A 461,373-nucleotide genomic window follows, 5' to 3' on the forward strand; every position below is an offset into this window, starting at 1 on the left:
AGGGCGCGAAACCGGGTATTGGAGGACACCTGCCTGGTGAAAAGGTTAACGAAGAAGTTTCAAGAACTCGTATGATTCCACTTGGTAGTGATGCGATCAGCCCGGCTCCTCACCATGATATTTACAGCATCGAAGATCTTGTCCAGCTCGTTCGAAGTCTCAAAGAAGCAACCGAATGGAAAAAGCCTGTCTTCGTGAAAATCGCAGCTGTGCATAATGTAGCTCCAATTGCAGCAGGTATCGCCCGCTCTTCTGCAGATGCAGTGGTAATTGATGGGTTCCGAGGTGGAACCGGAGCAGCCCCCAAGGTATTCAGAGATCATGTAGGAATACCAATTGAAGTTGCAATTGCAAGTGTTGACAAGAAACTCAGAGAGCAGGGTACAAGAAACGAGATCTCGATTATTGCAAGCGGTGGAATAAGAAGCAGTGCAGATCTTGCTAAATCAATTGCACTTGGTGCAGACGCTGTGTATATTGGTACTGCTGCACTTATTGCTCTGGGCTGCAGAGTCTGTGGTAATTGTTATAGAAACCTCTGCCCATGGGGCATTGCTACCCAGGAGCCACATCTCATGAACAGGATCGACCCTGAAAGGGGTGCAGTCCAGGTTGCAAACCTGATCAAAGGCTGGACTTTAGAACTCAGCGAACTTATGGGCGCTGCAGGAATTAACAGCATTGAAAGCCTGCGTGGAAATAGAGATCGCCTGCGTGGATATATGCTGGATGAAGGAATGCTTAAAATTTTGGATGTACTTCCAGCGGGGGCCTGATTGAGATGAAGACGGTAAGAATTGATGCAAAAGATATGCATTATACCCCCCTGAACCAGAAGATCCGGGCTGCAGTTGCGGACGGGGCAGAAGAAATCATACTCGATAATGTGCTTGGACAGCGCTTTATAGGTGATGGATTAAAAGGCAACGTCCGGTTAATAATTAACGGAGTCCCGGGCGGAGACCTGGGGATGTTCATGAGTGGGCCGACATGTATTGTAAATGGGAATGCTGAACACGCTCCTGGCAACACTATGGACAGCGGCATGCTTGTAATTCACGGAAGCGCAGGAGATGCAGTTGCACACAGCATGCGAGGAGGAAAAGTCTTTATAAAAGGCAACATTGGCTACCGGGGAGGCATTCACATGAAACAGTATGGAGTGGAATCCAGACCTGTACTTGTAGTTGGAGGTACAGCCCACTCCTTCCTCGGAGAATATATGGCAGGCGGTCTTGTGCTCGTACTGGGCATCGGTAAGGACGAAGCGATGACAGATAGGGGTATAGGAAGCGGAATCCATGGTGGAGAAATTATCATCCGTGGGGAAGTGGACGATTATCTGCTTGGAATAGGAGCCAAGAAGTTCGAGTTTACCGAAAGCGATCTTGAACGCATTGCCCCGATTATAAAGAGCTTCTGCGAGCAGTTTGGATATGACCCTGCAGAGTTCCTGAACACTAACTACACGAAGATCGGACCTGCAAGCAGCCGGCCTTTCGCGGGCAAATATGTCTGGGAGTGATGAGAGATGGCAGAACAAAAACCAATAAGCAAAAATTATCTTGATCTCAAATCAGAAGTCTGGGACGAAGGCCTTTGTTCAGGCTGCGGTGCCTGCATTGCAGTCTGTCCTGCTGATTCCCTGTACTTTGAAACCGGTGGCGATTCTACACACCCAAAGAGCAATAACTATTGTAAAGCCGCTGTTGATGGGGTCCCCTGCGGAGCCTGCTATGAAGTTTGTCCGAGGCTCGATGAACAGCCCTCAAGCCTGCTCGGAGATTACCTGGAAATCATTGCCGGAAAAGCCGAGTTCGATATCCCGAAAAAACAGAGTGGAGGAGCAGTCACAGCAATCCTTGCAAACGCGCTTGATACAGGTCTTGTAGATGCCGTGGTTACGGTTACTGAAGATCCCTGGACCCTCAAGCCGCATTCCATGGTAATAACCAGAAGTGAAGCCCTTATCGGTCAGGCAGGAAGTCGTTACAATTGGTGGGTTCCTCTTGTTTCTTCCCTCAAGGAAGCAGTCGTAAACAGGAAGTACAGGAACATTGCAGTTGTCGGAGTTCCCTGTGTTGTCCAGGCAGTCCGCAAAATGCTTGAAACTGACCACCAGCTTGTGCAACCATATAAGAAGTCTATCCGTTTCGTTTTCGGGCTTTTCTGCACGGAGAGTTTCGACTATGAAAAACTTATTGCAGGCAAGCTGAAAAGCGAGTACGCCCTTGAGCCCATGAAAGTATGCCGTATTGACGTTAAGGGCAAGCTCGAGATTACCTTAAACGATGGGACACAGTATGTAATCCCTCTTAACGAACTTGAGGACACTGTCCGCCCAGGCTGCGGCGTCTGTACAGATTTTACCGCTCTTAAAGCCGATATTTCTGCCGGGTCTGTGGGAAGCCCGGACGGCTACACTACCCTTGTCGTGCGCACACTTGTAGGACAGCACCTTCTTGAAAGTGCAGTTGCCAACAAGAAATTAAGCATCGGCGGTGAGGTCAGCCTCGGCATAATTGAAAAACTTGCAAAGAAAAAGCTTGCAAGAAAACCTCAGAAATCAACGTAAACAAATCGGAGAGGTGAGGCTCTGAGCTTCATCTTTATTCATCTTTTTATTAAATGTTATTTTGTTAAGTATCATTTTATTAACCTTAACTCATTTTGTCAACGTCGTGAATTTACTGTAAATTCGAAGTTAAATTTTTGTTCATTATGGGTAAAATTGATCTTGCGATATTGAATTTTCTACCCAATAACTTTTTGAGATTTACAATTTTACAGAAAATTAGGTACACTGCCGAGAAGATTAAAGCAAACTCAATTATACCTTTAAAAGAAAAAGGAAGAAGATAAAGGGAAAATACAGAAAAAAAAGTTGTTTAGGTTTTGACAAAATCAAGTATAATAAACGGAATATAATGGAAACAACATTCTCTGTTGTCAAAAGGAAGTTTGGAGAAGTACTTAGAGCAAGAAAGTTCTTCAATCAAGTCAAAGAAATAAAAATTAAACTGATAGTGTATAACATAAACAAAAAAGTGACAGAAAGATCTGCATCAAAATTAAGGATTTCTACAGAGCCGATACAGGATTATTACAGAGCCGATATATAGGCTCATTATAGCAATCGGTTAAAAACAGAGATTTAGTAAAATTCTCCCTAATAAATTCCCAACTTAACTAAAATCATGTAGAAAAGAAGTCCAAGAAAAAAAGATACCATAAGTGAAATTTTGATTAACATATAGTCATGTACTACATTTTTAGCCACAACTTCGCTAAGTATGAGCATAGCAATAACCATAAAAATTGAAATTAAAACCCCTAATATCTGTTGTCTTTCCATGTTATCACCAAATAAAAATGGCGGTTGATTAAAAAATCAGCCAATACTCAATTAAACCGTATACCAATGACTACCAATTTTCATGTAAATATGACCTGTTAGTATCATTGAGGCTACGTTTGCGTAAGGAATCCGCACATCTAAGCTACCATCTGAATTTTGTTCCATCCAATAAACGGTTTGCACTCCTATAGTGACTAGTGCAGCTAGTATTACTGAAGCAGTAGGTGATAAAAATGAACCTATTATAGCAGCTAATGCCGCAGCTGCGGCTGTTCCTACATCTGCAACATATGAGGCGTCTGTTGGGGAGAAGTAGATGTGTATTCCACCTGTTATGGCGTCACCATACTGTTCGATATAACTTCCATGCCAAAAACTTGTCCTAGCCGCAGAAATTGCTGCTGCAACTGCCGAACTATCATTGAGACTTGAAGCAGATACGAGCTTTTTGGATACCAATTCATTCTGATCTACAAAAGCAAAATTTACTCTGTTAGGATTCTCTTCATCTTTCCATGAAATAGCGTATCCAATTGATCCATCTTGTTTCTTGAAAGATACTATCTTTTCGTTATCGGTTTCTTTCAATACATTCACGTTTTCTGATACTTTTTTGAGGTCTTCCTTAGAAATTGATTTTTTGTTCGAAATGTCTATTGCATCAGCATACTCTTTATTTTGAGAAATGTCAGCCTGTGCACTTACAGCAGGTACAAAAACAATACTTACAAGAAGCATTGCTAAAATTAATGTTTCTATTCCAATTTTGTTCTTGATCATTTGTCTAACTCCTAGTTATTTTTTCCCTCGGAGGCAGGATCAGACAAGCCTTAAATACTCTTAAGCTATCATTTCCTTGCCTCAGGGCATGTGGAGTTCAAATGTACTCTGCAAGGTTTGTTTGAACTTCACATACAAAAATATCTCATAATCTTCTCTTATACATTTGTTATGTCGATGAATTTTTCATCAGTCCGATTAACATTCATTAAACCGATTATCTTTTTCATCAAAAACAGTGAAGTTTCAGAGCTCTAGCTGACGTCTAAAATTCGACCTTACTTTTAGCAAATAATCTGAACATTCTTCTCTTCACTAAACAACAAAATTAGCAAAGTGATACTGATATACATGCCCCAACAAAAGAAAAGAATATATTACATCAAAACAATTTAATAAGAAAGTGAGGAAAAAATCTGTAGATGTGGCGACAGGAAATGAACAGCTTCGAAATTTATAGAGAAATGGGAGATGGCATTCAGGCAATATACAGGTCAAAACTTCTAACAGAGATACTTCTGTCATTAAATGAGGACAGCAGAAAACTTTCTCAACTGCGTGAAATTACCGGAAGTACTTCTCAGGTTATAATTCCAAAGCTCAGGAAACTCGAAGCAGATCATCTGATAGAAACAAAAGGACGTGAGTATTTCCTGACGTCCGCAGGAAAAGTTGTAGCTTCAGGAGTAGCTGACTCTTTTATAACATTTTGGACAGTTGATAAATTTAAACATTTCTGGTTGAGACATTGCCTCGAAGGAATTCCCGTTTTCTTCTTAAAAGAAATCGGATGTCTGTATGAGTCTGAAGTCCTCAAAGATAAAGGTATGAAGATCCTTAATGTTTATAACAACCAGTTAAAAATAATTAAAGAAGCAGATCATATATATGGTATATCGTCTGTAGTGACCAGCGGATATGCTGATTCAATCTCTGAAAGAGTGAAAGAAGGAATCCCTGTTGAGCTTATAGTTTCTCTTCATGTTGCAGAAGAATTGAATCAATCACCTTACTTGGAAAAAGTAGAAGCACTGAAAGATTATGAAAACTTCAAATTAATTGTCATGGATCAAGATATCAAAGTGGGGCTCATTGTTACGGATAAACACCTTTCTCTGAGCCTGTACAAAAAAGGAAACGTTGAATACGACATCAGTACAGGACTATTCAGTTCTGACTCGAAGGCCATTGAATGGGGAGAGAGGCTTTTTTGGTATTGTAAAGGCAGGCAGAGTTCATAAAAATGAAATCTGTTTTTGCAGTTATCGATCAAATCAGGAAAAATGGATATACCAGCCTTGTTTAGTCAGTTCCTTGGGTAATTGCCCAATAAACTGTTGGACTATTGACTTTTAAAGATAAGCCTCTACAAGCGCCGCCAGGCAAGCTGGCGGGAGCACTTTCTAACTTATGGATTGAAAAATATTTTTGGGTCAGAAAAGTGTTTTTCGGAAAGGAAAAATGCCGTTTTCAGGCATCTGGAAATAGCATTATCCTGTTAGTAAGGAGCCTCCTAGATGCTTGATTCGCAATTAAAATACAGGGATCAAGCCAGGATTATACCCTGTAATGCATTCTCCACCTTTAGCAGTTACTATAAATGTATTCTCAATTCCCACCATTCCGATATTTTCAATCCCTTTTTTAGGTTCGAGGGCAAATACCATTCCTTCCTGAAGGGGTTCGTCAAAACTTTCTGCAATTACAGGCGTTTCATCGATTAAAAGTCCAACTCCGTGACCCAGGAATTTTACTTTACGGTTGCCAAAACCCATAAAGTTTTCCAGGAATTCCGAATCGAGCTTATTCATTATGGTGGTGTAGATTTCCGAGGGAATTGCGCCGGGTTTTAACATTGAGGCAGCTTCGTTCTGTATATCCACACATTTATTATGGGCATCTATGGCATGTTGTGGAAGAGGAGAGCCAAAAATATATGTCGTGGTTTTATCCGTGTGATAACCATCAACCCCACACCCGACGTCAACAAAGACAAGATCTCCTTTCCTCAATTTTCTGTCACGGCTGCCTAGCACAGGTGCTGCAGGGCATAACCCGTACTTTCCTCCGGGTCCATTAAAATAAGTCGGATAGATAGAGCTTTCACCAAAACAGACATTTCCCAGAATCATTTCTGTATCGAACATGCCAAAACGGCATGCTCCGTGATGACCTTCCTCTACAAGAACTGAAAACAATTTGGTTGCCAGGTCGCTTTCACTCATTCCTTCCTGAAGCATTTCAGGTACAAGCTCTTCCAGCACATGCTGGTGAATCCTGCCGGCTTCTCTTATCAGGGAGAGTTCATATTCGCTTTTTATTGCTCTGACAGCGCAAATCTGGGGGTCTACGGGTTTGAAATTCTTAAAAGGGAAGTATTTCTGGAATCTCTGGTATAGAGCCAGAGGAACTACCTCTGTTTCCAGATATACCGTATCCGGAAGCACGTTTATATTTTTTGCAGCATCACGAAAGCTATTCATATGTTCTATGCTGGGAAATAAAGATTCATCCAGGGCTCTTTCATAACTGCGGCGTACCCATAAGGTTGCTTCTCCGTGCCTGGGGATAATCAACATCCCATCCTGCATTGTACCCGTAAAATAATAAAGGTTTATTTTACTGAAGATGACAGCTATCTCCCATTCTGGATTTGAGATGCTCATTTGCTTTCTAAAGTTATACATGCGATTTTTCAGTTCGGTTAAAGGTACTTTCTTAATCATAAGGATCCCTTTTACTAATATATCAATTGCAAATTATAGAAGTGTAACCTGTAGTGGAGAATATAATGGAAAAATTATAATTATGATGTATAAATACACATAATAGATATACATAATAACTGTTATTCCTCGTAACAAAAACTTTATTTCATTCCGATTTTCTCGTAAGATTTCTTATTCCCCACCAAAGTAATTGTTATTTCTCTAGCAAGGATTTCTATTTCTTACATCGCTCACTTAAAAAGATAGAAAGGATTTTCAAGGTAATAGAATTTCAGTTCATTTCTGAAAACAGAAATAATAACTAGAAAGGAAGCAAATTAAAAGGATACAAATTAAAAAGTAGCAAATTAAAAAGTAGCAAATTAAAAGGAAACAAAAGGGCTTTTTGATAAGGGGCTATCATGTTAGGAAAATTCGAAGATCTTATTGAGAAAGCTTCAGAGATGGGGCTCAAAGCTTATTTCGTGGATGCGGGGGATATTCCGGTTGAGAACAGAATTGCCCTGAAATGTGCTTACGGTTGCAGAAGTTATGGAAAGAGGTTGAGTTGCCCTCCTCATATCATAACGGTGGAGGATTTCAGAAAAATCATAGGGGAATACAGCAGCGCGCTTCTACTTATCGATGAACGCGATACTTCACAGATTCCGGATATACAGGAAGCCTGGGGAGAAATTCGTAAGGATTCTTTCCATAAAATGCTGGAACTTGAATATGAAGCCTTCAGGGAAGGTTTCACTTTTGCCCATCTCCTGAGACCCGGCTCCTGTAACGAGTGCGATACATGTAACCTTAAAAAATGCATAAAACCGGAATTGAGACGCTTTGCACCTGAAGCTGTAGGAATAAACCTTCAGAAGGCAATGGAAAAAGCAGGACTTGTACTTGAGTTCTGCAAGCCTGAGAAAACCACATGTGTCGGGGTTTTGCTGCTAGAATAAAAGCTCAGGTAGACAGAAGTTATATTAACTCTCAGACATATTTTATGGGAGATATAGCAAAGCTGGAGGTATAGTTCAAATTGAATTCTGATAAGTTGAAAATAGCTGTCCTGGGAGGAACCGGAAATATAGGGGAAGGCATGGTGCTCAGGCTGGCACTTCAAAACCTTATGGCTGAAGGTGTAAAAAACGAGGTTATTATAGGGTCCAGATCCAAGGAATCAGCCAATGAAGCCGCAAAAAAAGCTTTATCCGAACTTGAGAACTGCGGATTTGATACATCCAGGATAGGCATTACAGGAAGTAGTAACCTTGAAGCCGCACAGGCTGCTGATGTAGTAATCCTTACTATTCGTTTTGACCACGTTTTGCCTCTGCTGAATGAGATTCAGGAGGCTATTGAAAATAAGATTCTTATCACTCCAGTAGTCCCGATGGTAAAGGAAGGAAACTTATTCGTATATAAACCTCCGGAAGAAGGTTCAGCCGCCCTTGCAATTCAGAAAAGAGTTCCGTCTTCTACGAAAGTTGTGGCAGCCTTCCATAATATCCCTGCAGGGAAATTGAGGGATATAGTAAAGTGCAAGGATGTACATGACTCAATAATATGCAGTGATGACGAAGAAGCAAAGAAGCTGGTCATGGAGCTTACGAAGCATATGGGATGCCTGAAGCCCCTGGATGGAGGACCTCTTAAACAGGCAAGCACTGTGGAATCACTCACACCACTGATGATAAACCTCGCAAAGCTTAATCAACTTAAAGACCTGGGAATAAATTTTTCCTGACAGAATCTTGAAAAAAATGAAAGATATACAGGAAAGAGAACGGCGAAAAAATAATTTTGAATCCGAGAGAATGAATATAGCTCAAAAAACTTATTTTTATATAATAGAAGAGATAATATATTTAGGGCACAGATAAAGAAATCAGAAATGCCAATCTTTGCCTGAAGATATAATTTATAATTCTATCAGTAGATTATCAATAAAATAAATTATTTAACCTTGTCAATAAAGACAAATTTATGATTCTTCATAAGTAAAGACAAATTTATAATTCTTAGTAAAAAACTTATAATTAATCAGTAAAATGTGATCTCTAATAACTGATGAGTAAAAATAAACCTTGATAACTTATAGTTGCCAGTCTTTATCCAAATCTTTAACTATTATCAATAATCCCGAACATATTTAGTTTATGTTAAATATTATGAGAGAAATAGTCAGGATAAGAAAAATCTGTGATTAGAAAATTGACGAGTAAAGAAGCTGGAAAAACGCTTGTTACGAGGAAATTTAACAGAAAAATGTCTGTTTATTGTGAAAATTCGTAGATTAATTCCTGCTACGAAGTTTCCTCTTGATCTCATTATTTTTTGCTTACCTTTCTTTTCTAAAAAGGATGAATCAACTGAATCAGACAGTGAACCTGTATGAGTGAAAAATTGTCAAAAGTATTAAAGGCTGCAGGGCTTGACTTACTCTCCTGCATGCAGTGCGGTGCATGCACTGGAAGTTGTCCTTCTGGGAGGCATACCGGACTTAACACGCGAAGAATTCTTCGGGATGCACGCAAGAACAGGGCGTCAGTCCTCTCAGATGATGCTCTCTGGCTCTGCACCACCTGCTATACCTGCCAGGAGCGCTGCCCACGCGACATACCAATTACTGATGCTCTCCTTGAACTCAGGAGGCTTGCGGTAAAAGAAGGTTTCATGCTTCCCGAGCACAGGCGAATATCGGAAATGGTTGAAGAGTGTGGGCATGCAGTCCCTCTGGACGAAGAGACAAAACAAAAAAGGGAGGAGCTTGGGCTTGATCCCATACCTGAGACCGTCCAAAAGTATCCTGAAGCCCTTCAAGAGGTAAGAAGTCTTCTCAAAGCCTGCAAATTTGACGAACTGACGGCTGAAAAATAAGGAGACAGAATATGAAAAAACTATCTCTATTTCTTGGATGCATTGTACCCAATCGTTACCCGGGAATTGAAAAAGCAACTAAACTCTGCCTGCAGAAACTTAATATAGATGCAGCTGACCTACCCGGAGCCTCCTGCTGTCCAGCTCCAGGAATCTTCAAGTCCTTTGATAAAGCTACCTGGCTTGCCCTTGCCAGCCGGAATATAGTTCTCTCAGAAAAGCTGGAAAGGGATATCCTCACAGTCTGCAATGGCTGCTATGGCTCTCTGGCAGATGCAAATTTAGAGTTAAAAAAGGATCCTGAGTTAAAGGCATGCACAAACAGGTGCCTTAAAGAAATCGGAATGGAATTTAAGGGTACTGTTGAAGTGAGGCATATAATCGAATATTTATACAAGGAATTTGGACCTGAGAAGCTCAAGGAGCATGTCACAATCCCGCTTGACCTTAAAGTGGCACTGCACTACGGATGCCATCTTATCAAACCTTCAAAAGACCGTAAACTCGGAGAAACAGAGGCTCCGGTTTTCTTTGATGAGCTTGTTGAAGCTACAGGTGCAAAAAGTGTAGATTATACCGATAAGATGATGTGCTGTGGAGCAGGAGGGGGAGTACGTTCAGGGCATGCTGCCGAGTCCCTTGAGATGCTTGAGAATAAACTCGCCTGTATTAGGCAAGCAGGAGTGGACTGTATTGTCAATGCATGTCCTTTCTGTCATCTTCAATTTGATAGGGGACAGCTTGCAGTCAATGAGAAATTCGGAACGGACTATTCAATCCCGGTTCTGCATTATACCCAGCTACTGGGTCTTGCTCTTGGCGTTACCCCATATGAACTCGGGATAGAACAGAACGCAGTTCAGAATATCGAATTTCTTGCAAAAATCTATGAGATCAATGCAGGTTTAAGATAATAGTATCACAGGTAGAAAAATCCCATATTAAAATTTGAGAAAAAATAGTTAAAAAGGATTTTTCATTTTTACAAATCCAAAAAAGATTTTATCTTTCATAACCTGTAATTCAGGTTTTATTTTCACACTTATCTTTCATCTGCATATACCATAGGCATTTCTGTCTCCATTTGCAGGTTCCACAGACTTCCTCAATATCGGACGCATTGGCAAGTTGTGAATTGATTAACCTGAAGGCTTCATCTGCCTTCATAACAGTTCCTTCTTTTATTTTTAATTTCTCCATAACAACAAGATCCATATTCCTGATCCTGCGGGAGGCTATTGATTGCTGCGCAGTGCATTCCCTTTGGTTTGGGCAAGAAGTGCAGATTACATCACATTCGGATACAAGTTCCAGAGGTCTTGAAGGGAAAGCCTTTATATCCGAAATTACAGCCCGCATATTGGCTACAAAACCCTGGCTGTACCCATAGCCCTGAAAACCCTGAATGCAGCAAAGGTGATGGGCTCGAATCTTCAGGCATTCAGATCCGGTCTTAGAATCAGATCCCGATGTGTTCGACTTTTCAAACATGTGTTTCTCCAGGATTTGAACTTATAGAACTAAAGAATTCACTATATAAATCTCATTCTATAAAATCAATTTCTGAATCGGTTAACTGAGGCAATTCATTAACAGGCAGTATTATTGAAGGAGCTTCCGAATATTTTGCAAAGAGAATATCATAACCTGTCTTAAGTCCAATCATGATATTGAGATCAGTGAGGTCATCATTTAAGAGCTGAGCCTGGCCTATTGGATTACAAATTGCTTCAAACTCCTGATCTTCAGATTTCTTAATCCCGAGGCTGGCTTTTTCGAAGCTGGAAACTTTACAGCAAACTGAGAACACATCAAAATACCTTGAGAGGATGTTATAAATTAACCTGGCTTCTCTCTCATACTCAATACAAAATGCGATTCCTATTTTTGTATATCCAAGTTTTTTTGCATAAATAGCTATTTCTTCCAGTTTTGTCCTTTTCAAATGATCGGATTCAAGCCAGGCAGAAATCTGGATTGATTTCAGATCGTCGCCCGTATACTCAAGCACAGATTTAATGACAGAACAGTTTTTGCCTTTCGCGCATTCCTTAATCCTGCATAATGCACACTGCACACTTTTTTTCTCCCGAATAATTAACATAAATAAGGTTTATAGTCACAAGTAAGCTGTAAAGATATAAATATTCCTAAGTGGGATATAAAAATATATTGATAAAGTGACATATGAAAAACCAAATTTAGATGAAAAAATCCAAGCAGTAAATTCCAGAAACAAAAATTCTGATTAATGGTCTCTATTCACGTTTTGCTCTGAAGTCCATGTTGTCACCCCCCCCATTGAAGAGCCCTGCCTTTTGTGCCTGCAAAGATATGGATTCCAAAGGAGCCGAATATGTCAAACGCTTTCTGCCTGATCTTTTTGCATGCATACTCTCTGAGAATTGATCCTAACTGGAGTGACAGGCATTTGATTTAATTTCACTCCTTTGTACGGAAATATTTATATTTTTCTACTTAAAAAGAGAAATTGTTATATATTTATTCTGCAATGTGCATAAGTAACCTATGAAAAAATGCAGAGGAAGACCAAAGTGCCCTAGGCGGGTAGAACAAACGCCTGAGGTCACGTATTTCAAGCCCAGAGGGGTCCCGCTATCTAATCTTGAGGTTGTATCTATTACAGTTGAAGAACTTGAAGCCCTGAGGCTCGTTGACGTTGAGGGACTCAGGCAGGAAGATGCAGCCATCAGGGTAGGAATATCAAGGAGAGCTTTCTGGGAAGACCTGAAAGCTGCCAGAACAAAGATAGCTTTCGCCCTTAGCACAGGAAAAGCAATTGAAATAAAGGGCGGCAATTATATCAATCCTGAGAGCGCTGGCATTAGTGAAGATGCTGACACGTAAACGAGAAATCTAAAAACCGGAAAAATGTGTTAATATATCAAACAGGCGATAAAAATGACAGATAAGGTTCAACCACTTGAGAGTATATCTAAAAAGCCAGAGGAGCCGAAAATAGTAGTCAACCTCAGGCGCATCAAACGCAAGATTATGATAATGAGCGGGAAAGGGGGAGTAGGGAAAAGCACAATTGCAGCAAACCTTGCTGCCGGGTTAGCTCTGCGCGGATACAGAGTTGGGCTTCTTGACTGCGATATTCACGGACCAACTATTCCTACGATTTTCGGGCTAGAATCTGAAAGACCCAATGTTAATGAAGAGGGTATTCTTCCAATCCAGGTACTTCCCAACCTTTCGGTAATGTCTGTCGGTTTTCTGCTTGAAAACAAAGATTCTCCTATAATCTGGAGAGGACCTGCCAAAATGGGGGCAATTAAACAGTTCCTGGAAGAAGTTAGCTGGGGAGAACTCGATTTCCTTATTATAGACCTGCCACCAGGGACAGGAGATGAACCCCTGAGTGTAGCGCAGCTGATTCCCAATTGCGATGGTTCAGTGCTTGTTACAACTCCTCAGGACGTAGCTTTGATAAGCGTCCGAAAATCAATTAAGTTCTCTGAGAAACTTAAAGTACCTATTATAGGACTAGTTGACAATATGCATGGGCTCATCTGCCCCCACTGCGGCAAACCAATAGAAGTGTTCGGAACCGGAGGCGTGGAAAAAGCCTCAAAAGACTTCAATATTCCAATTCTTGCCAGACTTCCTATTGAACCCAGAGTAGCAGAAATGGAAGATAAAGGCACTATTGTCCAGGGTCTGCTTGAACACAGTACTGAATGGCAGAAAAACTTTGAAGCCGTCATTACCGCAGTAGAAAAGACTCTGCAAGAGGAGTAAGGTAGAAGAGAAAATAAGAAAAGAATTATACAAGGGAAAAGTTTACAATTTTTCCTGATTTTTAATTTTTCCAATTGGCTAACTTCTTAGCAGCTAACCTCTTTCAAGAGGCTGATTAAGGCGATATAATTAGCTGTTTTGAAATTTTTTCATCTTATTACTGTTTTTCTATGTTCTACTCTGTTTTTCCGCTTTTTTCTGTTTTTCTCTATTTTTTCCTACTCTATTCTTCTTTCTCTGTTTTTTCTTCTCTGTTTTTTCCATGACTTCTTACTTTTGTTTTTTAGAATCCTGTCATTTAAGTCTAATTTAATATATTTTCTGCATACCGATAGTCTCCTAAACTGGTCATTTTTCCCTCTCTTAATGGTTAATTATTTGAGGTTTATTGGTAATTCTACTTTAGAGTTAGGATTTCACAATCAACAAAAATAAGGTTGTTTGTGAAAAGAGAGAATTATTTTGCACATAACGGTAATTGTTGTGTTATGTGCAATTACAACATATAGGTAAAATACAGCATATAGACAAAATATTACAAAAAAAGATTAACGTTGAGAACATGAAGAAATCGGTTATACTATTGGTTCTCCTAGCAGCTATGGTTTTTACTGCGGGTTGTGCTGAAGAAAGTCAGGAAAATTCTACAAGCACCCAGGCAATTAAGGAAGGAGTTGGCGTTATTGAGACAACCGAGCTTGAACAGAACGCAACCCTTCAGGAAGCCCAGGAGGAAGGTGGTGTTGTTGAGGTGATCAACCTTGAACAGATAAACGCATCCATTCAACAGGGACCTGTTCTTATGAAAATCGGGTCTGAAAGGTGCGGACCATGCAATGCCATGAAACCCATGCTCAAAGAACTGGCAGCAGAATACGAAGGAAGAGCCAGGATTATCTCCGTAGATATAGACAGGAGCCCCGAGCTTGCAACCTATTTCAATATAGGTCCTATCCCTGACTCAACTGTAATCGTAAGCATTAAGGACGGAGAATATATCTATATGAAGCAGGATGGGGGCGTCACTACAGACAGGCTCCAGGCAAGGGTTATCGGTCTCAGAGAAAAAGATATATATGAAGACCTTATGAATCTCGCCCTTGTCCAGGCTGAGAAAGATAAATCATAATAAAAAGCCCATGAACTGAATTATTTTCAGAACACTATATACTTGAAGCACTGATTTCCAGCAACCTTAAGATTTGATAAAAACTGTACTATATAAAACAAAAATCAAAACAAACCTGAAGAACCATGTTTTATGATATAATTTCCCCTCAAGCGGCATTTGGCACAGGAATTATCAATATCTTAGCTGCATTTGCTGCAGGAATTCTCAGTGTCTTCTCCCCATGTATTCTCCCACTTCTGCCTGCAGTCATGGCAACATCTGCAGGAAAAGGAAAACTAAGACCTTTTGCGATAGTTGTCGGAGTTTCGATATCCTTTACTATAATGGGAGTAGTAACCTCAGCTTTTGGTGCAGCTTTCCAGACTTATATAAACCAGCTGAAGATTCTGGCGGGGATCTTTATCCTTTTAATGGGCTTTGTAATACTTCTTGATGTAAGCCTTTTCAATGTATTTTCAAGATTCCCCCTGCTATCAGGAATGAATGAAGAGGGATCTCTTTCCGGACTTTTGCTCGGGCTTTCCCTCGGTGTGCTCTGGATACCGTGTGTTGGCCCGTTTCTGGCATCTATCCTGGCTATGGTAGCTCTGGAGGGCAACCTAGCTAATGGCGCATTTACGCTTTCAATTTACTCACTGGGATTTGCTATGCCAATGCTCTTGCTCGCATATTCAGCCCACTTTTCTTCCTCTAGAATTCGACTTATTTCAAGGTGGGATGCGATTCTCAAAAAGGGAGCTGGAATAGTACTTATCCTGGTCGGACTCTGGATGATACGCCAGAATCATATCCAGTGGTTTATTTAAGAAAGCTAGATAAAGATAAAAGCCGGGGACTTAATGGATCAATAGGTTCTGATCCATCACCAGAAGGCACGAATCCTGCTCAATTAGATAATGTAAGGAATACCTTCAACTACCATTCATCACACCTTATTTTTTTTTCAGAGAATAGTAGTAACATACTCAAAACAAGATCTACAAATTTATCCTACTCTAATCAAAGCTTTTCTTAATCAAAGCTTTTCTTAATCATAGCTTTTCTTAATCATAGCTTTTCTGATACATCAATAGAGAGAGTATACTGGGAAATAAAACAGTTAACTGGACTCGTTGAAAGTAAAAATGAGGGAAAACAGAAAAGGAGAAATTAGAGAAAGTGTTACTCTTCACTTTCTCTTGCGATTGCTACAAGCTCGTTAACACAGGCAACTGCCATAGGTGTTCCACCTCTTGTCCCTACACAGCTTATAGAGGGCACGGGGATACTCAGGTTTCTGACCATTTCCTTGGATTCGGCCGCGTTCACAAAACCCACAGGGAGTCCGATGATAAGGGCTGGTCTTACACCTTTTTCTATAAGTTTGCAGACCATGATAAGGGCAGAAGGGGCATTTCCTATTGCAATAATACTCCCATCGAGACGGTCGCGGGCAGCCAGGAAACCTGCTGATGTGCGCGTAATTCCGTACCTGTTAGCAATTTCAGCATTCGGATCTTCATCGAGCACACAGATAATTTCGGATTTGTGTCCGGTTTTTGTAATTCCGGCTTTTACCATGTTAATGTCCACGAAAATCGGGGCACCCTTTTTAATTGCATCAACACCTGCAGGGATGGGGTCATGCATAAAGCGCATAATATCTGCTACAGAAAGGTCTCCTGTAGCAATAACGCAGCGCTGGCGGAAGCGGTCTTCAGGTGTCTTGTTGCCGATAATTTCCTGGATCATTGTCCGACTTTTCATATAGATGGTTTTGGCTTCTTCAGTTCTTGCCCCGGAGTCTTTACAGATACTCACAAGTTCGGGATTAACATCAACCGTAAGCTCGGTAAATTCTTCGAGGTTTTCGAGGTTTCCAGCCTTCTCAGTGGCATTCTTTTCAGTAGTCATATTTCTTGTGATACCCCCTGGGAGTGATTATGAAATCCTTCTTTTGAGAGCTCCAGATTCTGGAGTCTCCATTTCCGACAAGGATCGTAGTGCTCATATCTACCCAATCTTCGTACTCCATGACCTTTCCGAGAGTAGTTACAATCCTGTCCTCGCCTTCTCCTCTCAGAGCGTTCTTCACAAGTCCTACTGGCACAGAGTCAGCTTTGTACTTTCGGATAATTTCAATAGCTCTGGAAAAGTTAGACTGTCTCTTGCGGCTCTTTGGGTTGTAAAGAGCTATAACGAAATCGGCTTCTGCAGAAAGATTAAGCCTTTTTTCAATAACATCCCAGGGAGTTAGGAGATCACTCAGGCTTATCACTGCAAAGTCCGTTACAACCGGTGCACCGAGCATACTAGCCCCGGCTAAAATTGCCGTGACTCCAGGAAGAATCTCTATATCAACATCAAGTCCTTCGTGCTCAGCAACCTCAAGCACGATACCCGCCATACCGTAGACGTTGGTATCTCCGCCGCTGACCATAACAACATTCGCAACTTTTGCGAGTTCCACAGCTTTTCTTGCTCTGTCCACCTCTTTACCCATATAACTGCGGATTACTTCCTGGGTTCCGAGAAGACTTTCTATTTGATCCAAGTAAGTGCTGTTCCCGAGAACATAATCGGCGTTAAGGATTACATCCCTGGCTTTGACCGTCATCTGTTCTACAGATCCCGGCCCTATGCCTACGATGTAAAGTTTTCCTCCGGCTGTTTTATTTTGCGATTGCGATTGTGACTCTGCCATAAACTTTCTTCCTGCAAATTAATTGTTTTTCTTCAGAAAGGGCGAGAGCTGCAGGTTCTGCAACTCCTTTTAATCCAAAGCGGGAAGCCTGGGAGGATGAAGGGGGGTTATAGCTATTTAACAGCTCATCCGGTAAAAAATTCACCGGAATGCCGAGCATCTCTCCCGCTTCCAGAAGCCCCTGTTCATTTTCCTTAAGTTTCGCAGAAGCTAGAGCTGTAACTTCTATAAGGCTCAGGTTGTACTCATCAAGAGCCTGCTTTACAGCTTCAACAACCTCTTCTTTTGTAATACCCCTGCGAGTTCCGATTCCTATAATCATTCGTTATCGTCTCAGACTCTTAGCATAGTCCCGATCAGGCTAATTCACATGTATAAAGAAGTAATTGACGATTCAGTTAGCTATTATTACCGCTGTCACCTTTTACCTCTATATTCTCCTGCCGTCTTTTTACCAGCACTGATACATCTTCATCCACAACAACAATTCTGGGACCCTTAACTTCAAGGACTTCTATCTCCTGATCAAGGAGTGCACAGTTTACAGCTACAGTGGATTCTTTATTGAAGATCTCGCAGTTTAACCTGTCGGCAATGCCCTCGACTGAGGGCTTACCATGAACTTCGGTCGCCGTCGTAAGTACAGGGATTGCTCCGAGTTCAGAAATTTTTCGAGCGATCTCATTTGCTCCGTGATGCCCTCCAAGCAGTGGGATTGCAAAATTTAGGTTTGAATCAACCACAACCACAGCGGGATCAGACCACTTGTTATTGAGAAGGGGAGCAATATCCCTTACCACTATGCCTGTGGCAAAGACTGCAATTATTGCACCATAGTTCTCAAAAGCTTTTTTGAATATGTCCTTCTCATAGAGGAGCAGATCGGCTTTAAGGTGTTCTGCTATCCTTGCCGCAATCTCCCTATTTCTCTCAAAAGTGATTACAACGGCTCCTGAGCTACTCCGTATAAGTAGGACCTCCTGTAGTTTTTAGGATCAACAACTCCACCGATAATTATCATTGCAGAACGTTTAATTCCTGCTTCTTTAACCTTGTCTGCAATATCTTCCACTGTTCCTGTAATAATCTCTTCATCCTCCCAGGAGGCGTGGTAAACCACTGCTACAGGTGTGTCCTTCGGACAACGAACCTTCTCCATAATTTCCTTGATCTTCTGTGTACCAAGGAAGATTGCCATAGTAGTATTGTAGGCAGAAAGCTCAGGGATGAGGTCTTTTTCCAGGGTTTTTCCGGCAGGGCGAGTAATGATGAGAGTATCTGAAACGCCGTTAAGAGTCAGTTGTGTACCAAGAGCAGCAGCGCTTGCAAAAACCGAGGAAACTCCGGCAATCCTTTCGACTTCAATATCATACTTTCTAAGCTCTTCCATCTGCTCTACGACAGAGCCGTAAAGAGATGGGTCTCCGCTGTGGAGGCGAACAACGAATTTTCCGGCATCAACCGCGTCCACAATTATTTTAGTGGTTTCTTCAAGGGTCAGCCCATAGCTATCCACTGTTTCTCCCTGCGTATAATTAAGGATCTCGGGGTTTATCAGAGAACCTGCATACATTACAAGATCGGCTTTTTCAAGCAGTTCACGCCCGAGCACAGTAATAAGCTTCGGATTCCCTGGACCTGCTCCCACAAAATACACTTTTCTTTCCATCTGGCCATTCCCTCTACTTTCGTGTTTTTGTTCTAATTGTACTGAGTTCCGCGAATATTACGCAGGGCAATTTTATTTCTTTCCATAAATGATACTGAAGTAGTCCCCTTCTTCCGGAATTTCTTCTTTCTTGCGGATTATAAGCTCGTTGTCCGAAAAGAGTCTTTCTGCAAAGATAAATTCCGTATATCCTTCAGCTTCAAGCTGTTTAACTATAGCTTTCGGCTGCGTCGCTTTCAGGTGAATCTTATACCTCACCTCAGAGCCATCGCTAACTTCAAAAGAGTTCTCAATCGCAACATCAGTCCTGGCAGCAAAGGAGGTAATTGAACTTATTCCAGGTACAGTTGCGAGTTCAACGTCAGGATAGTACTTACGCATTACCTTTTTTAGATGAGAAAAGGTAGAGAAAAAGTTAGGGTCGCCGATAAGCCCGAAAGCCACTGTGCCTTCTCTCGCCTCTTTTGCCACCTTATCAGCATTTTCCTTCCAGAGAGCATTGAGAACTTCAATGTCTCTTATCATGGGAAACTCCAGGATTTCGGCATCTGCATAAGGAGCCACCAAATCTTTTGCCATGCGACCTGGGACATACACCTTATCGCTGTTTTTCAAAACTTCCACTGCCTTGAGGGTCAGAAGTTCAGGGTCTCCGGGACCAAGTCCTACTCCTATTAACATGCTATCGCTCCATAAGTTATAAAAATAAATCTAAAGCAGAATTAAATTATAAGAAAATTTTCAGTTTTGCTTTTTTCCGACAACAATATACACGGGATTCTCGGGTTTAAACATCGTTTCTCCGGCAATTGGTGCACTCCTCGAAATAGAGACATGAACTACTTCATCAAAAATCCCGAGTCTTTTCATTACCTCAATTGTTCTGACAACCGTCTCGATACGGACGGCGTTTACTACAATACTTCGAGCTTTTTTCTTAACGAGTGCCTCCAGTACCGAGCCAATGTTCTTTGTTCCGCCGACAAAAGCACAGTCGATAAAGTCAGTAAAATCATCTGAATTAAGGAGATCCGAGGCTTCACCAGCTAAAATTCTGGCGTTTTCCATATTGAAATTCTTGAAATTAGTTTCAGTAGCTCTTAAAGCTTCATTTCGCGCATCTATCGCATAGATAGTCAGGTTTCGGGCAATTTTTGCTGCTTCAATTGAAACCGATCCCGTCCCGCAGCCTACATCTGCAAACCGATCTCCATCCCGCAGCCCCAGTTTGAAAAGGGATACAGCAATGATTTCAGGCTTTGTCGGACCTCCGCTAACACTTACTATTTCGGGCATGTTTTACCTCGGGGGAAAGTAAAGCAAATATATGAAATGTAAATTAAATATATGTCGATATAATATTTAATTTTATTAAACAGATTATATACTAGGTTGAAAAGGAAGACGCGCTTCATTCAGAGATAATTATATAGAGTACATAATCGAAATTGAATATTAATAATTCAAATCAATTTTTTCAGGTAAGCTCGATTATAAATATAACTTGTTGTAGATATACCTTATTATCGGTAAGAAGGACAGGATAGGAAAGTAAACTTTCATAAAACTATGGAAAAAATCGGGAAAAATTTCGTAAGAAAATGTTTATGCTCATTCTTTAAATATTATACCGCCTTTTTTCCAGAAGGTATCTGTAAGTTTTTGAAAGAAAATGAGATGGTATCTTTTATCAGACTTAATAAAATAAAGAGAATAATATATAAATACCTTTTGTATTTAAAAGAAAGAGATTTTAAACATAAAAACATATCATTAACTTATCGCGGTCGTATAAAGTAAGCACTGGCGTTTAAGAATCAGGACATATAAAGTAAGATGCTGTTTGATGAAAAAAACCATAATTGCCCCCAAAAGTGTTTTTTTTAACAGGAAACTAAGGTTCTTCGGTTAAATACAACTGATTTTTTGATCGATATATCTGAAACAGATTTTCATTGGAAAAGCTAGCAGTAAAAGCCCGCTCTCTCGATGCAGGGCCTTGTCGTCTGAAAGAAAGGAGGAAAAGCAATGAAAATTTACGAATCATATGATGATCTGCCCAAATTAAAGCTGCCTTATGGAAACGATGTGCACATAAGTGACAGCACTATTCGTGACGGCTCCCAGATGCCGGGAATAGTCCTGAGCAGAGAACACAAGCTTCAAATTTATGAGTACCTGCACGAGATAGGGATTGAAAAACTCGAGGCATTTGTATTCAATAAAAGGGATAGAGATGCCGTTGATCTTATGTTCGATATAGGGTACGAGTTTCCTGAAATCACAGGCTGGGCAAGAGCCTCAAGAGCCGATATTGACAAGGTTCTTGAGGTCGATGGGATAAAGGAAACTGGAATCCTGATGTCAGTATCGGATACCCATATTTTCTCCAAAATGAGGCTCTCAGGCAGGGAGGAAGCCGAAGAGAAATACCTGGATGCCCTGCAGTATGCGGTAGATCACGGACTTCGCACAAGAGCACACCTTGAGGATATGACAAGGGCAGATAATTACGGTTTTGTTTTCCCGCTTGTTGAGAAAATCATGGAAATCGACCCTGACTGTATTATTCGCGTCTGTGATACTGTAGGGTACGGAATGCCCTTTGCGAATATTGACGAGCCATACGGAATTCCGAAAATCGTTCAGCACCTCAAAGAAGAAATCGGGGTTAAAAACATAGAGACACATATCCATGATGATTACGGATTTGGATCGGCAAGCTCAATTGCAGGTTTCTGGTACGGAGCAAACTGGACAAGTGTGACTTTCCTGGGCATAGGAGAACGTGCAGGGAATAGTGAAATGGAGAAAATTCTGCTTTTCCTGGCAGATAGGGTAGAAGGCTTTGAGCGATACAACCTTGAGCCGGTTACTCGCTTTGCAAGGTTCATGGAAAAAGAACTCGGGCTGCGGGTTCCGAGAAATAAGGCTGTAGTTGGGAAGAACATTTTTGCCCACGAGTCTGGAATACATGCCGCAGGCGTCCTCAAAAATCCCTTCAATTACGAACCCTATCCTCCGGAATTGGTGGGAGGAAAGCGGCTCTTGCTTATAGGTGACTCTTCGGGACTGGAAGTTATACGATATAAGGTTCAAGAGACCTTAAATGATCTTCTTGACGTTGAGACAATAGTGGAAAAAGATGATAGCCGACTCCTGAAAATCCAGGCCGAAATCCAGAAGCTCTATGATAATGAGGAAAGGGTTTCCTGTATCTCTGATGAAGAACTGCTTGCTTATGTAGAGAAATACTTCCTTTACCAGCCCATCTGCGATCCTGTACATACAGGGCGTAGAAAACTGAAAAACAAAGGGAAAATAGCTGAGTCAGAGGAAAGAAAATTGAAGGAATAAAGGAATTTTCCTTCAGTGCCTTCTTATTTGAGAATTTCTGCCGTATATTTTGCAATCTCGCCAGCCATCTGACTGAGTTTGGCATTGCCTCCGAGATCATAGGTTACATACTTGCCTTCGGAAATTACACGTTCTGTAGCCTTAAATATCGCTTCAGACTTCTCCTTTTCTCCAAGATAATCAAGCATCCATGCTCCTGCAAGTATGGTTGCGACAGGGTTTACTTTGTCCTGACCTGCATATTTTGGAGCTGAGCCGTGAGCAGGCTCAAACATTGCGAAGGAATCCCCGATATTGGCAGAATAAATCAGCCCGATGCTGCCTACCAGAGCCGAGCACTCCTCACTGATTACATCCATAAAGAGGTTTGTAGAAAGAAGGACTTTTTTATTGAAAATCTGTGGGTTCTTAATTAGCTGCTGAGCAATATTATCAATATGATAAGGCCATATCTCGATATCCGGATAGCTCTGCCCGACCTTTTCGACCTCTTCTAAGAAATAACCGCAGGTTAGTTTCAGGATATTGCTCTTATGGATTGGCACAACAGCGTCATAGCCTCTTCTCTTAGCTTCCTCGAAAGCGTAGCTTGCAATCTTCCTGGATGCTGTACGTGTAATTTTGCGGATTGCAATAGAAACATCGTCTGTGAGCTGGATCTCCTCTCCAATGTAGAGACCTTCCGTGCCTTCGCGCACACAGACCATTTCCACATCCCCAAGAGGTGGATTTGAATTAGGGAAAGTTTTGATTGGTCGCACGTTTGCATAGAGATCGTACTTTCTCCTTATGGATACAGCCACACTCCTTGGAGAGCCTATGCCTCCAGGTGTGGTTGTCGGGCCTTTAAAACAGGCATCAGAACTGTCAAGAATCTCCCAAGTCTCATCCGGGATAAGGGAATTGCCTCCGTGCTTTTCCCACCATTCAGCCCCTGCTTCACACATAACAAATTCAATGTCTGTGCCAGCGGCTTCTACAACTTTAAGCATTGCATCCACAAGTTCGGGACCTACCCCGTCACCTTTGATTACTGCTGCGGTTTTACTCATTATTATCACCAGATCTTAGGGTTCGTATTTAAAGAACCGTAGCGACTGAAAAGCTGAAAATGGGGAACTTTTCGAAAATTCGGTAAGAATAATTGAATCTTCCCGCGTACTGAACGTAAGGCTATATATTTCAAGTTTTGGGTAATTAATACTTGTCGAATAATCTTTAACGTGAAGTCAGCTCCGGGGCACAAACACCTGAGCACATGCAAACTTTAATTGAAGCTAGAAATTCAGACTTTTGAGGAATAAAAATGCCTGCAAAAATTCCGATCACCGATAACCACATGCACATCGATCCAAGAGCCAGGGGGCTGGAAGCAGTAAAGGAATTCAAAAACTCAGGTGGAACTCATATAATTCTGGTCACCAAACCAAGCTGGTCGCTTGGAATAACCGTCAAAAAACCCGAAGATTACCTTATGGTTTTTGACGAAACAGTCGAACTCGCATCAAAAATTCGGGAGCTTGGAGTTGGAGCTTTTCCAGTGCTTGGAGTCCATCCCGCAGAAATCTCAAAACTTACAGAATATATGGATCTGCAGGAAGCTACTGGGATAATGCAAAGAGGTCTCGAACTTGCTTCGGGATACGTTGAAAAAGGACTTGCCGTAGGGATAAAGTCAGGACGCCCCCACTATCCTGTAACTTCAGAGGTTTGGGAAGCTTCGAATGAAATTATGGAGTATGCATTTTCCCTGGGAAAAGAACAGGACTGTGCAGTTCAGCTTCATACCGAAAGTGTGGGAGAGCCTGAAATTCGTGATATAGTAAAGAGGGCAAAGAAAACAGGAATAAAAATGTATAGGGTTGTCAAGCACTACTCGCCGCCCCTGGTGAAAACCTGTGAGGAACTTGGACTTTTCCCGGGGGTAATCTCGGTTAAAGGGGCAATAGAGCATGCGCTTGAGGAGGGTACACGATTTATGATGGAAACAGATTACATTGATGATCCCGACAGACCAGGCGCAGTACTTGGCCCGAAGACAGTCCCCAAAAGAACCATAAAGCTCATGGAAACCTATGGTGAGGAGCCGTTCTGGATAATTCATAAAGAAAATCCTGAAAAGGTATATGGTATTGAAATCAAAATTTAAAGGACTTTTGGAAAAGGAACATCAGATTAAAGAATTGTGTAAAACTAGAAGTAAAGGAGAACTTAAAAGATGGATTCAGGAAAAAAGCTCAAAAAAGAGGGTCGAGAAAAGAGCTCAACATGAAAAGGGATTCAAAGCCCCATAAGATAAAAAAGCACTTAAAAGCAGAAGGGAAAGAGGCTTAAGAATACACTATCTAATTGAGCCCTCGCCATCTAATTGAGCCCTCTGTCATTCCCGGAGGGGAAAACTGTCTAGAACTATGTGTTGCTGCTAGAACAAAGCTTGTAGTTGAAATTTATTTTCTCCAATTAACTTATTTTTTATTTACTGTGAATTGACTGTTTTGTTTTCTATTCTGGAATTTACTATTTCGTCTTTTACTTTGAGATTTACTTTCTCTTTATTTTCACAATATCTCCGAGGGTAGTATCCTTTCTCACGTGAGAGACTTCCTGCCCTGATACCTCTATACGTTCCGTAAGTTTGATATTAAGAGCGTGCTCGAGTTTCTTTCGAACGGAATCTTCCGGTACGATTTCTTTGCGTTCTATTTTTTTGATCAGAGATGCTTTTTCCTTGATGTTTTCAGCCAGATCCTCCTGAGACCAGCCTTTGGCTTCTCTGGCTTCCCGAATAATATGATCATAGTCATCCACGAGTTCATCTTTCAAAATATCGAAAAAATCCCTTTTTGGCTTATTTTCGGTTCGTGGGACCACTCGAACCACTGGAGAGATTTTTCTTGACACAGGAGTTCGTTTGTCAACGGGTTTACCGTATGAAGCACATTTTTGGCAGACTTGGAGTTCACTGTTATCAATTGTAATGTATATGGGCTTTCCGCGGATCTCTGCACCACATATTTCGCATTGCATATTGATCACTTCGAAAACGCTATATACGGTATGGACTTAAATATTATTCGGAGCTCCATGACGGAAAGTACCAGAAGTAAGGATGAAAGCATGCGCAGTCACCTTGGTAAGCCCAAACCGTTATATGACGGAATCGAGCCTGGAGAGCTGGGGGAAGTAATTGAAAGCGTCCAGGACCGAATGAGGCAACTTGAAAGCCGAAACAGTTTTCTGGAAGAGCAGTGCAGCCAGATTGAGTCAGAAAAACGCTATCTGGAAAACCAGAAGATAAAGTATGAACGGGAAATACGAAAGTTGCAGTCTGAACTGGATCGGATGAAGACTTCCCCGCTCATCATTGGTACGGTCATTGACGTGATTAAGAATGACAGGATAATTGTCCGGAGCAGCAACGGACCTCAGTTCCTGGTTAATGTCTCACAATATATCGATGAAAAGAAACTGCTGCCAGGGGCAAAGGTTGCCCTGAACCAGCATACGCTCGCCATTGCCGAGGTTATTCCTTCTACGGAAGAGCCTTTTGTCGCTGCAATGGAAGTCCTCGAAAGCGTGGAGGTGGACTATGACCAAATAGGCGGTCTAGATGAGCAAATCCAGGAACTTCGAGAGGCAGTCGAGCTTCCTCTCATTGAGCCAGAACGTTTTGCCCGGATAGGTATCGAGCCTCCTAAGGGAGTTCTTCTCTATGGGCTCCCAGGAACTGGAAAAACCCTGCTTGCAAAAGCTGTGGCTCACAGAACTAATGCGACCTTTATCAGGGTAGTAGGTTCTGAGCTCGTGCAGAAATACATAGGGGACGGTTCCAAACTCGTAAGGGAAATCTTCGAGATGGCCCGGAGAAAAGCCCCGAGCATTATCTTCATTGATGAGCTGGACTCAATTGCCGCAAGGCGTCTGAATGAGACGACCGGCGCAGACCGTGAGGTTCAGAGGACACTCATGCAGTTGCTGGCAGAGATGGACGGATTTGACAAAAGGAAAAATATCAGGATTATTGCAGCAACAAACCGTCCAGATGTCCTTGACCCGGCGATTCTCAGACCAGGTCGCTTTGATAGGCATGTCCATGTCCCGATGCCCGGAATAGAAGCCAGAAAAAAGATTCTCGAAATTCATTGTAAGAAAATGGCTCTTGCAGCAGATATTGACTTTAAAAGGCTTGCAAAAATTACCGAAGGAATGAGCGGAGCAGACCTGAAGGCAATAGCTACAGAGGCAGGTATGTTTGCTGTCAGGAAGGACAAAGAATTTGTTGAGATGGAAGACTTCCTCGAAGCAGTGGATAAGGTATCTATGGCTGCAAATACGCAGAAGATGATGCCCTCCAATCTTCCTGAAAGCATGTTTGTATAAAAGTCTCTTTCAGCAAACTGAATAGAAAGCCCCTATGGGGGCTCATTTTTATATTAGCTGAGAGAATAAGGGTTTTGCCTGAAGAATTAAGGGTTTCCCTGGACAGAAATTTTTTAGAGGACATTTACGGGAAACCGACAAACTATTTTTGTAATCCAGACATAAGAGCATCTGTGAATTCAGATTTCCATATTAAGCCCGAAATTCGAATTCTGGGTATAGATGATTCTGCGCTCCTCAGTGAAAAAGTGATGATAGTTGGGGCTGTTTTAAGGGGCGGGGACTGGATTGATGGAGTTCTTAGCTCAGAGATTACTAAGGATGGGCTTGATGCTACTGATATTATATGCAGCATGATAAAGAATAGCAAACATTATGGTCAGATAAGAGCGATTATTCTCGATGGAGTTACCTATGGAGGCTTTAATGTTGTGGATATACAGAAACTTTACAGGGAAACCGGAATCCCTGTAATTGTGGTTATGCGATCCTGCCCGGATTTTGAAAAAATTAAATCCGCCCTTAAATATTTTCCAGATGGAGGAGAGCGCTGGGAAATTATAAAACGGGCTGGAAAAATAGAAAAAATTCCCAGTAAAAAAAATTCTATTTACATCCAGAGAGCTGGCATAGGCTTGGAAACTGTGAAAAAGATTATTCAGCTTACTTCAACAAGAAGCAGTGTTCCTGAGCCTCTCAGAGTTGCCCATTTAATCGCGACAGGCATTGTTCTAGGAGAATCAAGAGGTAAAGCATAACTACTGTTAATTCTCTAGAGAATGCGCAAAATGAAACCGAGATCATATAGGAGAATTAATCACATAAATTAGTGCATATAAATTCGGAGAAAATGGAAAGGTAAAAATATAGGAACGACTTGAAAAAAATAAAATAATAAAAAAATGAATAATTTGGCTAAGTAAATTAAAGAAGATTGGGAAGAAGGGAATAGAAAATAGGGAATAAAACGGACTATAATAAGCCGTGAATAGAACCTGAGGTTAAACGGGAAAGTCGAAGAATTTAATAAAATTCTTAAACAAATACCGTATAAGTTTAAAGACTGGAAAAGGAAAAATATTAAATTGGAAACTGTATATGTGAAGGTTGAAATACACGTATTCCCCCTAAAAATAAATTTATTCTTTAATACCAGCCATTAAAATTACCCCGTAAAATGGAGGAAAACAGTAGCATGAGATCCATTGTGGAAGAAGCCCTTGCTCGATCTGCCCTGGAAGGACGTGGCGGGCAGAGAGAGTACCCAAATTTAGATTACTCTAACGTAGACTCAGATGTTGATGCTGAACTTGAAGAGATCCTCAGAAGCCTTAAAACAACCATCAAAGTGATAGGTTGCGGAGGCGGCGGTTCAAACAGCATCCAGCGTATGATGGGCGAAGGAATCCAGGGAGCTGAGCTTGTAGCTGTGAATACTGATGCCCAGCACCTTCTTCATATACGCTCCAGTAAAAAGATTCTCATCGGGAAAAAGAAAACCCGTGGACTTGGCGCCGGAAGTCTCCCCCAGATCGGAGAAGATGCAGCAATCGAGAGTATTGACGAGATTAACAAAGTTGTCGAAGGCTCTGACATGGTCTTTATCACCGCGGGACTTGGAGGAGGAACCGGTACAGGATCGGCACCCATAGTAGCTGAGGCTGCAAGAGACGCAGGAGCCCTTACGATTGCAGTTGTCACCCTGCCCTTCAGTGTGGAAGGTCATGTCCGCAGAACCAATGCAGAGGCAGGTCTTGAACGCCTGAGAGATGTCGCAGACACTGTAATAGTGGTTCCCAACGATAAGCTGATTGAAGTCGTTCCTAGACTCCCACTTCAGGCTGCCTTTAAAGTCTCAGACGAAGTTCTTATGAGAGCCGTGAAGGGCATAACCGAACTGATTACAAAGCCAGGACTTGTAAACCTCGACTTCGCCGATATCAGAACTGTTATGCAAAACGGAGGCGTTGCAATGATAGGGCTTGGGGAATCCGACGGAGAGAATAAAGCTGCTGAATCCGTACAGAAAGCCCTGCGCAGTCCGCTTCTTGATGTAGACATTTCAGGCGCGACTTCTGCCCTTGTTAATGTGATTGGAGGCCCTGACATGACTATTTCAGAAGCTGAGTGTGTGGTTCAGGAGGTTTACAGCCGGATAGATCCAAACGCCCGTCTTATCTGGGGAGCTCAGATCGACCCTGACCTTGAACAGACTGTACGTACAATGATCGTAGTTACAGGAGTCACATCTGCTCAGATTTATGGTCATGGGAGCAACAAGAGTATTACCTATAAATATGGAATTGATTTTGTAGAGTGATCGAACCAGAGCTAAAGGGACTTAAACCTTCGATTGGAGAAAAAATACTGTTTTCCTCTCTTTAAAAAAAGGGTCAGGAATAAAAAACCAATCGAAAACTATTTTTATGGTAAATACAGTATGATGCCGATACGATTCGGCATCAAAAAAGAAATATTTTTACTTACGCGATTGAGATCCGGGATGAAATTGAAAAACGGTTTCGAAATCTTTTGATATTTTAAATGCCGTGTCGGTGATATCTTCATATAATAGGAATTAATAATATAAACCGCCCGTTCCTTCCATATCTTAATCGGTAAACTCCGCGCATGTAAAAAAGTGAATCTCGAGAATAGAAAACACACAGGAAGAATTACAGGCAAAAATTTCAAGACAGATAAATAAAATAAGAAAACCTGGATGTGAATTGATGGTCGAATCCACGTTTGAACCGAATATAACTGTAGAAAGCGTTGGTCAGGCAATTCGGGCACACCTGAGAGTCCTGAAACTTACTAGAAAACCGTCCAGGGAAGAATTCTTGACCATTGCCAAAGTTGCAGGTATTGGCATTCTGGCTGTGGGAACAATCGGATTTATAGTATATGTATTGTTGACAATGTTGCCCCAGTGGGTGGCCCAATGAGTGAGGATTCCCAGATATTTGTAATCAAAACCACGGCAAACCAGGAAAGATCGGTTGCAACAGCTCTTGCCAGGGTTTCAAAAAAGGAGAAGCTGGATATAAGGGCAATTCTAGCTCCTGATGAGCTAAAAGGATATGTCCTGGTCGAAGCTCCTAAATCCGGGATCGTAGAACAGGCAATTCAGACTATTCCCCATGCACGGGCTCTTGTGAAAGGGAGTTCTTCAATTGCTGAAATCGAGCATTTCCTTAAACCCAAACCAACAGTGACAGGAATCAAAGAAGGGGCTATAATTGAGGTCACTTCAGGGCCCTTTAAAGGGGAGAAAGCCCGGGTTAAGAGGGTTGATGAAGGACATGAGGAAATTACTGTGGAACTGTTCGATGCTGTGGTTCCGATTCCCATAACGATTCGTGGCGACACTGTCAGAATCCTTAAAAAAGAGGAAGAGTGAAGCTGCAGCGAGATGGTAAATACCGAAAAATTCCAGCTTATTAATAAATAAAATCACCAGTACTCAGAGTGGATCGAAAAAGATCTACAAAGTTTATATTTATTAAAACCGGTGAGACTCAGATGACAAGTATTGTTGAAGCACTTGTCCCGGGAGGAAAAGCTAACCCTGGACCACCTTTAGGTCCGGCGCTTGGTCCACTCGGGGTCAACATAAAAGAAGTGGTCGAAAAGATCAATGAAAAAACCAGGGACTATGATGGAATGCAGGTTCCTGTTAAAGTAATAGTTGACGATAAAAGAAATTTCGAGATCGAAGTAGGCACTCCACCCACCGCATCCCTGATCATGAAAGAGCTAGGGATTCAGAAAGGGTCAGGAAATGCAGGAAGCGAGGTTGTTGGAAACCTCAGCATCTCGCAGGTTGCAAAGATTGCCCGCATGAAAAAGGAGGATGTACTTTCCTACGATCTCAAGTCAACAATGAAAGAGGTAATAGGTACCTGTGTCCCCATGGGCGTAACCGTAGAGGGAGTTAAGGCAAAAGATATCCAGAAGGAACTCGACCAGGGCAAGTTCGATGATTTGCTTGCCGGTGAGGAGTGGTAAGCCTTCCATCCCTTTACCATTTAATCCGGGAATTCATTACCACCAATAGTTTTAAATTGGATAGCACTAATAGCACAAGAATCTTGCACATCGTTGCAATAGATTAAAATAATAGTTATTAGCGGCTTACCGTTAAGAGTAACAGAACCCGGATTAATGGGAAGCCCTAAGACCAACCGTAGTAAGCCGAAGAGGCTGCTTGAACAAGCAAGTTCAGACACTGGACAAGCAAGTTCAAACACTACGGGGAGGAATAAGATGGTAGAAAAAACTATACTGGAAGCTGTCAAGAAAGTACTTGAAGAATCGCCAAAGCGCAATTTCTCTGAAAGTGTAGACCTGGCGATTAACTTAAAGAATCTTGACATGAACCAACCGAAGAATAGAGTCGATGAAGAAGTGATTCTTCCTCACGGGCTCGGAAAAGAACTGAAGATCGGCGTTTTTGCAAAAGGTGATGTGGGCCTGAAAGCAAAGGCTGCCGGTGCTGCGTATGTTATTTCTGATGTTGAGCTCGAGGAACTGGCGGCTGACAAAAACAGAGCCAGGGCTCTTGCAAACGAATGTGACCTTTTTATCGCAGAAACCCAGTTCATGCCAACTATTGGTAAGACGCTTGGTATTGTTCTCGGACCCAGAGGGAAAATGCCTATTCCGCTCTTGCCTAACAAGGATGTAGGCGAACTTATCCAGAGCAAGAAAAATGCGGTAAGGTTGAGGTCTAAAGACAAACTCACTTTCCATGTGCCTGTCGGCCGAAGGGATATGAGTCCTGAAGAGCTTGCCGAAAACATAGAAACTGTAGTGTCCAGGCTGGAGCGTGTCCTGGAGAAAGGCAGGTACAACTTGAGATCTGTCTTTGTCACGACAACTATGGGGAAATCCGAAAGGGTGGTGTAAATGGCAGAGGAGAAACATCACACGGAGCACATCCCGCAGTGGAAAAAGGATGAGGTAGAAAATATAAAGAATCTCATTCAGTCACATAAGGTATTCGGGATGGTCGGGATCGAGGGCATTCTTGCAACCAAGATCCAGAAAATTCGCCGTGACCTTAAAGACACTGCGGTGCTCAAAGTCTCAAGGAACACCCTTACAGAGCGGGCTTTAAACCAGCTCGGAGGAAACATTCCCGAGATGAATAAATATCTTGACAAGCAGACGGCTTTGGTATTTACCAACGAAAGTCCCTTCAAACTTTACAAAATACTTGAACAGACAAAAACCCCTTCTCCGATTAAAGGAGGCGCAATAGCTCCGGTGGATATTGTTGTTCAGAAGGGACCTACAAGTTTCCCACCTGGCCCCATTCTCGGAGAACTCCAGAGCGCAGGAATTCCAGCTTCAATTGAGGCAGGGAAAGTTGCAATAAAGGAAACAAAGGTTGTCTGTAAAGCAGGTGAGGTAGTCCCACAGAAGCTCGCAACCATGCTTTCAAAGCTGGAAATATACCCACTTATTGTAGGGCTTGACTTAAGAGCCGCTTATGACGGTGGGACAATTTACGAGCCGGAACTCCTTGCAATTGACGAAAGTCAGTACTTCTCTGACATTACCAGAGCAGCCCAGAACGCTTTCAATCTCTCTGTCAACACTGCGTACCCGACAAGCGCAACAATCGTCACCCTACTATCAAAAGCCTTTGCAGAATCAAAGAACCTTGGTGTCAATGCTGTTGTGTTTGATTCCGGAGTCATGGACGCTTTGCTGGCAAAAGCTCACGCCCAGATGACATCCGTTGCATCCAAAGCCGCAGACAAAGATGCAAATGCCGTGGATGATGAACTGAGGGAAGTTCTCGGAGCAGCAGCCGCAAGCGCAGCAGCAGCCGCAAGTGTAGCAGCAGCCGAGAAGAAAGAGGAAGAAGTAAAGGAAGAAGAGGAAGAAGAGGAAGAAGATACCTCTGAAGAAGATGGAATGGCCGGTCTCGGCGCCCTTTTCGGATAAAAAATTTGCTATAATTGAAATTTAGGTGATCAACAATGGAATACATATATGCAGCTCTCTTACTACACAACGCTGGTAAAGCAATTACTGAAGATGCAATCACTGCCGTTCTCCAGGCAGCAGGTATAGAAGTTAACGAAGCCAGAGTAAAGGCACTTGTCGCAGCCCTTGAAGGAGTGGACATCGAAGAAGCAATCTCAAAGGCAGCATTTGCAGCTCCCGCAGCCGCAGCAGCCCCTGCAGCAGCTGCAGCAGCTCCTGCAGCAGAAGAAGCTCCTGCAGCAGAAGAGGAAGAAGAGGAAGAAGATACCTCTGAAGAAGACGGAATGGCCGGTCTCGGCGCACTCTTCGGATAAATGCAATAAAACTTCAATACATACAGCTCGCCTCACGGCGAGCACTCTTTTTTTTCAATAGAAACTTTAACAGCGGTTTAATAACTTAGAATTAGCCGATTTTACTGTAGAATTCTTTATCTTTTCTTAAAATCGTCTTCATTTTCTAAATTATCCCCTTTTCAGGCATTTTATTGGTGCTTTGTGATGCCGATTATAGGATTATGTTTTTTTAGTTAGAGCAATAACATACAAAACTAGCTCTCCAAAAGGTTATTAATAGAAAAAATAATGAATAATAAGTAGTCTTTTGCAGAAAAATAAGAAAGAGATTTCTATGTCCCGATTTAATCCTATCCTCGCTATGAGAGCCCTCTGGCAGATCAGAGTAAGAAAGCGTCCCTTTGTCCTTTCCCACGGTGTAAATGCTCAGTGCAACATGCGCTGCAAATTCTGTGAATACTGGAAGAAAGCCGGGAAAGAGCCGACTAAAGAAGAGATTTTCAAGCTGTTAGATGATGCGAGGGATTTCGGGATAGGAGTTTATAATGCCTGGACTGTAGAACCTCTCCTGAGAAAGGATCTGCCCCAGATTATGGCATATGCCAAAAAAATCGGGATGATCACTTCCATGGTCACAAATGGAAAGCTGCTTTATGAGAGAGCGGAAGAGCTTGTGGATGTAGATTATCTTTCGGTTTCTGTGGATGGGGTAGAGAGTTATAAAGAAATCCGTCGAATGGACTTCGAAACTCTGTTGAAGGGCTTAAAAAAAGCTATTGAGGTTAGAAAACTCCAGAAAAAGAAGAATCCCATCCTGATGAACTGCGTACTTACAGGAAAAAACCTTGACGATGTCGAAACCCTTATTTTACTTGCAAAAAAGCTGAAAGTGAAGATATCCTTCGAGCCTGTCCATGAGTTTCCCGGAATCAGTAAGGAAGTATGGAACGACATCGGAATCCGTGACATGGAAAAGTTCCGCAGAACAGTTGACCGCATAATCGAGCTTAAGACGCAGGATTACCCGATCATAAATTCCAAAACCTACCTTAAAATGGTCAGGGATGGGAAAACGGACTACAAATGCCTTGCCAGCGGGATTATTATTAACGTCACATATGACGGCACTCTGGAGACCTGCCGTGTGCAAAACGAGCCTCTTGGAAACGTTATCTGGGACGGGCTTGAGAGCGTCTGGGAAAACTCCAAAGAACGCCGGAAGGAGATTGTCAAAAACTGCACAGGCTGCCTCTTTTTTGGATATACGGAAAATAGTTTGATGCAGAGTTTTAATCCCGAAGTTCTGATGCATTATGAGTGGATGTAACAGCAGAGTTCCACTTCCCGATTTTCGCTTCGCGAGCACGAAGCCCTTTTCACTCACTTCGTTTGCTCAAGAGAGCTGAACTAGGGGCAAAAGAAACTATTTTTTAACTTAGAGCGCTTAGCACCTCAGTTTCGGTGGCTTCTCACGCTTCGCCCTCAGGCTTCGCCATTTGGGATTAACCTCTACTTCAATTATTAACCTGAGAAGTAAGGTCGAAAGTGGTTACAGTTCCCTCAGGAGGCGGAAACCAAGATCTCTGTAGCGGCTGCCTTGGTCGTACCAGTAGCGGTGCGCTGACCGGCAAAGCCTGGGGTCGTAGTACCAGCTACCGCCCCGCAGGATACGGAAGGAGATATCTCCATCTTCCCAAGCACTGCCATCAGAAGGAGCTCCTTCGTAACTATTGTGCCATCTGTCCTGAACCCATTCCCAAACATTACCATGCATATCATAAAGACCCCAAGGATTAGGTTGTTTTTGACCAACAGGATGAGTTTTTTCCCTGGAGTTCTTATAATACCAGGCATAATCTCCGAGTTTTGACTCGTCATCACCAAAAGAATATCTTGAGGTAGTACCTGCACGGCAGGCATATTCCCATTCAGCTTCAGAAGGGAGACGGTACTTATCAGTGCCTTTTATTTCATTGAGTTTTTTGATAAACTTCTGAACATCATCCCAAGAAACAGATTCTACAGGTAGATCATCACCTTTGAAACTGGAAGGATTCATGCCCATAATTTTTTCCCACTGCTTCTGAGTAACCGGGTATTTACCAAGGTAAAATGAATTTTCGATTTTTACACTATGAACTGGCTTTTCATTATCATACTCATTGGACCCCATAATGAAATATCCCGCAGGGATCCGAATAAATTCGATTTCATCAAAAATAAAAGAAGGAAGCTCAGTACCTTTTTCCAGAGGTGCAACCACAGGTGAGATCTGCAACAGCTTGCTAAAGTCAAGGCCTGAAAGGGTAAAATCTTCTGGTTTTTTAAAAGGATCATTCCCTTGACAGCCGTATCTCAATAAATTGATCAACCTTTTATCTCTTGCCCACTTTTCCAGATTTTCATTATTATCTTCCGGAATTAACCCCGAGATTGATACATATTGTAATTGATCTAGAAGTTTACTATTAGAACCAAGAGCTGAAACCAGAGAAGGCCACTTTATGCTTATTGCCACGAATTTTGCTAATTTTTTACAGTTCCACATATTTCCGGGGTTGGTCCCCACATCATAACAAAAGAGGCCCGTTCTTTTCCCTATAGTTCTCTGAAAACGGAACTGATTTATAAACTGTTTTATCCGGCGAGGGTTATTATCCAGAGCAGGGGCAACCATTTCAAGAATCAGTTTTGAGGTTTCATAATCTTCCACACAATCCGTGTCATTCTGAATCTCCTGTTTATTTGATTCTGGTACAACAGTACTGGAGTCATTTATTACTGGCTTTTGTCCACTAGTTTCATTCTGTGAGGATTTGGTGTCACTCTCAAGAGATTCACGGGGGGCAGAATTATCCGATGAATCTCGTTTGTCCACAGCTTCTAGCTGCTTAGAGGAAGATTCTTTTTCATAGAAGGGGAAAAATTTTAAAAAATCAGTGCTTTTTGGACGAGGAACTCTAAAGGGGAGCTGGATGAATTTTTCAATGAATTCATACCCGTATTCAAGCCCATCGACATCTAAGAACCTGAAAACTTTTTCGTTTTTAGCTGCGAACCCTGCAGAGACAACTTTTCTATCCATTCCCAGGATAAAATAAACCTTTGGATCATCCGAGATCATCAGGTTAATTGCCTGCATTAGTTCTGCTGCCTTTGGGACTTCACAGCGGTCGAGATCGTCAATAAAAACATAGACTTTCGAATCTCCGACATAGGATTTGATTATTTTGTTAAAGTCGGAATGAAAGTGCTCTCTAAAAGATAGGCGTTCCTTGTAATTCGTATTTGATTCAAGCTTTTTTAGACCGAAAGGATCTCTAAACACATCTATAAACCACTTTTCGGCAGAAAAATAGCGCATGAGGCCCACAAGTGGAGTTAAGATCAATACAAGATTGGTTAAGTTTTCGATTAACTTATCACTTAACTTATCATCAATAAAGTCTGGTAAACGCATTCCAAGAGGATTCAAAATATAAGTAATAAACAAAAACGAAAATGAAAAAATAAGTACGAAAGAAAGAATGTTCCAGGAGAAATGAACAATAATTAAAAAATTACTTTTCAATTTAAGTTTGTATCTCAGATAAAACAATTTGAGCCTTGAATGTTGTAGACGTTTCCATGAAAGCTGCTTCGATAACTCATCCATGAAATTAAGTGCAAAAGAAGCCCATAACTCATCTTCCTTGTCATATTTCCAGGAATTGAACCATACAGTAAAATATTTGGTTTCTTTCTCAAGTTCATTTTTTTTGCTGATTTCCTTTCTTAACTGTTGCATGAAAGATGATTTACCACACCCCCACTGCCCCTCAATAGAAAGAGTAATCGGAGCTAAAGTTTCCTCAGAGGTAAGAAATTCTGCAATTGCCTCAACGTAAGGTTGAAATCCTAGTGAATCTTCTCCTGTTGGAGTGTCAATATGCACACAGTAAGATTCTGATCTCGACATATCGCCTACCAAAAGAATTAACTCCGTCTTTAATTCATTCATAACATATTTATACAGATCCTCTGAAATGGAATTTGAAGACTTTATTTTTTAAAGAAGCTCGATTCTTCTCAATTTTTTACTAACATGCATTATAAATATTTATTGAAATTATCAAATCATTAAAAAAGATTGAACAATATTTCCTATTTTTAATACAATTAGAAGAGATAATGCATTGAGATAAAAAATAATTTAACTCCGTTTATCCAGTATTCTTAGAGCTTCAGTTATAACCTACCTTACATTTAGGTCTGGACCATCCAGATTTATTTTAGAACACCCTTATTACCACCTGCTCTCCGCTCTTCAGCCCGAACTGACGCGCAGCACTTCCCTTGTTTACCGCAATTTCCAGGAAACCATGACTACCTATAAGGGCAAGGGGTTCTTCCTGCCCGACAAGACCGTAAGTCTGAACAAAGGATACCTTTCTGCCGTTTACTTCTATCTGTGAGCCGAAGGTGGAGAATTTTAAGATAACATCTGCCGGGATATTAGTGATTACATTCCCGAAACTGTCTGCAAAAATAACCTCCCCGACAAGAAAGGGTCCGTCAATCCCGAAATTTTCGAAATTAAGGTTCACAAAGTCCGATATTTCGGGCCCGACGGCATCGATAGGTGTACCTTTTGAGAGGTAGGCTCCAACTGGTGCAAAAATATCCCTTCCGTGGAAAGTTGCAGAAATTCCGGATTTAAGCATGAGTTCGGGATTTGTAATTTCGTGCACTTCCATCTTCCCAAGGCGGCACGCTGCAGGTATCAGGAGCCCGTTGTCTGGGCCGACAAAAAACTGTTCTTTTCCTTCATCACCTGCTTTAATAACAAGAGCGCGGCGGGAAGTGCCGACGCCTGGGTCGACTACGCCAATATGCACAGTCCCAGGAGGGAAATATTGAACAAGTGAATAAAGAGCGAAAGCTCCTTCCCGTATTCCAGCCTGCCGGATGGAATGGGTTATATCGACTATCTGCACCTCCGGGTTAATTCCCAGAATAATGGCTTTCATAGCTGCGGGATAAAGATCCCCAAAGTCAGTAGTCAGGGAAATTAAGGGCATAAATATCACTTGGTTTTTTTCTATTTTATCATATGCAGAAGAAGAAAATATATTAAGATGTGAGAGAGTACAGGCTAACATTAGGATATAAAAAATTGAGGAGGCTGTGAGGACATGAGGTATACAAAAATATTGCTTATACTGATTTTCATAAACCTTGCCCTTTTTGCATCAGGTTGCGAAGAGAAACTCAGTGCAGAAGAGATTGTAACAAAAATGAAGGAGAAAGAAGCCAGCCTTGAGGATTACTCTTGCACAATACACACAACAACATACTTCAGCGGGGAAAAAGATCTGGAAGAGGAAATCCAGATGATGTATAAAAAACCCAACCTTATGAGGACTTCTGGTGTAGAGGAAGGAAAAAAAGTCGAATCTGTATCGGACGGAGAGTTTGTATGGAGCTATGACGTTGAAACAAATACTGTCACTAAAATAAAATTGCCTGAGGAACCACTCATAACGGAAAAAGATTTTGTCAGTATCATAGGCAATTTACTGAATGAAAGCGAGGTTTCCATGCTCGGAGTTGAAGAGGTGGATGGAAGAAGTGCATATGTTCTTGAAGCCAGACCAAAAGCTGAGGAGAGTGTGTTGTCAGAGCTAGTTTCCCGGACAAAAGTATGGGTTGACAGAGAGACATGGATGGTACTTAAATCCAGTATGTATGACAATGAGGGAAACCTGTCAATAGACGTGGAAATACGCGACCTAAAAGTAAACACTGGGATTCCGGATTCAGAGTTTAAATTTGAGATTCCTGAAGGGGCAGAAGTAGTAACTGTGGATCTGGATGAACAATTCAAAATCCCTGAAAACCTGAGCCTTGAGGAAGCAAGACAGCAAGCTAGTTTTGAGATTCTTACCCCGGAATATATTCCGGATGGCTACGTGTTTAATTCAGCAACGGTACAGAAATACAACAATACAGCCTTCACAAATGAGAGTTCAGAAATTGTAACCCTTAGCTACCAGAAAGGAAATGAAAGCTTAGAGATAATAGAAACTGTTTATGAAAATGATCCAGAAGAAAATACTTCCATGCTGGAAGGCGAAAAGATCAGTATCAACGGAAGAGAAGCATATCTAAATGAATTCAGAGATCTGAAAATATTGCACTGGAAACTTGGAGAAATCGAAATAGATCTTATAGGGGATCTTGAGAAAGCCGAGATGCTGAGAATTGCTGAATCTATACGTGAACCCTCTACCGAATCATTACAGAAAAACGCTACTGTATCGCAGGATTCCTTTAATGAATCTGAATCCTCAAAAACTCCGCTGACAGCGGTATAAGCAACTATGTTGAAGTTCAACCGGCTCTGCCTCTCTGAGAAAGAAAATAATTAAAAATTACAGAGTTTGTATAGAAGAAGAAAAAATGAGTTTTTTGTTTCAGCAAGACCTGAGAGCGCAGGGTCCGGTTGCACATTTTCCACAGGCAAGCTGATTGAATTCGGGAAAAATTCTTGCATTTTCCTGAAGCAGCTTGAAACATTTTTCCTTATCAAGCCCTCTTGCAGTAAGAGCCTCAGCCGGACATCTATTCACACAGACGAGACACTCCTCTCCTTTTTTATAACGGCAGAATTCTTCAGCAGGACGGGGAGTGGGAGGTATTTCTGCTGAAATCAGTATTGTTCCGAAGCGGCCTGCACACCCGGCTTTTGTAATCAGCATGTGATGAACCCCAAAAGTGCCAAGCCCGGCTGCAAAAGCTGCACTTCTGTGGGACCAGGCAAAGTCAAAACCTCTATTTTTGTAATCAAAAGTAACCTCAGGCACGACTGCTTTTATGTCTTCCTTTGCCAGTTCAGCCTTCAATTTCTCATTGATTTCTCCGATCAGGCAGTCGGTCTCACCTCTAGCCTGAATCCATTCCTTTACAGGTTCCGGTGACCTCCAATTTAGCTTCACAAGGTTTTTTTCAAAAGGCAGAAAGAAGGAAACAACAGTTTTTGCCTCAAGGAAGATCTCTTTCGGGTTTAGGTGGTGAGGTCCAATAATTTTCTTCATCTCATCAAAAATAGGGTCATCGGCTGAAGCATATCCGACAATAGGTTCACGGTATCGAGTCTCAGTACCCGGATTTGTGGCGGCTGCTTTGATAATACTCTCTATCCTATTTTTAAGTCCCATATCAGTTTCTCCGGAAATCCAGTGAGAAGCATAACCGATAAGGGAAAATAATATTGAAAGGTCAGATCAAATGTTTCCCCTACAGTTTATCTTTTCTCAAGCTTTAATAAATATTCCTTAATATCCAGCCCACTTGCATAACCCGTAAGTTTTCCATCTGCCCCAATAACTCTGTGGCAGGGAATAATTATCGGTATCGGATTCCTGTTGTTTGCAAGCCCCACAGCCCTGTAAGCTCTGGGCTTTCCAATAGATGCTGCTATCTCTTTATAAGTGCGGGTTTCCCCATAAGGAATTTCACATAAAGCTTTCCAGACAGACTTCTGGAAATCCGTTCCCTCTGGAGCCAGTTTAAGGTTGAAAGATTTTAATTCTCCGGAAAAATAAGCTTCAAGTTGCCTGACAGCTTCTTTGAAAAAATCTGTGTTTTGTATCCAGTCCTTAGGAATATCCGCTTTCTTCTTGCCTTTCAGAAAAATAAGATGTTTTAACCCATCTTCGTTTCCTGCCAGAAGAATGGGACCTATTGGTGATTCGATTATATCGTAATACACTTTGTTTGTCACCTTTAGTGCGAATAGAAAATATTGTATCGTCCTAGTTGAAATGCTTATTCAATAGATGTCTATTCAATGATGTTTATTCAATAGATGTTTATCCAATAACTGGGTAAAGTAAGCTCTCTAAAGTAAACCAGATTAGAAAAATAATAAATTGAAGGTTAGGAACACTTAAACTCACAAGCCTTCTTAAGTTTTTTACCTGAACTCTTTACCTGAGGCATCAAACTCATTCTTTTTTATATTCACTTTTAAACTCGTTTTTCCAGAAAGTGCCCGAATAAATATTCAAGGTTTCTACTGCAGATTCAAATTCAGGGCTCTTCGCTTCTTTCTCCAGTTCATTAAGTTCCTGAATCCTCAATTCCACGACATCCATTGCATCCTCAAAAAGCTGTCTATTAATTACGATCCCGAAGTACTTTTTGAGTTTTTCTTCAGGCGGCATTGTTGAACCTGCCGATAGATATGCAATGTAATTTTCATTGAAAGTTTCAGGATCTTCTTTGTACTGTTTGAAAAGGGAGAGAGTTATTGCCTTTGAGATTGCATAGTTGAAGGTATAGTAGTTGTTTGTCAGATAAATATGATTAATAGCAGCCCATTCAGCTGAATTTACACCTGAGTCTTCAATGTAATATTCGACTGATTCACTCCCATACTCATTAGATAAATTTGTCCAGATCGCGTTGAGATCCTCGCCGCTGACTGTTCCGTTTTCAGCACATCGCTGGTGTGCTCTATATTCGAATTCCGCAATCATGGGCTGGCGAGTAAAGTAGTTCTGGTACTCCCCTATATGCTGAGAGAGAACATTAACTGCGGTCTTTTTATCAAAGTTTTGGATAACATGATCAATAAAAAGCTCTTCGTTGAAAGTAGAAGGTATTTCCATCTCGTAAATCTGTCCTGAGCAGTAGAGGTAATCGACAGAGTTCCCAATAAGGTAAAAGTTAATACCATGTCCCAGTTCATGAGTTATGGTTTTCTGATCTCTAATAATGCCATTGTAGTTGAGGAAAACAAGGGCAGGAGATTTCACAGAACATAATCCAATAGTATAACCTCCAGGCTGTTTTCCATGTTCAGGATCAGGATATACATCTACAAAATTACCAGTCACCATTCTTAAAAAGATTTCATTGAAACGAGGATCCATTTTGGAATAGGATTTCTGGATTTCCTGCAAGGCTTCGGTATATGTGTAGTTATTCCCAGGCTGATCTGTCAACTGAAGCATGAGATCATATGGTCTGAGGGCCTCAATCCCGAGCTTATTTCTCCTGAACTCGTTATATTCCTCGAATATACCTTTTCTCTCTTTAAAAACAGTGTTCATGTCATCAATCTGAGTACGGTTAAGATAGGAACTGTACAATGTGAAGTCATAAAAATCTGTATAGTTCAATTCCCGTGCAATAAGATCGTCAAGCTGAGCCTTTCTGGAATAGATAGATGCCATGGAATCGGATTCATTTCGCATATGGTAGTATCTCTTTTCATAACATCTCTTCCTGTTTTCCCGATTTTGATCTGTTGAGAGTAGAGTAGAGTAGGATTGGGAATTGACAGAAAAATTTTCCCCGTTCTCAAGTGTTATATTTCCTGCCATTGTAACGTTGTTTGTTACCTTCGACATCGCCTCAGTTTCCAATTTCATGCGCTGGTTTTCTAGCTCTGCAATGTATACAGCCTGAGATTCGTTCATTGCCCTGTGATCTGCGAATCTTCTGTATTTAGCTTCAAGATAAGGTCTGTACTCCTCAAGTTCAGGCTCTTCGGAAAAGAGTTTGTTCCATTCCTCATCATTGAGTGAAGTCAGCTTCACAACTGTAAATGAGTTGACTTTCCCGTACTCGGTAACCAGATTCTGGGAGTCCGTTAGAAGAGAAACAAAGAACGGGTCACTCACATTTTTACTAAATTGAGTATATGCATAAACGTAAAGAACCTCAAGAGATTTTGCGAACTCCTTTTCAGCATTCAGGAAGTCAAGTAAAACTGGTCCGGACAAATTTTCAAATTGTGGACGGAAAGTTTTGTTTATTTCCTCAGGCTTCTTTTTTAAGATCTCAAGTTCTTCCAGAGCTTCTTCCCTGCTGCTGAAAAGATAGGAATCATTCCACTCCGTAGTAACCTCATCGGGATCAAGTTTTTCAAATGTATATTCTTCGTTTATTACCTCAGATGAGTCCCCTAGCTTCGCAGCAGCCCCGCATTCTGAAAAAACGGAAAAGAACAGAAATATCCCAATAGTGATGAGTCCTTTAATTATTCTGAGAGCTATGAGCCCTTTAACTGATTTTATCCTCATAAACTACTACCCCTGACAGAATACCAAAATCATTATCCAAGTATTGTAAGAAAAGTTCCAGGCATTTTAATAAATTAGCAACAATAAGTTTAGATATTTTAAAAATAATGATGTAAAAAACTATCGATTTTAAACTGTTCTATAGATAAAAATGCGAAGCTGCAATTACATAGAAGCCCGAAAAGAAAGAAACGAAACTTGTCGAAAAAAGAGAAGCTATGTGCTTGAGAATTAATTAGATAATAAGATAGTCTCAAGAAATAGAATGATCCTAAAAGAAATAGATAAGTAAAGCCCGAAGGCTTCACTCTGAAATTTACAGTAACTGCTTATTTTGCGAGGTTATAGTTCTGGTTGACGATCTTGAGGGCACAGAAGTTCCCGCACATAGTACAGGTATCTGAGTCTTCGGGAGCCCTGCTGTCCCTGATTGCTCTTGCATGTTCAGGGTCGAGTGCAAGGGAATACATCTTTTCCCAGTCAAGTTCCCTTCTGGCTCTGCTCATATCAAGATCCCATTGTCTTGCCCTGTCAGGATACTTTATCATATCACCAACGTGGGCTGCAATTCTTGATGTCTTAACACCTGTAATCACGTCTTCAACGTTTGGAAGTGCAAGGTGCTCTGCTGGAGTCACGTAGCAGAGGAAGTCACAGCCATAAGCTGCGGAAACGGATGCTCCGATTGCAGTTACAATATGGTCGTAGCCTGGAGCAATATCTGTAACAAGAGGACCAAGCATGTAGAATGGCTTGTGACCGCTCATTTCTTTCATAAGCTTTACATTAGTTGCAATCTGGTCAAGTGGGACGTGACCAGGACCTTCGACAATGACCTGCACACCCTGTTTGTGTGCCCTTTCAGCCATTTCGGAGTTGATGATGAGTTCCTGGATCTGGGCACGGTCGGTTGCATCGTGGACTGCCCCTGCACGCATTCCGTTGCCTGTAGAAAGGACGACTTCGTGTTCCTTGAGGATCTCAACGAGGTAGTCGAAGTTTTCATAAAGCGGGTTTTCCTTTTCGTTGTGCAGCATCCAGGCGCTCATGAAAGCGCCACCACGGGAACAAAGTCCGCCGTACCTGCCGTGGGCTTTAAGCCTGTCAAGGGTGATGTTGTTGATCCCTGTGTGGATTGCCATGAAGTTGGTTCCGAGTTTTGCCTGGGCTTCGGTTGCATTGAAAAGCTCGTCTTCAGTCATATGCACAATTGAGCCGTACTTTCTTGCAGCTTCAATGAAAGCCTGATAGAGAGGCACTGAACCTACTGAAAGGGAAACGCTGTCAATAACTTTTTTTCTGATTTTAAGGAAGTCCCCGCCTGTACCGAGCTCCATCAGAGTGTCTGCACCTGCGGCTTCGGCAGCCTGAGCTTTCTTAACTTCCATTTCCTCATCAACAATGTCTGAGGATACGCCTATGGACGCATTGACCTTGGTTCTGAGCCCTTCACCTATACCGCAGATCTTTACCTCCCTGTATGGAGAAGTTGGAATAACGATTCTTCCGGCTGCAACACCGCGGCGGATGAATTCAGGGTCAAGCCCTTCATCCTTTGCAACAATCTTCATTTCCTCAGTAATAATCCCTTTCTTTGCATCTTCCACGATTGTCATATTATTAACCTCAAGCTTTCTATAATCTATAAAATTTGGTTGTAAGATTAAGCTGGAGTTAAGGCAAGGTTGAGTTAGAACATAAAAGGCGTGTAATTATATATAACACTTTTTAAAAAATTAACTTTAACTCTAATCAAGTTTACTTTACTTATATGCCTATAGGTGTTGAAAAGTATAGGAAATAAAATTAAAATAAATGTTTTATAAATAAAAGCTAAACTTCCTTTGAGTAAAAGGCAAGTAAAGTTGTTTTGGAGAAAACCGCACATTCAAAATTGCGTGTCTTTACCCTTCAGAATATTCAGGACTTACAGTTAAAATAGCTTCATCCATCTCAAGCTCGTGCTTTATTCTGATTGCATCTTTCTCCGAAATCCAGTTTACAGTTTTCTCCGAAATCCAGTTTATAGTTCCATCTTCAAAAAGAACGTAGCAAAAAGAGTAACTTTCTTATTTTAATCACAAATAAAGCTCTGGGCAAAGTTCTAAAAAAGTAAAATTTTAAACGCTGCTTTCCTGCGTTTATAAGGTATAGACCTGATAAACAATGAGCTTGAAGGATAGAGTATTCTTATTTTCTCTGTTTATTCATTTCCTTAATTAACTGAAGGGTTTGCCTGTGAAGAGTTAATATGAAATCGCTCAAGATTCCAAAGATGAACATCTGAAGACCGAATATGATTAGCAGGGATGTAAGGACAGAAAGGAGGGTATGGGTAATTCCATCTAGCCACTCAACTACCACAAAAGTTCCTGTAAACAGGCCTGCCAGAATAAAGATACAGCCTATAATTCCAAAATAAAACATGGGGTTATTCATTTTTGCAAGTCCGTAAATAGTAGTCCCAATTCTGAATCCATCTTTTATCGGGTTTAGCTTGGTTGTGCTTTTCTTACTTCTAGGGAGGTAAGTGATAGGAACTTCTTCAACCCTCTGCTTTTTAAGAACGCATTCCACGGAAATTTCGGTCTCGATCTCGAAACCTGTTTTGTTAAGTTCGAGTTCCCTTATACTCTCGAGCGTAAATGCACGGTAACCTGAGAGAATATCTTTTAATTCAACCTCATAAGCAATATCAAAAAACATGTTTATAAGATGGTTGCCCACAAGGTTGAGCTTTGTAAAGGCACCAGGGGAATAATTATTCAGCCGGTTGCCTATAACATGGTCAGCTCGGCCTTCCAGAATAGGCTTTAGGAGAGAATGGGCTTCACGTGCAAGGTATGTTCCGTCCCCATCAACCATCACGACATAAGGGTTTTCTATAAGCCCGATAGCCTGAATTACTGCCTGCCCTTTGCCTTTTCCGGTCTGCATGACAACTCTTGCACCTTCAGCCTCTGCAATTTGCCTTGTGCCGTCTTTGCTGCTCCCATCAATTACTAGAATATTGGAAAAGCCTTCCTGCTTGAAATCCTTGATAAGCTGTCCTATTGTCGCAGCTTCATTCAGGGTAGGAATAAGAATGCAAACATCTGCGCTGTTCACGTTTCACACATATCCTTTGCCGGCACCTCTACGCATGCCGCAGAATCCGTTTTATTGTAAAATTATATCAGGCACCTTATTTCCAGAAAAGGGTATATAAAGTATATTGAGGGTTCTTACAGAAGTCCCATGTTGTCTAGCTGCTGGCGGACGACTTCTACGCCTCTCTCGCAATCTTCAGGAGACTTGCCGCCTGTAACTACCAGTTTTCCGGAACTGAAGATAAGCACAACTACTTTGGGCTCATCAATTCTGTACACAAGACCTGGGAACTGCTCAGGTTCGTATTCGATATTTTCAAGCCCAAGCCCTATTGCAATTGCATTCAGGTTCAAAATAGTATGCAAGTCTGCGGAAGCAACGATGTTCTGGACAGTTATCTGGGGGTTCTCAACGGTCTTGATCCCGATACTGTTCAGCTTTTTCGCCATATTGCCTATAACTGTATGTACATCATCAACGTTTTTTGCCCCTGTACATACAACCTTGCCGGAAGTAAAGACCAGGAATGCAGCTTTAGGATCCGACACCCTGTAAACGAGTCCGGGGAACTTCTGCTTGTTGTACTCAGCTCCTTCGAACTCGGATTCAATAACATTTAAGTCGAATTCTTCAGCGAGTTTGGTGGATGCAACCACATTTTCGATCTTGATGCTAGATTCGCTCATTAGTCAACCCTCAGTATATAAAGCAAGAGTAATATCCTCTAACCAGTATATAAAGCTATAGTTAAATACCTCGCATAGTATATAAATGCTTATATATAGAATATAAATGCGACAGAAAAACTTAAATTCAGAACGCACATGTTTAGAAATAAATTACGAAAGATAAAATGGTTAGAATCCATTTTCCAGCACGTCAGTTATCAAACTTTTTAAGACCTTCAAGAATAGAATCATATTTTGCACTGACTCTCTGGAGTAGATCACCCTCAACACTGCGGTGGGTAGGAATCAGAATCTGAGCTCCTTTTTCAATTTTAACCCCACTTTTTGAAACCCCATAATCAGGAGCAATAAGAATTCCATCTGCGGAAATTCCGAGGGAGAGATCATTTACGATTCTTGAAACCATCTTAGTTGCCGGTTTTACCTTTTTCTTGATAAGGACAGCAGAAGAAACGTATCTTTCCCTGGTTTCTCGAATTTTCTTAATATTATTTTCGACAGTTTTGAGATCCACTTCATCCGGAAGTTCTTCTACAAGTAGATTAAGTGCATCTATAAGGTCTTCAAAGGTTGTTGAATGCACCTCAAGGATTTTTCCGTCACAATACTGCCGTACAGTATCGGAATAACCTGCCGAGATCACAACCACGTCGGCTTCAAGTAAGTGAGAAATTTCCTCCTTTGAAGGTGAATAAGCATTGGTTACGAAGTATTCCTTGATTCCACACATATCCATGAGAGACTCATACATTGGAGTCACGATAATAGTCTTCTTCCCTATCCAGTGGCTGATTTCACTTTGTCCTCCCTGGGATCTCAAAAGTTCAAGGATTTTCTCTCTTATGGCCTTTGGGTCATTTCTTTTGAGCCCGAAATAGTCGGCAAAAAGAGGAGTTGTTGAAAGCTGTCTGCTTCTCCCACAGGGCACAGACTTCACAAAGCCTCGCTCTATAAGATCCTTTATATGGTCATAAGCTACGCTTCCTCTCATGGCAATGAGGTCTGACTGGAGCAGGGGCTGATGATAGGCAATCATTGAAAGAGTGCGGAGTTTGGGGGCTGAAAGCTCCTTTGGGGCGATTTCTCGCATGAGTTCGGAATATTCGGGCTTGACCTGCATGACATAACGCTCCCCAAGATCAAGGATTTCGATTCCGGATCTGCGGGAAGAATATGCTTCTATCAGCTCTTTCACTGCCGATAGAACAGTTTTTTTTGGTTTCCCTGCAATTTTAGCAAGCTTTTCGAGGCTTACTGCCCTGCCAGCAACAAAAAGTGCGGCTTCGATAATCTCAAGCTCACTCATAAATCTCACTTCCAGAAAGAATAAAAGTATTCTTCAATCAGTTAATAGGTATCCGGTACCAGCAAACCTTTAGTTTAAGGTTTCGAAAGTTCAGCTTTTGATTTTAACCTCATCTCGTGGAAAAGAGATGGGTTAGCTTCCGTGGAAAATCCAGACTCTTCTCCAGGATAGATATATAATTCCTCAAAAAGTTCGTCCTGAAAAAGCCAGATCTTCCTGTTTGAAGCAAGGAAGAGAAGGGAAAGATAATCCATAACCTTGTCATCACTTGATTCAATGAGACTGGAGAACTCTACTACAGACTGCTTTGTAAATAGCTCTGAGAGCTTTGACCATATAATAGCCAGCCGTGAATTAATGGCTTCTTCGTGAGCAATCCCCAGAACGTCCCCGGTAGTAAGCTGGGGATGAGGATCGGGTTCTTCTGAGCCCTTGCTGGCTTTTTTCTCTTTTTTTCTGGAAAGATTTCTTTCGGCTTTTTTGAGTTCAAGAATCAATTCATTGAGTGTTACTGGCCTTGTGGAAATCCGGCGGACAGGAAGCTTAGGAACGGGAAACTCCTCAGGTTCAGGAAAATCGGGATCGTCAGGGAAATCCGGTTCAAACGTATCGACCTCTTCCGTATCTACCTCGAGGATATTCGAAGATTTCATACGCAGGAGAATTGCAGAATAAAGAAGCGTCCTTGAGGAGATTCTCAGATCCATCTGTTTGAGCTCTTCCACTCTTCTCAGAAAACTGTCAGTAAGCTGTACGATATCTATATCCCAGGGATCGATCTTTCCGTCCCGTGCGAGTTCAACAAGTATACCCAGAGGCTCGTAAGTCTCAAATTCTGAAATATCAAGGAGATTCCAATCAATTCCAAGGCAAGAAAGAGTGGTTGGCAGCCCATAAGTTTCAGGATTTGCAAAAAGAGAGTTGTTTTCGGATTCATGAGTCGTATGAGCCTGAAGCCGCGGAACTTCAAGCGCTGCTCCCCCGTTATCCATAAGTTCAGCCATTGAGCTTCACTCCGGTAATGCTCGTAAGATTATTTTCCTGCATCGTAACCCCTATTGTCCTTGACGCAGCCTGAATCATCGGTTTTCTTAAAGATACAACAATAAACTGGACTTTCGATCCTGAGGCTTTTACACGCCTTGAAACCCTTTCAACATTCCAGCCGTCCAGAAACATATCAATCTCATCAAAAGCATAGAAAGGAGCAGGACGGTATTGCTGGATGGCGAAAATGAAGGCAAGGGCGGTAAGGCTTTTTTCTCCTCCAGACATGGCTTCGATCCGCTGGAGGGGTTTTTCCTTTGGTTGAGCCCGGAGAGTCATCCCTCCTGCAAAAGGGTCATCAGGATTTTCAAGTATAAGCTCGCCCATGCCGTCGGAGAGTTCATGAAAAATTTCTTTGAAATTGGCATTTATGCTTGTATAAGCATCCATAAACGCGTCCCGTTTTAACTTCTCATACTGGTCAATGCGCTCAAGAAGCTGCTCTCGTTCAGTAAAGAGAGTGTCACGCTTTCCCTGCAAATCCGAAAGCCTGAGTTCTACTTCATTATACTCATCAATCGCCCTCATGTTCACGGGCTCAAGCTGCCTGAGAGCCTCATCGATTGCCTGAATCCGCATGTAAACGGTTTCGTAATTCGGAACCTCATCAGTTTCCTCTATGCCTCTTTTCAGGATTTCTTCAACTAATTGCTTTTCCTGGTCAAAGAGGGCATTTCTCGTAGCTGTGAGCGTAAGCACCTGCTGCTTTACCTTCTCAAGGGTAGTTGAAGCAGTACTCACCCTGCGTTTGACGGCACTGTGTTCAGCCTGAACGCTTTCCCGCTCTTTCTGGAGCCCTATTAGCTCGTTCGAGAGTTCAAGCTCTCTGGCTTTCTTTTCCTCAAGTTTTTTCTCAAATTCTTTTATTTTTATCTTCAGGGAGTTAATTTTCTCCAGTCTTGAAGCTTTCTTTTCATCAAGTTCCCGGATAAGTTCCTTCGCTTCAGCAATCTTCTGTTCAGCATACTCTTTTTCAAGTTGCAGTGCGTTAAGGGTAGCCTCAGTATCCCGAATTCTGCCCTCAAGCCGGCGGATTTCCTCATCAACAAACCCGATTTTTTTATTGATTTCAGGCAGGGGAGAATCAGCAAGTTTTGCTTCAAGCTCTGAAATCTGAGCCTCAAATTCTGATACAGCTTTTTCCTTCTCTGCTTTTTCCGCAATCACTCTGTCCATTTCAGCCTTGAGTTCTGCCCTGGCCTCCTCAATTGCTTTGAGGTCAGCCTGCTTGGCTTCAAGAAGTTCAGCAAGTTTTGCCTCCCTGCCTGCAATCTCCTCAAGCTGCTGCTCCTTGCGTGAAATCATAGCCTCACAGTCCCGGATTTTCCGGTTTAACTCAAAAAGGTGACTTTCAATGCTGTCCTGTTTACTTATAGCTGCATTCCGGCTTGCATCCAGGGATCGGATCTCCTCTGCAAGTTCAAGGAGCTTATCTTTTTCCGCAGCAGCAAAGGAAATTCCCGACTTAGAGGAAATTGACCCTCCTACCATTGCTCCACTTTTTTCCAGAAGTTCGCCTTCAAGGGTGACCATTCTCACCTTTCCAATAAGGCGGCGAGCACTCTCAAGGTTTTCCATAACAAGTGTATCCTGGAAAACATACCAGAAAGCAGGCTCAAAAAGGGGATCGAATTCAATAAGGTCAATTGCATACCCTATTACCCCACTTTCATAACTCAGGTCTTCAAGCCGTCGGGATTCTCTCATCTTGTTGAGGGGAAGGAAAGTAGCCCGTCCTCCTTTTCTGCGCTTCAGGTACTCGATTGCTTCGGCTGCATCAGCGTCCGTATCCACAACAATTGCCTGCATCCGATTTCCTGCAGCAATCTCAAGGGCTGTTGAGTACTGCCTGTCAACTTTTCCAAGCTGGGCAATGGTTCCATGAATTCCGAGAAGCTCCTTCTGCCTTGCAGCCCCTATTACCATCTCTACAGCCCTTGAATAACCACCTCCCTGTTCTGAGGCTCTCACTCTTGCTTCCGTGATTGTGTACTCCTGCTGAAGGTTATGAAGCCTGTTTTCAAGTTTCCTGATATCTTCTTTTATCCTGAAATGGCTGCTTTCAATATCATCCCGGTCAAGAATAAGGGATTCCAGACTTTCAGAAAGCTTTTCAAGCTCATACTTTACAGAAAGCGTGTCACTGTCAGATGAAGCAACTGCAGCTTCAGCATCCTGGATCTGGTTTTCGATCTCCCGGATTTCCGAAGATTTTCTTCTGAGGGAATCAAGGAGCCGATCCTCAGTTCGGATAAGCTCATTTTTCTCGTTTTTTGCATCCTCAAGGTTCTTCCTGGCTGCCATGAGCTCATCCCGTGTAGCAGCGAACTTTGCGTCAATATCCGCGATCCTGCTATGAAGCAGCATACGTTCGGTTTTGCGCTCGGAAAGTTCTGAGGAGATACTGTCTTTTCTCAGGATCTCTGCTTCGATTTTTTCCTCAAGTTCCCTGACCTTGCCCTTGGTGGAATCGATTTCTACAAAAGCTTTCCTGCGTCTTGAGTCCATTTCCTCAAGTTCGGACTCAGAAAACTCGATACTATCTACACAGCGTGAGATCTCTCCCTTTATCTCCTCAATTTCTCTCTTAACCTGAAGTTGCTCATCTTCTCCTTTTTTCTGGATTTCAAGGGAAAGTTTTTCCAGGGTTTCCTCAAGAGCCTGAAGTTCCTGCACTCTCTCGTTCAGGACGAGCTGGACTTTCTCAAGATGCTCTTCTTTGCCTGCAAGTTCCTTATCTACATTGCGCAGTTCAGCCCTTGCATCCTTGAGCTTGGAAAGCAGGACATATCCCTCAAATTTGGTCTTCTCAGCCTTAAGAGCCTGGTATTTTAATGCCTGATCACGCTCCCCAGCCAGTTTTCCTAATTGGGCGCGTACTTCTTCAAGGATTATATCCACACGTTCAATTTGCTGCCTTACAAACTCAAGTTCCTCAAGTGCCTTTTGCTTACGTTCGTCAAATTCTGCGACACCTGCGATTTCATCGACAATTTTTCTTCTTTCTACAGGAGTCATGGAGATAATTTGAGTTACATCTCCCTGCATGACCACATTGTACCCTTCAGGCGTTATTCCTGCTTTAGCAAGCTGGGAATGGAGTTCTCCAAGGCTTACGGCTTTTCCATTGAAGTAAAAATAGCTGTAATATCCGCTTTTTGTTCGACGGACTTTTCGTGAGATTTCAATCTCATCAAGGTCCAGAGGTAACTTGCGGTCAGAATTGTCAAAACGAATTGTAACCTGGGCAAAATCAGGCTTTTTCGCCGCATCACCATTGTAAATCAGATCAGTCAGCCTTTCAGCCCGAAGAGTCCTTGAACTGGTAAGCCCGAGTGCAAAGAGAATTCCATCTATTATGTTAGACTTTCCACTTCCGTTAGGACCGGAAATCGTGGTAAAGTCATTATAAAAGGGGATCTTTACTTTTTTTCCGAAGGACTTAAAGTTAACAAATTCAATCTCTTTTATATACACAGAATGCCTCTGTAGTTTTACGTTTTTGAGAAAGTTTCTGTTCTTTTAAGCCTCATTTAACCCGAGCCCGAGCAGGTTTCCGGCTGCATATTATAAGTTCAGCATCTTCTGCTTCCCGCACATCCACGGACTCTTCTATGAAGTGTTTTTTCGTAGTTTTCTCAGCGATTATGTATTCACACTTATAGTCATCCTTAGGTTGGGGTTCCACAGGGTCCGTTATAACAACGGGGGGTTGTCTTTGAGGGAATGAGGATCTTGAGTACTGCTGCCCTAGAGGTTCTCTAATCAATGGCTGCTGTCTTACAGCACCTTTAAGCCGTCTTTTATCCCCGCTTTCTGCAATAATATATTCGCACTTTGTTTCAACCTCTTCTCTGTCAAGTTCTGCTGGCTCTATCTCTTTGAGTTTCAGCTGAACCTTTGCATTTGTGCCCGGAAGAGAGGCAGGTGCTTCCCTGAATTCACCTACTCTGTATGTCGGGTTTTCTTTTCGGAACTCAGGCTTTTGCTTGAGCTTTCTGGAAAGAGGTGGAAGGTCCAAAGGGTCCTCAGGGAGGGCGAGAGCAATGGAAGGCGAAGCAACAGAAGGTGGAACTACTGACGCAGCAACTTTCGCGTCCTCTAGCTGTTTAGTGAGATTTTCGATCTGTGTTTCCATTTTCTTTATAAGCGTTTTCTGGTCTAGTAATTCGCGGACAAGCCCATCCTGAATGCTCGCAAGTTCCTTTAGCTTCCGGTCAGTTGCTTCCGATTCGTTTTCCCCAGATACTTTCAATTCCATTCTTAATTCATTAAGTATTGAGGCTTTGAGCAAAGCAGGGTTAGGGATTCCCATAAGCTCTGTCCTGATTTCGGAAAGAACAAGATCCTTGATAGATTCATGATCGGAAACGTTTTCCATTTCGGCCCGCAGTTCATTGAGAACCGAAACCTTTATCGACTTCTTGAGAGTCTCGAGTTCCTCGTAGGTTATTGACAGTCGCCTTTTAAGCGGTGTATTATGCACATCCCTCTGTCCAGTTCTCATTAAAATACCTCTTATAATAAATTCGGGTTCCGATTTCCTGATTGCCTGAAATTTTCTGGGGGGCAAAGCAAATCAGCACAATTATAATTAAATCGATTAGATCATAGAAATTTAAATAATATGTACAAAGTACATGTAATCTTACTTTAAATATATATGGTAATCGAAAGTATTATTGTGGCTTTATAGAACTCTTCTTTAAGTAAGAATAGAATATTTTTTACTTAAATTTAAGGAAATATTTCGCATAAACCATCTGAAAGCACAGGCAAAAATATAGAAATAAGTCTTGGAAATGAAAAGGTTCTTTCCAGGGAAAAAGAGAGAATAAATCAGAAAAATAATTTGGATAAATAATTTTCGATATATGCATTAAGAAATCAGTATAGAGAAACGGAGGAATCTCACGCTTCCTGAAAAGCCGGATAAGAATAACGTTAACGTTCAAACCTGAGTAAGATTCACAGTGTAAGGTTCAGAGAAAAAGGTATCAATACTGCAAAATAGGGGAATGAAACCTAGGCTTAACTCAAAAATAAAATGAGTTAAAGAACTGGATTTCAGTCGGGGTTGAAAATATTTAAAGGGAAGTGTTAGTTAATGGACGAAAAGGAATCCTTGAAACCCAGTACGCTCTCCCGTGATTGAACTTTGGAAAATGTACATTCCATTTCCGCAGCAGTTCTGTTAACAACAGAACCATGAGTTCCGGTACTTTCAAGGAAAGAATGAACCTCGTCAAGTTCAGGCTCATGGAAATGATCCATTTCAATTATATCCATAATAACACTCAACACGTTTTTGTGTAAGTGATTAGTAATTCGGGTCATCGGGAATAAACACTATGTACCTGATATTAATAATTTGCGGTAAAAGCAGGATACTTTGGAAAAGAGAAAACATGCATATTAATATATAAATGTTACGCTCTTGAAAAAAACTTGTCTTTCATAAAACAGTTTAAAAAATATATAAAGGAAGAATGCTGCTTTTTTAACACCAGTAAGAACAGGAAAAACTCTAAAGCTGCGAATAAAAGGGAAAAAGAAGTTAAAGGAAAAAAGGACCAAAAATCCGTATGAGGATACCCATACAGAGAGCCAGTAATATTGTAAAGGAAACTATCAGAGCAGTATCCTTTGTTCCAAGCTCGTGCTTCAGTACTGCAATTGTTGCCACACAGGGAATATAGATGGTTGTAATTACAGCAAACTGGTACATCTGAACAGGGGTTAATACAGCTGCAAAGTTAGCTGTACCTGCAAGTACGGCAAGGATCTGAAGAGCCATTTCTTTTCGAAGGATTCCAAAGACCAGAGCTGTTACCGCAAATGATGGAAGCCCCAACAGACCTACAGATATGGGCTCGACAAAGTCCTGAAAGATGGAAAGAAGTCCAAGGGCATCAGCAACTCCTAGAAAAGCACTTCCGATGAGCAGAAGTGGAAAAGCAATGTAGACAAACTCTCGGCTCTTCATCCATGTTTTCTTGATGGTAGATTTCAGTCCAGGTTTCCTGAGAGGAGTCATTTCCATGATAAACCCACTTCTCTGACCTGGAAGACCTCTTCCCAGAATCCATCCCAGGCTGACAATGATAAACATCTCAAGAATATATATTGAAACTGCAGGCCAGAAGCCTACGAATGTTCCTACAAGCCCAAGGATGATAACCGTTCTTGCAGAGCAGGGAACAAGGGAAATAAGAACGGAAGCAATTCTCTTTTCCCGCCGTGTACCAAGAGCATGCACTGCCATAATTGCAGGAACATTGCAGCCAAAGCCAAGAACAAGAGGGATTACGGCTCTTCCATGAAGCCCGAGCTTGTGCGCGAGATTATCCAGCAGAAAAGCTGCCCTGGTAAGATAGCCCGAATCTTCGAATATGGAAAGAATGGCGTAAAAGACTGCAATATAAGGGATTGCAATCGCAAATCCGGCTTCTACCCCCCTGAGAGAATACATGATCAGGTTTCTCAGAATAGGTGACATATCTGAAGTTAAGGCTTCGGCAGGCTGGATCACGTAAGGCTCAAAGACTTCATCTACAATCCAGGTTTCAAGGAAACCTCCTACCCGAAAAACAAGAAGGAAAGTAAGGAGCAGGGAAGATATAAGTACAGCAATTCCAAAGTGAGGGGAGGTAAGGATAACATCTATTTTATCCCTCAAACTTTTTTTAGGTGCGAACCTTGAAACCACGCTGTCCACAATATATCCGGCTTCCCCATAAAGATCTCTTGCAACAGTTTCAGGCACCGAAATTCCATGTTCTTTCTCCAGATTCTGCCTTAATCTCCGGGCAAAAGAGAGCAGCGCGTTAGCTTCAGGTGGCATACAGCAGAGTTCTACAAACTCCGCATCATCCAGAAGAGATGCTGTTTTTACGATTGGAGGAACATCGGGAAAAGCATAGTCCAGGCTGGAAAGAGCCTGGCGGATCAACGGGCTGTATCCTACCCTGTGATGTTCCTGAGTCTTACCCTGTTCTTCAAGGGCTACAAGCATTACGTCATCGAGTCCTACCCCCCAGGTAGCTACAGTTGGCACTACAGGCAAACCAAGCAGTTCAGAGAGTCCGTCAGCATCAACGAGAATCCCAAGGTCTGCAGCCAGATCCACCTGATTTAACGCAATAACCATAGGAATATCGAGTTCTAGAAGCTGAAGGGTCAGGTACAGATTCCTCTCAAGCCTGCTCGCATCAACGACATTAACGATAATATCTGGCCGCTCCTCAATCAGAAATCTCTTGGTTACCTTCTCGTCTTCGTTTGTAGTCCCAAGGGAGTAAATGCCTGGCAGGTCAACAACTTCAATAGTCTTCCCTTTGGCTTTTACAATTCCTCTCTTAAGTGCAACTGTCGTGCCAGGATAATTCGAGACTTCAACACCTACCCCGGTAAGCCTGCTAAAAAAAACGCTTTTTCCAACGCTTGGATTCCCTATGAAAGCAATTGTCATATCATAGGGACCTTTGTTCTTATCTCCACTTTCGGAAGTGCAACATGAGCTGGAAATTCCGATCACACCTCCTGTTATTCAGCTTTTTGTCATTAGTATGCCTTCTCTGCGTTTTTACACGCTTTTGCTTTTAGGAGATACGAAAATTTTCTTTGCAATGTCTCTTCCAAGGGCAATTTCTGATCCTACTGCCATGACCGAGATACAACCCTGTTTTTGCTTGCGCCTTACCTCAATATCTTCTCCGGTAAGAATACCGAGGGAGATCAGACGTTCCTTTGTTTCCTTGGGGAGGGCTACCCGCGCTACTTTACCTGAACTTCCCTCTTCCATCTCGTCAAGTGGGATGAACTTCTCATCTCGTCTGATGTTATTTTTGTCAAGATTGATAGGGTTTCCATCAGGGCAGTACTCTGGACTTCCAAGGAACTTGTAGAGCCTCTCAAGTACGGCATCAGATACTGCATGCTCAAGCTCGCAAGCTTCTTTATGGGCATCCCTCCTATCGAAATCCAGGACGTCAACCAGGAAAGTTTCAAGCACCTGATGCTTTCTTTTAATCTTAATAGCCTGGTCAGTTCCTTTTTCGGTCAATTCGACTCCTTGATAAGGTGTATACTCCACAAGTCCCGAAGAATATAACTTTTTTATCATCTCCGTCACGCTCGGCGGAGATACATTGAGTTCTTCAGAGATCTGTTTGGTCTTTGCAGGTCCCTTGTTCTTTCTAATAAGATAGAGGATAGTCTCAAGATATTCTTCAAATCTATCAATGTTCATTAATATCCCACCAACATATACCTGACTTTAGACCAGATAATTAGGATAACCTAAAAAAGGATACTGCTTGAATAAATAATTTTTGTTTCTGGCAGTTTACATCTATTTTAAATACTATACATCGAATCACTGCGGATTCTATTTTAAATTCTTAAGAAAAGAAAAATAGTAAAGATCAGTCTCGGAAGAAATTCAGGAATTGATCGATTTCAGAACAGCAACTTCATTACAATCCGGAAACTTGGGGCATTTCAGACAACCGGACCAGATCTTCCTGGGAAGGCTATTCTTATCTACAATCTTGAAGCCCAGAGTTTCGAAAAATTCAGGCACGTAAGTAAGTGCAAAAACTTCCTTCATGCCAAGATTTTCAGCATCCTCAAGGCAGGCTAAGACAAGCTTTGTACCTATTCCTTTTCTAGCACACTTGGGATTCACGGCAAGGGCAAGTATCTCTGCAAGGTCTTCCCATACTACATGCAGGGCACAGCAACCCACAACCTCTCCGTCAATCTCACAGACGTAATAATCTCTGATATTTTCGTACATCTCACTCAGTGAGCGGGGGAGCATTAGCTCTTCCTTAGAATAAATATTGATGATCTGCTTCATTGCAACAACATCATCTACCCTGGCTTTCCTGATCAATTCGCGTTTCCTCTTAGGTGACATTTTATTTTTAATAGAATGGGCTGCACCGGCTTATATATAAAAATATACCGTGTCCTGCAATGGAATTACTCTCTACAGATAAAAAATTTTCCATAATTCGCACGGAAATATTTTATAAAAAAGCAGATTAAAGGAAATTAGCGGGCGCGAAGGGATTTGAACCCCCGATTTACAGCTTAGGAGGCTGCCGCCATATCCTGGCTAGGCCACGCGCCCATAGAGCGTTTTCTGAAGAATACAATCTAGCATCTGCCTGCTGAATTTGTATCCCCAGGTGAAGTATCCATAATACCGGCATAAGATATATATCAAATTATCGCTCTGGAGGGAGAAAAATAAGCCAATAAAATAAGAGTTGATTCTTCAGGAAAGTTTTAAATCCAATGTAAACCATTAAACCTAACAAGGTTAACAATGCCTTAGATCCCAATCGCTTTCACTTTCATAAGTTGGGAATTGGCGCTTATGGAGCTATCGTTATAAGGCTGACAGAACTACCAAAATTCCCGGTTTCTATCAGCACCACAGACGCTGTTAGTCAATTTCGATTTAATTAATTCACATAAGTATCGTGAGTCATCAGTTAACTAAGTATCGTGGTCTTCATCAGTTCACATACGTGTAGATCAGTTATATTTCTATATTAGTTTGGAATTCCATCAGTTAGGCTCAATCTATGCTAATTATTGTCTATGTCTTTATTACTAGCTTTTAACTTCACCGAATTATCTTGATTGCCAATTTTGAGGCAGAAAAGCTTTGAAAGATCCGAAAAAGGCGAGAAATATTGAAAAACCGAGTAAAAATATTAAGAGGAAAAAGTGTGCATACAAAAAACAACGATTCCTATTTCACTCATACTCCTGAGCTCAGGATGATGGTTTTCGCATCCCTTTTTGCGGCATTGACTGCTGCAGGAGCTTACATACAGATTCCTGTACCCTTCTCTCCTGTCCCTGTTACACTGCAGGTTTTCTTTGTCCTGCTTGCCGGAAGCATGTTGAAAAGCAAATGGGGAGGCTTGAGCATGATAGTGTATACCTTGCTCGGCATAGCAGGGCTTCCTGTGTTTGCAGGAGGTACTTCCGGAATGGGAGTGCTCCTCGGGCCAACAGGCGGATATATAATCGGCTTCATCCTGGCAGCTTATATAATAGGAAAGCTTTCAGAAAAGGTTGAAAGCGCTGGCAAATCCAGCTTCTTCGTTAATGCGCTTAACATGAGCACAGCAATCTTCGTTATCTATGCCTGCGGGTATATTCAATTGATGCTTGTAGCTGAAATTGATCCCAGAACAGCCTTTATTCTTGGTGTCATTCCATTTCTGCCTGGAGAAGTCGTAAAAACTGCAGTTGCGGCATATATTGCTTCAACTTATGATCTTTAAACTCCCCATGATCTTTAAACTCCCCACTTCTAATTTTTTAAAAGGATTGAAGTTGAAAAGAAATCGAGTTTCCAGAAAATTTAAGACAAAAAATAAAATTTCGATTAAGCATGATCAGGCTTGAAAAAGTAAGTTATAGTTATCCTGATGGCACCCCTGCGCTTAAGAATATAAATCTGGATATAAAAAAAGGAGAATTTATAGGGGTAATAGGGAAAAATGGCAGCGGAAAATCCACACTTGCCCTCCTGATTAGCGGGCTTCTGAGACCTCAAACTGGCAGGGTAATGATAGGGGGAATGGATACCTGTGACCCCTCAAAACTTAAGGAAATCCGAAAGTTTGTGGGTATTGTTTTCCAGAATCCTGAAACTCAATTTGTGGGCAGGACAGTTGAAGAAGATCTAGCTTTCGGACCAGAGAATCTCTGCCTTCCTCCTGTGGAAATCAGAAAATGTGTGGATATGGCGCTTGCTGAAACCAAGCTTGAAAAATACAGGTATCGATCTCCAAAAACGCTGAGTGGAGGGCAGAGACAGTGTGCGGCTCTGGCAGGAGTTCTTGCAATGAAACCTGAATGCCTTATTTTTGATGAGGTAAGTTCCATGCTGGATCCAGAGTCCGGAATGGCTGTCCTCGAAACCATAAAAAAATTACATAAAAAAGGAAAAACAATTGTATATATTACTCATAATCTCGAAGAACTCCATGACGCTGATAGAATTCTTGTCATGGAAAAAGGTAGAGTAAGGCTTGATGGAGACCCTGAAAGCGTTTTTTCTGATACCTCCCTCCAGAGCCTGGGACTTGCCCTGCCTTCCCTGACTGAGCTCGCCATGAAACTGAGAATGCATGGAGTAACAATCCCCTGGGAAAAAACCTCTTCCCCGCAAAACTTTGCAGAGGAAATATGCCGATTATTCTTGAAAACGTAAGTTTCTCCTATTCCAGAAAGACCCCTCTGGAAACGCCTGCTTTAAGAAACATTAACCTGCGAATAGAGAAAGGAGAGTTTGTGGGAATACTGGGAGAAAAAGGTGCAGGGAAATCCACTCTCGCAAAACTTTTCAATGGTCTTTTAAAGCCGGAAACCGGAAAAATTCTCGTGGATGGGCTTGATCCCTCTTCAAAAGAGGCGAAACGCAGGATAGGAATGGTTTTTCAACAGGCTGCTGACCAGCTTTTTTGTAAGACGGTATATCAGGAAATAGCCTTCGGTCCTCTGAACTTCGGGTGCTCGAAGAAAGAAACCGAGGAAAGAGTATATGAGGCAATTGAGGCTGTTTCTCTTGATCAGACCATACTTACTCGAGATCCTTTCAGCCTGAGTGGAGGAGAAATGCAGAGAGTTGCTCTCGCAAGTGCCCTTGCCCTCAGACCGGATTATCTGGTACTCGATGAACCCATAACAGGGCTTGATCCGGCTGGAAAAAAGGAAATTCTTGAGGCTCTCAAAAAAATAAAAGAGAGAGGGACTGCAGTTATAACGGTTACCCATAATCTCAAAGGGTTCTTCCCATTACTGGAAACAATCGTGCTCATGAAGGAGGGAAAAATAGTCTTTCAGGGCAGCCGGGAAAGCTACCTTGAGAAAGGGTGCATACCTCTTCCGCCTATAGCCTCCATGATGAAAGAACTCAGAGCGAGAGGATTACCAGTAAACCCTGCAGCATTCACAGTTGAAGATGCTCTTGAAGAGATCCTGAAATTAAAATCCGCTTTTGAAAAAGAGAATAATGGAAATTAGAATGGGAAAAGTAATGAGAACTGAAACAAGAGGGATTGAAACGGAAAGAACCGGAAGAATTCCTGAAAAATGCTTTACAGGGGAAACGTGATGGAATATGCAGGAACCTGTATTCAGTTACGTGCCCGGAGTCTCCTTTCTTCACAGGCTTGATCCCAGGACAAAAATTGCAGCAGTAATGCTGCTTGGAATTCTGACGTTCAGGGTTGAGAATTTTGCAGGAATAGCGGCGCTTTTCGCTTTTTTCTTTGCCCTTGCTTCGCTCTCAGGGCTGCCAATGAAAATATTTTTTAGAGCAGTAAGGCCTATGATGTTGTTTATAATTTTCATTTTTCTAGCACAGCTATTTTTCACTGATGGAAAATCCCTTGCTTCGTACTGGATTCTGCAGCCGACGCTTGAAGGGCTGGAGACAGGGCTAAAGCTTGCTGCCCGATTTGTACTCCTTCTGCTTTTTGCAGCCCTCCTGACGGCAAGTACCGATCCATCTGCAATTACCTGCGGCATAGAGAGAATGCTAAGACCTTTACCCCTGCGATGGCTTGGAATCACATCTTTTGAGCTTGCTACAATGATGAATATTTCTATAGCGTTTCTTCCCCTTCTGTTTGAAAGAGCTGAACGTACAAAAGCGGCTCAGGCTGCAAGAGGCATGGATTCTGTAAAAAATCCTCTCCGTTCCGTTCCTGCCCTTGCGATTCCCCTGCTGAGAGGCGTGATCAGGGATGCCGAGGAGCTGGCTCTTGCAATGGAGAGCAGAGGATATCAGGGAAGCAGGCGAACCTCAATGCATGAGCTTTCCATGCAGAAGGACGACTGGAAAGCCCTCTCTGTCCTTACAGTCTTTTTTATCTTTGTACTGTTTTTATAAGAGGCACAGAAAATTAAAAATGTAGTGGAATTCTGGCTACTTCCTTGATTACCACAAGTTTAGAAAGGAAGGAAAATTTACGATTTACCATATTGCGGACGAGCATGCCCGCACACTTATTGAGATGTGCCTTGAGCATGTGGAGGAAAAAGCATGAACTCCGTTCTCAATTCGGTTCTGGCTCTTATTTCAGGCGTTTTTTTGCATCCTGGGAGATCTTCGCCGAAGCGGCTCCCTATCTTATTTTCGGCTTTGGGATTGCAGGTCTTCTCAATTCTGATAGGAATTCCCCTTTACATCTGCGCTACAGTTTCTATCCCACTTGCCGCAAGTCTTGTAGCCAAAGGGATGAGTCCGGGCACAGCTTTTGTTTTCCTTCTTGCAGATCCGACAACCAATGCAGCAACTATAACGATGGTTGCCCACTTTCTGGAAAAACGTTCAGCAGCCCTTATCTGGGAGCGATTCCTCTCTGTGTCCTGAGTGCAGGATTTTTGCTGGACTGGTTCTACCTGAAACTAGGAATAAGCGCGGTCGCAACCCCTGGTACTGCAAAAGAATTGCTTCCTGAAAACATGAAGCTGGGTTTTTCAATTTTGCTTTTGTCTCTGATGCTATACAGAACTTTCGCAGTGAGAAAATACGCGGCTGTTCGGAACGTCACTGAAATCGAAGAAAGAAAATGAAAATAATAAAGAAGATGGAAAAGGTACCAGCATAATATAAATCCTCAAAAATAGAATAATTATTATGCAGGAAAATCCCAAATCTCAAGAAAAAAAGGTGACTAAGGGGAGTTTTTTTGAAGTTCCAGGGGTAGTTAAAGCCGAATCTAAAGAAGGTACAAAACCTGAGAGAAAAACTGATGTGACCAGTGGGAGCGGTGAATCCCTAAAAAGAGAAGAACCGACAAAGAGCGAATTCAAACCTCAAGGGAAACTTGAAACCGGCTATACAGAGAAATCCTGGGGGAAACCTGAAGGTATGGAAGAGAAAGTCGCAGGAAGTCCCACAACCGAAGAGGGGATAATTCCAAAGGAAAGTGATTTCAAGGCTCCGGGAGAAATTGAAACTGGCTATACAGAGAAATCCTGGACAAAGCCTAAAGAAATGGAAAAAGCCGCAGAAAATCCCACAATCGAAGAAAGGATAATCCCGGAGGAAAGTGATTTCAAGGCTCCAGGAGAAATTGAAACCGGCTATACGGAGAAATCCTGGACAAAGCCTAAAGAAATGGAAGAGAGAGTCATAATAGAACCCAGGGAGAGAAAAGAAGAGGAAGCAGCGAGAGAGACCGGAGAAAAAGTAAGGGAGGAAGCAAGGGAAGCGAGAGAAGAAGCAAGGGAAGAAAAGCGCACCACCTATACCATGGAGAAGCGCCTGACTAAAAGCAAGAAAAACCGTATGCTCTTTGGAGTCTGCGGCGGACTAGGGGAATATTTTGATATTGACCCTACATTCATAAGGCTCGCCTTTGCGGCTCTTGCTTTGCATGGAATTGGCATTTTCCTGTATATCCTTCTGGCAATACTTATGCCATCAGGAGAAAATTTTGAAATGGTTCCCAGCACCAAGGGCGGCGATATCCAGCGATGAAACTTTATCCATGCCTGGAAAAAATGAAGGTCTGAGCTGAAAATTTCAATGTTCTCCAGCAAGCGATTTTTCTTAATTTTGTATTTTAATTCAATTTTTAGCTTTTAAATTCAATTTTTTATCTTTTATTTACTTAATTCTTTGACATCTCAGAGTTTAAGCCTTATTTTGTGAATCTCTGGTTTTGTTTATTTTGTGAATCTTTGTTTTTGTTTATTTTGTGAATCTTCAGTTTTGAATTCAAGCTTTTTAAGTAAAATTGCGCGTGCTCTAGTAAAACTGCATCTGTGCCGAGGGTCTCTACACACAAATAGGGGAGTAAGAAAAGAACACTTAGAGAGGATATGGAGTCTTACAGAAAAGGGATAGATGTGTAGAAGATGAGAGGAATGAGAGTGTTTTGCTGAGCATTGGAAAATAGTAGAGAATAAAGCGGGCTCGAAGGGATTTGAACCCCCGACGTCTGGGTTAGAAGCCCAGCGCTATATCCTGGCTAAGCCACGAGCCCTCTTTGCTGTTCCTATTGCGGAATACGAAATAAGCCTTCTAACATAAAAGCTTTTTGTATGAACGCGCGAATCAGTATTGTAAAAATCTTAAAAGTATCTATGTAAAAGCGGAATTATAAAATATATTTAGTATATACCGCTATATTTAACGTTTCATCTAAAAGTTAATGTACGGAAAACTTCCCCTCAAGCTTTGAGTTCCGTTAAGAACCCATGCATAACTCGCAACTTCAATGAATGGGAGGAGCGAGTAGTGCAATCAGATCTATATTATTTGTTTGATTAAAGTGTCAGGAGAAGAGATAGAAACCCTATAAAGTACTAAAATTGCAAAGGATTGTTCGCAAATGAGTGAGTTACTTATTTATCTTGATGGGAACTTTGTTCCTAAATCCGAAGCCAAAGTTTCGGTTTATGACCATGGCTTCCTCTATGGTGACGGTGTTTTTGAAGGAATTAGGGCATACAACGGGCGTGTTTTTAAGTTAAAAGAACATGTCGACAGGCTCTATGACTCTGCAAAAGCAATTGCAATGGACATCCCCCTTACAAAAGAAGAGATGACCGAAATAATTCTTGAGACGCTCAGGAAAAACAACCTTAAAGATGCATATATCCGCCCTATCGTCTCAAGAGGAATTGGGGATCTTGGGCTTGACCCTCGCAGGTGTGAGAAACCCACTGTGGTCGTTATAGCCCAGGGCTGGGGAGCCATGTACGGTGACCTGTATGAAGTCGGGCTCACAGGAGTCAGCGTCTGTGTCCGGAGAAATGCACCTGATGCCCTGTCCCCGAATATCAAATCCCTGAACTACCTGAACAACATCCTTGCAAAAATCGAAGCCAATGAGAAAGGAGGAGACGAGGCTATTTTCCTCGACCAGAACGGTTTTGTGTGTGAGGGCTCTGGGGATAATATCTTTATAGTCAAGAACGACCAGGTTTTTACTCCTTATACGATCAGCAACCTGAAGGGAATTACCAGGGCTACAGCCATAGAACTCCTGGATGAGATGGGATACAAGACCATTGAAGCAAATCTTGGTCTGTTTGACCTCTACACAGCAGACGAGATATTTGTTACAGGAACTGCAGCCGAAGCCGCTCCCCTTACCAAGCTTGATGGAAGGATAATAGGTACAGGCAAACCTGGGCCGCTTACAAAGAAGATGATTGAAGCTTTTGAGAAGATAACCCAGAATACAGGCACACCAATTTATGAATAAACCAGTCCTCAAAAGCGAAAAGAATAAAAAAGTCAATTAGACCAGGCAGGGATTTTCCCGCCCGTTTATTTTGGGAATAAGTGATTAAGTGTCCTTTAACAAGGTTTCTTTAACATAAGTAGTTGAATTTTAGCCTTGGTTTCCTACCGAATCTATTATTTTTATACAGTAAAGGCTTGGGTTCAGGATTAAGATTCTGATAAGGAAAAATGTAATTGCCAGATGTAAAAAAGAAACTTTGTAAAGAGGACTCAAACTATTTTGTTTGTAAAACGGGAATATATGTTAACATTTTCCTTTCGTCTGTAAATCTCCCTGACCGGGCTTACCCTTTTATTTCCTGAGCCTGCTTCTGGTAGTGCAGAATGAGGTCTTCAGCCCATTTAAGAGCCGCAGGCTCGAAGCATATAAGAGTTTCCTGGTCAAAAGATCCTTTTGAGGTAAGAAAATCAACAGCCATGAAACGCTCGGTCTTAACTATCATTGCAATTTTTATATCACCCGTACATAGGAAAAGCTTCTTTTTTTCCCTGGTCAGATAAAGTCTCAGTTCTTCCTCAAAATCAGTTTTCAATCTTTCATAAATTTTTTCTGTTACTATAAGAGTTATTTCGGTATCATCATCCTTGTTTGCCAGGAAGATTTCGGAAATTATCGGATGAAATATTGATGAAAAAGAGAGGATTTTTCTTGATTTCTCTATATTCTCCAGAAAAATGGCAGGAGGCTCAAAGATATTGTCAGGATCAGGTCTAACAATAAAATAGGACTTTAATTCATTAAGCCTTTCAAGGAACTCTCTGGGTAAAGCGGTGAGATCACGTTCCTGCCAGTAACCCACATTCTCCTCAATGACCTGCAGAGTATCGAGCAGAGGTTCCATTTTTTCAACCAGAATTTCTGCAAGAGGAGTTAACCTGTACTCCTTATCTTCTTGAAGAACCAGATGTTCGTCTTTCAGTTTTTTGATTTGAGGAAGCATGCCTGTAGGGGTAACGTTCAAAGTGTCTACAATTTCTTCTATTGTTTTCCCCCCATTTTTGAGCAGGAGCAAAAGGTCTTTCCTCTTCTGGGACATAAAGAGCAGGTCTATAAGAGCTTTGTCCATTGATCTCACTTTCCAGCTCTCGCACCTCTGCGAAAGATTCATTTCTCCTTTCGATTATTCAGAAAGGATTTATAAAGAAATTTAATATTTATATGAGATACTCTGTAGGTATTTGAAATTAACTTCAGTCGCGCCCTCTCTGTATAATAGAAGCTTCCAATTTAGTTTTTAAATATTTCTTTTTAAATCTTATCATGTTATTTTTTAACCTTTTTCTGTAATGTCTTTTGGCAAGATAAGAAACCTTAAAGTCTATAACCTAAATTATATAGCTCAAATATAGGACCTGGGAAGTACATGCCCTTAACTGGTAGAGTATCCTGACCAGATGCGCGAATTCCAGATCAGGGAGGACTTTGCATAGAATCATTTAAATGTGTGCTTACAAACTGGGATTACATTTATAACTTGTGCCGAAAAGTCTCAATCGAAATCAAACGTTCTGGATACGAACCGGACGTTATTATTGCGCTTGCCAGAGGAGGTTGGTTTGCAGGACGAGTGCTCTGCGATTTCCTTGGGCTTGATGATCTATCCAGTCTGAAAATCGAGCACTATGTAGGAACCGCAGCTATCGATACTGGTGAACCTTATATCCGGTACCCACTCTCAGACAACGTGGTAGAAGGCAAAAAGGTACTTATCGTAGATGATATCGTTGATACAGGAGAAAGCATGATAAGTGCTAAGGCTTATGTAGAGAGCCACAATCCAGCAGAAGTCAGGACGGCATCATTACAGTATCTGGGGAGTTCGAAAATCGACCCCGATTATGTAGGCGAACGTCTCGAGGATTGGGCTTGGATTGTTTATCCCTGGAACTTCATGGAAGATATGATAAGCATCCTGACAAAGTGCATGAGAAAAGACCCTAAAAAGCCCTGGAGTCTTGAGGATCTCAAGCACAGCCTTTACATAAATCATGGGCTGGATCCTGTTGTCTTTGAAATCACCCAGCCAGGAAGACTTCCGGAAGTCCTTGAAGAAATGGAAAGAGTGCGCAGGGTCAGTTCCGAAATCATCAATGGAAAGAAGCACTGGAGGCTTTTATAAAAAGTTCATTATAACTTTCCTGTCAGCAAACTAATATGCAGGCTGGTTTCCTGCTTGAAAGCTGAAAGAGATTTACAACCAAAGAGTGTGTTTTACCTCTGCTGGTTGGAGCTATCTCTTTCTTTTAAAACAAAATGTTGTGTCATAAATACAAATATACATATCTATTCAGGGTATCTTTAAAGTACCCAGAAGATATCATTGTCGTCACCGTATAATCTATTAAAATAACGGTCCCGATACTTAATCGGTCTAATGTACCGAGTATATAATTACATTATTACAACAAATCATTATATTATCTATTATCGGTGAATTCATGCCCCACAGATGCACCAGATGCGGAACCATTTTTGAAGACGGAGATTCTGTCATCTTAAGCGGCTGCCCGAATTGCGGCTGGAATAAGTTCCTTTATGTAAAAAAAGAACTCGAAGGTTTGGAGAACCAAGGAAGACTCCCTCTGGAAGAACAAAAGCTGGATCTGGAATCTTCTCTGGATGAAGTTGTCAAAAATATTGATGAGGCTCTTGCCAGTGAGCAGGAAGATATAAAACAGGAACCTGAAGCAGAGAAGAAAACAGATGAAGAAAGAGTAGAATCTGTAAGAATTCTTGGGCCCGGTTCTTACGAACTTAACCTGGATACCCTTTTTGAAAGAAAGGAACTTGTCATGGCAATCCGGGAAGAAGGATCCTATGCCTTGCATTTACCCTCAGTTTTTCATCAAAGAAAAGAAAGAAAAAAACTAAGAAAGAAAAAATAATCTTTAACTTTTCTGAGATTTCTTGGAAATTTCTTGCCTGCGAATTTTTAAGAATAATTTCCGGCTACCATTATGTAAAAATCTAAAGGTATATCCTTTTAGCTTAGAGAGCAAAATTAACTAATCCTGTCTTCACTGTTCTTTTCTTTACTGTCTCCACTGTTCTTTGCTCTACTGTCTCCACTGCTCTTTACTCTAAATTCTCTTCAAGAGCTTCCGGTATAGTTTCAAAGTATTTTCTATTCAAATGAATTATATATACAAAGTTAAGGATTTTCTTTTATTAGAAAAGTTATTCTATTAAGAGTTAAATTTCATACTAAACATTAGAATTGTTATTTTGATCTCTGAGCTGGGATTTAAATGAAAATCGACATTGTCTGTAAAATACTAGTGTTTTTAATCTTTCTTGGATTTGCTGTTTTTTCAGGAACTATTATCCTAGATAATAAGGATGATACTCAGAAGTGTTCTGGAAAACAGCTTGTTGAAACTATTTCTAACGAAAGTTCACCAAAGGGAATGACAGACGCTCAGGGAAACGGTATAATTCAAAAGATAAATCTTCAGGATAATCCTATTGATTCTAAAGGTTACTGGGATGATTCTGAGTCTTTTATTATTGATATTGAGAAGTTCGAGGAATCTGCTGCAAACGGAAGTATCAATATTAGATTACTGGAAAGAGACTTTGAGATAGAACTAGATGAGATCACAGTTTCTAATGGAAGCAATCATTATTCCGGGCAAGTTAAAGGTATGCCCCAAAGCAAAGCTGAGTTTTATATTTACGGTGATGTGTTTTGTGGCTCGATAGAGTTTTGCGATTTGATGTATACTATCGCGGTAACAACTGAAAAGTACAATGGAAAAACCGTTCATGTAGTATTTTTGATAAATTGGGAAAACGAAAGAGATAAAGTAAAAAATATGTTAATCTTCTAAGTTTCCTGCGTGGCTCGGATTTAACATAAGACTTGTTAGAAACTATGAGAAACATGACCAGCAGATCCTTACCGGTGTTTGAGACTAATTTTATTTTTTAGCTTACACTATCCGCTTTTTGTCACTTATACGGCAACCCAGTTTATCGCTTTATGTTCTCTCATATCCATTACATACTGATTTTGATTACAGGTTAAATAACAGGCAATGCAAATGTTTATATATCATTAGTGCTAACTTTAGGTTACTATCTTATACACTCCTTTCCAGCTAGTCCGGGTAAAATCGGGCAGGGTTTCTGACCCATGTCAGAACTACTCAAGACTGGATACACTACAATCTAAAAATAATAATAACAAAAAATCTGGCGCTATTGCCTCAATATCCCGTAAATTTAAATGATAATCAGAGGGGGAAAATGGACCCGGCAAAATTACTTGACATTCTGGGGAATGAAAACCGCAGAAGGATTATACAACTTCTTGCAAGCCGCCCCTGTTATGTCAGTGAGATCTCTGGCAGGCTGGGAGTAGGACCAAAAGCCATAATAAGTCACTTGGATCTGCTTGAACAGGCAGGGATTATAGAATGCAGTGTGGATGAACAGAGGCGCAAATACTTCAATATTGCAAATAACATGCGGCTTGAAGTGTTGTTATCCCCGTATACCTATACAGTGACGCTTCACGACATCCATTTTAACAGAGAGAAAGGAGGCGAGACTCCTTCAAAAAAAGAAACTCTTGATAGGGAAGAATCATCTACTTTATTACTTAAGTTGAGCAGTAGACTTCGAGAGCTCAAAAAAAGGCAAGAGGAATTGACACAGATGCAGCAACAGCTTCAGGCAGAATACACAGAAATCATGGACCAGTGCCTAGATTCAATTGAAAAGGTTGCCACTAATCCTATAGAGTGTGAGCTTCTATTTGAGCTCCTGAGAAATGAAACCACTCTAGCTTCCCTGTGTTACAACCTGCGCCTGCATCCCAGTGTTATTAACGCTAGTCTGACAGCCCTTGAAAAGAGAGGATTTATTGAATATAGTATCAAGAATAACCAGTATTACTGGAAAATACGTGAGACCGGAGCTGAGAATGAATGATTGAAGAAACGAACTTGAGAGTTGCTGAAGCTTATCATAAAGACGTGGGCAGGGGAATTGCAAGAATCGACACCCGACTGATGCAGCAGATGGGGCTTGTAAGCGGGGACATAATTGAGATCTCAGGAAGAGCCAAAACCTATGCGATTGTCTGGCCAAACGTAGAGCGCGACCAGGGAAACCGGATACGAATTGACGGAAATCTGCGCAGCAATGCAAAAGTTGGGATTGATGACAGAGTAACTATCCGGAAAGTCCAGGCAAAACATGCTCAAAGAGTTACCCTTGCTCCCTCCCAGCCTGTAAGACTTGTCGGAGGTGCCCATTACATCCTCAGAATTATCGAGGGAAGACCTCTGAATAAAGGTCAACAGATAAGGGTGGAAACTGTAAATAACCCACTTACTTTCGTGGTGGTATCAACAAGGCCTGCAGGACCTGTTGTTGTTACCAAGGATACCGAGATCGCCATCAAAGAGAAATCGGTTGAAGAGATTAAGGTTTCAGAAGGTATTTCATACGAAGATATTGGTGGGCTTAAGCGAGAAATTCAGCTTGTTAGGGAAATGATTGAGCTGCCATTAAGGCATCCTGAACTTTTCCAGAAGCTTGGAATTGAGCCACCCAAAGGAGTATTGCTTCACGGGCCACCTGGTACAGGCAAGACACTGATTGCAAAGGCGGTTGCAAGTGAAACTGATGCCAATTTCATTACTATCAGCGGTCCTGAGATAGTTTCCAAGTACTATGGAGAGAGTGAACAAAAACTCCGTGAGATCTTCGAGGAAGCTGAAAAGGACGCACCATCTATCATCTTCATAGATGAAATAGATTCCATTGCTCCCAAACGTGGTGAAGTTACGGGAGAACTGGAACGCAGGGTGGTCGCCCAGCTGCTTTCCCTCATGGACGGGCTTAAGTCCAGAGGTGAGGTAGTTGTAATAGCTGCCACAAACCGTCCGAATTCAATAGATGAAGCTCTCCGCCGTGGTGGAAGATTTGACAGGGAAATTGAAATCGGAATCCCAGACCGGAACGGCAGGAAGCAGATCCTCTTAATTCACACAAGAGGTATGCCAATTGAACAGGATGTAAGCCTTGGTGAAATTGCGGATGTAACTCATGGTTTCGTAGGGGCTGATTTAGCTTCCCTATGTAAGGAAGCTGCAATGCATGCTCTGAGAAGAATAACTCCCGAAATCGATATTGAAGAAGAGATTCCTCAGGAAGTTATTGATAACCTCGTAGTTACCAAAGAAGACTTTAGGGAAGCCCTCAAGAATATCGAGCCTTCAGCAATGAGGGAAGTTTACATTGAGGTTCCACACGTAGGCTGGGATGATATCGGAGGACTCGAGAATGCAAAGCAGGAACTTATTGAGGCTGTAGAGTGGCCTCTGAAGTATCCCGAGATCTTTAACGTCATCAATGTAAAACCCCCAAGAGGCATATTGCTCTTCGGACCTCCAGGTACAGGTAAAACCCTGCTTGCAAAGGCTGTTGCCAGTGAAAGCGAAGCTAATTTCATCAGTATCAAAGGTCCGGAACTGCTTAGCAAGTACGTGGGTGAATCCGAACGTGCAATCCGGGAGACCTTCAGGAAAGCAAAACAGGCTGCACCAACGGTTGTCTTCTTTGATGAGATTGATTCAATTGCCCCCCAAAGAAGCTCTGTTTCAGACACTCACGTGTCCGAAAGAGTTGTCAGCCAGATTCTTACTGAACTGGATGGGGTAGAGGAACTCAAAGATGTAATCATTATCGCGGCTACTAATCGTCCAGATATGGTGGATCCTGCTCTGCTGAGACCTGGCCGCTTTGACAGGCTCATTTACATCAAGCCACCTGATAAAGCTAGCAGAGAAAAGATCTTTGAGATTCATACACAGGGGAAACCTCTTGCAGACGATGTTAGCCTTTCAGAACTCGCGGATATGACTGATGGATATGTAGGTGCGGACATTGAAGGCATCTGCAGGGAAGCTGCGATGCTGGCACTTAGGGAGGTAGTCACTCCGGGAGTTAGCAGAAGCGACATAGAGAAGCGGGCAGGAGAAATCAGGATTTCAAAGAGACACTTTGAACATGCAATCCGCCGCGTAAAGCCAACGACATCCAGAGAAACTCTTTCGGCTTATGAAAAAACTGCGGAACTCTTCGCTAAGTATGCAACTGAGCTTGAAGAGGAAGCTCCAGAAACTGGGGAACAGGAAAAAGAAATCGAACAGGAGAGTGCTCCGGGCTTCTTTGAGGCTGAATAAGTCAGTCAACTGACAGGTCGGAAATCCCGACCTTTTTTATCTCAAGAGCCTGTGAATTACTGGAAAAAAATAGTAACAGCTAATATCAACGACTGTTCGATTATATTTCCCTAAAAATAAACTACTAATAGAAATTAATAACGGAGTGATCATATGGACGGATACAGAAGAAAAAGAAGAAGCTTTTTCGATGAAATCTTCGGAATCGATCCATTTGAAGACATAGATGAAATGTTCGAACGCATTAGCAGGGCAATGGGTATGAATATAAAGAACTTCGGGCAGCAGCCCTTCATCTATGGATTCTCTGTAACCCAGAGGCCAGGAGAGGAACCTGAAATCCGTGAATTCGGGAATATTCCCAGGTTTGAACGAACCGGGACCGGAGAAAAGCATTATATTGACGCAAGAAAACCCCTGATTGATGTACTGGAAGCCGAGGATACTGTGCATGTAATTGCCGAGATTCCTGGCATCGAAAAAGAGAACATCAGACTAAACGCAACTGATTTAATACTTGACATCGAAACAATAAATGGGAATCCAAAATATTCCGAACGTGTGGAACTGCCAGTAAAGGTGAACCCCCAGAGTGCAAAAGCCACATACAAAAATGGTGTGCTGGAAGTTACCTTTAATAAGCTGGAATCCAGTTCCCGAACCTCAATAAATATTGAGTGATCTTTAGGGAATTGCACTGAATGTGCAACAGCACCAGGAAAAGCAGAGGTAATAATGGTGGGCACAAGAAAAAGAAAAGATTTCTTTGAAGATTTTGGATCTGAACTTTTTGACAACCTGGAAGAAATGATCGAAGCCCTCCTGGAAGATATGAGAGAATCCGGACCCTTCGTCTACGGATTTTCTATCATTCGTCGCCCGGGGGAAGATGCTGAACTCCGGGAGTTCGGAGATTTTCCGGAACACTCTGAAGATGAAGAGGATCTCTACCCCCCTGAAATAAGAGATCCTTTAATTGATATCTTTGAGAGTGGAGAACTGATACAGGTACTTGCAGAGCTCCCGGATGTCGAAAAGGAAGATCTCCTGCTGCATGCGACCGCCCAAAATCTCGAAATCAGAGTCCTTGGAGCCGCTGAATATTCGCAGGATATAGAGCTTCCAAGCCGTGTAGATCCCAGAAGCGCAAAAGCCAGCTATAAAAACGGAGTGCTTGAGGTTACTTTCAGGCGCTGTAATGAAGAAAGACCTGTTGAAATCAAAATTAACTGAGGTCACCGAATTTCAAGCTGAGTGAACAACTAAATAAAAGAGGTCACCACTGAGGGACCTTTTTGAGGACTGTAATCGAGAATTCAGTCCAAAATCCCGATAATCACATGTCAAACAATAATTTAAAACAGATAGTATGCAGAATTAAAATAGATAGTATGCAGAATTTTCTGCAGAAAAACTATCGCGCTGTTAATTTAAAGTAAAGTTAAGCTTTTTAATGCATACTATCCGTATCTTTATTTAGTGCGTCCGTATTTTTATTTAGTGCGCTCTGTGCCTTTTTTTAACCCCCCTTTTTAACCCCTTTTTTAACCATCCTTTTTTAACCACCTTGTGTTTTTACCTCATTTTTTAAACCCTATCTGATTATTTTCTGTTTTGCCCAAGGGTTAGATCTACAAATTAACTTACTATATTTTGCCTTGCCAGCACAATGCGCCTGTGCAACTATTTCAGTTGTCCTATCTCATATCCTTTTTATATCTTTTTCAACTTTCATATTGGCGCTCCAAACAATGGTCAATCTAAACTATTGAGGACATTATAGAACTAAATACATATATTTTACAAAATAGTTCTGTTTCACAAATATAGTATAAAAAGGATTTGATTGATTATAAAAAACGACTAAAAAAATTAAGTTATTTTGTTAGAAATTTTATAATTAGAGATTTTTCGTGTAAAATATCGTGCTTTTGAGAAGAAAAAAAGCACAAAATATATACGCTTGATGATTAGCAGGGAAACTGTAGTCCCAAAATATGAAAAACATTTGTGATCGGGGCGAAAGCTCAAGGTATTACTTCTGGCTAAAGTAAAACTTAATTCCGCAAGCCTTCAAGCCCCGAAATCCGAAATTAGTCTTGTGCAGGAGATGCTGGATAGCTGTGCACATCTGTGAAAAACAGGGAATTCTCACCTATAGAAAACTCAATTTATGCGTATAAGAAAGATAAAAACCCAAAAATGAGTTTAGAATCTTTTTATGAGGTAATACGGTAAGATATTATCTTATAAATCCAGATCAAAATTACACACTTCAAGCGCCACAAAACATAACTTAATTAAAGCTCCCCAATCAGGAGCAAATTGAAAATCTTTCTCATACGCATGGGCATTGAGTTGATCTATGGGAAAAATAGAGAAGACCCTCATAATGCTGAAAAATTTGGGACTTTGAAATGCTTAACAGCAAAAAACGCTTTCAGCCATTTGTAATCTACAGTGCTCACATTAACAATTATATTTCCTTTAAACAGCTTACTTGTTATTTACGCATCAATCAGCTATTTTATTCCTTAAAAACAAGATTCAGGCTGTTTAGAGGGTTCAGATATATACAAACAGTCCATATGCTTGCTCTATTGTGAACACTATAGACTACTATAGAATATATAGTAAAGGAGGAAAGAATAATGGCTCTTGAACCAGGCATTTTAGCTGGGTTTCTTATAATATTCCTTGCCGTACTTCTCGGTCCTTTTAAGATACACGTTATCGAGGAAAATTTGGAGGTATTCCTGTTTGTCTGTGGAATAGCAGCAATGACCATTTCAGGTTTTGTCGAAATCCCAGGTACAGAAACAGGCTGGAGAATGGAAATAATCGAAGAAGCATTGACTTCACCGCTGCATGTCGGAGAGATAGCCGGCATTTGGATTGGTATATTCCAGATAGTTCTGATTGTCGGACTGATTATCTATAAATGGCATGAACCTATCCATAAAGTAATCCGAAAATTGACCGACATACTTTCTGTTAAAATTTTAGGATTTCTCCTTATTGTTGTTCTTGGTTTATCTTCCAGTATTATGTCGGCTATTCTTGCGTCAATTATTCTCGTTGAAGTAGTCAATGCAATGCCTATTTCGCGAAAATCCAAAATCGACCTGACAGTTATTGCATGTTTCTCAATCGGGCTTGGTGCGGTGCTAACTCCCCTTGGCGAACCGCTCGCAACAATTGCTGTCTCAAAACTCTCAGGTGAGCCTTACCATGCCGATTTCATGTTCTTATTTAACATGCTGGGTAAATATATAATTCCAGGTATCCTTGCATACGGTATTGTTGGGATGTTCTTCCTTGGGAAAGTTGATATGAAAGACTCTGGAATAAAAGCCGAAGCTTATAACGAAACTTTAAAAGATGTAATAATGAGAGCTGTTAAGGTCTATCTGTTTATCATGGCTCTGACATTTCTTGGGGATGGTTTCAAGCCTATCATATTCGAGTACTTCATACGAATACCCTCAACGGTACTATACTGGGTTAACATGGTTTCAGCTATCCTTGATAACGCTACCCTGTGTGCCGCTGAAATCGGACCGACTATGAGTGAACTGCAGATAAAGAGTATTCTTATGGGACTTTTGATTGCAGGCGGAATGCTAATTCCAGGAAATATACCGAATATTATCTCTGCAGGCAAACTGGGTATAACCAGTAAAGAATGGGCAAGGCTTGGAGTACCAATGGGACTTGTCACAATGGGTATATATTTCGCCATTATCTTCGTATTGGGAATTTAAGCTTAAAATCTCCCCTACCTGATAAAATTCAGTTACGGAATCTGGTGGCAAACTCAATTAAAACCACCGGATTCTGGAACAGAATCTTAATAAAAATAGCCGAATAATAAAAACCGCACAGAGGTAATAAAAATTATATAAAAAAGATTAAAGGCTCATTGTATCATCTTCAAATTCAAGGGAAAAAATGAATTAAGAGAAAAATTCTCACCTTAAATTTGAAGAAGGTACTCTTTATTTAATTAATTTTTTCGATGTCACTTTCGATCTCAATCTATCCAGGATATGCTCAGGCGATAAATAACATATAGCTCTTTTCTCAATATCTTAATACCTTACTAGTATAACTCTTTTCTCAATATCTTAATATCTTACTTAGTTGAATCCTTTCGTATCTGTTCTCACATTATTGATGAATTTAACTATGGTTAATGTGTTAAATTTAGCAAGAAATTCTTCTCTTATATGACAAATTCAAATTTGCAACCCGAGCAAAGAATCCCCCGAGAGAACGTAAAAGCCCATTACTAAGTGCGGGAAGCGATACTAAAATCGAGACTGTGAGTATGTATTAAAATAGTACACACTATCTCTCAGGATAGATTCCAGATAAACTTTTTGTAATGAATATCAGCCGTCATAGATAAAGCAATTTCACAGGTTGATTGGCTGGATCAAATGACATAGACTGCTTGATCATAGAAAATTTGAGCCGAAAGTATTTTTTCGTAAACATCAAATAAATCGTGGGCTAAATCCTTAATGTGAGGCAAATTCTCTTTACAAAAGATACAAATGTCAAATTAAATATTAAAATGACAATTTGAGTATTTGTCACATTGAATATTAAAAATATTATATTATCAAAGAATAAATAGAGCAAGTCTTTATAAGACTAAAACATTCTAGGCTCTAATACAGTTTAACAGTAAGCCATTCAGGCTTCATAGTTTAGCATAGTATTCAAAAAGGAGGAAAAAATTAGTGGCTCTTGAAGTAGGAGTTTTAATTGGATTTCTTGTGATTTTCCTTGCCGTATTACTAGGTCCTTTTAAAATACGCGTTATTGAGGAAAATTTGGAGCCATTTCTGCTCGTGTGCGGAATAGCAGCAATGACTCTTTCAGGTTTCGTTGAGATTCCAGGCGAAGAAACAGGCTGGAGAATGGAAATAATCGAAGAAGCATTGACTTCACCGCTGCATGTCGGAGAGATAGCCGGCATTTGGATTGGTATATTCCAGATAGTTCTGATTGTCGGACTGATTATCTATAAATGGCATGAACCTATCCATAAAGTAATCCGAAAATTGACCGACATACTTTCTGTTAAAATTTTAGGATTTCTCCTTATTGTTGTTCTTGGTTTATCTTCCAGTATTATGTCGGCTATTCTTGCGTCAATTATTCTCGTTGAAGTAGTCAATGCAATGCCTATTTCGCGAAAATCCAAAATCGACCTTACAATCATTGCATGTTTCTCAATAGGGCTTGGTGCGGCGCTTACCCCACTTGGTGAACCACTTTCGACAATTGCTGTCTCAAAACTCTCAGGTGAGCCTTACCATGCCGATTTCATGTTCTTATTTAATATGCTGGGTAAGTATATAATTCCAGGCATCCTCGCATTTGGTATTGTTGGAATGTTCTTCCTCGGGAAAACCAGTCCAAAAGACCAGGGAATTGGAGCATCCGATTATAGCGAGACTTTAAAAGACGTCATAATGAGAGCTGTTAAAGTCTATGTTTTTATTGCAGCACTCGTTTTGCTTGGCGAAGGTTTCAAGCCCTTAATACTTGAATACTTTATCAAGATTCCTTCAGGTATTCTTTACTGGGTTAACATGGTTTCAGCCATCCTTGATAACGCTACCCTGTGTGCCGCTGAGATCGGACCTGCTCTGAGTGAGCTCCAGATAAAGAGTATTCTTATGGGACTTTTGATTGCAGGCGGAATGCTGATCCCAGGAAATATTCCGAATATCATCTCTGCAGGCAAGCTTGGTATTACCAGCAGAGAATGGGCAAGGCTTGGAGTACCCATGGGACTTGTCGCAATGGCTGTCTATTTCGTCATCATCTTTGTGCTTGGAATATAAGCTCAAGAATTGCCCCCAAATATAAAGTAAATTGAGTTTCAATCCAGTGATTAATGAGGAATCAAAAAATCACTGGATTTTGAAACCGAATTGTGATAAACCGCTTAAACAATATAAAGCTGTAAGAACTAATTGCAGTTTTACTATATTCTATTCAAATTCGATAGAAAATAGGCCTTCAGAAATTCTTATTATATCCTGAATTTACCAGGATCTGAGAAACGCATTCAAAAGAATTAGATTCCTTGAATATCAGAACAAGACCACATATTTACCTCTGAAGTGAATTTTTCCATCGAATTTGAGTAGATGCTATTTATTCAGTTAAGTTTTCGAAGGGAATTTCCTTTTTATCCCTTGCTGTACTTTATGTTTCTCAATCCAGATTTATTCCATTCAATCAAACAAGTTTTTATTTATGTTTAGTTACTTCCTTCAATCAGGATTACCAATTCTACTTTAACCTATTCTGTAGACTAACTTATTCAACTAGGAGGAAGACAATGCGAAGAGACTATATAGACACGGGCTATATCCCGAAGGATACCGATCTGACATGTGAATTCCATATCGAGCCGTCGGCAGGAGTGAACTTTGAGGAAGCTGCAACCCATATGGCAGGGGAAAGCTCTATAGACTCCTGGACTGAAATTGTTACACTCAGTCCCGAACTTGCGACCAAGTTGAAACCCCATGTATTTTATGTGGACGAGGGATCACAAACTGTAAGGGTAGCTTATTCCGAAGAACTCTTTGAACTGGGTTCGGTCCCGCAGGTTCTGAGTGCAGTTGCAGGAAACATCCTGAGTATGAAAGTCGTTGATAATCTGAGGCTGCAAGATATCGCTTTTCCTAAGTCAATGCTCCGTGAGTTCAAAGGACCCAAATTCGGGTTGCCAGGAGTCAGGAAACTTACAGGTGTAGAAGACAGACCTCTCATAGGAACTATCGTCAAGCCGAAAGTGGGGTTAAACTCTGAAAAACACGCCGAGGTAGCTTACAACTCTTTTGCTGGAGGCTGCGACCTTGTCAAGGATGATGAGAACCTTACGGATCAGAAGTTTAACAGCTTTGAAAAAAGAGCCGAACTCACCCTTAAACTTGCAGAAAAGGCAGAAGCTGAAACCGGAGAGCGCAAAATGTATATCTGCAACATTACTGCCCCGACCTGCAAGGAAATGATCCGCCGCATGAATGTCCTTAAAGACCTGGGTGCGCACTACGCAATGATCGACATTGTTCCCGCAGGCTGGACTGCGCTTCAGACCCTAAGAGAAGAAGTTGAAGACACAGATCTTGTACTTCACGCCCACCGATGTATGCACTCAGCCTATACTCGGAATCCTCGCCACGGAATAAGCATGCTTGTCGTTGCCAAGCTCTGCAGATTGATTGGACTTGACCAGCTTCACATAGGTACAGTTGTTGGAAAGATGCACGGAGAAAAGCACGAGGTTCTGAACCTCCGGGATGAGTGCGTACTTGACAATGTGCCTGCGGATGAAAGCCAGCACGTCCTTGCCCAGGATTGGGGAGGACTGAGACCAATGTTCCCGGTTGCATCAGGAGGGCTTGCCCCGACTATGATTCCTGACCTGTACTCTATTTTCGGAAGGGATATTATCATGCAGTTCGGCGGCGGAATTCATGCACATCCTATGGGTACGGCAGCAGGAGCTACTGCTTGCAGACAGGCGCTGGAGGCAACCCTTGAGGGAGTTAGCCTGCAGGAATATGCGAAAAAACACAAAGAACTTGAAGCTGCCCTTGATAAGTGGTTGAAGAAATAACCCGGATTGCCGGATAAAAACAACAGGAATAATAAGTGGAAAGGAGCTTACCCTCTGTGCAGGCAGAAAACGGAAATAGAGCAAAAACCCTGGTTTTTCGGGTTTCCGATGAGAATTTCGATTCCGTCCTTGACAGGGCGGCAGACATAATCAAAAACGGCGGGACTGTAGCCTTTCCCACGGAAACGGTCTACGGGCTTGGAGCTGATGGTCTGAATCCTGAAGCAGTTCTGAAGATCTTCAAGGCAAAAGAGCGCCCTCCGGGAAATCCCCTTAGCCTGCTTGTCCATTCAAGGGAAGATATTAAGAAGGTAGCAAAAAATGTTCCTGAGAATGCTTTCAGGCTAATGGATGCTTTCTGGCCCGGTCCCCTTACGATTATCCTGGAGAAAACCGATATTGTTCCTGATATTACCTCAGGAAACCTGCAGTCAATAGGAGTCCGCATGCCTGATCATAGAATTCCCCTGGAACTCATAAAGAGGGCAGGCACTCCTCTTGCTGCTCCGAGTGCTAACCTGTCAGGAAAACCGAGTCCCAGCCTTGCAGCCCATGTTATATCTGATCTTACAGGCAGGATTGATGCAATTCTTGATGGAGGGAAGGCTGACATCGGTCTTGAGTCAACTGTAATTGATATGACTGTCGAGCCGCCTGTTGTGCTCAGACCCGGAGCCGTGAGTATTGAGGAGCTTGAAAGTATTATAGGAAAGGTCAGACTCGGATACAAAAGCAGCAAAGTAGAGAACGAACCGGATCTGTCCGAAAAAAAGGCAGGTCAGAAATACGGGCATTATACCCCTGATACAGAAGTCGTACTTGTTGAAGGGGAAGGCAAACCAGTCTCAGATAAGCTTGTCAAGCTACTTGATAATTACAGGAGTAAAGGACAGAAAGTCGGGCTTCTTCTCAGTGAGGAAACCGCAGCTTTCCTTTCTATGAAAAATCTAAGCCCAGACAATTGTTTTTTACTGGGGTCCAGGAAAGAACCAGAGATAGCCGCCAGGAAACTCTTTGAAGGGCTAAGAAAACTTGACAGGAAGGGGCTGGACGTCATTGTAGCTGATGGGTCTTTCAGCCGTTCAGGACTTGGCGAAGCGCTTATTAACCGGCTTAGAGAAGCGTCTTCTAGAAAATTTGTTGTTTAAAAACTCAACTGTAATGCAAAGTTGAAGATTCAGTTAAACGTTTAAGAGGGATGGTCTTGAAAGCAGAAAAAAAGGAAAATCTGTTGAGAATGCGGGCTTATAAAAAAGTCATGGATAAAAATAAAAAAGTAAACAAAATCAATCTTGTAGTACTGGCTGCAGGCTTGCTTTTAACATTCCTGGGCATGGAGGAAGTAGGTAGTTATCTTCTCTGGGTAGGTATGTTTGTCCTTCTTATAACAGGAATTTCAGGCATTCTCGCATCTGGATCTCTTCGCAGACCAAGATAAGACAGATTTTCTTTTTAGAGGAGCTTTCAAATGGGAGAAACAATTGCAAGTAAGGAAATGCATGAATACTTCGACGAGCTTGAAGCAAGACTAAATGAGGCTATCGAGATTGCAAATAAGGCTCGAGCTCGTGGAGGAGACCCAAAACCCACTGTAGAGATTCCCCTTGCTAAAGACCTTGCGGATAGGGTTGAGAACCTTATAGGAGTAAAAGGAGTTGCTGCGAAGCTCCGCGAGCTTGAGAAAAGGATGTCAAGGGAAGAAGCTGCTCTCGAAATCGGGCGCGAGGTAGCTGAGGGAGAGGTTGGAAGCTTCCCGACAAAAAAGGATGCAGTTGAAGCTGCGATTCGGGTTTCCATGGCAACCCTTACGGAAGGAGTGGTTGCAGCTCCTATTGAAGGTATTGACAAAGTTGAGCTGGGAACGAATGATGATGGTTCGCGGTATATACGGATTTTCTACTCGGGACCCATCCGGAGTGCAGGTGGAACTGCTCAGGCTCTTTCCGTGCTTGTTGGCGACTACGTAAGGCGAAATATAGGTATTGATCGCTACAAGCCGAGGCCTGAGGAAGTAGAGCGTTATGTGGAAGAGATACTGCTTTATAAAAAGGTTGCAAGCCTGCAGTACACGCCCTCGGAAGAGGAGATCCGCCTGATAGTTAAGAATTGCCCTGTCTGTATTGATGGCGACCCAACCGAAGATGCCGAGGTTGAGGGGCACAGGGATCTGGAAAGGATAGGGACAAACCGAGTTAGAGGGGGAATGTGTCTTGTGCTTGCAGAAGGGCTCGCACTTAAGGCGCCTAAAGTCAAGAAACATGTTAATAAGTTAAACATGGATGGATGGGACTGGCTGGAAACCCTCATTGGCGGTACAAAAAAAAGTGATGATGAGAAAAATGAACAGAAAAACAAGATTAAACCTAAGGATAAGTACATAAGAGACCTTATTGCAGGCAGACCGGTTTTCTCCCATCCCTCAAGACCAGGAGGATTCAGGCTCCGATACGGGCGATCCAGAAATACTTCTTTTGCGGCTGCAGGGATTAATCCCGCTACCATGGTTTTACTTGATGATTTTATTACTAACGGGACTCAGCTCAAGATTGAAAGACCCGGAAAAGCTGCAGCTATGTCTGCCGTAGACTCGATAGAAGGACCAACTGTTCGCCTTTATTCTGGAGACCTTATTCGTATAGATAATATAGACGAAGCCTATGAACTTCGTTCACAGGTAGAGGAAATAATAGATATCGGGGAGATCCTGATTAATTATGGCGACTTCCTGGAAAATAACCATCCTCTCATGCCCTCCCCTTATGTCTTTGAATGGTGGCTGTATGACTACGAAGCAGCCTGCCCTGAGACAATACCCGAGAAAGAATTAAAAGAACCATCGGCAGCTCTGGCTCTCAGGCTCTCGCAGGAATACGGTATTCCTTTACACCCGAAATTTACGTATCTCTGGCACGATATAGACCGAAGCGAGTTTGAAGCTTTAAGGAAATTCGTGGCTGAAAAAGGGAATTTCTCGGCTGAAGATGGAATTCTCAGGCTGCCCCTGAGACCCTGCCTTGAAAGTGGTATCAAATTTATACTTGAAAAACTCCTTGTGCTCCACAGGGTAAGAAATGAAACCATACTGATTGAAGAAGCTCTTCCTTTTATTTTCTGTCTTGGACTTGATAGTCACCTGAATGTTAAAGCCCAAATGCCTGATATCGAGGATATGGTGGAGGCTGCATCTCTTTTAAGCGGGTTTAAGGTTTTCCCGAGGGCTCCTTCGAGAATAGGGGCAAGAATGGGAAGACCGGAGAAATCCGACCTGAGAAAGATGTCTCCTGCAGCTCAAGTCCTCTTTCCGATAAGCAATGCAGGGGGAATTACACGAAATCTGGTTTCTGCTTCAGATTATACGGCTTCCATGAATGGGAAGGTAGGCGAGATTGAAGTGGAACTCGGAATCAGGGAATGCAATGGCTGTGGAAAAGAGACTTATTTCTGGCGCTGCGACTGCGGAGAATACACCCATTCCAAACTTTTCTGTCCCCGCTGTAAAATCGAGGTTAGAGATACTGAAACCTGCCCCAAATGCGGTAGAAAGCCAACTTCCGTTTCAAATGTCAAACTGGACTTTCGCTCAATTTACAAGCAGGCTTTTGAGAATTTGGGGGAAAGGGAAAAAATGGACCTTATTAAAGGTGTAAAACGGCTCATGAACGGCCAGATGACTCCCGAGCCTCTGGAGAAGGGCATTTTGCGAGCAAAACATAATGTTTACGTTTTTAAGGATGGGACTGTCCGTTATGACATGTCAGATATTCCACTTACACATGTCAGGGCTGATGAAATCGGGATAACAGCAGCAAAACTCCGAGAACTCGGCTACGTTGAGGATATTTACGGAAAACCCCTTGAGAGGGATGATCAGGTTGTCTGCCTGAAAGTTCAGGATCTTGTGATTTCTTACGATGCGGGGGAGTATATGCTGCGTACGGCAAAATATGTGGACGACCTGCTTGTTAGATATTACAAGGTTGAGCCTTATTACAATGCCGAGACAGTTCAGGATTTAATAGGCGAACTGCTTATCGGACTTGCACCGCATACCTCAGCAGGCGTGCTTGGGCGTCTAATTGGGTTTACTAAAGCTTCAGTGGGCTATGCTCATCCTTTCTTTCATGCTTCAAAACGCAGGAACTGCGATGGGGATGAAGATTGCGTGATGCTCCTCATGGATGGAATCCTTAATTTCTCACGGTCTTATCTCCCGGAGAAGAGGGGTGGAAAAATGGACGCACCTCTTGTACTTACTACGAGAATAGATCCCAAAGAAGTAGACAAAGAGGTGCATAATATAGACGTATCTGCAAGATATCCTCTGGAGTTCTACAGAGCTACTCAGGAAATTAAAAACCCCACAGAGCTTGAATGTATTATGGATCTTGTGAGTGGCAGACTTGGAACGCCGGAGCAGTATGAGCATTTTATGTTTACACATGATACTACAAATATTGCTGCGGGACCGCTCAACTCATCATATAAAACTTTAGGAAGCATGATCGAGAAAATGGAAGCTCAACTTTCCCTTGCCAATAAAATAAGGGCAGTAGATGCATCAGATGTAGCTGAAAGAGTGCTCAAGTCCCATTTCCTTCCTGATCTTCTTGGAAATTTACGTTCCTTTTCCAGGCAGCGGATGCGCTGTATAAAGTGTGGAGAGAAATTTCGGCGTCCTCCGCTGATCGGTACCTGCCCTAAATGCGGAGGTAACATAGTGCTGACTGTACACGAAGGAGCTGTCCGTAAATATCTTGAGGTTTCAAAAGAAATCGGGGAAAGATATAGGGTTTCCAGTTATACTCGACAGAGAATTGAACTTCTTGATAAAGATATATGTTCTCTATTTGAAAACCATAGGGTTAAACAATTGGGACTTTCGGACTTCATGCCCGGGTCAGCGCGTTGAGAATGGATGAAAGGAAAAATAAACATATAAAAAAAGATTATTCTGATGAATTTAAAGGAGGCAGGGCACTTAGGGAGCCAAAAAATGCAGAAGCATTTATTAATAAGTTCTCCAATTTTACTGTTAACATTCTTACCATCATTCTAATAGCATTATATAGCTTTTTTGGGTAATTATATATTTAAAGGGCTATTTATATGCTATCTTTTTGATTATCTATATCCTTCACTGAATTTGTTTTTTTATACTGTATAGTGTCCTTTTTTTCTAAAACTCAAGCAGATTAACTATATTATAATTATGATCGGATTTATTCCACAGGCAGTCCAAGAGAGTTAATCTGCCCTATCAGTTCAGTAAAGTTTTCAATCTCCAGCTCAAGAACCTCTTCTCTGCTCATGCCTATTGACATCTCACCGTCTACGGAAAGACGTTCTGGACCCCTGCGGACAAGCCTGTCAATCCCGTCTCTTTTTAGGGCTTCTTTAACCTCCATATCGTGAACAAAGGCTCTTCCGGGAATAAAAACAGTCTCGCTTACTTCTGAAAGATCCAGTTTCTCAAAATCCTCAATCGTAAGGAGGCATCCAATGTCTTTTTTGGGAGAAACAATATTCACAGAGCCTCCAATAGCCTCAAAAATCTCCCGTAGTCTTGGAGCTGCTATCTGGCCTGTAATGATAGTGGCTTTCTTTGTGATTTTAGGAAGTTTTTCAAGGGCTTCGGGAACATTCCTGATGGCAAAAGGAGAACCAATTAATGGGTCTTCAAGTGGGGTTCCTGTAATCCTTATTGAAGGGTGGTTTGCTGCGGATCTCCGTACTAGCTCCGTGAATTCCTCAACAGTGTGTGGAATTATACCCGGAATGATGGGAGCATTATTGAGGATAAGTCCATTTTCCGGAAAGTTTGCAAATCTCATCAGGATAGCTCCTTTTGCACCCATATTTTCCAGGTCATTGAGTGTTTTCTCAAGGATTTCTCCGTCGTTTACTCCCGGAATTAGTACAATAGCTCCGTACACATCGCAATGAGCACAGAAATCCCGAAGAACCTGCAAAGAAGCTTCAGGTTCCGGATCTTTCATATATTCAGCTCTTAAAGCAGGATCGGTTGCAAAAACTGTAAAACTCACCTCTGTAACTCCGTGGTCTATGTAGAAAAGAGCATCATCAGGCTTGCTGAAACCTTTTCCACTTGTATATCCCAGATGTATTTGGGTTCCGAATTGAGATAGGAAAGCGACAAGATTTCCCAGTTCCGGGTAACAGCTTAAATCGCCCCCTCCGCTGATGGTGAATTTTGTTACCTCACCATTTGCAAAATAGAGTTTTCTTGCGGTTTCTTCCAGCACAATTTGAAGAGGTTTGAAACCTGAGTAGGATTCCTTTACACTGCGAGTACAGTAATCGCATCCTTTTTTAAAAGGGAGACAGTACTTGCAGCCTAGAGGCTGAATGTCTTTGACTTTCTTAAAATAACAATATTTACAGAAGCCTCTACAGTCTACCCCTGGGTTTCCGCCTATATCGATAACTACTTCCATATTAAACTTTCGTATTACCAAGATATTACTAAATCTTTTTGGTATGACCCTCAGTTAATAGAATAACGTATTAAAAATATTAACTTAATATTCACGTGATCTTAAAAAAAAATAGATTAATGTAATTTTGTCGATTTCTATCAACTTTAAATAATGTCAGAATATAGTTCGCCGGAGGATATCGTTTTTTTATATAATTACACAAAAATAGATTTTATATTAATAAAATTGTTTTTAAAAAAATATACAAATTCATCGCTCAAAGAACACAAAAGATTTAAGTACCTTCTAAACGAATGAGATTTCATTGGGAAAGTGGACACTTAAAAACGACGCGGTACTTGATTTATTGAGTGCATAAGCACTTTAGTAGTGACCAGTCCCAAAATGATTTTAATAAATTAAGGAGGAAATGAAGTGTCTGACACAGTAGACATCTACGACGACAGAGGAAAACTGCTCGAGAGCAATGTCGACATTATGAGTCTTGCTCCAACAAGAAACGCAGCAATTAAAAAGATCATCATGGACACCAAGAGGTCCGTCGCAGTCAACCTCGCAGGTATTCAGGGTGCACTTGCCAGCGGCAAGATGGGCGGAAAGGGCCGTCATATCTTAGGCCGTGAACTCAACTATGACTTGGTCGGCAACGCAGATGCAATTGCAGAGAGTGTTAAAAAGTATGTCCAAGTCGATGAAGGCGATGACACCTTAGTAAAGGTCATGAAGGGTGGAAAAAGCCTTCTGATTCAGTCCCCATCATCCAGGATGATTGCCGGCGCTGATTATATGGCAGCCACCACAGTCGGTGCAGCAGCAGTTACCCAAACCATTATTGACATGTTCGAAACCGACCCATATGACGCCCCCATAGTAAAGGGAGCTGTCTGGGGAAGCTACCCGCAGACAATGGATCTCATGGGTGGAAATGTTCAAGGCATTCTCAGCATCCCCCAAAACAACGAAGGTCTCGGCTTCTCCCTCAGGAACATTATGGCCAACCACGTTGCAGCAATCTGTAACCGGAATGCAATGAACACAGCAGCCCTCTCATGTATCTATGAACAGACTGGTATTTTCGAAATGGGTGGAGCAGTCGGTATATTCGAGAGACAGCAACTCCTCGGTCTTGCATACCAGGGCCTTAACGCCAACAACCTCTTATATGACATGGTAAAGGAAAACGGTAAGGAAGGTACCATTGGAACCGTTGTCGAATCCGTTGTCCGCAGGGCAATTGAAGACGGTGTTATCTCCGTTGACAAGACCGCTCCTTCTGGATACAAATTCTACAAGGCAAACGATGTCCCCATGTGGAATGCCTATGCAGCAGCCGGTACCCTTGCAGCCACCATGGTGAACTGTGGTGCAGGACGTGCAGCTCAGAACGTTTCCTCAACACTTCTCTACTTCAACGATATTCTTGAGAAGGAAACCGGTCTCCCAGGATGCGATTACGGTAAAGTTGAAGGTACCGCAGTAGGATTCTCATTCTTCAGCCACTCCATCTATGGTGGCGGTGGGCCTGGTGTCTTCAACGGTAACCACGTCGTTACCAGACACTCCAGAGGATTCGCAATCCCCTGCGTATGTGCAGCAGTAGCCCTTGACGCAGGCACCCAGATGTTCTCAATCGAATCAACATCTGGCCTGATAGGCGACGTGTTCGGTGCAATACAAGAATTCCGCGAGCCGATTAAGGCAGTTGCAGGAGTGCTCTAAACATATAACTCAAAAGGTCTAACGATGTCAGACTCTGCTTCAAATACTGAAGATTTTATTCAAATCGAAATCTTTCCCAGTAGAATCCTGTCCCCTGAAACAGCTCAGAAACTCATATCTGAGATATATAAGGTGGACGGGGTAATCCGCGTTATGGTGCAGGGCAACCGGCTGCCTGATAGGGTATGTGCTGGGCCCGGCACCGGGGAAAGGGTGGAACATCCACTGAGAAAGCCTATTCAGATTGGAGATCAGGTTGTTGAATTAAAAATCTGTGTGGGTAGGATCAGGGTTGAACTTTCAAACGCCGAAGCTAAAGAACAGATCAGGGAAATATGCGAAAAACTGTTCCCGTTCCCCTTTGAATTCAGGGAAGGACATTTCCTCAGAAGGAAGCCGACTGTAACTGACTATGCCAAACTCGGCCCTGGAGCAGATCCTCGGTTCCTTGGTATGGTAGATCCCAAATCCAGAGCAGATCAGCTCATCTTTATTGAGAAACAAGAGAAGCAAGAAAAAAAAAGGGATCAAAATGAGTGAAAAAGTATGATGATCGACCGGGAAACGCAGGTAGTAGACTGCAGATGCGGTGGCGGACTTGGCAAAGGAGGAGGACTTGCTCAGCGAGGTACTCTATCGGAAGCCGGCCGTGCTGATGTTATAGCTATTGCCATGAGTCCCGGGCAGAGGCATATCACAAAACCGGTATGCGAGATCACATACGGAATGAGGAAAGAAAACATCCAGGTAAGTGTGCTGGTGCTGTACTCAGGCTCCGGAATTCCTGAATCTGGAATGAGAACCGGATCTTTTGTACTGAGTCCGGTAGAAGTCGCACAGATTGAAATGCACAAACTGGCTGTTATTCACCTTGGAAATATCAAGGACCATGTTATTAGAAAAACCAGGGAAATCCTGAGTCAGGCTAATATTCCGGCGATTATAGTCAGCCAGATCCCAGTGGATTTCGAGGATTTCGCAGAAGCAGGGATAAAGACGAGATTAGTGATGCCAAGGGATGAAAATATTCGTACAAAGGGAATTGTGATGGATACGGTGAGCGGAGTTACACGTGGTGACTCCTGTCCCAGGGACAAGCTAAATTTGATCATTAAATACGTCAAGACTACATTAGACCAGTTAGAAGATCATAAAGGAGTTGCATGAGATGGCATACGAGAGACAATTTTATCCAGGCGCAACATCAGTTGCCGAAAATAGAAGAAAACACATGTCTGGAAAACTTGAGAAACTCAGGGAGATTTCAGACGAAGACTTAACAGCAATTCTCGGGCACAGAGCCCCAGGAAGTGACTATCCAAGCACCCACCCACCACTTGCAGAAATGGGAGAGCCAGCATGCCCGATTCGCGAGATCGTTGAACCTACACCTGGTGCAAAGGCTGGTGACAGAGTCAGGTACGTCCAGTTTACTGACTCCATGTACAACGCGCCTGCAACCCCATACTTCAGATCATACTTTGCAGCAATCAACTATAGAGGCGTAGACCCAGGTACCCTTTCCGGACGTCAGATCGTTGAAGCCCGTGAGAGGGACATGGAGAAGTGCGCAAAGGTTCAGATGGAAACCGAAATCACAGACCCCGCACTCTCAGGTATGCGTGGAGCAACCGTCCACGGTCACTCTGTCCGTCTCCAGGAAGATGGTGTGATGTTCGACATGCTCGACAGGAGAAGACTCGAAGGTGGCACCATTATAATGGATAAGGACCAGGTTGCAATCCCACTCGATAGGAAAGTAGACCTCGGAAAGCCAATGTCCAGCGAAGAAGCCGCAAAGAGGACCACAATTTACCGTGTGGACAATGTACCCTTCAGGGACGATGCAGAAGTCATTGAATGGGTACAGAGGATATTTGATCTGAGAACAAAGTACGGATTCCAGCCGAAATGAGGTGATCACGATGGCAGCAGATATTTTCGCAAAATTTAAAAAGAGTATGGAAGTCAAATTCGCACAGGAATTTGGTTCAAACAAGCAGACCGGCGGCGACATCACCAGCAAAACTACAAAGTTCCTGAGACTTGGCCCTGAACAGGACAACAGAAAGGTCGAAATGATTAAAGCCGGTAAGGAAATTGCAGAAAAGAGGGGCCTTGCATTCTACAACCCAATGATGCACTCTGGTGCTCCTCTCGGTCAGCGTGCAATCACTCCTTACACCATCTCCGGTACTGACATGGTCTGTGAACCCGACGACCTGCACTACGTCAACAACGCTGCAATGCAGCAGTTCTGGGACGACATCAGGAGAACCTGTATTGTCGGTCTTGACATGGCTCACGAGACCCTTGAGAAGAGGCTGGGTAAGGAAGTTACCCCTGAAACCATTAACCACTACCTTGAAGTCCTTAACCATGCCATGCCCGGTGCAGCAGTGGTTCAGGAAATGATGGTTGAAACCCACCCTGCCCTTGTTGACGACTGCTACGTCAAGGTCTTTACCGGTGACGACTCACTTGCAGACGAAATTGACAAACAGTTCCTTATTGACATCAACAAGGAATTCCCAGAAGAACAGGCAGCTCAGATTAAGGCTTCCATAGGCAAGACCTCCTGGCAGGCAATCCACATCCCAACAATTGTCTCCAGAACAACTGATGGTGCTCAGACCTCAAGGTGGGCAGCCATGCAGATCGGTATGTCCTTCATCTCCGCATACGCAATGTGCGCCGGTGAAGCAGCCGTCGCTGACCTGTCCTTTGCTGCAAAGCACGCAGCTCTTGTCTCAATGGGTGAAATGCTCCCAGCAAGGCGTGCACGTGGTCCAAACGAGCCCGGAGGACTGTCCTTCGGTCACCTGGCAGACATCGTCCAGACAAGCCGCAAAGTCCTTGACGACCCAGCAAAGGTAGCCCTTGAAGTCGTCGGTGCAGGCTGTATGCTCTACGACCAGATCTGGCTCGGATCCTACATGTCCGGTGGTGTTGGGTTCACCCAGTATGCAACAGCTGCATACACCGATGACATCCTCGACAACAACACCTACTACAACGTTGACTACATCAACGACAAGTACAACGGTGCTGCAAAAGTCGGTAAGGACAACAAGATAAAGGCAACCCTCGAAGTCGTAAAGGACATCGCAACCGAGTCCACAATCTACGGTATCGAGACCTACGAGAAGTTCCCGACTGCCCTTGAAGATCACTTCGGTGGTTCCCAGAGAGCAACCGTGCTCGCAGCCGCAGCCGGTGTCGCAACTGCCCTCGCAACTGGAAACGCCAATGCCGGTCTCTCAGGCTGGTACCTCTCCATGTACCTGCACAAGGAAGCATGGGGCAGACTCGGATTCTTCGGATACGACCTGCAGGACCAGTGCGGTGCTACAAACGTTCTGTCCTACCAGGGCGACGAAGGTCTTCCAAACGAACTCCGTGGTCCAAACTACCCCAACTACGCAATGAACGTCGGTCACCAGGGTGGATACGCAGGTATCGCTCAGGCAGCCCATGCAGGCCGTGGAGACGCATTCACCGTCAACCCACTCGTAAAGGTCTGCTTCGCTGACGATCTCCTGCCCTTCAACTTCGCTGAGCCCAGGAAAGAGTTCGGCCGCGGTGCCCTGAGAGAGTTCGTGCCTGCTGGTGAGAGATCCCTCATCATTCCAGCAAAGTAAGCTAAATAAGTTAAAAACCTTAAAACAGAGTAGGCCTCAGGCCTACTTTTTGCCTCTTTTTTTCAGTGACTCTTACTTTTTTCCTACCGCGATTTGTTAAAGAGCCTGCTCTAAAGCAGCAACACCAAAAAATTAACGAGCGGAATTTTCCAGAATATCAAATACTTTAAATCACGACAACGTTTTTGCCTAATTTCCCTGCAGTCTCTACGAATTCTGTTGTATCTACCCCAGGAAATGTATCTACAATGCAGATATCAAATTCCTCATCCACAGAACTCACTAATTTTCTTATATCCATGCTGTAAACTTCAAACTTGTCTCCAGAAGCTATTAATTCATCTTCACTATCTGACGGGTTAACTGGAAATCCATTAGCTTCCAAATTAATTAAAGTAGCTTCTATCGCAGGGTTCCATATATCATTAAAAGTTACTTTTCGCGCTCCAGCTTTAAGGCATGTAATTCCTAAAGTCCCTGGACCACATGTACAATCAAGAACAGCAGGTCTATCATAATTTTTCAAAGCTTTCTCAAGTGTCTCTATTTTGGGAAATTCTACCCTTGGGAACTCTATATGAATTTCATGCTGATATTTGTATATTCCTAAAGTACCATAAGGAGTCTGTATAATATCACATCTCAAATCGCATCCAGCAAGAAGTTCATATACATGAGGATTAGAATCAGAATCCTTTATACCTACTGTTTTTCTTATATCTCCCTTTAAAACCCCTTTAACCTCCCCAACTTCCTTTACAATTTTCTCAGCACAGTTTTTATCCATTTCGCTAGATAATATTACTAAAGAATCTTCAGACAAATAGGGGACGGAATTAATTGGATAGCCAGGCGTCACAAGAGGAACACATGCATTCCTTAAATTAGCTTTTCTATCTTTTATTCCTTCATCAATCATTATTTTTAGTACGTGAGACATTACAACATCAAGATGTCTCTTGCCGCATTTACAACTCCCAAAAGAATTATCAATTTTATCTAAGTTAATCTGATCGGCTAGAGGAGAAAATTTCTTTATATTTTCTGCTTTACAATTGTTACAGGGCTTATAGAACAAATCAATATCTTTTAACACTTCCGAAACAGGTTTTATGCACCTATTTCCACATTTACAGCTTATCTCCATAAGTTTAGATATGGATATTTTGTATAAGTATTATATCATTTCTTATTTGCTTAATTCTTGTTCTGTTTATTTTAAAATGCGAATAATTTCTTTGATCTGCTGAAGATTGATTCAAAAAAGAAAATATTAAATGTTTAAGAATTTTTTCTGTTATACGGCTATCAATGTTAAATTTTGACATTAAAACAGCATCTAGCTTACAGCTAATCTGCATCTAGATTACAGCTAATCTGCATCTAGATTACAGCTAATTTGCATCTAGACATCCAGATCTTATTTTAACTTATTCTTCTGAAATATCCTTAATTCTTGCTCCAAGACCGCGCATATCTTTAAAGAAATCCGGGTAAGAGATAGAAACGGATTCAGTTGTATCAATAGTTGTGTTTCCTGCAACCATTCCTGCCAGGGTAAGTGCCATAACGATCCTGTGGTCATCCCAACCGTGAACCTGTGCTCCCTTAAGTTTCCCGCCAGTGATGGTCAGGCTGTCCCTTTCCTCCTTAAGGTCTACCCCAAGCTTTGGAAGTTCGGTTGCAAGGGCGCGCAGACGGTCAGTTTCCTTATATCTGACATGCTCAGCGTTTTCAATCCTGCTCGTTCCCTCGGCAACTGCAGCCAGAACAGCAATGGTCGGCACAAGATCAGGAGTTGCCCCTGCATCAAAGGTTATAGCTTTTAATTTTCTTCCCCCCCTGACGGTCACATTACCTGCTTCTTTATCCCAGACTATATCTGCTCCCATCTGTCTCAAAGTCTCAATAATTACCTCATCTCCCTGTCTTGAAGGGAAAAGATTTTTGACTGTAACTTCTGATTCGCCGACCATAGCTGCGGCTGCGAGCAGATAGGATGCAGAGGAGAAGTCACCTGGAACGATGTAATCTTTGAGGTCATACTTCTGTTTGCCCGGTATTATAAATCTGATACCATTACTCTCATCTGTATGGATTTTAGCGCCTGCCAGTTCAAGCATCTCAAGGGTTATATCAATGTAAGGTCTTGATTTAAGTTGACCTTTAATGGAAAGAGTGGTGCTGTTTTCAGCAAGTGGGCAGATTATGAGGAGGGCTGAGATAAACTGGGAACTAATAGTACCGTCAATACTCACTTCCTGCCCTTTTATTCCCCCTTTAACTACAAGCGGAGCTCTCTCATTCCCTCGCGTGGAACAGGCTTTTACTCCCAATTTATTGAGAGCCTCAAGAAGAGGTCCGTTTGGTCTGGTGCGAAGGGAAGCATCGCCTGTAAGCACTGTAGTCCCTTCAGTAAGGGCTGCTACTGCAGTCATAAAGCGAAGGGTTGTCCCTGAATTTGCGGCATTGATCACATCATCAGGGACTTTGGGTTTCCCATTATTACCATGGATAATAAGCTTGTCTTCCATTCTCTCAATCAAAGCTCCAAATAATTCAGAAGCCCTGATTGTAGCAAGGGTATCGGCTGATATCAGAGGACGTCTGACAATTGATTCTTTTGAGAGAGCTGCCAGAGTTATAGCCCTGTGAGTGTAACTCTTTGAAGATGGAGCAAAAACCTCCCCTTTAATTGAAGATTTGTCGATAGAAACACGCATGTGTACCAGAGCTCTTTTATTTTTGTTTTGATTTCCCTCAGACTAAGATGTTTACTTTTAGTATTTTGAATATATTTTCCAGAACTACAAAAAAATTAATCAAAATTTATAAGATTTGAACGGACTAAATTAATTTGAGTAAATTCAAAGAACGGTTGATGAGATCAAAAGCTCAGTTTACCCCTTTTACGATGTTTTCTATCAGATCCCAATCATGGTCATAGATATGCGCTGAGATACTAACTGTAGTGATTGTGCCTGGCTCGGCTCCAACCCTATCGGCTACATACTCGAGGAGTTTCGAGAGCCCGTAAAGGTTTGCTGGATAAGCTCCACCAAAATCGTGGCTTCTAAAGAGAGTAGTAAGGTGAATCTTTCCATCTCTTATCTTAAAGTCATCCAGAATCATGCAGGGGACTTCGTTAACCTTAGTATCTACTGATGGAATCCATGTGACTGCTATTGCTCTCCTTGATGTCGGGGTTTCCTGCAGCTTTTCGATTACATATTTTATCTGGTCCACTTCCCCGCTCCAGTTTCTAAGGCGTTGTCCGTAAGTGTACTCAAAGTCCTGTACGTTTTCACCTGAGATAAGCTGCTTTGCATACTCCTCAAGCCTTTCCTCATTCCAGGCAATATCGTGCGGGATTCTATCAGTATAAGGATCTTCAATAACTATCATCAGATTCATGAATTCCCTTATCTGGCTTCCCCTTTCATCGGTAATCATCTTCCCGTGGTTCCAGATAATGTTAAGCCCACGGTACCATGCATCAGATATATTTTTAGCTCTGATGATCCTGCCAATCTCAAAATTGTTTTCCATTGAAGATTCCCCAATAAAATCAGGAATTTACCTTTTTTCTTTATTTACCACTTTCTTTTATATGTGCTTTCTCACAGGCATATTCCGGATTTTTTGCTGCATGATAGTACCCATGTATGATTTAAAAAATTCCGGACAAAGAAAGAGTGTAAAGAAAAGAGATAAAGAGAATAGAGAAAAGAGATAAACACAAACCAAAGAAAAAATTTACAAAAAAGTTAGATTAAAAGAGATAAAGGGTTGAGGAATCTTTTCAGATCCTCATTGCTCTCAGGCGCCTAACCCTTTCTTCGGTTACAGGGTGAGTTCTGAAGAGAGACTGAATCGCTCCGCCTTTTAATGGGTTGACAATAAACATATGAGCGCTGCTTTCCTTTGCCTGCACGTCTGAAATGCTAGGCCTGTAATGGGCATTCCCATATTCAAGCTTCTCAAGGGCATTGGCAAGTGCCCAGGGTTTTCTGCAAATGCTGGCCCCCTCTGCATCGGCTGCAAATTCTCTTGACCTTGAGATTGCAAGCTGAATCAGGGTTGCAGCGAGAGGTGCTAAAATTGCCATAGCGATAAGACCTATTATCCCACCGCCATTTTCATCATCCCTGTTCCCAAAACCACCAAAGATTGCAGCCCACTGAGCCCAGTTGGCAAGCATTGTGATAACACCTGCAAGGGTTGCAGCTATAGCACTTATCAGGGTATCCCTATTTTTCACATGTGCAAGTTCGTGTGCCAGCACACCTTCCATTTCTTCATAAGAGAGCAACTGAAGAATCCCGGTTGTAACAGCCACAGCCGCATTCTGTGGATTTCTGCCGGTTGCAAAGGCATTCGGCATTCCGGATTCTATGATACATACTTTAGGCTTTGGTAACCCTGCTCTCATAACGAGCCCATCGACAATCCTGTGCAGGTTCGGAGCTTCCGCTGGGGAAACTTCCCTTGCCCCGTACATTTTGAGTACAATTTTGTCGCTGTACCAGTAGCTTCCGAAGTTCATGATTATTGCAAAAATAAAAGCAATAATCATTCCAGTCGGTCCCCCAATGACCCTTCCTATCACAATCATGAGACCAGTAAGGGCGGCAAGCAAAACTGTAGTTTTAAGAATGTTCTTCATGACTTATCACACGACGTCCTCCCAGGCTAATGTCTGGGTTTTCGGTCTTTGACTTCTAGTTTGAAATTTTTTTTCTTAAGTTGATTTAAGTAGAATTAGTATTGTTTATTCTGATTACCGATATATAATTTTTCTCTCAGTTACACAGGTTGACACAATTGTACTATTTTGACTACTTTGTTTATCTAAAATTAATTCCAAATTTCATAAAGTGGAAAATCTTTTTCTCAAAAGTGAAAATTTCCTTAATTATCTGGTTTGTTTTATTCTTCTCTTTAAGAAGCTGGGAGAACCCAACTTCTGAATAGTTACTAATATTTCGTTCTACATATATTTATATTTAATGTGGTCCTGAAATAACTAGTTTGTATGATCTTGAGATAACTAGTTAGAAATCAAACTAATATTGGATTTAAAAATATATATATTTATTGAAAGCGCCTTTGGGTCATTTTCAATAAGTTAAATTTTAGCTATTTTTGTGCCCATCCCTGGATCTCGTACTCCACTCCCACCAGTCCGTTCTCATATCTTTCAACCCTTCCGGTCTTTAATCTTATTTCTTTCCCAATCCGATCAAAAAGTGGAATCCCACCTCCAAGAATAATGGGAACAATAGTAACAATCAGATCTTCGACCAGATTTTCTTCAAGGAATGTCTTTATAAGCTGTGATCCACCAACGAGCCAGATATCTTCATCAGTACTTTTCTTAAGCCAGCGAACAAATTCCCCGACATTCCCGGAGACAAATTCTACGTTTTTTTCCCGGTGCAAGGGCTCGTTCTGTCGTGTGAAAACATATGACTTTTTATCCCCATAAGGCCAGTTTCCAAAGCTCAGAACCTGTTCATAGGTTTTTCTGCCCATCAGGATTGTTCCTATAGAGGAATAGAATTCGGAATAGCCGTAGTCCGTTTCAGGATTGTTATCATATTTTGTTAACCAGTCTATACTGCCGTCTTCTCGGGCTATGAAGCTGTCGAGGCTGCAGGCGATATAGAATCTAATTCTGGGTATATTTTCTTTCAATGTCCCCTCCCCTTTAGTAACTTTTATCTGATTTTGTGTGATTTTACTCCTTATATGCCTTCTCCGAGAATACCGATATCTCTAAAAACAGAACATTCTCTAAAAGACCACCTTTACTGGAATTTCCTTAATCTTATCACTTTTCTTATCGGGTCAATAGCGATTGCCAGAGATTCAATCAAATGGGCAGCCGTTTACGCAGGAATAGCCCTGTTTTTCTTCCTTATTATTAAACTCCGTTTTGCCTGCACTCACTGCCTTTATTATATAAGGAGTCAGGACCGCGTAAAATGCACTATGCTCCCGGGAGTCCCAAAACTTTTTAAAGCTCGACCCGGTTCTCACAGCCCTTTTGAGAAGGCTATGATTGTTCTTGGAGCTTTGCCTGTTTTTCTTTTTCCGGTCTACTGGCTGGTCAGGGAACCGATAATGCTGGGAGCCTATATCGTTGCGTGGGTTCTTTTCATTTTGACTGCCCGCCGGTATGAATGTATAAGGTGCATTAATTTCGAGTGTCCTGTAAATAGGGCACCTGCAGGCGTGAAAATAGCGTTTAAGAAAGGGGACGATTTTTCCTGGGATGCTGGATTTTCAGAAGAAGAACTGCAGAAATCAGGCTCATATAAATGTACATCTCTTAAAATGAAGCACGAATTTAAAGATGTTCTGTACTGGAACTTCATAACACTGACTCTTTTATGTTCGGCAGGACTTGCAATTGGTATTTACTCAACAGGATGGCTGCTTGCCTACATTTTTTTAGTCTTTTTTCACTTTTACGCCCTGGAACAGCGTTTTTTCTGCACCCATTGCCCTCACTATGTAGCGAGTGAGAAAAAAGTGAAATGCATGATGAACTGGGGCTGGCCAAAGTATTTCAAACCTAGACCGTATCCTCCAGGCAAATTTGATCTTGCTATTACTACTCTAGGATTTTTAGTCGTGATTTTTTTCCCTATTCCCTGGCTTTTGAGAGAGCCATTTCTGATGTTTACCTACTCACTTTCCATTTTGATTTTCTTGCTGACGATATGGAGATACGAGTGTTCACACTGCATCTACTTCGGATGTCCTTTTAACATGGTTCCGGCTGAAGTGAGGAGAAAGTTTGAAAAAGTGATTAATGGGGGTCTTCAGCAATAAAAAAGTTTAGAGAAGTGATATAAGATTAGAATAGAAATAACCTTCCGATTTCACAGGCGGTATTTCTTTTTTTTGCAATTAAATGCTCCAATTAACGGCAAGTACTGACTTCTGGATTAACCATATAACTTCTGGATTAACCATATAAATAATAGGAAATTATTTATGCTCATCAATTTTGTATGTAAAGCGCTGCTTGACAGTATTTATTTTTTAATTATTCTCAATTTGCATTGCGATTCCAATCTAAAAATATAAAAATTACGATTAAAACTATCAAAGTTAAAGAGTGACTAACGTGAAAGCCGCCTGCATCCAGATGAATATCTCACTTTGCTCAAAACAGGAAAATCTTGAGCGCGCCCTCGACCTGGGCGAAGAAGCGGTTTCTAAAGAGGCGGAGTTGCTCGTTTATCCAGAAGTTTTCTCAACAGGATTTTGTTATGACCGGATAGAGGAAGTGGCTGAGACGGTCTCAGGTCCTACGCTGGAAGCTTTATGTGATTTTTCAAAAGAATATAGGTGTATTCTTACAGGCTCAATGATAGAAAAGAGAGAAATGGAAGGCGTAAGTAAAGAAAGACAGCTTCCTTCTCAGTTCAACCTCGGTTTTTGCATAGAATCCGGAAAGCTTGCAGGCGTACACAGGAAAACTCAGCTTTATGGTCCTGAAAAAGAATATTTTGCACTTGGGGACCGGATACACCCCATTAGGCTGCAGAAACATGGACTTTCCATAGGGCTCATAGTCTGTAACGAACTCCGGTATCCGGAGGTAGCCCGAAAACTGACACTTGAAGGAGCTGACCTGCTGGTTTCAGCTGCTGAAATACCAGATTTTTATCTATATCCCTGGCGAATTATGTCTTTATCTCGGGCAATTGAAAATCAGCTGCCTCATATCGCCTGCAACAGGGTGGGAAAAGACAGATACTCAAATTATCCAGGTGGCTCTTTTATTGCTGACGGATGGGGTCGGATTCTGGCAGAAGCTGGAGAAAAAGAATGTATTCTTCTCGGAGAAATCGATCTTGAGGAAGCAAAAAAAATCAGACAAACTGGCTCGATTCTGGAAGACCGTAGACCTGAACTTTATTAATTTAAGAATTATTTAAATCATATCCAAGCAGAAAATTTATTCAATAATAGATAGAGAAAAAAAGCTTAAAAGAGCGCTTATAGTAAAAGCAATTCGATAAATAGTCTTATAAGCGGTTTAAAATGGTACCTGTTTTTAAATTAAATAAAAGGTGAACCCTGCCGGGTTACCCTTTCAGTTCTTTGATTATCAGTTCGCGTGCGATTTTTGCGTCTGCCGTGCCTTTTGTCTTTTTCATGACCTGTCCCACAAGGAAGTTCAGGGATTTCTCCGTGCCTCCAAGATAGTCCTGTACAGCAGCTTCATTTTCAGCGATTACTTCGGCAACAGCTTTAGTCACCAGATCGTCTTCGGCTTTGAAAAGACCCTTTTCTTCGATAATCTGGGATGGGGTTTTTTCCTCTTTAGTGTCCAGCATGTTTCGAATAACTTCAACTGCAGCCCTGTCACTGATTTTACCTTCGGCAAAGAGGTTAACCAGTTCTACCATATCCGAAACTTTAAAGGACTTCTTTATTCTCGGATCTTTTGCATGGATGAAACCTATCTTCTCTCCATCATAAGAAGAGATTGCAAGATCACGGTAGTTTAACTCCCCTAGGAATACGTCAGCCGTCCAGGTGGCTGCAAGCTTTGGATCCACACCTTTTGCACAGACCCCTTCATAGAAGTCAGCAAGCATAATCTTTGATGTAAGAGACCGTGCGTGCATATCTGTAATTCCATACTGCTCCATGAAACGGGAGCGTTTGACATCCGGAAGTTCAGGCAAAGTCTCTTTAATCGCAGGAATCCAGTCTGTAACACGAATAGGCATGAGGTCGGGTTCGCGGAAGTAGCGATAGTCTTCAGCTTCTTCTTTTGTCCTCATTGAGAGCGTAACGCCCCTGCCCTCATCATAGTGCCTAGTCTCCTGTACAACTTTTCCTCCACGCCTGATCACATTCTTCTGGCGCATAATCTCATAAAGAAGGGCTCTTTCAACTCCTTTATGAGAGGAGATATTCTTAATCTCAACACGGGTACCCCCATGGATAGAGACATTTGCATCCACACGCATTGCGCCTTCCAGGTTGCCGTCAAACACATCAAGATACTCAAGGATATTTCTGAATTTGTCAAGGAACCTTCTTGCCTCTTTGGGACTGCGCATGTCGGGTTCTGTAACAGCCTCAATTAAGGGAATACCTGATCTGTTGTAATCTATAAGGACACCCTTTGATCGCTCTATGCTTCCTATGTGCACAAGCTTTCCAGGATCTTCTTCCATATGGGCTCTTGTGATCCCTACCGTATGTTCCCCGTCTTCACCTTCAATTACGATTTTTCCTCTGCTTACGATTGGGAAATCATACTGCGTAATCTGGAAACCTTTGGGAAGGTCAGGGTAAAAGTAGTTCTTCCTGTGGAACTGCGTCTCTTCTGCGATCTCCCCTTCGAGGGCAAGCCCCACTTTAATTGCAGCTTCCACTGCTTTTTTGTTAAGTACAGGAAGCGCTCCCGGGAGACCCAGGCAAACAGGGCAGGTGTGAGTATTGGGAGCTGCATTGTGATAGTCCGTAGAGCAGCCGCAGAACATCTTGGTCTTAAGTTTGTTCAGTTGAATATGGATCTCAAGCCCAATTTTTACCCCATCAGGGTTCTCATAGACCATTTATGCCACCTCCGGGGGTCTCTTTGTGTGATAATCGGTATTCTGCTCAAAAGTATATGCCGCACGCAGTACAGTAGGCTCGTCAAAAGGTCTCCCAATTATCTGAAGCCCTATTGGCAGGCCGTCAGTGAAACCGCATGGCACGGAAATTGATGGGACTCCTGCAAGATTTATTGGGCAGGTATTTACGTCTGAAAGGTAGAGGGTGAGCGGATCCTCGATCTTTTCTCCTATTTTAAAAGCAGGGGTCGGCATGGTTGGAGCCATAAGCACATCAAATTTTGAGAGCACACTGTCGAAGTCCTGCTTCACAAGAGTCCTGACCTTCAGAGCTTTTAAATAGTATTTGTCGTGGTACCCTGCTGAAAGGGCATAGGTTCCAAGCAGAATTCTTCGTTTAACCTCTGAACCGAAACCCTCAGCTCTTGTTTTTGAAACCATCGCATGCCAGTTTTCGCCACTTTCTCTAAACCCGTATCTTGTTCCGTCGAAGCGGGCAAGGTTTGAAGAGGCTTCACTCATTGCAATGATGTAATATGAAGCAAGGGCATACTTTATATTCGGCATGGAAACCTCTTCCCATGTCGCTCCGAGACTTTCAAACTTGTGTATGGCATTCCATACGGCTTTTTCAATATCTGGATGTATGCCTTCTCCGAAAAATTCCTTCGGTACCCCGATCTTAAGCCCTTTTACATTGTCGACAAGGGCTTTCTGGTATTCAGTATTACGGTCAATGGAAGTAGAATCCCTGTGGTCGTAGCCAGCTATGACATCCATAAGGACAGCAATATCTGTTACATTATTTGCAATAGGTCCTATCTGCTCAAGAGAATTTGCGTAAGCCACTAGTCCATATCTGGAAATGACTCCGTATGTAGGTTTAAGCCCAACAACCCCGCAGAAAGCTGCAGGACAGCGCACGGATCCGCCTGTATCCGAACCAAGGGAGAAAGGAGCTTCTCCTGCTGCAACGACTGCTGCACTGCCTCCGGAAGACCCACCCGGCACTCTTTCAAGGTCCCAGGGGTTTGCAGTTGGCCCATAGTAACTGGTTTCCGTAGAAGAGCCCATTGCAAACTCATCCATGTTGGTTTTTCCGAGGATTACTGCTCCCGCTTTAAGGAGCTTTTCGACAACATGAGCATTGAATGGAGGGACATACCCCTCAAGAATCTTCGAACCGCAGCTATTTGGCAAGCCGGCTACGGAAATATTATCCTTTATCGCAATTGGCACACCTGCAAGAGGACCATTGTGTCCTTCGCTATCAGTTCTTTTTGCCTGCTCAAGGGCTTTGTCAGATACCGTTATATAACCATTAATTTTGCTCTTTCTTATAGTTTCAAGGTAGTGAGCTGTTACTTCTTCGGCTGAGCTTTCTTTGATTTTCTCTTTAACCTGTGCAACACTCATCCATTTTGCCATCAAAAATCCTCCTCAGCCAATTTTCGGAACTCTGAAAGCCCCATCCTGTTTGTTTTCGGTGTTGGAAAGAACAACTTCCTGCGGGATGGATTTTCCAACCACATCTTCCCTGAATACGTTATATATCTCAGCCACGTGATAAGTGGGAGCTACATCTTCGGTCTTCAGTTCATCAAGCTGTCCGAAGTATCCCAATACTGAGTTAAGTTTTTCCATATATTCGACTGTCTCCTGTTCGCTGATATCAATACGAGCAAGCCAGCCGATGTGTTTTACATCTTCTTTTGTGATCATGAAAGTTCCTCAAAAATAGAATAATCCTGAATAGAATGCCGTTGGTTGCTGCATAATAGAAACAGGTTAATTGAATAAATATATATTCATCTCCCCCTGCGTCTAATGCTCCCTCGAGAAAATAGAACTGTCGCCTGAGTTCCGCCTCACCCGAGTTCCGTTTCGCCCGAATCCCTTCTTGAGAAGGTGAACCCTTTTCGCTGCCCGAGTCCCGCCTCGCCCGAGTTCCATCTCGGGAGGACGGTGCCCTTTTCGCTTCGCTCAAGAGGGCGAATTTGGAAAAAGAATATCTACCTGAGTCAGCAGGGTTAGGAATAAGATAAACTGTTTTTCAATTCGCTTGAGAAGTGCGTTATACAAATGCTTTATGACAAATGAAATCTTTAATTTCGGTAGCTTATTGTAAACAAATTTCAAATTTTTAGCTGGAACATGATGATAACATACCTCTTTTCGTTCTTCATTTTTATGCTTTCTGTCTTTTGCTTATATCATACATTTGGACTTTCTTCATTTTTGCGAGGTTGAGTACTCTTTCAAGTTCATTGTCCTCAAGATGCCGGGCTTCAATATAACCATTGTCTACAGCCTCGTTGAAGATTTCATACCCTATGGCTGAGCGGGCAAGGACTGTAGTCCAGCCCTGCATTTTAGTAACAGCGTCTATATTACAACTTGTCCCCACAAAAGCAATGCTGTTCATTCCCTGTTTGATTGCACTCATAAGGGCTTCAAGCGTCATGGAATGAGAGTAAATACTGCCGCTACTTTCAAGAATCTCTTCCCTGGTTCTCGCGACAATAGGTATGGGTTTCCAAGGCTCTTCCTTTGAGCGAATAGTAACCACAGCGCAATCTATCAATCCTTCCTCCAGAGCATAAAGGAGAAGCGATGTAACAACCCCTCCATCCTGGCCTCTTACTTCAGGGATTGCAGATCTTGCAGCGTATGCGTAACGGAAACAACCTACAAGCCCTTCTTCCGTTGTTATGGTTCTTGGGCACTGGTAGTAACAGATTCCACAGGCTTTGCAGGGACCTACCAGTTTTGGTACGCCGCCCTCGATAGTTATGTATTCACAGCCTGCTGCGCAGGCTCCACAAAGAGTACAGATGCCTGGTTTTATGATATCTTTTCTCAGTTCTCCAAAGGAGATTTTCTCTTTTTCACTAAGACCCCGTTTGAGTCAGATTACACTTTTTTCCAGAGCATCGAATTTTTGTTTGCATTCAGGACTGCAGAAATAATAGCTTTTCCCCCGTAGTCCGAGATGTGTTGAGTATTGTCAGGAATAATTTTCTTGCAGATAGGATCAAGTGGCATTATGAGCCTCCGATGTAGGTTTACTTGAGAATCTCAAAAAGTGGCTTCAGGCTTGATTATTATTCAGAAATTGATTCAGTGCCTGCCTCATATGATTATTATATTTACATGCGATTATAATATTATATTTATTAAATCTATATACACTTTTTTATAGTTATGTCATTTATATAGAAAAGATAATATAGAACATATACACAGGATAAATTAATATAAAGAAAAAAACTAAAAATTAAAAAACCGAATCTGAAGAAAGATTTAAATTTTGTTGAATTCCCCATCTGAATATTTTAGCAAAGGTTATTATAGGCTTTTGTTAATCTTCTTTATCTATTGATTAATTATATCCTTTTTAGATATCTTTTAAGGTTCTGGAAAATCAATAATTCAGAAAGATCTAATCTCATATACTGATTCCTAAATCTTAAAATCTCACTCGTTCGAAATGGTCTTAACTCGTTTGAATAATCTTCAAGTAGACCTTAATTATCTCCAGATTAAGTTTACAAAATAATTTGTTATATAAATTGCATTTATATGATGCAGATCCTCAGGAAGGAGTTAAAAATGGCTCTGAAACCTAGAATTACAGAATCCCCCAAAGTTCGTTTGATTGATCTTAAGTCAAAGCCCTTCTTTATTGTAGCTTCTGTAGAAGTTGGAAATACAACAACCAAATCTATTCTTACGGCTACCAATATGGACACTGGAAGGACTCATATCATAAACAAGGTCGTGCGGATGACAAGAGATGTCCGTCCTCCCAAACCCGGTGAAGTCGTGTTCGGTAAGACACTTACAGGTGTTGAACTTACTCGTGAGTCAGTTGCAGAACTGGTGCGCGATACCCTCACAGAGTCGGTGGAAAGAGCTAACCTTGACATAAAGACCGATCTGGACTTTGTAGTTCGTTCCACAGGGGTTGTTGCAGGTTTTGATTCTCCTGACGAGGTAGGTGAATTTATTAAAGCCCTGGCAGATGGGTGCCTGATGGCAGGGGTTCCGCCCAAAAACATGACACCTCCCATGTCTATCTCAAATATTTCCAAAAAGTTCCAGAAATACAGTAAGCTAGAAGAGGTGATTTTTGACGGAGCTGTCGCAAGCGTAACGCCGCCAATAGGCTCAACTGGTGTTGAGATTGTTGCAAATGAAATGGAAGGAGAACTTGCCACCGCTGGAATTAAGGAAGCAGCTCAGCTTACAGATGTCGACTTCAGGAATCCCTGTATATCTATCGATTTTGGGACAACTCTTGATGGCAGGATTACAAGTCCTGACCTGCCGTACGCAAAAACAATAGGCAACTTCTGCGGATATGCCGGAGCAATTCCTGATGCGATTGTCCGCGGCTCGAGGATAGTTGATTCAAAAGTAGGAACTGCTCTTGAAATCCTTGAGAAAGAGAAAACTCCTTCATTTCTTACCTTGAAGATGAAGGCTAAGACAATTGAGTCATTTGCAAAGCGTATTCATGAGCTTATCATTATAGAAAAAGTCCCAAGGAATAGAACGAGGTACGGAAGCGTGCCTGTAAGACCGGATGCTGCCGAGCAGATAGGCGTAATACTCATAGGCTGTGATGTAGGAGAAAACGGCTCCGATATGGGCAAGCTCAGCGCTATAGGCATGGAAATCTGTAAGACTCACGGACTCCAAGTTGTCTATGCTGTAATTGACGAGGTAATGGCAGGCGTAGCTTGCAGATTGATCAAAGTTGCAAAAGAAGAAGGGCTTATTTTTGAGGACACAACTATAGGATTCACAGGCAGGGCAGGTATTACAGGAAACAAACCCAAATTGATCCTGAAATGCCTGGATGAATTGAATATTGCTCCTAAAATAGACGAAAGGGTAGTCTTTGTAGATGACGGACTTGCAAGAGGTGCAGCCGTGATGGCTCGATGCATGAATTCCCTGGGCTCGCCTCAACACCCTCTCGGCGGCAGGCACGGCGGCAAGTGTATTCTTGCACAGAGGGTAAAATTACAGAAAAGATAAGACCAGATTAACTATATTGAGCACACTGAGACAATATTGAAGATAGGGAACTACAAGAAAAATATTTGGTATTTATGTAAAAATAAAAAGATTAAAAAAGAAAGTTCTTAAAGTGCAGGAAGAGGTTTTATCCTCCTGCCCCACCGCCGCCGGCTTTCCCAACATCAAAAGTCTGCATCGCTTCTCTCTGTCTTCTAAATCTTTCTTCCAGTTCCTCCGGAGTGAGTTCCCTTTCTATCTTTTCTTTAACTTTAAGCTCAGTTGGCTCCAGAGTTTCTTCCTTATACCAGAGGCCTGTACTTTCGAGTAGAACCCATACATTCCCCTGCTCATCTTTTTTGATTTCAGTTACGCGGCTGATTGTGTCGCTGTTTACGTATTTGACAGTGTCTCCCACTTTAATGGATTTCTTATTTCGCCCTACCGCTGTGATTACCGCAGCTTCAGCCATGTTCTCACCTCGAGGGCTTCCAGGACACTGGCATCTTAGGTCCTGTAAGTCCCTATTTAACTGCTTATAGGTTGTCATCTAATAAAGTTTGTGTGAAAAATTTTTAAAAATAATGGTTTTATCAAAACTGTGCTGAAGGCGTCTTTTGGGAAGGCTCTGAGGAGTATTTTTTCAGAGACTCTCATGACTCAAAAATATAAAAATTAGCCTATTTTTATGTTTATGTTCTTCTATCTTTTTACCCTTGATTGATTTCCATCCTGAGTTCTCCCATCAGGGCGACTCTTTCGGCAAAAGCATTGTGTCTGTGGATACTTTCTTCATTGGTCTGTTTGATGGTGATTACCGCATTATCAGGAAGATCTGGAAACTCTTTTACTATATTGTCAGCCATAGTTCTTACACAATCTTCTACAAATTTCGGATTCATATGTGCAGTTTCTACAACGACCTTTTCATCTGAGCGTTTCAAAACTTCATACACGCTGGAACTCATAGAGCGTTCAATAATTTTAATGATGCTCTCGAGGGAAACATCGAAATCATGTGCTACCTTGATTGAGATAATACCTCTTCCGCGCTGGTTATGGGTCGCCATGGGAACTCTCTCAAGGAATTTTATAATTGTATCATTGTCAACTCCAAGCTTGGAAAGCTCATTTGCAGCCTTATCTCTCATAATCTCCTGAGCGCAGGGGCAAGCTGTCATTCCTACAACTTCGGCACCTATTAGCTTCTTTACATCAAAATAGTCATCATTCCCTGTCCCCCTTATGGCAGATGCTTCAGCAAAGATATTTACAACTTCCTGGCATTTGATTCCAGTTGATGGGGAAGTACGTCTGATCATGTATTCACTTTTCATCCGAACTTCTGCCCGATTAGCATATTCATGCCTGCCAAGCAGGTTATGTGCAATGTCACTGCACAACTGCTCTATTTCGTACACAGGTGTGCTGACCACTTTCTCCAGTACTTCGTCTACTGCTTCGAAGTTGCGCGAGAGATTTGCTCCTTTCCGATCGGATGGCAGATCAACAAAAACGTCAAACGTTGAAATCAATACTATAGGGCGTTTGTCTTTTCGCTTGATTTCAACGAGTTTTTTCACATTTGTTACCCCTACACGGGTAAGGTTTATAGCTATACTTGGTTTACTGGCCTGGACGTCCGGGAGGTTGAAAGTACAATGTTCCATAATTAACCAGATCCATGAAAAGATGAGTGTTTGATTTTATAAAATGTATCTTGATAGATACATAATTTTATTCCACTTGGAAAAATATAATGACCATAAGAAGTTATAACATGTAAAGTTTATGCTTTTCATACTCTTTTTCCAAATGTACAAAAATACTTAAGTTTTATAAGTGTCCAAAACTTATTTCCTGAAACTTATTTTGGACTACATTTTTAACAAGGGATAATTATTTAAATATTTCTCATGCTGTCGACAATTTGGAAAAATTTAGTTTATATACTCTTCGCAAATTTAGGTGATTTTTGTATAAACCAATAACTATAGGCAACATCCTGAAGAAAGACTTTATATACTTTAAAATTTAATCAGTGTCTAGCAATACATTTGCGAGGTGACCTTTATGTCCAACACAAGAAATTTTGTTTTACGAGACGAAGATGGCAATGAGCACGGAGTTTTCACCGGAAAACAGCCTCGACAGGCTGCCCTGAAAGCTGCAAACCGGGGCTCCGGGACTAAAGCCAATCCGGATATCATCCGCCTCAGAGAACGCGGGACAAAGAAGGTGCACGTTTTCAAGGCATGGAAGGAAATTGTCGACGCCCCTAAAAACAGGCCAGCCTGGATGCCTGAGAAAATCAGCAAGCCCTTTGTCAAGAAAGAAAGGATAGAAAAGCTCGAATAAACTGAACAAACTTAATTTTTCTCACATGCCCTGAAATCGGGGTTCTTCTTTTTCTTTAATATCCAGATATAGAATTAGCCTGGACTGGTCTTTAATTTTATTGCTATCCGGGCTGGCTTATTTTCCAGCACTTCCCCAAATCAATCATGTCATACTTGTATTTTTCACGCTCTTCGGGTTTTAATCAGTATCTTCAACGATAAGTTTAAAAACAGATTTTCTGATTCCTACATCATGGAACTTAAGAGAGAAAACGTACTCATTGAAGCCCTGCCTTATATGCAGGAGTTCTATGACTCAATCATGGTTATCAAAGTGGGCGGAAACGCAATGGTTAACCCCCAGATCATGGAAGATATTATAAAAGATATTGTGCTCCTGCGCTACGTGGGAATCAAACCCGTTATTGTTCACGGGGGCGGGCCCGAGATCACGGAAAAAATGGAGCGGATGGGCAAGAAGGCTGAATTTTTCCAGGGGCTACGTATCACAGATGACGAGACTATGGAAATTGCCAGAATGGTACTTGTCGGGAATATCAATACCAAAATCGTGTCCCTCATAGGAGTTTTTGGGGGAAAAGGCATCGGGCTCAGCGGTCACGACGGCAGAATGATCCTTGGGCACAAACAGGGTGCGAAGAAGGTAATAGTCGACGGTGTCGAAACTGAAGTCGATATTGGTTGGGTTGGAGAGTGTGAAGTGATTAATCCTGACATCCTTCATATAGTGCTTGAGAACGGTTACATTCCAGTCATTTCTCCTATTGCAGTGGATATAAAAGGCAATGCTTTGAATATTAATGCCGATATAGTAGCAGGTGACATTGCGGCAGCTTTACACGCTAAAAAGCTTATTCTGATGACTGACGTCCCAGGTCTGCTTAAAGATGTAAAGGATCCCAGCAGCCGCATCTCTTGTGTGACTCTGGAAGATATTGATACTCTAATCTCAGAAGGCGTTATACAGGGAGGCATGATTCCAAAAATTAAAGGCGCAGCAGTTGCGGTTGAAAACGGGGTCGAAAGGGCTCATATAATAAATGGAAATGTCCCTCACTCCATGCTTCTTGAGCTCTTTACCGATTGCGGTGTCGGAACTATGGTCTGCAAGTTAGAAAAGTCACAAGAGTAATTGAAGACAACGCGACAATTTTATAATTAACACGAAATTTGATATGATGAAAAGATGGGAGATATGCTGACCTTCTTATGATGGTCGGGTATAATATTCCCACTCAGTTCAAATAGAATTTTTCTTTACGTTTTTAATCTAAAATTGGTGTCCCATAAGTAAAATCCTCAAGTTCCAGGACTTTTTTCCAGAGCTCTTTGCATTCACAGTCTGTTTTGTTGAGATCTTCCGGATTTTGAGTAAGCGAGAAAGCTCTCAAAGAGTCTGCTACGTCAGAACTACACAGTTTACAGTTGTGAGGACCGCGTTTTGAACCTGCTCCAACGGGATCTGACATAAGGGGGAGGTCTGGATGGGCTGCTTTTGCCCTTTTGAGGATTTCTACTATGCTCCAGAGCCAGGGAGGACGATACTGCCCTTTTTCCCAGAGAGCTTCGACAAGGGTGCCTTTCTGGACATTACAGAGGTTGATAGAAATTGTATCTGCGTAAGGGGCTGCATCATCTATGGAACGAATAATATCCTCCATAGCCTGGCGTTCGGAAAGGAAAGGAGGCTTTAACATCAGGTATGCTTTTACAGTTGCTCCGTTCTTTCTTGCAGTTTCTGCAGCACGGATAAAGTCCTCGAAAGTAAAACCTTTATTAATCGAATCCCTGCGAATTCTGTCCGAACTGGTCTCCAGCCCAAAAGCCAGCTCAAAGGGCTTACTCTTCAGAGTTTTAAGGCATTCCTGCACATTTTCTTCAGTTACGAAATTGGGACGGGTTTCAACAAGCACTTTGACTACCCTGGGATTGTCTGCAAGAGTTTTGAGGATTGTATCTCTTGCCTCAATAGGCACTTCCAGTTCGTCAAGAAAACTGCCTGAGGTAAATATCTTGACCATAAACTCAGGGAATTTTTCAGCCTTCTCCATTGCTCTTGCAAGCTGGGCTTTGTAATCTTCCAGAGTTGGAAGCTCACTTGCGCAGTCATATACATAACCACACATGGTACACCCTCCAGCTTTTCCCCAGCGGCAGCCTGCGCTCTTGAAAATTATCGTTAGAGTATTTACCTGGCTTCCGTTTACAAGATCTACTCCTGTCCAGCTCGCCGCAGGCTCGTCTGTAGGAGAAGGTTTAACTTTAATTCGCTGCCGAATTTCCATTACTGCTTTATTCAGGGTCATGGGCGTAAAAACTCACTTTGTGGCTTGCTTTATTGTAAAAAAAAGGTTTTGAAGCTAAAAACAGCTTCAGCTTTATATTATGTTCTTTATTTGTTTACTTAATTACATTCGAAATTACTCGAACTCGATTGTTGCAGGCGGCTTGGGTGTAATATCGTAAACCACCCTGGCTACTTTTGGAATCTCAGAGGTAATTCTGGCTTCAAGCTTTTTGAGCACATCCCAGGGGAGTTCTAGCGCTTCAGCAGTCATTCCATCTCTGGATCCCACAGCTCTTATAGCTACGATCCATCCGTATGCCCTGACGTCTCCTTTTACACCTGTCCCTTTGCCGAGGATAGCAGCAAAAGCCTGCCAGGGGCAGAACCTGTCAAGTAGTTCCTCTTCAACTATAAAGTTGGCTTCCCTAACAACCTCAAGCTTCTCTTCTGTAACTTCACCAAGAACGCGCACAGCCAGACCAGGACCCGGGAAAGGCATTCTTTCACAGATCTCGTCAGGTAGCTGGAGCGCCCAGGCAATTTCCCGGACTTCATCCTTATAAAGGTCCGCGATAGGCTCAACAATCTGTTTGAAATCCATCACACTGGGCAGTCCCCCAACGTTATGATGGGACTTGATTCCGCCTTCGGACTCGATCCTGTCAGGGTAAATTGTCCCCTGTATAAGGTACTCAGCTGCAAGTTTCCTTGCCTCTTCCTCAAACACGCGGATAAAGGTCTCGCCTATAGCCTTCCTTTTCTCTTCAGGGTCAGTTATACCTTTGAGGGCTGCAAGGAACCTATCCTTTGCATAAACAATATCAAGGTTCATGTGGGAGAAAATATGTTTTATCCTCTCGGTTTCTCCTTTCCTCATGAGCCCTGTGTCAATGTAGATCGGCTGAAGCCTGTCCCCAATCGCCCTGTAAGCCAGTTCTGCACAAACAGAACTGTCCACACCGCCCGAAAGCGCAATAATTGCTCTCCCGTCCTTAATTTCTTTGCTAATTTTCTCAATCGCTTCTGAAATGAACTTTTCGGGTTTTACCATTGAAATGCTCCTTAATGATGCTAAACTGCAATCCTTTAGAAAAAATGATCATAATCTGTAAAAACTACCAGAATTATCAGAATCTGATTATTTTATTGTAATATATGAGTTGGTGCATGGAGGTTTTGATATTTAAAGGTATAGTTGAAGAAACAAAAATAGTCAGTGTCATAGATTTGCTGTAAATTGGAAGTCAAGTTTTTGTATCCTGCAGGAGAAACTGATCTCAAAGTACTGGGTTTTCAAACTAAGAACTTGCCTGATGGGATCACACAAAAGAATGGCTGATACAGAACATAACTGAAGAGGAAGATAAGAAGTGCCTGGGTGTACCACACTTCTTATCTTCCTATCCTTACCTCATACCAAACATTAATAATGTTGACGCTAGAGATAAATAAATTTATTTTCACCGCTTAATCCTTTTCTGACTTTTCCAGAGATTGACTATCTTGACTATATCATTTATCTCTTCCTAAATTGATTTTTTAGTTTTATTATTCGAAAAATCTGAATTTATTTGAGAGCTTACACCCGATATAGCCGAATACTTTCATCCCGCACACCCGCAACTTAAATATGATGAACTTGAAACATCACAACGTCAGGATTCCAGAGCAGGTTCACTTTATACGCAATCTGGCTATTGTGTCAGATTATCATAAAATGAGAAAAATTTATTTAAGCATGGAATTATTGTCATCAGCATAAGGCTAATTCATCATGAACATTGGAAAGTTTTATTATAAAAATTAGAATGTTATGTGCATAACTATTGTGTCAGACTATTGTATCAGTGCATAACCATGCCTGGTTTTACCGGATCTTCCGGTACTGATATTCTGGCTTTGAAATTAGTTCTACAGGTCAGGGGGATTTGAAAACGAGTACCGAATATAATTTCTTGAATGCTAGTAAACATGAACTTGAGCCCGAGCCCTCCCTGTCTGCCAGAATGTACTCAGCCCTGCGCCAGTATTTCGGATATACCTCTTTTCGCCCTTTGCAGGAAGAAATTATCAGGGATGTCCTTGAGAAAAAAGATGTTTTTGTGCTCATGCCTACTGGTGGGGGCAAATCAATGTGCTATCAGTTACCTGCTCTTCTCTTTGACGGGGTTACAATCGTTGTTTCTCCACTGATTTCCCTGATGAAGGATCAGGTTGACGGGCTTGAAGCAAACGGGATTGCTGCCGCCTGCATGAACAGTACCCAGAGTGCTAGAGAAATTCGGGATGTGAAAACCGCTTTTCTCGAAAACAGGTTAAAAATCCTTTATATTGCTCCCGAAAGGCTCATGACGCCAGGAACATTTTCTTTTTTAAAGAAGGGAAAGATCAGCCTATTTGCAATTGACGAGGCTCACTGCATTTCCGAGTGGGGGCACGATTTCCGACCTGAGTATAGAAAATTGAAACTTTTGAGAGATCCGAAGACAGGATTTCCTCATATTCCGATTATCGCGCTCACGGCAACAGCTACAGAAAGAGTTCGAGAAGATATTATATCGCAACTCAACCTTAATATTGCTCCGGAAAAAGGGCCTTACATAGCCAGTTTTAACCGTAAAAATCTTTATTATGAGGTCAGACCAAAGAAGAATACTTTTTCCGAGATCACCGATTACCTTCGCCGGCATAGAGGTGAAGCAGGAATCATCTACTGCCAGAGCCGAAACAGTGTCGAAGCACTTACAAAAAAACTGAATCTTGCTGGGTTCAGGGCTCTTCCTTACCATGCGGGACTTTCAGATGCCGATAGAGCCCGAAACCAGGAGATGTTCATTAAAGACGATGTGGACATCATAGTAGCTACAATCGCTTTCGGGATGGGTATTGATAAGTCTAATGTACGTTTCGTAATACACTATGACCTTCCCAGAAATCTTGAGAGCTATTATCAGGAGACTGGCAGAGGCGGAAGGGATGGCGGTCCCTGTGAATGCATTCTTTTTTTCAGCAGGGGGGACCGTTTCAAGATAGAATACTTTATCTCACAGAAAACAAACGAGAAGGAGAAAGACATTGCTCTTATGCAGTTAAGGCAGATGGTAGCTTATTGTGAGGGAAATAAATGCAGGCGCCAGACTTTAATGGAATACTTTGGAGAGATTCTTTTAGAACCTTGTGGGAACTGTGACAACTGCCTTACTCCGAAAGGTACTTTTGATGGAACGGAAGCTGCAAAGAAATTGATAACCTGCATCCAGGAGTTGAACCAGCGCTTTGGCACTAATTATGTTATCGATATTCTCACAAGCTCAAAAAATAAAAAAATCCGGCAAAATCGACATGAAAAATTGAAAAGTTACGGCATTGGTCGGGAGTTTACTAAAGAACAATGGAGGTCGTTAGCTTCCGAAATGATAAATACCGGTCTCCTAAATGTGAGCGGCGCGAAGTATCCTGTATTGAAACTTAACGCAATGAGCAGGAAGATATTGAGAGGGACGGAACGAGTTGAGCTTGTCTGTCCTGAAGGCTTTGTGCCTGAAGCTAAAGAACACTCGATGTCTTCTTCAATAGCTGCCTGTATAGAAGGCAAAAAAGCTGATGATTTGTGTTACCCTGTAGAAGGGTCTTCAGAAGGGGGTCTCTCAGAAAAATTTTCAGTTGCGGCTGATATTCTGAAAAATATAGAAGCCAGAAAGAATCTAAAATCAGGAAAAGAGCCTGATCCTATTCTTTTTGAGCGGTTAAAAGCTCTGAGAAAGGAAATTGCCCTAAAGAAAAATCTTCCTCCTTACATCATTTTCTCTGACACCACACTTAAGGAAATGGCTGCAAAGTTTCCGCGCAATCATGAGGAATTTCATTCCATTACAGGGGTTGGAGATCATAAATTGAGGAAGTACGGGGATGTTTTCCTCAAGGAAATTGAGAACTATTGTAGAGATTATAATTTAATGCCTGATGGAAAACCTGAAAGTCCAGAAACTACCCGCAGAGACCCTGAATATGAGGGGATAACATCAGAGGAAATAGTTCCAAATGGTAATGATTCCGAAGCTGAAATTGGGATTATTGGGACTAAAATGCCTGATTCTGAAGCTGATGACATGAGCAGCTTAGAAACTGGCGGCTTACTAACAAAAAGGAGAAAATATCTGGACACGAGCATTCAGGACTGGTCAGAGAGAAACCCATTGACAGGCAACTCAGGAGAAATAGACTCGGCAGAAACTTTACCTGAATCAGAGTCTGTAAATGTGATCAAAGCAAACCCTGTTGAACCTGTTCTTTCTGAAACGGATTCCCTTGAAAGAACTCTTTCTCTCTTTCAGAAGGGGTTCAGTGTAGATGAGATTGCTGAAATCCAGGGAATGAATACCCGAACCGTTTTCAGACAACTTGAAGAGCTCGCTCTTACTGGAAATATCAGGGATACTGGAGGAGTCTTTCCCCCGGGAAGACAGTTACAGGTAAAAAATGCACTGGAATCCCTCGAGCTGGAAATGGATTCCTTGATTAGAGCCAGAATAGGTGAAAACTGCCAGGAAGAAGAAATGAAATTTATCAAGGCTTTACTTCTGTCCAGAATCTGCTTTTCTCGACCTGAGAACAGTCCTGAGAACAGTGAGTGAAAATTTTTCTGTGGTCTCGCAGCATCTCTTAGACTTTAATAGTTTTCTGGCGTTTTTTATTCTCATTTTCCTTTTAATTCCCATTTCTTCTCTTTTACCCTGGACTTTAATAGATTTTTGAGAAATGGAACTATTCAGTGCTTATCCCATTTTTTTTGTTCAGTGTTTATCCCATTTTTTGAGTACCATATTCAGTGTTTTTCCCATTTTTTGAGTTCCATTATCTCAGAGAGCGTCCCACCTCTCTTAATTTCATCGAAAAGTCTTTTTTCGTTTTTGTAAACTTCTTTTGCTCTTCTTGCTAGTTCGTACGCCCTCTCTGCTGGAATTACCACAACACCGCTTTCATCGCCTACAATATAATCTCCTGGCTTCACGGTCTGCCCACCACAGGTAATCTCAGCATTAATCTCTCCAAAACCTTTAGGGTCTCCGGCGTTAGGTACTGTATTGCTTGTATAAATCGGAAGCCCCAGGTTCTTGACCTCGTCAATATCCCTGACAGCACCTTCTATTACTACGCCTGCAATTCCCTTATTTAAGGCACTTAAGGTTGCAAGTCCTCCCCAGCAGGCAACATCCTTGCTTTCGTTGTAAATAACGATTACATCTCCTTCTTTTGCAATATCAATTGCTTCCACTGGCTTTGCCCAATCTCCAGGAAAAGTCTGTACAGTAACTGCGGTTCCTACCATTTTTCCTCCTACCAGAGGATGAATACCTTTCATTGCGCCTTTTCTGTGCATGGCATCCGAGATGTTTGAAGTGGATACTTCTTTAAGAATTTCCCTAATTTCCTGGTCTACAGTGCCAACACAGCGGATTTCCACAGCATCCGGGCAGTCCACACTCTGCCGAATCTTCCTGGCTGCTTCGGTTACGTTGTCAGAATGAGTAATATTCCCTCCGACAATGACAACTCTTGCACCAGCCTTGACCGCCAGCGCTGCAGAATTTGCATCAAGTCCTCCAGCGACCGCGAGCTGTACATTGACTTTATGTGCGATCTCCCTGAGGAGTGAAATGGGGTCTTTTCCCATCATCTGCTGGTCTATTCCTACATGAACATTAACATAGTCCACACCCAAAGCCTCAAGTTCAACTGCTCTTTTTACAGGGTCAGGAGCCGAGATGAGGTCAGCCATCAGCCGGACTCCATATTTGTGAGCTGAACGAAGAGCATCAAGCAGTGTAGAATCATCGGCACTCCCCAGCACAATAACCACATCAGCGCCAGCTTTTGCTGCCATCTCGACTTCTAAAGCGCCTGTATCTACAGTTTTCATGTCTGCCAGAATTGTTCGTTCTGGAAAAGCTTTCCTCATGGTACGGATTGCGTCCATTCCTTCACTTTTGATAAGGGGTGTTCCGATTTCAATCCAATCTACACCCCCTGCTACTGCCTCTTTTGCAATCTCTACCGCGCGATCTAATTCCAGAAGATCAAGTGCAACCTGAATTATGGGAGCTATAGTATCACCTCAAATGAGAAATCGAAGAAACCGAAATTTTCAAGCATTCTTATATCAGCTTTCCTGTATACTTTTATTCTGGTTGTTATTCCGGGTTTACTCTATTAGTTTACGATTTTAGTAGAGCGAAAGAATCCCCGCCTTCTCAAAGGTCGGACAAATTCATCACCGTCTCATAATACCCTCTAACTATGTTTTTAAACTTACAGACTTGTACTCAATTGCCTGATCTTTACTTTGGAAGCTGGAAATGCTACAAAGGTCAATCTCTGTTGATTTTGTTCTGTTAACTTAATTCTACTGATTTTATTTCACTGTTGTTATTCTATCTGAAATTCATGGATAAACAATAAACATTAAACAATTTCAATGCGAATCGTCAATTGGAGGATCAAAGAATCAAGACTCTGGCTTAAATTTAATGAAAGGTATCCAAGTAAAGTGCATAACTTAGATATGGGAATGGGATTCAGTTGCCCTGGTCTCTCAGAAATTTCTAGGGCAAAAATTATATCTAAGTGTATCATTTTATGGAAGCAGGATGTCACTTAAGAACAGACATGTTATTTCTATGAAAGATTTTTCGCGGGAAGAGATCGACCACATTCTGGATACTGCGGAAAGGCTTGAGCCTGTTGCCAGAGGCGAAGAGAAACTCAAGCTTCTTGATGGGAAAATTATAGCACTTCTTTTTTTTGAACCGAGCACAAGGACAAGGATGTCTTTTGAAGCTGCTGTGCAGAGGCTTGGAGGAAAAATTCTCAACCTTGGTTCAGTGGAGGCAAGTTCAGTAATGAAAGGAGAAAATCTTGCCGACACCATCCGTGTGATCAGTAATTATGCGGACCTTATAGTCTTGCGTCATCCTCTTGACGGATCGGCACGGATGGCTGCTGAATTTTCAAGTGTTCCTATAATCAACGGTGGAGATGGGTCTGTTAACCATCCTACACAGACTTTCCTTGACCTCTACACTATCCGCAGAGAAAGTCATCTTGAGGGTCTGAAAATTGCTTTGGCAGGAGACCTGAAGTATGGAAGAACAGTACATTCTCTCTGCTATGCTCTATCCCTTTACGAAGCTGAAATGATTTTTGTTTCGCCTCCTGAACTCAGGATGCCTCCAGAGATTGTCAGGGATCTTCAAAAGAGGAATATCAATGTAAAAGAGACTGACTCCCTTGAAAAAATAATTGGAGATGTCGAGGTTCTCTATATGACAAGGGTCCAGAGGGAACGCTTCCCTGATCCCGAGGAATACGAGAAGGTTAAAAACAGATTGAAGGTTACGGGTGACCTGCTGAGAAATGTTAATCCGAACCTCAAAATTCTTCATCCTCTTCCGAGAGTCAACGAAATTTCTCCCGAAGTAGATTCAACGCCATATGCTTGCTATTTCGAACAGGCTTTCTATGGTGTTCCTACACGGATGGCACTTCTCGCTCTTGCTACGGGGGTAATTGAATGAAGGGAAAACGAAACCTCAAAGTCGAGGCAATTGAAAAAGGAACAGTAATTGACCATATAAGGGCAGGACAGGCTTTGAATGTTCTGCGTATACTTGGAATATCCAGTGATTTCCGAGCCACTATTAGCTTTGTTATGAATGCTATAGGCGCCAGAGGAAAAAAAGACGTTGTGAAAATCGAAGGTAAAGAACTCAGCGTTGAAGAACTTAACAAGATTGCCCTTATCTCTCCGACAGCTACCATCAATATTATCAGGGATTTTGAAGTCGTCCAGAAGAATAATGTTGTACTTCCTCCCTCTGTTGAGGGTGTTGTTCGTTGCACCAACTCAAAATGTATTTCCAATAGCAACGAACCTATAAAATCAAAATTCTCTGTGCAGCAGTCTGAAGAAGAAGGAGTAACTCTTCGCTGTCTGTACTGTGAACATGTGATCTCGGAAAATATAGCCGAGAATCTGCTTTGAGCATTTTTGTGAAATTTAATAAAATCTCCTACTCTCAATCCATGTGACACTCTAACCTGAGATTACAGGGAAGACTGGATTTTCCTTTAAATGCATACTGGGTTGGTTTCTTCAGGTTTATATAGAAAAAGATATGAATTGGGGCAGAGAATACTTAAGTACACCTGAATCGGGGAAAAAATCCATGTTACCGGACGAGAGAAATAGAAAAGAAACATATGTGGAATATATCAGCACTCAGGAACGGAATAAACTCCTCTGGAGCCTCAGGAGTGATTTTGCCTGGGTAGGAAAAAAAATTCCTAAAACCACAGAGATAGATGGAGAGGAGTATAAATTAGGAGATTTGATCCGGGAACTGGGAGAAAAGGGAATTATTAACTCGAATAAGGCTGCTGAAGTAAGGGCTATTATCCCGAAACTCAAAGAAAAAGCAAAAGCAAATGAAGAACTGCTGGAGACTGAAGAACTCACAAAGGCTGAAGCTGAGGCTTTATATGAGGAAGCTACCGGGCTTCTAAGAGCTGTAATAGAATTAGAGGACAGGCTTGAAGGAAAGGGCGGTGAAAAAGGTGCTGATGAGTTTAGAAAGATGCTCAACGCCCAGAGACTTATAGACGAAAAGAGTTTTCAACAACTACTGAAAAGCCTAAAATAATAATTCTTTTTCTATGTTTTCTAGTGTTCCAAGAAGAACGCTCGTCAGCTATTAACTAATAAACTCCCATATATATTTGCAAATAAGCCATTATTCCTCTTTCTTCTGTTTGAGATTAGATTGCTCTATTTACTTTTCTTATTTTTCAAATAGTTTCTGTGGAATTAGAGAGTTCAATTAATACTAAAACATATACATGACAATACTACTTAATTTTAAATGTAGGTGCATTTTAAATAATTGAAAGAAGATTAGTTTTACTGACAAGATTTTTAGTTTTTAACCCTAAAAAGGCATTGGCTTGAATAGAAAAAAGAAAGTCTTTTTGATTCTAGGGATTACAGGTGTTACTTCACTCCTGACTTTGTTATTGATAGAAGATTGGGTACTTGGTTTTGCAGGAGTTCCCTGCGTCTTTCTGATATCCATGATGCTTGTAGATCCACTTAACTCAAAAGCCAGAAGAGAAGTAGCAAAAAAAGAAGACAGCAATGAGGAAAGTGAGATATCTGGAGTCGAGACTAGGGCAGTTGTCGATTCCAGAATATATGAACGTCCATCCTTTTTTCTTGGTATACTTTTTATTATCGTCTATGGAGGCATCGGAAGCAAATATGAAAGTATCTTCTCGATTGAATACGAAGGAAAAATAATAGTTGTGCTCTATCACGACCTCTGCCTCGTCTCAGCAGGGGATAGGCTCAATATTCGTGGAAATTGGTACAGGGGGAAAAAGCTGGGAATACAGAGAAATGTCGTTGTTGCACACAGGGTTGAAAACTTGAATACAGAGCTGGTCTTCAGCCGTGATTGATCCTATCTTAATTAGTATATTATTGGCGTTCTGAAGATGAGTTTGGTTTGGATCAAGAAAAAGACTAAGAAAAAAGAAAGTAAATGATTTGTCTTAGATTGAGAATGCAGGCGGGTCTGATAAGGAAACTCAGCCCCACGCCTGTGATTTAAAGCTTCTATCAAAACGCTTGTTTAAGTTGTTTTATAAACCGAGCACATCATCCATAGAATAAATTCCAGGTTTTTGCTTACAGACCCATTCGGCTGCGCGCACTGCACCTTTGGCAAAGATCTGTCGAGAATGAGCCATGTGCCTGATCTCAATTCTTTCGGAATTGCCTGCGAAAAGGACGGTGTGGTCACCTGTGATATCTCCAGCGCGGACTCCATGAATTCCGATTTCTTTTCCGCGTGGGGCAATACCTTCTCTGCCGTAAATATATTCCTTTCCACCCAGAGCTTCACTGATAACATCAGCTGCACGAAGAGCGGTTCCACTTGGAGCATCTTTTTTCTGGTTATGATGAGCTTCTATGATCTCAATGTCATAGTCTGCAAGGTATTTTGCAGCTTCTCGGATTATCTTGAAAAAGACATTAACTCCTACTGAGTAGTTCGGAGAAATAACTGCACTTACCTGGGCTTTCTGGATAGCATCATCAACTATTGCTCGTTGCTCCTGAGTTAGTCCTGTCGTACCTATTACAAGGTTTACTCCGGTTCTGGCGGCGATTGGAGCATTAACTGCGGTTGCGCCGGCGGCTGTGAAGTCGATAAGGACATCAGCTTTGCTCTCTTTCAGAACAGCTTCAAGATCTTTAACATCTGAGATCGGAACTCCCAGGTTGCCGACGTGAGCAAATTCTCCTGCATCTCTTCCGAAATTACAAATATCAAAAGCAGCAACAAGCTGCATATCCGGGTGGCTGGTAATATTTTCTACAATTAAAGAACCCATCCTGCCGCAGGCTCCGAGTACTGCTGCGTTAATCATTCAATAACCCCCAGTTTTCTGAGTTCATTTGCAACCTTCTCAGTATTTGTCTCACTGAGGGGTGCGAGTGGAAGCCTCAGGTGCCCGCTTGCAAGACCTGCAAGTTCTGCAGCTTTTTTGACCGGAATTGGGTTCGTTTCCAGGAAAAGGGCACGAATCAAGGGGGAAATTTCAAAATGGATCTTTCTTGCAGTTTCATAGTCTCCGGAAAGAGCTGCATTTACCATTCTGGATACTCTATCGGGTACGATATTTGCAGCAACAGAAATAACTCCTTGACCTCCAACAGAAAGAATTGGAAGGGTCAAATTATCCTCGCCTGAAAGAACCACAAAATCCTCATCTACAGTGCTTTCCAGAATCTGGGAAACTTTACCAAGGTTTCCGCTGGCTTCCTTAATTCCCACGATGTTTTCAACTTTTGCAAGTTCAGCAATAACTTCTACCGGCATGTCCTGCCCTGTACGGGAGGGGATATTATAAAGAATCATAGGAATATCAACTGATTCTGCAATTTTCTTGAAGTGTGCAAGAAGGCCTGCAGGATTTGGCTTGTTATAATAAGGAGAAATCAGAAGCACACCATCTACACCTGCATCTGCAGCGTGCTTTGTAAACTGGAGAGCTTCTACTGTGTTATTTGAGCCCGTTCCCGCAATTACAGGAACTTTTGAGTATTCCACTGCAATATCTATTACTTCTTGATGCTCAGGTGCGGAAAGAGTTGCAGACTCTCCGGTAGTTCCACAGGGTACAATTCCTGCAACTCCTCCCTCTTCAACAAATTCAATAATCCTTTGTAAGCCTTCCCTGTCAATCCTGTCATCCTTTGTAAAAGGAGTTATCAGGGCAGGCATTGCTCCTTCAAACATGTTAGATATCCCCTCCAGTGTACCGAAGTAAATTCCCTACTTAGTATGGCTTCTTCCCTACTTACTTAGTATGATGCTTTCATGCGTGCAACTTTTCTTGTGACGTAACCTGCAACCCTGTTTCTTATGACCTTGCTTTCAATAGTCGTGTACTTTGTCACAAGAGCCTTGTTGGTTTCAAAATCTTTTGTAAAGACATCTCCATAGTTTTCAAGTAATTCTAATGCTGTTTTTTTTATATTAGTCTGTCTTATATTTCCCATCGTATCTCCTCTTGGATGTTTTTGCTATTTTTTTAGTCCAGTTACTCAATTCTACTTCTAGTTTGTCTCACATTTTTCCTGTGAAATATGGTTAACGTGAAGCCGGAAGCAGAAAATAGTTTTGTTGTCTATTTTCTCCCCTCGAATTGATCGGTTCAGTGAAAACTGGATGTAAAAATTTGGTTGATATTGATTTTGTCGACTAATAGGGCACTTGAGATTTATAAGTTTTGGGGTCAATACCCCAGTCTAAAGCTGTGAGGCTTATTTATTCTTTTCCTCTATTAATTGAGCGTGCAACAGGTGCTGACAATTTTCTCTCAGATATCTCTTTTTTGCAACATCTTGGGGTTTTAATAATTACATTTCAAGTATAATCTTGTTATATGAATTTAATATATCCTGCATTTAAATATATCTTTGTCTTTAGGTATATACATTATTTCCTCTTTATATAATCCGTTTTCCCAAGAAAACGGTCAAGGGTTCCTGCATGAGTGAAAACGCGCTCTCTTACTCCTTTACGATTAATAAATAATCCTATTAATACAAGAAGCAGCCCGATGTTCGGGTTTACATTGGCAGCAGTTGCTCCTACTAAAATCACGGAAGAAGCTGCAAGTCCCTTCATGGCTCCTTTCCTGTAAGAACGATAACCTGTTCTCTTAAATATCCGGACATCCCGAAGGGTCAGGAAAAGAACTACAAAATAGGCAAACATTGCAATCTCAAGATACATTCTTTTCTCCGTCTTCTGTTTTTGGTTTTGTATTTCTTGCTTCATTATCAGATTAAAAATAAGTCTGATTTACTTCTGACCTACGTTCTAGTCATTTTGTACAGAGCAGACTAAAATTTCTCAGCATATCAATACATTCAAGCAAATCATGCAAATTACCGATGTCATATGATATAAAACCAGCCGGTTTGGATCTTCTAGTAATGAATCTTCTAGTAATGGACATCTAGTAATTTTAAAAGCACACGGATAAATAGGGAAATAACACTTCTCAGATTTCACTTTTTAAGTAGCTTTTATAATATTCGGATCAAGTAACCCACTCAGGAACAGTAATCCGAGAAAGACTGGCTGATGGATAAAATATATGACAAGAGAATGTTGTCCCATCCTGGAAAACAGCCTGAAGAGAGGATTTTTCCCAGTATAAGGGATCTCAAATTGTCTTTTCCCATCTGCATACAGAAGATTTCCAAAGAAAACTCCTGCGAGCAGTACTCCAAACCAGGGGAAAATGGGGAAGTAATCAAGGGTTCTGAAGTTTTCGGGAGTGAAACCGAGCCAGAGCAGACTGGAAAACCCAAAGGTTATGTTCCTCAGATAAAGCCCTGAGAGGATGAAGAACAGGCTGAAGAAGAGATTTTCTTTCCCATATCTCAGGAAGGGATACACGAGTACAGCCGAGACCCCGAAAAAGTGCAGGATCCCAAAGACGATGTATTCTTCAGGTAAAAAGACCCGGGTTATACCTGTGAGCAAAAGCCCCATCAAATAAAGTTTAAGCCCTCTTCTCAGGTATTTTGAAAAGTTTTCTGTGCCATTTTTATCTAAACCTTTATTAAGAGCTCTTGAATGACTTATACACAGAGCAATCCCAGAGACGAGGATAAAAAGTAAAGCTGAGAGTCTGCCTGCATACAGGATGAGGCCGGATCTAAGCTGAATATCTGCAAGCTCAAAAAAATCCAGATCATAGAGAAAGTGGTACAGGAGCATCAGGAGGACAGCAAACCCTCGCAAACAATCAATCTCCCAGAAACGGTCTGCACACCTGGTCATAGATTTTTTTCTCCTAATCGAATAAAATTCTATTTATAAAGAATGGCAATCTTCTTTTAAAGATGTAATTTATAATTTGTGTTCCTTCCTGAAAAAGAGCGCAGATTTCTTATTCATTTCTTGTGGGTTGATATAGGGAAATCCGATTAGTAAGTGGAAAAAGTTAATTTTATTATTATATTAATTTTAAATATAAAAAACTTGAGATTTATAAATAAAGTAGCTTCAAAGCATCTTGCTGGCTACCAGCGACATTCATATTCGTGTTTTAGGGGAATTTCATATTACTCTCTCAATCCTTTTACCCGTCTTACGTTAATCCAAGTCCCGGACCCACATGAGGAATTATTCCAAACAAAAACACATTTATCGAGCCGTGAATCATTACAACTAAGGGAAGACTTCGGGTTTTATAAAACAGGTATCCTAAAAAACCTCCTACAAAAAAGGTATATATCATCTCAAAGGGGGTACCATAAGTGGAATGCATCATTCCGAAAAGGAGGCTTGCAAGGATGATCCCCCCAGCTGGTCCTAGGAATTCCTCCAGGCTTGTCTGGAGAATTGCCCTGAACATTAGTTCTTCTATCAATGCCACAATGAAGACCATTATGACTATTAGTGCGAGCAAGTTTGCAGATGAGAGATCTGGAATAAGTGCTCTTGCCCCTATAAGTATATATTCTGCTTGCGCAAAGGCAAAGCCTGCAAGGACAGACAGAGGAAGATAAATCCATAACTTTTTCAATGTATCTCTATTATTTTCATATACAATTTTTTGATGAGTAGCAGCAATAGTTAGTGGAATTGCCAGAGGTACATAGATAAATATAAACGAGTAAAGATTTTTCTCAAAAAAAATTGGCATAGAGAAGTTTATCAATCGGAAAATTGTTAGAATCAAAAGAGCCTGGTAAATTTTCCTTACCAGATAATTTTCAGTAACGGCTATTGAAAATGAGAGTGCAAGCAGCAAAAAAGTATAAGCTATTGAAGCTCCTTTCAATCGTCCACCAAAAATTAACAATTCGATGAGAATAATTGCAGTTATAGGGACTCCTGTATAGAATATCTTTTTCAGAAATCCTATTTTATCTTCAGTTTGTATTTTAAGCATCTTCCCAAGTTCCGTCGGAGAGATTTTTCTTGCTTTCAACTCCGAAGGCGAAAATTCAGGAGTCGCCATCTTCAGGCCTCCTCAGTAACATTGATCCAGAGATGAAGACTTCTGTAGGGTACTGCTTTTTCAGTTTCTTTAAAGAGCAGAAACTCTAGCTTCATGTTCTCTCCTTCAAAAAGCGGTGTAAAAGTAATCGGCTCTTCCCAGGACATATTATGCTCAAGACTTACAGATTTTTGATTTTCTGGAATAGGTAGAGACCGATTTTCAAGCCTTACTTCCATTGTATAATCTACAGGTCTATATTCATGGTTTCTTATTCCTATGATAACTGTTCCTTTCTCCCCCTGTACAAATTCTGTGGGATAATCCGCGGTTGTCCCGTTGGTTCCAAGAACATAAAACTCCGTAAATGGTTCTCCTTCTTTAGGGTGTCCTATTATGTAGGCGAGGCTTCCCATAGATGCCAGAATAGAAAGGATTAAAATAAGCGCAATAATCTTGTCAGCTTTTGATTCAGGTTTTTCAAGTACATTGGCTTTCATATTAAAGAAACATGTTTTGAATGAAATTCCAAAAGCTTCAGTTTCAGGCAGCAATCTCCTTCTGTAATATGCAACTGCACACATCAGGAGAGTAAAAATTGAAAGTCCTATCAGTAAAGGAGTCTCCCTGATTCCCCAGGCGGAATAATTCAGGATAAATCCTATTATAGGGACGACTGCAATATTCAATCCTAAAGAGATTGCAACTCTTTCAATCCCTTCAAGATCATTTTTAGCTGGGAAAATAGCTCCAGCGAGGGCATAGCCAGGCAAAAATAGCACCAGAAAGATTCCCATGTACGTTCGCAGGAAACTATCGCTAAGTGCAGGCACAAGTACGAAAACGTTAGTAATAAATACAAAACCTGCAACGATTAAAAGGTCCATGGGAAATTTTCTATTTCCGGCCATTTTTACCACTGATAGAATCTTTTTATATCTAACTTCTTTGGATTTATACTTATGTGAGCCATAATCTGCATATCTTCTTTGAAATTTCTTCAAGTAAGGTTTAACCTTTCAGGTGGTCATTTAAAGGAAAATAAGGATGAAGGTGCCTTTACATCTTGAATTCAATCTTTAGTGGTATTATTCTTTACATTTAAGCCTGAATTTCGAATTCTATACGACTCTTTGTCCGACTTAAATTTCTACAAAAAGTACCCTTAGTTTCCCAATTTTTTGACTCCCCTTATTGATAAGGTCTCTTTGTATGAAAAATTTTTCCCTTTCCTTAATGAATTTCTCCCGTCCTTATTATGTTTGTCTACATTACAGATTTTTTTAATTTTACTTATATCTCTGGACTGACATAGAAAATTTTATTTTGTATTTTTTCCTTCTCTGAAAGCATGAAAGTACTGGTCACAGGAGGAGCAGGTTTTATAGGCTCCCATATAGCTGAATATTTTGCGGAAGAAGGACACACTGTCAGGATTCTGGATAACCTTGCCACAGGTTACATTAAAAATATCCCGCAGAATAAAAATATCGAATTCATTCAGGGAGATATCTGCGACTTCTCCTTAGTCGAAAAGGCAGTCTCAGGCATTGACTATGTCTTTCATGAAGCTGCCCTTGTATCTGTACCTTTAAGCTGTGAAAGACCTGCTGAGGCTTTCCGGATTAATACTCTTGGAACCCTTAACGTACTGAAGGCTTGCGTTAAAGCTAATGTCAATAAATTTGTGACAGCTTCTTCTGCTGCCGTTTATGGAAATAACCCAGTCCTTCCAAAACGCGAGGATATGTATCCTGAACCGGCTTCACCTTACGCTATATCTAAACTTGATGGGGAGTATCTGGCAAGGATGTTCTACGAGAATCACGGGCTGCGCACTACTTGCCTGCGTTATTTCAATGTTTATGGTCCCCGCCAAGACCCACGATCTCCATATGCGGCTGTTATCCCAATTTTCCTTGACAGGGCAAAAGCAGGGAAGGATCTTATTATTTACGGAGATGGACTTCAGAGCCGGGATTTTGTGCATGTTAAAGATGTAGTCAGGGCAAACGTTGCAGCTCTTGAGCATGGGGATGGTCAGGTTTTTAATGTAGCTATGGGAAAAAGCGTAACCATTCTAGAGCTTGCGGAAAATATTATTAAGTTAACTGGCTCTTCCAGCAAGATAGTGCATGCCGCCCCACGAGCAGGCGATGTTAAAGATTCAAGAGCAGATGTCTCAAAGATCTCCAGCTGGTGGAAAGGAGAGATTGAACTGCAGGACGGATTAAAAAGTCTGATTTAAACAGTTTTAAGAGAGTTTTCTTTAAAAATAGAGGTAGAACAGAAGACATAATTGTCTCCTGTTTTCACCTTTTATAATCTCCTTTTCATTGTTCTGGTTGCTTTTTCCTCATAATAATCGCGCCTATAATGAGGACTATAGCTAACCCTGCAAAAAAGGTTGCAATTTTCAAAATCGTTTTGTTTATATTTTCTTGAGGAGCTGTACCAGTCTCATTTGTTGCCTTTACTTCATTCTGTGGTGTTCCTCCGGAATATACTTGGTCTTCATCTTTCTCATCAATCACTACCATATTCTTCTTGGCTGTGATTGCAAACGGGGAGAAACTGGGAGTTTTAGCTTCATAGTAAACATATTTTTCATCTTCATCTATCTTTTCGGTCGGGAGGAAATTCCACTTTTTGTTGTTGAAGTGTTGAAGGACTAATGAGTCTGCGTTAATGTAGTTTTCATCAATCCAATCCTTACTTACTTTAAAACCTATGGTGGCATTTTCAATGTTTTTCGAGTTTGCAAAGCCACTGTTTCCGATCCAAATATTCACGTATTTATAAATTTCTCCCTCGGGTTCATTTGGAGTTAGACTGGACTTTCCTTTTAACTCCTCAGCAATTGCTGTAGTTTTCCCAGCAGTTTTCTTTGCCTTGAACTCTATGTAGTTAATACAGGTGTTTCTCTTTGTGAACTCAAACCTTATAGTCTTACCTTTTGAAATAAACTGCTGACAGAGCTCTTTTGCTTTGATGTTCTTGGAAGATTCTGGAGAGCTACCGCGTCCAGAGCTACCACCGCGTCCAGAGCTACCACTACTTCCGGAATCATCATCTCCAGAGCCATCACCTCCAGAGTCATCATCTCCAGAGTCGTCATCTCCAGAGCCATCACCTCCAGAGTCGTCATCTCCAGAGCCATCACCTCCAGAGTCGTCATCTCCAGAATCGTCGCCTCCTGACCCGTCATCATCTGAACAATCATCGTCTCCAGACCCGCCATCATCTCCAGAGTCATCACCTCCAGGTCCATGATCTCCTCCAGGTCCATGAGGTCCATGATCTCCTCCCGGTATGTGATGATCGCTTCCTGGTATAATCAAAACTTTGAGCTGAGTAAGCCCTACAAGCCCTTCTCCCGGACAATATGCTCCCACAAAGAGCAAATAGTCACCTGGAGGTAAATCAAGAGTGGTAAGTGATAATGCTTTCTCGCCTTTATCTCCTATTGCTATGGAACCATTTCCTCCCCCTATCAGGGTTTGGATTTCTTTCTGAAGCTCGTTTTTAGTTAGCTTTGACTTATAATTTGAGGAGTTTATGCCAAACTCTTCAATGACGTCCACACCATTTACTATTACTGATGTGCCGCTTCTTGTTCCATTAGTATTGACCTCAATTTTTGCCTTATATGCATGCTCATTGATCAGTACTGCTCCATAAGTACAATTACTTTTATCGGGAGCATTCACAAGATTCATTCTTAGATCCAAATTTTCCTCATTTGTTATTACTACGGGAATGCTTATGTCTAGGTCTGCTACATTTACTATGCTCCCTGGAGTTGAAACGAGTAACTTGTATTTTGAGACCATAAAGGCTGTTGTGGAGATGACTGTCAAGCTGTCGTCTTCATTTTCCTGAGTCATGACTATAACATACTGTCCAGCATCAAGCGGCCCTAAATTATAATTTAGCAAATCTCCATTCTTTCCGAGCACAGCGGAATATTTTTTATAATTCCCGTCTACACTGCTGTTAAAGAGCTTATTTAGGTTCCTTATATCTTTTTCTCTAAAGGCATCAAGGATCTCGAATACTGTGTCCGGGGTTACTTTTATAAGGAATATCTCCACATTTCCTTTTAAACCGGCTTCCCCAAAGAAAAACATCACTGCATCTTCTCCCGGCTGGTAAATGGGAATGGTTCTATAGACATAAGCTGACGGGTAGTTTACAGTGAATTTTCCATCTCTGTCTTTATACAAGGTTCCAGAAGCTCCCCCAAACTCAATATGTTTCGGTCCCTCGTATGTGATTTTTATCGGATGGGGAAGCTGGATTCTTGACTCTGCAAACGGGTTTCCCATTATAATCCAGTTTCCTTGTGTCGGGTTGCTGGTATGATCCAAGACATAAACAACTCTGTCTGTAAAGTTTATACTTCCAATAGGGACAACACTCTTTTCATTATTACTATCTATAAAGTTTATACTTTCAATAGGGACAACACTCTTTTCATTATTACCAGCAGTTGCTGTTGTAGAGGTTAATATGAGTATTCCTAGTGCAACTATCAATAGACTCTTTCTCAAGGGCATACCTCCATTCTATTCTTGATTTTTTTCCATAATAATCACCTTGAATTGCCGTTTTTTTTCATTTCCTTCTTGAATATACAAACAGAATCAGAATTCCTACCCCCATTCCTGCTAACAGATATAATTTATCTACAGATTGTCTGGAAGATTTGGGCTTTTGAATGTTCTCTCCGGAAAGCTTTGTTTGATTGCTCACTTCTGTGAGATTCTTATCTAAATTTAAAACTTCAGAAACTTCGCTTCTATCTGCATTTTCGGAGCTTGTTGGTTTCATAGAAGATTCGGTTTTTGGGGAAGAAGAGCCTCTAGAAGCAGATTTTTTGGAGGATGAATTTTCGTTGGAGGATGAATTTTCGTTGGAGGATGAATCTTCGTTGGAAGATGAATCTTCGTTGGAGGAAGAATCTTCGTTGGAAGATGAATCTTCGTTGGAGGAAGAATCTTCGTTGGAAGATGAATCTTCGTTGGAGGAAGAATCTTCGTTGGAAGATGAATCTTCGTTGGAGGAAGAATCTTCGTTGGAGGAAGAATCTTCGTTGGAGGAGGAATCTGTATTTGAGCCTGAATTTTCGCCCGACTTAATAGTTACTGTTTTCGTGATTTCTCCTACTTTTATCTCAAAGTCCCCAGGTGGAATTGCTTTTGTGTTATATGAATAACCTAGTTCCCCATTCGAATCAGCTTTTATCTTCTGAAAAGCTTTAATCTTCAGGTTCACATTTGAAATTCCTTTCTTAGCTTCTCCGTCAATTTTTATATCATAGGTTCCTGGAGGGACATTTGATTGAGATACAGTTACTGTTTCTCCTGAGGCTTCTGAACTTTTTGTTATCCAGACAACCATCTTTACCCTCACATTGAGGTTTTTGGCTCCCCTTGCTTCAACTGTAAAAAAGTTGTCTAAGCTCCCTGGAATTTTTACATCTTCAAGAATGTATTCAAACTTCCCCCCTGAGACAGGAACGGTTTTATCAAAGGTCACGTATACACCGACTTCCTCTCCCGGAGATGCACTCCCTTTTATGTTAATAGTATCTCCACGAACAGGTTCTTGAGGGGAAAACTCCCAGTTATTAACGGAAGCTGCTGCAGGAGAAGTTACAACTAAAACAAGAATTGAAAGGACGACGACTATATAAACCAATGTTTTCATTTTATTAGTGAAATTAGTAAATCTGTGCACAGGAATTTCTCCTTTTAAAATTTGATCTTTATACAATTTTTTCCAATACATATTGACAATACAATATTAAATAATTAACAATGTATACCTATTAAAAGATTATACTTTCAAGAAATTATGCAAAACTTATTCTACACAAAAGTATAAATTTTTATCTACTGTACTAAATCTCATATGCAGAAAAATAAAGTATTTTATGGTTAAATTTTAAAATTCAATTTAGCTGACATTGGTAGCTGATGCCCTAAACTCCCTGATCAGGCTCTACTTATGATGCAATAAACTGATTTCAATTTTGTAGAAGGTCCCAAAAGTTTGTATTGTTCTCTTTTTTTATTTATGTGTTGCTGAATATTTTAATAGTATTCCCCAACCAAATAGCTCTCAATTCCTTTTAATAAACAGAAATAAACTCATTTTTGGTACGTTAGTCAAATTTAAATTTTATTCTCCTTATTGTTTAATTGGTATATTATCAATTAACAAAATTGACAAAAGTTTTTTATACCATGTAGTTCTTGTTACATGTACCATTCAACAAAAGAAAAAAAGTCTACTATATATTATGGGGGCATCAATATGTTATTGAGTGTTATCTCTTCGAGCGCAGTTTCAATGAGTACATCTCCTGGGCTTCCACAATATGGAGCCTTGGTAATTTTCGGGCTTATAGCTCTTCTTTCTATAAAAGAAGTCCTATCAGCATCTAAAATATGGAGTAACTCCCTCAACAACTCGTTTAATATGGCAATTCTACCGTTACTTTTAGCTTTTGGAGGGACTGTTTGTTACAAAATATTAGAATGTATCTAATTTCAGCACCCAAAATTCATTATTTGTTTTTTGTAGTTTAATAGCTCTCATACCCATTTTATATTTTTTTAGATCAATCATGTGTATTTATACAAAACTTAAATTCTACTTCTACTGTAAACTACTGTTAATTTTTTCTTGGAATCCGGATCTTTTACATCGTTTATATTTTTAGCTATTGATACACTGCTTAAGGTGCGTTCCTTATCATCCCTTAAGTAAAAAGTTAATTTTTGAAAAAGTATAAAAAATCAAAACAGTTAATTGTGAAGTGTCAGTGAAGGTTAAAGGAAATTGAAAATAAAACTTAAAAATAAATTTGGAAAATCAGATATAGAATAGGATTTTATAAAACATCATAAGCCTGTCCAACTACTCATATAATGTGGAATAATACCGAAAAGGAAGACATTAATAAAGCCGTGCAGGACGGTAATAAAGGGCAAGCTTTTCGTTTTGTAGAATATAATGCCCAATAAAAAACCTACAAAAGATGTATAGAGGATCTCATAACAGGTTCCATACCCTGAGTGCATAAGTCCAAACAGGAGACTTGTAATTAATAATGACTCACCAATACTTAGTGCCTGTGCGAGCCTTGTCTGGAGGATTGACCTGAAGATAAGCTCCTCAATTAAACCAACAAAGAAAACCATAATAATTGTAAGTCTAAGTAGATTTTCGAAAGAGAGATCGGGGATTATGTACTCTGCCTTTATGGTTAGATATTCTCCAAAACCGAGAATAAAACTCAGTGGAACCGAAAGAACCATATACACCCCTATATTCTTCATCGAAATTCCTATCTGCTCAAGTGAGTGCTTCTGAGAGATTATTATAACTGCGACTGGTATTGCCAAGACGCCGTAGATAAAAACGAAGGTATAAAGGGTTGTATCAAAAAAAATGGGCATTGAGAGATTTATCAGTCTCAGGATAGGAAGAAGCATCAGAGCCTGGTGGATTTTCTGAATTTCAGGATCATTTACATATATATTAGAAAGAGAAAGTGCAATCAAACCCCCAATGTGCACTATAACAGCGATTCCCACATCTCCTAGAAATATCAAAATCTCGGCTAGAGATATACACAGGATAGGTATTGCAGAAAGAAGTCTGCGCTTTCTTAATTCAAAATCTTCCTGATTTATCCTCTCAGCTCTAGTTATTTCAGAGGTTTTAAACGAATATTTATAAGAATTAGCTGGCTTCTGCATGAAGTAACTCCTTTTCAATGGGGCGAGTTTAAGTTTATCTTGTATGCACCGTGAGTACGGGCTTTAGGATTTTCAGGTAAATCCTCAAATACCGTATTTCAAATACTGTATAAACTTTTACTCTAAGTTCCTATAAATTCTTTTTGATAATCTTCTTCGCCGCTTAATCAATTTCTATGAGTCCTAGAATATAAGAAAAGTAAATCCTCATAAATATTTTTAAAGTGCAGAATAATTTGCACATTAGCTAACTACGGAAAGTATGACTCCAGAATGAGTTGAAGGCTAAATATAAAAAAAATTAAATTTAGAAGCTTTTAAGAGAAATAGTTCACCTAGACTATCTATCGAATAACATAGACAGAAGCTTTTAAACAACAAGGGAATACAACTTAAAATTTACGTAAGAGATTATCGATGATTTGGGAGGCCACCTATTGCAGTCGCATCTGTCACTCTATACACCCTTAAGACATCATTTTTATGTTGTATTTACATCTATCCAGAGAAAGATCCCTATAAGGCACAGTTTTCTCAATCCCATTAAAGAGCAAGAACTCAAGCTTCATATTTTCTCCCACAAACGCAGGTGTAAAAATAACTGGTTTTTCCCAGGTCTCATTATGGGCAAGGGCAATATGCTTCACATTTTCTGAGAGGGACAGTGACATATTTTCAAGCTTTACCCATTGTATAATGACCTATACTCATGATTTATAATTCCCTACTATTATGGTTCTGCTCTCCCCAAGAATATATTTTGTAGAATAATTGTCAGCCTTTCCTTCAAACCCAAGAAGCTAAAACTCCATAAAATATTCTCCTTCTTTTGGACTCATGACTACAAAAGTGAGGTCACCATAGACAGAAAGATTAAAAATGCTCATCTCAGATATTCAAGCCCTCATATTATGAAGATGGACAGGCTTACAAGTATTGGAAGGGTGTGATGCCCCAAGGAATATAGTTAAGACAAAGACCTATTAGAGGCACAACCGCAATACTTAAGCCGAAAGAGAGAGCCATCCATTCTATCATATCAAAGCCGTATTTTGTAAGAAAGAGGGGTACAGTCAAAGCGTATCCTGGCAGGAAAAGCATAAAAGGTAGTCCTACCGAATTGCGGGGCATGGTCTCACTTATCTAGGAGTAAGCATAAAAATATCTGTAAGGAGCATAAGCCCCATGATAATCAAGAGGTCTGAAGGAATTCTTTTCCTCATGCGGGTCATCTGATTTCAGTTTAAAATAATAAGTTTCTAGTTTCTTCAATTGAAATAATTTTTAAGAAAAGTAAATATTTTTCTAATGTATTTAATTCTTTCGCGCTTTTTTCCTAGGACATAGATGTTATAATATTTCCACTAATTTTATACCGATCTTTATTTTTCCCATATATTTTCTATGCAATTTTTTGTTATAAGCTTTCTATTCTGCCTATAATCTTTTTTCTATTTTTCCTAGATCTTTTTCTTTCAATATTTCCGGATTATTTATTAGAGAGGAAGTTTGGATTCTTCAAAGTTTTTTGGTCTTGACAAATTGCGGCGAGTAGTAAAAAGCAATGGTACAGGCTTTAGATCTCAGATGCTGCTGAATGAATTCTCACAAAAATCCATAAGTCTGCGGGACTGAGATCATGAATGCATTGAGTTTCTATGCTGCTATTTTTTGAAACTTTTTTTACTGATTTGATATTATATTTTGAGAAAGTTAACAATTTAGTACCATTTTCAAAAAAACATTATCTCAATCGTATAATTTTATGTCTTTATTGATACAGACTCTTCCGATATTGTTATTCTTGAATTAATATTTTTAGATAGTGCTACTGTCAATAAATTTATATACTCTTCATCTAAATTTAAATCTAAAAAATTGTTGCCGAATTGTTATTTAAAAGCTATTAAGATAATATTTAGTCTTACTTGATTTAATTTTAAGATATTTACATATATGTTCGCCTTAGATGTTCATATATTTACTAAATGGAATGTATAACATAAATTAGGGGGTTATTAAATGAATAATCAATTATCTAAGGTCAATTGCATTCAGACAACAGTAGACAAAAAAATAAAATGTAATGCAGGAAGCGGCTCTAAAAATATCACCGTAATCCTTCCTGCTTATAATGAAGAAGATTCTATCGGAAGTATTGTTCTTCTCACGAAGCTCTATAGTGATAATGTTATTGTAGTTGATGATGCAAGCTCGGATCGGACAGCTGAAATAGCAAAAAATGCAGGGGCTGAAGTAATCGTACATCAGGCAAACAGAGGTCGAGATATAGCTCTTGATACTGGTTTTAAAGCCGCAATTAACCTTGGCGCTGATGTAATTGTGACAATGAGCTCTAACGGGCATCATAATCCTGCGGACATCCCCAAGCTTGTTGACCCGATTATTAAAGGTCATGCAGACATAGTTAACGGTAGCCTGTACCTGAACAGCCCGGATAAACCCACTCAAATTTACCACCGTGTAGGGCAGAACATCTTGGGTAAGTTTACTAACAAAAATCTGTACAAGACCAAAGATTCTCAGACCATTTTTCGGGCTTTTTCAGTTTCTGCAATAAACGCTGCTCATCTTGATTCCCAGAGCATGACTGTAGATAACTGGATGCTTGCAGATGCAGGAAAATCCAACCTCCGCATAAAAGAAGTCGAAATCGGTGCACATCGTAACTTCGGAGACCAGGTTAAAGATCCGATTAAATACATTCTTGGAGTTCTGAAAACTGTACTGATGGATATAGAGAACAATAAACCGCTTTACTTATACTCAGTGCCAGGATTTGCCCTTGCCACTTGCGGTTTTTATATGGGTTTGAGATTTCTTGAAGCCACTCTCCTTGGAATCGGAAGTCTACATTTCTGGCCGCTGTCTCTAATGGTTTTTCTATCAATTGCTGGAGTTTACATGACAATGAGGGGGATTTTGATGCATTCCTTTGTGGAGGTAACCGCGCAAACGGAGTCTGTATGAAATCCTCATACAACTGTTCAGATACCGCCGTGGAAAAAGTAGCCAAATTAAGTCCATAGTCTGGCTGTACAGATGCCAGTATTCTATTAATATTTTCACAGTCTGATTTTGGAGTTATTAAAAATGGGCAATGAACTGCTTATAGGAAAAAGCGAGACGCAAACAAATAAATACCAAGAAAAGACGTACAGTAAAGGCACAGCTTCCAAAAATATCACAGTTATCCTTCCTGCCTACAATGAAGAAGTTTCTATTGGTAGCATAGTTCTCCTTACCAGGTTCTATGCAGACAACGTAATTGTTGTTGACGATGGAAGCTCGGATCGGACAGCTGAAGTTGCCAGGAAAGCCGGAGCTGAAGTGATAGTCCATAAAGTTAATCAGGGAAAAGGTGCAGCATTAAAAACTGGCTTTACAGCTGCAGTCTCTCTTGGTGCCGATGTAATCGTGACAATGGACTCCGATGGTCAGCATAACCCGGCTGATATCCCGAAACTGGTTGAACCTATTCTCAAAGGTGAAGCCGATATGGTTAACGGCAGCCGCTACCTCAACGGCCTGGATAAAAATACTCCGGTGTACCGCCGTGTTGGGCAGAAAATTCTGGATAGGGTTACCAATCTGAACTCAGGTCTCAAAATTACTGATTCTCAGAGTGGGTTTCGTGCCTTTGCAGCATCTACAAAAGATGTCTTCCGTTTCAATGCCCAGGGCATGGCGATAGAAAGTGAAATGCTGGCAGATGCAGGAAAATCCGGTCTCCGTATAAAAGAAGTCGAAATTGGAGTCCGTTACGATGTTGATTGCTCAACTTTGAGCCCGATTAAGCACGGCTTTAGCGTTCTCGTTCTGGTTTTAAAAGATATAAAGTTCAACAACCCCCTTTACTACTTCACGGTCCCTGGTATTTCTCTTGGAATCGGAGGACTTTATATGTGCACTCACTTCTTAAGAATTTATCTTCTGGGAGGAAATCTTCAATTTGTACCTACAATGCTCATGATTCTGTTCATCATTGTAGGAATTTTCATGGCTTTGACAGGCATCTTGCTGCATAGTGTAGCTGGACTGGAGAATGAAGCAAAAACAGCATGAAATGGTAAAATGATGCCTTTATTGAGACAGATTGAACTAAGCTCAGAAATAAGCTAAGGAATTTTTGTATAAAATGTAAGAGTTCTTGGGTGTGATGAAAAAATAAGAAAAAAGAGCAGTTAAGTAAAGTAGTTATTTTGCTGAAATGAAAAATAGATTAAAACTCGTCACATCCTAAACTCTCTCACTATCTTTTTTATCTGCGCATCAGTTTTTAAAATATACAGGTAGTAAATCCCAATAGTTGCAGCGGAAATTATAACAAGCAGAATCTGATTTATTTCTACGATCTTCAGAGCAATAAGGGTAGCTCCTGCAGGAATAAAGAGAGTGAAATTTGAAAATAAAATTTTCAAGGCTCTCGAGATCTTTACGCCGGAATAAGACATCATCTTCAGGCAAAGATAACCGTATACCAGGACTCCTGAAATTGAGAAAAGGGTAAGTGCTAGACGTGCGTTTCCAAGCAGCCCGCCAATCGTAAGGGAAAGCAGGCGTGTGATAAGGTTGAAAAAATTATAATGAAAACCGAAATGATGTTTCTCTACTACTACATATATAGTAGTTAATGGGGACGAAATAAACCATATAAAAGCCCACAGACTGAGGATCTGGGTGTAAACCCCTGCTTCTGCCCAGGCTTTCCCAAAAATAACCGTAAAAACATCGCTACCGACAATTGTCAGAATCAGTATTGGGAACATGCCTATAATTACGAGCATTCTGAACACATTTTCAACAAGGGAGGGAAGAGTACCCTCGGATAAGGCTCTTGAAGCTCGCTGGAAAAAAACCTGTGAAATTGAGCTTCCTATGAAACTCATTGGCAGCTGCAGGAGACGAAAGCCAAGAGAATAAAAACCTACTACTGCAGGCGTAAAAAATGCTGCAAGAAGGAAGGCAGGAAGCTGCCAGGAGACCGAGTTCATAAGAGCAGCCCAGGAGTCTAAAAGCGAGAATTTGCGGTATTTCTTGAACCCCTCATAGACTTTTTTCCAGTTCAGGCTCTTCACAATCAGTTTCTTGTCATCTCTCCAGATCTGTCCTCCAAGTACAAATGTTGCAATAGACTGACCTACAACGCTTCCAGTTATCAATCCGCCTGCACCGATTTTCTCTATAAGCCCAAGCCCTACCTGCGTTGTAGTACTCGAAACCGAACTGAAAACTTTTGAAAGGGAAAGTCTCTTGAAGAGTTTTGTTCTTGAATTCCAGTTATTCAGTGCAAGAAATAGCCCGTTTACAAAAATGAACGGAGGCACAAACCAGAGATAATCTCCTATTTGCTGAAAATTCAGGACATTAACTATAGGTTCTTTGAGATACCATATGGCTAAAAATGTTAAACCACTTATAAACAATACTGCTAGAAAACTCAATACTAACAGGTTTACAGCTTCTTCGTCCGATTCAGGCAGCATTATAGAATACTCGTACCTCATGCATGCAATGACACTGATAATGCTAGTAATAGAGATGTATAGAGCCCAGATCCCAAAATCATCGGGCCCATATAAGCGGGTCAATACAGGAGCAGATAGAATCATAAGGATTTGAGCAAAGGTTGTCCCGCCCGCAAGCGTTAGCACATCGAGAGCAAAGCTTTCCTTCTTGCGGTTACCCAATCCTTTTTCTGCTGCATCCGCTGTTGTCTCATCCATATCCAGTACCTTAAAAAAGTTTCCTTTAGAGCTGATCTCCATGTATTCCTGCATTCTCAAGAGGATTTTATCTTGAAAACACAATCCTGGGGTCTGATATTCTCAAGTATATCGAATCTCTGACTTTCCCCTCTAAGCCCCCCTATAAATAAACCCTCCCTAAATAAATTTGTCGGCTTCCTCAATTTATATGTAACAGTTGAGAATATTATTTCCCTTCACTCCCCTCAACATTACTTTATTATAGGTTCCTTTTATGGTTTCTACAAGAAGCCAGTTATAAATCTTCATCAGTCTCAAGTGGAAGGTTGACCATGGAAATACAGAATACATGGAATAAACAAAAGCAGTAAGTTTGTCGTTGCCTTCCATTTATTCCGTGGTTATGAAGTAAATGAAAATTTACATTGGAGACTTTAATATTAGCCTCTTGGAGATAATTTTGATAGGTTTTCTAAAAAGCTAAAAGGATTTAACGTTATACACTGATAGCAATCAGCTTATCAGGTATCAGGCACACGCAGCCGAAAATAGGTCTATCAAGCAAGCCTGCCTGAGGGGTTAATTAATACTTCATGGTCTGATTAATTACCTTTTATTCAGAAATAATTGATTTATCCAATGATCAGTAGTTCTTAATTACCTTATTTATTAAGAAATAGTTGATTTATCCAATGATCAATAGTTATCTGTTGGATACAAGGTTATGGACATACTTCCCAGTATTTCGGTTCAACATTAGTTGACCACCAGTTGTATATTTCTTCTCCACTTGCAATCCAGGCATTTTTGCCAGAAACATATTTGAGGAATTTTTCGTAATATTTGAGGCTTTCTCCCTCAATGTTTGTATTATTATGCCACAGAACCGTAATTACGCCATTACACTGCTCAACCTTATCAACAAGGCTTTTTATGAGTTCCCAGGCCTGCTTGACATTAAGTCGCATGTAGCTTCTTAATAAAGTTCGATCCATAACTATTAGAGGAAGCTCAAGGATATCGATTTGTTTTCCGGTATTTATGTTATAAGGCCTGAAGGGATGGCACATCCCATTTCTAAAACCTGCGCAATCTGCATATCCGAATGTTGTATCATACTTAAAATTGGCTTTACTCAACAGTTCCCATGTATCAGGCACTCTGAATCTTAAGAAATGATTTCTGTACCCTATAATTTGCTTGCCAAGAACCCTCTCAAGCCTCTGTTTTTTTTCTAATATGTCCCCAAAATTCTTATAAGATTCATGCCCCCCATGCAAGCCTACTTCCCATCCGTGGGAAGATATGTACTTTAATTCGGCTTCGAGATCCTCAATCTCATAATTGAAATCCTGTTCTCCAGGGCGCAGTGCCATAAAATAAAAGCTGGATTTAGCGTTGTATTTTGCCTCCAGCTCCATTATTTCTCTAAAGTTCCAGCAGGGATTACATCTCTTATTAATTCTGGAAAAAGGTGCTTTTATAGCATCTCTAAAGTTCCCTCTAGCAAATGCCTTGGCAGTCCCAATTATGGGGTAGAGTTTCTCCGGATATACTACATCAATATCATGAGTAAGGCAAACTGCAAACTTTCTACCATCCGGATATTCAGGACATAAACCCTTTTCTACAAGAAATCTGGAAACATTTGGGTCAAAAACGTTCCTTTGACCGCTTAAATAGTAAGGAAATCTATCGTACTGGTCAGAGAAGTACAGGTTATATTCTTCTTTTTTGGTAAATAGATTCCACAACTCCTCGTTTTGTTTTAGTGTCTCGATCATCGTTTTCACCCTTATTTCCAGATTTGAAAAACTGAACTATTTCTCAAAGAGAACTATGTTCACACTATTAAATGTTCGTTTTTATCGCCTCTTCCAACCCCCTTATAGACAAATCCCCTGGAAATAAACTCATCAGGCTCAATCACATTTCTTCCATCTACAATAACCGGATTTGCCTTACCTGAGACTTCCTTTACCCAATCAGCTTTTATATCAAAGTAAGCACTATGCCCTGTAAGAATAACTATTGCATCTGCATTCCTGATGACATCTTCAAGATTATCCGAGATCTCAATCCCTGGATAGTTCACAACATAAGGGTCATGCACTATAACTGTCGCGCCTGCCTTCAGGCATAGATCCCTGTAAGGTTCTGAGGGTGTGTTCCTGGCATCGTCCGAATCTCGAATAAAAGCCCAGCCCAGTATTGCAACCTTTGAATTTTTCATCTCCTTTCCAATCCTTTTAAGGGCTTCAACAGTCAGATTGTACATGTGGACAGGCATGAAATCATTGATTTTTCTTGCGAGTACATAGATCGAATCTGCACCTTCAGGATAGTCAAGCTTCCTGTTTCCTATCTTGACCCCTCTTTCCAGGTGATATGTATCCTTTGTAAGACAGTGACCTCCAACGCCTGCTCCAGGCCAGAGTACAGCTCTTGTAATACCTTCCCCTTTCAGGCTGTCTACTCCAGTCCTGACATCGTACACATTTATGCCCATAGCTTCACAATAAAGAGCAAGCTGGTTAATTGCTGCTATTTGAAGGTCGCGGAAAGTATTCTCTGCAGTTTTCGTAACCTCGGCTGCAGTTGCACTCATAGGGATTACTTTTCCCACAGTCAATACAGGTGAATAAAGCTCAACAGCCCGTTTAGTACTTGCCTCATTGATACCGCCCACAATCCTATCATGTTCCCTGATATTCTTCAAAAGCCTGCCTACCATTACTCTTTCAGGGGCATGGGCAAGGGCAAAGTCCTCACCTGCTTTAAGTCCTGACTCTTCTTCAAGAATCTGTTTTGCCATACCTTCGGTCGTGCCCGGCGTAATTGTGGACTCAAGGACTACGAGCATGCCTGGCTTCAGATATTTTCCTACGTTTCTTATTCCCTCAATGAGTGCAGAAAAGTCAGGTTCCAGGTCTTTGGGGTTTGCAAAAGGAGTTTGGATTGCAAGAGTGACAGCATCAAGTTCTGATATTCTTGAGAAATCTGAAGTGCATTCGAACTTGCCAGCTTTCACAACTTTGCTAATAAGCTCTTCAAGGCCAGGTTCCTCTCCTTTGAGAGGGCTCTCTCCACGGTTGAGCATATCGATTTTGTAACTTGAGCTTTTTGAGTTACGCTGGAAGCCGAGAACTTTATCAAAACAGGGAGCATCGGCAAAAAGAACAGCTGAAGGAATACCTACATAGCCCATTCCAATTACTCCCACTTTTTTAATTGGGCCTCTTTCCTCGAAAAGTTTTTCTAATTTATTCATACTCATCACTTTCCAAATTGTTTTTTTAGATTTTTTAAATCTTTCATCTTTTTAGAGGATTCCCAGATTTTACTTCTTTGAGATATTTTCTCTTGCTTATTGCCCTACTTCAATTAATCTTCCCTCTTCGTAGGACCTTATGGCTGCCAATGCCACTTCAAGAGCATGTTTTCCGTCCTCTCCGCAGGGACTGGGGTCTTTACCATTTGCAACACAATCTATGAAATAGGTGAGTTCATTTTTCAGGGGCTCGCTGTGTTCTACTTTGGCTTTTCTTATCCACTCATTATCGTGCAGCTGTACTGTCTGGTTAATGTAGTCCAGATAGGCAACACCTTTAACTCCGATCGCTGTTAGCTGCCTTACCTTGTGTGGAGTTAGCCAGTTTGTCTCCACAACCCCTGCAAAGTTATGATCCATGCGCAGGATAATTGAGGCGTGATCTTCAAATGAATGAATATCCGCACCTGCAATTGCATAAACACTATTTATTTTCATACCGTAAAGGTATGAGATCACATCTATATCATGAACACCGATATCCAGAATTACTCCCACATCTCTGATCCTCGGATTATAGGGTCCTACTCTTTTGGTCGAGATTGAAACTATCTTTCCCAGAATTCCTGAATCAATAATCTCTTTAAGTTTTATGACTGCGGGATTAAAGCGTTCAATGTGCCCAACCATAAGAATTTTTCCCGCTTTTTTTGCTGCTGATATCATCAGATCCGCGTTTTCAGTCGTATCTGCAATTGGTTTTTCTACAAGGACATGTAACCCTGCATCAAGAGCATCAAGCACAACCTGTTTATGCAATTTGGTAGGCACAACCACACTTACTGCATCAAGCCCTTCAGCGAACATTTCCTTATAATCTGTAAAGGATTTTGTTTTGAATTGTGCAGCCATTGACTCGACACGTTTCTGATCTATGTCCGATATTCCTGCAAGCTCCACACCATCCATTTCACTATAAATCCTTACATGGTTCTGCCCCATGGCACCTGTTCCTATTACTCCTACTCTGATCAAAAGTCTCACTCCTGATTCTGAAAATGCAGTGGCTGGAAAGCTGCTCAGTCTTTTGCATAAAATTCTTTGGTTGTTTCGATTATCTCCTGCAAATCGGTTCTGGATAACATCGGATGCACAGGGAGAGAAAGAACATCTTCTGCTGCTTTCTCTGAGACCTGCAAGGAATCTCTGTATCCAAGCTCCCTGTATAGAGGTTGCTTATGAATGGGTATAGGATAGTGGATTCCTGTTCCTATATCTCTTTCTTTCAGGAAAGCTGCAAGTTGATCCCTCTTTTCTGCCCGGATGGTATACTGATGGAACACATGGGTGCAGCCAGTTTTTATAACTGGAGGCACAACTTCTGATACCTTTTCTAATCCCGCAGAGAGTGTTTTTGCATTCTTTTGCCTGGCAGAGGTAAATCCATCTAACTTTCCAAGCTGTACAAGTCCGATTGCAGCTGCAATATCAGTCATTCTCAGGTTGAAACCCAGCATTTCATGCAGATAACGGACTTTTGAGCCATGAGCCCGGATCATTTTTGCCTTTTCTGCAATTTCCTTGTCGTTTGTAGTGAGCATTCCACCTTCACTGGTTGTCATATTTTTAGTTGGGTAGAAGCTAAATGCTCCTGTTCCGAAACTGCCCACCTTCTTTCCGAGGCATTCTGCACCATGGGATTGGCAGGCATCCTCAATCACAATAAGCTTATTATCGTCAGCAATTTCCATTATAGCTTTCATGTCCGCAGGATGCCCATAGAGATGGACAGGCATGATAGCACGAGTCTTTAGGGTAATTTTTTCCAGAATTTTCTCAGGATCTATATTATAAGTATCTGGTTCTATATCAGCAAAAACAGGTTTTGCCCCGGTGTAAAGGATGCTATTTGCTGTTGCAATAAAACTGAACGGACTTGTAATCACCTCATCTCCTTTTCCTATGCCATGGGCAAGAAGTGCAATGTGCAGGGCTGCAGTACCAGAGTTTACAGCGACTGCGTACTCACAATCATTATATTCGGAAAAAGCGAGTTCAAATTCTTCGACTTTCGGACCCTGCGCAATCATGCCTGAATTCAAGACCTCAGTTACTGCATCAATTTCTTCCTTACCCAGCATGGGCTTGGCAATTGGGATCATTTTAGGACCTCTTTTAATAACCTCAATAAAACTTATTTTCACCTAACATTGGTTTTCTATTAAGTTTATATTCGATTCAATTCCATCATATCTTCAGAAAGTTCTTGTATTCTGGCAGGTGCCCCGACTGCAAGCTTCCAAGCGGGTACATTTTTTGTAACAAGAGCTCCCCCCGCAACCATTGCCCCTTCTCCAATTTCGATACCTGGAAGCAAGGTAGCATTCGCACCTATAGATGACCCTTTTCTCAAAATAGGACCTTTCAGATCATACTTCTTTCGAATGGGATATTTATCGTTAGCTAGAACTGCACAGGGTCCGATGAATACATGATCTTCAATAACCACGTTGGTCGGAATGTATACATTGCCCTGGATGCTGACATTGTTTCCTATCTTGACGTGCCCGTCTATAATGACATTGGTTCCGATAAGGACATTATCTCCAATTTCCGTATTTTCTCTGATCATTACATTATGTCCTGTTTTGAAGTTTTTTCCGGTTTTTACATTGGAAAATATCGTTGATCCAGCCCTTATAATCGAGTCAGGGCCTATGGTACATCCTGGAAAATCATAATTTTCTATTTCAACATTCTGCTCCAAGATTTCCATCAAAACCCTGTGTTCAGGGTATCCCAGAATTACATTTTCCATTATTACTGTGCCTTTCCCTATTACAGAATTACCATATATTTTAGAAGAATTATGAATTTTAAATTCAGTGGAGTTCATTTTTCCCCCCGTTTCTCTGATTTTTCGTTTGACCAGAGAAACTTTCCTTTGGAACATAAAAGTATCTGTCTGCTCTTTTGTACAATCTTACACAGCTTTTCGTTTTTCACATTCCGACTATCGGGGTAATCTACACGCTCAAAATAAGCCCCCAAGGGCGATTTTTATTGTTTTTTCTATATTCACTCCAATTTACTTCCATAACTATCTTAATTTTTTAGTTCAATATACTTTGTAATTATTTAAGTGATTTGGTTTATTTATCTACCACTTCTTCCTTTCTCATAAGTATTTCAACATATCTTTTTTGCATTAAGAATCTCAAAACATATCTTCTAATTATTTACAATGTATCTTCGTAAAATATTATATAGTTATTCACTTAAATTCTCCAGTGATTAAGCGATAGAGGACGTTTACGTGGATAAGAGTTTCCACTCAGTATGGTTAAAAATCCAATATTCATTGATCAAGAAATTTACTTAATAAGGCATTGACTAAGAGGAATTCTACCTACTTTTAAGGTTTGACAGGCATTCTTCCCTTCTGAATTTTACTTATTCGATTGTAAGCTAAAATTTACAGAACCTTCGTTGTTTGTTAATATGGCTTTCTCCGTCTTCCAAAACTAAAATTTAGCAGCTCTATTCTAAATATTGTCGATGGAATGAGAAGAATTTTTATACCATATAGCATACTTATCTCATAAATACGCTAATCAACTCGAGGTGTTCTAACTACGCTTACAAGCCTATCTATTAATTCGATTTCAGCAGATGCGCTCTCAACTGCGACCGTAATACCAGGAATACCTGACGGTGCATCAGTAGCTACGGCAGTTTTACTTTTACTGCTTTTGCTCAGGGATTTTCTCCCTGTATCAGAATATTGGAAAAGTAGTGTCAATGTTTCTTTAAATATGGGAATTGTTCCACTGCTGTTTTCTTTCTGTGCAATACTTCTCTTTAAGGTTGTCGCACTCTTTTATTGATTTTGTACAGATGAACCCCAAAAGGCTGCATCAGGGAATCCCCCAGATCCCCAGGGGGACAACCTAAAATATTGCTCATGTTTGCTCTATTCCGTACCTTTCGTGATTGAAAAAAGTACTGTATCCTTAAAATTGGTAACCGGAAGGAGTCAGGAAATTATGTTCCTGACTGTGTAGCAGTTTTCTTTTCTAACTTGACTACCTTTAATCCCTTTTCTTTTTATTTTTCAGAATTTGTTGCTGAGATTAAAAAATTCAAAGGAGGGGAATAATCCCGAAAAAGAATACATTGATAAAACCATGAATTAGAGCGACCAGTGGCAAACTCCGAGTTCTGTAAAACAGAAAGCCTAGAAGAATACCCACAAGGGATATGTAGAGAATTTCAATTATGTTCCCATATCCTGAGTGCATTAGTCCGAATAAAATACTCGTAATTATCAACGCTTTCCAACTGCCTAGTACTATCTCTAACCGATTCTGCAGGATTGATCTGAAGATCATTTCCTCCACAGGGCTCACTAAGAAAATCATGATCATCGTGAGACCCAGAAGGTTGAGAATTGAAAGATCATTGATGAGAGGATTTTTCCCTACAATGAGATATTCCACCGTTCCTAACAAGAGACCAAGTACTATTGAAAACGGAATATATATTCCTATTTTTTTAAATGTTATCCCGAGCTGCGAGCCAGTAAATCCCTGGTTTGTGGCTGCAATAATTACAGGAATTGTCATGAGACCGTATATGAAAATAAGGTTGTAAAGCTTCTCCTCATAGAAAAGTGGCATTGAAAGGTCTACCAGGCGCAGGATAGGCAGCAGAATAAACGCCTGGTAGGTTTTCTGAATTTCCTCATTTCTTATGAACATCGTAGAAAAAGAAAGCCCAAGCAAAATTAATGCATGCATTATTATGGCTTCAAGTTCCCTTCCTGAATAAATTAACAGTTCTGCAAAAGCAATCGCCGCGAATGGTATTGTAAGGTAAACCCATTTATTTTTTATCTCAGGCGCCCTTTCAATCAGATATTCAGATGTTTTCATTTTAATAGCTTCCGAGGTCTCCATATTCAAACTCCCAAGCGTCCCCATCTTCATGCCTCCCCTTCAACATTTATCCAGAGGCGCAGGTCTTTGTAGGGCACATTCTTTTCAGTCTCATTGAAAAGCAGGAACTCAAGCTTCATATTCTCCCCTTCAACAGGAGGCGTAATCTCAAGGGGCTCTTCCAGAGTGGTATTGTGGGGAAGCCTGATATGCTGCAGGTTTTCTGGAAGAGGCAGTGATTCATTTTCAAGCCTTACTTCCATTGTATAGTCCATTGTTCTGTGCTCATTGTTTGTTATTCCTATAATGTAAGTACCACTTTCTCCTCTTATGTACTCCGTTGTATAATTATTAGCCATCCCATTGCTTCCAAGAATATAAAACTCCGTAAATGGCTCTCTTTCCTGAGGTATCAGAATGGCGTAAGCTCCAGCTACTATCAAAATCAGGAAGGAGAGAGCCAGGATTATCCGGAGTTTTTTCTCAGTCTTTGACTCCGGTTCTCCCATAACCCCTGATATCAGGGTAATGGCAAGAGCCCTGAAGGGTACTTCAAATGTACTGTCCGCGGGCAGACGCATTCTTCTAATGTATGCTATTACCAGTGTTAGCAGGGTAAAAGCGGAAAGGCTTGTAAGGAAAGGTACCTCTTTGATTCCCCAGCGTGTAAAATTAAGTGCAAGTCCTATCAAAGGCGCAATTGAAACACTCATTGCAACAGAGAGAGCAAACCTCTCCATCCCCTCAAGTCCGCTTTTTTTCGGAAAAAGCATGGCTATCAAGGCATACCCTGGAAGGAAGAGCAACATGAGTAGACCAAGGGCTGTGCGAATTACACTTCCATTAAGTACAGGAACTAGTACGAAAATATCCGTAAGAATTACAAGGCTTGCTACTAATAGCAAATCAGATGGAAACTTCTGGTTTCCGGCCATATGACTCCTCATAAAACGATTTTATGTTTTTTTTGACTTCCCATTTTTTTGTTATTCGGGCTAACTCACCATCTTTCTGTTTTTCTCATGAGGTTTTTCGGAAACCTTCCGATTTCCTCTTACTGGCTTTTTTAATCTCCAATTGAGAAAATAACTATGGAAAGGTAAAAATATGTCCGAGCTTTAACCCGGTTTTCTTCCATTTATCAGAAATTATTTCCTGAATTACATTAGTTTTCAAGAATGTTTTAACCCGAACTACTCAATTATCTATTTGTATAAAATATCTTTCCCTTTTTCCTGCATGATATCTAAAATACTTTTCCCTTTTTTTCTATTTCCACGGAAGAAACCTCTACCGTTTAAACCTTTGTCTTTATAACTTTCTTATTAGAGATCTCGGGCTGATTCAGGAGATTTTTACCCGTTAACGTATATATAAGAAAATATAAGAAAAAAATTTGATTTCTTATATCAATGTAAGTTTTTCCTTCAATATTTCGTTGTGTTATATAAAAGATAAACATTTTTAAACTATTATTCAGGAAAACAGGCACCTAATGCGAGCTTAATTATTTTTCATTGTCGAGGAGACTGATTAATTATTTTTCGTGCCTAAATGTTTATATAGCTCGTATTTTAAAAAAGGTACAGGTCTCAAATTAAATGCCGTGACGCACTTACAGAGTATTTATATTCCTTCTTTCAACAAAAGAAAGGAAAAAAAGGTCCCCCAGCCGATTCTCTGTAAATATAGCTCTAAAAGACCTTTTGAAACCCTTAAAAAATTATGGAGCGATGACTCTGAAAAATATATTTACCGAATTTGGGATCTTTACTGATTCTTCAATAAATTACGTTACTAAGGACACTTCTTACTTTTATCTTCAAAGAGGTAGATGATTGCATATGGCCATTACGATTGCAGCCATGCCTGCGTATAACGAAGCCCATATCATTGCAGATGTTATAAAGGGGTGCAAAAAATACGTCGATAAAGTAGTAGTTGTGGATGATGGAAGTACCGATAATACTACCGAGATTGCCGAATCCCTTGGCGCCTATGTAGTTCGGCACGAAACAAATAAAGGATATGGAGCAGCCCTGCAGAACTGTTTTGAAACCGCCCGCAGGCTCAATGCAAATGCAATGGTCATAATTGACTCTGACGGTCAACATGACCCCTCCGAGATTCCCAAACTCCTTGAGCCTCTAAAAAACGGATTCGATCTGGTAATTGGCTCAAGATTTGTTAATGGCAACGGTAAAAATGTTCCTATTTACCGTAAATTCGGGATGAAGATTCTTGATATCGCGACTTATATGGCAGGCGGTTTGAATGTCACTGATTCTCAGAGCGGATTTCGAGCCTATGGAAGAAGAGCTATTGAGAGTATAAATTTGAACGGCACAGATATGTCCGCAGGCTCTGAGATTCTCATCCAGGCAAGAGATCACAACCTGAAGTTTACTGAAGTGGAGATCCATTGCAGATATGATCTCGAGGACTGTTCAAGCGAACATCCTTTCATACACGGACCCAGAGTCCTGTTCCGCATCCTGAAGGATATGGAATACAGACGGCCTCTGTATTATTTTTCGGTTCCAGGACTGATTATGGCATCTACAGGTTTTCTTATGGGACTGAAATTTTTACAGGACTACTATCTGGGAGGATACCTGCGCTTCGGACCTACACTCCTTATGGTGATGTTGACAATTATAGGGGCTTTCATGATATTTACTGGAATAATACTGCATGCAATTTCAAGGATGATATTTTTAAATGAGCAAATCCGAAGGCAATAATGTTAAAACGGGGGTAATTTATATGGAATACCCTTTTGTTTCAATCGTAGTAGGCATTCGCAATGAAGAAAAATTCATTGAAGAATGTATTGAGTCACTTCTCAATTTAGATTACCCACGAGATTCTTACGAGATCATTATCGTTGATGGAATGTCTACCGATAAAACACGGGATATCGTACGTAGATATCCTGTCAAACTTCTTCTCAATGAAAGAAAAAATGTTGCTGCGGCGAGGAACCTTGGTGTGAAAAATGCCAAGGGAGAACTTGTTGCGTTTACTGATGGTGACTGTAAGGTTGATCCACAGTGGCTAAAAACCCTTGTCCATGAAATGCAAGAGGCTCCAGATGACGTTGTGTGTGTTGGAGGCCCTAACCTGATTTTTGACACTGACCCTGTATTTGGCAGGGTGGTGGGATATGCCCAGGAATCTTTTTTGGGCTCTGGAGGCTCGGCACAGTCTAAGAATTCCACTAAAAAGCATTATGTCAGCTCCCTTCCTAACTGTAATGCAATGTACAAAAAATCTGCAATTCAGGAAGTAGGGGGTTTTGACGAGCGGTTCGTTGTAGGTCAGGATGGAGACCTGAACTATAGAATAAATAAGAAAGGCTACAGGTTTTTGTATATCCCGGAAGCGCGGGTTCTGCATCATAGAAGAGGAACTCTCAAGTCCTTTTCCATAAGAATGTTTAAATATGGTATGTGGATGGCAGAAATTTTCAAGAAGCATGGAGAATTTGTCCGCTGGTATGCATTTCTGCCTTCGATTGCCATCTTGTTTGCGGTCACTTTGCTTATCGCTTCTATCAAATATTACACTCCAAGCCTGATTCTTTTTACACTCATGGCGATATACTTTATCCTCGTTCTTATTACCTCAATGCAGGTTACCTACAAAATGAAATCAAAATACGGTCTTTTCGCACTGCTTATTATTCCTGTACAACACATTGCTTATGGGTTAGGGTTTTTATACAGCTTTACGAACCCTCCTCTCGTTTCAAAAACCTGTTCCTGCTCAGATATCTAATATTTGCGAATATATTTGATCTAAAAACCAGCCGAAATATTTGAATATATATGGGAAGGTTTTCAGGGCAAAATCTTCTTAATCAATGCAGCCCTGATGTGCTCTTACCGATTCTCAAACACAGAAGTTTGATTAGTAATTTATTCGATTTGTAAAATTATGATTATTTAAGATCATGGAGATAGTATGTTTGGATTAAGCAAAGAAGCGGGATTCAAATTGGATAATGCTCGTCTAATGAGGTTAATTTCCATTCTGTTCCCGCTAGCTATAATTTTCGCAGTAATATTCACGTTCTTATGGATGTTTGCAGCCGGAAAACTCGCTTATGCGCTTCGCGGGCTATTTACAGGAATACCTGCAATACTTTCCTGCCTTTTCATACTATTCATTTACAAGAAAGATGTAAGCTTACATGACATAGACTTCTATCCGTCACTGAGCACAAAGTACCTTACATACCTGTTTGGGATATTTTATATCAGTTCCCTTGTTGTACTTCTGCTGTCTCAGGGAAGTAGACCACCATACTATTTCATCTTTATTTTAGGGCTCTACCTGTCGGTATTCCTGCAAATTTTCTCTAAAGAGATAAATCCATCTCTTATTCTGGCAGAGACATTTCTAATTGCGATTAACCTGATTTATAGTGTTACATTAAATTACGATTTCTACTTCGGTACTACAGATATCCTGCCGCACATCTTTCTTTCAGAAGTTACTGCAATGTCCGGGCGCACGATTCCTACTTCTTTAAGTGATTACGCCTACTTCCCTCTTTATCATGTGCTTATTGCAGAAGCCTCTCAACTCCTGAATATAAGCACAAAATACTCACTTTTTTTGGTGACCGCCCCTATCTATGCAGTAACCATAATTTTTCTCTACTATCTTTTTAATTACATAACAAACAACAGGCAGATCTCGCTACTCTCATGTGTGCTGTTCTCAGTGAGTTCGGTTGTGCTCTATTATGGCGTAAATGTGATCACCCGTACAATGGCATTTATAATGTTCATTGTATTATTGTACCTGGTTTATAGTGTCAATTTCAAAAAAGATAAACTTTCCTTAAAAACTCTCTCAGTGATTGTTGCGGTTTTTTTAACTCTGGTACATAATGTATCCCTTCCTCAACTTGTCTTATTGCTGATTCTTCTTCTTGCATCGGAATATATTATAGGGAACGGGAGCTATATCAGCAAGCCTTTCTTTATATTGCTTAACGTTATTTTCACTTCATACTGGTTCTTTATAGCATACATATTTGTACAGAGGAGCCTTGCCCCTCGTTTGCAGAGCCAGTTTTTGGATTCAATAGTCTTAACTGCAGGAGGCGCTGAGGTACTCCAGGAAAGTTTGATTAATTTAGTAGGGCTTCTGGATAAATCGATATTTTTATTTTTTGCTTTGATAGGAATAAGTTTTCTTCTGAAAAATTACAGGAACAATTATGCTTCCGTGCTGGGATTGTTTGCTCTGCTAACTCTGATATTTTATGTGCCCAATCCTCTCAACACGATCTGGCAGTTTAAAGTCCTTTTCAGACTCGATCGATTTATGCTTTTCGTCAGCCCATTTATGGCTTTTGTAATGGGGTACGGCTTGTACATATTCTGGAATTATATGTCTAAATACGCCCCCAGAAAAGTCAACTCCGCTGCGCTAGTGGTTTTATTGTTCTCTACTTTCGTTCTTGTTTCTTCGGTCTTCAGTATTGGGGACTCGGACTTTCTTGGTCAGGGAGCAAGACACGAATACTTTACTTCTGAAGAGTTGAGCGGTTTTGAACATATTTTCAAGTATGTTCCTATCGATTCCTCAATCTATACCGATTATTATTCTTCAAGATTCTTCTATTTGCCACTGATTCCTGCAACATCAGCAGAAATGAATATCTCGTCATACGATAATTACAGAATCGGTGATGTAAACAAACTCTCACAATATAGAGGTTATATAGTCCTCCGAACCAAAGAATTTTTGAGGAGTGGGTTATATTTTGGTAGTGAGGAAAGTACACTCAGAGACACTGCCAACTATTTCTATCAGGGATTGCCCGAAAACCAGCTTGAGCTGCAAAGCAACCTTGCAGGTCTTAGTAAGATTTATTCGAGCTCATCTACAGATATTTTCATTCCGCATAAGGGATTAGGCAATCCCTGAGATTTATTTTTAAAAACAATTTTTTACTTCGAGCCTGTCAACTTATATGGATAAAGTGGTATAGCAGGCATCTGTACAGGAGTAAAAGTTTTTATGAATTTTTGTCTCTGTCTGTATATATCCAGATCTGCAGTGTGACTGGATTAGGAATTAAAAAGTAAGTGGAATGCCTCGAAAGTAAGTGGAAATGTCTAGGAAAGTAAATGGAGATGTCTTGAAAGTAAGTGGAAATGCCTAGACATCAATTTTAGGATTTTGTTAGAAGTTCCTGGTATATGTCTACAGTTGTTTTAGCATGTGCTTCCCAGGTCAGCCCCCTCTGGATTATGCATTTACGCCCGAACTTGCCCATTTTCTCTCTTCGATTTTTATCGTCAAGCAATTTATTAATTTTTCTGGATAACTCGTCAGGACTTTTTGGAGGCACGAGATAGCCTGTTTCCCCGTCGACCATGAGTTCAGGAATTCCACCTACGTCTGTCGCTACAACTGGAACCTCACAGGCAAGAGCTTCAAGTATTACGTTTGGTCTACCCTCAGAAAGAGAAGGCAATACAAGAATATCCGAAGCTGAGATCCAGAGCGGAATATCTTCATGATTTACGGGACCAGTAAATTTAATATAATTCGCAATTTTGAGCTCATATGCCCTTTTTTCCAGATTTTTTTTCAGGCCGTCGTCCCTGCCTACCATAAAAAGATAGGTATCTTTGTCCACAAAGCTGTGTGCAGCCTCAATGAGGTAGTCCACGCCTTTTATTTTCCGAAGGGCTCCGACAAATAGAACAATATTTTTGTCTTGCGGCAGGTTTAATATACTCCTTGCATGTGCTTTTCCTGCAGGTTTGAACTTGCCAATATCAACACCATTTGGGACAACATGAACTTTATTCTTGTCTATTCCCAGATTAACTATGTGAAGCTTGAGATCCTCGCTGACAGAAAGAATTCTGTCTGCAAAACTCATTGCCTCTATAATCTGTTTTGAGGTGTAGGATCCTTCATAGGCAACCTTTCTTTCTATTGTACCGAGCGCACTTATTACAAGAGGGATATTCCATCTCTTTGCAAGCTTCATCATCCCATACCCATCAGGATATGAAAAGTGTGCGTGGATAAGGGCTGGTATTGGCTTTATGTTTTTAACAGCATATTTGGAAACAAAGAGAGAGTATGAAATCCCTGTAATGGGATAGAAATATTTCTTGGGTACAGCATATATATAACGTGGATAGTGAAGGTCATATTTTTCAGTATGCTCAATCCGGGGCAGTTTAAAAAAGTTATGATATGGAAATGAGGAAAAAGGAAGGACGAAAGGTTTTGGAGAAATAACTGTAACATCTACGCCCTGATTTGCAATTGAGTCTATACTCTGTTTTATGAATGTCCCAAGTTGAGGGTAATACCTGTTAGGAAATTCCTGACATACTTCCAATACTTTCATAATCTTTTACTCTTTTTCGATTCGAATGCCTCAAAACAGACAGAGGAGAGAGTTAATCCTATAAAATACTTCTCTCCAAAATGCATTGAATCCATATTCCGGGTCTAATACTGAACCCCTGTTCTGGAAATTAAGAAAATAATAAGAAAAATTATGGGATAAAACTAATTAACTACTTTTGCTATTCTGGTAACCGGCTACAATTATGTTTAAAAAAGTAAATAATATTTTTCTGGTTTACTACGGCTCCTTCAATGCTAAATCAGGTTCGAATGTCCATATTCTTGAGCTTCTTAGGAATTTGAAAAAATATACTGATATAGTCCTCTTTGCTCCCGGACAGAAAAGTGTAAATCGTTCCCTTGCCGGAGCAAAATATGTGCCTGTAATAGATAATAAATATCTTGTACAGCCTTCTTACGAGCTCATGCTTTCCTTCTATCTTCTGTACTCGTGCATAAAAAACAGACCTGATGTGCTTTACCTTCGACAGAATTCTTTTCCGTTCTTTCCCATAATGCTATGTAAAATCTTGAAGATCCCCTCAATTGTGGAAGTTAATGGGCTGGTTCTCGATGAGTTAAAAGTCAACCCGAATTCGCAGTCTTTTGCATACAGGGTCTTCTCTTATCTAGCACTTTGTTCTGAGAAGTTCAACTACAAGCACTGCGACAGAATTGTTTCTGTCACGGATAAGCTAAAGGATGAACTTGTGAGATTATACTCGGTTCCGGAGAGTAAGATCCATATTATCAACAATGGGGCAAATACTGATGTATTCAAGCCTATGGACTCGAGACAGACAAGGAAAAAACTGCAGCTCGATGAATCAAAAAAATATGTATGTTTTGTCGGGCACCTTGCAGCCTGGCAAGGTGTTGAGTTTTTGATTCAGGCATCTCCTTTAATTCTTGAAAAATGTCCGGATGCTCGTTTCCTTATTATCGGGGATGGAGTTATGAAGGATAAACTGATTGAAATAACTTCCGAACTAGGAGTTTCGGATAAGTTCACTTTTACCGGAAGAGTGCCCTACGAGCAGGTTCCTTTTTACATAAACGCTGCCGATGTCTGCGTTGCCCCTTTCATCAAGGAAAGAAACTCGAGAATAGGGCTTTCAGCCTTGAAAACATATGAATATCTTGCTTGTGGAAAGCCGATTGTGGCAAGCAGTATTCCGGGAGTTCACGATCTGATTGAGTCATCAGGCGGCGGGATTTCAGTAACTCCCGAGGATCCAGAGGAACTTGCTAATGCTGTAGTAAGATTACTTTCCGATGAAAAAGCCAGGGCTGAGATGGGAAAAAAGGGTCGTAAATACGTTGTTAAGAATCACAGCTGGGACGGAGTTGCAGGAAAGATTCTAGAAATATGTGAAGATATAGTCTGATCTTATTTTGCTATAATGTATTCTGACCTTATTCCTGAGATAATTTCTATCTCACAGGCAGATGCATAACCTTTACTTTATTATGATCTTCTACGTTCATGCGAACTTCATAAAAATTCAGGACATAACATACATACTTTTATAATACAATGATCTAATTATAGTGATAACTATAGAAATTTAGTTAGAGGCTTATATACAATTTATTCACATTGTTTTCGGGGGATCAGTGTGAATTTGGGGATTAGCCTGAAAAAAAAAGGAGATTTATTTCAAGCCATCTGTTGTTGAATCCAATTAGATTCAATGACTTATGATATGAATATTTCTCCAGAAATCTTCTATAGCCTGAATCCCGGGTAGTGGATACCATCTGATAATTTATAAAAAATTCAGGAAAAACATGCTAAATATTTTGACAAAAAATTGAGTAGACAGTCTTAAATTTTAAAGACATCGGGATACTTCCCTGTCTAACTTTGACTTAAACAAAATCCTAATTTAATTTTTATACTTGGCGTGGGTGATAGAAATGTTGATAAAAAGATTAGGGATTTTTCTCCTGGTGATTTGCCTTATCTTTGCAAACGCACCGGTTGCTTCATGCAGAAGCGCCCCACCAATTGTTTATGTTTCCGGAAATGGGAGTGGGGATTTCAACTGTGATGGAAAAGATGATCATGTTCAGATAAATCAGGCTCTAAAATTTGTGGCAAGTAATCCTAAATATACAACTGTCCATCTCAAAGGACCTTTTACGTACGTTATTGACGATACTCTTTTAATTGGCAGCAATACTATTCTCCAAGGGGATTCGACTGCTGTGATAAAACTGGCAAATAATGCAGGCTGGAAATCAATGAAACCATTAATCCAGCAAATGAACAGTTATGGAAATAATAACATTGTAATAAGAGGGTTTGAGGTTGATGTAAACCATGATGGAAATCTTAAGGTTGATAAGGGTAAAGGGTACTACAATATAATGTATTTCCTTTACTGCAAAAACGTAACTGTATGCGATATGCATATGCATGATGGGCATGGAGACGGGCTGAGGATAAAATACAGTGAAAATATTCGGTTTTACAATAACACTATCGACAGACTTGGACACGACGGCATGTTTGCAATTGAATGCCAGAATGTGGAAGCCTGGAATAATGCAATAACCTGCAGAACTAACAGTGCCCTTAGAATCTGGAACTCAAACCATGTAAAGCTCCATGACAATCTAATAAACTCTTTTTATCACTGGAGTGCAGGAGGACCTGGAATCCAGATCGAGAAATCGGCAGGCATTATGGATGATATTGAGATTTACAACAATACAATCCATAACACATACGGGCCCGGAATCTGGCTTTTCAGCTACGATACCTCTTCGGCTACCCGTGAGCAGGGTAGAAATGTTCATATCCACCATAACATCTTCTATAGCACTGGCACTAATCCTAGCATTACCTGGGTAGGGGGCATTATAACTAATGGATTTGAAGATACTCTCATAGAAAACAACGTTTTTGACAGCGTATATCACTCGGCAATCGCCCATATGGATATGACTGGTGGCTCCTCAACCTATGCACCAGCAGGTGATGGATATACAACAATTGTCCGCAATAATATTATTGTAAATACCCTGTCACGTACAAAAGAGCCGAGCGGAACAGGATATGGAGTTATTAATTATCTGTCCGGAACACATACTTTTGTGCTGGAAAATAACTGTCTTTACAATAATAAAGCAGGCAACTATAAAAACTGTGCATCGAAATCTGATATCTATGCAGACCCTCTTTTTGCAGACCTGAAAAACCATGATTATCACCTGAAGTCAAAAGCAGGTCGCTGGAACGGAGAAAGATGGGTAAAAGACACAGTGACTTCTCCGTGCATTGATGCCGGTTACCCTCTCTCTGATTACACTAACGAGCCTGAAGATAATGGAGATAGGATCAATATTGGAAGATACGGAAACACAATCTATGCATCTCTCTCAGGAACTGGTCCTGGCGATAATCATGAGAACCCTGCATCTCAGGAATCTGTAATTCTAACAGTATCTGACAATCGTTTGCGTGAAAATTCTCCTGAAACTGTTCTCCATGATACGTCCTTTATTGATGTAGGAGGATTAGGTACTGACAGATACAGAGGTTTAATATCTTTTAATCTTAGCGAGTATACTGGTGCAGACATTAATAGGGCAACCCTCTCTCTTTTCTGGTATTATCCTGAAGGAATCACAAGACCTGAAGACACAGTAATTGAAGTCTACAGACCTGCTTCTTCCTGGAATGCAAATTATGTTAGCTGGAACAAACGGGATAAAGGAATTGCATGGAATAATGCAGGAGGAGATTGGTACGACAAAAATGGAGTCTTGCAGGGTAATACCCCATATGCAACGATCACTTTTAAAGGCAGTACCCTGCCTGATAACAGGTACTACGAACTGGATGTGACAGATCTAGTGAAAGAGTATATCAGTGGCAAATATGCAAACACGGGCTTCCTGATAAAAGCCCGTAGTGAAAGCAATAACTATATTGCTTTCTATAGCAGTGACTGCGGAAATAAAAACCAGATACCAAAACTCAGTATAACAAAGAAAGTACCTGTAAATGTAACTATCACTGGAGCAAAGGATAACCGCCTTCGTGAAGCCTCCTCTGAAGCTGTTTTCCATGATACGCCCTTTATTGATGTCGGAGGATTGGGTACTGGCAGATACAGAGGGTTAATATCTTTTAATCTTAGCGAGTATACTGGTGCAGACATTGATAGAGCAACCCTCTCTCTTTTCTGGTATTATCCTGAAGGAAGCACAAGATCTGAAGACACAGTAATTGAGGTCTACAGACCTGCTTCTTCCTGGAATGAAAGTTATGTTAGCTGGAACAAACGAGACAAAGGAATTGCATGGAATAATGCAGGAGGGGATTGGTACGACAAAAATGGAGTCTTGCAGGGTAACACCCCTTATGCAACGATCACTTTTAAAGGCAGTACCTTGCCTGATAACAGATACTATGAGCTGGATGTAACAGATCTCGTGAAAGAGTATGTCAGCGGCAAATATGCAAACACGGGTTTCCTGATAAAAGCCCGTAGTGAGAGAAACAACTATATTGCCTTCTATAGCAGTGACTGCGGAAATGAAAACCAGGTGCCAAGATTGAATTTGGTATATAGCTAAGGTTATTACCCTAAAATGAGACTTCCATTGCTTCCGGGCTGAGAACAGAGCTCTGTTCTCAGAGCTCTGAGTACCGGATGTTTTGGAATATCTCCCTGTGCTGTGTGAGAAATATGGAGTTCTCAAGAATCTCCGGTAAGAAGAAGTATTTTAAGCAAAACATCTTAGCTTTTAGGAGTATCAAAGGCTAAGCTCACTAATTTATTAGCTGGATACAGCTATCAACTGAGTTGTAATATGTCTGCGGATATTTTATTTACTTTCCAATCTTTACTCTATTGTTAAGTTTTGTTCTGGAAGTTGCGAATGTTACAGAAGCCACTTGACTTTACTATCGAACCCTGAGTAGAAGGTTCTGTAGAGAAGTTCTGCAGGTAAAACCTAGATTTATCTATTTTTCAAGAAGTTATGTTCAGATTCGTATTGAATTTTTACTAAAAATATTTAAACACAAAGGCTTTTATCTATTGTAGAAATCTCCTTATGAAGTTAATTAGAACCTGATTTTTGTTGAAGAATCCCGCCGAAATAAACCCGAACTTAACACTGAATACAAGCAAGTGAACTCAAACTTAACACTGAATATAAGTAATTAAATTCAAACTTAACACTGAATATAAGTAATTAAATTCAAACTTAACACTGAATATATATAATATATCCAAGACTTTAAAATTCAAAATTTAAAGGTACTTTGTATGAACAAAAGTGGCTATTTTCATAACTTTCTTAGATCGAAATTACTAAAAACGGAGTTTTTTTAAGGTGATATGGTGTCATATCAAAAGTTTGCAAAAGACGTTGGCTTTATCGGAATAGTCCAAATACTTACAAGCCTGGGCACTTTCTTCCTGCTTCCTATAATCACGAAAACCCTTGGAACGTATTATTACGGACTCTGGGCTCAAATCAATATCACTGTATCACTTATCTCCCCCCTTGCACTTATGGGTCTATCTATGGGTTTTGTCAGATTTCTATCCTCTGAAACTGATACCAAAAAGATAAGGGAAGCAGTATACTCGATTCTCTTTTTTGTAACTGTATCTGGGCTACTTGCCTCACTTTTACTTTATACTTTTGCGAAACCTCTTGCGACTTTTGGATTTAATGACCCCAACGCGGCTTATTTTATTCAGGCGGGCTCATTTCTGATTCTCGTGGGCGTAATTGAGTCTATATCTCTTTTTTATTTCAGAGTTTTCAGGCAGATCCAGAAGTTTTCTTACTTTACCCTCTTCGAAACATTTGGAAAATTACTTTTTATTCTCATTCTCCTCAAATTGGGATACGGACTTCTTGGTGTAATAGCAGCGACCTTACTTGTACAGGGGTCTATTTTTTTAATTTCTTTTTTGATTATAATATCACAGATAGGCTTCGTCATTCCCAGGTTTACTTACATAAAAGAGTATCTGCAATTTTCCTTACCATTAACTCCCACTGCACTTATAAGATGGATTACAGAATCAAGCGACAGATACCTGGTTACTTACTTTCTCGGGCTTAGAAGTGTGGGCGTATATTCGGCAGCCTGTTCTATCGGCAACCTGATACAGCTTTTTGTAAGCCCTCTTCAGCTCATTCTCTTTCCCGAACTGTCAAAGCTGTTTGACGAAAATAAAATGGATGAAATAAGAATTTATATGTCTCATTCTCTGAGATACTTCCTTCTTATTTCTATTCCTGCAGTTTTCGGACTCGCAGCCCTTGCAAAACCGTTGCTTGGAATCCTTACCACTGAGGATTTTCTTTCAGGCTGGTTTGTAATTCCTATTATTGCCTTCTCCGGGCTTATGGCAGGAGTCTTTCAGATATTTGTCAATACAATGTATCTTATAAAGCGAACAAAAATCGCAACTTACATCAATATTGTTGCGGCGATTTCAAATGTATTGATCAACATTCTGCTGATACCATCTATCGGAATTGCCGGAGCTTCACTATCAACTTTATTTTCTTACTTTTTAATGGCTGTGCTTTGCATGCATTTATCCTTAAAACACTTTAAATTTGATTTTTATTTTAATGATATCGCGAAAAGCATTCTGTCCTCAGTAGCTATGTACCTCTTTGTATCTCATTTTACTATCTCAAGCATCCTTGAACTTTTCGAGATTACATGCATGGGTGTGCTCATCTATCTGGTTGCTATGCTTCTGGTGGGTGGATTCAGTGACTACGAACTTTCTTTAATACGAAGGTATTTATTCAGAGTCGAGAAAGAAGTCAAGCACTAAAACCTTTATTCTCAAGGTTTTCGGGATTTTTCCCTGCTCTGGACACACTTACTCTGAACACTCAAATTTTAAAAAATTTTATACCTTCTGTACCCGCAGATCACAATAAAACCCCAAAAGAGTATGCTGGCATAAAAGTGCAGGTACTAACTATTATATAGCCGGCAAAGTAACAATTTTGGAAAAACGCCATCAGGGATATTGCATTAATCTCTCCCCAAGTAATGCTCTTGCCGTCTCCCTCACACTTCTCTCTGATGAATAGACTGGCTTCCATCCCAAAGCCTTCATTTTTTCAATCCCTAGCCTCATCTTTGGCACATCACCTTTCCAGCCCCTGCTTCCTCCAGTATAAACAAATTTAACATCAGAAAGCCCCATCTCTTCTATGACAATTTTTCCTATCTCTGTTGCACTGATAGTATCCTCGGAACCGATATTGAAAATATTTACCTTCTCTCTGCTTTTCTCTATTAAAAATATTATTGCATCGACACATTCCGATACGTGAAGGTAGGATTTTTCCTGCTTGCCATCGCCCAGAACTTCAAGTACATTGGGGTTTTTCTCCAGCTTCTTTATGAAATCTATCGTGATCCCATGTGTGCTGCGCGGACCAACAATATTTGCAAAACGAAATATCCATGCCCGCATATCGAAGGTGTGAGAATATGAAGTAATAAGGGCTTCACAGGCTAATTTGGAGGCGCCATAAAGGGATATAGGAATAAGAGGACCGTAATCTTCCGGAGTTGGCATAATACTAGCTTCACCATACACAGTAGAGGTAGAAGTAAATGCAATTTCTTTAACGCTGTTTTTCCTCATAGCTTCCAGAAGATTGTAGGTTGCCAGAATATTCTGTTCCAGGTGAGCTCTAGTATCCGTGGCTCCTAGCCTGACATCAGGATTTGCAGCCACGTGGCAAACAATGTCAATATCTCTACAGGCGGCCTCTATAGCTTCCTGGTCAAGAAGATCTCCTTTTATCAGAGTAAAATCTGGATTTTCAAGATGGTGTTCTATAAACTGTAATTTCCCTGAACTGATGTTATCAAAAACAGTAACCTTATTTCCTTTTTCAATTAAACGGTCTACAAGGTGACTTCCTATAAAACCGGCTCCTCCTGTCACAAGTATTTTATTCTTTGTAAGCATGAAAAGTTCTCCAGATGATCTTCATTTCATATATTTTATAATGTGTTAAAATAATTATGGTTCGTTTTTACCCTATTCTCTACATGAATCTAGGCAAATGATGATGGAAAAATTAAAGATGTTATGGCTGAAAAAGTACTTTAATCCAACTGTAAGGATAACCTTTTCACAGATATTTTATTGGAGGGTTTTATATTGACTATTAAAAAAGCGCTTATTCCAGCTGCCGGACTTGGAACCCGTTTCCTGCCTGCCACCAAATCAATGCCAAAAGAGATGCTTCCTATTATTGACACCCCTGTAATCCAGTATGTTGTAGAGGAAGCCATTGAATCGGGAATTGAAGATATTATCATTATTACAGGCAGAGGTAAAAGGGCAATTGAGGACTATTTCGATGATTCCCCCGAACTCGAGATGCACCTTGCGAAAAAGCGAAATACTGAACTTCTAAAGCTTGTAAGGGATGTTTCCTCTCTTGTGGATATTCACTATATCCGACAGAAAGAACCCAATGGACTTGGAGATGCAGTCCTCAGAGCAGAAAAACATATTGGAGATGAGCCTTTCGCCGTGCTTCTAGGAGATGATATTATTGTGAATGACAAACCCTGCACGGCTCAGCTCATTGATAATTTTCAGAAATATGGAAGATCCACACTCGCAGTCGAGGAAGTTCCTTATGAAAAGTTGAGCAGCTATGGGATTATAAAGGGGAAACCTCTCAATGATTCTCTCTATGTACTGGAAGATATTGTTGAGAAGCCGTCACCTGAGAATGCTCCTTCCAATATAGGTGCCATAGGGCGTTACGTTTTCACCCCTGAAATTTTTGATTGCATAAAAGAAGCCGGAACAGGCGTGGGAGATGAAATTCAGTTGACCGATGGAATCCGGCTCCTGAACAACACCCAGACAATCTACGCTTGCAGGTTCAAAGGAAAAAGATTTGACACCGGCGACAGGCTCGGGTATGTAAAATCGATAATTGACTTTGCTCTTAAAAACGAAAATCTTAGAGATGATGTACTTGAATATCTGAGAGATATTCTGACAACAGTGGATGACCCCTCTGACAAATAAGATCCACATAAATAAGGCAGCTAGAGACCAGAAAAGTTGAACTAATAATTTTGAATAAAAAAGGGGACACGGTGTCTGCTAGTTTTTACCAGCAGAGGCCCTCATAATCTACTTTTTTCGAATTAATTACCTTTCTTCCGTCAATTACTATCTTTTCTTTCATGGCTTCAAATTCGGAGTCAAGTTGTTTGAATTCATCCCACTCTGTCATTACGAGGCAAGCATCAGCCCCCTGAAGAGCATCTCTAGCATTCCCAAAGTATTCAACTGTCGGAAAGATCCGTCTCATATTTTCAATTGCCATAGGATCATAAGCTGAAACCTTTGCCCCAAGCCTGAGGAGTTCGGCAATGACAGGGATAGCTCTGGATTCCCTTACATCATCTGTTTCGTTCTTAAAAGCAAGCCCAAGGACTGCAACCTTTTTTCCCTCAAGGCTTCCAATTTTCCTCTGAAGCATCTCGATCATTAGAATCGGCTGTTTTTCATTTACTTCAATTACAGATTCCAAAAGTAATGGAGAATATCCGATTTCTTTCGCCTTTCTTATAAGCGCCTTTACATCTTTTGGGAAACAGGATCCTCCAAATCCCGCACCTGAGTTCAAAAATTTCGGGGATATTCTGGAGTCTTTACCTACGGCTTCCATAACCTCATATGTATTAATTTTTAATCTTTTACAGATATTTCCAATCTCATTGGCAAAAGATATCTTAGTTGCAAGAAGAGAATTATTTGCGTATTTGATCATTTCTGCTGTAGATGGATTTGTGCGGATGATTCCGCATTTAAAGGTTTCGTAAAGTTTCGAGACAAGATCTCCGGATTTCTGATCAATTGCTCCAATGACTATTTTGTCTGGATTCATGAAGTCGTAGACTGCTTTTCCTTCCCTGAGAAACTCAGGATTCATTGCAACTCCAAAGTCTTTTCCAGCTATCTTCCCTGAAGATTCTTCAAGCAGGGGAATGACAAACTTCTCAGTTGTCTCAGGCACCACCGTGCTTTTGACAACAACTACGTGGTATCCTTCTTTTTTTGCCAGGACTGTGCCTATGCTTGTTGTCGCCGCACGGACGATTGAAAGGTCTATGCTTCCATCTTCTGCTGAGGGAGTTCCTACGCATATAAAAGAAATATCCGTCTTCCTGATTGCAGATTCATAATCAGTGGTTGCTGTAAGATTTTTTCCGGCATGTTTTTGTAAAAGCTCCCCTAAGCCTTCTTCATATATTGGGGGGATTCCTTCGTTTATCAGATCCGTTTTTCTCTTATCAATATCTAAACAGATTACTTCATGCCCGAGTTCTGCAAAACATGCGGCTGTGACTGAGCCCACATACCCTGAACCTATAACGGAAATTTTCATAAATTGAACCTCTTTATTGAGTGGAGGGGTAATAAATTCCAAATCATATTTATTTTTTGATAAACACTCTTCTATATCCCTTCTGAAGAAAGTCAATTTTTCTTATTTATACAACTCATCTCGTCAGTCTTAATAGATTCATATAGTTTAATGCTTATATCCTGTATAGTTAGGATTTAATATGTGTTATGACAATTGCTTTACAGAGATTATGGGGGATTTATAACGCTTTCAATATTTGATGTGGGTACAGAATTTGCTGCGAGAAACTCTCATCCGGATTTAGGTATTTGTTTCCTCTCGACAGATTTTGGAATCCCTGAATACTATCAGATAACTGTCGTAGGTCTAATTGCTCTTCTGGGTATGAAAGAAATGCTACTGGTCTCCAAAGAAGAGGATAGATTTTCTTTAGATTCAATGGATATGGGAATTTATCCTTTGATTATCTGTTTTATCGCCAGTTTTCTTTTTGCAAGCCTGGAAATAATTTTTACAAGGTAAACCTCTTTGAGATTATAAATTTCTTTATTATAAGCATTTCGTTCATTCCTTTGTAATTCATTTTCTTGTCTAAATATTAGAGGATGGATAATGCTTATTTTTTATTTCTGAAAACCGAAGAGTGCGCAATCATATTTTCTAAAATTTTTAATTATGTTAGTTCAGTAACTTAGTTTCCATACTTATTTATTCTTGAGTCATTTATCTTCTAGTCGTAATATTGTTTGTTGGCGACTATATCTGAAGTAAAAATTTGAGTTTCATAAGGACACTATTAGGGGATGTTTGAGCTAGGGGGACGTTTGAGGCAGGGGGACGCTTGAGCTAATGAACCATAAAAATGATTCTATGTTCGGATAGAGTAAGATATTGGAAGTCTATCTGACAGAAAGGTTCGAGATAAAAGCTGGATGATAAACAAGATTCAATTGTTATTTTCTCTAAATAAGGCATAAATAGACTGTCCATCTGTCTTAGTGTAATTATAGGAAATGTCAATTGGGGAGTGAAAAGTTGAGGGTTCTTGTCGATATAGGGCATCCAGCCCATGTCCACTTTTTTAAAAACGCTATATGGAGTCTTGAGAAAAAAGGGCATCAAGTAATGGTAGTTTCGCGAGATAAGGATGTAGTTATAGAGCTCTTGAACGCCTACGGGATCCCACATACGGTTTTGAGCAAAGTAAAGCCAGGGAAGGGAAATTTGCTTGAAGAATGGTTCATAAGAGAGTATAAAACTTTTAAAATTACCCAGCAATTTAAACCTGATATCTTCATAGGTGTCCTTTCTCCAGTTGTAGCTCAAATAGCCAGGATACAGAGGAAAAAATCTATAATTTTTAACGACACCGAACATGCAGTACTGGCTCAAAAACTAACCTATCCTTTCTGTGACATAATCTGTACTCCTTCAAGCTATCTAAAAGACGAAGGAAAAAAACAGATAAAGTACAATGGTTACCACGAACTGGCTTACCTTCATCCATCTTATTTTACTCCCCGTCCTGAGATTCTGAAAGATCTGGGGGTAGAAGAAGGTGAACCTTTCATAATCCTTCGCTTTGTCTCATGGGGTGCACACCATGATGTCGGCCAGCATGGAATCAATAATAAATTATCACTCGTTAAGGAAATTAAAAAATTCGGAAAAGTATTCATAACCTCAGAAGGACCGCTGGCAAAAGAGTTTGAAAAATATAGAATCCGAGTTTCTCCCGAGAAAATTCATCACCTGCTCTATTATGCCACTCTGTATATTGGTGAAGGAGCAACTATGGCTGTTGAAAGTGCAATCCTGGGAACGCCTTCGATCTATGTTTCCACTCTGGCGGGAACTATGGGAAACTTTTCCGAACTCGAGAATAAGTATGGTTTACTCTTCAACTACAGTGATTCGGAATCAGCTCTAGCAAAAAGTATAGAGCTTCTCAAGGATCGGGAGCTTAAGAAAACCTGGAGATTGAAAAGGGCTGCTCTTCTCAAGGACAAGATCGATGTGACCAAGTTCATGGTCCAGCTCATAGAAAAAGTTCCTGAGAACAAATCTGAATCTGTTTTATCTTCGGTCTCGGATGAGTCCTATGCATGAACTACTGATGCAAAACCAGGATATATGGGATCTTTTCACTCGAAAAGAAGAATATTCTCCCAAAAAGCTGGACGAACACCAGCGTTTTCTTTTCTCCGAAGAAGATCTTCGAAATGCTTCTGAGCCAGTGGTATCCAGGTATCTTATTAAGCATGGAATGCAGGTCGAATTTCCTGAGAACAAATCATTTGCCGTCTGTTTAACTCATGATGTGGATGATATTTATCCACCTCTCTCACACAGCTTATTGTCATCAGTTTACAGTCTTAAACGGCTGGATCTCAAGGGTTCTGTAGATCAGCTAATGTGGAAATTGAGGGGAGCAGGCTACTCCCCCTACCTTAATTTTTCTAAGATAATGGATATTGAAGCCAAGTTTGGAGCAAAGTCCTCTTTTTATTTCATTACTGCAGAAGCTGATCCAGTAAGATTAAGGTATGATATTGAGGACATAGAGGATCATCTAGGAGAAATCTCAGATAGGGGATGGGAAATAGGTCTTCACGGAGGTTACTATTCGTATAACAGTCTGGAAAAAATAAAACAGGAAAAAGAGAGACTTGAAGCTGCCCTGGGGAGAAAAGTCATAGGTTTTCGTAATCATTACCTCAGGTTCAAAACTCCCGATTCCTGGGAAATACTTGCAGACGCAGGTTTCGGTTATGATTCAACTTTCGGGCATAGATACTCAATTGGCTTCAGGAACGGAATGTGTCATCCTTTTAATCCATATAACCTTAACACAGGAAAAGAGATTGATATTCTCGAAATTCCACTTGTTATAATGGATGTAGCGCTTTTTGCTACTAGCAAATCTTTCGAGGAAGCCTGGGAGCGTACAAAGAACCTTATTGATATTACAGCAAGCCTCAATGGCGTTATTACCCTGCTATGGCATAATTTCGTTTTCAGTTGCGAATTTAGAAAAGATTGGGCAAGGCTGTATGAGAAGGTGCTTCATTACTGCTACGGAAAAAGAGCCTGGATTACAAGCGGAGAAGAAATTTACAGGTGGTGGAGAGATGGGGTCTGATATAAAAGGAAAGTATTTGCTGATTACCCCCGCCAAGAATGAAGAGCAAAACCTGCTCGAAGTTTCGAAATCTGTAATAGGACAGAAACTAAAACCTGAGTTATGGGTTATAGTCGACGACGGGAGTACCGATGGAACACCACGTATTCTCGAAGACTTGCAGGCAAATCACTCCTGGATCCGTAGCATAAAATTGCCTCCCAGACCAAGAGACATTACTTTTCACTATAGCTATGTCTGCAAACAGGGCTTTGACTACGCGCTTGAATACTGTAGAGAAAATAATATTGAGTTCGAGTATATAGGTCTTCTTGATGCTGATACAGTTCTGGAGGAGAGCTATTTTGAGAAGCTTCTGACTGAGTTTGAAAAGAATAGTTCTATTGGGATTGCAAGCGGTGGGATATATTATGAGAATGACGGAAAGCTTTCTCTAGAAGTGACTAACAAAAATCTTCCTCGTGGGACAGGAAGGATCTGGAGGAAAGAATGCTTTTTTGAGACTGGCGGCTACCAAGTTGAACCATCTCCAGATTCGATCTCCAATATAAAAGCTCTCCTGCGAGGCTGGCAGCTCATACAATATGCTGATGTCGTTCAGATACAGAAACGTAAAACAAGCGCAGCAGATGGACTCTGGAGTGGATATACCAAAAATGGCTGGATGGCTTACTATCTTGGGAAAAGACCTCTCATTGCTCTTGTAAACGTGCTTTATCTCTCATTGAAACCTCCCTATTATACAGGTGCTGCTTACTTCTTGGGTTATTTTAGTTCAGCAATCAAGAGGGAGAAAAGAATTGAAGATCCTGAGATCAGGAATTACTACAGAAATCAGGGACTTTCAGGAATATTATCCCAAATCCTGGGAATATCCAGCCGGAGCTAAAGAGATTTACGGGAAGGAGAGCCGTGAATAGTAACAACATTTTGAAAAAAGCGGTTTACTCACAGGTGATAATTTGAAGATGCTTTTCCTAGATATGGTAAAGCCTCTTTCTCTTGCCGATGGTTCGCTTATCCATAGATACGAACTTGTTAGCAATCTAGCCAGGTTTGAGAATGAAATCCATATATTTACTGCTGGTAATACCCCTCTATCGAATATCAAGAATATACATAGCCATAATATCCCACCTGGAAATTTCCTTTCACTCATTGTCAATTACTTCAGCAGTTCTATAAGCCTTCTCAGTTCCGAAACTTTTGATGTGCTGTATACCCGCAATCCTAACTTTGGATTTCTTGCTGGACTTTTCTGCAAGACCAGATGTAAAAAAATAGTTTACGAGTTAAATGGGATTCCTGAGGACGAAAAGAATCTTTTCAGAACAAAATATGAGGAGGACGGATTTTCACAACCACGCAAAAAGAATTATTTTTCAAACCAGTATTTCTCTGTGCATGCAAAGCTTAAACTGTTTATTCTCAAAAAAGCTCTCGGGTTTTCAGACAGAATTATTGTCGTGACTCCAGGTATAAAAACAAATCTTGAGAAGATATATAACATTCCTGGAGAAAAAATAGTTGTAGTCTCCAATGGAGCAAATACCTCCCTGTTCAGGCCGAAAGAGCAGGAGATCTGTAGAAAAGAACTCGGTCTGGAGCTTGAAACTCCCTATGTATGTTTTGTGGGCAACCTTGCTCCTTGGCAGGGGGTCGAGTATCTGGTAAAGGCAGCTCCATCTATACTTTCCAGGTTTCCAGAATGCCATTTCCTGATTGTCGGAGATGGAGTTATGAAAGACAACCTTCTCAAGCTCTGCAGGGAACTCGGAGTTGAGGATAAGTTTATTTTTACAGGCGTGGTTGCCTACGATCGCGTGCCTCTTTACATTAATGCGAGTGATATATGTGCAGCTCCTTTTATACTTGCCAGAAATGCAAAAATAGGTCTTTCTCCTCTGAAATTATACGAGTACATGGCTTGCGGAAAAACTGTAGTTGCAAGTAATATTAGTGGTGTTTCCGATGTACTTGAGGCTTCAGGAGGAGGAATTCTTGTCCCTCCTGAAAACCCGAATGCTCTTGCAGAAGGAATCATAAAGGTGCTTGAAAATCCGGGTTTGGGGAAGAAACTGGGCTCAAAAGGTTTAAGTTATGTTACTGAAAATTACAGCTGGTACAGCGTTGCGAAAAAGGTTAACGAAGTCTGCAAATCAGTACTCGAAGCCGAGAACTGAGAATTCGAAATTAATTGATGTTTTCCTATAACTCAATTATTAATCAGATAAGAATAGTATCTATTGCACGGGGCTTAAAATGGACGAAATTGAAGTTAGAGAATTAGCGCCATCTGAATACAAAGAATGGGATCTGCTTGTAGAGAAAGCTGAGCCTGGTACAATTTTCCATACCAGTGAATGGCTTGGAATCTGCAGGGATGTCCTGTCAAAAGATCTCAGAATCTACGGCTGTTTCAGAAAGGGCGAACTTGTAGGAGGCTGTCCGCTTTTTGTTAAAAACATTAAGGGAATCTTGAAAGTAGCAACCTCGACCTGTGATATGACCAGCTATAGTGGACCTCTTGTAAAAGAGAGTGCCAGTTCCAGGACAAGTAAACGTATACAGGAGATTCATGAAATTCTTAATCCCCTCAGGGAGTTTCTTTGCAAGCAGGGATTTGATAGTATTCATCTTACGCTTTCTCCCGGGTTTAAGGATGTGAGACCTTTTACCTGGTATGGATGGGATTCCACCGTGCATTATACTCATTACTTAAATCTGAAAGATAATGTGGATAACAACCTTTCAAGAAAGATCCGCAGAGAACTCAGAACTGCAAATGAGGCAGGACTTAAGACCAGGGTATGGAATGATCCTGAGACATATTACCATCTGCTCTCAATGGTTTACGAAAAACAGAATTTAGCGCCTCCCCTTCCCAGAGAATTTTTCGAGAGAGTATTTAAGCTGATTCAGGAAAAAGATATTGGTTATATGTTTGTCACAGAGACTCCTGAAGGTGAAGCTATTGCAGCTCACCTGAATCTGTATGGAAAGAAAAGCACCATAACCTGGACCTCAGCCCTGAACCCGGATTTTGGTCGTCTGGGTCCCAATGCTCTTCTATATTATAATGAATTTCTTGATCTTAAGTCCCGAAACTTCGAGTACATGAATGTAATGGCAGCGAATATTCCCAGGTTTGCGGATTTTATCATGGGTTTCTCTCCTGAGCTAATTCCCTATTATAGCGTGACTCTGGAGAGCAAAAAATATTCAATCGCAAAAACCCTGTATAAAATCACTCACAAAGAAACTTTCTAACAGAACCGATTTTTTTAGAATTGTAAAATCAGGAAAATCCTAATTTAATTTTTATATTCTTTTCTAATGGGGCTTAAATCAGGAAAATCCTGGTTTAATTTTTATATTTTTTCTAATCGGAACTCTTTCCTGACCAGATACTTTTTTTCTTTGTAAATGGGATGTTTTAGAAATTTTCAGCTTTTTCTTAAAGTTATTTCCCTTAAAAGGTTTAATTTCCTATTCAGATTTTGTTTTTTATATTCACGAGAAAAGCCGAAAAAATCTTCCTGAATGTAGGGTCATCACGAAGGGTTAGACCGTAATAAATAGGAGTTATGATGACAGTTGCAAGAAGGATAATATAAAAGTTTGCAGAGAACACTTCAAGCAAAATTAATGGGATCGATACAGCGATTCCTATTGCTGCATATTTAATAAGGATCTCTACGCTTTCCATTCTATTAATTCCTGCAAGATTAAGCAAATACGCATTATTCCAGAGCCAGAATATAACTCCTGTTAAGCTGAAGAGTCCGAGGGCAAACTCAGGGCTTCCGTACATTCCTCCTATAACCAGTGCTACTATCCTGGAGATAAGAAGAACAATGCTGAAGGTAAGCCAGACCTTCTGTTTCTCAAAGATGCTATAGAGAGTTGAGATAGGCGAGGACAGGAAAACGAGGAATATCCAGGGCACAAGGATTTTCACATAAGTGCCTGATACGTGCCAGCCCTCTCCGAAAGCAAATGTAAAGATTTCCTCTCCTAGGATCAGCAGAAGTATCATTGGGAATATGCCTATTAGAATTAGCTTTTTGTAAACCTCGCTAACAATAGTTTTCATATCCCCTTCTCCATTCCCGTTCTTTACCTCACTGATTCTCTGGAAGAAAACCTGCTGAATAGCTGTCCCGATAAGCCCCATAGGCATATTTACTACTTGATTCGCAAGCGAAAAATATCCGACAACACTTGTACTGTAAAAGTACACAAGCAAAAAGGTAGGCACCTGTGGCGAAATTGAGTTTGCGAGTGTGGACCAGGAGCTAAATAAGGGAAAGTTTTTATACCGAATAGCTAACTCTTTCATTTTTTTTATCGAAACCTTCTTGAAGATTTTTAAATCTTCTTTTGCACCCTTTAGCATGAACAAGTCCGCTAATCCGTATCCAATTGTGTATCCTGCTATGAGACCCAGAGGCGATACTGCACTCCATATTGGGGCAACTAACTGTAATATTTTGGTTGACAATGTGTTTAGAACTTTGGAGCCTGCTATAATTCCAAAACGTACTTTTCTTGAAAGCCAGTAATTCTGAACAAAGAAAAGCCCGTTAAAAAATACTATTAGAGGTAGATAAATTAAATACTCTGAGATTCCAGGAGCATTAAGGATTCGCTCAATTTTATCTGGGAATATTATTACAGTTGCAGCCGTGAGTAAAGATATAAAGATAACTAATACCGTGCAAAGAGAGACTACGTTTGCAGAATCTTCTTCGGTTTTTGGTAGCATAATAGCATACTGGTATGAAAAAGTAGAGAAAATTACCAGTATTCCTGATACCGAAACAAAAAGCTGAAAAACTCCCAAGTCATCAGGGCTGTAAATTCTTGTGACTAGGGGTACAAGAAGTATAGCCAGAACCTGTGAAGCAACACTTCCTGATACAAGTTTCAAAACATTAGCGATAAAGTTTGACATCTATCTTCAACTCTAAAAATATAGGCTCCAGATGCATGGGCTCTTCTTTCATTTCCCAATTGTGTAAATGGAGTTTATTCTCGGCTCTTGATTTCAGGCCGTTTTTTCTTCCTTTATATAAGCAAATACTTCTTCGTTATCATATACACGGGCATAATCATATGTTTTAAATCTGTTGAAAAATTCTTCTGGCATCTTCTGAATAAAATTCACTCCATAACGTTCAGGATCATTAATGGATACCGGCTCTTTCAAAGTCGATTTTCTCAGCAAAACCAAGGGATTGCCAGCAATCTCTCCTGTCTGTATATGCTGAATGTTAAAATATGTTGCGTTACTTGAATCATATCCTCTATCCCTGTAAAAAAGACAACTGTCATATGGAGAATCCATCAGGATGTTTCCGGAGTGTTTTGCTGTTATTGTTTTTATTGCTTCGATTTCAACCTCTTTGAACTGGTTCCTGACGGTTGTATCCTTTGCAACAAGAGGGTTGTCTTTATTTATGCCTGGCGTGGTTACCATTATAAATGAAAACAGTGAAATGATTACAAAAATTGCGAGCACCTTTGCTTTTTTCGAATTAAAGAGACTCGCTAATTTTAGCATATATGAAGCAGCTACAAGTACCAGAAACACTGCTATTAGCGGGAACCATCGGCTTGTTAGAAAATTTCTCATTCCGAGTAGAGGAATGCCATACGCAAGACCGTACAGAATTGCAACTACAAGAGCAACAGAGAATTTGTTTATACTTTTGATATCTCTGCCAGAAAACCAGGCTAATACTCCTCCTATTGCGAAAAATGGCAAGGCAAGATAGCTTATGTGAAGTAAGAGTACTTCCAGTGTTTCCTGATTTCTTGCGGAGCCTAAAATGAGCTCCTCGCTTGAGTAGCTTGATCCTGCCTCAATCACATCCATAAGAGGACCGAGAACCATCTCAAGGAATGAGGTGTTCGGATTGACAAATGTGAACATCCAGTATGTTTGTAAGCTAATAACAAAAAAGAGCATATAATTAAAGCTGTTTGTTTTGGTAGGGAGACTCTTATAAACATGGTTGTGAAGGTATTTGCCTGCATAGATTGAGGCTAAAGAAAGAAGTACTACAAAAGTGGTCAACTGGTGGGTTAGAACCATTAGAATAGTAGTTATAAGGATAAGTCCTGTGTATCTCAAGCTCTGTTTCTCGCTAAAGATCGCGTATATAACAAATATAAAGTAGCAGAGAACAAGTGAGCCAGGAGTTATATTCGCAATGCCAGCAACGATGTTATGATTATTTAAGTTTATTAGCAAAGTCGCCAGCAAACCCATCTGAGGGCCTTCAAGTTTCTCTCCTATGAGGTAAATGACCAGAGTACTGAGAATGCTGACAATTCCTATGGAGTAAAATATTGCGTCTTTAACATCTGTATTACCCATTATCTGAGTTGCTGAGATAAAAATATGAGCAAGTGGATAATAGAAGTATTTGCCACTTATCTCAATAGGAGCAATGGATCCGGTATCAGTAATATACCGTGCCATACTGGCATGGAAATAAGCATCGTAGCCCATAAGACTCGGAAAATTGTAAAAAATCCCTACTCTTATGAGAATGGATAGAAGGAATATTTGCAGCAGTATGGATACTACACTGTCTCCCTTCCTAATATAAAGGATCTGAGAGGCAATAATGGCTGCAAGGACAGATATCAATATGAAATAAGATATGGGTCTGTAATATAGATTCATACTATATATTAAAACGCATATCAAGAAAATGAGATAGAATGAGATTCCCAGTATACTTTTAAATCTGTCTTCTTGGGAAGATATCGCAGCCTCGCTTTTAAATTTATTTCTGAAGACGAAGTAGATTAAACATGAAGAGAGAATGGCTATGCCAATATCTATCTGGTTTAGATTGATTATATAATATAAAGAAATAATAAATAACCCTAAACCGAATCCCATGATGCTGAGAATTACATCAAGGTTTTTAGTAAGCTCCTCTGCGTATCTTTTTGCAGTTTCCATATAACCCCACAAATCAATAACTTTCATAATCTAAAACATTCTAAGTTAAAATATTTTTTGCCTGTAAATCCGGATGGTTTTCTCACAGGTTAATTTTCTTTTTCAATCCCATGTTATTTCTCTTAATATCATATTCAGTAGTTTTCCTTCCACCATCTGTATATCTCGGCTCCTGATGTCATCCAGGCATTTTTTTGAGTACAATACTCCAGGATTCTTTTATAGAATTCCAGATAATCCCCTTGCATATACGTGTTATGCCAGAGGATTGTAAGTACGCCTTTATAATTTTCAACTGTATCAATGAGCTTTTCCGTAAGTTTCCATGCCTGATTGAAGTTTAGATGCATCTGGCTGAAAAGGGTGGTATCCATAATACCCAGTGGAATTTCCAGAATATCGATTTCTTTTCCTGTGTTAAGGTTATATGGATTAAAAGGATGACACATTCCGTTCCTGAACCCCACACAATCATGATAGCCGAAGGTTGAATCGTAACTGAAGCCCGCCTCTGTAAGGAATTCCCAGGTTTCTGGAGTTTTAAATCGAAGATAATGATTCCTGTAGCTTATAACCTCCTTTCGGAGTACTTTCTCCAGTTTTTGTTTTTTGTTTTTCATTTCTATTAGGTTATTGTAAGCCTCATGACCTCCGTGAAGCCCCACCTCCCATCCATTGTCCAAAATATAGCCGAGTTCTTCTTCCACTTCTTCAATGCTGAAAGTAAAATCTTCGTCTCCAGGATCAAGGGTCAGAAAATAAAATGTGGATTTTGCCCCATAGCCTTTTTCCAGTTTCATAATTTGTCTAAAATTCCACAAAGGGTTCCAGGTTTTGTTTATTCTTGAGAACGGAAGGATAGAAGCCTGTACGAACTGACCCCTTTTGAGAGCTTTTACTGCTCTGGCTGCAGTATTCAGCATTCCTGGGCATACAAAATCGATATCATGAGTCAGACATACGGCAAAATTTCTTCCTTCAGGATATTCGAAACTTAGCCCATTTTTAATCAAAAATTTCGAGACATGAGGCTCAAAAATATTTCTTTGACTGCTTAAGTAATATGAGAATCTTCCATACTTATCTAAGAGGATAGGGTCGTACTCTTCTTTTTTTGTAAATAAATCCCATAGCTCCCTATCTTCCATTATTTTCTCAGACAAAGTATTCTCTTTATTCTTATTGCTTGGAGCTTCAACTTTATTAAATATTTGATTAACTCTGGTTCCTTTATTTTTATCTTTTAGGAACTTATCTCGATGAGCTTTTTGTATCAATCCTACCCCCACTGGAACCCTAATGTACTATTCTCATAGACTATATTATATCGTTTAGACCACTGCCTTAAAAACATTAATCTCATTTATTCTCTAAAGTTATCTTGTCACTCTAGAGTCCCGCTTATTAGTTGTGCTTTTGATTGCAAAAACTGATTAACTTCTCTGCTGGCTAACCCTACTCCCAATTCCCTTATTATCTTGGATCTTTTTCAGTGCGGCTTCCATCAACATTCTGGCAATCTTCTGAATAAAAAATTTTGTTTTAACACAGGTGTTCAATTATCGGCAGAGAGAATCTGTATTTTTATTCTCTGTAGATTAGCCTTAATTATTCAATGATTGAAACCATTAGACGTATTGATTGAGACCATCAGACATATTTTTTCTTTATGCCATGTATAATATAATAGATTAATATATAGGAGAAGTACGTGTAAGAGAAGCAAGGTTATTGCGCCAGCCTCTGAATAATAAGGTTCCAGGTTAACCAGAGTTATTTTGCAACTTTGTTCATAAGTCGAGACCCTGCAGTATCCACCAATTTACAATGTTCCCCCATAAATGAATAAATATTATTAGGATATAAGTTTTAGCGTTGGAATAAAATTTTTTTCACAATACTTATTACTATTATAATATATTACTCTACTCGACGATAGATCATGAATGCTGCTCAATATGCTGCGACTTTTATTTATACTTTCAGGGCTACAAGTTGTCTACTTCCAAGCTTTATAACTATCTCAGAAAAAAACTCTAACACGCACATTTTTTATTAGTTGGGTCCTCTTACAGTATTATCTTATCTGATAATCTATCTTCAGTCAGGACATGATTTGATTCTATGGCGGTTGTCACATGGAAAGTAGATCGATAAATTCAGACTGCCTGATATCAGGAATTTATATCCACGGATGTGGTATAAATGCTTGAGAAACTGCAATATTAACCTTGTCAATACAAAGATTCTTATCTCGATATATGGTTTGATCAGGCAGATTTTAGTGTGTTCCATTCGAGTTATTCTTCCGTTCTTTTCCCAAACTAATTATTTCTTTAAGACACTCCATTTCATGACAATAAAAGCTGAAAATTGCATACAAAGAACCTTTCTATATTAAAAAATAGTTTACAAGTTAAGGGTTAGTTAAGCTGCACGGATAATATAGGTCTCTCAATTATCCTGTTTTTAATCTCTAAAGAATCAGGTTTAATTTTCTGTTTAGATGTATAGAAAATTCCTCATCGTTTTATAGCTATTTTAAGAATCTTTTGTAAGGATATTTTTTCCATATTAATATTTTTATTGGAATATCCATATCATGTGTTAACCTTAAATATATCATAGTCTAATAATTTTTAGTATGATAGCCTTTAATATTTTTGCAATTATACACATAAAGGGGGTTATAGCACATGCATTTGTATAGGGGGGTAAGTTGGGTTTGCATTCAGCCTTTTCACTTGGTCTCAACTCTCTAATCTCTGATCCTATTAACATAGTATCTTCGCCAACCCAACTTACCGATAGGTTGCTCAGGCATGAATTTACTGTCTTGATACCAGCTCAGAACGAGGAGACTTCCATTGGAAGCAAGGTTCTGATTGCGGCAAGTTACGCTGACCGCGTACTTGTTCTTGATAAAGGCTCTACAGATCGAACTATGGAGGTAGCTGCCTTGGGAGGGGCACGAGTTGTCCCTATCTCAGGGGGAGAGGAAGCATTACTCAACGTCCTCTACAAGGCATCTCTTGATTCAGAAATTGTTGTTCTTATCTATCCGGAATGCATACAGGATATAGATTTGCTTTCCCATGTACTTGAGCCGCTAAGACAGGGATTTGATCTATCAGTGGGTTCATGGCCCTGTCGTATATCCTATGAGCTGGAAACGGTAATGCTTTTCAATGGGAAAAATACCTTTAAGGAAAAAATAGGGTTTCTTGCGATAACCTCAGATGCGCTGCAGAAAGTCAGTTCAGGCATGGAACATCTCTCTTTGAAATCCTTGCTTTCTGCGGCGAAAGCTGGAGGACTTAAGGTTAACTACCTGAGTTTCGATGTAGACCCTATGTTCAGGAAACTTGAGAGCACTCGTATAGGAGTTGTCGTGCCTGCTTATAATGAGGAATTGCTTATAGGCGAAACTCTAAGCGGCATCCCCGAATATGTAGACAGAATTTATGTAATTGACGATGCCAGCACAGATCGCACAGGCGAGATTGTAAAAAACTTTGGGGATCCACGGATTGTGTATTTGCGTCATGAAGTAAACAAAGGAGTGGGCGCAGGAATAATCAGCGGATATAAACTTGCCCTCAAAGACGAGATGGATATCGTTGCGGTCATGGCTGGAGATAATCAAATGGACCCAGTCCAGCTTCCCAGGTTAATTTTCCCAATTATTGAAGGGAGAGCTGATTATACAAAAGGGAATAGACTACTTACTGATGATTTTAGGACCGGAATGAGCAAATGGAGGTCTTTTGGAAATTATCTCCTCAGCTTTATCACAAAAATAGGCAGCGGTTACTGGCAGGTTATGGACCCTCAGAACGGATATACAGCTATCTCCAGGCAGGCCCTGGAGGTGATCGATCTAGATTCAGTCTATCCTTATTATGGTTATTGTAACGATCTGTTAATCAAGCTTAATGCTTTCGGAATGAGAGTAATGGATGTTGTGATGCCTGCTCGCTATGGCAAAGAAAAGTCCAAGATTCGGTATGGCAAGTTTATCCACAAAGTGGCTCCCATGATCTTCAGAGGTTTTCTCTGGAGGCTAAGGGTCAAATACACTGTACTGGACTTCCATCCACTTGTATTATTCTATTTCCTTGGAATGCTGGCTTTGCCTGTGGGTGTTCTGTTAGGATTGTGGGGCTTTTTGCAGATATTACTGCAAAATCCTCTCCCTTCCTACTACCCTCTGCTTGGCTTCCTTGTACTGGGTACAGGGCTTCAAATGCTTCTCTTCGGAATGCTTTTTGATATGCAGGTTGAGAAGAAAAAAAATGAGAAGGTAGGGCTTGCTCGCTAAGACCCGGAGAAGAAACCCTCCGGATTTTATTTATATACCCAAGCTTTACCTTCAACTCCTTTCTTCCTTTATTCCATCTTTTTTTATGTCCTCTTGTTCCATCAGAATTTTTTGCTCAGCCGTCTTTTTAGCCAGTTTACAGCAAAGATAGCTATTAACCCGATTCCAAGAACTTCAGCGATGAAAGTTTGTGAGAATTCAGGTTCAAAAGACCTCCCGAACATTATTAATAAGTATTCCAGACCGGTATAGTCAGTAGAATCTCTGGGAAAGCTTAGCCCGAAGAGAGGCCAGAAGAAAGTCAGAGGCTGAAACCACATTTGGTCCTCTAGAAGATGAAGAAAAGAACCTGAAGCAAGAGCAATGCCTCTGCAATTATTACTTTTTTTGTACAGGTATATTCCTACTAGCGAGAGAATAAGTGAAAACAATAGTGTATGACCTATAATGCGTCCATTTGCAAGGACAGAAGCAAAGATAACTCTCCCTAAAGGTTTATCTATTAAGTCAGGCAGGAGGGCTCCAATAGCTAGATATCTCAGGTCTATTAGAGTTCTCAGTCGGGGTGTAAAGATAGAGCATAATAAAAAGACCCCCAGTGTAATCCCCAGATGTCCAAAGAACAGCATCTAAAGCTAAAAGGTTTTTCGTTTATATCTAAATGTTGCCCCTTTACGAACCAGCATATCTCAGACTATTTACTGATATTCAGGTATACTCTATAGTGAGTTTGGGTCTCTGGTCTTTGTTTTGCCAGTTGGTACTGTAGAAAGCAATATAATTTTCATCCTCCTCTCGGGCTTTAATTAGGAAACCTGTATTTTTGTACTTACCGCTTATATATTCCTGAACAAGGTCTGTTACGTCCAGTTCAATGTAGCGGTTGCCAGGGATTTCATCTCCACTGATAGTTATTGAAGCATATGGGATGCTGCCTTGGAAGACTCCATTCCTGTCATACCAGTCTCCTCCTGAATTTCTCCAGGGAATGTTGGTTTCTCTTTGCTCCCACGTAACATGTTCTTTGCACCATTCCACAGGTCTATATACTTCCAGTACAGTATCCTTCGGTCTCATTTGATTCTCCGGGTAGTACCAGAATAAAGACAGAGTTGCTTTTTCGATCTGGTCAGTTTGATTGAATGAACCCAACTCAAAGATTATAAGACCCCTGTAAATGCCTCCATCTGGTGTCATTCCTATGTCAATATATTCACTTTCACTGAAAGTCATGTTAGGAGCCTCTTGCTTTAACCTGTTGTCAGAAATGACGTATGGTAATGCAATTTTAAGATTTTCCACTTCACCAGACTGCAGTGAAAGGTCTAAAAAAAATCTTTTAAGAAATCTTAAAAACTCTGAAAATATTCTTTCAATTTTTGATTCAAACTCTTCTTCCTGTCCTGCCTGGACTCCACTGTCATCTATCTCATAAGGCGTCTGAGGTCCGGCAGACATAGCTTCACTCCAGGGGAAATCCTCTCCTAAAGACTCATTTCTACTCAACTTCGCCGCAAGTTCAGAGTCAGCCTCGACATCTGAAGTAGAATTTGCACCAAGATAATTCCCACCTGCATTATTGGAAAGGCAATTATTTTCTAGGATAAATGAATGGGTATCTCTCAACTGATTGTATACAGCATATCCTTCTCCGGCTGCAGGACTCGGCTGAGTATTAATTATTATATTATTTCTCACGATAGTCGTATATCCTGAGCCCGGAGCCAAAAATTCTTTAGTAACCTGTTTATGGGCAATAGCAGCGCCGTAGCACTCATCGAATTTATTGTTCTCTATCAAAGTGTTTTGAAAACCGTTAAGTACTATTCCTCCTGCCCAGTCTGCACCGCGGTTAATTCCAGTTTTATAAAATTTGTTGTGATGAATATGGATATCTCTTGCAGAGTCTTTAGAATATCCGTTCCCGTAACCTGTAATCCAGATACCTGCCGCATTGGTCTCGTATAGCAGGTTATTGCAGATCTCAATATCATTCATCACAGTTGAAGGACCGATCTTCTGGATTTCAATCCCTGCTCCTCCTTCTCCTTCGGAATTGATAATATTGTTATGGAACTTTACGTGATTTGTATTGTAAATTCTTAAACCGCTGTTTGTTCTACATGTTATTTTATTGTTCCAGGCTTCTACATTTGAGGAATAGATGGCATAGAGAGCATCATGCCCTAATTTATAAACCCGGTTATTGTAAAACTGAATATCTGAACATTTTACGACTTTAAGCCCATCCCCATGACTGTCATGCATGTACATGTCGTGGACTTTTATATTCTCACAATCAGTGAAACTAATCAGATTATGATATCCTTTGCCCCTGCTTTTACCATCGTTATTATCATGATTTCCATCAATCTCAAACCCTCTTATGGTAATATCATGATTTCCGGCACTGTCCATTTGCGTAATCAAAGGCTTTCCTTCCGGCCAACCTGCATTATCCTCAAGCTTGATCACAGCTGTAGGATCTCCCTGTAGAATAGTATTACTCCCTATATAGATAGTGTCCGAAATAACGTATGTATTAGGTCCTTCCAAATGAACGGTTGTAAGCTCTGGATGCTCCGCAACATATGCAAGAGCCTGGTTTATTTCTATCTGATCATCAATTCCATCGCAATTAAAGTCCCCATTTCCATTGGTAGAAACACGAACTACTGTATCTGTATCAGATGGGGTGGATAAAGTTATGGTCACACCTGCAATTAGAGAAATAAAAATTATACTAAAAAGTAGTAATTTTTTTCTATCTCCCCATTTATACATTCGCCTTTTTCCGTCCATATTAAATCCCCAATACATAAAACTATAACTCTTTAAGATTAAAAAAGGTTACCTGTTAAGTTTGCAAATGAAATAGTCTCGAGAATACAATCATTCTTTTCGCTGCTCGAGTCTCGAGAATTGCAACCGATCCCCAAGGACACTCCTGCACGCATAAACAACTTTATTAATTTCAGGTAATTGTTTTATGAGAAGAGTATTTCAATTGCAGGTATTCCTGCCAAAAAGATAAAAAAGGAACAGACGACATTATAGTCACTCCTACACAAATTGCCAAAGAGAGTAACTAATTCTAATAATTGCTAATAAATTAAAGTTAAATCACTTACTTTGACTCTTTTCTATTCCAGTAAGTATTTTGTTAAAAGGCAGGTTTAAGGCGTTTTAATATTATATTGAAGAAGAATAAAAAATAGTTCTCAACAGGAACCTTAAATTCTTCCATTGTGGTGAAAATATCTGGTTCCACCATACAACATATCCAGGAATATCGCCTGAAATAGAAGCATATTCGGTATTTCCATACCTGCCTATGTTGATCCTCCCTCCATTATTCCCGGGCTCCTTTGAATAGTCAGAACCCAGATAGCCGGCATCAATGCAGGGAGAACTTACAAGATCTTTTACCCAGGTTTTTCCGTTCCATCTTCCACCTGTTGATTTCAAGTGGTAATCGTGATCTTTCTGATTTGCAAAGAGAGGATCAGCATAAATATCAGTTGTCGATGTGCAGTTTTTATAGTTGCCTGCTTTATTATTGTAAAGACAGTTATTTTCCAGCACAAAAGTATGTGTTCCGGGCAGATAATTAATAACTCCGTACCCTGTTCCGCTAGGTTCTTTTTTGCGTGGCAGGGTATTTACAATAATATTATTGCGGACAATTGTTGTGTATCCTGTGCCCTTGGGTGAAAGATCAATAGAATAACCTGTAGGATACATATGGATAACTGCAGCATGATATACGCCATCAAACACATTATTTTCAATGCGAGTATTATAAAAACCACTCGCTACTATACCACCTACCCAATCTATACTTGGGTTTGTACCTGTGCTGTAAAATATATTGTGATGAATGTACACATCCTGTGCTTCTTCCCTGGGATAAAAATTGCCATAGCCTAACAGCCAGATTCCGGGACCATAGGTATTATGGATAGTATTATTGTACACCTCTATATCATTCATCACACCTGTTGTTTTCTGAATCTGGATTCCAGGTCCTCCTGCACTCCAGTGATAAAAAGAATTAATTAGATTGTCATGGAGCTTTACATGGTTTGAGTTCCAGATTCTAAGGGCACTGTTAGTTCTGCAGGTTATTGCGTTATTCCAGGCTTCTACATTCTGACATTCAATGGCATAAAGCCCATCATGCCCCAGTTTATAAACCCGGTTATCGTAAAACTGTATATTCGAACTTCTTTCTACCTTCAGTCCATCTCCATGCCCGTTATGCATATACATGGAGTGAACCTGAATGTTGCTGGAATTCAAGAAATGGATGAGATTGTGATATCCCTCTCCTCTCTTTTTGTCTAGATTTTTGTTATGGTTTCCGTTGATTTCAAATCCTCTTATGGTGATGTTGTGGCTTCCTGCTTTGTCCATCTGTGTAATCAGGGGCTTATTCCTTGGCCAGTCAGCATTATCTTTAAGTTTAATTATGGCTGTAGGGTCTCCTTCCAGAATGGTGTCATTTCCAATTAGAATACTGTCTGAGATAATATATGTACTAGGACCCTTCAGATGAACGGTTGTGAGTTGAGGGTTTTCTGCAACACATGCAAGAGCTTTATTTATTTCTACCTGGTCGTCACTTCCATCGCAGTTGAAATCCCCACTTCCATCGGTAGCAACATAAACAGTTTTATTGGGCGATGTCGTGGAAAGGGCGGTTGTTCCCATTGAAACCAAAAAAATTAAAATTGCAAGATAGATCCCGGTTTTTTTCCTGTTTTGCCATCTATGGCTCAGAGCTTTTCCGTTCATTTTTATCCCTGTACTTTTTTAGGTATAAATCTCCAGATGCGAAAAAAGCTATCTGCAGGGAGTATTATCCGTTTAATTTCGGGATAGACTAGCGTTCCATATAATTTAATGAACTGTACTGTTAACTGAAGCAAAATTTTACCATTTTTTCTTAAAGCTTCGGGGGAAATGCAAAGACGATACTCATTGACTGCGGCAGTATACAAAAAGTTTATGTCTTAAAGTTTCTTTAATTGGTTCAATATTATGACTAAAAATTTATGAAGGTAAACCAATCTCCTCCGGATTGGACCCATAAATATCGTGATCTCTGCTGTTACTGGTTACATTCTCCGGTTTATACAATGGTATGACCCAAAACTCAAAATTGAGTTCCCTGATCTCAAATCCTTAATAATCAATCGAGTCTCCGACCACGAAATTTGTTCTAGAAATTCTTATTGATGTGAGGAATAACTCTGGAAATTCTTATTGATATGAGAAACAATTTGGTTTTGGAATGGGCTCAATCAGAAAGACAATCTGCACTAAGATCCTGTATTTATATCTATTTATTATTCGTTGAGTCTAAATTAAATTTACACTGTTAAAAGCAAAGTAAGTGCTCAAGCTTACGTTTATATTTTTGATTTTAACCGAAAAACTGATAAATTTTTTATACTCTGATGACCCACCTCTAAATGGCAAATATTTTAGCCAGTTGTATTTGTACAATCTCCAACCTAATGTAATTTCAGTACAGGTTAAGAATTTATCATATGCCACTATGAGCGTATTTGGTAGACGGGGGGTCTTATGGAGGGTACTTTTTCGGTTACAGTGGATATTGAGGATTGGTATCATATTCCTTCAGTTTGCAGTTCTCCTTATGCTGTTTACAGGAGTGTAAATGAGTTTTTTGATAAATGGAAAGGTCAATATGATTTCCTGACTGAACCTACAAAAAGGACTCTGAATATGCTCGAAGAATTCAATATAACTGCTACTTTCTTTGTAGTTGCAGATACTATAGAGCACTATCCTGGACTTATAGAGTCAATTGCTGAGAAAGGACATGAAATTGCATGTCATGGACTGCATCACGCCTGCAAAATCGATCCTGAAACAAAGAAGCCACTAATGAGTGCCGAGGAGTTTGAACAGAAAACCTTACTTGCAAAAAGAAATCTGGAAAAAATCAGTGGGGAAAAAGTAATAGGCTACAGGGCACCAAACGCCCTTGTAGGTGGCTGGATGTTGGATTCACTGGAACGCATCGGGTTCAAATATGACTCATCGGTATCCGTAAATTCTCTTTATAATAAAACCGATTCATCCCTTAAGACAGTCTCTTCTTATCCTTACTATCCTGTAGAACGCGGACTTGAAGCAGGCGATGAAAGAAACTTTATTGAGTTCCCCTGGGCTTATTATCAGAATTTACTGAAAATTCCGGCATCTGGAGGTCCGGTACTCCGTTTCCTGGGTGCTCCTCTAGTATTGAATGGGCTTATTCAGAGCTTGAAAAGAGGTCATACTATCTTCTATTTCCACCCACTTGACATTTCCTGTGCTAAATTCCCTTCAATAGGTAATAACAGGCCATTTTACTGGTGCGTGAAAGGAAAACTTGTAGAACGTAGAATTCGTCACATTTTGAAAAGTTTGAGAAGTATCAAAAAGTTGTGCTTAAGGGACTATCCAGGAATAAGCTAGTCTAGAGGTTATCTTGAGTTCCCAGCCTAAACTGACAGATCATGACAGAAGTTCCTTCTGATTCATTTCCCTTTAATTCGAAAATTAATAGGGAAATGAATTCACTCTATCGTGAGCTGTAAACATTAACCTCTTGCTGATATTTCTTTAATTTCTTTAACAATCTTAAAAGCATATTTATTCTGGTTACTTTACGGGCACTGATTTTTCGTATTATAAATTAATAATCTCAAATTTTAATAGTCAATCAGGTGGACAAAATCCTCGATTTTATCTGCTGTTTAACTTTAAAATAATATTGACATAGAAATACTGGAATTTCTAGATTGAGAACAATATCTGAAAAACTCTTAATTATTGAAAAATTTCTAACTCATGAAAACATTAATTAGGTAGAGGCAGGTATATCAAACTGCACTCAGGGCACAACCATTAATTATTTGTTGAGCCGATTGAATTGAGGAAAACAAGAAAGAGGAGAAATAAGTAATATTATGAACGATAGTTTTTGGACTTGTTGCTGTCTGTGAATATAAACTCTTCAAGGGTGGAACCGCAGTCTCAGGAATAGTCCATATTAAAATGAGAAAACTGGGCTCTCTAACTTCCAAAGTGTTAAAACTGGACTCTCTAACTTCCAAAAAAGGATGGGGGACACATTGTCTAAAATCACGAATAACATATTGAATCTCGTAACCTCAATTTCTCTGTTATTACTAGTTTACAGCCTATTTACTCTCAGGGGAATTCAGCCTGAAGGATATACAGCCAATATCTATGAGCAGATTCCTTTCAACTTTTACCTTACCCTGCTCCTTTGTTACCTTTCAGCTTGTGTTCTGCTCCTTGCATACAGAAAAATGAGTGCAGTTCTCATACTGTTTCTCGTTCACATTGCGATACTGATCACACCTTACATGCTTGGTTATGTTTCAATAGGAAGAGGAGAGGAGTTCTCATACATAGGACTTGCAGGACAGAGTCCGCGTTGTGACCTCTCAAGCTTTTCCAGTCTTTCTCCTACGGGACCTCTACTAGTTTCAACCCTGACTCAGATCACAGGTCTTGAAACGCCAGCACTCTCTTACTTTTTGCCAGTATTCTTTTCAATCCTATTTATTACCGGAATGTTCCTGTTTTATCGGCTTTTTATGAGCAGGGAAAAACTAGTTTTGGTAGCCTTTCTTTCCTCGATGATTCCTTATTTCGGGCATTTCCAGACTTCGGCAGCCCCCTGTTACCTGACTTTTTGCCTGGTGCCTCTCTACCTTTTTGTGCTGAGAAGTGTACTCTCAGATAAGAATATGGCAATGGCTGTCTGCCTTCTTTTTATGATTCCTTTGATTCCTTTAGCCCATCCCTTTATTTTTATATATCTTGCCTGTTTCTCCGTGCTCCTTACCTTCTCGGGCAAGATTCTGAAATCCGGATTTCTCCGTAAAATCTTGAGTCTTAAATCTCTTTCCCCTCGTGTTTCCCAATCTGCAGGAAAAAAAATACCCGTATTCATCTTCCTATCAGTTGCCTCGGGAAGCTTTCTTGTATTCACAAAATATGATTCCCAGTTCTTTGATACCTTTATTTCTGACATTGTCCTCCGTGCTAAGCTATTAATAGCTGCAGGACTTTCCACGATACCAGGGACGGAAAACGGGCTTTTCGAGTTTGTATATCTCTTAAATCTCTATTACGGCAAGTACTATATCCCTTTAATTTTGATTCTGATCAATTCTATAATTGTATGGCAAAATCGTAAAAGATTTTGCCACCATTTTGTTCGCAGGTATCCCCGTTTCCTGGCGCTCTATATAGCAACCTTCTTCCTTGAGCTCGCTTTCCTATTAAATCCCTTTGTTCCGTACTCCCCAGATAGGTTTGCAAACTTGAGTTTCATTATCTTTGCTCAAATTCCTTTGCTGGGATATTCCCTTTACATTGTTTTCCTTAGAAAAGGGTATACTCTTGGTCTTGGCTCTGCAGTCCTGGTTCTCTGTCTTCTCTGGACAGTGGGATTCTTCACATGTTTCAGTTCACCATATGCAGGTGGAATTTCCGAAGCAATTTCACAGAATGAAGCAGAAGGAATTCAATGGCTATCCGAAGTGAAAGAAACCTATCCGTACATTATGTTCTCTCCAGATATGGAAGGAAGCGACGCCCTGCCAAGCATACTTAGCAGTAGCTCGGGCCTGACTGACAAAGGCTCTCAAAAACCCTCAAGAAACGATCTTGAAAAGGATATATCTGTAGAAAAAGTACCAGAAAACGAACCTTTCTATGTTGTAGAGACAACCTTCTCGGATGCTTATATTGCCAGAGCACAGAGGTCTGATGGAACATCGGATCCCGCCGGCGAAAACTCACTCAAGGTCGAGCCCGATTATCCAGTTTACAAGATATATGATTCCCTTAATATAGAAATCTATGAGCATATCCCATAAACTCTCTTCCTCTGTTTCTCCCTAGAATCAGGCTTTTTAAAGAAAGCTATATCAGCTTTAAAATTTGGGCTCTCTTTCTTTTTTTAAAGAAAGCAACATCAGCTTTAGAATTAGACTCTCTTTCTTTTTTAAAGAGACCCCTCCCATCTTGAAGTTAAACTTTACTCTTTTTCTATATTATATACAGATTTCTCTTTTATTTTCTCTTGAATATACTTGCAGTAAGAAATACAATTATAAGCAAGCCTATAATTTCTGAGATAAAAACCTCTCTATATCGTGGGTCGTATGCTCTACTGAAAACTATCATCAAATACTCTATAAAACTCCCTGAAATCGTATCTTTCGGAAATTCCCAACCAAAAAGGGGCCAGAAAAATGCTCCTGGGTAATTCCACATCTCATCTTCAAGAAGGTGGCAAAAAGATGCTCCTGAAATAACCAGGAGTTCAGGTTTACCCCGGTTATACAGATAATACCCTGCCAGAACCAGCAGAAAGCCAAAAAGTAAAGTATGGGCAAAGATACGTCCACTTCCTATAATGTCAAAAAGAATTATCCTGCCGAGGGGTTTATCAATAAAATCTGGAAGAAGCGCCCCAAATGCAATCCATGGAAAGTATGCCATGAAGTTATTTTTTGAAGATAAGCGGTTCAGGAGGTAGAAAATTCCCAGAGTAATTCCAATATGTCCAAATATTAGCATCAGACTAAATATAGTTACTAACTTATTAATTATTTTGCTGCCGGCTTGCCTGATGACCTGCCGGCACAACTTTAAGTCATATACCAGAAAGGATTTCTCAAGCCTGGACTTCGGCTACGAGTTTCTCTACCAGTTCCTGCCGGATTGCAGTTCTTCTGTCTCCTCCGCAAACCATGCCCCTGACGCCAATAATATCTGGTCCTATCCTCTCAAGTATCGGAAGATCTTCAAATTTTAGTGAACCTGCAATTGCGTTTTCAAGCCCGTGCTCATGGGCAAGGTCGGTAAATTTTTTAAGTTCTTTCTCATCCATGAACTCAAAAGTTGATTTCCCATCCTTGATTGCTGTATCAACCATTACTACATCTACCCCGGCTTCTGCGGCAATTGAAGGAAGCAATAATGGAGAAATTGAGTTGATACGCTTGTAATCCGAGTACCCCGAGGCAACGACTTTTTTTGTCGAGTCATAATCCTTTACAGCCCGTGTTACTTTTGTCAGGAACTCAAAAGCCTGATCTTCAGTCTGGATATCGTAAAGACCAACTTTAATGTAATCTGCTCCTGCAACTGCTGCTCCTAATGCTGCAAGGGAAGCAGTTCCCGGTTTGTAATCAAAATCTCCTATGGTTGCACTTATAGGCTGTCTGCCTTCTATAGCTTCTTTTACTTCCCTTATTATCCATGGGAAATTCGCACCAAGGGAACCTTCTTTGGGGTTTTTGACATCTACAATGTCTGCGCCGCCTCTGGAAGCAATAATTGCCTCCTCTTTATTGATTGGACTTACAAGCAGTTTCATAAAAATCCTCTAATTAAACATCGAATTGAAATCTTCCATTAATATTATTCTTTTTATACAATACGCTTTATTTTACATTTTTTTATAGGATGATGCAGCTATTGAATAAGTATGTTCCGAGTAATTCTTGTGATGGATATATTTAACCGTAGCGTAGTTCTTGCAAAGGGAGGTAACAGGGAAAACTACCGTCCGATTTCAGATTCAAGTAAAGTATGCAGCAGCTCGGACCCTGTCGATATAGTTGAACTCCTGCATCCCAGGGAAGTTTACATTGCCGACCTTAACGTACTCCAGGGCAAAGGGTCTCTCGAGACAAACGTCGGAGTAATCCGGGAAGTAAGTTTAAGAGCAGACACAATGCTTGATTTCGGGATCTCGTCTCTACAGGATGTAGATAAAGCTCTTTCCATTGCAGGGACTGCTGTAATAGGTACAGAGACAGGTATGCTTTCGACAATAAGGGACGCAGCCTCTGGAAACCCCGGAAAGATCAGTGTCAGTATTGATATTAAGCATGGCAAAGTCCTGAAAAAGGATCCAGAGCTTCCCGAGTCACCTTTTGAGATCGTAAAACTGTTAAATAGCTTCCCCTTAAAAGATCTTATCTTCCTTGATCTTGACAGAGTTGGAACTGCCTCAGGGTTTGATCCTGATTTCCTCCGGAAACTCGTTAAATGCTCCAGCCATAGTGTACTTCTTGCAGGAGGAGTCAAGGATATGGAGGATCTTTTTACTCTTGAAGAACTTGAGGTAAAAGGAGCCCTGATTGCGACCGCCATTCATTCAGGATCGGTTCCACAAACTGTATTGAGTTCAGGACTTAGACCAAATAATAAAAAATAACCCTTATATCGGAAATGCTTTTTACTTCAGCCCTTATATGTCTTGTATAAATCGGGTGTTTTTGGTCTTTGTATTCGAGCAGCAGACCTCACTTAAAACCAAGAGATTATGAGGTTACGAGATATGGTAAAGAAGAATATATCTGAAGAGAATAGTGAAGAAAAAATTGAAGAAAAAAGCGGAGTGGGATATATGGAAATCAAAATGGGGGGAGGCTGGTATATGACGATCTCCCTTGCACACAGCGACCGCTTTGAGAAGGAATATGTCGAACTAGCAAAGGAAAGGGGAGGCATGAAAAAATCCAGGTTTAACCTTAACCCTGCCCATGTAAGAATGCTAGGGGAAGCTCTGATCAAATTTGCTGACGATAATGGACTCTAACAGGATATTTCGGGTTCAATCTTCCAATTCAATCTATCTGGTCAGTTCCTGCTTAGGAACTCCAGAATTTTTTCGGTTACTTCCTTTTCTATGTATTCAGGGGAACGGGAAGCATCGATTATAATGAAACGTTCAGGCTCTTCTCTTGCAAGCCTGAGGAAAATCTCCCTGACTTTCCGTAGAAATTCAATTTTTTCGAACTTGCTTTGCTCTCCTCGTTTTCCACATCGCTGAATTGAGACTTCAGGCCTGATATCAAAAAGAAAAGTTAAATCCGGAACGATAGTCCAGTCCCGATGAAGATTCTTTACCCATTCAAGAGGGTTTTCCAGGTGAGTTTTCAGGGTTATGCCCTGATAAGCGTATCGACTATCAGAATAGCGGTCAGAAATTACAATTTTTCCCTTCTCAAGTGCAGGCTTTACAATCTTAGCCAGATGTTCGGCATGGTCAGCTGTAAAAAGGAAGAGCTCGGCAAGCTGGTCAGTATCTGACTGAATGGCTTTTTCCACAGCATCTCCAGTCAGAGTGCCTTTCGTAGGCTCTCTGGTAAACACAGGTTCAAAAGCCTTAATAGCAGGGTTTTCCTGAAGCTTTCCCGCAACCGTACTTTTGCCCGAGCCGTCAATGCCCTCAAGTGTGATCAGTTTCCCTCTCATAAGTACCGTCTTTTTTTTTAAGAGATTTTTAATGAAATGCGTTATCTATATTTATAATCTACAGGCTTCCCGGTTTATGGTAAGATTTTAACTCAATGTATAGGTATCGAGTCACAGTATAATTCAGATAAAAATAAGCATCTATTTATACAATATTAAAATAAACTTAGAGTAATGACTGTAATAGGAGTTATCACACGGGGCAAATACGGGCACCGTCTGATTGAAACTATCAAAGAGCATAGTGATTTCTCGATTGTGACTGCAGACCTTCCTGAGTTCGTGCCTGTATTTATCGAAGAGCCTGATGAATTTCTCGACGCCCTTAATTTTAACAGGCAAGTTTTCTCTGCCGAGATCATAATTACTTACTCACTGCATCCGGATCTGACATCAGCAATTGCAAAGCTTGCAGCAGAAGCTGGTGTACGTTCTCTTATAGTTCCAGGTGGACCGTCCAGAGCTTCAGTTCCCGAACTCAAAAAGATCTCTGAAGCTTCAGGCATGGATATAGAAGTAGATGAAATCTGCTGCAGTCTTGAGCCCAATGCTTTCAATAAGCCGTTTACGGATCTCTTTGGGTCTCCTATTCTGGAGGTAAAGACAAAAAATGGAAAGATTGCCGACGTCAAGGTAATAAGGGGGGCTCCATGCGGGAGTACCTGGCATATGGCGAAAGAAATAGTTGGAATGGATATAAAGGATGCGCCTCCAAGAGCTGGATTGTATATCCAGCATTACCCCTGCAGAGCAACACGTGGCGACCTTGGAGGAATCCATGAATCAGGGGAACTGCATAAGCAGGCATTCATAAGAGCTCTTGAAAATGAGGAGTGAGTATATATTCTTTGAAAAAACATATTGTAAATATGACCGGAAAGTGGGATTCAACTTTTCATTGGTTAGAAACCCCTACTTTTTATCCTGCCCGGTCTCCAGTTATTCACGGGGGTGAAAAAGATTACTACCCTATTTATCTCAGAAGATTCAGGACCTGAAGACCTTGAGGCAATAGCAGTCGCAGTACACTCGGTCACCGGACTACCTACGACAATTCGCAGTCTCAAGCGAAAAGGGCTTCGCCTGGAAAAAGGGGAAATCCTTGATAGGGATTACACAGGACCTGTGCTCGAAAAAGTATTGGAAACAAATGAAGTTATCCACGAAGTTCCTACAGAAGGCGTATACAAGGGAAAACATGTAGTTGTTGCGCCCATTCGCTCAAAAGACGGGAAAGCTATCGCAGCTCTAGGGATTGTAGATATACTGGCTATCATAGACCTGCAGTCCATTTTTCAAGAATATACCTCAGTATTGCAAGAGGTTGAGAACTCAGAGAAATAAAAAGCAGGCAATAATTGCTTATACTCAGACGGATAATAAAAAAGTGGTTATTGGAGGATCTGTCCCTCTTATTTACAAGGGAAATTTTATCTCCTCCAATTCAGCTTCTGGTTTTAACCTTAAAGTGATCCGGGATTATTGTGGCTTTTCGTATAATTTTACTTTTTTCAGCAGAGCGCCGTTCTTTGCATGGGGCTGCCTAAATACTGTATCATTGGATTTTTCAATTTCTCTTGCCTGCATTGCAAGCTGTGCAGCAGCTCCCATTATCTCATGTCCGGCTGCGGCTGTAAGGCACACCTGATCGATTTCTTTTAACATGAAACATGCGGGGAAGTTAACCTGTGCTACTTTCTCAGCCATATGAAGAGCAGCAAGAGCTTTTGCTTTTGCATAAGGGTTTGCAAATCCAGCATGCTCAACACATTTCTCAGGTTTTGCAAAAATGTGTGGGAGCTCCAGTTCCTTTCCTGATTTGCCAGATGCAACCTGGTCGGTTACCTTATCCAGTTCTTCTTGAATGAGTCTAACAACACCACATACAGATAGCACTTTCATTGCATCGGAGTTAAAGGATGCCATCTCCACTGGGTCAAGGAACTCTCTCTTTGCTCCGATAAGAGGGTCTACTGGGAGAATTATATATCCAAAGCCTTCCTGCTCAAGAGCTTCTCTGGCTTCTTTCTTTGTTGGGCCATCTGAGACAACAATACAGGGGACGTCTTTCCAGATCTCACGAGCCGCAGTGGGACCCGGAGCTGCTGCATTCGGGCTGATAATTACCACGAAATCTGGATTCCATTGCTTGAAATTTTCAGTATCTGCAGCTTCGGCAGGGCTCATCTTAGCCCCTGTACTAAATACACGTACTGTAATCCCTTCTCTAGCTGCAATTTCATCCTGGATCAGATTAATAACCTGGCTCATACCCAGGTTGCCCATTTTTATAAAACCTATGTTGACCATTTTTCTCAAAATCCTTTGTTAACCAATTTCTTCAATAATGGAATTCCTAAAGGGTTTATAACTCTTTTGGCAATCTTCGTACCTTATCAAACTTATTTTTATAAATATATATGCAATATATAATCATTATTCAGTATGTTTTTGAGCTCCTCCGAAAAGCTTAAAAAGGATGTGATTTATTTCACTCAAAAACGTTGACATCAATGCTGTTGTTTTGTGGTTTTGTTTAACAGGACCCGTACTATAATTTGAAAACTTTATCCGTTGGTGGGCTTTTAATGTCAGGGCAAATACCTTATACTGAGTTGCGGGGGTACCTTTGAAGGAGGTACCAGGCAGCTGCCCTTTTTCGGGAATCATCCCGCTATATTTAAAATTATTCAGGTCCAGGTTTTGATTGAGTGAACTGTCCTACGTACAATTCTACAGAAAACAAAATGATTGTTTTTGATATGGATAGCACCCTTATAGACGCTGAGACTATCGATGAGCTCGCCAGGGCTGCAGGTGTTGTAAGCAAAGTAGAGGAGATTACAAAGAGAGCGATGTATGGAGACCTTGATTTCGAGCAAGCGCTTATCGAAAGGGTAAGACTTCTTAAGGGACTTCCCCTTGAAACTGCCCTTGACGCAGTAGACAAAATCAATCTGATGCCGGGAGCGGCAGAACTTATTCTCTACGTCAAAAGTAGGGGCTATAAAACTGCAATGATCTCAGGCGGATTTACTATCTCTGCTGATGTAATAGGTAAGGTGCTTGGTATCGATTTCATTGTTTCCAACGAACTGCTTGTGGAAGACGGCTGCCTTACAGGCAAAGTTGTTGGCCCTATCACACAGAGCGACTCAAAAGCAAAGGTATTTGAGGAACTTACCCGGCTCAACGGAGTCCGGCCAGAGCAATGTGTGGTTGTCGGGGACGGCGCAAATGATGCCTGTATTTTTGAGAAGGCAGGTTTTGCCATAGCTTTCAATCCCAAGCCCATCCTGAGGGAATATGCGGACGTGGTCATAACAAAAAAAGATCTTAGAGCCGTTATCCCTGTTCTTGAATCTCTTTCTTATCAATGTTGTAATCAGGCACAGCATGTCGACATCGAACAGTAGAACTACCAAAATGCCAGCTTTTTTGCTGGATCGGGAGGCACAATAAGAGATGCTAAAAGAATTGCAGAAAAAAAGATCAGATTTGAAGATCATTTCTGAAGAAGCTAAGGAAAAGAGAAATGCTTTAAACGCAGAGGCTAGCGCCCTCGCTGCGAAGCGTAATGAACTGAACAAGAAGACAAAAGACCTTATCAATGAAGCCCAGGAATTAAAAGCCCTCAGGGATGAAATCAACGAGAAGGTCAGCGAATTCAAGAATAAACGCGACGAAACCAATGCCAGGGCAAACGAACTCTTTGCAAAGGCTGATGCTATCAGGAAACAGAACAACCTGGGTGGCCCATCAATAAAAGCCCTGAGAAAAGACATCGATCGCCTTGAATTTGCCCAGCAGACTGAAGTCTTGAGCACAAGCAAGGAAAGGGAACTCGTTGGCAAGATTACTCAGCTTCAAAAACAATACCAGATCAAAAAATCCCAGCTTGAGAGCAACCTCGAACTGAAGAACATTCTGGACGAAGCCCAGAGGATCCGAGATGAAGCCTCAGAATACCACAACCAGCTGGCTGAGTATGCCAGGAAGGCTCAGGAATACCATGAGAAGATGATTGCCGCTTTCAAAGAGGCTGACAGAACCAGGGCAGAGTCTGACATTGCCCACCGGGAATTTGTAAGAGCTCAGGAAGCAGCTGACGAACAGCACAAGATTTTTATCAATGCCCAGAAGGAAATTCGGGAGCTTGACAAAGAAATCTTTAAACTCAAGAAGAAAGAGAAAGAAGGAAAGTCACGAGTTGTCAAGTCCGAGCTTCAGAAGGATGCTAAGTCCATCTTCGAAAAGTTCAAGGGCGGAGCGAAACTCACCACCGAAGATCTTATGACTCTTCAAAGGTCGGGTTTAGTCTAATCCATCTTAGTAAAAATTAGCTGAAAAATATCAATTTCCGTTGCAGGTCGAGATAGATCTGCACCCCTATTTTCCCGGCCTGCTCTATACTTGTCACTTATTCTATTTTTCCCAGGTTGACTCTTCTTACACTTTCCGGTTTTCTATATTATTCTGGTTTCCTCTTTACTTTTATTTTCAATTATTATTTTCAATCTATTCTGAGATTCTCCATTACATTACTAAAATTATTGTAAATTATTAAGAATTACTTCCAATCCGGAGCCTTCATATTTTTCGATTTATTCAAGGAGATTTAGATATTTCTCCCTGAATTCAGGATTCCTCATAAGGCAGCCTTCATATTTTTCGATTTATTCAAGGAGATTTAGATATTTCTCCCTGAATTCAGGATTCCTCATAAGGCAGCACTTTGCATTATATACAGGATCTTCCCTGATCTTTTTCCAGACATCCTTTATCCTGTCTCTATGGACGTTTCCATAAGGAATCGGGATACAGGCGCAGGGGAGAATATCCCCTTCCGGGGTGATATGGAGCCACTTACGGCCTGCCATGCAGCCTGTAGTCTTCATAACCTGAGGGATGGGAAAGACTCTGGGACCTTCTTTTTCCCTGGCTCTGGATACAAAGTTATCAAATTTTCTTAAATCTTTTGGAGTCATTATTTCGGAGGCGTGATCCATCCACCTGCCAGTGGGGACTATCTCGTAAAAGGAAAGCTCGTGGACTTTGAGTTTGGATGCAAGAGCATATAATTCATCAAGCTCGTTCACATTGTCTCTGGAAAGCACAACATATATATTTACAAGGAGCCCTGCATTGACTCCGTTTTTGACGGCTTCAACTGCACTTTTAAAAACTCCTTTTCTGCCCCTTACGTAATCATGTTTCTCTTCATATGCGCTGTCAAAGCTGACAGTAAGGGAATAAAGCCCTGCTTCTTTCAGGCTGCTGGCACGCTCTTGGGTCAGCCCTGCCCCCGAAGTGAACAAGCCTGTAATAGCTTTCTCAGGATTAACATACCTTATGAGATCTTCTAGACCCTGATATGTAAGGGGCTCACCTCCATCAAAGATCACGAAGGTTGTGCCCATCTCAAGTACCTGGTCTATTATGGATTTTACGGTTTCGGGGGCAAGTTTTTTCCGGTTTTTCGTGTCAGGCAGAGCACAGTGGATACAGTTGTTAGGGCATTCTTCAGTAATGGATATAGTTACCTGGTCCGGGATCATTTTTCCCAGAAAGGAAAAAAACTGGCTTTTTACCAGGCGGTCAAAACCCGGGCTTGGTACCGGGGGCATCCAGGTTGAACAGATGAGCCTGTCTGCCTCTGTTTTTACAGGCTTCTCACCTTCAAAAAGTGAAAGATTTTTTTCAAGGCTTTTTCTCATAAGGAAAGACCCAGCCCCGCTGACTTTCATCCTCATGTATCCGTCTTCGATTTCGGTATAAACTCTAAGAATCGGGCTTTTAAAGAAGTCGTATTGCATATTGCTTCCTGCACCTGATAGTTGATGCTAATGTCAATATAAGTTCTGTTCTCTTGCTCTTTTAAACTTCAGTTTATTTATTCCTCAGAAGTGCCCTGCACTTTAGGATGGCAGAAGGTTTTTTCTTTAGCATGAATGCAAAAATTTGCATTGCCTGCTCAATTGAGCTTCCATGAATAAATGAAAGATCCTCTTTTTCAAAAACCTTTACCATCTCATCAATTTCCTTATCCGTCATTTTTCTGAGGGTCTCAAGCCCTATACGTCCCAGGTAATGCTCTGCTTTAAATTCTTTTTCCCAGATCCTCCGGTACTCTAAAAGGGCAGATTTAGAGACATTTCCTTTTCTTACGGCATCTGCAGCCACATCTCCACAGATCTGACCTGCCCTCATCGCATAGCCTATTCCTGACTGACCTGCTGCTCCACCAGCAACCATTATCCCGTCGGTTATGTATTCTTTCGGAATCGTTACTATGGGGTCTCCACCTGAAAGCTTTCTTACAACCTCAAGCTCTTTGAGCCCTTTAAGCTTTTTGAAATTCTCAACCCAGGCATTAAGGTAAGGCGTTGCGTCCGTTCCACATCTGCGGACATAGGCTCCAATTGAGGCATTATCGCCTCCTCTTGGGGCATATGTAGTCTTCCATCCAGGAGCATGATTTCCTATGTAATACTCAAACATCTTCGGTTTACCAAGCCCGGGGCTTTTAATATCCAGTTCAATTCCCCACGCAATATCTTCAGGGTATCTCATTGTTTTCAGACCCAGATGGGAAGCCAGTTTTGAGTTTATACCGTTGGCAATAATAATCAGTTTCGAGGTGAATATCCCGCCAGAGGTGTTGACAATAAAATTCTCTTCTTCTCTATGGATTTCCCGAACTTCAATTCCCTCTCGAAGGTCTACGCCGGATTTTAGTATTTTTTTCGCATAAAACCTGTCAAAGGCGGTTTTATCAATCGCATACCCGGGAGCTTCAACCTCCACTATCCTTCCTGACGGGGAAATAATCTTCATACCTTTGAGATAATGCGTCACATAGGAAGGATCCACTTTCTCTCCACATTTATCGAACATCCCCTTAAAAAACGAATTTGCAGGATGGGGAGGATGCCCTATTTTCTCTTTTTTTTCCAGTAAAAGAACTGACGATCCTTTTTCCCAGGCATTCCTTGCAGCCATCAGCCCTGCAGGAGATGCCCCTACTACAATAATATCTGCATCCATTTTTCTCTACCTTTTTACCAGAGAATGGAGGTGTATACCCCTGCGTAAATGCACAGCACGACATCCAGAATCATTGATCCGAACATAATCGCTCTGTAATTTGAACCATTAAGGAAAAGTGTGCCGCCTCTCTCCGGAGTAGGATGTTTAATAAAATCAAGACATTGGGCAAGCATCCAGAGTCCCGAAGCAAGGGCTCCTGCAAAATACACAGGTCCGAGCTGAGCTGACCACCCTATTATCAAGGAAGCGATAACTCCCACAACCCACCAGAAGGTAACAAATCTGGCAGTAAAGGGAATTCCGAAGGTCACTGGCAGAGTAGGTGCACCTTTCAATCTGTCCCCTTCCACATCTCTGGAAACTCCTCCGAGGGTAAAAGCCCAATCAGTAACGCATATCATTAGCCCGAAGCAAATAGCTGGCAGAGGGAGAATCACCCCATCATTACCTTTCAAGATTCCTGCAGGGTCAAAGGCAAGCCAGACACCGATAGGCACCAGCCCGTAGGAAATACCCACTGGTAGGAAGCTGAGAAAGGTATTTCTTTTTGCAAATGCCGAGTAGATAGTTATAGTTCCAGCTGCAATAAAAAGGACAATAAGAGACTCAGGATTGAGATAAGCAGCCGCGGCGCCAGCAATTCCTAATAAAAAGAGGGCATAAGCGAGTGCAGAATTCTTTGAAACTCTGGATGAAGGCAGAGGTCGACCAGGCAGGTTGATTGTATCGATGTCAATATCGCAGCAATCATTGAATACGTATGAACTTGTAATAGCTGCAAAGCCGCCTATTACTGCAATCATAAAGGGAAGAAACTCAGGAAGCCCCCCGGTCGCCAGATAGGAAGCAAGGATTGCACTCGAGGCAGGTAGGGTAAGGTCCATGTAGTAGAGTTCAGGTCTCAACAGCTGCAGATAGGGACTGAGTTCGCCAATTCTTGCTGTAAGGGACAATAGTTTCACCTAAATTTTTCAAATTTATACAGGAATTTTTGTATCAAAACTTTGCATTCTGATTTTTCCTTGCTCAAAAGGTTCTTTGCAGATAATTCTATAAAGGTTTGCACTTCAAAAAAGTTTTCTTTTTAACTTTTTGAGATGGATTTTGATTCGAAGAAGTCTCAAAGACTTACGAATTTCCGACGCCGTTAATGAACCCTTCAATATTATTCTTCTCTCCAGTCTTCTCTGTATACCAGTTTTGCTTTTTTGTTTATCTCGTCAATCAGTGGGTGACTGAACTCCTTCTCGCAGATAAAAGTAAACTCAGCCTGCGGGTTCAGTTCTATCAGTTTAAGGGTGTTTGAAAGAGCTGTGGTAAGAGCCTCATAATCCGGGAATTTCGGGACTTCGGCATTGAAGGGATACACTTCTTCCATTTCGGCAGGAAATGCCCCGAAAGGCGCTTTGAATATAAGAATCTGATCATAATCCTTCTCTCCTTTTACAGGGGTCGTTCGAATTATTACTGAGCCTTCCAGGTTGAACCTATCCAGCCGTTTTCCAAAGCGAAGAACTTCGGGACGGGAAGCGGATTCTGGCCCGCAGTAGAAGAAAGTGCCTTTTGTAGCCGGATCAAGTTGCTCAAGCCAGGGAGAATGGCTATAAAGTTCTTTTAACCCATCAAGAAGTTTCGGGTGGGCACGGCAGCGCTGCTCCACAAGTTCGAGCAGTTTTCCATCTTTTATACATTGTTTAATCAGCCGGATCTCAGCAAAGGTCGCGTAAAGGTTATGCCTTGCCAAGAGTTCTTCCCGGTTGTCGGCTTTTCTCAGTTCGTCGGCACTGTACCTTGAACAGACCGGACAGGAGCAGGGTAGATAATTTAATTTTTCAACATGGTAAGTCCCGTTTACAGTAATATAGCGCCCATCCTTGGCGTAAAGGGCGTAAGCTGCAGAATCAAAAAGATCACAGCCCAGGGCTACTGCAAGGGCAAACATCATAGGATGACCTGCCCCGAAGAGATGGACTGGAGAAGCTGGAGAAAGCCCCCTTTTGGATGCGGCGATCACGTCAACAAGTTCTGTGTAACGGTAGGCTTCCATGAGCGGAACAACGGCACCCAGGGGATAAACTTCAAAATGAAGATCTTTAAGGTAGGAAGCAGCTTTCTCCCTTAATTCAGGATAAGTCGAACCCTGGACCGGTCCTGCCAGAAGCTGCTCGCCCTGAATAAGCCTGCGGGCTGCCTCAAGCCGTTCGGCTGTGACCGCAAGTTCTTCTTCAGCCCTCCTGAAGTGAACATCAGGAGGCGTCGGGATATCCAGCGGGACAATTATATCGCTTCCTATTTTTTGCTGGAACTCGAGAATCTCTTCATTCGTAACCTCCACCGACCCGTATACAGAAAGCTGGAAAGAGCCCGAATCCGTCATGATGGGTCCGTCAAAGTCCAGGAGTCCGTGTAGCCCTTTTTCAAGGGCAACACTTCTCAGTTCTTCCTTGCGGTAGATAATGTAAGAATTGGTAATCAGGATCTCTGCCCCGAAGTTTCGCATTTCCTTCGGGGGGATAAGCTGAATGTTTGGATTAATCACAGGCATGACGGTAGGTGTCTCAACAGTCCCATGGGGAGTCCTGAGCCTGCCTATCCTGCCGCCTGCGTCTTTACCAAGAATTTCGAATATTGCTGACATGCCGGGGTTATACATGCCGCTCAGATATATTTATCTTTGGGAATTTAATCTTCTTTAGCTCGCGGCATGGCAATAATTTCCCGAACCTGTAGGGAGAAGAAATCTATGCTGTGGGCTGGCCTGAGGACAAGAGCTACATCTGCACCCTGTCTTGTGCCTCCTATAGCTATAATCTCTGTGTTGTCGGAAACAGGGATATAACCTGAATCTGCCGCCATAATTGCGACCTCAATAGCTACTTTAAAACCTTTTCCGAAGAGAGATCTGAGGGTATCAGAAATTACTTCTGCTCGTGAATAACCACCAAATTTCTTTGTTATGGAGCGCTCAATTCCGGAAAACATATGAGATTGAGTGGCGATTACCGCCCCAAGAGCTTCGAGTTTCTTTTTGTATTCTTCTTCCACTTCCCATTTGCCTTTTTCTTTCTGACCGTACTGGTGGCTTATTCCAATAACTTTTATACCACTCCCTTTTACTGCTTCTGCCATTTTCAATGCGGTTTTTCCGCTGGTGCTTGCCACCACAATATGGGAGATTTGAAGTTCTGCAGCCCTTTTTGCTGCCGCTTCAATAACGGCTTCTGTATTCTGTTCCCCTACGTTGTCAAAATAAAGAATGGATTTTTCCATGCTTTTCCCTCCTGTATTTGAACTTTTTTCCCTTCCATGAGTTCTTTTACGGTTCTTTCTATCTATTATTATTCTTATCGATTTACCTTTATAGAATAGAATCTCGGTCAAGCCTTCCATTGGAGAAAAAACTGAATTTATTATCTGGACATCTGAATTATTTATTCCTGTAAGGAGAAAAGATATATAACAAAAGGATTCTCTCTTATCAAAAAGGGTTATGGCGTTTGGAAACCTGGGGTTGTTGTGAATTTCAGTTAGGGTATATGTAGGAATAGTGCAAAACCCGGTCTTTAGAGAAACTTGTTTATTTAGGATTAGATTAGATATAATCTAGGGGTTTTATTCGCCGAGGTGGTTATTTGTCAAGTACAGATTACGACAACAATGATGTGAGAATTATTACAAAACCTGTGAGATCAAAAAATCCTGTTCTGATTGAAGGTTTTCCTGGAATCGGGCTTGTGGGGAATATTGCAAGTCAGCATATAATAGAAGAATTGAGAATGGAATATATCGGCTCTATTGACTCAAGGTATTTCCCCTCAATTGCGGTGCTTTATGAGGGGCTTATAAATATGCCTGTGAGGATTTACGAGAAAGTGGAACATAACCTGATTGTTGTAATCTCCGATATTCCTATCAGTCATACTGTTTCCTACGATGTTAGTAATGCTCTGGTGGACTGGGCTGAGTCCATAAACGTAAGGGAAATCGCTTCCATCGCAGGAATTGCCATATTGAACGGGGGGCATAAAGTCTTCGGGGCAGCCACCACTCCAGAAATGTTGGATAGAATCAGGGACAAGGTAGAAATTTTCCAAATGGGAACAATTTCCGGGATATCGGGCAGCGTGATGGCTGAATGTTTGCAACGTGGAATTCCTGCATTTAGTCTACTTGGCGCTACCAGAACCCAGAATCCTGATCCAAGGGCTGCTTCTGCTGTTATTGAGGTCTTAAATGAACTCTATGGATTTTCAATAAGTACGGCTCGGCTCATAGAGCAGGCTGAGCGTATAGAGACCGAACTCCAGAGGCTTGCTGAAGAGGTTCAGACTGTTGAGCAGAAAGGAGAAGTAAGGAAGGAGTTCCCAATGTACGGGTGATCTCATGGAGTACATCGCGTTAACAGGAATTGCTGATTCTCTTATTGAGGTTCTGAAGAGACATCATCTCAGAACTCTTGAGATTCGGAGTCCACAAAACTTCGTAGGAGTACTCGGGCTTAACGCAGGAGACAGTGTTCTCTTGACCTCTACCAGCCTCCAAGATCTCACGGATGGGACTCAGGGTCTCATAGCAAAAGTCTTGCAGAAACAGGTTTCAGTCCATTCTGTTGTCAGTTCGAACGAACTCTATATCGAAGAACGAGAAGCCATGTCCGCCCGCATCCAACTTGAGTGCAAATGCGTAGCAAGGATAAAGAATGTTATCTCAAATGAACTTGGAAAACCCGTCAGGGTAGATGCCAGGGAAATCTCATGCTATGAAGCTAGATAACAGTCGATATGAAGCTAGATAACAGTCCTTATCGATTACTGTGTCTAGCTTAATATACTCAGTTAAAAGAGCTTTAAAAACGTTCACTTTTAATTTTTAAATGTTTTTTGAAAAATGCTTTAAATTATAAAGAACAGCTTCTAAAAAGAGAAATATCAAGGGTGCTGGAAATTTCCAGCACTCCTGCATTTAAAATTCTACCTTAAATCATTTAAAATTCTTCAGACATTTCGCCGCCTGGACCTTCTGGGCCGCCGCCTGGACCCTGACCTGCTTTTTCACCGGCTGAGGCAATCACATCATCGATTCTGAGAATCATAATTGCTGCCTCAGTAGCTGCATTGATTGCCTGAGTCTTGACTCTCAGAGGTTCGACAACATCGTTCTCGTACATGTCCTCGACTTTGCCGGTATAGACATTAAGCCCTGCACGCTTGTTACCTTTCTCATGCTGGGAGCGCAGTTCCACAAGCATATCAATCGGGTCAAGTCCTGCGTTTTCTGCAAGGGTGTGAGGAATAACCTCAAGAGACTCGGCAAATTTCATTACAGCAAGCTGCTCCCTGCCCTTAAGGGTTGCTGCATATTCTTTGAGCCTGAGGGACAGTTCGATCTCGGGTGAGCCGCCGCCCACAACAATCTTCTGATCTTCAAGAGCAACGCCCACTACTCGGAGAGCATCTTCGAGTGCTCTATCAAGTACTTCCACAACATGCTCGGTTCCGCCGCGCAGGAGAATTGAGGTGGCTTTGCTGTCCTTGCAGCCTGTAACGAAGGTCATCCTTGAGCCTGTAACGTCTTTCTCTTCAACAAGCCCTGCGTAGCCAAGGTCGGACTCTTCAATCTCGTCAAGGCTGGTGATAATCCTTGCACCTGTTGCTCTGGCAAGCTTTTCCATGTCGCTCTTCTTTACCCTGCGCATGGCAAAGATTCCTGCTTTTGTCAGATAATACTGGGCAAGGTCATCAATTCCCTTCTGGCAGAAAACAACGTTTGCGCCTGTGTTGATTACTTTATTCACAATTTCCTTGAGCATTGCCTCTTCCTGGTCTAAGAAGAGCTGCATCTGGTCAGGAGTGGTGATCTTTATTTCTGCTTTGGTCTCGGTCTTCTTGAGTTCTATGGGAACGCTTAGGAGCAAGATTTTTGCATTCTCCACGACCTCAGGCATGGCTGGATGGACGCGCTCTTTGTCGATAATTACACCATCAACAATCTCAGAGTCCTTGATGCTTCCGCCCGGTCTCTTTTCGACCTTGATGTCCTCGATGTCCACAGTAATCTTCCCATCTTCGCTTCTCTCAGCAACTGAGGTCACAGCCTTGACTGCAAGACTGGAAAGATGATCCTTGTGGGATTCTGCACCTTTTCCCGTTATGGCTGTTGCTGCAATCTTTTTGAGAGTTTCGGTGTCTTCTGGAGATGCACTGATAGTGATGGTATCGATTATCTTTATAGCCTGATCTGCTGCAAGCCTGTAGCCGTTTGCAATTACTGTGGGGTGAACTCCACTTTCCAGCAGGTCCTCAGCCTTTGTCAGGAGTTCCCCTGCAAGTACGGCTGCAGTGGTGGTTCCGTCTCCAACTTCAGCATCCTGGGTCTTGGCTACTTCAACGATCATCTTTGCACCAGGGTGCTCGATGTCCATTTCTTTGAGGATTGTTGCTCCGTCGTTGGTGATAACAACGTCACCTAAGGAGTCTACAAGCATCTTGTCCATACCCTTGGGACCAAGAGTGGTTCTTACCGCTTCAGCAACCGCTTTTGCGGCCATAATATTGTTGTGCTGGGCATCGGAACCATGGGTCCTCTTGCTGCCTTCCCTTAAAATAAAGATCGGTTGTGCTGCCAAGCTTCAATCTCCTTTTATGATTATGAATTTTTATAAATTTTTATTAATTGAATTCCTGAGCACGTTATCTTTGTGCATAATTTTCCTATTCTTAATGCAAGCACTTCTATATAAGAATTACTCTGGAGCACAAGTTTTGGATCTCAAAAACAAGATCTCCTGGATCTTTTAATACCCGAGTGACCAATGTGCGTGTAAATCACGCCTCTAGCCCATACACACATTAAAAATTATAATGCTATTACCAAAGGCTTTATACATATATTAACGATAAATTTATAAATATAATGGTATAATATTAATGTGCCATGTAAATCTCCCTTTCTGTGATGTGATTGTGCTGCCAGCCTGAGCATATCATGTCACAGATGGAGATTATATTACATGAGAATACTGAAGTATTTTTGTGACTTTTCTGCTCTCAGAACTGGCTATTTATCTTTAAATACCTTCATAAAAGTTGTATTTTCAGAGGTTTCACCCTCGACGTTAGCTCCGTACGTTTTAAATAAACTTTCTGAAGAGGAGCGATTTTAAGTTTTGGGATCAGCTCAAAAATTAAGTCGAAAGAACTATCACTTTCCTTTCAACTTTTCCACATATCATGGACTGAAAAGATACTGGAATCGCTGCTATTTATCTGCAGCATAAGCTCAACCACAAGGTCAGTCTTATAAAAAAATAAAGTCGCCGAACTTTAGAAACTCAGGGCATCTTTAGGACAGGCACTCACACAGCGTCCGCATTTGATACAGTCGGGTATTATATCGTTCTCACGGATTTTAAGTTGCATTGGGCAAACCTTATCACATTTGCTGCAGTTAACGCATTTTTCATATACGAGTTTAAGAGGATACTTCTTTCCGCCAATAAGGCGCTGAGCTGTTCCCATTGGGCAGAAAGAACACCAGGCTCTCGGGCTCAGGTAAATGCCCAGAAGAACAGCGATTGCAGTTGTCACCAGACACATGATTACAAACACCATGCCTATTTTCTCAAAAGTATTGAGGCTTCCGAGGATGCTTGTAATCCTGTGCCCCATAAAACCCATTAGCAGGAAAAAGATTGGCAGGCGGACCCACAGGCTCCGTAGAGTGTCTGGGATCTTCTTTTTCCTTGAGATTTTATCGACCCAGAAATCAACAAAGCTTCCCCTGGGACAGAGATTTCCGCAGAACCAGCGACCTCTGAAAGGACTGCTAAGGAAGATCGCGGCAAAAATCAGCAGCATAAAATACCCGAAAGCAGGATACCAGAGACCTCCGATAGAAACAATAAGAACCAGAATTCCCAGGTAAGGTGTTATTTTAAGCAAATTAATCAACCACCGTTTTCCCATTTTTCAAGTTCCTGTTCTAGCCGGTCAGCCCAGGAATTCACCACAGTCATTATAATATTTTTTATTTTAGCCCTTGAGTTGACCTTATACTTATAAACATAACCTCCTCCGTCCAGGTTTTGTTGCGACCTCTGTAGAATTTCCTTTTCATGTAATTTTTTGACAGAGCGCTGGATTGTAGAAATATCCAGTTTCAGAGCTTTTGAAAGATAGTCTGTGTCAAACCACTGCTCTTCTTCGTTTAAGAAATATTTCATAACATTCAGGTCTGCCTTTGTAAGGTTAAGGGCGCACTTGATCACATCTTCGATTTTGAACTCTTTACAGGCAAAGTCTATCATTTCGATCCCTCTGGAGTACTACAGTACTGTAATATTATTGCCGTAGTATATATACGATGCCAAGTACTGTATTCTCCAGCCAGAATTAGAAAGTACTGCATTTTTTATTGCTTTCTTGCGTTACCGACGTGCAAAAATAAAAGTCTATAAGAAGATGGAAACAGAACAGGGTATAATATCTTACTTTATCTTAAAAAAGACGTATCTATCATTCATAAATTCAGCTCATTAAAATCCGCAAGTGCGCTATAAAAAGCCGGCAGGCTTCTCTTTTTTCCTGCCGGATTAACAAACCCTTTTTAAGGTTATTCTGATTACATTCCAAAGGCTGTCTGTGAGATTGTATTTTCGATTTCGTTTCTCAACTCTTCAGGAATTCCCCTTATTCCAACGTCCAGGAATCCACGCACTATCATGCCTACGGCTTCGTCTTCGGTAAGACCTCTTGCCATCAGGTATTCCACCTGATCCTTAGCAATTTTCCCTACGGCAGCCTCATGCGTAAGTTCGACATCATCTACGTTTGCCTCAAGGATGGGAATTGCAAGCTGGCTTCCTTTATCGGTAAGGACAAGCCCTTTGCATTCAAGGTGTCCTTTTGCTCCTTTTGCATTGCCTATCATTTCCCCTCTCGCAATTATCTTTCCCCCAATTGTGATAGTTCTTGAGATGAGTTCGGCTCTCGTACCAGGCGCATTAAAAATTGCCCTGCTTCCGAGATCAAGTTCGGAACCTGAATGGGAAATGGCTATAGTATTTAGTCTGGTTACTGCACCTTCTCCTTCGAGTTTGACAGTCGGGTAGGTCTGGACTGAACGAACAGGTTTTAAGCAGATATAGTTGCTTACGTAGGTTCCTCCTTCTTCCACATGGACTACTGTCCTTGGTCTCACACCTATCTGCTCAGCCCAATTATGGATCATTGTAAAATTCAGAGTTGCGCCTTTCTTTACGTACATCTCGGAAATTCCAAGGTGTAAGCCTTTTTCCACTTCTTTTTTAGCCGTACAGCCTGTAATTATGTCAAGGCTAGCTCCCTCTTCGACTATTATAATGTTATGCACGGTCTGGAAAGCTCTGTCACTGCCAAGTAGAAGGCAGGTCTGGACAGGCATGGACGCTTTCTTGCCAGGAGGCACCCGGATAAAGTATCCGTCTGCATCTTCAAGGTAAGTTTTTGCCGTGTACTTGTCAGTATCGACAGCTACAAGCTTCCAGGAATATTCTTTGAGCCACTCGTACTTTTGAAGGGCTTTCCGGGTGGACATAAGTTCTACATTCTTATCTTTCAGGGAAGAATGAGAAACCGCATTATCAATCACCAGCAGACTGCCGGAACGGCCTTCTTCACTGGGTATTACTCCTACCTGGAGCAGGGTTCTTTTGCTTTCCTCATCAAGGGTCTGGAGGTCTTCTATAGGCTTGCTGACCCTGGAACCTTCCTCAAACTTCTCCAGTTCAAAGTCCTCTCCGAATGCTGCCTTCTTATTGACTGCCTCTTCTGCTCTTTTTTTCAGGTTCACATCATCATTTTGCATTCAAAACACTCCTCGTACCCTTTGCTCTTAATCTCTTCCAGCATTTTCAGAGGATTCCCTGAACACATGATTGTTCCGTTACAGAGAATATACCCTCTATCTGCAGTTACATAATCAAGGATCTGACCGGTATGTGTAATTATAAGGGCTGATTTTCCTCTTATGCAGCCTTCACCAGGGCAGCCTATGCCTTCTCCAAGTAATTCTTTTATTGTCAGTCCAACCTGTTCTATGCTTACAAGATCCACTCCCGATTCGGGTTCATCCAGGAGATACAGGTCCGGATTCTGTGCTGCAAGTTGCAAAAGTTCGGAACGTTTTATTTCTCCTCCAGAAAAGCCCACATTTACGTCCCTATCAAGAAAACGATCCATATTGAGGTTTTTAGCAAGGGTCTCAGGATCTTTCTCTCCTTTCGATACCACTTTTATAAGATCTCTGAGTTTAATCCCGGACATATCTGGGGGGCGTTGCATCATAATTCCCAATCCACGGCGGGCTCTCTCATCCACTGGCAAGCTGGTAATATCTTCTCCATTAAAGAGAATTCTGCCTTTTACAACTTTATACTCGCTAAAACCCATAATCGTTCTCATCAGAGCTGACTTTCCGGCTCCGTTTGGCCCAAAAAGCACATTGGTATATCCTTTCTTGACTTCGAGGTTTACATCGTGAAGCAAGGTTTTTCCACCAACCTCTACAGTCAGATCCTCTATTTCCAGCATAGACACTTCTCCCTTTATTTCTTTTTTATACGGGTTCCCTCTTCATTTTACCCGTTGTCGGAAAAATAATCTAAATTATTTTCTTTAAAGTAAGTTTCACATAGCAGGAAAACAGCGAAAGTCGAATAATATGGCTTTTTTGTATGACTTCCACTATCTTTTACCAAATCTTTTATTCCTTTTATAGGACATTATATTTCTAATTATACATTATTTGTAAATTTTATGTATCGATTAGAATTAAAATCTTAAATTTCAGAAAAATTAAAAATTCTAAGAAATTCCTCGGAACAATCTCTGTTTTCATATCTATTAGACCAAAAATTTTATTAATAATAGGATAATTCTGTAGGAAAACTTAATTTATCTAAGATCCAGGCATAAACCAACTTCGATTTCTATGAATTCCTTCGGGAAAAGTTCTTTAATCTTTTCTATGTGGGCGGTACAATGGCCCGCTGCTATGATTCTCATCCCTCTCAGCCTTTCAAATTCCTCGTTATCGTGAAGCCCTCCGAGAATTCCCTTTATCCTTCCATAGCGGCTGGCACTATTCAGAATTGCAGCAAGCCCTGGGTGAGCACACCCTGTAAGTACATAACACCCATCTCCAGTATCCAGAATCAGCGCCTGCTCCTTTACTTTGTTTCCAAGTTCTCCTGTACTCATAATTCCCTTAGAAATTTTGGCAGGCTCTTTTATCTCAATAAGAGTAGCCCTTTTCTTAATTTCCCTTTTCAAATTCTTCGAAAAAGAAGCGGGGACATAGACCTCAAGCCCGGGATTTGCCTGAAAAATCTCGGGAAGACCTCCTATATGGTCCCAGTGCTGGTGGGAGAGAACTAGTTTTCTGATGCTTGCAGGATCAATCTTGAGCTTTTTCAAATTTTCTAGAAGGAGTGGCCCATCCCAGCCAGTATCGAAAAGAAGGGTTTCGTAATTTGTTTGAATAAGAACTGCAAAACCCCAGCTTCCTGTAAAACCCTGAATGGCTTTATTGTCGTAAACAAGAGTAAGCCTGAACATCCTTTCCTCAGATTTCAGTCATACTCTTGTATTCCATAAGAGCAGAAACAGGATTTGTCTTGATTTTAATTCCTGTCTCTTCAAGGGCACAGATGCCGTTAATGCCTCCTACTATCGAAATTCCGAACTTTCCGATCTCTACAGGCGCCCCAAACAGGGCTTCATCAATCTCCCCCGGAGGGAAGCAGCCTCCAAGACCTACTTTTTCTGCGTTTTTAATAACTTCGTTAGCCCTGTCATAAGCCGAGGAATTAATCTGCCGCATATTGGCAAGAATTTTGCCTTCCCCTTTCTCAAGTACGTCAAGAACAGAAGTAGTCTTTCTGCTCATGAAAATTTGTATGGGGTCGATTGAGGTTCCGCTGTAGGAAATTAAATCTAAAAACCGTACAGGCTTTCGGTTTTCTATCTGGAGAATTCCACCGTAGGCAGGTTCCACGGGGATGCCTGCTTTAAGAAGAAGCCCGTCAAAAACAACACTGCACACTGTAGCTAACCCGATTTTTCCAGGAGGAAGGGAAACCGTCTCCTCGTCTTCCTCGATTATCTTTACTCTGGAGCTTATCATATACCCTTCGTGTGCAGTATATGAGATCACTTCAATAACAGTCTCTAAATCGTCCTTATCAAAATACGAGACATTCACGGGTACTACTCCCTCGTTGGTCTCGGGATTGTATGTGGTTCTGTATGCCATTTCTTCTATTCGGGATATTACAAAACCAAATCGATCTGCAATCAAGGCGTCACTTAACTCCCTTTCTCCCAGCTCGGTAAGTGTACGCCCTGCATACCCGTGTTTGCATGTAAACCCTCTCTCATCCAGGATCCTCAGATGGTAGCGGACAGCCCGCTCTCCTATATCATAGCCCCGGTTATTAAGTTCGTCAGCTATTGCCCGGGCGCCTATAGGTTTGTCACTTTCGTGAATCACCCTCATAATTTCAATGAGTTTTCGCTCAATTTGCGGATCCATCATGTTTAACACCGTTATACTCGATAAAATGAATTTTTCTGTAATTGTGACGGGGCTTTAAAATTTTAGAATAATATTTGAGCAAAATCTATTCTTTTAGCCTGCTGAAAACGAATTCAACTGTTATTTAAATTCAATTATAGTAAATCTTTTCGTATTTAATATATTTTTGTCTCCCGAGTCCCGTCTCGGGAGGACGGTGCCCTTTTCGCTGCCCGAGTCCCGTCTCGGGAGGACGGTGCCCTTTTCGCTTCGCTCAAGAGGGCTAACTTATGATGAACAAGAGTAATGGTTTCTCGTTATGAAGAAGGGTAAATAGAAAAGCATCATTATTTTTGCCCACTCAAGCAGAAGAGTTGTATGAACGAATATAACCAGACTGTAGAATTATACATTTCATAGAGTTATATATTTCATACAATTTTTATGATGCCGGGTTGGGGAGAGTAGAGGTCTCCGGCTTCGAGGAGAGCTTTGAGGATTGATTCGAATCTTTCCTGAGATATTCCTTTTTCGAGGGCTTTCTGTCGGAGTTCGTCTTTTTTAATTTTTCCGCCTGCAGTTTTCAGAATTTCGAGAAGGGTTAATTTAGGGTCTTTTTTAGGAGGAAGCCCACTGGATGGAGGTTTCTCTGGGAGTTTGAATACTTTTATTGAGGTTTTAGTTTCGAGGTCTCGGTGCTCAGAGGCTTTGGAGGAAGGCAACGAAAAGGCTTCATAGCCTTTTCCTGAGATTTCTGCTTGCAGACGGGTTCGGAAAAGCACGGCATCCTCGAGTTCTTCAGAAGAGTGAAATACCCTGAGTTTTCGGGTTTCGAGGAGAGCACCGCAGTGCTGGCATCTCAGGGTCTTTTTTCCGGTTTCAGTGATCTGCACGTGCTGCCGGCATTTAGGGCAGACTATTACTGCATAACGGGCATTCTTCCGCTTTTCTCCAAACTCCAGTTCAAATCACCTTCCGTATCTCCTCTGTCTTTTCTGGAAATCTCTCATCACCCTGAGCAGGTCAAGCCTTCGCACATCTTTCCAGTTGACATCTGTAAAATACAGTTCCGAATAAACTGACTGCCAGACAAGGAAATCCGAAAGCTTCTGTCCTCCCGAACGGATCATGATATCAGGCTCGTGTTTAACAAGGAGATGGGACTCCAGCATTTTTTCATCCACTTCCTCAGGTTTGACAGATCCTGCCTTAACTTTGCCAAGGATGGTTAATACAGCCCTGGTAATTTCTTTTCTTCCTCCAAATCCCAGTGATATATAAACGAAAAAATCCTTTCCGGGTGAAGTGACATTAACTTCTCCGTCAACGCCATAAATTGTATAACCCGTACCTTCCGGAAGATCTGAGAAGCTTTCTTCCAGCCGGGCTCGGAGCGTTGACGCAATCTCGGATTTCAAGGACAAATCCGTTTTCAGGATATCTACGTAGATGCTCACAAGTTCGACCCCGAACTTTCTAAAAATGCCAAGCGCGGATAATAGTTTCTCCAGCCCTTTAGGATCGAAAAGGTCAGTTTCCTTGAGTATAATTGCCACATGCCTGGGAATATTTGAAGGCGTCTTAGCTATCTGCCAGGCAAGGAACCTTTCATAAAACGGATATGCAAAAGAAAGTAAGTCCATCTGGAAAATATCCTCCCTGACAAGCTAAAACAATCCACTATTTCATCTTTTCTGTTATTATAAAACTTCAGGCTTTTCCAGGTAACAAATTTTTAGGTTTGCTTATTTTGCAGTAGACACGATCTTGATAACGTCCCCGTTTTTCAATTCATGCTTTTCCCCAAGCCTCAGCCTTGTCCTTGCATCTACTGCATACAAGAATCGATCCCCGATTTCAGTATGGATCTGGTAAGCAAGATCACGGCATGTAGAGCCTCTTTTCATAAGGTAAGCATCAGGAAGGATATTCCCTTTTTTATCAGACCATTTTCCTTCATCTTCCACAGGATATACGACAATAAGATCAAGAAGTTCAAAAACAGTCCTATTTATGCATTCCTGGACGCCTGTACTGCCAAGTCTCTCTATCACTTTCTTAATAGCTTCAAGCCCTTTTTTCTGAGCTTTTGTAAGCTCTCCTCCAAGTATCTCAAACTTCTGATCTCCGGGATTATACTTTATAAGCCCGTTTTTTGCTGCGGATTTAAGTGCAAGTTCAGCAGCTGCGCTTGTAGGCACCACTATTCTGTCAAGCTCTTTAAGCTTATCCAGGTTTCCTCTTGGGGCAATGTCGGCTTTATTTGCGGCGATAAGCATAGGCTTGCTGATCTCCCGAATTGCATCGCAGAGCCGGATTATATCATCTTCGCTCCATTTAGTATGATCAAGCCTTGCCAGCCCTGTCTCTGTTAAAGCGGCGTTTACATGAGATTCTCTTATTCCTGCTCCCGCAAGCTGTTCTGCAATTACGACTTCGAGCTTGAGCCCTTCAGCCTGGATCTTTCTGGCAAGCTTGGCCCAGTTTCTTTCCAAAATGCCATAAAGCCACATCGTAATCTCCCTGTTAAGGAAGACTACATCCTCAAGGGGGTCATGATCTCCGATGTCTACAGGATTGCCCTCGGCGTCAGTCCCGCCTGAGGCGTCTACTACATGAATGATCGCCTGAGCCTGCCGGAGTTCATCTAGAAAAGTATTTCCAAGTCCTCTTCCTTTATATGCATCAGGGACGAGCCCCGCAACGTCAATTATATCAATTGGGACAAGCCTGACCCCGTCCACACAATTTCCACATCTCTTCTCCTTTTCTTTGCAGGGGCATTCTACCCGTACATAGGTAACTCCGTGGTTGGCATTGATAGTAGTAAAAGGATAATTTGCAATTTCAACATCTGCAAGTGTAGCAGCTTTAAAAAAAGTGGATTTCCCCGCATTGGGTTTTCCTGCAAGTCCTATAGTCATCGAGGCTCTGTAGAAATCCTCTAAATTCTGTTTTTACCCAAAAATTATAAAAATAAAATTGTAAAAATGCTCCTTAATTTTTTTGTCCACACAAAAAACAAAGGAGCAATTGCTATTGTCATCAAATAAGTATATTAAATTTATTGATCTCAGTCTTAAAACGGTTCAGTCTTCCAGACTGAACCTTTACTCCTGCAAATATTCCAAACGTGTTTATACTCAACATCAGCTTCTTGTTCTTGTTTTATTGAAGGAGTATATAAGTACAGACTACCGTGACTTTGTAGAACTTGTTGACCTCATGAACAGTATAAAGGAAAAACTTGACCTTGATAAGGTTCCTCATTACACTACTCTTCAAAAGTTTGTGTCCAGAATTCCCTCTTCATTGTTTAACCTAATTTTGTCAAAAACTCTAAAACTATTTTACTCACATGGAGAAAAAGTTCTCATTACGGCAATTGATGCAACAGGATTTACGAGTTCTTATGCAAGTCATTATTATTCTAAGAGAACAGGGAAGCTCCGAAGGAGCTTCCTTAAAACTTCAATATCAGTAGACACTATTAAAAAAGTAATATTAGGATGGAAAATTAGCCAAAAAACAGATCATGATGTCAAGCATGCAAAGACTCTGATAAGACAATCAAACAAGTCAAGAAAGTCTCAATGTTATGTGATGGATAAAGGATATGATTCCGAAGAAATTCATACTCTAATAAGAGAAGAGATAAAAGCAGATTCAATAGTACCTTTGAGAGAAAGAAAAAGAAAGAGAATAAACGGAAAATATAGAAAACAATTAAACAAAGACTTTGATAAGATCAAATACAATAGAAGGAATATAGTAGAGACAATAATATCTGTTGTAAAAAGAAAATTTGGAGAAACATTAAGAGCAAGAAAGGTTAGAAATCAAGTAAAAGAAGTAAAAGTTAAACTAATAGTCTATAATATAAACAAAAAAGTAATACAATTATTATGGATTAAATTAAGGATTTCTACAGAGCCGTCATCGACATAAATTATAAAATCGAACTTGTTGCATTTAATCTTTATTGATAGTGATGCCGGAGAAATGTGATTTTGTCCAGCCAGCTTTCGCGCAGGGCAGAGCAGTAAAATTGCGGTTGAGCCTGTTCTTGAGGAATAAAGTTTATATCCTTGAATGTGCTTATCAGTGTTGCTCGCTTGCGTCCCGATAGGGTAGTGGATATCCTTGAGGCCTGCGGAGCCTTAGACCTGAGTTCAAGTCTCAGTCGGGACGTAAATCTTATTTTTCATTTTCTTCTCTTTACGGTTTTCATCTTATTCCTTTTTATTCCTCTGTTTCTTATTTAATTCCCTATTTTGTTTCTAATTTAACTCCCTATTCTATATCTCATTTAATCCCTATTTTGTTTCAATTTTCAATTCAATTCTTCGTTTCTATGCTGTTTTTCCTCATCAATTTTCATCCACCCTTACATCAAAGGATAATGAACGTAAACTGAACTTATATTATAAATATCAAAAGATATATAGTATAAACATCAAAAAATTGGTCCTTTTATGAACGGGAAAATCCTGATTTTGCTGGTAACGCTTGTATTTTTATTTTCTTCAGGTTGTACTGAGGAGGATAATACATCATCTGTGCCTGACGACCCCGATATCCCAGTACCGGAAGCCGGCGAAGATATATCGTCTCAAGAAAATATGTCTTTAAAACCTGGAGAGAGTCATATTGTCCGTCTTGGGAATCTCAGTGGTAACTTCTGTGGAACTTAATATTCCAAAAGGCGACACCGTCTCCTGGTAGAGCGAAAAAATCTAGGCAGAAGGTAATACTAACTTCAGCCGGGCTTCTTCTCTTTTACTTGGAATATCTGGTTATTCATGCTCAGGATACGGGAGAGGTTCGGGGATTTTGGTAATAGGTCTTGATATACTTTTGTAATGATTGAAGAGTTCTCTACCCCATTTGAGTGCACTTTCATCAAAACTTATCAGATTATGATTGTAATATATTCCGCTGTTACAGAAAAGAGAGAGCGCCATAAACTTTTCCGTGACTATGCTTGAAGCAATTTTCATATTGTTATTATTGCAAACATAGAGTTTAGTATATTTCAGGTTCAGGAAGTGCTCAAGTTCCTTTTTGTAATCGTTGAGCATTCTGTCATAAACGTACTCTGTAAATACCAGAGTTATATCCGTACCCTTTGCGGCAAGTTCTATGCACAGAGAAGGATAAATAGGCAGGAAAAAGGAGGATGTAATCATCACTTTCTCAGACTCGGAAAGATATTTTACAACCTCTTTAGGATATTCAAAAACGTGGTTCCGGTCAGGATTTACTTCAATATAGTCCCCAAGCTTTCCGATCTCATCCAGAAACTCAGCAGGAATTGATGTCATATCCTGGTTTATCCAGTAATCGTGGTTTTTATCTAAAACGTTAAACGTTTCCAGAATTGTCTTCATCTTTGGAACCAGAATTTCTCCGATACTGGAAAGTTTGTAGAGCCTGTTACTCTCAACAATAAGATCGTGCTTCATCAGTATCTTTATCTGGGTCATTATCGGACTTGAACGAACGTCAAGTGTACTTTTGATCTCTTCGATGTTCTTGGGTCCGTCCAGAAGCAGTAAAAGTAGGTTTTTCCTTTTTTCTGAAAGAAAGAGGACATCCAGTAATGAGGACTCCATCTGATTCCCTCTCTTAGGTCTCATCCTATTATATCTGACATTGTATATATCTCTATACCAGAAGACTCTTAATTTCTTACACCTTTACTCCTTGCCATTTAAATTTTTGATGAGTAAAGGAACATTTGGGGACGCATATCTGGGGATATAAAGAGAATTACCGCTTTAATTCAACCGAATATTATATAATTATTTTTATTGCCTTTTTGTGGTCTCATAGATAGAAACTTGATCTTGCAGTTCTCTTAGAGCGTTTCTTTCTCCGCATTACTGGAACTATAAATGATCTCTGAAGTTAGCTGAGATTTAGAAATATCCTGGGTTCATCTACGCTTTATTCTCTTCATATCTTATTTACCTGTCTTGAAAGTCTCTTGAAGTAATCAAACAGTTCCTGACCCCATGAAAGGGCGCTCGGTTCAAAGCTCATAATGAACTGCTGGTCAAACTTACCGTTCTTGTCAAAAAGCCCTAGAAGCATTATCCTATCGGTTACAGTCACTTCAGTAAGTTTAATTCCTTCTTTGGAAACATACAGGCTAACATTATCCATATCCATTAATTCATTTATCATATTTGCTTGCTCGCTTGAAAGATAGTCCCAGACAGATTGGGTAAAATTCAGGGAAAGTTCGGCATCTTTCCTGCCAAGCTCAACGTACAGCGGAAGATAGGCGGGGTTAAAATAAGAAGCAAAAGTCGATGCCCGCTTTGCATTGCTCATATTCTCAATAATCTTCGGAGAAGGTTCATAGATATGGTTCAGGTCAGGCTCTATAAGAATGCAATCCCCAAGTTCGGATATTCGTTCCAGTAAATGGCGCGGGATTGCGTTCAGGTCATGACTTGTCCAGTAAGAGTTATTTTTCTCCACTACCTCAAGAGCACTAATCAGGGGCTTTATCTTTTTGATTATAAACTCTCCCAGGACTGTGAGTTTATACATTTTATCTTCCTGGACAATAAGATCATTATCTATCAGTTTTTTTATCTGGGGAAGGATCGATGTGGCTGTAACATCAAGTGCGTCCTTGATCTCATCAATATTTTTTGAGCCGCTATCCAGAAGCATAAGAAGGTTTTTTCTCTTATCGGAGCGGAAAACAAGATCAATAAGTGAAGAACCCATATTCTCTTACTTCCTGTTATTCAGTAGCTTGCAGTTAAAGCCGATCCTTCTTTCCGGCAGGCTGGTTCCTTGGCTGTTGATGTTCAAATGAGCATTTCTCCGGCTTTTAAATTATCGCTTTATATATAAAATATTATTTAATAAGTTATGACCCCAGGGGTACAGGTTCCTACAAAAACTATTCTCGTTTCCATTGGTGTCTGCTTCCAGCCAGGGGGAGAAAGATATTCTACACTTGTATCTATTTTTATAGAGCTTTCTGGAAGTCCAAAGTCTTTCATTGAATCCAGGATAAGTTCTTCGCCAACTTTATGTGAATACTCTACTGCCATTTGATATTGTTCGAATTTTTCCCTTCCTGCAGGAGTAAACACCAGGAAATTCTGGTCAGGGTTTTCCATTGAGGATGGTCTGATAGTTATCTCAATTCTTTTAATTCCTTTTCCTACGAGCGCTCCAACTGCATTTCCTACCCTTGCATGTTCGGGAACTATAATCTCTGCATCAATGAGAGCCTTAATTTCCTCATAATAAGCCTTTACGGGACCTCCGAGCATGACTACAGGAATATTCAGCTTGTACTGGACAGGGATCTCTTCCTCAAGCAGTTTCTTTATCCCATCTTTTCCCCTGCCTTCCATGATAAAGGACATCAGGCTGTAAACCATATTTTTTGCAACCTGCTGCTTTACTTTCTTGCAAAATGCATGAGTTCCCATTTGAGTGAAACGCGAGAGTTTTTTGGCTCCGATCTGAGCAGCTTCTACATCCCATTCGGTATATTCCCCAAGCACATGCAGAGCATCAGTTGGTGTGAAGCCTATAGCCTGGATTGCTCGCTGCTGGATCAATGAATCGAGAACTGCTGGAGATGGAAACCTCCTCATCTTATTTAAAATCTCATGGATAGAGAGAGGTTCGTCTTTTATGTATTCAAGTAATTTCCTCTCGCTTTCTGTAAGATTAATGGGATTTATTCCAGTACTGACAAAGAATTTGGTAGGCTGGATATGCTCATTGAGCATGGTTCTCAGAGGCACGGGGTTTTTTTCCAGTTTTTCCTTGAAATTAGGGTACTGTACGGCAGCAAAGCAGAGAGGCATAACTCTTCTCGGGCCTATTCTGATACATTTTTTAAACCACACATGGCTATCTCCTCCATTTGCCGAACTCTCTATCTTTATTGCCTTTATGCTGGTTTGCCAGCCTCCCACAACTGCTCCTTTCTCACAGAGCTCAGGGTTTCCCTTTTTTATTAAGGAAACATCTGTGCTCGTCCCTCCTACATCTATTACGGCACAGGTATCCAGTCCTGAGAGGTAAGAAGCTCCCATAACACTTGCTGCAGGACCTGAAAATATGGTTTCAATGGGACGCAGCTTTGCACTTTCTATATCTATAACCGAGCCGTCACATTTCAGCATAAGAATTTTTGCATCAAGTTTTCTCTTCTTTACTTCTTCCATGATGGAATGGATAAACTGATAGGTTATCGGAATTAGCTGGGCATTTAGAATAGCTGTGGCTGCCCTTTCGTAAGCTCCAAGCTCCTGGGAAAGCTCGTGCCCACAAACTACAGGATGCCCTGTCAATTTAAGGATTGCCTGTTTAACTTTAAGTTCATGTTCCGGATTTCTTGTGCTGAAATACGAAGAGACCGCAAATGCAGAGACTTTATCTTTGAGACTTACTGCAAACTGTTCTACGGCAGCAAGGTCAAGAGGATGCAGCTCATCTCCGTTGCTGTCATGTCCTCCTCTTACAGTAATACGGTAATCTGCGGGAAGTTCTCTTGGGACGGTATAATCCCCTACAAGGATCAGACCGACAGGATATCCTGTTCTTTCAAGAATAGTATTTGTTGACAAGGTTGTAGAAATCGATACGAGTTTTACTTGTTTAAGATACTCCGGATTCAGTTTGTCAATAGCATTTCGAATTCCGACCATAAGGTCTGGAAATGTAGTAATTGACTTACTAGTATCTAAAATCCGGCTGTCCGAATCCCTTAAAATTACAGCATCTGTGTAGGTTCCGCCTGCGTCAATACCCAGACTATATTGCATATCAAAACAGCCCCATTTTTAATTCATGTGATGTGATTCATTTCCTTTTTAGCTGTACACATATTTTTATCCGGGATTGAAAATTATTCCTTAAGATATATATCCCTGTTTATAATATTCCGCTAAATATACCCTGCTCTATCTTGTCCATCACGCCGAAATAGAGGTTTTAGGAGTTCCTATTCCTACGAAAACAAGATTTGTTTCCAGGGGTGCATCAGTCCAGCCGCTTGGTGCAAGGTGTCTCCTGCTTACATCTATTCTAATGTTTTCCTTTTGAAGTCCTGCATTCACCATATAATCCATAACTAGCTGTCTTCCGAGCTTCTCTGCATACTCAACGGCTTCACTATAAACGTCAAATTTTTTTCTCTCAGAAGGAGAAAAAACAATGAACTCGTTTTTCGTTTCATACTGCATAATGCCTTCTGCAGGGCATTTCTCATGAGCTTCATAATCAATATTTTCAGCTTCAGCTTCGTGGGATATGGGGATCACTTTTGTTTTTATAAGAATCTCCACCCTTTTAATTCCTTTTCCAACAAGGGCTCCGACAGCATTGCCTACCTCAGCATGCTCGGGAACTATAAAATCAGCATTGATCAGGTTTTTCAGATCCTCAACATATGCCTTTACAGGTCCTCCGAGAAGCACTACAGGAATTCCCACACTGAAGCGAGTAAAGTTCCTTCCCATGAGAACTCTGTCAATTTCACTTCTCGGCATTCCTTCTATCAGGTAGGCAATAAGATCCTCGGCAATATTACGTGCAACCCTGCGTTTTGTTTCAGTACTGAAAGCTTCAGGGCTCTGCTTCAATAGTCTCCCGAGCATGGAAGCTCCAATCTGAGCAGCTTCTACATCCCATTCGGTATATTCCCCAAGCACATGAAGGGCGTCGGTCGGTGTGAAGCCTATTGCCTGGATCAACCTTTTTTGGATCAGTGAATCCAGTACAGATGGAGAAGGACGTTTTTTCAGTGCTACGAGCAAGTCTCCGAAAGAAACAGGTTCTTCTCCGATATGTCTATAGATTTCCCGCTCTCTTGCCTTCAATTCTATAGGTCTGAAGCCTGTTCTGACGTAAAACTTCGTTACCTGAATGCTCTCACAGAGATATCCTTTTGCAACCTTATTACGTTTCAATTTGTCCTTAAAACCGGGATATATAACCGAAGCTCGGCAAAGCGGGATCACACGACGAGGACCAATATAGATGCGGTCGCCCTTTACCCATACATGGCTGTCTCCGCCAGTTGCCGAGGTTTCCATACGGATAGCTTTTACACGGGTTTGCCAGCCTCCTACAACGGCACCCGAATTGCTGAGTTGAGGAAGCCCATTCACCATCATAGCTACGTCCGTGCTCGTGCCGCCAACATCGATCATAGCACAGGTATCGAATTTGCTGAGGTAGGAGGCGCCTACAAGGCTTGCAGCAGGTCCAGAGAATATGGTTTCGATGGGTTTTTCCAGGGCTTCTTCTATTCCCACAACTGAACCGTCGCATTTCAGCATAAGTAGATTCGCATTTATACCTCTGACTTCAAACTCCTTGACTATTGCCTGGATAAACTTATGAGTAATAGGAATTAGCTGTGCGTTAAGAAATGCAGTTACAGCCCTTTCGTAGGCTCCAAGATCCTGGGAAAGTTCGTGCCCGCAAACTACAGGATGTCCTGTAAGCTCCTTTACGGCTTTTTTGACAGCAAGCTCATGTTCAGGATTGCGGTTGCTGAAATACGAAGAAACTGCAAAAGCCGAAACTTTGTCTTTTACCCTGAGGGCAAATTCTTTTACAGAATCGATGTCAAGAGCCTTCAGTTCTTCTCCATCACTGTTATGTCCTCCGGAGACTGCTACCCAGTAGTCTGTAGGAAGCTTCTCAGGAATTACATAGTCTCCTACCATAATTAGCCCTACAGGAAAGCCGGTACCCTCCAGAATAGTGTTTGTAGAAAGAGTTGTAGATACGGATACAAGCTTAATGTCCTTTAGATACTCAGGATTCAGCATGTCAATAGCATTTTTCATTCCAGGGAGGGGATCGGGATAGGTAGTAAGTGCTTTACTGGATTCGATCACAGATCCGTCCGAATCCCTAACGATAACGGCATCAGTATAAGTGCCCCCTGCATCGATTCCAAGACTGAAGTGCATTTTCAACCTCTTTTACGAATTATATGAGATTTCGTAGGGTTTGAGAATGTTTAAAACCAGGATAATTAATCTCATCTTGATAATTTATGAAATTCAGATTCTTCTGATCCAGCCTATTAAACCTGTTATTACATAAAGTCTTGATAGCTGTTAAACCTTGCAATAGAGAAATGGGTAGTTGCCAGGCTTAAAGTTTATATATTACCCTCTGAATTTTTGGTTTTCGTATCTGGGTTCTTGCATCATTATTGCCATATTATTATTTTATTTTTTCTATATTTTCTATCTTTTAGTATAAATTTATTTTGTAATTCTTTTCCTTCAGAGATCTACTTGCGATAGAAAAATCCAGGAATCTTATATATTTATTGATAAATTATAACAAGGGACAGGCTGTATCGGCAAGAAGCAAAGCACTGTTTGCCGAAAGCTCCTGGAGTATTTTGTAATGAGTGAAATCCGGACTCAAAACAAGCTCTGTATAAGCTCTGTGTGATAATACATTTTCTATCTCTTTGAATTTTTCATCCGCTCTCATTCGAAGTCCACTATTAATTGGTTTTTATAGTCTTCTTTTGTAAAACAGACCTCTTTCTCCAGTTAAATAATAACAAAAAAATTCTTTAAAAATTAAACAGACCCTCGAATGCCCGTTTTTTCTCTTAACGCGGTCATACAAAGGAGTTTAGCCATTCAGACAACAGTATTCTGGAGGATTGAAAACACAGATTTGAAGTCTGTGCTTGCCTGAAAGTTCATCTAGGTTTCTTCTTCGGTTTTTTTCCTGCTATTTTTATGGGTTTCATACAAATCTCGAGGTTGGCGCAGGTTCTTTTCCTCAGGTGTTCGAAGGTCTTATTTATTAGTAGATGCTGATTACTTATCTTAGAGCGGGATTACAGTTATTCCGTGGATCTCATTCATTACCGTGCCCATAGCTATATACAGGGCTCCAAAACCCATAACAAGTCCTACATAACCAGCTACTACAAGCAATCCTGCACTTCCGGTTGCATTTACAACAGCCAGCAACATGAATAATAAAAACAACGTAACAAACACAAACTGAAGGGCACGAATTCCGATTTTCATAGTAACTAATAGCATAACAAAAGTATAAACGCCCCAGATAAAGAGATACGCAGCCATCGCAGTTCCGGAGGAGGCTTCAGCCCAGCCGATTGCGGGCATAATAAGTAATCCTGCCAGTGAGAACCAGAATAAGCCGAAAGCTGAGAATGCCGTCCCTGCAAAGATGTCTCCTTTTTTCCAGGACATAATTCCTGCAAATACCTGAGCAAACCCACCCAAAAATATTGCCATGGATACAATCATTGATTCTACGGGGTATATTCCTATGTAGCTCAGACTCAACAGAATTGCGGCAAGTCCAAGACCTGTAAAACCAAGGGGAGCAGCATTTGCAGTTTTATCAACTATTATGGTAGCAGTTCCTACGTTTTCACTCATAGTTCCACCTAACAAAGCCTTTTTTCTAAAAAATTGAAAAAAAAGAAGTTTAGGGCTTAGAGCCCATAGTTTTCGGGTCTGAAAACTGCAATTTCCTGTTTGAACTTGGTCAGGTTGTCGCTCATGAACTTGTCAGCATCATCGGTGAGGGCTTCGAGATCAGCCTTAACCTTTGCAAGAGCATTGGTCTCGAATCTTGTGAGTTTGAGCTTGCCAGAGTTGACACCCTCTTCAATGATGTTGCAACATTCGATTGCAGCGTTCTTTGCTCTGAGGTAGTTGTTCTCTCCGTCCTTTGCGATTGCCTGACCGATCTTGTAGGCGTTGTCGTATGCAAGCACATAGCCCTGTGGGTCTCTGTACTTATCAGAGAGCACGAGAATGTCCCTGAGGTCCTTTGCCTTTCCAGTTTTAAGGGCAACATTCATCATGGAACAGTCATAAGCAAGGGTCTCAGCCCAACACTGGACAGTTGTACCGCCGAATTCACCGTGGTATTCAACGGACTCGTTGGACCAGAGGTCACAGCACTGCATAACCAGGTTACCCATGAGGTCAGAGTGGGCACAGGTTGAGGTCTTACCTTCCTGAGTGATCGGGACACCTGCAATGGACTTTATGATAGTATTCTCGTAACCACAGTCCTTTCCGGGTCCTATTGCGCCGGCTTCGTATGCACAGAGGGATCTTGCTGCCGAGATTGCCCTTGCAACGATTGCAATTGTGTGGGCAAGGTTCTTGTCAAGCAGACCACCTGCAATGAACATTGCAGTGTTTGCCTGGGCACAGTCAGTGTCACCGGCTGCTACGGTGCCAGTCTTCCTTGCTATTGCTGCAATGTCGGACCAGACCATTTCCATGTCCATGCTACCGAGTACACCGATGCCGAAGAGAATACCTGCAGTGTCGTTTCTCAGGATAGAATAGTCGAAGACTTCCTTACCACCCATGCTCTCTACAGAAAGCAAGTCTGCACCATTTGTGGCAGCTTGCTCAAAAGCTTCCATAAAGACGCTGTACTTGTCTCCTCTGAGCTGGAGATAGTCACGGTCTTCACGGATATCACCTATTGTGTGGCGGAGTGCGCATTTTATACCGTACTCATCGTGGTACTCTTCCATAATGGTCTTCTGAGCATGTGCAACAGCTCCTCCCCACTCAGGGTTGTTTGACATCTGCTGAACGTGTTCGGTTTCAAGCACCACAGAGGGAGCTCCAATCTGAACCATCCTCGCCATAATGTCGGTGGTGATTCTTTCATATTCTTTTACGAGCTTTTCTTTAGATGCACCGGCTCCAGGTCTTGGGGCATAGTTAACTTCGGGGGATGTGTATCCTCCACCAATCTCAAGGCCAAGCCCTGCCTTTACAGGGAACTTTGACTGCCCGAAAATCAGTTCATCTGCATTAGCATAAGCCATTGAAGTGTATTTTTTTACCATTTTTGCTCCCTCCTCAGTGTTTGTGGAATTCCTCTCTTAATGCTGTGATATCTGTAGTACCTGCAACAATTGCATCAGCAATCTTGGGGGCGTCTGCAGCTTCTTCACCATAAACTCCAAGTTCATACTGAGACACGAAGTCCTGGTTCACAGCACCGCCACCACATGCGAATGGAATCTTTATTCCCTTCTCAAGGAGCTTATCGTTAACTTCCTTGAATGCATACATGGTGGTGGTCATGAGGGCAGTACCTGTGAGCATTATTGGCTTCTCTTTCTCGACTGCAGCGACTACTTCGTCTACAGGGACATCTCTTCCGAGGTCAACTACTTCGTAGCCATTTGCTCTCAGGAGGGCAGCGACAATGTTCTTTCCAATGTCGTGAACGTCACCTTCTGCAACATGGCAGACAACCTTACCTTTTGGCTCGGGAACTTCAGTGGTCTGGCTCTTACAGAATTCGATACCTGCAAGCATTGCATCTGCGGACATCATAACGTTCGGGAGGAAAATGACACCATCATCGTAGAGCTGGGTTACAACTCCCATGCCTACCATGAGGGCTTCGTCAATAAGGTCGATTGGCTTCTTGCCTGCATCGATTGCTGCCTGGAGACCCTCGATAACGTCATCTTCTTCTCCTTCAAAGATGGCTTTTGCAATCGGGTAGATGAGTTCATCCTTGGGGTAAAGCTCTTCTGCGGCTTCGTCAGGTGTCATTTCCTTTTCGAGGGCGACGTTATAACGTACTAATATGCCATCGATATCTTCCAGTTTCAAATCCAACATATTTTAACCTCCATTTAACTAAAAGGTCTCGGATTCTAAGATCCTTAACCTGCAAGTGCATCCCTATGAAGTTTCATTTCGGCTTTTTTAGCCGAAAACTTCTTGAATACAATGTCAATGAATTCGAAACCTCCAAGATCGAATTCCTTCCATTAAGGGGTTGGATAATCTTTCGGTGGTGTACTGGCTATTCAGCAAGCTGAATTTCAGTCCTTTTCTCGCTTCAAGCTATTTTAAAGGGGTTTTTTTACTTTCCAGGTTCACAAGCTTTCAATCTTCTGTTCCCTGGATTTAAGGGACTTTTTTTCCAGTTAATTCAGATAGGTATACTCCCTTTTATTATTCAGGGATGCACTTGCAGATCACAGTTGGATTTAATTGCATATACCTTCACCGATGCTAATTTTTGAAAAGCTGTAATTTTATAATTCTCATTTCAATTTTCTCTGCAAATGATCTTATAAAAAACAAGATTTTTTTTGTCCCCGTTGATCTAAACAATGGGATCAAAATTTACAGGGCAATTATTCTTCTATCAAGGAAATTCTTTATCGCAGAGGGTGAAGATATAGAGATTATTATTTTTAGCGCTGGAGGTTATCAAGTAGATTTGAATTTATTGATAATTTTAAAGCAGGCAAAAATAAGGTGATCAAAGTATAGTTTTGAAAGCATACAAATGAAATTGATATTCTTTTCAGTTTCCCCAGAGATAACCTGATTTTCTGGTTTCTGCAGAAAAATACATCAGAGCTTCTAAAATTTGGACCCTTTGATATTCTGGAGGCTTAATAACTTTGAGCTTTTTGCCGTTTTTTCAATCTTTTTTTAAACAGAAGTTAAACATTTCCCTTAAAGGTTATTCTGGTTCTGTCTTCAATTTTTTAATCAGGCTTCTATTGATCTATGTGATGTCCTGCTGTTAACCCAGAGTCAGATTCTTCATAATGTCTGAAAGATTACTTTTCTCTCGATCTGAGGGATCATCTTCAGGGCAAAAATCGATGATTATTTTATAGTATATAAAGTTTTTCTGCGGCAGGATGCAACTGCTCTGAACCGAGAACTTGTTTCCTTCGAGATCGTCGTACTTAAAAAACTGCGGTCACCTGGTTATATAACCTGACCTGCTTTTTCTGCTTTATAGTACAGTTACTCAAAAAAACCAGTTTACAGTTACTCAAGAAAACCAGTTAAAACTATGGCAATCAATTAAAATTACAAAGATTAGTTACACTATAAAAACAATCAAAAAAGGGCGTGAGAAAGTATTAACTTTCACTCACACGTTTCTTCGTCTTTGCCTTTTCTTTTAATATCCGAAAACCTCTGTGCATGCCCATGATTTCCAGGTTTATTATTCTCGTGATGCCCATGTTCATGATCATGGTTCAGCTTGGGTTTACTGACTTTTATTCCTCTTCTTTCAAAGACTTCCTCGACTGAACGGCTTACAGCTTCTTTAATGGCTCCATTCTCAACGTTTGAGATTGCTGAGAGAATTTTAAGTGTAGGGACAGCTCCTTCCTTTGACTTGATTATTTCTCCCTGGGGCTCCTCGTAATATATCGTAACACTCTGCTTCACGGTTTCTGATCCATTGTCCAGGAAGAGTTTGATATGTCCTACGAATTCGGGGTTTAGTTTCAGCACCTTTGCTTTTATCGTGTATATCAGTTCAGTTGTTAATTCCCTGGCAGCGTCAGTGCTAAGGTTCCCGTCTTCAACTTCAAATTCTGCAGAATAGCTGCCTACTTTTGAAGCCTCAATAGAACTTTCGGTCTCTTGCGGCGCAGAGGGTTCGGCTTCTTCAGTTACCTCAGCTTTCGGGAGTCTTTCGGACACTCCTTCAAGATCCGGGAGCACCATTCGCATGAAATTTTCAAATTTTTCGTCCATATCCTTTCCTGAAAGAAGAACTACTCTGGCATTCGGATTAAGCTGCTGCACCGATGCTTCAAGAATAGGAAGACGAATAGGCTCTATCAGGTCTACCTTGTTTATTCCCAGGATTTCCGCATCAATAATCTGCCTCATGGCAAAGTCTTTAACTTCTTTCATCAGGTACTTGAAACGGCTGCCGTCAATCAGGGTCACAAGGGGAGCAATTCTTACCTGCTCGCCAAGGTTCATGAGTTCAATTTCATCCCTGATTACGTGTGGGAAGGCAATGCCTGTGGGTTCGATCATCAGGATATCAGGTTTGTATTCCTTTGCAAGAAGAGTAACAGTAGTCCTTAATCCTACTTTCAGGGAACAGCAAATGCACCCGCTTGTGATCTCTTTCGTATCAAACCCGAATCTCTTTATAACGTCTCCATCAATCCCGATTTCGCCAATCTCGTTCACAATAATGGCAACTTTCTTCCCTCTTTCTGCCAGGTACTTGCCCATATTGATAATAGTGGTAGTTTTTCCGCTTCCCAGAAAACCCCCCACCACAATGACCTGCACGTTTTCTCCTCCCTTAGTCTTGCTTATTGCTTATTTTCCTTATTCGTTTTTACTCTCAATAAACTTGTCTTCTTTATTTTCCTGCCACTGTCAGGTTTTCCCATTTAAACCTATCACTTGGACAGGCGTGAAGGCAGCGCTGGCAGTTTGCGCCGTCACAGAGGTCAGTCCTTATTTTTACAAACCCGTTGTCTTCCATTCTAAGGGCTCCGGTAGGGCAGACCTTTACGCACTTACGGCAGCCTTCACATTCTCCAATTACCATTGTAAGGTAAGTTCCAACCCTTTCAAGTACCTCAAGCCCTTCTTCTCCGAGCTCGGGGATATCTCTTTCAACTCGACGATCAATTTTGAGAATATCAGAAGGTTCGCCGATCATGGGGAGTTTTTTCTTTTTCAAAAACTTCTGAAGCATCTTGAAAGACATACCCTCATTCCAGAAAGCAAGTTCCAGCAAATAAGCTTCCTTAAATGCCTCGGAGGTTGCAAACATCACATGGGTACCCACTATTTCCTTTGCAATCGCCTGCAGTTCCCAGAGCCTGTCTTCAGAAAGCAGGATCTCCCTGGCAATGGTAAGAGAAGTATTTCCTATCTGGGAAACATAACTCGCATTGTAAGGAATCATTCCTACCTTGTGAGCCTTTGCAGCGTCCATATAAGTGCCCGCAGCTCCTGACATGTGAGCAGCCTGCAGATCTTCCATTTCTATGCCTGCGGCTGCACAGAGAGTGATATGTCCGGCTCTGATCGCCCCTATTGCTCTCCCGGCTGCAATAAGGTCTTTATTCGTGAATTTTATCCCATCCTGCAGATGGATAACGCCATCCGGTGTTTGAATCTTTGGCAGCACAATGAGCTTATTTCTCATGCCCGTCTCTATAAGGGCAATGACTCCTGTACCTGTAATGCCCTTTGCAGTCAGTTCTCCTTTTTCAATAACTTCCCCGGTTTTAGGATTTACAAGGTCAGCTTTTTTGGTCTTCATGTCCCGGTCAAGTACATAGCAGCGCAGGTTTTCGCCCTCAAATTCAACGTCGCAAATTGTATGAGGAGAAGCAATAGACCCATATTCTATCTCCTGACCCTCAAGCGCAGGTCCTGCGGCAGCTGACCCGGTATATATAACGCCATTTGCTTTAAGAGCCATTTCTGCGTTTGTCCCGTAATCCGTTGCAATCGCTATCTCATTGTTCTCAATCATGCCTGCTTTTACAATAAGTGCAAGCGCATCGGCTCCGACCTCGTGTTTAATTGCTGGAGGCACAATCAATTTGCAGTTTACAGCCTCTTCAAAACCCTCAATTTCGGTCATAGGTATTATGCGTGCATCTCGATTCTGTTCTTCAATATGGTATTTTTGCTTTTTACGCTCACCTGCATATGCCAGATCTTCGATTGGAATGCCCTGGAATATAGAAAGCTGAATAGGGTTTCCGCAGATTGAAAATCTCTCCATTTCTGCCAGATCTACATTCAGTGCGGTCAGAATATTTTTTACGGCTGTTACCGAAAGTTCGTGAGCTTTATCAAGCCCATAATGAATTGCAAAATCAAGATGGTCCATCACATTTGCTCCGGGTAAGGGATTCCGCAGCGTTATGACCGTCTTTTTGATTTCGCCGCTATCCAGATCAATTTTCTGGGCTCTAAAACCGCTAGTACCCAGGTCAATTGCAACTCCAGTTCTCATACTTAACCTCCTTCAAAAAAAGTTTAAGATTTATTCTACCAGTATTTCAGACATATTCTATGTTTAATATATTTTAATAAGTTTTATACTGAATAAGCTATCAAGCTATTTATACTGAATCCTGTGTTCGGATAAGTCCTCCTGAACTCACAGTCTATAAAATCCTGGCTCTGGAGTACTCACTCCGCCTGTCAAAACAAGAAAAATAAAGTAGAGCACGATATCCAGAGGCTTTAAAGAATTAAGAGCTCAGGACTGTGCCCCTGAAAAAAATAAAGGGATTTTTAGTGCTTCTTCATGCGTAGTACTCATCTCTAGCTGCGACCAGTGCTTTGATATTTTCGAGAGGGGTCATAGGTGCAATACCACAGCCTGGTGCGAGTACATCAATTCCGCCTTCAAGAGCTTCTTTTGCTTCAGCTTTTATCTTGTCAATAGGTCCTGGCAGGAGAGTGAAAGGACTGGAAATGTTTCCTACTAATCTTGCTCTGTCTCCGATTACTTCCTTACCCTTCTTTGCGCTGCCTATTTTCTCTTCAACGCTGAGACCTTCGAAGCCGCAATCTGCCATGTCACTGAGAATCGGGTTAACATTTCCACAGATGTGGAGGACAGTTACTGAGTTCACACCTGAGGAGAACTTCTGCAGCCTTGGCTTGAGATACTGCCTGAAGGAGTCAGGGCTCATGAGATCAGGGGAAGCTACAGGGTCTGCAATGGCAATAACATCTGCGCCTGCTTCGACCATTGCATTTGCGTACATGATTGCAGCTTCAGTGGCAAGGTCCAGAGCCTGCTCGAAGAGATCAATCTTTTTAATGGACCACTTCATGAAGGATTTTACACTTACCAGGTCGGAGGCGACCGTAACCGGACCTTCCATACCGCCAATAATTGGCACGTCAGGACCTACTTTTTCCCTGATTATTTTTATGGCTTCGAGTACAACAGGGATTCTGCCTTTCTGCAGGAGGTCTGCAGGAATGGATGCGCCTTCAAGATCCTTGGGGTAGGGGTGACCTGTAACAGAAGGCTGCCTGTTCTTGGTACCCATGTTGATCTCACAGCCCATAGCTTCAACAAGAACGGTAAGACAATAGGGAATTCTTACAGCTTCGAGTCCGCTAAGCTCATAGTTGGCAATTGCCAGCTTTGCCATGAGTTCGGGGTTGGTGTGAGCTTCAGGCCAGGGAGCTCCGACTTTATCCATAAGTTCTACAATCCCGGTCTGGGTCACGGAGCAAACAGGTACTTTGTCAACTGGCTTGCCTTCAAGGGCAGCTAAAAGTCTCGTTTTGAGTGTAAATTCGCTCATAGTCATACCTTTTTTAGATTTTATCAATTGACTTATTTTATTATAATTTTATTGTCTATAATATTATACAGATTTTTCAATCCAAATATTTCATGCTCCGGACTGAGTGTCCATAACTTAGAAATACAGTAGAAATCACAGGTCTCGCCTGAGAAACCACAGTGCCTCTGGATTTCCTTCCTGCCTCTCCCTCTGGCAGGGATGAGAACAGCGGCAGTAGAAACAATTCTCAGGCTCCTTATGATTTCGTTAGAACGCGATATTTTTTTAGTTAACAACTTATAAAAGCTATTTGTCAAGAATTTTTTTTTGCTATTTTTTTGATAAATAAGGTCATAAATTTTGACCTCATAGTTCTATGCTCTATGCCAGCTAGATGCTCAAATTTTCTACCTTATTAAGATTATCTTCTTAAAATTCCGTTAGTGAATATACGAATAATATATGTTTTGAGATCAATTCTTTCTACTTATTCTTCTAAGATTAAAACGAATTTTAACCACATCTGCTATTTCAGACCTTTTTTCCGGCATACAAACTCCATAAGCTTTTATCTGGTAAAAAAAGAATCTATATCCATATCTATTCTTAAATATGGAGAAAATTATTTTGGTATGATCGTTTGAGAAAACTTTTAATAGATTATAATTTAATTTATTCTGTTAGTGTTGTCTTATAAACTTCCTGTAGATCTTATCCCAACCTTATCTCCAGACTCAGTTAACCCGAAACCTGTCATCGAGCTTAAAATATGAAAGTTAGTGGAAAGATCCTTGTTACCGTCTACGTTATCTTTGCTCTTCTCATTTCAGTTGTTATTCTTGCATCCCAGAGCATCCTCTATTCCAGTTTTTCCAATCTGCAGGAAAAAGAGGCAGCTGAAAATGTAGAAAGGGTAAAGGATATTATTGATCTCCAGGTTCTACACTTTGAAGGCATCAATTCTGCTCTTTCTTCAAGGGAGGATGTCAGAGCTTTAATGCTCAATCAGCACACTCAAAATCTCAGTGAGACTGCAGTAGATGAGATCTTTTCCGTTAGTGGTTGCGACTTCATTTTTCTGGTAAACAGTTCAGGGAATATTATGTATTCCAAAGTTTCGGATTCAGGAGTATCCAATAATGCTTCTATTCTTCCTGACATACTTCAGAGAATAGAAGATGGCAGTCTCCTCTGTAAAGAGGCTGAGACTCCTTTAAAAGGCATAGTCATGCTGGAAAACGAGCCTGCATTTATCTCCAGTCAACCTGTGCTTGCAGCGTCCGGAGATAACGAAATCTCAGGTACGATCATTCTTGGAAAAAAGTTTGATTCTAGTTTCCTTGAATCCATCCAGGAAAGTACAGGAAGTACGGTTACCCTTTATAATCTTAAAGCTTCTTCATTTGATTTCCAGCAGGCTCTTTTTGAAAGCAAAAATCCGAATTTCATGTATAATAAAACCGAAAACCGAGTTACAAGCTATTCTGTCATTAAAGATATTTCCGGAAGTCCGGCTTTTATAATCCAGTCTGACACCCCCAGCACAATCTATGCCGAGGGGCAGAAGTTTCTCCAGTACCTGGTATTTTTACTTTTGTTCGCAGGACTTATTACTGGGGCTAGTTTTAAGTTTCTTCTTGACAGGGAAGTGATATCCCGGATAGTCGCAATTGATAATTTTGTGAGAAAGGCGAGGACAGACGAGAATTTCTCTGAACGATTTTCTGTGGAAGGAAATGATGAACTCTCAAGGCTGTCTGAAGGAATAAACCAGACACTTGACCGCCTGAGAACTACTTCTGAGAAGTTCAAAGCTCAGGAACATGAAAAAATGTTGATTCTCGATTCTCTCACTGAACTTGTAGTCTTTATGGATTCCGAATTGAAAATAATCTGGCTGAATAAAGTGGCTCTTGACCACATGGGTATGAGGCTTGAAGACGTTATCGGGCGAAATTATAGGGATATATATACTATATAAAGAGAAACCAGGCAAATCTCCTGTATTGAGAGTATTGGAGTCCGGAAATGAAGAGTTCGGGGAAGTAGTCACCAGGGATGGGAAGACCTGGGCAGTTAGTGCAATTCCCATAAAGAATGAAGAAGGCAAGATTACCGGGATTCTGAAAACAGGTCTAGATATCACTACACATCGGCGTTCGGAAGAAAAATTGCTTCAGGCAAAACTTGAAGCTGAAGCCGCCAATAATACCAAAAGTGAATTTCTTGCAAACATGAGCCATGAGTTGAGAACACCTTTGAATTCCATTATAGGATTTTCGGATATTCTTCTTGAGAAGACTTTTGGCGAGCTTAATGAAAAGCAGTACAAATATGTACGCAATATTTCTACCAGTGGGAAGCATTTGCTGATGCTCATAAACGATATTCTTGACCTTTCAAAAGTAGAAGCCGGAAAAATGGAACTCCACTATAGTGAGTTTTCAATCAACTCCGTTTTAGAGGAGGTTAAAGCCGTTCTCTCTCCTCTTATGCAGGGAAAAGATCTTGAGGTGACTTTTAATATAGAACCCGACCTTACTACGCTAGAAGCCGACAGAGGTCGACTGATTCAGATACTTTACAACCTTATAAGCAATGCAATCAAATTTACCCCAGCCGGCGGAAAAGTCCTGATCTACTGCAAGAAAAGCGGCAATCGAGCGCTTATTTCAGTCATAGATACCGGTATAGGCATTTCTGCTGAAGATCAGCTAAAACTTTTCCAGCCCTTTACCCAACTTAGTAAGTCAGCAACCAAACAATATTGCGGCACAGGACTTGGACTTGCTCTTGTGAAGAAGCTCGTGCCCCTTCATCAGGGAGATATTTGGGTTGAGAGCGAGCCTGGGAAAGGCAGCAACTTTACCTTTGCGATTCCTCTCAGGAAACCCTTAGAGTTAAGAAAAGCCAAAGAGATAGAACTTGAGGATGTAATGATAGAGTTTGAGATGAGCAAAGCAGCAGCACTTTCAGTAAAAAAAAGCATGGAGGATTTGCAAGAAGAACTCGAGATGCCCGAAGTCCACTTACCTAGAGAGGGAGATTCTAAACAGGAACTTATTCTGGTAGTCGAAGATGACAAAAGCTCCAGTGAACTTCTCTCAGTTATTCTTAAGGACGAAGGATATAGTGTAGCTGCCCTTTATAGCGGAAAAAATGTTTTGAAGGTTGCAAAGAACTTGAAACCCGATATTATTACCCTGGATGTCTTCCTGCCGGACACTAACGGCTGGCTTGTTTTGAGGCAGTTGAAAAATGATCCTCACACAACTTCCATACCTGTGCTTATCATCTCCATGACTAATAACAACGAGCTTGGAATTACACTTGGAGCAACATACTCCTTTACAAAACCGATAAAAAGGGTTGAGCTGGTAAATGCCCTCAAAGAAATTACTAAGAAGTTCCGGTTCGAATCTCCTAAAGTTCTTATCGTGGATGATGATGAATATACTGTAGAACTGCTGAGCTCAATGATTGAGCCCGAAGGTTTTGAGGTTATCAAAGCTTACAGTGGAAGGGAAGGTCTACAAAAGCTCTTCTCAAACCCGCAGCCGGACATACTGATTGTTGACCTCATGATGTCGGAAGTCAGCGGGTTTGACCTGATATCCAGCATGAGAGCTGATATACGTACAAAAGATATTCCTCTTATTGTATGCACTTCCAGCGAACTTACCGGGAAGAATCTTGAAGAACTGAACAATGAACTGAAAGGTTACCTTATTTCTATTATGAAAAAGGGCACTTTCGGAAGAAAAGAATTAATTAATAGGATACAACAATTAGCTATGCTGAAGAGGCTTAATGATGAAGAAAATCCTTATTGTCGAAGATAATCCCATGAACATGGAACTGATTATGGATCTTCTGGAACTCTATGGGCACAGTATAACTAAAGCCGAAGATGGAATAAAGGCGCTTGAACGCCTTGCTGAAAAAAAGTTCGATCTTATTCTGCTAGATATGCAACTTCCAAAGATGGATGGGCTTGAAGTTCTCGATAGAATTAAGAAGAATCCTGCGACTGCAGATATCCCTGTGATAGCAGTTACGGCCCATGCTATGAAAGGCAGTGAGGAGCATTTCATAGAAATGGGCTGTGTGGACTATGTCTCCAAACCCATTGATATTCACAAATTCAGGGCTTTGATCAGTAAGTATCTGGACGAAGACTCATCCTGATTTCAAAAGGAGATTATAGTTTCTCCAGTCGTGTGGAAAGGTCTTTATAATACAAAAAGAGTTCTTCACACCATTTGAGTGCACTTTCATCAAAACTCATGAGCCGTTGATGATCGAACTTTCCTTTTTTGTCGAATAGCACAAGCGAGCAGAAACGTTCTGTCACCACGTTTTTGAGGGTTACATTTTTGTCACAGACATATATCTGAACATTTTCTGATTCCACAAGATATTTCAGATCTTTGTAGTAATCCTTTTTCATCCTGTCAAAAACGGGTTCTGTCAGGATAAGACATATTGTAGCTCCTTTCTCTACAAGTTCTAAATACATCTCAACGTGAAGAGGATTAAAATATGAAAGGAACATTTTTACATCTTTTGATTCCAAAAGATTCTTTTTAAAATCTTCAGGTAATTCAAAAAGTCGGTTAAGGTCGGCTTCAAGCATGTAATAGTTACCCAATTCATCAATCCTGTTAAGGAGATGCTCGGGAATTGCAGAAAAGTCATGATTTGTCCAATAATCATAATTTTCCTCAAAAACTCTTACAGTATTCAGTAGAGGCTCCATTTTTTCGACTACTATCTCTCCCATCTCGGAGAGCCTATAGGTATTTCTCTCGTCCTGTACTATTAGGCGCCCTTCTTTTAACTTTTTGATCTGGGGCATGATTGATGTCGAATTGACATTGAGGGCTGTTTTTATTTCATCCCCTGTTTTAGGTCCCTCTTCCAGCAGGAGTAATACATCTTTCCTTTTTTCTGAAAGAAATGCCAGATCAATAAGTGATACCTTCATTCTATTCCATCTCCCCAGGAAGTTTTAGGTATAAAGAGATACTTCTCCTTTATTTCTATCAGAAAGCAGTCTGAGTTAGCAAAAATTCTCTCTTCCTCCAGAAGAACTTTGAAGGAACTTCTCGCAGTTATTACTGCGCTACTTTCCAATTGATCCTTTATATCTTTTTCCAAAAAGGGCTCTGTAGAAATCCTCTAAATTCTGTTTTTACCCAAAAATTATAAAAATAAAATTGTAAAAATGCTCCTTAATTTTTTTGTCCACACAAAAAACAAAGGAGCAATTGCTATTGTCATCAAATAAGTATATTAAATTTATTGATCTCAGTCTTAAAACGGTTCAGTCTTCCAGACTGAACCTTTACTCCTGCAAATATTCCAAACGTGTTTATACTCAACATCAGCTTCTTGTTCTTGTTTTATTGAAGGAGTATATAAGTACAGACTACCGTGACTTTGTAGAACTTGTTGACCTCATGAACAGTATAAAGGAAAAACTTGACCTTGATAAGGTTCCTCATTACACTACTCTTCAAAAGTTTGTGTCCAGAATTCCCTCTTCATTGTTTAACCTAATTTTGTCAAAAACTCTAAAACTATTTTACTCACATGGAGAAAAAGTTCTCATTACGGCAATTGATGCAACAGGATTTACGAGTTCTTATGCAAGTCATTATTATTCTAAGAGAACAGGGAAGCTCCGAAGGAGCTTCCTTAAAACTTCAATATCAGTAGACACTATTAAAAAAGTAATATTAGGATGGAAAATTAGCCAAAAAACAGATCATGATGTCAAGCATGCAAAGACTCTGATAAGACAATCAAACAAGTCAAGAAAGTCTCAATGTTATGTGATGGATAAAGGATATGATTCCGAAGAAATTCATACTCTAATAAGAGAAGAGATAAAAGCAGATTCAATAGTACCTTTGAGAGAAAGAAAAAGAAAGAGAATAAACGGAAAATATAGAAAACAATTAAACAAAGACTTTGATAAGATCAAATACAATAGAAGGAATATAGTAGAGACAATAATATCTGTTGTAAAAAGAAAATTTGGAGAAACATTAAGAGCAAGAAAGGTTAGAAATCAAGTAAAAGAAGTAAAAGTTAAACTAATAGTCTATAATATAAACAAAAAAGTAATACAATTATTATGGATTAAATTAAGGATTTCTACAGAGCCCCAAAAAGCATTTATTTTTTTTAAGTTAAATGCTTTTTTTTCAGTCCTTCCTGCTTCTATTCTATCTTTTTAAAAGCTCTTTTCCAAATTAATCTTTTTTTATTCTCAGACTTCTTCCCTCAGGTTGCTTTCAGGATTACTTTTTGCCAGATCGATTGTCCCTACGATCCCTCACATTTTTGAATCCTAAGCAATACGGGATTCATAAATTCAGGCACTAAGTTCTCTACAGCAGATTTTACTGCCTTTATACTGGTTTTCTAGAAATTTTTGATCAGCTAATAAATATAGGGCAACTCATTTATTACTTCTGGATTATACTTTTCAGGGCACTTTGCAACAAAAGCTTTTTAAAAGCATTTTTTGAGAACAGGATTTCTAAGGACACTTCATAGATTTCCGGCTTTACGCATGAATTCATTCAGAAGTTTGTTCTCAAATACATTCTCTCCGGAAAAGAAGTGACGTCTTCGGATTATTTCCTCCTATTTTTATTCCCCCCTATTTATAATTTCCTTTTTATCGTCATCAGTTTCCGCATTGTACCGAAAAGGACACAAAAAAGATTCGTCTGAACCCTATCTGGAAAATTTTTATAGAAAAAAACTTTCCATAAAAACTTTTGTCAAAAGTTCTTGATTTTTCTCTCTTTCTTATGTAGAGGAGAGCAGGTAGATTATCTTGATGCCTTTTTTTCCAGGGCAAAGATGCCTCACGGGAGGATCTCTTTAGGGGAGGGGAATTCCCAGAGACTTTAATATCTACAGACAGGATTTTGTCAACCCCTCCAATACGGCATAAGAACCTTTAAAGACCTGTATTAAAACTGCGTACTCAGATTTCATTCTTTCAAAACTCGGTAGACAAGGTGCACGCACTGCTTTTCTACAATTTGATTTTTCAAGAGTTCAAGTCGTATATCACTTTTCTCCAGGGTTCTGAAGAGATTTGTCCCGTTTTTCCCTACAATCACAGGGTTAATAATCAGGCTGATTTCTTCAACGAGCCCGTGCTCGAGCAATATACTGTTAAGAACCCCACCACTGTCCGAAGCTATAAGTTCGAACCCATACCTTTCGTTTGCAATTTCCAGTGCATGCCTGATATTTACGCGGTCTGCTCCGGCTCGGATAAAGTCATAATTCCTCTCTTTGAGATAATTAATGTAGCCTTCAGGAGTCTTTTCCGAGACGAGAACAATTACATCTTTGCCGTAATCGGAACGCCTGAAAACGTGCAATAATCCTTCAAGAATTCCTCTTGAGTCTGCAATCAACCAGTACGCTCTGGGATCATCAGGCTGGATCTCAGGCTTCCTGAAATCCGATTCCTCTTCAGGCGGAATTGTTTCACAGAAAAATTGGGTTCCGGTTTTTGCAGTGTTCGAACCGACTATTATGGCATCGGGCAGATAACTGCTCAGGAGTTTATAGTGAATATCAAGATTTGCTTCGAAGCCTGTGGTGGAGCCATCGAGACTTATACTGTTGTGAACGATTAATTTCGGTATCATATTATCTCCTGAATTTCCTTATTTCTCTCTAGTTGAGTTCCATTAATCTCTTTAATGCCGGACAGTTACTTTAATTAAATGGCGAATGAGCTTTTGCTTCCATTAGAGTTTTCAATAATATCGAATAAACTTATTTTATATTGGAATGTATTTAATCTGGATGCATACTGTGGAATTTCAAAGCGTATCAAAGTCCTTCTCAGAAAAGAGTATCGTTAAAGATATTTCGTTTTCAATAAGGCAGGGTGAGATTTTCGGGCTTCTTGGTCCAAACGGGGCAGGAAAGACAACACTTATCAGGCTTCTTCTTGACATTATCAAGCCGGACACCGGGAAAATAAATGTCTTTGGGGAACTCCTTAACCCGGCTGCAAAGAACAGGATAGGATATCTTCCTGAAGAAAGGGGACTGTACAGAAAAACAGGACTTCTGGAGATGCTGGTCTATCTTGCACAACTTAAAGGCATGCCCAAAAAACAGGCACATTTAAACGCCGAATCCCTGCTTAAATCCCTGGATTTCTATCAATATAAGAATAAAAAAGTTGAAGAACTTTCCAAAGGGATGCAGCAGCAAATCCAGTTTCTTTCTGCGATTATCCATGACCCTGAACTTATAATTCTTGACGAACCCTTTTCAGGGCTTGATCCCGTGAATACGAAGATCGTTAAAAATAAGATCCTGGACCTCAGGGCAGCAGGAAAAACAGTAATCCTTTCCACACACATGATGGAGCAAGCCCAGACCCTCTGTAACAGGATTCTTATGCTCAATAAAGGTAGGAGAGTACTTTACGGCACTGTGGAAGAAATCAGGAGGGAACATGGAAGGAACTCTCTGATAGTAGAATTTGCGGAAAAAGAAGATTTAAACGCAATTAGGGAGATTTCAGGTATAAAAAAAATAACAGAATCCGGAAAATTGATTGAAATCTTTCCAGAAACGGGAATAAATACACAAATCCTGCTTGAAGAACTTGTTCGGAGAGCAAACATCCTTCGTTTTGAGCAAGCACTTCCTTCTTTGAATGATATTTTTATTGAGACTCTGGAGAGTGCTCTCAATGAATGACTTCTCCGAAAAAACCTTCATTATTGCAAGGCACGAGTTCTTGAAGACAATCAAGCGTAAAGAATTTCTCTTTATGACTTTCCTCTTTCCTCTCCTACTTATGGGGATCAGTCTCCTTCCAGCAATAGTCTCAGAAGCGACTCCGGCTGAAGACCAGAAAGTAGGTTATATTGATATGACTGACACCTTCGAATTTCCGGAATCTGTCCGAAATGAGGGTATTTCTCTGAGACCTTCTGAGGCAGAAACCTCAGTTATTGAATTTGTAAAGTATAATGAAATCTCCGAAGCGAGGCAGGCTTTACAGACGGGCCTGATTTCTTCTTATCTTATTATCCCCGAAAATTTTCTTGAGACCGGGACAATAGAACTATATAGCCTCAAAAAAGAAGCGCCTGTGCCAGACATTGAACTGTCGGCCGAGATCTCAGATATTGTTATTACCTCCCTCCTTAAGGACAAAGTTGATGAGCTCATTCTCAACAGAGTTCGAGACCCGGTTAACATGAAGTTTTATAATGTAGGGGAAGATGGAGAACCCTCTGAACAAGGGCTTACCGAAATGCTTGCCAGCTTTGGACTTCCTATTCTTACAGCCTTTCTCCTCCTTTTCAGTATTTTCTCTTCGTCCGGATTTCTGCTTCGTGGCGTTGCCGAAGAAAAAGAGAACCGAATAATCGAAATCTTGCTTTCCTCTGCTACCCCTTCCGAAATTCTTACAGGCAAAATAGCAGGCCTTGGTGCAGTCGGTCTCTTGCAGATTCTCATCTGGCTTGCGGCAATAGTGTTTGGGAGTGGGTATGCCCTTCCTGTAAATATCGAACCTTTTACTCTCTTACTCGCTCTCATCTACTTCGTGCTCGGTTTCATCTTTTTTGCCAGTTTAATGGCAGGAATCGGAGCGATAACGAGTTCTCTTCAGGAGAGCCAGCAGGTTGCAGGAATTTTGACGTTTACAGCCGCAACTCCTCTCATATTCATGCAGCCACTCCTTACAAGTCCAGACAGTCCATTTTCAGTTTTTCTTTCCCTCTTTCCTCTTACCTCGCCAGTAGCCATGCTTGCCAGAATGGGAGTTACAGCTGTGCCTATCTATCAGATCCTTGCCAGCATATTAATTCTATTTGTCTCGGTGCATGGAGTGATTCTGCTCTCCAGCCGGCTTTTCAGGGTTTACCTGCTGATGTATGGAAAAAGGCCTAGGCTGCGGGAAATCCTGAAAAATATTAAAGCAGGAAGCAAGTAATCAGATAAGCTTCGAGTACTCTAGATGGTATCAGAGCCTGCTATAATTGAAAGAAAAAGTCAAAGGCTTATTAATGAAAGAAGGAACTCAAGAATCCGGACTCGCTGAAAACTGCTAAGAACAATGCCACAGGCTAATGATTGAGTCCAACTCGCGAGACAAAAATCAGGTAAACGAGGTCTACTGACATAGATATCTGACACTACGTAAAGAATTAAACATTCTATCGTTAATTTTTTATAATATTAGTTATATAGTAATAATTGGTTCATAAGGGAGTGCTATGGAATGAAGGAAATACCGGACAGCTTAAAAACTGATCCAGTAACGAACTTCGTTTACATAGACCCTTATGAGCCACCTCACTGATTTACCCAGCGCTTAAATCAATAAATTGTGTTTTTCTCAAGTTTTTATTTTCTGATTTTCGTCACTAATTTTCATCGCTGATTTTCATCTCTGATTTTCATCTTTGCTGTAAATCTAGCAATCTCCCTTTTCTACAGAGCTACATGGGTACTTTATTGCAGATATTCCTACCAATGTAAAGACGTTGAAAGCATATAGAGAAATTATATTTACTTTCCCTTGCAGATTTCTTGAGTCTGGCAACTGTTAGAATCGGGAACTATTTTAACATTATATAGACGATTTTCAGGTAGCATAGATTATAATATAGAAGGAATGTGCCTAAGTTATGAGAATCCTGGTTATCATGGGGAGCCCACGAAAAAGCAATACCTATAGAGCGGCAAGGAAAATTGAAGAATACATGCAGTCTATGGACAACGTTGAATTCGAATACCTGATGCTCAAAGATGCAAACCTGTTGCAGTGCCGGGGCTGTTATGTCTGTCTTGCAAAGGGTGAAGAGTATTGTCCATGTAAAGATGAAGCTCCCCTTATCGAACAAAAGATGCATGCCGCCGATGGCGTGATCTTTGCTTCACCTGTTTATGGTATGAATATTTCTGCACTCATGAAAACCTTTGTTGATCGCTTCTCTTATATTTTCCACCGACCCCGTTTTCTTGATAAAAAAGCTCTTCTTCTCTCCACTACAGGCGCTGTGGGTCTTAAGGAGGTTCTCGATTACCTTAAACTGGTAGCTGGTATATGGGGTTTTGAGGTATCTCAAAGTATTGGTCTTATAACTCCCCCAGGTATGATCTCCAAAAAACAAGAGCAGGAAAATAACCGGAAACTTGAAAAAGCTGCACTTGAGTACTACAATTCCTTCCAGAAAAAGCGGCGCTCTCCGGGACTTAAAGATGTACTGATTTTTCGTGCGCAAAAGGCAAGTTTTGGCAAACCTGGGTACACTGGTTCTGCTGATTATGCTTACTGGAAAGAAAAAGGCTGGCTCAACCCGGAAGCAAAGTATTACGTGGATGTCCCTGTTAATCCTGTTTACAATGCCATTGGCTGGATCTCTGAACAGATGATAAGAAGGAAAATGGAAAAAGAGATAGCTGAATTAAGAGAATAAACTCTTTCTTTTTTAAAATTCCTGCAGAGATGTAGGATATAATATCCCAGGCTTTAAATTCAAGAATTTAATATAAAATCATCTTCTTGTCTTTTTAGGAAATAATTTGTAATTTATTCTTTAAATACCTCAAAATACAATAAAAATTACATTATTAATATTTAATTATTTTTTGATTTTAAAACATTTTCTGTGAAAACAACTTTTGTTAAGAAACAATTTTTCGTATAATTAATTTAAAATAACAATCGGGACATTGTATAATATAACGGGAGCAAACAGGTCAAAGAGAGTGAGAAAATCGGTATGGTATGTGAGTAAAAGACTGTCTGGAAGGAGTTGATTCTACTCCGAGTATACTTGAGGGGGTATAGCTTGGAAGACGGCACAGATACGGAGAGAAATACAACTCTTTCTGGAGTTCCTCCTGTGTGCGATAAAAATGCCCGGAAAAGGTATATTCCATTCCGAAATAAACTTGATGGGAGTATATATTGGAGCGACTGTATTGGGGGCTACAGTAAGCAGGAATATACCTCTTCCGGCGCTCCTTCAATCTTTTGTCAATAATCTTCTTTCCTTGTAAATAATCTTTTTTCCAGTATTATGATTCTAATTAATCAAACCTTAACCTGTAGTTAGAATTTTGTGCTCTTTTAAACTCTCAAATTCCTTTTTGAAGCCTTGCTATGCCTGCACAGTTATAGCTTGCATAGATATATACACTTATAAATAGACAGGCAAATTCAAGAACTCTTTATTGTTTAGATTTTCTCTTCTTTCAATTTAATAAAAATAGATTCTTTCTTTACTTTTTTAACTCTGCTTATTAATAAAAATGGTTCGAAATCCTTTATTTTCTAAAGGCGCTACCCAGTATAATGATTCTTCCGAGGAGATTTGTAAACACCTAAATTTGATCTTTTTATGACCTCGTAAAATAGGTCTAGTAAAACAGGTCTATATAAGTAACTCTGCCGATAAAGACATTTTTCAGCCATCTTTTAAGTTTTATTTATTTCTTCGTACCCTCCCATGAAAAGTTTCTTCATCGATAATTTTATAAATCACCTGTTTATATGATTTTAACCACAGTAAAGTATCATGATTAATTATTGATATATAGATCCTAACATATCCTGAAATTCAGGTATGGGACTGTATGTTGTCCTATACTTTTGCCTCAGGCTGAATTTTTAGGGAGTTGGATCTATCGACCCAGCCCTGTAAAATTGGCTGATTTTCCCATCAAAAAATAATTAAAGATATGTTGCTTTCACTCTGTTATGTTGACTTCTACATAACCTGATACATCGGATCCCTACACCTTTTGGCAGATTTTGCCCGAATTTTCGTATTTATCAGCGTTATGTTTGAATATATATAACGGTCAGATTCACGGCGGTGCATACATTGCAAAAAAATTCACCTGAAGAAAAACAACGAATGGAGACAATCCTGGAGCAAGTAACAGACCCTGAGTTGCTTTCCCAAATTGAAAGAGTAGTTTCCTTTCATGGTTTCCTTACCTCTGGGGCATTAATTGGCATTCAGATGCTCAATATTGCAAGGAGGGAGCTCGATATCCAGAGTGGGGAACGTATATACGTGACCTGCGAAACGAAAAGCTGCATGCCTGATTCGTTTCAAATCCTTGCAGGAGCCACCATCGGGAATAACGGATTGAAGATTAATAATCTGGGAAAAATGGCAGTTACGGTAAACAAACAGGCGCCTGAAGGAGTGAACAGCATTAAAGGCATCCGAATAATCCTCGATCCTGAGAAGACTAAAGCCTATCCTAAGCTCCATGCCTGGTACCTTAATACTGAAAAATTTCCTCATGTAGAGATTGTGCCTATCCTCCTAGAGGCAGGAGAAAAAGTGTATTCCTGGAAACTTGTAGACGTAGAAGTTCCAGTCCGGCAGAAAAAGCGTATACAGTGTTGTAAAAATTGCAATGAGATGTTCGTTCAGCATGACAATGAAGTTTTGTGCGGCGCATGCACAGAATAACGTAAAGAGGTAAACGAAATGCAAGATAATATGCGATTGTCTATCTTTGCCGAAAAAAAAGACAAGAAGCTGGTCTACAAGCCTGAAAAATGCATTGGCTGCGGAACCTGCGTACAGGCATGCCCTAAAGGTAATTTGTCTGTGGGAGCTGTGGGAGCTATAACGAGAGGGTTATTGGATGCGGATTTCCTCGAAATAAAGAAAAGTGAAGAGTGCCTTGTCTGTGGGATTTGTGCGAAAGTTTGCCCTACAGGCGCTCTTGAGTTGAAACAGGAAGGAAAATCCCTCACTGACATGTCCTACCTTTTCAGGGCAATGAAACCGACATCAGTAAATGAGAACTGTGTCCACTGCGGGCTTTGTGAGGATATCTGTCCCAGAGGCTGTATTGAAGTAACACGTGAAATTTCAGAGGATGGACATCTGAAGCTTGTCGGAAAGACCCACATTGATTCGGATTGCTGTGTCCACTGTGGATGGTGTGCTGCCGTCTGTCCAGTGAATGCAATTTCTGTGGAAAAGCCCTTTGAGGGCCGCTGGACAAAGGATGAGAATATCTGTCAGACCTGCCATACCTGTGTGGAAGTCTGTCCTGCAAATGCTATTTTCAATAAAAAAGCTAAATCCGGAGAAAGAGTGGAAAAGATCAGTCACCGTCCTGACGCCTGCATTTACTGTGGAGCCTGTGCGGTTTCCTGCCCTGTAAACGCAATTGATGTCCGAAAAACTGCAATTCTGCCGGATGTAGAGAAAAAGAGTGTTCTTGAGAAAAAGATCCTTGAAGCTCCTGTTCCGGAAGCTCTGCTCCGCACCTACCTGGAAACGGATGAAAACGCATGTCTAGGCTGTGGAAATTGTGTTATCGTCTGTCCGGTAAATGCCCTCAACAGCCATGAGCTTGCTGCAGGGTACCTGAACGATATGGACGAGAAAACCCTCCTTGAGGTTAAGAACGGAAGGATTTCGATAGTAAACCAAGACTGCTGCGGAGCAGATGGAGCCTGTGCCCTCATCTGTCCTGTTGATGCTATCCGGCTTGTAAAAAGAGAGGTGGAATAAATGGCAGGAACAATTGCAATCAAAAACGGGTATGTCTTTGATCCCCTCAATGAAATAAATGGGGAAATTATGGATATTTTCATAAGGGACGGAAAAGTTGTAGAAGAGCTTTCTGCTGCCGAACTGAAAGATGCAAAAGTTATTGATGCTTTCGGCATGACTGTCATGCCAGGTGGAGTTGATTCCCACTCTCACGTTGCAGGGGCAAAAGTTAACGCCGGCAGGATGATGCGCCCTGAAGACCATTATAAATCAAATCTCCAGAAGACCTCACTCACCCATTCAGGCTCAGGCTATTCTGTCCCATCGGTTTATAAACAGGGGTATGATTACGCAGCAATGGGCTATACAACAGTTTTTGAAGCTGCCGTTCCTCCCTTTGAAGCTCGACACACCCATGAGGAGATGCGTGCAACTCCGCTCCTTGATATGGGTGGATACCTAGTGTTAGGAAACAACTTCTTTTTGATGCGCTACTTCAAGGATGGAGATCTTGAAAAGGCTGCTGCTTATGTGGCATGGATGATGAAAACTCACAAAACCTATGGAATTAAGTGTGTCAATCCTGCAGGAGTAGAAAACTGGGGCTGGGGTAAAAACATAAACTCTCTTGATGAGGCTAACATCCATTTCGAGATTACCCCGAGAGAAGTAATAAAAGGGCTTACTGAGGTAAATGAGCTTCTTGGAATGCCTATGCCTGTTCACCTGCATGCAAATAATCTGGGACACCCTGGCTGCTATGCAATTACTAAAGACTCTCTGAAAATTTCTGATGGAGTAAAAACCACACAAAATATGGATGTGGAATGGGCTGAAACCAAAATGGATCCTGCAAGGGACCGTTCTGTATACCTCACTCATCTAATGTTCAACAGTTTTGCAGGCACCACCTGGGCAGACTGCTCATCTGGAGTAAAAGATATTGCAGATTATGTAAACAACAAAGACCATGTTGTAATCGACAGTGGGTGCACTCCTTTCGGAGAAGCAACCGTTATGACGGGTGACGGGCCTGCAATTCACGACCTTTACATGCTTACAGGAAACAAATGGTCAAATACTGATGTCGAGATGGAGTGCGGTTCAGGTGTCCTGCCATTCACTTACCTTAAATCCAACCCTGTGCACAGTTTGCAGTGGGCAATGGGGCTTGAGTGTCTCCTGCTTATCAAGGATCCCTGGAAAACAATCATGACTACAGACAGCCCCAATGGTGGACCGTTTACAAAATATCCTGAAGTTATGACCTGGCTCATGTCCGAAGCTTTCAGAAAGCAGACCTTCAGTGAGTGCCACAAATGGGCAAATGACAGGAGTGAACTCGGAGGCGTAAACCGGGAACTTTCCCTCTATGACATTGCGATCCTTACCAGAGCCAATCCTGCAAAAACCATTGGAATGGTACACAGGAAAGGTTCTCTTGGAGTAGGTGCTGACGGAGACGTTACAGTTTATAACATAAACCCCCAGCAGCTTGATGCAAACAATTACGAAACTCTTCTAAGAGCCTTCAGGAAAGCAGAATACACCATAAAGGATGGCGAAATTGTGGCTATTAAAGGCGAGATCGTTTCCCTGCCTAAAAAGCGAACGTACTATTCAGAAGTGTATGTAGAAGACGAGTGGGAAAAGGAAATGCTGGCTGATGTAAAGAGTTGGTTCAGGTATTATACTCTGGGCTTTGCCAACTATCCGACTCCAGAAAAGTATCTGGAAAATCCAACTCCCATACGGGTTAACGTTGAGAGGTGAGGTCATGACAGAGGGAGTTCTTATTGATAAAGGCAGGATCGAAAGTACTGGAAAAATGGGAGAAGTAATTCTTATTCCTAAAAAAGAGATTGACATTAAACTGGAAGCTGATGTTATTACACCTGATGCCTTTGCAGGCAAAAATGCCGAAGAAATAGGAAACTTGCGTGTATGGCAGGGACCCAGGACTTATCCTCTTTCCGAGTTTTTTGAGGTAATTGGCAGTGGTGGCAGTTCTGCAGCTGAGACTCTGATCCGTATTAAAGGCGATGCAATGAGGGTCAAAAGGATCGGAGAAGGCATGAGTGCGGGAAAAATCGAAATTGAAGGCTCTGCAGGCATGCATGTGGGTACCGGGATGAAAGGGGGCAAGATAGTAGTTCACGGAGATGCTGATTCCTGGGCTGGTATGGAAATGACAGGCGGACTTCTGCACATTAAAGGCAATGCTGGAGATCATGTGGGCTGCGCTTACAGGGGCAAATGGCACGGCATGAAAGGCGGACGTATTGTCATCGAAGGCTCGGCACGGCACCAGCTCGGAGGAGGTATGGATGGCGGCGAAATTTGGGTAGAAGGCAACGTTGAAGGTTTCTGCGGAATTCGCCAGAATGGTGGGCTCATCGTTGTTAAGGGCAGAGCTCTTCGTGGAGTAGGGGCTGAAATGGCAGGGGGAACCATAGTTATCGGAGGCAAAATAGAACGTTTCTCCCCTGGTTTCGAATATGTTTCCATGGAAAACAGTGTCAAGGTTGGTGATATCGAGTTAATAGGCGAATTCAAGAAGTTCACAGGGGATTATGCAATCAGCAAGCGAGCGAAGGGAACTCTCTACGTGGATGCAAACGCAAACCCGGAACTCTGAGGTGAAGAGATATGGAAGTATTACTCATTACCGGAAGTACGATTGATGAAGGCAGGCTTGCCAAAGGTGGGGATAAATTCACGGATGACTACACTAAGGAGTGTGCATGCTGCTGGATTTCTCCTGCTGATTTTGTATCACTTGGTTCCCCTGATAAGGTGAAAGTAACAAGTGAGAACGGAAAACATTCAATTGTTGTTTACACAAAATGCACGGATTCAGTCCAGCCAGGTCAGGTATTCATGCCAAGGGCTATCTGGTCGAATGTTGTTATTGACCCCGATACCCTTTCTACAGGATCTCCTTTATATAAGGGCGCCCCAGTGACAATCGAGCCCACTGAAGAAGAAGTTCTTAGTGCCGAAGATGTAGTGTTGAAAGTTTATGTCAGAGGGGAATAAAAATGATTTACAAAAACATAGTCTGTCCGGTTTGTGGGGCAGCCTGTGACGATATCCAGGTTGAATTCGGAGACGGAAAGATAGAAGCCAAAAATGCATGTAAAATGGGAAATGCCAAATTTCAGGAAATTTTTAGTTCCCACAGACTAAGGCAGCCTCTTGTAAAAGTTGATGGAAAACTGACGCCTGCCGCCTGGGATGAAGCTCTAGAAATAGCTGCCGATATCCTTGTTTCGGCAAAGCGACCCCTGCTTTTCATGGGTAGTGAAACCTCCTGCGAAGCTCATGAAGTAGGGCTCAAGATAGGAGAATACCTTGGTGCTATTGTTGACTCCAATGCTACAATCTGCCACGGACCAACAGCTATGGGAATCCAGGAATCAGGAAAAGTTGGTGCAACTGAAGGTCAGAAGAAAAATAGAGGAGATCTAATAGTTTACTGGGGAACCAATCCTCTTGAATCCATGCCAAGGCAGATGTCAAGATACGCAGTTTTCCCGCGTGGTTACTGGACAAAACGCGGGCGTTTCGACAGGACTGTTATCACAGTAGACCCAAGAAAAACTCCAACTGCTGAAGCCTCTGACCTGCATGTGCAGCTTAAACCTAACTCTGATTATGAACTTATCAGTGCACTTCTTACCTTACTTCACGGGAAAACTCCTCACCCTTCAGTGGAAGAGATAACAGGAGTCCCAATCTGTGTAATGGAAGAAATGCTTGATATGATGAAGAACTGCAACTTCGGGGCGATATCAGTAGGGCTTGGTCTCTCCTCCTCTATTGGAAAGCATAGAAACGCTGAAATTGCTATGAATCTCGTAAAGGAACTGAACAACTACGCAAAGTTCACTCTTGGAGCCCTGCGCGGTCACTGTAACGTAGCAGGTTTTAACCAGGTTGCTTCTTATATGTACGGCTACCCCTTCGGGCTTGATTTTACGCGCGGACACCCACGTTATAATCCCGGAGAATTCACAGCCGTTGATGTGCTTCGGGAAAGAGATGTGGATGCAGCCTTTGTGATGTGCGCTGATCTTGTCTGCCACATTCCTGCGGACTGCGCCTCTTACCTTGCCAAAATCCCAATGGTTTGCCTGGATATTGCTCCCTGTCCGACCACGGCTGCTTCGGATGTTGTACTTCCGGGGGTCATTGATGCCATGGAATGTGACGGGACTTTCTACAGGCTCGATGATGTGGCAGTACATTTTGAGCCTTTTACGAGTTCACCCTTCGAGTTTACTAAGAGCAATGAGGATACCCTGAAGCAGCTCTTTGAAAAGATAAAAGCAAGGAAGTAAAAGTTGCAGTTTTCTTTCTGCACCGAAAGAAAAATACTGAAAAAAGTGATTTTCCTTATTAAAATGGAATGTATGACATCTCTTACATTCCAAATCTTTTTTATAATCTCCGGCTTTTCTTAAAGTTACTTCTTACAACATTTATGTCATTTTATAACATTTATGTCATTTATCTTTTTTTATTCCTCTTTTTATTCATTTTTTCTGAACGCAACCTTTTCCCCGCAGTACTGATGCAGTTTTTTCGTTCCTCCTGCCTCACTTACTACGGTAAGCATAGTCAGGGGATCAATAATTCGGGTTCCCATTATTGCAGTAATTCCTCTATCAAAAAATGGGGCAGGGTAGAGAGGAGTGCTTGGACCGAGCAGGATTACTTCCCTTGCTGCTCCTCGGAGGGAAAGAAGTCCATCAAAAGTCCTGTTGGCTAGAGTACTTGCACTGAGGATAATTACATCGGATACCGGGAAGATTTCTCTGGCTTTTTCCGAGGGCAGGGTTCTGGCTTGAGGAGCTTCAATTTCACGCTTTTCAAGGACTGTGAGTTTATCGGTTATTTTCAGGATTTTTGGGACGAGAGGTCCAAAATAACCTACCGTTGCAACTCGATCTTCGGGTCTTATAAGGTCAAGAACATCCAAGTTTGAGATGGGAAAGTTCTCAGGTTTAAGATCCCATAGCATGTGGGAAAGTGCATTTGCAGTTGCGACTCCTACAGCAGCTTCAAGGGGATTTTCTGACAGGGCAAGTTCAAGTAATTTATCCGCAGTCTTCCCTTTCAGAAAAACCGCAAAATCAAGGGCAGGGCAGCAGGAGAACTCGTAGAGAGGGGTGCAGGCAACGCCTCCGTAACCGGTTGAGAGCAGAACCCCGGTATAGGCAAGCCCTATTCTGATATCATTTACTTTGACTTTTTCAAGAGTAGAACCCAGATCACTTTTGAGTGCACTTACGAGGGCTGGCAGGATTTCAGTTTCTTCATTTCCCTCTCTTTTAATTCCATTTTTTACGTTTTCTCCTTCTCTGTTTGGAGGTTTTGCCCCACAGGGGTGTTCTGTTTCCGGCATTGTTTCACCTATCATTTTTTTCATCGGACCCTTTCATCCTAGTTGTAAAATCAAGAGGATTTGCGTAATAGGGAGCGCTTATAACAATAATATCGACAAAATTTAATAATATTATAGAACAGTCTTACGCCTTCACAGAGCTGTCTTTAGAAATCTCTCCAGCGTCCCTGTTATTGGGCAGCATTTATTAGTAGAGAATAAACACAGGACTCACTCTGATTATGATTTTTTTCGAAAAAATTAGTATTTGATTAAAATTATTAAAAATGCTTATATAGTCCTGAGCGGATTCGAACCGCTGTCCCGGGCTCCAAAGGCCCGAAGGATTGACCACTACCCTACAGGACTGCACGTTAAGGCTTTTACTTATAGATTAATTCATGTACTTAATTTTTGTGCCAGCTTGGGACTCTTTCGTTTTAATTTTTCCTACCGGCTCCTTTTCTCTATGTTTTCCATCTTTTCATTCTATATTTGCGCTTTGTATTAATTTTCCCTTTGTACTAATTTTCCTTTAAGATTCTCAATCTCTTTATATTTATGAGTACAGTTCTTTCACGGCTTTGAAATATTTTCTACCAGACTGTTTTTCGCTTGCAGGCAATTTTTCGGATAATAAATTTAAAATAATTTATTTCATTACTATATTGTGGAGCGGAGAGAGAAAGGGTATGATCGAATAGCGAAGTAGTGGGTTGTGACAGAATTGCTCGGGAGCTGGTTGTTCTTGCTTCAGGATATGTTTGATGGGAGCAAATTCCGGAAGCGGCTGTAATGGGGGATACAGTAATGAACTAAATGCTCTCGGGCTTCTCTTCTTACCAAGATCTCAAATCGTTAATAGTTTTAAATAATTTTATAATTTTAATTTCATTCTCTCTTTAATTTTAATAACTTTTTCTTAATTTTTCCTCTCTTAATAACGTTTTCTTGTTTTCATATAACGTTAACTTTTATTTTGAAATCTTAAAAAGTATTCTTTACTTTTTCCTATCTACTCCGCGTTCAAACCTCCTACTACTGGATTCTATTTTGAAGGCTTATTAATCCCCGGTTAATGCTAAAAACTCGTTTAATCTGGAATTATGCTTCGATTTTAAAACTTTCTATGCGATAATATTTTTCGTTTGAAACTAATTTTTGATATAATTAATTTAAAATAATTACGGGGACAATCATACATTGTAGTTGGGGAGACAGAACGAGTGAGTAAAAGGTATGAATAAGAGCATGTAAAAAATCGCCCGAAAGCTTTGGTCCTGTTCTGAATATATGTATGGGGGAGCGTATCTTCAGAACAACCGTATCGGGGGCTGCGGTAATGGACATAAAGCTTTCGGGCTTTTTCTTATTCTTTAATTTCCTCCTTTATTTCCTCCTTTAATGTGTGCTTTCTTTCCTCCTTTAATGTGTGCTTTCCTTATTTCTGCTATAATTCTATTAACGGCTTTTACCATATCTTATTAGAATTCTGTTTTACCGTATCTTATAGAATTCTGTAAAAGGTTTCGCTTCTAAATGGTATTTGTAGTCATCTCTCTTTATATGCAGTTTTCTATAAGCTTAAAAACCCATAATTTTCAAATTCAATAGAATACAATTTTCGAAAACCCCTGAGACAGTTCTTCTCCCAGGAATTTTTCCACTTCCTTTTTGAGGTTTTCAATAGCTTCTTCGATGGTATTACCCTTGCAAATTATATCAGCCTCAGGACAGATTGAAACAAAGAAATCTTGTTCCTGGCGGATGGTTGCAGAAAATGGAAACCAGATTGCCACACTTTAAAATATCTATCAGCCCACTTTTAAGGATTTCTGTTCTCCCTGTCCTTTAAAACGGTTTTCTTGCAAAATTTCTCCAAGCGCAGGAACTTTATACTTAATCGGGTATTACTTAATCGAGTATCACATTCCAAATTTATATCATCAGACTTGTGGGCTATGATTACGCAGTATATTGTGTTCTATCCTGTGCCTTTACCTGATCCCTCAGTACTTATTCTTCTGGGCGTCTTTGTACTCACAGCTCTCAGGCAGGTCGGATCTTTAAGGTTGCAAATCTGGCAGATCATGACTCTTGGGGCTGCACTTGTACTGCTACTAGGTGAGATTTCGCCTGGAGAAGCCCTTAAAGCGATTAATATGGATGTGCTCATCTTTCTCTTTGGAGCTTTTTGCGTGGGAGAGGCACTTAACCGAAGCGGATATCTTGCCTGGCTAGGGAGCCGAATAGTTTCCAGGGCTAAGAATACGGATCAACTTGTATTTCTTGTACTCTTCTCCACAGGAATACTTTCTGCATTTCTAATGAATGATACCCTGGCTATAATGGGTACACCACTCGTTCTTGGGTTTTCCAGGAAATACAATATCTCTCCTAAACTCATGCTCTTTTCCCTGGCATTCGGCGTAACTACAGGAAGTGTTATGAGCCCTATAGGAAACCCACAAAACCTTCTCATAGCAATAGATGGAAACCTGGATACTCCTTTTGTAACATTTTTGCGCTGGCTCGCTCTTCCAACCTTAATATGCCTTCTGGTTGCTTATATTGTGCTAAAACTCTTTTTCCGGGAGGAATTCGGGAAACCAACCCTGATACACTCTGATGGGGTCATTACCGACCCTGAACTTGCCAGTGCCTCAAAAATAGCTCTTTCGCTACTGCTGGTTCTCATAGCCTGTAAGATTTTCCTAGTGGAGTTTTTACCTACTTGGGACTTCAATCTGAGCTGGATTGCCCTTTTCTCATCGCTGCCTATCCTGCTTAGTAGAAGGCGCATTGAGATCGTAAAAAACATTGACTGGACAACTCTCGCTTTTTTCGTTTCAATGTTTGTGCTAATGCGAAGCGTGTGGATTTCCGGAACATGCCAGGAACTGCTTGCAAGGATGTCTCCTCACTTAGGCTCTGTATCAACTATCCTTGTGCTCAGTATTGGACTTAGCCAGCTAATTTCTAATGTTCCCTTTGTTGCGCTCTATCTGCCTGCCATGGGGAGTACAGTTTCTCAGGAACAATTGATGGCTCTTGCTGCTGGAAGTACAATTGCGGGAAACTTTCTGATTCTGGGAGCTGCGAGCAACGTTATTATTATCCAGAATGCGGAAAAAGAGGGAAAAACTATCTCATTTGCCGAATTCTTTAGAATTGGAATCTTAATAACGATTTTAGATGCTATTATCTATTTTATCTTTCTCTAACTTTTAAAAACCATAAATTATCTTATAATGAAATTAAAGGCTTAATCTAGCCCTAAACCAGATTTAAAGGCTCAATAATTTTTATTAACTCTACCTTTTCCTTGAGAGAGTATATAAAAGGCTCTACCCTCCAATAAACTTGAGATACTCAAAACACATACAATTTTTTTGGAAGATATAAAACCATGACCCAAAATAATTCAGATTCAAATACCAGACGCAAACGCGCCCGATGCACCGTACAGAAGAAGACCTTTGAGCCTGTTGAAGACCTTGAGACCTATGTCCAGTCCGACTGGAGGCTTGATGCCAAAGGCAAATCCAGGCTGCTTGAAGTAAACCCCAATCCTGGCTGGTGCTGGGATGATCACCTGGCAAAGATGGCAACTTATGCTAATATCTCCTATTTGGGAATGCTAGCAGCCATTATTGAGGCAGCAAAGGAAAGATATGGTCTGGAAACCACCGGAAAAATCGAACTCTCAAGAAAATGCCTGAAACCATGCCCAGGAAAAGCCCGGCTGAATGTGCTGCTGAGTTCGAGGCAGAAATTAAAGCCAGCTCAATGAACTCCGAGAATAATCGGAAGAAAGGCGTTTTTTCAAACTCTCCTGATACATTACAGGTTTTTGAGAGCTTATAAATTCAAAAAAAGCGCGGAATGAGAAAAGATCCACTTTTCCTTTTCGCACTCCGCTTTTCCCTTACTTTCGGATGCTTTTACTTCTGGATGATAATTGTAAGGATATCTTCATCCTGCATTATATGGTCAAGACCGACTCTCTGCCCTGGATGCTTTGCAGATGTGCCCCAGACCTGGGCATAGCGGAACTTCCTTCGGAAATCCCTGTGAAGGCGATCACAAATCTGACCAATGTTTGTCCCGCTCATAACAATTAGGGGCTCTTCCATATCTGCGGGCTGACCCTGAGGTTTTAAGTAAACTCGTATGAAACCCAGCCTGTCGTAAATGGCGTCTTTGAGAGTTTCAATATTAATGCCCTTATGAGCTGAAATAAAAATCGCGTTCGGGTATAATTCCCTGCACTCTTCAATCAACTGAGGGTAAGCCAGATCAACCTTATTGACAGCGATAAGGGATTTGACATAACTGCGGTTGTTCAGGATAACGTCTATTAGCTGATCAACCGTTATATTTTCTCTTATGAGCACGCTGGCGTTGTGGATTTTGTACTCATCCAGTACAGCCCTGATAGTTTCCTCATCCAGGTCGAGATCAACGGTTGAATTGATCTCAATTCCGCCCCTGTCTTTTTTCTTGATTACTACATCAGGGGGCTCCTCATCTACACGAATGCCAGCCTGGTAAAGTTCGTCCATAAGCACTTCGTAATGTTTGGGTTGAAAAACATCGAGCAAAAATATAACCATATCGGAGTTTCTGATAACTGATATAACTTCTTTTCCGCGCCCACGTCCTGATGACGCACCTTTTACAAGCCCTGGCACGTCAAGGAACTGGATTGTTGCTCCTTTGTGCTCAAGCACACCTGGCACAACTGTGAGAGTGGTAAACTCGTATGCTCCCACTGCAGACCTGGCACCCGTGAGTTTGTTCAGAAGCGTGGATTTTCCTACTGATGGAAAACCTACAAGGGTTACAGTTCCATCTCCTGATTTTCTGATCGAGTACCCATCTCCCCCTCCTTTTGCCGAGGCTCTCTTTTCAGCCTCATCTCGAAGCCGAGCTATCTTGGCTTTGAGGCGGCCTATGTGATGGGAGGTTGCCTTATTGTACTGGGTCCTTCGAATTTCGTCTTCGATTTCCCGTATTTGCTCCTGTATGCTGCTCATCTGGAACCTGCCGATTTAAGGACTGAAGAAATAATTTTTCATTATCGCTTGAAAAAGAAACTGCATCAAAGCAGTCTCCAAAAACCTTTTTTAATTCAAAATAGATTCGTATCTGGGTATTTATCTTGAATAGTTAAATGCAATATATATACCTATGGAGTGCTTTACTATAAGCCTTTTCAAAAAACTGCTTAAGCGCAAGCCTTTTTTCAAAAAGCTTGAGCAAAAACCCAAGCAACGGCGTGGTCAAGCGGCGCAATGGTTGGTGATAAACTGGCGCTATGGTTGTGCTTGACCAAAAAGCCTACTTAATCTTTTTGCAGGAAACTCAAGATCATTTATATTTCTTAATAATTATAATAATATTTAAAGCTTATTGAAGTTTGCTTGATAAACGTTTCTTATTCCGAAATTTATTTAAAGGAACTGCCTTTCTATCAACGGAAATCTTCTTTTTTATTCAAAGGAGACCAAATCCTTTTTTATTCAAAGGAGATTATTTCTCCTGTTCTTTCGTACACGTGCAGCCCTTTAGGAAGCTTTGAAGCGAATTCGGCAGAGTTAAGTGTCTCCAGGAATTTGTGTACTTCAGGAGTTTCCAGCATTTCTTTTCTTATCAGAAAATCATAATCTTCTTCTGCAAACTTTATGAATTTGAGGTGGTTCTTCTCAGCACAGTTTCTTTTCCCAACACCTGCTTCAGCTTTTCCTGAAGCAACTGCGTCGCAGATGGCTGCTTCCGATTTTGCTCCTGATATATATCCCGGAATTGAGTCCATAAATTCTTTTTTGCTAATTCCTTTTTCAGCTGCCAGTTCTGCAATTTTGAGGTCTAGAAGAGCTCTTGTGCCTGAACCAAGGTTCCGGTTGATCAAACGTTTTCCCAGCAGGTCTGAGAGTTTGGTAATCGGACTGTCCTGCCTGACAATTAATCCAACTTCCCGCCTGTATCCTTTCACAAGCACAACATCTGAAAGCCCCATATTCTCAATAGTAGGAATGTTATACAGGATTCCGTCCTCTCCCCTGGAGTCACGCGACGGCATGTTCACGCCTGCAATATCGGCAGTGTTTGAGGCAATTGCGCTGAAGCCGCCACTTGAACCCGTATAAAGGGTTCTGAAACGAAGCCCGCTAAGGTCTTCAAGCAGATCAAGACCCGGGCAAAAGCCGCCTGCTATCAGGAGATCAGGCTTCTCGACATCCCCGAAAAGTGTCACCTCTATAGGAGTTCCCGCTTCAACAAATTCTGTACTTGATGGAATCTCGATAAAACCATCAGCTTCGGAAAGAGAAGTTATGGCTCCAGATCCCCTATCTGCGGGATAGACCCGCCCCCTAACTAGGCCTACAGGAAGAAGCTGCTGTCTTCCTTCAGAACGGAAATTGGTACTCATAACCCCGTTTTCTACTCTTTTAAGTTCGTCTCCAGCTCCAAGAGCTTTCCTGATAAGAGGAGCCACAAATTCATTAAAAATAATTAGCGCTGATGTTGGGTTTCCGGGAAGCCCTATTACCGGGACACTTTTTATTATGCCAATAACCACGGGCTTCCCGGGTTTTATATTAATCCCATGGGCAAGGGTTTCCCCCATTTCATCTATCAACCGATAAATTACATCCCCAGCTCCTGATGACGTGCTGCCAGATGTCAGGATCAGCGCACATTCTGAGACCGCGGTTTCAAGTGCCCTTCTCATAATTGTTTCATCATCCTTTACAATCCCGTAAAGCATCGGGGAGGCTCCACACTCCTGCACCCCGGCGCATAAGGTGTAGGAGTTTGCATCATATATCTGCCCTCTTGCCAGTTTTTCCCCGGGACTCACAAGCTCATCTCCTGTTGAGATTATTCCTACCTGTAGCTTAAGGACTGGAATGTCATTTTTACCTACAGACGCAAGCACCCCGATCTCTCTTGTCCCGAGCTTTCGCCCTGCTCTGAGCACACGTTCTCCCTTCAGGATATCTGAACCTGCCTTCATTATATTCTCTCCCACAGTTACGGGCTTGTAAATGAGCACAGTTCCATTTTCCTCAGAGCTGTATTCAACCATAACAACGGAGTCAGCCCCTTCAGGAATAGGGGCTCCAGTTGCAATCTCCACAGCTTCCCCTGCCGATACTGTGAATCTGGCATCGGAGCCTGCTGGAATACTCCCGAGTACTTTTAGCCTTGCTGGCTCAGTTTCACTGCAGGCATAAGTATCCTCTGCTCTTAAGGCATAACCGTCCATTATTGCTCTTGCAAAGGGGGGCACATTGATCTCGGCGATGATATCCTCTGCAAGGATTTTACCATGAACATTTTCAATGGCAAATTTTTCCTTTTCTGGAAGAACCTGCAGACTATTCATTATTTCCCGTGCCTTCTCTACAGAAATAAGTTTCCGAAATTCCTTACGCTTCATTGAAACCAATCCTGAGTCCCACGACCTTAGATGAGTTTTTTAGTTTAATAGCATTTCCAGGTATGTTTTATACCTACTTTTTCCTTCAGAAAAACATTGAAGGCAGGTTGGTTAAGAGATACCCTGATCGAAGTTTTAAAAGCCCCAGATAATCGACCTGCAAAGCTGCGAATTGGATTGAAGTTTAAGCAAAAGATAAATCCGAACAGGCTCATATTTTCATAAATCTATGAAAGAGAAGAAGGGAAAAAATGAAAACTGCAGCAAATAGAAAGTTCTGGAGATATACAAGGTTTTCTACACTCCTGCTTATGGTCTTTGCAGTTATTCTTTCCGGCTGTGTTGATGAAGGACAGGATGGAAATAGATCGGAGAACATGGCAGGCAGCAGTCAGGGGATCACTGGGGCAAACAATAGTCAGGAACCCAATGAAGAGGACTACTTTTACGGTACTGCAAAAGTAGAGAATATCCAGATTTTAATTCTTGAGTCTTTTCCTGTACAGATACAGGTGATAGCAGAAGGTTACCTGCCTGATGGATGTACGGAAATAGACGAAATAAAGACTGAAAGAGAGGGAAACACCTTCAATATCAGTATCAGCACAATACGCCCGAAAGATGCAATCTGTACGCAGGCTTTAGAGAGCTTTACGGAAGCCATTCCCCTTGATGTCAAGGGACTCAAAGCAGGCAACTATACTGTAAATGTGAACGGAGTAACCGGGTCCTTTGAGCTAACAGTTGATAATATCATACCGGAAGAATTTCCAGATCCTATTCCACCGGGAAAACAGGTAGTAACTGAAGCTGACAACGGCACAAACATAAGCATTGAAAATGGAGAAATTTTTTACCTGATACTACCTGAAAACCCGTCTACAGGTTATCGCTGGGAACTTAATCTGACACAGGGACTGAATGTAACCCTGGGTCCCGATAAGCTTCCGGGAGAATATTACCCTCCAGAACAGCCTGAAAGAATTGAACAGCCTCTTGTAGGTGCAGGAGGGGTTCGCATATGGAAGATTAAAGCTGTGGCTGAAGGTGGTCAGCAGGTGAGAGCAGTATATAAAAGACCCTTTGAGAACGAAACTGCAGAGGCAGGCACTTTCACACTTAATGTTGAGGTCGTCTAAATTATCAGTTATGCCGCCCTTTTCACGATTTATCCGGTCCCACTGAAAAGGAGAAGGGCATTTTTAACTTCAGATGCTGGATTCCTCTCTTGCTGGCACTTTAGAGGGGTCCCAGAGCCTGTTTGAGATCTTTAAGGCAACTCTCGCATATATAGGATGTGCCAATTTGAGTACATCCAAGAACTTCCGTATCTTCTCCCATTTCTTTTTCCTCCTGGCCCCCCGGATAACCTTCGCAGTAAATTCCGCACTTCACTTCACAATAAGCTCCACAGAACAGGCATCTTGACATAATATGATTTAGGATTCGGAATTTCAAATATGTTTCCGGAAAAACCTGAAAACATGAAAAAATAGGGGGAAAAAGAGATCCAGATGAATTTGAAAAGTAGCAGGAATTCTTGAGAGAAGCGAACTTATTTCTTGATAAATTTCTAAAGATCAGAGAATCGCCGAAAAGTATATATACGATCGTTCGTATTTTGAGGTAGTTATCCAAGCAAAGTGACCTGACAAATAAAACCCTGTAGCGGGGTGGGGTAGCCAGGAGATCCCGACGGGCTCATAACCCGTAGACCGATGGTTCGAATCCATCCCCCGCTATGATAAAACTTTTTTCTGGATTTCTTATGTAATGATATTTTCCAGACATTACCTTTTAAGATTTTCATCACCAGGCAACTTTTTATAGCCGGTTACCGATTTTATACCTAGAATTCATTCACTTTATCCTTTTTTCAAGCTATTAAAACTCAAGGCTTATTAAGGAAGGTTACTTTCTTAGACACGGTCAAAGATGTGTGAGTATCTTTTCAAATATCCTCATAAACTGAGCAGGATGACTTTCATATGGTAATGGAAAAACTTGGAGACTCCTTACAGGGGGCGCTTAAAAAGCTGATCGGCGCAGGGCGAATTGATGAGCGCACGGTCAATGAAGTAGTAAAAGATATCCAGCGAGCTCTGCTCCAGGCTGATGTCAATGTAAAACTTGTTATGGGAATGTCCCAGAAAATCAAAGAGCGCGCATTAAAAGAAGACCCTCCTGCAGGTATGAACCCGAGGGAGCACGTAATCCGCATAGTATACCAAGAGTTAATGGGAATTATCGGCAAGGGAGCTGAAATCCAGCTCAAGCCGCAGACTATAATGATGGTTGGACTTCAGGGAAGTGGAAAAACTACCAGCGCTGCAAAGCTTGCCCGCTACTTCCAGAGGAAAGGACTTAAAGCAGGAGTTATCGCCGCAGACACTTTCCGTCCTGGTGCATACCATCAGCTTAAAACCCTATGTGAAAAACTTAACGTAGCTTTCTATGGAGAAGAAAACAATCCCGATGCCGTTGAAATCACAAGAAACGGACTCAAAGACCTGGAAAAATATGACGTAAAAATCGTGGATACTGCTGGGCGCCATGCCCTTGAAGCTGACCTCATAGATGAGATGGAACGGATCAATGCTGTTGCGAAACCAGATCACAAGTTCATGGTGCTGGACGCAGGTATAGGACAGCAGGCAAGCCAGCAAGCTCACGCCTTTAATAATTCTGTCGGGATTACAGGCGTTATTATAACAAAGCTTGACGGAACCGCAAAAGGAGGCGGAGCTCTCTCTGCTGTTGCCGAAACAAAAGCACCTATTGCCTTCATTGGTGTAGGAGAGACACCAGAAGACTTTGAGAAATTTGAAGCTGACAGATTTATCTCAAGGCTTCTCGGCATGGGAGACCTCAAAACCCTGATAGAAAAGGCTGAAGAAACCCTGACCGAAGAGGATGTGAATGTGGAAGCTCTGATGCAGGGACGCTTCACTCTCAAAGACATGTACAAGCAGCTTGAAGCCATGAATAAGATGGGTCCGCTCAAACAGATAATGTCCATGCTCCCTATGGGAATGGGAGGATTAGGAGGTATCAAGCTCTCAGATGAGATGTTCCAGGCTACAAGTGACAAGATGAAGAGTTACAAGGTCATCATGGATTCCATGACAGAGGAAGAAATGAATGATCCAAAGCTCATAGGCGGTTCCCGAATAAAAAGGATTTCAAGAGGTTCAGGACGCAGCCCTGAAGAAGTAAGAGAGCTTCTTAAATACCACAAAATGATGCAGACAGCTCTAAAAGGCTTTAGAGGCGGGAAATTCAATATTCAGAAGATGATGAAGAAAAAACTCGGGATGTAATTTATCCCGAAGTTAATTTTTCACATTGGATGTTTTTTATTAGTATTTAATATTGCTCGCAAACCTCAAGGAAGTTAATAAGCAGTTCTTCTCCTTTCTCGGTATGGGAAACCTCAGGATGCCACTGGACACCATAAATCGGTTTTGTTGGGTGGCGCATAGCCTCAATCTCACATATCTCAGAACGGGCAAGATGAATGAAACCCTCAGGCAGAATAGCAACCTCATCTGCATGGGAAGCCCAAACAGTAGTCTTGGGCCCGAGTCCCCGGAGAATATCATCTTCTTCAAGCACCTCTATCTCAATCTCTGCATACCCGCCTTTATTCCCTGCATGAACGTGACCCCCATATGCCAGAGCAATTGCCTGATGCCCGAGGCAGATTCCAAGAATAGGGAGATCAACTTCACGGACATAATCGAAACATAAGCCTACCCTATCCATTTCCGGACCACCGCTCAGGATCAGCCCATCCGGTTCTTCTGCCAAGATATCCTCAATTGGCATTGTATTTGGGATTATTTTCGTATTCATGCCAAGATCCCGGACAGCCCGGTGAATGAGATGGCAAAATTGTCCGTAGTTATTAACAACGAGGATTTTCAGCCTTTCCATAATTCCTTCAATCCCTGTTAGTGTAATTTTATTTTTGAGAGTTATATTTTGATAACTGTGTATTTAATGAGTGTATTTTCTATTGCTCTGAGTATAACCCTATTAGCCAATCTTATTCTATTGCTCTGGGTGTACCCCATTAGCCACTCTTATTCAATTAGCCAATCTTATTTTATTAGCCAATCTTATCCTATTTTAATTCTCTTATGCTTCCAAAGCTCATGAACCTTCAGCTGTTTTCGAAGTTTCCTGGCTGCGAAAATTATTTTGTGTTTCATGATCTGGAACGTGTTTCCTGGTATTATCCCGATATAACAGAAGGAAAAATACTATTTTTGAACACTATAGCATACTTTTGTACAGAAAAGTTCAAGATTATTCATTTCTATTAAAGACATATTCCTGTCATGCAGCCATATGGAATAGATTTAAATAGGTTCAGTGTGCTAGTATGTGACACACTAGCACACATATTCAGAGCAAATAATAGGCTAATAAATTAAGATCATTTTGCATTTGGAGGGATTATAATGTCAGAAATTGGTAAAAAGATAAGGATAGAGAGGTTGATGAATCGGGAAAGTAGAAACATGGTCATTATTCCAATGGATCATGGTATCTCAGACGGACCTATTGAAGGACTCATTAATATCACTGATACGGTAAATAGAGTAGCCGAAGGAGGAGCAAATGCCGTTCTTATGCAGAAAGGAATGGTAAAATACGGACACCGGGGATACGGTCATGATATAGGTCTCATCGTGCACATCAGTGGTTCTTCTTCCCTGAGCCCTGATCCCAATGCCAAAGTGCAGGTCTGCACAGTGGAGGAAGTGATTAAAATGGGAGCCGATGCCGTTTCCATGCATATCAATGTAGGCTCTGAAACCGAAGCTGACCAGCTTGAGCAGCTTGGAAAGATTTCCAGAGACTGCACGGAATGGGGTATGCCTCTCCTTGCCATGATGTACCCCAGAGGTAAGAAAATCACCAATCCACATGATCCTGTAAATGTTGCACATGCTGCAAGGATAGGAGCCGAGTTAGGTGCTGATGTTGTAAAAACCGTGTACACCGGAGATCCTGACAGTTTCAGGGATGTGGTCAGAGGCTGTCCTGTGCCTGTAGTTATTGCAGGAGGGCCTAAAACCTCAACTGACCTGGAGCTCCTTGAGATGATTGACGGAGCCATGGAAGCCGGAGCCAGAGGAGCTGCAATTGGAAGAAATGTTTTCCAGCATAGAGACCCTGTCAGGCTCACCCGGGCTATTTGTGAGATTGTACATCATAGAAGATCTGTAGAAGAGGCTCTTGAGCAGCTGAAATGAAAACAGGATATTGAGAACCAGGGTCAGTATCCAAACAAAAGTTAAAAAAAGGAGAAGACCGGAGTAAAAACAGAAAAACATACCGGGGTTGAAGCCTTTGAAAAATAAAAGCGTGTGGATAAAAGCCGATGAAGGCGGATGGGAACAGCAAAAAGAAAGGATTACAACAGGCCTAGAATCAGGAGCCGACTGCGTGCTTGTAAACCCAGGAGATATTGAAAAAGTAAGAGAACTGGGAAGTATCCCGGTAGCAGCCTTTGGGCGTGACAACAAATCCGGAGCCGATATCGTTGTCGTTGGAAAGAGAGGAGAAGGCGACGGGACAAAACCCTTACCTCTTGAAACTCCGGGTTCTCTTGATATAAACGCAGCAACCCTTCTCAGGGACAAAGGAGTGGCTGTAGGTGGATATGTAATAATAAGGGATAAACGCTATGAGCATTTTGCAGCCGAACTTGGAAAGGTCTGTGACTTCCTCATTGTGACAGGTACGGACTGGAAGGTTATCCCTCTTGAAAACCTTATAGCTGAACTCCAGCATTACGACGTGAAGATTATTTTCGGAGTAAAGAGCGCAGAAGAGGCAAGACTGGCTTTCCAGACCCTTGAAATCGGAGCAGATGGAGTTCTTCTTGACAGCGGAGATCCCCAGGAAATAAAAGATACCATCAAGGCTGCCAGGGAACTGGAAAGCGAGAGCACTGAGCTTGAATCTGCAGTCGTAACCAGGGTTGAGCCTCTTGGAATGGGAGACAGAGTCTGTGTGGACACATGCAATCTCATGCAAAGGGGAGAAGGCATGCTCATAGGTTCTCAGGCAAGCGGGATGTTTTTGGTAAATTCCGAATCCGATGACAGCCCGTATGTGGCAGCCCGCCCGTTCAGGGTAAATGCAGGTGCAGTTCATTCATATATCAAAATAGGGGACAAAACCCGCTACCTCTCAGAACTTCGGACCGGAGATACCGTAACTATTGTGGATTCAAAAGGGAAACAGAGAGATGGGATTGTTGGTAGGATTAAAATCGAAAGCCGCCCTCTCATGCTTATCGAAGCAAAAGCAGGAGACAGGACTTTAAGTGTAATCCTGCAAAACGCCGAAACCATCAAGCTGGTTGGAAAAGACGGAAACCCTATTTCAGTTGCCAAACTCAAGAAAGGTGACGAGGTTCTGGTTCACCTGGAAGAAGGAGCAAGGCACTTCGGTAAAAAGATCGAAGAAACGATTATAGAGAAATAATCTGTCAAAAAGAAACGATTGTCAGCGAAAAAGGAAAACCGGAGCAAAGAATGATTCGTATTGGTTCACTTGACCTTGAGGAAAAAGCTGCCGTTGTCGCAGTAATTCTTGAGAACCCTCTTGAGACCTCAAGGAAAGCCGCCGAAATGGGAGCCGATATTCTTGAGATCAGGCTGGATTTGCTTGGAATCAGGGACCTAGAAATAGCTTCAGAAACGATAAGAAAAATAAAGTCCGAAACCAGACTCCCGCTAATTCTTACAAATCGCTCAAGTATGGAAGGAGGAAAATGGCAGGGAAAAGAAGCTGAGAGAACCGAGCTTCTTAAAAACCTACTTTCCCTGAGAGATGGACCAGACGCCGTAGATATCGAGCTTTCTGCCGGGAGAAAAGCGAGAGACAGAGTAATAAAAGCGGCAAAAACCTGCGGAAAAACTGTGATTGTATCTTTTCATAATTTTTCAGAAACCCCGCCTTTTCAGGAAATGAAAACTATTTTTGAAGAGTCATTTCTGGCAGGGGCGGATATTGCGAAACTAGCAGTTATGCCACACTCGATGAAAGACGTACTTGACCTGTTAAGAGCTTCACTGGATGCCAAGGAGGCAGGGGGCGCTGTATGCGCTATCGCAATGGGCAGGCTTGGAAAGCATACAAGGGTAATTGCTCCTTTTTATGGTTCGGTTCTCACATATGCAGCTGTTGAAGGTTCAGTTTCTGCGGCACCGGGACAGTTTCAGGTAGATGAAGTAAAAAAGATAATGGAGCTACTCGAATGAAGCAAGTCTTTGGCGTGTTTGGAGACCCTATAAGCCATTCCCTTTCTCCTGCAATGCATAACGCGGCTTTCTCAGCTCTTGGAATGGACTGCATCTATCACGCTTTTAGGGTCAAGCCCGAAAAACTGGAAAAAGCAATTCTTGGGGCTGAAGCTATGGGATTCGGAGGTCTCAACCTGACAGTACCCCTGAAAGAGGTAGCTTTGAAGCTTAGCTGTATAAAACCTGACCCGCTGGCTAAAAAAATAGGAGCTGTAAATACTATAGTTTTCGAGGAGACCGGAGAAATCCGGGGATACAATACCGATGGGTTGGGAGCAAAACAGGCACTCCAGGAAGCTGCAGTGGAAATAAAGGGGTCTAAAATCGTGGTTGCAGGGGCAGGCGGGGCAGCAAGAGCCATTAATTTTCAGCTTGCGGCGGATGGCGCTGATATTACAATAGTAAATCGGACCGAAGAAAGGGCAATTGCGCTTGCAAAAGATATCTCAGCCGCCGCCCTTCCCGGGAAAGTAGAGGGAAGAGGGCTCTCCGAATTAAAAGATTTGCTACAGAACGCCAATGTTCTGATAAATACCACAACTCTCGGAATGCATCCCAATATAGACTCTACTATTGCCACGGCAGACAATCTTCACTCTGGACTTACCGTTTTTGATATTGTATATAACCCTCTGGAGACCAGGCTCTTAAGAGAGGCAAAAGCCTCAGGTGCAAAGACTGTAAGTGGAGTCTCAATGCTTGTCTATCAGGGAGCTGAAGCTTTCAGGCTCTGGACAGGAATTGACCCTCCAGTTGAACTTATGAAAAAAACCGTTCTGGAGGCTTTGAAGGCTTGAGTGTTAACCTGGGATCTGAAAACCAGATTGGAACGAATCAAAATTCTGAAAAGACAAAAGTCCTGATCCTTGGCGGAACCGGGGAAATGGGACAGTGGTTTACCCGTTTTTTCAAAGAAAGAGGTTATGAGGTTATGGTCTGGGGAAAAGGTGGGAAAATAGAAATCGCAAGGAAACTGGAAGTTCCTTTTGCCTCGGATCTTGATGAAGCTGTTCCGGCAAGCGATATAGTGATAGTCTCTGTACCTATCAATGTAACTGAGGAGATTATTGCTGAAGTTGCCCCAAAAATGAAAGCTGGAAGTCTCCTTATGGACTTAACTTCCATTAAGGTAAAGCCTGTAGAAGCTATGAAAAAATTTACACCCTCCGATGTAGAGATTCTGGGTACCCATCCAATGTTCGGACCAACGATTAGCACTATCCGAGGGCAGACTGTGATTCTGGTTCCTGTAAAGGGACGTTCAGAAAAGTGGTTTCCGGTAATAAAAGAGCTTTTTGAGGAAAGTGGAGCGCATGTTGAGATTACTACCGCAGTCGAACATGACAGGCTTGTCTCGGTTGTGCAGGGACTCACCCATTTTGCCTATATCAGCATAGGAACGACCATTGACAGGTTAGATTTTGATGTAAAAAGATCCAGAAAATTCGTAAGCCCTGTCTACGACATAATGCTGGACTTTGTTGGCAGGATTCTTGGTCAGAATCCCTATCTGTACGCACTTATCCAGATGGAAAATCCCGGAGTCCTCGAGGTACATGACGCATTTATCAGGGAATGTGAAGAACTCTCAAAGCTTGTGCGATCTCATGACGAGGAAGGCTTTGTGAAGAAAATGAAAGCTGCTGCTCGGCAGTACGGAGATACGACTCATGCCCTGCGCAGATCCGATAAACTGATTAATTCCAGAATAACCGAATATGAAACCATCCTAAAATACATCGGAAAGGTATGCGGGTTTTACCATCTTTATTCCGGAAAAACCCATGTCGGTATTTTAGAAAAAGTAGGACATGACGAGGTTATTCTTAAAAAGCTGGTTTCAAAAGGCACTTCCCCTCATATAAAAAACAAATTCTTGAAACTCAAGCTAGAAAATCTTCGCCTGCTTTCGGAATCTGAGTTGTGGGAATGGAGAAAAGAAAACCTTGAGCATTTTACAAGGGATATCCCGGTCCTTATACCTGAAGGGGCTGAACCTGCGGTTATTCTTAATGCTATAAGTACCAATAAACAGCTTGCAGCCTGTGAAATAAGTGATATTTATAGAGGACCTATTCAGATAAATAACAAGAGACTAAGTAGGATAAAAACTGGAAAAGAAAGCAAAGAATTGGAAAGACTTGCAGTTACTTACAGGATAACGATTTTTGGAGATTGTGATGCAGATTCAGTTGAAGCCGAGGTAATATCCCTTCTTTGCGGTCTTGGGTGCAGAATAAGAGAAAAAAACTTGAAGCAGTAAAGATAAAAATTTGTACCTAAGGAGTCTATTTTAATAAAAGGAGAAATTGATATAAACAATAAAAAAAAGATAATATGATGTCCAGAGTTAAATGGAGAGTATCTCTTTTATTTGTCCTTATCACTCTTTCTATATTTTTTTCAATGATCGCAAATAGCGATAGGTTTATGGAATTTGGGGGAAACGGAACATTCACACCAATTGGGACTGGAATCTCAAGGGAAGATCGGATCACAAATCTCACACAAAGGCTGGAAGTCGGTGACCATGAGACAAAATTGAGTGCTGCAGCTGAGCTTGGGAGGTTTGGAGAGACTGCGGCTGATGCTCTTATTGAGAGAATCGAATCAAATATTTCGAGTTCAGGCGAAGTAAACAGTTACATGCTTCTTGCACTTCTTGAAACCCGAGATAGTAGAACAGAGACCGTTCTTTCTGAGAGCTTTAAGAAGATCCAGGAATCAAATGAGATTACAGCTGAAGAACAGGCAGAAAACGAGATTTCGGCAGACATTTTGCAAGCTATTGAAGAGAAAGATAGAGCAATGAGAAGAAATCTTGCAATTTCTCTTGATAGGGATTACAACGACGAAACAAATTCTCTTGAAGCAGCCCTTCGGGCAGAGGAACAGAACTCAAGTATATATGATTCTTTTGCGCTTTCGGAGTTCGAGCCTGATGAACCTGGAAGCGAAACAGAAAAACTTATTAAAGCTCTTAAAAGCGACAGTGGGAGTATAAGGATCGCAGCTTTAATGGCTCTCGGAGAAAGAAAGGAAGCTGCAGCAATAGATTCCATAACACCAATTCTGACTCGGGACTATTCTCCGGTGCAGAGCAGTGCAGCATATGCGCTTGGTGAAATTGGGGATGAAAGGGCAGTAGAAGTCCTGATAAAACAAATGAAAGATGGGAGTGATAGCGTCAGGAGTAACTCTGCAATTGCTCTCGGGAAAATAGGAAAGGAAACTGCCGTACCAGATCTTATCCAAAGGTTAAGAGACAATAGAGCTGTAGTAAGGAGCAGTGCAGCCCTGGCACTAGGAAAAATAGGAAGCGAAACAGCAAGAGAACCTCTGATAGAAGTCCTGAATAGCGGAAAACTTATAGACGGAAGAGCAAAAGATTCCGTGAACGCTAATGAGGATGTCAGAAAAAGTGCTATCCTTGCCCTTGGAGAAATCGGAGGTCCTGGAGTGACTGAGGTTCTAACTGACATATTAATCGATAAAGAGGAAAGACTTTCTGTCAGGATGGCTGCAGCCGCAGCCCTGGGAAATACAGGTGACCCTCAGGCTATGGAGACGCTTAAGAACGTGTTTAATGACAGGAATACGGATACAAATCTCAGGAATCAGGCTTTTCTTGCTCTTGGTAAATCCAAAAACCAGGAAGCTGCAGAATTGCTTGTGGAAAAGCTGGGAGATAGGGAGTTTGGAGATAGTGCCAGGAAAGCCCTCTCAGAGATGGGAGAAGTGGCAGTTGATCCTCTAATAGAGAACCTGAAAACGACAGATCGGAGAGCCAGGGATGAAACCGCCTTGATTCTTATTGAGATAGGAGATCCAAAAGCTGTCAATCCCCTTATTGAGGCTTACCAGTAACCCTTTAAAAATTATAGGAGATGTGGCTGAGGAGCCGCATTCCTTCTGCTCATTTTCCTATTATTTTCCACTACTTTTTTTCTTAAAAGTAAATTTAATAGTAATTCTTAAACCAGACTTATAAGTTCTTCCAGTGCGGCTTTTGGGTCTGCTGCTTTCACAATTCCAGAAGCCAGCAGTACACCCTGGGAACCAAGGTCAAGGGCTGCCCTGAGATCCTCACCTTTTGAGATTCCAGCTCCACAGAGCACCTTTACTGCGGGATCGATTTTCGCAACTGCCTTAACCGAACCACTAACAACTTCAGGGTCAGCCTTTGAGACTGGAATGCCGCTCCCTATAAGTTCGGGAGGCTCAATTGCAACATAATCAGGACCAAGGGCTGCGGCGGCTGCGGTTGTCGGGACATTGTTAGTACAGATAACTGTCCTGAGCCCGAATTCCTTTGCAGATTTCAATGACGCTTCGATTTCTGCAAGGGTCAGACGCCTTTCAGAGTGATTTATCAGGGTTCCGACAGCTCCTGCCTCTTTTATAGCTTTTCCAAAAACATGACCTGTGAAGCTTCCTGCTCCTATTCCATCCAGATGCTGGGAAAAAACTGGAATTTCAACCTCCGAAGCTACCCTGTAAATATCCGGAAGCTGGGGGGCTACTGCTATTTCGATACCTGACTCTTCGGACACCTCTTTGCAGGCTTTTGCAATTTCCACTGCTCCCTGCCCCGTGCCCTGCAAATAAGTCTTATAGTTCAATAAAATGAATGGCGAACTCAAGAAATCCCCTCCTGAAAGTTAAAAGAAATGAAAGCGCAAATTTCACGCTTTCTCTGATAGGTTTCTGCCAAAAAATACTCTAAGTTTTTATTTTTAGCAGTATTCATTCAGTGATCTTTTCGGGAAATTCTTAAATCTGCTCAGAAGTCAGTCATAACTCTGAACTGGTCAATTTCCGGCTTATTGAGACTCATGATAAACTGTTCGGCAACTTCTCTAACATCTTTTGCATTGGTGATCGCACGCCCAACCACAAGAATATCCGCACCCTGACTCAGAGCTACAGGAACCTTGTCAAGACGGACCCCGCCTGCAACAGCAACCAGTGCTTTTGGAGCAACTTTCTTAATCTCTTCGATATTACCCCAGGCATGTTCGGTATTCTCGATATCTATTCCGCGATGGAGTTCAATTACATCAGGCATGACCTTAAGCTGTTTTAAGACAGAAATCGGATCAGGCTGGTTAAGCGTGTCCATGACCGCATAGATGCCTGTCTTATGGGCTTCCTCGATGAGCTTGTCAATGGTACTGATCGGAGCAAGGGCAGAAACTACAATAGCATCTCCTGCAGCATCGGCAACCATTCTTGCTTCAAGGTTTCCTGTGTCTAAAGTCTTCAGGTCAGCTACTATAAAGGCATCTGGTCTGACGTCTCTGATCTTCGAAATGACATCCACGCCATAGCGTTTAATGAGCGGTGTGCCTGCTTCAATTATAACATGATCGCTCTTGGGAATCTGAGAGATGGCAGAAAGCACAGACTCGAGGTTCGGATTGTCAAAAGCAATCTGGAGATATGGCGGATCCCAGAGTCTTGTGACCTTGAATCCCATAATGGCATGGGTAGATTTGTTGCTTTCCTCAAGAACAGTATCAATACTCGGGAAACCTTCAAGGGCACGCTTGATTGCAAGCTTTGTGGCTCCGTAGTTATACCTGTAGATCTTGTTGTAGTCTTGGGCATCGGGATGGATAAAGACACTCGCTACAATGACAATATCTTCAACCAGATCCTTTGAGATTATGCCTTCTTCTACAGAATCTGCTACTGCTTTTGCAACCGCTGTCTGGGCAGGCCCGAAAATTTTTGATGCCTGTTCCATATTCTTTACCGTAACCTTCGGGACAATAAGAGTTGAAGGTTTGGGTGGCAGGTTGGGCCTGATAACGGACAGGAGTGGAGTATGTCCGACTGAGAGTTGGGTCAGACCGTTTGCAAAAGCCTGACCTACTGGTCCTCCTTTGTCTCCTATCATCAAATCAACATGGGCAAGTTCTGCTCCCTGCCCCATTAATGCTTCTCCTATTTGAAACATATTTGACCTCGTGAGTTTGATAGACATTATATCCAAAGTTGATAAGTTATAGATAACTGGGCTCTGTAGAAATCCTTAATTTAATCCATAATAATTGTATTACTTTTTTGTTTATATTATAGACTATTAGTTTAACTTTTACTTCTTTTACTTGATTTCTAACCTTTCTTGCTCTTAATGTTTCTCCAAATTTTCTTTTTACAACAGATATTATTGTCTCTACTATATTCCTTCTATTGTATTTGATCTTATCAAAGTCTTTGTTTAATTGTTTTCTATATTTTCCGTTTATTCTCTTTCTTTTTCTTTCTCTCAAAGGTACTATTGAATCTGCTTTTATCTCTTCTCTTATTAGAGTATGAATTTCTTCGGAATCATATCCTTTATCCATCACATAACATTGAGACTTTCTTGACTTGTTTGATTGTCTTATCAGAGTCTTTGCATGCTTGACATCATGATCTGTTTTTTGGCTAATTTTCCATCCTAATATTACTTTTTTAATAGTGTCTACTGATATTGAAGTTTTAAGGAAGCTCCTTCGGAGCTTCCCTGTTCTCTTAGAATAATAATGACTTGCATAAGAACTCGTAAATCCTGTTGCATCAATTGCCGTAATGAGAACTTTTTCTCCATGTGAGTAAAATAGTTTTAGAGTTTTTGACAAAATTAGGTTAAACAATGAAGAGGGAATTCTGGACACAAACTTTTGAAGAGTAGTGTAATGAGGAACCTTATCAAGGTCAAGTTTTTCCTTTATACTGTTCATGAGGTCAACAAGTTCTACAAAGTCACGGTAGTCTGTACTTATATACTCCTTCAATAAAACAAGAACAAGAAGCTGATGTTGAGTATAAACACGTTTGGAATATTTGCAGGAGTAAAGGTTCAGTCTGGAAGACTGAACCGTTTTAAGACTGAGATCAATAAATTTAATATACTTATTTGATGACAATAGCAATTGCTCCTTTGTTTTTTGTGTGGACAAAAAAATTAAGGAGCATTTTTACAATTTTATTTTTATAATTTTTGGGTAAAAACAGAATTTAGAGGATTTCTACAGAGCCGATAACTGGTAATTATGCAGATGGTTTCGTAATTGAAATTAGCTTGCCAATTGAAATTAGTTTGCCAATTGAAATTAGTTTGCCATCAGACTTAGGATAGAGATAACCCTTTTGCCTGCTAAATGCCAGCCTTATATAAATAATCTCGTATCGTCCCGCAAGTTTTTCCAGCCCGGATAAAGTATCAGAGTTCAATCTCAGAAGCTAGCTTCAAAATAGTTTAAAGACACAGGAAATTTTCTGTTAAAGGAGGAGAATTAAAGGAGAATTCTGGGGCATATATCGCTTAGGGTGCAGAAACAGTTTTGATCAAGAGATGCCACACTTGCGGTTTAAAAAGCCAAGGAGATAAGTCAAGTAAATAAAGTTTCTGAAAAAAGAGATTTTAAAGAAGCCAAGGTCCGGATTCGAACCGGAGTTTAATCGCTCTGCAGGCGATTGCGTAGCCGCTCCGCCACCTTGGCACTATTTAAATACAGTTAATTGGCATTATTTAAATACAGTTAAGCTGTTTTATAATTTTAGACTAATTGATTATTTAAAGCCAAGATCCGGATTCGAACCGGAGTTTAATCGCTCTGCAGGCGATTGCGTAGCCGCTCCGCCATCTTGGCACTTTTGATTATCTTATTGCTCGTGTTGATGCAATTAAAGGAATTTCTGATATATAAATATTTAGCTTAAGGCAATATCATCCTAAATTTTTGAGGATACCATACACTAAAAAATAGAGAGAGTTTTTTTCTATAAAAGAATGACTCCATTAAAAAATAGCCCGGAGAGGAACTAATCCTGAGAAAGCAAATATTCCTGCTATAACAACAATGATCATAAGCAAGATCACCAGTAAGATGGGCAGGAATACAGCTATTGCGGATCTTAACATGCTTACATCATGTACATGCATGCCCCCTACAATGTAGAGATATATTCCATAAATCCCGAAGATCCAGCCAATAACAGGAATCCAGGAAAGTACCAGCACAGCAGTTGCATAAGATATGAATCTTACAGTACCTTCGTAACTTCCCGAACCTCCAAGCACTTTATAAATAACAAAGAGTATTGCAGCTTCAATAAAGAGAGAAATAATACCTATAACAGGTGTGATTATCACACTCATAAGTATCGCGAAAAACCCCAACCCTCTAACCTCACCATACATACCATCGTACATGCCGCCGTACATGCCTTCCATATACATCTGACGACCAAAGAGTACGGTTAAAAGTGCGGTTAAAAGCGCATATATGATGAGACTAATTGCTGCAAAGGTAAGTGGATCAGCATATCCCCCGCTTTGTGGCATTCTCCTGTAAAAATCAGACGGTCTTTGCATAACCTCTTTCCAGGTTTCGATGTAATCCATAAGTTACCCCCCTGTAATTATACGCTTGATTTTTATTTAAATAAATTTATCAAAAAATAAAATTCTGTTTTCAGGATAAACAAGTAGTTAGGAACTGCAGCAAATTGGAATGGTTAAAGTTCATTGAGCTCATCTTTGATAAATAAGGATTGGGTTAACCGGATTATGCGGTAGATGAACGAAGAAACAAAGTACAATCGAGCACAAGCACCGTTAAACCCAAATCTAAAGTACAAAAAATAAATTAGACGCAAGAGAGCTAAAAAGCAGGCTGGAAATGTTATAAACCAGACGTGTCATCAGCTGTCTTACATTCCGGATTTGTTATTGCTTCTTCACACTGGCACATGCTCAAGGCTTCAAATATACCATCGCCTACACTTATACCTTTTAAAGCACATTTCTCCATTAAGCGATAGTAAAGGTCTTTGTTTTCGTCCTTGATAAATTCGCACATTTCAGAAACAAACTCCTGCATTAAAATTTCTTCGTCTCTGTTTACCCAGTTGTTAATTGATCCGATTAAGTGCTGGCGTGTGGAGTCATCGTCAAGGTTCTGATCTATCACATGTGTGAAGACACACTCGTCTCTCATTAGAAGCCATTTACCAAGTCTATATCTGAACCTACTCTCGCCCTCTGGATTGATGTTATTCCCATCAGTCATATTATATCCCCTATAATAATTACAGACTTCATGATATTTAACAATTTTATACTATTTTTATAATATTTGAAGAATTCAAACTCTAGAAAAATAGTTAATTATCAAATTGTTTTAATATTTAAAGAAGACCGGTCTGTGCTTTTAGCTTCTGGAAACTGAAGTTTGGCATTATATTGGAGTTTTTATAATTCAACAAGCCATATTTTATTAACAGATAGCCTATTTATATTCGGTTTGCTTATATAGTATGTACCGCATAATATTGTGAGGAGGCCGGGAACTTTTAATGCTTAAGAATGAAATGGGTTCTAGATAGGCTGAGATACTTTAATTAAAAAATGAATTAGTGGTGTTCCCAAGAGCGGGACAAATGCGCAAAACTTATTATGAAGTTTAAGTATAAATATAGAAACCGTAATTTCTTTTGTAAGGGGGTATATCTTTGAAAGGAGACCAGAAACTAATTGATTGTCTGAATGCTCGTCTGGCAGAAGAATTGGCAGCTATCAACCAGTACTTTCTCCATGCTGAAATGTGTGAAAACTGGAATTACGAACGGCTTGGAGAAGTAATCGAGAAGCGAGCTATTACCGAGATGAAGCATGCAGAGAAGCTGATTGAGCGCATTCTCTTCCTTGAAGGGAGGCCCATAGTTAGCAATTTGAGCGAAATTCGTATCGGTGATCAGGTACCAAAAATGCATGAGCATGACCACTGGGCAGAGGAGGGAGCTATTAAAGGCTATAACCAAGCCATCCGTCTAGCGGCAGATCTGGGAGATAATGACACCAAAGTGCTTCTAGAATCAATCCTTAAGGAAGAAACCGAGCATATCGACTGGATTGAAGCCCAAATGGACCAGATCAACCAGATAGGTGTCCAGAACTATCTGGCACAGCAGATCTACGAGTAAGGGCGGATGCTACTGCATCTACCCTTTTAAAATATGAATGAGCCATTTGTAAAAGCTATATTAAAAATAAGCAATCTCCAACGCGCTTAGAATATCTCTCAGAAGCCGTTTGTCCATGGAGAGGCTTAAGAAATATATTAATCTACTTAGGAGCTATCCAAAAAATAAACAATTGAAGTATGCATTGTATAAGATAGCATATGTAAAAGTTACATAGATCTACAGTATCTGGATCCGTTCTAATAATGCATACTTCAATTAAAAGTATAGATAAACCATAGTGCTTTTCAGATAGGCTCTCCCATCCATCAAGAGGACTACTAGTCGTGAACAACAGCACATCAAAGAGGTCGCCACTTCTATTTTTTATATTGGTTTACTCTCTTTCTATTCCACTTTGGGTGCTTAATATCATTTATCCGATGAAGCTCCCGGTGGATAATCTTCCCGCGACAGATATTGTTGCCACATTTTCTCCAATGGTAGCGGCATCCATCCTTGTATACCGGGAAGAGAAACTTTTAGGGGTAAAGAATCTCTTGAGAAGAATCTTCGATTATAAGAGGATCACGAAAAAGATCTGGTATGTCCCCATCATTTTCTTGATGCCGTTTATTTACGTGCTGACCTACGTGATAATGCTTCTAGTCGGGCTACCAGTACCAACTGTCTGGAACCCGCCACTTCTGACACCACTCATCTTTATTGCATTCTTTTTAGCCGCCGCAGGTGAAGAGCTTGGTTATTCGGGATATGTCACCGATCCTATGCAGGCCCGATACACTGCACTGACAGCCAGTCTCATCATTGGGTTGATCCATGGTGTATGGCATTTCCCATCCATGCTTTCAATGGGCATGTCTCTGGGATTGTTTATATGGGGAGGATTTATACTGGCCGTTAGTTTCCGGATTCTGACCGTCTGGCTTTATAATAACACTGGAAAAAGCGTCTTTGCAACCATACTCTTTCATGCCGTGACCAATACCGGAAGGAGCATATTTCCCGGTAGTCGTTCAGTCTTCCAGCTGTACGACGGGGCTATTGGCTATGGGCTCATTGCTATTACGGCTATTATCGTGGTGTTCTTATGGGGACCAAAAACATTCAAAAAATAAAATCAACTATAATGGGAACTCTTTAGGGCATCAAAACCGTTAAGATATTGCATATAAATCATATTTAACTATATTACCTTTTTTTAGAAATATTACTCTACCAGCAGTTAGAGGATATGGAGAAGCCATATGCTGATATAGGCTGCAAAATTCTCTCGGTAACATTAAATAAGAATAAATAAAAAAGTTTTCTTAAAATTTAAATAAAAACTTGAAAGGTGGGAGTAATCATGGACGAAAATAGCAATAAACCTAGAAGGAGAGGGCTTACAATCGAGGACTGGTGGCCAGATAGACTAAATTTAGACATACTGCGCCAACATTGCTCGAAGTCCAATCCTATGGGTGGCGATTTCAACTACGCTGAAGAATTTAAGAGTCTTGACTACGAAGCCTTGAAAAAGGACCTGCGCGAAATGATGACAAATTCACAGGATTGGTGGCCGGCAGACTTTGGTCATTATGGACCTTTAATTATCCGTATGGCATGGCACAGCGCCGGTACGTACCGTATCAGTGACGGCCGTGGTGGTGCAAGCAGCGGTACCCAACGTTTCCCGCCCCTCGCTAGTTGGCCCGACAACGCTAACCTCGACAGAGCCCGCCGACTACTCTGGCCTATCAAGCAAAAGTATGGTCGAAAAATTTCCTGGGCTGATCTCATGATCCTTGCAGGTAATGTCGCCTTGGAATCCATGGGTTTTAAGACCTTCGGTTTCGGTGGGGGGCGTGAGGACGTCTGGGAACCAGAGAAGGATATATATTGGGGTCCTGAGAGTGAATGGCTTGGAGGAGAACGCAGTAGTGATAAACTCGAGGGGTCACTCGCCGCTCTTGAGATGGGTTTAATTTATGTAAATCCGGAAGGTCCGCACGGCAAACCAGACCCCATAGCTGCGGCGAAGGATATCCGGGAGAGTTTTAGTCGGATGGGAATGAACGATGAAGAAACAGTAGCCCTTATTGCAGGTGGCCATGCATTTGGTAAAACACATGGTGCTGGCGACCCAAAGTATGTGGGACCAGAACCAGAAGCAGCCCCTATAGAACAGCAGGGACTTGGCTGGATAAGTACTTACGGTACTGGTAAAGGCAACGACACTATTACTGGAGGCCCTGAAGTAATCTGGACCAACACACCAACAAGGTGGGACAACAACTTCCTCCGGATATTATTCGAAAATGAATGGGAGCTTACTAAAAGCCCAGCCGGAGCCTATCAGTGGAAGCCAAAAGATGAGGCAAAAGCCGTTACCGTGCCTGACCCCCACGATCCATCAAAGCGGCGTTTACCAGGCATGCTCACCACTGATCTCGCTTTACGTTACGATCCTATCTATGGAAAGATCGCACGGCGTTACCTAGAAAATCCCGATGAATTTGCCGACGCGTTCGCCCGTGCATGGTTTAAGCTGACCCACCGAGATATGGGACCCAAAACACGTTACCTCGGTCCGGAGGTACCGGAGGAGGATCTCATCTGGCAGGATCCAATCCCTAAAGTTGATCATGAACTAATCGATGAAGAAGATATAAAAGCCCTTAAAGGTAAGATATTGAATTCTGGCCTTTCAGTGTCAGATCTGGTCTCAATTGCCTGGGCCTCAGCATCTACCTATCGTGACTCTGACAAGCGAGGCGGCGCTAATGGTGCCCGAATTCGCCTAGCACCTCAGAAGGATTGGGAAGTCAACGAACCCGACAAATTAGCCAGAATACTGAAAATTCTCAGTGATATCCAGAATGAATTCAACCAATCCCAGTCCAATGGTAAAAAAGTCTCTCTAGCTGATCTTATTGTTTTAGGTGGCTGTGCAGGTGTTGAACAGGCAGCAAGAAATGCTGGTCATGATGTTAAAGTGCCTTTCACACCTGGACGGATGGACGCTTTGCAGGAGCAGACCGATGTAAACACCTTTGCCGTGCTTGAACCCTTCGCTGACGGCTTCCGTAACTATCAAAAAGGCCCATGCTCCCTTAAGCCCGAAGAAATGCTGGTGGACAAGGCACAATTACTGACCTTGTCTGTTCCTGAGATGACAGTTCTCGTTGGGGGAATGCGTGTACTAAATGCCAACTATAAAAAATCAAAGCACGGGGTCTTCACTGACAGGCCTGAATCACTCACAAATGATTTCTTCGTGAATCTGCTTGACATGAGCACAGAATGGAAGCCATCCCCTAAAGAAGAAGGAGTGTATGAGGGACGAGATCGAAAAACCAGCGAACTCAAATGGACCGGCACTCGGGTAGACCTTATCTTCGGAGCACACTCTGAGCTTCGAGCAGTGGCTGAAGTATACGCATGTGAAGATGCCACCGAGAAATTTGTACGGGACTTTATAAAAGTCTGGGATAAGGTCATGATGCTGGACCGGTTTGATCTGGCTTAAAGTCATCAACGTTGTTTATTTTTCCTTTTTTTATTTTTATTTAAAACTGAAATAAAAAGGACTTAGAGAAGAGAGAAAAACTTTAAGGAAATCAGATTTTAAGAAAATCAGTTTAAAAAGACCAGTTTTAGAAAAGATTAGAGTGATATAGGGTGAGCATGGCAGCGATCCTGAGTTCCCGAAGGCTCGCGCACTTCAGTACAGTCAGGAACGTGGGCAGGCTTATCTTCTGTGTTCGGGATGGGTACAGGAGTTGCCCTGCCGCTATGGCCGCCACACTCGCCTATGAACGGAATTGATGAATGAAATTTGTCTATGACAAACGCAAGACAAGAAGTCATGTACGGTGCTGCAAGACTGGATTTCGCCTGGACCGGATTAGGAAAGGAACGGATGGTTAGTAAACGCGGACTGAACACCTCGTTGCCTTGGTGCTTACATCCCGTTTCTATCAAACCGGTCTTTTACCGGAATCCTTAATGAGGTCTCTTTTTAGGTCGGATTTCGAACTTAGATGCATTCAGCTCTTATTCCTTAGCGCGTAGCTGCCCGGCAATGCCCTGTCGAACAACCGGTACACCAGTGGCGCCGCTGCTTGGTTCCTCTCGTACTAAAAGCAGCTTACCCGCAGACCTCAGACACCTCTAGTAGATAGTAACCGACCTGTCTCACGACGGTCTAAACCCAGCTCACGATCTCCTTTAATAGGCGAACAACCTCACCCTTGGCCGATGCTGCACGGCCAGGATGGAAAGAACCGACATCGAGGTAGCAAGCTGCCGGGTCGATATGTACTCTTGCCGGCAACGACTCAATTATCCCCGGGGTAACTTTTCTGTCATTTTTGGCCCCCACCAAGGAGGCACAAAAGTTCGCTAGAGCCGACTTTCGTCTCGTCATCCACTACTGTGCTGAATAACGTCAGGCTGACTTATGCTCTTACACTCTTCAGTGAGTTTCCGACCCACTTGAGTCAACCATTGCGCGCCCTTGATATCTTTTCAAGGGCGTCCCGCCCCAGGCAAACTGCCCACCTATCGGGGTCCTCTTCTCAGAGTTAGGGTCGCAGTCCCAGAAGGGTAGTGTCCCATGGACGGCTCCACGGATGCTGGCGCACCCGCTTCGACGCCTCCTACCTACACTGTACATCCAGAACCACAACCCAACGACAGGCTGCAGTAAAGCTCCACGGGGTCTTCACTTCCCCCTAGAGGTCTCTAGACTGTGCACTAGAATGTAAGCTTCACCGGATTCCAGTTAGGGACAGTAGGGCTCTCATTGATCCATTCATGCAAGTCGCCAATTAAGCGACAAGGTACTACGCTACCTTAAGAGGGTCATAGTTACCCCCGCTGTTTACAGGCCCTTCTTCCCGTTGAACCGGGGTTTCAGGTACCTGCACTGAGCAGGATTCAGAGATTGTACTAGCCTTTACAGGTTTGCAATCTCCTATGTTGGTATTAGACAGTTAGAGCCCCCTGGTCACTGCGACCWGCTGTCTTCACAGCAGGCACTCCTTCTCCCGAAGTTACGGAGCTAATTTGCCGAATTCCCTTAACTGAATTACTCCGACACGCCTTGGCCTTTTCAGCCAGGGGCACCTGTGTCAGTTCTCGGTACGGACATTTAGCAGCCTTTTCACGGGTCCCTGGGTGCAACCGACTTGCGACCTATTCACAGATTCACCCGCTTCTCGCCATTACGGCTCTCCACGGGTTTCGCTGCTTAGACGGAGCGACGACTCCGCTCGGCCTGCCCTGAGACGTCAGACTAAATTGCTAAATGGTACAGGAATATTAACCTGTTTCCCTTTCGGCGTACTCGAGTTACGGTACGTCTTAGGACCGACTAACCCTCGGCTGACGAACATTGCCGAGGAAACCTGGCCCCTTCGGCGGAAGGGATTCTCACCCTTCTATGCTGCTACTATTACCAGGATTTTCGTTTGCGAACGGTCCACAGGACTTCACAGCCCTGCTTCTGTCCGAACGCAACGCCTTCCTACAAGATTACCTTGCGGTACTCCGTGGTATCGGTGGTCGACTTGAGCCCCGTCAATTTTCGGGGCCCCAAACCTCGACTGGTGAGCTGTTACGCACTCTTTAAAGGATAGCTGCTTCTAAGCTAACCTTCCAGCTGTCTTGGGCTTGGGACGCCCTTTAGTGTTAACACTTAGTCGACACTTGGGGACCTTAACCACGGGCTGGGTTGTCTCCCTTACGGACTACAAGCTTACCCCAGCAGTCCGGACTCCGACCTTCTCAGACGACGGTGGGTTTGGAGTTTGACAAGCGGGCGAGGGGTTTCCCCCCCGGAACCGCCAATCAGTGCTCTACTCCACCGACGATCTCCAGTCAGGTCATGCTGCGGCATGTTTCGGAAGGAACCAGCTGATGCCGGGTTAGATTAGCATTTCACTACGAGACGCAGGTCACGCGAATGATTTGCAGATCAACACCGCTTGCGGTCCTCCACGTAGCTTTCGCCACGCTTCAACCTGCCCACGCCTAGATCACCCGGCTTCGGGTCGTGTCCCGGTGACTCCACGCACTTGTATACGCCGTGCCTCACTCAAAAGAGCTGCGCACATGTTGCTTTCGCTTCGGCTGCCCAATTTAATGGTTAGCCATCGCCACCAAAACACACTCCCTGGCCCGTTCTTCAAAACGTAAGATACGACACTGGCAGTGGTACTCGTACTGCACCCTCGCGAGTGTTTCCTTCGTACCAGAGATCCTTTCATGCCGTATCGTTCCATCACTACCAGGTTTCAGGCACTTTGCACCTCCCTTCTCGGGGTACTTTTCAGCGTTCGGTCACCCTACTATTTCGCTATCGGTCTCAAGGAGTATTTAGTTTTGGAGGTTGGTGCCCCCCAGATTCCCGCACGATATCCAACGCACGGTACTCAGGGACATGTTCCGGTCTTTTGGTTTACACATACGTGACTGTCACACTCTATGGTCTGCCGTTTCAGGCAAGTTCTGCTTAGCCGTCAGACGTTTGAACAGCCCTGCAACACCACATTTCCCCAAGGGGATTCGGTTTGAACTGTGCCGGTTTCACTCGCCGTTACTCACGGCATCTCAGTTGATTTCTCTTCCTGCTCCTACTGAGATGTTTCAATTCGGAGCGTTCCCGATCATTACTGATCACTATGGAGAGGTCCCATTCGGAGATCCCGGGTTCATTGGCTCCTTGCGCCTACCCCAGGCTTATCGCAGCTTGGCACGTCCTTCATCAGCTCTTGAGCCGAGCCATCCACCTGATAGCATAGCTCCTGTGTATCCTAACCAGGTCCAGTAAGCGTCCAGTATACAGCACCTGTACATGACTTCATGTACCTGCGTGTCAACGCAGGCAATCCACCCTTCCCCGGAAATTTATTTCCCGGGTGCACAAAAATGGACTTGCTGGGATTCGAACCCAGGGCCTCTGCCTTGCAAAGGCAGCGATCTTCCATCTGATCTACAAGCCCAAGAGAGACTAGAGATCCACAGTGGACCTCTGGTTGAGGATTTTGTTTCGGTTTATCGGCATCTGGGTGGTGAGTTTTTTGCTTAGGAGGTGATCCAGCCGCAGATTCCCCTACGGCTACCTTGTTACGACTTAACCCCCCTTGCAAAGCACAGGTTCGAACACGACACGAAGTTCGTGCCCTCACCCATACCTCACTCGGGTGGTTTGACGGGCGGTGTGTGCAAGGAGCAGGGACGTATTCACCGCGCTATATTGAAACGCGATTACTACGGATTCCAGCTTCACGAGGGCGAGTTACAGCCCTCGATCCGAACTACGGATGGGTTTGGGAGATTACCAACCCCTCTCGGGGTAGGGACCCATTGTCCCATTCATTGTAGCCCGCGTGTAGCCCGGGAAATTCGGGGCATACTGACCTACCGTAGCCCGCACCTTCCTCCGATTTAACATCGGCGGTCCCCACAGAGTACCCATCGTCCCGGAGGACATGCTGGTAACAGTGGGCACGGGTCTCGCTCGTTGCCTGACTTAACAGGATGCTTCACAGTACGAACTGGCGACGGCCATGCACCTCCTCTCAGCGATTCAGGCAAGGTCTTTAGCCTGGCCTACATATTGCTGTCGTCCCCGGTGAGTTGTCCGGCGTTGAGTCCAATTAAACCGCAGGCTCCACCCGTTGTTGTGCTCCCCCGCCAATTCCTTTAAGTTTCAGCCTTGCGGCCGTACTTCCCAGGTGGCTCGCTTCACGGCTTCCCTGCGGCACCAGACACGGTCGCGCCATGCCTGACACCTAGCGAGCATCGTTTACGGCTGGGACTACCCGGGTATCTAATCCGGTTCGTGCCCCCAGCTTTCGTCCCTCACCGTCGAACCCGTTCTGGTAAGACGCCTTCGCCACAGGTGGTCTCACAGGGATTACAAGATTTCACTCCTACCCCTGTAGTACCTCTTACCTCTCCCGGTTCCAAGTCTGGCAGTATCCACCGAAAGCCTAACGGTTGAGCCGTCAGATTTCCCGGAGGACTGACCAAACCGGCTACGGACCCTTTAGACCCAATAATCACGATCACCACTCGGGCCGCCGGTGTTACCGCGGCGGCTGGCACCGGTCTTGCCCGGCCCTTGCTAACAGATGTATTTTACACATCTGGACAGCCAACATATGATGCTGGCACTCGGTGTCCCCTTATCACGGTTTCCCGCATTGTAAAGTTTTCGCGCCTGCTGCGCCCCGTAGGGCCTGGATTCATGTCTCAGAATCCATCTCCGGGCTCTTGCTCTCACAACCCGTACCCGTCGTAGGCTAGTAGGTACATTACACCCACTACTACCTGATAGGCCGCAGACCCATCCTTGGGCAGACAAATCCATTTTACGCATAAAGCATTCCAGCAGATATGCGTTATCCGGTATTATCCCCAGTTTCCCGGGGTTATCCCGGTCCCAAGGGCAGGTTATCCACGTGTTACTGAGCAGTACGCCATGTTCACGAAGAACATATGACTCGCATGGCTTAGGCGAACACCGATAGCAGTAACCTCTGGCAGGATCAACCAGAATTGTGTGTCGCACACTGAAAATTAAAGGGCTTGGTCGCAGAAACTGCACTAACAACTATCAATTCAGTTATTCCAGTTCCGCGATGATCTGTATTTGTTTATGATAAACTCTCACCGCCCAGAATTAACCGAACCGACAAAATCCTCGTCAGACAGGAAAAAACTCCTGACTCCATTAAAAGATGAAAGAGATATGTGATTTAACCCACGCAATCATCTTGCGCAGGATCATATACAAGACATTTCTTGTATATAAAGCTTTGCATCATTCCATATTGCTTTTTTAGTTATGGGAATAATACACAATTATTTCTTATATATGAAGATTTGGATTATTTCCTTCAGCACATTTGATCTGTGTGCGGAACATATACAAGGCATTCCTTGTATATAAATCTTTTCCCGCGAAGGGGTTTAAACAAATTTGAAAGATGGAAATTGAGAGTAGTTAAAAGATTTCAAAAGAGTAATCCTTTTGAATCCTTAACTTTATCCGTTTTTGCAAACCGTTGTTATAGAACAACGCCTCAGGCGCCTTTTGTTACCGTTTTTTAGATCTCGTTTTTTAAATTTCGTTTTTCTGGCGCCTTCAAATTTCGTTTTTCAATTTTCGTTTTTAGTTCCCTTGGTCGTCTTGTGACGCCCTGAGAAGCAACCCTAGAAAGGTGTATCTAGTATAAATAATTTTCTATCAACAACTCAAAAATAAACTTAAATCAAACTTCAAAAAACTCTCGTGGGTTTTATATACCAGAAATCTACAATCAAATAGATGATTACCATGAATGTAAGAACTGAAAGAAGGGATCGATTTTTACATCGAACCCATACGGGATAAAACGATAACTATTTTTGACACAACACTGCGCGACGGAGAACAAACCCCTGGGGTATCTCTAACTTCTGCTCAGAAACTGGAAATTGCTTATCAACTTGATAAACTCGGGGTAGACATAATAGAAGCCGGATTTCCTATCTCATCAGAGGGAGATAAAGAATCCGTAAAATCGATTTCTAATGCCGGGCTGGACGCTGAGGTCTGCGGACTTGCCCGTGTGTTGAAAAAAGATATCGATGCCTGTTTTGACAGCGATGTAGGACTTGTGCATACTTTCGTCCCTACGTCTGAAGTACAGCGAAAATATACCATAAAAAAGAGCCAGGAAGAAGTAATTCAAATGGCTGTGGAAGCTGTACAGTACATCAAAGACAATGGGAGAAAATGCATGTTCTCTGCAATGGATGCTACAAGAACCGAGCCCGAGTATCTCATAGAGGTTTTCAAAGCTGTGCAAGAGGCAGGCTGTGATATAATTAATGTGCCTGACACGGTTGGCGTTATGGTACCATCCGCAATGTACAGGCAGATAAAAGACATCGCAGCCGAGATAAGAATCCCCATCGATGTGCATTGCCATAACGATTTTGGGCTTGCCGTAGCAAATAGCCTCATGGCAGTCGAAGCAGGTGCATCTCAGGTTCAGGTTACAGTAAACGGTATAGGAGAAAGGGCAGGAAATGCTGATCTTTCCCAGACAGTGATGAGCCTGATCGCAATATACGGAGCAAAAACAAATATTCGGACTGAATACCTTGTAGAGACCTCGAAATTGGTTGAAAACTATACGGGAGTCAGGCTTCCTCCGAATACACCTGTTGTAGGGCAGAATGCCTTTTCCCATGAATCAGGAATTCACAGCCAGGGAGTTCTTGAAAAATCCGATACTTTCGAACCCGGAATAATGACACCTGAGATGGTAGGTCACAAACGGCGTATAGTGCTTGGAAAACACACAGGCAAACACGCAGTCAAACAATCTCTCGAATCCGCAGGCATAATAACCAACGACAAGCAGCTCGATGAGATTGTATCCCGAATTAAAGAAATTGCAAATAAAGGGAAACAAATTACAGATGCGGATCTCAATGCAGTTGCTTCTGCCGTGCTGGGGAAAGCAAGTTCGGAAGAGGAACTAATTAAGCTTAAAGAAGTCTCCGTAATGACCGGAAACATTCTGACTCCTACTGCAGTAGTCAAGGCAGACATTGAAGGCAAGGAAATCATCTCAGCAAAAACAGGGGTTGGTCCTGTAGATGCCGCTCTCAATGCTGTAAGGGACATCCTGGGAGAAAATAATCATTTCAAACTTCAGGAATTCAGGATCGACGCAATTACAGGCGGAGCAGATGCGCTTGCAGATGTATATATAGGACTTGAAAATGAAAAAGGCAGAATTGTGACTGCACGATCTGCAAATCCGGACATAGTAATGGCTTCTGTAGAAGCCCTTGTAAATGCCATGAATCTACTGTATAAGAAAGAAAAAAAAGCTAAAACAATAGGATAAGGACTGTATGTTCGTTTTTCGGGTTTGTATTCCATAAGCCATGTATAAAAGTAAAATAAAATGAGATGGAATACAAACCCATGCCTTATCCAATTATTGATTCTCACTGTCACCTTGATTTTCCCAAATTCAATCGCGATAGGGAAGAGACTATTCTCCGAGCCAGACAAGCAGGAGTTGTCGGAATGATCAATTCCGGAATTTCCTTGAAGGGCAACCGTATGAGTCTTGAGCTTGCGGAGAAAAACGCAGATATTCATGCCACACTCGGGTTAAGTCCCGATATTGGCAGGGGAGGTACGGATAAAGAAATAGATGCTATCCTCGCCCAGATTACAGCCAATGCAGGAAAAGCAGTTGGCATTGGGGAGGCAGGCCTGGATTTTCAAGACTGCAAAACAAATGATGAGCGGGAGAGGCAGACTGCAGCATTCAAAAAAGTGGTCGCACTTGCAAAAGATCTGGACAAACCTCTTGTAGTGCATGCCCGGATGGCTGAAGCTGAAGTATTGAAGCTTGTCAAAGATATAGATACGGTTATCTATCACTGCTACAGCGGCTCTGTTGAGACCATGCAGGAAATCGTGGATATGGGTTACTACATTTCTCTGGCAACAATTGTATGCTTTTCTAAACATCACCAGGATCTTGCAAAAGCCGTGCCACTGGAAAATCTGCTTCTGGAGACTGACAGCCCTTTTCTTTCTTCCCACAAAGGCAGAAACGAGCCTGCCTTCATAGTAGACTCTGTCCCTGTTGTAGCGCAGATTAAAGGTATAGATCCGGCAGAGGTCGCGAAATCGACTACCAGAAATGCACGCAGGGCTTTTAATATTTAAAATCTGAGACCTTAAAAAGCCAGAAGTGAACCTGAGAATAACATAAAGAGTTCAGGGAAAAGAGCAAGAAAAGCCTCAAGGAAAAAAGTAAGGAAAAAATAAGAAAAAAGCAAGGAAAAAAGAGGAATAGAGGAATAAAAGAGGAATAGAGAAATAAAAGAGGAATACAAGAATAAAAGAAGAATAGAGGAAAAACTATGGAAGTCCGGTACATTTGCCCCACAGCCTACGATTCCAGCGTATATCTGGTAAATGGAAAAGTCCTGATCGATGCGGGAATGAACAGCGACCTTATTATCAAACAACTGGAGAAGTATATAAAGCTGACAGACCTGGAACTCATAATCCTGACTCACTGTCATTATGATCATGCCGCAGCAGCGGCAGTAATTGTAGAAAAGAGCGGCGCGAAAGTCGGAATACATAAAGCTGACCTTGAATGTGTAAATGACGAATATCTCAGCGTGTCGGTACTCTTTGGGGAGAAGGCCCCTACGGTTAAGCCCACTGTTGCATATGAAGAAGGAGATAAAATTGACATAGGCAATGGGGAATACCTGGAAGTTATCCATACGCCAGGACATTCAAGAGGAAGTATCTGCCTCTATGAACCAATCTCAAAAAGTCTATTTTCTGGAGATACGGTGTTTCCAGGCGGGAGTTTTGGAAGAATGGATTTCGAAGGCTCAGAACCCGAAAAAATGGTTAGTTCTATAGAAAAACTTACAAAATTGGATGTAAAAACGCTGTACCCTGGACACGGAGCTCCTACAGACAGGGATGGAAACAGCCAGATTATGGCTTCATACAGAATGTTAAAAATGATGATGGGAGAGTAAAGCAGTCCATAAAAACGAGTCATAAGGATAGTCAGAGTGTGAAGCGGTAGGGACTATAAAGCTTCCAGACACTATTTAAGTGGAAATAAAAGAAAATAAGGAGCCTTAAAGCAAATTATGGCTATAGATATAGCAGTTTCAAAGAGAAATAAGAATTTGAGCTCGGAGAAACTAAACAAAGAAAAACCTGGCAGGAAAACAGGTATTTTTACTCCAAAAAAGACTGAAATGGAAGAGAAAGTAAAAGAAAAAACTAAATCAGGCACAAAACCCAGGATGAAATCTGGAAAAGCCGAAGGAAAAAAAATAGAAGCAAACCCCTCGATAGAAGCAGGAGAAAAATCATCAGGAGTAAAATCTCCTAAAGAAGCAGGGGAAAAATCGGAAAAAAGATCCGAAGCTAAACAGGGAAAGAGAAGAAGGAAAGAAAAACCTGTTTCTTCCCTTATACCTGTATCGAAGTTCCTTCCAATGAGCCTGGAGGAAGTTAAAGCTCGCAGCTGGAAAGAACTTGACATTATTCTGGTTACCGGGGATGCTTATGTAGACCACTCAAGTTTCGGCACGGCAATAATAGGAAGAGTCCTTGAAGACGCTGGTTTCAGGGTAGGAATAATTGCCCAACCTCGCTGGGACAGCCCTGAGGACTTTAAAAGGCTTGGAAAGCCCAGGCTCTTCTTCTCTGTGAGTGCAGGAAATACTGACTCCATGGTAAGCAACCTGACCCCAGGCCTGAAACCCAGAAAAAAGGATGCTTATTCCCCAGGAGGCAAAGCAGGGCTTCGCCCGAACCGGGCAGTGATTATCTACTCGAACAGGATAAAAGAAGCCTTCCATGATGTGCCTATAGTGCTGGGTGGAATTGAGGCTTCTTTACGCCGTTTCGCCCATTACGATTACCTTTCCGATAAAGTCAGGCAATCCATTCTGGCTGACGCACCTGCTGACCTTATAGTCTACGGTATGGGAGAACTCCAGATTGTGGAAATTGCAAAAAGACTGCAAGCCGGCGAAGATATCAAAAATATCAAAGATATTCCAGGCACAGTCTGGAAGATGGAAGTTAAAGCCTGGAAAGAGCTAAAAGAAAGAATCCAGGCGTTAGGAAACAAGGAAAGTACTGAAAATCCAGAGAAAAAAGAAAGAGTGGAAAATCCAGTTAAAAGATCGGATAAACCGGAACAGGAAAAAGCTGAACAAAAAAACTGGAAAATTACAGAGGATGAAGCCGAATTTTTAAAGGAATATATCGAAATCCCTTCCTTTTCAGAGGTTTCTCAGGATAAAGCAGCTTTTGCAAAGGCTTTTCGCATGTATTTCGAGGAACAGAACCCTGTTACCGGAAAGGGAGTTATCCAGCTTCACCCGAAAACTGTAATTGTACAGAACAAACCAATGCGCCTTCTGACAGAAGCTGAAATGGATCATGTATATGAACTGCCTTTTACTGGCGAAGCCCACCCTTCCTATACCGAGCCAATTCCTGCCCTGGAAATGATAAAATTCTCCCTGACAACACACAGGGGTTGTTTCGGAGGCTGCGCTTTCTGTGCAATTACAGAACATCAGGGTCGCATGATTGCAAGCCGCAGCATCGAGTCTGTTCTGCGTGAAGCTAAAAGACTTATAGAGAGACCGGATTTCAAGGGTATCATAAACGGAGTCGGTGGCCCAAGTGCAAACATGTACGGAATGAAGTGCAGAACCTGGGAGAAAAAAGGAGCCTGCTTGGATAAGTCATGCCTTTATCCTCGCATTTGCCCTGCACTTGATACCAGCCACAAAAAGCTGATCGAACTCTTACGCCGCCTGCGCGAGCTTCCAGGGATCAAGCAGGTCTTTACAGGTTATGGAGTGCGCTATGACTTGGCTCTTAAGGACGAAGAGTATCTCGAAGAACTTTGCGCTTACCATATTAGCGGACAATTGCGAATTGCACCTGAACATTTCTCAAGGCAGGTCACGAATACAATGTGCAAACCCGGAAGAGAAGTTTATGAAAAGTTCATCAAAAAATTTGAAGCTCTTAACCGAAAGTGCGGCAAAGAACAGTACATTGTAAATTACCTGATGTCAGGGCATCCGGGGTGCACCCTTGAAGATATGGTAGAGATGGCAGAGTATGTGAAGGAACATGGGGGCTATACCGAACAGGTACAGGATTTCACCCCAACACCTATGACTGTATCCACCTGCATGTATTATACAGGCCTTGACCCGTTCACAGGCAAAAAAGTATATGTTGCAAGAAACAAGAAAGAAAAAGCCATGCAGAGAGCTCTTATGCATTACAGGAATCCTGCAAACTACGAACTTGCATATGAAGCTCTGGAAAAAGCAGGAAGACTTGACCTTGTCGGAAATGCCCAAAAATGCCTGATTAGAAGAAAAGAAAGGAGAAAAAGATAAAAGCTCTTCGCATACAAATTAGAATGAGTCGGTTAACGGTCTTTACCTGAGAGGTTATGAATCAAACACGACATCCTTGCACGTAGCACTATTAAAGTCCCTGGCACTCACGCCAGAAAGCCTTCAATTTCCCACTTACCTGCCCGCAGTAAGTATTAAGAGATCTTTCCTTGATCTCAATTACCAAGTTTGCCTCACCATCCCAGCTAAAGTGGGCAACAATTCCATTTCCTTCAAGCATTCCGGAATTCCCGGATTGGACTTCGATCCCATAATCCTGAAGCTTTTTCTTCATGCAGGAAAAGACTTCAGGAGTCACGTTTTTGAATCTAACCCCCTGGCAGCCTTCAGTATCAATCTTTCGTCCGGTCATACTAAATCCCATACTGGTCCAGATGTTTTCAAGAACCGTGACATTGTCTCACAAATTGCTTTATTTTCATGGCTGCGACTTCACAGCTAACGATGAAAGGTTTTTCTGTGATTGTAATCGTAAGATTAGACTGCCCGTCCCACTCAAAATCTGCAGTAATCCCTTTGCCAGATAGTTCTCCTCTATTTCCTGGCGGAACATGGATGCCAGCATTCTGAAGTTTTCTCTTCATGCAATTGAATGTTTCAGGAGAAACATTATGAAATTTTATAGGTTTACAGCCCATTATCTTTTCACCTAACCCATCTCTAAAGCTCATATCCAGCCGCAAAATCCAGTAAAGAAAGGTCGTTTTCCTGAAATAAAAATATGATGTTATACGTCGTTAATAGAGACTAGATAGTATCTACCTACCATAGAGGATAGGATTAATTGTTAAGGAACAAAAAAAGAGAGGATTGAGCCGATCAAACCGGCTCTTGGTAGAATTACTCAGAGGCAGGCAGTTAAACTTAAAATATCCAGACTCAGAAATAGCCAGATTATTCCATTGACATTGCCACGAGTTCTACAAGGTCAATGACCTCAATATTTCCGCCTGCGTCTCTGAGATTCCTTACACAGAGAGGACAAGAGGTAACAATGTAATCCACACCTTCTGGCACATCCTGAAGCCTGTTTTTCGCAAGCTCGAGTGAGATATCAGGATATCCTATTCTTACCCCACCTCCGCCGCCACAGCAGCGTGCGTTTTCTTTAATGTTTTTCATCTCTTTGAGAGTTGAGATTGCCTCGATGACTTTCCTTGGAGCATCATAAATCTCATTGTGCCTGCCCAGGTGGCAGGGGTCGTGATAAGTGACAGTGAAATCCAGTTTCTTTAAATTAAGTTCTTCCAGGTGTTCGGCAAGGAATTCAGGGAGGCTGATAACTCTGAATTCTTCAGGGTAATTGTTTTTGAGAGTTGTATAACAGCCAGCGCAACTTGTAATAATCGTGTGCGCTCCCATTTTCCTGATCTGTTCAAGGTTGCGCTGCATGACCTTCTCTGCATCTTCTTTAAATCCTGTACGCAGGAGAGGAGAAGCACAGCACTGCTCATCAGGCAGGAGAGTAACTCCGAAACGCTGCAGGACTCCAAATGTCTTTTTGGCAAACTCCGGATAGCGATAGGAATCAAAACAGCCCACGAAATAGATGTAGTCTGATTTTTCAGGAATCCTTGAAAGTTCTGTTTCGGAAAGCCAGTGTTTACGGTCTTTTGTTTCCCCGAAAGAGTTTCCATATGTCAGAACTGCCGACTTCAGCTTTTCCTGTGACTCGGTTTTGATACCACATTTTACAAGTTGAGCCCGGGCAGCTTCTACAACCTCAGGTGGATTTGCTCCTGCAGGGCACCTGGAAGCGCAGATTCCGCAGGTTGTGCATGAAGCAAGGCTTTGGAGGACATCTTCTGAAGGTGCCCTGCCTTCGAGTAAGCTTTTAATAATGAGCATTCTGCCGCGTGTATTTGCTGATTCCCATCCTACCACGCCAAATACCGGGCAAACCGAGCGGCAGGTTCCACACTGTACACATTTGTAAACCGACCTAGGGTCAACTTCAAAGGAAAGCTTTCCGCTCTCTTTCCCGGCTATCTCAGTCTTATCCTGATTTCTTGCCTGCTCAATTACTTTTTTCCCTTCGTTTTTCATGATTTTTACAACCCCGTTCATGGTTTTTACAACCCCAGCTTCCCCGGATTCAGTATACCTTTAGGGTCAAAGGCCTTTTTGATTGCACGCATTACCTCAAGGGCAGGGCCCCACTGGGTTTCCATATATTCCGCCCTTGCCGCACCTACCCCATGCTCAGAGCTGACCGTGCCTCCAAGCTCAATCGCGGTCCTGTGTACCAGATCTGCAGCTTTGTTCAGACGATCCCATTCATCTTTATTCAGAACATCAATGAATAGGGCAAGATGCAGGTTTCCATCTCCTATATGCCCATACTTCATAGCAGGCAGGTTGAATCTCTCGGAAATTTCCTGTACTCGCTTTAGTAGTTCTGGAATTTGCTTTATAGGAACTCCTACATCTTCTCCGACATAAATACGGGTCTTGGTCGGATCCAGACGAGAGACTGCAGCTCCTACGAGTTTTCTGGCTGCCCAGATATCTTCCATTTCCTTTTCACTCTCTGCAAGCCTTATGGAAAGCGCCAGAGGAGCACAAACTTTCATTATCTGCTCTGCAGCTTCACGCGCCGAACTTTCCATTCCATCAACCTCAAAAAGTATCACATCTCCTTCCGAAGGAAGTACAAGGTTCGGATCGTAACGTTTTAGCACTTGCAGGGAAATTCTGTCAAGGATCTCACAGGCTGAAGGAATTACCCCGTTTGAGAAGGTTTTTACAACCGCCTGTCCTGCAATTTCCGCATTTTCAAAGGAGGCAATAACAAGTTTTCGGGTTTTCGGGAGAGGAGCAATCTTCAGGCTGGCTTTCGTGATAATGCCCAGGGTACCTTCCGAACCTATGATAAGCTGGGTCAGGTCATATCCTGCCGCAGACTTCAGCATTTTTGAACCGGTGTGAATAACTGTCCCATCCGCAAGCACCACTTCAAGGTCGCGGACATAGTTTCTGGTAGTGCCGTATTTAACGCAGCGCATCCCGCTTGCATTGTAAGCTATCATACCCCCGATAGTGCACATGGCTGAACTGCCAGGATTAGGAGGGAAAAAGAAACCATATGGCTTTAGCGCGTCATTTAAAGAATCCTGAATAATTCCGGGCTCCACTACAACAAGGAGATTATCAATATCCACTTCAAGAATCTTGTTCATGCCCGACATATCGAGTACAATGCCCCCTGCGACAGGAACTGCCCCGCCTGCAAGCCCAGTGCCGGCTCCCCTCGCAGTCACAGGGATATCATTTTCATAAGCAAGCCTGACAATCCGGCTTACCTCATCCGTACTTTTCGGGCGTACCACGTAGTCAGGCATCCCCTTTACCTGGGATGCGTCAGAAGAATAACAGTAAAGTTCCGAAGGCGAGACTGATAGCCGCCCGCCAACAATCTTTCGAAGTTCTGCAGTTATATCCATTTTAGACCTCAAATTGGAATTCAAATGTGAAAAAGTAGAATTTCTGTCCCTATTGTAGACAGATAGTTGACAGATAGTTAAAAGATGAGCTGCAGCAGATAATCAAGATTAATAATATATAAATATACCATCCTTCTTCCTCCTGAGCGGCTATTAAGGGATAAAACGTAAAGCTGAGCATCGCTCAACTTAGGAAACATTAGCAGTAAAAAGAAACTCTCAGGAAAAGTGCAGGATAAACCTTTACATCCTGATAGAGATAAGAGGACAAACATGACACAGTACTTTGAGGTAGAACAGAGAGATGGAGCAGCAAGGATCGGAAAACTCATGTTGTCTCCCGAGCTTCGTACCCCCTGTATTTTGAGTACGACAGAACTGGGAAAGCTTGAAAGCCCTGGTCCTGTCGTTGATGCAGGGAGTTTCTGGGCTGTAAAATCTGATGAAGAGCTTGATATACGCGTAAAGCAAATCCGGAAAAAAGCAGGAAACGGGACTCTTATAATCTTGCCGCATCAAGCTTATCCGCCTGCCATTCCAGCCGAATGCCTGGGAAAAGTCGAAAAATTTACTGCTACAAGTGGTGAAAACATTGAGGGACCGACAGGTTCCCTCCTGAGAGTGGGAGGAATACCTGAAAAAACTGACCTGTATGTGATGGAAGGGGCAGGTACCCTGGAAAACAATGCACGGAGATTTCTTGAAACCGTAATAGAGCTTAAAAACCATATTCCTCCTGACACCGCCCTTTACGCCCCGAATCTCGCACTTCCTGAAAATATAGCTATGCTGGTCTATCTCGGAATTGATGTTATGGATGATACGAGAGCGGAAATTGCAGCCTATTCTGACATCTACCTGACAGTTACAGGCAGCTTTCATCTGGAATCCCTGACAGAGTTTCCCTGCAGGTGCAGGATGTGTGCTTCAAGTACGCCCGCAGAGCTCAGGAAGCTCCCGAAGATCGAGAGAGCAAAGTTCCTTTCAGCACACAACAGGGATGCCCTTGAAGCCGAGCTTTCTCTTGTTCGGGAGAGAATCAGAGCCGGGAACTTGAGGGAATATATCGAAGGACAGTGCAGGGTAAAACCCTGGCTCACAGCCCTGTTAAGACTTGCAGATTTCGAATACTCCTACCTTGAGGAAAAAACTCCTGTTTTCAGGCAAAACCAGCTTCTTGCTGATACTTCCGAAGCTCTATCCCGGGTTGAGGTGGTAAGATTTGCACGGCGAGTACAGGAAAGGTACACACCTCCGGAACTTGAGATTCTCGTGCTTTTTCCATGCTCAGCCAGAAAGCCATATTCAACATCACAATCCCATCAAAAATTTATTCTGGCGCTTGGTAAATACCGAAAGTTTGTTCATGAAGTGATCTTGACCTCGCCTCTTGGAATAGTACCCAGAGAACTGGAACTGACATATCCTGCGGCTCACTATGACACTGCAGTTACAGGGCACTGGGACGAGGAAGAAAAAGCCTGGGTTTCCGGATGCCTTGAAGCTTATCTTTCAAAAAACAGATATAAAGCCGTAATTGCCCATGTAGAAGGTGCATACAGGGAGATCTGTGAGCGTGTAGCAGACAAACTCGGTATTGAGATGATCTACACTGTCGCTGGAAATTCTGTGTCTGGAGAGTCGCTTTCAAACCTTAAAAATACTGTTGAGTCTATCTGCACAGCCGAGAGCTTCAGCAAAAAAAGCCTGAATGCGGAAGAGGAGAAAAAGAATTTCCTGCGAGCAATTGCAGAATATCAATTCAGAGAAAATGCCTCACTTCTTTTTTCTGAAGAAGCTGGAAAGCTTGCAGTCAAAGGTCGATTCCCCAAATATCAGCTCTTTGCCGGGAAAAAACAACTTGCAACCCTGGTTCCGCAATACGGAATGCTTGCTCTTTCCCTCGAGGGAGCTGAACTAATGCTGGAAAGTGAGAAGTACCTGGTAAAAATTGATGATTTTCTCCCACGCGGTTCAATTCTTGCTCCAGGTGTTAATCAGGCTGACCCAGGAATACGGCCCAATGATGAGGTAATTGTGATTGGAAAGAAAGCGCTCTGTGTAGGGCGGGCTGTAATGAGCGGAGAGGAAATGGTAAAATCCAGTAGAGGAGTTGCAGTTGACGTCAGGCATGTCAAGAAACTCTGAGATTGCACATTGTTTCTAAATAAGCCAGCTAAAACATGTTTTGAGAAATCTGGACTGCCGGACTCCAAAAGCAATTTTTCCTTTTAGAAGAAATAATAATATGGCAGAGATATATTAGTTATTATGATAAGGCGTTTTGCACCTGAGGACTTTCAGGAAGTAGTTGAGATTGAAAGCGAAGCCTTTTCGGAGCACAACTCCCTCTTATATATGAGTTTTTATGAAACGGTGGGGGATGGTTTTCTTGTTGCGGAACTGGACGGAAAAGTCGTGGGGTATGTGGTAGGTTACCGTTCCGCAGAAAATGAGGGGCACATCTTTTCGGTCGGTGTCAGAGAAAAGTATCGAAGAAGGGGAATAGGCACAAGTCTGATCCATGCCATCTGTGATATCTTTGTTGCAAATGGGCTTCGATATGCAAGGCTCGAAGTAAGAAACAGTAATAAAGAAGCACAAAAGTTATACCGATCTATAGGATTCGTGCCCTGCTGGACCGAAAAAAAATATTACTTAGATGGAGAAGACGGTTTGGTGATGAAAATGCATCTTCACCCTTACCGTCTCCTGATCTCAAAACAAAAATATCTGGAACCTGTACTTTCAGACGACGAATTATTTGTCACCTTCAGAAGCCCTATCAGTTATTACCCATGAGCTTGATGACGGAATTTAGCGATTCCCTCATCAGAGTTGGTGTTTCCTCTAAGATAGGGTCATCCCGGGACATAAGATTCGCAAGCTCGCTTCCTAAAATAAAAATCGCTCGCTTGTGATCCGCCTTACTCCGATGAATGTGCACAGGGCTTATGGATAAAGCCTTGTAATCATCGAATTCGTGCGTTACTCCGCGCCTTTCGAAATACCTCTTCATTTGTGCCATGTATGTGTGCAGTTGTATGAGCTCTTCCTTATGCATAGCGAACAGACCTACAATTTTACAAGATCAATTTAATATTATCTTTAAATCGAATAAAAGAATTATCCGAGGAAGCGTTTTTCCTAGTTTTAGATAATAAAGTTTTCCATATAATGTATATGATAAATAATGAAGAATTATGGTAGAAAGTGTGAAGTTTAGCACCGTGATGTGAAATAATGACAAATCGTGGTGGGCTTGCCCCCCCAATACATAAGTGCTACATATAAAGCCTACAGTCCTTAAAAAACTAACTCTGCAAGAGAAAAATAAATGCAGGTATCGATTTAGAAAACTTAAGAAAATAAAAGAAGGAAAATTGGGAAGGTAAAAAGAGGTAAATTGAGAGAAGAAAAAGGTCTCTCAAAGCATGCTTGCGGTTAAAACTTCCATGTCAGCAGGAACCTTGGCTATGTTCCCTATCTTTACACCTATAAGGTTCTTAATTGCGTTACTCGAAGCAATATCAACTAGCCTCTGGGTAATTACACCGTCAAAAACAACACTCTGAATATTGTCTTTATAGACTTTTAGCCTGCTGGCAAGATCTCGAACAGCAATTTCCTCTATTACATTGTCCTGAGGGTCAAGAATTCTGGCCGTTAGAGTCCCTTTCAAAGCTTCGACATGAGGCCTGAATCTGGCAGCTTCGGGAGAGATGGGAACTATTTTTGCCGGGGCAGGTGATACCCTGACTGCCTCGCCTCCAGGGACTTTGACAGCCGTCGTAACTTTCTCAGAAGGTTCTTCTGTGGAAACTTTGCTGGCAGCAGTAACTGCCCTCGCCGAGATCTGGGGTTTTGCGACCACAGGTCTTGATTTAACTTTCTCTGCAGTCACTGGAGAGATTTCGGAGACTTTCTCAGCAACCTCCTCAGGGACCTTTTCAAAAGTTTTTTCAGGCTCTGCTTCTCTCTTCTCTTCTTCAGAGATTTCCTCTCTGGTAAGATCCGGCTTTGGAGCGAGCCTGTGAACCTTAATACGCTTGTGCAATTTCTTCTCAGCAGTCCTGAGGGCAATTTCAGGTGCCCTTATTTTTCTCTTGGGGCTTCTCTCAACTCTGCAGACACTATCTTCGCCTTTCCTTTCCTGGATTCCGTACTTCTCAATGATCTGTTCAACAGGAACTTTCCGGCGAAGAGCCCTTATAATTTCTTTCTGGACAAGGTCTTCTACACATTTTCCATCTGGGGCGCGGGCAACATAGTCAATGTCTGCAACCTGAAGGAGCTCACGTATTATTAGTTCGCCTCCACGATCCCCGTCCGTGAAAGCCGTAACTGTTTTCTTTTTAGTAAGCTCTGCAACCTCAGGGGGGATGTTTGTTCCTCCTACACAGATGGTATTCTTGATACCATAACGGAGGAGGTTCAGAATATCAGCTCTCCCTTCGACAATAATAATTGCATCTGAATTAAGCACGTTCGGTCCGCAGGGAATCCTGGATTTGCCATAGTAAGTAAGTTCGTCAATTCTCACGGATTGTCGAACTTCATCTGCTAGTTCCTGAGATTCGGGCACAGTCTCATCGAACATTTTGGTGAAAATGAACTTTGCCCTTTCAATAATCTTCTTTCGCTTCACAGCCCTTACGTCTTCTATCTGAAAAACCTCAATTTTGGCGCTGCACGGTCCTACTCTGTCAATCGTCTCAAGAGACGCAGCAAGAATTGAGGTTTCAACCTTATCAAGGCTTGAGGGAACAAAGATATTTCCTTTTGTTTTTCCCCCTTTAGCTGTAACCATCACCTCAATCCTACCAATCCTACCAGTTTTTTGCAGGTCACGTAGATCAAGATCAGCCCCAAGAAGCCCCTCAGTTTGTCCGAAAATCGCGCCTACGATATCAGGACGTTCGATTACCCCATCAGCGCTAATTTTAGAATGGATGATGTACTTTGTAGTATCTGTATTTTGCATGTGAATTCTCCGAGTTATTGTAAATGATTTATCATGATAATTTTCTTAAACTATATTCACTAGGAATTTATTTCTGACTTTTATGACTGGTTGGTTTTCTGGATACAAGCCATCGAGTTTCCCGGAAATATAAACTATTTTTCTATGCTCCTAAAACTCGTAAAGTCTGCAGTGCAAAAATAATAAAAAACCAGATCCTGTACCAAACCAGGTATAAAACACCCTCTAAGAGGCAGATTTAAGAATAAATGGCATTATTACTATTACCGGAAAGAAATTTCCGAATCTGCCTGGAATTCCCATTATACTTATGCTAGGAGACTTGATCCGGCGGTGGAACGCCAGAATTACGCGGTCTAATGAAAGCTCTTACTTATGGAAACCTCATAAGGCTCCAGGTTGTGTTAGCCTGGCTTAAGGCTCTCCCTGAAAGAGTGATCTGACATTTAAGTCGGGTAAGCCAATAATATCTGCATTGTCCTGAGGCTTTCAGCATTTGCTCGAAAGCCTTTGCCCTAACATAAGTTTTTATTATGACTCTGAGACAATCTCAGAGCCTGTAGTCAAAAAGAATGTTCACCTTTCAATGAGCCTGATAACTCAAGTTTCCAAGAAATGCCCCTGAAACGCGGGTAATCGGGCATGAGCAGCCACAACATGCAAGATACCCTATCCCGTAAATTAGAGGCTGCACTGTGATAATTGGTAAGCGGTAAGTGAAATTCATATCAGGTTTATTGAGAGCACTTTTTGACTTTTACTTTATGGGTGATGATGTATGGATTCAAGTTTTATACTGAGTGGTGTTTTAGCCCTGGATGATATGCAGTAATCTGAAGTTTTTAATATTCTGCATATGGATTAATTACACTGGATTATCTTTACGAATTTAGCAATGATGAGTGATGAAGTTGTTAATCAATGATATGACCTGACAGAACACTCTCGCCCACCTTTAAAGAAGGTTCGGCAAATGAGGTTTCTGTATGTCACATATTTTAATTTCATTTATTTAATGCTCGCAGGCTTTAAGAACTTTGCGGTTATTTAAAAATATTGCTAACTCCAGATCGTTCTCTTGTGCCTGATATTTCTGAAAGCAGGTTATTTTAAACAACTTTAGAAGAATATTCTAAAACAACTCCAAAAGAGATTTAAAAAAATAAAAAAAATAATATACTGGAAAAATTTAGAAAGGTATATATAAAACGAAGGAGTTGTAAAAATTTGAACGGGCGAGACGTCTAAACTTTTTTATGTACTAACCCCCCCACTCCCAAACTCGCTCGTTCAGACCCCTACGAATCGTATGAATATTTTTTTGTATTTTTTCAACGGTATCAGAGGAAACCTGTATCATTTCCACATAAAATCTCAGATTTTGAGATTAATTTATTTTAAAAAAATCTGATTTATTTTAAAAAATCTGGTTAAAAACTTTGATAGATTCTGTATTAGATAGCTTGTAGACTTCCAGGACACTTAAAAACTTATAATAGGCGTGAGGCACAACTACTAAGAGTATGGGAAGCCGTCTTGCCACACAAAGTGCTGTAGATGTTGATATTCAGAAGGCGACCGGAGCTAAGGGAAGACCTCAGGAAGCAGTATTCGCGCAGAATCCTGAAAAAGGAGATCCATTAAGGGTAGTTATTATAGGGGGCGGAGCCTGCGGCATGGCAGTTGCCACCAAAGTTCGAAGGCAGAGTGATTTTGATATTATTGTACTTTCAAGAGATTCTCATACTGCTTATAGTCATTGTGGAATCCCTTTTGTTCTGGGCAGGGAAATTGAGAATTTTGAGAAGCTGATAGTAAAGCCCCTGGATTTCTTCCAGAAAAACAGAATAGATGTCAGGCTAAATGAGTGTGCAAGCTCAATAGACCTGGATCCAAAGATTGTTCGGACAGGGAAAGGAGTTTATCCTTTTGACAAACTTGTAATTGCTACAGGCAGCCTGCCCTTTGTACCTCGAATAAGCAGCGCAAATATTCTCCCCTATGGAGTCTTTACCCTGAGAAGCCTCAAGGATGGTATACTTTTTGAAAGAGCCCTTGAAACTGCTAATAGAGTTTGTATAATAGGCGCAGGAACACTAGGAATAGAGTGTGCAGTCGCGCTTGCAAAAAGAGGAATAAAACCTTTCCTCATAAGCAGAAGCAAAAACTTGGTTTCCAAGCAGCTTGATCCTGATATCTCTGTAATTATACGGGAACATCTGGAGAATATTGGGATTGAGGTTATCACCGGAGCAACTGTGACTTTTCCTGAAAATTTCTGGAAAGAAAAAATCCTGTTCCTTGAGGATAGGAAGCTCCCTGCAGATCTTGTACTTTTTACAAGCGGAGTTAGGCCTGAGACATCCATTGCTATGGATGCAGGAATAAAAATCGGAAAATCCGGAGGGATAATTGTAAATGAAAGGCTCCAGGTTAAGGTAGGAGAAGAATTTCTTCCCTATGTATATGCAGGTGGGGAGTGTGTGGAAGTAACAGACCTTATAACAGGGGAACCCAGGTTAAGTCAATTGGGTACAACAGCCCGACATATGGCCGACATAATCGCCAACAATATCACAGGAAAGCATGCCGTTCTCAGACCGCTTGCAGACCCTTGGGTAGCCGTGGCAGGAGATTTGCAATTTGGTGCAGTTGGTATCACTTCAAAAGAAGCCGAAAGCCATGGAATAAAGGTAGTCACAGGATTTTCCCGAGGACGTACAAGAGCTTCCTATTACCCGGGCAGGAAAGATCTGTATATTAAACTCCTGTTCAAAGATGAGATTCTGGTGGGTGCTCAACTTGTAGGAGGAGAAGGGATAAAGGAAAGAATCGATGCACTTTCTCTTGCAATCAGAAAGAAAGCAACGATAAGAGACCTCCTTGATCTGGAAACATGCTACGTACCACCGTTATCTATGCTTGTAGATCCTCTCAAACCGGCTGTGAAAGCTGCAATCCGAAGTATAAAGGAAGAAGAAAAAAAGAAAAAGATGGCAGCAGGATAAAGTAAGATCGAATCAGAACAGGGATGGGGGGAAGGAAATGTTAGAAATCGATGGTTCTTACGGTGAAGGGGGAGGGCAGCTAGTCAGAACCGCTGTTGCTCTTTCTGCAGTTACAGGCAAAGAGATCAGGATTACAAATATCAGGAAAAATAGACCAAGCTCTGGATTAAAACAACAGCATTTAAAAGCCCTTGAAACTGCAGCGAAAATTTGCGAAGCCCGAGTTTCGGGACTTTTCCTGGGCTCTACTGAGCTTTCTTTTGCTCCAGTGGAAATAAAGGGGGGTAAGTATAATATTGATATTGGGACAGCAGGAAGCATAACCCTGCTGCTCCAGTGCATCATGCCAGCTCTGCCATTTGCGAAAGAAGAGGTTGAGTTAACGATAAAAGGAGGGACAGACGTGGCATGGTCTCCGACAGTACACTACTTACAACATGTGACCCTCAAAGCTCTGGGAAAGCTTGGCTATTCAGGTAGCGTAACCCTGAAGGAACACGGTTACTATCCTAAAGGAGGAGGGAAAATTTCCGCTTCATTTAAACCTTGCAGGCTTAAAGGATTTCATTTTTTAAAAGAAAAGGAAGAGATAAAGGGGATTTCTCACGCTTCGAATCTTCCTGCCCATGTACCTTTACGTCAGGCTGAAGCTGCCACCGCAAGATTAAAAGAAGCCGGATATTCCTCACAGATCGAGACTCAATCTTTTGAAGCCTTTTCGACTGGAAGCGGAATAACTCTCTGGACAGGTTATATAGGTGGGAGTGCACTAGGGGAAAGAGGGCTGCCCGCTGAAAAAGTAGGCAAACGCGCCGCAGATGAAATTATTTCTGAACTTAGAGCAGGCGCTTCTGTGGATACACACCTGGCAGACCAGCTAATACCGTACATGGCTCTTGCAGGAGATAGTTCTTACACAGTAAGGGAACTTTCTCTTCATACTGCTACAAATATCTGGATTACTGAACAATTCCTTGATGTTAAATTCAAGATAGAGGAAAAAGAAGGCGTTTTTGAAGTATCCGTGGATTGAGATATTAGAGAAAGTAGAGAAAGGACAGATACAGGAGACTGCAGAAAAAGAAAGAGAAGAAAAAAGAGAGGGAAAGAGAAAAAAACTTGTGGAAAAGAGAAAAAGAATAGAAAGTAAAAGTACAAATCGAAATTTGCTGGAAATTTTTAAGGTCAATCTTCAATGACATAAAGATATTCAGGAGGTATCTTTTCCGTAAGTACGATGTCGTCAGTTGCAATTTTGAGAGAAATCCCATCTTCCTGGGCTTTAAATGCATCTATTTGAAGGATGATAGGGTTTTCAGTATGAATAAGGGCTACTTCTAATGCCTTCTCATATGAGGTGCTGAGGTGGACGTATCTCTGTTTTACTGGAAAAATCCCATTCTCAAGCAGAACATCGACTTCCTCAGGGCTTGCCCCATAATATAGGTATGGATAATCGCTTTCCTTATAGTCCAGGTCAATATTGACAGAATGCCCATAACGTGCCCTGATTTTAGAATTACGAATTTCATACCTTCCTTTTTCATCGGATTCTACAAGGGCATAAAGGTATTCCTTTTTCATCCAGTTGTACCGTTTTCTCATAACATCATAGAAATCATTGATATTAACCCAGCCGAACATGTCCATTTCAACCCCTGCAGATGCTGGGAAATGCCGGAGAGTGCCTGATACAAACCTGCCAAGCTTTTCTTCCTTACTGTCGTCCAGCAGGTATCTGCCAGGGCGTTTACACTGCAGACAGCTGCCTCCTCTAAAATAGCCGTGCTCAGTGCATTTCCTAATCATGATATCACGTACATAATGAAACTTTACTATAAATAAGGTTTTGTTTTAATGTCCCGTTTTGACAAAGCTGCAATGTTAAAGTTTTCAGTCTCTCAATCATTCTTGGTGTTAAAATTGTCTCCAAATACTTTATAGAATAATAAACCTGAAATAGCCAGAAAAGCAGCTCCTAATGCTGTTTCCCTAAAACCGAGAAGCTGGGAAGAAATTCCCCCCAGGAAAGCGCCTGCAACTCCTGCAGCGCCAATCATTGAATTGATAAAACCCGCTGCTGTTGCTTTATCTGGATTCAGTTCGACAACCTGGCGGGTGGAGCCCACATACAAAAAAGACCAGGCACAGGCAACGAGAAACATACTGGGTATAATATAAAGATAAGACGGGGCTAATGCATAACTTACAAAGCCAATAGCTGAAATGAGGTACCCTGCATAAATCAGTTTTCTGTTTTCAAAGGAATCCAGCCTGCGCATAATTAAAAACTGGACTGCGGGGTTAATAGCGTAGATAAATCCTATCCAGAAAGCACTTGCTCCTAGCTGCTTAAGATACAGAGGATAAAATGCCCAGACTCCTAGGGCCCCGGTATGGCGGAGGAAAAGAGGAAAATAGATTCCTGAATTCTTCAACAGAGTATTCAAAGAAAAGTATGGAGCGCCAAGCCTGGGTTTTATAACGTTTTCCAACTTTAGAGCCTGTAAAAAACATAATAGGTAAAAAGTGGCAGAAAGCAGGAAGAGTATACTCATTTTTTCTCCTATAAGACCTGCTAACAGGAAGCCAGCCATCCATCCCAGAGAACCTAGGGAAATAAATCTTCCCAGGCTCTCTTTCTGGTAGTACACATACGCGATCAATGCCCCAGGGCAAATTCCTACAGTAAAACCTGTAAAAGCTCTTGAAAGCATGAGAGAACCCGGGTCATTGGCAAAAATCTGAAGGAAAAAAGCTACAGATGAAAATCCAAGACCTCCGAGGAGAATTATGCGTAGATTATGGAAGTCTCCAAGCCTGCCAAAGATAAAGGAGGAAAGCAAGATCGCAGCTGAGTAAATACTCACTATGAGACCTACCTCAAAATAAGAAGCTCCAAAGGATGTTGCAAATATAGGAATGAAGAATAAGGAAAGCACATTTGCTGTATTTGAGAGGAACTGAATCCTATTTACCTGTATCAAGCAATCAACACCAGAAAAGCATGGGTGCAGTCTATTAATATTGTTTCCGTTTTTTGTTAGAAAGTACTTTCGTCGGGCACGCGGCAGTTTTTAGTAAAACGGCATGTATATCATAGCGAGATTTAAGGTATTTTTGAACGAAGGTATTTTTACTGAACACCGCACTCAACGCTACTTAAAGCCTGATGGCATATAGATTGAAACTTTCGAAGCTAGGTTGAGAATTGGGTCAACAGTCTCACTGAGATGATTTATGAACCTGGCTTCAAACATAGTAAAGTCTATATACAAAAGCCTTATAGGGGCAAAATCTTCTAAATTGCCTGCAAGTGGTTACTACAGCCAGGACAAAAAAACATAAAATATAACTTAGACAATAGGACTTAAAACATAAGATTTAACAGATTAAATTTAGCAGATTAAAGTTTATTAAAGTTTAAAGCAGTGGAAACACAAAACAAAAATAATAAGAAAGTTCTACAAATATCTGGCTACAACATTTGTCTGGCTATAACCTTTCTTGTTGTAGATTCATAAAAGATATAAATTTTGAGATACGCTACTTTGAAATCTTGTATGAAATATGTCTGAAATCTGGAACATGTCTAAATATATTTGTCTGAAATATGTCTGAATATACTTGTCTGAAATACGTCTGAATATATCTGGAATATATTTGAAATACCCGGAATATATCTTGTCTGAAATATCTGAATATATCCGGAACATATCAGAATGTATCTGGAACATTTATTGAATATTTATGGAATAATTATGGAATATTTATGGAAATGCCTGAAATGTGCGTGAAACTTAATTGAAACATTCTTAATTTTTATAGTAATATTAAATTTTCTAATCAACTGGTATCATAAACATTTATAAACAATTTTTAGATTGTATGCCTTAATGCCGGAGCTTGATCCAAAGCAATAGCCTCACTAGCAGCAACCTTACCAGCACATTAATGCCGCCGGAACTTAAACAAATAAAAAACACGGAAAATAAGAATTGTACTTTAAGGGGATAATATGACAGATGTTGAATCAATATATAAAAAGCTCAGCCATGTCATCAGTAAAGAAGATTTTCTGCAGCGTGTCCAGAGAAAGATGGAAAGCATGGGCGGGCTTTGTGATGAACCTATGGCTGCCATGCTGGTTGCCAATGAACTAGGATTTTCAGATGTAAGTCGGGAAAATGTAAAGATTAAGGACATTAAAGCTGACAGCGGACCGGTTAACTTTATTGCAAGAGTATTATCGGTTTTTGATGCCAAGGAATTTACCCGGAATGATGGGACGATAGGAAGGGTGGGAAATTTAATTGTCGGAGATGAGACCGGAAAAATAAAGCTTACTCTCTGGGACAGTATGGCAGATCTCATCAAGGTTGGAAAAATCAAAGTAGGGCAAACCCTCCAGATCAGCGGCTATGCAAAGCAAGGATACTCCGGAGTGGAAGTCAATGTAGGAAATAATGGAGTCATAACCGAGAGTGAAGAAGAAATCGATGTGGTTGCAAGCAGCCAGAAGATTAAGGATGTAAAGGATGGCATGGGAGACCTGAATTTGATAGGTAAAGTTCTGGAAGTCTCAGAAATAAGGACTTTCCAGAGAAAAGACGGCAGCACTGGAAAGGTTGGAAGTCTGCTCCTTGGGGATGCAACAGGCACAATCAGAGTGACATTATGGGATGAGAAAACCGAGTTTCTGAACCAGATAGAATATGGAGATACTGTGGAGCTTATCAATGCTTACGCCCGGGAAAATGCATTTAGTCAGAAAGTTGAGCTTCAGGTAGGAAGCCGAAGTATAATCCGGAAAAGTGAAAAGGAAATTGAGTATAAGGAGAAATTTACCCCGATTGCAGATATCAGTGCTGATATGAATGATGTCAATGTTTGTGGGAGGGTACTGGACATTGGGGAAATTCGCACCTTTGAGAAAAGAGATGGGTCCACCGGAAGAGTCGGAAATCTCCTTATTGGGGATTCCACAGGAAAAATCAGGCTGACTCTCTGGGATGAAAAAACCGACTTTCTGGATGAGATTGATTTTGACGAGACAATAGAAGTACTCCATGCCTATTCTCGGGAAAATGCTTTCAACCAGCAGGTGGAGCTGAATCTTGGAAGCAGAGGGATAATCCAGAAAAGTGAGAAGGAAATTGAGTATAGAGAAAAGTTTACGGATATCGCTGATATTGTCCCAGGGGAGAGTTACTCAGTCCAGGGGAAAGTTTCCGAAATTGGAGAACTCCGGGAGTTTGAGAGGGAAGATGGAACCGAAAGTGTGGTTGCAAATCTGCAACTTGAAGACGAAACCGGTAGCATAAGGATAACTCTCTGGGGAGAGCAGGCATATGTTATCGAGGATCTTGATATTGATTCCGAGATACAGATTATTAACGCATATGCAAAATATGGTCTGAACGAGGAAATCGAGTTGAGTGTCGGGAACCGGAGCAGAGTGATTATACTTTGATCATTCCCCTTCTTCGCTTTATTCCTGATTTACTCCTTCAACCCATATTTTAGCAAAATAAAAGTTTATGAAGTTGCGTTCCAGTGGAAATAAAGGGGTCTAAAAAATTTCCTGCGAGAAAATAGAAAGCATTACAAATATAATTTGAGTTTTTTCTAAACTGTATAAGCCTGCTTTCTAAAATATACTTTTCTTCTGCACTTATTCTTTATACTTTCTGCAAACGGTTAAAGATTTTTCAGTCTCAGCAAAAATCTCCAGTGGAAACAAAGGGGTTCTGAAAATTTTCCTGCAAAAATCCCCTAAATTTTTCTTCATGAAAAGCAAAAGGTACCTTAAAAAGAATGCCCTCCTTACTTCTTGCAAACTTCTATTCTCTGCAAAAAAAGCAAATGCCGTTATCGTTATGTACCATTGACTCATATATATAAGTATCACAAAAACACCCGAAAAGTGTGGGGAAGACACTTAGAGGGAGCGAACAAAAAAAATAAATCCGAAAACTAAGGATTTGCTGGAGTATCATCTTTAAAAAAGCTAATTATTGCAGGACCTGAACCGGAGGGAAGACTAAGGTAGTCTGAAAGTTTTTTCCAAAGGAAACTGGAAGCCTGATGAGCTTTTATATCGTGAGTTTTATTATTGAATTGCCGGAGTTTGGAACGAAGGGGGAGCGGCAGTAAATGGCAGATGGACCTGAGAGGGACATAGATGCTGAGAGCGGAAATTATGCTGACATTCACAATAGAGAGATTGAAAGAGAGCTCTCAGTTGCTGAAGTTATGAATAAAGCAGTTATAGTAATAGATATCAACTCAGATATTCCTGCTATTGCAAGAGAAATGGTCAGTCGTGATGCTGGAAGCGTCATTATCACTGAGAATGGTCAGGCTATGGGCATCATAACTGAAAGAGATCTTGTAAAAAGTATTGTTACAGAAAACAGAAAACCAGATGAAGTGAAAGCAGAGGAAGTCCTCTCAAGTCCTCTTGTAACTATAGAGCCTGAAGCTGATATAATAAAAGCTTCTGAAATCATGTTAAAAGCAAATATTAAAAGGCTGCCAGTCCTGAAAGACAGAACAGTAATAGGAGTGATTTCAAATACTGATATTCTGATGGTAACACCTGGACTTAATACTATTCTTAAAGATCTTATTGAAATGAATAGAGACGCTCTCCTCTCCATTCCGCCAAGAGACGAGATCCCGGATTTAAAAAATTCCAGAATAAATGTATGTGAATCCTGTGACTCTATTTCCTTTGACCTGAAGTATCTAGACGGCAGGTATTTATGTGGAAGCTGCCGGCATGAGCATGATATAGAGGCTGACAGGGGAAGATATGCTGGTCTCCACAATAGAAATATTGGTAAAGTCTCAGTTGCTCAAGCTATGAACAAGGCAGTCATAATAATGGACATAGACTCAGATATTCCTGCTATTGCAAGAGAAATGGTCAGCCGTGATGCTGGAAGCGTCATTATCACTGAGAATGATAAGGCTATGGGCATCATAACTGAAAGGGATCTGGTAAAAGGTATTGTTGCAGAAAACAGAAAACCAGATGAAGTAAGAGCGGAGGACATTCTCTCAAGCCCTCTTATAACTATAGAACCCGAAAAAAGTATTGCAGAAGCTTCCGAAATAATGTTAAAAGCAAACATTAAAAGATTGCCAGTTCTGGAAGACAGAAAAGTAATAGGAATAATTTCGAATACTGATATCCTGATGGTAACACCTGGACTTAGTACTATTCTTAAAGATCTTATTGATATGAACAGAGAAGCTCTACTATCTGTCCCATCGATTGAAGAAATTTCAGAGTCTGAAGATTTTCCCTCGGGAATATGTGAATCCTGTAATACTTTCTCATATGACCTTAAATTAGTGAACGGACAGTACCTATGTGGAAGATGTCGGGAAGAAGTAGGGGAAAATTACGAGTAATAATTTAATCTTGAATATAATCTTGAAATAGTAATGTATAATCTTGAGATAGTAATTTCCAGAAATTCTTTTTCTAAAGGGAGTATAGGAAGGTAGACAATGAAGGTTAGCGAGATTATGTCAGAAGAGCCTGTGAGCATCAAAGAGGAGGACTTTATTACTCATGCCCGTAAACTGATGCGAAACCACCTTCTTCGAAGCCTCGTTGTTGTTGACGAAGAGAACAGGCTTGTTGGAATGTTGAACGACCAGGATATCTTGAGGGTTACGTCTACACGTTCAAATGTCACAGTAGGGGGGTATGCAAGCCAGTCTCCTACAATCACTCCAGATATGGATATTATGAAGGCTGCAAAGTTAATGGTAGAATCAAAGCAAAATAGAGTTCCGGTTGTTAAGTCAACTACGGACCGCACCGTTGTTGGAATTCTCAGCAGTGTTGATATTCTTAGAAATGTGGAAGTCCCAAAGAATGTTCCCAGCACGCTGGAGGCTATAATGACGAAAAAAGTCAAAACCTGTTCGCCAGATGACAAAGTTAACACGGTTTGGGGGCATATGCTTGAGACAGATTATACGGGTATTCCTGTTATCTCAAAGAAGGGCGAGCCTATTGGAATGATAACCAGAAGGGATATAATCAAATCGGGTGCAGTCCGCATTGAAGTCGAAGATGAAAGGCATACAAAGCCTAAAGAAAGCCCGAAAGTTGAAAAGGTAATGTCAACTCCTGCCTATACACTTTCTGAAAACGACTCAATCCAGAGTGCAATTGATGTGATTCTTCGCTATGATATTGGAAGAGTTACCATAGTAAATGAAGAGGGTAGAGTTTCTGGAATCGTTGATAGACAGGATCTTCTGGAAGCCATTGCCAATGCATGGCCCGAAAAACTCCTCGATGATCGCTTTTGAAAGAAATTATATGGGATATCTTTGGTGAAGATATAGCGACTAACAGAAGGCAACAGCTGACAGAGAATTAACCTGAAAAGCGGTTGAATATTTTCACGCAAAAAGATTATAACGTCAAAGATCATCATTAATAATAATTATAGATTCACAAATGAAAAGAAACTTCTAGGAAAGATTCGGGGGAAATTGCTTTCAGGTTTTATTTTTTCCAGGAGCAAACCCGTGCCTGCTAAAAATTTAACTGTGGACTCCATGTAAATTTCTGCAAGACAGAAAGAAAAAGAAACGGAATATGAAAAAAGCAATTAACTGTAACTGGATTCGGTGATCCTATTGAACAGAAATAGTACATTTTCGTCCGTCGATAAGATGAAAGTTCAGCCAGGTGTGAGCAAGTCCAAGAAAGCGCAGCAGAAAGACCCGCATACGATTAGCAGCATGGGCACTATGCGAATAGGTCCTGAGTTTAAATCCCGTATCTCAGAACATGAGGGAAAGATCCTGGCCCTGGCAACAAGAAATGTAGTAACCCTCCCTCCTACCGCAACAATTATGGAAGCAATCAAGATTATGACTGAGAAGAGGTTCCGGCGCATTCCAATTACAGACGCTGGAACGAGAAGACTGGAAGGGGTGGTTACTTCCGTAGACATTATCGATTTCCTGGGGGGTGGCACAAAGAACCTGCTTGTTGAGAATCGCTTTAAAGGTAACCTTCTAGCTGCAATCAACGCCGAAGTAAGGCAAATAATGGAAACTAATATTCCTTATCTCAATGACCAGGCTGACTTTAAAGATGCAGTCTCAATGATGGTCGAAAAGAGGACAGGCGGACTGCCAATTGTGAATAATAACATGCAGGTTGTTGCAATCTTTACCGAAAGGAATGCAATTGAACTGATGGGCGGGCTTGTGACAAATCGGACTGTTGATGAGTACATGACCGAGAACGTCAAGATGGTATCAACCGATACACCTATTGGTCAAGCAGCAAAAGTAATGGTAAGTAACAGACTCCGAAGGCTTCCTGTAGTTAAGGATGGGATCTTTGCGGGAATTGTCACTTCCTCTGATATTGTCCATTTCCTTGGCAGAGGAGATGCTTTCACCAAACTGACAACAGGAAATATTCATGAGGCATTTGACCAGCCTGTAGGATCTATCGTCTCAAGAGAACTGATATGGACTGAACCAGGGACAGACCTGGGAAAGGCAATGGAAATAATGCTTGAGAAAAAGATAGGTTCACTCCCGATTCTGGAGGATGGGGTGCTCCGTGGCATCATTACTGAAAGGGATTTCCTGAGATCACTGCTTGAATGAATTGCGAAGAAATGAATTGATTGGAACCAATCCCTATTAGTTTTGAACGATGCGGGACAGTTCGAGCTGGCAAAAATTGGCGAAAACTGTCCCAAATGTCCTCAAACTATCCCGGAATTTGACACAGTATAATGAAGTTGGAGTGTAAGAACTGGATCTAGAGTGTAAAAGTTGGATCTGGAATGTAAAGCTGGATCTAGAGTATAAAAGTTGAATCTGGAATGTAAAACTGGATCTGGAGTGTAAGAAACGGATCTGGAGTATAAGAACTGGAATTACAATAGACCCGGAATTAGAATAGATCCGAAGATTTAGGACGTAATCTTTCGAGAGCTTAAATTTTCAGGAGTTTTGGAGAAAAGGAAAATTCCCTGGTGGAAAGATTGAGAAGTAACTCGACTTTGAATATTCAGGATTTTGAAGTGTAGCCCATTTTGAATAGAACTTTTTCAAGTTAGCCTCACTTCAACAAAAAGCATACGTTACTTCTCTAAAACTTTAGCGTATACAGCTAAAAATTGTGAAGTCTGCAATCAATTCAAAAACTATAATTATCGATACTTATATATTATGAAAGTGAAGGAGGTACTTCATGAACGTGGCGGACATCATGAGCTCACCTGTATATGTTATAAATGCAGATGAGCCCGTGTCACATGCGAGAAAACTGATGTTAAGGCATAAAATCAGTACGCTGCTTGTCCTCAACGAAGGCAAGATGGTGGGAATCGTCACAAAATCAGACATCGCTAACCGGCTGGCTCAGGCCGAACCTCTCTGGAGGAGGAGGCCAATAGACCAGGTGCCTATCAAGTTATTGATGACTGAATCGGTTATTACCATCTATCCCGAAGCCTCTATTTCCCAGGCAGCTGCTTTAATGCTTGAAAACAGAGTGCACAACATTCCGGTAGTAAAGAACGATATTGTAGGCATTGTAACCAGGACAGATCTTGTGCGCTATGTTGCAGAAAATGAAGAGGAAATAAAAACAAAAATCCCCAAATTAATGACGGAAGATATCGTTTCTGTTCACAGACATCACACAATCAACCATGTAATTGACGAAATGAACAGAAATGAGATCGAAAGAGTAATCGTTAAAGATGATGCAGGAAAACCAGTAGGGATTATTTCCAGAAAGGACCTTGCTTTAAACCTCTTAACTGACTTTCAGGGCGAACTTTCCACAAAGAACATAAAAATGACTCGTAAATCTTCTCCTGGAGGCCAAAAAACCTACAGATATGTAAAAGAGGTACCTTTAACCGCAGAGGACATAATGGTTTCTCCGATAGTTTCCATTGACGTAAATGAAACTGTCAGTAACGCCGCAAAAAAGATGATTGAAGAAGGGCTGACTGCGCTGCCTGTCAGTGATGGAGAAGATATAGTGGGAATATTAAGCAGAACCGACATTATGAAAGCCGTCCTCTGAAACATTGTAATGTGAAATACATGCTGCATAAAAAACGTGAAGAAGTTAATAAAGCAGCAAAAGTAAGAGAAAGATGCAAAATTAAAGTGCAGGAAAACGGATGAAGAAAACACGCAGAAAATTGCGGAAAAGTATGATTCAAAACTCTGGATACGCATGAGGTGAATTGCATGCAAGTTAAAGACATAATGGTACAGCCATATAAAATTAACAAGTCAGACACCATATCTCACGCCCTGGACCTTATGGAAAAGAAGAATACAAAGCGCCTGCTGGTAGTCAACGGCGATCAGGTAATGGGTGTACTTACAATGAGAAGTCTGACAGAGCAGCTCGGAACTCGCAAGAAACTGAGCAAACCTGCATCCTCTTTGCATGTTGCAACAGCCGTATCCGACAACTTTGTAAAGGTTCTGCCCGATACCGATGTCAGAGATGCCCTTACCCTAATGAAAAAGAAAGGTGGCGTAATTATTGTCACTGATAACGGAAACGCCCTGGGTTGGGTGACACCCCAGGAATTCATGAAGATAAACCACTTCACTGGCTTTGTTGGGGAAGTAATGGAGAAAAACCCTATCGTTGTCAGCCCTTCTGACAGAGTGAGCCACGCCAGACGGCTTATTCTTGATAAGAATGTGGGAAGGCTGCCAGTAGTTGAAAATGGAAAACTCGTAGGTATTATTGCTGAGGATGACATCGCCTTTGCCATGCGTTCTTTCAGAGACCTGGTAGCTGACAACCAGCAAGATTCAAGGATAAGAAACCTGCTGGTAGGGGACATTATGACCCGCAGTGTCATAAGTGTTCATACCAATACTCCTCTTGCAGAAGCTGTCCAGATAATGATAGAACACGATGTTGGAGGTGTTCCGGTCCTTAACCTGGAAGAGGAACTTGTTGGTTTCCTTGCCCGGAGGAATATAATAAATACAATTGAGGAATAAGCTCAAATCCAGAAAGACTGAGCCAGAAAAAACTTAATTAAAGCACTAAATCAATTAATTAAATGGAAGAAAATAATTAAGAGAAAGCCTGTTCTATTAAGGCAGGCTTTTTTCAATTTCTAATTTTCCTTTGGATTGATTTCTCATTTCTTAATGATTTCTGTTCTATAGTGAATCCTATTTTACAGCGGGTTCTATCCTGCAGCAAACTCTATTTTGAAGCAAGTCCTGTTTTGCAGCGAATTCTATTTTACAGTAATTTCTGTTTTAGTGCTGTTTTAGTGTGATTTTTTGATCTTACAACTATCTCATGTTTTAAAAGCCTTTATCTCCACCAATCAGGCCTCCAAGGACATCACTTCCAAGTATGCCGCTCTGTTCTTCCCGGTTGCGACCGTAGGCAGAAGCTGCAATGATCCTGTCAGCGAGGCGGGAGAAAGGCAGGCTCTGCAAATATATTGTGCCCGGACCTGTAAGGGTTGCAAGGACAACTCCTTCACCGCCGAAGAGAGCATTTTTAAAATTCCTTGACCAGGTTATATCATAGGTCACAGTTTCGGTGAAAGCTGCCACACAGCCTGTATCGACACGGTATGTCTCGCCAGGTGCCAGATCCTTTCTTATGACTGTACCCCCAATATGTAGGAAAGCCAGGCCGTCACCCTTCAATCTCTGCAGGATAAAACCTTCGCCACCGAATAGCCCTGCCCCGAGCTTGCGGGTGAAAGCGACTTCTATTTCTACTCCGCGAGCTGCACAGAGAAATGAGTCTTTCTGACAGAGGAGGCTGCCTCCGAATTTGGTAAGGTCAATAGGGATAATCTTGCCCGGATATGGAGCTGCAAATGCTACATGCCCTTTCCCGGAACCCTTATGGATAAAGCTTGTAATGAAGAAACTTTCTCCTGCAAGCACTCGTTTAAGTCCTTTTTTCAGGCTTCCGAAAAGTCCACCTCCTTCATTACCCATGCTTGTCTGCATCTGGATTCCTGGTCCCATATAAGCCATAGCCCCGGCTTCTGCCTGGACGGCTTCTTCAGGATCGAGCTCGATTTCAACAATCTGCATATCGTCGCCCATAATCTGGTAGTCGATTTCATCTGCCATTTTACAATCTCCAATTTTTTGCAAACTCAAGTAAAACAGGATTAGAAACAGATTAGAACCGAATACTTAAAAAGATTTTTAATGTATGGTCATTTCTCAAGATTTTTCAATTTATCTCCTGAAAAATAACCTGTTAGAATATACCCGATTCGAAGACATGTTCCGAATATATGCCTGAGAATGGCAATTTATTTCAGGGCTGAGGACAGATAAATAAACATGAGCAGAGAGGGTAATGAGGAAGTAGATCCTGAATTTGTGTCCCGGCTTGCCAGCTATCTAGGGTTTAATAAGGAAAGAGTTCAACATCTTTTTGAGAAGAGTTATCTCGCCCGAAACTGGGGAAAATATGAAAATTTGCTCCGTTTCGATAAGGAAATATCCCATATCGAAAGAGGAACAGTACTTTATGAGAAAGACGGTTCTTTCGAAGCCATTGTGGGCTTTCCGAAAATCCGACGAGCTATGGTGCTGAATCCTACGATTAAAAAACACTTCAGCGGACTTGAGAAAGTAGCCGTGGAAGAAAAAATGAATGGATATAATGTCCGTATAGCGATTGCAAAAGATGAAATCCTTGCAATTACACGAAGCGGATATATCTGCCCTTATACGACTCAAAAAGCAAAAGAGAAATTGAACCTGAAGTTCTTTGAAGATTTCCCAGAGCTTGTACTCTATGGAGAAATGGTAGGACCTGATAACCCATATGTTCCAAAAGAGATCTATGATATCGAATCTGTAGAATTTTACATATTTGATATCCGGAAGAAAAACAGTGGTGAACCTCTTCCAATAAAAAAGAGGCAGGAAATCCTGGAAAAATATGGTTTTTTCCAGGTAAGGTTTTTCGACGAATTCCCATTGGAAACTGCTGCTGAAGAAATTGAAAAAATTATTCGGGAACTTGGAGAAATAGAACATGAGGGTGTTGTAATAAAGGACCCAGACATGATGCTTTCCCCGTTAAAATATACCTCTTCACAAAGTAATTGTTCGGATCTCAGGCACGCCTTTAAGTTTTACAATGAAACAGGCAGAGATTACATGCTTTCCCGAATTGTCAGAGAAGGTTTCCAGACAGTTGAATGGGATGAGGATGAGACCGAATTTGAAGAACGCTGTATGAAACTTGGAAAAAGCATATTGGGCCCTCTCAGAGAATCTATAAGAACTGTGAAAAACGGTCAAAGGCTATATGAAGAGGCAAGGATAAGGGTAAGGGACTTAAAAACTGCAGCCGATTTTGAGGGATACCTTAAAAGACTCGGGATCGATGCAATTTTTGAAGAGCCTCAACCGATCGGAGACGAGTATCGGATAGTTATAAAGAAGATTAATAAAAGCACCAATGATAAGACTCATGCAATCTTGCAAGGTGAGACGTGGTAATTCTTTCCTCAGAATGTTATTCTTGAGCTTTGAAGTCTTGAGACCCTTTTTCAAAATGTTTCGAAAAGAAATATATTATAGTATAATTATACCAGATGCAAATTTCAAAGTTGTAATATCACTAAGGTCTCAGAGGTACATAGAACAATTCTCACTTATAAAACAATTCTCACTTACAAAACAATTCTCACTTATAAACTCACTATAAAACAATTCTCACTTGCAAAACAACTCGCACTTACAAAGCAATTCTCGCTTATAAAACAATTCGCACTTATAAAATAATTTACACTCACAAAATAACTCATGATAATAAAATAAATCACACTTAAACAGTTTTTAAATATAGAAATTTAAGGAACGAAAAAGGGATCCAGTATGACAAATCTTGCAATTATCGGGGCGGAAAAAAGTGGAAGAACTTCCCTTGCCGCAAACCTGGGGAGAAAAGGAACATCCTCCGACGTAACTATGTACAATAACGATAAGGAAAGCCGGAAAATGGTTTTTGTGGACCCTCACGGCTATCCTAAAGCCATAAAGCCGTTGATCACGGCACTGAATATTTCGGATATGGCGATTCTCTGCATCCCTCCTGACGGCTTGGATAAGAACAATCCTGCAAGTGTTCATACAGGAGAATGTATTGTTGCCCTGGATCTGCTCGGTTTCAAGTATGGAATAATTGCCCTTACAAAGTCCGACAGTACCCATATGCATGCGATCGATGAGCTGAAAAAGAAAATAAAATTAATGACTGCAGGCACTTCTCTTCAGGACTGGGAATGCATTTCCTTGAATACCAATAAAGGTGCAAAAAACCCTTTTGAAGGTATGGAAGAGCTTAAAGCCAAGATTAACAAGATTTCGGAAAAGATCGAAGCTGAACAGGCTGAGTTGAATAACCTGCCTGCCAGGGTGTTTATAGACCATGCCTTCAATGTTACTGGAAAGGGCTGTGTTGTTCTTGGTGTTGTCAAACAGGGAATCTCAAAAAGTAAGGACAAGACCAAAATTTTCCCGCTGGACAGGGATATTGAAATCAGGTCAATTCAGAGCCATGATGTCGATATTGACAGCGCACCCGCAGGCACCAGAGTTGGGATGCGCCTTAAAAACGTGCAGGCAAAAGATATCGAAAGGGGATTTATTATCTCTGATAAGGAAATTGTAAGTACTGACTATATCCTTGAATGCACCATCTCAAAATTTACACGGGCAATTGAGACCTCGGGTGTGCTTCATCTCTTTGTTGGTCTGCAGTCCGAACCCGTGCGTGTGGAAAAGATTATGGTTGATGGTCAGGAAGTTAAAGAAGTAAAGCCTGGCAGTACCTGTGTGATGGAACTCTCAGGCAATAAAAAAGTAGCTTATAGCAAAGAGGATCGTTTCCTGTTGGCAAACCTCGACCTTCCACAGCGGTTTGTAGGCTACGGCTTCCCCAAGTTTCTTTAAATTATTTTTTTAAAGGAATGAAAGGTAATAATATGGAAAACGACTCAGGAAAAAAGGGAACCATACATGAAAATGGGGAAAATAAGGTAAGGGATAAAACCCTTTATGGGCGCGTCTTTCACAGAAATGTCTGCTGGCAGCGTTCTTATGAGAGACCGGAAGGTGAAGAGCTTATTATGGCACTATACGGCAGCCTCAGAAATGGTCTTTACAACAGCAGGCGTTTCGATCTGCCGAACAAATCAGAATTCCTGGGCATAACAAAAGTGAGAGGATACTCTCTTTACTCTCTGGGTCCCTATCCTGGCGTCTACCCTTCAGAAGAAGATTCGTATGTCATAGCTGAAGTGCGCAGGTTTTCAGGAAAACAGCAACTTGAGGTCGCCAGAACAATTGATTATATTGAACTCTTCGGAGGATACCACAGAGAATATGTGGATCTTGAAATTGGCGAACAGAAGCTCAAGGGCTTTATTTATGTTTGTGATGAGAAGCCCGAGTCAGAAAAGATCGAGCATGGCGACTGGGTCAGATACCTGAAAGAGAGAGGGTTAGAGGAAGAGAGTAATTAAAGGAAATAAATGGAAAATAGAGAGGAATGGATATTAGAAAATAGAGGAATAGATATTGGAAAATAAAGGATTATATTATTCCTTGAGAAATGAAACATGAAAATCACAGGTTCCTTAAAAACTCAAGGCTTTCGATTCCCTCTTCTACCGAATTCACTTCGGTAACAAAAATTCCTTTATAATCAGAAAGTTTTTCCATAACTCGTTTCCAGTCTATTGTTCCTTTACCCAGTGGAAGATGTTCATCTTTTTTACCCATATTGTCATGGATATGTACATGGGAGATTTTTTTTGTAAGAAGATCAAGGAATTCGTCAATAACCCCAACTGTATTCGCATGACCGACATCAAAAGTAAAGCCAACATTATGGCTTCCGATAGATTCTAACATTTCTAGCATTTCTTCAGGATATTTCCCGAAAATTTTCGGCAGATCAGGCATATTTTCAACGGCAACTAGGATTCCAAAATCTGCTGCAAAATCACAGATTTCCCGGAGAGAGGCAAGATTGGTAAAATAAGCTTCCTGCGGAACCTGCGCACCATAAGGGGAAAGATAACCTGGGTGAATTACAGCCAGATTAACATAGTTAGAGGCAAGAGTCAGGTGATGTTTCATTTGCCTGATCACCTCTGCCCTGATTGAGTCATTCAGACCTGCCAGATTCATATCTGAGAAAGGCAGGTGCAGAGTTAACTCAAGACCAGTGGTTTCACTGATGTTTTTTAAATTCTGGATGTTCTTACTATTCAGGCATTGAGACCCTTCCTGTACGATCTCCCAACCGGTATACCCATAATCCTCAAGCGTGTAAGCCCACTTGAAAGGGTCTTCAACGACTGAGCGCGACGAATAGCTTATTCTCTGCAATTGCATAACACAACTTCATTCCTTTTCATTTATCAATACGTTTGTGGGCGCGAATTGAGATATATTTAACTAAATCATTTAACTAAATGTGAATGAACCGCTAAAGCTTAAGCCCCCCAATCTCTTTGCACATAGTCCATCTCTACTTCAACAACAGGTTTTCCTTCTTCAGTAGGAGGTAAAAGCCATTCAAAAAGTCTTTCCATTTCTTCCTGAGAGTCAGCCCTGATAATAATTTCGATAGATCCGAGAGGTTCTTCCTGTGCAGGAATACTGGGAACTCCGACAAAAGCAGCCTGTTTGTTGAGTAAAAACCGAACCGAAAGCCTATCACTGGATAAGCCTTCAATGAATGCCTTGTTGCGAACACTATCTATGATTTCTTCTCTGCGAATTAGCCCATGCAGAGTTTGTAAGATCTCAATTCCTCCCTCCGCTGAAAAGAAAAAAGAAGGAGAAGCCTCTGTTTCAGACCCTGTGGTATTAATAACTTCTTTTCTGAGTTTGATGTCATTAAAAAGGGATGAAATAGCTTTAATAACTTTTTCCGGGTCTTCCGTAGGATATACAGCTGCTGAAACTTTAACTCGTATCATAAGTCTGCTCCAATGAATTAAAAAATGGATTGTCTCCGTACCTACCGTATTTTTCATTCAGGAGATTATACCTATAGTGTATTTCGTTCAGGTGATTATACCTATACTGTAAGTGTATTTTGCTCAGAAATTATACTAGTATATTCATTCCGGAGATTATACCTTAGTATATTTCATTCGGGAATTAATTTCGTAATCTGCTCAGAAAAATTATTTTTTCTATTCTATTTTTAAGATTTATTCTGTAGGCTCTTTCCTAAGTAGTTGCTCAAAACTTCAATAACATCTTTTCTGAAAGTTTCCAGAGTGAAATTATTTTCAATTTCGATATTGGATGCTTCTATAGCTTCCCCCATACCCCAGCTGAGTTCTCGCTCGTCCCGACGGCGGAGCCCTTCTATGCTGTCCATATCATCACTTCTGCCCCGTTTCTTGATTCTGGAGAAACGAACTTCGAGAGGAGCGTATATAGAAATCAAGATGAAGCCTTCTCCGAATTCTCGCCTGAAACATTCCACTTCAGCAATCCCGCGTACCCCATCCACAACAATGATGTCAGAACCTGCTTCTTTTATTTGAGAAATGCAGCGTATGGCGACTGCGTCCATGCCTTCACACTTGCGAAGCTGTGTTGCAACCATCCCGGTATTGAAATCGTTGGGCTCAAGCCCGCGCTTTAGAACTTCCTTCCGGATTACGTCACCCATATTAACAACGGGAATACCCATCTTAGCAGCAATTTTGGCAGCTTCGGATTTTCCAGACGCTGGCATGCCTACGAATGCTATTATTTTCATCAAAAATTACCTTTTAAACTTGAATAATTAGATTTGAGTTATTATAAACTTGAATAATTAGATTTGAGTTATTAACTTGATTGTTTAGTCCTGATTCATTGACTGAACTGTTATCATTGACCGAACTGTTATCATTGAACTGTCATCATTGACTGAGTTGTAATCAGACTTATTAAATTTACATTAATAAGTTAAACTATCGAACCATTATATTTGCGTTAATAAGTTAAATACCAACCATTAGATTTGAATTATTGAGTTATTGAATTTAAATAGAAAATTGGCTGTCATCAAATCTTAACTACAGAGTGAGCAGGATTTGAATCATAACTTAGAGTAGCTTGAATAATGAAGTTTATATGTCAGCTGCATAAGTCAGTACGTTAACTGCATAGTTAATATGACTCTAGTCAAACCACAGGATCATATATATTATTTCCTGAAAACTTACGCTGATTAATTGAAAAATTCCTGAAGTAAGAGCAATTAAGAGTGGCTGAAGGAAAATAATTAAGAGTGGCTGAGAGAAAATTTGAAAAATAAGGAATCAACGCTGGGTCAGGAAAAGTAAGGATAGAGAGATAGAGGGGAAGACCCTCATGAAAACATTTTGCTAAAAGCAGACGTTTTAAAATCCACCAGGGGTTTGAGCCTGTAATCCTCAAGAAGTACTTTTCGAGTGTTTTCTACTGGAACACTCAGGGAAATTTCTTTAGTTCTGCCGTAACGACCTTTGCTTACAACCACTGCATTAACTATGCCCAGCATATCAAGCTCGGACATGAGGTCGGTAACCCTGCGTTGCGTAAGGATATCTACGTCAATGTGATGGCAGAGCTGGCGGTAGACGTTGTACATCTCGCCTGTCGTGACATTCTTACCTTCTCTGCCCCGGCTCCGCAGCAGAATAATGCTGTAAAGTACGAGTTTGGACTGGGTGGGAAGGGTCCTTACTACTTCGACCACGCGATCGATTTCGATTTTTTCCTGAGCACGTCTGACATGCTCTTCAAGAACCTGGGGCTGGTTTTCCCGCTCTGCAATTTCTCCTGATACCCGAAGGAGGTCAAGTGCACGCCTTGCATCACCGTGCTCCTGGGCTGCAAATGCAGCGCATAAGGGAATTACCATTTCACCTAGAGCGCCTTCATTGTAAGCCATCTTTGCTCTTTGTTTCAGGATATCACTGATCTGTTCAGCATCATATGGAGGGAAAATGAGTTCCTCTTCACCCAGGGAACTTTTAACCCTGGGGTCCAGAAACTCAGTGAATTTCAGATCGTTTGAGACACCAATCATACTGACTTTGGCTCTCCGCAAATCTGTATTGATTCTCGATAGATTGTAAAGGACATCATCACCTTTTTTGATAAGCTTATCAATTTCGTCCAGAATTATGATAATAACCTGCTCTTTTGAGTCAATTGCCTCCTTAAATTTCATGAAGACCTGATCCGTAGGCCACCCGGTCATAGGAACTTCTTCTTCAAAATGCCTGGCAAGATTTGCAAGGAGCCGATACTGTGTGTCGATTACTTCACAATTAATATAAACAACTGAACAAAAAAGTGATTTTTCTTCGCTTACTCTTTCAAGTTCTTTTCCAACGTAGCGAGTGACTGCTGTTTTTCCTGTTCCTGTTTTTCCATAAATCAACACATTGGAAGGAGTTTCTCCTCGGAGTGCAGAAACCAGGATTGTTGCCAGACCATTAATTTGCTCGTTCCTATGCAGTAAAAGATCAGGTGTATAAGAAGGTCGAAGTACTTCTTTATTTTTGAAAATTGATTTTCCCTCAAGTAATTTTTCGAATAAGCCGTCCAATGATTGAGTTTTTATCATAATGATCCTCTATAAAGATTTATGATGTCAAGTATGTTTGGGGTTAAGGTAGTTGATATACATTTTTTTATAAAGATAGTTGACACATTTATTTACTTTTAACATGGATAATCGGCACACTCAGCGTATTTGAGCAATGCTAATATACGCGATTAATTAATAAAGTAATATAATATACATAATTATATAATATACAAAGTTATACATGGCTATAAGGTGCACATTAAATTTGTAAAGTAAACATAATATACACTGTTAATTGACACAGTAAATAACTCGTATACTATCTTTACTTTACACCTACATTCATTTTTGCTTTTACAGCAACTGTTTTTAATGTTTTATTGCTTTAAAGTGTTTTTCAGCTGCCTGAAATCAGGATTTTTCACAGGCGGCTCCGTTTTTAATTCTCTGAACCTACAGCATTGAATACTCATGTTTTTAGAGCTATATTTTTATAAGTTCTCTAGGTATCTTTCCTGAAGTTACCTGCCTAAATTACCTGTTTAGATGACTTGCATAATCTGATTACTTGCCTAATAATCCTGATTATACTTGCCTAATAATCCTGATTACTTGCCTAATTTTTCTATCCATATTTTAGATAGCTGTAACCGTAATTGCTGTATAAGCCCTGTATTAATATCAATTGCTGCTAAACTATTTTCAGGTAATATTTTCTAAGTGGAGTTGTTTTTAGGTGATATTTTTAGGTAATGTTATGCTCTTGATCAAAGAGAGTCTCAGAGCCGTTATGAATAAGATTTTTTAATGGGAGTTCTGAAAGGGGGATTTGGAAAAGAATGTTTTTTAATTCCAAATTTCACTGAACTTCTAATCCAAATCTCACTAAACTTCTAATCCAAATCTCACTAAACTTCTAATCTTTAACTTCTAATAATCTTTAACTTCTAATCTTTAACTTCTAATCTTAAGATTCTACTATAAACTTTAATTTTGGTTTTTAATTTCGAGCGTTTAACTTTTAATTTTTAACTTTGAATGTTTAACTGCAAATTCTTAAATTAAAATTCTTAAATCTATATTATTATTTCGAGATTTCGAGGGTTAAACTCTACTTTATGATTGTTGGATATTTAGTACGCTGGATTTTTACCACATTGGATTTTTACTAGATATTTTTCTGCTTTCTATGAAAAAACCTGTAAACCCCAATCATGAGGGAGAAGGGATAGTAGATACATGTTTCTTATAGTTAATGCTTGAAATTCTTACCTTCTGTTAATTGCTCCTAAGACGTGGGGCAAATTTTACTTATTGAGGCGCATCTCAAGCCTGAAGAAAACCTTTATTCGGGGTCTTCTTTAGCCAAAATTTTAGGTGAAATTGGTATATAAACAAGTAATTTTAAGCTATATTTGCAGTAGATGCAATGGAAGTACACGTTATTAATTGTTATGGTATAGACCCTTTTATTTCCACTGGAACTTGATTTTATTTTAAATATATACCAAGAAAAACGATAACAGGAAACATAATCAATTTGAGCAAAAATATTCTTGATTCCATAACCACTGGAGGTTAAATTTTAATCCTTCTTTTCGTATGGAAGAAGTTATGAAAAGTTTTTACTCTTTTTCTAAAGTTAAAAGAATAAAAATTTTAAGATAAAATAAGAATCCTGTGTGAATTCAGTATGAGTGAATTTATTGCTGTAGTAAATTGAAAAAATTAAGATAGAGAAAATTGGAAAAATAAAAAATAGAAAATGAAAAATCAAAAGTTGGTCATAAAAATAAAGAAATGAGTAAAGTGAAAGAAAAATAAGTGAAAGTGGGCAGGAAAATAAGGGAAATTAGGAAAATAAAGGAAATAGGAAAAGTGAAAGAAAATAGGAAAAATAAGGGAAATAGAAAAGGTTAGAAAAGGTGAAAGGAAATAAAGAAAAATTAAAAAATAAGGGAAAAATAAGGAAATCTGGAAGAAAAAAAGAAAAGCTGAGAGAAAATAAGGAAAGAATGAATGAAAATAAAAAAGGACCCCTTTGTTTCCACTGGAAAGTTTATATAACCCCCGGACCCCATGATTTCCACTAAAAAGACATCAGGGCTTGAGCCAACAAAATAAAACGAAGTTTTATTTTAGTTGGGAACAAAATAATGTTGTTTAGTTATAGAAATTTTATTATATATAGTTAACTATTACTAAATATTTAATAATTAGTTTATTTAAATGAAAAGTAATGGAAAGATCGTCATTTTTTACCATTAGAAGACAGTTCCATTTGACATTTTAGTTCCATTTGACATTTTCCTTCTTCCATGAAAACATCTCCAATCGAAATAAAGGGGTCCCTCTCTAAAGAAGACATCTCTATGATTAAGATTTTGTGGAATTTTTTCTCTACTTTTTATTCTTTAAAGCAAGGTTTGGCTCTTCTAATTGTATTGTAGATTATCCGGTAATTAGCAGTTAATTCCATAAATCTTTTAAATAAAACTGGTTTTACTCTATGCACATGAATGAGAAGGGTCTTTCCGAGAAGGAGATATTTTCCTATCTGGAACATGTAAAGTCAGAAGATACGGATTACTATAAGGTTTTAAGTTCAATGTGTACTCGCCCACATAAAATTGCGGTTGAGGCTCACAGGATGTTTATTGAGGCTAACCTCGGTGACCTGGGACTTTTTGCAGGTGCTCACAGGCTGGAAAGGGAAGTGGTTATGATGCTTGGAGAACTTCTCCATGCTCAATCTGTTAATGCTCAGTCTGCTGAGACTCCTTCTGGGAGACCCGGTGAGGGTTCGATTTACGGTTATCTCACAACAGGAGGTACGGAATCCAATATCCAGGCTGTCAGGGGCATGAAAAATCTGGCTACTGCGGGTAAGAAGATAGTGGGGACGCCCAACATAGTTATTCCCGAATCAGCTCATTTCTCGTTTGACAAAGTTGCCAATATGATGGGCATTGAGGTTAAAAGAGCTCTTCTGGACTCTGAATTCAAGGTGGATATTGTATCTGTAAAAAGCCTGATAGATGCAAATACTATAGGACTTGTAGGAATAGCAGGAACTACAGAATTCGGCCAGATAGACCCTATTGAGAAACTCTCAAAACTTGCTCTTGATAATGAGCTATTCCTTCACATTGATGCAGCTTTCGGTGGGTTTGTGATCCCATTCCTTGAAAACCCGCAGCCTTTTGATTTCAAAGTTCCAGGTGTCACTTCCATTGCGATAGACCCACACAAAATGGGGCTCTCTACAATCCCATCGGGTGCCCTGCTATTTAGATCTCCTTCTTTCCTTGACTCTCTCAGAGTAAGCACTCCGTATCTTACAACCAAGGCACAGTTCACTCTTACAGGCACCCGCAGTGGGGCTTCAGCTGCTGCCACATATGCAGTCATGAAACATCTGGGCCGTGAAGGGTATAGAAAAAATGTACAGTATTGCATGCAGCTTACTGAAAAACTGGTTAAAGGAGCTAGGAAACTAGGTTTCGAACCTCTGATCGAGCCCATAATGAATGTAGTTGCCCTGAGAGTTCCAAACCCTGACCTTGTTCGGGAACAACTCCTTAAAAGATTCGGATGGAATGTCTCAATCACCCGTAATCCCAGATCTCTCCGTCTAGTTCTCATGCCCCACAACACAGCTCGGGACATAGAAGAATTTCTGCAGGATTTGAAAAAAATAACAGCAGAAATTTAAAGCTTTAATTCTTTTATCCGAAAATTTAAAGCTTTACTTCTTTTGTCCGATTTTCCTATATTCTCCCTGCATTCATTTTTTCCTTCTCATCTACATTTCTTCTTATTATCCTATAATTTACTAACATCTTTTCCTTTTCATCTACATTTCTTCTTATTTATCCTACAATTATACTAATCTTCTACAATATCCTATAATTTACTAATTACTAATCGCCCATAAGCAAATATGTATAGTATTATCGCCAAATAATAAATGGGATCAACTGCCCTTATTAGAAAAGAATATTAAAAACTACTTTACGAGGAAAGATTTGCAAGGTAGCCCGCTCAAGAAAGTTTATTAAACAATTCTAAATTCTATAATGAAAAATTATCGCTATAGAAAAATAACCACTATAGAAAAATTATCATGGGGACTCATTAGGAAAATCAGGGAAACCTGTGAGCAGAATCAGGATAATCTGTGGCAAAACTAATGGATAACTCCAATTTTCTGAGAATATACTGTTTATGATATCTGGACTTAATATTTAAGTTCAAATTTGATGTCAAGATTTATAATATATAAATTCATAACTTAATAAAGATATAATAAACAGAAACTTCTTGATATTGTTTAGCCTTAATCCATAATCAGCGCTAACTCTAATCAGTGTTATAATAGTAAAAATGGGGGTATTTATCTCGTGAAATCGCCATTGAAAATTGGAAGTGTGATAGGTATACCTATCATGCGGCACAGTTATAACAATAAAAATGGGAGGGTATTTATCTCGTGAAATCGTCATTGAAAATTGGAAGTGTGATGGGTATACCTATCATGCTGCACATAACTTTTCTTCTCATACTGCCCATATTCTCTTATGTATTTGCAATTAACCCGCAACCTTTCGGTTTTAAGGGAGTTGAGCCGGCTGTCATAAGATATTCTCTTTCAGTCCTGACCGCTATACTGCTTTTTCTTTCAATTGTTTTACATGAACTCGCCCACTCATATATGGCAATGCGCTATGGGGTTAAAATTGAGAGTATTACTCTCTTCCTGTTTGGGGGCGTATCGGCTATGGAAGAGATACCCAGGAAACCTGGGGAGGAGGCAAAGATGGCTTCTGCTGGACCTCTTACAAGTCTTGTAATAGGCTTTGCTTGCCTGTTTATTTATGGAAACCTGATCGCCCCTAACCCTGCACTTTCTCAAAACCCGGCATACCTAGTTATCTGGATTCTTGGAGTTATGAATCTTGTACTGGGGATCTTCAATCTGCTACCGGCTTTTCCAATGGACGGGGGCAGAGTGCTTCGTTCATTTTACGCAAGAAGAATGTCTTATGTGAAGGCTACCCATAGTGCAGCGACTGTAGGGAAATTTTTTGCTATTCTTATGGCAATTTTCGGGGTTCTCATAAACAATCTCTGGTTCCCTTTGATTGCACTCTTTATCTATGTCGGCGCATCTGAAGAAGAGCGAGCTACCCGTGATGAGGTAATGCTCGAAAATATTCTGGTGAGTGATATTATGACCAGAGATGTGGTTTCAGTTAGTCCTTCCATGAGCGTTGAAGATCTGGTCAAATTCATGTTTGAAAAGAAACACATGGGTTACCCTGTAATGGAGGGAGACAGCCTCAAAGGAATCGTAACATTTACCGACCTCCGTCGAGTTCCATATATTGACCGCCCAGTATCCAAGGTATCGGATATCATGAGTAGAGATGTTATCTCGGTACCTTCAAATGCACAGGCTAGTGATGCACTGAAACTGATCAAATCTAAAAACATAGGAAGGGTTATGGTTATTGATGATGGGTCGGTAGTAGGGATACTCTCAAGAACGGACCTTGTACGAGTCCTGAGACTCCGTTCAGAGTGATATCATATTAATGCTCATTAAAGAATGCTATAGGGCGTTAAAGGCTATAGTTATTAAAGACTATAATGCATAGGGCATTAAAAGCTATAATGCATAGGGCATTAAAAGCTATAATGCATAGGGCGTTAAAGGCTATAGGGCATTAGTTGATAAGGAGATTTTAATAAGGAGATTTTCATCAAAAGATATTTTTATCAAAAGATCCTACTTCCTTAAGTTATTGATAAACAAAATCTTCCGAAAATATATTTAAAATATATTGTATAGTTTATAAAGAATTATATAAAATGAGGACTATAGAAAATAGGGATAAAACCTGAAAAAAGACTTGAAGGAAAACCTTAAGGAAAATCTGAAGGAAATCTGAAAGAAAACCTTAAGGAAAATCTGAAGGAAAACCTTAAGGAAATCTGAAAGAAAAATTGAAGCGGTAAAGTATAAATCCTTCACAGATTATTTCCAGCAGTTAATTATCTGCTTATAACTAACATCTGCTTATGGCTAAGTTGTCTACAACTTGGTTATTTTATGTGAAGATAATATCTTGGTTATTTTATGTGAAGAGCTTAATTATTCATGCGATAAAATACAATCTTTTAGTGATATATTCTCATGCATCACTTTTAACTCGTCACAGCAGAGAGATTAACAATGAACAAACCTAAAATTACAAATTCTCAGGGCAGGGACCCTGAGTACAGTTTTCATAGTTCATCTCAGGAGTTAACATATTCTATGGACAAACTTATGACCGAATCCGCAGAGAACTTTATTTCTGCCGGAAAGTCTAGACTTTCTGATTCTTCAATTAACGTACCACAGGAAGACAAAATCTCTGCACCGACACCCGAAGTAGAAGCCGACGAGCTTGAAACACGGCTTGACATAAGTTCCGAATTTATTGCAGAATCCATTCCTAATTCTGCCTCTAAAGTTTCAGTTTCCTCGCCTTCCCAGTTATCAGATGGTTTTCAGGATGAATACCAGCCGTCAAAAATTGTGCTTATAGGGACAGCCCATGTCTCGGAAAAGAGTGTTGCTGAAGTCAAGGATGCTATAAGGAATCTGAAGCCCGATATTGTAGCTGTTGAGCTTTGCAGGGGAAGGTATGACGCCCTCAAGGGTAATGTGCAGGAAAAGCAGGTCCCGATAAAAGAAATTCTCACCGAAGGCAAGGTTTACTATTACATTATTCACTGGCTGCTTGCCTATGTGCAGAAAAAGATCGGTGATGACATGGGAGTAAAACCCGGAGCCGAGATGCTCTCTGCAATCGAAGAAGCTGAAGCTATCGGGGCTAAAGTTGCTTTAATTGACCGGGACATCCAGGTTACACTCCAGCGTTTCTGGGGGAAGATGAAATTTCTGGAGAAAATCAAGATGATTGGCTCCCTTCTGGGCGGTCTGATAGGGATAGGAAAAGGGACTGAGATCGATATCGATAAAATCACGGATAAGGACATTGTGACTGCCCTTGTAGATGAACTCAGGGGTTTTGCCCCAACTGCAGCTGAGGTTCTTATTGACGAAAGGGACGCATATCTTGCAGGGAGCATTCTCAGGGTTGCGGCAGGCGGAAACAAAACTGTCGTTGTAGTAATCGGAGCCGGACACAAACCCGGAGTGCTCAGGTATCTCAAGAATCCGAAAACTGTCCCTTCTCTGGATGCCCTTATGGAAATTCCAAAAAGACGCATAGGAATAGGGAAAGTTGTAGGTTTTGCTTTTGTAGGCCTTATAGTTGGATTTTTCTTACTGCTGCTGCTTTCCGGCGTTGATCTGAGTGTTCTTTTGACGGCTTTCGGGTGGTGGTTCATTATCACTGGAACCTTGAGTGCAGCTGGCACTCTGCTTGCAGGAGGGCATCCTTACTCAGTTTTAACTGCCTTTTCAGTTGCCTGGCTAACTACTCTGCACCCATTAATTGCTGCAGGCTGGTTTGCGGGCATTGTAGAAGCAAGACAGCGAAATCCTACTACCGCAGATATAAAAGCTCTGGCAGGAATAGAGACTTTTAGTGAAATGTTTAAAAACAAGTTCATGCGCGTCCTTCTTGTTGCAAGTTTTGCAAATATAGGAAGCATGACAGGGACTTTCCTTGGAGCTTATGTTATGATGCAGGTTACTGGCATTGACCCTAGAGAAATTCTCCTTGCAGGTCTCAATGCAATTGGACTTTGAAGGTCTTATAAGGCTCTAAAATTCAGTAAAGCACGGATACTAAACAAAAATAAATTATTGAGCTCAGAAGAGCTCGTGCAATTTAAACTGATATTTCCCAAGCTTTCCGCCGTAGTTTCCTGCAGAGATTCTCTTAATGCCCGGAACAGTTACAGCGGCTTTAATTCCTGCTTTCATGGCAGCTTTTATGCTTTCTTCATCAAGCCCGTTAATAACAATTTCATAAATAGCATTGACATCTGCCGGGACTTCAGTGTTTTCAATTTTATCCTTTATGGAAGGGCAGAATTTTTCGTTAGCAGTAGCCTTCAGGAATTTGTATTTGTTTGCACCGGATTTGGATCCGCTGGATACAATGCCTCCGGGGAAGGGAGTAATTGTACCTTCAAGCTCTGAGATTGCATCGACAGCGGCTTCTGCTGCGGTCAGGGCGCTCATCTGAGAGTCGCCAAAAATAAAGAAATTGCCACCTGCAATTCCATCTACAGCTCCGATATTTTCTTCATTCAGGTAATCTCCTTCCATGATGGGGATTTTATGCATTTTGCGACCTGCAATCTCAGTTACAGACTCCATACCGTCTGCAAAGAATTTGAGTTTAAAGCCGATATTAAATTGTTTTTCAGCCTCAGGAAGTCCGTTGAAAACAGCAGTTGTGGGAGCTGTTAGCACACACTGTCCAATCCTCTCAAGCAACTGTTCTTCCAGAGCTTCATATTTGAAAGTGCAGATCTGGATATAAACACCAGGCCTTCCGTCAGGGGTTTCGCTGGGACTTGCTAACCTCTCAATTCCTGCTTCTGCGGGACACATTATAACAGATGTTGCAAAACCTGTAGCTTCAGTAGCTGCCACAAGAGCCCAGCGCTTTGTAGCTGCTGTTATTAGTATCCTTGCAATCTTGATAGGAAACGCTTCTGCATATGTATCTTCGATTTCTACTCCATTAATTTCCATAAAGATTCCTTCTTTGTCTATCATTGTTATTTGAAGTCGCTTTGTTAATAGTCAGGTTTAGATTTTCCCTGTTTCTCAGTCTTCTATAAGCTTTCAGAACTTTCCTGATACCTTACAGAATAACATAATATATCGTTTACTCAAAATGTCACTGAAAGCTTTGGAGTTTCACTGAAAGCCTTAGGGTGTTACTGTGATCTTCTGAGTGCTACTGGGAGCATTGAAGTTTCACTGGAAGCTTTAGAGTGTCACTGAAAGCCTTAGAGGTGTTACTGAAAGCTTCAAAGTGCTTCAGGAGCATTAGTTTCACTGAAAGCCTTGGAGTGTTACTAAAACACTACTTAACTTCAGACTTAGCCTTAGACATACGTTTACGTTTAAAGTTTTATGCTAATTTATTTACTTTGGTTTTATTAGTGGGGCTAACAATGTCAGCTATAATATTTATACCAAATATATAATTTTTCAAAGAAAAGATAGAAAATAAGGTGGCTTTACTTAATTAGATACAAAATAACTCTCATTCTCTCAATAACTCTCATTCTCTCAATAACTCTCATTCTCTCAATAACTCTCAATCTCTCAATAACTCTCAATCTCTCAATCTCTCAAGATAACTTCAATGATAATCAAACACGTAAAATTATACACAAGTAAAATTATTAATCTCTCAAATTATCCAGTCTCCTCTTAAAATTGTTCTTACGAGGAGATCACCAGTGGAGGTATCAAGAGTTACTGAGCGCCCGTAATTTTTCCCGGTATCCTCAGCTACAATTGGTATCTCAAGTTTTTCCAGGGTATTTCTGGCACATTCTATATTCCTTTCGCCTATGTTCATGTTCCCATTCTCAAACATGTGCGCTCCTCCAACAAGTTTTGCTTCGAGCTTTTTTCTGGAAGAGCCCTTTTTTACTATCTCAGTTACGAGATATTCTATCCCGGAATCCGTATATCTCAGGGGGTTATCCTTTATCCGTGCCTGATTTATACTAGGGAGCATCGCATGGAGAAGCCCACCTCTTCTCTCCTGCTTATCATATATTGTTACACCTACACATGAGCCCACGGAGGTCTTAATTTTCATCGGACTTCTGGCTAATGCACAGGCTCCTATTCCCACTATAATTATGCCCGAGTCAGTCAACCTTAGAAAGCCTCCTGATTGCGAAATCTCCCTAGTAAACGTCTTCTGGTTAGAAGTAGTCTTATAGCTAGGAGCGATTTCTCCGGTTAATCAGATTTCTAATGAGGTATTTCGTTGATTCGTTTTAACAGGCGGTCCAGGGAAGCAGGATCAAAAAGAGTTAAAACATAACCGCAAATTTCTTTTTCTTTTATCAGAAACTCTGTATCGAGCAAGAGGGAAAAGTCCGTCTTGTAACTCATCTCCGTAAGCACAGAATTGAGGATAGAGCTGGACATATCATATACTGTATAAGGGGCTGAAACCAGAATTGTGAGATCAAGAAACTTTGAGAGTGCAGTTACGTAAGTTCCTGCCACGATATGGCTAACTTCTTCTATTAAAGACCTGCTCATGGTATCAATCAGATCTGTTCCTTTTTCTATTAAAGGCCTGTTCATAGCATTAATCAGATCTATTTCTTTTTCTTCATCTAAAAATATTAAAGCAAGGTTCTTTACGCTTTTTTCAGGGAAAAAGACCAGAATATACCCTGCCAGATCTTTTTCAATATGCATTAATGACCCCAAAATCGGGAACTCAGAAATGCTGGTTATTTTCGGTATATTTTCGATTAAATCTAATTTCGCGCTCAAAACTCTTGTCTGAACCAGGCTATTTGTTAGCTTATAGAGGGAAGTCGCTGAATTTCCGATTCCGATGTTTCCAAGCTCTTTCAAAGCCCCATACTCGTATTCACTTAAATTCCTTAGATTCCCGATCTCTTCCATAAATATCCCTTGAGATTTCTTTTACATACAGGCGCTCTCTTGTATTATAAGGTTTAAATAGACTGGATGCGGCTCCAATCAGTGTTTCCGACTTCCCTATTATAAAAAATCCTCCTTTTTCAAGAGCTTGATAGAAATTAAGCTGCAATTTTTCCTGGATCTCTTTTTTAAAATAAATCATTACATTTCGGCAGACAATAATGTCAAAACGATCAATTTTTGCACCTGAAATGAGATCATGATGTTTAAAACGTGTTATGTTTTTCAGCTCGTCTATTACCTGATATGTATCTCCCTGCTTCACAAAATAGCGTTCTTTTGTGCTGAGATCAAGATTTTTAAGTGAATTCTCGCAGTAAATGCCTTTCCTGGCTTTTTCCAGGCTTTTGGCATCAATATCTGTACCTATAATTCTTATTTTATATTTATCGAAATCGCTTCTCATTACCCTATGCAGCAGAATAGCAAGGGAATAGGCTTCTTCTCCTCCAGCACAGCCAGCACTCCAGATGCGGATTGATCGGATCAATGACCCTGATCTGTTTTTAACAATAGGAGGAATGACCTCTTTTTCAATTATACTGAAGGTCTCTGGGTTTCGGAAAAATTCACTTACATTTACAGTAAGGGTGTCAACAAGAAATTTATATTCCTGAGGGTCTCTTTTTAAAAGTTTCAGGTAAGCTCCATAACTCTCGGAGTTAGTGGCTCGAATGCGTACATTAATCCTGCGTTTGAAATGAGCTTCTTTATAATGCTCACAGTTAAAGCCGGTGTTTCCAGTAATAATTTTCTTTAATAGCTCAAAGCCCGGATCTATCTCTTGGATTCGACTGATTTCCTGGATTCGACAGGACTTTGTTTCTCTGTTTATCTCTTTGTTTGTTTCATTCTCACTTGCTTTTCTAACCGAATAATTACCCATCTCTTCACCGGCAGTTCGTTTATCCAGACACTTTAACCTGATCTTAGTCTTGTACTATATTTGTCATTATGCAGAATTTAATTTTTTTCGAAAATTTAATCTGTCTCGCTTATTCCAAATGAGGGAGTTAGCACCAACTATCAAAATTTGATATCAAGGCATTAACATCAATTATCAAAATAACGTTTCCGTCGCCCAGAATCGTCGCTCCTGCAAATCCCCTGGTGTTCTCAAGGAGCTTGCTTTTGAAACTCTTAACTATTACTTCCTGTTTTCCAAGCAGTTCATCAACAATTAACCCAATATGTTGCCCATGCCTCTCAACCAGAATTACAAAGTTATTATTCTTATTTTTATCTTCATCAGGCAGCTGAAATACTCTTCTTAACCTCAGAAGCGGAATAATTTTATCATCTATTAAAATTACCTCCTGCCCGTTGATATGCTTAATTTCCTGCGAGCTGATTTCTATATTTTTTACTATATTTGTAAAAGGAATTGCATATCTTTCCTCTCTCACTCTTATCAGCATAGCCTGATAAACTGCAATGGTTAAAGGCAGCCTCAATTCGAATCTGGAGCCAATGCCGGGCTTTGACTCGACTCTTACTGATCCTCCAAGGCACTCAACTCTGTTTTTTACAACATCCATTCCGATTCCCCTTCCAGAGATATCGGTAATTGTGCCAGAGGTACTGAATCCCGGAGCAAAGATAAACTGCATTACCTCATTTTCCTGAAGTTGTTCCGCACTTTCTCTTGATATGATTCCTTTTTTCAATGCAGCTCTCAGGATTTCGCTGGTATCTATTCCGCGTCCATCATCCTCGATTTTTATAAGAGCAAAATTTTCCTGTCTTGAAGCTGTAATGATTATAGTGCCGGTCTCTCTTTTCCCAAGCTCAGCACGTATTTCAGGAGTCTCGATGCCGTGATCAACTGCATTTCTTAGCAGGTGCACCAGAGAATCTCCGATTTCTTCAAGAATAGTCCTATCAAGTTTGATTTCCTTCCCTTTGATTATAAGATCAATTTTTTTATTCTGGGCTCGTGCAAGATCCCTTACCATCCTGGGATAGATATAGGTAATGTGATCCAGGGGTACCATTCTTGCTTCGATAATCTCATCTTGCAACTCTTTCGTCAGATTATAAAATTCTGAAAGTGCAATCTCAAGATCTTTTGATCTCATGTTGATTGTAAGCTCATTTATTCTGCTACGATTAATTATGAGCTCACCCACAAGATTCATCAATTTATCAAGCTGCTCGGTGCTGATTCTTGAGCTCTGGATAGTTTTTACTTTAAAATCAGATTTTGGAGAAATAGAATTATTTTCCTTTTTTTCTGCCTGATGAGTTCTTTTTTCAGTCTCGTAACCTTTTTCAGTTTCGTAACTTTTTTCAGTCTCGTAAATTTCTTCTTTAATACTGTAAGATTTCTTTTCAGTTTCCTCAGTACTTCTTTCAATTTGATGAACAGCTTCTGAAATTCTTTCAGTCAATGCCGCTTCTTCAATACTTGATAAGTTCTGATTTTTATTGCTCTGCTCTTCCAAAAATAAGGATCCTTCTTCATCTAAAGACTTATCTTCATTTAAGTATCGTTCATCTAAAGACTCATCCTCATTTAAAGACTGTTCATCTTCATCTAAAGACTCATCCTCATTTAAAGACCGGTTGTCTTCATCTAAAGGTTTATCTTTATCTTTTTGAAGTGGAGCTTTTTTGAGAGGCTGATTAACATTTCTTAAAGTTCTCAGCAACTCGTCAATATCAGAATAAGATTTGTATTCATTGCCTGTGTCTTTTTCTATCTTTCCAGAGCTGTTTTCATTCTCATCAAGGGCATTTTCAACAAGCTTCTCAAGAGTGTCCACACATATCAGAAGAACATCAATCAGAGAAGAATCAAGTATAAGCTGCTGTGTGCGCAGCTTATCTATCAGGCTTTCCATTTCATGTGTTAATTTGACAATCTGTTTGAAACCCATTGTTGCAGCCATACCTTTGAATGTATGAGCTGCACGAAATAGTGTATTCATCTGTTCTGAATTATCAGAATCTTTCTCAAGTGCGAGCAGGGAATCGCTCATTTCTTTAATGTATTTTTCAGATTCTGCCCTGAAAATATCCATATATATTGACATGTCCATAATTTTTCCCTGCTCTGGTTCCACAAGTTACTTTATTTTTTTATAAAAGTTACTTGTTATTCTTATAAAAAGTTAGCTTATCATTTTTATAATCTTTTCAGCCATTTTGTTCAGAGGAAGCACAAAATCTGCAAGATTTCGCTTCACAATCTCTTTTGGCATTCCGTAAATTACACATGAACTCTCTGCCTCAGCAATTATTTTTCCTCCCATTTTTTTAACTTCCTCAGCTCCATCCGCTCCATCGCAGCTCATTCCTGTCAGAACGAGGGAAACCACTCTGGAACCATAAATCGGGGCAATAGACCTGAAAAGGGCATTTACTGACGGTCTTGAGCCCAGCTCTTTCGGGCCAGATGAAAGATGCACGATTTCTCTTTTTCGACCGTTTACGGTTCTCTGTACGATTTCCATATGATAATTTCCAGGGGCTACAAGGACAGTCCCTTCTTCTACCCTGTCCCCCTCCTGTGCTTCTTTTACCCTGAGGGCTGTTTTTAAACTAAGTCTTTTACAAAGAGATGTCGTAAAACCTGGAGGCATATGTTGTACTACCAGGATTGCGGCAGGAATGTCGGCAGGAAATGCACTTATGAGCTTCTCCAGGGCTCTTGGACCTCCAGTGGATGCGCCTATTGCAAGCACGTTTCTCACGAAAACATTTTCTCTCTGGGGTCTGCTCTTTTCTGTTTTTTCTCTCATTCCATTTATTTCCGGCTCTACCAGTTCTTGATTTCGCATGCATTTCAGATTTTCAAGATTGGCTTTTGCAGCTGCCCGGACTTTTCTACAAATTTCTTCTGCTATGTCTGGCATGCTCTGACTGAGAATTCCTTCAGGTTTCTGGATTACATCCACTGCGCCGTATTCAAAAGCTGTAAGCGTAATTTCTTTAGCTCTCTCCCCAAGGGCTGAGACTATCACAACAGGAGTCGGACACTCTTTCATAATTCGCGCAAGAGTTTTGAGACCATCAAGGACAGGCATAACATTGTCTAGAAGAACAACATCAGGCTTCAATTTATCAATCTTTTCAAGTCCGTCCTTTCCATTAACTGCTGTTCCTATGACCTCGATATTTGGGTCTCTACTGAGAATATCGGAAAGAAGCTTGCGAATTAAAGCAGAATCATCTACTATGAGTGCGCGGATAGTCATCTCAAGCACTTTTTGTTAAATGTGGAGTTATGTAGAGTTCAATTTTTAATACTCTGACCAACAATAGTTAAGTTAAAATAATAATGATTTAATCAAAAGCAACTGGATTTGATAAGTTAATTTTCTATTTGTAAATTAGATTTATTTGATAAATCAGATTTATACTTGATAAATTAGATTTATCTAGAGCTTCACTTTTATCTAGAGCTTCACTTAACGAAGTTTGATTTAAAGACAACCAGATTTAACTCGATTTAACAGCACTCTGATTTAACTCGATTTAACAGTAGCCTGACTTAACGGGCTTCAAACCTATCTAATTTGGTTCAGCGATTTTCCGAATTACATCCAGCATTCCATTAGGCTCAAAAGGCTTTACAATAAAACCCATAGCACCTATCTTCATTGATTCGGTTATGAGCGCCTGTTGTCCAAGGGAGGAGCACATTACTATCTTTGCTTCCGGGTCCACAGTAAGAAGCTTTTGCAGTGCCTCTCTTCCATCCATATCTGGCATAATTATATCCATTAACACAATATCGGGCTTTACTTCGAGATATGTCTGAATAGCCTCTTCCCCGTCACCTACCTCAGCAACCACTTCATGTCCATGCATAAGAAGGATATCTCTAATTATCATTCGCATAAATTCGGCATCATCCACGATCATAACTCTGGCCATGCATTTCCCTTCTTTCGTTCTTGAACAAGCAACAATATCGGAAATTTTTACACTCTTATTTTTGAGCGTTCCGACACCTTATTTACCACGTGTGCCGAATTTCGCTTCTTGCCTGCGTATTCTTCAAACCAATCTATGAATCAAAACACCTCAGTTAAAAAGCTACTCACGGTTAACAAACGTAACCGGCGCAAATCCTCCTGTTAAGGCAAATCTATTCCAATTGTTAGAAAAATATATGCGAGACATGCTATATTAAACTTTTTTAATTATCTTTTCCAAATTATTAAGTTAAAAATTTATTAAGAAGATTCAAGAAATAGCATGTTAACATTGCGTTCATAAAATTTGTAGACTGTATTCTAGACTGTATTTAATTTTTCAGTTTAATCTTGATTTGATCTCTAGAGTTAAATAAAAATATTAATAACATTCACCTTAAAAAGTAAGAATACTACCATACTTGTTTTTAACCTGGTTTTGCCTTGATTTTAAACCCTTTTCTAAAATAATAACGCCAAAAATGATACCACAGTTTAAATAAGTTATTTTTATCGCTGTTTATATATTGAAAATATGACTCTAAAGTTAGCAAATAAATTTATATTCTCTCAAATTTCATATATGACCAATAAACTGAGAAATTATTCTGATATAATTTACAGGTCTAGATATACTCGCTGAAAATATAAATGAGAAATTTCATTTCATATTTTCCTGTATCAGATCTTTCAGAAAAGGTTCGTTATTCGACGCTCCATTAGAAATCCCATTACATGGAAGCTTGCTTACAAGGTTTCTCTTGTAAAAATCGTGCTTATAAAATTCCCTTCACAAAAACATTATTTATAGAAATCTTAACGAAGACCATACGTATGAGAAATTCTCTATAGAGATCCTTTACAAAATCTTCAAGTCCCCCTAGGAGTAGATTCCAGTGCCCAAAATCCTGATTGTTGAAGATAATTTACTCAATCTGACGGTTGAAGCCAACTTACTTAAATCTTTTGGGTATGAACCGAAAAAGGCTAAAAATGGATTTGAAGCTCTTGAGATTCTCAATAAAGCGAAAATTGATCTAATATTGCTTGATATGGAACTCCCTAAAATGAATGGTCTTGAGCTGCTTCAAAGAATCAAACATAATCCTGAAACCCGAAGCGTTAGGGTAGTTGCAGTTACAGGTCATTCAGACTCCGAAAGTAGAGAGAAGTTTCTTAAGGCTGGATGTCATGCTGTTGTCGCCAAACCCATAAATTTTGGCGATTTTGGCTCGCAGGTCGAAAAATTTCTTACAAGTTCAGAACCCTGATAACTAAAGATTAAACATAAACATGGAGTTGCAGTCTCAAAAACAAAATATTAATAATTAAGGTAAAAACCTTCAGCGGGTGGTGCTGCCAGCGTAATAGCTCAATTGCAGGTAGAATGGGTATAGAGGCAGAGAAGCTGGAGGTACGGGTGAGGGTGAAAAAGATGTATAAAACCACAAAAATAGGGCATGTAGTTATAGGTTTTGCTCTTCTTCTGATTTTGATTTTTTTTGTTGGGTACACAGGCTATCAGGGTATGAGCGATGTTGAGAAAAAGAGCCGAGCCATTCAAAACATGACCTTTATCATGAATAACATGCAGGGAGCCCTGGGAGCTCAGGAATATTATGTTATTCATGGTGACCCTCATTATAAGAACGAGACTTATAGACGTCTTGATCTTGTACCCACACAGGCAGCTATATCCAAGGAAATATATCTGGGCTATCTTGACCCTGCTAATCAGGAACGGATGGATGCCGTTCTGGAGACGTCGAAGAAATTTAGAGAAAATTTTGACAGTTATGTTGCAGCAGAGAATGAAGAGACTGCTCTGAGGACCGATATTGTCTCAAATGGCGAGCTTATTCTGCAGAAAGCGGATGAGATCTATCAGGACCAGATGCTTCAATATGAACAGTATCAGGAGAACGATTCATCGAGTGAGATTCTCCAGCAAAAATTGTCCAATGCTCAGGAAGCCCAGAAAGTCAGCATACTTGCAATGAGAGCTCAAAATGAATATCAGAGCTATATAATTACTTCCGAAAATGAGCATGCGGAAAACTTCGATCGGCTTATGGAAGATATAATTGAAGTCACCGGGGACTTGAAAGAGCAGATGGTGGAACCTGAAGATGTTGAGCGTGGAGATTCAATAATTGCCAGTGCCAGAGAAATCCAGACTGCATTTGATCGCCTGAAAGTTCTTAAAGAAAGAAAGGCTGCTGAGATGCAGAATATGGCACTCATAGCTGCGGAGGTTGAAGGAATTGCTCAGGAGGCCAGTGCTGACCAGAAAGCGAGACTTGATACTCTGATAACAGATTCTATGAATAAAATCTTCCTGGTTACTTTTCTTTCAATACTTATCGGTGCCTTACTTGTTTTTGTAATTCTGAATGTCTACAGGAAACCTATTTACGAATTACTTGAAGCAGCCGAAAGGATCTCTGAGGGAGACCTCAATGTTCAGATAAAAGGGAATTCCAGGAGTGAAATCTCTCAACTATCAGAGGCTTTTAAATCAATGGTTGAGAGCCTTCAAAGTCTGATCAAAGGAATTCAGGAAAGTTCAATTCATCTCTCCACACTTTCGGAGGAGATGTCTGCCTCTTCTGAAGAAGTAGCGTCGGCGTCAAGAAAAATTTCTGACACCGCAGCTGAGATCTCAAACGGGGCAGAAATACAGAGTGCAAAGATAGTGGATATAACTCATGCAATGCGGGACATGACCCATAATATCCAGGAAATTGCGGACAACACTCAGAAAGTTTCTAAAAATACAAATCTTGTTAATAATACTGTAAATAATATTGGAGATGCTTCAAGAGAAATCCTGTCAAAAATGGATCTTATTCGCTCCTCCGTTGATGAGACCCAGAATGTGATAATGGATCTGGACTCTAAATCTCAGCAGATCTATGAGATTGTAACTCTTATTACCCGAATTGCGGACCAGACAAATATGCTTGCACTGAATGCTGCAATTGAGGCTGCCCGAGCTGGCGAACACGGCCGAGGTTTCTCTGTTGTGGCTGATGAGGTCCGAAAACTTGCTGATGAATCTGGCCGCGCAGCGAATAGTATTTCCAAACTGATCGACGAAATAAGAAGCAGCATCAGCGAAACCGTTGAAAGCATAGAAGCCAGCAAGAAAGATGTGCAGATCGGCTCACAATCCGTTAGCAATGCAGTTGAAATGGTTGCGGGGATTGTTTCTACAATCAATGAAATCACAAATATGATAGAGGACATTGCAGCCGCTACAGAGGAGCAGTCCGCATCCATTGAAGAGATCACTTCCACCCTGGAAGATATTTCCTCAATCTCGGAGCAGTCAGCCGCAGGGACCCAGGAAACTGCTGCAGCTCTTGAGGAACAGAGTGCTTCAATGTCAGAACTTGCCAATATGGCAAGCGACCTTTCTTTGCTTGGAGAAAAGATGAGAAAAGCTACGGAGAAATTCAAGCTTGGTGACTCAAAAGAAGGTTCAGAAAGTACAGTGGGTTAAAATTCGGAATTAGAAGGTTCGGAAAGCACAGTAGATAAAAATTCGGAATCAGTTTGAGGAATGCAAATGTTTGAAGAGACATTAGAAGAGAATTCAAAGCTCCAGGAAGAAAGTCTCCATTTAGTAACCTTTGAGCTCTCAGGCGAAGAGTTCGGAGTAGATATCATGCAGGTCTCTGAAGTTATTCCTGTCCCGAGAATCACCCGCATTCCTCAGGCTCCTGAATGCGTAAAAGGACTCATTAACCTGCGGGGAAAAATTCTCGTGGTGATAGATCTTAATAAGCGGCTTGGCTTTCAGCCAAAAGATACCGACAGCTTGTCCAGAATTCTCATAGTGGAAGTCAAAGATACCGTCACTGGAATGCTTGTAAATTCTGTAAAGGAAGTTATGCACCTGCCTCTCTCTTCAATTGAACCGCCCCCTGAGATAATCAAATCGAAAATCAATTCAGAATATCTAACCGGTGTCGGAAAAGTGGGGGACAGGCTTCTTATTATTCTGAATCTTGCGAAAGTACTTGGAGAAGAAGAAATTGAAGAACTTAATGAACTGTCCTCTGCTAAAGAAAATATTTAAAAATTCATGGGCAAATTTTAAAACATGCATCCTGTGATTATATTTTTTCTCGCCCTTTTCTTAATTCTGCTTCTTACAGCTAGATTCAGGTTGCACCCTTTTCTTAGCCTTATTCTTGTATCTGTGTTTACGGGCATTCTTGCAGGAGAACCCCTGAGTACGGTTGAAGCGATAACCAAAGGGTTAGGCAGTGTTTTTTCCCGTTTTGCTATCATTATTACATGTGGAAGTGTCATCGGAATTCTGCTGCAGAGCACGGGAGGAATGTCCTTAATAGCTTCTGATATTATACGTTTTTCCAGAAATCCTCTGCTTGCTCTGAATCTCTTTGGTTTTCTTTTTTCTGTGCCCCTGATGTGTTACATTCTTGCCTATGTTATCTTTATTCCAATAACTAAAGAGTTGGCTGCCAGACTTGATGACCCCCTTATTTCCACTGCAACTGCACTTGCACTTGGGGCTGTTGCCTCGTTTAACCTGGTCTACCCATCACCTGTAGTAATTTCGGCAGCGGGGGAACTCTCAGCAGCATTGACAGGCTTTTTATCCTGGGACTTCTTGTTGCAGTTCCGGTTTCCATTGCAGGTTACCTTTATGCCAGATGGCTTGGAGAAACTGAACTCAAAAGCATTTCTAATAGAGTAAATGAAAAAAGAGCTGAAATTCTGAAAAAAATATGAAAGTTTATAAGAGTACTGCTGAAAAACCCCGGCGGCTTGAGGCTTACGCTCCTATCTTTTTCCCTTTAATCTTTATTTTCTTTAATACAGGTTTTGAACATTCGTACCCTATGCTTGAGTTTCTGGGAGATCCAAACATTGCGCTTCTTACAGGAGTTATCCTCTCCATTTTTTCCGGGAGGAGGCTCGACTCTTTTTGTATTTTCATATCCTTTTTATTTTTGCTAAAGCACAACTATAAGTTCATAATTTGGCATGTGGCAAACAATAAATACCGGTTTTTTGTATTTCTTTATATGAACGATCAAAGCTATCCTGAATTTACAGGTCTTGAACTCTCCCCAAGAAAGGTAGATTATCTCAAGTTCATTCTTGAAAAAGGAGGTACTGTAAAAACTACAGAAATATCCTCTGGTCTGCAGGTTGACCCTTCAACTACAAGCAAAACCTTAAACGAGCTTGCAAGTGCAGGCTACCTGAATCACGTCCCCTACAAGGGTGTAGACCTGACTGAAATGGGAAAAGCATATACCCAATTTCTTGTCCGAAGACACAGGATTCTCAGTCTTCTTTTAACCCACTACGGGCTTTCTTCGAAGGAGGCATGTGATGAGGTCTCACGCTTTGAAGCTTTTGTCTCCAGGGACGCCGTAAATAAAATCTGCAACTCAATGGGTCATCCGATGTTTGGAGTATGTGGAGAAATAAGTCATGAAAAGTGCCTGCATGAAGAAAATCATCATTCAGTGCCGAAATAAATGAAGTATAGATGGAATACTAACATAAAATAAATCCCTATTAATAAATTTATAGAGATAAATTTGGGCTTGTACCAAATAAGTTTTCTGATAACTCAAAAGTTTGGGGTATGTCCAAATTTGAATATTACAGGCTCTGGATGTAAATAAATTCTGGATTCCAGGTTTATTTTTTTCTGACATCGGTCTTTATTCCATCCAGAAATGAGTTAGTCAGCCAGGAAAGAAGTGAGAATGAAGAAAGCGTGATCTCAAGCATGAATCTGAAAATTCTACCTTTATTGATGCTCTTGACTGTAGGTTTGAGCCTTTTTGCCAGCGGTTGCATGAGTCCAGGCGATTCCCAGGTAAATGGAAGTACAGGACAGGCAGTAGAAAAAGCAGAAACAGGTGAGCCTATAATTGTAGCTGTAAGTGTACTTCCTCAAGCCGAATTTGTAGAAAAAGTGGGTGGAGATAAAGTAAAAACCATTGTCGTCATTCCTCCGGGAGCAGATCCTCACACTTATGAGCCTTCTCCAAGAGAACTGAGGGAAGTAAGCAAAGCTCGTATGTATGTAACGGTCGGAACTGGAATGCCCTTTGAGGAGGTCTGGATCAGGAGGTTTGAAAGCGCCAGCAGTGAGACTCTTATTGTAAACACTTCTAGCGGAATTGAGCTGAAGGAGCTTGCTGCCCACGGTGAAGAAGAGACGAAAGGAAGACCTCCAGGCGAGCTTGAAGGACATGAGGGCGAATCTGTGACTGATGCACATAAAGAGGAGCTTGATCCCCATATCTGGACGTCTCCTGCAAATGCAAAAATAATGGTTGAAAATATTTACGAGGGGCTTGTGACACTCGACCCTGAGAACAAAGAATACTATGCCCAGAACAGGGATGCTTACCTTAAGGAACTTGATGCCCTGGATGCCAGAATCCGGGAAAAACTCGAGGGAAAAAAAGGAAGGAATTTCATGGTTTTTCATCCATCCTGGGGATATTTTGCAGCAGAGTACGGGCTTACAATGATTACTATTGAAACTGAGGGAAAAGAACCGAGCGCTCAGGACATGGCGAAAATTGTGGACATTGCAAAAGAAAAACAGGTTAGGGTGATCTTTGTCCAGCCTCAATTCAGCACACGGAGTGCGCAGGCTGTAGCCGAAGAGATAGATGGTGAGGTTATAGCTGTAGACCCGCTTGCAAAGGATTACATTAAAAACATGGATAGGGTGTCCGATGTTTTTGCCCGAAACCTTGTGTGAAGCCAATAACGTCTGTATTCGAGTTTCATTAGCTAAATACCAGAAGAACATAATCCAATTATATAAAAACGATCTCGGAAGGAAAGGCGATGGAGAAGGTCATAGAACTGAAAGATGTCTGGGTTCGCTATGGAAATCAGACAATTCTTGAGGGAATAAATCTGGAGCTTAAAGAGCCCAACGGACTGCTTGGAATAATCGGACCCAATGGGGGAGGAAAGACCACATTTCTCAAAGTGCTCCTGGGGCTCTTGAAGCCTTACAGGGGTAGTGTGAAGCTCTTTGGGAAACCTCCCGAGAAGAGCAGGGAGCTTGTAGGCTATGTCCCTCAATATAAAGGGTTTGACTTTGATTTTCCTATCAGCGTCTGGGAAGTTGTGCTTACGGGGAGGATGAGCCATACGGGTCTTTTGAAAAATTATAGGGAAGAAGACAGAAAAGCTGCTGAAGATGCCCTGAAGACGGTAGAGATGTTTGAGTATAGAGACAGGCAGATAGGGCAACTCTCTGGTGGGCAGCGGCAAAGGGTCTTCATTGCACGGGCTCTTGCTACAAACCCCAAACTCCTGCTTCTGGATGAACCCAATTCTGGGCTTGACCCTCATATGCAGGATGAACTTTACCGCCTGCTGGATAGGCTCAAACATAAGATGGCGATTATCATGGTTACTCACGATTTAAGTGCTGTTTCGGTTTATGTTGATAAAATAGCTTGCTTAAACCGCAAACTCCATTACCATAACTCTAAGGAAATCCCGATTGAAGACCTTGAAGCCACTTATCAGTGCCCTGTTGAACTAATTGCCCATGGTATGCCTCACAGAGTGCTGAGTAACCACGAGGGAAATCCCTGAAGGTCAAGCTGGTCGAAAAACAAGGGAGAAAAAAAGATGTTTGAGCTTCTGCAATACAGTTTTATCCAGAATGCCCTTGCAGCTGCAGTTCTTGCAAGCATAGCCTGCGGGATTATTGGGGTCTATGTTGTCGTCAAAAAAATAGTCTTCATTAGTGGTGGAATAGCCCATGCTTCCTTTGGGGGCATCGGGCTGGGTTATTATCTTGGAGTCAACCCCATGTACGGGGTCCTTCCCTTCAGCTTGATTTCAGCTCTTATAATGGGAACCGTAAGCAAGAGATCTAAAATTCCGGAAGACAGCGCTATAGGTATACTCTGGTCGCTTGGAATGGCACTTGGTATAATTTTCGTCTATATGACCCCTGGCTATGCCCCTGATCTTATGACCTATCTTTTTGGAAACATTTTGACAGTACCCCGCTCTGACCTTTACTTTATGCTGGCTCTTGATATCCTGATAGTATGTGCAGTTTATCTGTTTTATAAGGAGTTCCTTGCCCTCTCTTTTGATGAAGAATTCACAACTGTGCAGGGGCTTCCTACAGAGAAGCTTTATCTTTTCCTGCTCTGTATTATTGCCTTGACAGTCGTAGTTCTTATTAAAGTCGTAGGAATTATTCTTGTGATCGCGCTTCTTACCATTCCTGCTACCCTTAGTCGAAGATTCACTCATAACTTGAAGCAAATGATGCTGATTTCCATACTCTTCGGAACTGTGATCAGCGTTACTGGAATAGGCCTTTCGTATGCTCTGGATGTCCCATCTGGTGCAACGATTATTCTCGTACTGAGTCTTATATACGGACTTACAGCTTTTGGGATGGAGATACTTGAGAATAGAAGAAGCTCAGGGGGTTTAGAGAGATCCTGAGCCTCTGTTCTGATAGATAATGTGAAAATTTTAGCGAAATCGAGAACCAATTCTCTTTCAATTATATTTATGGCGTCTTATTAAGACAAAATTTTATATATGGTGAGATGTAAGAGCCTAATCGTTTAATAGATTTCATTTTACAGAATCCCAGGAATAAATCTCTCAGCTGGATTCGAAAAGAAAAACGGAATCTGTAGCATCTAACCCATGTGCGTAAAACCGCTTCGAGTGGGGGAGCGACGGATACGCTGGCAAGTAAACATACTGGATTTATCTAGAGCCACCCTATGCAGATCCAGTAAATGTATCTAAAAGCCACCCCAGACAAGTGAACAAACCCGTTATTAAGACAGCAACCACCAGATTATTTAGAAACAGAACGCCACATCAGGGTGATAAAATGGATCGTGATACAACCCGGGATCAAAATATTAAAAAAAACGAATCCTTTGACGGAGAATACCTCGGCCTTCCGGATATCCCCCTTCCGGAAACTGATAATGTGCTGTATTCAATCCTCAACTCTTTAAACCAGAATATTGCAGATTTTCACACCTTTGTGAAATTTAACCCCTATCTGTCAGAGGATCATCTGAACGTTGAACTGCTTAAAAGAAGCATGGGCATCCACAGGGACTTTACAGCCCTATTTCTGCACACCAAAGAGGAAATGATATTAACCTACCCTGAATTTGTAGAAAAAATAGAAAAACTATTGTTTAAGGGAAATGTAGGTACCGACTGCATAAAATATACCCACAAATTATGTGCATCAATAAGTGACTATAAAATTGCCCTACACAGAGAAGGTTATTTGCCTGATCTGAGAAGACCGTTACCGTTAGTTGATCTGTAATCTTCCGGTAAAAGCCAGATATCGTCAGCTGATATGGATCATCCGATAAAAGCTGGACATCGTCAGCTGATATATGATCATTTGGTAAAAGCCAGACCAGTTGATATTATGATCATCCGGTAACTTCCTTTTTTTCTATAAGTCATTCTTTTATGATTTAGAGGTTTAAACGTATATATTTTTAAAAATGTTGTAAAAGTTGTAAAAAGACCTGGGATTATTAATCGTAACAACCAAATGTGTTTTCAAGCCTAATTTCTTACGCGGAAGAAAATTTTCTTTATTGTTTATCCCTGAACTTCTAATATATTTTACGGTACTTCCAGAACCTTATATTTAATTTTCAGTACATCCGTAGGTTTATATTACTCAAAGATATCTGGAGTGCAAGGCATCTGTGAAAAAAACGGTGTCTTTGAAAAACGGCACGCGAAAAACGGATTTATTAAAAAACGGTTTACGAAAAACGGTACAAAAAACGGCATTTGAAACAGATGCCTATTCATATTTGATACGAATCTATTCTTATTTATCCTAACCTTTATTATTTTTTCTTATTTGTCTTATTTTTTACCGTTATTTTTCTAACTTTGTCTTAATTTTTACCGTTATTTTTTCCTAATTTACCTCAAAATTTTTCTCATTCTCCATTCTATATTTCTCACTTTGAGGTTTAATATATTCAAGTTTTGAATTTAGGTTTACCTTTAATCTGCATATAGAGCGCCTCTACACAATAGCTTATTGGCAATAAAAATTGCACAGGTTAATGTTTTTTCAGCTTAAGATCCACAGGATCGCTTATCAAGAAGCTCGGGTTTAAGAACACAATTTAAATGTATAGACAGTCTAATTTTAAAATATTCTCTGCAGATACTTAAGGTGGGATTTAAATCGTTCAAGTCTTCGGGTGTTCGGGCGCTGAAAAAAGTTTAATCAAAATTGCCAGAGAACTGGGTTTTCAGTTTGAATGCCTTGATGATATATCCAGAGAGGAAAGATATCTTAAAAACCAGTACAGGTTGAGATATTCGGCTGAATGTGATAAAATTGAAACTGAAATAAAAGAACTGGAAACCGAAATAGGTAATCTTGAAAGAGAGATAGAATCAAGGTCGCTCGAAATTAAGAACAATATTAGTCAGAGGATAAAGGATCTCGAGAGTGAGATTTATGAGCTCGAGAATATCAGATTTAGCCTGAGTTCCCTATTTTCGTACTTAAGAGCTAAATTAGCCTTATATAATAAGACAAGGCTCATTCAGGATTTGAGGCTCAATCCTCAAAAAGAGATCAATAAATTGCTTCGAGAAGAATACTCTGAGTTCCAAGACTTGAATAACAGATATGCCTATTTAAAAAGTAACAAGAATGAAGAGATAGAAAGGTGGCTACAGCCTCTCTCTGAGAACCTTGAGAGGATAAACAAAATCAAAAGTACCAATGAATATAAAGGTGCAATTGGAGAGCTTGAGGTAATCAAAAACCTTGAAAATTTATCTGAGAGTTATTTCTTACTTAATGATTTATTTCTGGAGCTTGATGAGTACATAACTTTTCAGGGCTCGAAACTAAAATCAGCCCAGATAGATCATCTGGTTGTGGGTCCAACAGGAGTTTATGTCATTGAGGTAAAGAACTGGAGTTATGAATATGTCCAGAAAGTATTCAGAGAGAACTCCTATACACCTTACGATCAAATTCAAAGAAGCAGTTACCTTACTTACAGATATCTGAATAATCTTAAATACGGGAATATGTTTCAAAAAATTTATTTCCGACTTGCAAAAGACGAGATAGAGGTAAAGTCAATAATAGCTGTCACTGGTGCAGACATTCCCTATATAAAAGAAAAACATACGGCTGTAGTGCGTTCAAACGAGTTAAGTGACTACATAAAAAGAGGCTATCAGATTCTTTCTCCTGATGAAGCCCGTGAGATTGCCGAAAAACTAAGCTATCGAGTTCTGTAATTCCTTAACTGAAAGCGAAGAAAACAGCGCACGATTTCAAAGCAAAAACAAAAATTAAAAAACAGAACTTCAGTTTTCACTGAAGTCCGAAGTGTTCTATGTTCCAGTCTGCTATTGCCTGGATTTTCTTTATTTCTTCTTCTCCACCTTCCATGGTGAAGAGATGCTTGAACCTTTTCTGGGTCTTGAGGTACTCTTCAACCGGTCTTGGGTTCTTGATTTTTCTGACCTGTGTAATTTCCCCATTTTCCATCTCATAAAGGGGCCAGAGGCAGGTTTCGACTGCTAATTTGGCGATCTCAAGGGTCTTTGAGGTGTCAAAGCCCCAGCCTGTTGTACAGGGGGCGTGTGCGTGGATGTAGGTAGGACCAACGATTTCGGTAGCTTTCTTGACCTTACGCATCATGTCCCTCGGGTAGCCTATCGAGGCTGTGGCTACATATGGAGAGCCGTGGGCTGCCATAATGGCAGGCATATCTTTTTTGGGGCGTGGGTTACCAAAGGAAATTTTTCCTGCCGGACTTGTTGTTGTGCTGGCACCGTATGGAGTTCCACTGCTGCGCTGAATCCCGGTGTTCATGTAGGCTTCGTTGTCCATACAGACATAGGTGAAGTCGTGTCCTCGCTCAAAAGCGCCTGAGAGGGCGCCAATTCCGATGTCCATGGTCGAACCGTCGCCACCGATTACTACAATCTTGGTGTTGTTCTTTCTTCCCAGGGCTTTTAACGCAGCTTCAACCCCAGATGCAACTGCGCCTGCGTTTTCAAAGAGGGAGTGGATCCAGGGAACCTGCCAGGCAGAATTCGGGAAAGGTGTGGACATTGCTTCAAGGCAGCCTGTAGGGTTAACTACAATGGTATCAGGGCCTGAGCCCATAAGTGTGAATTTCGCAGCAAAGGCATCACAGCAGCCTGCACAGCCGCTATGCCCTGAGCTGATGTATGTTTTTGGTGCGGGTTTGCTCATAGCAACTCCTCCTTAAGATCCAGGAACTGGCTTTCAACTGTAATCCCGGTCTTTGCAACTTTCTTGGTTTCTTCAATAATCTTTGCAATGCTTTCTGCGCGTACGTCTCGGCCTCCGTGGCCGACTGTGTAACCAATTATGGGTACACGGACATTGCTGTTATAGAGGCAGGACTTGGTTTCGGTAAAGAGAGCACCTTCATTTGTGCCTATGGAGATGTTTTTATCAAGTACGACAACAGCATGTGCGTTCTTGACGGCTTCTCTAATCTGTTCCTTGGGGAAAGGTCTGAAGGATCTTACCTTTAAGACGCCGACCTTTTCTCCTCTTGCCCTGTATTCGTCAACAACGTCCTTAATAGTCCCGAGAATAGAACCCATAGACATGACGATAATCTCAGCGTCATCAAGCATGTATCCGTCAATAAGTCCTCCGTGGAACCTGCCAAAGATTTCCTCGAACTCCTTAGCCACAGCCTCGATTTTCGGAAGAGCTTTTTGCATTGCCTGTTCCTGAAGATACCTGAACTCTTCATAGGTATCCGGAGCTGCAAAGGCTCCGAAGGTCTTGGGGTCTTCAGGGTCAAGAACATTTTCAGGCTGGAAAGCAGGGAGGAAATTATCGGTCAATTCCTGTTCGAGCAGGACAACAGGTTCGTAAACATGAGACAGGATAAAGCCGTCCATGCAGACCATGCCAGGAAGCATTATATCATTGTCTTCTGCGATCTTGTAAAGCTGGGGCAGGGTGTCAGACGCTTCCTGAACATCTTCTACATAGAGTTGAATCCAGCCTGTGTCCCTCTGGGCAATCGCATCCTGGTGGTCGTTCCAGATATTGATCGGTGCGCTTACTGCCCTGTTAGCCACAGTCATTACAATGGGCAGCCTCATTCCCGAGGCGTTGAAAAGCGCTTCGTGCATAAGCAGAAGTCCCTGAGAAGTTGTGGCTGAATATGTTCTTGCGCCGACCGCTGATGCACCTATAAGGGCAGAAATTGCAGAGAATTCAGCTTCCACATTAATGTACTCACAGTTGGGAATTTCCCCATCTGCTATGAACTGCGCCAAGTTTTCAACAATATGGGTCTGGGGAGTAATCGGATAGGCTGAGATTACGTTTGGGTGGCAGATTTTTGCAGCATGGGCTACAGCATAGGAGCCTTCCACAACTACCATTTTTTCCTTGTAAGCTGGGTCAATCATTATTTTTCCTCCAGTATCATTTCAATTGCATCCGCAGGACATTCATTTGCACAGATGCCGCAACCCTTGCAATAATCATAATCGTATTCAAAAAAGCCGTCTTCCCTGGGCTTGACAGACATATCAGGGCAGACAATCTCGCAGATTCCGCACTTAGTGCATTTTTCATAAATATAAACAGGACGGAAATTTCTCCAGCCGCCGGTTTTGTTCTTAAGGGTTGAACCAGGCTTACAGACTCTGCAGCGTGTAATGTTTATACCCGTCTCTTCTTTTTCCTCGGTTTTCAGAACTTCAGGGCGTATTTTGCGGTCTTGCTCAGATCCGTTACTCATGCCTCTTCCCCCCTGATGAGCTTATAGGCTTTCTGAATGGCGTTTGCATTCTTCTCTCCAACTCTTCCAGGAAAACGAGCCATTATTGCATGCTTGATGGATTCAACATTGATCTCACCAGTTGCACCCGCAAAAGCACCAAGGAGGACAGTGTTTACAATGGGGACACCTATAATGTCCATTGCCACCTTTGTGGCATCCACGGTCATGACCCTGGCTTTTGTGTTGAGTTTCAGGCTTTCCGGCGCTTCTGTTGTGTTAACAATAATTATCCCATCATCTTTTATCCCGCTTGCAACGTCAACAGTCTCAAGCAGAGTTGCATCCTGGACAATAACATAATCAGGAGTATAAATCTGGCTTCGAAGCCTGATAGGACGATCGCTAATCCTCGTGAATGCCTGCACCGGGGCACCTCTACGCTCTACCCCAAAAGCGGGGAAGGCCTGGCTGAACTTTCCATCCTCAAAGGCTGCAACGGCAAGTAGTTCAGCCGCGGTAACAGAACCCTGGCCTCCTCGACCGTGTATTCTGATTTCCTTCATCTGGATTCTCCTTTTTAATGCGGTTTTATCTACCGTTTTCTAATGTCTTTCTGTATTTTTGCTGTGCTCGGCAGTCTGTTTGGCAAATTTTAATTAGCTGTCTAGCACACTGCTAGTAATTAAATATTAATCGAGTTAATCTAATATTATTCAATTTATTAGTCTGTCAGATACTACAGACACTAACTGCAGACACTATATGTATCTGACTACAGACACTATATGCATCTGATTCTTTCCTCAGGCACTAGCACTAATACAATACGTTATAATGCAAATGCAGGTTCAGGTATCAAAAAAAATCCTGGGTGGCAAATTGTTAACCTGCGTCTCCTTCATTAAGTTAAGTTGATATTGAAAGCGTTTTTAATTTTGAGTTTACGCCGTTTTGTGCCTGATAGTTCATGGATAATAGTGTAGAATATATTAGGTTTTCGGTGAAATGAAAGAAATTTTTGTATATATTTCTAATTTACAATTATTTTTTTAGCGTATTATATCATTATTTTTCAGGTTAACCAGTTTTCTTTATTTGTTTTGTCGCATTATATCTGTAAACAAATATTCTTTAAAAAATATGGGATATTTTATTATTTCGGCTGAGAGTAATTCCCTATTAGCTCAATCAGCGCCTTCCCATCCTTCAGATTATTGATCTTTTCCCTAATCTGCCGCGAGCCGTGCAGCCCCTTTGTAAACCAGTGGGCATGCATTCTTACATTTGTGGATGAACAGAGATTATATTCTTCAAGTAAGGCAACATAGGTCTTGAGATCCTCCAATTGCTGGGCTTGCCTATTAACTTCCAGTTTTTCTCCGGTCTCCAGATAATGCTTTATTCTTTTAAAAATAAAGGGATTTCCTATTGCCGCACGCCCGATCATAAGCCCGTCACAACCTGTAAAATCAAGTGTTGCCTCGGCAGATTCTTCATCCCTTATGTCACCATTTGCAATAACTGGAATAGAAAGCTCACGTTTGACCGCTCTGATCGCAGCAAGGTCCGAACTTCCGGAGTACATCTGCTTTGCCTTCCTGCCGTGCACTGTCAGAGCTGAAGCTCCAGCCCTTTCGATAAGGCGTGCAATCTCAAGGGTTTTCTCTTCTCTTTCAAGAATGCGGATCTTTGCTGTTACAGGAGTTTTCAGAACAGCGGTCATCTCTGAAATTATTTCATATACAGCTGTTTTAGAATTGAGAAGAGCTGAACCGCATCCTGTCCCTGTAATACGTTTTGCAGGACAGCCCATATTCACGTCGATAAGTTCAGGCTTGTATTCATCCTCAATAAAGATTGCAGCTTCCCTCAGCTTCTCAGGGGAACTTCCTACAAGCTGAATCCCAAAAGGCCGATCTGCAGGGGAAGAGAGTCCTTTAAGAAGCGCCTTTCGGTTTCTGTTGAGCAGCGCATCTGCACTGATCATCTCAGTGTAGGTAATATCAGCTCCATTCTGCCTGCAGAGCAGCCTGAAAGCCAGGTTTGTCACATCCGCCATAGGCGCAAGAAGAAGGTTCCCAGAAGTTTCGATCTTGCCAATTTTTAATTTATTGAGTTTCATTTTTCCGAAAACTTTTACCTGTTTTTTGATCGTGTTTCACTGTTTTTCTAATTGTTACTTTCCAATTATTATGTGACCATTTTTCAAGCTATTACTCTGACTGCTTTCTCATTCCCTTCCTTTATTTATCTATTTTGGAATTGCTTCCTTATACTAGAGATTTAAATCCATATTTTTTTCTGTAGTTTATGAAATTTTATTTAAATTTCAGGGTTCTTCGGCTTTTTCACTTTTCTTGATTTTGAGGCTTTTTTCTGACTTCTTAAGACATCATGCTAACTTTTTGAGGTATTGTTCTAACTTTTTGAGATTTGCCCTGACTTCTTAAGACTTTGTTCTTATATTTTTCACTCCATATAATTCATCAAAAGTTCTACTCTGATTTAGTAAGACAAAAAATCTGCATAAAATCTGCATAAATCTGCATAAACACTGACAAAATTCCTGCAACTGGTTAGCTTCAGAAAACAAAAACAGGATGTCGAACTGGTTGGTTAAGAAAACAGGTTAAGAGAGCTAAAACAGGATGTCGAATTGGTTGGTTAAGAAAACAGGTTAAGAGAGCTAAAAATAAGAGGTTGAGCAGCCATAAACCTACTCATGAGAACAAAAGCCTGACATATCCCGCATAAGGGATTCTGTACTTCGCAACTCCTATAATCCACTCATCTTTTACAGGCGTTTCGTAGCTTATCTGTCCTTCCTGGTCAAAGTGGCTATTGGTTATAACATTATCTCCTTTGGTAATATAGCCGGAATACGGAGCAATGGGACCGTTCTCCCACATAGGCTCTCCGGCATCCACTCTGTACATAGCTCTATGAATTATCGGGGTTACCCCTTCCTCTCCATATGGACGGTAAAGGATAACATCTCCATAATCTTCAAAAGACTTATAGCCTATATTTTTGCCTTCCTCATTCGTGATAATATCCACTCTATCGGCGCTTTTGATAAAAATAATGTCTCCTACCTGCATATGCGGTTCCATACTCCCCGACTCCACCGCAACCATAGGAGTCCAGAGTCCGAATACCAGCTTGGAAAAGACCATGAAAATGATCAGGATAGCTGCAACAGACAGCAAGTCCTTTCCAAGGGAAACCCAGGGGCTTTCCTGTTCCTGGACGCTGTTTTCCTTATTAATCTCGCTCATAATCAGCCTTTATTCTTTTGATTTTATTCTTAGGGTGCTGCATTATAGTTCATTCGGCTTTATATTTAATCCGAATATTCGGTTGAAATTTATTTGATTGAACCCTGTAACCTCAGGGTCATAATAAGATCTTCATGTATCTAATGCAGCTGCAGAACCATTTACAGTTCTGCACTTTACTGTTCTGACTTATATAAAGTTAGTCAAAATTAGTTACTGGATCTTCTCAGCAGATTTACTCAAGATTTGTTTTTATTGTATATTAATTTTCAATTAACTTTTTCATTATTCAACATTTATCATTTATAATATTTCGTATTTCTATAAATAATAAACAAATTTATTCAATACACAGGAGCCAACATTCATTACATAACAGAAGAATTGAAATCCATCTACAATAAGTAAGAATTGAGCTTCTTCTGCGATAAGTAAGAATTGGGATTTTTCCTACAGCAAGTAAGTATTGGAACCAGTTCTATATAAATCAGAACTAATATCTGTTCTGAAATAGGCAGGGATTAATAAGCATAAATATCTACCGGAACATATAAAAGTTTCATAAGGTTCTTCTTTAGAGTAACGAGTTAAATTTAGCGTATTATTCTGCATCTTATTAGTTTTTATATTAAGCAGGCTTTTGCTTTAATCCAGTTCCAAAGTGAGACTGGCTTCATGCCAGACCAGGAATGAGGAGAGATCAGAAAAAATTCAAATAGTCAGAAAGGGCAGGTTGAAATTATGGAAAGAAGTAGTATTATAAGGGCTGTTATGGAAAAAGCATATCAGATCAGCCCTGAAGCCGTAGAACTTATCTATTCCAGTGACTCTCCCGAAGACCTGCTTGAATATGTGCTTTCAACTGTAAATGAATCTGTTATTGTCATAGGGATCGAAGATATAAATCTTCAAGGCTTTGCTGCTTCTAGAAAGGCTTCAAAACTGATTTACACAGGAAATAGAGAATACCCTGATTTCGAAACTTCTTCAGAATTAGAACCTATTTCTCCTTCCGAACCTGTTACCTCCCCAGATCCTGATTCTATTATTGTAAATCCTGACCCGGCGGTAGAGTCATCTCAAGACCCTGTCTCTGATGCTATTTCAGTCCCGGACACTGTTCCAGGCACGGTTCGGAATATGGATTATGAACCGGTTTCAGATACTCAACCAGGCACTTTTAAATCCGAGGAAGTTCCGCCCTCTTATCTCGTTTCAAACTCCCCTTCTGCAGCAAAGACACCGCCTCCTATTTTTTCTTCTAGTTCATCCCAGGCTATAAACAGGTTAGCTTCTTCTTTTTTTGGACAGGAGAGCTCTCTTCCCTCTTCTTCAAATCGGATTTTCAGGGAAGAGCTGTATTCCTCCGCTTCTGGCAGCAGGCTATTCTCCAGCTCCAGAGATGAATACAAAAGTTATCCGGGCAGAAATCCCGTAACCGTAATTTCCGATATAACAGGTCATTCCACCTGCGTTGGAGAGTATATGCAGTTTGTGCAGTATTTCAGGGACAGATATAGCAGGCTTTCGGAGATTATCCGCGGAAGAATCAATGCACGCCCAATCGAAAGTTTAAAAAGACGAAATTTCCGCAGAGGAGGAGAAGGGGGTTTTGAAGAAATCTCGATCATAGGTATGGTTTCGGATATCAGTAACACAACCAATGGTCACAAAATTCTGTCTCTGGAGGACCCGACAGGCTTTTTTCCAGTTCTTATTCGAAATTCCGATAAGGAGCTATTTGAGCAAGCCTCAAGAATTCTTCTTGATGAGGTCATAGGGGTAACGGGTTCGATAACAAATGATGGGAGCCTTATGCTCGCTACAAAGTTAATACAGCCCGATGTCCCGAATAATATTCAGCGCAGGACCGGAAGTCATGGAAAAGCTGTCCTGATTTCGGATGTGCATGTGGGCAGTTCCAAATTTCTGGAAGATGCCTGGCTGGATTTCCTGGACTTTCTGAAAGGAGAGTCGGATTTAGAAAGTATGCGAGAGCTTGCAGCCAGTGTCCGTTATGTTGTTATTGCAGGAGACCTTGTTGATGGAATAGGGATCTACCCTGACCAGGAAATGGAACTGGACATCCTGAATGTCTATGAGCAGTACAGGAAAGCTGCCGAGTATATCAGGGAAATTCCAGAGCATATTCGCGTAATAATAAGTCCGGGCAACCACGATGCTGTTCGCCAGGCAGAACCTCAGCCCGCTCTGCCGGAAAGTATTCAGGCAGATTTCCCTGAGAATGTTATTTTTGTTGGCAATCCTGCGCTTATAGAGCTTGACGGCGTTCAGCTTCTTATCTATCACGGCAGGTCAATTGACGATCTTGTTGCGAGTATACCTGGAGTCTCGTATCAGGAGCCTGCAGGTGCAGTTCTTGAGATGCTGAAGCGCAGGCACCTTGCTCCTACCTACGGGAGCCGGGTTTCCATATCCCCCGAGAAAAAAGATTATTTTGTAATCGACCCTGTGCCTGATATCATCCATACAGGCCACGTTCACACCCTTGGAGTCCAGCGCTATAAAAATGTCCTTCTTGTCAATTCTGGAACCTGGCAGGACCAGACCGAATTCCAAAAGCGTGTAAATCTAGTGCCTATGCCTGCAAGAGTCCCGATTGTGGATCTAGAGAATTTTGATGTAAAGATTCTTGCTTTTGATTGAGTTTAATCGAATTTTAAACTAGACTGAGCTCTTTAAATTGCTGGAAAGATACAAACAATAGAGGTTATTGTTGGTTTTGTGTTACTGAAGCTATCTGCAAAATTATTTTCCGATTCTTATATATACCACAAAGATTTAATATGCGGAAAATGCCTATGGAAGAAAAAAAGAGAAATACCGGGGAAGATTTCCCAGAAGTTCAGGAAAAAAATGGAGGTGGAGAATCTACTTCTCTTCCATTTGATATACCTGATTTTAAAACCCTCCTGAAAAAGCAGGGCTATGCTCTAGCAGGTCGCCATTCGGCTGTAAAGACCTGCCTCTGGCTCAGGCACGCTATGAACGGGCAGGGCTCCTGTTATAAATCGAAGTTCTATGGAGTTCAGTCCCACCGCTGCCTTCAAATGACTCCAACGCTTATGTGCAACCAGCGTTGTCTTTTCTGCTGGCGCCCAACTGAGGTTCCCGTTCCTGCACCTGAGGAGTGGGATTTACCTGAGAAGATAGTGGAAGAAAGCATTGCCTGCCAGCGTAAGTTGATCACTGGTTATGGCGGTTCTCCGAATGCACTTAAAGAACGCTGGCTTGAGGGCAATGAGCCGAACAATGTTGCGATTTCGCTGTCTGGAGAACCTACCTTATATCCTTATCTTCCGGAACTTATTGAAGAATATGAAAAAAGAGGCTTTACGACTTTTCTTGTGACAAATGGTACAGTTCCGGACATGTTTGCAAAAATTTCCCCTTCCCAGCTCTATATGAGTCTTGATGCGCCGGATCTTGAGACCTATCTGAAGGTCTGCCAGCCCAGATCACCTGCGCTCTGGGAAAAGATCAACGAGTCTCTATCCATAATGAAGCAGAAAAAATCAAGAACAGTCATCCGGACCACCCTGGTTAAAGGTGAAAATATGTTCAAGCCTGAAGCTTATGCCAGGCTTATAGAAAAAGCCTCCCCTGACTTTGTGGAGGTAAAAGCGTACATGCATCTGGGTTTCTCAAGGCTCAGGCTTGATCGCTCAGCAATGCCGACTCATGAGGAAGTTCTTGAGTTTTCGAAGGAACTTGCAAAGCATCTGGGATATAAGATCGCAGACGAATCCGAAATCAGCAGAGTAGTCCTGCTCTCAAAGGATGGGAACAAGTCTCCTGTTAGAAATCTTTCCTTTCCTGATTAATTCGTTCTTTAACTTCCTGAGTCTCTTAATTGATAGCCAGCAATTTGTGAGGTCGGATACAGGAAGATTTTTATATTAGTATGAATATATAAAATAAGTTAGGGGATAGAAACAAATATAAACTCAGGTTTCAATTAGCATATAATTCCGCCAGGGATTAATCCAATTTTATACTAATTGATACAGTTGAGAAAGATTATGTCTCATATCTAGTGATATCAACAGAGCACGAAGCAGAACAGGCTTACGCAATCAGGAGCTGTTTCTTACCGGAACTCTGGAATCCGGCTTTTCCGGGATGCGTATTGTTACTTTTCAGTTTTTCGTGTTCTAAGCGGTTTTTACATTTGGCTTTCGGTTGAGACGGGAACTCGCTGTGTGATTATCATTACATGTTCTATGAAAACCTTGTTAAGCTAACCGAAAAGCTAAATGAATGACAAACTGAGAAATAAAATTTATTAAGATTCCTATTAAAAGTTAAAATTGATTCAAATACAAGAAAACTGGAGTTTAAGCAGTTTTAGGCAATCCAATATTCAAGTTTAATCTGCCTTAAATTTATCAAACTCAATTAAAAAATATCTCAAATCAAATAGTAAAATTAGATAGTAAATTCGATAACGGATTCAATTTCAAATTACCAGAATATCAGATTTTGTTACTATCTTTACGGGGAACTTTTAAAATGACTGAACAATCGGCACATGAGAAATATGAATTTAAAAAGAAGCTTGAAAGCCTGAGGAATAAGAAGGGAAGAAGTACAGAGTTAATTTCGCTTTATATACCTCCTGACAAGCAGATTTTTGACGTTACAAACCAGTTGAAAGAGGAACACGGGCAGGCTGCAAACATCAAATCCAAACTCACCAGAACGAACGTACAGGGAGCTATTGAATCTCTTCTCTCAAGGCTCAGATACCTGGACAAGGTGCCTGAAAACGGAATAGTGTATTTCACAGGAGCTGTGGATATAGGAGCCAACAAAACGAGCATGGAAAGTGAAGTAATCGTCCCTCCGGAGCCCATCACTGTTTATAAATATCACTGTGACTCAAGTTTCTATCTTGAGCCCCTGGAAGAGATGCTCAAAGATAAGGGCACTTTCGGGCTTTTGGTACTTGACCGCAGGGAAGCTACAATAGGGCTTCTGGTAGGAAAACGAATCCAGGCTTTACGCAACCTGACTTCTACAGTTCCGGGCAAGCAAAGGAAAGGTGGTCAGAGTTCTCACCGTTTCCAGCAGCTCAGGCTCATTGCTATCCACGATTTCTACAAGAGGATAGGAGATGCTGCGAGTGAGATTTTCCTTGCGGTTGACCCTAAAGATCTGAAAGGTATCCTGATAGGAGGGCCTTCCCCTACGAAAGAAGAGTTCTACGCCGGAGAGTTCCTGCACCATGAACTTATGAAGAAGATACTTGGACTCTTTGATACGGCTTATACGGATGAATCCGGGCTTTCGGAACTGGTCAATGCTGCCGGAGATAAACTTCAGGATCTTGAGCTCGTTGGACAGAAGAATGCTGTCAGAGCTTTTTTCAAAGAGCTTATTGCCGATTCAGGCAAAGTAGCTTATGGGGAAACTCAGGTTCGGGCAAACCTTGAGATTAATGCTGTGGATGTGCTTCTGCTTTCCGAGGATTTGCGGGCTGAAAGGGTAACCACCACCTGCAGTGTTTGCGGATATGAAAATAAGTGGACACGGCGCTGGAAGCCCGGGGAACCCGCTCCTGCAGCAGGAACCTGTCCGAATTGTGGAGCTTCACTTGAAGTCACAGACGTTACTGATGTTGTGGATGAACTCTCAGCACTTGCTGACAAAAGCAATGCAAAAGTTGTTTTTGTATCTACGGACTTTGACGAAGGCTCGCAGCTTATGAACGCTTTCGGCGGCATTGCTGCAATCCTCAGGTACAGCACTGGGGTATAATCTCCCCAGCCTCCTACCCAATACTTTTTATCCAATACTTTTTTAATTAAACTGTCCTTAGGACATTTATCAAATATAGCAGGTTAAAATTAGCGAATTAAATTGTAAGCTAAAACCAGCAATTGAATTGTAAATTAATTTAATTAAATTATGAGTTAAAACTGTAAACGGAGTCCATAAATCAAAATTACCACATAATTCTCGTACTTTTTACAGGTGATTTATCTTGTTTCTGGAATTTAAAGCTCAGGCTACATCAATCTTAAAAGACGCTATTCGAAAGGCCGGACTTGAAATCGAAGATTCCGAACTTTATTTTGAAACCTCTTCTCACGCTGACCTTGCAAGCAGAGCCGCTTTCAGGCTGGCAAGCATGTACAAACAAAACCCGAAAGAGCTTGCGGCTCGTATCGTTTCTGCAATCGAAATTCCAGATGGTTCATATATAGGAGAGGTAAGTGCTTCTGGCCCTTACATTAACTTTTATGCAAGCAGGCACTATCTGGACAGCACAGTTACCACAATTCTGGAAGAGAAAGAGAAATTTGGCTGCGGGACCTCAAAAGGCAAAATCTTACTTGAACATACTTCAGCAAACCCAAACGGGCCGCTGCACGTGGGGCATATTCGGAATTCTATTATTGGAGATACCCTTGCCCGCATTCTCAGGCGAGCAGGATATGACGTTGAGGTACAGTACTATGTCAATGACATGGGCCGCCAGATTGCAGTAGTTTCCTGGGCGTGTGAACGCTTCAAGCTTGATCTTTCCAGAAAACCCGATGCTGCTATTGCCGATGTATATATAAAAGCTAATGTCGAGCTGGACAAAAACCCAGAATATGTAAAAGAAATTGATGCCCTTATGGAAAAGGTAGAAGCTGGGGATGTCAGGACAATAGATAGTTTTGATAAGGCAGTTTCCCTGGCGATTTCCGGGATTAAAGAAACCCTGTCTCGCCTGAACGTTGTCCACGACAAGTTTGTCAGTGAATCAACTTTCCTTAAATCTGGAGCTGTATATGACATTGTAGAGAGGATCAAAGCTACAGGAAGGACAAAAATTGATAAAGGAGCCCTTGTGGTAGACCTTTCGGACTATGGATTTGAGAAAACCCTTGTTATCCAGCGTTCAAACGGCACTTCCCTTTATACGACAAGGGACCTTGCCTACCACGAATGGAAAGCCAGACAGGCTGACCGCATAATCGATGTTCTCGGAGCTGACCACAAGTTAATCTCAGCCCAGCTCAGGGCTACTCTGAACGCAATTGGAGTTAAGGAACCTGAAATTGTAATTTTCGAGTTTGTTTCTCTTCCTGAAGGCTCTATGAGCACCCGCCGCGGGCAGTTCATAAGTGCAGATGAGCTCTTTGATAGGGTTACGGAAGCTGCCTTTGAACAGGTAGAAGCTCGCCGCCCTGAAACCTCCTACGAGTTCAAGAAACAGGTTGCGGAAGCAGTAGGAATGGGTGCAGTAAGATACGATATAGTACGGGTTTCACCTGAGAAGTCCACGGTTTTCAACTGGAAGGAAGCTCTTGACTTCGAAAAGCAAGGCGCTCCCTATATCCAGTATTCCCACGCCCGTGCCTGCAGTATTCTCGAGAAAGCAAAAGAAGAAGCAGCCTGGGACCCCTTAATAAAAATTGAGCCTGCTCTGCTTGTCGAGGATACTGAAATCGATCTCATAAAAAAGATGGCAATGTTTGACAGCATAATCGACCTTGGAGCCCGCGAATTGAAACCTCATGTACTTGCAATTTATGCCCGTGAACTTGCCGATGCCTTTAACCAGTTCTACCGCTTCGTCCCTGTAATTGCTGCTGAGGACGAGAAAATCAGGGCTGCAAGGCTGGCTCTTGTGGATTGTGCAAGAATTGTGCTTGCAAACTCGCTTGATACGCTTGGAATCGCAGCTCCTGAATCAATGTAAAGGATAGAATCCAGAAAAAGAGAGCTTAAGATTTCTCTATCCTTTTTTCTTTTCTTATTATTATCTCATTTCTCTATCCTTTTTTCTTATTATTTCCTTTGTTTACTTTCTTACCTTACTATTTGAGTATGATTCAGATACTTCTTGATGTCGTCTGGACTAATAACTGGTGGAAAACTCACATCTGCTTCCATATAGAGGAATTTGAGAAAAATATAAAATCTTTGCAGCAAAAATAACAATTTATAACTACGCTGCTTGATACAAAAATAACAGTTCATAACTGCTGCTGCTTGATATTATGACCACCATAAACGAAGCTTTTCGGATGTTCTTGGATGAACAGGAAGCCAGCTTGAAGCCTGATGTCTTCCTAGACTTTGAAGATGTGATCCTTCTCTATGAAGAATTCCTGGAATTCAGCGCCGAAGATTCCTTTTCCGAGGAAGACAGAGAGCTTTACTATGTCCAACACGAGCACGAGAATAAGAGTTACTGCGACATTTTCAGCCCTGAGCATCTTACCCCCTACGGAATTAAGAGTTTTCTCGATGATTACGTAGTTGAGGTCGGAGGAGGCAAGAAGCTAGTTGGAACAGCTGCCAGAGTCCTGGAAAAGTTCTTTGAGTGGGCTCTGGAAAAAGGTTTAATCGACGAGAAAGCTTTTGAAGTAAACAGTGAGCTTCTCAGGAAATATAAGAAAAGGTATTGAGTAGCTTGAGAAAGATAAATAGATGAGTATTTGCAAATAGAGGCTTATAATAAAAATCTGCTTCTCTTCTTTACTTTGAATTTTTACTTAAGTTTATTCCAATACTTATAATACTCGAGACTGTCTTACATATCAGGTATGCAGGAGATTATTTTTATTGATGGAGGCAGTATTCCCACGCCTGAAGGCATTACAAGGGAATGGGTAAAGACTGCGGCTGAGAATAGGGATGAGGATGAGAAACTTTTTTCCATGATCAGGGAAGCTTTCCGGAAGAAAATCGATGTGGGAGTGCATGTTCCCACTTATCCTCAGTTCAGGGATATGATAGGGCAGTTCCTTGATATCATCAAAGACGAAAAGAACTGTTATGAACCATATGTACTCAAAGAGGAAAATGCAAAAATCCTTGAAATGGAGATAATCGACGAAGTTGCGAAGCAGTACAGGGAAGAAACAGGAGAAACTCTTGAAGTCAGGGTTTGTGTCGCAGGTCCTACAGACCTCTACCTTCAGGCTTTCGGGGAAACGAATTATGTCGATGCGTATCACGTTCTTGCGCTGGATATTGAAAATTTCATAAAGCAGGCATTCGTGGCTGCGAAGAATTTCAAAATAAAGGTTATAGCCCTGGATGAACCAAGTCTAGGGATAAATGACAGAATCCAGTTTTCTGATGCTGATATTATATCCGCTCTCACCGTTGTTTCGACTTATGCAAGAAAGCAGGGAGTAGATGTGGAAATTCACTTGCATTCCCCGCTAAAATATAAGCTTGTTTGCGAGACGCCTATCAATGTTCTAGGTTTTGAATATGCGGCAACTCCTTCCTATCTGAATCTTCTGGATAAGCAAGTGCTTGAGGACTCAAATACTTACATTAGGCTTGGTGTTTCAAGAACTGATATTTCCAGCCTTATAGGCATTGTTAATGAAACATACGGGGTCAATGCCTGGAAAGACAGGGAATATATGCAAAAAATCGTTACAGACCTTGAAACCCCTGAGGTTATAAAAAAGAGGCTTGAAACAGGTTATTCCGTGCTCGGAGACCAGATAAAGTATGCAAGTCCGGATTGTGGGCTTGCTTTCTGGCCAGATCAGGAGCTTGCTTTTAAACTGCTTGAGAATACTGCAAAAGGTGTCAATGAATTTAATGCAGAAAATGTAAGGCAGGAAGAATAATCTTTTCCTGAATAATTTAATAGCCGGACGAAAACTTAGTTTCTTAAATTTTTCATTTTATTTATTTGATTTTTTTTCTTTTTCTAGTATTGTTTTCTTTTTTATTTCTCCAATTTTTTCTTTTTTACAGGATTGTTTTCTTTTTATTTATTCGGTTTTTTTCCTTTTCTACCAGTATTTTTTCTATATTTTTACTTTTTTTCTGTCCTTCCAATAACGCTAAATCCTTACAGGTCTACTAAGAGGACATGGAAGAAATCATCTTTGACGATATTGGAAGTTATCCCCTTCCTGAAGGAGTTAGTAAGGAATGGATCCAAAATGCCTTTAAAACAAGAGAAGAAGATGAGAAACTCTTTACGGTTATCAATGATGCCTTTCAGCAGAAAATAGATGCAGGTGTGGATGTTCCTACCTATCCGCAGTATCAAGATATGAACGAGCAATTCCTGAAGGTTATCAGGGATTCTAACTGCTGTGACAGCCCTTTTGAGGTGAAACTTGAATGCGCCAGGATTGAGGAGCTTGAGGCAATAGAGAAGGTTGCAAAAGCCTATAAAGAGCAGTTTGGAGAGACACTTAAGGTCCGGATCTGTGTAACCGGTCCGACTGAACTTTATTTGAGAGAATTTGGAGGCACACAGTACACGGATATTTATTCTCTTCTTGCAAAAAGCGTGAACAATTTCGTTAGAAACTCCATGAGATCTGCAAAAAATTTCAAGATTACAACGGTTTCTATTGATGAGCCAAGTATCGGGTTGAACCCCGAGATAACTTTTGATGAAAATGATATTATCTCGGCTCTTACCAACGCTTCAAAGGCGGCAAGTAAATGGGGAGCCGACGTAGAGATTCACCTTCATTCACCTCTCTACTATAATCTTGCCTGCGAAGCTCCCACAATAAACGTTATAGGAGTAGAATCTGCAGGCACGCCTTCCTATCTGGAACTCATAGACAGGAAAATACTGGAAGACACGGATTCTTTCCTGAGACTCGGGATTGCAAGAACTGATATCTTCACTCTGGCAGGAGTCCTTAATGAAATGTACTGTACCAATGTCTGGAAAGACCAGAAATATCTTTCGGAGATTGTTAGCCAGCTTGAGACCCCGGATACTATAACCAAGAGGCTCAGGGTCTATTACAGGCGCTTTGGCAATCTAATAAAATATGTGGGTCCTGACTGCGGGCTGGGCTCCTGGCCTAACCAGAGGATGGCTTTTATCCTGCTTTCCAATGTAGCTCAGGGTATAAGAAATTTCAAGGGTTTTCTCTAATCCTGAACTCTTTAATTAGCTTTTATATGAAATAAATTTCACGAATTCCTGTATTGCAAGGTTTGCAGCCTGAGATATCAGGCTCCATTTTTCCTTCCAGTGGAAATTACACTAGAGATAGGATTTCTTAAAAAATAGCCGACAGATGTCAAAGCACAGTGGAAATAAAGGGGTAATTTTTATTATCTATTTTTATAATTATTTTTCCCAGGGTTTATTCGTCTTTACTTATCTCTTCTGATCATTTATCGAGTCTCCCATGCCTTCTATCGATCTCGTCCATCATATCCAGCATCTTTCTAATCGCAGTTCGGATAGCGTCAGACTGGCTGACAAACTTCTTGTTATCTCCTACATGCCTGTTAAGGTCATCCAGAAGTTCCTGAGGAATTTCAACGCTTACTTTTGGCATTAGAGTTACACCTATTCAGATTTTTTATACATTGAAGTTGATTAAGCAATTAATTTATTTCTAAATGTATTGCTCTTTTAATGAGATAAGATTAAATAAACCTGTTTAATGAGCTGTTGAGTTGAAAATTCGACTTGAAATGAACAGATTTACTATTCATGATCATATATTCTTTGATATTTTTGCACCAAACAATATGATAGCTGGATACTGTAATTTCACTGAGAAAAATCTAATAAAATGCAGGCTTTTAAAGCAGAAAATTCCAATAAAAAAGATGATAGTAGCGGGCCCGAAGGGATTTGAACCCCCGGCCTATGGATTAAGAGTCCATCGCTCTGCCTGACTAAGCTACGGGCCCATGCATTGTTATTCTCATTGAATGAGCGACTCTCAAAATGTATCTTTAAATATTTATAAGTTTCGGCACAGGCTTTTATCTCTCAAATCTTTCCATAATTGAACCCGAATTTATAGAACTTATTCAGATTTCTCAGGAAAACTTGCTTTATAGAAATTTTTACCTTTAATATATAAATATCTTTTATTGTAATCCATTTTATTTTTTATAGAAATTGATCTTACTTAAGTATCTTTGAGATTGAAAATCAGAAGTCTGAAAACCATGCACTATATTTTCTTAACTCCATTATTTTTCTTTTTTTAGAGATATTAATGCAAAACGTTATATACAAGCGAATATGAGTATGACCAATTAATTGACTTATCCGAAGCTCTGTTGGGGATTAGTTAATCAAATAGATTAAGTAGAATTTGTACTTCCTGAATTTGGGTTCTCAAGTTTGGCTTGTTAAGTACTTTTTTTACTCTTTTCTGTCGATAGAGCTTTCTTAAGCCGATTAATAGAAGTTAAAGGAATGAATGTAATGTTTAAAGATGAAAATACTTCTGTGCCCGTTGAAGAGGGCGAAACCTACGATGTAACTATTCAGGATATTGCGCGCCTGGGAGACGGCATTGCCCGTATCGAAGGTTTTGTAGTTTTTGTCCCGAATACCAGTGTTGGCGATGAAGTCCGGATTAAAGTAGAAAGAGTGCTTCCCAAATTTGCGTTTGCGAGCATTGTCGAGTAAATGCAGGGAAATAAAATCACATTAAATTAAGGTAAATTAAAGGAATGGTTTTCATGTTTAGAGAAGAAATTCGCTCAATTCCTGTCGAAGAGGGCGAAGTTTACGATGTAACAATTCAGGACATTGCTCGTCAAGGAGATGGCATTGCTCGCATTGAAGGTTTTGTTATCTTTGTCCCGGGCACTAAAGTCGGTGACGAGGTTCGGATTAAAGTCGAAAGAGTACTCCCCAAGTTCGCATTTTCAAGCGTTGTCGAGTAAATGCAGGGAAATAAAATCACATTAAATTAAGGTAAATTAAAGGAATGGTTTTCATGTTTAGAGAAGAAATTCGCCCAATTCCTATCGAAGAGGGCGGAATTTATGATGTAACAATTCAGGACATTGCTCGTCAAGGAGATGGCATTGCTCGCATTGAAGGTTTTGTTATCTTTGTACCGGGCACCAAAGTTGGCGATGAAGTCCGGATTAAAGTCGAAAGAGTGCTTCCCAAATTTGCGTTTGCGAGCATTGTCGAGTAAGTGTAGGGAAATAAATTATATTAACTTTAGTTATTGGGATGATTTTTATGTTCAGAGGCGAAAGTAGCTCTGTTCCTGTCGAAGAGGGCGAAGTTTACGATGTAACAATTCAGGACATTGCTCGTCAGGGAGACGGCATTGCCCGCATTGAGGGCTTTGTTATCTTTGTCCCGGGCACCAAAGCTGGCGATGAAGTCCGGATTAAAATTGAAAGGGTTCTCCCTAAATATGGTTTTGCAAGCCTGGTTGAATAAACAGGATGCTCCAAATGAAAAAAGCAAGACTGAGGAATCAATAATTCTTCAGTCTTTTTACTTCTTTCATCTTATTAATTAATCTCCGGAACTTTAAGGCTTGGAATTACTTTTCTTTAATCTGTTCCTTGTTTTGATATAACTAGATATTCTCAGTATATTTTTGGTCTATTGTATTGTTCTCAATTCTTTTTGACCGGATTATTTTTTTGTTTATTTTTCAGTTCAATTGTATGTTTTATTTATTCATGGCTTCTGATAGTGAACATTCGATGCTATTATATAATAGATATTCAATCTATTTTGAGAACTCAATTGACAAAATTTTGTAAATGCTTTACAGAACAGGTATTTGCTTTACATCTGTAGCCGGGAAAAACAGCCCGGAGTGATTTCTAATGAGTCGTTTTATCAAGTACCACCCCAGGTCCAATACTTACGTGATTGAAAAACGAGCTTTTTTTGAAGAGGATCTTACTCTGGACGGCAATGTAATTGTCGGGCAGGAAGTAAAATTCTGGAAGAACTTCACAGTGACCGGCAGGCTTGAACTCGGAAAAGATTCGATTGTTAGGGGTAATGTAAAAGCCAGAAGTGCTCTTATTTGCGCCGGGGCAAAAATTCTGGGCAGTATCGAAACAGTTTCTGAGCTTGTCCTTCTTGATAGGGCTAAAATAAATACCGCAGCCTGTCAAGGAGATATCCGCGCCAGACCTGGATGCTCTCTCAACTCAGTTAAAGCAGACGGTACGCTCGAACTCATTGGAAAAGTTAATGTCGGGAAAGTAGAGCCGTTAACCAAAGTAATTATTCGGGCTGAAGAATCGGGATTTTCCAGCAGTACTTAATGTTTTTTCCCTCTTTTCATTCTTTTCGTATCTTTTTATTCCGTTTGTATTTTTGTACAGCGGTCTTATCCCTTTCCATCAAGCCGTAAAAGTTTATCTTTTGAACCTCTCTTCTTCGAGAAGTTTCAGGACACGGTCCCTTAAACTGTTAACCTCAGGACTTGTCCTGCGCCGTGGGCGAGGCAGGTCTACGGGCACAATCTCTTTTATTCTTCCAGGTCTTGTGGTCATGACCAATATCCTGTCTGAGAGAACAACCGCCTCATCCACACTATGGGTCACAAAAATGCAGGTAATGTGTTTCTGTTCCCATATCTTCAGGAGTTCGTCTTGAAGAATATTTCGAGTCTGGGCATCCAGTGCCCCAAAAGGCTCGTCCATAAGAAGCACTTCAGGTTCATTAGCAAGAGCTCTTGCAATTGCAGCCCTCTGCTGCATGCCTCCGGACAGCTCATAAGGATAGCTATTTTTAAACTGTTCCAGGCCTACAAGATCGATATACTTCTCCGCATGCTTCCGAGCTTCAGCTTTACTAATTCCCTGCATCTCTAGCCCGAAAGTAACGTTATCAATGACTGTTCTCCAGGGAAACAGGGAATACTGCTGGAAAACCATACCCCTCTTGGGATCAGGACCAGTTATAGGGACTCCATTGAGTGTGATTTCTCCTGAAGTCTGGGTTTCAAGTCCTGCAATAATACGAAGCAAGGTAGTTTTCCCGCAGCCAGACGGTCCAAGAATGCAGATAAATTCGCCATCTTCAACATCAAAGCTCACATCGCGTAGAGCTTCCGTAACGCCATTACCCTCTTTTTTAGTAAATATACGTGAGACATTTTTTATACTTACTCTGCCCATTTTATACCACAGTTCCTGCTGTCCATCTAAGTAATTTTGCATCTACATAGTATCTGAAGAAGCGGTCAATTAAAAGGCCTACGAACCCAAGCAGAAGCATGTAAACGAGCACGAAATCCATCCTGTGCAGGTAGTAATTGTGCCAGATCTGATATCCAAGTCCGTTATCGCTAACTCCGAACATTTCCGCTGCTACAAGGCACATCCAGCCTACTCCCATGGCTATCCTTATTCCTGCAGCAATTGAAGGCATAGCTGAAGGAATTGCAATGTAACGTATAAGATCCAGATTCCGAGTACACCCAAGAACCTTTGCTGCCTCAACATAAACTTTCGGGACGTTTTTAAAACCTGTGTAAGTATTGATAATAATAGGAAAGACCATTCCCACAAACACAACGAAACCTGCAGCCTGGCGAGTAAGCCCAAACCACACGATTGCAAAGGGAATCCAGGCAAGGGGAGGAATCGGGCGCAGAATTTCGATTATAGGATCGATCGCCCTATCTGCTTTTCTGAACCATCCCATAGTTATTCCGAGTGGAATTCCTATTGTAAACGCAGCTATAATACCAATTGAGAAATGAACCAGACTTGTCAACGTATCTGTGTAAATTAGCCCGCTTTCGACAATAATAGTGAAAGAGTTTACTACATCAAAAAAGCTGGGCAGAAGAAACTTATTCTGTACTATTCTATCCGCTACAAGCTGCCATATTGCAACTGCGATTATGAGAGACAACGCTTCAATGGCATTCTCTTCTATTGTTTTTATGAAACGGTTCTTCATGTCTAATTAAAAAGAGTTCTTACTTTTTTACCTTTCCGGCAGACATCATTTCTCAGAAAAAAGAAAAGTTAAGGTTGCCACTATATAAAACAGAGACAACCGAATTTATTTTAACTTATTCTTGTTCCTGAGCCTGTTTTTCACTCATAACTTTCTCATAGAAGCTTGTATCAAAGATATCTTCCTTTGTCAGGGATTTTGGAATAATACCAAGTTCATACTGAGTGTTTGAGTAATTGACAGCCGAACTTTCAATCAATGCAGGATCTGTAATCCACTCTCCATCCCATTCTTCAAGAGATGTCTTTACAGTCTCAAGGTTCTCTGTGGTTTTATTTGAATAAATCTGAGCAGCTTCGTCTACATTTGCCTGGTTGTACTCTGTTGCTTTAATATGGGTCCTTACAATCTGCTCCACAATCTCCGGGTGTTCCCTGATAAGTTTTCCACTTACGACAAGTACACAGCAGGAGTGATTTGCTTCCATCTCTCCAGATTGCACTATAGTACGCCCGTTACCTTCCCTTTCTATAACCGTTGGGGATGGGTGAGGCAAGAAGACAGCATCAACCCGTTTAGCCGAAATAGCGGTGACGGCATCTCCTGGAGTCATTCCGAGAATTCTCACATCTTTCTCAGCATCAAGCCCGTTTTCACGGAGCCAGTTCTTTAGCAGGGTATCCTGAATCGTTCCTGGCGGGAAAGTAGCTATCGTAAGTCCTTTTAAGTCTTCAGGGCTTTCATATTCGTGTTCGGGTCGAAGAACAAGACTTGAGCCGTTTATCTGTACGGGCGTAACAATCTTTGCGTCAAGTCCTTCGCTGAGAGCTGCAACCACAGGGGCTGCCCCGACATAAGCGACATCCAGATCTCCAGACATCATAGCTTGCATCTCAGGGGCTCCTGTCGGGAATTGATATTCGTTAATTTTTTCAATTCCATATGGTGCAAGGTCTTCTTGCCACCATCCTTTCTCAGCCGCAGTCATGTATGCGATCTGGTGGGTACTCGGCTGATAGCCAATGTTCAATTCAGTAAGATCATCGGATGCGCAGCCGGATACGAAGATTGATGCTAGCAGCAATAAAATAAGTGTGAATATACCTATTTTTTTCAAAATCTCACCTCGTTAATTCTTAAAACTGACAATAATCCTGTAATGATAATAGTCCCTATAAATGACAATAATCCTATAAATGATAATAGTCCCTATAAATGACAATAATCCTATAAATGACAGACTTTTTTTTCTCTAAATTATTTTTTTGATTTCGGGTCTTCTTAAGGAATAATTAATAACTTCTCCTGATTTCCATAAACTTTTTTGCGAAGAATTTCTTTTTTTCAAATAAAAGTCCTGGTAAGAAATAAAAAATAAATATATGCAGTGAGTATCAATATTTTTTACGTTTCCTATATATATCTTCTCAATGCCGTCATGATTATATCCCAAATGTATTAATACAACGGGATATATTTCTCATTAAGGACTAAATCTTCTGTGAAATGTAAATTATTTCCCAAAAACAAAAATTTTCTAGAGGGTTTAAAAGGTTGAATTTTATGAATGTTGCAGACAAGGTTATCAAATCCGCATTCGAATCCGATGAGGTTTTTCAAAAAACGCTTTCCACTGTAATTAAAGAGGATCTTAACCTCACTGCTGTGGATTTTGCCAAAAAAGCAAATATCCCCCCAAGCACCCTTTACAAGATCCTGTCAGGCAATCGGGACCCCAACATTAAAACCCTCCGCCAGATCGTGAAAACCATCCGTGATATTAAAGTATCAGACAGTGGAGAATTTATTGCTGTCATTGCAGCTCGCTCTGTGCTTGACAATATCGTGGAGACAAAGAAGAAGATATCCGGCAGGCTGATTACAATCAGGGAATACTCGGCAACCTCAATGGAAGAAGCTATAATAGCAGCCGTTAACGCCGAGAGAGACGGAGCAAAAGCCCTGGTCTGCGCTCCCATAGTGAGCCCGACTGTAGAAAAGATTGTAAATATTCCAGTCACGACAATTATCCCGAAGAACAGTCTTATAGATGCGATTGAACTTGCGCTTAAAAAGATGGAGTGATCGTTAGGAAAAAAGCAGTATTATATTTGAAGAGAAATAAAATCTGGGAAAACACCTGATATCCGAAATAAAAAGCAATTTAAAGTATATACAGAATTTCCAAAAGCGGTAAGTTAAACTAAACTTGAATCAAGTCTGAGTCAAATCTTAATTCTATTAAAAATGAAAAAGACCCGCGTTAATTTGAAACGCGGAAATTCTGAATCTAATTTTTTAACTTTTGTTTTTCTTTGGCTTTCTTTATCTCTGAATTCTATTTTACTACCGCTTTTACCTCCACTAATTTACTTTTTAAGTTCCTTTATTTTTTCCTGAATCATTGAGATATCCCCGCCACCTTTTGTAAAGAAGTAGGCAGCTCCACCTACTATTAGCAGGAAAAAGGCTCCAAGCGCATAGAGCAGTAAGGAAGACTTCTCTTTTACAGTGTAGGTTGCGGTTTCTCCTCCAACTTCTACCCTGTAGGTTCCAGGCACCTCTTCTACGTGCTCAAAGGTTACAGTGGTGTTCTTCCCTACATCCAGGGAAATTTCTTTTGATTCGGTTGCGTTTCCGTTTATAAACAATTCCACACTCTGATTTCCTGCAGCGTTGCCTATGTTTCCGACGTCAATTGAGATTTTTGCAGCCTTTCCTGCACTTACTTCTAAGGGCTCAACTACAAGGTTTGAGAATTCGAAGATGGCTTCAAAGTCTCTTACTCTTATATCTTCTTCCAGATCCAGGAATCCTTCTTTTGTCACGCTCAGTTTAAGAGTGCCGCTTTTATCTGTCTTATAGGAGACTTTTCCATCAGGTCCCGTTTTGTTAACTAAGTTCCCGTTAATCGAAACATTTGCACCCTCAATTGGGTCGCCACCGATTGCCTTGACAACCTCAATTTCCAGGGTATCCCCGACATAAGCCGTTTCAGGTGAAACACTAACTGTCATTTTCTCTTTCGGAGGAATGACATTGACGTTCTTGTTTGCAGTTGTGTATCCATCTTTTTGTGCAGTCAATTTAAGGGGTCCGATATTCTCTGCAGTGTATTTAACAGTCCCATTAGCGTCGGTCTTACCTATATTAGTCGTGTTAACATTTACGCTGGCACCTTCGACCGGGCTGTCACCTGCAGTCACTCCGATATCAAAAGTGTCACCTACAACGATCTCATCAGGCACGCTGATCTTGAGCTCTCTGCTGGCTCCATCTTCGTTCTGGATTTCTACAGCAGGATAGAACCTGAGAACATTGTCATCAGCTACTTTGAAGCTGATATTGCCCATGATCTCGATTGTTTCTCCCCTATCAAGCCCGATATCATCATCATTCTTCATTCTAATGCCACTTTCGGAAACACTGCTAACCTCCATCTCGCCAAAGCTTTCTCCATTTTCGATTTCAATGTACTCATCCGAAATCTGGAAAATACCCTGTGTGAAAACAGCCGAGGTCTCAGTTCCTGCGAAGACTGTGCCGAAGTGTACTATGATCAGGGGTATATCCTCAGCTTCCCCAATGTCGGTTTCGTAAATATAATCCTGATTGGAGGCAACGAAAGCCTCATCTACCACTTCTCCATCCTTCTCGAGCTGTACCCAGACAGTATCCCCATTAATGTCTACTTCCACGATGTTCAGGGAATAGCCGTTTTCAAGCACAAGAGCAGAACCTGAGTACATGGACTTCCTGTCATCACTGTCTATAAGGATTTTAGCAAGAATATTATCCGAGAGAAGGCTTACGTCGTCTACTGCTCCGTTAACGGCTCCCTCATCATATCCTGCAAAATACTTGTCTGCCATAAACCCTACGACCATGAAATTGCCCCAGTTACGGTATTCGAACTGAACTTTCTGAGGCTTGGATTCATAGACCAGTTTATCGGATGGGATAGTCCTGCCATTCAGTTCTTCTACCCTAAGCTCTTCAGTTCCGATTCCCTCATCTATGTTATAATAGAAACCTTCAAAGTTGAAAGGATTCCAGACAGGAGTAGAGTTTCCATCTTTATCCTCATCATAAACAGTCCCGCGAAGCTCGTAAGTTCCGGATTCTGAGGTATCGAGAATGGGAGCAAAACGCAGTTTACTGTCATCGGCAACCCTGAGTTTTATCTTACCCATGAGGTCGATAGTTTCGCCTTTATCAAGTCCGATACTATCTTCATTTTCCATTCTTATTTCATTACTGCTAGTGGACTTTACTTCCATTTCTCCGAAGGTGTCTCCATTATTGATTTCTATATAATTGTCCGAGATCTGGAAAACCCCTTCAATAAATGCAGCCGAGGTTTCAGTGCCTGAGAAAACTGTACCGAAATGGGCAATGATTATAGGTACATCTTCAGCTTCGCCAAGGTCAGTCTCATAGACATAGTCCTGTCCAGAGGAAATAAAAGCGTCATCCACAACATTTCCATCTTTCTCAAGCTGTATCCAGACAGTTTTCCCATTAACGTCAACCTCCACGATATTCAGGGAATAACCGTCTTCGAGGATAAGAGAGTCTCCTGCATACGCTGATTTTTTATCATCGCTGTCTATGAGGATCTTGGAGAGAATACCGTCAGAAATCAGGCTAACATCATCACCTATAACTGAGTTTTCACTGTAGCCTGCAAAGTATTTCTCTGCCATGAACCCTATAACCTGGTAGGAACCCCACCTATTATATTCAAAATCAGTCTCAGTAGGTCTTGTTATATACTTGATGTTTCCTGCATCTATACTTCTTTCTATATTTTCAATCCTCATTTCTTCTGAGGATACACCGGAATCAAGGTCATAGTAGAAGCCTGAGTAACTCTGTGCGTTCCAGGTATAGGTAGTGGGCATCCCCTCTTCCCATATTCTGTTCCCACTTGCTGGAGCTTCAATTGTTACATTCCAGGTCCGTGTAGATTGGTCGTATACGCCGCTGGGATCACTGATTACTGCTTTGAGTGTATAAACAGTCGCATTGTCCCCTCTAAGTTCGTATGAAGAAGAAGTCACGCCTGTATCAGTTTTTTGATTTATATCATTGACAAACCACTCAACGTTAATACTCTGGTTGTTTGTAGAACTTACACTGAAGGTCTGCGATTTTCCCTGCTCTACTTTAACCGTTTCCTCAGAGGGGGCAAAATTAACAGGCACTCCTTCTGCTGATACTGTCCAATCCCATCTATAGCTTGCAGTTTCGTTACCATCCTCGGCTATAACAGTGACGTTATATATGCCTGCTGAAGATGCAGTGGTGTTTTGATACATATCTGACATTGCTCTAATAGCCGGTTTAACTTGTTGTCCGTCTATATACCAGGTGATGTTTGCTTCCTTGTTTGTCTCAATGCTAAATTCCTGGGATTCTCCTATTCTTGTACTTGGATTAGTCTGAGGATTTGGGTTTATAATCGCCAGTGCACCTGCAGTACCTTCTACATTCCAGATTATTGGATCTAATCCATCTATACTGGCTATCACCTGGTATGATCCCTGCTGAAGAGTATGATCGAGAGTTGCAACATTATTACTATCGGTTTGTGTTGTTGTTGTCTCTCCTCTTATATTCCATGTGACAGTGGCACTTTCATTTAAAGGAATAGCAAATATTTGAGATGTACCTGCTATCCCTGTAACAGTTGAGTTCGTTGAGGGTGTAGGGTCTGCTACCAGACTCGGGGCTGCTGTTACAGCTCCGCAAAATAGCCCCAGCACCATAATTGCTGTAAATATCTGTAAACTAGCTTTTTTCATAGTCGATCCTTCTGAACCTTGTGCATAAATTATATTATGAATTTAGTCAGTTTAACCCGGAGTTTACTCAATTTTTATGATCTAAGGGGATTAATCAATCAAGAATTCTTAATTTTTCTTCTTTCTCACCCTGGCTTCTATTTGTGGGGGTAACTTAACTTTTAATCAGGAGGACCCATCAATTGTCTCGGCTTTTAGCTGCTGGTATCCTCGCTGCGCTATAGTTGTAAGCTTGCATTCGGGGGATTCAAGTACAATGCCCGCTTCATACATTGTGCATTCTCCTATAACAGTTAAGTTACATATATTTTGTACTTTTTTCATCTCTTGCGGGTCAATTGTAAAAAGAAGTTCAAAATCTCCGCCTGTATAGAGGGCAAGTTCCCTCAGTTTGTCGGGGTTTGAGGCGAATTCTCTGACTTCTTTGAGGATAGGAAGGGAATCTTCCCAGATCCTGAAGCCTACATGGCTCTGTCTGGCAAGGTCGTAAAGAGACATTGCAAGACCGTCACTTGTATCTATCATGGATGTGACTGCCCCGGACTCTGCCATTTGTCTGGCTTCCTTAATGCGCGGAATTGGCTCAAAAAGTGCCTTCAGAACAGTCTCACTCACTGGTTTTTTCAATTGTAGGGCTTCCAGAGCTGCCCCCGCTGAGCCTGTATATCCAGTGACGCATACAAGATCACCTGGTCTTGCTCCGCGCCGAAGAAGGAGCTGACTTTTTTTTACCTTGCCCAGCGCCGTCCCTGTAATCGTCAGTTCTGCGTGGGTGTCAAGATCGCCTCCGATAATCGCAGTTCCACAGAATTCAGCACACGCCTGCATACCTTTTGCAAGCGCTTCAACAAAATTAATTTCGGTATCTGAAGGCATCCCGATTGCCATAATAAGCCCTATGGGTTCTGCACCCATGGCTGCAACATCACTGAGGTTTACCGCTGCTGACATCCAGCCCATTTGCCAGGCTGTCATCTCCTCCGGAAAATCCGTGGTTCTGTGCAGCATATCGGTAGTAACAACCAGGCAGTCTTCGCCTTTCAGGTCAAGGACGGCGCAGTCATCCGAACCTGCACCAATAAGGATTCCTTCCTGCCCTTTTTCCTTGCCATCAGGAGCTTTAAAAATCTCGGATAAGATGGAGATTAGAGCGCGTTCCCCAATTGAAGATACTTTTGTGTCTTTCATGGTCTTTTTTGAAAAAGTAACCTTTGCTTTTACTTTTTATAAACACATGCCCTCTGTGAGCTAAAATGCACTGAGTTTCTCTCCTTTATTTAATTTGTGTAACGTGCAAAGTTACACAAAAAGTTAGTAATATTCACGGAGATTTCCTATATTCAGAGAGATTTTTCTATATCTAATAAAATCTATAAAACTTTTGTAAACTTCAAATTCATTCAAACTTAAAACGTGGTTTTCTATAAAAAGCCAGAGTAAATGATTAAAAAGGAGACGTTCTCAGAGCTGGAGAGAACAATTGCTAAAAAAGTGTAGAGTTTGAAACTGGGAACAAATTATTAAGAAAAAAATGAAGATAAAAGTTGTAAAACAGGAAATTAAAAACAAGAAATCCAGAGCAAGAAACTGAGAACAAAAAGTCCAGAGCAAGAAACTGAGAACAAAAAGTCCAGAGCAAGAAACTGAGAACAAAAAGTCCAGAGCAAGAAACTGAGAACAAGGAGTCTAGGGCAAGAAATTAAAAACAAGAAATGCAGAGCAAGAAATTAAAGATAAACTGAAGAATAAAAAACACCGAAGAATAAAAAATGGAATATTACATTGAATCAAATATAATTTCTTCTCCGTTCTCTTTTGTTCTTATTCTCACATCATTCAGGAAGCTTTTTGCTATTTTCCCCAGTTCGTACAGTTCTTCCCTTTCAAGCACCTGTGTCTCCCTCAGACTTTCACGCAAACTGTACTCCGGGATGCCCTGCTGCAACACATACGTAACTTCGCTGTTCTTAATATTTTCTGAGATCCAGGCAGCTATGCTGGCAATCTCTTCCCTGCTTCCGATAAAGTCCCTGATTAGTGTCGTCCTGAGTTCCAGTTCCATGCCGCAGGAATCTACAATTTCGAGAGTCTCTATTAAAGATGTAATAATCTTTTCAGGTGTTTTTTTCACGGCTTCATATTCTCCGAAGCCCGCAACTTTCCCGTAAAGATCGGGATTATCTGGTGGAGCTTTTATATCGACAAAAAATTTATCAACCAGCTTTCGTTTAATCAGTTCATTTGCCATCTCAGGGTAGCAGCCGTTTGTGTGAATTCCTATTGCAAGCCCCATTTCTCTCACGAACTCTGCAAGAGGCACAATTACATCCTGCATCAGAGGCTCTCCTCCTGAAAATACAACTGCACTCACAAAAGGCTTTGATTTTTTAATTTGATCTTTTACAAAGTCCAGTTCCACGTATTTCGACTCATCAAGGTATTGATGGTTCAGGCAGTAGGCACAGCGAAGGGGACATCCTCGAAAAAAGATGGTGACTGCTGCTCTTCCTCTCCAGTCTACGGTCGAGATTGGGACTATACCAGCATAGTTTAATCTCATAGTCCATCGTTTCTTAAAGTTGTACGTATAAAAAAGGTTAAGGAACTCTTACCTGAGTTCCTGCACACTATATCGTTTTCTATCCAGGAGCTCCTGACGCTTGCCTTTGTTCCATCCTTCTACGGATTGAAGGTATCCTGTGATCCTTGAGAGATGCTGCACGTTTTCAGACTTGCACTTTGGACATCTGTCTAGCAGGCCGTCAGCTACATATCCCTCGTCAATGCACACAGTCATGTCCCGAGTAAAGGCAAAGTAACCGGTCTGGGTATTCTTTGCAATATACATGGCAAGCTCCTGCAGACCGTCAGGATCTGGCTTTCCTTCTCCTAGCCAGATATGCATGATATTTCCACCGTCCACAATCGGGAAGAAAGTATGTTCGTACCTTATCCTTTCGGGCAGAGACACGTCTGCACTGGGCGAAAGATGAGTCCCATTGGTATAGTAAATCGGCAGGTCATGCGTCTGATTCAAATCCCGTTTTGCAGCCTCCAAATCTCCTTTGATTGTAAGCTCAGCTTTTTCAGCATACTCCTTATGCAAGAGATCTGAGACTGCAAAACGCTGGGCAGTTGTCTCTGCGGGTGTTCTTGCAAGAGCAATTTCCATTCCGGTTTCTTTTGAAAGCTTCTGAGCATGCATCTTCATCTCAAACATAGCCCTGATTGCAAGCTTATAAGCCTCTGGAGACTCATGTATCTGATAGCCTGTATGGTACTGAACCATCTCATTAATCCCTACTACTCCTATGGTATATACAAGGCTATCAAAATCCACTGCCATTGCTCCTTTTTCCCCGGTATTCGGGTCTTTAGGACGCTGGGCTGCAAACGGAATCCGGTTTTTCTTGATCAGGTTGTTCATCCATTTTCGTTTGATTTTGAAGACTTCCACTCCCTTGTTCATCAGGAATTTGAGCTCATTAAAAAGTTTCTCATCATCATGTTCAGCTTTATATGCAGCTCTTGGACAGTTTAAAGACAGAACCATCCATGACCCCATTGAGAAGTGCTTTCCGTCCTTAAAATAAAGTTTGTCATTGAATTCGGCGTCATCTGTGGGATTTGCAGAAAATTGATAGGCACAACATTGATAGCATGAGATTCCCTTTCCTGCGCCCCTGTACTCCGGAAGCTGGTTATCAAAATAAGGAGTCCCGAATTTAGCAGCCAGCTCGAAGGTCATCCTGTACAACTCTTTATAAGTCGGAAGATCGGGGTGAGCTCTGTTGAATTCTTCGTCTTCTTCCATAAAGTCAGGCTCAATGGAAATTTCGGGCTTGGGGAAACTGAAAGGCTTGCCCCAGGCATCTCCTTCAAGCATGACATCCATCAGAGCCTTAAATCCAAGACGAACCTCTCTTTCAAACTCCCCGTAGGTTCTCAGCGGAGCCTGTTTGCCATCCCAGACCTTACCCTTAGCGACAATCGGAATATTTCTCCAGAGCTTTGGAACCCCGGGGGAAAGCTGCACGGATGAGAAAACGGTCTGTCCGCCTCTTGCGCACATCATCTGCATCATTTCGTAGACGAACATCTGCATAAGCTGTTTTATCTCTGTTTCAGACTTGCCCTCCAGATAGGGAGCCATAAATGTCAGGAAATTATAGAATCCCTGCCCACCTGCGAAATTTGTCTGAGCCGAGCCCATAGCTTTAACTGCATGAAGGAAAGCTACTTCAGCATTTTTTGCAGGCTTTGCTACACTGGACTGCGTTCCTACCCCGTCAGGCATAAGCCCATAGTAGAAAAAGTAACGAAGATCCCAGTCTTGGCAAAAAGGTCTTGTGCCCATGTATTCAAGGTCATGGATATGGAAATCCCCATTCAGGTGTAAGTCTGCAAGCTCTTTCGGCATCAGAAGGAGGTTCTGCTCCTTGGACATCTTATCGGCTTTTCTTTTATGTGAGGTCTCGGCATTGTTCAGCTGGTTTGCATTATCATTCGCCTCAAAGCCGTATCCAGTATCAATTTCGTAGGCATCATAGACCGAAGCCCCAACCCTGGTCATGATATTTCTCCACTCGACATGTCCTCTGTCAAGCAGGATATTGTTGACGATTTCCCGTATAAGAGGACCTGAGAGAAACTTTAGATTCATCTTTTTGATGATCTTTTCCGCTTCCTTTGCAATCTCAACGGCTTCTTCTTTTGTTATTGCGGGTTTATTGTAGAAGATCTCGCTTAATTTTGTCTCTTTCAGGAGCTGGTTTACAATGATATTCCTGTCCCAGTTAAGAATGAAGCCGGCTGTTGTCCTTACCTTGGGGAGGGGGGAGATGGACTGCCCGTCAAGGGTCTTTTGCACTGGCTGGTTGTCAGATAACTCGTCATCATCTTGGAGTGGAGAGATGGACAACTCTTCAAGCGGCGTTTGCGTTGATTGGTTGTCAGATAACTGGTTATCGTGTAAGAGAGTCTCGCCTGTCATTTTCTCATCTTCAATATCTGTTTTAGAATGGAATTTGCAGGATTATTCAAATTATTCTGATTTTCAAGATCGTTTTCATCACATAATTCCCTGGATTTTCTCGGAGTCTACTTCTCCCTCACGGAAGAGTTCCTCGTGTGTAAGAAAAGTATCATCGATCTGTAAAACAGGCGCTGTCATAGTGAAGACCCCGTTGAAACGCAATTCTGTTAGAGCTTCTGGAGTAGACATATCTGCTACCTCGAAAGCAATTGAATGCGTTTCCAGGAAATTTTTTAATTTATTACATTTCGGACAGCGGTCCGTTGTGTATAATATTATTTTTGCCATGCTTTACGTCCCTCTGATTTTTACTCTAATTCTTAATCTGATTTTTAGTTACCGCTTTTGCACAGGTTTCTTCCCGCTCTACATATTGTTTTTATTTACATTGTCGGCGGGATGAGCGTGCAGGTGCATAGTGCATTATAGCAATAAAACAAAACCCATGCGGGCCACTATTACCTCAGTTAACCCTTGTAATTCTTATAAACGTTAATTATAAGTCAGCAATATCGGAAAAAGGTGCGGCTTCCAGGAAGCGCCCCCTCTGATATCCTTTTTCCCACGCTAATAAGTGGAAATGACCTTTATTTTAAGGTAAATATTCTAAATGCCATATCACTTAATAATGGTTTTTTAACCTAGGTCTGGATACAATAACCCCTTTGTTTTGTATTCAAAGATCCTCTATTTGTTATCAAATCTGATAACAAACTTAATGATTCCTGTTTTTGAAAAACTGCATTATATAAGGAAACAATTTCAATCACGGAGGACTTTAACAGATATCTGCAGCCTATTGGAGGGGACAGGTATGGTTAAGATGTATAAGACATTATTCCTTGAGACTCTATAAAATAAGATTAAAAAATTTTACCTGCTTTCAGCGTACTATTGTAAAATCTTTTTCTTCTGCTCAGTCTTGGGAATCTATACCTGGGCATTTCCTTTATATTCATTTTATCTTTTCTATTCTTTTTAGAAAATCTTTAATCTTCCTGAAAGATTGGAAATTACAAAAAAGCGTTATATCATGGTTCGGTTATATCTCATCAAGCAGAAAAAGAGGTGTCACTTCATAGAGAAATTATTATCTTCCGGCTGCAAGCCCCTTGATGAACTTCTTGGAGGAGGTTTTGAGAAAGGCATTGTAACTCAAATCTTCGGACCTGCAGGAACTGGGAAAACAAATATCTGTATCCAGCTTTCGGTAGAATGCGTAAAACAAGGGCAAAGAGTCATTTACATAGATACTGAAGGACTTTCTCCTTCACGTTTCAGGCAGATTGCAGGGGAAAATGCAAAAGAAATAGCAAAGAGCATCATCATCTATGAGCCCATGAATTTTGAAGAGCAGTATGCAGCCGTAAGAGAGGTGGAAAGAATAGCTGGAGAGAATATCGGTCTCGTGATCTTGGATTCTGCAACCTCATTCTACAGGTTCGAGCTTGAAGACGATGAAACAAGCATGAAAAGCCGCAGAGAACTTGCCAACCAGATAGGATTTTTACATGCCCTAGCCCGCAAATATGGTTTTGCCGTAGTCATAACCAACCAGGTATATTCAGATATTGCCTCAGGAGGGGTGCGCCCCCTTGGTGGCAGTTCCCTGGAGCATATCTCAAAGACGATTATCAGACTGGAAAAAACAGGCGAAGGAACCAGGCGCGCCATCCTGTACAAACATCGTTCTCGTCCTGAAGGCTCAAGTGCTGAATTTACAATTACAGCTGAAGGAATTCGCTAAATAGGTCAATTACTAAACAATTGCTAAGCAGAGCAATTGCTAAGAAAAACAGAAGATCAGAAAAATTCTTCAAAAGCCTTTTAATAGTTATTATGGGCAGAGAAAAAGTTAAATTCTGGCTGAAAACAAACTTAAGTCTGAATAGGAAACATATAAGATGCCTGAATATCTGGGACTTCTCGTTTGCTTTTGCAAGAATCTCTTCTCTGAATTTTAACGTTCCCGGGTTCCAGCTATAAATTCTTCAGTCCGCCTGTAAGCCTCATCGTCAGGGTACTGAATAGCAGGATGTTTCATGAAGTAGGAAGCCGGGGAATATAACACTCCTCCTATTCCGCGGTCAAGAGCCAGTTTGCAGCAGCGAATAGCATCGATTACCACACCTCCAGAGTTAGGAGAGTCCTCAACCGATAGCCTGAGTTCAAGGTTCATGGGCACGTCCCCAAAAAGCTTACCTTCCATTCTCAGGAAACATACTTTATTGTCCTTTTGCCAGGCTACGTAGTCACTGGGTCCTATGTGAATATTATAGTTCTCAAGCTTCCGGGAAAGTACGGACTGGACGGCTTCAGTCTTCGATTCTCTCTTGGAGGCAAGCCTATCCCTGTTAAGCATGTTTAGAAAATCAGTGTTTCCTCCGGTATTGAGCTGGTATGTTCTTTCGAGCTTTACGCCTCGCTTTTCGAAAAGATCTGCAAGAACTCTGTGTGTGATAGTAGCTCCAAGCTGGGCTTTGATATCATCACCAATAATCGGAATATTTTTCTCCTCAAATCTTTTTGCCCACTCAGGATCACTTGCAATAAAAACAGGCATGTTGTTTATGAAAGCTACCCCTGCTTCAAGAGCACATTCAGCGTAAAAACGGGCTGCTTCTTCAGAACCTACAGGCAGGTAATTGAGAAGCATTTCGGCACCTGATTTTTTAAGTTCGTTTACGATATCCTCTTTTGTAGCTTCCTTTTCTTTGCTGACAACGAAGGTATAATTCTCATCATAATTTTTCATATGTTCAGAGACTCCATCAAGGACTCTACCCATCTTAACCTTCACACCTGTGGATGGAATATCAGGGCAAAAAACCGCTGTGCAGTTCGGGGGAGCAAAAATAGCCTCGGAAACATCTTTTCCTACCTTCCTGGCATCGATGTCAAAAGCAGCAACAACTTCTATATCGCCCGGCTTATATCCTCCAATTTCCCTGTGCATCAATCCGATGGGCTCTCTATCTTCAGCCTTATAGTATTCAATGCCCTGTATCAAAGAGCTTGCACAGTTTCCGATTCCTGCAATTGCTATTTTTATTTTTGTCATAAGCGCTTACTCTCCGATGAATGCCCAGATTCTCATAAACCGCATTAATGAAATGACAGATCTTTTATGATTTCTGAAATCTACAGATTCAAGGATTTAGGAATTTAAGTTCACTGAGCTCAGGAGTTATATTCCTGAAATTACGACTTCTTGTATCTTAACTATGGATTTTAAACCTTGCCTTATTTGTTCTGTTACTCTATAAACCTATTATATGTAAGTTTTCCTTTCTAGGGGGAAATATTACATTTATTTATATACTACATATACCTTATTCATTTTTTAGACAAATTTCCATTCTGATGATTGGATATGGGGCTTAATCTGCTACAATTTTTCCAGTTATTCTGAAGTTTAAGGCAATTTCTTTAACATAATTATGCTTTAATTGATATAGCTGTATTTTAGTTAATATATTCTCGTTTTAATTGACATAATTTATCTTTAAATTTCTCGGTTGCACTAATGATGCGAAAAAATAGAGATTAACGAATTCTGCTAGTTGAATAGGTTTTTATCTGATGGGAAGCTTGAAAGGAAAAACCGGAAATTTCTCCGGCAGAATCTGATGCTTACACTGGAAAGTGATCTAATGAGGACAATTGATTGGAAGGACGAATCAAATTCCGTAGTGCTGGTAGACCAGACCCTGCTCCCAAAAGAGTACAGGATAATAGAATGCAAAACCCTGAGTTCTCTCTGTGAGGCTATAAAATCTCTCAGGATAAGAGGCGCGCCTGCTCTCGGTGCAGCAGGAGGTTTCGGAATCGCCCTTGCAGCTTTCCTGAGTGAAGCCAAAGATATCGAAACAATAACAAGGGATCTCGAGGTTGCAGGAAAAACTCTTAAGTCAACTCGCCCGACTGCAGTAAATCTTAGCTGGGGCGTGGACAGAGTCCTGAGAGCTATTTCGGATGCCTTTGATGTACAGGGAGTTCGGGATATTGCCCTTCAGGAAGCTAAAGACATTGCAGAAGAAGATGTAGCCATCAATAAGTTGATAGGCAAGTACGGGGCAAAACTTCTGAAAGATGGGGATACCGTACTCACACATTGCAATGCAGGCAGGCTCGCTTGCGTGGATTGGGGTACGGCTCTTGGAGTTGCGCGCTCGGCCATTGCTGAAGGCAAAGAAATCAAGGTTATTGCCTGTGAGACCAGACCTCTGAATCAGGGAAGCAGGATCACTACATGGGAGCTGATGCAGGATAATATTCCGGTAACCCTTATTTCGGATTCCATGGCTGGATGGGCAATGCGGCAGGGACTGGTAGACAGCGTGCTTGTAGGAGCTGACAGAATTACCCAGGATGTCGTTTTCAATAAAATAGGCACATATTCCCTTTCTATTCTTGCAAAAGAGCATGAAATTCCCTTTTATGTAGCAGCCCCTATCTCAACCTTCGACTTCGATGGCTGGGAGGGCAGCGTAAAAATTGAAATGCGAAATCCGGATGAACTTCGCTTTTTCGGCTCTGAGCAGCTTGCCCCGAAAGATGTGGAAGTTTACAATCCTGCTTTTGACGCAACTCCCATGGAAAATATAACTGCAGTAATTACTGAGAAAGGAATATTTTACCCGCCCTTCCTGCTGGATGAAGTACTTGTTTGAGACTGCCTGCTTAAATAACGCAATGTATTCTTTTCAACCCTTCCGAATCCTGGTTGTCAAAATATCTCTCTGCTGGATTTATATATCAGAAATGTAAATTATGTGATTACTAAAGTTAACAGGAAATTTAACAGTTATGTTAAATTTTCCAGATTTCGATTGCGAATTTCCAGATAATTATTTTATCATTCACCAGGGCAATCTTTTACAGGCAGATATATAGCAATGGAATTCATATTCAATTAAAGAAACTATTCTAATAAATGCGTTCACAGGTGTTAATATATGGCTAAAAAATCAGGTACCGGGCTTCAGTCCTCTGCAGGGCTCATGCGCTACTATGAAGCAGATAAAAATGCAATTCAAATCCAGCCCAAAACAGTGCTGATTGTCGGCGCCATTACCGGTATAGCAGTATTATTCTTAAGTGCTGTAAACGGCGTCTGGCCGTAACTGGAATTTCTTCGGCAGGGTTCCCTTGAGCAGGCAGGATTCAGGGAAAAAGGCAAGCAAATACAGGGCTTCTTCAAGGATCAGAGCCTCTAAACCCGCAGTTCTTCTTCTGGGTTTTCTTTTTATACTTGTGGGTATTTTTGGAATTCTGTATAACCCATCAGGCTCAGCAGACGCTGAAGCTTCCTGGGAGGTCTCGGAAGCAGGCATCCTAACTTTTCCAGATCGAGAGGTGCCAGTTTTTTCAGTTAAGGAAATCGAAGATACGTACGCCCCTGAAAATCCGGATACTTTAAAACTGCTGTCTTTTGAAAGCCGTGGGCAAAGAATCCAGGCTCTCTTAAGAATTCCTGCAAACTCCTCCTCTTCTCCGGGTCTTGTCCTGCTGCCTGGGGCAGGGATTAGCAAAGAAGCCGAGCAGGGTCTGGCTGTGGAACTCTCTAAAATGGGGTATGCGACTCTCACTCCTGACCAGCGTAACCTAGGCAGCATAAACATAGAAAGAGATTTTGAATTTTTCAAAGCCGGTCTTGAGCCTCTCGAATATACCATGGTTTACGATGCCCTTAAAGCCTCAGACGTGCTTGCAGCCCAGCCTGAAGTTGATCCTGAAAGGCTTGCAATTCTCGGGGAAAGTAACGGCGGAAGAATTGCAGTTCTTGCCTGTGCCCTTAACCCTTCCCTTAAAGGAGTTATCGCGATCAGCACCGCCGGCTACGGCACTGAGAACCCCGATTCTGCACTTACAAACGATCCCGAAACTTACCGTTTTTATCGCTCAATCGACCCTAACACCTATCTTGAAACCCTGCCGTCTGCAAAATTCGTGCAGATTCATTCTTTTAATGATACCGTAATCTCTCACGATCAGGCGCTCCGAACCTTTGCCCTTGCAAAAGAGCCAAAAGCGATGTATAACGTCACTGAGGCAGCCCACGGATATACGGGCTCAATGCGTCCCTATCTTGAAAAAGAACTCGCTCTTATTTTGAAGTAAAGGATATGGGCTTAATACCCAGCCGAAATTAGTGAAATAAAGTGTCTTGTATATGAAAAATGTTTTGAGTACGAAAACTTCTCAGCCGCTCTTAAGCCTGCGGGAAATTCATGGAATTGGTGAACGGGTAGCTGACAAGCTGATTGAGCATTTCGGAACTGAAGATGCGGCTCTTCAGGCTATTTGCGAGGGGGATATAGCTTCGCTTTCGGAAATCAATGGAATTAGCCATAATTTCGCCCTCTCCCTTGCAAGAGAAGCCAGATCAAGAACCGAGGGCTGTTCAATTTCTGATTTTCTCAAAACAAAAGAAGCCCTGGAACTTTATTCACGCCTGCTTGAGTTGATAAAGAGTTTTGCCCATACCACACATTCCAGGGACAGGTTGAACCTTTTTTACCCTTTACCTGCTTCGCGCATGGATCTGATACAGAAAAGGCAGGCTTTCATAGGAGAGTATCTTGAACTGGGAGAGGCTTTTTCTGAGAATTCCGAATTTCTGGACTTGCTTTCCAGGGTGAGAAAACTTAAACCGGTGCCGGCAAACCTCAGGGTCAGAGACCGGATAATTCTTTGCGGAGATCCAAAAATCCTGGAAGCAGCCAGAGAAAAGTTCCAGCCTTTTTTGCCTGTGCAGGGCGTAGAAGACTTCTCGGAGTTCGTAGATCTCGCAAGGGGCTACTCCAGTGTTATTGTTTTTGATGATACCTATCTTGGCTTTGACCTGCCTGAAGGCATTGAACCTGAGTATTTCCAGGACATCTCCAGGGCTGAATTCTGTCAGGTTTTGCCTGAAAAGGAACTGTCATTTTTTGCGCGGAATCTTTATTGCATCCGCGCCTGTTTGAATATAGTCTCGGCTCTACGCTCCCAGGGGTTCGGATTCTTTGAGGGATTCTCGGAAGAGAAGCTTGGCATACTCAATGCAGCTCTTTCAAAGCTCGGAGAAGATGGAAAGCCTGTTGAAGGTTTTGATCCTGAAATTGATAGGCTTGGGGCAGCTCTGCAAAACCTTGACTCTGTATTGACTTCGGCTCTGAATGAAGCTAACCAGCGCATGAACCGAACCCTTGAGGCAAGTTCGCTTACCCTGAGCGGGCAGGAACTCATCAAGCTTGTAAGCGGGGGAATGGAGATTAAAGACCTGCTTGCAAAAGAACTCGATAGGATTTATAAAACTGAGATTAAAGCTGTAAAAGAAGAGATCGCTGACAAGCTTGGGCTTCAGAAGCAGGAAAAATTAATGCTTGAGAGTCTTTTTCCTGATGAGATTTCCTATCCTCTGAGTGTGGACCAGTCACAGCTCCAGCTTCTCAGGCAAAAGCTGAACAATAGCCTTGAAAAAACAAGGCTTGCCCGAAAAAGAGAGCTTGCAAAAACGCTCTCAGCCTTTCACCAGCCAGTAGAACAACTTGTTAAAGAAATTCTAGATTTCGATTTGGGGTTCTCAATAGCATGTTTTTCGGCAAAATTCCAATTGAAGGTGCCGAAACTGATTCGTGAAACAGGAATAGGTTTTGAAGCTGGGGAAAACCTCTTTTTAAAAGCCCGTCATGGAGAAATCGATCCTGTGAGTTATTCCATTGGAAAAACCAGTTTTTCTCCTGCTGGTCTTGAAAACAGGGTTGTGCTTCTGAGCGGGGTGAATTCCGGGGGCAAGACTTCCCTGCTTGAACTCATTGCCCAGTGCGTAATCCTTGGATACATGGGCTTTCCGGTTCCTGCAAAAGAACTTGAACTCGGACCTGTTGAGGAATTTTACTACTTCGGAAAATCAAAAGGAACCCTGGATGCAGGAGCTTTTGAAACTACCCTTAAACAGTTCTCGATGCTTTCCGAAGTTTCGGGAAAACTGGTGCTTGCGGACGAACTGGAATCAATTACTGAGCCTGGAGCTTCTGCACGGATTATAGCAGGAATCCTGGAATACCTTTACAGAAATGAACAGAGTTTGGGAATTTTTGTTTCCCACCTGTCAGAGCTTATCCTTGAAAACACCGGGGCAGAGGTAAGGGTAGATGGAATCGAAGCCGATGGTCTGGATTCCAATCTGGAACTCATAGTTAACCGTAACCCTGTATACAATCGCATTGCTCGAAGCACTCCCGAGTTGATTGTGGAACGACTGCTCAGAAAAACCACCGGAAAAGAGCAGGAGTTTTATTCACATTTAAAGAATAAATTTAGAACTGGCACAAAAATGGACTCCTAAGTAAATTTGAAATATATCCTAAAATATATTAAAAGAGACTTTCTATGGGAGTTTCCAGTTCTTTATTATAATCTTCCAGTAATTTTTTCCTTTTAACGCAGAGTCTCTTTTTTGTCTTTGTCAATAATCGATCTTAAGAGATAATGTTATAAATCTTTAGTACTATATATTAATAAATAGTAGTGAGTTGGCGGAGATTCCGTAGAGTCCTGAAAGTCCGGTTGATACTAATTTGCACAGGCATTGGTGTCAATGCATCTCCAATAGCCTAATATGGAGATTGCCTTCCCACTAAGCAGAGAATTCAAAACTCCAATCGGCTAAAAGGTTGAATAATTAAGGAAAAATTTGTATGAGGCTTCTCATTATTTAAGTTCACCCGGGGGCTATCTCCTTTTCAACCCAGTAAATCCGGGTGACAATAAGATAATGAAATCAAATTATGAAATGCAGAGATTCTCTCTTCAAGTCTTCTATGGTTTTTTAAGACAGATCTAAAGAAGTGCAGAACCCAGGCCACGCGTGATAGTAATGGAGCGGAACTTCCCCATTCAGTGTGCAGATTCTGATAGGCTGGTTATGGATAACGTTGAAGGAGCTCGGGCAGAAGTTTCTCGCATGCCTGACCTCAGTGACCCGTGCTTATATACGGACCGGGAATACAGCTGGCTCCAATTCAATAACAGGGTACTTGAAGAAGCTTTTGACGAGCGCAATCCCCTACTTGAAAGAGTCAAGTTTCTTTCGATTTTTGGAAGTAATCTTGATGAGTTTTTCATGGTCAGGGTTCCAGGCGTCCTGAAAAGAATAGCTGAAGCTCTAAAAGATGACAGGACAGACGAGCAGGCACAGGAACAGCTTCGTATTATCAGGCAAGAGCTTCTCAGGCAGCTTCCTCTCGTTGATAAATGCTGGAATGAGATCCTTGAACCTGCTCTCAGGGAAAAAGGAATTAAAGTTCTTAATTACTTTGAGCTTTCAGGGAAGGAAAGAGAAAAGCTTAGAGACCATTTCGAGAGAAATATTTTCCCTCTACTCACTCCTCTAGGCTTTGATTCAGGACGTCCTTTCCCTCATATTTCCAACCTCAGCCTTAACCTTGCAGTACTGATTGATGACCCTGATTATGGGGAACGCTTTGCAAGGGTCAAGATCCCTCCAATGTTCACGAGACTTGTAGTCGTTCCTGAGGATGACCAGGAGAGAATAACCTCCAATCTGGAGGAACTGAAAACAGGACGTTTTGTCTGGCTCGAACAGCTTATAGCTGCAAATCTTGACCTCCTGTTTCCCGGACAGCATATTCTCGGAGCCTACCCATTCAGGATCACACGCGATGCAGATCTCGGTTTTGATGAAGATGGGGACAAAGATCTTATGACAGCTGTAAAACAAAGAGTCGGCAGGAACTACTTTGGATCGGCTGTCAGACTTGAGACCGATTATACGATGCCTCCGAAAGTTTCGGATATTCTTCTTAAAAACCTGAACCTTACTGCTTCCCTTATGTTCAGGTCTGCAGCTCCTCTGGGGCTTTCAAGTCTCATTAAACTTGCACAGATTAACCGCCCTGAGCTTAAATATGAGCCCTTCGAGCCGAAAAAACACTCTCAACTGGCGAAAAGAGAGGAAATTTTTTCAGTTCTCAAAAAGCGAGACATTCTGCTTTACCATCCCTATGATAGCTTCGAATCGGTAATTGACTTTGTGGAGGAGGCTGCCGACGATCCTGATGTTCTGGCGATCAAAATGACCCTTTACAGGGTGGATGACAATTCCAGAATTGTCCAGGCTCTTATGAGAGCAGCTGACCGGAGGAAGCAGGTAGCGGCTCTGGTTGAGCTTAAAGCCCGCTTTGATGAGGAAAACAATATAGGCTGGGCAAAAGAACTCGAACGCAAAGGGGTTCATGTAGTTTACGGTTTTCCGGGGCGCAAGACTCATGCCAAGATGTGCCTTGTGGTGAGAGCCGAAGAGGAAGGCATCAGATATTACGTGCATATGAGCACAGGAAACTATAACGCTGTCACAGGAAAGCTCTATACCGATATTGGTTACCTGACAAGCGATTCACTCATAGGCAAGGATATATCTGACCTTTTCAATGCCCTTACTGGATATTCGAGAAAAGACCATTATATCAAACTCCTTGTAGCCCCCCAGACTCTCAGGCATCAGATCCTGGAGCGTATCAGGCGTGAAATTGACCTGCATGAGAAATATGGAAACGGACACCTTATCTTCAAAATGAATTCCCTTGTGGACTACCAGTGTATCCGGGAACTCTACAGGGCTTCCAGAGCCGGAGTAAAGGTAGACCTTATTGTCAGGGGAATCTGCTGCCTCAAACCAGGTATCTACGGGCTCAGTGAAAATATCAGGGTTACTTCGATAGTTGGGCGCTTCCTTGAACACTCCAGGATTTACTATTTCAGAAATGGCGGAAAAGAAGAAGTCTTTATTGGAAGCGCCGACCTTATGCCGCGCAACCTGGACAACAGGGTAGAAGTGCTCTTCCCGGCATCTCCAGAATACATCCCCATCCTGAGAGATGTGATTCTTGGCACCCACCTCAAAGACAATGTAAAAGCCCGCCTTCTGCTTCCGGACGGCAGGACTGAAAGGATTTATCCGCAGCCCGACGAAGAAGAACTGGATTCTCAGTTGTGGATGCTTGAGAACAGCAGAAGCTGGGATTTAAGTTCTAGGAAAGAGTGAAGAGGGAGATCCCTATTTCTTTTTTTTTAAAAATTTTTAGTGAAAAAAGATTATTTTGCTATGGGATGAGGCTTTAAAATATATTTGTTGTAGAAAAGTTGTCAAAAAACTAAGCATAATGTCTTTTTATTTTTCTTAGACATTGAATGTGCTTGTTTTCTTATATTAAAGACTCACCCCAATCGCAGATAAGAGCTTATTTACTTGCAGGTATCAAGAAGACCTCTCTTTTTACCTCCCCTGCTTTCAGAGGGGTGTATTGGTTCAACTTTAGCTTCTTCTTCCTTCGGTTCTGCCTTCTTTTCTTCATTATGATGGGTCATAGATTCAACTCCTAAATCAATTTCAACTTCTAAATCAATTGTATTTTTAAACAGTTTTCCTGGATTTTCTTTTTTGTTCAAAAATCCTTTAACATTTAAAGGATTTCTAATTTTTACGTCATATCCAGATTACTTCTGCCAACGTCTTTTTTACTGGAACTAATGAAAGATTTATGTCCTTACCAGTCAGCAAATAGTGTTCTGCCTGGTTTCTTTCTTTTTGCAATAATAAATCTTTAAATCCAAAGATTCTATTCTTAGATACATCGATAGTTTTTTTCATCCCTCCATTTACTAATAAGAAATCAACTGAAATAAATTTGAAATACATAACTATCAAAAGATTCGAGAAAGCCTGGAAGATTTACTGTTATATTTTTTAGATTAGAACATCTTCCAGGCAACTCTTTATTCACATACCCTACCGGTCACTTTCCTATTGGTGTTGATCCATCCTTTTCCTTAGCGGTCTGTGCATCCGCTTTGATTCGCTCGTTTAGGTCTCCTCTCTTATTTTCGTGGGGTTGCAATCTATAATTATCTCTAAACTTATTTAAAATAAATTATATGAAAAATTGGCTGTGAGCAAATAATATTCAGATTTAAAATGTTATCTCATCAAGCAATATTTTAAATATTAACTTAATTCAGATTCTCTTAAATATTTGATTCCATTTCAGATCTTAATTCCAGTCTTAACGCCCACACATCTGGCTTTCTCTGGAAAACATTCCAAAAAGTAATCTCAGCAGAGCTTCCATGATTAAAACAATGAGTCTATATTTTCCATTACAAGGGACTTAGTTTCTTTATAAAGAACTACAGAAAAAGTCTGAAGATTAGCTTTCCTTCTTAAAGCCCTTTTTTTATTAAGTGTATAAATAAGCAACCTATCCAATACATAGAATTATTTGTGCAGAAATAACAACAGCTACAAACTTCCAATACACTACCAAATAACCTAAAATAGAATAAAAATATGAACTAGTAATGTGAAGCTTATTTTGAGTTTCTCGACTCCTTCGAGAAAAACGAGAGGCAGGGCTTTCAGGTGGTAATAATGAAACCCGAGAAAATTTCCGAAGGCAGAGTTGTTGCATTTATTGATATAGGCACTAATTCGATCCGGCTTCTTCTGGTACGTATCAATCCCAATGGGTCTTACCTTCCCCTAACCAAGCAGAAGGAAACAGTCAGGCTTGGGGATCAGGGATTCATAGATCGGATTCTGCAGCCTAAAGCGATAGAACGCGCAGTTATTGTCTGCAAAAAGTTTGTGGAGCTTGCCAGGGCTTACAGGGCAGAGGAGATTATAGCTGTGGCAACTTCAGCAACGCGGGATGCAAGCAATAAAGTTCAGTTTCTCGAAATGCTGAAAAGGGAGGCAAACCTAGAAGTCTGCCCAATTTCCGGAACAGAAGAAGCTCGCCTAATTTACCTCGGGGTATCAAGCGGGCTCAGACTTGGGAACTCAAAAGCTCTGTTCATAGATATCGGGGGTGGGAGCACTGAATTATCAATAGGGGATCAGACCCGATATTATTTTCTTTACTCCCTTAACCTTGGGTCCATCAGGCTGACAAATATGTTTTTACCGGATGAAACAGGGCCTGTTTCTGAGGAACAATATGAGCGGATTAAACAATACATCCGTCATAAGCTTGCAGATGTAACAAAAGATCTTTCCAAGCACAGAATAAACTGTTCGATTGGAAGCTCGGGGACAATTGAAAACCTTGCTAGGATCGCTTTTGTCTACTTGCACAAAACATCCCATGAAAACTTTGAGAAACTCGAATATGAAGACCTCAGGAAAATAGTCAGGGCAATGTGTGCTATACCTCTTGAAGAGCGGCGCAAATTCCCGGGAATTAATGCACAAAGGGCTGATATTATAATTGCGGGGGCTGCAATTATTGAAACTTTCATGGAAGAGTTTGGGCTTTCAGAAATCAGAGTTAGCAAACGCGGGCTTCGAGAAGGGCTGCTTGTAGATTATATATCAAAGAGCGAATTCTCCTACATGATTACGCAGATGTCGGTAAGAAAACGCAGCATCATGCAGCTTGGACTTATCTGCAACTTCGATGAGGAACATGCCCATACAGTCACCAGGCTTGCCCTTGAGCTTTTTGACAGTATTCAAGCGCTTGGGATTTACGAGTTCAAGGCAGGGGAAAGGGAACTTCTTGAATATGGTTCAACCCTGCATGACATAGGGACTTTCCTATCATATGATACCCATCAGGTACATGCTTATCACCTCATACGGGAGAGCAATCTTCCGGGTTTCCAGCCTGAAGAAATCGAAATAATAGCGAACCTTGCCTATTTCCACAGGAAAAACACCCCTAAGAAGAAACACCCCAATCTCGTTGGGCTTAACAAAGAAGTAATAAAAAGCATCAGGGTTCTGAGTGCCCTGCTCCGCATTGCCGAGGGTCTGGATCGCTCCCATAATGGAATTATTTCCCACGTTCGGTTTTATATTGCCTCTACCGACAGCCTGGTGCTTGAGATGCACGCTCAAAGGGAGTGTCAGTTAGAGATCTGGGAGGTAGAGAAACAGAAAAAGTACTTCAAAAAAATGTTCGGGTATGATCTTCAACCTAAAGTTATTATAAAACGTGATGAAGGCGTTCCCTTAGCCCTTGAAGGCAGTGCTGAACTTGAGAAAATCTCAGGAGTTGAGGTATCTTCAAAAAGCTAATCAACAAGTTTTTAGCTAAAGTAGTTTTTAACTAAAATAAATGAGTTATCGAATTAATTTATACATCTATCGCGTTAATAGAGATTTTTTATTGCACTTTCAATCCGTTCCCTGAAGTTTCCATTTCTTATCCTTTTCCAGGCTTCGGGAAAGGTGTTAAGTAATGTTTGGAGTTCTTCCTCCCTGTACGCTAGATAGGCTTCTATTCCTTCTGCCCCTGCAAGAAACTTTTTTTTTCCTGAATTTTTTTCATTCTCGACAGGGCCCCATTCCCCGGTTCTCAGGTAAGAGCTCAGCAGATCAACTGCAATCACCGCATCGTGCAGATTTCCAAGGTGATCCTGAAAAGCTTTAAGCTCCTTAATCAGGTCTTTTATATCTTCCCCAAGTACGCTCTCAAAAAATTCGAGAGTATAACGCATTTCCTTGGCTGCAATCCTGAGCCTGTGCAGGCGTTCAACAGGAAGATAAGGTCCCTCTACCCATTCGGAGTAAGCATTGATATCTGCTAAACGTGCATAAAGGATAGACGGAAGAACATCTTTTACCCTGTGTGGCAAAGCGTCATGTTTTTCGTTAGTTGCAGGACGGATCAAGCTCTCTGGGGAGGCAAGTGCATCCGAAAACTCCTTCTTGAAAGTCCGGTATTTTTCTCTTTCAAGATAATCAAGCATATTTTTCCTGGCTTTTTCTCGCTCGTCGGCAAGCACTGCAAAAAGCGGGTCCAGATCATGCTCATGTCCAGGAGGAAGGGTTTTCAGGTATTCTTCGGTTTTTTCGCGGAAAACGTCGAGATCCCTGACCTTTCCAAGTGAACTAAGGGTTCTTCTGAGTCCTTTGAGGTGAGGTTCAAACTGTCTGGAATCAAGATAAGTCTCAAAAACCTTTGCTGCCGCTCTCATTCTGCGGACTGCGACCCTCATGTTGTGTAGTTCTTCAATGTCTTTTCCTTTTATAGTTCCTCTCTCATAGGATAGCATGCTGGAAAATTGATTATAAAGTATCCTGCAGGCAAGCCCTGCCATAGAGTCAGCAGGTTTGACAGTTATCTCTGCAAGTGCTCTGCACTTTCTCTTTTCTTGTTTCTTTTCTTTTTCAGCTTTTCTTCCTTCTGTTTTTCTCTCTTCTAGCTCTTTCTCTTCTCTGGGCTGCTCCTTTTCTGTCTTTTTCTTTTCTCTGGATTGATTTTTCTCTGTTTTTTTCTCCTTTCCAGCCGGTTTCTTTGTTCCTATTTCCTTTGCTTCGGATTTGTTTTCGTCCAGGGGTTCTTCTTCCTCAGTAACCTGAGAAAATATAATTTTGCTTCCGTAGAGAAATTTCCAGAGCTTACTTCTCGCCTCAAACTTTTTTGCAGCTTTTTCAGTTATAGTTCCTGTTATTTCTATTTCAAGAGCGTCTTTAAGCTGCCTTGTCTTTATAGGTCGGGCATCGGAAGCTTCGAGAAGGGCTGCAATTGACATAATGGCTGCAAGCACCAGGGCTTTACTTTGGAAATCGGGGGGCAGCTTCGTATGGAAACTTTTAAAGACTGAGCTTAGATCTTTTTCGTTTAAACACGAATCCTGAATTTCAGCGATCAGGGCGAGCATCAAATTCTCGTGGAGCCTGAGTCCCTTTATGGAGTGAGTCATGAAGATTTCTCTATTTATACGGGCGCTCTCTTCAGGGAAGATTGAGTTACCCGCATCCTTCAGGAGAGCTGCAATCCCGAGGAGCTTTCTCTCCTCCTGTCCAAGTCCGTGGCATAAAAGCAGTTCATCAAAAAGTGTAAGAGCGTATTCCCTGGTTTTTTCTGCCCTGATTTTATTTATCCCATAATACTCAAGCAGGCTTTCAGTGTCCCATTGCTTAAATTCTATTGCTTCCTTTTCATTTCTCAAAACAAAGTTTTTCCCGGATTGGAGATGGAACTCACGGTCTTTTTCTTTATATGTGGCAAAAGGAAAAATAGAAAGCCTTTTTTCTTTAAATTCTGAGTGCAAGGCTTTGATTTCACCTTTAGAGACATTTAGAAGCCTGCTGAGCTCCTCGCAGGTCTGCCCCCGGTCGAGTCCTGCTAAAATTTGAGCCTGTTTTCCATATACATTTTTCTGATCTGCAAGCTGTGAGCAAAAAGCCCTTTCTCTCAAACTAAGCAAGGTTTTCTCAGGAAGTTTTTCCATGAAAAGAAAGGCTCTCTCGAACTTGGAAAAAGGGCTTTCTGTCAGGTTATAGTGCTTGAGCAGGAAATTCCGTATATTCTCAAGATCCTCAGAGTTTCCTTCGCTTTTAAGTTCGACTTCAAATTCATTATAATATTTTTCTCTGCCTCCACTTCTCAGGTTTACCCTATCCAGGTAAGCTTCTGCTACAAACCTATTCCTTATTTTTATCTGGCGTGTAATCCTTTTCTGTTTGAGGGACAGAAGTGGAAAAAGCTCAAGTCCGGCTGTAAGCTCCAGAACCATATTTCTGATACGGAAATCAGGACATTCGATCACGGATTTCCCCTCAGGTAGGAAACTTACATACTCCTCTCGCCTGTGAGTCCCACTTTCAAAACCTCCCAGACTTTTAATAGTTACCCAGCTTCCATCTTCTCCAAATGTTTTTCTGACCCGCAGATAATAACCTGAAGCCATAATAGCCCGATTTTCAGTATCAAAAAAAATGTCCTCGTTTAACTGGATTTTTGGCTCAGAGAGGGTGTATGAAGCAAGCTCAGAGAGGCTTTCTAGAGCCTGAAAATCCGCTTCTTCAGTTACCAGAAACTTCGACTCTATCTCCATACTTATTCTCTTCCCCCCGAGATGCCGCCCGAGTCCTGATCCAAGGGAATGGTTATTTTTTTATGAAATATTGAGTTAATTTCTAAAACTGTTTATACCTCGAATTCCGTTCAGGGAGGACGAAACCCTTTTGTGAGGAATTAACTTAATCTCTTCAACCGCTGGTATTTTTCTTTATCTATAGAGTTAAGATTAAATTGATATATAGACATATGTTTAAAAACTGCGATATTTTGGTTAAGATATTATATATCTCAGCTTCTATATAGTTATTTTTAAGCTATTTTTCTGATTTTATTTTTAAGTTATTTTTTGATTTTTTTAGGTTATTTTTTGATTTTCTTGGATTATTTTTTGATTTTTTTGAATTATTTTTTCGTTTATTTCCTGTAATAACTGCTCAAAATCCTCGTAAACAAATCTAGTGTTATTCCTTTTATCTGCTGGAAGTAATTAATTCACGGTATTTTCTGTTGATAACCTCTAGTTGATTCTGCGGTTCAGTGGCTGTAATGAATGAAAATTCAAAAAAGCTAAACGTAGTAAAGCATATTTATTAAAAATTTAAAAATGGCTATATATTTATCAACGCTTAAGCTTCTAAAGAGTAAATTAGCTCGTAATTAACTTCATTATCTTGATTAAATAAAGCCAAAATATAATAAAGTCAAAATATATCAAATCAAATTAGAACATTTAAAGTCCTTACTAGAATTATTGCGTTTAAAATTAGTAGGGATTCAGCAGTCCATAATTGAGAATTATCTTATTAAAATCTATAAAATATCCATGTGAAGCGCAGCCAGTGGAAATTGTTGAGAGATAATCGTTACTGAAAAAAAGAATTTTTAGATTTGTATGCTGGCGTAAGTGATGATAAACTGGATTTAAAAATAGTGGATCTAGATGAAAATGAATGTTCAAAAATCGTACGTTCCCAGACTGGAGGTCGATAAAAATAGGTGGGTTGATAAAAGCTGAACTAAATCCACACGGTATCTGGTATGATAGCGAAGTGAGGCAGATAATATGATAAGTAAGGAGTGCGCAAAAATATATGCAAATGTATACAGCGCATACATCTATGTAAAATTAAAAACCCTTGGACCTATAGTGGTTGCGAGTACAAAACTAGGGATCTCAAATCACGGATTTGATTGCCCTGTGTGTGGGTACAGCGGTCCCTTTTTAAATATCCGAAGGAAAAACGCATCCTGCCCACAATGTGGTTCTGCTGAAAGACATCGCCTTCAATTTCTTGTGATTCAAAAATTGCAGAAAAAATATGATTTTTCAAAGATGGCTATGCTGCATGTGGCTCCTGAAGAATGTTTCTATAAATTGTTCAAAAAACTATTTGCAAAATATACAACAATTGATATAGAAAGAAAAATATAGATTATCAAGCAGATCTTTGCGACCTTCCATTTAAAGATAGTTCTTATGACTGTGTTTTTGCCTCTCATGTACTTGAACATATAAAAGAAGATAGAAAAGCCATTTCTGAGATAAGGAGGGTGTTGAAGCCTGGTGGTTTTGCTATTCTCCCTGTCCCAGTAACAGTACAAAGAACAATTGAATATCCAGAGCCAAATCCATATGAAGAGTATCATGTAAGGGCGCCAGGGTTGGATTACTCAGATAGGTATTTAGAATATTTTTCGCGTTTGAAAACGTGGAGTTCTGATGACTTCTCAAAGAAATATCAACTATATGCTGGAGAAAAACTTGTTGAGTATACCCCAGTTTGTTTCGTCTAAAGTGATTGAGTTTTTACGACGGAAGAATGGAGAAGGTACATTCCCTTCTTAAACAGCCTGTGCAGACCAGTAAACAGTCGTATCAAATGTTTAAGTGATCCATAAGTTTTTATTTCCTGTCCCTTTGATTCATTAAGCTTTGTTCCAGCTAAAAACGCTTTCATAGCCCTGCGCATTTAACATTCTTAACTTTATTACCAAACTTTCAATATCACTAAGCTTTTCAACTATTAGATAACAGATTAACTAAACTATGGAGTAACTTCCCTTGACAGGTAATGATATACTACTCTGGGATGAAACCCTATTTAAAGACCCCTCTGTGCTTGAGCCTGATTATCTTCCTGATTATTTTCCTCATAGGGAATCCCAGTTGAATGCGCTCAAATTCGCGCTCAAGCCAGCCCTGCGCGGTATGCGACCTTTGAATTGTTTGCTTGTAGGTCCTCCCGGAACAGGAAAAACCAGTGCGGTTATGAAGATATTCAGGGAAGTTGAAGCCCATGCACCTGGTGTCGTTACCGTTAAAGTCAACTGTCAGATTGATTCCACGCGTTTTGCAGTAATATCCAGAATTTACAGGAAGCTTTTTGGGATTTCTCCTCCCAACTCGGGGGTTGCATTCAGGAAGATCTTTGAAACCGTTGTTAATTTCCTTGTTTCTTCAGAAAAAGTTCTGCTTGTTGCTCTGGACGACCTCAACTATCTCTGCTATGAAGGGCATGCCAATGAAGTGATGTACTCGCTTTTAAGGGCACATGAACAGTACCCTGGAGCGAAGATAGGAGTAATCGGGATTGTAAATGACGCCTCGGATCTTTACTGCCTGGATTCCAGGGTTAATTCGGTTTTCCTGCCTGAAGATATTCCTTTTCCGAGATATGGAAGTGGTGAGATTCTTGATATTCTAAAAGATCGCGTAAAGTACGGCTTTTATCCCAGGGTAATTTCTGACGAGCTGCTGGAACTTATTGTCTCGTATGTAGAAAGGACTGGAGACCTCAGGGTTGGAATCGACCTTCTCAAACGTTCTGGTTTTAATGCTGAGCGCAGAGGAAGTCGCACAATCTCTTCTGAAGATGTGGAAAAAGCTTACGAAGCATCCAAGCTGCTCCATCTCTGCAGGGGTATAAGCCTCTTGTCTGATCCCGAAAAGCGTCTGCTCGAATTAGTAGCAAGAAAAGGAGAAATCCAGGCAGGTGAGCTTTACAAAGCTTTCCGTGAATTAACGCAGCTAGGATACACACGTTTTTATGGAATTGTCAACAAACTTCAGGCGCTTAATTACATAGATGCGGATTTTACAGGCAAGGGACAGAGAGGCAGGACAAGAATTATAAAAACAAAATTCGAAACTGAGGATGTTCTTAATTGCCTTGAAAAAAAGTGAGAGCGGAATTTGAATAAAAACCTCTGGATCTCAGAAATTAAAATGCCTGAAAAGAGGGGAGATTCACATGGGCTTTGATGAGAAGCCAGAAAAGAGTTTTTCAGACTTTAATTTCTGAGGGTTAAAAGGAGGACACGGCATGAAAACCGTGCCTTTTTCCTGTTTATCCCTAATTGTTTTATGATTTATTTTTCAGGATTACATCATTGGAGGCATTCCGCCCATTCCACCTTGCCCGCCTGGCATTCCACCTTGCCCGCCTGGCATTCCACCTTCTTCTGGGCCTGGGGTTGTACGGGTGGAAGCTATGACATCATCGATCCTGAGGATCATAACAGCAGACTCGGTAGCTGCATTGATAACCTGGGTCTTGACTCTGAGAGGTTCAACTACGAAGTCTTTCCACATGTCAACGACTTTTCCTTCAAAAACGTTGAGTCCTGCGGTTTTTAAGCCTTTCTCGTGCTGGGAGCGAAGCTCCATAAGCATGTCAATGGGGTCAAGTCCTGCATTCTCTGCAAGGGTTCTTGGAATGATTTCGAGAGCTTCGGCATAGGCTTTGACTGCAAGCTGCTCTCTACCTTCGAGGGTAGCTGCATATTCCTGGAGCCTGAGTGCAACCTCAACTTCTGGAGAACCGCCGCCTGCAACGAGCTTTTCGTCCTCGATTGCAACGCCGACAACACGCAGGGCATCCTCAAGAGCGCTGTCAATACTGTCAACTACATGCTCTGTGCCGCCACGCAGCAGGATGGTTACAGCTTTCGGGTTGTCACAACCTGTGACAAAGGTCATACTGTCGCCGCCAATCTTCCTCTCTTCCACGAGTTCTGCATATCCGAGGTCTTCGGGAGTGATCTCGTCCAAGTTGGTAATCAGTTTGCCGCCTGTTGCTCTGGCAAGCTTTTCCATGTCGCTCTTCTTAATTCTGCGTACAGCAAAGATACCTGCTTTTGCAAGGTAGTGCTGGGCAAGCTCTTCAATTCCTTTCTGGCAGAAGACAACATTTGCTCCGCTGTCGATAACCTTCTGGACGAGCTTCTTGAGCATCTGCTCTTCCTGATCAAGGAAAGACTGGAGCTGGTCAGGAGAGGTTATGGAGATTTCTGCATCGACTTCGGTGTCCTTGATTTCGATTGCGGTATTGAGAAGAAGGATTTTTGCGTCCTTGACTTTTTCAGGCATGTTGGGGTGAATTCTCTCCTTATCAATAATCATTCCCCGGATAAGCTCGGAATCCTCTACCCTGCCGCCGACCTTCTTCACAACATTGATGTTTTCCTTGTCAACGGTTACTTTTCCGTTTGTGTCCACAACGCTTGTAACGGCATCTACGGCAATCTCGGAGAGGAGTCTCTTGGAGGATTCTGCACCCTTTCCAGTCATTGCGGTTTCAGCGATGCTGATTAAAAGGTCCCGGTTAGACATCTCTACTGTCATTGCCAGGGAGTTCAGGACTTCTACGGCTTTATCTGCTGCAAGCCTGTACCCTGAGGCGATGATTGTTGGGTGAATTTCCTGCTCGATTAAATCTTCAGCTTTGGTTAAGAGCTGGCCTGCGACCACAGCTGCACTGGTAGTGCCGTCTCCGACTTCTTCATCCTGGGTCTTTGCTACTTCAACTACCATCTTTGCTGCAGGGTGTTCAATGTCCATCTCTTTGAGAATGGATGCCCCATCGTTTGTAATAATCACATCACCCATGGAGTCCACGAGCATCTTATCCATGCCTTTTGGTCCAAGGGTTGTTCTAACGGCTTCGGCTACTGCCTTTGCAGCCATAATATTGTTACTCTGGGCATCCCTGCCTCTGGTTCGCTTACTTCCTTCTTTTAAAATGAATATTGGCTGACCTGCCATGATTTAATCCTCCATTAGTGTGAGTTTGGAATAGCTCTGATTAAAATCGCATTTTACATGTTTGTACTTCTATATAAACTCATCCCACTGAAGGCTCTGAATAATATGGATTTTATTTACAGCTTCTTTCAAACAAATGTCAGGATAAAACAGTCCCATATTCGGGTTTTTACGGGAAAACAATATCATCACAAAATCTTGGTTTTAAGGGCAGTAGAATGGTTCCATCGCTCCCTACTTTCTTGTTTCGGGAAGTTTAGAAAGAACATCTTCTATTTCGATCGTTTTCTTAAAAGAAAGCCCAAGTGGAACTTCAAAGTCTTCATATCCACTATGCTTTCTTGAGCCCTTGCACCCGAATGATAAGCCTATGCCCTGCCTGTAGGCAAGTACGGTACAGTCCCCGCAAATAGAGGCTGCACCTATAGTATCCAATACGGTTCTCTTTCCTTCCGAATAGGCACTCGCCTGAACAATGCGCATAGCTTTTTCAGGCTTAAGAAAAAGAATCATCACATCAAAATTACCTTTATTCAGGGACAGGGGCTCTATTTTTATAAAGCAAAACTTTTTTTCCAATCTCGGAAGTGATAAAGCTGCATTTTCCGCAGCCTTCCAGTCCTTATATCTTCCGGAGTTCAGATAGTAAGCAGCAGGACTCTTCTCTGAGAAACCCAGTACATAATCTCCTGGGGGGCATCCCTGCCCAGAGATAAGGAACTCTTCTCCCATACGGGCTTTCTGCACAAGTTCGCAAAAAAGAAAGCGGGATTTTTCAGGAGAATTTTCATCTCCTCCTGTTTCAAAAGTTACACACACAGGTTCGCCGGTTTCCATCAACCGGCTGAGCTCAGGATATCTCGAGAAGGGGCTTTTTCGGGTTTGCATGCGCTTGCTCCTTTTTTCTGGCATTCAGAAGAATTCCGCTTTTACAGATGTGAAAACCGGGCCTCTCATATCTATTTTTTTCTTTTTGCCCGTGATATAACGCTGAGCAACAGAACCTATTTTCAGATTGATTTCTGAAGGAACTTTGACGACTCTTACCCTGACAATGTGCTCGGTCGCTCCCGACATTGCAGCTTCTTCAATCTCCCTGGCAGCCTGGGCTGCAAATGCTTCTATGAAACGGATTCCTGCTCTTGCAGAGTGGTTTTCAAAGGCTTTTTGCCACTTTTTAGTGTTTGGAATTCCCAGGAGGTCTCCCTGATAGGCTACAACCTCATTGAAAGCCGCAGGTCCGCAAAGCTTTGTATTTTCTTCAGGCTCGATCACGGAAACTTTTACTTTTCTGCCGCAGACTTCTCCCTCCCAGGCAGGGAATTCACAGGGACTGGGTTCATCTCCATGAAGTTCGCACTGGGAAACAATTGCAGCTGCAATTGCAATACCTTCTTGAGTTTCAGGCATTTTATCTACGAAAACCTGTTTTGCAAGTTCACCATCTGACATTTCCCATTCTGTATACTGCGGAATCTGAGGATAAGAAAGGGAACGTACATCAGGGGCATCATGCAGAATCATTGCCAGCCTTTCCACTCCAAGCCCGAGGTTCATGACAGGATATGGGATATCATATTCTGCAAGAGCTGTTGGGGAATATATTCCGAAAGTTGCAATCTCAATCCAGCCGTCCGAGTATTTTGAATTAGAGCCTACAAGTTTCGGATGGAAGGCAAATACCTCGGTTTGAGTGTCAGGAACATAGTACTTACTACGTTTTTCATCGGGTCTGAAAATGAATTTTTCAAATCCAAACTGGGAAAGCAGTCCTTCTGCAACAGCTTTTCCGTGATCAACAGTAACATCCTCATCCATTATTACGCAGGAAGCCGAATAGTAGGTCATGAGCCTTGAGGCATCCTCCTGCTGTTCTCGCCTGAAACAGCGATCTATGGAGAAAAAATGGAAAGGAGGCTCCTGCCTCTCAAGGAGGGCACCAAGGGAAATGAACCAGCCGCTAGTCATGTGGCTGCGGAGTGTCTTTCTGCTTGCTTGCGGCACAAGCTCTTTAAACTCAGGAAAAACCCTGTCAATCATATCGGCAACAAGGGCATCGGATACTCCAAGCATCGCTGATATCTCAGGTACAAGATCGTCTCCATCAATCTTTCCTTTTTTATATGAATGGAGAACCTGCCTGATCTTATTTATCCCTTCATCGCCTATATCTCCGAGAATTTCTTTTATCTGCGCGATGCGCTCATCGGAAATTCCAACATTAGGCCTTGGCAAACCTGCAAGATAGAAACAGCGATCCAGAACTGCAAGAGCCTCGCTTCCGAACTGTTTGTGTACCTCTTTATCATCTACAATCAGAGGATTCATCATCTCTTCAAAACCCATTCTCAGATAGGCTTCTCTGAGTTTCTGGATTGTATCGTAAACCGGATGTGCTTTTCCATATCTCAGAGTGATTCTGGGGTAACGTTCGTTGAGAGTAGGTATCCTGACCAGTTTTTTACCTTCGTTCCAGGTAAGGTCGAAGTTCTCTCTTGCATCCTTTTTAATTTTTTCCGGATCAAATTTCATGTATATCCTCTTATAACAGATTATTGAAATTTATGTCTTATAACAGACTAATGAAATTTATGTCTTAACTGGAATTCTAAATCGATATACTGGAAGTTTAAACAGATCTGCTGAAACTTTCTGTGAAACTGGAATTCTAAATAGGTTCAGAGAAATTCTAAATTAGTCAATTTGGAGAAAATCTCATTCATAAAACTTAAATAGTTAAACAGTTAAACTGCTAAACAGCTGAGTAATTGTTAAAACAATAAACGGTTTAATAGTTATCGGGTAAGTTTTACATTAACGGGTTGCAATTTAATCTTCTATTCTAACTCTCAAAGTTCAAAAAATGCTAGACTATTCAATGTTTTACATTCCTTCTATCTAAACTTATCTAAAGCCTGTAAATTTCTCTAAAATCTCTAAAATTTTCTAAGATCTGTAAATTTGTCTAAAATCTGTAAATTTGTCTAAAATCTGTAAATTTGTCTAAAATCTGTAAATTTGTCTAAAATCTGTAAATTTGTCTAAAGTCTGGATTCTAGATTATGCATCGCGGTTTCAAGCTTTTTCTGACCAATTGCATTGACAACATCGCCGCGTGTCTTTTCTAAAAGGGAGCGGGACACATCGGTTTTTCTTCTCAGTCCCCTGGTTATGGCATCTGGATAGTCAAAGTCCATAAGCATTGCATGAATGTTTTCCATGATGCCTAAAAACGTTTCGGCTTTTTCAAAAGATTCATCCCTTATAAGATCAAGGACATGTCTCCTGAGTTCACCTACAACGTCCCCAAGACCGTTAAGATAGGCTGCGTATTCAACTCTTAAGTCATCAGGAGAGGGAATATTTTTGTCTTCCTTAAACAGGCTGCTGAGGACTGAGACTTCCGCATATTCCTGCTGGGCATGCTCTACAAAGCCTGCATGATAAATGTCGGCATGCCCCTTGAAAAGAACCTTAAGTTTCTCAAGCGCTTCTCCAGCAGCTTTAATACTTTTGTCCGCCTTCTCGAAGTCCTGATTATGAAGGGCAAATGAGGCTGTCCTGCATTCCCTGACAACTTCGCGGGAGATCTTCAATCCTTCTTCCCTTATACTATCTTTAACCTCAAAATTTTCCCTTATTCGGGCAGAAATCTCTTCAAACATAATTTTATACCCCCTTTAATGCTTCTCAGCCTCTTTATAGTTATCTTCTCTACTAAAAATGAGTGCTCTTACATTCTATCTGTTTTGTTTTTCATTTATTTTGTATAACTCATATATTTTAATATATTTTATATATTTTAATCTCTTTTTTGAGATTCCAGAAATACTCCTAAGAAAATTTATTCAACTGTATCATGTTTATGATAATGTACCAACGGTAGATTATCTCATTGTGCTAGCCGAATTAGAATTTGTCTATTCTCTTCCGAATATTAAACTCAATCTAAAAATAAAAATACTTTAAAAAATATTTAAAAAGATTTAAAAAAAAGAAGGAAAAATTTTTCCTTGCCGATATCCTCTAACCCTCTGGAATATTTCCAGAATCAGCTCGAAATAGCCAGTATAACAGTAAGGTTTTTTTTCCTTTCGGCTCTTTTTTTAGAATTAGCTAGAGTTTAGGATTTTTTAACAGGATCATCTCAAGAAACGCAACTGAGCTTGCTTTTCTGGAGCTCATCTGTTCTCAGATCGCGCGCCCCGAGTGAATTCCGCTTTTATTTTTTCAAGGATCTTTACAGATTATTCATTAGAGGTTATTCATCTACAGGAATGGTCTCAAGCTGACTTGAAAGATTCCATATCAAAGTTCTTGTGTGCAGGGGAAGGTTAGGATCATTGCTTATATCTTCAAGAATGGAGATGCTTGATGCAGCTCTAAGAAAGAGAGGTTCAGACTCGTTGTTCAGTATGTCCATAATTTCATTCACGGAACGTCTGATATTTCTTGGAACTGAAGAGTCGCTGTTTATACTTTCCAGGACCTGAAGACATTGTTTGATAACTTCTGCTGAATCATTTGATGACACTCGAATCACCTTCGCAGTCAATTATTATTGTAAAAATTAGAGCTAATAGATTAGTCTAAGACAGGCTTGGTATATAAAATATTATCGGTGATTTTCAAGGTTATCTGCTTTAGGGTCTGCCCTTTGTGGTTCTGAGTTTGTTGCCTTTTTCAGGTTGCGTAAGGTGATATTAACTTCATACTTAGCTAGTTACAGGAAAAATTTTATTAAATAAATGAGAAGCAAATGAATTAGAAGCTGTGAATAAAGAAGGTCAAGTATATGGATTCTGAAAAAGATAAAAAAGTAAAGCGAATAGCACGTTTCCTCGAAATCGGAGGAACAATGCTTGCTGAGCATTGTAAAGTTTGTGGAGCCCCAAAATTCCGTTATCAAGGTAAAGTAATTTGCCCTATATGTGATGTCCCGGAAGAGGAAGAAGCTCAAGAACCAGCCTTAGATGCCCAGGCTCCTGAGTCCAGATCGTACACAGAAAAAGACAGATCTTCTTTTGAGACCAAGAAAAGAATCCAGGCTCACAGGCAAAAACCTCGTTTTGGGCTGAGAACCTCGGAAGCTGCTGTAGAAGAGGAAAAAGCTATCGAGTCACCAGAAGAGGAGATTTCCAGGGCACCTCAAGAAAAAGAAGAAACAGAAAATACAATTCCTGTAACTCCTGTGGCTTCTGTAACACCTGCAGCCCAGGCAGTACCCACAGGAAGAGTGGAAAAACTGGCTGCCTCATCGAAAGTATCCGTAACTCACGGAGACCGGAAAATACTGGAAGACCTTCTCTTTAAAAAGATGATCAATATTGCAGATTCCCTCCAGGATGAAACCGATCCGCGCAGTATTGCCGAGGATTTAGGGCTAATTGAAAAAGGACTTGGGCTTATAGAGCGCCTGAGGCAGTTATAATAAGTAAAAAGAAAGGAAAAATACATGGAAGTAAATTCGAAACAAATAGAAGACATGAGAGTAAATTAAAGACAAATAGAAGACATAAGAGTAAATTAAAGACAAATAGAAGACATAAGAGTAAATTAAAAACAAATAGAAAACATGAAAGTAAATTAGAAACAAAGAAAATATGTGAAAGTAAAGTAAAAACGAAGAATAGAAGAAAATAGGGTAAGGAAAAAGAGAAGATATCTAAGGAACCCTGGCTTCTCAACTTATCCGCTATAAGGGGTTTCAAGGATCTCCCTGATTTTAGCTGCTCTCTTTGGCCCTATTAATTTTACTTTCTTGAGTTCTTCGGCATCAGCCTTCATAATAGCCTCTACCGACCCAAAATGTAAAAGAAGGTTTCTTGCGGCTTTCGGTCCTATGTCTGCTATCGCGGAGACAAGATACTCCTGCTGCTCAGTAAGGGTACGGGTTGACTTTTTCCCGTGGGGGTTTATTTCACGCTTATTATCCATCTGCTCACGCTTTGCAAGCATTTTTAATATTGCAGCACTCTCTTCTTCATCTCTTGAATATAACAGTGAAACTCCAAAATCAATGGCAATAGATATCAAGGAACCGTAAATGGCATTTGGATTGATTTGTCGTGAAGTGAAAAGTTCCGTTCCTTCAATAATAAGAACGGGTTTTTGATATTCTCTTGCAAGATCCGCTAACTGCGCAAAGAGATTACGCTTTCCAGCAATAAGAGAATTTACAAAGTCATCCGTGCGCTTTCTTTCCACTGCAAGTCGATCGCTTACAACGTAATCCCCAATTTCAAGTGCTGCAAAACTGACTTCTACTCCAAGCCTGTCAAGAACATTTGCAACCCCGCTTTTTGCTTCCCTGTAATCTACCACTATTTTAAGAGTTTCGGGTTTGGTCTCTATCCCGGGCAATTCTACGGCTGGTTCAGGTTCGTATTCCTCTTCAGGTTCTTTTGAAGCTTCAGATCCAGATTCAGATTCAGGTTCAGATTCAGATTCAGGTTCAGATTCAGATTCAGGTTCAGATTCAGGTTCAGATTCAGGTTCAGATTCGACTTTAATTTCAGATTTCTTTCCAAAAATAGTTTCGAAATCTACAAGGGTTTTTTGCTTTTCTTTTATGATTTCCTCTCTAGTTTTCTCCCCATCCTTTTGTTTTTTCCCTTTTTCGCTTTCTTCCCCTATCCTGTTTTCTTTCTCTTCTCTGTTCCCCGCTTCGAAGCTATTTTCTTTTATTTCTTCATTCTCCCTGCCGCAATCTGAGCCTTCATTCGTATTCCTATTACCTAAAGTTATATCTATAGTTAGATCGTTGCTGTCTGTAATTTTATCCTTACAGTTTACAGCTAAATCGCTTGTCTCCCGCTCTAGACTGAGATTCTTCTGCACTAAATCTCCGGTTTCCTGTTTTAAATGTATAATCTCCGGTTCTTTGGGTTTATTATGTATGATTACAGTTTCATCAGTTTTATTATTTGAAATTAGAGCTCCGGATTCAAAATCAGAAATTTTAGAGCTCTGTTTTGTTTCATTAGGAACCAGCAGGGCTTCAAGCCCCTGTATGCTATTAAGCATCCTTTTTTCCTTGTTCTTGCTGCTCCAGTAATAAGCTTCATCACGTGTACCTTTTGTCACAAGTACAATCACTCTGCCTTTATGCTGTCTCCCTGTCCTGCCTTTGCGCTGGATGCTCCGGATTTCCGAAGGAATGGGTTCGTAAAAGAGTACCAGGTCTGTAGAAGGAATATCAAGTCCCTCTTCGGCAACTGAGGTAGCCACAAGTACATTATATTCTCCTGCCCTGAACTTATTGAGGATCTCTACCTGCTGCTTTTGCGTAAGCCCTTTATCCTTGCGGCGCGATGCCTGTCCCACAAAGCGGGTAGGTACAACTCCCGGAACTTTGGACAGGGCATTTGTCACTAACTCTGCTGTGTCCCTGTAATTTGTAAAAACAATTACTCTGGACTCAGGGCTTTCTTTCAGTTGCTCGGATACGATCTTTCGCGCAAGCTCGAGTTTAGGATGTTCAATCTCGCACTCCTTTAACCTGTGAAGGGTTTTTCTCATAAAGAGATCATCCATTAATCTTCTTGCAGCTTTGCTTGCACTATTTGAAGAGGCATCTGCGTCCAGTTTCTCTAAATACTTCCTGAGGGTCTCAAGCCCCTGAGTCTCAACCATCTCCACAGCATGATTTACCTTTACCATTTCAGCAAGCACTGATAGGGCAGTAAAAACTGCAGGATCGCCCCCCATTCGGATTTCACCCTGAAGTTTCTTCTGGAGAAGCAGGAGGTCTTTTTTGGAGACATATTTCCCACTGCCTGCCGAAAAACCCAGGCCTCTTATTATTCCGAGCCGGTCATTAAAGATTTTCTCAAGATAGTCCCGGATCTCAACCATCTCAGAAGGGAGCTGTACCTGAATCCATTCTATCTCTTTTTCCTGCACATAAGGGCGGACATCTCTATCTTTCTCAGTCTTCACTGACACATTCTCAACATGTAAAGCCTGACAGACCTCCGAGATTTTCTCATCCGAACTGCCAGGGCTTGCAGTAATTCCGAGCACATGAGGATTTTTTGCGCTCTCGAAATATTTTTCCGCAATAAAGGTATAAGCATAATTCCCAACTGCCCTGTGAGCTTCATCAAAGGTTATATGGCTTACATCCTCAAGGCTGATCCTTTTTGTAAGAAGATCATTTTCAATTACCTGAGGGGTGGATACTATCAATTTTCCCTGCGCCCAGAGCTCTTCCCGTTTTGCAGGAGGAATACTGCCCGTAAAAGCCAGAATCTCTTCTTCGGGAAGAGCCATTACCTTCTTGAAAAAAGCTGCATGTTGCTCTACAAGCGGTTTCGTTGGAGAGAGAATCAGGGCTTTACCCCCGTAACGCTGAAGTCTGGAAGCAATCACAAAAAGAGCTATTATAGTTTTCCCAAGTCCTGTAGGAAGCACAATAAGGCTTGATTTTTCGAGTGCCTTCCCTGCAAGGTTCAACTGATAGAGCCTCTGCTCAACAGTATCAGGCTTTATTAGCGGATGCTTTATGAAGGCTGGCTTCTCAGAAAAAAAACTCTCATTCATTCTGCTTCAAGATCATTTAGTTTGTTTCAGAGTCTTAATTCAATTATAAAAATATAAACAAATTAAAAGTTTTGCTGCAAGCTTTTTTAACTCACAGCACAGGAATTGCTAATTTTCTGGTTTTAGAAGTTAAAGGGCTTGCCTGCGGACTCGAAAGCTCTGCCTTTGTAAATGAGTTCATACAGGACGTTTTCTATCCCTGTGATCGGAGTCCGGATCTGGCGCATGGAATCCCTGTCTCTGATAGTTACAGTTCCATCTTTGAGGGTATCGTAATCTACAGTAACGCAGTAAGGTGTACCAATCTCGTCATTTCTCCTGTAACGGCGCCCGATAGTTCCTGAGTCGTCATAATTGACAAGCAGGTTCTTTTCCCTGAGTCTTGCAATGATATCTCTTGCGGGCTCTGCAAGCTCTTCACGAGTCAGGAGCGGGAGTACTGCAACCTGTACCGGGGCAACTTCACTTGCGAAATGCATTACAAGACGGGTTTCTTCCTCTCCCTCAGCTTCGGATTCTTTTCCAGCTTCTTCCGTGCCTTTAAGTCCGGACTCGGCAGCCTTCTGAGCCACGTTTTCCTCATCGTAGGCATGCTCCATGATGCCGTAGAAGATCCTGTCGATCCCGTAGGAGGGTTCGATTACGTGAGGAATGACATTCTCTCCGCTGACCTTTACAGTCTCTTCTGCAAAATCTACAGCGTCCGAGCTGACTGTCAACTCTTCCCCATCCACAGTAACTTTTATCTCATCTTTTGAAAGCTCCTCTTCGGAGAGCTGCTTTAAGGCGTCTGCAACGGCTTTCGCCTTTCCTTTAAATACAGGACCGAGCTTGCCCATGTTTGGCTTTACAGTAAAGCGAGTCACCATTTTCGGCTCCTCATATTCTACATATACGTAAAGTTCGGTCTTACTTACTCTTGCATGGGCTTTAAGGTCGTAATCTGTCCTGTCGGCTATTCCTACAACTTCAACCCAGCCGAACCTGTCGGTCTCAATTTCGGCATCCCAGCAGTCGACTGCATAGTGTGCCATCTCGTCGGTCAGGTGCTGCCTGAACCTGAGCTTTGCAGGATCAATTCCTATCTTTGTCAGGAATTCATTGGTAAGTGCGATATTGTAGCCCAGAACTTCGTGTGCTATAACTCCAGTTTTTACAGCCTCCCCGACCGTCATCCTGAAAGGCTCGCCCTTTACCTGTCCCTTCTGTGAATAGAGTACAAGTTCTTTATCTGCAAAGCGCTCAAAGTTGGGATGCTTCTTATTCCGCGGGTCAACAAAAATCTCGCATTCGGCTTGCGTGAATTCCCTGAGCCTGATTACACCCTGCCTGGGCGCAATTTCGTTCCTGTAGGACTTCCCTATTTGTACTGCCCCGAAAGGCAGTTTATCCCTGTAAAAACGTGCCAGTCTCGGGAAATCGACAAACATCCCCTGCGCCGTTTCTGGTCTGAGATACCCCTGCCGTCCTGTACCGGGTCCGATGGTGGTTTTGAACATCAGGTTAAATTCATAAGCTTCCCCGAGCTCGCCGCCGCATTCCGGGCAGGTGATTCCTTTTTCCTTTATAACCTTTGTAAGATCCTCTGCACTCAGAGCTCCTGCCGCATTCGTTACGTCTTCTACAAGGTGGTCAGCCCGGAATGCCTCCTTACAGTTCATGCACTCACACAGTGGGTCAGAAAAGCCTCCTACGTGTCCGGAAGCAATGAATACTTCTTCAATCCCAATTGTCGGGCACTCAATCTCCATAAACCCTTCCTGGATAACGTAAAACTCTCTCCAGATCTGCTCTATTCGCCTCTTTAGCGCACACCCAAGAGGCCCATAATCATAAAATCCCCGGCTTCCGCCATAAAGCTCAAAGGAATTCCACAGAAACCCCCGGCGTTTAGCCAGCTCGAATACTTTCTCGTATTTGTCCATTTTATAAATCCTCGTGAAATTGATGAGGGATATCGGATAACTGCAATTTTAATCTATAGGAAATACTAGATGGATAACGGCATCATTATATTAAATTTACACTGCTCTTCATCTATAGAAGATTTATCTGCAAGTCTTAAAATTTCGGATCTACTATCTTCTCTTCCTGAGAACTTTGACCGGAAAAACTGGTTTTCTTAAAAGAAGAAGTAAGTATTTTGATAGATCATAACGAAGATTCAGCTGTTTTTTTCCATTTTGCTTTCCATAACAGTGCAATTCCTAAAATCGTAAGGATTAGCATTTGCCAGTTTTGTGAAAGCGGACCTAAACCGACTGACCCTTCGAGGGTATCACGAACCTCATCAAATGCGGCATGATATACGGTCGATACGGCTAAACTTTGAGTGCTTGACCATATGTAGGCAAATACAACTGCATGCATAATTGTCGGTATTAAGCTGATAAGCATAATAAGTGGCACTGAAACAAATGGGTTAGCTTCCATTTGCGTTCCCATTACAACCAGAACTGGTAAGTGCCAGACCCAGGTGATAAAGCCGTGTAAAAGTAGTGCCAGGCGGGTATTGTATCGCGCAAATAAATGAGGCAATAAATATCCACGCCAACCGAACTCTTCCCCAAATGCCGGAATGAGTGTGATTGTAAAGCTAAATAAAAACTCAACCAAAATGGCTGCGGTGCTTACATCTTGAGGACTTTCATAAATTCCCAGCAGCTGTTCAACAGCTCTCGGGAAAGCCCACAAAAATAATGCAAGTCCAAAAGCGTATACATAATGCCTGGGTTTGCCCCATCGCCAACCGGCGTTTTCAAACCCATCCCTGAACACAAACCTGCCGGCAATGTAAGTGGCAACAGCGACCATGATCATTGATAATAAAAGGAGGGGTTTGAAGGCTTCCCCTAAAAACGGGTAAGCAATCTGAAAAGGCCATGAAAGTATAATGATAATTAGCAAATAGATTTTCAGTGAAAAAGGGCGATCAATACTCTCGTTTTTCATAAAGATAATAGTTTAGATTACAATAAATATTTTTTTAAATTTTATCTCTGCGTCAGGTGACTGAAAAATGAGGGTGAATTCTTGGGTGATTCTTGGGTGAATTCTTTTTTCTTTTGTTCTTTCCTAATATTTGCCCTCGGATTTGCAGGGCACAGAAATTAACTGAAGAATATTTTTTGTTACCTTTTGTTTTCGATTTGTGGCTTATATACTCGCTTCTGAACTTATGGTTTATACTCTTTTACCATCAATGTTCAGGTTCTTTCCCATGTTCGTTAACGAAAACTTTGATCGGATCATTTGAATATTATTTATGTGCTTATATAAAATTCTCTTATACAGGGTCAACAACTTTTAATATAACAAGCTTGTAATGCTAGAGGCGGTGGGGTAAATAACGCATTTTTCGATATGAACGTGCCTTTTTGAGATTACGTCGGATAGTGTATGCTATGGAAGGGCATTTTCGAACATAAAGTGCCTTTTTGAGATACCGTTGGATTTTTTAGGGTGCATATTCGGAGCACTTCCTAACAGGGAATGCTTTGAGACAATACAATAGAATACATTATGAGTGAGGTTTTGATAAAAATGCTGTTAAAGATTTTAAAAGAAACTTTAAGAACCGTAAAAGAAAAAAAGATTTTACATTCTGAAAAACTTATAGAGATGACGCACTGGCTCCATCACCTGGAGTTTCTGGTCGTAAGAATGATGATGTTTGCAATAGGCGTTCACCACCTTTATGTATACACCATAAAAACCGTATTCTGAGCTTAAATCTGAACTTCGTCTGCCGCGCAGGCAAATCCGTCTCCTTTCCGATAAAAGATCTTTGCTGCCAGAAATCCGGGCTAAAACGTGGGGGAGCCCTATGTGGAGGGGGTAAGGATCGGTTTATAATCAGGAGAAAATCGCTAGCGTGTAGCACTATGAGGATTTTTGTTTCATAGACCTCTCAAGTTCCATCACATACATGATGACCTCTTCAATGCCTTATTTAATACCCCACCAGTAGAGACGTCGTCGAGTTAAAACAATTGGTCTTTAACCATAGAGAAGACTTATTTATCATCTGCAGACAAAATACGCTAGTCAGAATCCTTTTCAAATTAAAAAATAGGGCTCGGAGCTGCTAGAAAAACAGTCCTTAAACTTACTTTTTGTGGCTTTTTATTTATCTTTGCAACTTATTTTTTACAGCTTGATATTTCTGTGTACTTGTTGTGTACTTGCCGTATCTGTGCATTTATTATCTGTACTGGCATGTTAATATTTGAATTAAATTGATTTCTCTGAACTTTCTGATTTCTCTGAACTTTCATCCCATGCAGTCATTCCATTAATTTTAAATTATCCAACAACTTATGGGGAAGCTGATGGTCCCAAAAATTCTTGTTACTAACGATGATGGTGTTTATTCCACAGGTTTGAAAGCTGCATTTGACAGTGTTTCAGACCTCGGGGAAGTTACGATTTCGGCTCCTGCCGTCCAGCAGAGTGGTGTTGGACGCTCGATTTCTATCTTTGAGCCTCTTCGAATCACGAAAACAAACGCAGGAGGCATACCTGCTTATTCTGTGGGAGGAACTCCTACCGATGCCGTAATTCTGGGCATCTTCGCAATCCTAAAGGAAATGCCTGACCTGGTGCTTTCCGGTTTCAATATTGGGGAGAATATAAGCACCGATACCATTACTACCTCAGGAACCATCGGAGGAGCCCTTGAAGCTGCGAGCTATGGCGTGCCTGCGATTGCCGCCTCCATACAGGTACTTGACGAAGGTCAAAAATTCGATGATCCCAGGGACTACCATAGAGAACGTTTTGAAGTCGGGATAAAAGTAGTAAACAGGATTGCTCGAAATGTCCTCAGGCACGGCATGCCAGAGAACGTGGACCTCCTGAACATAAATATTCCTTATCACGCTGAAGAGGATACGCCTGTAGAGATAACTCGCCTTGCACGAAAAGTCTTTAAAACGGATGTCGAGGAAAGGCGTGACCCCAGGGGCAGGCCCTATTACTGGATTGCAGGGGATCTGATCCGGGAAGAAGAAGAAGGGACCGATGTGCATGCTATCATGCAGAAAGGGTATATCTCAATAACTCCGATCTCCCTGGATTCAACTGCCAGGATAGACTTTTCTGAGATCGAAAAGTATCTCTAAAAGCTCCGTTATCTCTGGGTTGCAAAATTTTAAGTGCTCAAAGTCCAGGAAAATCTAAAATTACTGAAAATCCTGAAACTATAGCGACCTCTAAATATCTAGATGAAAAGGTTTAGTACTAAGAAGCCCTGATCTTCTACTTTATCCGAAAAAGCCCTTCTCACTTTATTCCTTAATTTCATCTCTTTCAATATGAATGGAGATTTCCTTCCATCCGCTGTCGACCGTATGTAACGTTTCTACCATTGCCTTAATAACGCTTATCACTATTTTCTGGACAAATTCGTTCATAGGGATTCTTCTCCCGTCTACTGAAAGCTCAATCCTCATTTTTTCCCTCCTCATTTGCATATTGATCTCTGCATTGTTCTTCATATCATATTTTCTTTTTCTTCTCAGGAACCCTAACAGGAACGTAGTATGGCTTCCTTCGGCTTACTGCAAGCTCGAGCAATTTCTCAATCTCTTCGGGACTTTTTGCATCACTGACATCTACTAAATTGTCGTTTACAAGCAGGCAGGGCTTGAATTTTCCGTCGGCTGTAACCCTTAGCCTGCTGCAGTGGGCGCAAAATTCCGAGTTATCCATAGGTCGAACAAATTCTACTTCCGCCCCGTCGATAATATATTTTTTTCGATGGTGAAGGTTTCGTACCTTGATTTCGCTTGCCTTCTCAGCCAGGCTTCGTTCAAGGTCTTTTGAGTCAATAATGTATTTTGAAAGCCTGGGATCAATATCCATAAGCTCTATAAGTTGCAAAATTACCTTCCCTTTATACTGTCGGATAAAATCCATCATTGAATCGATTTCGTTATCGTTTACACCTTTGAGGAGAACCATATTCAGCTTCACAGGAGTCAGTCCAGCTTCAACTGCACTGTCAATACCCCTGATAACCTTCTCAAGTGAGCCTGAGGGCGCTCCGGTAATTGCTTCATACTTCTCAGGCACAAGAGAATCCAGGCTTATGTTTACCCTATCAAGACCTGCCGCCTTCAGGGCTTTTGCACGTTTTTCAAGCAGAATACCGTTTGTGGTGGCAGAAACCTCTTTTAATGGAGGAAGGCAGGCAAGGATCTCCTCAAAGTCTTTTCGGAATAGAGGTTCGCCTCCTGAGAATTTCACTTTGTTGATCCCGAATTTTACTGCTTCCCTGACAATCCCGCAAATTAACTCCGGCTTCATTTCCCTTCCTACCGGGCCGCAGGTAGAGCAGTCTGCACCTTCATTATGGCAGTAAATACATGAAAGATTACACCTGTCAGTTACCGATATTCGAAGCCCTGTAACCTTTCGTCCATAAGGATCCTTAAGAATTTTCTTTGAGTCTTCTTCCGCAACTTCAGGAGCTTTTTCTGGATTTTTCTGCTTCATGGCTGATTAAAATCTCCTATTAAACATTTGACATGCAGCTCTTTGTTAAGTTATATTTAAGGTTCACTGATATTCAGGAGTTTATCCTTGTTATATGCGGACAAACACTTTATATCTGAGACGATTTGCCCATAATATCCTGATATCAAATTTAATTGGCACCTTTGAGAAAAAGCCCAGAACAGGAAATAAATTAAATTGAATTAGCAAAAGAGTTACTTCAGCTTATGGAGTAGAAGCCTCTTTTCTCAATCCTTTCCTGAGACTCTAGCTGCTCTACTTTAGAGTAGGTATAACCTTTTACTTAAGGTTAGTGTGCACAGGCGAAGGAATATAAAACATTCGGATTTCTCAAAAAAGACTATCAGTCATAAAAATGATCATTCGGCATAGAGATAATCTGTTTGGCATATAATTTCATTTTCAAACTAAACTGCCGTGTTAAAGTTAGGAGTTCAGAGTAAAAGAATATTGATAGGCAAAACCATGTGCACGGAAATTTAATTATATAAACTCAACAAGATTAAATCTTCTGTGACCTTTCCTCTTAGTAAATTCATAAAACTCCTGAAAAATGAGCAGCTTATAAAGTTTGGGCAAAAACTGAATTTAAATATGTATAGCCTGAGAAGGCTCATTTGAAAGCTAATTGTATTCGGTTGTTAAATGTCAACATTCTGTGTGGAGAGTTGGTTATACTCTCCAACACATATGCTATTTTCCTTATTTATTTACACTCTACCGGAGCTTCTTCTACTTCTTCAGTGTCTTCACATACTGGAGCTTCTTCACAGACGTCTTTTGGAGTCTTCTCTACTTTCTTATTGTCTTCACATACTGGAGCTTCTTCACAGACGTCTTTTGGAGTCTTCTCTACTTTCTTATTGTCTTCACATACTGGAGCTTCTTCACAGACGTCTTTTGGAGTCTCCTCTACTTTCTTATTGTCTTCACATACTGGAGCTTCTTCACAGACGTCTTTTGGAGTCTCCTCTACTTTCTTATTGTCTTCACATACTGGAGTTTTTTCACATACATCTTTTTGTGGAGCTTCACATACTGGAGCTTCTTTACAGACGTCTTTTGAGGCTTCATTACAATCTACTGGAGCCTCTTTAACATCATCAAGCTTAACTGGGGATTTCAGTAACTCCTTCTTGCAGACATTTGCTGGAGTCTCTACAATGTCTTCACATTCTTTAGTATCTTCACAGTTTTCTGGAGCTTCTTCAATTACTTCGGAGTCGTCTTCTTCACATTTTATAATGGATTCACAGTCACAGGATTCACAGTCACATTTTGCCTGGTCACATTCCAGAACAGATTCGCAGTCGCAAGAATCACAATTTCCTTTGTTGCAGTCTGCGTGGTCTTTAGAATCCTCCTCTTCAGAGTCGTCCTGTTCGCTGTCTATAATGGAATTGCAGTCGCATAGTTCGCAGTCACAGTTTATTTGCTCACAGTCTGCAGCAGATTCACAGTCACATGAGGTACATTCCTTGTCACAATCGGCAAGGGAGTCACAGGAAGTTGCAGAATCATCTGCAGATTTTGTAAGAGTATCACAGGAAACTGCTCCTGCAGTAATTAAACTTGAGATCATTAATATAGAAAAAATAGATCCCAGAATTTTTGCAATTGATTTTCCACTTGAATTCATTTTTATTCCTCCGATTAGTTCCTCTGATTTCATCTGATCTTGCTCATCTGACTTGAGAAGACCTGGAACTAAAAGCCATCCATTCAATTATATATATAAGAATACTTACATTAAGAGCATTATATAATAATTTATAAGATTTGTTTAACACTTTATAAGCCCACAAAAAGAGGTAAAAACGAATTTAAAGCTTTATAATGCTTTATCGGATTTTACAATTATTTTATATGTTTTGAGGTAGAAATTTGTTGACTTTAGTAAGATCGATAGATGCCCTTCACTTCAGTGAGGGGAGTAGTCACTAAATGCTGACAATAGGTTTTGTTAATAATTATTGCTACTCTTCAAGCTGCTTTAATAATATCTTTCCTCACAAATCTAAACATATTAGATAATTTGCTTAGGTATCGGTAGACTTCCCTGGTAAGGTTCTTTCTTCTGAAAACAATTATAAGGTGCTTTAAAGCAGCAGCATTAATAGCTTTAATATATTTTAACGGCAACAATATTCAGCAGATGACAAAAGGAATACTTATTGCAGGAACCCACAGTGGGGTCGGAAAAACGACAGTCTCCATGGGTATTATGGCTGCTCTAAAACACAGACAGCTAAAGGTCCAACCTTATAAAGTAGGACCTGATTATATCGATCCTTCTCATCACACTGCAATTTGCGGGCGTCCCTCACGAAACCTGGATACCTACATGATGGGCACCGACGGAGTTGGACAGACGGTAGCCCGGACGGCTGCAGATGCGGATATTGTGGTAGTAGAAGGAGTTATGGGACTCTTTGACGGAATCGATTCTACCGAGGTCGCAAGTTCCGCACATGTTGCAAAAACACTTGATCTGCCTGTAATTCTGGTGATTAACGTACATGGCATGTCCAGAAGCACCGCAGCCCTATTGAAAGGGTATTCTGAGTTCGATCCTGAAGTCAGGGTTGCAGGCATTATTCTGAATCAAGTAGGCAGCGCGAGGCATGCAGAACTCGTAAGAAATTCGCTTCCTGGGAGTATACCTGTTGTAGGAACGATTCCGAGAAAAAAAGATATCGAGGTTCCTTCCCGACATCTTGGGTTGTATATGGCACATGAAAAGGATTATAATACTGAGGAAATGGCAGCTTTCATCGAGGAGAATGTTGATCTTGATGCCTTGCTTGAACTTGCTGAGCCCTGTTCTGTGCCGGAGATCAGGAAAATACAAAGACCAGAGGCAGATCTCAGGATAGGAATTGCTAGGGATCCAGCCTTCTGTTTCTACTATCATGATATGTTTGATGCTTTCAAGGATCACGGAGCCGAAATTGAATTTTTTAGCCCGATGGCAGGAGAGGTTCCGGATGTCGATGGAATTTACTTTGGAGGAGGGTATCCCGAACTTTATGCAGAAAACCTTGAGAAATCCGAAACAACCAGGAAACTTAAGGATCTCGCAGCGGACGGGTTGCCCATTTATGCTGAGTGCGGCGGTCTGCTTTATCTCTGCGGGAGATATGAGGTAGGGAACAAGATTTATAAACTTGCAGATGTCGTGCCTGCAAACACACGTATGACAGACCGGCTCAAAGCTCTCGGATATACCGAAGCTCGCCCTCTGGATAAAAACTTCTCTTCTCATAACATCAGAGGTCACGAATTCCATTACTCTCTTACAGAATGCGACCGAGATGCGAAGTTCGCATATGAAATGCTGCGAGGAAAAGGAATACAGAATGGTTTAGACGGTCTTATCGAGCACAACACCCTGGCAGGTTATATGCATTCCCATCCAGCTACCTTTCCGGTGGAAAAATTCATTGAAAAATGCAGGGAATACAAAAGAAGGTAAATAGAGATAAAATAAAGGTTCAATGTAAGAAAAAGACTAAGTAAAAGTTAACGATTCAGAGTAAGTGCAGTTGTTCACTTTGCGAGCAAATTTTTAATTTTTAGGATTCAGATTCACTATTGAAGTGAGGTATATCTCATTTCTCATTTTTTTCAGGGTTTTATGAGCATTTTTATAGAGATTTTTAAGGCTTGTCCAGAGTTACTTCTAAAAATTTCTAGACTTTTTTGGAGATTTTTTAGCTTAATTGCCTGATACTGAAACTTTCATTCGCGGATTTGAAAAAATACTTTCATTCTGTCAAGTAAGATTAATAAAGAAGAGTAGATGAAGAATAGGTAACTTTATGAATATTCGAGGAATTTTTCAGGGTAGCTTTTTTGGAGTAAAAGTAAACACACAGGATGAATAGGCTGGATCAGAATAAATCTATAAAGGTACTCTGATGAATTACTGAATCTGTCTAAAACTTTTACATGAGCAGTCCGGGATAACAACTCGCATTCAATGCTTTGTTTACTTACAAAGGAGGGAATAAAATGAGGTTCATATGTCCACTCATTGTCGTTAACAATATAGAGGCTTCCAGGAATTTTTACGAAAAGATCCTTAATCAGAAGGTACAATGCGATTTCGGTGAGAACGTATCATTTGAGAGCGGCTTTTCAATACACCTGAAATCCCATTTTTCGGATTTAATAGGTATAAACAAAGATGACATAGCTCAAAAATCAAATAATTTTGAACTATATTTTGAGGAAGACGATCTGGATAGTTTCCTTCAAAAGTTGAAAGGCATGGACTCCATTGAATATGTGCACGAACTAAAAGAACAGCCATGGGGACAGAGGGTTATCAGGTTCTATGATCCTGACATGCACATCATTGAGGTTGGTGAGCCCATGGAAAGCGTGGTAAAAAGATTTTTAAATAAAGGCATGTCAATTGAAGAAACCGTAAAGCGAACTTTAATGCCAGAAGAGTTTGTCAGACAGTTTTTGTAAATAATGCCAGGTATTCTGAATTATAAATCCCCTTTTCATTCTCATTTCTTTTTTCTTTTATCTTTTCTTTTACCATTTTATTTTTCTATCTCCTTTCCTTCTCTCTTTCCAGTTTTTCTCTCCTTTTTTCTTCTTTACGCTTTTTTGCTCCTCTGATTCTTCTTTTCTTGTACCTTTGATTCTTCTTTTCCTGCTTTTCTTTCCTTCTTTTGCTCCTCTACGCTTTCTTGCATCTTTCCTTCTTCTTTTCTGCTTTCCTTTTCTTGCTCTTTTTCCTTTTCCCTTTCTTTGTTTTTCAGATATATCTTCTTCTCATAATACGCGAGAGGATGATTGATTTTTTCACATAATCTATCTTTTCCTACGCAGTTGCCATAGGTTCTCATGGTATCACATGCAGGAGGCTTGTATACATTCCCTGTTGCACCTGCAATGTGCTCTATCTGGTAAAGAGTCTTTTCTGCGTCAAAATCAGGGGAGATATTGAAGAGATTAAGTATTTCATCCACCGACATGCCTACGTTGAGCAGGAATGAAGTCATGGCAAACCGCATAGAATGGGCAAGATTCACTCCGCCCTGTACGTTTGCAAGGGCATGTGATATGCAGGGGGGAAAAAGTTCAGGTTCCACTGTCCCAAAGTCCGTTTTTCCAAATTTTTTCTTCTGAACCTCAAACTGAGCCTTTATTTCAGCAACATAAGGGGCGCAAAAACGTGAAATTTCGGCAGGAATTTCAGGGATTGGAAACGACTGTTCAATACGTTCCCTTATAGCTTCTTCAAGAAGTCTTGCAAATTCTTCCTTTGTAATTCTTACCTCTCCAGCCCTTAACTGGCGATTTGCAAGTTTCCAGGCAGGATCTTTCAGGGAATTTGAAAAGCGGATATAGTCCGTAAAATGCATACTGAAATAGGAATCTCTGAAGTCGGCTGAAATTCCAAAATCTTCCCCGAATTTAAGCAAGAAAGCTGGAGTTTCATTTCTCAAAAGTGTATAGGCAGCTTTGGCTTCTGCCAGAGCATAGCGCTTGGTAAAGAGCTGATCGTCCACACAGGCAACCAGCATTCTTGCAAAAGGATAGGAGAGAAGTTCTGAGAGAATCTGGGCTTCTCTGGAAACAGGCGGCTTTTTAATTTCCCCTTCCAGAGCTTCTTTTACCCTTTTTATCCCTCTAGCTCTTGCAGCCCGGTAAGCCCAGGAATTAAGCAGACTGTCCAGGGAAATCCCCAGACTCTCAACATGGGTAGATGCTTCTGAGATAAAAGGGTAATATGCGAGTTTGTCAGCCTGCATGGATTATTCCGACTCAATTCTCGGAGCCAGGAGATAAGAAATTCTGCCTGCACCGTTTGCAATCTCGAAATCTATGAGTATCGGGAAATCTTTTCCAAGGGAAAGACTTACCTCATTGACTTTATTCGTAGGTTTGACTATGTCGGCCAGATAGTCCAGAGAGAAAAGAGAACAGGCTTCACCTGCCTTCAGGTCGATCAGCTGGTCCCTACCCATCTCCAGGCGAACCTGGTCAGTATCGCCTTTTGCTTCCATATAGAAGGTATCATCAGAAACCCCCATTAGTAGATGATCACTTATTTTCTCTGCAGCTTTCACAGCACGCCTGAGGTCAGCTCCATTCAGGACAACTTTTGCAGGCAAATCTAGCTGGGGAACTCTTGGTTCTGCCCGAATTGTAGAAGGATCGAGAAGAGAAAGTGTATAAGACAGCCCTCCGACATCAATCAGGAGTTTTTGATTCCCTTCTTCAAGTTCCATCCGGACTGTGTCGTTCTTCTCCGCAATTCCCAGCAGGTCCATAATCTTGTTCAGGTCTATTCCTATTTCAGACTCATCAGCGCTATATTCATCGAAAGCGGATGATCCAAGCTCAAAAATTCCCATTGCGACATTGGCAGGATCAACAGCTTTTACCGAAATACCTTCCGGCTTTATTTTAATTCTGACCTCATCTACAATTACAGCCAATGCGGCAATCGCGTCTTTCAGAAGCTCTGCATTAATTGCTGCCTTGAACATAATTCTTCTCCAATAAATAGATCTAAATTTTAAGCTCTTTATTACCCTTGAGATATATAAATTTCTTTACAGATTCGGAAGTCCTCGCTCTATTTGAGAACCAATTTTCCGGCTAAAGCCAAATGGGTTTCTGAAATCGGAAAATTACTAGATTCAAACTCCCGGCAACTATATAAATCTTGGTCAGAAAACAGGGCGACTTCAGGATCTGTTTGAAGCAGAAAGGAAGCTGTAGCCTGATAAATCTATAAATCTATTTTTTTCCGGGAAACATATTTTTCAAAGGTGGGTAGAAGAGAATTAAACTTCAGTCGTATTCTCTCCAGGTAAATCCACATTTCGTGCATTTGAAGAATCGAGTTTCGGATTCATCAGCAGACCTGAGCTGTCTGAGCCACCAGAATGCAGTGTTATTTCCACACTCTGGACATTTTGCATTTGTTGTTGGCAGACCTGAAGTCTGTTCACCTTCCAGAACCACTACTTCACGGTCATCGATCTTGGCTTTGGAGACAAAATTTTTCGTGTTGCCTTCTATAGGTACTATGTTCCCACATTTTCTACACTCAAAATTACCATTTTTAGGAAACATCATGCTTTTGCATTTTGGACAGAATTGCATTAATATCACTTTTTGCGTCATTTATAATTTTATTGTGATCAAAAGCTAACTCAGGAATGGAATCAAGCTCAAAAAGTTCGACGGAATCTGCATCAGAGCCTGGTTTTAGCTCTCCTGATCCTTTTGCGAGGTAACATACCGAAACCGTATGCTCTCTGGGATCACGGTGTGGGTCGGAATAGACACCCACTAGTTTGATTATCTCTATTGAAAGGCCTGTTTCTTCAAAAGCTTCCCTAGCTGCTGCGTTTTCTGTACTTTCCCCAATTTCTACGAAGCCGCCGGGAAGGGCAAATTTTCCCTGATAGGGGGGGTTTTTTCTCTTCACGAGCACAAGCCTGTTTTTAAAGAGGATTACTGTATCAACGGTTAAACTAGGGGTTTGAGGCTTCATAAAACGCCTTCGCTTTATTTTCAGGGAGATTTCTTTTTCCGTCATCAATCCCTTTCTGAATTAGCTTTTCTAGCAGGAGTGCCAGAATAAAATAATATTATTATTGTGCATAACGTAGAAACTCGTCATTATATTTCAATATTGACATTGTAAGTCAAGTTTCTGTCAAGCAGAGAAATTCCTTATGCAGTAGCTTCTCGTAGTAGCTTCTCTTAAATGTTTCTCTTTTATCGAAACCATAAGTTTCTATCCTAATCTTGAAATTTTTTAGTTTTTACGCTTTTATATAAATGAGAACATGTTTGTAACGTTATTCTTCTATAATAGGAATCTATTATCTTATTTGCAGGCTCAATCACTCTTTATGAGTACCCTGACGGAGGTAATAATTCTACAGTTTATAGGTAAAGAAAGTAAAATCCATAACCTTTGAATTCCTTACTATTAATAAATGAACTATTCAACTTATTAGAAACTTATATGAAAATCTATTAATTATTTTAAATGACTTCACATGTCACTTTCCGAAAGCTTCATAATTTGCCTGAGGCTTTTCTGAGCCTTCAGAAACAGAAACAAAACCTAGAATTAAGTTTTACCTCTGGCAAAAAGGTGCGTGAAAAATGATAGAAAATATACTCTGGCTCGCAGTCGGGTTAATGGTTGCGTCATCCATCATCCCCAGAACTCTCAGGGTTCGTAAACTGGTAGGAGGGATTGGATGGGGCACATTTTCCATCCATTGGGGTTATCAACCTCTTCATTATCTCGAGATCCAGGACTATGCCAATGTGCTCCTCACAATAGTGGTGACGCTGTTTTGTCTACTTGTAGCGTATATCATGTATCGGGAGTATAAAAATGGTCCTCTCTATATAAAAAATAGGGAAGTGTTACATTCCAAGTTTTCAGCTCAAGGTGAAGCGGATTCCCTTGATATAACCTCAATGCTTACCAGTGCCACTGCACTTGGAGCTCTAGTTTATTTCCCATTTGCGAATTTCACCCCTTTAAATACCTGGATTATAGGAGGAGTCACCTCCCAGATTCTCTGGGTTCTCCAGTACTTTGATATTCCTGCATATATGAAAGACTGGAATATGATAACACTTAATGGATACACTGTTGAGATAATACTGGCCTGTACTGCAATTGAAAGCATTGCCCTTTTTATGGGGCTAATAGGTGCAGTGAGAGCTCCATTTAACCGCCTGGCTATGGCTTTTATCGCATCCGTGCCAGTTATCTATATACTTAATCTTATCAGGGATGTTTTCGTGGTAGTTGCTTATGGGGAGCAATGGTTTGGAGCTGACAGTTTCATAATAGCACATAATTATATTGCAAAGGCGGGTTCAGGTATTGCCCTTTTTGCAATTTCATATGTGGTGATTCGTATTCTTCCCGAACTATTCGGAATGATTGATGGTCTCTGGATCATATTTTCTCAAGAATTGAGATCCCTTCTGCACAGATCCGGGGGGGATTAAAGCTAATGCTTGCAAAAGGCTCAGAACCCTGGCTTCTTACTGCTGCACTTATAACCATAACGTTTGCGGTTCTCTCCAAGGCAATGAACAGCTCCCATCTAACCCACGTTACTTACATATCAATGGTGCTGACTTTCTTTATGGTTCTTTTCTTTAGAGATCCCGAAAGAAAGGTGGAAGTTTCGGATACTTATATGGTTTCCCCGGCTGACGGCACTGTCATAGACATTCGGGGCCGGAAAGTCTGTATTTTCATGTTTCTCCAGAATGTACATGTAAATAGAGCTCCGATTTCGGGAAGGATCAGAGAAATTACTTACAGAAAAGGAGGATATCTTCCTGCTTTCTGTAAAGACTCTGAAAGAAACGAAAGAAACGAGTTTATTATTCACACCAAGTATGGGGATGTCAGTGTCACGCAGATTGCAGGCACTATTGCCAGACGAATTGTTTCCTATCCTCGAGTAAATGATTTTATCGAGCAAGGACAGCGCATTGGAATGATTCGTTTTGGGTCAAGAGTTGACGTAACAATTCCCCAAAACTTTGAAATCATAGTACGGAAAGGAGAGCGGGTACTTGCAGGCAAAACCATTATAGCAACAATAAAAAATGACAGGGATTTTGAACATGAACATATTTCAAATGTTAAGGCTCCCGGACCTGGTCTCTCTCTTGAACCTTCTCTGCGGAATTAGTTCAATTGCAGTAGCTGCCCAGGCTACAGTCCAGGTTGCCACATCTCAAACTGCGGCTGCCCAGAATGGGTTTTCTCTGGCTTTGATCTTACTTCTTGTTGCAGCAATTGCAGATGGAGCGGATGGATATATTGCCAGGCGATTTAAAGGAGGAGAACTTGGGGAACAACTTGACTCCCTGGCAGATGCAGTTTCTTTCGGGGTTGCTCCTGCTCTTCTCATATATCTACAGTTCGGGCAAGTAAACCCTGTAGCCGGAGAACCGGACCCTCTTATTGCGATATTTCCAGCTTTTTATGCTGTTTGCGGTGTGCTCAGGCTTGCTCGTTTCAATTCTGTAACTCCCCGTAAAACAGGCTTTGAGGGTCTTCCCATAACTGCAGGCTGCATAATGCTTGTTACATATATGCTGCTGAACGAAAGTCTTGTCAGAATAGACTTTCTTTTAGCGCTTACCCTTGGTCTCTCTATTCTTATGGTAAGCTCGGTAAATTATCCCAAGATCAGGAATGTCAGGATTCTTGCATTTATCTCTTCTATTTTCGGGATAACTATGTTTCTCTACCTGTATAATGTCGAATATATGCGAATTTTCTCGACCCTGCCTTTTATCCTTATGTTGATATACATTTTTTCTCCTTTTTTCAAGATCCCTCTATTAAACAATCTGGGTAGCAAGGAGTATAGGAACAAAAGACTGAGCGCCAGGAAGGAAAAGAATTAAAACCGGTTCACTTTAGTAAGACACTGACTAACGAATTCTAGGAAGGGAGAGATTTATTTGGTTCAGGAAAAAATAACCGACAAAGATAATGCACTCTTTGAAGCAGGAATTAAACTCGGAGCTCTTTATCATCAATTCACGGGCTCTCCTGTAAACTTGAACACGGTTTCAAGCCTTGAAACGGCTATCCAGGAAAGCATTTCAGTTCAGCCCTATGTAGAAGAAATCTCAGTAAAAATTGATAGGGACATGCTGAGAAGTAAGCTGAATAATGAATTTGGTTATACCGAACTTCAGGGTCCCATGCTTAAGGTAAATATAACCGTAAGGTATGGTTCTTCAAAAGTAAAAGTTGGAATGGAGTATGACCCTGAACTTAATTACCCGTTGATGAAAATTCTAGAAATTAAAGAGACAAATGTTTGAGACAGCTAACACTGGAGATTGAGAAGACAAACATTTGAAGCAGCTAACGTTGGAGATTGAGAAGACAAACATTTGAAACAGCTAACACTGGAAATTGAGAAGACAAACGGTTGAAACAAACAACTCTGTAAAAAAATAAGCCGTAAAGAGAAGCTTTTAAACTTCATTCTTTACAGTCTCAAATGCCCTGATAACTTTTTCGTTCTGTTCCCGAGTCCCGACTGTTACCCTGATAAAAGTGTCACCCGCCTCCCTGAAAGAGTCACAAGGGCGTACAATAATTCCTTTTCTCAGGAGGCTCTGTGTAACAGCTTTTGCTTTTAAAGGAGCAACGTCTACAAGTACAAAGTTTGCCTGGGAAGGATAAACCGTAAAAGGAATCTTTTCTTTCAGATATTCTCTGCCCACTCTTGCGATTTCTATGCTCTTTCTCAGGTGGTCAACATCCGAAAGGGCAGCAATTCCTGCTTTTAACGCCGGAAGGCTTACTGAGAACGGAGTGGCTGCCTTTATATACTCTTTTGCCAGCCATTCGGGCATGATCCCATAACCTAGCCGTAGACCTGCAAGCCCGAATGCCTTGGAAAAGGTTCTGCCCACAACAAGATTATCGTATTCCCTTACAAGCTCAGCAAGGTTCCTGTCCGCAAACTCGACATATGCCTCGTCAAGGAACACAAGAGCTTTTGTATTTTCAAGAATTATCCTCAGATCGTTTTCAGGAAGAAGATTCCCAGAAGGATTATTGGGAGAGCAGAGGAAGATTATTTTTGTCCTTTCGGACTGAGCTTTTAGAACCTTTTCAAGATCAAGTGAAAAGTCCTGTTTTCTCCTGACAAAAACCGGTTTTCCTCCGCATGCCTTTGCTGGCAGCTCGTAATAGGCAAAAGTCGGAGTAGGAATTATGACCTCATCCCCTTTTTCAATGATCAGCCTGCAAAGTCCATCAAGAAGTCCATCCATTCCTGGTCCTGAGGCTATGAGGTTTGAAACCGGAAAACCTGTGTATTTCGAGAGAGCTTCCCTGAGTTCTATAGCATCTGCTGAGGGGTAAATATTTGTACAGGGAGCTGCGTCCATCATCGCCTGAACAGCTTTTGGAGAGGGTCCAAGTGGGTTTTCATTTGAGCCGAGTTTGATGATTGAAGCTGGATCAAGCCCGTAAGCAGAAGCTATTTCCTCAATGGATTTTCCTGGAACATACTCTGCAATATCAAAGATCTCCTTTTTTATAAGTTCAGGCCTGCTCAAGAACATCAACTACCGTATCGATCTGTTCTTTCGTAATTACAAGTGGAGGAACCAGACGAAGCACAGAATCCGAAGTACAGTTTAATAGCACTCCGCATTCCCTTGCAAACTCCACAAATTTGCTGCATGGATATTTTATCTCGACTCCTATCATGAGACCTTTGCCACGGACTTCTATAACGTCCTCCCTGTCCATGTTCCTGAGTTTCCCCATGAAGTAAGTCCCGTTCTCTTTCGAGCGCTTAAGAAGCTCTTCTTCGCGAATTGCTTCGATTGAGGCAAGTGCAGCTGCACAGGCAAGTGGCCCGCCTCCAAAGGTAGAAGCATGCTGTCCGCGCCCAAAGCTGAGTCCCTCCCTGGCTGCGATAGCACCCATTGGGAAGCCTCCTCCAATTGCTTTTGCCATACTCATAATATCAGGTTCCACGCCAAATTGCTCTTTACAGAACCATGTGCCTGTCCTTCCAAAGCCTGTCTGCACTTCGTCAAAGATAAGGAAGGTTCCGGTTTCGTCACAGATTTCCCTGACCTCTTTGAGGTAATCGGGATCCGGGATATTTACTCCGCCTTCGCCCTGAATGGGCTCAAGAATAACGGCTGCCGTATCTTCCGAAATAGCCTGCCTGATAGCTTCAGCATTGGAGTACGGGACGAAAGTTGTCTCGGAACTTACGGGAGGCATGAAAGGATCCCTGTACATGCTCTTATGGGTTACGCTGAGTGCCCCTATAGTCCTGCCGTGGAAGGAATGTTCAGCTGCGATGAAGGCGCTTTTTCCCGAAGTCACGCGGGCAAGTTTCATTGCAGATTCAACAGCTTCAGCGCCTGAGTTACAGAAAAAAACACGCTCCATACCTGTTATTGAGACCAAGGTTTCTGCAAGCTCGGCCTGAATTTCAGTATAATAAAGGTTGGAGACGTGCATCAGTTTCTCAGCTTGAGACTGGATTGCCTTCACAACCCTCGGGTGGCAGTGCCCAACATTGTTTACTGCAATCCCTGCTACGCAGTCAATATATTCTTTTCCGTAAATATCCCTGACAATTGCTCCCTTCCCTTCTGAGAGTACAAGGGGCTGTCGCCCATATGTCTGCATGACGTATTTTGAATCTTTTTCTATGATTGAATCATATTTTACCTGTAAATCCTCAGACTCTGAGACAATCTCAGATTTTATAATATTCTCTGTCAACTGAATTCCTTCCTGAAATTTGTTCTTTTTAACTGATCGAAAAATCTGACGAATAAAGTTTGGATTATTTTGAATATATCAATCAAGAAATTCTGATAACTTGAATTAGATATGCTATTGAAATCCTGGGAAATATTCTCTCTGAGTATTTAAGAGATTTGCAATTAAATCTCACATTTGAGTTTCAAAATCGGATTTCACAATCTAATTCCGTAGTTGAATCTCATAATTAAAATTCAAAGTTAGACTCCATATATAATCATTTTTTTATTTTATTCAGAGTTCGGTTCTCTCCAGAATCCAGATAATTCCCTGATTCCCTAAGAATGTTACTGCTCATTCTCAAAAAAGATGTTTTCCCACAATTCTTTGTCCCTGGGGTATGAGCTTACATTCTGCAGAGGCAGGGTTCGACGTATCTGGAATTGAAATTAAGAAAAAAGCTATGATTAAAGGAAATTCCAGATTTCTCAGGGTATCAAAAACTCGATACTGCTGGTCAAACTGGTGTCTCGAGTTAATTCCTGATTATTCTCCGGATTTTTGTTCCTTTCTGTAAGCCCTGGCTCCTGTGAAGCGTCTGCTTCTTTCCAGTGCCTGGGTTCTGGCAGTTTTTCGTTTTCTACCTGGCACAAAAATACTTCCGGGATTTGCGCTTGATTTAATAGGTGAGTTCTCTTCTACCTGATCTGCTACTTTGATGGGTTCTGCCGGAGGTAAGTTTTCAGGCAGTTCACGCTTTTCTCTCATGAATACTTTCCCTAAAGCGTTGACCTCTGCAAGAGCTGGCTTTTCTGCGGCATCCCGTAAGAAAGACACTCCTGAAGGCGCTTTTATTGTGCCGTCTACCCTTGCATTTTCGTGCAGTATTACAGAGTCGGCTTTTATTCCGCCGAAAATCCGGCTATTCCGACCGATCTGTACAGCCCCTTTTGAATAAAGATTGCCATAGATAGTGCTGTTTTCCCCTATGTTGACCTTGCCTTCTGAGTAAATGCTCCCTTTGAGGGTAAGATTTTCCCCTGTGTCAACGGAATGCGCCCTGATATTCCCTGTTAAATGGCAGTTGTTCCCGATTATAGTTTCCCCACCAACATTAATAGTTTCAGGGGAAAGCTTTGCACCGGCAGGTATAATCAATATATTTTCACCAAGCTCCCTTATTTCAAAGTCCTCATCGTCTTCGGAATCTTCAAAGAGCTCTTCTACAGCCTTTTCGATTTCTTCGCCTTTACCAAGGCGCATCATTTCCTTTATGTAAAGGAATAAAAATATGATTACAGGGACTGGATTCCTTACCACTATCCATCCTTTGGCTTCGAACCCTCCCCGAATTTTAACTTCTTTTCCTACGTCAAGATCCCCTTCTACGAACAGCTTCCCATCAATTGTTACAAATTCTCCCAGATAGGCGTTTCTGCCGACCTCCACCTTGCTTCCCAGCTTTGACCACATATCAACCCTGATGTCAGAACTAGCCGCAATATCCCCGGTAACGGTCACTCCTTCTCCCATTATAACTGTATCGCCGAATATGCTGTATTCAATATTAGAGTGATTGCCGACAATAACATCTCCCTGGACTGTAATCCTGTTTGCTTCGACTCTGGTGTTATCTGGAACCAGGAAATACTTTAGAATTTGTTCTGGCTCTGGAATATGCTCACTCTCCGGGAAACTGTTATCTCTAATCTCTAAATTTCAGGGTTGAAACTGCTCTTTTAAAGGGCTTTTTTATGAGTAGCATTCATTCAAAAGTCACTATCTAACATATATTCTTATTCATTTTATTCTTTCATAGGATATTTTATCAATATAAATAACATTTTATATACTGTATTTAACTATATGTAAATTTGTGTGAAACTTAAAGAACTCAATCCTCAGCAAGTTTTATACTTATTTCCCTTTTTCTGCGTCTATTTTTCGTCTATTTTTATATCTTGAAAGATTCTTTTGAAATTTCGGGCTCATTTTTCTTTTTTCGAAGCAACTCCTGCTCTTACATCTACGGCTGCCCCGCTGTCAAAAGCCATAATTTCTGCAGGAGATAGAAGCAATTGCCCTGTTGCGAGCAGTCTGTCAGCCTCATCTGTCACGAGTACCTCTTCGCCTGCCCTCAGTTCAGGATCAATTTCAACTACATGCTTTATAAAAGCGGTTTTACCTTTCTCCACAAAAGGAGCAGCTTCCTCCGAGACTACGACCCTGAGCCTTTTTCCCGGCAAAAGCTTATGGACAACGGAAGCACCTTCAATACTGAGGGTAAAAAAGCCATCCTTTGCTCTTGCCGTAGCTATACGCTTTCCTGAATAAAGGACCTGGCGTATTCTTTTTGTTCTTGACAACTGGAATGTTGAGCCGTCAGGAAAGAGTTCTTTTCCTATGCCTTTTCCGAACTGATAATCCGCAATCATGCGGACTCTAGTAAGTCTTTCGGTGTTATTCATGGGACTAGGTAATATGTGCAGACCTTAAAGCAATTCCGGTTATTCCGATCTTCAGGATTTGTACTGGAGGTAATATGCGCTTCAGGCTGCTCAACATTCTCCTCTCTTTTGCTCCAAATTTTTCCAACATAAAATATATTTTTAGTCTATTATCCACCGCTCGAGGATACTAAGTTTCCTCCTTTAATCTCGTTCTTTATTCTGCTGACATCGTTTGTTCTTTTAACCTTCCTTCTTTATTATCTTTTATCATGAATTTTTTTGTTTTCATGATTAGCAAAAATATTAAGAAGTAGGAGCACCAATCTATTAACTGGTTTATGAAAATTAGAATGTGCATATGTTAGGAAATTTAAATTGCTTGTGGTCTTAAGAAGGCAAAAGAGGGAATTCCCTTGATAGTTCGAAAAAATATCTCTATTGACCAGTCTTACGTGGATAAATTAAAGCCATTTCTGGAGAAAAATAACGGAAATTTAAGTGCGGCAATAAGGGATGCTATCGAAACTGCCTCTCTCTCTCTGACTGGAAGTACCGTTGAAAATGGGGAAAAAGACTCAAGTAAGGTTTCACAGAATGCAGAATTCCGTAACAAGTTGATTGAGGACGATGAATTCCTTCTTGTTCATCATACGCTGCTTGAATGGCTTATAAAAAAGACTTCAGGGTTATTAATTGATGAATCAATTGTATATGAGCTAATCAATCCTTATAAAGTAAAACGAATCTCTGACGTTGTCAATTACATAAACTCGTTCAACGAAAAAATGGGCTGGAAAATTAAGGTTGATGCAGAATATAGTCAGGATTCAGAACCGGAAACTGTAAGTCTTACTCTCTCTGATGGGAACCCCTACTTCAGGGAAATTATGGCTCATTACCTGGCTCTTTATCTGGCAAAACAAATGAAACTGGATGTCCAGGGTCTTTTCTGCAAATCAAATATGACAAAGATTTATTTTAAAAGATTCGAGTTCCTTGATTATCAAAAAGTCCCTAAAGGACTTGAGAGATATTTTGGGCAAATGGATCTTGTCTTCCGGGAGATTCAGAAAAAACCGGAGTTCTGGAAAAACCTTATCAAAACCTATAGACAGCAGAATTATCAGAGGCTCAGCATAAACAGAAAGACTTTCGAGGCTCTTGTCTCAGGGAACCTCCCATCCCTGGCTGAAATAACAAGGGATTTTGAACTGGATACAGGCAAGCCTCCTGAAGCTTTCACTCTTGCGGAGCATATTATGATTTTCAAAGAAGTTTATCTGACAGACAGCATAGGTAGTGATATTGAAGTTTGTACGGTAAAAGGCAGAGAATATGTGAAACTCATTCATGACTATTCTGACAAAAAAGTCTGTGAAATTATTGCAAAGTATTATTCAAACATCCTCAAGTCTACTGGCTATCCTTTTACAATTACTACCAACCCCCATATGATCCTGTTCGTGTTCGGGAAAATGCCTGATTCCACAAGTTTTCCTGAAATGAGTACTCTGTAATCCTGACTTTATCGATTTTCTAATATTCATTAAGATAGATAAATTCATATGTGGGAGTTCCCTATCCTTTTTTCATGAGTGACGTAATTTTGCTCTGGGACTGCCCTCTTCTCTTTGAGAAACTGTTTGTGGAGTATGGGCTTGAATGCACTCGTGTGCTCTCAACATCCCTTGGTACTCCTTACTTTCCTGCCTGCAAGGTTCTGATCCTGCCGACAGGTTTTGCAAATAAACAATATACAAAAACAGGTGCAGGACTTGTACGCGGAAAACAATCCCTCGAAAAATTCGTGAAAAAGGGGGGAACTCTTCTTATTTTCAGTCCCTTGGTACCGGAATACGAATATGAATGGCTTTCTTTTTCTCTGAAGTATGTAATGGAAGAGAACCCCTGCACACCTCAGCCTGTGGGTAGTCACGATGCCCAGAAACTAGTGGAAAACATTGTCCTTCCTGCTGGATGCGACGGTTACTTTTCAGAGACCGATGCCGATGTCGTGCTCCAGGATGACAAGGGAAGACCAATAATGGTCGTAAAAGAGATTGGAGAGGGCTTGATTGTTGCAACTACTATTCATGAATTTCCTGCAGCCGAATTCTTTAAGTGCAGGGTCTCTTGTACGAAAAAAGTGAAAGCCTGAAATAAAAAACAGGATAGAAGCAGAAATGCTATAAGTTGAGATAAAAACCAGAGAAGGTCATAAACTGGGATAAAAACCAGAAATAAACATAAGTTAGCTCTCAAGAAAATAGACATTTACACGCAATAAACAACTACAGCCAGAAATCGGTTTATTAACTCTCATTTTATTTTTTTCACATTTTTGTTCTTTTTATACTGGTTCCTGAGTTTTTGTATTTCTTCAACTTCGTTCTCCAGTTTAATTACAAAGAGTCCGAAGCAGGGCTTTATAAACTGGAATATAATATCATTTCCTGAGAAACCAACAGGAGATGTCATACCAAGCAAGGTAAAACCTTTTACCTTATACCCGCCAGGCACAAGGTATACGCTCTCAGAATGCTCTTTAATGTAATTTTCGCATTCTTTTGGAGTTGCATTTTTCAGGAGAATTTCATATCTGTATTCTCTTAAGCACGACATTTTTGTACCCTTTATGTCCTTATATCAGCTCCAGTATGCTCTAATAATCAATGATCCCTTAATCAATGATCCCTTAATCAATGATCCCTTAATCAATGATCCCTTAATCAATGATCCCTTAATCAATGATCCCTTAATCAATGGCTATTATTTTTCATAAATTAAAATATAAAAAAAATAATATATTAGGCATTTCATTCTGAAAAAGGGTTATAAGATTCTGTAAAAATTCTGCAAAATGTCACCTGATCCAAGGTTATTCGATCCACTTTCCTATATTATCTGAGACACTGGATGATGGAAAATGGGAATAAATATCACTTGGAAGAGTAAGAGGTTTAAGCCTGATGTCAACATTTAATATATAAATTGTTGATAGAATGGAAGTGGCTAAAGTTATATTCTGGAACGATTGAGATAAGATCTACTATAGAATTTCAAAACTGAAATAATATTAAAATTAGATCTTAAGAGAATGAAACCTAGATACATAAACTGGCTGAGCTAAAGTATTGTCCTACTTTTAAGAATTTATATCATAGCTTTAATTGCAAAGGTTGAAATTAGGTTAACCCTACATTCTTAAAGATAAAACCCGTTTAGAGATGAAATTTCATGAATGGCGCAAAAGTGCTTCTTATGATGGGATGTCCTGAGGTCCCAATTCAAACAAGTATTGCCCTGTATCTTTCCCATAAACTAAATAAGTTAGGATTTGATGTGACTGTTGCTGGGAATGACGCCGTAATCAAGCTTATAAAAGTTTCGGATTTCGATGGTTATTATGTAAAAAAGATGGTAAATCTCGATAAAACCCTGGAGGATATTATTGAGAAAAGATTGGATTTTGATATCTGTTTTGCCTTTATGCACAACGACTCCGGATTAACTTTTGCAGCAACAATGAGCGCCATTTCCCAAGCCAAGATGTACTCTGTAGTTTTTGGCAGGAATGCGGAAGCTCTCGCAGAAGCCATCGAGTTCGACTGTGTGAAAATAGTTTCAAGTGATGTTCATAATCCTATCCGGCTCAAGAATAAGCTGGATAAGGTAATTGAGGAGATAGTTAAATGAGCTGTATTGAGCAGATGAAGTATGAAATCCTTCTGCAAAGGATAAGCTTCAAAGAAGCCAGAGAGTACATTGAGAAATACTCTGATGAGGTTTATTATGTACCCCCTGGCTACAAAATCTTTAAAGATTACTACATAATAGGAGTGCCGCCCGTTGCAGTGGGCGCAAAGGGCAATGCTCTGATTTTCCCCTATACGAAGCCCTGTCACGGAAGCTTCGTCCTGAGCATAGAAAACGAGGACAGTGTAAAGGAGATCGACAGGCTCAGGGAGAAAGAGAAGGAGATGGGAGCAGCTTCATCGAAGGAAGGCAAGCCTACTGAGCGCTCCAGAACACTTGCAACCAGCTATCAGGATATGTGGAAAGAATGAAATCCAGAAAACTGGCTGTAATCAAGACAACAGAGTAATAGGAAGAGTTTCCAAAAATAGAGAAGAGTTGAGATCTCAACATAAGAAAAGATAGGAAATTTGAGTACGAAAGGGTAGATAGAAAATTTTAGAAGGGAAGAAATAGAGAATTTAAGTACGGAAGGGAAGAAATAGAGAATTTAAGTACGGAAGGGAAGAAATAGAGAATTTAAGTACGAAAGAGAACAAAATAGAAAATTTAAGTTTGGTGGGAAAAAGATAGAAAATTTAAGCTTGGTGGGAAAAAGGATAGAAAATGTAAGTCTGGAAGGAAAATGTCAGGGGAAAATATTTCCTCTTATTTTCCTCGGGGTTTTGATGATTTTATTCTGCGTTTTCATTCTATTACCAGGTCTTTGACCCTGATTCCGCTTTCTACAATTTTCCCTACGATTTTTCCGCCGGTAATTTCTATAGCTTTTGTAGCGTCTTTTTCCGGCAGGATGATAAGGAAGCCCATGCCCATGTTGAAGGTTCTGTACATCTCAAGATCTTTCACTACGCCTTCCTTCTGAAGGAATTTGAAGATCTCCTGAGGCTCCAGGGGATCGTAGAAATCAAAGCCGAGTTTTGTCACTCTTCTCAGTTTCAAAAGTCCGCTGCCTGTTATGTGGGCAAGCCCGTGGACTTCACATGCCTTGAGGACGTCAAGAATCTCAATGTAAATTCTTGTTGGAGTCAGGAGTTCGTCTCCTATTGTTTTTGAACTGTCATAGGGACATGGATCATGGTAAGAGTAGCTGGATTCCTCAATGATCTTCCTTACCAGAGTGTATCCATTGCTGTGAACACCTGAACTTGGGATACCTACAATCACGTCACCTACGCTGACTTTTCCTCCCTCGATAATCTGGTCTTTTCTGACAATTCCCAGGCATGTACCTGCAAGGTCGAAACCTTTAATTATTCCGGGGAGGGTTGCGGTTTCTCCTCCCACAATGGATATTCTGGAGATTTCTGCGCCTTTTACCAGCCCTTCCCCTATCTGAGCGGCAAAACTTTCATCATGCTTTTCCACGGCAAGATAATCTACAAAAGCCACAGGTTCGGCTCCTATTGCTAGAAGGTCATTAACATTCATTGCTATACAGTCTATGCCTACTGTGTTCCAGCGCTTCATTTCGTTCGCAATAAGAACTTTTGAGCCTACTCCATCCGTTGTCAGGGCAAGGGCATATTCTCCGAAGTCAAGAAGCCCTGCATAATGCCCTATTCCTGTAAGAGGGGCTCCTATGCCTTTTCGAACGTAACTGAGCTTCTCAATAAGTGTTTTAACCGTTTTTTCTTCTTTTGAAATATCTACGCCTGAATCTGCGTATGTTAAGTGTTTTTCGCTCATTTCTACCCCTCTCTGCTTATTTTAAAGCTGTTTTTCAATTCCATTTCCGTTATATAATTCAAATTCATCGTGCAGGGTCTTGACTGCGGCAAATGCATCATCTTCCCGCACAACAAAAGAGATATTGTACTGAGAAGATCCCTGGCTGATCATGATAATGTTAATCATAGCATTTCCAAGTGCTCCGAAGACCCGCTTTGCTATGCCTGGAGTCCCTGCCATACCTGCACCTACGACCGCAACCACGCAAACGTTTCTGTCCGAAGTGATCTCTTTTACGATTTCCCGGTTGAATTCTTCATGGAGAGCTTTTAAAGCGGGCTCTAAATGTGTCTCACTGATCACGAAAGAAATATTGGATTCGGAAGAGCCCTGGCTAATCATAACTACATTAACGCCTGCCTTCGCAAGTGCTGTAAAGAGCCTAGCTACAGTTCCGACTGCTCCTGCCATCTCTGCGCCTGCAACATTGATGAGAGCTACGTTTTTGATCAGGCTTACAGCCTTTACAACGTGCCGACACTGGAACTTTTCCGCAACCACGAGTGTGCCAGGTAACTCAGGTTCAAAAGTATTCTTAACCCGCACAGGAATATGCTCACGCATAGCAGGTTCAATAGTGCGCGGGTGCAGTACGTTTGCTCCGAAATAAGAAAGTTCCATGGCTTCGGCGTAAGATATTTGAGGGATAGTCCTTGCTTCTGGTACTATCCTCGGGTCAGTAGTCATGATTCCGTTCACTTCTTTCCAGAGCCAGATTTCATCAACTTTCAAGGCTGCACCAAGGATAGAAGCTGAGAAATCAGACCCGCTTCTTCCCAGTGTGGTAATGATCCCATCCTCATTTTCTCCTATAAATCCTGTAACCACTACAATCTGGGATCCGAGTCTGCATCCAAGTCTCTTTTTCACAAGTTCGTAGGTTTTTTCAAGGGGCCTGGCATTTCCGTAATCAGATGTGGTTATAATCCCTGCTTCTCCACCTGTGAATTCGGTTGATGGAATTCCAAGGGAACGGATAGCTCCTGAAACGATTGGAGCAGCCAGCCGTTCTCCATAAGAGCAGATGTAATCAATTGACCTTGGTGTAAGCTCACCAAGATAGCAGATCCCGATCAGGGCTTTTTCGAGCTCGTCAATGCGGAGGTCAAGGGTATGGATAACTTCTTTTGCGACTGTTGGGTCATCAATGGCGTCCTTCACGGCTTCGTGGTGCTTATTTGTGATTTCTGTTTTAAACTCTTTAACAAGGGCTACTTTGCCTTTTGTTGAGGCAAAACGTGCATTTTCCAGAAGCCCATCGGTCACTCCACCGAGCGCCGAAGTTACTACCACGATCTGGTTGCCTTCCTCATGATACTTTTTCAAAAGCTGGGCAACATGACGGATTTTTTTCCCGTCCCCAACAGAAGTTCCTCCAAATTTCATTACAATTTTCATGATCGGACCACGTTTTAGCATTAACTGGGAATACTTACGTAACTGGAATACTCACATAACCAGGAATACTCACACAATTTACTTAAACTGATAATTTAATTTTAACTTTCCTTATTCTCCGGACAAGAATTAATAATAGTCCGAAAATTCTACAGGTCTATAAAGTATATCTCAACAAAATAATTCTTTGTAGAGAGCTATATGCCAGCTCTTTTGCCATTTATATATTATGCTGAGAAGCTGTGTGTATAGGATATTGGTACTATATTATAATGTTTGTGTAAAATGAGTTTAGAAATTAAAATTCTTGATAAACAGAAAAACCTGCTGGCAAATGCTCTGTAAATTTCGATTACAGACATCTGGTAGAAAACAATATATTCAATTTCCGAGATGAATGACTAAAACAGTTGGAGACAGGTGAAGTAATGAAATACGCTGTACTTATAGGAGACGGAATGGCTGATTACCCTATAGAGAAACTGGGCGGAAAGACCATTCTCCAGGCAGCTCGAACCCCTGCTATGGATTATATTGCTGCTCACGGGAAAGCCGGATATGCAAAAACTATACCTGAAGGTTTTCACCCAGGGAGCGATGTCGCAAATATGTCTATTCTCGGGTATGATCCGGCGGTGTATTACTCTGGTCGGGCTCCTCTGGAAGCTGCCAGCATGGGTGTGACTCTTGCACCTGATGATGTGGCTTTCAGATGTAATCTTGTTACTATTGAGCATGGAAGAATAAAAGATTACAGCGCAGGGCATATCAGCAGTGAAGAAGCTAAGATTCTCATTGAGACACTTGACGCGGAACTCGGCACAGATGAATTGAGCTTTTATCCGGGAGTCAGCTACAGGCACCTGATGGTTGCCAGAAAGAATCTGGGGGCTGAAACGGAGTGTACTCCTCCTCATGACATTACAGGAAAGAAAATCGATAAATATCTGCCCAGAGGAAAGGATGGAGCCTTCTTCTCCGATCGGATCAAAGCGTCTATGATTGTACTTGAACTGCACCCCGTTAATCTGAAAAGGATTGAGGAGGGCAAGAATCCTGCAAACTCCATTTGGGTATGGGGTCAGGGACATGCTCCAAAGTTTACTCCGTTTCAAGAATTGTATGGGAAAACAGGAGCAGTAATTTCGGCAGTCGATCTTTTGAAAGGCATCGGGGTTTATGCAGGTCTGGATGTAATTGAAGTTGAGGGAGCAACGGGTTATCTGGACACTAATTACGAAGGGAAGGTAAATGCTGCAATTGAGGCTCTTAAAACCAAGGATCTTGTTTTTATCCACGTGGAAGCTCCGGATGAAGCCGGACATGAGGGAAGTATTGACAAAAAACTAAAAGCTGTCGAAGACTTCGATAGCCGAATAGTAGCTCCTATCCTTAAGCATGCTCAGACTTCAGACGAGCCCTTTACAATTCTCATACTGCCTGATCATCCAACTCCAATTTCCGTAAAGACTCACACTCAAGACCCCATTCCCTTTGCAATCTACAGAACTGACAACAAGGAATCCGACGAAGTACAGACTTTTGATGAGGACTCGGTTAAAAAAGGTTCCCTTGGGCTTGTAAAGGCTTCGGACCTGATAGGAATGCTTGTAAAGGCTAAATAACTGCCTTTCCTTCTTCCTTCATTTTATGTTCTATTTGCCCAGTTCTTTTGAATTTTCCGGAAATTACCTTCTCTGGATTTTTTGGGACATTTTTCTCTTTTTTCTTTTTATCATTCAAATTCTTTTTCATGCCACATTTTTGTGAAATTTCTCAGGAAAATATATATATCCTTTCTCAATATATTCAGAGTAGCACATAAAAATCTGTGTTGTCATTTTAACTTAGGGGGTATTTTAAATGAGATGGCCTATAAGAAGAACATTTTTTGGTCCTGAACGCTGGGATCCCTTTGAAGAGATAAGAAGAACACAGGAGCGCCTCAACCAGTTATTTGAAGATTTTATGCCGATGGAAGAATGGGGATGGGGCGGAAGGGTCTATACGCCTGCTGTTGACATTAAGGAAGAAGATGATAAACTTGTAGTCACTACTGACCTCCCCGGTATCAATAAAGAAGATGTTGAAATCAACCTTAAAGAAGACATGCTTGAGATAAAAGCAAAGACCGGGAAGGAAAAAGAGACTGAAGAAGAAGGATACATTCGCCGTGAGAGGGCATACACCCAGTTCTACAGGGCAGTCCGTCTGCCTACGAGCGTTAAGGAAGAAGGAAGCACTGCAAAATTGGAAAATGGCGTCCTGACAATAACGCTGCCGAAAATGCAGCTTGAAGCGCCGACAAAGAAAATAGCTATCGAATGATCTTCTCAGAGCGGAAAGATTGACCTTAATGTTATGTAAGGCTGTGGGTGAGACTCGCAGCTTTTTCTTTTTAAGTTTTATCTCATGGTCTTATTCTATTTTTGGCTTCTGACATGTTCTGAGTATAATACTCGGGATCAAAACATGGCTCTATATGAATTGAGAAGTGGCTATTTTTGCCGCAGGTTTCCTTTAACCTGTTTTCTATCTGCGTTGAGATTTCATGTGCCTCCACTATACTTAAATCCCGGTCAACTTCAATATGGACATCTGCAGCCATGGCATTCCCTATTTTTCGGGTTTTTAGATCATGGAAACCTAAAACTCCTTCAGTGGAGATGAGTATCTCTTCAATACTTCTATAAGTCTCGGAATCAATCGAAGCTTCCAGCAGTTCATTGAGATTTTTATAAGAGATATCGAATGCAACCTTAAAGATAAAGAAGCTCAGTACAATTGCAGCTACTGGATCAAGCACAACCCACTTTCCTCCAAGAAGGATCGCGCCCCCTACTCCAATCATCGTTCCTATGGAAGAGAAGGCATCAGAACGATGGTGCCAGGCGTTTGCAATAAGGGCATCGCTCTTAAGTTCTCTGGCAGATGTCATGGTATAGCGGTAGAGCCATTCCTTTAACACAATTGAGAGAACTGCCGCAATAAATACGATTGAACTTGGAGCTGGAAGTGTCTCTCCTCTGAGAAACACAAAAACTTTCTCAAGCCCGCCCCAAAAAATTCCAAGAGCCACTACGGCAAGGACAAGCCCAATAAATGCAGCGGCTAAAGTCTCAATTTTTCCGTGCCCGTAATTGTGCGTACTGTCTCCAGGTTTCGCAGCAACCCTTAAACCCACTATTACAGCGATGTCAGTCATGAAGTCGGAAAGAGAATGAGTTGCATCAGCAATCATCGCTGAACTGTTTCCTGCAATCCCTGTAACAAATTTAAAACCTGTCAGCAGGACATTTATTGCCATTCCAACTTTTGCCACATGGGCTGCTTGGGAGTATCTGGTATCTTCGTCTTCCTCATAATTAAAAAGAGTCTCTTTATTTTTATCTCCAGTACCTTCCATAATTTCCCATATCATCTCAATTATTTGAACAGATTTGAGATATTATATTTAATATATTAAGCAAGAGCATAGGAATTAGCAATGAACAGATATAAAGTTATCTTTCATTGCTTAAAAAATTTGCAGGATTCTGTTCTGGTTTTTGTATATTACCTCTATTCTTAAATTGACAAAAAATTATAAAATTATTGTTTTTTCCATAAACTGTCAAGATTCAGTAAATTTCCAAACTGCTACTTTCTTTCGAGAAATTAGATATGTAATATAATATAAATACTCCTGCCAATTTTTCTGTCAATTCACATATTGATCTGACTATCAGCTTTTCTTCATCTTTCTTTCCAGTTGCCAATTTATTAAAATATATTCAGCTGACATTCAGCGATAGTGTGGAAAAATGTATTTTATTTCCTTGATTCTCTCTTCTTCTTTTCCTTCTACTTCGTCGGGAAATTCTTTACTTTTCAGGGCTTCAGCCTGTGCAATCTCAGGATGCTGTTTTAGAAACTCCATTGAATACTCAGTCGTTTCCTTTGCTGATAACTCAAAAATCTCATCAATTTCTTCCTTGCTAAATTGCCCGTGATAAAGAAGAAGCTGGGTTACTTTTTGTCTGGTAGCCTGAGGCTCGTTCTCATAATCCAGCGAGTAATACAGTTTGCTTATGATAACTCTTAAACTCCAGACTCGGCTTCGTTCGTTGTCCTTTAGCTGAAAAGGCTCTCTATCCTTTACTTTTCTTATAATTTCATTCAGGTCATACTGAGTAATGTTAACACCCCTGTTAAATTTGGCTTGCAAGCAGATAAAGGCTCTTAAATCTTTCCTGAAAAGGTATTATCGGTAAGTAAGGAAAGTAAAAAATTTATGTAAGAATAGAAAGTTATTAAACTAGAATTCACTGTAACTGTAAAAATAAGGCATCGAAAATATGTGAAAAGTGCGGCATCAGGAAATTGCTCTCATCATCTTTTGCTCAGCTGGGGTAACTCTCATCATCGCCGCAAGATCCATTATATCGGTGGTCTTATTTATGGCTACTGCCTTTACTGCTGCAAATTATTGGTTTAATGGAGTACTTCCTGTATCTAAAGGAATAGAATTAAGTTACCCTTATTTGTTTCAAAGACTTTTGAGGAAAAACACTTGAAATTTGAAGCCATAGCTGTTGAGAATATTCCCCTTATACATGCCGGGGACAACCTGCCCTCAATAATCTGTGAGAATATTGAGCTTCAGGACAGGGACATTGTTATCATTGCCTCGACCGTTGTTGCTAAAGCTGAAGGGGAGATCTTCAGGCTCGAGGATATTACCCCAGGGAAGATATCACTTGAAATCGCAGCACGGACTGGAAGAGATGCCAGATTCATCGAGGCTGTACTTTCCCGTAGTGGGGAAGTCCTTGTGGAGAAGCCTTTTATGCTTGTGACAACTCTCTCAGGGCATACCTGTGTAAACGCAGGAATTGACGAGTCAAACATTGAAAATGGATTTTTGCTTTACCCTCCAGAAAATCCGGATGCCAGTGCTTCAAGGCTTGGTCAGGAACTCGAAAGGCTGAGTGGGAAAAAATTAAGTGTTATTATCACGGACACAAACGGGAGAGCTTTCAAGATAGGGCAGACTGGAGTTGCTATAGGGATTTATAAAATAAAACCCGTAAAACGCTGGATTGGAGAAAAAGATCTTTTTGGAAGAGACCTTGAAATTACGGAAGAGGCAATTGCTGACGAACTTGCCGGCGCCGCAAACCTTCTGATGGGAGAAGGCGCAGGCGGGATTCCGGTGGTTGTCATTCGCGGGTTAGATTATTATTGTGATGAGGAGACCTATATAAAGGAAATGTACCGCCCTGAAGAGCTGGATATAATTAAAAAAGGGCTTCGCTGCCTGCAAAAAAAGAGTTGAATTTAAGAGGATAGAGCTTCAGAATTCGGATACCTGCTTCAAGAATCTCAAAAATACCGTTTAAGAGTCTTGCAGTATCAGACTATTCAACTAGACCATTCAACTTTTACTTAGACAGTCTATGGCAAGTTAAATGGCACTCAATAGTAAGAGCTCGTATTAAGATCTGATCATGGTTAGAATCATCTTGAATCTTTCCATGGCACGAAGTGAGTGAGGCTCTCCAGCAGGCATTATGATCATATCCCCTTTCTCCAGAATATTTTTATTCCCGGAGATGGTGATTTCTGCTTTCCCATCCATTACCTGAACCATGGCGTCGAAGGGGGCAGTATGTTCACTCAGTCCTTCTCCTTTGTCAAAAGCAAATATAGTTACTGTTCCGGTATCCTTGCGGATGAGCTCTTTACTTACAACGGCTCCTTCCTGATACTCAATTAAATCTTCTACTTTTGCTGGTCTAGCTTTTAGTTCTTGAGACATCAGTATACCTCTTTCTCCTTACTATCCTTATTATGAGACTCATATACCTACCCTGTCACCTTACCAAATCTTGTAGGTGAGGTGCGTAATGCCCAGATCCATACTGTTAATTTATCTTTTCTGGATAATGAGTTCAGGAGGTTGTTAAGTCCTGTAAGTTATCTCCTCTTGAGATCTCATGTTTTAGTTTAAAAGGCATATATTCCACTTCCACACCCGCATCCCTGAAAAACTTAAGTGAATCTACGTCAGGATAGACAGTTGCATATACCACTCTTTTGATGTTTGAGTTGATAATCATTTTCGTGCAAAGAATACAGGGCTGGTGTGTGCAGTAGATAGTTGCTCCTGCTATACTTACTCCATGGATTGCAGCCTGGATAATCGCATTCTGCTCTGCATGCACTGCCCTGCATTTTTCCTGTCTCGTGCCTGAAGGGATATTTTCCATATCCCGAATACATCCGATTTCAAGGCAGTGTTCCATGCCGCTGGGTGCTCCATTGTATCCGGTTGAGAGGATTCTTTTATCCCGGACAATAACAGCCCCCACATTATTTCGGAGGCAGGTCGCCCGTTTGCCTACCACGAAGGCAATCTCAAGAAAATATTCGTCAAGGGAAGGTCTTTCTATCATTATTTGTAATGAACAGTAACTGGTATATATAGTTGTAACGTTAGAACATATGTTATTTTTAAGAGTTAATTTTAAGTGGAATGAACTAACGATATAGAGAAAAATTGGTTTCCAATAAAGAATTAATATAATGTGAGAATACAGAATTAAAACAAATTAACTTGATTATAATATTAACTTAACTATAATATTAACTTATTATAGTATTGACTTATTATAATATTAGAACATCTGTGACATCCAGAAAGTTATCCCCTTACCTGAACTCGAATAGCCAGGATAGGTTGAAGATCTTCAAACAAATCTGATTCTAAATCTGGTTACAAATTTCGCGTTCTCTACATCTGAAATGTATATCAGATGTAAAGAGCTGTTTGGATAAGTTCAATAAAATAACAGATGTATGTATCCGGAGTATTAAATTATGGCAACAGTTTTGACCGAACTTTTAGATAATTTCGTGAAAAATCACGATAATCGCCAGTTGCTGGCAATCCCCCTTGCGATACTCGCAGTTTCTCTAGTAATACTGCTGGTTTCCTTTATGAGTAGTGGGTCGCCAGTAGACCTGGGAATGGAATTCCAGGGTGGTACCCAGATTTCGGTAGAGACAACTGACTCTCCTGCTAAGCTTGAAGAAATGTATTCTTCTTACGACATCACGGATGTCCGGCAGGCCGGAAGCAGGGTTGTTATGCAATTCGGGGTCATGGACAAGGAACAGCAACGTCAACTTGAAAATGATATTACGAGCCGTTACTCGAATGTGCAGATCCAGCAGGTTGGACCTATCTATGGGCGTGATCTGCAGGTACAGGCTGTCAGGGCTCTTATCATTTCCTTTATAGGGATGTCTCTTGTAGCATTCTTACTCTTTCGGACCCTTATACCTTCCCTTGCAATAATACTTTCGGCATTTTCAGACATAATGATTGCTGCGGCTTTCATGAAGGTTGCAGGGATAGAACTCTCCCTGGGAACACTTGCCGCCCTGCTCATGCTTATTGGTTATTCTGTAGATAGTGATATTTTGCTCACAAATAGAGTTCTTAAACGCCGGGGCACGATAGAAGAGAAAATTTCCCGAGCTATGCAAACCGGCATTACGATGACTACTACAACTCTTGCAGCGCTTGCAGTTATGTACATAGTTTCTACTTATTCCTACCTTGTAATTCCTTCATTTACACAAATTACATTGCTCTCTCAGATCTCAATCGTGTTGATTGCAGGGCTTATTGCAGATATGATGAATACCTGGCTCCTGAATACGGGAATTTTACGCTGGTATGTATCAAAGCCCGAATTAAGAGGGAGGTATAATAGATGAGCGATATAAAAGGTCTTTTTAAAAATGTAAGAGTCATTATCTTCACCCTCCTCCTGCTTGGCTCTATAGTGGCAATACATCCAGGCTATACTCCCGGAGAAGGAGTGACTACTAACCTGAATTTCGGACTTGACCTTGAAGGCGGTTCCTGGCTACAGATTAAACTTGAGGGAGCACTTGCCCAGATAAGTGTAGATTCCGAAGAACTGGTCAGCGGAATTGTCGAGCCAGCAATTGGTGCCCCTATTGAAATCACAAGTAATAACCTTGATATGGGAGGCTCAGATTCTGCCGGTAAATCTGTAACCTTTACAACTTCTGCTCCGGTTAATGCATCCCAAATTGAATCTCTTGAACTGGGCACTGTAAATGTGGAGAAGCTGAGTGATACTCAAACTCAGGTAACTATCTCTGATACCAGTAAGGAAGTTATGATTACAAACTATCTTTCAAAGTCCCTTGATACAGAGGTAGTTCCATTCTATACTGCCGACGGAACTGTTTATGAGATAAGAACAGAAGTTTCTGAGCAGCAGCTTGAAAATCTTCTGGAAAATATTGGAGGATCAATCGTTAAGAATGAAGATGGGACTTCAACTTATAAAGAAGGAGTCACCCGCGAGACAAGAGATCTGACAAAAGAGATTCTCAGTGATAAGCTCAACTCTCTTGGTCTGAAGGACATTCCTGTCAGGACAGTAGGAGATGAGTATATTCTTATTGATTTTGCAGGCGTTGATCTTGCGACTGCCAAGGAAATTGCCGAAAGACCGGGCAAGTTTGAGATCCGTATTCAGACAACAGGAAATGAAACTCAGCACGTGCTTTATGGAGACTCTATTGTAAGTGTGGGAATTCCAAGTTTCCATGATGGAATGTGGCATACCCCCTTTACCCTCAATGAAAACGGAGCACGAGCACTCCAGAAGGTTGCACTCGAAACAGGGGCAATTGATAATCCGGATGAACATTACCTGAACATGTACCTGGATGACGTCAAAATTTACGGAGCTCCTTTGAGCCCGGATGCAGCCGCTAGGTTAAGAGAAGCCCCAATCTATTCCTGGGAAGCTTCCACAGGTCCGGATGAAGCTGCCGAAGCCGAAGCTAAAGCCCTTCAGATCCATCTCAGGGCAGGGGCTCTTCCTGTCAATGTCGTACTTGTGGGTTCAGGGCATGTAGACGCAGGGCTTGGTTCTCAGTTTAAAACCGCATCCGTGATTGTAGGCATTATCTCTCTTATTGCAGTAGCAGCTGTGGTTTATTTCAGATATAAGAGGCCTGAAATTCTGATACCTATGGTCGGGACTTCTTTCAGTGAAGTTATTATGATTCTAGGGTTTGCAGCCGTTGTAGGCTGGCAGCTTGACCTGGCATCAATTGCAGGTATTATCGCTGCCGTAGGTACGGGGATTGACCAATTGGTAATTATTACTGATGAGGTTCTTTATGAAGGCAAACTGCCTGCTACGAGAGTTTTTGTCTCTAGAATAGGAAAAGCTTTCTCAATTATCTTTGGAGCAGCTGCCACAACGGTTATTGCAATGGCTCCTCTGGTGGTCATGGGCTTCGGAACTCTGAAAGGGTTTGCTATTACTACAATCATCGGTGTCTTGATTGGTGTGGTTATTGCAAGACCTGTTTACGCTGTAGTGATTAAAGAGTTCCTCAATGTAGCTGAGAGCGGAAACGGAAGTATAACCGAGTAAGTTTGAGGGAAAGATAAAAATCCTCAAACTTGTATTCAAAAACTAAAAACAGGGTGGAAGGTATGCAGGATCTCTGGACTTTGAAATACAGGGCACGTACCCTGAAGGAAATGCTTGGAAACGAACATGCCGTAGCCACGCTTTCCGAACTGGCACAGTCAGGGACTTTACCCCACCTTATTTTATATGGTCCTGAAAACTCCGGAAAAACGACAGCTTCTCTCGCTCTTGCCAGGCAGCTTTACGGAAATACTTGGAAAAACAATTTTACATACTTTAATGCTTCGGATTTTTTTGACCAGGGAAAACGTTATCTGGTGCGGGATAAACGTTTTGTACGTATTCTGGGCACGGATGATCCAAAGAAAATCTACAAAAGCGTAATTGATATTTTTAAGGAAATTGTCAACGAATATGCAGGGATGGCTTCAATTGATGCCGATTATAAGTTAATCTACATCGATAATGCAGAATCCCTCAGTTCAGATGCACAGAATGCCCTCAGGCGAATTATGGAGAAGTATAGTGCAACGTGCAGGTTTATTCTTTCCACGACCAAACCTTCCAAGCTTATTGCTCCGCTCCGCTCAAGAGGCCTTCAAATTTTTTTCACATATGTACCCGATTCTGTTCTGAGAGCTCATCTCGAAAAAATCGGCTGTGCTGAGAAGCTGGAGCTTTCGGAAGGCGCATTAGATGCGATCCTTTATTCTGCAAAGGGAAATGTTGCAAAAGCGGTGCAGACCCTACAGCTTGTTTCCCTGTTTTCAAACGGTTCGGCAATTACTGAAGAGATGGTATATGAAGCCAGTCTGAAAGTCAGAGACGAAAGTATAGATAATCTGCTTTCTGCGGCTCTTTCTGGAGATTTCTCCAGAGGGCGGCAGCTTATTGACGAAATGATAATCGAAAAAGGGCTGTCAGGAACAGAGATTCTTGAAAGACTTTGTGAGGCTCTTGTAGACTCGGGAGAATCAGATGAAGATGTCGCTCGCCTTGTTGTGAAAATCTCTGAAACCGATGCCTGTCTTAAAGATGCTGCCAATGACAGAATCCAGCTCGAAAAATTGATTTCTAATTTCTCTTAACTTTTTGTTACTCTTAAGCATCTCTGGCATCTCTTAATTTTTTACAATCACTGCAGTTCTTTGAGATCTTCCCCTCTTTCCAATGCGGGTTTCAAAATGTATTATATATATGCTTCCATCCAATGTTCTCTAAAAATCCAAAAATATATATATTATTACCTGTTAATTAGAACTATAACGATAAAGTATATATATAATTAGATTTTATCTCTTATTGCAGATAGGTCAAAAACTCAGGCTTCTCAGAAGTTAAGGGGCTCCAGTATAATTGCTAAGGGATGTATGGACCTGGTTTTCAGAATATTCACAGGCGTGCTTTACTCCCAAAAAAAACGGTTCAGAGCCCGACTTCCTTGGGTAGAAGCCAGGTCTGGCCTTTTTAAAAAAATCCACAAATCCCTCCATTTTTTTCCCTGAATAGCTCCCTCTTTTCAGGGAAACCATATTTATACGGCAGAATAGAACCCTGATGTGCGCTTGAAAAGGGTAAGATTCTGCCTGGAGTTAAAAAGAAACTGTCTGCCTGAACTCGCACTTCAGGCAGGCATTCAACCAAACGTTTTTTCTCCAATTTTTCAATTTATTTTCAGTACTTATAGTGCTTTACCGAGTGATAGAGAACCACAACAAAGAAAGCAACTATCACCAGCAAGAAGCTGAAGAAACCAACAGGATCCCAGAGGAAGCCTATTCCTTCTCCACCTTCTTCCCACGAAACCAGTACGGCTCCCTGGAGCACTGTAGGAATAACAACACAGGCGAAGGCAAGCACGAAAATAAATACAATATCAAAGACCTCTTTAACAATGCTTTTTTCTGCCATTTCTCCCAGCCTCTTCAGTCGTAGTACTTGAACTCAAACATGTGGTTCTTTATCGATTGGCGTACACTCAAGCATCCAACTGTTTCGATTCCTATCAGAAGACCTACGAAGATCACGTAGAGATAGAAGAAATTCCCGGAAATTTCCCAGGTCTCAGAAAGTACCTTGTAAAGAACAAATCCTTCTACGCCTATCAGCAGGAGAAGTATGCCTATAATTAAGCTTGTATCCCCATTGAGCTTGCTGCGATACTTACTTTCCATCGCCTGGTTATTCGTCTCCAACACCTATCGCCTCCTTTCCAATCCTTGCACTCTCCAAACCCCTGGGCAGGGGCCATCCCATTTCAGCCCAATTATTTTCTGTAGTTGAACTGTGCCTGTGGCTAAAGTAGAAGTATGCAATGCCGTAGAACACAAATGCGAAAATCAGGTTATATTTGTAGCCCCAGAACAGCGTTGAGAGAATTGTTATTGCGATTGCGATTGCAAAATACGCAATATACGGCTGGAAAGGACCCACAAAAGGCCTGACCTTGCTTGTGCTCTCAGGAAAGAGGTTCCTGAAGCGGATTAGCGAGAACGGGATCAACACATAACAGAGCAGTCCCGAGACAATGGAGAAAGTAATAACCTGATCCAGAAAACCGCTAAAGGCAAAACCTATCGCAACAGGCATCGTGAAGATCACAGCCCGGTATGGAGTATTATATCTTGGATGTACTGCCGAGAACCATGATGACACATACTTGTCTCTTGACAGAGCGAACCAGGAGCGTGAAGAGTCACAGACGCAACCGTTTGCACTGGCAACGCAGGTCAGGAAAGTCCCAAGCCCAAGCAGAGCAATGAATATAAACACCCCACTGTTCTGTGCCGCTTCAAAAAGCGGGTACACAGAGACTCCCAGCATGTCCGTAGGAATTAGCACTGAACAGAGGTAAAGAGTCATTGCTGCTCCTATTAGCAGAGTAATCATACCTGCTTGCTGCCCGAGAGGTACTGCCCTTGAGGGATGCTTACACTCCTCAGCGCACATTGCTGCACCTTCTATACCCAGGTAGAACCAAGGCCCGAACTGCAAGGCTGCAAAAAGACCTATCATTCCATTTGGAAGGGCACCCTGGAAGAGATATTCAGGATGGATGTTAACAGTTCCAAAGGCAGTTGCGAAGAAGAAAGCCACTATTGCAATGAAAGCAATCATGGTCAGGATAAAATTCAGAGTCAGAGCTGCAACAACACCCCGGTAGTTAATGAAGGTCAGAAGTGCAATGACAAGCAGCGTCACAGGAAAAACCTGTAGCTCCGGGAAGATGCTCTGTGCAATAAATGCAACAACAATAGCGTCTGCCGCCTCAAGGGCTATATACTCCATATACACGGCGAGCCCCACGCTGGCAGCTGCTCCGGGTCCAACAAATAATCTCGCCCAGTCGTAAGGTCCTCCTGCAAGTTTGGTTGATGACCCGAGTTCACTGGCGCACAGAGAAATCATAACATACATGGTCCCTGCAACCAGCATGGCAAGCATGGAACCCAGAATTCCTCCCTTTGCAACTGTAAAGTTCCATCCCATGTACTCTCCGACCAGCACAATGCCCACTCCAAGAGCCCACACATGGAAAGGCCGCAGGGTTTTTACCAGGCTGGCAGATTCATGTTCAGACATGTTGCTCAGCCCCTTCTTTTTGAAACCTTACTGGCATCCAGTAAGACCCAGCCCATCAGTCCGAAAGCCAGGAGATATATCAGTCCGTTTATAACAGTCCAGATATCCATTATAATATCCCCTTTTTATTTCAAATTTTTATATACGTTCCACTATGCGTGAAAAATTCCGCATAAATAGTGAAGTGGCTTTATAATTTTTTCGACTGACTTTTTTTTAAAAAAATCAGCCAGCGAGTCTTTCGCTGGCTTTGGTCCCATCAGTGTAAACTTCAATTTCAAATTTCAGCTCAGAATACAAGTCCGAGCTCTTCAAGCTTCTTTCTTGCTCCGTCGTAGACCTGTATGTACTCGTCAGTTGGAGTAGCTGTCTTTACGTCGTAGCATTCCTGGAAGGTCTTTCCTGCGGGTGCGCTTGCAAAGTTCTTCTCATAGAGAGCTACAAGCTTGTCAAGGATCTTGTTTACTTCAGAGATCTCAACACCAGCAGTTGCCCTTGCCACTTCACCCATCATCCTGGCTTCCATACCAGTGGTCTTGTCGGTTACGACACCTTTTGCAGATGCAACACCAGAGAGGATTTCCCTGCCTGATGCTGTGTCAGTTATGGACTGAGCTGCAGTCTCAAGCAGGCACATTTCTGTGCATGGACCTGCACATGGGTAGTACTGGTTACCAGAAAGTATGTCGGTAAACTCAGTGATGGTTGCACATGCCCAGCCTGCGATCATCAGGGTTTCCCTTGTGTTGGTCGAACCCCAGCGGATGTGGACAGGGCCGTCAAGGTGCCAGCTTGCGCTGCTCATAACAACAGAGTTGATGTGGGTTGCAACGTCAACTATTGTGGTTTCCTCAATGCCGCCTGCGTAGCCTCCGAAGATTGGCATCTGTTCGTCCATTATAATGTCGCTGTTCCCTTTGTAGTGGGCGATAACTGCAATTGCGTCAAGGTCGATCTTGAGCTCGTTGAGTTGCGAGACCTCGTGGCTGTCCGAGGAAATCATTCCGCCAGCACAGTCAGCGGAGATGTTTCCCTGAGCGGACAGGGAGGTCTCTGGGCCCTAGACACCCATGCCTGGACGGCCTGCCATTGCGCATGCCTGTTTAATCAGACGGGTTTCAGTCTTTGCAGCAAGAACTTCATACGGGCTCTTTGGAACAGGAGCTTTCCCACGCACTGAGGTCATTACACCGTTGACGATTGTGTCTACTTCCTTTTCAAGAGCATAGCTCAGGTGAACAGGTATGAAGACATCTTCAGAAATCGGAGAACCTGTAGGTCCACCCTGTATGATTGGCTTTCTCTTGTCACCAACGCTTCTCTTTCTTACATTTACTGCATCTCTACCTGTACCGAGTGTAAATTCCTTCTGCACATTGTTGATTGCATCCCAGATTTCGTCTTCAGTGTACTTTACAATTCTTTTTGTGTCGGTACAGTAGATACCGCATTCAAGCAGCATGTCAAAACCTGCGTGGAAGAGTTTTTCCATCATGTCCTTGTCTGTCGGGATAAACTCTCCCTTGAAGTCGAGACCATACTTCTGCTTGAGTTCCATCGCTTTCATAGGGACTCTCATAAGGTCCCATTCATCCTGGGTGCACTTCTCTCCTACTTTTGCTCTGTCATAGAAGTCAAAGCAATCAAATGATTTTTTGAATGTCATGCTTTTTTGCCTCCCAGGATTATTTCATAAGCTCAAGTGCTACTTTTGCAGCCTCGGCAGCGTTTTCTGCAGTTGCGTCCGCTCCAATCTCCTCAATCCATTTCTGGGATACAGGAGCTCCTCCGAACATGCACTTTACACTATCCCTGAGGTTTTCTTCCCTCAACTTGTCCATCAGATCTTTCTGACCGAGCATTGAGGTGGTCATGAGAGCAGAGCCAACAAGAATGACTTTTTCTCCCTTGTGCTTTGCTGCTTCTTCAACAACGGTCTCGTTAAGAACGTCAACTCCAAGGTCAAGGATTTTGAAACCATTTGCTCCGAGCATTGTGCTAACAAGCCTGTGTCCGATGTCGTGGATGTCTCCTTCAGCAACAAAAGTAATGGCAAGTCCTGTTTCTTCCCCTTCCTTCTTGTCCTTCTCAAGTTCAGGGGTAAGGATTTCCATTGCATTGTTCATTGCTTTTGCAGACATCATGATCTGAGGCAGAAATACTTCGGCTGCTTCAAACTTGTCACCGATAATCTTCATTCCAACAGAAAGACCCTTTGTAATAATGTCAATAGCTGGAATTCCTGCATCAAGGGCTTCCTGGGTTAACTGTTTAATGCCTGCGACGTCCTGGTTTACAATTGCATCGCGTAGCTTGTCAAACATCTCTTGGTTCGCCATTTTTTATAAACCTCCATTGAGACTAGCGGTTCTGTGCAGTATTGTTGGGCAGTACAATGTCATCGACATTTCGTAAAGATTTTATGTTTGAATACAAACCCAAGCTCCGCTAGCTAGAAAAGAGCATTTGCATGGGGTTCTCAATTTATGGTCAAATCCTTGCAGCCTTACATTCTTCAGCCATTAGGCGCAAGGAAATGCTTTAAATCTCCGAATTGTCTACAACTGAAATTATTCACAATCATATGCCATTTTATCCGAATGTGTTCGGAATTTCTGTGAATAATTTCTTTCTCTGACATTGTTACTAAGGAGTTTATTTGCCGGGAATTGCAAATTCCCAGTCAAATTAGGAGATTATATTCCAAATTACCCAACGATTTACCTGCTGGAACTGCCTGGGATAGTTCTGAACATTCAGATTCAATCCCAAGTTCAGATTGAAAATTATAGTATATAAATGAATACTATATTTATCGAGAGTAAATCACTGTAAAAAGTTCTAAATGAGAAAAATCGGAAATTTTTACTCAAAGAATCTTGGTTTTTTTCCTAATTTTTTCCTAATAATCCCAGATCAGGGCGTAAGAACAAAAAATTTAAATATTAGAGTTCCAAGCTACAGCGATTTATTTCAATATGTACAAGCCCTAACTTTAAAATTCAGGTTCTTCAAATCTTTCTAAAAGGAAATCTTTAAGTAGCAGATTTGACGTGGGCGACAGAATATGTGTTTTCCCTGAAAATACAGAATTGACGAGTAAGAGCAAGTTAGACACGAAACAGCTTTCGAAAAGCTGTTAAAAAAATGAGACCGGCTTTAAAGCCGGTAGCTTATTTCTCTCAATCAAGTACATTCTCAGTATCCAATATATTTCTCAGTATCCTGGATCTGTTCAGCAATATCTTCAGTACTTGTGGCTTTTTGCGCACTCGACCATTTTCTGGAGGTTGGCAGTTGGAGTCATGCTGACAATTCCGCAGCCAACTGTAAGCAGCCCGACACCTGCGTCGAGTGCTTTCTTTGAGGCTTCGGCGACATCTTCAGGAGTTCCATTCCAGAGTACGGCTACAGGATCAATATTGCCTACAATAATTGCGTTCTCAACGCTGCCGACTGCGGTCTTGATGTCTACTCTCTGGTCTACGCTGATTCCGTTTACGCCGGTCTTATCCATAATCCCAAGACCCTTGGTTGTGTCTCCGCAAATGTGGAGAACTGTAGCCACATCGAGTTCTTTCATTGCGTCAACTATCTTCTTCTGATAGGGCAGGGCATACTTCTCGTAGAACTCTCCACCGATAAGCTCATAGCTTGCGGTCGGGTCAATAATGACTATAGTATCTGCGCCATTTTCAACCATTGCTTTTGCATATGCTACGTTGAAGTCCGAGCAGAACTCCAGGAGTGCAGGGACAATTTCTTCCCCTGTGAACAGATTGGTAAACCAGGCATCTCCATTGATGTGCTGGGCAAGAGAGAAGGGACCAATCATGGATCCTATTATAGGGAGTTCTTTTCCGTATTTGTCAGAAAGGATCTTGATAGCTTCAAGGATTACTCCAACTCTGCCTTCTTTCAGGCTGTAATTCCTTATCTTATCCAGATCTTCCATATTGTTGACACTGTGTTTGATTACAGAAGGCTGCTGTTTCTGATCTCCGGCTTTAATCCCACAGCCAAAAAGTTCAGCTTCAGCTGTGATGTCAAAGGGAACTCTGACAGCTTCAAAACCTATTACAGTGTGCCCTGCTTCCGCAAGAGTTGCCATTTTTTCTGCGTCGGAATGAGCTTCTGGCCAGTAGGCTCCGCAAGCTTCCATCTGTTCAACAGTTGCAGTCTGAGTGAAACAGACAGCTGGCATTCTGTCAATCGGCTGTTTCCTTAATGCACGGTATAATCTTTCTTTTGGGGTGTGTTCTGTCATCTATAAACCCTCTCTAAGTTTATAAACGGAATTAATTTCAAAAATCCCTAGTATAAATAGATATGTATTATTATTCTTTAATAAAAGGACACATTATAAAAAATACTAATTAAATAATCGAGATTAGCTGAAAATTTCTTTAAAACAAGTAAACTTGTTTTGTTCTCAACTGCTGGACAAAAAGCTTAAAATATGTGATAGTTTCCTACTTTGATTCTTGTTTTTTGATTCTTGTTTTTTGATTCCTGGGGACTAAAATTAATTACTGTTTGCGATTAAAGAGCGCAAAAGGAACATTCTTTCTATTTTCAAATTCAACAAGTGAAACATCTCCGAATAGGATTGATAGCATGTTTTTCTCCTCTCAGCAAAATTTTTTGTAATTGGTAAAAGAATAAGGTAATTTGTCACAAACTAAGGTAACGAGCTATATATTAAGAAGGAACCGATATGCCCCAGAATCCAGGATGGTATTATAATGAATTCAAACAAATTGGAGTAGATTATACCGATCTCAAAGAGGTAGAGACTTACGATTTAAATATGCAAAAACTGAGAGACATTGAAAACGAGGCTAAAGGAATTTTGGAACTTCTCAAAATAAAGAATATGGATCTGGTTCTTGAGATTGGAACCGGAACCGGGGAACTGGCGCTCAAGCTTTCAGGACACTGCAAAAAAGTTGTGGCTATTGATGTTTCGAGGACTATGATCTATTTTGCAAAAACTAAGGCTGAAAGCCAGAAGAAAACGAATATAGAATTTCATAATGCCGGTTTTTTAACATATGAAAATCATGATGAACCGTTTGATGCAGTTGTCACTCAGTTAGCTTTACATCATCTTCCAGACTACTGGAAGATGATAGCTCTGAAAAAAATCTACGGAATGTTGAAAGGAGGGGGAAGACTCTATTTGCGTGATGTCGTATTCCCTTCACTGATTCTGGATTATGAAGACTTCTTCAGTAAAATCATAACTGATCTGAAGGGATCCCTTGGGGACAAGTTTGCTAAAGAAATGGAAATCCACATAAGAGAAGAATTTTCAACGCTGGATTGGATTATGGAAGGTCTTCTAAAAAATGCGGGATTTTGTATTGAATTTGCTAAATATGATGGTCTTATGGCAAGCTACCTCTGTAAAAAATTAACGAGTATAGATTGAAGAATTCTTAAGAATAAAAGATTTGACAAATTACAGTAATTTGATAACAAGCCATCTATATTCTCTAACCATTAGTAAGTGTTTGATAGGAGTATTAGTAATAGTTTATATATCTCAAGTTTATATAATTCATAAGTTCTAAAATTGTCATTATTCTTTTCCGCATTATATCGAATTCGGAATTACATAATATTAAAAAATGACAGTTTCAGTATTAGAAAATGACAGTTTCTGCCAATAAATTGGCAGGCAGGTACAGTATTTCAATCGAGGCTATACTGCCATGG

At 41.2% G+C, this 461,373-nt stretch carries 381 protein-coding genes, 9 tRNA genes, 3 rRNA genes and 4 pseudogenes (1 of these 397 running past the window's edge); 195 read left to right on the top strand and 202 right to left on the bottom strand.

The genetic code is table 11. The features are described from left to right. From MSTHT_RS08220 to MSTHT_RS15520, 4 genes and pseudogenes are all read left to right on the top strand, one after another. Positions 1 to 776, top strand: the 3' portion of a protein-coding gene (locus MSTHT_RS08220) for a glutamate synthase-related protein (RefSeq protein ID WP_048167364.1). Its footprint begins 736 nt before the window's first position; 776 of the gene's 1,512 nt are visible here — the last part of the coding sequence; its start codon lies off the left edge, out of view; its stop codon occupies positions 774 to 776. A 5-nt stretch (positions 777 to 781) separates the two neighbouring features. Further along, entirely contained in the window at positions 782 to 1,525 is a 744-nt protein-coding gene (locus tag MSTHT_RS08225; protein WP_048167365.1) for a GltB/FmdC/FwdC-like GXGXG domain-containing protein, read from the top strand. Positions 1,526 to 1,531: 6 nt separating this feature from the next. Continuing rightward, a complete protein-coding gene (locus MSTHT_RS08230; protein ID WP_048167366.1) occupies positions 1,532 to 2,575 on the top strand; it encodes a Coenzyme F420 hydrogenase/dehydrogenase, beta subunit C-terminal domain in 1,044 nt (347 codons plus the stop codon). A gap of 280 nt (positions 2,576 to 2,855) precedes the next feature. Then, positions 2,856 to 3,122, top strand: a pseudogene (locus tag MSTHT_RS15520) (transposase); the annotation flags it as partial. A gap of 284 nt (positions 3,123 to 3,406) precedes the next feature. Here the strand turns inward: MSTHT_RS15520 and MSTHT_RS08245 are convergent. Beyond that, positions 3,407 to 4,138: a hypothetical protein gene (locus tag MSTHT_RS08245; protein ID WP_148704470.1), complete on the bottom strand. Its 732-nt coding sequence runs from the start codon at positions 4,136 to 4,138 to the stop codon at positions 3,407 to 3,409. 464 nt (positions 4,139 to 4,602) lie between these two features. On the opposite strand from MSTHT_RS08245, the gene MSTHT_RS08250 reads away from it, so the two are divergent. Beyond that, entirely contained in the window at positions 4,603 to 5,379 is a 777-nt protein-coding gene (locus tag MSTHT_RS08250) for a helix-turn-helix transcriptional regulator (protein WP_374756208.1), read from the top strand. Positions 5,380 to 5,670: 291 nt separating this feature from the next. Here the strand turns inward: MSTHT_RS08250 and MSTHT_RS08255 are convergent, their stop codons facing one another. Beyond that, positions 5,671 to 6,864, bottom strand: a complete 1,194-nt coding sequence (locus MSTHT_RS08255) for a M24 family metallopeptidase (protein WP_048167368.1) — start codon at positions 6,862 to 6,864, stop codon at positions 5,671 to 5,673. Between the two features lie 404 nt (positions 6,865 to 7,268). On the opposite strand from MSTHT_RS08255, the gene MSTHT_RS08260 reads away from it, so the two are divergent. The 4 genes from MSTHT_RS08260 to hdrB all read left to right on the top strand — a co-directional run bounded on the left by MSTHT_RS08260 (position 7,269) and on the right by hdrB (position 10,643). Continuing rightward, complete coding sequence (locus MSTHT_RS08260; protein WP_048167369.1) at positions 7,269 to 7,808, top strand: DUF2284 domain-containing protein; 540 nt, start codon at positions 7,269 to 7,271, stop codon at positions 7,806 to 7,808. Between the two features lie 80 nt (positions 7,809 to 7,888). Then, a complete protein-coding gene (gene npdG / locus MSTHT_RS08265; protein WP_048167370.1) occupies positions 7,889 to 8,596 on the top strand; it encodes an NADPH-dependent F420 reductase in 708 nt (235 codons plus the stop codon). 647 nt (positions 8,597 to 9,243) lie between these two features. Next, complete coding sequence (hdrC, locus tag MSTHT_RS08270) at positions 9,244 to 9,729, top strand: CoB--CoM heterodisulfide reductase subunit C (RefSeq protein WP_048167371.1); 486 nt, start codon at positions 9,244 to 9,246, stop codon at positions 9,727 to 9,729. Between the two features lie 11 nt (positions 9,730 to 9,740). After that, entirely contained in the window at positions 9,741 to 10,643 is a 903-nt protein-coding gene (gene hdrB, locus MSTHT_RS08275) for a CoB--CoM heterodisulfide reductase subunit B (protein ID WP_048167372.1), read from the top strand. A 109-nt stretch (positions 10,644 to 10,752) separates the two neighbouring features. Here the strand turns inward: hdrB and MSTHT_RS08280 are convergent, their stop codons facing one another. After that, the gene (locus MSTHT_RS08280; protein ID WP_048167373.1) at positions 10,753 to 11,220 is read right to left on the bottom strand and encodes a DUF1284 domain-containing protein; all 468 of its coding nucleotides are present in this window, start codon (positions 11,218 to 11,220) and stop codon (positions 10,753 to 10,755) included. Between the two features lie 52 nt (positions 11,221 to 11,272). Further along, complete coding sequence (locus MSTHT_RS08285; RefSeq protein WP_048167374.1) at positions 11,273 to 11,806, bottom strand: DUF1847 domain-containing protein; 534 nt, start codon at positions 11,804 to 11,806, stop codon at positions 11,273 to 11,275. Between the two features lie 452 nt (positions 11,807 to 12,258). Between MSTHT_RS08285 and MSTHT_RS08290 the strand changes: the two genes are divergently transcribed. The 4 genes from MSTHT_RS08290 (at position 12,259) to MSTHT_RS08305 (ending at position 15,432) form a co-directional block, all read left to right on the top strand. Beyond that, positions 12,259 to 12,597 (top strand): DUF134 domain-containing protein, encoded by a 339-nt coding sequence (locus MSTHT_RS08290; RefSeq protein WP_048167375.1) that lies wholly within the window; start codon positions 12,259 to 12,261, stop codon positions 12,595 to 12,597. 54 nt (positions 12,598 to 12,651) lie between these two features. Continuing rightward, positions 12,652 to 13,494: an Mrp/NBP35 family ATP-binding protein gene (locus tag MSTHT_RS08295; protein ID WP_181952171.1), complete on the top strand. Its 843-nt coding sequence runs from the start codon at positions 12,652 to 12,654 to the stop codon at positions 13,492 to 13,494. Positions 13,495 to 14,056: 562 nt separating this feature from the next. Further along, positions 14,057 to 14,623 (top strand): thioredoxin family protein, encoded by a 567-nt coding sequence (locus MSTHT_RS08300; RefSeq protein WP_048167377.1) that lies wholly within the window; start codon positions 14,057 to 14,059, stop codon positions 14,621 to 14,623. A gap of 125 nt (positions 14,624 to 14,748) precedes the next feature. Then, positions 14,749 to 15,432 (top strand): cytochrome c biogenesis CcdA family protein, encoded by a 684-nt coding sequence (locus MSTHT_RS08305; RefSeq protein WP_048167378.1) that lies wholly within the window; start codon positions 14,749 to 14,751, stop codon positions 15,430 to 15,432. Positions 15,433 to 15,787: 355 nt separating this feature from the next. On the opposite strand, the gene MSTHT_RS08310 is transcribed toward MSTHT_RS08305, so the two are convergent. The 7 genes from MSTHT_RS08310 to cbiT form a co-directional block, all read right to left on the bottom strand. Further along, positions 15,788 to 16,519 carry a precorrin-8X methylmutase gene (locus tag MSTHT_RS08310; RefSeq protein ID WP_048167379.1) on the bottom strand — a complete coding sequence of 244 codons (732 nt, stop codon included), beginning with the start codon at positions 16,517 to 16,519 and terminating at the stop codon, positions 15,788 to 15,790. Beyond that, complete coding sequence (gene cobJ / locus MSTHT_RS08315; protein ID WP_048167380.1) at positions 16,509 to 17,309, bottom strand: precorrin-3B C(17)-methyltransferase; 801 nt, start codon at positions 17,307 to 17,309, stop codon at positions 16,509 to 16,511. The genes MSTHT_RS08310 and cobJ overlap by 11 nt, the downstream gene beginning before the upstream one ends. Beyond that, positions 17,278 to 17,631 carry a cobalamin biosynthesis protein gene (locus MSTHT_RS08320; RefSeq protein ID WP_048167381.1) on the bottom strand — a complete coding sequence of 118 codons (354 nt, stop codon included), beginning with the start codon at positions 17,629 to 17,631 and terminating at the stop codon, positions 17,278 to 17,280. Before MSTHT_RS08320 ends, cobJ begins: the two co-directional genes overlap by 32 nt. A gap of 76 nt (positions 17,632 to 17,707) precedes the next feature. Beyond that, the gene (locus MSTHT_RS08325; RefSeq protein WP_394297022.1) at positions 17,708 to 18,226 is read right to left on the bottom strand and encodes a cobalamin biosynthesis protein CbiG; all 519 of its coding nucleotides are present in this window, start codon (positions 18,224 to 18,226) and stop codon (positions 17,708 to 17,710) included. A gap of 23 nt (positions 18,227 to 18,249) precedes the next feature. After that, positions 18,250 to 18,978: a cobalt-precorrin-4/precorrin-4 C(11)-methyltransferase gene (locus tag MSTHT_RS08330; RefSeq protein ID WP_048167383.1), complete on the bottom strand. Its 729-nt coding sequence runs from the start codon at positions 18,976 to 18,978 to the stop codon at positions 18,250 to 18,252. Between the two features lie 72 nt (positions 18,979 to 19,050). After that, on the bottom strand, positions 19,051 to 19,659 hold the full coding sequence (locus MSTHT_RS08335) for a cobalt-factor II C(20)-methyltransferase (RefSeq protein WP_048167384.1): 609 nt from the start codon (positions 19,657 to 19,659) through the stop codon (positions 19,051 to 19,053). 60 nt (positions 19,660 to 19,719) lie between these two features. Next, on the bottom strand, positions 19,720 to 20,274 hold the full coding sequence (cbiT, locus tag MSTHT_RS08340; RefSeq protein ID WP_048167385.1) for a precorrin-6Y C5,15-methyltransferase (decarboxylating) subunit CbiT: 555 nt from the start codon (positions 20,272 to 20,274) through the stop codon (positions 19,720 to 19,722). Positions 20,275 to 21,006: 732 nt separating this feature from the next. Between cbiT and MSTHT_RS08345 the strand changes: the two genes are divergently transcribed. Then, complete coding sequence (locus tag MSTHT_RS08345) at positions 21,007 to 22,335, top strand: homocitrate synthase/isopropylmalate synthase family protein (protein ID WP_048167386.1); 1,329 nt, start codon at positions 21,007 to 21,009, stop codon at positions 22,333 to 22,335. A gap of 23 nt (positions 22,336 to 22,358) precedes the next feature. Here the strand turns inward: MSTHT_RS08345 and MSTHT_RS08350 are convergent, their stop codons facing one another. Beyond that, a complete protein-coding gene (locus MSTHT_RS08350; RefSeq protein WP_048167387.1) occupies positions 22,359 to 23,387 on the bottom strand; it encodes an isocitrate/isopropylmalate dehydrogenase family protein in 1,029 nt (342 codons plus the stop codon). 254 nt (positions 23,388 to 23,641) lie between these two features. Here MSTHT_RS08350 and MSTHT_RS08355 point away from each other — a divergent pair, with 254 nt between their 5' ends. Together MSTHT_RS08355 and MSTHT_RS14520 are read left to right on the top strand one after the other, a co-directional pair. Further along, positions 23,642 to 24,484, top strand: coding sequence for a TatD family hydrolase (locus MSTHT_RS08355; RefSeq protein ID WP_048167388.1), 843 nt, complete (start codon positions 23,642 to 23,644; stop codon positions 24,482 to 24,484). Next, positions 24,462 to 24,629 carry a hypothetical protein gene (locus MSTHT_RS14520; protein WP_156149737.1) on the top strand — a complete coding sequence of 56 codons (168 nt, stop codon included), beginning with the start codon at positions 24,462 to 24,464 and terminating at the stop codon, positions 24,627 to 24,629. Before MSTHT_RS08355 ends, MSTHT_RS14520 begins: the two co-directional genes overlap by 23 nt. Positions 24,630 to 24,876: 247 nt before the next feature. Here MSTHT_RS14520 and MSTHT_RS08360 read toward each other — a convergent pair whose 3' ends face one another. Then, entirely contained in the window at positions 24,877 to 25,362 is a 486-nt protein-coding gene (locus MSTHT_RS08360) for a multiprotein bridging factor aMBF1 (protein WP_048167389.1), read from the bottom strand. Between the two features lie 30 nt (positions 25,363 to 25,392). Between MSTHT_RS08360 and MSTHT_RS08365 the strand changes: the two genes are divergently transcribed. The 10 genes from MSTHT_RS08365 (at position 25,393) to MSTHT_RS08410 (ending at position 34,338) form a co-directional block, all read left to right on the top strand. Then, on the top strand, positions 25,393 to 26,715 hold the full coding sequence (locus MSTHT_RS08365; RefSeq protein WP_269429855.1) for a proteasome-activating nucleotidase: 1,323 nt from the start codon (positions 25,393 to 25,395) through the stop codon (positions 26,713 to 26,715). Between the two features lie 173 nt (positions 26,716 to 26,888). Then, positions 26,889 to 27,473 (top strand): endonuclease dU, encoded by a 585-nt coding sequence (locus MSTHT_RS08370; RefSeq protein WP_048168478.1) that lies wholly within the window; start codon positions 26,889 to 26,891, stop codon positions 27,471 to 27,473. A gap of 437 nt (positions 27,474 to 27,910) precedes the next feature. Then, a complete protein-coding gene (gene ftsZ, locus MSTHT_RS08375; protein ID WP_048167391.1) occupies positions 27,911 to 29,035 on the top strand; it encodes a cell division protein FtsZ in 1,125 nt (374 codons plus the stop codon). 412 nt (positions 29,036 to 29,447) lie between these two features. Next, positions 29,448 to 29,663: a protein translocase SEC61 complex subunit gamma gene (locus MSTHT_RS08380; protein ID WP_048167392.1), complete on the top strand. Its 216-nt coding sequence runs from the start codon at positions 29,448 to 29,450 to the stop codon at positions 29,661 to 29,663. Then, positions 29,660 to 30,118, top strand: coding sequence for a transcription elongation factor Spt5 (locus MSTHT_RS08385; protein ID WP_048167393.1), 459 nt, complete (start codon positions 29,660 to 29,662; stop codon positions 30,116 to 30,118). The genes MSTHT_RS08380 and MSTHT_RS08385 overlap by 4 nt, the downstream gene beginning before the upstream one ends. A gap of 122 nt (positions 30,119 to 30,240) precedes the next feature. Further along, complete coding sequence (locus MSTHT_RS08390; protein ID WP_048167394.1) at positions 30,241 to 30,726, top strand: 50S ribosomal protein L11; 486 nt, start codon at positions 30,241 to 30,243, stop codon at positions 30,724 to 30,726. A gap of 258 nt (positions 30,727 to 30,984) precedes the next feature. Continuing rightward, positions 30,985 to 31,626: a 50S ribosomal protein L1 gene (locus MSTHT_RS08395; RefSeq protein WP_048167395.1), complete on the top strand. Its 642-nt coding sequence runs from the start codon at positions 30,985 to 30,987 to the stop codon at positions 31,624 to 31,626. Further along, positions 31,627 to 32,673, top strand: coding sequence for a 50S ribosomal protein L10 (locus MSTHT_RS08400; protein ID WP_048167396.1), 1,047 nt, complete (start codon positions 31,627 to 31,629; stop codon positions 32,671 to 32,673). It abuts the gene before it with no gap. Between the two features lie 35 nt (positions 32,674 to 32,708). Next, the gene (rpl12p, locus tag MSTHT_RS08405; RefSeq protein WP_048167397.1) at positions 32,709 to 33,029 is read left to right on the top strand and encodes a 50S ribosomal protein P1; all 321 of its coding nucleotides are present in this window, start codon (positions 32,709 to 32,711) and stop codon (positions 33,027 to 33,029) included. A 316-nt stretch (positions 33,030 to 33,345) separates the two neighbouring features. Continuing rightward, positions 33,346 to 34,338, top strand: coding sequence for a radical SAM protein (locus tag MSTHT_RS08410; RefSeq protein ID WP_048167398.1), 993 nt, complete (start codon positions 33,346 to 33,348; stop codon positions 34,336 to 34,338). Positions 34,339 to 34,560: 222 nt separating this feature from the next. Here the strand turns inward: MSTHT_RS08410 and MSTHT_RS15425 are convergent, their stop codons facing one another. Next, complete coding sequence (locus tag MSTHT_RS15425; protein ID WP_181952170.1) at positions 34,561 to 36,981, bottom strand: SUMF1/EgtB/PvdO family nonheme iron enzyme; 2,421 nt, start codon at positions 36,979 to 36,981, stop codon at positions 34,561 to 34,563. A gap of 301 nt (positions 36,982 to 37,282) precedes the next feature. Next, on the bottom strand, positions 37,283 to 38,071 hold the full coding sequence (locus MSTHT_RS08420) for an SAM hydrolase/SAM-dependent halogenase family protein (RefSeq protein ID WP_048167399.1): 789 nt from the start codon (positions 38,069 to 38,071) through the stop codon (positions 37,283 to 37,285). 114 nt (positions 38,072 to 38,185) lie between these two features. On the opposite strand from MSTHT_RS08420, the gene MSTHT_RS08425 reads away from it, so the two are divergent. Then, complete coding sequence (locus tag MSTHT_RS08425) at positions 38,186 to 39,367, top strand: DUF4367 domain-containing protein (RefSeq protein WP_052721860.1); 1,182 nt, start codon at positions 38,186 to 38,188, stop codon at positions 39,365 to 39,367. 99 nt (positions 39,368 to 39,466) lie between these two features. On the opposite strand, the gene MSTHT_RS08430 is transcribed toward MSTHT_RS08425, so the two are convergent. The 16 genes and pseudogenes from MSTHT_RS08430 to MSTHT_RS08500 form a co-directional block, all read right to left on the bottom strand. Further along, complete coding sequence (locus MSTHT_RS08430; RefSeq protein ID WP_048167400.1) at positions 39,467 to 40,210, bottom strand: epoxyqueuosine reductase; 744 nt, start codon at positions 40,208 to 40,210, stop codon at positions 39,467 to 39,469. An 86-nt stretch (positions 40,211 to 40,296) separates the two neighbouring features. Continuing rightward, positions 40,297 to 40,764, bottom strand: a complete 468-nt coding sequence (locus MSTHT_RS08435; RefSeq protein ID WP_048167401.1) for a methylated-DNA--[protein]-cysteine S-methyltransferase — start codon at positions 40,762 to 40,764, stop codon at positions 40,297 to 40,299. A 235-nt stretch (positions 40,765 to 40,999) separates the two neighbouring features. Further along, positions 41,000 to 43,084, bottom strand: coding sequence for a M3 family oligoendopeptidase (locus MSTHT_RS08440; RefSeq protein ID WP_082086813.1), 2,085 nt, complete (start codon positions 43,082 to 43,084; stop codon positions 41,000 to 41,002). 329 nt (positions 43,085 to 43,413) lie between these two features. Further along, entirely contained in the window at positions 43,414 to 44,700 is a 1,287-nt protein-coding gene (gene thiC, locus MSTHT_RS08445) for a phosphomethylpyrimidine synthase ThiC (protein WP_048167402.1), read from the bottom strand. A 288-nt stretch (positions 44,701 to 44,988) separates the two neighbouring features. Continuing rightward, positions 44,989 to 45,132, bottom strand: a pseudogene (locus MSTHT_RS15525) (UPF0228 family protein); the annotation flags it as partial. A 142-nt stretch (positions 45,133 to 45,274) separates the two neighbouring features. Continuing rightward, the gene (gene aglJ / locus MSTHT_RS08450; RefSeq protein ID WP_048167403.1) at positions 45,275 to 46,192 is read right to left on the bottom strand and encodes an S-layer glycoprotein N-glycosyltransferase AglJ; all 918 of its coding nucleotides are present in this window, start codon (positions 46,190 to 46,192) and stop codon (positions 45,275 to 45,277) included. A gap of 116 nt (positions 46,193 to 46,308) precedes the next feature. After that, positions 46,309 to 46,860, bottom strand: coding sequence for a TATA-box-binding protein (locus MSTHT_RS08455; RefSeq protein ID WP_048167404.1), 552 nt, complete (start codon positions 46,858 to 46,860; stop codon positions 46,309 to 46,311). A 193-nt stretch (positions 46,861 to 47,053) separates the two neighbouring features. Then, the gene (scpB, locus tag MSTHT_RS08460; protein ID WP_048167405.1) at positions 47,054 to 48,169 is read right to left on the bottom strand and encodes an SMC-Scp complex subunit ScpB; all 1,116 of its coding nucleotides are present in this window, start codon (positions 48,167 to 48,169) and stop codon (positions 47,054 to 47,056) included. A 74-nt stretch (positions 48,170 to 48,243) separates the two neighbouring features. Beyond that, a complete protein-coding gene (locus MSTHT_RS08465; RefSeq protein WP_082086814.1) occupies positions 48,244 to 49,173 on the bottom strand; it encodes a segregation/condensation protein A in 930 nt (309 codons plus the stop codon). Next, on the bottom strand, positions 49,166 to 52,693 hold the full coding sequence (smc, locus tag MSTHT_RS08470) for a chromosome segregation protein SMC (protein ID WP_048167406.1): 3,528 nt from the start codon (positions 52,691 to 52,693) through the stop codon (positions 49,166 to 49,168). Before smc ends, MSTHT_RS08465 begins: the two co-directional genes overlap by 8 nt. 52 nt (positions 52,694 to 52,745) lie before the next feature. Continuing rightward, the gene (locus MSTHT_RS08475) at positions 52,746 to 53,723 is read right to left on the bottom strand and encodes a hypothetical protein (RefSeq protein ID WP_048167407.1); all 978 of its coding nucleotides are present in this window, start codon (positions 53,721 to 53,723) and stop codon (positions 52,746 to 52,748) included. Positions 53,724 to 54,316: 593 nt separating this feature from the next. Then, entirely contained in the window at positions 54,317 to 54,505 is a 189-nt protein-coding gene (locus MSTHT_RS08480; protein ID WP_231588041.1) for a hypothetical protein, read from the bottom strand. 268 nt (positions 54,506 to 54,773) lie between these two features. Continuing rightward, complete coding sequence (gene feoB, locus MSTHT_RS08485; RefSeq protein WP_048167409.1) at positions 54,774 to 56,753, bottom strand: ferrous iron transport protein B; 1,980 nt, start codon at positions 56,751 to 56,753, stop codon at positions 54,774 to 54,776. 48 nt (positions 56,754 to 56,801) lie between these two features. Further along, a complete protein-coding gene (locus MSTHT_RS08490) occupies positions 56,802 to 57,467 on the bottom strand; it encodes a metal-dependent transcriptional regulator (protein ID WP_048167410.1) in 666 nt (221 codons plus the stop codon). Positions 57,468 to 57,659: 192 nt separating this feature from the next. Beyond that, entirely contained in the window at positions 57,660 to 58,115 is a 456-nt protein-coding gene (locus MSTHT_RS08495) for an N-acetyltransferase (RefSeq protein ID WP_374756207.1), read from the bottom strand. Between the two features lie 165 nt (positions 58,116 to 58,280). Further along, positions 58,281 to 58,355: transfer RNA gene (locus MSTHT_RS08500), tRNA-Arg, on the bottom strand. Positions 58,356 to 59,013: 658 nt separating this feature from the next. On the opposite strand from MSTHT_RS08500, the gene MSTHT_RS08505 reads away from it, so the two are divergent. The 7 genes from MSTHT_RS08505 to MSTHT_RS14090 all read left to right on the top strand — a co-directional run bounded on the left by MSTHT_RS08505 (position 59,014) and on the right by MSTHT_RS14090 (position 63,740). Next, the gene (locus MSTHT_RS08505) at positions 59,014 to 59,526 is read left to right on the top strand and encodes a biotin transporter BioY (RefSeq protein WP_374756210.1); all 513 of its coding nucleotides are present in this window, start codon (positions 59,014 to 59,016) and stop codon (positions 59,524 to 59,526) included. A gap of 110 nt (positions 59,527 to 59,636) precedes the next feature. Next, positions 59,637 to 60,461: an energy-coupling factor transporter ATPase gene (locus tag MSTHT_RS08510; RefSeq protein ID WP_048167412.1), complete on the top strand. Its 825-nt coding sequence runs from the start codon at positions 59,637 to 59,639 to the stop codon at positions 60,459 to 60,461. After that, positions 60,437 to 61,273: an ATP-binding cassette domain-containing protein gene (locus MSTHT_RS08515; RefSeq protein ID WP_048167413.1), complete on the top strand. Its 837-nt coding sequence runs from the start codon at positions 60,437 to 60,439 to the stop codon at positions 61,271 to 61,273. Before MSTHT_RS08510 ends, MSTHT_RS08515 begins: the two co-directional genes overlap by 25 nt. A 97-nt stretch (positions 61,274 to 61,370) precedes the next feature. Beyond that, positions 61,371 to 62,144 carry an energy-coupling factor transporter transmembrane component T family protein gene (locus tag MSTHT_RS08520; protein ID WP_048167414.1) on the top strand — a complete coding sequence of 258 codons (774 nt, stop codon included), beginning with the start codon at positions 61,371 to 61,373 and terminating at the stop codon, positions 62,142 to 62,144. 153 nt (positions 62,145 to 62,297) lie between these two features. Beyond that, complete coding sequence (locus tag MSTHT_RS15170; protein ID WP_052721861.1) at positions 62,298 to 62,627, top strand: permease; 330 nt, start codon at positions 62,298 to 62,300, stop codon at positions 62,625 to 62,627. An 11-nt stretch (positions 62,628 to 62,638) separates the two neighbouring features. Then, the gene (locus MSTHT_RS15175) at positions 62,639 to 62,830 is read left to right on the top strand and encodes a hypothetical protein (RefSeq protein WP_052721862.1); all 192 of its coding nucleotides are present in this window, start codon (positions 62,639 to 62,641) and stop codon (positions 62,828 to 62,830) included. Between the two features lie 97 nt (positions 62,831 to 62,927). Continuing rightward, positions 62,928 to 63,740, top strand: coding sequence for a PspC domain-containing protein (locus MSTHT_RS14090; RefSeq protein ID WP_231588042.1), 813 nt, complete (start codon positions 62,928 to 62,930; stop codon positions 63,738 to 63,740). A 433-nt stretch (positions 63,741 to 64,173) separates the two neighbouring features. On the opposite strand, the gene MSTHT_RS08540 is transcribed toward MSTHT_RS14090, so the two are convergent. Continuing rightward, positions 64,174 to 64,248, bottom strand: a tRNA-Arg gene (locus MSTHT_RS08540). 348 nt (positions 64,249 to 64,596) lie between these two features. On the opposite strand from MSTHT_RS08540, the gene ilvE reads away from it, so the two are divergent. Further along, positions 64,597 to 65,475, top strand: a complete 879-nt coding sequence (ilvE, locus tag MSTHT_RS08545) for a branched-chain-amino-acid transaminase (RefSeq protein WP_048167415.1) — start codon at positions 64,597 to 64,599, stop codon at positions 65,473 to 65,475. 325 nt (positions 65,476 to 65,800) lie between these two features. Here ilvE and MSTHT_RS08550 read toward each other — a convergent pair whose 3' ends face one another. After that, positions 65,801 to 66,625: a helix-turn-helix transcriptional regulator gene (locus tag MSTHT_RS08550; RefSeq protein WP_231588043.1), complete on the bottom strand. Its 825-nt coding sequence runs from the start codon at positions 66,623 to 66,625 to the stop codon at positions 65,801 to 65,803. A 336-nt stretch (positions 66,626 to 66,961) separates the two neighbouring features. Here MSTHT_RS08550 and MSTHT_RS08555 point away from each other — a divergent pair, with 336 nt between their 5' ends. From MSTHT_RS08555 to MSTHT_RS14530, 14 genes are all read left to right on the top strand, one after another. Continuing rightward, complete coding sequence (locus tag MSTHT_RS08555; protein WP_082086815.1) at positions 66,962 to 67,636, top strand: phosphoribosyltransferase; 675 nt, start codon at positions 66,962 to 66,964, stop codon at positions 67,634 to 67,636. A gap of 319 nt (positions 67,637 to 67,955) precedes the next feature. Then, the gene (locus MSTHT_RS08560; protein ID WP_048167417.1) at positions 67,956 to 68,402 is read left to right on the top strand and encodes a Zn-ribbon domain-containing protein; all 447 of its coding nucleotides are present in this window, start codon (positions 67,956 to 67,958) and stop codon (positions 68,400 to 68,402) included. 363 nt (positions 68,403 to 68,765) lie between these two features. Further along, the gene (locus MSTHT_RS08565) at positions 68,766 to 69,347 is read left to right on the top strand and encodes a hypothetical protein (protein ID WP_052721863.1); all 582 of its coding nucleotides are present in this window, start codon (positions 68,766 to 68,768) and stop codon (positions 69,345 to 69,347) included. Positions 69,348 to 69,765: 418 nt separating this feature from the next. Continuing rightward, positions 69,766 to 70,452, top strand: coding sequence for an ArsR/SmtB family transcription factor (locus MSTHT_RS08570; protein ID WP_048167418.1), 687 nt, complete (start codon positions 69,766 to 69,768; stop codon positions 70,450 to 70,452). After that, positions 70,449 to 72,713, top strand: coding sequence for a CDC48 family AAA ATPase (locus MSTHT_RS08575; protein ID WP_048167419.1), 2,265 nt, complete (start codon positions 70,449 to 70,451; stop codon positions 72,711 to 72,713). Before MSTHT_RS08570 ends, MSTHT_RS08575 begins: the two co-directional genes overlap by 4 nt. 153 nt (positions 72,714 to 72,866) lie before the next feature. Next, positions 72,867 to 73,394 (top strand): archaeal heat shock protein Hsp20, encoded by a 528-nt coding sequence (gene hsp20, locus MSTHT_RS08580; protein ID WP_048167420.1) that lies wholly within the window; start codon positions 72,867 to 72,869, stop codon positions 73,392 to 73,394. Positions 73,395 to 73,448: 54 nt separating this feature from the next. Further along, positions 73,449 to 73,946 (top strand): Hsp20/alpha crystallin family protein, encoded by a 498-nt coding sequence (locus MSTHT_RS08585; RefSeq protein ID WP_048167421.1) that lies wholly within the window; start codon positions 73,449 to 73,451, stop codon positions 73,944 to 73,946. Positions 73,947 to 75,364: 1,418 nt separating this feature from the next. Beyond that, positions 75,365 to 76,477 carry a DUF1646 family protein gene (locus MSTHT_RS08590; RefSeq protein ID WP_048167422.1) on the top strand — a complete coding sequence of 371 codons (1,113 nt, stop codon included), beginning with the start codon at positions 75,365 to 75,367 and terminating at the stop codon, positions 76,475 to 76,477. Positions 76,478 to 77,461: 984 nt separating this feature from the next. Then, entirely contained in the window at positions 77,462 to 78,574 is a 1,113-nt protein-coding gene (locus tag MSTHT_RS08595; RefSeq protein WP_048167423.1) for a DUF1646 family protein, read from the top strand. 389 nt (positions 78,575 to 78,963) lie between these two features. Further along, the gene (gene rbcL, locus MSTHT_RS08600) at positions 78,964 to 80,364 is read left to right on the top strand and encodes a type III ribulose-bisphosphate carboxylase (protein WP_259274527.1); all 1,401 of its coding nucleotides are present in this window, start codon (positions 78,964 to 78,966) and stop codon (positions 80,362 to 80,364) included. Between the two features lie 56 nt (positions 80,365 to 80,420). Beyond that, a complete protein-coding gene (locus MSTHT_RS08605; protein ID WP_048168488.1) occupies positions 80,421 to 81,512 on the top strand; it encodes an L-threonylcarbamoyladenylate synthase in 1,092 nt (363 codons plus the stop codon). A gap of 50 nt (positions 81,513 to 81,562) precedes the next feature. Continuing rightward, the gene (locus MSTHT_RS08610) at positions 81,563 to 81,802 is read left to right on the top strand and encodes a hypothetical protein (RefSeq protein ID WP_231588044.1); all 240 of its coding nucleotides are present in this window, start codon (positions 81,563 to 81,565) and stop codon (positions 81,800 to 81,802) included. A gap of 30 nt (positions 81,803 to 81,832) precedes the next feature. Further along, on the top strand, positions 81,833 to 85,273 hold the full coding sequence (locus MSTHT_RS08615) for a DNA polymerase II large subunit (RefSeq protein ID WP_048167426.1): 3,441 nt from the start codon (positions 81,833 to 81,835) through the stop codon (positions 85,271 to 85,273). After that, positions 85,270 to 85,446: a hypothetical protein gene (locus MSTHT_RS14530; RefSeq protein ID WP_156149738.1), complete on the top strand. Its 177-nt coding sequence runs from the start codon at positions 85,270 to 85,272 to the stop codon at positions 85,444 to 85,446. Before MSTHT_RS08615 ends, MSTHT_RS14530 begins: the two co-directional genes overlap by 4 nt. Before the next feature lie 137 nt (positions 85,447 to 85,583). Here the strand turns inward: MSTHT_RS14530 and mmp10 are convergent, their stop codons facing one another. Further along, positions 85,584 to 86,819 carry a methyl coenzyme M reductase-arginine methyltransferase Mmp10 gene (mmp10, locus tag MSTHT_RS08620; protein ID WP_048167427.1) on the bottom strand — a complete coding sequence of 412 codons (1,236 nt, stop codon included), beginning with the start codon at positions 86,817 to 86,819 and terminating at the stop codon, positions 85,584 to 85,586. A gap of 417 nt (positions 86,820 to 87,236) precedes the next feature. On the opposite strand from mmp10, the gene mcrB reads away from it, so the two are divergent. Genes mcrB through mcrA form a run of 5 tightly spaced genes read left to right on the top strand, consistent with a single transcriptional unit; the run spans position 87,237 to position 92,182 of the window. Beyond that, a complete protein-coding gene (gene mcrB / locus MSTHT_RS08625) occupies positions 87,237 to 88,541 on the top strand; it encodes a coenzyme-B sulfoethylthiotransferase subunit beta (RefSeq protein WP_048167428.1) in 1,305 nt (434 codons plus the stop codon). A 24-nt stretch (positions 88,542 to 88,565) separates the two neighbouring features. Continuing rightward, positions 88,566 to 89,081 (top strand): methyl-coenzyme M reductase operon protein D, encoded by a 516-nt coding sequence (mcrD, locus tag MSTHT_RS08630; RefSeq protein ID WP_048167429.1) that lies wholly within the window; start codon positions 88,566 to 88,568, stop codon positions 89,079 to 89,081. Between the two features lie 6 nt (positions 89,082 to 89,087). Then, a complete protein-coding gene (gene mcrC, locus MSTHT_RS08635) occupies positions 89,088 to 89,708 on the top strand; it encodes a methyl-coenzyme M reductase I operon protein C (RefSeq protein WP_048167430.1) in 621 nt (206 codons plus the stop codon). Position 89,709: 1 nt separating this feature from the next. After that, positions 89,710 to 90,456: a coenzyme-B sulfoethylthiotransferase subunit gamma gene (gene mcrG, locus MSTHT_RS08640; protein ID WP_048167431.1), complete on the top strand. Its 747-nt coding sequence runs from the start codon at positions 89,710 to 89,712 to the stop codon at positions 90,454 to 90,456. A gap of 10 nt (positions 90,457 to 90,466) precedes the next feature. Then, positions 90,467 to 92,182 carry a coenzyme-B sulfoethylthiotransferase subunit alpha gene (gene mcrA, locus MSTHT_RS08645; RefSeq protein WP_048167432.1) on the top strand — a complete coding sequence of 572 codons (1,716 nt, stop codon included), beginning with the start codon at positions 90,467 to 90,469 and terminating at the stop codon, positions 92,180 to 92,182. A gap of 166 nt (positions 92,183 to 92,348) precedes the next feature. Here the strand turns inward: mcrA and MSTHT_RS08650 are convergent, their stop codons facing one another. From MSTHT_RS08650 to MSTHT_RS08670, 5 genes are all read right to left on the bottom strand, one after another. Continuing rightward, on the bottom strand, positions 92,349 to 93,329 hold the full coding sequence (locus MSTHT_RS08650) for a 50S ribosomal protein L11 methyltransferase (RefSeq protein ID WP_048167433.1): 981 nt from the start codon (positions 93,327 to 93,329) through the stop codon (positions 92,349 to 92,351). A gap of 283 nt (positions 93,330 to 93,612) precedes the next feature. Beyond that, positions 93,613 to 94,905, bottom strand: a complete 1,293-nt coding sequence (aroA, locus tag MSTHT_RS08655) for a 3-phosphoshikimate 1-carboxyvinyltransferase (protein ID WP_048167434.1) — start codon at positions 94,903 to 94,905, stop codon at positions 93,613 to 93,615. 172 nt (positions 94,906 to 95,077) lie between these two features. Continuing rightward, complete coding sequence (locus MSTHT_RS08660; protein ID WP_048167435.1) at positions 95,078 to 95,731, bottom strand: thymidylate synthase; 654 nt, start codon at positions 95,729 to 95,731, stop codon at positions 95,078 to 95,080. A 253-nt stretch (positions 95,732 to 95,984) separates the two neighbouring features. Beyond that, a complete protein-coding gene (gene htpX / locus MSTHT_RS08665) occupies positions 95,985 to 96,848 on the bottom strand; it encodes a zinc metalloprotease HtpX (protein WP_048167436.1) in 864 nt (287 codons plus the stop codon). A 473-nt stretch (positions 96,849 to 97,321) separates the two neighbouring features. Continuing rightward, positions 97,322 to 97,879 carry a dihydrofolate reductase family protein gene (locus MSTHT_RS08670; protein ID WP_052721864.1) on the bottom strand — a complete coding sequence of 186 codons (558 nt, stop codon included), beginning with the start codon at positions 97,877 to 97,879 and terminating at the stop codon, positions 97,322 to 97,324. A 54-nt stretch (positions 97,880 to 97,933) separates the two neighbouring features. Here MSTHT_RS08670 and MSTHT_RS08675 point away from each other — a divergent pair, with 54 nt between their 5' ends. After that, positions 97,934 to 99,022 carry a hypothetical protein gene (locus tag MSTHT_RS08675; RefSeq protein ID WP_048167437.1) on the top strand — a complete coding sequence of 363 codons (1,089 nt, stop codon included), beginning with the start codon at positions 97,934 to 97,936 and terminating at the stop codon, positions 99,020 to 99,022. Between the two features lie 289 nt (positions 99,023 to 99,311). Next, the gene (locus MSTHT_RS08680; RefSeq protein WP_082086816.1) at positions 99,312 to 100,121 is read left to right on the top strand and encodes a nitrilase-related carbon-nitrogen hydrolase; all 810 of its coding nucleotides are present in this window, start codon (positions 99,312 to 99,314) and stop codon (positions 100,119 to 100,121) included. Between the two features lie 166 nt (positions 100,122 to 100,287). Here MSTHT_RS08680 and gatB read toward each other — a convergent pair whose 3' ends face one another. From gatB to MSTHT_RS08700, 4 genes and pseudogenes are all read right to left on the bottom strand, one after another. Continuing rightward, a complete protein-coding gene (gatB, locus tag MSTHT_RS08685; RefSeq protein ID WP_048167438.1) occupies positions 100,288 to 101,775 on the bottom strand; it encodes an Asp-tRNA(Asn)/Glu-tRNA(Gln) amidotransferase subunit GatB in 1,488 nt (495 codons plus the stop codon). After that, entirely contained in the window at positions 101,776 to 103,203 is a 1,428-nt protein-coding gene (gene gatA / locus MSTHT_RS08690; RefSeq protein WP_048167439.1) for an Asp-tRNA(Asn)/Glu-tRNA(Gln) amidotransferase subunit GatA, read from the bottom strand. A gap of 12 nt (positions 103,204 to 103,215) precedes the next feature. After that, positions 103,216 to 103,497, bottom strand: a complete 282-nt coding sequence (gatC, locus tag MSTHT_RS08695; protein WP_048167440.1) for an Asp-tRNA(Asn)/Glu-tRNA(Gln) amidotransferase subunit GatC — start codon at positions 103,495 to 103,497, stop codon at positions 103,216 to 103,218. A 466-nt stretch (positions 103,498 to 103,963) separates the two neighbouring features. Continuing rightward, positions 103,964 to 104,820, bottom strand: a pseudogene (locus MSTHT_RS08700) (coenzyme F420 hydrogenase/dehydrogenase beta subunit N-terminal domain-containing protein). 567 nt (positions 104,821 to 105,387) lie between these two features. Here MSTHT_RS08700 and MSTHT_RS08705 point away from each other — a divergent pair. Beyond that, on the top strand, positions 105,388 to 106,821 hold the full coding sequence (locus tag MSTHT_RS08705; RefSeq protein WP_048167441.1) for a methanogenesis marker 14 protein: 1,434 nt from the start codon (positions 105,388 to 105,390) through the stop codon (positions 106,819 to 106,821). 127 nt (positions 106,822 to 106,948) lie between these two features. On the opposite strand, the gene MSTHT_RS08710 is transcribed toward MSTHT_RS08705, so the two are convergent. Both MSTHT_RS08710 and mptA read right to left on the bottom strand, forming a co-directional pair. Beyond that, the gene (locus MSTHT_RS08710; RefSeq protein ID WP_048167442.1) at positions 106,949 to 107,272 is read right to left on the bottom strand and encodes a DUF2098 domain-containing protein; all 324 of its coding nucleotides are present in this window, start codon (positions 107,270 to 107,272) and stop codon (positions 106,949 to 106,951) included. A 238-nt stretch (positions 107,273 to 107,510) separates the two neighbouring features. Continuing rightward, the gene (gene mptA / locus MSTHT_RS08715) at positions 107,511 to 108,470 is read right to left on the bottom strand and encodes a GTP cyclohydrolase MptA (protein ID WP_048167443.1); all 960 of its coding nucleotides are present in this window, start codon (positions 108,468 to 108,470) and stop codon (positions 107,511 to 107,513) included. 403 nt (positions 108,471 to 108,873) lie between these two features. On the opposite strand from mptA, the gene MSTHT_RS08720 reads away from it, so the two are divergent. Both MSTHT_RS08720 and argB read left to right on the top strand, forming a co-directional pair. Beyond that, entirely contained in the window at positions 108,874 to 109,158 is a 285-nt protein-coding gene (locus MSTHT_RS08720; protein ID WP_048167444.1) for a non-histone chromosomal MC1 family protein, read from the top strand. 234 nt (positions 109,159 to 109,392) lie between these two features. After that, on the top strand, positions 109,393 to 110,292 hold the full coding sequence (argB, locus tag MSTHT_RS08725; RefSeq protein ID WP_048167445.1) for an acetylglutamate kinase: 900 nt from the start codon (positions 109,393 to 109,395) through the stop codon (positions 110,290 to 110,292). 133 nt (positions 110,293 to 110,425) lie between these two features. Here argB and MSTHT_RS08730 read toward each other — a convergent pair whose 3' ends face one another. Together MSTHT_RS08730 and guaA are read right to left on the bottom strand one after the other, a co-directional pair. Next, positions 110,426 to 111,466 (bottom strand): archaeosine biosynthesis radical SAM protein RaSEA, encoded by a 1,041-nt coding sequence (locus tag MSTHT_RS08730; protein WP_048167446.1) that lies wholly within the window; start codon positions 111,464 to 111,466, stop codon positions 110,426 to 110,428. Positions 111,467 to 111,580: 114 nt separating this feature from the next. Beyond that, on the bottom strand, positions 111,581 to 112,498 hold the full coding sequence (guaA, locus tag MSTHT_RS08735; RefSeq protein WP_048167447.1) for a glutamine-hydrolyzing GMP synthase: 918 nt from the start codon (positions 112,496 to 112,498) through the stop codon (positions 111,581 to 111,583). 955 nt (positions 112,499 to 113,453) lie between these two features. Between guaA and recQ the strand changes: the two genes are divergently transcribed. Then, a complete protein-coding gene (gene recQ / locus MSTHT_RS08740; RefSeq protein WP_048168491.1) occupies positions 113,454 to 116,081 on the top strand; it encodes a DNA helicase RecQ in 2,628 nt (875 codons plus the stop codon). Between the two features lie 191 nt (positions 116,082 to 116,272). Here recQ and hxlA read toward each other — a convergent pair whose 3' ends face one another. Then, positions 116,273 to 117,553, bottom strand: coding sequence for a 3-hexulose-6-phosphate synthase (gene hxlA / locus MSTHT_RS08745; protein WP_148704463.1), 1,281 nt, complete (start codon positions 117,551 to 117,553; stop codon positions 116,273 to 116,275). 541 nt (positions 117,554 to 118,094) lie between these two features. On the opposite strand from hxlA, the gene pyrB reads away from it, so the two are divergent. From pyrB to MSTHT_RS08765, 4 genes are all read left to right on the top strand, one after another. Continuing rightward, the gene (pyrB, locus tag MSTHT_RS08750; protein ID WP_048167449.1) at positions 118,095 to 119,021 is read left to right on the top strand and encodes an aspartate carbamoyltransferase; all 927 of its coding nucleotides are present in this window, start codon (positions 118,095 to 118,097) and stop codon (positions 119,019 to 119,021) included. Further along, a complete protein-coding gene (gene pyrI, locus MSTHT_RS08755; RefSeq protein WP_048167450.1) occupies positions 119,018 to 119,488 on the top strand; it encodes an aspartate carbamoyltransferase regulatory subunit in 471 nt (156 codons plus the stop codon). The genes pyrB and pyrI overlap by 4 nt, the downstream gene beginning before the upstream one ends. Positions 119,489 to 119,672: 184 nt before the next feature. Further along, positions 119,673 to 120,146 (top strand): DUF5788 family protein, encoded by a 474-nt coding sequence (locus MSTHT_RS08760; RefSeq protein WP_048167451.1) that lies wholly within the window; start codon positions 119,673 to 119,675, stop codon positions 120,144 to 120,146. Positions 120,147 to 120,447: 301 nt separating this feature from the next. Continuing rightward, a complete protein-coding gene (locus MSTHT_RS08765; protein WP_231588045.1) occupies positions 120,448 to 120,960 on the top strand; it encodes a hypothetical protein in 513 nt (170 codons plus the stop codon). 183 nt (positions 120,961 to 121,143) lie between these two features. Here MSTHT_RS08765 and dapB read toward each other — a convergent pair whose 3' ends face one another. The 7 genes from dapB to MSTHT_RS08800 form a co-directional block, all read right to left on the bottom strand. After that, on the bottom strand, positions 121,144 to 121,935 hold the full coding sequence (gene dapB, locus MSTHT_RS08770) for a 4-hydroxy-tetrahydrodipicolinate reductase (RefSeq protein WP_048167452.1): 792 nt from the start codon (positions 121,933 to 121,935) through the stop codon (positions 121,144 to 121,146). Then, positions 121,932 to 122,807: a 4-hydroxy-tetrahydrodipicolinate synthase gene (dapA, locus tag MSTHT_RS08775; protein WP_048167453.1), complete on the bottom strand. Its 876-nt coding sequence runs from the start codon at positions 122,805 to 122,807 to the stop codon at positions 121,932 to 121,934. The genes dapB and dapA overlap by 4 nt, the downstream gene beginning before the upstream one ends. A 65-nt stretch (positions 122,808 to 122,872) precedes the next feature. Beyond that, positions 122,873 to 123,070, bottom strand: a complete 198-nt coding sequence (locus tag MSTHT_RS08780; protein WP_048167454.1) for a 30S ribosomal protein S17e — start codon at positions 123,068 to 123,070, stop codon at positions 122,873 to 122,875. A 439-nt stretch (positions 123,071 to 123,509) separates the two neighbouring features. Continuing rightward, positions 123,510 to 123,809 carry a hypothetical protein gene (locus tag MSTHT_RS08785; RefSeq protein ID WP_048167455.1) on the bottom strand — a complete coding sequence of 100 codons (300 nt, stop codon included), beginning with the start codon at positions 123,807 to 123,809 and terminating at the stop codon, positions 123,510 to 123,512. Between the two features lie 285 nt (positions 123,810 to 124,094). After that, entirely contained in the window at positions 124,095 to 124,868 is a 774-nt protein-coding gene (locus tag MSTHT_RS08790; protein ID WP_048167456.1) for a heparan-alpha-glucosaminide N-acetyltransferase, read from the bottom strand. A 310-nt stretch (positions 124,869 to 125,178) separates the two neighbouring features. Continuing rightward, positions 125,179 to 126,054, bottom strand: a complete 876-nt coding sequence (locus MSTHT_RS08795; RefSeq protein ID WP_048167457.1) for a CPBP family intramembrane glutamic endopeptidase — start codon at positions 126,052 to 126,054, stop codon at positions 125,179 to 125,181. A 2-nt stretch (positions 126,055 to 126,056) separates the two neighbouring features. Beyond that, positions 126,057 to 126,944 carry a DUF1616 domain-containing protein gene (locus MSTHT_RS08800; protein ID WP_048167458.1) on the bottom strand — a complete coding sequence of 296 codons (888 nt, stop codon included), beginning with the start codon at positions 126,942 to 126,944 and terminating at the stop codon, positions 126,057 to 126,059. 440 nt (positions 126,945 to 127,384) lie between these two features. On the opposite strand from MSTHT_RS08800, the gene MSTHT_RS08805 reads away from it, so the two are divergent. Next, the gene (locus tag MSTHT_RS08805) at positions 127,385 to 128,281 is read left to right on the top strand and encodes an SDR family NAD(P)-dependent oxidoreductase (protein WP_082086818.1); all 897 of its coding nucleotides are present in this window, start codon (positions 127,385 to 127,387) and stop codon (positions 128,279 to 128,281) included. Between the two features lie 85 nt (positions 128,282 to 128,366). On the opposite strand, the gene MSTHT_RS13790 is transcribed toward MSTHT_RS08805, so the two are convergent. The 5 genes from MSTHT_RS13790 to MSTHT_RS15185 all read right to left on the bottom strand — a co-directional run bounded on the left by MSTHT_RS13790 (position 128,367) and on the right by MSTHT_RS15185 (position 134,936). Next, positions 128,367 to 130,586, bottom strand: a complete 2,220-nt coding sequence (locus MSTHT_RS13790; protein ID WP_156149739.1) for a TIGR04279 domain-containing protein — start codon at positions 130,584 to 130,586, stop codon at positions 128,367 to 128,369. 64 nt (positions 130,587 to 130,650) lie between these two features. Next, positions 130,651 to 131,826, bottom strand: a complete 1,176-nt coding sequence (locus tag MSTHT_RS13795; protein ID WP_148704462.1) for a hypothetical protein — start codon at positions 131,824 to 131,826, stop codon at positions 130,651 to 130,653. A gap of 1,118 nt (positions 131,827 to 132,944) precedes the next feature. Continuing rightward, a complete protein-coding gene (locus MSTHT_RS08830) occupies positions 132,945 to 133,640 on the bottom strand; it encodes a CPBP family intramembrane glutamic endopeptidase (protein ID WP_226999420.1) in 696 nt (231 codons plus the stop codon). Between the two features lie 632 nt (positions 133,641 to 134,272). Continuing rightward, positions 134,273 to 134,452 (bottom strand): DUF1616 domain-containing protein, encoded by a 180-nt coding sequence (locus MSTHT_RS15180; RefSeq protein ID WP_231588046.1) that lies wholly within the window; start codon positions 134,450 to 134,452, stop codon positions 134,273 to 134,275. A 280-nt stretch (positions 134,453 to 134,732) separates the two neighbouring features. Further along, positions 134,733 to 134,936 carry a DUF1616 domain-containing protein gene (locus MSTHT_RS15185; RefSeq protein ID WP_226999422.1) on the bottom strand — a complete coding sequence of 68 codons (204 nt, stop codon included), beginning with the start codon at positions 134,934 to 134,936 and terminating at the stop codon, positions 134,733 to 134,735. Between the two features lie 891 nt (positions 134,937 to 135,827). Between MSTHT_RS15185 and MSTHT_RS08840 the strand changes: the two genes are divergently transcribed. Both MSTHT_RS08840 and MSTHT_RS08845 read left to right on the top strand, forming a co-directional pair. Next, on the top strand, positions 135,828 to 136,796 hold the full coding sequence (locus MSTHT_RS08840) for a glycosyltransferase family 2 protein (RefSeq protein ID WP_048167460.1): 969 nt from the start codon (positions 135,828 to 135,830) through the stop codon (positions 136,794 to 136,796). A gap of 123 nt (positions 136,797 to 136,919) precedes the next feature. Then, entirely contained in the window at positions 136,920 to 137,891 is a 972-nt protein-coding gene (locus MSTHT_RS08845; protein ID WP_048167461.1) for a glycosyltransferase family 2 protein, read from the top strand. A gap of 167 nt (positions 137,892 to 138,058) precedes the next feature. Here MSTHT_RS08845 and MSTHT_RS08850 read toward each other — a convergent pair whose 3' ends face one another. The 8 genes from MSTHT_RS08850 to MSTHT_RS08890 form a co-directional block, all read right to left on the bottom strand. Beyond that, a complete protein-coding gene (locus tag MSTHT_RS08850; protein ID WP_231588047.1) occupies positions 138,059 to 139,594 on the bottom strand; it encodes a lipopolysaccharide biosynthesis protein in 1,536 nt (511 codons plus the stop codon). Between the two features lie 662 nt (positions 139,595 to 140,256). Then, positions 140,257 to 141,318, bottom strand: coding sequence for a polysaccharide deacetylase family protein (locus MSTHT_RS08860; protein ID WP_048167463.1), 1,062 nt, complete (start codon positions 141,316 to 141,318; stop codon positions 140,257 to 140,259). Between the two features lie 59 nt (positions 141,319 to 141,377). Then, positions 141,378 to 142,805 carry a nucleotide sugar dehydrogenase gene (locus tag MSTHT_RS08865; RefSeq protein ID WP_048167464.1) on the bottom strand — a complete coding sequence of 476 codons (1,428 nt, stop codon included), beginning with the start codon at positions 142,803 to 142,805 and terminating at the stop codon, positions 141,378 to 141,380. Positions 142,806 to 142,901: 96 nt separating this feature from the next. Further along, positions 142,902 to 143,840 carry a UDP-N-acetylglucosamine 3-dehydrogenase gene (locus MSTHT_RS08870; protein ID WP_082086819.1) on the bottom strand — a complete coding sequence of 313 codons (939 nt, stop codon included), beginning with the start codon at positions 143,838 to 143,840 and terminating at the stop codon, positions 142,902 to 142,904. Between the two features lie 44 nt (positions 143,841 to 143,884). Further along, positions 143,885 to 144,967, bottom strand: coding sequence for a DegT/DnrJ/EryC1/StrS family aminotransferase (locus MSTHT_RS08875; RefSeq protein ID WP_048167465.1), 1,083 nt, complete (start codon positions 144,965 to 144,967; stop codon positions 143,885 to 143,887). Between the two features lie 65 nt (positions 144,968 to 145,032). Continuing rightward, positions 145,033 to 145,701 carry an acyltransferase gene (locus MSTHT_RS08880; RefSeq protein WP_048168500.1) on the bottom strand — a complete coding sequence of 223 codons (669 nt, stop codon included), beginning with the start codon at positions 145,699 to 145,701 and terminating at the stop codon, positions 145,033 to 145,035. 1,246 nt (positions 145,702 to 146,947) lie between these two features. Then, positions 146,948 to 147,793 carry a CPBP family intramembrane glutamic endopeptidase gene (locus tag MSTHT_RS08885; protein ID WP_231588048.1) on the bottom strand — a complete coding sequence of 282 codons (846 nt, stop codon included), beginning with the start codon at positions 147,791 to 147,793 and terminating at the stop codon, positions 146,948 to 146,950. Continuing rightward, positions 147,790 to 148,677, bottom strand: a complete 888-nt coding sequence (locus MSTHT_RS08890) for a DUF1616 domain-containing protein (protein WP_048167466.1) — start codon at positions 148,675 to 148,677, stop codon at positions 147,790 to 147,792. The genes MSTHT_RS08885 and MSTHT_RS08890 overlap by 4 nt, the downstream gene beginning before the upstream one ends. Positions 148,678 to 149,586: 909 nt before the next feature. Here MSTHT_RS08890 and MSTHT_RS08895 point away from each other — a divergent pair. The 3 genes from MSTHT_RS08895 (at position 149,587) to MSTHT_RS08905 (ending at position 153,688) form a co-directional block, all read left to right on the top strand. Continuing rightward, complete coding sequence (locus MSTHT_RS08895) at positions 149,587 to 150,486, top strand: glycosyltransferase family 2 protein (protein ID WP_048167467.1); 900 nt, start codon at positions 149,587 to 149,589, stop codon at positions 150,484 to 150,486. A 22-nt stretch (positions 150,487 to 150,508) separates the two neighbouring features. Further along, entirely contained in the window at positions 150,509 to 151,522 is a 1,014-nt protein-coding gene (locus MSTHT_RS08900; RefSeq protein ID WP_048168502.1) for a glycosyltransferase family 2 protein, read from the top strand. Between the two features lie 186 nt (positions 151,523 to 151,708). Further along, entirely contained in the window at positions 151,709 to 153,688 is a 1,980-nt protein-coding gene (locus MSTHT_RS08905) for a hypothetical protein (protein WP_048167468.1), read from the top strand. 247 nt (positions 153,689 to 153,935) lie between these two features. On the opposite strand, the gene MSTHT_RS08910 is transcribed toward MSTHT_RS08905, so the two are convergent. Continuing rightward, positions 153,936 to 155,135 (bottom strand): glycosyltransferase, encoded by a 1,200-nt coding sequence (locus MSTHT_RS08910; RefSeq protein WP_048167469.1) that lies wholly within the window; start codon positions 155,133 to 155,135, stop codon positions 153,936 to 153,938. A 205-nt stretch (positions 155,136 to 155,340) separates the two neighbouring features. Between MSTHT_RS08910 and MSTHT_RS08915 the strand changes: the two genes are divergently transcribed. From MSTHT_RS08915 to MSTHT_RS08925, 3 genes are all read left to right on the top strand, one after another. Further along, entirely contained in the window at positions 155,341 to 156,525 is a 1,185-nt protein-coding gene (locus MSTHT_RS08915) for a glycosyltransferase family 4 protein (protein WP_048167470.1), read from the top strand. 532 nt (positions 156,526 to 157,057) lie between these two features. Then, on the top strand, positions 157,058 to 159,727 hold the full coding sequence (locus MSTHT_RS08920; RefSeq protein WP_048167471.1) for a disaggregatase related repeat-containing protein: 2,670 nt from the start codon (positions 157,058 to 157,060) through the stop codon (positions 159,725 to 159,727). 770 nt (positions 159,728 to 160,497) lie between these two features. Continuing rightward, positions 160,498 to 161,967 carry a flippase gene (locus MSTHT_RS08925; protein WP_048167472.1) on the top strand — a complete coding sequence of 490 codons (1,470 nt, stop codon included), beginning with the start codon at positions 160,498 to 160,500 and terminating at the stop codon, positions 161,965 to 161,967. A 192-nt stretch (positions 161,968 to 162,159) separates the two neighbouring features. Here MSTHT_RS08925 and MSTHT_RS08930 read toward each other — a convergent pair whose 3' ends face one another. Further along, positions 162,160 to 163,125: an NAD-dependent epimerase/dehydratase family protein gene (locus MSTHT_RS08930; RefSeq protein ID WP_048167473.1), complete on the bottom strand. Its 966-nt coding sequence runs from the start codon at positions 163,123 to 163,125 to the stop codon at positions 162,160 to 162,162. Between the two features lie 195 nt (positions 163,126 to 163,320). Between MSTHT_RS08930 and galU the strand changes: the two genes are divergently transcribed. Next, on the top strand, positions 163,321 to 164,208 hold the full coding sequence (gene galU, locus MSTHT_RS08935) for a UTP--glucose-1-phosphate uridylyltransferase GalU (protein ID WP_048167474.1): 888 nt from the start codon (positions 163,321 to 163,323) through the stop codon (positions 164,206 to 164,208). A gap of 85 nt (positions 164,209 to 164,293) precedes the next feature. On the opposite strand, the gene MSTHT_RS08940 is transcribed toward galU, so the two are convergent. Beyond that, a complete protein-coding gene (locus MSTHT_RS08940; protein ID WP_048167475.1) occupies positions 164,294 to 165,577 on the bottom strand; it encodes a UDP-glucose dehydrogenase family protein in 1,284 nt (427 codons plus the stop codon). Positions 165,578 to 165,772: 195 nt separating this feature from the next. Between MSTHT_RS08940 and MSTHT_RS08945 the strand changes: the two genes are divergently transcribed. The 6 genes from MSTHT_RS08945 to MSTHT_RS08970 all read left to right on the top strand — a co-directional run bounded on the left by MSTHT_RS08945 (position 165,773) and on the right by MSTHT_RS08970 (position 171,971). Then, entirely contained in the window at positions 165,773 to 166,081 is a 309-nt protein-coding gene (locus MSTHT_RS08945) for a hypothetical protein (RefSeq protein ID WP_231588049.1), read from the top strand. A gap of 513 nt (positions 166,082 to 166,594) precedes the next feature. Next, positions 166,595 to 167,668 (top strand): DUF354 domain-containing protein, encoded by a 1,074-nt coding sequence (locus MSTHT_RS08950; RefSeq protein ID WP_048167476.1) that lies wholly within the window; start codon positions 166,595 to 166,597, stop codon positions 167,666 to 167,668. Further along, positions 167,652 to 168,701: a polysaccharide deacetylase family protein gene (locus MSTHT_RS08955; protein ID WP_082086821.1), complete on the top strand. Its 1,050-nt coding sequence runs from the start codon at positions 167,652 to 167,654 to the stop codon at positions 168,699 to 168,701. The genes MSTHT_RS08950 and MSTHT_RS08955 overlap by 17 nt, the downstream gene beginning before the upstream one ends. Next, positions 168,691 to 169,590 (top strand): glycosyltransferase, encoded by a 900-nt coding sequence (locus tag MSTHT_RS08960; RefSeq protein WP_048167478.1) that lies wholly within the window; start codon positions 168,691 to 168,693, stop codon positions 169,588 to 169,590. Before MSTHT_RS08955 ends, MSTHT_RS08960 begins: the two co-directional genes overlap by 11 nt. 79 nt (positions 169,591 to 169,669) lie before the next feature. Continuing rightward, positions 169,670 to 170,884 (top strand): glycosyltransferase family 4 protein, encoded by a 1,215-nt coding sequence (locus MSTHT_RS08965; protein WP_048167479.1) that lies wholly within the window; start codon positions 169,670 to 169,672, stop codon positions 170,882 to 170,884. 79 nt (positions 170,885 to 170,963) lie between these two features. After that, positions 170,964 to 171,971 (top strand): GNAT family N-acetyltransferase, encoded by a 1,008-nt coding sequence (locus tag MSTHT_RS08970; protein ID WP_048167480.1) that lies wholly within the window; start codon positions 170,964 to 170,966, stop codon positions 171,969 to 171,971. Positions 171,972 to 172,194: 223 nt separating this feature from the next. On the opposite strand, the gene MSTHT_RS08975 is transcribed toward MSTHT_RS08970, so the two are convergent. The 3 genes from MSTHT_RS08975 to MSTHT_RS08985 all read right to left on the bottom strand — a co-directional run bounded on the left by MSTHT_RS08975 (position 172,195) and on the right by MSTHT_RS08985 (position 176,831). After that, the gene (locus MSTHT_RS08975; protein WP_048167481.1) at positions 172,195 to 173,658 is read right to left on the bottom strand and encodes a lipopolysaccharide biosynthesis protein; all 1,464 of its coding nucleotides are present in this window, start codon (positions 173,656 to 173,658) and stop codon (positions 172,195 to 172,197) included. Positions 173,659 to 173,751: 93 nt separating this feature from the next. Continuing rightward, positions 173,752 to 175,710, bottom strand: a complete 1,959-nt coding sequence (locus MSTHT_RS08980; RefSeq protein WP_231588050.1) for a hypothetical protein — start codon at positions 175,708 to 175,710, stop codon at positions 173,752 to 173,754. 107 nt (positions 175,711 to 175,817) lie between these two features. Continuing rightward, positions 175,818 to 176,831, bottom strand: coding sequence for a polysaccharide deacetylase family protein (locus tag MSTHT_RS08985; RefSeq protein WP_231588051.1), 1,014 nt, complete (start codon positions 176,829 to 176,831; stop codon positions 175,818 to 175,820). A 1,571-nt stretch (positions 176,832 to 178,402) separates the two neighbouring features. Here MSTHT_RS08985 and MSTHT_RS08990 point away from each other — a divergent pair. Then, complete coding sequence (locus MSTHT_RS08990; protein ID WP_231588052.1) at positions 178,403 to 180,004, top strand: glycosyltransferase family 2 protein; 1,602 nt, start codon at positions 178,403 to 178,405, stop codon at positions 180,002 to 180,004. A 101-nt stretch (positions 180,005 to 180,105) separates the two neighbouring features. On the opposite strand, the gene MSTHT_RS08995 is transcribed toward MSTHT_RS08990, so the two are convergent. The 3 genes from MSTHT_RS08995 to MSTHT_RS09005 form a co-directional block, all read right to left on the bottom strand. After that, positions 180,106 to 180,633 (bottom strand): metal-dependent hydrolase, encoded by a 528-nt coding sequence (locus tag MSTHT_RS08995; RefSeq protein WP_048167483.1) that lies wholly within the window; start codon positions 180,631 to 180,633, stop codon positions 180,106 to 180,108. A gap of 79 nt (positions 180,634 to 180,712) precedes the next feature. Further along, positions 180,713 to 182,806, bottom strand: coding sequence for a disaggregatase related repeat-containing protein (locus MSTHT_RS09000; RefSeq protein ID WP_048167484.1), 2,094 nt, complete (start codon positions 182,804 to 182,806; stop codon positions 180,713 to 180,715). Between the two features lie 390 nt (positions 182,807 to 183,196). After that, positions 183,197 to 184,801: a right-handed parallel beta-helix repeat-containing protein gene (locus tag MSTHT_RS09005; RefSeq protein WP_048167485.1), complete on the bottom strand. Its 1,605-nt coding sequence runs from the start codon at positions 184,799 to 184,801 to the stop codon at positions 183,197 to 183,199. A gap of 795 nt (positions 184,802 to 185,596) precedes the next feature. Here MSTHT_RS09005 and MSTHT_RS09010 point away from each other — a divergent pair. Further along, positions 185,597 to 186,496: a polysaccharide deacetylase family protein gene (locus MSTHT_RS09010; RefSeq protein ID WP_048167486.1), complete on the top strand. Its 900-nt coding sequence runs from the start codon at positions 185,597 to 185,599 to the stop codon at positions 186,494 to 186,496. Between the two features lie 659 nt (positions 186,497 to 187,155). Next, on the top strand, positions 187,156 to 188,937 hold the full coding sequence (locus MSTHT_RS09015) for a hypothetical protein (RefSeq protein WP_048167487.1): 1,782 nt from the start codon (positions 187,156 to 187,158) through the stop codon (positions 188,935 to 188,937). A 196-nt stretch (positions 188,938 to 189,133) separates the two neighbouring features. Here the strand turns inward: MSTHT_RS09015 and MSTHT_RS09020 are convergent, their stop codons facing one another. Further along, the gene (locus tag MSTHT_RS09020) at positions 189,134 to 189,643 is read right to left on the bottom strand and encodes a metal-dependent hydrolase (RefSeq protein ID WP_048167488.1); all 510 of its coding nucleotides are present in this window, start codon (positions 189,641 to 189,643) and stop codon (positions 189,134 to 189,136) included. Between the two features lie 97 nt (positions 189,644 to 189,740). Then, on the bottom strand, positions 189,741 to 190,445 hold the full coding sequence (locus MSTHT_RS09025; protein WP_048167489.1) for a (5-formylfuran-3-yl)methyl phosphate synthase: 705 nt from the start codon (positions 190,443 to 190,445) through the stop codon (positions 189,741 to 189,743). Between the two features lie 111 nt (positions 190,446 to 190,556). Between MSTHT_RS09025 and MSTHT_RS09030 the strand changes: the two genes are divergently transcribed. Both MSTHT_RS09030 and MSTHT_RS09035 read left to right on the top strand, forming a co-directional pair. Continuing rightward, on the top strand, positions 190,557 to 191,291 hold the full coding sequence (locus MSTHT_RS09030; RefSeq protein WP_048167490.1) for a HisA/HisF-related TIM barrel protein: 735 nt from the start codon (positions 190,557 to 190,559) through the stop codon (positions 191,289 to 191,291). 123 nt (positions 191,292 to 191,414) lie between these two features. Further along, on the top strand, positions 191,415 to 191,675 hold the full coding sequence (locus tag MSTHT_RS09035) for a hypothetical protein (RefSeq protein WP_048167491.1): 261 nt from the start codon (positions 191,415 to 191,417) through the stop codon (positions 191,673 to 191,675). 41 nt (positions 191,676 to 191,716) lie between these two features. Here MSTHT_RS09035 and tmk read toward each other — a convergent pair whose 3' ends face one another. Continuing rightward, positions 191,717 to 192,334: a dTMP kinase gene (tmk, locus tag MSTHT_RS09040; RefSeq protein ID WP_048167492.1), complete on the bottom strand. Its 618-nt coding sequence runs from the start codon at positions 192,332 to 192,334 to the stop codon at positions 191,717 to 191,719. 174 nt (positions 192,335 to 192,508) lie between these two features. Between tmk and MSTHT_RS09045 the strand changes: the two genes are divergently transcribed. After that, complete coding sequence (locus MSTHT_RS09045; protein WP_048167493.1) at positions 192,509 to 193,171, top strand: DUF166 domain-containing protein; 663 nt, start codon at positions 192,509 to 192,511, stop codon at positions 193,169 to 193,171. 123 nt (positions 193,172 to 193,294) lie between these two features. After that, positions 193,295 to 193,678 (top strand): DUF2111 domain-containing protein, encoded by a 384-nt coding sequence (locus MSTHT_RS09050; RefSeq protein WP_181952178.1) that lies wholly within the window; start codon positions 193,295 to 193,297, stop codon positions 193,676 to 193,678. Between the two features lie 135 nt (positions 193,679 to 193,813). Here MSTHT_RS09050 and MSTHT_RS09055 read toward each other — a convergent pair whose 3' ends face one another. Further along, positions 193,814 to 194,644, bottom strand: coding sequence for a F420-dependent methylenetetrahydromethanopterin dehydrogenase (locus tag MSTHT_RS09055; RefSeq protein ID WP_048167495.1), 831 nt, complete (start codon positions 194,642 to 194,644; stop codon positions 193,814 to 193,816). Between the two features lie 401 nt (positions 194,645 to 195,045). On the opposite strand from MSTHT_RS09055, the gene serB reads away from it, so the two are divergent. Both serB and MSTHT_RS09070 read left to right on the top strand, forming a co-directional pair. Further along, the gene (gene serB / locus MSTHT_RS09065) at positions 195,046 to 195,750 is read left to right on the top strand and encodes a phosphoserine phosphatase SerB (RefSeq protein ID WP_048167497.1); all 705 of its coding nucleotides are present in this window, start codon (positions 195,046 to 195,048) and stop codon (positions 195,748 to 195,750) included. A 49-nt stretch (positions 195,751 to 195,799) separates the two neighbouring features. Continuing rightward, positions 195,800 to 196,657, top strand: coding sequence for a coiled-coil protein (locus MSTHT_RS09070; RefSeq protein ID WP_048167498.1), 858 nt, complete (start codon positions 195,800 to 195,802; stop codon positions 196,655 to 196,657). Between the two features lie 353 nt (positions 196,658 to 197,010). Here the strand turns inward: MSTHT_RS09070 and MSTHT_RS09075 are convergent, their stop codons facing one another. The 5 genes from MSTHT_RS09075 to MSTHT_RS09095 all read right to left on the bottom strand — a co-directional run bounded on the left by MSTHT_RS09075 (position 197,011) and on the right by MSTHT_RS09095 (position 202,654). Further along, positions 197,011 to 198,150 (bottom strand): radical SAM protein, encoded by a 1,140-nt coding sequence (locus MSTHT_RS09075; RefSeq protein WP_048167499.1) that lies wholly within the window; start codon positions 198,148 to 198,150, stop codon positions 197,011 to 197,013. Between the two features lie 73 nt (positions 198,151 to 198,223). Beyond that, complete coding sequence (locus MSTHT_RS09080) at positions 198,224 to 199,381, bottom strand: NAD(P)/FAD-dependent oxidoreductase (RefSeq protein WP_048167500.1); 1,158 nt, start codon at positions 199,379 to 199,381, stop codon at positions 198,224 to 198,226. A 14-nt stretch (positions 199,382 to 199,395) separates the two neighbouring features. Further along, positions 199,396 to 200,337: a UbiA prenyltransferase family protein gene (locus MSTHT_RS09085; RefSeq protein ID WP_048167501.1), complete on the bottom strand. Its 942-nt coding sequence runs from the start codon at positions 200,335 to 200,337 to the stop codon at positions 199,396 to 199,398. A 212-nt stretch (positions 200,338 to 200,549) separates the two neighbouring features. Further along, on the bottom strand, positions 200,550 to 202,022 hold the full coding sequence (gene tgtA / locus MSTHT_RS09090) for a tRNA guanosine(15) transglycosylase TgtA (protein ID WP_048168506.1): 1,473 nt from the start codon (positions 202,020 to 202,022) through the stop codon (positions 200,550 to 200,552). A 44-nt stretch (positions 202,023 to 202,066) separates the two neighbouring features. Beyond that, entirely contained in the window at positions 202,067 to 202,654 is a 588-nt protein-coding gene (locus tag MSTHT_RS09095) for a pyruvate kinase alpha/beta domain-containing protein (RefSeq protein WP_048168507.1), read from the bottom strand. Between the two features lie 362 nt (positions 202,655 to 203,016). On the opposite strand from MSTHT_RS09095, the gene MSTHT_RS09100 reads away from it, so the two are divergent. Continuing rightward, positions 203,017 to 203,763 (top strand): proteasome assembly chaperone family protein, encoded by a 747-nt coding sequence (locus MSTHT_RS09100; protein WP_048167502.1) that lies wholly within the window; start codon positions 203,017 to 203,019, stop codon positions 203,761 to 203,763. A gap of 4 nt (positions 203,764 to 203,767) precedes the next feature. After that, positions 203,768 to 204,157, top strand: a complete 390-nt coding sequence (locus MSTHT_RS09105; protein ID WP_048167503.1) for a DUF473 domain-containing protein — start codon at positions 203,768 to 203,770, stop codon at positions 204,155 to 204,157. 211 nt (positions 204,158 to 204,368) lie between these two features. On the opposite strand, the gene thsB (MSTHT_RS09110) is transcribed toward MSTHT_RS09105, so the two are convergent. The 10 genes from thsB (MSTHT_RS09110) to MSTHT_RS09155 form a co-directional block, all read right to left on the bottom strand. Beyond that, positions 204,369 to 206,009 (bottom strand): thermosome subunit beta, encoded by a 1,641-nt coding sequence (gene thsB / locus MSTHT_RS09110; protein WP_048167504.1) that lies wholly within the window; start codon positions 206,007 to 206,009, stop codon positions 204,369 to 204,371. 697 nt (positions 206,010 to 206,706) lie between these two features. Continuing rightward, positions 206,707 to 207,324 (bottom strand): 4Fe-4S binding protein, encoded by a 618-nt coding sequence (locus tag MSTHT_RS09115; RefSeq protein ID WP_231588053.1) that lies wholly within the window; start codon positions 207,322 to 207,324, stop codon positions 206,707 to 206,709. A gap of 5 nt (positions 207,325 to 207,329) precedes the next feature. Further along, entirely contained in the window at positions 207,330 to 207,689 is a 360-nt protein-coding gene (locus tag MSTHT_RS09120) for a helix-turn-helix domain-containing protein (protein WP_048167505.1), read from the bottom strand. Positions 207,690 to 208,003: 314 nt separating this feature from the next. Beyond that, positions 208,004 to 209,227, bottom strand: a complete 1,224-nt coding sequence (locus MSTHT_RS09125; RefSeq protein ID WP_048167506.1) for a SufB/SufD family protein — start codon at positions 209,225 to 209,227, stop codon at positions 208,004 to 208,006. Continuing rightward, positions 209,209 to 209,952 (bottom strand): ABC transporter ATP-binding protein, encoded by a 744-nt coding sequence (locus MSTHT_RS09130; RefSeq protein WP_048167507.1) that lies wholly within the window; start codon positions 209,950 to 209,952, stop codon positions 209,209 to 209,211. Before MSTHT_RS09130 ends, MSTHT_RS09125 begins: the two co-directional genes overlap by 19 nt. 363 nt (positions 209,953 to 210,315) lie before the next feature. Then, positions 210,316 to 210,978 (bottom strand): MBL fold metallo-hydrolase, encoded by a 663-nt coding sequence (locus tag MSTHT_RS09135; RefSeq protein ID WP_048167508.1) that lies wholly within the window; start codon positions 210,976 to 210,978, stop codon positions 210,316 to 210,318. A 7-nt stretch (positions 210,979 to 210,985) separates the two neighbouring features. Next, complete coding sequence (locus MSTHT_RS09140) at positions 210,986 to 211,957, bottom strand: DUF128 domain-containing protein (protein ID WP_048167509.1); 972 nt, start codon at positions 211,955 to 211,957, stop codon at positions 210,986 to 210,988. Positions 211,958 to 212,367: 410 nt separating this feature from the next. Beyond that, positions 212,368 to 212,898, bottom strand: a complete 531-nt coding sequence (locus MSTHT_RS09145; RefSeq protein WP_048167510.1) for a DUF5817 domain-containing protein — start codon at positions 212,896 to 212,898, stop codon at positions 212,368 to 212,370. A 6-nt stretch (positions 212,899 to 212,904) separates the two neighbouring features. Continuing rightward, positions 212,905 to 213,579 carry an undecaprenyl diphosphate synthase family protein gene (locus MSTHT_RS09150; protein WP_048167511.1) on the bottom strand — a complete coding sequence of 225 codons (675 nt, stop codon included), beginning with the start codon at positions 213,577 to 213,579 and terminating at the stop codon, positions 212,905 to 212,907. A 102-nt stretch (positions 213,580 to 213,681) separates the two neighbouring features. Continuing rightward, positions 213,682 to 214,860 (bottom strand): redox-regulated ATPase YchF, encoded by a 1,179-nt coding sequence (locus MSTHT_RS09155; protein ID WP_048167512.1) that lies wholly within the window; start codon positions 214,858 to 214,860, stop codon positions 213,682 to 213,684. Between the two features lie 115 nt (positions 214,861 to 214,975). Between MSTHT_RS09155 and MSTHT_RS09160 the strand changes: the two genes are divergently transcribed. The 3 genes from MSTHT_RS09160 (at position 214,976) to MSTHT_RS09170 (ending at position 216,630) form a co-directional block, all read left to right on the top strand. Beyond that, entirely contained in the window at positions 214,976 to 215,884 is a 909-nt protein-coding gene (locus tag MSTHT_RS09160; protein WP_048167513.1) for an IS5 family transposase, read from the top strand. 171 nt (positions 215,885 to 216,055) lie between these two features. Further along, positions 216,056 to 216,127, top strand: a tRNA-Arg gene (locus tag MSTHT_RS09165). Positions 216,128 to 216,411: 284 nt separating this feature from the next. Beyond that, positions 216,412 to 216,630 (top strand): hypothetical protein, encoded by a 219-nt coding sequence (locus MSTHT_RS09170; protein WP_048167514.1) that lies wholly within the window; start codon positions 216,412 to 216,414, stop codon positions 216,628 to 216,630. Between the two features lie 102 nt (positions 216,631 to 216,732). On the opposite strand, the gene MSTHT_RS09175 is transcribed toward MSTHT_RS09170, so the two are convergent. From MSTHT_RS09175 to mtaA, 11 genes are all read right to left on the bottom strand, one after another. Further along, positions 216,733 to 217,551: a helix-turn-helix transcriptional regulator gene (locus tag MSTHT_RS09175; RefSeq protein WP_048167515.1), complete on the bottom strand. Its 819-nt coding sequence runs from the start codon at positions 217,549 to 217,551 to the stop codon at positions 216,733 to 216,735. A gap of 343 nt (positions 217,552 to 217,894) precedes the next feature. Then, positions 217,895 to 218,680, bottom strand: a complete 786-nt coding sequence (locus MSTHT_RS09180; RefSeq protein ID WP_048167516.1) for a helix-turn-helix transcriptional regulator — start codon at positions 218,678 to 218,680, stop codon at positions 217,895 to 217,897. A 137-nt stretch (positions 218,681 to 218,817) separates the two neighbouring features. Then, on the bottom strand, positions 218,818 to 220,746 hold the full coding sequence (locus tag MSTHT_RS09185; protein ID WP_048167517.1) for a hydantoinase/oxoprolinase N-terminal domain-containing protein: 1,929 nt from the start codon (positions 220,744 to 220,746) through the stop codon (positions 218,818 to 218,820). A gap of 150 nt (positions 220,747 to 220,896) precedes the next feature. Then, positions 220,897 to 222,906 carry a hydantoinase/oxoprolinase family protein gene (locus tag MSTHT_RS09190; protein WP_048167518.1) on the bottom strand — a complete coding sequence of 670 codons (2,010 nt, stop codon included), beginning with the start codon at positions 222,904 to 222,906 and terminating at the stop codon, positions 220,897 to 220,899. A 376-nt stretch (positions 222,907 to 223,282) separates the two neighbouring features. Next, positions 223,283 to 223,444 carry a hypothetical protein gene (locus MSTHT_RS14535; protein WP_156149740.1) on the bottom strand — a complete coding sequence of 54 codons (162 nt, stop codon included), beginning with the start codon at positions 223,442 to 223,444 and terminating at the stop codon, positions 223,283 to 223,285. A 347-nt stretch (positions 223,445 to 223,791) separates the two neighbouring features. Then, positions 223,792 to 224,376, bottom strand: coding sequence for an acetate uptake transporter (locus tag MSTHT_RS09195; RefSeq protein WP_048167519.1), 585 nt, complete (start codon positions 224,374 to 224,376; stop codon positions 223,792 to 223,794). 56 nt (positions 224,377 to 224,432) lie between these two features. Then, positions 224,433 to 225,818: a methanol--corrinoid protein co-methyltransferase MtaB gene (mtaB, locus tag MSTHT_RS09200; protein ID WP_048167520.1), complete on the bottom strand. Its 1,386-nt coding sequence runs from the start codon at positions 225,816 to 225,818 to the stop codon at positions 224,433 to 224,435. Between the two features lie 13 nt (positions 225,819 to 225,831). Then, the gene (gene mtaC, locus MSTHT_RS09205) at positions 225,832 to 226,608 is read right to left on the bottom strand and encodes a methanol--corrinoid protein MtaC (protein WP_048167521.1); all 777 of its coding nucleotides are present in this window, start codon (positions 226,606 to 226,608) and stop codon (positions 225,832 to 225,834) included. A gap of 1,278 nt (positions 226,609 to 227,886) precedes the next feature. After that, positions 227,887 to 229,062: a GTP-binding protein gene (locus MSTHT_RS09215; protein ID WP_048167523.1), complete on the bottom strand. Its 1,176-nt coding sequence runs from the start codon at positions 229,060 to 229,062 to the stop codon at positions 227,887 to 227,889. A gap of 73 nt (positions 229,063 to 229,135) precedes the next feature. Further along, a complete protein-coding gene (locus tag MSTHT_RS09220; RefSeq protein ID WP_048167524.1) occupies positions 229,136 to 230,755 on the bottom strand; it encodes a methylamine methyltransferase corrinoid protein reductive activase in 1,620 nt (539 codons plus the stop codon). Positions 230,756 to 231,050: 295 nt separating this feature from the next. Further along, complete coding sequence (gene mtaA / locus MSTHT_RS09225; protein ID WP_181952168.1) at positions 231,051 to 232,070, bottom strand: methylcobamide:CoM methyltransferase MtaA; 1,020 nt, start codon at positions 232,068 to 232,070, stop codon at positions 231,051 to 231,053. Between the two features lie 751 nt (positions 232,071 to 232,821). Here mtaA and MSTHT_RS15190 point away from each other — a divergent pair. From MSTHT_RS15190 to MSTHT_RS09240, 3 genes are read left to right on the top strand one after another with little or no spacing between them, the layout of a single operon-like run. After that, positions 232,822 to 234,033, top strand: coding sequence for a CHASE4 domain-containing protein (locus tag MSTHT_RS15190; protein WP_048167526.1), 1,212 nt, complete (start codon positions 232,822 to 232,824; stop codon positions 234,031 to 234,033). 25 nt (positions 234,034 to 234,058) lie between these two features. Then, positions 234,059 to 235,894 (top strand): response regulator, encoded by a 1,836-nt coding sequence (locus tag MSTHT_RS15195; RefSeq protein WP_231588055.1) that lies wholly within the window; start codon positions 234,059 to 234,061, stop codon positions 235,892 to 235,894. Continuing rightward, positions 235,866 to 236,240 carry a response regulator gene (locus MSTHT_RS09240; protein WP_048167527.1) on the top strand — a complete coding sequence of 125 codons (375 nt, stop codon included), beginning with the start codon at positions 235,866 to 235,868 and terminating at the stop codon, positions 236,238 to 236,240. The genes MSTHT_RS15195 and MSTHT_RS09240 overlap by 29 nt, the downstream gene beginning before the upstream one ends. A gap of 13 nt (positions 236,241 to 236,253) precedes the next feature. Here the strand turns inward: MSTHT_RS09240 and MSTHT_RS09245 are convergent, their stop codons facing one another. Then, positions 236,254 to 237,039 carry a helix-turn-helix transcriptional regulator gene (locus tag MSTHT_RS09245; protein ID WP_048167528.1) on the bottom strand — a complete coding sequence of 262 codons (786 nt, stop codon included), beginning with the start codon at positions 237,037 to 237,039 and terminating at the stop codon, positions 236,254 to 236,256. After that, positions 237,036 to 237,212, bottom strand: coding sequence for a hypothetical protein (locus tag MSTHT_RS14540; protein ID WP_156149741.1), 177 nt, complete (start codon positions 237,210 to 237,212; stop codon positions 237,036 to 237,038). Before MSTHT_RS14540 ends, MSTHT_RS09245 begins: the two co-directional genes overlap by 4 nt. A gap of 116 nt (positions 237,213 to 237,328) precedes the next feature. Between MSTHT_RS14540 and MSTHT_RS09250 the strand changes: the two genes are divergently transcribed. After that, complete coding sequence (locus MSTHT_RS09250) at positions 237,329 to 238,297, top strand: IS5 family transposase (RefSeq protein WP_048167529.1); 969 nt, start codon at positions 237,329 to 237,331, stop codon at positions 238,295 to 238,297. 768 nt (positions 238,298 to 239,065) lie between these two features. Here MSTHT_RS09250 and MSTHT_RS09255 read toward each other — a convergent pair. After that, positions 239,066 to 239,737: a dihydrofolate reductase family protein gene (locus MSTHT_RS09255; RefSeq protein WP_048167530.1), complete on the bottom strand. Its 672-nt coding sequence runs from the start codon at positions 239,735 to 239,737 to the stop codon at positions 239,066 to 239,068. A gap of 160 nt (positions 239,738 to 239,897) precedes the next feature. Between MSTHT_RS09255 and MSTHT_RS09260 the strand changes: the two genes are divergently transcribed. From MSTHT_RS09260 to MSTHT_RS09305, 10 genes are all read left to right on the top strand, one after another. Next, positions 239,898 to 240,809, top strand: a complete 912-nt coding sequence (locus tag MSTHT_RS09260; RefSeq protein ID WP_048167531.1) for an ABC transporter ATP-binding protein — start codon at positions 239,898 to 239,900, stop codon at positions 240,807 to 240,809. Continuing rightward, positions 240,802 to 242,055, top strand: coding sequence for an ABC transporter permease (locus MSTHT_RS09265; RefSeq protein ID WP_231588056.1), 1,254 nt, complete (start codon positions 240,802 to 240,804; stop codon positions 242,053 to 242,055). Before MSTHT_RS09260 ends, MSTHT_RS09265 begins: the two co-directional genes overlap by 8 nt. Positions 242,056 to 242,752: 697 nt before the next feature. After that, complete coding sequence (locus tag MSTHT_RS09270) at positions 242,753 to 243,544, top strand: flavodoxin family protein (RefSeq protein ID WP_048167533.1); 792 nt, start codon at positions 242,753 to 242,755, stop codon at positions 243,542 to 243,544. A 375-nt stretch (positions 243,545 to 243,919) separates the two neighbouring features. Beyond that, positions 243,920 to 244,114 (top strand): hypothetical protein, encoded by a 195-nt coding sequence (locus MSTHT_RS09275; protein WP_048167534.1) that lies wholly within the window; start codon positions 243,920 to 243,922, stop codon positions 244,112 to 244,114. An 834-nt stretch (positions 244,115 to 244,948) separates the two neighbouring features. Then, positions 244,949 to 245,560, top strand: coding sequence for an FmdE family protein (locus tag MSTHT_RS09280; protein WP_231588057.1), 612 nt, complete (start codon positions 244,949 to 244,951; stop codon positions 245,558 to 245,560). Between the two features lie 18 nt (positions 245,561 to 245,578). Then, positions 245,579 to 246,619 carry a 4Fe-4S binding protein gene (locus tag MSTHT_RS09285; RefSeq protein ID WP_048167536.1) on the top strand — a complete coding sequence of 347 codons (1,041 nt, stop codon included), beginning with the start codon at positions 245,579 to 245,581 and terminating at the stop codon, positions 246,617 to 246,619. Further along, the gene (locus MSTHT_RS09290) at positions 246,620 to 248,374 is read left to right on the top strand and encodes a formylmethanofuran dehydrogenase subunit A (RefSeq protein ID WP_048167537.1); all 1,755 of its coding nucleotides are present in this window, start codon (positions 246,620 to 246,622) and stop codon (positions 248,372 to 248,374) included. It abuts the gene before it with no gap. A 4-nt stretch (positions 248,375 to 248,378) separates the two neighbouring features. Continuing rightward, positions 248,379 to 249,239, top strand: a complete 861-nt coding sequence (locus tag MSTHT_RS09295; protein ID WP_048167538.1) for a formylmethanofuran dehydrogenase subunit C — start codon at positions 248,379 to 248,381, stop codon at positions 249,237 to 249,239. A gap of 11 nt (positions 249,240 to 249,250) precedes the next feature. Continuing rightward, positions 249,251 to 249,640 (top strand): molybdopterin dinucleotide binding domain-containing protein, encoded by a 390-nt coding sequence (locus MSTHT_RS09300; RefSeq protein ID WP_048167539.1) that lies wholly within the window; start codon positions 249,251 to 249,253, stop codon positions 249,638 to 249,640. Between the two features lie 2 nt (positions 249,641 to 249,642). Beyond that, positions 249,643 to 250,944, top strand: coding sequence for a formylmethanofuran dehydrogenase subunit B (locus MSTHT_RS09305; RefSeq protein ID WP_048167540.1), 1,302 nt, complete (start codon positions 249,643 to 249,645; stop codon positions 250,942 to 250,944). Positions 250,945 to 251,135: 191 nt separating this feature from the next. Here the strand turns inward: MSTHT_RS09305 and MSTHT_RS09310 are convergent, their stop codons facing one another. The 3 genes from MSTHT_RS09310 to MSTHT_RS09320 form a co-directional block, all read right to left on the bottom strand. Next, a complete protein-coding gene (locus MSTHT_RS09310; RefSeq protein ID WP_231588058.1) occupies positions 251,136 to 252,035 on the bottom strand; it encodes a Rossmann-like domain-containing protein in 900 nt (299 codons plus the stop codon). 251 nt (positions 252,036 to 252,286) lie between these two features. Beyond that, positions 252,287 to 252,359 (bottom strand) — tRNA-Gln (locus tag MSTHT_RS09315). A 1,238-nt stretch (positions 252,360 to 253,597) separates the two neighbouring features. Further along, positions 253,598 to 253,789 carry a hypothetical protein gene (locus MSTHT_RS09320; RefSeq protein WP_048167541.1) on the bottom strand — a complete coding sequence of 64 codons (192 nt, stop codon included), beginning with the start codon at positions 253,787 to 253,789 and terminating at the stop codon, positions 253,598 to 253,600. Positions 253,790 to 253,951: 162 nt separating this feature from the next. Here MSTHT_RS09320 and MSTHT_RS09325 point away from each other — a divergent pair, with 162 nt between their 5' ends. Both MSTHT_RS09325 and MSTHT_RS09330 read left to right on the top strand, forming a co-directional pair. Next, positions 253,952 to 255,214: an anion transporter gene (locus MSTHT_RS09325; RefSeq protein WP_048167542.1), complete on the top strand. Its 1,263-nt coding sequence runs from the start codon at positions 253,952 to 253,954 to the stop codon at positions 255,212 to 255,214. Positions 255,215 to 255,399: 185 nt separating this feature from the next. Further along, positions 255,400 to 255,783, top strand: a complete 384-nt coding sequence (locus tag MSTHT_RS09330; protein ID WP_048167543.1) for a hypothetical protein — start codon at positions 255,400 to 255,402, stop codon at positions 255,781 to 255,783. A 151-nt stretch (positions 255,784 to 255,934) separates the two neighbouring features. Here the strand turns inward: MSTHT_RS09330 and MSTHT_RS09335 are convergent, their stop codons facing one another. Both MSTHT_RS09335 and MSTHT_RS09340 read right to left on the bottom strand, forming a co-directional pair. Then, entirely contained in the window at positions 255,935 to 257,029 is a 1,095-nt protein-coding gene (locus MSTHT_RS09335; protein ID WP_048167544.1) for an OBG GTPase family GTP-binding protein, read from the bottom strand. A 482-nt stretch (positions 257,030 to 257,511) separates the two neighbouring features. Beyond that, entirely contained in the window at positions 257,512 to 259,440 is a 1,929-nt protein-coding gene (locus MSTHT_RS09340; RefSeq protein WP_048167545.1) for a molybdopterin biosynthesis protein, read from the bottom strand. 251 nt (positions 259,441 to 259,691) lie between these two features. Here MSTHT_RS09340 and MSTHT_RS09345 point away from each other — a divergent pair, with 251 nt between their 5' ends. Next, positions 259,692 to 260,579 carry a protease inhibitor I42 family protein gene (locus MSTHT_RS09345; RefSeq protein WP_048167546.1) on the top strand — a complete coding sequence of 296 codons (888 nt, stop codon included), beginning with the start codon at positions 259,692 to 259,694 and terminating at the stop codon, positions 260,577 to 260,579. Between the two features lie 100 nt (positions 260,580 to 260,679). Here MSTHT_RS09345 and MSTHT_RS09350 read toward each other — a convergent pair whose 3' ends face one another. Then, entirely contained in the window at positions 260,680 to 260,871 is a 192-nt protein-coding gene (locus MSTHT_RS09350) for a hypothetical protein (RefSeq protein WP_048167547.1), read from the bottom strand. A 236-nt stretch (positions 260,872 to 261,107) separates the two neighbouring features. Between MSTHT_RS09350 and MSTHT_RS09355 the strand changes: the two genes are divergently transcribed. Continuing rightward, positions 261,108 to 261,182 (top strand) — tRNA-Met (locus tag MSTHT_RS09355). 246 nt (positions 261,183 to 261,428) lie between these two features. Continuing rightward, on the top strand, positions 261,429 to 262,760 hold the full coding sequence (locus tag MSTHT_RS09360) for a signal recognition particle protein Srp54 (RefSeq protein ID WP_048167548.1): 1,332 nt from the start codon (positions 261,429 to 261,431) through the stop codon (positions 262,758 to 262,760). A 46-nt stretch (positions 262,761 to 262,806) separates the two neighbouring features. Here the strand turns inward: MSTHT_RS09360 and MSTHT_RS09365 are convergent, their stop codons facing one another. Continuing rightward, the gene (locus MSTHT_RS09365) at positions 262,807 to 263,376 is read right to left on the bottom strand and encodes a GMP synthase subunit A (protein WP_048167549.1); all 570 of its coding nucleotides are present in this window, start codon (positions 263,374 to 263,376) and stop codon (positions 262,807 to 262,809) included. A gap of 530 nt (positions 263,377 to 263,906) precedes the next feature. On the opposite strand from MSTHT_RS09365, the gene MSTHT_RS09370 reads away from it, so the two are divergent. The 6 genes from MSTHT_RS09370 to MSTHT_RS09395 all read left to right on the top strand — a co-directional run bounded on the left by MSTHT_RS09370 (position 263,907) and on the right by MSTHT_RS09395 (position 270,632). Then, positions 263,907 to 264,704: a 2-amino-3,7-dideoxy-D-threo-hept-6-ulosonate synthase gene (locus tag MSTHT_RS09370; protein ID WP_048167550.1), complete on the top strand. Its 798-nt coding sequence runs from the start codon at positions 263,907 to 263,909 to the stop codon at positions 264,702 to 264,704. Between the two features lie 97 nt (positions 264,705 to 264,801). Next, complete coding sequence (locus MSTHT_RS09375) at positions 264,802 to 265,944, top strand: 3-dehydroquinate synthase II (RefSeq protein ID WP_048167551.1); 1,143 nt, start codon at positions 264,802 to 264,804, stop codon at positions 265,942 to 265,944. A gap of 50 nt (positions 265,945 to 265,994) precedes the next feature. Continuing rightward, entirely contained in the window at positions 265,995 to 266,723 is a 729-nt protein-coding gene (aroD, locus tag MSTHT_RS09380; protein WP_048167552.1) for a type I 3-dehydroquinate dehydratase, read from the top strand. Next, a complete protein-coding gene (locus tag MSTHT_RS09385; protein ID WP_048167553.1) occupies positions 266,720 to 267,562 on the top strand; it encodes a shikimate dehydrogenase in 843 nt (280 codons plus the stop codon). The genes aroD and MSTHT_RS09385 overlap by 4 nt, the downstream gene beginning before the upstream one ends. Then, on the top strand, positions 267,559 to 269,028 hold the full coding sequence (locus tag MSTHT_RS09390; RefSeq protein WP_374756206.1) for a prephenate dehydrogenase: 1,470 nt from the start codon (positions 267,559 to 267,561) through the stop codon (positions 269,026 to 269,028). The genes MSTHT_RS09385 and MSTHT_RS09390 overlap by 4 nt, the downstream gene beginning before the upstream one ends. 74 nt (positions 269,029 to 269,102) lie before the next feature. Further along, positions 269,103 to 270,632: a HEAT repeat domain-containing protein gene (locus MSTHT_RS09395; protein ID WP_231588059.1), complete on the top strand. Its 1,530-nt coding sequence runs from the start codon at positions 269,103 to 269,105 to the stop codon at positions 270,630 to 270,632. 107 nt (positions 270,633 to 270,739) lie between these two features. Here the strand turns inward: MSTHT_RS09395 and tpiA are convergent, their stop codons facing one another. The 7 genes from tpiA to MSTHT_RS09430 form a co-directional block, all read right to left on the bottom strand. After that, positions 270,740 to 271,408 carry a triose-phosphate isomerase gene (tpiA, locus tag MSTHT_RS09400; protein ID WP_048167555.1) on the bottom strand — a complete coding sequence of 223 codons (669 nt, stop codon included), beginning with the start codon at positions 271,406 to 271,408 and terminating at the stop codon, positions 270,740 to 270,742. Between the two features lie 140 nt (positions 271,409 to 271,548). Next, positions 271,549 to 272,727 carry a bifunctional 5,6,7,8-tetrahydromethanopterin hydro-lyase/3-hexulose-6-phosphate synthase gene (locus tag MSTHT_RS09405; RefSeq protein WP_048167556.1) on the bottom strand — a complete coding sequence of 393 codons (1,179 nt, stop codon included), beginning with the start codon at positions 272,725 to 272,727 and terminating at the stop codon, positions 271,549 to 271,551. 46 nt (positions 272,728 to 272,773) lie between these two features. Continuing rightward, positions 272,774 to 273,682 carry an IS5 family transposase gene (locus MSTHT_RS09410; protein WP_048167557.1) on the bottom strand — a complete coding sequence of 303 codons (909 nt, stop codon included), beginning with the start codon at positions 273,680 to 273,682 and terminating at the stop codon, positions 272,774 to 272,776. A 504-nt stretch (positions 273,683 to 274,186) separates the two neighbouring features. Further along, positions 274,187 to 274,258 (bottom strand) — tRNA-Cys (locus MSTHT_RS09415). Positions 274,259 to 274,336: 78 nt separating this feature from the next. After that, a tRNA-Cys gene (locus tag MSTHT_RS09420) sits at positions 274,337 to 274,408 on the bottom strand. 149 nt (positions 274,409 to 274,557) lie between these two features. After that, positions 274,558 to 275,163 (bottom strand): YIP1 family protein, encoded by a 606-nt coding sequence (locus tag MSTHT_RS09425; RefSeq protein WP_048167558.1) that lies wholly within the window; start codon positions 275,161 to 275,163, stop codon positions 274,558 to 274,560. Between the two features lie 280 nt (positions 275,164 to 275,443). Next, positions 275,444 to 275,758, bottom strand: a complete 315-nt coding sequence (locus MSTHT_RS09430; protein ID WP_148704438.1) for a hypothetical protein — start codon at positions 275,756 to 275,758, stop codon at positions 275,444 to 275,446. Between the two features lie 514 nt (positions 275,759 to 276,272). On the opposite strand from MSTHT_RS09430, the gene bfr reads away from it, so the two are divergent. The 3 genes from bfr to katG all read left to right on the top strand — a co-directional run bounded on the left by bfr (position 276,273) and on the right by katG (position 280,254). Then, positions 276,273 to 276,743: a bacterioferritin gene (gene bfr / locus MSTHT_RS09435; protein WP_048167560.1), complete on the top strand. Its 471-nt coding sequence runs from the start codon at positions 276,273 to 276,275 to the stop codon at positions 276,741 to 276,743. 326 nt (positions 276,744 to 277,069) lie between these two features. Further along, positions 277,070 to 277,861 (top strand): CPBP family intramembrane glutamic endopeptidase, encoded by a 792-nt coding sequence (locus MSTHT_RS09440; RefSeq protein WP_048167561.1) that lies wholly within the window; start codon positions 277,070 to 277,072, stop codon positions 277,859 to 277,861. A 230-nt stretch (positions 277,862 to 278,091) separates the two neighbouring features. Beyond that, positions 278,092 to 280,254, top strand: coding sequence for a catalase/peroxidase HPI (katG, locus tag MSTHT_RS09445; protein WP_048167562.1), 2,163 nt, complete (start codon positions 278,092 to 278,094; stop codon positions 280,252 to 280,254). 156 nt (positions 280,255 to 280,410) lie between these two features. Here katG and rrf read toward each other — a convergent pair. The 4 genes from rrf to MSTHT_RS09465 form a co-directional block, all read right to left on the bottom strand. Then, a 5S ribosomal RNA gene (rrf, locus tag MSTHT_RS09450) occupies positions 280,411 to 280,532 on the bottom strand. Positions 280,533 to 280,632: 100 nt separating this feature from the next. Beyond that, positions 280,633 to 283,543, bottom strand: a 23S ribosomal RNA gene (locus tag MSTHT_RS09455). A gap of 116 nt (positions 283,544 to 283,659) precedes the next feature. Further along, a tRNA-Ala gene (locus MSTHT_RS09460) sits at positions 283,660 to 283,732 on the bottom strand. Between the two features lie 84 nt (positions 283,733 to 283,816). Continuing rightward, positions 283,817 to 285,294: ribosomal RNA gene (locus tag MSTHT_RS09465) — 16S ribosomal RNA — on the bottom strand. The 16S, 23S and 5S rRNA genes sit together here with 1 tRNA gene alongside, the layout of an rRNA operon. Before the next feature lie 826 nt (positions 285,295 to 286,120). Between MSTHT_RS09465 and MSTHT_RS09470 the strand changes: the two genes are divergently transcribed. The 4 genes from MSTHT_RS09470 (at position 286,121) to MSTHT_RS09485 (ending at position 291,728) form a co-directional block, all read left to right on the top strand. Then, positions 286,121 to 287,641, top strand: coding sequence for a 2-isopropylmalate synthase (locus MSTHT_RS09470; protein ID WP_048167563.1), 1,521 nt, complete (start codon positions 286,121 to 286,123; stop codon positions 287,639 to 287,641). Positions 287,642 to 287,706: 65 nt separating this feature from the next. Further along, positions 287,707 to 288,480, top strand: coding sequence for a TatD family hydrolase (locus MSTHT_RS09475; RefSeq protein WP_048167564.1), 774 nt, complete (start codon positions 287,707 to 287,709; stop codon positions 288,478 to 288,480). Between the two features lie 197 nt (positions 288,481 to 288,677). After that, positions 288,678 to 289,319 (top strand): MBL fold metallo-hydrolase, encoded by a 642-nt coding sequence (locus tag MSTHT_RS09480; protein WP_048167565.1) that lies wholly within the window; start codon positions 288,678 to 288,680, stop codon positions 289,317 to 289,319. A 471-nt stretch (positions 289,320 to 289,790) separates the two neighbouring features. Beyond that, positions 289,791 to 291,728, top strand: coding sequence for a YgiQ family radical SAM protein (locus MSTHT_RS09485; protein ID WP_048168512.1), 1,938 nt, complete (start codon positions 289,791 to 289,793; stop codon positions 291,726 to 291,728). Between the two features lie 91 nt (positions 291,729 to 291,819). Here the strand turns inward: MSTHT_RS09485 and MSTHT_RS09490 are convergent, their stop codons facing one another. The 4 genes from MSTHT_RS09490 to MSTHT_RS09505 all read right to left on the bottom strand — a co-directional run bounded on the left by MSTHT_RS09490 (position 291,820) and on the right by MSTHT_RS09505 (position 295,192). Next, on the bottom strand, positions 291,820 to 292,101 hold the full coding sequence (locus MSTHT_RS09490) for a hypothetical protein (protein WP_048167566.1): 282 nt from the start codon (positions 292,099 to 292,101) through the stop codon (positions 291,820 to 291,822). A gap of 28 nt (positions 292,102 to 292,129) precedes the next feature. After that, positions 292,130 to 292,333 (bottom strand): hypothetical protein, encoded by a 204-nt coding sequence (locus MSTHT_RS09495; RefSeq protein ID WP_231588060.1) that lies wholly within the window; start codon positions 292,331 to 292,333, stop codon positions 292,130 to 292,132. A 310-nt stretch (positions 292,334 to 292,643) separates the two neighbouring features. After that, complete coding sequence (locus tag MSTHT_RS09500) at positions 292,644 to 293,795, bottom strand: (Fe-S)-binding protein (protein WP_048168514.1); 1,152 nt, start codon at positions 293,793 to 293,795, stop codon at positions 292,644 to 292,646. Between the two features lie 26 nt (positions 293,796 to 293,821). Further along, the gene (locus MSTHT_RS09505) at positions 293,822 to 295,192 is read right to left on the bottom strand and encodes an FAD-binding oxidoreductase (protein WP_048167567.1); all 1,371 of its coding nucleotides are present in this window, start codon (positions 295,190 to 295,192) and stop codon (positions 293,822 to 293,824) included. Positions 295,193 to 295,465: 273 nt separating this feature from the next. On the opposite strand from MSTHT_RS09505, the gene arcS reads away from it, so the two are divergent. Both arcS and rimI read left to right on the top strand, forming a co-directional pair. After that, positions 295,466 to 297,340 carry an archaeosine synthase subunit alpha gene (gene arcS / locus MSTHT_RS09510; protein WP_048167568.1) on the top strand — a complete coding sequence of 625 codons (1,875 nt, stop codon included), beginning with the start codon at positions 295,466 to 295,468 and terminating at the stop codon, positions 297,338 to 297,340. Between the two features lie 123 nt (positions 297,341 to 297,463). Further along, positions 297,464 to 297,994 (top strand): ribosomal protein S18-alanine N-acetyltransferase, encoded by a 531-nt coding sequence (rimI, locus tag MSTHT_RS09515; RefSeq protein ID WP_048167569.1) that lies wholly within the window; start codon positions 297,464 to 297,466, stop codon positions 297,992 to 297,994. Here rimI and MSTHT_RS09520 read toward each other — a convergent pair. Both MSTHT_RS09520 and dnaG read right to left on the bottom strand, forming a co-directional pair. Continuing rightward, a complete protein-coding gene (locus tag MSTHT_RS09520) occupies positions 297,978 to 298,256 on the bottom strand; it encodes a UPF0058 family protein (protein WP_048167570.1) in 279 nt (92 codons plus the stop codon). The genes rimI and MSTHT_RS09520 overlap by 17 nt on opposite strands. Before the next feature lie 363 nt (positions 298,257 to 298,619). Continuing rightward, on the bottom strand, positions 298,620 to 300,176 hold the full coding sequence (gene dnaG / locus MSTHT_RS09525) for a DNA primase DnaG (protein WP_048167571.1): 1,557 nt from the start codon (positions 300,174 to 300,176) through the stop codon (positions 298,620 to 298,622). 1,523 nt (positions 300,177 to 301,699) lie between these two features. Between dnaG and MSTHT_RS09530 the strand changes: the two genes are divergently transcribed. Both MSTHT_RS09530 and rtcA read left to right on the top strand, forming a co-directional pair. Further along, a complete protein-coding gene (locus MSTHT_RS09530; protein ID WP_052721871.1) occupies positions 301,700 to 303,184 on the top strand; it encodes an NAD(P)/FAD-dependent oxidoreductase in 1,485 nt (494 codons plus the stop codon). 37 nt (positions 303,185 to 303,221) lie between these two features. Next, a complete protein-coding gene (rtcA, locus tag MSTHT_RS09535; protein ID WP_048167572.1) occupies positions 303,222 to 304,217 on the top strand; it encodes an RNA 3'-terminal phosphate cyclase in 996 nt (331 codons plus the stop codon). Positions 304,218 to 304,369: 152 nt separating this feature from the next. On the opposite strand, the gene MSTHT_RS09545 is transcribed toward rtcA, so the two are convergent. Both MSTHT_RS09545 and MSTHT_RS09550 read right to left on the bottom strand, forming a co-directional pair. After that, positions 304,370 to 304,993: an RNA 2'-phosphotransferase gene (locus tag MSTHT_RS09545; RefSeq protein ID WP_048167574.1), complete on the bottom strand. Its 624-nt coding sequence runs from the start codon at positions 304,991 to 304,993 to the stop codon at positions 304,370 to 304,372. Positions 304,994 to 305,085: 92 nt separating this feature from the next. Continuing rightward, a complete protein-coding gene (locus tag MSTHT_RS09550) occupies positions 305,086 to 306,171 on the bottom strand; it encodes an MFS transporter (RefSeq protein ID WP_048167575.1) in 1,086 nt (361 codons plus the stop codon). 1,031 nt (positions 306,172 to 307,202) lie between these two features. Here MSTHT_RS09550 and MSTHT_RS09555 point away from each other — a divergent pair. The 6 genes from MSTHT_RS09555 (at position 307,203) to MSTHT_RS09585 (ending at position 315,229) form a co-directional block, all read left to right on the top strand. After that, positions 307,203 to 308,657 carry an OB-fold nucleic acid binding domain-containing protein gene (locus MSTHT_RS09555; protein ID WP_048167576.1) on the top strand — a complete coding sequence of 485 codons (1,455 nt, stop codon included), beginning with the start codon at positions 307,203 to 307,205 and terminating at the stop codon, positions 308,655 to 308,657. Positions 308,658 to 309,340: 683 nt separating this feature from the next. Then, positions 309,341 to 310,606: a CBS domain-containing protein gene (locus tag MSTHT_RS15200; protein ID WP_231588061.1), complete on the top strand. Its 1,266-nt coding sequence runs from the start codon at positions 309,341 to 309,343 to the stop codon at positions 310,604 to 310,606. Between the two features lie 99 nt (positions 310,607 to 310,705). Continuing rightward, entirely contained in the window at positions 310,706 to 311,521 is an 816-nt protein-coding gene (locus MSTHT_RS09570) for a CBS domain-containing protein (protein ID WP_048167577.1), read from the top strand. A 324-nt stretch (positions 311,522 to 311,845) separates the two neighbouring features. Beyond that, positions 311,846 to 312,844 carry a CBS domain-containing protein gene (locus tag MSTHT_RS09575; RefSeq protein WP_048167578.1) on the top strand — a complete coding sequence of 333 codons (999 nt, stop codon included), beginning with the start codon at positions 311,846 to 311,848 and terminating at the stop codon, positions 312,842 to 312,844. 592 nt (positions 312,845 to 313,436) lie between these two features. After that, positions 313,437 to 314,282, top strand: a complete 846-nt coding sequence (locus tag MSTHT_RS09580) for a CBS domain-containing protein (RefSeq protein ID WP_048167579.1) — start codon at positions 313,437 to 313,439, stop codon at positions 314,280 to 314,282. A gap of 170 nt (positions 314,283 to 314,452) precedes the next feature. Then, positions 314,453 to 315,229 carry a CBS domain-containing protein gene (locus MSTHT_RS09585; protein ID WP_181952221.1) on the top strand — a complete coding sequence of 259 codons (777 nt, stop codon included), beginning with the start codon at positions 314,453 to 314,455 and terminating at the stop codon, positions 315,227 to 315,229. A gap of 315 nt (positions 315,230 to 315,544) precedes the next feature. Here MSTHT_RS09585 and MSTHT_RS09590 read toward each other — a convergent pair whose 3' ends face one another. Further along, a complete protein-coding gene (locus MSTHT_RS09590; protein WP_048167581.1) occupies positions 315,545 to 316,336 on the bottom strand; it encodes a TIGR00266 family protein in 792 nt (263 codons plus the stop codon). A gap of 219 nt (positions 316,337 to 316,555) precedes the next feature. Here MSTHT_RS09590 and MSTHT_RS09595 point away from each other — a divergent pair, with 219 nt between their 5' ends. The 3 genes from MSTHT_RS09595 (at position 316,556) to MSTHT_RS09605 (ending at position 319,755) form a co-directional block, all read left to right on the top strand. After that, positions 316,556 to 317,728, top strand: coding sequence for an RNA ligase (locus tag MSTHT_RS09595; protein ID WP_048167582.1), 1,173 nt, complete (start codon positions 316,556 to 316,558; stop codon positions 317,726 to 317,728). Between the two features lie 378 nt (positions 317,729 to 318,106). Next, a complete protein-coding gene (locus MSTHT_RS09600; RefSeq protein ID WP_048167583.1) occupies positions 318,107 to 319,183 on the top strand; it encodes an elongation factor Tu in 1,077 nt (358 codons plus the stop codon). 32 nt (positions 319,184 to 319,215) lie between these two features. Next, on the top strand, positions 319,216 to 319,755 hold the full coding sequence (locus MSTHT_RS09605) for a gamma-glutamylcyclotransferase family protein (protein ID WP_048167584.1): 540 nt from the start codon (positions 319,216 to 319,218) through the stop codon (positions 319,753 to 319,755). Between the two features lie 103 nt (positions 319,756 to 319,858). Here the strand turns inward: MSTHT_RS09605 and MSTHT_RS09610 are convergent, their stop codons facing one another. The 4 genes from MSTHT_RS09610 to MSTHT_RS09625 all read right to left on the bottom strand — a co-directional run bounded on the left by MSTHT_RS09610 (position 319,859) and on the right by MSTHT_RS09625 (position 323,861). Further along, the gene (locus tag MSTHT_RS09610) at positions 319,859 to 320,632 is read right to left on the bottom strand and encodes a sugar phosphate isomerase/epimerase family protein (protein ID WP_048167585.1); all 774 of its coding nucleotides are present in this window, start codon (positions 320,630 to 320,632) and stop codon (positions 319,859 to 319,861) included. Between the two features lie 101 nt (positions 320,633 to 320,733). Beyond that, a complete protein-coding gene (locus MSTHT_RS09615; protein WP_048167586.1) occupies positions 320,734 to 321,222 on the bottom strand; it encodes an RNA-binding domain-containing protein in 489 nt (162 codons plus the stop codon). Positions 321,223 to 321,452: 230 nt separating this feature from the next. Continuing rightward, positions 321,453 to 322,019 (bottom strand): dephospho-CoA kinase, encoded by a 567-nt coding sequence (locus MSTHT_RS09620; RefSeq protein ID WP_048167587.1) that lies wholly within the window; start codon positions 322,017 to 322,019, stop codon positions 321,453 to 321,455. A gap of 597 nt (positions 322,020 to 322,616) precedes the next feature. Then, on the bottom strand, positions 322,617 to 323,861 hold the full coding sequence (locus MSTHT_RS09625) for an ORC1-type DNA replication protein (RefSeq protein ID WP_048167588.1): 1,245 nt from the start codon (positions 323,859 to 323,861) through the stop codon (positions 322,617 to 322,619). Positions 323,862 to 325,750: 1,889 nt separating this feature from the next. Here MSTHT_RS09625 and MSTHT_RS14545 point away from each other — a divergent pair. From MSTHT_RS14545 to MSTHT_RS09640, 4 genes are all read left to right on the top strand, one after another. After that, positions 325,751 to 325,918, top strand: a complete 168-nt coding sequence (locus MSTHT_RS14545) for a hypothetical protein (RefSeq protein WP_156149742.1) — start codon at positions 325,751 to 325,753, stop codon at positions 325,916 to 325,918. Between the two features lie 422 nt (positions 325,919 to 326,340). Beyond that, positions 326,341 to 327,540, top strand: coding sequence for a tyrosine decarboxylase MfnA (gene mfnA, locus MSTHT_RS09630; RefSeq protein ID WP_048168518.1), 1,200 nt, complete (start codon positions 326,341 to 326,343; stop codon positions 327,538 to 327,540). Between the two features lie 777 nt (positions 327,541 to 328,317). Next, on the top strand, positions 328,318 to 329,412 hold the full coding sequence (locus MSTHT_RS09635) for a CBS domain-containing protein (RefSeq protein WP_048167589.1): 1,095 nt from the start codon (positions 328,318 to 328,320) through the stop codon (positions 329,410 to 329,412). A 651-nt stretch (positions 329,413 to 330,063) separates the two neighbouring features. Continuing rightward, positions 330,064 to 331,593: a TraB/GumN family protein gene (locus MSTHT_RS09640; protein WP_048167590.1), complete on the top strand. Its 1,530-nt coding sequence runs from the start codon at positions 330,064 to 330,066 to the stop codon at positions 331,591 to 331,593. A 63-nt stretch (positions 331,594 to 331,656) separates the two neighbouring features. On the opposite strand, the gene fhcD is transcribed toward MSTHT_RS09640, so the two are convergent. The 7 genes from fhcD to MSTHT_RS09675 all read right to left on the bottom strand — a co-directional run bounded on the left by fhcD (position 331,657) and on the right by MSTHT_RS09675 (position 339,387). Beyond that, positions 331,657 to 332,550 (bottom strand): formylmethanofuran--tetrahydromethanopterin N-formyltransferase, encoded by an 894-nt coding sequence (fhcD, locus tag MSTHT_RS09645; protein ID WP_048168519.1) that lies wholly within the window; start codon positions 332,548 to 332,550, stop codon positions 331,657 to 331,659. Positions 332,551 to 333,220: 670 nt separating this feature from the next. Further along, positions 333,221 to 333,697 carry a chemotaxis protein CheD gene (locus MSTHT_RS09650; RefSeq protein WP_048167591.1) on the bottom strand — a complete coding sequence of 159 codons (477 nt, stop codon included), beginning with the start codon at positions 333,695 to 333,697 and terminating at the stop codon, positions 333,221 to 333,223. Between the two features lie 98 nt (positions 333,698 to 333,795). Then, a complete protein-coding gene (locus MSTHT_RS09655) occupies positions 333,796 to 334,467 on the bottom strand; it encodes a chemotaxis protein CheC (protein WP_048167592.1) in 672 nt (223 codons plus the stop codon). Further along, a complete protein-coding gene (locus tag MSTHT_RS09660; RefSeq protein ID WP_048167593.1) occupies positions 334,433 to 335,392 on the bottom strand; it encodes a CheR family methyltransferase in 960 nt (319 codons plus the stop codon). Before MSTHT_RS09660 ends, MSTHT_RS09655 begins: the two co-directional genes overlap by 35 nt. Before the next feature lie 127 nt (positions 335,393 to 335,519). After that, the gene (locus MSTHT_RS09665) at positions 335,520 to 337,547 is read right to left on the bottom strand and encodes a chemotaxis protein CheA (RefSeq protein ID WP_048167594.1); all 2,028 of its coding nucleotides are present in this window, start codon (positions 337,545 to 337,547) and stop codon (positions 335,520 to 335,522) included. 72 nt (positions 337,548 to 337,619) lie between these two features. Next, the gene (locus tag MSTHT_RS09670) at positions 337,620 to 338,705 is read right to left on the bottom strand and encodes a protein-glutamate methylesterase/protein-glutamine glutaminase (RefSeq protein WP_048167595.1); all 1,086 of its coding nucleotides are present in this window, start codon (positions 338,703 to 338,705) and stop codon (positions 337,620 to 337,622) included. 316 nt (positions 338,706 to 339,021) lie between these two features. After that, positions 339,022 to 339,387: a response regulator gene (locus tag MSTHT_RS09675; RefSeq protein ID WP_048167596.1), complete on the bottom strand. Its 366-nt coding sequence runs from the start codon at positions 339,385 to 339,387 to the stop codon at positions 339,022 to 339,024. Positions 339,388 to 340,324: 937 nt separating this feature from the next. On the opposite strand from MSTHT_RS09675, the gene MSTHT_RS09680 reads away from it, so the two are divergent. The 4 genes from MSTHT_RS09680 (at position 340,325) to MSTHT_RS09695 (ending at position 344,157) form a co-directional block, all read left to right on the top strand. After that, the gene (locus MSTHT_RS09680) at positions 340,325 to 340,699 is read left to right on the top strand and encodes a response regulator (protein ID WP_048167597.1); all 375 of its coding nucleotides are present in this window, start codon (positions 340,325 to 340,327) and stop codon (positions 340,697 to 340,699) included. A 116-nt stretch (positions 340,700 to 340,815) separates the two neighbouring features. Beyond that, complete coding sequence (locus MSTHT_RS09685; protein ID WP_231588062.1) at positions 340,816 to 342,933, top strand: methyl-accepting chemotaxis protein; 2,118 nt, start codon at positions 340,816 to 340,818, stop codon at positions 342,931 to 342,933. A gap of 66 nt (positions 342,934 to 342,999) precedes the next feature. After that, the gene (locus tag MSTHT_RS09690) at positions 343,000 to 343,512 is read left to right on the top strand and encodes a chemotaxis protein CheW (RefSeq protein WP_048167598.1); all 513 of its coding nucleotides are present in this window, start codon (positions 343,000 to 343,002) and stop codon (positions 343,510 to 343,512) included. 24 nt (positions 343,513 to 343,536) lie between these two features. After that, positions 343,537 to 344,157, top strand: coding sequence for a GntT/GntP/DsdX family permease (locus MSTHT_RS09695; RefSeq protein ID WP_052721872.1), 621 nt, complete (start codon positions 343,537 to 343,539; stop codon positions 344,155 to 344,157). Between the two features lie 78 nt (positions 344,158 to 344,235). On the opposite strand, the gene MSTHT_RS15205 is transcribed toward MSTHT_RS09695, so the two are convergent. Next, the gene (locus MSTHT_RS15205) at positions 344,236 to 344,400 is read right to left on the bottom strand and encodes a hypothetical protein (RefSeq protein ID WP_231588063.1); all 165 of its coding nucleotides are present in this window, start codon (positions 344,398 to 344,400) and stop codon (positions 344,236 to 344,238) included. Positions 344,401 to 344,488: 88 nt separating this feature from the next. Here MSTHT_RS15205 and MSTHT_RS09700 point away from each other — a divergent pair, with 88 nt between their 5' ends. The 6 genes from MSTHT_RS09700 to MSTHT_RS09725 all read left to right on the top strand — a co-directional run bounded on the left by MSTHT_RS09700 (position 344,489) and on the right by MSTHT_RS09725 (position 350,756). Then, positions 344,489 to 344,950, top strand: coding sequence for a metal-dependent transcriptional regulator (locus MSTHT_RS09700; RefSeq protein WP_048168521.1), 462 nt, complete (start codon positions 344,489 to 344,491; stop codon positions 344,948 to 344,950). 257 nt (positions 344,951 to 345,207) lie between these two features. Then, positions 345,208 to 346,197 carry a metal ABC transporter solute-binding protein, Zn/Mn family gene (locus MSTHT_RS09705; protein ID WP_048167599.1) on the top strand — a complete coding sequence of 330 codons (990 nt, stop codon included), beginning with the start codon at positions 345,208 to 345,210 and terminating at the stop codon, positions 346,195 to 346,197. Positions 346,198 to 346,286: 89 nt separating this feature from the next. Next, positions 346,287 to 347,051 (top strand): metal ABC transporter ATP-binding protein, encoded by a 765-nt coding sequence (locus tag MSTHT_RS09710; protein WP_048167600.1) that lies wholly within the window; start codon positions 346,287 to 346,289, stop codon positions 347,049 to 347,051. A gap of 36 nt (positions 347,052 to 347,087) precedes the next feature. Continuing rightward, entirely contained in the window at positions 347,088 to 347,924 is an 837-nt protein-coding gene (locus MSTHT_RS09715; RefSeq protein WP_048167601.1) for a metal ABC transporter permease, read from the top strand. Positions 347,925 to 348,327: 403 nt separating this feature from the next. Beyond that, entirely contained in the window at positions 348,328 to 348,783 is a 456-nt protein-coding gene (locus MSTHT_RS09720) for a hypothetical protein (RefSeq protein ID WP_048167602.1), read from the top strand. 1,022 nt (positions 348,784 to 349,805) lie between these two features. After that, entirely contained in the window at positions 349,806 to 350,756 is a 951-nt protein-coding gene (locus tag MSTHT_RS09725) for a nuclease-related domain-containing protein (protein WP_048167603.1), read from the top strand. 76 nt (positions 350,757 to 350,832) lie between these two features. Here MSTHT_RS09725 and porB read toward each other — a convergent pair whose 3' ends face one another. The 6 genes from porB to MSTHT_RS09755 all read right to left on the bottom strand — a co-directional run bounded on the left by porB (position 350,833) and on the right by MSTHT_RS09755 (position 356,523). Then, positions 350,833 to 351,723: a pyruvate synthase subunit PorB gene (gene porB / locus MSTHT_RS09730; RefSeq protein WP_048167604.1), complete on the bottom strand. Its 891-nt coding sequence runs from the start codon at positions 351,721 to 351,723 to the stop codon at positions 350,833 to 350,835. After that, on the bottom strand, positions 351,720 to 352,928 hold the full coding sequence (gene porA / locus MSTHT_RS09735; RefSeq protein ID WP_048167605.1) for a pyruvate synthase subunit PorA: 1,209 nt from the start codon (positions 352,926 to 352,928) through the stop codon (positions 351,720 to 351,722). The genes porB and porA overlap by 4 nt, the downstream gene beginning before the upstream one ends. Next, positions 352,928 to 353,263 carry a pyruvate synthase subunit PorD gene (porD, locus tag MSTHT_RS09740; protein ID WP_048167606.1) on the bottom strand — a complete coding sequence of 112 codons (336 nt, stop codon included), beginning with the start codon at positions 353,261 to 353,263 and terminating at the stop codon, positions 352,928 to 352,930. Before porD ends, porA begins: the two co-directional genes overlap by 1 nt. Next, entirely contained in the window at positions 353,260 to 353,808 is a 549-nt protein-coding gene (locus MSTHT_RS09745) for a pyruvate ferredoxin oxidoreductase subunit gamma (protein ID WP_048167607.1), read from the bottom strand. The genes porD and MSTHT_RS09745 overlap by 4 nt, the downstream gene beginning before the upstream one ends. 590 nt (positions 353,809 to 354,398) lie before the next feature. Then, positions 354,399 to 355,367, bottom strand: a complete 969-nt coding sequence (gene dusB / locus MSTHT_RS09750; RefSeq protein WP_048167608.1) for a tRNA dihydrouridine synthase DusB — start codon at positions 355,365 to 355,367, stop codon at positions 354,399 to 354,401. A gap of 598 nt (positions 355,368 to 355,965) precedes the next feature. Continuing rightward, positions 355,966 to 356,523 (bottom strand): signal peptidase I, encoded by a 558-nt coding sequence (locus tag MSTHT_RS09755; protein ID WP_048167609.1) that lies wholly within the window; start codon positions 356,521 to 356,523, stop codon positions 355,966 to 355,968. A 741-nt stretch (positions 356,524 to 357,264) separates the two neighbouring features. Here MSTHT_RS09755 and MSTHT_RS09760 point away from each other — a divergent pair. The 7 genes from MSTHT_RS09760 (at position 357,265) to MSTHT_RS09790 (ending at position 367,420) form a co-directional block, all read left to right on the top strand. Continuing rightward, positions 357,265 to 359,190 (top strand): DNA-directed DNA polymerase II small subunit, encoded by a 1,926-nt coding sequence (locus MSTHT_RS09760; RefSeq protein ID WP_048167610.1) that lies wholly within the window; start codon positions 357,265 to 357,267, stop codon positions 359,188 to 359,190. Positions 359,191 to 359,339: 149 nt separating this feature from the next. Next, a complete protein-coding gene (gene twy1 / locus MSTHT_RS09765) occupies positions 359,340 to 360,368 on the top strand; it encodes a 4-demethylwyosine synthase TYW1 (RefSeq protein WP_048167611.1) in 1,029 nt (342 codons plus the stop codon). Between the two features lie 688 nt (positions 360,369 to 361,056). Then, on the top strand, positions 361,057 to 362,304 hold the full coding sequence (gene prf1, locus MSTHT_RS09770) for a peptide chain release factor aRF-1 (RefSeq protein WP_048167612.1): 1,248 nt from the start codon (positions 361,057 to 361,059) through the stop codon (positions 362,302 to 362,304). A 226-nt stretch (positions 362,305 to 362,530) separates the two neighbouring features. Continuing rightward, positions 362,531 to 364,240: an arginine--tRNA ligase gene (argS, locus tag MSTHT_RS09775; protein WP_048167613.1), complete on the top strand. Its 1,710-nt coding sequence runs from the start codon at positions 362,531 to 362,533 to the stop codon at positions 364,238 to 364,240. Positions 364,241 to 364,541: 301 nt separating this feature from the next. Then, a complete protein-coding gene (locus tag MSTHT_RS09780) occupies positions 364,542 to 364,952 on the top strand; it encodes a hypothetical protein (protein WP_048167614.1) in 411 nt (136 codons plus the stop codon). 138 nt (positions 364,953 to 365,090) lie between these two features. Next, a complete protein-coding gene (locus MSTHT_RS09785) occupies positions 365,091 to 366,137 on the top strand; it encodes a methionine synthase (RefSeq protein WP_048167615.1) in 1,047 nt (348 codons plus the stop codon). 248 nt (positions 366,138 to 366,385) lie between these two features. Continuing rightward, positions 366,386 to 367,420, top strand: coding sequence for a methionine synthase (locus MSTHT_RS09790; RefSeq protein ID WP_048167616.1), 1,035 nt, complete (start codon positions 366,386 to 366,388; stop codon positions 367,418 to 367,420). Between the two features lie 241 nt (positions 367,421 to 367,661). On the opposite strand, the gene MSTHT_RS09795 is transcribed toward MSTHT_RS09790, so the two are convergent. Both MSTHT_RS09795 and MSTHT_RS09800 read right to left on the bottom strand, forming a co-directional pair. Continuing rightward, positions 367,662 to 367,832, bottom strand: coding sequence for a ribbon-helix-helix domain-containing protein (locus tag MSTHT_RS09795; protein WP_048167617.1), 171 nt, complete (start codon positions 367,830 to 367,832; stop codon positions 367,662 to 367,664). 287 nt (positions 367,833 to 368,119) lie between these two features. Continuing rightward, positions 368,120 to 368,193: transfer RNA gene (locus MSTHT_RS09800), tRNA-Lys, on the bottom strand. 517 nt (positions 368,194 to 368,710) lie between these two features. Between MSTHT_RS09800 and MSTHT_RS09805 the strand changes: the two genes are divergently transcribed. The 5 genes from MSTHT_RS09805 to MSTHT_RS09825 all read left to right on the top strand — a co-directional run bounded on the left by MSTHT_RS09805 (position 368,711) and on the right by MSTHT_RS09825 (position 370,548). Continuing rightward, entirely contained in the window at positions 368,711 to 368,926 is a 216-nt protein-coding gene (locus MSTHT_RS09805) for a TRAM domain-containing protein (protein WP_374756220.1), read from the top strand. Positions 368,927 to 368,979: 53 nt separating this feature from the next. Next, positions 368,980 to 369,186 carry a TRAM domain-containing protein gene (locus MSTHT_RS09810; protein ID WP_048167619.1) on the top strand — a complete coding sequence of 69 codons (207 nt, stop codon included), beginning with the start codon at positions 368,980 to 368,982 and terminating at the stop codon, positions 369,184 to 369,186. A gap of 53 nt (positions 369,187 to 369,239) precedes the next feature. Then, on the top strand, positions 369,240 to 369,446 hold the full coding sequence (locus tag MSTHT_RS09815; RefSeq protein WP_048167620.1) for a TRAM domain-containing protein: 207 nt from the start codon (positions 369,240 to 369,242) through the stop codon (positions 369,444 to 369,446). 47 nt (positions 369,447 to 369,493) lie between these two features. Then, positions 369,494 to 369,700 (top strand): TRAM domain-containing protein, encoded by a 207-nt coding sequence (locus tag MSTHT_RS09820; RefSeq protein WP_048167621.1) that lies wholly within the window; start codon positions 369,494 to 369,496, stop codon positions 369,698 to 369,700. Between the two features lie 398 nt (positions 369,701 to 370,098). After that, positions 370,099 to 370,548, top strand: a complete 450-nt coding sequence (locus MSTHT_RS09825) for a bactofilin family protein (RefSeq protein WP_048167622.1) — start codon at positions 370,099 to 370,101, stop codon at positions 370,546 to 370,548. A gap of 93 nt (positions 370,549 to 370,641) precedes the next feature. Here the strand turns inward: MSTHT_RS09825 and MSTHT_RS09830 are convergent, their stop codons facing one another. The 3 genes from MSTHT_RS09830 to MSTHT_RS09840 form a co-directional block, all read right to left on the bottom strand. After that, positions 370,642 to 371,406: an ABC transporter ATP-binding protein gene (locus MSTHT_RS09830; protein WP_048167623.1), complete on the bottom strand. Its 765-nt coding sequence runs from the start codon at positions 371,404 to 371,406 to the stop codon at positions 370,642 to 370,644. 1 nt (position 371,407) lies between these two features. After that, positions 371,408 to 372,196 carry an ABC transporter permease gene (locus tag MSTHT_RS09835; protein ID WP_048167624.1) on the bottom strand — a complete coding sequence of 263 codons (789 nt, stop codon included), beginning with the start codon at positions 372,194 to 372,196 and terminating at the stop codon, positions 371,408 to 371,410. 115 nt (positions 372,197 to 372,311) lie between these two features. Beyond that, positions 372,312 to 373,313, bottom strand: a complete 1,002-nt coding sequence (locus MSTHT_RS09840) for an ABC transporter substrate-binding protein (protein WP_048167625.1) — start codon at positions 373,311 to 373,313, stop codon at positions 372,312 to 372,314. Positions 373,314 to 373,759: 446 nt separating this feature from the next. On the opposite strand from MSTHT_RS09840, the gene MSTHT_RS09845 reads away from it, so the two are divergent. Beyond that, the gene (locus MSTHT_RS09845; RefSeq protein WP_048167626.1) at positions 373,760 to 374,281 is read left to right on the top strand and encodes a helix-turn-helix domain-containing protein; all 522 of its coding nucleotides are present in this window, start codon (positions 373,760 to 373,762) and stop codon (positions 374,279 to 374,281) included. A gap of 284 nt (positions 374,282 to 374,565) precedes the next feature. Here the strand turns inward: MSTHT_RS09845 and MSTHT_RS09850 are convergent, their stop codons facing one another. From MSTHT_RS09850 to MSTHT_RS09870, 5 genes are all read right to left on the bottom strand, one after another. Then, a complete protein-coding gene (locus tag MSTHT_RS09850; RefSeq protein WP_048167627.1) occupies positions 374,566 to 378,003 on the bottom strand; it encodes an S-layer protein domain-containing protein in 3,438 nt (1,145 codons plus the stop codon). 165 nt (positions 378,004 to 378,168) lie between these two features. Next, positions 378,169 to 379,191 (bottom strand): thiamine-phosphate kinase, encoded by a 1,023-nt coding sequence (thiL, locus tag MSTHT_RS09855; RefSeq protein WP_048167628.1) that lies wholly within the window; start codon positions 379,189 to 379,191, stop codon positions 378,169 to 378,171. 589 nt (positions 379,192 to 379,780) lie between these two features. Continuing rightward, a complete protein-coding gene (locus MSTHT_RS09860) occupies positions 379,781 to 380,563 on the bottom strand; it encodes an anaerobic ribonucleoside-triphosphate reductase activating protein (RefSeq protein WP_048167629.1) in 783 nt (260 codons plus the stop codon). Between the two features lie 48 nt (positions 380,564 to 380,611). After that, the gene (gene nrdD / locus MSTHT_RS09865; protein WP_048167630.1) at positions 380,612 to 382,996 is read right to left on the bottom strand and encodes an anaerobic ribonucleoside-triphosphate reductase; all 2,385 of its coding nucleotides are present in this window, start codon (positions 382,994 to 382,996) and stop codon (positions 380,612 to 380,614) included. 78 nt (positions 382,997 to 383,074) lie between these two features. After that, positions 383,075 to 383,326: a glutaredoxin family protein gene (locus tag MSTHT_RS09870; protein ID WP_048167631.1), complete on the bottom strand. Its 252-nt coding sequence runs from the start codon at positions 383,324 to 383,326 to the stop codon at positions 383,075 to 383,077. Between the two features lie 745 nt (positions 383,327 to 384,071). Between MSTHT_RS09870 and radB the strand changes: the two genes are divergently transcribed. Next, the gene (radB, locus tag MSTHT_RS09875) at positions 384,072 to 384,785 is read left to right on the top strand and encodes a DNA repair and recombination protein RadB (protein WP_048168522.1); all 714 of its coding nucleotides are present in this window, start codon (positions 384,072 to 384,074) and stop codon (positions 384,783 to 384,785) included. Between the two features lie 213 nt (positions 384,786 to 384,998). Here radB and MSTHT_RS09885 read toward each other — a convergent pair whose 3' ends face one another. Further along, the gene (locus tag MSTHT_RS09885) at positions 384,999 to 386,099 is read right to left on the bottom strand and encodes an inositol-3-phosphate synthase (protein ID WP_048167633.1); all 1,101 of its coding nucleotides are present in this window, start codon (positions 386,097 to 386,099) and stop codon (positions 384,999 to 385,001) included. 592 nt (positions 386,100 to 386,691) lie between these two features. On the opposite strand from MSTHT_RS09885, the gene MSTHT_RS09890 reads away from it, so the two are divergent. The 5 genes from MSTHT_RS09890 (at position 386,692) to ppk1 (ending at position 394,091) form a co-directional block, all read left to right on the top strand. Then, positions 386,692 to 387,711 (top strand): S-methyl-5-thioribose-1-phosphate isomerase, encoded by a 1,020-nt coding sequence (locus tag MSTHT_RS09890; RefSeq protein WP_048168523.1) that lies wholly within the window; start codon positions 386,692 to 386,694, stop codon positions 387,709 to 387,711. A 285-nt stretch (positions 387,712 to 387,996) separates the two neighbouring features. Next, positions 387,997 to 388,164 carry a preprotein translocase subunit Sec61beta gene (locus tag MSTHT_RS09895; RefSeq protein WP_048167634.1) on the top strand — a complete coding sequence of 56 codons (168 nt, stop codon included), beginning with the start codon at positions 387,997 to 387,999 and terminating at the stop codon, positions 388,162 to 388,164. Positions 388,165 to 388,189: 25 nt separating this feature from the next. Continuing rightward, positions 388,190 to 389,161, top strand: coding sequence for an alpha/beta hydrolase family protein (locus MSTHT_RS09900; RefSeq protein WP_052721873.1), 972 nt, complete (start codon positions 388,190 to 388,192; stop codon positions 389,159 to 389,161). 64 nt (positions 389,162 to 389,225) lie between these two features. Further along, positions 389,226 to 391,373 carry an endonuclease MutS2 gene (locus MSTHT_RS09905; RefSeq protein ID WP_231588064.1) on the top strand — a complete coding sequence of 716 codons (2,148 nt, stop codon included), beginning with the start codon at positions 389,226 to 389,228 and terminating at the stop codon, positions 391,371 to 391,373. Between the two features lie 531 nt (positions 391,374 to 391,904). Continuing rightward, the gene (gene ppk1, locus MSTHT_RS09910; RefSeq protein WP_082086824.1) at positions 391,905 to 394,091 is read left to right on the top strand and encodes a polyphosphate kinase 1; all 2,187 of its coding nucleotides are present in this window, start codon (positions 391,905 to 391,907) and stop codon (positions 394,089 to 394,091) included. Positions 394,092 to 394,291: 200 nt separating this feature from the next. On the opposite strand, the gene MSTHT_RS09915 is transcribed toward ppk1, so the two are convergent. After that, on the bottom strand, positions 394,292 to 394,495 hold the full coding sequence (locus tag MSTHT_RS09915; protein WP_048167636.1) for a hypothetical protein: 204 nt from the start codon (positions 394,493 to 394,495) through the stop codon (positions 394,292 to 394,294). Positions 394,496 to 394,532: 37 nt separating this feature from the next. Beyond that, positions 394,533 to 394,697 carry a hypothetical protein gene (locus MSTHT_RS14550; protein ID WP_156149743.1) on the bottom strand — a complete coding sequence of 55 codons (165 nt, stop codon included), beginning with the start codon at positions 394,695 to 394,697 and terminating at the stop codon, positions 394,533 to 394,535. 777 nt (positions 394,698 to 395,474) lie between these two features. On the opposite strand from MSTHT_RS14550, the gene MSTHT_RS09920 reads away from it, so the two are divergent. Beyond that, positions 395,475 to 397,124, top strand: coding sequence for a Ppx/GppA phosphatase family protein (locus MSTHT_RS09920; protein WP_048167637.1), 1,650 nt, complete (start codon positions 395,475 to 395,477; stop codon positions 397,122 to 397,124). A 74-nt stretch (positions 397,125 to 397,198) separates the two neighbouring features. Here the strand turns inward: MSTHT_RS09920 and MSTHT_RS09925 are convergent, their stop codons facing one another. Next, positions 397,199 to 399,892, bottom strand: a complete 2,694-nt coding sequence (locus tag MSTHT_RS09925; RefSeq protein ID WP_048167638.1) for a CYTH and CHAD domain-containing protein — start codon at positions 399,890 to 399,892, stop codon at positions 397,199 to 397,201. A gap of 1,029 nt (positions 399,893 to 400,921) precedes the next feature. Here MSTHT_RS09925 and MSTHT_RS13800 point away from each other — a divergent pair. From MSTHT_RS13800 to MSTHT_RS09940, 3 genes are all read left to right on the top strand, one after another. Continuing rightward, positions 400,922 to 401,290, top strand: a complete 369-nt coding sequence (locus MSTHT_RS13800; protein WP_052721874.1) for a hypothetical protein — start codon at positions 400,922 to 400,924, stop codon at positions 401,288 to 401,290. Further along, entirely contained in the window at positions 401,287 to 401,652 is a 366-nt protein-coding gene (locus MSTHT_RS13805; RefSeq protein WP_082086825.1) for a class I SAM-dependent methyltransferase, read from the top strand. The genes MSTHT_RS13800 and MSTHT_RS13805 overlap by 4 nt, the downstream gene beginning before the upstream one ends. A gap of 268 nt (positions 401,653 to 401,920) precedes the next feature. Next, complete coding sequence (locus MSTHT_RS09940) at positions 401,921 to 403,042, top strand: ORC1-type DNA replication protein (protein WP_048167640.1); 1,122 nt, start codon at positions 401,921 to 401,923, stop codon at positions 403,040 to 403,042. A 198-nt stretch (positions 403,043 to 403,240) separates the two neighbouring features. Here MSTHT_RS09940 and thsB (MSTHT_RS09945) read toward each other — a convergent pair whose 3' ends face one another. From thsB (MSTHT_RS09945) to MSTHT_RS09965, 5 genes are all read right to left on the bottom strand, one after another. Beyond that, positions 403,241 to 404,902 (bottom strand): thermosome subunit beta, encoded by a 1,662-nt coding sequence (thsB, locus tag MSTHT_RS09945; protein WP_048167641.1) that lies wholly within the window; start codon positions 404,900 to 404,902, stop codon positions 403,241 to 403,243. Positions 404,903 to 405,136: 234 nt separating this feature from the next. After that, positions 405,137 to 405,790, bottom strand: coding sequence for a DUF169 domain-containing protein (locus tag MSTHT_RS09950; protein ID WP_048168526.1), 654 nt, complete (start codon positions 405,788 to 405,790; stop codon positions 405,137 to 405,139). 24 nt (positions 405,791 to 405,814) lie between these two features. Continuing rightward, positions 405,815 to 407,434, bottom strand: coding sequence for an O-phosphoserine--tRNA ligase (gene sepS / locus MSTHT_RS09955; RefSeq protein ID WP_048167642.1), 1,620 nt, complete (start codon positions 407,432 to 407,434; stop codon positions 405,815 to 405,817). A gap of 509 nt (positions 407,435 to 407,943) precedes the next feature. Then, entirely contained in the window at positions 407,944 to 408,567 is a 624-nt protein-coding gene (locus MSTHT_RS09960; RefSeq protein ID WP_048167643.1) for a translin family protein, read from the bottom strand. Positions 408,568 to 409,163: 596 nt separating this feature from the next. After that, positions 409,164 to 409,445, bottom strand: a complete 282-nt coding sequence (locus MSTHT_RS09965) for a UPF0147 family protein (RefSeq protein ID WP_231588065.1) — start codon at positions 409,443 to 409,445, stop codon at positions 409,164 to 409,166. Between the two features lie 252 nt (positions 409,446 to 409,697). Between MSTHT_RS09965 and MSTHT_RS09970 the strand changes: the two genes are divergently transcribed. After that, entirely contained in the window at positions 409,698 to 410,333 is a 636-nt protein-coding gene (locus tag MSTHT_RS09970; protein ID WP_048167645.1) for an Sjogren's syndrome/scleroderma autoantigen 1 family protein, read from the top strand. A gap of 257 nt (positions 410,334 to 410,590) precedes the next feature. Here MSTHT_RS09970 and MSTHT_RS09975 read toward each other — a convergent pair whose 3' ends face one another. The 3 genes from MSTHT_RS09975 to MSTHT_RS09985 all read right to left on the bottom strand — a co-directional run bounded on the left by MSTHT_RS09975 (position 410,591) and on the right by MSTHT_RS09985 (position 416,398). Further along, on the bottom strand, positions 410,591 to 413,446 hold the full coding sequence (locus MSTHT_RS09975) for a DEAD/DEAH box helicase (protein ID WP_048167646.1): 2,856 nt from the start codon (positions 413,444 to 413,446) through the stop codon (positions 410,591 to 410,593). A 122-nt stretch (positions 413,447 to 413,568) separates the two neighbouring features. Further along, a complete protein-coding gene (gene glyS / locus MSTHT_RS09980; RefSeq protein ID WP_048167647.1) occupies positions 413,569 to 415,371 on the bottom strand; it encodes a glycine--tRNA ligase in 1,803 nt (600 codons plus the stop codon). A gap of 226 nt (positions 415,372 to 415,597) precedes the next feature. Further along, entirely contained in the window at positions 415,598 to 416,398 is an 801-nt protein-coding gene (locus MSTHT_RS09985; protein WP_048167648.1) for a CPBP family intramembrane glutamic endopeptidase, read from the bottom strand. A gap of 1,367 nt (positions 416,399 to 417,765) precedes the next feature. On the opposite strand from MSTHT_RS09985, the gene surE reads away from it, so the two are divergent. Further along, positions 417,766 to 418,569: a 5'/3'-nucleotidase SurE gene (gene surE / locus MSTHT_RS09995; protein ID WP_048167650.1), complete on the top strand. Its 804-nt coding sequence runs from the start codon at positions 417,766 to 417,768 to the stop codon at positions 418,567 to 418,569. A gap of 165 nt (positions 418,570 to 418,734) precedes the next feature. Here the strand turns inward: surE and MSTHT_RS14820 are convergent, their stop codons facing one another. The 3 genes from MSTHT_RS14820 to MSTHT_RS10010 form a co-directional block, all read right to left on the bottom strand. Next, positions 418,735 to 418,899, bottom strand: coding sequence for a hypothetical protein (locus tag MSTHT_RS14820; RefSeq protein WP_167829581.1), 165 nt, complete (start codon positions 418,897 to 418,899; stop codon positions 418,735 to 418,737). A gap of 46 nt (positions 418,900 to 418,945) precedes the next feature. After that, positions 418,946 to 419,944, bottom strand: a complete 999-nt coding sequence (moaA, locus tag MSTHT_RS10005) for a GTP 3',8-cyclase MoaA (RefSeq protein WP_048167652.1) — start codon at positions 419,942 to 419,944, stop codon at positions 418,946 to 418,948. A gap of 727 nt (positions 419,945 to 420,671) precedes the next feature. After that, the gene (locus MSTHT_RS10010) at positions 420,672 to 421,604 is read right to left on the bottom strand and encodes a hypothetical protein (protein ID WP_156149744.1); all 933 of its coding nucleotides are present in this window, start codon (positions 421,602 to 421,604) and stop codon (positions 420,672 to 420,674) included. A 516-nt stretch (positions 421,605 to 422,120) separates the two neighbouring features. Here MSTHT_RS10010 and MSTHT_RS10015 point away from each other — a divergent pair. Further along, positions 422,121 to 423,440 (top strand): cobyrinate a,c-diamide synthase, encoded by a 1,320-nt coding sequence (locus tag MSTHT_RS10015; RefSeq protein WP_048167654.1) that lies wholly within the window; start codon positions 422,121 to 422,123, stop codon positions 423,438 to 423,440. Positions 423,441 to 423,979: 539 nt separating this feature from the next. Further along, positions 423,980 to 424,444 carry a glyoxalase/bleomycin resistance/dioxygenase family protein gene (locus MSTHT_RS10020; protein WP_048167655.1) on the top strand — a complete coding sequence of 155 codons (465 nt, stop codon included), beginning with the start codon at positions 423,980 to 423,982 and terminating at the stop codon, positions 424,442 to 424,444. Positions 424,445 to 424,578: 134 nt separating this feature from the next. On the opposite strand, the gene priL is transcribed toward MSTHT_RS10020, so the two are convergent. From priL to MSTHT_RS10040, 4 genes are all read right to left on the bottom strand, one after another. Then, a complete protein-coding gene (gene priL / locus MSTHT_RS10025) occupies positions 424,579 to 425,739 on the bottom strand; it encodes a DNA primase regulatory subunit PriL (protein WP_048167656.1) in 1,161 nt (386 codons plus the stop codon). A gap of 3 nt (positions 425,740 to 425,742) precedes the next feature. After that, positions 425,743 to 426,480, bottom strand: coding sequence for a DNA polymerase sliding clamp (locus tag MSTHT_RS10030; protein ID WP_048167657.1), 738 nt, complete (start codon positions 426,478 to 426,480; stop codon positions 425,743 to 425,745). Positions 426,481 to 426,787: 307 nt separating this feature from the next. Further along, entirely contained in the window at positions 426,788 to 427,102 is a 315-nt protein-coding gene (locus MSTHT_RS10035) for a transcription factor S (protein WP_048167658.1), read from the bottom strand. After that, positions 427,062 to 427,496: an NUDIX domain-containing protein gene (locus tag MSTHT_RS10040; protein WP_048168527.1), complete on the bottom strand. Its 435-nt coding sequence runs from the start codon at positions 427,494 to 427,496 to the stop codon at positions 427,062 to 427,064. The genes MSTHT_RS10035 and MSTHT_RS10040 overlap by 41 nt, the downstream gene beginning before the upstream one ends. Before the next feature lie 623 nt (positions 427,497 to 428,119). Between MSTHT_RS10040 and artA the strand changes: the two genes are divergently transcribed. The 4 genes from artA to MSTHT_RS10060 are packed head-to-tail and all read left to right on the top strand — an operon-like array spanning position 428,120 to position 430,834. Further along, entirely contained in the window at positions 428,120 to 428,986 is an 867-nt protein-coding gene (gene artA / locus MSTHT_RS10045; RefSeq protein ID WP_048167659.1) for an archaeosortase A, read from the top strand. A 5-nt stretch (positions 428,987 to 428,991) separates the two neighbouring features. After that, complete coding sequence (locus MSTHT_RS10050; RefSeq protein WP_082086827.1) at positions 428,992 to 429,684, top strand: phosphatidylserine decarboxylase; 693 nt, start codon at positions 428,992 to 428,994, stop codon at positions 429,682 to 429,684. Then, positions 429,617 to 430,408: an archaetidylserine synthase gene (locus MSTHT_RS10055; RefSeq protein ID WP_048167660.1), complete on the top strand. Its 792-nt coding sequence runs from the start codon at positions 429,617 to 429,619 to the stop codon at positions 430,406 to 430,408. The genes MSTHT_RS10050 and MSTHT_RS10055 overlap by 68 nt, the downstream gene beginning before the upstream one ends. 57 nt (positions 430,409 to 430,465) lie before the next feature. Then, positions 430,466 to 430,834 carry a dihydroneopterin aldolase family protein gene (locus MSTHT_RS10060; protein ID WP_048167661.1) on the top strand — a complete coding sequence of 123 codons (369 nt, stop codon included), beginning with the start codon at positions 430,466 to 430,468 and terminating at the stop codon, positions 430,832 to 430,834. A gap of 156 nt (positions 430,835 to 430,990) precedes the next feature. Here MSTHT_RS10060 and hisC read toward each other — a convergent pair whose 3' ends face one another. The 4 genes from hisC to MSTHT_RS10080 form a co-directional block, all read right to left on the bottom strand. After that, positions 430,991 to 432,091 carry a histidinol-phosphate transaminase gene (gene hisC / locus MSTHT_RS10065; RefSeq protein ID WP_048167662.1) on the bottom strand — a complete coding sequence of 367 codons (1,101 nt, stop codon included), beginning with the start codon at positions 432,089 to 432,091 and terminating at the stop codon, positions 430,991 to 430,993. Then, positions 432,072 to 433,277 carry an acetylornithine transaminase gene (locus tag MSTHT_RS10070; RefSeq protein WP_048167663.1) on the bottom strand — a complete coding sequence of 402 codons (1,206 nt, stop codon included), beginning with the start codon at positions 433,275 to 433,277 and terminating at the stop codon, positions 432,072 to 432,074. The genes hisC and MSTHT_RS10070 overlap by 20 nt, the downstream gene beginning before the upstream one ends. Before the next feature lie 528 nt (positions 433,278 to 433,805). Further along, positions 433,806 to 434,792 (bottom strand): polymer-forming cytoskeletal protein, encoded by a 987-nt coding sequence (locus MSTHT_RS10075; RefSeq protein WP_231588066.1) that lies wholly within the window; start codon positions 434,790 to 434,792, stop codon positions 433,806 to 433,808. A 455-nt stretch (positions 434,793 to 435,247) separates the two neighbouring features. Further along, on the bottom strand, positions 435,248 to 435,727 hold the full coding sequence (locus MSTHT_RS10080) for a PUA domain-containing protein (RefSeq protein WP_048167665.1): 480 nt from the start codon (positions 435,725 to 435,727) through the stop codon (positions 435,248 to 435,250). Between the two features lie 395 nt (positions 435,728 to 436,122). On the opposite strand from MSTHT_RS10080, the gene MSTHT_RS10085 reads away from it, so the two are divergent. Both MSTHT_RS10085 and MSTHT_RS10090 read left to right on the top strand, forming a co-directional pair. After that, complete coding sequence (locus tag MSTHT_RS10085) at positions 436,123 to 437,226, top strand: hypothetical protein (protein ID WP_048167666.1); 1,104 nt, start codon at positions 436,123 to 436,125, stop codon at positions 437,224 to 437,226. A gap of 74 nt (positions 437,227 to 437,300) precedes the next feature. After that, complete coding sequence (locus MSTHT_RS10090; protein WP_048167667.1) at positions 437,301 to 437,867, top strand: hypothetical protein; 567 nt, start codon at positions 437,301 to 437,303, stop codon at positions 437,865 to 437,867. Between the two features lie 161 nt (positions 437,868 to 438,028). Here MSTHT_RS10090 and MSTHT_RS10095 read toward each other — a convergent pair whose 3' ends face one another. Continuing rightward, positions 438,029 to 438,331 (bottom strand): DUF1894 domain-containing protein, encoded by a 303-nt coding sequence (locus MSTHT_RS10095; RefSeq protein WP_048167668.1) that lies wholly within the window; start codon positions 438,329 to 438,331, stop codon positions 438,029 to 438,031. A gap of 615 nt (positions 438,332 to 438,946) precedes the next feature. On the opposite strand from MSTHT_RS10095, the gene MSTHT_RS10100 reads away from it, so the two are divergent. Both MSTHT_RS10100 and MSTHT_RS10105 read left to right on the top strand, forming a co-directional pair. Further along, complete coding sequence (locus MSTHT_RS10100; protein ID WP_048167669.1) at positions 438,947 to 439,405, top strand: DUF1890 domain-containing protein; 459 nt, start codon at positions 438,947 to 438,949, stop codon at positions 439,403 to 439,405. Then, positions 439,402 to 439,776, top strand: a complete 375-nt coding sequence (locus MSTHT_RS10105; RefSeq protein ID WP_048167670.1) for a DUF1894 domain-containing protein — start codon at positions 439,402 to 439,404, stop codon at positions 439,774 to 439,776. Before MSTHT_RS10100 ends, MSTHT_RS10105 begins: the two co-directional genes overlap by 4 nt. 376 nt (positions 439,777 to 440,152) lie before the next feature. On the opposite strand, the gene purM is transcribed toward MSTHT_RS10105, so the two are convergent. Together purM and MSTHT_RS10115 are read right to left on the bottom strand one after the other, a co-directional pair. Continuing rightward, a complete protein-coding gene (purM, locus tag MSTHT_RS10110; protein WP_048167671.1) occupies positions 440,153 to 441,154 on the bottom strand; it encodes a phosphoribosylformylglycinamidine cyclo-ligase in 1,002 nt (333 codons plus the stop codon). Between the two features lie 21 nt (positions 441,155 to 441,175). Then, a complete protein-coding gene (locus tag MSTHT_RS10115) occupies positions 441,176 to 442,594 on the bottom strand; it encodes an aspartate kinase (protein ID WP_048167672.1) in 1,419 nt (472 codons plus the stop codon). Between the two features lie 428 nt (positions 442,595 to 443,022). Here MSTHT_RS10115 and MSTHT_RS10120 point away from each other — a divergent pair, with 428 nt between their 5' ends. Further along, the gene (locus MSTHT_RS10120; RefSeq protein WP_048167673.1) at positions 443,023 to 444,219 is read left to right on the top strand and encodes a cofactor-independent phosphoglycerate mutase; all 1,197 of its coding nucleotides are present in this window, start codon (positions 443,023 to 443,025) and stop codon (positions 444,217 to 444,219) included. Here the strand turns inward: MSTHT_RS10120 and MSTHT_RS14555 are convergent. Beyond that, positions 444,212 to 444,349 carry a hypothetical protein gene (locus tag MSTHT_RS14555; protein ID WP_156149745.1) on the bottom strand — a complete coding sequence of 46 codons (138 nt, stop codon included), beginning with the start codon at positions 444,347 to 444,349 and terminating at the stop codon, positions 444,212 to 444,214. The genes MSTHT_RS10120 and MSTHT_RS14555 overlap by 8 nt on opposite strands. A 108-nt stretch (positions 444,350 to 444,457) precedes the next feature. Between MSTHT_RS14555 and MSTHT_RS10125 the strand changes: the two genes are divergently transcribed. Continuing rightward, complete coding sequence (locus MSTHT_RS10125) at positions 444,458 to 444,922, top strand: Hsp20/alpha crystallin family protein (RefSeq protein ID WP_048167674.1); 465 nt, start codon at positions 444,458 to 444,460, stop codon at positions 444,920 to 444,922. Positions 444,923 to 445,004: 82 nt separating this feature from the next. Here the strand turns inward: MSTHT_RS10125 and MSTHT_RS10130 are convergent, their stop codons facing one another. Both MSTHT_RS10130 and MSTHT_RS10135 read right to left on the bottom strand, forming a co-directional pair. Next, positions 445,005 to 446,015, bottom strand: a complete 1,011-nt coding sequence (locus MSTHT_RS10130; protein ID WP_231588067.1) for a cation diffusion facilitator family transporter — start codon at positions 446,013 to 446,015, stop codon at positions 445,005 to 445,007. 363 nt (positions 446,016 to 446,378) lie between these two features. Next, on the bottom strand, positions 446,379 to 446,801 hold the full coding sequence (locus MSTHT_RS10135) for a hypothetical protein (RefSeq protein WP_231588068.1): 423 nt from the start codon (positions 446,799 to 446,801) through the stop codon (positions 446,379 to 446,381). Between the two features lie 345 nt (positions 446,802 to 447,146). Between MSTHT_RS10135 and MSTHT_RS10140 the strand changes: the two genes are divergently transcribed. Beyond that, entirely contained in the window at positions 447,147 to 447,911 is a 765-nt protein-coding gene (locus tag MSTHT_RS10140; RefSeq protein ID WP_048167676.1) for a coenzyme F420-0:L-glutamate ligase, read from the top strand. Between the two features lie 159 nt (positions 447,912 to 448,070). Here the strand turns inward: MSTHT_RS10140 and MSTHT_RS10145 are convergent, their stop codons facing one another. Together MSTHT_RS10145 and MSTHT_RS10150 are read right to left on the bottom strand one after the other, a co-directional pair. Then, positions 448,071 to 448,394 carry a cupin domain-containing protein gene (locus MSTHT_RS10145; protein ID WP_048167677.1) on the bottom strand — a complete coding sequence of 108 codons (324 nt, stop codon included), beginning with the start codon at positions 448,392 to 448,394 and terminating at the stop codon, positions 448,071 to 448,073. A gap of 133 nt (positions 448,395 to 448,527) precedes the next feature. Next, on the bottom strand, positions 448,528 to 449,031 hold the full coding sequence (locus tag MSTHT_RS10150; RefSeq protein WP_048167678.1) for a deoxycytidylate deaminase: 504 nt from the start codon (positions 449,029 to 449,031) through the stop codon (positions 448,528 to 448,530). Between the two features lie 424 nt (positions 449,032 to 449,455). Here MSTHT_RS10150 and MSTHT_RS10155 point away from each other — a divergent pair, with 424 nt between their 5' ends. From MSTHT_RS10155 to MSTHT_RS10165, 3 genes are all read left to right on the top strand, one after another. Continuing rightward, complete coding sequence (locus MSTHT_RS10155; RefSeq protein ID WP_048167679.1) at positions 449,456 to 450,361, top strand: protein translocase subunit SecF; 906 nt, start codon at positions 449,456 to 449,458, stop codon at positions 450,359 to 450,361. Beyond that, entirely contained in the window at positions 450,358 to 452,070 is a 1,713-nt protein-coding gene (locus MSTHT_RS10160) for a preprotein translocase subunit SecD (protein WP_048167680.1), read from the top strand. Before MSTHT_RS10155 ends, MSTHT_RS10160 begins: the two co-directional genes overlap by 4 nt. 62 nt (positions 452,071 to 452,132) lie before the next feature. Then, complete coding sequence (locus MSTHT_RS10165) at positions 452,133 to 453,158, top strand: AAA family ATPase (RefSeq protein WP_048167681.1); 1,026 nt, start codon at positions 452,133 to 452,135, stop codon at positions 453,156 to 453,158. Between the two features lie 586 nt (positions 453,159 to 453,744). Here MSTHT_RS10165 and MSTHT_RS10175 read toward each other — a convergent pair. From MSTHT_RS10175 to mtbA, 6 genes and pseudogenes are all read right to left on the bottom strand, one after another. Then, positions 453,745 to 453,981 carry an efflux RND transporter permease subunit gene (locus tag MSTHT_RS10175; protein WP_048167683.1) on the bottom strand — a complete coding sequence of 79 codons (237 nt, stop codon included), beginning with the start codon at positions 453,979 to 453,981 and terminating at the stop codon, positions 453,745 to 453,747. 14 nt (positions 453,982 to 453,995) lie between these two features. After that, positions 453,996 to 454,265, bottom strand: coding sequence for a hypothetical protein (locus MSTHT_RS10180; protein WP_048167684.1), 270 nt, complete (start codon positions 454,263 to 454,265; stop codon positions 453,996 to 453,998). Next, on the bottom strand, positions 454,252 to 455,652 hold the full coding sequence (locus tag MSTHT_RS10185; protein ID WP_048167685.1) for an APC family permease: 1,401 nt from the start codon (positions 455,650 to 455,652) through the stop codon (positions 454,252 to 454,254). Before MSTHT_RS10185 ends, MSTHT_RS10180 begins: the two co-directional genes overlap by 14 nt. 289 nt (positions 455,653 to 455,941) lie before the next feature. Then, positions 455,942 to 457,318 (bottom strand): annotated as a pseudogene (locus MSTHT_RS14105) (monomethylamine:corrinoid methyltransferase). A gap of 19 nt (positions 457,319 to 457,337) precedes the next feature. Then, positions 457,338 to 457,991: a methyltransferase cognate corrinoid protein gene (locus tag MSTHT_RS10200; RefSeq protein ID WP_048167688.1), complete on the bottom strand. Its 654-nt coding sequence runs from the start codon at positions 457,989 to 457,991 to the stop codon at positions 457,338 to 457,340. A 908-nt stretch (positions 457,992 to 458,899) separates the two neighbouring features. Continuing rightward, a complete protein-coding gene (gene mtbA, locus MSTHT_RS10205; RefSeq protein ID WP_048167689.1) occupies positions 458,900 to 459,919 on the bottom strand; it encodes a methylcobamide:CoM methyltransferase MtbA in 1,020 nt (339 codons plus the stop codon). A 450-nt stretch (positions 459,920 to 460,369) separates the two neighbouring features. Between mtbA and MSTHT_RS10210 the strand changes: the two genes are divergently transcribed. Continuing rightward, positions 460,370 to 461,086, top strand: a complete 717-nt coding sequence (locus tag MSTHT_RS10210) for a class I SAM-dependent methyltransferase (RefSeq protein ID WP_048167690.1) — start codon at positions 460,370 to 460,372, stop codon at positions 461,084 to 461,086. Positions 461,087 to 461,373 lie beyond the last annotated feature (287 nt).

The organism is Methanosarcina thermophila TM-1, from assembly GCF_000969885.1.
In the GTDB taxonomy this organism is placed as follows: Archaea; Halobacteriota; Methanosarcinia; order Methanosarcinales; family Methanosarcinaceae; genus Methanosarcina; species Methanosarcina thermophila.

What these genes read in the sequence shown, in the direction of transcription:
- MSTHT_RS08225 (WP_048167365.1), top strand. Translation starts at nt 782, where the DNA reads ATGAAGACGGTAAGAATTGATGCAAAAGATATGCATTATACCCCCCTG.
- MSTHT_RS08230 (WP_048167366.1), top strand. Translation starts at nt 1,532, where the DNA reads ATGGCAGAACAAAAACCAATAAGCAAAAATTATCTTGATCTCAAATCA.
- MSTHT_RS08245 (WP_148704470.1), bottom strand. Translation starts at nt 4,138, where the DNA reads ATGATCAAGAACAAAATTGGAATAGAAACATTAATTTTAGCAATGCTT.
- MSTHT_RS08250 (WP_374756208.1), top strand. Translation starts at nt 4,603, where the DNA reads ATGGGAGATGGCATTCAGGCAATATACAGGTCAAAACTTCTAACAGAG.
- MSTHT_RS08255 (WP_048167368.1), bottom strand. Translation starts at nt 6,864, where the DNA reads ATGATTAAGAAAGTACCTTTAACCGAACTGAAAAATCGCATGTATAAC.
- MSTHT_RS08260 (WP_048167369.1), top strand. Translation starts at nt 7,269, where the DNA reads ATGTTAGGAAAATTCGAAGATCTTATTGAGAAAGCTTCAGAGATGGGG.
- hdrC (WP_048167371.1), top strand. Translation starts at nt 9,244, where the DNA reads ATGAGTGAAAAATTGTCAAAAGTATTAAAGGCTGCAGGGCTTGACTTA.
- hdrB (WP_048167372.1), top strand. Translation starts at nt 9,741, where the DNA reads ATGAAAAAACTATCTCTATTTCTTGGATGCATTGTACCCAATCGTTAC.
- MSTHT_RS08280 (WP_048167373.1), bottom strand. Translation starts at nt 11,220, where the DNA reads ATGTTTGAAAAGTCGAACACATCGGGATCTGATTCTAAGACCGGATCT.
- MSTHT_RS08290 (WP_048167375.1), top strand. Translation starts at nt 12,259, where the DNA reads ATGAAAAAATGCAGAGGAAGACCAAAGTGCCCTAGGCGGGTAGAACAA.
- MSTHT_RS08295 (WP_181952171.1), top strand. Translation starts at nt 12,652, where the DNA reads ATGACAGATAAGGTTCAACCACTTGAGAGTATATCTAAAAAGCCAGAG.
- MSTHT_RS08300 (WP_048167377.1), top strand. Translation starts at nt 14,057, where the DNA reads ATGAAGAAATCGGTTATACTATTGGTTCTCCTAGCAGCTATGGTTTTT.
- MSTHT_RS08305 (WP_048167378.1), top strand. Translation starts at nt 14,749, where the DNA reads ATGTTTTATGATATAATTTCCCCTCAAGCGGCATTTGGCACAGGAATT.
- MSTHT_RS08310 (WP_048167379.1), bottom strand. Translation starts at nt 16,519, where the DNA reads ATGACTACTGAAAAGAATGCCACTGAGAAGGCTGGAAACCTCGAAAAC.
- cobJ (WP_048167380.1), bottom strand. Translation starts at nt 17,309, where the DNA reads ATGGCAGAGTCACAATCGCAATCGCAAAATAAAACAGCCGGAGGAAAA.
- MSTHT_RS08320 (WP_048167381.1), bottom strand. Translation starts at nt 17,631, where the DNA reads ATGATTATAGGAATCGGAACTCGCAGGGGTATTACAAAAGAAGAGGTT.
- MSTHT_RS08330 (WP_048167383.1), bottom strand. Translation starts at nt 18,978, where the DNA reads ATGGAAAGAAAAGTGTATTTTGTGGGAGCAGGTCCAGGGAATCCGAAG.
- MSTHT_RS08335 (WP_048167384.1), bottom strand. Translation starts at nt 19,659, where the DNA reads ATGTTAATAGGAGTAGGACTTGGTCCCGGAGACCCTGAACTTCTGACC.
- cbiT (WP_048167385.1), bottom strand. Translation starts at nt 20,274, where the DNA reads ATGCCCGAAATAGTAAGTGTTAGCGGAGGTCCGACAAAGCCTGAAATC.
- MSTHT_RS08345 (WP_048167386.1), top strand. Translation starts at nt 21,007, where the DNA reads ATGAAAATTTACGAATCATATGATGATCTGCCCAAATTAAAGCTGCCT.
- MSTHT_RS08350 (WP_048167387.1), bottom strand. Translation starts at nt 23,387, where the DNA reads ATGAGTAAAACCGCAGCAGTAATCAAAGGTGACGGGGTAGGTCCCGAA.
- MSTHT_RS08355 (WP_048167388.1), top strand. Translation starts at nt 23,642, where the DNA reads ATGCCTGCAAAAATTCCGATCACCGATAACCACATGCACATCGATCCA.
- MSTHT_RS14520 (WP_156149737.1), top strand. Translation starts at nt 24,462, where the DNA reads ATGGTATTGAAATCAAAATTTAAAGGACTTTTGGAAAAGGAACATCAG.
- MSTHT_RS08360 (WP_048167389.1), bottom strand. Translation starts at nt 25,362, where the DNA reads ATGCAATGCGAAATATGTGGTGCAGAGATCCGCGGAAAGCCCATATAC.
- MSTHT_RS08365 (WP_269429855.1), top strand. Translation starts at nt 25,393, where the DNA reads ATGGACTTAAATATTATTCGGAGCTCCATGACGGAAAGTACCAGAAGT.
- ftsZ (WP_048167391.1), top strand. Translation starts at nt 27,911, where the DNA reads ATGAGATCCATTGTGGAAGAAGCCCTTGCTCGATCTGCCCTGGAAGGA.
- MSTHT_RS08380 (WP_048167392.1), top strand. Translation starts at nt 29,448, where the DNA reads ATGGTCGAATCCACGTTTGAACCGAATATAACTGTAGAAAGCGTTGGT.
- MSTHT_RS08385 (WP_048167393.1), top strand. Translation starts at nt 29,660, where the DNA reads ATGAGTGAGGATTCCCAGATATTTGTAATCAAAACCACGGCAAACCAG.
- MSTHT_RS08390 (WP_048167394.1), top strand. Translation starts at nt 30,241, where the DNA reads ATGACAAGTATTGTTGAAGCACTTGTCCCGGGAGGAAAAGCTAACCCT.
- MSTHT_RS08395 (WP_048167395.1), top strand. Translation starts at nt 30,985, where the DNA reads ATGGTAGAAAAAACTATACTGGAAGCTGTCAAGAAAGTACTTGAAGAA.
- MSTHT_RS08400 (WP_048167396.1), top strand. Translation starts at nt 31,627, where the DNA reads ATGGCAGAGGAGAAACATCACACGGAGCACATCCCGCAGTGGAAAAAG.
- rpl12p (WP_048167397.1), top strand. Translation starts at nt 32,709, where the DNA reads ATGGAATACATATATGCAGCTCTCTTACTACACAACGCTGGTAAAGCA.
- MSTHT_RS08410 (WP_048167398.1), top strand. Translation starts at nt 33,346, where the DNA reads ATGTCCCGATTTAATCCTATCCTCGCTATGAGAGCCCTCTGGCAGATC.
- MSTHT_RS08420 (WP_048167399.1), bottom strand. Translation starts at nt 38,071, where the DNA reads ATGCCCTTAATTTCCCTGACTACTGACTTTGGGGATCTTTATCCCGCA.
- MSTHT_RS08425 (WP_052721860.1), top strand. Translation starts at nt 38,186, where the DNA reads ATGAGGTATACAAAAATATTGCTTATACTGATTTTCATAAACCTTGCC.
- MSTHT_RS08430 (WP_048167400.1), bottom strand. Translation starts at nt 40,210, where the DNA reads ATGGGACTTAAAAATAGGATAGAGAGTATTATCAAAGCAGCCGCCACA.
- MSTHT_RS08440 (WP_082086813.1), bottom strand. Translation starts at nt 43,084, where the DNA reads ATGAGGATAAAATCAGTTAAAGGGCTCATAGCTCTCAGAATAATTAAA.
- thiC (WP_048167402.1), bottom strand. Translation starts at nt 44,700, where the DNA reads ATGACAATCGTGGAAGATGCAAAGAAAGGGATTATTACTGAGGAAATG.
- MSTHT_RS08455 (WP_048167404.1), bottom strand. Translation starts at nt 46,860, where the DNA reads ATGAGCGAATCTAGCATCAAGATCGAAAATGTGGTTGCATCCACCAAA.
- scpB (WP_048167405.1), bottom strand. Translation starts at nt 48,169, where the DNA reads ATGAGTGAGCTTGAGATTATCGAAGCCGCACTTTTTGTTGCTGGCAGG.
- MSTHT_RS08465 (WP_082086814.1), bottom strand. Translation starts at nt 49,173, where the DNA reads ATGGCTGAACTTATGGATAACGGGGGAGCAGCGCTTGAAGTTCCGCGG.
- MSTHT_RS08475 (WP_048167407.1), bottom strand. Translation starts at nt 53,723, where the DNA reads ATGAGAACTGGACAGAGGGATGTGCATAATACACCGCTTAAAAGGCGA.
- MSTHT_RS08480 (WP_231588041.1), bottom strand. Translation starts at nt 54,505, where the DNA reads ATGGATATAATTGAAATGGATCATTTCCATGAGCCTGAACTTGACGAG.
- MSTHT_RS08490 (WP_048167410.1), bottom strand. Translation starts at nt 57,467, where the DNA reads ATGAACATTGATAGATTTGAAGAATATCTTGAGACTATCCTCTATCTT.
- MSTHT_RS08505 (WP_374756210.1), top strand. Translation starts at nt 59,014, where the DNA reads ATGATGGTTTTCGCATCCCTTTTTGCGGCATTGACTGCTGCAGGAGCT.
- MSTHT_RS08510 (WP_048167412.1), top strand. Translation starts at nt 59,637, where the DNA reads ATGATCAGGCTTGAAAAAGTAAGTTATAGTTATCCTGATGGCACCCCT.
- MSTHT_RS08515 (WP_048167413.1), top strand. Translation starts at nt 60,437, where the DNA reads ATGCCGATTATTCTTGAAAACGTAAGTTTCTCCTATTCCAGAAAGACC.
- MSTHT_RS08520 (WP_048167414.1), top strand. Translation starts at nt 61,371, where the DNA reads ATGCAGGAACCTGTATTCAGTTACGTGCCCGGAGTCTCCTTTCTTCAC.
- MSTHT_RS15170 (WP_052721861.1), top strand. Translation starts at nt 62,298, where the DNA reads ATGAACTCCGTTCTCAATTCGGTTCTGGCTCTTATTTCAGGCGTTTTT.
- ilvE (WP_048167415.1), top strand. Translation starts at nt 64,597, where the DNA reads ATGAGTGAGTTACTTATTTATCTTGATGGGAACTTTGTTCCTAAATCC.
- MSTHT_RS08550 (WP_231588043.1), bottom strand. Translation starts at nt 66,625, where the DNA reads ATGAATCTTTCGCAGAGGTGCGAGAGCTGGAAAGTGAGATCAATGGAC.
- MSTHT_RS08560 (WP_048167417.1), top strand. Translation starts at nt 67,956, where the DNA reads ATGCCCCACAGATGCACCAGATGCGGAACCATTTTTGAAGACGGAGAT.
- MSTHT_RS08565 (WP_052721863.1), top strand. Translation starts at nt 68,766, where the DNA reads ATGAAAATCGACATTGTCTGTAAAATACTAGTGTTTTTAATCTTTCTT.
- MSTHT_RS08570 (WP_048167418.1), top strand. Translation starts at nt 69,766, where the DNA reads ATGGACCCGGCAAAATTACTTGACATTCTGGGGAATGAAAACCGCAGA.
- MSTHT_RS08575 (WP_048167419.1), top strand. Translation starts at nt 70,449, where the DNA reads ATGATTGAAGAAACGAACTTGAGAGTTGCTGAAGCTTATCATAAAGAC.
- hsp20 (WP_048167420.1), top strand. Translation starts at nt 72,867, where the DNA reads ATGGACGGATACAGAAGAAAAAGAAGAAGCTTTTTCGATGAAATCTTC.
- MSTHT_RS08585 (WP_048167421.1), top strand. Translation starts at nt 73,449, where the DNA reads ATGGTGGGCACAAGAAAAAGAAAAGATTTCTTTGAAGATTTTGGATCT.
- MSTHT_RS08590 (WP_048167422.1), top strand. Translation starts at nt 75,365, where the DNA reads ATGGCTCTTGAACCAGGCATTTTAGCTGGGTTTCTTATAATATTCCTT.
- MSTHT_RS08610 (WP_231588044.1), top strand. Translation starts at nt 81,563, where the DNA reads ATGGTCTTGAAAGCAGAAAAAAAGGAAAATCTGTTGAGAATGCGGGCT.
- MSTHT_RS08615 (WP_048167426.1), top strand. Translation starts at nt 81,833, where the DNA reads ATGGGAGAAACAATTGCAAGTAAGGAAATGCATGAATACTTCGACGAG.
- mmp10 (WP_048167427.1), bottom strand. Translation starts at nt 86,819, where the DNA reads ATGGAAGTAGTTATCGATATAGGCGGAAACCCAGGGGTAGACTGTAGA.
- mcrD (WP_048167429.1), top strand. Translation starts at nt 88,566, where the DNA reads ATGTCAGACTCTGCTTCAAATACTGAAGATTTTATTCAAATCGAAATC.
- mcrC (WP_048167430.1), top strand. Translation starts at nt 89,088, where the DNA reads ATGATGATCGACCGGGAAACGCAGGTAGTAGACTGCAGATGCGGTGGC.
- mcrG (WP_048167431.1), top strand. Translation starts at nt 89,710, where the DNA reads ATGGCATACGAGAGACAATTTTATCCAGGCGCAACATCAGTTGCCGAA.
- mcrA (WP_048167432.1), top strand. Translation starts at nt 90,467, where the DNA reads ATGGCAGCAGATATTTTCGCAAAATTTAAAAAGAGTATGGAAGTCAAA.
- MSTHT_RS08650 (WP_048167433.1), bottom strand. Translation starts at nt 93,329, where the DNA reads ATGGAGATAAGCTGTAAATGTGGAAATAGGTGCATAAAACCTGTTTCG.
- aroA (WP_048167434.1), bottom strand. Translation starts at nt 94,905, where the DNA reads ATGCGTGTTTCTATCGACAAATCTTCAATTAAAGGGGAGGTTTTTGCT.
- MSTHT_RS08660 (WP_048167435.1), bottom strand. Translation starts at nt 95,731, where the DNA reads ATGGAAAACAATTTTGAGATTGGCAGGATCATCAGAGCTAAAAATATA.
- htpX (WP_048167436.1), bottom strand. Translation starts at nt 96,848, where the DNA reads ATGAAGAACATTCTTAAAACTACAGTTTTGCTTGCCGCCCTTACTGGT.
- MSTHT_RS08675 (WP_048167437.1), top strand. Translation starts at nt 97,934, where the DNA reads ATGCCTTCTCCGAGAATACCGATATCTCTAAAAACAGAACATTCTCTA.
- gatB (WP_048167438.1), bottom strand. Translation starts at nt 101,775, where the DNA reads ATGGTCTATGAGAACCCTGATGGGGTAAAAATTGGGCTTGAGATCCAT.
- gatA (WP_048167439.1), bottom strand. Translation starts at nt 103,203, where the DNA reads ATGGCAAAATGGATGAGTGTTGCACAGGTTAAAGAGAAAATCAAAGAA.
- gatC (WP_048167440.1), bottom strand. Translation starts at nt 103,497, where the DNA reads ATGATCACAAAAGAAGATGTAAAACACATCGGCTGGCTTGCTCGTATT.
- MSTHT_RS08705 (WP_048167441.1), top strand. Translation starts at nt 105,388, where the DNA reads ATGGCTCTGAAACCTAGAATTACAGAATCCCCCAAAGTTCGTTTGATT.
- MSTHT_RS08710 (WP_048167442.1), bottom strand. Translation starts at nt 107,272, where the DNA reads ATGGCTGAAGCTGCGGTAATCACAGCGGTAGGGCGAAATAAGAAATCC.
- mptA (WP_048167443.1), bottom strand. Translation starts at nt 108,470, where the DNA reads ATGGAACATTGTACTTTCAACCTCCCGGACGTCCAGGCCAGTAAACCA.
- MSTHT_RS08720 (WP_048167444.1), top strand. Translation starts at nt 108,874, where the DNA reads ATGTCCAACACAAGAAATTTTGTTTTACGAGACGAAGATGGCAATGAG.
- argB (WP_048167445.1), top strand. Translation starts at nt 109,393, where the DNA reads ATGGAACTTAAGAGAGAAAACGTACTCATTGAAGCCCTGCCTTATATG.
- MSTHT_RS08730 (WP_048167446.1), bottom strand. Translation starts at nt 111,466, where the DNA reads ATGACCCTGAATAAAGCAGTAATGGAAATTCGGCAGCGAATTAAAGTT.
- guaA (WP_048167447.1), bottom strand. Translation starts at nt 112,498, where the DNA reads ATGGTAAAACCCGAAAAGTTCATTTCAGAAGCGATTGAGAAAATTAGC.
- recQ (WP_048168491.1), top strand. Translation starts at nt 113,454, where the DNA reads ATGTACTCAGCCCTGCGCCAGTATTTCGGATATACCTCTTTTCGCCCT.
- pyrB (WP_048167449.1), top strand. Translation starts at nt 118,095, where the DNA reads ATGTCACTTAAGAACAGACATGTTATTTCTATGAAAGATTTTTCGCGG.
- pyrI (WP_048167450.1), top strand. Translation starts at nt 119,018, where the DNA reads ATGAAGGGAAAACGAAACCTCAAAGTCGAGGCAATTGAAAAAGGAACA.
- MSTHT_RS08760 (WP_048167451.1), top strand. Translation starts at nt 119,673, where the DNA reads ATGTTACCGGACGAGAGAAATAGAAAAGAAACATATGTGGAATATATC.
- dapB (WP_048167452.1), bottom strand. Translation starts at nt 121,935, where the DNA reads ATGATTAACGCAGCAGTACTCGGAGCCTGCGGCAGGATGGGTTCTTTA.
- dapA (WP_048167453.1), bottom strand. Translation starts at nt 122,807, where the DNA reads ATGTTTGAAGGAGCAATGCCTGCCCTGATAACTCCTTTTACAAAGGAT.
- MSTHT_RS08780 (WP_048167454.1), bottom strand. Translation starts at nt 123,070, where the DNA reads ATGGGAAATATAAGACAGACTAATATAAAAAAAACAGCATTAGAATTA.
- MSTHT_RS08785 (WP_048167455.1), bottom strand. Translation starts at nt 123,809, where the DNA reads ATGTATCTTGAGATTGCAATGTTTGCCTATTTTGTAGTTCTTTTCCTG.
- MSTHT_RS08790 (WP_048167456.1), bottom strand. Translation starts at nt 124,868, where the DNA reads ATGACCAGGTGTGCAGACCGTTTCTGGGAGATTGATTGTTTGCGAGGG.
- MSTHT_RS08795 (WP_048167457.1), bottom strand. Translation starts at nt 126,054, where the DNA reads ATGGCGACTCCTGAATTTTCGCCTTCGGAGTTGAAAGCAAGAAAAATC.
- MSTHT_RS08800 (WP_048167458.1), bottom strand. Translation starts at nt 126,944, where the DNA reads ATGGCCGGAAATAGAAAATTTCCCATGGACCTTTTAATCGTTGCAGGT.
- MSTHT_RS08805 (WP_082086818.1), top strand. Translation starts at nt 127,385, where the DNA reads ATGAAAGTACTGGTCACAGGAGGAGCAGGTTTTATAGGCTCCCATATA.
- MSTHT_RS13795 (WP_148704462.1), bottom strand. Translation starts at nt 131,826, where the DNA reads ATGTATTGGAAAAAATTGTATAAAGATCAAATTTTAAAAGGAGAAATT.
- MSTHT_RS15185 (WP_226999422.1), bottom strand. Translation starts at nt 134,936, where the DNA reads ATGCCCCGCAATTCGGTAGGACTACCTTTTATGCTTTTCCTGCCAGGA.
- MSTHT_RS08840 (WP_048167460.1), top strand. Translation starts at nt 135,828, where the DNA reads ATGAATAATCAATTATCTAAGGTCAATTGCATTCAGACAACAGTAGAC.
- MSTHT_RS08845 (WP_048167461.1), top strand. Translation starts at nt 136,920, where the DNA reads ATGGGCAATGAACTGCTTATAGGAAAAAGCGAGACGCAAACAAATAAA.
- MSTHT_RS08850 (WP_231588047.1), bottom strand. Translation starts at nt 139,594, where the DNA reads ATGGAGATCAGCTCTAAAGGAAACTTTTTTAAGGTACTGGATATGGAT.
- MSTHT_RS08860 (WP_048167463.1), bottom strand. Translation starts at nt 141,318, where the DNA reads ATGATCGAGACACTAAAACAAAACGAGGAGTTGTGGAATCTATTTACC.
- MSTHT_RS08865 (WP_048167464.1), bottom strand. Translation starts at nt 142,805, where the DNA reads ATGAATAAATTAGAAAAACTTTTCGAGGAAAGAGGCCCAATTAAAAAA.
- MSTHT_RS08875 (WP_048167465.1), bottom strand. Translation starts at nt 144,967, where the DNA reads ATGATCCCAATTGCCAAGCCCATGCTGGGTAAGGAAGAAATTGATGCA.
- MSTHT_RS08880 (WP_048168500.1), bottom strand. Translation starts at nt 145,701, where the DNA reads ATGAACTCCACTGAATTTAAAATTCATAATTCTTCTAAAATATATGGT.
- MSTHT_RS08885 (WP_231588048.1), bottom strand. Translation starts at nt 147,793, where the DNA reads ATGAAGATGGGGACGCTTGGGAGTTTGAATATGGAGACCTCGGAAGCT.
- MSTHT_RS08890 (WP_048167466.1), bottom strand. Translation starts at nt 148,677, where the DNA reads ATGGCCGGAAACCAGAAGTTTCCATCTGATTTGCTATTAGTAGCAAGC.
- MSTHT_RS08895 (WP_048167467.1), top strand. Translation starts at nt 149,587, where the DNA reads ATGGCCATTACGATTGCAGCCATGCCTGCGTATAACGAAGCCCATATC.
- MSTHT_RS08900 (WP_048168502.1), top strand. Translation starts at nt 150,509, where the DNA reads ATGGAATACCCTTTTGTTTCAATCGTAGTAGGCATTCGCAATGAAGAA.
- MSTHT_RS08905 (WP_048167468.1), top strand. Translation starts at nt 151,709, where the DNA reads ATGTTTGGATTAAGCAAAGAAGCGGGATTCAAATTGGATAATGCTCGT.
- MSTHT_RS08910 (WP_048167469.1), bottom strand. Translation starts at nt 155,135, where the DNA reads ATGAAAGTATTGGAAGTATGTCAGGAATTTCCTAACAGGTATTACCCT.
- MSTHT_RS08915 (WP_048167470.1), top strand. Translation starts at nt 155,341, where the DNA reads ATGTTTAAAAAAGTAAATAATATTTTTCTGGTTTACTACGGCTCCTTC.
- MSTHT_RS08920 (WP_048167471.1), top strand. Translation starts at nt 157,058, where the DNA reads ATGTTGATAAAAAGATTAGGGATTTTTCTCCTGGTGATTTGCCTTATC.
- MSTHT_RS08925 (WP_048167472.1), top strand. Translation starts at nt 160,498, where the DNA reads ATGGTGTCATATCAAAAGTTTGCAAAAGACGTTGGCTTTATCGGAATA.
- MSTHT_RS08930 (WP_048167473.1), bottom strand. Translation starts at nt 163,125, where the DNA reads ATGCTTACAAAGAATAAAATACTTGTGACAGGAGGAGCCGGTTTTATA.
- MSTHT_RS08940 (WP_048167475.1), bottom strand. Translation starts at nt 165,577, where the DNA reads ATGAAAATTTCCGTTATAGGTTCAGGGTATGTGGGCTCAGTCACAGCC.
- MSTHT_RS08955 (WP_082086821.1), top strand. Translation starts at nt 167,652, where the DNA reads ATGAGTCCTATGCATGAACTACTGATGCAAAACCAGGATATATGGGAT.
- MSTHT_RS08960 (WP_048167478.1), top strand. Translation starts at nt 168,691, where the DNA reads ATGGGGTCTGATATAAAAGGAAAGTATTTGCTGATTACCCCCGCCAAG.
- MSTHT_RS08965 (WP_048167479.1), top strand. Translation starts at nt 169,670, where the DNA reads ATGCTTTTCCTAGATATGGTAAAGCCTCTTTCTCTTGCCGATGGTTCG.
- MSTHT_RS08970 (WP_048167480.1), top strand. Translation starts at nt 170,964, where the DNA reads ATGGACGAAATTGAAGTTAGAGAATTAGCGCCATCTGAATACAAAGAA.
- MSTHT_RS08975 (WP_048167481.1), bottom strand. Translation starts at nt 173,658, where the DNA reads ATGTCAAACTTTATCGCTAATGTTTTGAAACTTGTATCAGGAAGTGTT.
- MSTHT_RS08980 (WP_231588050.1), bottom strand. Translation starts at nt 175,710, where the DNA reads ATGAAAGTTATTGATTTGTGGGGTTATATGGAAACTGCAAAAAGATAC.
- MSTHT_RS08985 (WP_231588051.1), bottom strand. Translation starts at nt 176,831, where the DNA reads ATGGAAGATAGGGAGCTATGGGATTTATTTACAAAAAAAGAAGAGTAC.
- MSTHT_RS08995 (WP_048167483.1), bottom strand. Translation starts at nt 180,633, where the DNA reads ATGCTGTTCTTTGGACATCTGGGGATTACACTGGGGGTCTTTTTATTA.
- MSTHT_RS09000 (WP_048167484.1), bottom strand. Translation starts at nt 182,806, where the DNA reads ATGGACGGAAAAAGGCGAATGTATAAATGGGGAGATAGAAAAAAATTA.
- MSTHT_RS09005 (WP_048167485.1), bottom strand. Translation starts at nt 184,801, where the DNA reads ATGAACGGAAAAGCTCTGAGCCATAGATGGCAAAACAGGAAAAAAACC.
- MSTHT_RS09010 (WP_048167486.1), top strand. Translation starts at nt 185,597, where the DNA reads ATGGAGGGTACTTTTTCGGTTACAGTGGATATTGAGGATTGGTATCAT.
- MSTHT_RS09020 (WP_048167488.1), bottom strand. Translation starts at nt 189,643, where the DNA reads ATGCTAATATTTGGACATATTGGAATTACTCTGGGAATTTTCTACCTC.
- MSTHT_RS09025 (WP_048167489.1), bottom strand. Translation starts at nt 190,445, where the DNA reads ATGAAACTGCTTGTAAGTCCAATCAATAAAGAGGAGGCAATTATTGCT.
- MSTHT_RS09030 (WP_048167490.1), top strand. Translation starts at nt 190,557, where the DNA reads ATGTTCCGAGTAATTCTTGTGATGGATATATTTAACCGTAGCGTAGTT.
- MSTHT_RS09035 (WP_048167491.1), top strand. Translation starts at nt 191,415, where the DNA reads ATGGTAAAGAAGAATATATCTGAAGAGAATAGTGAAGAAAAAATTGAA.
- tmk (WP_048167492.1), bottom strand. Translation starts at nt 192,334, where the DNA reads ATGAGAGGGAAACTGATCACACTTGAGGGCATTGACGGCTCGGGCAAA.
- MSTHT_RS09045 (WP_048167493.1), top strand. Translation starts at nt 192,509, where the DNA reads ATGACTGTAATAGGAGTTATCACACGGGGCAAATACGGGCACCGTCTG.
- MSTHT_RS09055 (WP_048167495.1), bottom strand. Translation starts at nt 194,644, where the DNA reads ATGGTCAACATAGGTTTTATAAAAATGGGCAACCTGGGTATGAGCCAG.
- MSTHT_RS09070 (WP_048167498.1), top strand. Translation starts at nt 195,800, where the DNA reads ATGCTAAAAGAATTGCAGAAAAAAAGATCAGATTTGAAGATCATTTCT.
- MSTHT_RS09075 (WP_048167499.1), bottom strand. Translation starts at nt 198,150, where the DNA reads ATGCAATACGACTTCTTTAAAAGCCCGATTCTTAGAGTTTATACCGAA.
- MSTHT_RS09080 (WP_048167500.1), bottom strand. Translation starts at nt 199,381, where the DNA reads ATGGATGCAGATATTATTGTAGTAGGGGCATCTCCTGCAGGGCTGATG.
- tgtA (WP_048168506.1), bottom strand. Translation starts at nt 202,022, where the DNA reads ATGTCAGCAATATTCGAAATTCTTGGTAAAGACGCAGGCGGCAGGATA.
- MSTHT_RS09095 (WP_048168507.1), bottom strand. Translation starts at nt 202,654, where the DNA reads ATGGAAAAATCCATTCTTTATTTTGACAACGTAGGGGAACAGAATACA.
- MSTHT_RS09105 (WP_048167503.1), top strand. Translation starts at nt 203,768, where the DNA reads ATGGAGTACATCGCGTTAACAGGAATTGCTGATTCTCTTATTGAGGTT.
- MSTHT_RS09120 (WP_048167505.1), bottom strand. Translation starts at nt 207,689, where the DNA reads ATGATAGACTTTGCCTGTAAAGAGTTCAAAATCGAAGATGTGATCAAG.
- MSTHT_RS09125 (WP_048167506.1), bottom strand. Translation starts at nt 209,227, where the DNA reads ATGCAAAATGATGATGTGAACCTGAAAAAAAGAGCAGAAGAGGCAGTC.
- MSTHT_RS09130 (WP_048167507.1), bottom strand. Translation starts at nt 209,952, where the DNA reads ATGCTGGAAATAGAGGATCTGACTGTAGAGGTTGGTGGAAAAACCTTG.
- MSTHT_RS09135 (WP_048167508.1), bottom strand. Translation starts at nt 210,978, where the DNA reads ATGTTCAGGCTTACTCTTGTTTACGACAATAAAGCCATTCAGGGTTTT.
- MSTHT_RS09140 (WP_048167509.1), bottom strand. Translation starts at nt 211,957, where the DNA reads ATGATGGATCCGCAAATTGAGCGAAAACTCATTGAAATTATGAGGGTG.
- MSTHT_RS09150 (WP_048167511.1), bottom strand. Translation starts at nt 213,579, where the DNA reads ATGGACTTACTTTCTTTTGCATATCCGTTTTATGAAAGGTTCCTTGCC.
- MSTHT_RS09155 (WP_048167512.1), bottom strand. Translation starts at nt 214,860, where the DNA reads ATGACTATAGGACTTGCAGGAAAACCCAATGCGGGGAAATCCACTTTT.
- MSTHT_RS09170 (WP_048167514.1), top strand. Translation starts at nt 216,412, where the DNA reads ATGAACGGGAAAATCCTGATTTTGCTGGTAACGCTTGTATTTTTATTT.
- MSTHT_RS09175 (WP_048167515.1), bottom strand. Translation starts at nt 217,551, where the DNA reads ATGGAGTCCTCATTACTGGATGTCCTCTTTCTTTCAGAAAAAAGGAAA.
- MSTHT_RS09180 (WP_048167516.1), bottom strand. Translation starts at nt 218,680, where the DNA reads ATGGGTTCTTCACTTATTGATCTTGTTTTCCGCTCCGATAAGAGAAAA.
- MSTHT_RS09185 (WP_048167517.1), bottom strand. Translation starts at nt 220,746, where the DNA reads ATGCAATATAGTCTGGGTATTGACGCAGGCGGAACCTACACAGATGCT.
- MSTHT_RS09190 (WP_048167518.1), bottom strand. Translation starts at nt 222,906, where the DNA reads ATGCACTTCAGTCTTGGAATCGATGCAGGGGGCACTTATACTGATGCC.
- MSTHT_RS14535 (WP_156149740.1), bottom strand. Translation starts at nt 223,444, where the DNA reads ATGAGAGCGGATGAAAAATTCAAAGAGATAGAAAATGTATTATCACAC.
- MSTHT_RS09195 (WP_048167519.1), bottom strand. Translation starts at nt 224,376, where the DNA reads ATGAGTGAAAACGTAGGAACTGCTACCATAATAGTTGATAAAACTGCA.
- mtaB (WP_048167520.1), bottom strand. Translation starts at nt 225,818, where the DNA reads ATGGTAAAAAAATACACTTCAATGGCTTATGCTAATGCAGATGAACTG.
- mtaC (WP_048167521.1), bottom strand. Translation starts at nt 226,608, where the DNA reads ATGTTGGATTTGAAACTGGAAGATATCGATGGCATATTAGTACGTTAT.
- MSTHT_RS09220 (WP_048167524.1), bottom strand. Translation starts at nt 230,755, where the DNA reads ATGAGAACTGGAGTTGCAATTGACCTGGGTACTAGCGGTTTTAGAGCC.
- mtaA (WP_181952168.1), bottom strand. Translation starts at nt 232,070, where the DNA reads ATGAGCGAATTTACACTCAAAACGAGACTTTTAGCTGCCCTTGAAGGC.
- MSTHT_RS15190 (WP_048167526.1), top strand. Translation starts at nt 232,822, where the DNA reads ATGAAAGTTAGTGGAAAGATCCTTGTTACCGTCTACGTTATCTTTGCT.
- MSTHT_RS09240 (WP_048167527.1), top strand. Translation starts at nt 235,866, where the DNA reads ATGAAGAAAATCCTTATTGTCGAAGATAATCCCATGAACATGGAACTG.
- MSTHT_RS09245 (WP_048167528.1), bottom strand. Translation starts at nt 237,039, where the DNA reads ATGAAGGTATCACTTATTGATCTGGCATTTCTTTCAGAAAAAAGGAAA.
- MSTHT_RS09255 (WP_048167530.1), bottom strand. Translation starts at nt 239,737, where the DNA reads ATGATACCGAAATTAATCGTTCACAACAGTATAAGTCTCGATGGCTCC.
- MSTHT_RS09260 (WP_048167531.1), top strand. Translation starts at nt 239,898, where the DNA reads ATGCATACTGTGGAATTTCAAAGCGTATCAAAGTCCTTCTCAGAAAAG.
- MSTHT_RS09265 (WP_231588056.1), top strand. Translation starts at nt 240,802, where the DNA reads ATGAATGACTTCTCCGAAAAAACCTTCATTATTGCAAGGCACGAGTTC.
- MSTHT_RS09270 (WP_048167533.1), top strand. Translation starts at nt 242,753, where the DNA reads ATGAGAATCCTGGTTATCATGGGGAGCCCACGAAAAAGCAATACCTAT.
- MSTHT_RS09285 (WP_048167536.1), top strand. Translation starts at nt 245,579, where the DNA reads ATGCAAGATAATATGCGATTGTCTATCTTTGCCGAAAAAAAAGACAAG.
- MSTHT_RS09290 (WP_048167537.1), top strand. Translation starts at nt 246,620, where the DNA reads ATGGCAGGAACAATTGCAATCAAAAACGGGTATGTCTTTGATCCCCTC.
- MSTHT_RS09295 (WP_048167538.1), top strand. Translation starts at nt 248,379, where the DNA reads ATGACAGAGGGAGTTCTTATTGATAAAGGCAGGATCGAAAGTACTGGA.
- MSTHT_RS09300 (WP_048167539.1), top strand. Translation starts at nt 249,251, where the DNA reads ATGGAAGTATTACTCATTACCGGAAGTACGATTGATGAAGGCAGGCTT.
- MSTHT_RS09305 (WP_048167540.1), top strand. Translation starts at nt 249,643, where the DNA reads ATGATTTACAAAAACATAGTCTGTCCGGTTTGTGGGGCAGCCTGTGAC.
- MSTHT_RS09310 (WP_231588058.1), bottom strand. Translation starts at nt 252,035, where the DNA reads ATGAAAAAAATGATAGGTGAAACAATGCCGGAAACAGAACACCCCTGT.
- MSTHT_RS09325 (WP_048167542.1), top strand. Translation starts at nt 253,952, where the DNA reads ATGATTACGCAGTATATTGTGTTCTATCCTGTGCCTTTACCTGATCCC.
- MSTHT_RS09330 (WP_048167543.1), top strand. Translation starts at nt 255,400, where the DNA reads ATGACCCAAAATAATTCAGATTCAAATACCAGACGCAAACGCGCCCGA.
- MSTHT_RS09335 (WP_048167544.1), bottom strand. Translation starts at nt 257,029, where the DNA reads ATGAGCAGCATACAGGAGCAAATACGGGAAATCGAAGACGAAATTCGA.
- MSTHT_RS09340 (WP_048167545.1), bottom strand. Translation starts at nt 259,440, where the DNA reads ATGAAGCGTAAGGAATTTCGGAAACTTATTTCTGTAGAGAAGGCACGG.
- MSTHT_RS09345 (WP_048167546.1), top strand. Translation starts at nt 259,692, where the DNA reads ATGAAAACTGCAGCAAATAGAAAGTTCTGGAGATATACAAGGTTTTCT.
- MSTHT_RS09350 (WP_048167547.1), bottom strand. Translation starts at nt 260,871, where the DNA reads ATGTCAAGATGCCTGTTCTGTGGAGCTTATTGTGAAGTGAAGTGCGGA.
- MSTHT_RS09360 (WP_048167548.1), top strand. Translation starts at nt 261,429, where the DNA reads ATGGTAATGGAAAAACTTGGAGACTCCTTACAGGGGGCGCTTAAAAAG.
- MSTHT_RS09365 (WP_048167549.1), bottom strand. Translation starts at nt 263,376, where the DNA reads ATGGAAAGGCTGAAAATCCTCGTTGTTAATAACTACGGACAATTTTGC.
- MSTHT_RS09370 (WP_048167550.1), top strand. Translation starts at nt 263,907, where the DNA reads ATGTCAGAAATTGGTAAAAAGATAAGGATAGAGAGGTTGATGAATCGG.
- aroD (WP_048167552.1), top strand. Translation starts at nt 265,995, where the DNA reads ATGATTCGTATTGGTTCACTTGACCTTGAGGAAAAAGCTGCCGTTGTC.
- MSTHT_RS09385 (WP_048167553.1), top strand. Translation starts at nt 266,720, where the DNA reads ATGAAGCAAGTCTTTGGCGTGTTTGGAGACCCTATAAGCCATTCCCTT.
- MSTHT_RS09395 (WP_231588059.1), top strand. Translation starts at nt 269,103, where the DNA reads ATGATGTCCAGAGTTAAATGGAGAGTATCTCTTTTATTTGTCCTTATC.
- MSTHT_RS09405 (WP_048167556.1), bottom strand. Translation starts at nt 272,727, where the DNA reads ATGTTTCAAATAGGAGAAGCATTAATGGGGCAGGGAGCAGAACTTGCC.
- MSTHT_RS09425 (WP_048167558.1), bottom strand. Translation starts at nt 275,163, where the DNA reads ATGGATTACATCGAAACCTGGAAAGAGGTTATGCAAAGACCGTCTGAT.
- MSTHT_RS09430 (WP_148704438.1), bottom strand. Translation starts at nt 275,758, where the DNA reads ATGAGAGACGAGTGTGTCTTCACACATGTGATAGATCAGAACCTTGAC.
- katG (WP_048167562.1), top strand. Translation starts at nt 278,092, where the DNA reads ATGGACGAAAATAGCAATAAACCTAGAAGGAGAGGGCTTACAATCGAG.
- MSTHT_RS09475 (WP_048167564.1), top strand. Translation starts at nt 287,707, where the DNA reads ATGGAATACAAACCCATGCCTTATCCAATTATTGATTCTCACTGTCAC.
- MSTHT_RS09480 (WP_048167565.1), top strand. Translation starts at nt 288,678, where the DNA reads ATGGAAGTCCGGTACATTTGCCCCACAGCCTACGATTCCAGCGTATAT.
- MSTHT_RS09485 (WP_048168512.1), top strand. Translation starts at nt 289,791, where the DNA reads ATGAGCCTGGAGGAAGTTAAAGCTCGCAGCTGGAAAGAACTTGACATT.
- MSTHT_RS09490 (WP_048167566.1), bottom strand. Translation starts at nt 292,101, where the DNA reads ATGACCGGACGAAAGATTGATACTGAAGGCTGCCAGGGGGTTAGATTC.
- MSTHT_RS09495 (WP_231588060.1), bottom strand. Translation starts at nt 292,333, where the DNA reads ATGAAGAGAAAACTTCAGAATGCTGGCATCCATGTTCCGCCAGGAAAT.
- MSTHT_RS09500 (WP_048168514.1), bottom strand. Translation starts at nt 293,795, where the DNA reads ATGAAAAACGAAGGGAAAAAAGTAATTGAGCAGGCAAGAAATCAGGAT.
- MSTHT_RS09505 (WP_048167567.1), bottom strand. Translation starts at nt 295,192, where the DNA reads ATGGATATAACTGCAGAACTTCGAAAGATTGTTGGCGGGCGGCTATCA.
- arcS (WP_048167568.1), top strand. Translation starts at nt 295,466, where the DNA reads ATGACACAGTACTTTGAGGTAGAACAGAGAGATGGAGCAGCAAGGATC.
- rimI (WP_048167569.1), top strand. Translation starts at nt 297,464, where the DNA reads ATGATAAGGCGTTTTGCACCTGAGGACTTTCAGGAAGTAGTTGAGATT.
- MSTHT_RS09520 (WP_048167570.1), bottom strand. Translation starts at nt 298,256, where the DNA reads ATGCATAAGGAAGAGCTCATACAACTGCACACATACATGGCACAAATG.
- dnaG (WP_048167571.1), bottom strand. Translation starts at nt 300,176, where the DNA reads ATGCAAAATACAGATACTACAAAGTACATCATCCATTCTAAAATTAGC.
- MSTHT_RS09530 (WP_052721871.1), top strand. Translation starts at nt 301,700, where the DNA reads ATGGGAAGCCGTCTTGCCACACAAAGTGCTGTAGATGTTGATATTCAG.
- rtcA (WP_048167572.1), top strand. Translation starts at nt 303,222, where the DNA reads ATGTTAGAAATCGATGGTTCTTACGGTGAAGGGGGAGGGCAGCTAGTC.
- MSTHT_RS09545 (WP_048167574.1), bottom strand. Translation starts at nt 304,993, where the DNA reads ATGATTAGGAAATGCACTGAGCACGGCTATTTTAGAGGAGGCAGCTGT.
- MSTHT_RS09555 (WP_048167576.1), top strand. Translation starts at nt 307,203, where the DNA reads ATGACAGATGTTGAATCAATATATAAAAAGCTCAGCCATGTCATCAGT.
- MSTHT_RS15200 (WP_231588061.1), top strand. Translation starts at nt 309,341, where the DNA reads ATGGCAGATGGACCTGAGAGGGACATAGATGCTGAGAGCGGAAATTAT.
- MSTHT_RS09570 (WP_048167577.1), top strand. Translation starts at nt 310,706, where the DNA reads ATGAAGGTTAGCGAGATTATGTCAGAAGAGCCTGTGAGCATCAAAGAG.
- MSTHT_RS09580 (WP_048167579.1), top strand. Translation starts at nt 313,437, where the DNA reads ATGAACGTGGCGGACATCATGAGCTCACCTGTATATGTTATAAATGCA.
- MSTHT_RS09585 (WP_181952221.1), top strand. Translation starts at nt 314,453, where the DNA reads ATGCAAGTTAAAGACATAATGGTACAGCCATATAAAATTAACAAGTCA.
- MSTHT_RS09590 (WP_048167581.1), bottom strand. Translation starts at nt 316,336, where the DNA reads ATGGCAGATGAAATCGACTACCAGATTATGGGCGACGATATGCAGATT.
- MSTHT_RS09595 (WP_048167582.1), top strand. Translation starts at nt 316,556, where the DNA reads ATGAGCAGAGAGGGTAATGAGGAAGTAGATCCTGAATTTGTGTCCCGG.
- MSTHT_RS09600 (WP_048167583.1), top strand. Translation starts at nt 318,107, where the DNA reads ATGACAAATCTTGCAATTATCGGGGCGGAAAAAAGTGGAAGAACTTCC.
- MSTHT_RS09605 (WP_048167584.1), top strand. Translation starts at nt 319,216, where the DNA reads ATGGAAAACGACTCAGGAAAAAAGGGAACCATACATGAAAATGGGGAA.
- MSTHT_RS09610 (WP_048167585.1), bottom strand. Translation starts at nt 320,632, where the DNA reads ATGCAATTGCAGAGAATAAGCTATTCGTCGCGCTCAGTCGTTGAAGAC.
- MSTHT_RS09615 (WP_048167586.1), bottom strand. Translation starts at nt 321,222, where the DNA reads ATGATACGAGTTAAAGTTTCAGCAGCTGTATATCCTACGGAAGACCCG.
- MSTHT_RS09620 (WP_048167587.1), bottom strand. Translation starts at nt 322,019, where the DNA reads ATGAAAATAATAGCATTCGTAGGCATGCCAGCGTCTGGAAAATCCGAA.
- MSTHT_RS09625 (WP_048167588.1), bottom strand. Translation starts at nt 323,861, where the DNA reads ATGATAAAAACTCAATCATTGGACGGCTTATTCGAAAAATTACTTGAG.
- mfnA (WP_048168518.1), top strand. Translation starts at nt 326,341, where the DNA reads ATGAATGAGAAGGGTCTTTCCGAGAAGGAGATATTTTCCTATCTGGAA.
- MSTHT_RS09640 (WP_048167590.1), top strand. Translation starts at nt 330,064, where the DNA reads ATGAACAAACCTAAAATTACAAATTCTCAGGGCAGGGACCCTGAGTAC.
- fhcD (WP_048168519.1), bottom strand. Translation starts at nt 332,550, where the DNA reads ATGGAAATTAATGGAGTAGAAATCGAAGATACATATGCAGAAGCGTTT.
- MSTHT_RS09655 (WP_048167592.1), bottom strand. Translation starts at nt 334,467, where the DNA reads ATGGAAGAGATCGGGAATCTAAGGAATTTAAGTGAATACGAGTATGGG.
- MSTHT_RS09660 (WP_048167593.1), bottom strand. Translation starts at nt 335,392, where the DNA reads ATGGGTAATTATTCGGTTAGAAAAGCAAGTGAGAATGAAACAAACAAA.
- MSTHT_RS09665 (WP_048167594.1), bottom strand. Translation starts at nt 337,547, where the DNA reads ATGGACATGTCAATATATATGGATATTTTCAGGGCAGAATCTGAAAAA.
- MSTHT_RS09670 (WP_048167595.1), bottom strand. Translation starts at nt 338,705, where the DNA reads ATGACTATCCGCGCACTCATAGTAGATGATTCTGCTTTAATTCGCAAG.
- MSTHT_RS09675 (WP_048167596.1), bottom strand. Translation starts at nt 339,387, where the DNA reads ATGGCCAGAGTTATGATCGTGGATGATGCCGAATTTATGCGAATGATA.
- MSTHT_RS09685 (WP_231588062.1), top strand. Translation starts at nt 340,816, where the DNA reads ATGGGTATAGAGGCAGAGAAGCTGGAGGTACGGGTGAGGGTGAAAAAG.
- MSTHT_RS09690 (WP_048167598.1), top strand. Translation starts at nt 343,000, where the DNA reads ATGTTTGAAGAGACATTAGAAGAGAATTCAAAGCTCCAGGAAGAAAGT.
- MSTHT_RS09695 (WP_052721872.1), top strand. Translation starts at nt 343,537, where the DNA reads ATGCATCCTGTGATTATATTTTTTCTCGCCCTTTTCTTAATTCTGCTT.
- MSTHT_RS15205 (WP_231588063.1), bottom strand. Translation starts at nt 344,400, where the DNA reads ATGAAAATACAAAAAGAGTCGAGCCTCCTCCCGGAAAAAATGGAGAGG.
- MSTHT_RS09700 (WP_048168521.1), top strand. Translation starts at nt 344,489, where the DNA reads ATGAACGATCAAAGCTATCCTGAATTTACAGGTCTTGAACTCTCCCCA.
- MSTHT_RS09705 (WP_048167599.1), top strand. Translation starts at nt 345,208, where the DNA reads ATGAATCTGAAAATTCTACCTTTATTGATGCTCTTGACTGTAGGTTTG.
- MSTHT_RS09710 (WP_048167600.1), top strand. Translation starts at nt 346,287, where the DNA reads ATGGAGAAGGTCATAGAACTGAAAGATGTCTGGGTTCGCTATGGAAAT.
- MSTHT_RS09715 (WP_048167601.1), top strand. Translation starts at nt 347,088, where the DNA reads ATGTTTGAGCTTCTGCAATACAGTTTTATCCAGAATGCCCTTGCAGCT.
- MSTHT_RS09720 (WP_048167602.1), top strand. Translation starts at nt 348,328, where the DNA reads ATGGATCGTGATACAACCCGGGATCAAAATATTAAAAAAAACGAATCC.
- porB (WP_048167604.1), bottom strand. Translation starts at nt 351,723, where the DNA reads ATGAGCAAACCCGCACCAAAAACATACATCAGCTCAGGGCATAGCGGC.
- porA (WP_048167605.1), bottom strand. Translation starts at nt 352,928, where the DNA reads ATGATTGACCCAGCTTACAAGGAAAAAATGGTAGTTGTGGAAGGCTCC.
- porD (WP_048167606.1), bottom strand. Translation starts at nt 353,263, where the DNA reads ATGAGTAACGGATCTGAGCAAGACCGCAAAATACGCCCTGAAGTTCTG.
- MSTHT_RS09745 (WP_048167607.1), bottom strand. Translation starts at nt 353,808, where the DNA reads ATGAAGGAAATCAGAATACACGGTCGAGGAGGCCAGGGTTCTGTTACC.
- dusB (WP_048167608.1), bottom strand. Translation starts at nt 355,367, where the DNA reads ATGAAACTCAATAAATTAAAAATTGGCAAGATCGAAACTTCTGGGAAC.
- MSTHT_RS09755 (WP_048167609.1), bottom strand. Translation starts at nt 356,523, where the DNA reads ATGAGCGAGATTAATAAGGAAAACAGCGTCCAGGAACAGGAAAGCCCC.
- MSTHT_RS09760 (WP_048167610.1), top strand. Translation starts at nt 357,265, where the DNA reads ATGGAAAGAAGTAGTATTATAAGGGCTGTTATGGAAAAAGCATATCAG.
- twy1 (WP_048167611.1), top strand. Translation starts at nt 359,340, where the DNA reads ATGCCTATGGAAGAAAAAAAGAGAAATACCGGGGAAGATTTCCCAGAA.
- prf1 (WP_048167612.1), top strand. Translation starts at nt 361,057, where the DNA reads ATGACTGAACAATCGGCACATGAGAAATATGAATTTAAAAAGAAGCTT.
- MSTHT_RS09780 (WP_048167614.1), top strand. Translation starts at nt 364,542, where the DNA reads ATGACCACCATAAACGAAGCTTTTCGGATGTTCTTGGATGAACAGGAA.
- MSTHT_RS09785 (WP_048167615.1), top strand. Translation starts at nt 365,091, where the DNA reads ATGCAGGAGATTATTTTTATTGATGGAGGCAGTATTCCCACGCCTGAA.
- MSTHT_RS09790 (WP_048167616.1), top strand. Translation starts at nt 366,386, where the DNA reads ATGGAAGAAATCATCTTTGACGATATTGGAAGTTATCCCCTTCCTGAA.
- MSTHT_RS09795 (WP_048167617.1), bottom strand. Translation starts at nt 367,832, where the DNA reads ATGCCAAAAGTAAGCGTTGAAATTCCTCAGGAACTTCTGGATGACCTT.
- MSTHT_RS09805 (WP_374756220.1), top strand. Translation starts at nt 368,711, where the DNA reads ATGAATGTAATGTTTAAAGATGAAAATACTTCTGTGCCCGTTGAAGAG.
- MSTHT_RS09810 (WP_048167619.1), top strand. Translation starts at nt 368,980, where the DNA reads ATGTTTAGAGAAGAAATTCGCTCAATTCCTGTCGAAGAGGGCGAAGTT.
- MSTHT_RS09815 (WP_048167620.1), top strand. Translation starts at nt 369,240, where the DNA reads ATGTTTAGAGAAGAAATTCGCCCAATTCCTATCGAAGAGGGCGGAATT.
- MSTHT_RS09820 (WP_048167621.1), top strand. Translation starts at nt 369,494, where the DNA reads ATGTTCAGAGGCGAAAGTAGCTCTGTTCCTGTCGAAGAGGGCGAAGTT.
- MSTHT_RS09825 (WP_048167622.1), top strand. Translation starts at nt 370,099, where the DNA reads ATGAGTCGTTTTATCAAGTACCACCCCAGGTCCAATACTTACGTGATT.
- MSTHT_RS09830 (WP_048167623.1), bottom strand. Translation starts at nt 371,406, where the DNA reads ATGGGCAGAGTAAGTATAAAAAATGTCTCACGTATATTTACTAAAAAA.
- MSTHT_RS09835 (WP_048167624.1), bottom strand. Translation starts at nt 372,196, where the DNA reads ATGAAGAACCGTTTCATAAAAACAATAGAAGAGAATGCCATTGAAGCG.
- MSTHT_RS09845 (WP_048167626.1), top strand. Translation starts at nt 373,760, where the DNA reads ATGAATGTTGCAGACAAGGTTATCAAATCCGCATTCGAATCCGATGAG.
- MSTHT_RS09850 (WP_048167627.1), bottom strand. Translation starts at nt 378,003, where the DNA reads ATGAAAAAAGCTAGTTTACAGATATTTACAGCAATTATGGTGCTGGGG.
- thiL (WP_048167628.1), bottom strand. Translation starts at nt 379,191, where the DNA reads ATGAAAGACACAAAAGTATCTTCAATTGGGGAACGCGCTCTAATCTCC.
- MSTHT_RS09860 (WP_048167629.1), bottom strand. Translation starts at nt 380,563, where the DNA reads ATGAGATTAAACTATGCTGGTATAGTCCCAATCTCGACCGTAGACTGG.
- nrdD (WP_048167630.1), bottom strand. Translation starts at nt 382,996, where the DNA reads ATGACAGGCGAGACTCTCTTACACGATAACCAGTTATCTGACAACCAA.
- MSTHT_RS09870 (WP_048167631.1), bottom strand. Translation starts at nt 383,326, where the DNA reads ATGGCAAAAATAATATTATACACAACGGACCGCTGTCCGAAATGTAAT.
- radB (WP_048168522.1), top strand. Translation starts at nt 384,072, where the DNA reads ATGGTTCGGTTATATCTCATCAAGCAGAAAAAGAGGTGTCACTTCATA.
- MSTHT_RS09885 (WP_048167633.1), bottom strand. Translation starts at nt 386,099, where the DNA reads ATGACAAAAATAAAAATAGCAATTGCAGGAATCGGAAACTGTGCAAGC.
- MSTHT_RS09890 (WP_048168523.1), top strand. Translation starts at nt 386,692, where the DNA reads ATGAGGACAATTGATTGGAAGGACGAATCAAATTCCGTAGTGCTGGTA.
- MSTHT_RS09895 (WP_048167634.1), top strand. Translation starts at nt 387,997, where the DNA reads ATGGCTAAAAAATCAGGTACCGGGCTTCAGTCCTCTGCAGGGCTCATG.
- ppk1 (WP_082086824.1), top strand. Translation starts at nt 391,905, where the DNA reads ATGGAGCGGAACTTCCCCATTCAGTGTGCAGATTCTGATAGGCTGGTT.
- MSTHT_RS14550 (WP_156149743.1), bottom strand. Translation starts at nt 394,697, where the DNA reads ATGAAAAAAACTATCGATGTATCTAAGAATAGAATCTTTGGATTTAAA.
- MSTHT_RS09920 (WP_048167637.1), top strand. Translation starts at nt 395,475, where the DNA reads ATGAAACCCGAGAAAATTTCCGAAGGCAGAGTTGTTGCATTTATTGAT.
- MSTHT_RS09925 (WP_048167638.1), bottom strand. Translation starts at nt 399,892, where the DNA reads ATGGAGATAGAGTCGAAGTTTCTGGTAACTGAAGAAGCGGATTTTCAG.
- MSTHT_RS13800 (WP_052721874.1), top strand. Translation starts at nt 400,922, where the DNA reads ATGATAAGTAAGGAGTGCGCAAAAATATATGCAAATGTATACAGCGCA.
- thsB (WP_048167641.1), bottom strand. Translation starts at nt 404,902, where the DNA reads ATGGCAGGTCAGCCAATATTCATTTTAAAAGAAGGAAGTAAGCGAACC.
- MSTHT_RS09950 (WP_048168526.1), bottom strand. Translation starts at nt 405,790, where the DNA reads ATGCAAACCCGAAAAAGCCCCTTCTCGAGATATCCTGAGCTCAGCCGG.
- sepS (WP_048167642.1), bottom strand. Translation starts at nt 407,434, where the DNA reads ATGAAATTTGATCCGGAAAAAATTAAAAAGGATGCAAGAGAGAACTTC.
- MSTHT_RS09960 (WP_048167643.1), bottom strand. Translation starts at nt 408,567, where the DNA reads ATGTTTGAAGAGATTTCTGCCCGAATAAGGGAAAATTTTGAGGTTAAA.
- MSTHT_RS09970 (WP_048167645.1), top strand. Translation starts at nt 409,698, where the DNA reads ATGGATTCTGAAAAAGATAAAAAAGTAAAGCGAATAGCACGTTTCCTC.
- MSTHT_RS09975 (WP_048167646.1), bottom strand. Translation starts at nt 413,446, where the DNA reads ATGAATGAGAGTTTTTTTTCTGAGAAGCCAGCCTTCATAAAGCATCCG.
- glyS (WP_048167647.1), bottom strand. Translation starts at nt 415,371, where the DNA reads ATGGACAAATACGAGAAAGTATTCGAGCTGGCTAAACGCCGGGGGTTT.
- MSTHT_RS09985 (WP_048167648.1), bottom strand. Translation starts at nt 416,398, where the DNA reads ATGAAAAACGAGAGTATTGATCGCCCTTTTTCACTGAAAATCTATTTG.
- surE (WP_048167650.1), top strand. Translation starts at nt 417,766, where the DNA reads ATGGGGAAGCTGATGGTCCCAAAAATTCTTGTTACTAACGATGATGGT.
- MSTHT_RS14820 (WP_167829581.1), bottom strand. Translation starts at nt 418,899, where the DNA reads ATGAGGATTGAGCTTTCAGTAGACGGGAGAAGAATCCCTATGAACGAA.
- moaA (WP_048167652.1), bottom strand. Translation starts at nt 419,944, where the DNA reads ATGAAGCAGAAAAATCCAGAAAAAGCTCCTGAAGTTGCGGAAGAAGAC.
- MSTHT_RS10010 (WP_156149744.1), bottom strand. Translation starts at nt 421,604, where the DNA reads ATGAATTCAAGTGGAAAATCAATTGCAAAAATTCTGGGATCTATTTTT.
- MSTHT_RS10015 (WP_048167654.1), top strand. Translation starts at nt 422,121, where the DNA reads ATGACAAAAGGAATACTTATTGCAGGAACCCACAGTGGGGTCGGAAAA.
- MSTHT_RS10020 (WP_048167655.1), top strand. Translation starts at nt 423,980, where the DNA reads ATGAGGTTCATATGTCCACTCATTGTCGTTAACAATATAGAGGCTTCC.
- priL (WP_048167656.1), bottom strand. Translation starts at nt 425,739, where the DNA reads ATGCAGGCTGACAAACTCGCATATTACCCTTTTATCTCAGAAGCATCT.
- MSTHT_RS10030 (WP_048167657.1), bottom strand. Translation starts at nt 426,480, where the DNA reads ATGTTCAAGGCAGCAATTAATGCAGAGCTTCTGAAAGACGCGATTGCC.
- MSTHT_RS10035 (WP_048167658.1), bottom strand. Translation starts at nt 427,102, where the DNA reads ATGCAATTCTGTCCAAAATGCAAAAGCATGATGTTTCCTAAAAATGGT.
- MSTHT_RS10040 (WP_048168527.1), bottom strand. Translation starts at nt 427,496, where the DNA reads ATGAAGCCTCAAACCCCTAGTTTAACCGTTGATACAGTAATCCTCTTT.
- artA (WP_048167659.1), top strand. Translation starts at nt 428,120, where the DNA reads ATGATAGAAAATATACTCTGGCTCGCAGTCGGGTTAATGGTTGCGTCA.
- MSTHT_RS10050 (WP_082086827.1), top strand. Translation starts at nt 428,992, where the DNA reads ATGCTTGCAAAAGGCTCAGAACCCTGGCTTCTTACTGCTGCACTTATA.
- MSTHT_RS10055 (WP_048167660.1), top strand. Translation starts at nt 429,617, where the DNA reads ATGAACATATTTCAAATGTTAAGGCTCCCGGACCTGGTCTCTCTCTTG.
- hisC (WP_048167662.1), bottom strand. Translation starts at nt 432,091, where the DNA reads ATGTTCTTGAGCAGGCCTGAACTTATAAAAAAGGAGATCTTTGATATT.
- MSTHT_RS10075 (WP_231588066.1), bottom strand. Translation starts at nt 434,792, where the DNA reads ATGGGAGAAGGAGTGACCGTTACCGGGGATATTGCGGCTAGTTCTGAC.
- MSTHT_RS10080 (WP_048167665.1), bottom strand. Translation starts at nt 435,727, where the DNA reads ATGAATAACACCGAAAGACTTACTAGAGTCCGCATGATTGCGGATTAT.
- MSTHT_RS10090 (WP_048167667.1), top strand. Translation starts at nt 437,301, where the DNA reads ATGAGTGACGTAATTTTGCTCTGGGACTGCCCTCTTCTCTTTGAGAAA.
- MSTHT_RS10095 (WP_048167668.1), bottom strand. Translation starts at nt 438,331, where the DNA reads ATGTCGTGCTTAAGAGAATACAGATATGAAATTCTCCTGAAAAATGCA.
- MSTHT_RS10100 (WP_048167669.1), top strand. Translation starts at nt 438,947, where the DNA reads ATGAATGGCGCAAAAGTGCTTCTTATGATGGGATGTCCTGAGGTCCCA.
- MSTHT_RS10105 (WP_048167670.1), top strand. Translation starts at nt 439,402, where the DNA reads ATGAGCTGTATTGAGCAGATGAAGTATGAAATCCTTCTGCAAAGGATA.
- purM (WP_048167671.1), bottom strand. Translation starts at nt 441,154, where the DNA reads ATGAGCGAAAAACACTTAACATACGCAGATTCAGGCGTAGATATTTCA.
- MSTHT_RS10115 (WP_048167672.1), bottom strand. Translation starts at nt 442,594, where the DNA reads ATGAAAATTGTAATGAAATTTGGAGGAACTTCTGTTGGGGACGGGAAA.
- MSTHT_RS10120 (WP_048167673.1), top strand. Translation starts at nt 443,023, where the DNA reads ATGAAATACGCTGTACTTATAGGAGACGGAATGGCTGATTACCCTATA.
- MSTHT_RS14555 (WP_156149745.1), bottom strand. Translation starts at nt 444,349, where the DNA reads ATGAAAAAGAATTTGAATGATAAAAAGAAAAAAGAGAAAAATGTCCCA.
- MSTHT_RS10125 (WP_048167674.1), top strand. Translation starts at nt 444,458, where the DNA reads ATGAGATGGCCTATAAGAAGAACATTTTTTGGTCCTGAACGCTGGGAT.
- MSTHT_RS10130 (WP_231588067.1), bottom strand. Translation starts at nt 446,015, where the DNA reads ATGATATGGGAAATTATGGAAGGTACTGGAGATAAAAATAAAGAGACT.
- MSTHT_RS10145 (WP_048167677.1), bottom strand. Translation starts at nt 448,394, where the DNA reads ATGTCTCAAGAACTAAAAGCTAGACCAGCAAAAGTAGAAGATTTAATT.
- MSTHT_RS10150 (WP_048167678.1), bottom strand. Translation starts at nt 449,031, where the DNA reads ATGATAGAAAGACCTTCCCTTGACGAATATTTTCTTGAGATTGCCTTC.
- MSTHT_RS10155 (WP_048167679.1), top strand. Translation starts at nt 449,456, where the DNA reads ATGGCAACAGTTTTGACCGAACTTTTAGATAATTTCGTGAAAAATCAC.
- MSTHT_RS10160 (WP_048167680.1), top strand. Translation starts at nt 450,358, where the DNA reads ATGAGCGATATAAAAGGTCTTTTTAAAAATGTAAGAGTCATTATCTTC.
- MSTHT_RS10165 (WP_048167681.1), top strand. Translation starts at nt 452,133, where the DNA reads ATGCAGGATCTCTGGACTTTGAAATACAGGGCACGTACCCTGAAGGAA.
- MSTHT_RS10175 (WP_048167683.1), bottom strand. Translation starts at nt 453,981, where the DNA reads ATGGCAGAAAAAAGCATTGTTAAAGAGGTCTTTGATATTGTATTTATT.
- MSTHT_RS10185 (WP_048167685.1), bottom strand. Translation starts at nt 455,652, where the DNA reads ATGTCTGAACATGAATCTGCCAGCCTGGTAAAAACCCTGCGGCCTTTC.
- MSTHT_RS10200 (WP_048167688.1), bottom strand. Translation starts at nt 457,991, where the DNA reads ATGGCGAACCAAGAGATGTTTGACAAGCTACGCGATGCAATTGTAAAC.
- mtbA (WP_048167689.1), bottom strand. Translation starts at nt 459,919, where the DNA reads ATGACAGAACACACCCCAAAAGAAAGATTATACCGTGCATTAAGGAAA.
- MSTHT_RS10210 (WP_048167690.1), top strand. Translation starts at nt 460,370, where the DNA reads ATGCCCCAGAATCCAGGATGGTATTATAATGAATTCAAACAAATTGGA.